The sequence below is a fragment of the Haloplanus ruber genome, assembly GCF_024494725.1.
Taxonomy (GTDB): domain Archaea; phylum Halobacteriota; class Halobacteria; order Halobacteriales; family Haloferacaceae; genus Haloplanus; species Haloplanus ruber.
This window is the reverse complement of record NZ_JANHDK010000001.1, coordinates 56,117-498,147: the sequence shown is the minus strand read 5'-3', so window position 1 is coordinate 498,147 and position 442,031 is coordinate 56,117. Positions and strand designations below refer to the sequence as shown.

Annotated in this window: 468 protein-coding genes, 9 tRNA genes, 1 other RNA gene and 3 pseudogenes (2 of these 481 running past the window's edge); 244 read left to right on the top strand and 237 right to left on the bottom strand. The window is 66.8% G+C overall.

Annotation, left to right across the window (positions count from 1 at the left end; genetic code table 11):
- On the bottom strand, window positions 1-939 hold the 5' portion of the coding sequence (locus NO878_RS02680; protein ID WP_256404414.1) for a M20/M25/M40 family metallo-hydrolase. The gene continues 132 nt to the left of window position 1, outside the view; only the first 939 of its 1,071 coding nucleotides appear in the window; it begins with the start codon at window positions 937-939; its stop codon lies off the left edge, out of view.
- 156 nt (window positions 940-1,095) lie between these two features.
- On the opposite strand from NO878_RS02680, the gene NO878_RS02675 reads away from it, so the two are divergent.
- Entirely contained in the window at window positions 1,096-1,965 is an 870-nt protein-coding gene (locus NO878_RS02675) for a DUF3592 domain-containing protein (RefSeq protein ID WP_256404413.1), read from the top strand.
- Here the strand turns inward: NO878_RS02675 and NO878_RS02670 are convergent.
- The 5 genes from NO878_RS02670 to NO878_RS02650 form a co-directional block, all read right to left on the bottom strand.
- A complete protein-coding gene (locus NO878_RS02670) occupies window positions 1,925-3,748 on the bottom strand; it encodes an ATP-binding protein (RefSeq protein ID WP_256404412.1) in 1,824 nt (607 codons plus the stop codon). The two genes, NO878_RS02675 and NO878_RS02670, sit on opposite strands and share 41 nt — an antisense overlap.
- Window positions 3,749-3,838: 90 nt before the next feature.
- Window positions 3,839-5,011, bottom strand: coding sequence for a DUF5305 domain-containing protein (locus NO878_RS02665; protein ID WP_256404411.1), 1,173 nt, complete (start codon window positions 5,009-5,011; stop codon window positions 3,839-3,841).
- 86 nt (window positions 5,012-5,097) lie between these two features.
- Window positions 5,098-6,243, bottom strand: a complete 1,146-nt coding sequence (locus tag NO878_RS02660; RefSeq protein ID WP_256404410.1) for a signal peptidase I — start codon at window positions 6,241-6,243, stop codon at window positions 5,098-5,100.
- Window positions 6,244-6,304: 61 nt separating this feature from the next.
- Window positions 6,305-7,147 (bottom strand): hypothetical protein, encoded by an 843-nt coding sequence (locus tag NO878_RS02655; protein WP_256404409.1) that lies wholly within the window; start codon window positions 7,145-7,147, stop codon window positions 6,305-6,307.
- A 58-nt stretch (window positions 7,148-7,205) separates the two neighbouring features.
- On the bottom strand, window positions 7,206-8,720 hold the full coding sequence (locus tag NO878_RS02650; RefSeq protein ID WP_256404408.1) for a PGF-pre-PGF domain-containing protein: 1,515 nt from the start codon (window positions 8,718-8,720) through the stop codon (window positions 7,206-7,208).
- Window positions 8,721-9,093: 373 nt separating this feature from the next.
- Between NO878_RS02650 and NO878_RS02645 the strand changes: the two genes are divergently transcribed.
- From NO878_RS02645 to NO878_RS02630, 4 genes are all read left to right on the top strand, one after another.
- Window positions 9,094-9,630 (top strand): DUF7344 domain-containing protein, encoded by a 537-nt coding sequence (locus tag NO878_RS02645; RefSeq protein WP_256404407.1) that lies wholly within the window; start codon window positions 9,094-9,096, stop codon window positions 9,628-9,630.
- Window positions 9,627-10,199 carry an MMPL family transporter gene (locus NO878_RS02640; RefSeq protein WP_256404406.1) on the top strand — a complete coding sequence of 191 codons (573 nt, stop codon included), beginning with the start codon at window positions 9,627-9,629 and terminating at the stop codon, window positions 10,197-10,199. Before NO878_RS02645 ends, NO878_RS02640 begins: the two co-directional genes overlap by 4 nt.
- 82 nt (window positions 10,200-10,281) lie before the next feature.
- Window positions 10,282-11,232: an alpha/beta hydrolase gene (locus NO878_RS02635; RefSeq protein ID WP_256404405.1), complete on the top strand. Its 951-nt coding sequence runs from the start codon at window positions 10,282-10,284 to the stop codon at window positions 11,230-11,232.
- A gap of 73 nt (window positions 11,233-11,305) precedes the next feature.
- On the top strand, window positions 11,306-11,644 hold the full coding sequence (locus tag NO878_RS02630; RefSeq protein ID WP_256404404.1) for a DUF7113 family protein: 339 nt from the start codon (window positions 11,306-11,308) through the stop codon (window positions 11,642-11,644).
- Between the two features lie 11 nt (window positions 11,645-11,655).
- On the opposite strand, the gene NO878_RS02625 is transcribed toward NO878_RS02630, so the two are convergent.
- Complete coding sequence (locus NO878_RS02625) at window positions 11,656-12,897, bottom strand: DNA double-strand break repair nuclease NurA (RefSeq protein ID WP_256404403.1); 1,242 nt, start codon at window positions 12,895-12,897, stop codon at window positions 11,656-11,658.
- 95 nt (window positions 12,898-12,992) lie between these two features.
- Here NO878_RS02625 and NO878_RS02620 point away from each other — a divergent pair, with 95 nt between their 5' ends.
- Entirely contained in the window at window positions 12,993-13,646 is a 654-nt protein-coding gene (locus NO878_RS02620) for an HAD family hydrolase (RefSeq protein WP_256404402.1), read from the top strand.
- A gap of 5 nt (window positions 13,647-13,651) precedes the next feature.
- Here the strand turns inward: NO878_RS02620 and NO878_RS02615 are convergent, their stop codons facing one another.
- Complete coding sequence (locus NO878_RS02615) at window positions 13,652-14,026, bottom strand: DUF7993 family protein (protein ID WP_256404401.1); 375 nt, start codon at window positions 14,024-14,026, stop codon at window positions 13,652-13,654.
- A gap of 94 nt (window positions 14,027-14,120) precedes the next feature.
- Between NO878_RS02615 and NO878_RS02610 the strand changes: the two genes are divergently transcribed.
- The gene (locus NO878_RS02610; protein WP_256404399.1) at window positions 14,121-15,218 is read left to right on the top strand and encodes a guanosine monophosphate reductase; all 1,098 of its coding nucleotides are present in this window, start codon (window positions 14,121-14,123) and stop codon (window positions 15,216-15,218) included.
- Window positions 15,219-15,308: 90 nt separating this feature from the next.
- Here NO878_RS02610 and NO878_RS02605 read toward each other — a convergent pair whose 3' ends face one another.
- Window positions 15,309-15,776, bottom strand: coding sequence for a DUF2240 family protein (locus NO878_RS02605; RefSeq protein WP_256404398.1), 468 nt, complete (start codon window positions 15,774-15,776; stop codon window positions 15,309-15,311).
- Between the two features lie 92 nt (window positions 15,777-15,868).
- Here NO878_RS02605 and NO878_RS02600 point away from each other — a divergent pair, with 92 nt between their 5' ends.
- Window positions 15,869-16,240 (top strand): 30S ribosomal protein S8e, encoded by a 372-nt coding sequence (locus tag NO878_RS02600; RefSeq protein WP_256404397.1) that lies wholly within the window; start codon window positions 15,869-15,871, stop codon window positions 16,238-16,240.
- 58 nt (window positions 16,241-16,298) lie between these two features.
- Here the strand turns inward: NO878_RS02600 and NO878_RS02595 are convergent, their stop codons facing one another.
- Window positions 16,299-17,300 (bottom strand): phosphate uptake regulator PhoU, encoded by a 1,002-nt coding sequence (locus tag NO878_RS02595; RefSeq protein WP_256404396.1) that lies wholly within the window; start codon window positions 17,298-17,300, stop codon window positions 16,299-16,301.
- Window positions 17,301-17,609: 309 nt separating this feature from the next.
- Between NO878_RS02595 and NO878_RS02590 the strand changes: the two genes are divergently transcribed.
- The 5 genes from NO878_RS02590 (at window position 17,610) to phoU (ending at window position 22,943) form a co-directional block, all read left to right on the top strand.
- Window positions 17,610-18,635, top strand: a complete 1,026-nt coding sequence (locus NO878_RS02590; RefSeq protein WP_256404395.1) for a PstS family phosphate ABC transporter substrate-binding protein — start codon at window positions 17,610-17,612, stop codon at window positions 18,633-18,635.
- A gap of 53 nt (window positions 18,636-18,688) precedes the next feature.
- Window positions 18,689-19,648, top strand: coding sequence for a phosphate ABC transporter permease subunit PstC (pstC, locus tag NO878_RS02585; RefSeq protein ID WP_256404394.1), 960 nt, complete (start codon window positions 18,689-18,691; stop codon window positions 19,646-19,648).
- Window position 19,649: 1 nt separating this feature from the next.
- Window positions 19,650-21,248: a phosphate ABC transporter permease PstA gene (gene pstA, locus NO878_RS02580; RefSeq protein WP_256404393.1), complete on the top strand. Its 1,599-nt coding sequence runs from the start codon at window positions 19,650-19,652 to the stop codon at window positions 21,246-21,248.
- 6 nt (window positions 21,249-21,254) lie between these two features.
- A complete protein-coding gene (pstB, locus tag NO878_RS02575; RefSeq protein ID WP_256404392.1) occupies window positions 21,255-22,130 on the top strand; it encodes a phosphate ABC transporter ATP-binding protein PstB in 876 nt (291 codons plus the stop codon).
- Between the two features lie 129 nt (window positions 22,131-22,259).
- Window positions 22,260-22,943: a phosphate signaling complex protein PhoU gene (gene phoU / locus NO878_RS02570; RefSeq protein ID WP_256404391.1), complete on the top strand. Its 684-nt coding sequence runs from the start codon at window positions 22,260-22,262 to the stop codon at window positions 22,941-22,943.
- Here the strand turns inward: phoU and NO878_RS02565 are convergent, their stop codons facing one another.
- A complete protein-coding gene (locus NO878_RS02565) occupies window positions 22,944-23,603 on the bottom strand; it encodes a helix-turn-helix domain-containing protein (RefSeq protein ID WP_256404390.1) in 660 nt (219 codons plus the stop codon).
- A gap of 85 nt (window positions 23,604-23,688) precedes the next feature.
- Between NO878_RS02565 and NO878_RS02560 the strand changes: the two genes are divergently transcribed.
- The 3 genes from NO878_RS02560 to NO878_RS02550 are packed head-to-tail and all read left to right on the top strand — an operon-like array spanning window position 23,689 to window position 24,912.
- Complete coding sequence (locus NO878_RS02560; protein ID WP_256404389.1) at window positions 23,689-24,276, top strand: methyltransferase family protein; 588 nt, start codon at window positions 23,689-23,691, stop codon at window positions 24,274-24,276.
- A 34-nt stretch (window positions 24,277-24,310) separates the two neighbouring features.
- Window positions 24,311-24,688 (top strand): nuclear transport factor 2 family protein, encoded by a 378-nt coding sequence (locus NO878_RS02555; RefSeq protein WP_256404388.1) that lies wholly within the window; start codon window positions 24,311-24,313, stop codon window positions 24,686-24,688.
- A complete protein-coding gene (locus tag NO878_RS02550; RefSeq protein WP_256404387.1) occupies window positions 24,688-24,912 on the top strand; it encodes a hypothetical protein in 225 nt (74 codons plus the stop codon). Before NO878_RS02555 ends, NO878_RS02550 begins: the two co-directional genes overlap by 1 nt.
- 2 nt (window positions 24,913-24,914) lie before the next feature.
- Here the strand turns inward: NO878_RS02550 and NO878_RS02545 are convergent, their stop codons facing one another.
- The 14 genes from NO878_RS02545 to NO878_RS02480 form a co-directional block, all read right to left on the bottom strand.
- Complete coding sequence (locus NO878_RS02545) at window positions 24,915-25,889, bottom strand: zinc-dependent metalloprotease (protein WP_256404386.1); 975 nt, start codon at window positions 25,887-25,889, stop codon at window positions 24,915-24,917.
- Between the two features lie 87 nt (window positions 25,890-25,976).
- Window positions 25,977-26,756, bottom strand: coding sequence for a 30S ribosomal protein S2 (gene rpsB, locus NO878_RS02540; RefSeq protein ID WP_256404385.1), 780 nt, complete (start codon window positions 26,754-26,756; stop codon window positions 25,977-25,979).
- Window positions 26,753-27,958, bottom strand: a complete 1,206-nt coding sequence (gene eno, locus NO878_RS02535) for a phosphopyruvate hydratase (RefSeq protein ID WP_256404384.1) — start codon at window positions 27,956-27,958, stop codon at window positions 26,753-26,755. The genes rpsB and eno overlap by 4 nt, the downstream gene beginning before the upstream one ends.
- The gene (locus NO878_RS02530; protein WP_256404383.1) at window positions 27,955-28,134 is read right to left on the bottom strand and encodes a DNA-directed RNA polymerase subunit K; all 180 of its coding nucleotides are present in this window, start codon (window positions 28,132-28,134) and stop codon (window positions 27,955-27,957) included. Before NO878_RS02530 ends, eno begins: the two co-directional genes overlap by 4 nt.
- Window positions 28,131-28,322 carry a DNA-directed RNA polymerase subunit N gene (locus NO878_RS02525; RefSeq protein WP_049936587.1) on the bottom strand — a complete coding sequence of 64 codons (192 nt, stop codon included), beginning with the start codon at window positions 28,320-28,322 and terminating at the stop codon, window positions 28,131-28,133. The genes NO878_RS02530 and NO878_RS02525 overlap by 4 nt, the downstream gene beginning before the upstream one ends.
- A gap of 12 nt (window positions 28,323-28,334) precedes the next feature.
- Window positions 28,335-28,733, bottom strand: coding sequence for a 30S ribosomal protein S9 (locus tag NO878_RS02520; protein ID WP_256404382.1), 399 nt, complete (start codon window positions 28,731-28,733; stop codon window positions 28,335-28,337).
- Window positions 28,727-29,164 (bottom strand): 50S ribosomal protein L13, encoded by a 438-nt coding sequence (locus NO878_RS02515; RefSeq protein WP_256404381.1) that lies wholly within the window; start codon window positions 29,162-29,164, stop codon window positions 28,727-28,729. Before NO878_RS02515 ends, NO878_RS02520 begins: the two co-directional genes overlap by 7 nt.
- Entirely contained in the window at window positions 29,161-29,511 is a 351-nt protein-coding gene (locus NO878_RS02510) for a 50S ribosomal protein L18e (protein WP_256404379.1), read from the bottom strand. Before NO878_RS02510 ends, NO878_RS02515 begins: the two co-directional genes overlap by 4 nt.
- A 20-nt stretch (window positions 29,512-29,531) precedes the next feature.
- Window positions 29,532-29,616, bottom strand: a tRNA-Leu gene (locus NO878_RS02505).
- Window positions 29,617-29,749: 133 nt separating this feature from the next.
- Window positions 29,750-30,499, bottom strand: a complete 750-nt coding sequence (locus tag NO878_RS02500) for a DNA-directed RNA polymerase subunit D (RefSeq protein WP_256404378.1) — start codon at window positions 30,497-30,499, stop codon at window positions 29,750-29,752.
- Window positions 30,500-30,503: 4 nt separating this feature from the next.
- On the bottom strand, window positions 30,504-30,896 hold the full coding sequence (locus NO878_RS02495; protein ID WP_256404377.1) for a 30S ribosomal protein S11: 393 nt from the start codon (window positions 30,894-30,896) through the stop codon (window positions 30,504-30,506).
- Window positions 30,893-31,420, bottom strand: a complete 528-nt coding sequence (locus NO878_RS02490) for a 30S ribosomal protein S4 (RefSeq protein ID WP_256404376.1) — start codon at window positions 31,418-31,420, stop codon at window positions 30,893-30,895. The genes NO878_RS02495 and NO878_RS02490 overlap by 4 nt, the downstream gene beginning before the upstream one ends.
- Entirely contained in the window at window positions 31,417-31,941 is a 525-nt protein-coding gene (locus NO878_RS02485) for a 30S ribosomal protein S13 (RefSeq protein ID WP_256404375.1), read from the bottom strand. Before NO878_RS02485 ends, NO878_RS02490 begins: the two co-directional genes overlap by 4 nt.
- Before the next feature lie 17 nt (window positions 31,942-31,958).
- Window positions 31,959-32,043, bottom strand: a tRNA-Ser gene (locus NO878_RS02480).
- A 279-nt stretch (window positions 32,044-32,322) separates the two neighbouring features.
- Between NO878_RS02480 and NO878_RS02475 the strand changes: the two genes are divergently transcribed.
- Window positions 32,323-32,997 carry a nitroreductase family protein gene (locus NO878_RS02475; RefSeq protein WP_256404374.1) on the top strand — a complete coding sequence of 225 codons (675 nt, stop codon included), beginning with the start codon at window positions 32,323-32,325 and terminating at the stop codon, window positions 32,995-32,997.
- A gap of 137 nt (window positions 32,998-33,134) precedes the next feature.
- Here NO878_RS02475 and moaA read toward each other — a convergent pair whose 3' ends face one another.
- Entirely contained in the window at window positions 33,135-34,142 is a 1,008-nt protein-coding gene (moaA, locus tag NO878_RS02470; RefSeq protein WP_256404373.1) for a GTP 3',8-cyclase MoaA, read from the bottom strand.
- Window positions 34,143-34,302: 160 nt separating this feature from the next.
- Here moaA and NO878_RS02465 point away from each other — a divergent pair, with 160 nt between their 5' ends.
- From NO878_RS02465 to NO878_RS02440, 6 genes are all read left to right on the top strand, one after another.
- Complete coding sequence (locus NO878_RS02465; RefSeq protein WP_256404372.1) at window positions 34,303-35,331, top strand: Mrp/NBP35 family ATP-binding protein; 1,029 nt, start codon at window positions 34,303-34,305, stop codon at window positions 35,329-35,331.
- 93 nt (window positions 35,332-35,424) lie between these two features.
- Window positions 35,425-36,066 carry a uracil-DNA glycosylase gene (locus NO878_RS02460; protein ID WP_379823807.1) on the top strand — a complete coding sequence of 214 codons (642 nt, stop codon included), beginning with the start codon at window positions 35,425-35,427 and terminating at the stop codon, window positions 36,064-36,066.
- Window positions 36,067-36,128: 62 nt separating this feature from the next.
- Window positions 36,129-36,884, top strand: coding sequence for a DUF2064 domain-containing protein (locus tag NO878_RS02455; protein ID WP_256404371.1), 756 nt, complete (start codon window positions 36,129-36,131; stop codon window positions 36,882-36,884).
- A gap of 61 nt (window positions 36,885-36,945) precedes the next feature.
- A tRNA-Ser gene (locus NO878_RS02450) sits at window positions 36,946-37,029 on the top strand.
- A gap of 503 nt (window positions 37,030-37,532) precedes the next feature.
- Window positions 37,533-37,847, top strand: a complete 315-nt coding sequence (locus NO878_RS02445) for a DUF5785 family protein (RefSeq protein ID WP_256404370.1) — start codon at window positions 37,533-37,535, stop codon at window positions 37,845-37,847.
- Between the two features lie 73 nt (window positions 37,848-37,920).
- Window positions 37,921-39,261: an ABC transporter substrate-binding protein gene (locus NO878_RS02440; protein WP_256404369.1), complete on the top strand. Its 1,341-nt coding sequence runs from the start codon at window positions 37,921-37,923 to the stop codon at window positions 39,259-39,261.
- Here NO878_RS02440 and NO878_RS02435 read toward each other — a convergent pair.
- The 4 genes from NO878_RS02435 to NO878_RS02420 are packed head-to-tail and all read right to left on the bottom strand — an operon-like array spanning window position 39,258 to window position 43,105.
- Entirely contained in the window at window positions 39,258-39,971 is a 714-nt protein-coding gene (locus NO878_RS02435) for an ABC transporter ATP-binding protein (protein WP_256404368.1), read from the bottom strand. The genes NO878_RS02440 and NO878_RS02435 overlap by 4 nt on opposite strands.
- Window positions 39,968-40,792, bottom strand: coding sequence for an ABC transporter ATP-binding protein (locus tag NO878_RS02430; RefSeq protein WP_256404367.1), 825 nt, complete (start codon window positions 40,790-40,792; stop codon window positions 39,968-39,970). The genes NO878_RS02435 and NO878_RS02430 overlap by 4 nt, the downstream gene beginning before the upstream one ends.
- Window positions 40,785-42,164, bottom strand: coding sequence for a branched-chain amino acid ABC transporter permease (locus NO878_RS02425; RefSeq protein ID WP_256404366.1), 1,380 nt, complete (start codon window positions 42,162-42,164; stop codon window positions 40,785-40,787). Before NO878_RS02425 ends, NO878_RS02430 begins: the two co-directional genes overlap by 8 nt.
- Window positions 42,161-43,105 (bottom strand): branched-chain amino acid ABC transporter permease, encoded by a 945-nt coding sequence (locus NO878_RS02420; protein ID WP_379824183.1) that lies wholly within the window; start codon window positions 43,103-43,105, stop codon window positions 42,161-42,163. Before NO878_RS02420 ends, NO878_RS02425 begins: the two co-directional genes overlap by 4 nt.
- Before the next feature lie 282 nt (window positions 43,106-43,387).
- Here NO878_RS02420 and NO878_RS02415 point away from each other — a divergent pair, with 282 nt between their 5' ends.
- The 3 genes from NO878_RS02415 (at window position 43,388) to NO878_RS02405 (ending at window position 44,804) form a co-directional block, all read left to right on the top strand.
- Window positions 43,388-43,870 carry a GNAT family N-acetyltransferase gene (locus tag NO878_RS02415; protein WP_256404364.1) on the top strand — a complete coding sequence of 161 codons (483 nt, stop codon included), beginning with the start codon at window positions 43,388-43,390 and terminating at the stop codon, window positions 43,868-43,870.
- Window positions 43,871-43,884: 14 nt separating this feature from the next.
- Window positions 43,885-43,958: transfer RNA gene (locus tag NO878_RS02410), tRNA-Thr, on the top strand.
- A 126-nt stretch (window positions 43,959-44,084) separates the two neighbouring features.
- Window positions 44,085-44,804, top strand: a complete 720-nt coding sequence (locus NO878_RS02405) for an archaellin/type IV pilin N-terminal domain-containing protein (protein WP_305882554.1) — start codon at window positions 44,085-44,087, stop codon at window positions 44,802-44,804.
- Window positions 44,805-45,608: 804 nt separating this feature from the next.
- Here NO878_RS02405 and NO878_RS02400 read toward each other — a convergent pair.
- Complete coding sequence (locus NO878_RS02400) at window positions 45,609-46,592, bottom strand: DMT family transporter (RefSeq protein ID WP_256404363.1); 984 nt, start codon at window positions 46,590-46,592, stop codon at window positions 45,609-45,611.
- 214 nt (window positions 46,593-46,806) lie between these two features.
- Between NO878_RS02400 and NO878_RS02395 the strand changes: the two genes are divergently transcribed.
- The 3 genes from NO878_RS02395 (at window position 46,807) to NO878_RS02385 (ending at window position 48,793) form a co-directional block, all read left to right on the top strand.
- A complete protein-coding gene (locus NO878_RS02395; protein WP_256404362.1) occupies window positions 46,807-47,601 on the top strand; it encodes a helix-turn-helix transcriptional regulator in 795 nt (264 codons plus the stop codon).
- Window positions 47,602-47,906: 305 nt separating this feature from the next.
- On the top strand, window positions 47,907-48,533 hold the full coding sequence (locus NO878_RS02390) for a hypothetical protein (RefSeq protein WP_256404361.1): 627 nt from the start codon (window positions 47,907-47,909) through the stop codon (window positions 48,531-48,533).
- 56 nt (window positions 48,534-48,589) lie between these two features.
- Window positions 48,590-48,793: an FmdB family zinc ribbon protein gene (locus tag NO878_RS02385; RefSeq protein ID WP_256404360.1), complete on the top strand. Its 204-nt coding sequence runs from the start codon at window positions 48,590-48,592 to the stop codon at window positions 48,791-48,793.
- Between the two features lie 2 nt (window positions 48,794-48,795).
- On the opposite strand, the gene NO878_RS02380 is transcribed toward NO878_RS02385, so the two are convergent.
- The gene (locus NO878_RS02380; protein WP_256404359.1) at window positions 48,796-50,076 is read right to left on the bottom strand and encodes a hypothetical protein; all 1,281 of its coding nucleotides are present in this window, start codon (window positions 50,074-50,076) and stop codon (window positions 48,796-48,798) included.
- A 63-nt stretch (window positions 50,077-50,139) separates the two neighbouring features.
- On the opposite strand from NO878_RS02380, the gene NO878_RS02375 reads away from it, so the two are divergent.
- Window positions 50,140-50,976: a M14 family metallopeptidase gene (locus NO878_RS02375; protein WP_256404358.1), complete on the top strand. Its 837-nt coding sequence runs from the start codon at window positions 50,140-50,142 to the stop codon at window positions 50,974-50,976.
- A 58-nt stretch (window positions 50,977-51,034) separates the two neighbouring features.
- Here NO878_RS02375 and sucD read toward each other — a convergent pair whose 3' ends face one another.
- Together sucD and sucC are read right to left on the bottom strand one after the other, a co-directional pair.
- The gene (gene sucD / locus NO878_RS02370) at window positions 51,035-51,904 is read right to left on the bottom strand and encodes a succinate--CoA ligase subunit alpha (protein WP_256404357.1); all 870 of its coding nucleotides are present in this window, start codon (window positions 51,902-51,904) and stop codon (window positions 51,035-51,037) included.
- A complete protein-coding gene (sucC, locus tag NO878_RS02365) occupies window positions 51,901-53,046 on the bottom strand; it encodes an ADP-forming succinate--CoA ligase subunit beta (RefSeq protein ID WP_256404356.1) in 1,146 nt (381 codons plus the stop codon). Before sucC ends, sucD begins: the two co-directional genes overlap by 4 nt.
- 26 nt (window positions 53,047-53,072) lie before the next feature.
- Between sucC and NO878_RS02360 the strand changes: the two genes are divergently transcribed.
- The 9 genes from NO878_RS02360 to NO878_RS02320 all read left to right on the top strand — a co-directional run bounded on the left by NO878_RS02360 (window position 53,073) and on the right by NO878_RS02320 (window position 61,996).
- On the top strand, window positions 53,073-53,210 hold the full coding sequence (locus NO878_RS02360; protein ID WP_256404355.1) for a hypothetical protein: 138 nt from the start codon (window positions 53,073-53,075) through the stop codon (window positions 53,208-53,210).
- 93 nt (window positions 53,211-53,303) lie between these two features.
- A complete protein-coding gene (locus NO878_RS02355; protein ID WP_256404354.1) occupies window positions 53,304-53,795 on the top strand; it encodes a nucleoside deaminase in 492 nt (163 codons plus the stop codon).
- Window positions 53,796-53,856: 61 nt separating this feature from the next.
- A complete protein-coding gene (locus tag NO878_RS02350) occupies window positions 53,857-54,819 on the top strand; it encodes an NADPH:quinone reductase (protein WP_256404353.1) in 963 nt (320 codons plus the stop codon).
- Between the two features lie 62 nt (window positions 54,820-54,881).
- Complete coding sequence (locus tag NO878_RS02345; RefSeq protein ID WP_256404352.1) at window positions 54,882-55,589, top strand: SDR family NAD(P)-dependent oxidoreductase; 708 nt, start codon at window positions 54,882-54,884, stop codon at window positions 55,587-55,589.
- Between the two features lie 84 nt (window positions 55,590-55,673).
- Entirely contained in the window at window positions 55,674-57,011 is a 1,338-nt protein-coding gene (locus tag NO878_RS02340; protein WP_256404351.1) for a sodium-dependent transporter, read from the top strand.
- A gap of 65 nt (window positions 57,012-57,076) precedes the next feature.
- Window positions 57,077-58,495, top strand: coding sequence for a sodium-dependent transporter (locus NO878_RS02335; protein ID WP_256404350.1), 1,419 nt, complete (start codon window positions 57,077-57,079; stop codon window positions 58,493-58,495).
- A 62-nt stretch (window positions 58,496-58,557) separates the two neighbouring features.
- Window positions 58,558-60,108 carry an acyl-CoA carboxylase subunit beta gene (locus NO878_RS02330; protein WP_379823798.1) on the top strand — a complete coding sequence of 517 codons (1,551 nt, stop codon included), beginning with the start codon at window positions 58,558-58,560 and terminating at the stop codon, window positions 60,106-60,108.
- Window position 60,109: 1 nt separating this feature from the next.
- Window positions 60,110-60,364, top strand: a complete 255-nt coding sequence (locus NO878_RS02325; protein WP_256404349.1) for a DUF8022 family protein — start codon at window positions 60,110-60,112, stop codon at window positions 60,362-60,364.
- A 90-nt stretch (window positions 60,365-60,454) separates the two neighbouring features.
- A complete protein-coding gene (locus NO878_RS02320) occupies window positions 60,455-61,996 on the top strand; it encodes an ATP-binding protein (RefSeq protein ID WP_256404348.1) in 1,542 nt (513 codons plus the stop codon).
- Window positions 61,997-62,087: 91 nt separating this feature from the next.
- Here NO878_RS02320 and NO878_RS02315 read toward each other — a convergent pair whose 3' ends face one another.
- Genes NO878_RS02315 through cofD form a run of 5 tightly spaced genes read right to left on the bottom strand, consistent with a single transcriptional unit; the run spans window position 62,088 to window position 65,549 of the window.
- Complete coding sequence (locus tag NO878_RS02315) at window positions 62,088-62,282, bottom strand: 30S ribosomal protein S17e (RefSeq protein ID WP_256404347.1); 195 nt, start codon at window positions 62,280-62,282, stop codon at window positions 62,088-62,090.
- Between the two features lie 24 nt (window positions 62,283-62,306).
- The gene (locus NO878_RS02310) at window positions 62,307-62,915 is read right to left on the bottom strand and encodes a DUF447 domain-containing protein (protein ID WP_256404346.1); all 609 of its coding nucleotides are present in this window, start codon (window positions 62,913-62,915) and stop codon (window positions 62,307-62,309) included.
- Window positions 62,912-63,745: a triphosphoribosyl-dephospho-CoA synthase gene (locus tag NO878_RS02305; RefSeq protein ID WP_256405450.1), complete on the bottom strand. Its 834-nt coding sequence runs from the start codon at window positions 63,743-63,745 to the stop codon at window positions 62,912-62,914. The genes NO878_RS02310 and NO878_RS02305 overlap by 4 nt, the downstream gene beginning before the upstream one ends.
- A 38-nt stretch (window positions 63,746-63,783) precedes the next feature.
- A complete protein-coding gene (locus NO878_RS02300) occupies window positions 63,784-64,557 on the bottom strand; it encodes a tRNA-dihydrouridine synthase (protein WP_256404345.1) in 774 nt (257 codons plus the stop codon).
- The gene (cofD, locus tag NO878_RS02295; RefSeq protein ID WP_256404344.1) at window positions 64,557-65,549 is read right to left on the bottom strand and encodes a 2-phospho-L-lactate transferase; all 993 of its coding nucleotides are present in this window, start codon (window positions 65,547-65,549) and stop codon (window positions 64,557-64,559) included. Before cofD ends, NO878_RS02300 begins: the two co-directional genes overlap by 1 nt.
- A 97-nt stretch (window positions 65,550-65,646) precedes the next feature.
- On the opposite strand from cofD, the gene NO878_RS02290 reads away from it, so the two are divergent.
- The 7 genes from NO878_RS02290 (at window position 65,647) to NO878_RS02260 (ending at window position 73,136) form a co-directional block, all read left to right on the top strand.
- A complete protein-coding gene (locus NO878_RS02290) occupies window positions 65,647-66,387 on the top strand; it encodes a proteasome assembly chaperone family protein (RefSeq protein ID WP_256404343.1) in 741 nt (246 codons plus the stop codon).
- Window positions 66,388-66,432: 45 nt separating this feature from the next.
- Entirely contained in the window at window positions 66,433-67,038 is a 606-nt protein-coding gene (locus tag NO878_RS02285) for a nucleotide exchange factor GrpE (protein WP_256404342.1), read from the top strand.
- 162 nt (window positions 67,039-67,200) lie between these two features.
- Window positions 67,201-69,102: a molecular chaperone DnaK gene (gene dnaK / locus NO878_RS02280; RefSeq protein ID WP_256404341.1), complete on the top strand. Its 1,902-nt coding sequence runs from the start codon at window positions 67,201-67,203 to the stop codon at window positions 69,100-69,102.
- A gap of 51 nt (window positions 69,103-69,153) precedes the next feature.
- The gene (gene dnaJ, locus NO878_RS02275; protein ID WP_256404340.1) at window positions 69,154-70,317 is read left to right on the top strand and encodes a molecular chaperone DnaJ; all 1,164 of its coding nucleotides are present in this window, start codon (window positions 69,154-69,156) and stop codon (window positions 70,315-70,317) included.
- Entirely contained in the window at window positions 70,317-71,012 is a 696-nt protein-coding gene (locus NO878_RS02270) for a long-chain fatty acid--CoA ligase (protein ID WP_256404339.1), read from the top strand. The genes dnaJ and NO878_RS02270 overlap by 1 nt, the downstream gene beginning before the upstream one ends.
- Before the next feature lie 101 nt (window positions 71,013-71,113).
- A complete protein-coding gene (locus tag NO878_RS02265) occupies window positions 71,114-72,511 on the top strand; it encodes a short-chain fatty acid transporter (protein ID WP_256404338.1) in 1,398 nt (465 codons plus the stop codon).
- Between the two features lie 40 nt (window positions 72,512-72,551).
- Entirely contained in the window at window positions 72,552-73,136 is a 585-nt protein-coding gene (locus NO878_RS02260; RefSeq protein WP_256404337.1) for a GNAT family N-acetyltransferase, read from the top strand.
- On the opposite strand, the gene NO878_RS02255 is transcribed toward NO878_RS02260, so the two are convergent.
- Window positions 73,133-73,348 carry a DUF8142 family protein gene (locus NO878_RS02255; protein WP_256404336.1) on the bottom strand — a complete coding sequence of 72 codons (216 nt, stop codon included), beginning with the start codon at window positions 73,346-73,348 and terminating at the stop codon, window positions 73,133-73,135. The genes NO878_RS02260 and NO878_RS02255 overlap by 4 nt on opposite strands.
- A gap of 87 nt (window positions 73,349-73,435) precedes the next feature.
- Between NO878_RS02255 and cdd the strand changes: the two genes are divergently transcribed.
- The 4 genes from cdd to NO878_RS02235 all read left to right on the top strand — a co-directional run bounded on the left by cdd (window position 73,436) and on the right by NO878_RS02235 (window position 76,202).
- Window positions 73,436-73,849, top strand: coding sequence for a cytidine deaminase (cdd, locus tag NO878_RS02250; RefSeq protein ID WP_256404335.1), 414 nt, complete (start codon window positions 73,436-73,438; stop codon window positions 73,847-73,849).
- A 121-nt stretch (window positions 73,850-73,970) separates the two neighbouring features.
- The gene (locus tag NO878_RS02245) at window positions 73,971-74,102 is read left to right on the top strand and encodes a hypothetical protein (protein WP_256404334.1); all 132 of its coding nucleotides are present in this window, start codon (window positions 73,971-73,973) and stop codon (window positions 74,100-74,102) included.
- A 58-nt stretch (window positions 74,103-74,160) separates the two neighbouring features.
- Entirely contained in the window at window positions 74,161-74,964 is an 804-nt protein-coding gene (locus tag NO878_RS02240; protein WP_256404333.1) for a nucleoside phosphorylase, read from the top strand.
- A 59-nt stretch (window positions 74,965-75,023) separates the two neighbouring features.
- Entirely contained in the window at window positions 75,024-76,202 is a 1,179-nt protein-coding gene (locus tag NO878_RS02235; RefSeq protein ID WP_256404332.1) for an NAD(P)/FAD-dependent oxidoreductase, read from the top strand.
- Between the two features lie 40 nt (window positions 76,203-76,242).
- On the opposite strand, the gene NO878_RS02230 is transcribed toward NO878_RS02235, so the two are convergent.
- The 3 genes from NO878_RS02230 to gyrB all read right to left on the bottom strand — a co-directional run bounded on the left by NO878_RS02230 (window position 76,243) and on the right by gyrB (window position 81,499).
- Window positions 76,243-76,776: an Rrf2 family transcriptional regulator gene (locus tag NO878_RS02230; protein ID WP_256404331.1), complete on the bottom strand. Its 534-nt coding sequence runs from the start codon at window positions 76,774-76,776 to the stop codon at window positions 76,243-76,245.
- A gap of 338 nt (window positions 76,777-77,114) precedes the next feature.
- Window positions 77,115-79,586 (bottom strand): DNA gyrase subunit A, encoded by a 2,472-nt coding sequence (gene gyrA / locus NO878_RS02225; protein WP_256404330.1) that lies wholly within the window; start codon window positions 79,584-79,586, stop codon window positions 77,115-77,117.
- Window positions 79,583-81,499, bottom strand: a complete 1,917-nt coding sequence (gyrB, locus tag NO878_RS02220; protein WP_256404329.1) for a DNA topoisomerase (ATP-hydrolyzing) subunit B — start codon at window positions 81,497-81,499, stop codon at window positions 79,583-79,585. The genes gyrA and gyrB overlap by 4 nt, the downstream gene beginning before the upstream one ends.
- Before the next feature lie 254 nt (window positions 81,500-81,753).
- Here gyrB and NO878_RS02215 point away from each other — a divergent pair, with 254 nt between their 5' ends.
- Genes NO878_RS02215 through NO878_RS02205 form a run of 3 tightly spaced genes read left to right on the top strand, consistent with a single transcriptional unit; the run spans window position 81,754 to window position 85,812 of the window.
- Window positions 81,754-84,162, top strand: a complete 2,409-nt coding sequence (locus NO878_RS02215; protein ID WP_256404328.1) for a DNA topoisomerase VI subunit B — start codon at window positions 81,754-81,756, stop codon at window positions 84,160-84,162.
- The gene (locus tag NO878_RS02210; protein ID WP_256404327.1) at window positions 84,159-85,247 is read left to right on the top strand and encodes a DNA topoisomerase IV subunit A; all 1,089 of its coding nucleotides are present in this window, start codon (window positions 84,159-84,161) and stop codon (window positions 85,245-85,247) included. The genes NO878_RS02215 and NO878_RS02210 overlap by 4 nt, the downstream gene beginning before the upstream one ends.
- 40 nt (window positions 85,248-85,287) lie before the next feature.
- Complete coding sequence (locus NO878_RS02205) at window positions 85,288-85,812, top strand: hypothetical protein (protein ID WP_256404326.1); 525 nt, start codon at window positions 85,288-85,290, stop codon at window positions 85,810-85,812.
- A gap of 87 nt (window positions 85,813-85,899) precedes the next feature.
- Here the strand turns inward: NO878_RS02205 and NO878_RS02200 are convergent, their stop codons facing one another.
- Window positions 85,900-86,667 (bottom strand): MBL fold metallo-hydrolase, encoded by a 768-nt coding sequence (locus NO878_RS02200; RefSeq protein WP_256404325.1) that lies wholly within the window; start codon window positions 86,665-86,667, stop codon window positions 85,900-85,902.
- A 45-nt stretch (window positions 86,668-86,712) separates the two neighbouring features.
- The gene (gene ligA / locus NO878_RS02195) at window positions 86,713-88,374 is read right to left on the bottom strand and encodes an ATP-dependent DNA ligase LigA (protein WP_256405449.1); all 1,662 of its coding nucleotides are present in this window, start codon (window positions 88,372-88,374) and stop codon (window positions 86,713-86,715) included.
- Window positions 88,375-88,494: 120 nt separating this feature from the next.
- Between ligA and NO878_RS02190 the strand changes: the two genes are divergently transcribed.
- The 8 genes and pseudogenes from NO878_RS02190 to NO878_RS02155 form a co-directional block, all read left to right on the top strand.
- Window positions 88,495-88,839, top strand: coding sequence for a glutaredoxin family protein (locus tag NO878_RS02190; protein ID WP_256404324.1), 345 nt, complete (start codon window positions 88,495-88,497; stop codon window positions 88,837-88,839).
- A 107-nt stretch (window positions 88,840-88,946) separates the two neighbouring features.
- Complete coding sequence (locus NO878_RS02185; protein ID WP_256404323.1) at window positions 88,947-89,510, top strand: DUF7110 family protein; 564 nt, start codon at window positions 88,947-88,949, stop codon at window positions 89,508-89,510.
- 116 nt (window positions 89,511-89,626) lie between these two features.
- A complete protein-coding gene (hpt, locus tag NO878_RS02180) occupies window positions 89,627-90,193 on the top strand; it encodes a hypoxanthine/guanine phosphoribosyltransferase (protein WP_256404322.1) in 567 nt (188 codons plus the stop codon).
- Window positions 90,194-90,267: 74 nt separating this feature from the next.
- Window positions 90,268-92,148 carry an ABC transporter substrate-binding protein gene (locus tag NO878_RS02175; RefSeq protein ID WP_256404321.1) on the top strand — a complete coding sequence of 627 codons (1,881 nt, stop codon included), beginning with the start codon at window positions 90,268-90,270 and terminating at the stop codon, window positions 92,146-92,148.
- Window positions 92,149-92,173: 25 nt separating this feature from the next.
- On the top strand, window positions 92,174-93,142 hold the full coding sequence (locus NO878_RS02170; RefSeq protein WP_256404320.1) for an ABC transporter permease: 969 nt from the start codon (window positions 92,174-92,176) through the stop codon (window positions 93,140-93,142).
- Entirely contained in the window at window positions 93,142-94,308 is a 1,167-nt protein-coding gene (locus NO878_RS02165; RefSeq protein ID WP_256404319.1) for an ABC transporter permease, read from the top strand. Before NO878_RS02170 ends, NO878_RS02165 begins: the two co-directional genes overlap by 1 nt.
- 2 nt (window positions 94,309-94,310) lie before the next feature.
- Window positions 94,311-95,465 carry an ABC transporter ATP-binding protein gene (locus tag NO878_RS02160; protein ID WP_256404318.1) on the top strand — a complete coding sequence of 385 codons (1,155 nt, stop codon included), beginning with the start codon at window positions 94,311-94,313 and terminating at the stop codon, window positions 95,463-95,465.
- Window positions 95,462-96,709, top strand: a pseudogene (locus tag NO878_RS02155) (ABC transporter ATP-binding protein); the annotation flags it as partial. The gene NO878_RS02160 and the pseudogene NO878_RS02155, both read left to right, overlap by 4 nt.
- Window positions 96,710-97,005: 296 nt before the next feature.
- Here NO878_RS02155 and NO878_RS02150 read toward each other — a convergent pair.
- Window positions 97,006-97,284, bottom strand: a complete 279-nt coding sequence (locus NO878_RS02150) for a transcriptional regulator (protein WP_256404317.1) — start codon at window positions 97,282-97,284, stop codon at window positions 97,006-97,008.
- A gap of 95 nt (window positions 97,285-97,379) precedes the next feature.
- Here NO878_RS02150 and NO878_RS02145 point away from each other — a divergent pair, with 95 nt between their 5' ends.
- On the top strand, window positions 97,380-98,360 hold the full coding sequence (locus NO878_RS02145; protein WP_256404316.1) for a nucleotidyltransferase family protein: 981 nt from the start codon (window positions 97,380-97,382) through the stop codon (window positions 98,358-98,360).
- A 265-nt stretch (window positions 98,361-98,625) separates the two neighbouring features.
- Here the strand turns inward: NO878_RS02145 and NO878_RS02140 are convergent, their stop codons facing one another.
- The 12 genes from NO878_RS02140 to coaBC all read right to left on the bottom strand — a co-directional run bounded on the left by NO878_RS02140 (window position 98,626) and on the right by coaBC (window position 109,959).
- A complete protein-coding gene (locus NO878_RS02140; RefSeq protein ID WP_256404315.1) occupies window positions 98,626-99,348 on the bottom strand; it encodes a diphthine--ammonia ligase in 723 nt (240 codons plus the stop codon).
- Between the two features lie 59 nt (window positions 99,349-99,407).
- Window positions 99,408-100,376 (bottom strand): phosphoadenosine phosphosulfate reductase family protein, encoded by a 969-nt coding sequence (locus tag NO878_RS02135; RefSeq protein ID WP_256404314.1) that lies wholly within the window; start codon window positions 100,374-100,376, stop codon window positions 99,408-99,410.
- A 168-nt stretch (window positions 100,377-100,544) separates the two neighbouring features.
- Complete coding sequence (locus NO878_RS02130) at window positions 100,545-102,293, bottom strand: Na(+)/H(+) antiporter subunit D (protein WP_256404313.1); 1,749 nt, start codon at window positions 102,291-102,293, stop codon at window positions 100,545-100,547.
- A complete protein-coding gene (locus tag NO878_RS02125) occupies window positions 102,293-103,942 on the bottom strand; it encodes a proton-conducting transporter transmembrane domain-containing protein (RefSeq protein ID WP_256404312.1) in 1,650 nt (549 codons plus the stop codon). Before NO878_RS02125 ends, NO878_RS02130 begins: the two co-directional genes overlap by 1 nt.
- Entirely contained in the window at window positions 103,939-105,465 is a 1,527-nt protein-coding gene (locus NO878_RS02120; RefSeq protein ID WP_256404311.1) for a proton-conducting transporter transmembrane domain-containing protein, read from the bottom strand. The genes NO878_RS02125 and NO878_RS02120 overlap by 4 nt, the downstream gene beginning before the upstream one ends.
- On the bottom strand, window positions 105,458-105,823 hold the full coding sequence (locus NO878_RS02115) for a cation:proton antiporter subunit C (protein WP_256404310.1): 366 nt from the start codon (window positions 105,821-105,823) through the stop codon (window positions 105,458-105,460). The genes NO878_RS02120 and NO878_RS02115 overlap by 8 nt, the downstream gene beginning before the upstream one ends.
- Complete coding sequence (locus NO878_RS02110) at window positions 105,824-106,414, bottom strand: MnhB domain-containing protein (RefSeq protein WP_256404309.1); 591 nt, start codon at window positions 106,412-106,414, stop codon at window positions 105,824-105,826. It lies immediately after the preceding gene.
- A complete protein-coding gene (locus NO878_RS02105; RefSeq protein WP_256404308.1) occupies window positions 106,411-106,947 on the bottom strand; it encodes a DUF4040 domain-containing protein in 537 nt (178 codons plus the stop codon). The genes NO878_RS02110 and NO878_RS02105 overlap by 4 nt, the downstream gene beginning before the upstream one ends.
- Window positions 106,944-107,276 (bottom strand): monovalent cation/H(+) antiporter subunit G, encoded by a 333-nt coding sequence (gene mnhG, locus NO878_RS02100; protein WP_256404307.1) that lies wholly within the window; start codon window positions 107,274-107,276, stop codon window positions 106,944-106,946. The genes NO878_RS02105 and mnhG overlap by 4 nt, the downstream gene beginning before the upstream one ends.
- Complete coding sequence (locus NO878_RS02095; RefSeq protein ID WP_379823783.1) at window positions 107,273-107,596, bottom strand: cation:proton antiporter; 324 nt, start codon at window positions 107,594-107,596, stop codon at window positions 107,273-107,275. Before NO878_RS02095 ends, mnhG begins: the two co-directional genes overlap by 4 nt.
- Window positions 107,593-108,666: a monovalent cation/H+ antiporter subunit E gene (locus NO878_RS02090; protein ID WP_256404306.1), complete on the bottom strand. Its 1,074-nt coding sequence runs from the start codon at window positions 108,664-108,666 to the stop codon at window positions 107,593-107,595. The genes NO878_RS02095 and NO878_RS02090 overlap by 4 nt, the downstream gene beginning before the upstream one ends.
- Window positions 108,667-108,786: 120 nt before the next feature.
- The gene (gene coaBC / locus NO878_RS02085) at window positions 108,787-109,959 is read right to left on the bottom strand and encodes a bifunctional phosphopantothenoylcysteine decarboxylase/phosphopantothenate--cysteine ligase CoaBC (protein WP_256404305.1); all 1,173 of its coding nucleotides are present in this window, start codon (window positions 109,957-109,959) and stop codon (window positions 108,787-108,789) included.
- A gap of 252 nt (window positions 109,960-110,211) precedes the next feature.
- On the opposite strand from coaBC, the gene NO878_RS02080 reads away from it, so the two are divergent.
- The 8 genes from NO878_RS02080 (at window position 110,212) to NO878_RS02045 (ending at window position 119,476) form a co-directional block, all read left to right on the top strand.
- Window positions 110,212-111,213, top strand: coding sequence for a tripartite tricarboxylate transporter substrate binding protein (locus NO878_RS02080; protein WP_256404304.1), 1,002 nt, complete (start codon window positions 110,212-110,214; stop codon window positions 111,211-111,213).
- A gap of 10 nt (window positions 111,214-111,223) precedes the next feature.
- On the top strand, window positions 111,224-111,706 hold the full coding sequence (locus NO878_RS02075) for a tripartite tricarboxylate transporter TctB family protein (RefSeq protein WP_256404303.1): 483 nt from the start codon (window positions 111,224-111,226) through the stop codon (window positions 111,704-111,706).
- Between the two features lie 27 nt (window positions 111,707-111,733).
- Entirely contained in the window at window positions 111,734-113,230 is a 1,497-nt protein-coding gene (locus tag NO878_RS02070) for a tripartite tricarboxylate transporter permease (protein ID WP_256404302.1), read from the top strand.
- 122 nt (window positions 113,231-113,352) lie between these two features.
- Window positions 113,353-113,895, top strand: coding sequence for a type II toxin-antitoxin system RatA family toxin (locus tag NO878_RS02065; RefSeq protein ID WP_256404301.1), 543 nt, complete (start codon window positions 113,353-113,355; stop codon window positions 113,893-113,895).
- Between the two features lie 64 nt (window positions 113,896-113,959).
- Complete coding sequence (trkA, locus tag NO878_RS02060; protein ID WP_256404300.1) at window positions 113,960-115,297, top strand: Trk system potassium transporter TrkA; 1,338 nt, start codon at window positions 113,960-113,962, stop codon at window positions 115,295-115,297.
- A gap of 242 nt (window positions 115,298-115,539) precedes the next feature.
- Window positions 115,540-118,227: an alkaline phosphatase PhoX gene (locus NO878_RS02055; RefSeq protein WP_379823778.1), complete on the top strand. Its 2,688-nt coding sequence runs from the start codon at window positions 115,540-115,542 to the stop codon at window positions 118,225-118,227.
- 69 nt (window positions 118,228-118,296) lie between these two features.
- The gene (locus tag NO878_RS02050) at window positions 118,297-119,019 is read left to right on the top strand and encodes a hypothetical protein (RefSeq protein ID WP_256404299.1); all 723 of its coding nucleotides are present in this window, start codon (window positions 118,297-118,299) and stop codon (window positions 119,017-119,019) included.
- A gap of 31 nt (window positions 119,020-119,050) precedes the next feature.
- Complete coding sequence (locus NO878_RS02045; protein WP_256404298.1) at window positions 119,051-119,476, top strand: hypothetical protein; 426 nt, start codon at window positions 119,051-119,053, stop codon at window positions 119,474-119,476.
- A gap of 210 nt (window positions 119,477-119,686) precedes the next feature.
- Here NO878_RS02045 and gatA read toward each other — a convergent pair whose 3' ends face one another.
- Window positions 119,687-120,958: an Asp-tRNA(Asn)/Glu-tRNA(Gln) amidotransferase subunit GatA gene (gene gatA, locus NO878_RS02040; RefSeq protein ID WP_256404297.1), complete on the bottom strand. Its 1,272-nt coding sequence runs from the start codon at window positions 120,956-120,958 to the stop codon at window positions 119,687-119,689.
- Window positions 120,955-121,233, bottom strand: coding sequence for an Asp-tRNA(Asn)/Glu-tRNA(Gln) amidotransferase subunit GatC (gene gatC, locus NO878_RS02035; protein ID WP_256404296.1), 279 nt, complete (start codon window positions 121,231-121,233; stop codon window positions 120,955-120,957). Before gatC ends, gatA begins: the two co-directional genes overlap by 4 nt.
- 115 nt (window positions 121,234-121,348) lie before the next feature.
- On the opposite strand from gatC, the gene trpB reads away from it, so the two are divergent.
- A complete protein-coding gene (gene trpB, locus NO878_RS02030) occupies window positions 121,349-122,500 on the top strand; it encodes a tryptophan synthase subunit beta (RefSeq protein WP_256404295.1) in 1,152 nt (383 codons plus the stop codon).
- Window position 122,501: 1 nt separating this feature from the next.
- Here trpB and NO878_RS02025 read toward each other — a convergent pair whose 3' ends face one another.
- Window positions 122,502-124,871: a xanthine dehydrogenase family protein molybdopterin-binding subunit gene (locus tag NO878_RS02025; RefSeq protein ID WP_256404294.1), complete on the bottom strand. Its 2,370-nt coding sequence runs from the start codon at window positions 124,869-124,871 to the stop codon at window positions 122,502-122,504.
- A 531-nt stretch (window positions 124,872-125,402) separates the two neighbouring features.
- Between NO878_RS02025 and NO878_RS02020 the strand changes: the two genes are divergently transcribed.
- Genes NO878_RS02020 through NO878_RS02010 form a run of 3 tightly spaced genes read left to right on the top strand, consistent with a single transcriptional unit; the run spans window position 125,403 to window position 127,206 of the window.
- Window positions 125,403-125,828 carry a GlcG/HbpS family heme-binding protein gene (locus tag NO878_RS02020; protein ID WP_256404293.1) on the top strand — a complete coding sequence of 142 codons (426 nt, stop codon included), beginning with the start codon at window positions 125,403-125,405 and terminating at the stop codon, window positions 125,826-125,828.
- Window positions 125,829-125,837: 9 nt separating this feature from the next.
- Window positions 125,838-126,995: a glutathione-independent formaldehyde dehydrogenase gene (locus tag NO878_RS02015; protein WP_256405447.1), complete on the top strand. Its 1,158-nt coding sequence runs from the start codon at window positions 125,838-125,840 to the stop codon at window positions 126,993-126,995.
- A 52-nt stretch (window positions 126,996-127,047) separates the two neighbouring features.
- Entirely contained in the window at window positions 127,048-127,206 is a 159-nt protein-coding gene (locus NO878_RS02010) for a hypothetical protein (protein WP_256404292.1), read from the top strand.
- Between the two features lie 57 nt (window positions 127,207-127,263).
- Here the strand turns inward: NO878_RS02010 and NO878_RS02005 are convergent, their stop codons facing one another.
- Window positions 127,264-128,370 carry a CobW family GTP-binding protein gene (locus NO878_RS02005; RefSeq protein ID WP_256404291.1) on the bottom strand — a complete coding sequence of 369 codons (1,107 nt, stop codon included), beginning with the start codon at window positions 128,368-128,370 and terminating at the stop codon, window positions 127,264-127,266.
- Window positions 128,371-128,504: 134 nt separating this feature from the next.
- Between NO878_RS02005 and NO878_RS02000 the strand changes: the two genes are divergently transcribed.
- Window positions 128,505-129,494 carry a transcription initiation factor IIB gene (locus NO878_RS02000; protein ID WP_256404290.1) on the top strand — a complete coding sequence of 330 codons (990 nt, stop codon included), beginning with the start codon at window positions 128,505-128,507 and terminating at the stop codon, window positions 129,492-129,494.
- Window positions 129,495-129,731: 237 nt separating this feature from the next.
- Window positions 129,732-130,196, top strand: coding sequence for an NUDIX hydrolase (locus tag NO878_RS01995; protein ID WP_256404289.1), 465 nt, complete (start codon window positions 129,732-129,734; stop codon window positions 130,194-130,196).
- Here NO878_RS01995 and NO878_RS01990 read toward each other — a convergent pair.
- Both NO878_RS01990 and NO878_RS01985 read right to left on the bottom strand, forming a co-directional pair.
- The gene (locus NO878_RS01990; RefSeq protein ID WP_256405446.1) at window positions 130,193-131,281 is read right to left on the bottom strand and encodes an asparagine synthase C-terminal domain-containing protein; all 1,089 of its coding nucleotides are present in this window, start codon (window positions 131,279-131,281) and stop codon (window positions 130,193-130,195) included. The two genes, NO878_RS01995 and NO878_RS01990, sit on opposite strands and share 4 nt — an antisense overlap.
- 2 nt (window positions 131,282-131,283) lie before the next feature.
- A complete protein-coding gene (locus NO878_RS01985) occupies window positions 131,284-131,967 on the bottom strand; it encodes a PHP domain-containing protein (RefSeq protein ID WP_256404288.1) in 684 nt (227 codons plus the stop codon).
- 79 nt (window positions 131,968-132,046) lie between these two features.
- Here NO878_RS01985 and NO878_RS01980 point away from each other — a divergent pair, with 79 nt between their 5' ends.
- From NO878_RS01980 to NO878_RS01970, 3 genes are all read left to right on the top strand, one after another.
- The gene (locus NO878_RS01980; protein WP_256404287.1) at window positions 132,047-133,174 is read left to right on the top strand and encodes a Zn-dependent alcohol dehydrogenase; all 1,128 of its coding nucleotides are present in this window, start codon (window positions 132,047-132,049) and stop codon (window positions 133,172-133,174) included.
- A gap of 72 nt (window positions 133,175-133,246) precedes the next feature.
- Complete coding sequence (gene purL, locus NO878_RS01975; protein WP_256404286.1) at window positions 133,247-135,382, top strand: phosphoribosylformylglycinamidine synthase subunit PurL; 2,136 nt, start codon at window positions 133,247-133,249, stop codon at window positions 135,380-135,382.
- Window positions 135,383-135,426: 44 nt separating this feature from the next.
- A complete protein-coding gene (locus tag NO878_RS01970) occupies window positions 135,427-135,591 on the top strand; it encodes a hypothetical protein (RefSeq protein WP_256404285.1) in 165 nt (54 codons plus the stop codon).
- A 1-nt stretch (window position 135,592) separates the two neighbouring features.
- Here the strand turns inward: NO878_RS01970 and NO878_RS01965 are convergent, their stop codons facing one another.
- Window positions 135,593-135,736 (bottom strand): DUF7550 family protein, encoded by a 144-nt coding sequence (locus tag NO878_RS01965; protein WP_256404284.1) that lies wholly within the window; start codon window positions 135,734-135,736, stop codon window positions 135,593-135,595.
- Between the two features lie 100 nt (window positions 135,737-135,836).
- Between NO878_RS01965 and hisF the strand changes: the two genes are divergently transcribed.
- Complete coding sequence (gene hisF, locus NO878_RS01960; RefSeq protein ID WP_256404283.1) at window positions 135,837-136,652, top strand: imidazole glycerol phosphate synthase subunit HisF; 816 nt, start codon at window positions 135,837-135,839, stop codon at window positions 136,650-136,652.
- Here hisF and NO878_RS01955 read toward each other — a convergent pair.
- From NO878_RS01955 to NO878_RS01945, 3 genes are all read right to left on the bottom strand, one after another.
- A complete protein-coding gene (locus NO878_RS01955; protein WP_256404282.1) occupies window positions 136,649-136,933 on the bottom strand; it encodes a DNA-directed RNA polymerase subunit L in 285 nt (94 codons plus the stop codon). The genes hisF and NO878_RS01955 overlap by 4 nt on opposite strands.
- Window positions 136,934-137,314: 381 nt before the next feature.
- Window positions 137,315-137,941 (bottom strand): uracil-DNA glycosylase family protein, encoded by a 627-nt coding sequence (locus NO878_RS01950; RefSeq protein ID WP_256404281.1) that lies wholly within the window; start codon window positions 137,939-137,941, stop codon window positions 137,315-137,317.
- A 31-nt stretch (window positions 137,942-137,972) separates the two neighbouring features.
- Window positions 137,973-138,446: a DUF5793 family protein gene (locus tag NO878_RS01945; protein ID WP_256404280.1), complete on the bottom strand. Its 474-nt coding sequence runs from the start codon at window positions 138,444-138,446 to the stop codon at window positions 137,973-137,975.
- A gap of 124 nt (window positions 138,447-138,570) precedes the next feature.
- On the opposite strand from NO878_RS01945, the gene NO878_RS01940 reads away from it, so the two are divergent.
- The 9 genes and pseudogenes from NO878_RS01940 to NO878_RS01900 all read left to right on the top strand — a co-directional run.
- Window positions 138,571-139,071, top strand: coding sequence for a DUF7549 family protein (locus NO878_RS01940; protein ID WP_256404279.1), 501 nt, complete (start codon window positions 138,571-138,573; stop codon window positions 139,069-139,071).
- Window positions 139,072-139,354: 283 nt separating this feature from the next.
- Window positions 139,355-140,257: a 4-hydroxy-tetrahydrodipicolinate synthase gene (gene dapA, locus NO878_RS01935; protein WP_256404278.1), complete on the top strand. Its 903-nt coding sequence runs from the start codon at window positions 139,355-139,357 to the stop codon at window positions 140,255-140,257.
- Entirely contained in the window at window positions 140,254-141,015 is a 762-nt protein-coding gene (dapB, locus tag NO878_RS01930; RefSeq protein ID WP_256404277.1) for a 4-hydroxy-tetrahydrodipicolinate reductase, read from the top strand. The genes dapA and dapB overlap by 4 nt, the downstream gene beginning before the upstream one ends.
- Entirely contained in the window at window positions 141,012-141,845 is an 834-nt protein-coding gene (locus NO878_RS01925; RefSeq protein WP_256404276.1) for a 2,3,4,5-tetrahydropyridine-2,6-dicarboxylate N-succinyltransferase, read from the top strand. The genes dapB and NO878_RS01925 overlap by 4 nt, the downstream gene beginning before the upstream one ends.
- Window positions 141,842-143,095 carry a diaminopimelate decarboxylase gene (lysA, locus tag NO878_RS01920; protein WP_256404275.1) on the top strand — a complete coding sequence of 418 codons (1,254 nt, stop codon included), beginning with the start codon at window positions 141,842-141,844 and terminating at the stop codon, window positions 143,093-143,095. The genes NO878_RS01925 and lysA overlap by 4 nt, the downstream gene beginning before the upstream one ends.
- Window positions 143,092-143,973, top strand: a complete 882-nt coding sequence (gene dapF / locus NO878_RS01915) for a diaminopimelate epimerase (protein WP_256404274.1) — start codon at window positions 143,092-143,094, stop codon at window positions 143,971-143,973. Before lysA ends, dapF begins: the two co-directional genes overlap by 4 nt.
- Window positions 143,970-145,082 (top strand): M20 family metallopeptidase, encoded by a 1,113-nt coding sequence (locus NO878_RS01910; RefSeq protein WP_256404273.1) that lies wholly within the window; start codon window positions 143,970-143,972, stop codon window positions 145,080-145,082. The genes dapF and NO878_RS01910 overlap by 4 nt, the downstream gene beginning before the upstream one ends.
- Window positions 145,083-145,121: 39 nt before the next feature.
- Complete coding sequence (locus NO878_RS01905; RefSeq protein WP_256404272.1) at window positions 145,122-145,820, top strand: RNase P subunit p30 family protein; 699 nt, start codon at window positions 145,122-145,124, stop codon at window positions 145,818-145,820.
- Window positions 145,817-146,161 (top strand): annotated as a pseudogene (locus NO878_RS01900) (Rpp14/Pop5 family protein); the annotation flags it as partial. The gene NO878_RS01905 and the pseudogene NO878_RS01900, both read left to right, overlap by 4 nt.
- Window positions 146,162-146,163: 2 nt before the next feature.
- On the opposite strand, the gene NO878_RS01895 reads toward NO878_RS01900, so the two are convergent.
- Window positions 146,164-146,604: a DUF5518 domain-containing protein gene (locus tag NO878_RS01895; protein ID WP_256404271.1), complete on the bottom strand. Its 441-nt coding sequence runs from the start codon at window positions 146,602-146,604 to the stop codon at window positions 146,164-146,166.
- Window positions 146,605-146,723: 119 nt separating this feature from the next.
- On the opposite strand from NO878_RS01895, the gene NO878_RS01890 reads away from it, so the two are divergent.
- From NO878_RS01890 to NO878_RS01870, 5 genes are all read left to right on the top strand, one after another.
- Window positions 146,724-146,879, top strand: a complete 156-nt coding sequence (locus tag NO878_RS01890; RefSeq protein ID WP_256404270.1) for a rubrerythrin-like domain-containing protein — start codon at window positions 146,724-146,726, stop codon at window positions 146,877-146,879.
- A gap of 70 nt (window positions 146,880-146,949) precedes the next feature.
- Window positions 146,950-148,101 carry an enolase C-terminal domain-like protein gene (locus NO878_RS01885; protein WP_256404269.1) on the top strand — a complete coding sequence of 384 codons (1,152 nt, stop codon included), beginning with the start codon at window positions 146,950-146,952 and terminating at the stop codon, window positions 148,099-148,101.
- Between the two features lie 54 nt (window positions 148,102-148,155).
- Entirely contained in the window at window positions 148,156-148,389 is a 234-nt protein-coding gene (locus tag NO878_RS01880; RefSeq protein WP_256404268.1) for an Rdx family protein, read from the top strand.
- A 39-nt stretch (window positions 148,390-148,428) separates the two neighbouring features.
- Entirely contained in the window at window positions 148,429-149,376 is a 948-nt protein-coding gene (locus NO878_RS01875) for an ABC transporter ATP-binding protein (RefSeq protein WP_256404267.1), read from the top strand.
- The gene (locus NO878_RS01870) at window positions 149,373-150,125 is read left to right on the top strand and encodes an ABC transporter permease (RefSeq protein WP_256404266.1); all 753 of its coding nucleotides are present in this window, start codon (window positions 149,373-149,375) and stop codon (window positions 150,123-150,125) included. Before NO878_RS01875 ends, NO878_RS01870 begins: the two co-directional genes overlap by 4 nt.
- Window positions 150,126-150,131: 6 nt before the next feature.
- Here NO878_RS01870 and NO878_RS01865 read toward each other — a convergent pair whose 3' ends face one another.
- The 4 genes from NO878_RS01865 to NO878_RS01850 all read right to left on the bottom strand — a co-directional run bounded on the left by NO878_RS01865 (window position 150,132) and on the right by NO878_RS01850 (window position 154,104).
- The gene (locus tag NO878_RS01865; RefSeq protein ID WP_256404265.1) at window positions 150,132-151,661 is read right to left on the bottom strand and encodes a PH domain-containing protein; all 1,530 of its coding nucleotides are present in this window, start codon (window positions 151,659-151,661) and stop codon (window positions 150,132-150,134) included.
- The gene (locus NO878_RS01860) at window positions 151,658-152,119 is read right to left on the bottom strand and encodes a PH domain-containing protein (RefSeq protein ID WP_256404264.1); all 462 of its coding nucleotides are present in this window, start codon (window positions 152,117-152,119) and stop codon (window positions 151,658-151,660) included. The genes NO878_RS01865 and NO878_RS01860 overlap by 4 nt, the downstream gene beginning before the upstream one ends.
- A gap of 79 nt (window positions 152,120-152,198) precedes the next feature.
- Entirely contained in the window at window positions 152,199-153,299 is a 1,101-nt protein-coding gene (locus tag NO878_RS01855; RefSeq protein ID WP_256404263.1) for an aminotransferase class V-fold PLP-dependent enzyme, read from the bottom strand.
- Window positions 153,300-153,360: 61 nt separating this feature from the next.
- Window positions 153,361-154,104, bottom strand: a complete 744-nt coding sequence (locus NO878_RS01850; protein WP_256404262.1) for a DUF7260 family protein — start codon at window positions 154,102-154,104, stop codon at window positions 153,361-153,363.
- Between the two features lie 268 nt (window positions 154,105-154,372).
- Between NO878_RS01850 and NO878_RS01845 the strand changes: the two genes are divergently transcribed.
- Window positions 154,373-155,278 (top strand): DUF4349 domain-containing protein, encoded by a 906-nt coding sequence (locus tag NO878_RS01845; RefSeq protein ID WP_256404261.1) that lies wholly within the window; start codon window positions 154,373-154,375, stop codon window positions 155,276-155,278.
- Window positions 155,279-155,294: 16 nt separating this feature from the next.
- Here NO878_RS01845 and NO878_RS01840 read toward each other — a convergent pair whose 3' ends face one another.
- The 4 genes from NO878_RS01840 to ribH form a co-directional block, all read right to left on the bottom strand.
- A complete protein-coding gene (locus NO878_RS01840) occupies window positions 155,295-157,193 on the bottom strand; it encodes a DEAD/DEAH box helicase (protein WP_256405445.1) in 1,899 nt (632 codons plus the stop codon).
- Window positions 157,194-157,308: 115 nt separating this feature from the next.
- Window positions 157,309-159,114 carry a pentapeptide repeat-containing protein gene (locus NO878_RS01835; protein WP_256404260.1) on the bottom strand — a complete coding sequence of 602 codons (1,806 nt, stop codon included), beginning with the start codon at window positions 159,112-159,114 and terminating at the stop codon, window positions 157,309-157,311.
- Window positions 159,115-159,200: 86 nt separating this feature from the next.
- A complete protein-coding gene (locus NO878_RS01830; protein ID WP_256404259.1) occupies window positions 159,201-160,352 on the bottom strand; it encodes a pyridoxal phosphate-dependent aminotransferase in 1,152 nt (383 codons plus the stop codon).
- Window positions 160,349-160,753, bottom strand: coding sequence for a 6,7-dimethyl-8-ribityllumazine synthase (gene ribH / locus NO878_RS01825; RefSeq protein WP_256404258.1), 405 nt, complete (start codon window positions 160,751-160,753; stop codon window positions 160,349-160,351). The genes NO878_RS01830 and ribH overlap by 4 nt, the downstream gene beginning before the upstream one ends.
- A 91-nt stretch (window positions 160,754-160,844) precedes the next feature.
- Here ribH and NO878_RS01820 point away from each other — a divergent pair, with 91 nt between their 5' ends.
- The 4 genes from NO878_RS01820 to NO878_RS01805 all read left to right on the top strand — a co-directional run bounded on the left by NO878_RS01820 (window position 160,845) and on the right by NO878_RS01805 (window position 166,407).
- The gene (locus NO878_RS01820) at window positions 160,845-162,659 is read left to right on the top strand and encodes a flippase activity-associated protein Agl23 (protein WP_256404257.1); all 1,815 of its coding nucleotides are present in this window, start codon (window positions 160,845-160,847) and stop codon (window positions 162,657-162,659) included.
- A gap of 64 nt (window positions 162,660-162,723) precedes the next feature.
- On the top strand, window positions 162,724-165,168 hold the full coding sequence (folP, locus tag NO878_RS01815; RefSeq protein ID WP_256404256.1) for a dihydropteroate synthase: 2,445 nt from the start codon (window positions 162,724-162,726) through the stop codon (window positions 165,166-165,168).
- 48 nt (window positions 165,169-165,216) lie between these two features.
- Window positions 165,217-165,999 carry an NRDE family protein gene (locus tag NO878_RS01810; RefSeq protein WP_256404255.1) on the top strand — a complete coding sequence of 261 codons (783 nt, stop codon included), beginning with the start codon at window positions 165,217-165,219 and terminating at the stop codon, window positions 165,997-165,999.
- A 57-nt stretch (window positions 166,000-166,056) separates the two neighbouring features.
- Complete coding sequence (locus NO878_RS01805) at window positions 166,057-166,407, top strand: helix-turn-helix transcriptional regulator (RefSeq protein ID WP_256404254.1); 351 nt, start codon at window positions 166,057-166,059, stop codon at window positions 166,405-166,407.
- Between the two features lie 60 nt (window positions 166,408-166,467).
- Here the strand turns inward: NO878_RS01805 and psmA are convergent, their stop codons facing one another.
- Entirely contained in the window at window positions 166,468-167,241 is a 774-nt protein-coding gene (gene psmA / locus NO878_RS01800) for an archaeal proteasome endopeptidase complex subunit alpha (protein ID WP_256404253.1), read from the bottom strand.
- Between the two features lie 323 nt (window positions 167,242-167,564).
- Here psmA and NO878_RS01795 point away from each other — a divergent pair, with 323 nt between their 5' ends.
- From NO878_RS01795 to NO878_RS01775, 5 genes are all read left to right on the top strand, one after another.
- Window positions 167,565-168,440, top strand: coding sequence for a universal stress protein (locus NO878_RS01795; RefSeq protein WP_256404252.1), 876 nt, complete (start codon window positions 167,565-167,567; stop codon window positions 168,438-168,440).
- Window positions 168,441-168,514: 74 nt separating this feature from the next.
- Window positions 168,515-170,035: a globin-coupled sensor protein gene (locus NO878_RS01790; RefSeq protein ID WP_256404251.1), complete on the top strand. Its 1,521-nt coding sequence runs from the start codon at window positions 168,515-168,517 to the stop codon at window positions 170,033-170,035.
- Window positions 170,036-170,113: 78 nt separating this feature from the next.
- Window positions 170,114-170,941 (top strand): ZIP family metal transporter, encoded by an 828-nt coding sequence (locus NO878_RS01785; protein WP_256404250.1) that lies wholly within the window; start codon window positions 170,114-170,116, stop codon window positions 170,939-170,941.
- Window positions 170,942-171,032: 91 nt separating this feature from the next.
- Window positions 171,033-171,203 (top strand): DUF7560 family zinc ribbon protein, encoded by a 171-nt coding sequence (locus NO878_RS01780; RefSeq protein ID WP_256404249.1) that lies wholly within the window; start codon window positions 171,033-171,035, stop codon window positions 171,201-171,203.
- Window positions 171,204-171,288: 85 nt separating this feature from the next.
- Window positions 171,289-171,732, top strand: a complete 444-nt coding sequence (locus tag NO878_RS01775) for a pyridoxamine 5'-phosphate oxidase family protein (protein ID WP_256404248.1) — start codon at window positions 171,289-171,291, stop codon at window positions 171,730-171,732.
- Window positions 171,733-171,736: 4 nt separating this feature from the next.
- Here NO878_RS01775 and NO878_RS01770 read toward each other — a convergent pair whose 3' ends face one another.
- Window positions 171,737-172,393 (bottom strand): helix-turn-helix domain-containing protein, encoded by a 657-nt coding sequence (locus NO878_RS01770; protein WP_256404247.1) that lies wholly within the window; start codon window positions 172,391-172,393, stop codon window positions 171,737-171,739.
- A 157-nt stretch (window positions 172,394-172,550) separates the two neighbouring features.
- Between NO878_RS01770 and NO878_RS01765 the strand changes: the two genes are divergently transcribed.
- Window positions 172,551-172,931, top strand: a complete 381-nt coding sequence (locus tag NO878_RS01765) for a winged helix-turn-helix domain-containing protein (RefSeq protein ID WP_256404246.1) — start codon at window positions 172,551-172,553, stop codon at window positions 172,929-172,931.
- 165 nt (window positions 172,932-173,096) lie between these two features.
- On the opposite strand, the gene NO878_RS01760 is transcribed toward NO878_RS01765, so the two are convergent.
- Window positions 173,097-173,288 (bottom strand): hypothetical protein, encoded by a 192-nt coding sequence (locus NO878_RS01760; RefSeq protein ID WP_256404245.1) that lies wholly within the window; start codon window positions 173,286-173,288, stop codon window positions 173,097-173,099.
- A 175-nt stretch (window positions 173,289-173,463) separates the two neighbouring features.
- On the opposite strand from NO878_RS01760, the gene NO878_RS01755 reads away from it, so the two are divergent.
- From NO878_RS01755 to NO878_RS01725, 7 genes are all read left to right on the top strand, one after another.
- On the top strand, window positions 173,464-174,117 hold the full coding sequence (locus tag NO878_RS01755; RefSeq protein ID WP_256404244.1) for a potassium channel family protein: 654 nt from the start codon (window positions 173,464-173,466) through the stop codon (window positions 174,115-174,117).
- 109 nt (window positions 174,118-174,226) lie between these two features.
- Window positions 174,227-174,673, top strand: coding sequence for an Hsp20/alpha crystallin family protein (locus NO878_RS01750; protein WP_256404243.1), 447 nt, complete (start codon window positions 174,227-174,229; stop codon window positions 174,671-174,673).
- Between the two features lie 318 nt (window positions 174,674-174,991).
- Entirely contained in the window at window positions 174,992-175,369 is a 378-nt protein-coding gene (locus NO878_RS01745; RefSeq protein ID WP_256404242.1) for a universal stress protein, read from the top strand.
- A 133-nt stretch (window positions 175,370-175,502) separates the two neighbouring features.
- Window positions 175,503-175,775, top strand: a complete 273-nt coding sequence (locus NO878_RS01740) for a DUF7471 family protein (RefSeq protein WP_379824180.1) — start codon at window positions 175,503-175,505, stop codon at window positions 175,773-175,775.
- Between the two features lie 57 nt (window positions 175,776-175,832).
- A complete protein-coding gene (locus NO878_RS01735; protein ID WP_256404240.1) occupies window positions 175,833-176,408 on the top strand; it encodes a nitrous oxide reductase accessory protein NosL in 576 nt (191 codons plus the stop codon).
- A 63-nt stretch (window positions 176,409-176,471) separates the two neighbouring features.
- Window positions 176,472-176,999 (top strand): winged helix-turn-helix transcriptional regulator, encoded by a 528-nt coding sequence (locus tag NO878_RS01730; RefSeq protein ID WP_256404239.1) that lies wholly within the window; start codon window positions 176,472-176,474, stop codon window positions 176,997-176,999.
- 64 nt (window positions 177,000-177,063) lie between these two features.
- The gene (locus NO878_RS01725; RefSeq protein WP_256404238.1) at window positions 177,064-177,750 is read left to right on the top strand and encodes a type 1 glutamine amidotransferase domain-containing protein; all 687 of its coding nucleotides are present in this window, start codon (window positions 177,064-177,066) and stop codon (window positions 177,748-177,750) included.
- Between the two features lie 10 nt (window positions 177,751-177,760).
- On the opposite strand, the gene NO878_RS01720 is transcribed toward NO878_RS01725, so the two are convergent.
- The 5 genes from NO878_RS01720 to NO878_RS01700 form a co-directional block, all read right to left on the bottom strand.
- Complete coding sequence (locus tag NO878_RS01720) at window positions 177,761-178,519, bottom strand: SDR family NAD(P)-dependent oxidoreductase (protein WP_256404237.1); 759 nt, start codon at window positions 178,517-178,519, stop codon at window positions 177,761-177,763.
- A 130-nt stretch (window positions 178,520-178,649) separates the two neighbouring features.
- A complete protein-coding gene (locus tag NO878_RS01715; RefSeq protein WP_256404236.1) occupies window positions 178,650-179,456 on the bottom strand; it encodes an ABC transporter permease subunit in 807 nt (268 codons plus the stop codon).
- Window positions 179,453-180,181, bottom strand: a complete 729-nt coding sequence (locus NO878_RS01710; RefSeq protein WP_256404235.1) for an ABC transporter ATP-binding protein — start codon at window positions 180,179-180,181, stop codon at window positions 179,453-179,455. Before NO878_RS01710 ends, NO878_RS01715 begins: the two co-directional genes overlap by 4 nt.
- Window positions 180,178-182,106, bottom strand: coding sequence for a right-handed parallel beta-helix repeat-containing protein (locus NO878_RS01705; RefSeq protein ID WP_256404234.1), 1,929 nt, complete (start codon window positions 182,104-182,106; stop codon window positions 180,178-180,180). Before NO878_RS01705 ends, NO878_RS01710 begins: the two co-directional genes overlap by 4 nt.
- Window positions 182,107-182,168: 62 nt before the next feature.
- Window positions 182,169-182,594: a high-potential iron-sulfur protein gene (locus NO878_RS01700; RefSeq protein ID WP_256404233.1), complete on the bottom strand. Its 426-nt coding sequence runs from the start codon at window positions 182,592-182,594 to the stop codon at window positions 182,169-182,171.
- 109 nt (window positions 182,595-182,703) lie between these two features.
- On the opposite strand from NO878_RS01700, the gene NO878_RS01695 reads away from it, so the two are divergent.
- From NO878_RS01695 to NO878_RS01675, 5 genes are all read left to right on the top strand, one after another.
- Window positions 182,704-182,776 (top strand) — tRNA-Arg (locus NO878_RS01695).
- Between the two features lie 115 nt (window positions 182,777-182,891).
- Window positions 182,892-183,254 carry a GIY-YIG domain-containing protein gene (locus NO878_RS01690; RefSeq protein ID WP_256404232.1) on the top strand — a complete coding sequence of 121 codons (363 nt, stop codon included), beginning with the start codon at window positions 182,892-182,894 and terminating at the stop codon, window positions 183,252-183,254.
- Window positions 183,254-184,168: an aspartate carbamoyltransferase gene (gene pyrB / locus NO878_RS01685; RefSeq protein WP_256404231.1), complete on the top strand. Its 915-nt coding sequence runs from the start codon at window positions 183,254-183,256 to the stop codon at window positions 184,166-184,168. Before NO878_RS01690 ends, pyrB begins: the two co-directional genes overlap by 1 nt.
- Window positions 184,165-184,656, top strand: a complete 492-nt coding sequence (gene pyrI / locus NO878_RS01680; protein WP_256404230.1) for an aspartate carbamoyltransferase regulatory subunit — start codon at window positions 184,165-184,167, stop codon at window positions 184,654-184,656. The genes pyrB and pyrI overlap by 4 nt, the downstream gene beginning before the upstream one ends.
- 178 nt (window positions 184,657-184,834) lie before the next feature.
- Window positions 184,835-185,710 carry a hypothetical protein gene (locus NO878_RS01675; RefSeq protein WP_256404229.1) on the top strand — a complete coding sequence of 292 codons (876 nt, stop codon included), beginning with the start codon at window positions 184,835-184,837 and terminating at the stop codon, window positions 185,708-185,710.
- Between the two features lie 133 nt (window positions 185,711-185,843).
- Here the strand turns inward: NO878_RS01675 and NO878_RS01670 are convergent, their stop codons facing one another.
- From NO878_RS01670 to NO878_RS01655, 4 genes are read right to left on the bottom strand one after another with little or no spacing between them, the layout of a single operon-like run.
- Window positions 185,844-186,914, bottom strand: a complete 1,071-nt coding sequence (locus NO878_RS01670; RefSeq protein ID WP_256404228.1) for a mandelate racemase/muconate lactonizing enzyme family protein — start codon at window positions 186,912-186,914, stop codon at window positions 185,844-185,846.
- Window positions 186,911-187,852, bottom strand: coding sequence for a 1,4-dihydroxy-2-naphthoate polyprenyltransferase (locus tag NO878_RS01665; RefSeq protein WP_256404227.1), 942 nt, complete (start codon window positions 187,850-187,852; stop codon window positions 186,911-186,913). Before NO878_RS01665 ends, NO878_RS01670 begins: the two co-directional genes overlap by 4 nt.
- 40 nt (window positions 187,853-187,892) lie before the next feature.
- Window positions 187,893-189,068, bottom strand: coding sequence for an inorganic phosphate transporter (locus NO878_RS01660; RefSeq protein WP_256405444.1), 1,176 nt, complete (start codon window positions 189,066-189,068; stop codon window positions 187,893-187,895).
- Window positions 189,069-189,126: 58 nt separating this feature from the next.
- Entirely contained in the window at window positions 189,127-189,633 is a 507-nt protein-coding gene (locus tag NO878_RS01655; protein WP_256404226.1) for a hypothetical protein, read from the bottom strand.
- Window positions 189,634-189,720: 87 nt separating this feature from the next.
- Here NO878_RS01655 and NO878_RS01650 point away from each other — a divergent pair, with 87 nt between their 5' ends.
- From NO878_RS01650 to NO878_RS01640, 3 genes are all read left to right on the top strand, one after another.
- Window positions 189,721-191,034, top strand: coding sequence for an aminotransferase family protein (locus NO878_RS01650; RefSeq protein WP_256404225.1), 1,314 nt, complete (start codon window positions 189,721-189,723; stop codon window positions 191,032-191,034).
- A 59-nt stretch (window positions 191,035-191,093) separates the two neighbouring features.
- Window positions 191,094-191,423 carry a 4Fe-4S dicluster domain-containing protein gene (locus NO878_RS01645; protein WP_256404224.1) on the top strand — a complete coding sequence of 110 codons (330 nt, stop codon included), beginning with the start codon at window positions 191,094-191,096 and terminating at the stop codon, window positions 191,421-191,423.
- 164 nt (window positions 191,424-191,587) lie between these two features.
- The gene (locus NO878_RS01640; RefSeq protein WP_465262102.1) at window positions 191,588-191,962 is read left to right on the top strand and encodes a DUF8011 family protein; all 375 of its coding nucleotides are present in this window, start codon (window positions 191,588-191,590) and stop codon (window positions 191,960-191,962) included.
- Here the strand turns inward: NO878_RS01640 and NO878_RS01635 are convergent.
- Window positions 191,959-192,291: a DMT family transporter gene (locus tag NO878_RS01635; RefSeq protein ID WP_256404222.1), complete on the bottom strand. Its 333-nt coding sequence runs from the start codon at window positions 192,289-192,291 to the stop codon at window positions 191,959-191,961. The genes NO878_RS01640 and NO878_RS01635 overlap by 4 nt on opposite strands.
- Window positions 192,292-192,331: 40 nt before the next feature.
- Complete coding sequence (locus NO878_RS01630; RefSeq protein ID WP_256404221.1) at window positions 192,332-193,564, bottom strand: outer membrane protein assembly factor BamB family protein; 1,233 nt, start codon at window positions 193,562-193,564, stop codon at window positions 192,332-192,334.
- A gap of 249 nt (window positions 193,565-193,813) precedes the next feature.
- Here NO878_RS01630 and NO878_RS01625 point away from each other — a divergent pair, with 249 nt between their 5' ends.
- Complete coding sequence (locus NO878_RS01625) at window positions 193,814-194,554, top strand: GNAT family N-acetyltransferase (RefSeq protein WP_256404220.1); 741 nt, start codon at window positions 193,814-193,816, stop codon at window positions 194,552-194,554.
- A 16-nt stretch (window positions 194,555-194,570) separates the two neighbouring features.
- Here the strand turns inward: NO878_RS01625 and tmcA are convergent, their stop codons facing one another.
- Window positions 194,571-196,817, bottom strand: coding sequence for a tRNA(Met) cytidine acetyltransferase TmcA (gene tmcA / locus NO878_RS01620; RefSeq protein ID WP_256404219.1), 2,247 nt, complete (start codon window positions 196,815-196,817; stop codon window positions 194,571-194,573).
- Window positions 196,818-196,942: 125 nt separating this feature from the next.
- Between tmcA and NO878_RS01615 the strand changes: the two genes are divergently transcribed.
- The 5 genes from NO878_RS01615 (at window position 196,943) to ndk (ending at window position 199,320) form a co-directional block, all read left to right on the top strand.
- Window positions 196,943-197,881: a ring-cleaving dioxygenase gene (locus tag NO878_RS01615; RefSeq protein ID WP_256404218.1), complete on the top strand. Its 939-nt coding sequence runs from the start codon at window positions 196,943-196,945 to the stop codon at window positions 197,879-197,881.
- A gap of 187 nt (window positions 197,882-198,068) precedes the next feature.
- Window positions 198,069-198,431, top strand: coding sequence for a 50S ribosomal protein L7Ae (gene rpl7ae, locus NO878_RS01610; RefSeq protein WP_256404217.1), 363 nt, complete (start codon window positions 198,069-198,071; stop codon window positions 198,429-198,431).
- A gap of 6 nt (window positions 198,432-198,437) precedes the next feature.
- Window positions 198,438-198,662, top strand: a complete 225-nt coding sequence (locus NO878_RS01605; protein WP_256404216.1) for a 30S ribosomal protein S28e — start codon at window positions 198,438-198,440, stop codon at window positions 198,660-198,662.
- Window positions 198,662-198,859: a 50S ribosomal protein L24e gene (locus NO878_RS01600; RefSeq protein ID WP_256404215.1), complete on the top strand. Its 198-nt coding sequence runs from the start codon at window positions 198,662-198,664 to the stop codon at window positions 198,857-198,859. Before NO878_RS01605 ends, NO878_RS01600 begins: the two co-directional genes overlap by 1 nt.
- Window positions 198,856-199,320, top strand: a complete 465-nt coding sequence (gene ndk / locus NO878_RS01595; protein ID WP_256404214.1) for a nucleoside-diphosphate kinase — start codon at window positions 198,856-198,858, stop codon at window positions 199,318-199,320. Before NO878_RS01600 ends, ndk begins: the two co-directional genes overlap by 4 nt.
- Window position 199,321: 1 nt before the next feature.
- Here the strand turns inward: ndk and NO878_RS01590 are convergent, their stop codons facing one another.
- Complete coding sequence (locus NO878_RS01590; protein ID WP_256404213.1) at window positions 199,322-200,041, bottom strand: helix-turn-helix domain-containing protein; 720 nt, start codon at window positions 200,039-200,041, stop codon at window positions 199,322-199,324.
- Window positions 200,042-200,199: 158 nt separating this feature from the next.
- Between NO878_RS01590 and NO878_RS01585 the strand changes: the two genes are divergently transcribed.
- The 5 genes from NO878_RS01585 (at window position 200,200) to NO878_RS01565 (ending at window position 203,423) form a co-directional block, all read left to right on the top strand.
- Complete coding sequence (locus tag NO878_RS01585) at window positions 200,200-201,603, top strand: selenium-binding family protein (RefSeq protein ID WP_256404212.1); 1,404 nt, start codon at window positions 200,200-200,202, stop codon at window positions 201,601-201,603.
- Window positions 201,604-201,924 carry a 2Fe-2S iron-sulfur cluster-binding protein gene (locus NO878_RS01580; RefSeq protein WP_256404211.1) on the top strand — a complete coding sequence of 107 codons (321 nt, stop codon included), beginning with the start codon at window positions 201,604-201,606 and terminating at the stop codon, window positions 201,922-201,924.
- Window positions 201,921-202,637, top strand: a complete 717-nt coding sequence (locus NO878_RS01575; protein WP_256404210.1) for a hypothetical protein — start codon at window positions 201,921-201,923, stop codon at window positions 202,635-202,637. The genes NO878_RS01580 and NO878_RS01575 overlap by 4 nt, the downstream gene beginning before the upstream one ends.
- 55 nt (window positions 202,638-202,692) lie before the next feature.
- Complete coding sequence (locus tag NO878_RS01570) at window positions 202,693-203,142, top strand: metal-dependent hydrolase (protein ID WP_256404209.1); 450 nt, start codon at window positions 202,693-202,695, stop codon at window positions 203,140-203,142.
- Window positions 203,143-203,213: 71 nt separating this feature from the next.
- Window positions 203,214-203,423 (top strand): TOBE domain-containing protein, encoded by a 210-nt coding sequence (locus tag NO878_RS01565; protein ID WP_256404208.1) that lies wholly within the window; start codon window positions 203,214-203,216, stop codon window positions 203,421-203,423.
- Here NO878_RS01565 and NO878_RS01560 read toward each other — a convergent pair.
- The 36 genes from NO878_RS01560 to NO878_RS01385 form a co-directional block, all read right to left on the bottom strand.
- A complete protein-coding gene (locus NO878_RS01560; RefSeq protein WP_256404207.1) occupies window positions 203,420-204,484 on the bottom strand; it encodes a methionine synthase in 1,065 nt (354 codons plus the stop codon). The two genes, NO878_RS01565 and NO878_RS01560, sit on opposite strands and share 4 nt — an antisense overlap.
- A complete protein-coding gene (locus NO878_RS01555; protein ID WP_256404206.1) occupies window positions 204,481-205,470 on the bottom strand; it encodes a 5-methyltetrahydropteroyltriglutamate--homocysteine methyltransferase in 990 nt (329 codons plus the stop codon). The genes NO878_RS01560 and NO878_RS01555 overlap by 4 nt, the downstream gene beginning before the upstream one ends.
- 55 nt (window positions 205,471-205,525) lie before the next feature.
- Window positions 205,526-206,125: a HemK2/MTQ2 family protein methyltransferase gene (locus NO878_RS01550; RefSeq protein ID WP_256404205.1), complete on the bottom strand. Its 600-nt coding sequence runs from the start codon at window positions 206,123-206,125 to the stop codon at window positions 205,526-205,528.
- Window positions 206,122-207,243 carry a mechanosensitive ion channel family protein gene (locus NO878_RS01545; RefSeq protein WP_256404204.1) on the bottom strand — a complete coding sequence of 374 codons (1,122 nt, stop codon included), beginning with the start codon at window positions 207,241-207,243 and terminating at the stop codon, window positions 206,122-206,124. Before NO878_RS01545 ends, NO878_RS01550 begins: the two co-directional genes overlap by 4 nt.
- The gene (locus tag NO878_RS01540; RefSeq protein WP_256404203.1) at window positions 207,236-208,084 is read right to left on the bottom strand and encodes a 16S ribosomal RNA methyltransferase A; all 849 of its coding nucleotides are present in this window, start codon (window positions 208,082-208,084) and stop codon (window positions 207,236-207,238) included. The genes NO878_RS01545 and NO878_RS01540 overlap by 8 nt, the downstream gene beginning before the upstream one ends.
- Window positions 208,085-208,142: 58 nt before the next feature.
- The gene (locus NO878_RS01535; protein ID WP_256404202.1) at window positions 208,143-208,763 is read right to left on the bottom strand and encodes a DUF655 domain-containing protein; all 621 of its coding nucleotides are present in this window, start codon (window positions 208,761-208,763) and stop codon (window positions 208,143-208,145) included.
- Window positions 208,764-208,873: 110 nt separating this feature from the next.
- Window positions 208,874-209,929 (bottom strand): PAS domain-containing sensor histidine kinase, encoded by a 1,056-nt coding sequence (locus NO878_RS01530; RefSeq protein ID WP_256404201.1) that lies wholly within the window; start codon window positions 209,927-209,929, stop codon window positions 208,874-208,876.
- 110 nt (window positions 209,930-210,039) lie between these two features.
- Window positions 210,040-210,459 carry a universal stress protein gene (locus NO878_RS01525; RefSeq protein WP_256404200.1) on the bottom strand — a complete coding sequence of 140 codons (420 nt, stop codon included), beginning with the start codon at window positions 210,457-210,459 and terminating at the stop codon, window positions 210,040-210,042.
- Window positions 210,460-210,587: 128 nt separating this feature from the next.
- The gene (locus NO878_RS01520) at window positions 210,588-211,295 is read right to left on the bottom strand and encodes a DUF2270 domain-containing protein (protein WP_256404199.1); all 708 of its coding nucleotides are present in this window, start codon (window positions 211,293-211,295) and stop codon (window positions 210,588-210,590) included.
- Window positions 211,296-211,390: 95 nt separating this feature from the next.
- On the bottom strand, window positions 211,391-212,134 hold the full coding sequence (locus tag NO878_RS01515; protein WP_256404198.1) for an N-acyl homoserine lactonase family protein: 744 nt from the start codon (window positions 212,132-212,134) through the stop codon (window positions 211,391-211,393).
- Window positions 212,135-212,188: 54 nt separating this feature from the next.
- Window positions 212,189-212,494, bottom strand: a complete 306-nt coding sequence (locus tag NO878_RS01510) for a HalOD1 output domain-containing protein (protein ID WP_256404197.1) — start codon at window positions 212,492-212,494, stop codon at window positions 212,189-212,191.
- Between the two features lie 309 nt (window positions 212,495-212,803).
- Window positions 212,804-214,273 (bottom strand): preprotein translocase subunit SecY, encoded by a 1,470-nt coding sequence (gene secY, locus NO878_RS01505; RefSeq protein ID WP_256404196.1) that lies wholly within the window; start codon window positions 214,271-214,273, stop codon window positions 212,804-212,806.
- Window positions 214,274-214,276: 3 nt separating this feature from the next.
- Window positions 214,277-214,771, bottom strand: coding sequence for an uL15m family ribosomal protein (locus NO878_RS01500; RefSeq protein ID WP_256404195.1), 495 nt, complete (start codon window positions 214,769-214,771; stop codon window positions 214,277-214,279).
- Window positions 214,768-215,232: a 50S ribosomal protein L30 gene (gene rpmD, locus NO878_RS01495; RefSeq protein ID WP_256404194.1), complete on the bottom strand. Its 465-nt coding sequence runs from the start codon at window positions 215,230-215,232 to the stop codon at window positions 214,768-214,770. Before rpmD ends, NO878_RS01500 begins: the two co-directional genes overlap by 4 nt.
- Window positions 215,232-215,888, bottom strand: a complete 657-nt coding sequence (locus tag NO878_RS01490) for a 30S ribosomal protein S5 (protein WP_256404193.1) — start codon at window positions 215,886-215,888, stop codon at window positions 215,232-215,234. Before NO878_RS01490 ends, rpmD begins: the two co-directional genes overlap by 1 nt.
- Complete coding sequence (locus tag NO878_RS01485) at window positions 215,878-216,438, bottom strand: 50S ribosomal protein L18 (protein WP_256404192.1); 561 nt, start codon at window positions 216,436-216,438, stop codon at window positions 215,878-215,880. The genes NO878_RS01490 and NO878_RS01485 overlap by 11 nt, the downstream gene beginning before the upstream one ends.
- Window positions 216,438-216,896: a 50S ribosomal protein L19e gene (locus NO878_RS01480; protein WP_256404191.1), complete on the bottom strand. Its 459-nt coding sequence runs from the start codon at window positions 216,894-216,896 to the stop codon at window positions 216,438-216,440. Before NO878_RS01480 ends, NO878_RS01485 begins: the two co-directional genes overlap by 1 nt.
- A complete protein-coding gene (locus NO878_RS01475; protein WP_256404190.1) occupies window positions 216,893-217,606 on the bottom strand; it encodes a 50S ribosomal protein L32e in 714 nt (237 codons plus the stop codon). Before NO878_RS01475 ends, NO878_RS01480 begins: the two co-directional genes overlap by 4 nt.
- On the bottom strand, window positions 217,607-218,143 hold the full coding sequence (locus NO878_RS01470; protein WP_256404189.1) for a 50S ribosomal protein L6: 537 nt from the start codon (window positions 218,141-218,143) through the stop codon (window positions 217,607-217,609). It lies immediately after the preceding gene.
- A 2-nt stretch (window positions 218,144-218,145) separates the two neighbouring features.
- Entirely contained in the window at window positions 218,146-218,538 is a 393-nt protein-coding gene (locus NO878_RS01465; protein WP_256404188.1) for a 30S ribosomal protein S8, read from the bottom strand.
- Between the two features lie 2 nt (window positions 218,539-218,540).
- The gene (locus NO878_RS01460) at window positions 218,541-218,738 is read right to left on the bottom strand and encodes a 30S ribosomal protein S14 (protein WP_256404187.1); all 198 of its coding nucleotides are present in this window, start codon (window positions 218,736-218,738) and stop codon (window positions 218,541-218,543) included.
- On the bottom strand, window positions 218,735-219,262 hold the full coding sequence (locus NO878_RS01455; RefSeq protein WP_256404186.1) for a 50S ribosomal protein L5: 528 nt from the start codon (window positions 219,260-219,262) through the stop codon (window positions 218,735-218,737). The genes NO878_RS01460 and NO878_RS01455 overlap by 4 nt, the downstream gene beginning before the upstream one ends.
- A complete protein-coding gene (locus NO878_RS01450; RefSeq protein WP_256404185.1) occupies window positions 219,259-220,020 on the bottom strand; it encodes a 30S ribosomal protein S4e in 762 nt (253 codons plus the stop codon). Before NO878_RS01450 ends, NO878_RS01455 begins: the two co-directional genes overlap by 4 nt.
- Complete coding sequence (gene rplX / locus NO878_RS01445) at window positions 220,017-220,373, bottom strand: 50S ribosomal protein L24 (RefSeq protein ID WP_256404184.1); 357 nt, start codon at window positions 220,371-220,373, stop codon at window positions 220,017-220,019. Before rplX ends, NO878_RS01450 begins: the two co-directional genes overlap by 4 nt.
- A complete protein-coding gene (locus NO878_RS01440; protein ID WP_157690810.1) occupies window positions 220,370-220,768 on the bottom strand; it encodes a 50S ribosomal protein L14 in 399 nt (132 codons plus the stop codon). Before NO878_RS01440 ends, rplX begins: the two co-directional genes overlap by 4 nt.
- Window positions 220,768-221,094, bottom strand: coding sequence for a 30S ribosomal protein S17 (locus tag NO878_RS01435; protein WP_256404183.1), 327 nt, complete (start codon window positions 221,092-221,094; stop codon window positions 220,768-220,770). Before NO878_RS01435 ends, NO878_RS01440 begins: the two co-directional genes overlap by 1 nt.
- A complete protein-coding gene (locus NO878_RS01430) occupies window positions 221,085-221,468 on the bottom strand; it encodes a ribonuclease P protein component 1 (protein ID WP_256404182.1) in 384 nt (127 codons plus the stop codon). The genes NO878_RS01435 and NO878_RS01430 overlap by 10 nt, the downstream gene beginning before the upstream one ends.
- Window positions 221,468-221,674 carry a 50S ribosomal protein L29 gene (gene rpmC / locus NO878_RS01425; protein ID WP_256404181.1) on the bottom strand — a complete coding sequence of 69 codons (207 nt, stop codon included), beginning with the start codon at window positions 221,672-221,674 and terminating at the stop codon, window positions 221,468-221,470. The genes NO878_RS01430 and rpmC overlap by 1 nt, the downstream gene beginning before the upstream one ends.
- The gene (locus tag NO878_RS01420; RefSeq protein ID WP_256404180.1) at window positions 221,674-222,615 is read right to left on the bottom strand and encodes a 30S ribosomal protein S3; all 942 of its coding nucleotides are present in this window, start codon (window positions 222,613-222,615) and stop codon (window positions 221,674-221,676) included. Before NO878_RS01420 ends, rpmC begins: the two co-directional genes overlap by 1 nt.
- Window positions 222,615-223,076: a 50S ribosomal protein L22 gene (locus tag NO878_RS01415; RefSeq protein WP_256404179.1), complete on the bottom strand. Its 462-nt coding sequence runs from the start codon at window positions 223,074-223,076 to the stop codon at window positions 222,615-222,617. Before NO878_RS01415 ends, NO878_RS01420 begins: the two co-directional genes overlap by 1 nt.
- 3 nt (window positions 223,077-223,079) lie before the next feature.
- Window positions 223,080-223,502, bottom strand: a complete 423-nt coding sequence (locus NO878_RS01410) for a 30S ribosomal protein S19 (RefSeq protein WP_256404178.1) — start codon at window positions 223,500-223,502, stop codon at window positions 223,080-223,082.
- On the bottom strand, window positions 223,502-224,224 hold the full coding sequence (locus NO878_RS01405; protein ID WP_256404177.1) for a 50S ribosomal protein L2: 723 nt from the start codon (window positions 224,222-224,224) through the stop codon (window positions 223,502-223,504). The genes NO878_RS01410 and NO878_RS01405 overlap by 1 nt, the downstream gene beginning before the upstream one ends.
- 1 nt (window position 224,225) lies before the next feature.
- Window positions 224,226-224,480 carry a 50S ribosomal protein L23 gene (locus tag NO878_RS01400; protein ID WP_256404176.1) on the bottom strand — a complete coding sequence of 85 codons (255 nt, stop codon included), beginning with the start codon at window positions 224,478-224,480 and terminating at the stop codon, window positions 224,226-224,228.
- Complete coding sequence (gene rpl4p / locus NO878_RS01395) at window positions 224,477-225,223, bottom strand: 50S ribosomal protein L4 (RefSeq protein ID WP_256404175.1); 747 nt, start codon at window positions 225,221-225,223, stop codon at window positions 224,477-224,479. Before rpl4p ends, NO878_RS01400 begins: the two co-directional genes overlap by 4 nt.
- Window positions 225,224-225,226: 3 nt before the next feature.
- Complete coding sequence (locus tag NO878_RS01390) at window positions 225,227-226,243, bottom strand: 50S ribosomal protein L3 (protein WP_256404174.1); 1,017 nt, start codon at window positions 226,241-226,243, stop codon at window positions 225,227-225,229.
- Between the two features lie 4 nt (window positions 226,244-226,247).
- Complete coding sequence (locus tag NO878_RS01385; RefSeq protein WP_256404173.1) at window positions 226,248-227,090, bottom strand: putative RNA uridine N3 methyltransferase; 843 nt, start codon at window positions 227,088-227,090, stop codon at window positions 226,248-226,250.
- Window positions 227,091-227,309: 219 nt separating this feature from the next.
- Here NO878_RS01385 and NO878_RS01380 point away from each other — a divergent pair.
- The 6 genes from NO878_RS01380 to NO878_RS01355 all read left to right on the top strand — a co-directional run bounded on the left by NO878_RS01380 (window position 227,310) and on the right by NO878_RS01355 (window position 231,210).
- Window positions 227,310-227,380: transfer RNA gene (locus NO878_RS01380), tRNA-Gly, on the top strand.
- A 128-nt stretch (window positions 227,381-227,508) separates the two neighbouring features.
- Window positions 227,509-228,060 (top strand): hypothetical protein, encoded by a 552-nt coding sequence (locus NO878_RS01375; RefSeq protein WP_256404172.1) that lies wholly within the window; start codon window positions 227,509-227,511, stop codon window positions 228,058-228,060.
- A 77-nt stretch (window positions 228,061-228,137) separates the two neighbouring features.
- On the top strand, window positions 228,138-229,721 hold the full coding sequence (locus NO878_RS01370; RefSeq protein WP_256404171.1) for a sensor histidine kinase: 1,584 nt from the start codon (window positions 228,138-228,140) through the stop codon (window positions 229,719-229,721).
- A 55-nt stretch (window positions 229,722-229,776) separates the two neighbouring features.
- Window positions 229,777-229,851, top strand: a tRNA-Glu gene (locus tag NO878_RS01365).
- A 148-nt stretch (window positions 229,852-229,999) separates the two neighbouring features.
- The gene (locus NO878_RS01360; protein ID WP_379824178.1) at window positions 230,000-230,224 is read left to right on the top strand and encodes a hypothetical protein; all 225 of its coding nucleotides are present in this window, start codon (window positions 230,000-230,002) and stop codon (window positions 230,222-230,224) included.
- A gap of 482 nt (window positions 230,225-230,706) precedes the next feature.
- Window positions 230,707-231,210 (top strand): winged helix-turn-helix domain-containing protein, encoded by a 504-nt coding sequence (locus NO878_RS01355; protein WP_256404169.1) that lies wholly within the window; start codon window positions 230,707-230,709, stop codon window positions 231,208-231,210.
- Here the strand turns inward: NO878_RS01355 and NO878_RS01350 are convergent.
- The 6 genes from NO878_RS01350 to NO878_RS01325 all read right to left on the bottom strand — a co-directional run bounded on the left by NO878_RS01350 (window position 231,207) and on the right by NO878_RS01325 (window position 239,616).
- Window positions 231,207-233,213 carry a SpoVR family protein gene (locus NO878_RS01350; protein ID WP_256404168.1) on the bottom strand — a complete coding sequence of 669 codons (2,007 nt, stop codon included), beginning with the start codon at window positions 233,211-233,213 and terminating at the stop codon, window positions 231,207-231,209. The genes NO878_RS01355 and NO878_RS01350 overlap by 4 nt on opposite strands.
- Entirely contained in the window at window positions 233,210-234,541 is a 1,332-nt protein-coding gene (locus NO878_RS01345; RefSeq protein WP_256404167.1) for a YeaH/YhbH family protein, read from the bottom strand. The genes NO878_RS01350 and NO878_RS01345 overlap by 4 nt, the downstream gene beginning before the upstream one ends.
- Window positions 234,532-236,787 (bottom strand): PrkA family serine protein kinase, encoded by a 2,256-nt coding sequence (locus tag NO878_RS01340; RefSeq protein WP_256404166.1) that lies wholly within the window; start codon window positions 236,785-236,787, stop codon window positions 234,532-234,534. The genes NO878_RS01345 and NO878_RS01340 overlap by 10 nt, the downstream gene beginning before the upstream one ends.
- The gene (locus NO878_RS01335) at window positions 236,784-238,850 is read right to left on the bottom strand and encodes a PrkA family serine protein kinase (RefSeq protein ID WP_256404165.1); all 2,067 of its coding nucleotides are present in this window, start codon (window positions 238,848-238,850) and stop codon (window positions 236,784-236,786) included. The genes NO878_RS01340 and NO878_RS01335 overlap by 4 nt, the downstream gene beginning before the upstream one ends.
- A 261-nt stretch (window positions 238,851-239,111) precedes the next feature.
- The gene (locus NO878_RS01330; RefSeq protein ID WP_256404164.1) at window positions 239,112-239,315 is read right to left on the bottom strand and encodes a DUF8132 family protein; all 204 of its coding nucleotides are present in this window, start codon (window positions 239,313-239,315) and stop codon (window positions 239,112-239,114) included.
- Between the two features lie 22 nt (window positions 239,316-239,337).
- A complete protein-coding gene (locus NO878_RS01325; RefSeq protein WP_256404163.1) occupies window positions 239,338-239,616 on the bottom strand; it encodes an acylphosphatase in 279 nt (92 codons plus the stop codon).
- A 101-nt stretch (window positions 239,617-239,717) separates the two neighbouring features.
- On the opposite strand from NO878_RS01325, the gene NO878_RS01320 reads away from it, so the two are divergent.
- Window positions 239,718-240,158, top strand: coding sequence for a universal stress protein (locus NO878_RS01320; protein ID WP_256404162.1), 441 nt, complete (start codon window positions 239,718-239,720; stop codon window positions 240,156-240,158).
- 39 nt (window positions 240,159-240,197) lie between these two features.
- Here the strand turns inward: NO878_RS01320 and NO878_RS01315 are convergent, their stop codons facing one another.
- Entirely contained in the window at window positions 240,198-241,094 is an 897-nt protein-coding gene (locus NO878_RS01315; RefSeq protein ID WP_256404161.1) for a DUF5794 domain-containing protein, read from the bottom strand.
- Between the two features lie 273 nt (window positions 241,095-241,367).
- Entirely contained in the window at window positions 241,368-242,429 is a 1,062-nt protein-coding gene (locus NO878_RS01310; RefSeq protein ID WP_256404160.1) for a LolA family protein, read from the bottom strand.
- Window positions 242,430-242,533: 104 nt separating this feature from the next.
- Here NO878_RS01310 and NO878_RS01305 point away from each other — a divergent pair, with 104 nt between their 5' ends.
- Window positions 242,534-242,953: a VOC family protein gene (locus NO878_RS01305; protein ID WP_256404159.1), complete on the top strand. Its 420-nt coding sequence runs from the start codon at window positions 242,534-242,536 to the stop codon at window positions 242,951-242,953.
- Between the two features lie 43 nt (window positions 242,954-242,996).
- Window positions 242,997-243,368 (top strand): SAM-dependent methyltransferase, encoded by a 372-nt coding sequence (locus tag NO878_RS01300; RefSeq protein ID WP_256404158.1) that lies wholly within the window; start codon window positions 242,997-242,999, stop codon window positions 243,366-243,368.
- Here the strand turns inward: NO878_RS01300 and NO878_RS01295 are convergent.
- Window positions 243,365-243,802: a TIGR00725 family protein gene (locus NO878_RS01295; RefSeq protein ID WP_256404157.1), complete on the bottom strand. Its 438-nt coding sequence runs from the start codon at window positions 243,800-243,802 to the stop codon at window positions 243,365-243,367. The two genes, NO878_RS01300 and NO878_RS01295, sit on opposite strands and share 4 nt — an antisense overlap.
- Window positions 243,803-243,894: 92 nt before the next feature.
- Here NO878_RS01295 and NO878_RS01290 point away from each other — a divergent pair, with 92 nt between their 5' ends.
- Window positions 243,895-244,797, top strand: coding sequence for a DUF7847 domain-containing protein (locus NO878_RS01290; RefSeq protein WP_256404156.1), 903 nt, complete (start codon window positions 243,895-243,897; stop codon window positions 244,795-244,797).
- A 1-nt stretch (window position 244,798) separates the two neighbouring features.
- Here NO878_RS01290 and NO878_RS01285 read toward each other — a convergent pair whose 3' ends face one another.
- Window positions 244,799-245,296, bottom strand: coding sequence for a LabA-like NYN domain-containing protein (locus tag NO878_RS01285; protein ID WP_256404155.1), 498 nt, complete (start codon window positions 245,294-245,296; stop codon window positions 244,799-244,801).
- 104 nt (window positions 245,297-245,400) lie between these two features.
- Here NO878_RS01285 and NO878_RS01280 point away from each other — a divergent pair, with 104 nt between their 5' ends.
- The 3 genes from NO878_RS01280 (at window position 245,401) to NO878_RS01270 (ending at window position 246,430) form a co-directional block, all read left to right on the top strand.
- Entirely contained in the window at window positions 245,401-245,811 is a 411-nt protein-coding gene (locus tag NO878_RS01280) for a DUF7548 family protein (RefSeq protein ID WP_256404154.1), read from the top strand.
- A gap of 72 nt (window positions 245,812-245,883) precedes the next feature.
- An RNA gene (ffs, locus tag NO878_RS01275) (signal recognition particle sRNA) lies at window positions 245,884-246,194 on the top strand.
- A gap of 110 nt (window positions 246,195-246,304) precedes the next feature.
- Window positions 246,305-246,430 carry a hypothetical protein gene (locus NO878_RS01270; protein WP_256404153.1) on the top strand — a complete coding sequence of 42 codons (126 nt, stop codon included), beginning with the start codon at window positions 246,305-246,307 and terminating at the stop codon, window positions 246,428-246,430.
- A gap of 72 nt (window positions 246,431-246,502) precedes the next feature.
- Here NO878_RS01270 and NO878_RS01265 read toward each other — a convergent pair whose 3' ends face one another.
- The 8 genes from NO878_RS01265 to NO878_RS01230 form a co-directional block, all read right to left on the bottom strand.
- Window positions 246,503-246,625: a hypothetical protein gene (locus NO878_RS01265; protein ID WP_256404152.1), complete on the bottom strand. Its 123-nt coding sequence runs from the start codon at window positions 246,623-246,625 to the stop codon at window positions 246,503-246,505.
- A 130-nt stretch (window positions 246,626-246,755) separates the two neighbouring features.
- Window positions 246,756-246,995: a hypothetical protein gene (locus NO878_RS01260; protein WP_256404151.1), complete on the bottom strand. Its 240-nt coding sequence runs from the start codon at window positions 246,993-246,995 to the stop codon at window positions 246,756-246,758.
- Window positions 246,966-247,036, bottom strand: a tRNA-Gly gene (locus NO878_RS01255). Before NO878_RS01255 ends, NO878_RS01260 begins: the two co-directional genes overlap by 30 nt.
- Window positions 247,037-247,088: 52 nt before the next feature.
- Complete coding sequence (locus NO878_RS01250; protein WP_256404150.1) at window positions 247,089-247,592, bottom strand: copper resistance protein CopD; 504 nt, start codon at window positions 247,590-247,592, stop codon at window positions 247,089-247,091.
- A 12-nt stretch (window positions 247,593-247,604) separates the two neighbouring features.
- Window positions 247,605-248,639, bottom strand: coding sequence for an NAD(P)/FAD-dependent oxidoreductase (locus tag NO878_RS01245; protein WP_256404149.1), 1,035 nt, complete (start codon window positions 248,637-248,639; stop codon window positions 247,605-247,607).
- A 66-nt stretch (window positions 248,640-248,705) separates the two neighbouring features.
- Window positions 248,706-249,344: a class I SAM-dependent methyltransferase gene (locus tag NO878_RS01240; RefSeq protein ID WP_256404148.1), complete on the bottom strand. Its 639-nt coding sequence runs from the start codon at window positions 249,342-249,344 to the stop codon at window positions 248,706-248,708.
- Between the two features lie 32 nt (window positions 249,345-249,376).
- A complete protein-coding gene (locus NO878_RS01235) occupies window positions 249,377-251,479 on the bottom strand; it encodes a type II secretion system F family protein (protein WP_256404147.1) in 2,103 nt (700 codons plus the stop codon).
- A complete protein-coding gene (locus NO878_RS01230) occupies window positions 251,476-253,098 on the bottom strand; it encodes a type II/IV secretion system ATPase subunit (RefSeq protein ID WP_256404146.1) in 1,623 nt (540 codons plus the stop codon). Before NO878_RS01230 ends, NO878_RS01235 begins: the two co-directional genes overlap by 4 nt.
- A gap of 88 nt (window positions 253,099-253,186) precedes the next feature.
- Here NO878_RS01230 and NO878_RS01225 point away from each other — a divergent pair, with 88 nt between their 5' ends.
- From NO878_RS01225 to NO878_RS01215, 3 genes are all read left to right on the top strand, one after another.
- The gene (locus NO878_RS01225) at window positions 253,187-253,675 is read left to right on the top strand and encodes a metal-dependent hydrolase (RefSeq protein WP_256404145.1); all 489 of its coding nucleotides are present in this window, start codon (window positions 253,187-253,189) and stop codon (window positions 253,673-253,675) included.
- A gap of 33 nt (window positions 253,676-253,708) precedes the next feature.
- The gene (locus NO878_RS01220; protein WP_256404144.1) at window positions 253,709-254,284 is read left to right on the top strand and encodes a peroxidase-related enzyme; all 576 of its coding nucleotides are present in this window, start codon (window positions 253,709-253,711) and stop codon (window positions 254,282-254,284) included.
- A 148-nt stretch (window positions 254,285-254,432) separates the two neighbouring features.
- Window positions 254,433-254,627 (top strand): cold-shock protein, encoded by a 195-nt coding sequence (locus NO878_RS01215; RefSeq protein WP_049938024.1) that lies wholly within the window; start codon window positions 254,433-254,435, stop codon window positions 254,625-254,627.
- A 76-nt stretch (window positions 254,628-254,703) separates the two neighbouring features.
- On the opposite strand, the gene NO878_RS01210 is transcribed toward NO878_RS01215, so the two are convergent.
- Window positions 254,704-256,194: a cryptochrome/photolyase family protein gene (locus NO878_RS01210; protein ID WP_256404141.1), complete on the bottom strand. Its 1,491-nt coding sequence runs from the start codon at window positions 256,192-256,194 to the stop codon at window positions 254,704-254,706.
- On the opposite strand from NO878_RS01210, the gene NO878_RS01205 reads away from it, so the two are divergent.
- Entirely contained in the window at window positions 256,193-257,182 is a 990-nt protein-coding gene (locus tag NO878_RS01205; RefSeq protein WP_256404140.1) for a glycosyltransferase family 4 protein, read from the top strand. The genes NO878_RS01210 and NO878_RS01205 overlap by 2 nt on opposite strands.
- A 167-nt stretch (window positions 257,183-257,349) precedes the next feature.
- Here the strand turns inward: NO878_RS01205 and NO878_RS01200 are convergent, their stop codons facing one another.
- The 7 genes from NO878_RS01200 to NO878_RS01170 form a co-directional block, all read right to left on the bottom strand.
- On the bottom strand, window positions 257,350-258,786 hold the full coding sequence (locus NO878_RS01200) for an oligosaccharide flippase family protein (RefSeq protein ID WP_256404139.1): 1,437 nt from the start codon (window positions 258,784-258,786) through the stop codon (window positions 257,350-257,352).
- Window positions 258,783-260,084 carry an alkaline phosphatase family protein gene (locus NO878_RS01195; protein WP_256404138.1) on the bottom strand — a complete coding sequence of 434 codons (1,302 nt, stop codon included), beginning with the start codon at window positions 260,082-260,084 and terminating at the stop codon, window positions 258,783-258,785. The genes NO878_RS01200 and NO878_RS01195 overlap by 4 nt, the downstream gene beginning before the upstream one ends.
- Window positions 260,081-261,052, bottom strand: a complete 972-nt coding sequence (locus tag NO878_RS01190) for a hypothetical protein (protein ID WP_256404137.1) — start codon at window positions 261,050-261,052, stop codon at window positions 260,081-260,083. The genes NO878_RS01195 and NO878_RS01190 overlap by 4 nt, the downstream gene beginning before the upstream one ends.
- Window positions 261,052-262,083 carry a glycosyltransferase gene (locus NO878_RS01185; RefSeq protein WP_256404136.1) on the bottom strand — a complete coding sequence of 344 codons (1,032 nt, stop codon included), beginning with the start codon at window positions 262,081-262,083 and terminating at the stop codon, window positions 261,052-261,054. The genes NO878_RS01190 and NO878_RS01185 overlap by 1 nt, the downstream gene beginning before the upstream one ends.
- A 440-nt stretch (window positions 262,084-262,523) precedes the next feature.
- Window positions 262,524-263,582, bottom strand: coding sequence for a glycosyltransferase family 4 protein (locus NO878_RS01180; protein ID WP_256404135.1), 1,059 nt, complete (start codon window positions 263,580-263,582; stop codon window positions 262,524-262,526).
- A complete protein-coding gene (locus tag NO878_RS01175; RefSeq protein ID WP_256404134.1) occupies window positions 263,579-263,872 on the bottom strand; it encodes a hypothetical protein in 294 nt (97 codons plus the stop codon). Before NO878_RS01175 ends, NO878_RS01180 begins: the two co-directional genes overlap by 4 nt.
- Before the next feature lie 288 nt (window positions 263,873-264,160).
- A complete protein-coding gene (locus NO878_RS01170) occupies window positions 264,161-265,303 on the bottom strand; it encodes a glycosyltransferase (protein WP_256404133.1) in 1,143 nt (380 codons plus the stop codon).
- A gap of 110 nt (window positions 265,304-265,413) precedes the next feature.
- Here NO878_RS01170 and NO878_RS01165 point away from each other — a divergent pair, with 110 nt between their 5' ends.
- The gene (locus tag NO878_RS01165) at window positions 265,414-268,602 is read left to right on the top strand and encodes an oligosaccharyl transferase, archaeosortase A system-associated (protein WP_256404132.1); all 3,189 of its coding nucleotides are present in this window, start codon (window positions 265,414-265,416) and stop codon (window positions 268,600-268,602) included.
- 6 nt (window positions 268,603-268,608) lie between these two features.
- The gene (locus NO878_RS01160; protein ID WP_256404131.1) at window positions 268,609-269,553 is read left to right on the top strand and encodes a DUF368 domain-containing protein; all 945 of its coding nucleotides are present in this window, start codon (window positions 268,609-268,611) and stop codon (window positions 269,551-269,553) included.
- Here NO878_RS01160 and NO878_RS01155 read toward each other — a convergent pair.
- Window positions 269,550-270,107 (bottom strand): class I SAM-dependent methyltransferase, encoded by a 558-nt coding sequence (locus NO878_RS01155; RefSeq protein WP_256404130.1) that lies wholly within the window; start codon window positions 270,105-270,107, stop codon window positions 269,550-269,552. The genes NO878_RS01160 and NO878_RS01155 overlap by 4 nt on opposite strands.
- Before the next feature lie 76 nt (window positions 270,108-270,183).
- Here NO878_RS01155 and NO878_RS01150 point away from each other — a divergent pair, with 76 nt between their 5' ends.
- Window positions 270,184-270,390, top strand: coding sequence for an HEWD family protein (locus NO878_RS01150; protein WP_256404129.1), 207 nt, complete (start codon window positions 270,184-270,186; stop codon window positions 270,388-270,390).
- Window positions 270,391-270,479: 89 nt separating this feature from the next.
- Here NO878_RS01150 and NO878_RS01145 read toward each other — a convergent pair whose 3' ends face one another.
- Window positions 270,480-271,148 (bottom strand): phosphoglycolate phosphatase, encoded by a 669-nt coding sequence (locus NO878_RS01145; RefSeq protein WP_256404128.1) that lies wholly within the window; start codon window positions 271,146-271,148, stop codon window positions 270,480-270,482.
- An 89-nt stretch (window positions 271,149-271,237) separates the two neighbouring features.
- Between NO878_RS01145 and NO878_RS01140 the strand changes: the two genes are divergently transcribed.
- The 3 genes from NO878_RS01140 to NO878_RS01130 all read left to right on the top strand — a co-directional run bounded on the left by NO878_RS01140 (window position 271,238) and on the right by NO878_RS01130 (window position 274,117).
- On the top strand, window positions 271,238-272,431 hold the full coding sequence (locus NO878_RS01140; RefSeq protein ID WP_256404127.1) for an FAD-dependent oxidoreductase: 1,194 nt from the start codon (window positions 271,238-271,240) through the stop codon (window positions 272,429-272,431).
- Window positions 272,432-272,503: 72 nt separating this feature from the next.
- Window positions 272,504-273,796: a UDP-glucose 6-dehydrogenase AglM gene (gene aglM, locus NO878_RS01135; RefSeq protein WP_256404126.1), complete on the top strand. Its 1,293-nt coding sequence runs from the start codon at window positions 272,504-272,506 to the stop codon at window positions 273,794-273,796.
- A gap of 66 nt (window positions 273,797-273,862) precedes the next feature.
- On the top strand, window positions 273,863-274,117 hold the full coding sequence (locus NO878_RS01130) for a hypothetical protein (protein WP_256404125.1): 255 nt from the start codon (window positions 273,863-273,865) through the stop codon (window positions 274,115-274,117).
- Between the two features lie 16 nt (window positions 274,118-274,133).
- On the opposite strand, the gene ileS is transcribed toward NO878_RS01130, so the two are convergent.
- A complete protein-coding gene (ileS, locus tag NO878_RS01125; protein ID WP_256404124.1) occupies window positions 274,134-277,325 on the bottom strand; it encodes an isoleucine--tRNA ligase in 3,192 nt (1,063 codons plus the stop codon).
- A gap of 125 nt (window positions 277,326-277,450) precedes the next feature.
- Here ileS and NO878_RS01120 point away from each other — a divergent pair, with 125 nt between their 5' ends.
- Window positions 277,451-278,818 carry an aryl-sulfate sulfotransferase gene (locus NO878_RS01120; RefSeq protein WP_256404123.1) on the top strand — a complete coding sequence of 456 codons (1,368 nt, stop codon included), beginning with the start codon at window positions 277,451-277,453 and terminating at the stop codon, window positions 278,816-278,818.
- Between the two features lie 41 nt (window positions 278,819-278,859).
- Here NO878_RS01120 and NO878_RS01115 read toward each other — a convergent pair whose 3' ends face one another.
- Together NO878_RS01115 and NO878_RS01110 are read right to left on the bottom strand one after the other, a co-directional pair.
- Complete coding sequence (locus NO878_RS01115; protein ID WP_256404122.1) at window positions 278,860-279,144, bottom strand: amphi-Trp domain-containing protein; 285 nt, start codon at window positions 279,142-279,144, stop codon at window positions 278,860-278,862.
- 4 nt (window positions 279,145-279,148) lie between these two features.
- Window positions 279,149-279,307 (bottom strand): hypothetical protein, encoded by a 159-nt coding sequence (locus NO878_RS01110; RefSeq protein ID WP_256404121.1) that lies wholly within the window; start codon window positions 279,305-279,307, stop codon window positions 279,149-279,151.
- A 164-nt stretch (window positions 279,308-279,471) separates the two neighbouring features.
- On the opposite strand from NO878_RS01110, the gene NO878_RS01105 reads away from it, so the two are divergent.
- Window positions 279,472-279,930: a DUF7992 family protein gene (locus tag NO878_RS01105; RefSeq protein ID WP_256404120.1), complete on the top strand. Its 459-nt coding sequence runs from the start codon at window positions 279,472-279,474 to the stop codon at window positions 279,928-279,930.
- On the opposite strand, the gene NO878_RS01100 is transcribed toward NO878_RS01105, so the two are convergent.
- Window positions 279,927-281,408, bottom strand: coding sequence for a PAS domain-containing protein (locus NO878_RS01100; RefSeq protein ID WP_256404119.1), 1,482 nt, complete (start codon window positions 281,406-281,408; stop codon window positions 279,927-279,929). The genes NO878_RS01105 and NO878_RS01100 overlap by 4 nt on opposite strands.
- Window positions 281,409-281,531: 123 nt before the next feature.
- Between NO878_RS01100 and NO878_RS01095 the strand changes: the two genes are divergently transcribed.
- The gene (locus NO878_RS01095; RefSeq protein WP_256404118.1) at window positions 281,532-282,980 is read left to right on the top strand and encodes an ATPase domain-containing protein; all 1,449 of its coding nucleotides are present in this window, start codon (window positions 281,532-281,534) and stop codon (window positions 282,978-282,980) included.
- Here the strand turns inward: NO878_RS01095 and NO878_RS01090 are convergent, their stop codons facing one another.
- Both NO878_RS01090 and NO878_RS01085 read right to left on the bottom strand, forming a co-directional pair.
- Window positions 282,981-283,454 (bottom strand): acyl-CoA thioesterase, encoded by a 474-nt coding sequence (locus NO878_RS01090; protein WP_256404117.1) that lies wholly within the window; start codon window positions 283,452-283,454, stop codon window positions 282,981-282,983.
- 60 nt (window positions 283,455-283,514) lie between these two features.
- Complete coding sequence (locus tag NO878_RS01085) at window positions 283,515-283,976, bottom strand: bifunctional nuclease family protein (protein WP_256404116.1); 462 nt, start codon at window positions 283,974-283,976, stop codon at window positions 283,515-283,517.
- A 149-nt stretch (window positions 283,977-284,125) separates the two neighbouring features.
- Here NO878_RS01085 and NO878_RS01080 point away from each other — a divergent pair, with 149 nt between their 5' ends.
- A complete protein-coding gene (locus tag NO878_RS01080; protein ID WP_256404115.1) occupies window positions 284,126-285,394 on the top strand; it encodes an MFS transporter in 1,269 nt (422 codons plus the stop codon).
- A 65-nt stretch (window positions 285,395-285,459) separates the two neighbouring features.
- Here NO878_RS01080 and NO878_RS01075 read toward each other — a convergent pair whose 3' ends face one another.
- Together NO878_RS01075 and NO878_RS01070 are read right to left on the bottom strand one after the other, a co-directional pair.
- A complete protein-coding gene (locus tag NO878_RS01075) occupies window positions 285,460-286,233 on the bottom strand; it encodes an enoyl-CoA hydratase/isomerase family protein (protein WP_256404114.1) in 774 nt (257 codons plus the stop codon).
- Between the two features lie 64 nt (window positions 286,234-286,297).
- Window positions 286,298-286,495 carry a heavy-metal-associated domain-containing protein gene (locus NO878_RS01070; RefSeq protein WP_256404113.1) on the bottom strand — a complete coding sequence of 66 codons (198 nt, stop codon included), beginning with the start codon at window positions 286,493-286,495 and terminating at the stop codon, window positions 286,298-286,300.
- Window positions 286,496-286,670: 175 nt separating this feature from the next.
- Between NO878_RS01070 and NO878_RS01065 the strand changes: the two genes are divergently transcribed.
- Together NO878_RS01065 and NO878_RS01060 are read left to right on the top strand one after the other, a co-directional pair.
- Window positions 286,671-289,292, top strand: a complete 2,622-nt coding sequence (locus NO878_RS01065; protein ID WP_256404112.1) for a heavy metal translocating P-type ATPase — start codon at window positions 286,671-286,673, stop codon at window positions 289,290-289,292.
- Window positions 289,293-289,365: 73 nt separating this feature from the next.
- Entirely contained in the window at window positions 289,366-289,863 is a 498-nt protein-coding gene (locus NO878_RS01060; RefSeq protein ID WP_256404111.1) for a DUF5797 family protein, read from the top strand.
- Here the strand turns inward: NO878_RS01060 and NO878_RS01055 are convergent, their stop codons facing one another.
- Together NO878_RS01055 and NO878_RS01050 are read right to left on the bottom strand one after the other, a co-directional pair.
- Window positions 289,864-290,907 (bottom strand): DUF5787 family protein, encoded by a 1,044-nt coding sequence (locus NO878_RS01055; RefSeq protein WP_256404110.1) that lies wholly within the window; start codon window positions 290,905-290,907, stop codon window positions 289,864-289,866. It lies immediately after the preceding gene.
- Window positions 290,908-290,914: 7 nt separating this feature from the next.
- A complete protein-coding gene (locus NO878_RS01050) occupies window positions 290,915-291,385 on the bottom strand; it encodes a bis(5'-nucleosyl)-tetraphosphatase (protein ID WP_256404109.1) in 471 nt (156 codons plus the stop codon).
- A 102-nt stretch (window positions 291,386-291,487) separates the two neighbouring features.
- Here NO878_RS01050 and NO878_RS01045 point away from each other — a divergent pair, with 102 nt between their 5' ends.
- The gene (locus tag NO878_RS01045; protein WP_256404108.1) at window positions 291,488-291,820 is read left to right on the top strand and encodes an uS10/mL48 family ribosomal protein; all 333 of its coding nucleotides are present in this window, start codon (window positions 291,488-291,490) and stop codon (window positions 291,818-291,820) included.
- Window positions 291,821-291,823: 3 nt separating this feature from the next.
- On the opposite strand, the gene NO878_RS01040 is transcribed toward NO878_RS01045, so the two are convergent.
- Window positions 291,824-292,084, bottom strand: a complete 261-nt coding sequence (locus NO878_RS01040; protein WP_256404107.1) for a DUF7513 family protein — start codon at window positions 292,082-292,084, stop codon at window positions 291,824-291,826.
- Window positions 292,081-293,619: a Na+/H+ antiporter NhaC family protein gene (locus tag NO878_RS01035; protein ID WP_256404106.1), complete on the bottom strand. Its 1,539-nt coding sequence runs from the start codon at window positions 293,617-293,619 to the stop codon at window positions 292,081-292,083. Before NO878_RS01035 ends, NO878_RS01040 begins: the two co-directional genes overlap by 4 nt.
- Before the next feature lie 84 nt (window positions 293,620-293,703).
- Between NO878_RS01035 and NO878_RS01030 the strand changes: the two genes are divergently transcribed.
- Window positions 293,704-294,987 carry an amidohydrolase gene (locus NO878_RS01030; protein ID WP_256404105.1) on the top strand — a complete coding sequence of 428 codons (1,284 nt, stop codon included), beginning with the start codon at window positions 293,704-293,706 and terminating at the stop codon, window positions 294,985-294,987.
- Between the two features lie 52 nt (window positions 294,988-295,039).
- On the opposite strand, the gene NO878_RS01025 is transcribed toward NO878_RS01030, so the two are convergent.
- Both NO878_RS01025 and NO878_RS01020 read right to left on the bottom strand, forming a co-directional pair.
- Window positions 295,040-296,401 (bottom strand): geranylgeranyl reductase family protein, encoded by a 1,362-nt coding sequence (locus tag NO878_RS01025; RefSeq protein ID WP_256404104.1) that lies wholly within the window; start codon window positions 296,399-296,401, stop codon window positions 295,040-295,042.
- 81 nt (window positions 296,402-296,482) lie between these two features.
- Window positions 296,483-297,832 (bottom strand): phosphohexomutase domain-containing protein, encoded by a 1,350-nt coding sequence (locus tag NO878_RS01020; protein ID WP_256404103.1) that lies wholly within the window; start codon window positions 297,830-297,832, stop codon window positions 296,483-296,485.
- Window positions 297,833-297,912: 80 nt separating this feature from the next.
- Between NO878_RS01020 and NO878_RS01015 the strand changes: the two genes are divergently transcribed.
- Window positions 297,913-299,571 (top strand): flippase activity-associated protein Agl23, encoded by a 1,659-nt coding sequence (locus NO878_RS01015; protein WP_256404102.1) that lies wholly within the window; start codon window positions 297,913-297,915, stop codon window positions 299,569-299,571.
- On the opposite strand, the gene NO878_RS01010 is transcribed toward NO878_RS01015, so the two are convergent.
- A complete protein-coding gene (locus NO878_RS01010; RefSeq protein ID WP_157690973.1) occupies window positions 299,568-300,521 on the bottom strand; it encodes a transcription initiation factor IIB in 954 nt (317 codons plus the stop codon). The genes NO878_RS01015 and NO878_RS01010 overlap by 4 nt on opposite strands.
- Before the next feature lie 187 nt (window positions 300,522-300,708).
- On the opposite strand from NO878_RS01010, the gene NO878_RS01005 reads away from it, so the two are divergent.
- On the top strand, window positions 300,709-301,098 hold the full coding sequence (locus NO878_RS01005) for a DUF7522 family protein (RefSeq protein ID WP_256404101.1): 390 nt from the start codon (window positions 300,709-300,711) through the stop codon (window positions 301,096-301,098).
- Here the strand turns inward: NO878_RS01005 and NO878_RS01000 are convergent.
- On the bottom strand, window positions 301,092-301,727 hold the full coding sequence (locus NO878_RS01000; protein WP_256404100.1) for an RAD55 family ATPase: 636 nt from the start codon (window positions 301,725-301,727) through the stop codon (window positions 301,092-301,094). The genes NO878_RS01005 and NO878_RS01000 overlap by 7 nt on opposite strands.
- A gap of 88 nt (window positions 301,728-301,815) precedes the next feature.
- On the opposite strand from NO878_RS01000, the gene NO878_RS00995 reads away from it, so the two are divergent.
- The 6 genes from NO878_RS00995 to NO878_RS00970 all read left to right on the top strand — a co-directional run bounded on the left by NO878_RS00995 (window position 301,816) and on the right by NO878_RS00970 (window position 305,293).
- Complete coding sequence (locus NO878_RS00995; protein ID WP_256404099.1) at window positions 301,816-302,103, top strand: DUF4242 domain-containing protein; 288 nt, start codon at window positions 301,816-301,818, stop codon at window positions 302,101-302,103.
- 53 nt (window positions 302,104-302,156) lie between these two features.
- Window positions 302,157-302,321 (top strand): lysine biosynthesis protein LysW, encoded by a 165-nt coding sequence (lysW, locus tag NO878_RS00990; RefSeq protein ID WP_157690977.1) that lies wholly within the window; start codon window positions 302,157-302,159, stop codon window positions 302,319-302,321.
- Window positions 302,322-302,668: 347 nt separating this feature from the next.
- Entirely contained in the window at window positions 302,669-302,995 is a 327-nt protein-coding gene (locus NO878_RS00985; protein WP_256404098.1) for a 2Fe-2S iron-sulfur cluster-binding protein, read from the top strand.
- 8 nt (window positions 302,996-303,003) lie between these two features.
- Window positions 303,004-303,606 (top strand): rubrerythrin family protein, encoded by a 603-nt coding sequence (locus NO878_RS00980; protein WP_256404097.1) that lies wholly within the window; start codon window positions 303,004-303,006, stop codon window positions 303,604-303,606.
- 63 nt (window positions 303,607-303,669) lie between these two features.
- On the top strand, window positions 303,670-304,746 hold the full coding sequence (locus NO878_RS00975; RefSeq protein ID WP_256404096.1) for a DUF3179 domain-containing protein: 1,077 nt from the start codon (window positions 303,670-303,672) through the stop codon (window positions 304,744-304,746).
- On the top strand, window positions 304,739-305,293 hold the full coding sequence (locus NO878_RS00970) for a hypothetical protein (protein ID WP_256404095.1): 555 nt from the start codon (window positions 304,739-304,741) through the stop codon (window positions 305,291-305,293). The genes NO878_RS00975 and NO878_RS00970 overlap by 8 nt, the downstream gene beginning before the upstream one ends.
- Here NO878_RS00970 and NO878_RS00965 read toward each other — a convergent pair.
- Entirely contained in the window at window positions 305,287-305,877 is a 591-nt protein-coding gene (locus NO878_RS00965; protein ID WP_256404094.1) for a DUF7344 domain-containing protein, read from the bottom strand. The genes NO878_RS00970 and NO878_RS00965 overlap by 7 nt on opposite strands.
- A gap of 154 nt (window positions 305,878-306,031) precedes the next feature.
- Here NO878_RS00965 and NO878_RS00960 point away from each other — a divergent pair, with 154 nt between their 5' ends.
- Window positions 306,032-306,388, top strand: coding sequence for a DUF555 domain-containing protein (locus NO878_RS00960; RefSeq protein ID WP_256404093.1), 357 nt, complete (start codon window positions 306,032-306,034; stop codon window positions 306,386-306,388).
- Between the two features lie 40 nt (window positions 306,389-306,428).
- On the opposite strand, the gene NO878_RS00955 is transcribed toward NO878_RS00960, so the two are convergent.
- Window positions 306,429-306,608, bottom strand: coding sequence for a ribbon-helix-helix domain-containing protein (locus NO878_RS00955; RefSeq protein WP_256404092.1), 180 nt, complete (start codon window positions 306,606-306,608; stop codon window positions 306,429-306,431).
- An 85-nt stretch (window positions 306,609-306,693) separates the two neighbouring features.
- A complete protein-coding gene (locus NO878_RS00950) occupies window positions 306,694-307,197 on the bottom strand; it encodes a universal stress protein (protein ID WP_256404091.1) in 504 nt (167 codons plus the stop codon).
- Between the two features lie 89 nt (window positions 307,198-307,286).
- Here NO878_RS00950 and NO878_RS00945 point away from each other — a divergent pair, with 89 nt between their 5' ends.
- The 5 genes from NO878_RS00945 (at window position 307,287) to NO878_RS00925 (ending at window position 312,266) form a co-directional block, all read left to right on the top strand.
- Window positions 307,287-308,024, top strand: a complete 738-nt coding sequence (locus NO878_RS00945; RefSeq protein WP_256404090.1) for an ABC transporter ATP-binding protein — start codon at window positions 307,287-307,289, stop codon at window positions 308,022-308,024.
- Window positions 308,015-309,256: an ABC transporter permease gene (locus NO878_RS00940; protein ID WP_256404089.1), complete on the top strand. Its 1,242-nt coding sequence runs from the start codon at window positions 308,015-308,017 to the stop codon at window positions 309,254-309,256. Before NO878_RS00945 ends, NO878_RS00940 begins: the two co-directional genes overlap by 10 nt.
- A gap of 70 nt (window positions 309,257-309,326) precedes the next feature.
- A complete protein-coding gene (gene guaB / locus NO878_RS00935) occupies window positions 309,327-310,823 on the top strand; it encodes an IMP dehydrogenase (protein WP_256404088.1) in 1,497 nt (498 codons plus the stop codon).
- A gap of 123 nt (window positions 310,824-310,946) precedes the next feature.
- Complete coding sequence (locus NO878_RS00930; protein ID WP_256404087.1) at window positions 310,947-311,531, top strand: HalX domain-containing protein; 585 nt, start codon at window positions 310,947-310,949, stop codon at window positions 311,529-311,531.
- A gap of 168 nt (window positions 311,532-311,699) precedes the next feature.
- Window positions 311,700-312,266, top strand: a complete 567-nt coding sequence (locus tag NO878_RS00925) for a hypothetical protein (protein ID WP_256404086.1) — start codon at window positions 311,700-311,702, stop codon at window positions 312,264-312,266.
- Here the strand turns inward: NO878_RS00925 and NO878_RS00920 are convergent.
- The 6 genes from NO878_RS00920 to NO878_RS00895 all read right to left on the bottom strand — a co-directional run bounded on the left by NO878_RS00920 (window position 312,263) and on the right by NO878_RS00895 (window position 317,247).
- Complete coding sequence (locus tag NO878_RS00920) at window positions 312,263-314,386, bottom strand: hypothetical protein (protein ID WP_256404085.1); 2,124 nt, start codon at window positions 314,384-314,386, stop codon at window positions 312,263-312,265. The two genes, NO878_RS00925 and NO878_RS00920, sit on opposite strands and share 4 nt — an antisense overlap.
- 51 nt (window positions 314,387-314,437) lie before the next feature.
- Entirely contained in the window at window positions 314,438-314,689 is a 252-nt protein-coding gene (locus NO878_RS17220) for a DUF7504 family protein (protein WP_424020091.1), read from the bottom strand.
- A gap of 113 nt (window positions 314,690-314,802) precedes the next feature.
- Entirely contained in the window at window positions 314,803-315,003 is a 201-nt protein-coding gene (locus NO878_RS00910) for a ribbon-helix-helix domain-containing protein (RefSeq protein WP_256404083.1), read from the bottom strand.
- A 64-nt stretch (window positions 315,004-315,067) separates the two neighbouring features.
- Complete coding sequence (locus NO878_RS00905; RefSeq protein ID WP_256404082.1) at window positions 315,068-315,565, bottom strand: DUF7504 family protein; 498 nt, start codon at window positions 315,563-315,565, stop codon at window positions 315,068-315,070.
- Between the two features lie 36 nt (window positions 315,566-315,601).
- Window positions 315,602-316,762, bottom strand: coding sequence for a pyridoxal phosphate-dependent aminotransferase (locus NO878_RS00900; RefSeq protein WP_256404081.1), 1,161 nt, complete (start codon window positions 316,760-316,762; stop codon window positions 315,602-315,604).
- Entirely contained in the window at window positions 316,759-317,247 is a 489-nt protein-coding gene (locus tag NO878_RS00895; RefSeq protein ID WP_256404080.1) for an Lrp/AsnC family transcriptional regulator, read from the bottom strand. The genes NO878_RS00900 and NO878_RS00895 overlap by 4 nt, the downstream gene beginning before the upstream one ends.
- 121 nt (window positions 317,248-317,368) lie before the next feature.
- Between NO878_RS00895 and NO878_RS00890 the strand changes: the two genes are divergently transcribed.
- From NO878_RS00890 to NO878_RS00845, 10 genes are all read left to right on the top strand, one after another.
- A complete protein-coding gene (locus NO878_RS00890; protein WP_256404079.1) occupies window positions 317,369-319,162 on the top strand; it encodes a BatA domain-containing protein in 1,794 nt (597 codons plus the stop codon).
- Complete coding sequence (locus NO878_RS00885; protein ID WP_256404078.1) at window positions 319,162-321,537, top strand: vWA domain-containing protein; 2,376 nt, start codon at window positions 319,162-319,164, stop codon at window positions 321,535-321,537. The genes NO878_RS00890 and NO878_RS00885 overlap by 1 nt, the downstream gene beginning before the upstream one ends.
- A complete protein-coding gene (locus tag NO878_RS00880; RefSeq protein WP_256404077.1) occupies window positions 321,534-322,187 on the top strand; it encodes a chromosome partitioning protein in 654 nt (217 codons plus the stop codon). Before NO878_RS00885 ends, NO878_RS00880 begins: the two co-directional genes overlap by 4 nt.
- A 3-nt stretch (window positions 322,188-322,190) precedes the next feature.
- Window positions 322,191-323,111: a DUF7502 family protein gene (locus tag NO878_RS00875; protein WP_256404076.1), complete on the top strand. Its 921-nt coding sequence runs from the start codon at window positions 322,191-322,193 to the stop codon at window positions 323,109-323,111.
- Window positions 323,108-324,058, top strand: a complete 951-nt coding sequence (locus NO878_RS00870; protein WP_256404075.1) for an AAA family ATPase — start codon at window positions 323,108-323,110, stop codon at window positions 324,056-324,058. Before NO878_RS00875 ends, NO878_RS00870 begins: the two co-directional genes overlap by 4 nt.
- 1 nt (window position 324,059) lies before the next feature.
- Window positions 324,060-324,920: a DUF58 domain-containing protein gene (locus tag NO878_RS00865; protein ID WP_256404074.1), complete on the top strand. Its 861-nt coding sequence runs from the start codon at window positions 324,060-324,062 to the stop codon at window positions 324,918-324,920.
- Window positions 324,921-324,998: 78 nt separating this feature from the next.
- Window positions 324,999-326,033: a PfkB family carbohydrate kinase gene (locus NO878_RS17145; RefSeq protein ID WP_256404073.1), complete on the top strand. Its 1,035-nt coding sequence runs from the start codon at window positions 324,999-325,001 to the stop codon at window positions 326,031-326,033.
- Window positions 326,034-326,076: 43 nt separating this feature from the next.
- A complete protein-coding gene (locus NO878_RS00855) occupies window positions 326,077-326,502 on the top strand; it encodes an EamA family transporter (protein WP_256404072.1) in 426 nt (141 codons plus the stop codon).
- Between the two features lie 57 nt (window positions 326,503-326,559).
- On the top strand, window positions 326,560-327,111 hold the full coding sequence (locus NO878_RS00850; RefSeq protein ID WP_256404071.1) for a thioredoxin family protein: 552 nt from the start codon (window positions 326,560-326,562) through the stop codon (window positions 327,109-327,111).
- Window positions 327,112-327,299: 188 nt separating this feature from the next.
- Window positions 327,300-328,052: an FAD-dependent oxidoreductase gene (locus NO878_RS00845; protein WP_256404070.1), complete on the top strand. Its 753-nt coding sequence runs from the start codon at window positions 327,300-327,302 to the stop codon at window positions 328,050-328,052.
- 16 nt (window positions 328,053-328,068) lie between these two features.
- Here the strand turns inward: NO878_RS00845 and NO878_RS00840 are convergent, their stop codons facing one another.
- Together NO878_RS00840 and NO878_RS00835 are read right to left on the bottom strand one after the other, a co-directional pair.
- Window positions 328,069-328,500: an RNA-binding protein gene (locus NO878_RS00840; RefSeq protein WP_256404069.1), complete on the bottom strand. Its 432-nt coding sequence runs from the start codon at window positions 328,498-328,500 to the stop codon at window positions 328,069-328,071.
- Window positions 328,501-328,517: 17 nt separating this feature from the next.
- On the bottom strand, window positions 328,518-328,703 hold the full coding sequence (locus NO878_RS00835) for a DUF1918 domain-containing protein (protein ID WP_157691005.1): 186 nt from the start codon (window positions 328,701-328,703) through the stop codon (window positions 328,518-328,520).
- Between the two features lie 103 nt (window positions 328,704-328,806).
- Here NO878_RS00835 and NO878_RS00830 point away from each other — a divergent pair, with 103 nt between their 5' ends.
- The 4 genes from NO878_RS00830 to NO878_RS00815 are packed head-to-tail and all read left to right on the top strand — an operon-like array spanning window position 328,807 to window position 331,445.
- Window positions 328,807-329,451 carry a DsbA family protein gene (locus NO878_RS00830; RefSeq protein ID WP_256404068.1) on the top strand — a complete coding sequence of 215 codons (645 nt, stop codon included), beginning with the start codon at window positions 328,807-328,809 and terminating at the stop codon, window positions 329,449-329,451.
- Window positions 329,452-329,504: 53 nt separating this feature from the next.
- The gene (locus NO878_RS00825) at window positions 329,505-330,062 is read left to right on the top strand and encodes a TlpA family protein disulfide reductase (protein ID WP_256404067.1); all 558 of its coding nucleotides are present in this window, start codon (window positions 329,505-329,507) and stop codon (window positions 330,060-330,062) included.
- Window positions 330,059-330,724, top strand: coding sequence for a cytochrome c biogenesis protein CcdA (locus tag NO878_RS00820; protein WP_256404066.1), 666 nt, complete (start codon window positions 330,059-330,061; stop codon window positions 330,722-330,724). Before NO878_RS00825 ends, NO878_RS00820 begins: the two co-directional genes overlap by 4 nt.
- Window positions 330,725-330,770: 46 nt before the next feature.
- The gene (locus tag NO878_RS00815) at window positions 330,771-331,445 is read left to right on the top strand and encodes an SCO family protein (RefSeq protein WP_256404065.1); all 675 of its coding nucleotides are present in this window, start codon (window positions 330,771-330,773) and stop codon (window positions 331,443-331,445) included.
- Here NO878_RS00815 and NO878_RS00810 read toward each other — a convergent pair.
- From NO878_RS00810 to NO878_RS00800, 3 genes are all read right to left on the bottom strand, one after another.
- On the bottom strand, window positions 331,442-332,416 hold the full coding sequence (locus NO878_RS00810; RefSeq protein WP_256404064.1) for an aldo/keto reductase: 975 nt from the start codon (window positions 332,414-332,416) through the stop codon (window positions 331,442-331,444). The two genes, NO878_RS00815 and NO878_RS00810, sit on opposite strands and share 4 nt — an antisense overlap.
- Window positions 332,417-332,528: 112 nt before the next feature.
- Window positions 332,529-333,164 (bottom strand): IS6 family transposase, encoded by a 636-nt coding sequence (locus NO878_RS00805; RefSeq protein ID WP_256404063.1) that lies wholly within the window; start codon window positions 333,162-333,164, stop codon window positions 332,529-332,531.
- Window positions 333,116-333,571 carry a hypothetical protein gene (locus NO878_RS00800; RefSeq protein ID WP_256404062.1) on the bottom strand — a complete coding sequence of 152 codons (456 nt, stop codon included), beginning with the start codon at window positions 333,569-333,571 and terminating at the stop codon, window positions 333,116-333,118. The genes NO878_RS00805 and NO878_RS00800 overlap by 49 nt, the downstream gene beginning before the upstream one ends.
- A gap of 198 nt (window positions 333,572-333,769) precedes the next feature.
- Between NO878_RS00800 and aglJ the strand changes: the two genes are divergently transcribed.
- The 6 genes from aglJ to NO878_RS00770 all read left to right on the top strand — a co-directional run bounded on the left by aglJ (window position 333,770) and on the right by NO878_RS00770 (window position 340,751).
- Entirely contained in the window at window positions 333,770-334,687 is a 918-nt protein-coding gene (gene aglJ / locus NO878_RS00795; protein ID WP_379823702.1) for an S-layer glycoprotein N-glycosyltransferase AglJ, read from the top strand.
- A 54-nt stretch (window positions 334,688-334,741) separates the two neighbouring features.
- A complete protein-coding gene (locus NO878_RS00790) occupies window positions 334,742-335,344 on the top strand; it encodes a winged helix-turn-helix transcriptional regulator (RefSeq protein WP_256404060.1) in 603 nt (200 codons plus the stop codon).
- Window positions 335,345-335,488: 144 nt separating this feature from the next.
- Complete coding sequence (gene purD / locus NO878_RS00785) at window positions 335,489-336,802, top strand: phosphoribosylamine--glycine ligase (RefSeq protein ID WP_256404059.1); 1,314 nt, start codon at window positions 335,489-335,491, stop codon at window positions 336,800-336,802.
- 88 nt (window positions 336,803-336,890) lie between these two features.
- Window positions 336,891-337,700 (top strand): diadenylate cyclase, encoded by an 810-nt coding sequence (dacZ, locus tag NO878_RS00780; RefSeq protein ID WP_256404058.1) that lies wholly within the window; start codon window positions 336,891-336,893, stop codon window positions 337,698-337,700.
- Window position 337,701: 1 nt separating this feature from the next.
- A complete protein-coding gene (locus NO878_RS00775) occupies window positions 337,702-338,484 on the top strand; it encodes a mechanosensitive ion channel domain-containing protein (protein WP_256404057.1) in 783 nt (260 codons plus the stop codon).
- A gap of 77 nt (window positions 338,485-338,561) precedes the next feature.
- Complete coding sequence (locus tag NO878_RS00770) at window positions 338,562-340,751, top strand: hybrid sensor histidine kinase/response regulator (RefSeq protein ID WP_256404056.1); 2,190 nt, start codon at window positions 338,562-338,564, stop codon at window positions 340,749-340,751.
- A 6-nt stretch (window positions 340,752-340,757) separates the two neighbouring features.
- Here the strand turns inward: NO878_RS00770 and NO878_RS00765 are convergent, their stop codons facing one another.
- The 8 genes from NO878_RS00765 to NO878_RS00730 all read right to left on the bottom strand — a co-directional run bounded on the left by NO878_RS00765 (window position 340,758) and on the right by NO878_RS00730 (window position 348,926).
- Window positions 340,758-341,297, bottom strand: a complete 540-nt coding sequence (locus NO878_RS00765; protein WP_256404055.1) for an acyltransferase — start codon at window positions 341,295-341,297, stop codon at window positions 340,758-340,760.
- Window positions 341,298-341,351: 54 nt separating this feature from the next.
- On the bottom strand, window positions 341,352-341,525 hold the full coding sequence (locus NO878_RS00760) for a hypothetical protein (protein ID WP_256404054.1): 174 nt from the start codon (window positions 341,523-341,525) through the stop codon (window positions 341,352-341,354).
- Window positions 341,526-343,205, bottom strand: a complete 1,680-nt coding sequence (locus NO878_RS00755) for a tRNA uridine(34) 5-carboxymethylaminomethyl modification radical SAM/GNAT enzyme Elp3 (protein WP_256404053.1) — start codon at window positions 343,203-343,205, stop codon at window positions 341,526-341,528.
- 61 nt (window positions 343,206-343,266) lie between these two features.
- Window positions 343,267-345,312, bottom strand: a complete 2,046-nt coding sequence (locus tag NO878_RS00750; protein WP_256404052.1) for a DHH family phosphoesterase — start codon at window positions 345,310-345,312, stop codon at window positions 343,267-343,269.
- A 53-nt stretch (window positions 345,313-345,365) separates the two neighbouring features.
- Complete coding sequence (locus tag NO878_RS00745; protein ID WP_256404051.1) at window positions 345,366-345,959, bottom strand: YIP1 family protein; 594 nt, start codon at window positions 345,957-345,959, stop codon at window positions 345,366-345,368.
- A gap of 39 nt (window positions 345,960-345,998) precedes the next feature.
- Window positions 345,999-346,565 carry an NADPH-dependent FMN reductase gene (locus tag NO878_RS00740; RefSeq protein ID WP_256404050.1) on the bottom strand — a complete coding sequence of 189 codons (567 nt, stop codon included), beginning with the start codon at window positions 346,563-346,565 and terminating at the stop codon, window positions 345,999-346,001.
- 42 nt (window positions 346,566-346,607) lie between these two features.
- Entirely contained in the window at window positions 346,608-347,390 is a 783-nt protein-coding gene (locus tag NO878_RS00735; protein WP_256404049.1) for a beta-ketoacyl-ACP reductase, read from the bottom strand.
- 219 nt (window positions 347,391-347,609) lie between these two features.
- Window positions 347,610-348,926, bottom strand: coding sequence for a hemolysin family protein (locus tag NO878_RS00730; RefSeq protein WP_256404048.1), 1,317 nt, complete (start codon window positions 348,924-348,926; stop codon window positions 347,610-347,612).
- Window positions 348,927-349,109: 183 nt separating this feature from the next.
- Here NO878_RS00730 and NO878_RS00725 point away from each other — a divergent pair, with 183 nt between their 5' ends.
- The 5 genes from NO878_RS00725 to NO878_RS00705 all read left to right on the top strand — a co-directional run bounded on the left by NO878_RS00725 (window position 349,110) and on the right by NO878_RS00705 (window position 355,343).
- Window positions 349,110-350,537 carry an APC family permease gene (locus tag NO878_RS00725; protein ID WP_256404047.1) on the top strand — a complete coding sequence of 476 codons (1,428 nt, stop codon included), beginning with the start codon at window positions 349,110-349,112 and terminating at the stop codon, window positions 350,535-350,537.
- Window positions 350,538-350,539: 2 nt separating this feature from the next.
- Complete coding sequence (locus NO878_RS00720) at window positions 350,540-351,271, top strand: universal stress protein (protein WP_256404046.1); 732 nt, start codon at window positions 350,540-350,542, stop codon at window positions 351,269-351,271.
- 117 nt (window positions 351,272-351,388) lie between these two features.
- On the top strand, window positions 351,389-352,279 hold the full coding sequence (locus NO878_RS00715; RefSeq protein ID WP_256404045.1) for a GAF domain-containing protein: 891 nt from the start codon (window positions 351,389-351,391) through the stop codon (window positions 352,277-352,279).
- The gene (locus tag NO878_RS00710; RefSeq protein WP_256404044.1) at window positions 352,266-352,910 is read left to right on the top strand and encodes a DUF7504 family protein; all 645 of its coding nucleotides are present in this window, start codon (window positions 352,266-352,268) and stop codon (window positions 352,908-352,910) included. The genes NO878_RS00715 and NO878_RS00710 overlap by 14 nt, the downstream gene beginning before the upstream one ends.
- An 84-nt stretch (window positions 352,911-352,994) precedes the next feature.
- Window positions 352,995-355,343: a PAS domain-containing protein gene (locus tag NO878_RS00705; protein WP_305882551.1), complete on the top strand. Its 2,349-nt coding sequence runs from the start codon at window positions 352,995-352,997 to the stop codon at window positions 355,341-355,343.
- 24 nt (window positions 355,344-355,367) lie between these two features.
- Here the strand turns inward: NO878_RS00705 and gatE are convergent, their stop codons facing one another.
- Window positions 355,368-357,236 (bottom strand): Glu-tRNA(Gln) amidotransferase subunit GatE, encoded by a 1,869-nt coding sequence (gene gatE, locus NO878_RS00695; protein WP_256404043.1) that lies wholly within the window; start codon window positions 357,234-357,236, stop codon window positions 355,368-355,370.
- 183 nt (window positions 357,237-357,419) lie between these two features.
- Here gatE and NO878_RS00690 point away from each other — a divergent pair, with 183 nt between their 5' ends.
- Complete coding sequence (locus NO878_RS00690; RefSeq protein ID WP_256404042.1) at window positions 357,420-358,334, top strand: HpcH/HpaI aldolase/citrate lyase family protein; 915 nt, start codon at window positions 357,420-357,422, stop codon at window positions 358,332-358,334.
- 24 nt (window positions 358,335-358,358) lie between these two features.
- Here NO878_RS00690 and NO878_RS00685 read toward each other — a convergent pair whose 3' ends face one another.
- From NO878_RS00685 to NO878_RS00675, 3 genes are all read right to left on the bottom strand, one after another.
- The gene (locus NO878_RS00685) at window positions 358,359-358,943 is read right to left on the bottom strand and encodes a hypothetical protein (RefSeq protein ID WP_379824176.1); all 585 of its coding nucleotides are present in this window, start codon (window positions 358,941-358,943) and stop codon (window positions 358,359-358,361) included.
- The gene (locus NO878_RS00680) at window positions 358,940-359,620 is read right to left on the bottom strand and encodes a DsbA family protein (protein WP_256404040.1); all 681 of its coding nucleotides are present in this window, start codon (window positions 359,618-359,620) and stop codon (window positions 358,940-358,942) included. The genes NO878_RS00685 and NO878_RS00680 overlap by 4 nt, the downstream gene beginning before the upstream one ends.
- A gap of 65 nt (window positions 359,621-359,685) precedes the next feature.
- On the bottom strand, window positions 359,686-360,054 hold the full coding sequence (locus tag NO878_RS00675; RefSeq protein WP_256404039.1) for a VOC family protein: 369 nt from the start codon (window positions 360,052-360,054) through the stop codon (window positions 359,686-359,688).
- 241 nt (window positions 360,055-360,295) lie between these two features.
- On the opposite strand from NO878_RS00675, the gene NO878_RS00670 reads away from it, so the two are divergent.
- From NO878_RS00670 to NO878_RS00645, 6 genes are all read left to right on the top strand, one after another.
- Window positions 360,296-361,234: an acetamidase/formamidase family protein gene (locus tag NO878_RS00670; protein WP_256404038.1), complete on the top strand. Its 939-nt coding sequence runs from the start codon at window positions 360,296-360,298 to the stop codon at window positions 361,232-361,234.
- A gap of 183 nt (window positions 361,235-361,417) precedes the next feature.
- On the top strand, window positions 361,418-364,426 hold the full coding sequence (locus NO878_RS00665; protein ID WP_256404037.1) for an FAD-binding and (Fe-S)-binding domain-containing protein: 3,009 nt from the start codon (window positions 361,418-361,420) through the stop codon (window positions 364,424-364,426).
- Complete coding sequence (locus NO878_RS00660) at window positions 364,423-364,809, top strand: cyclophilin-like family protein (RefSeq protein WP_256404036.1); 387 nt, start codon at window positions 364,423-364,425, stop codon at window positions 364,807-364,809. Before NO878_RS00665 ends, NO878_RS00660 begins: the two co-directional genes overlap by 4 nt.
- A gap of 214 nt (window positions 364,810-365,023) precedes the next feature.
- The gene (locus NO878_RS00655) at window positions 365,024-366,757 is read left to right on the top strand and encodes an Nramp family divalent metal transporter (RefSeq protein ID WP_256404035.1); all 1,734 of its coding nucleotides are present in this window, start codon (window positions 365,024-365,026) and stop codon (window positions 366,755-366,757) included.
- 55 nt (window positions 366,758-366,812) lie between these two features.
- Window positions 366,813-367,247, top strand: coding sequence for a hypothetical protein (locus NO878_RS00650; protein ID WP_256404034.1), 435 nt, complete (start codon window positions 366,813-366,815; stop codon window positions 367,245-367,247).
- On the top strand, window positions 367,237-367,800 hold the full coding sequence (locus NO878_RS00645; RefSeq protein WP_256404033.1) for a hypothetical protein: 564 nt from the start codon (window positions 367,237-367,239) through the stop codon (window positions 367,798-367,800). The genes NO878_RS00650 and NO878_RS00645 overlap by 11 nt, the downstream gene beginning before the upstream one ends.
- Here NO878_RS00645 and NO878_RS00640 read toward each other — a convergent pair.
- Window positions 367,793-368,404, bottom strand: coding sequence for a CFI-box-CTERM domain-containing protein (locus NO878_RS00640; protein WP_256404032.1), 612 nt, complete (start codon window positions 368,402-368,404; stop codon window positions 367,793-367,795). The genes NO878_RS00645 and NO878_RS00640 overlap by 8 nt on opposite strands.
- 83 nt (window positions 368,405-368,487) lie before the next feature.
- Here NO878_RS00640 and NO878_RS00635 point away from each other — a divergent pair, with 83 nt between their 5' ends.
- Window positions 368,488-368,667, top strand: coding sequence for a hypothetical protein (locus NO878_RS00635; RefSeq protein WP_256404031.1), 180 nt, complete (start codon window positions 368,488-368,490; stop codon window positions 368,665-368,667).
- Window position 368,668: 1 nt separating this feature from the next.
- On the opposite strand, the gene asd is transcribed toward NO878_RS00635, so the two are convergent.
- Window positions 368,669-369,703 (bottom strand): aspartate-semialdehyde dehydrogenase, encoded by a 1,035-nt coding sequence (gene asd / locus NO878_RS00630; RefSeq protein WP_256404030.1) that lies wholly within the window; start codon window positions 369,701-369,703, stop codon window positions 368,669-368,671.
- Window positions 369,704-369,937: 234 nt separating this feature from the next.
- Between asd and NO878_RS00625 the strand changes: the two genes are divergently transcribed.
- Together NO878_RS00625 and NO878_RS00620 are read left to right on the top strand one after the other, a co-directional pair.
- Window positions 369,938-371,737 carry an acetyl-CoA carboxylase biotin carboxylase subunit gene (locus NO878_RS00625; protein WP_256404029.1) on the top strand — a complete coding sequence of 600 codons (1,800 nt, stop codon included), beginning with the start codon at window positions 369,938-369,940 and terminating at the stop codon, window positions 371,735-371,737.
- Entirely contained in the window at window positions 371,734-372,669 is a 936-nt protein-coding gene (locus NO878_RS00620) for a biotin--[acetyl-CoA-carboxylase] ligase (protein ID WP_256404028.1), read from the top strand. The genes NO878_RS00625 and NO878_RS00620 overlap by 4 nt, the downstream gene beginning before the upstream one ends.
- Here NO878_RS00620 and NO878_RS00615 read toward each other — a convergent pair.
- Window positions 372,666-373,124: a universal stress protein gene (locus NO878_RS00615; RefSeq protein ID WP_256404027.1), complete on the bottom strand. Its 459-nt coding sequence runs from the start codon at window positions 373,122-373,124 to the stop codon at window positions 372,666-372,668. The two genes, NO878_RS00620 and NO878_RS00615, sit on opposite strands and share 4 nt — an antisense overlap.
- Before the next feature lie 181 nt (window positions 373,125-373,305).
- On the opposite strand from NO878_RS00615, the gene NO878_RS00610 reads away from it, so the two are divergent.
- A complete protein-coding gene (locus NO878_RS00610) occupies window positions 373,306-374,088 on the top strand; it encodes a DUF7847 domain-containing protein (protein WP_256404026.1) in 783 nt (260 codons plus the stop codon).
- A 27-nt stretch (window positions 374,089-374,115) separates the two neighbouring features.
- On the opposite strand, the gene NO878_RS00605 is transcribed toward NO878_RS00610, so the two are convergent.
- Window positions 374,116-375,129 carry an amidohydrolase family protein gene (locus NO878_RS00605; protein ID WP_256404025.1) on the bottom strand — a complete coding sequence of 338 codons (1,014 nt, stop codon included), beginning with the start codon at window positions 375,127-375,129 and terminating at the stop codon, window positions 374,116-374,118.
- Between the two features lie 31 nt (window positions 375,130-375,160).
- Window positions 375,161-376,384: an HD domain-containing protein gene (locus NO878_RS00600; RefSeq protein ID WP_256404024.1), complete on the bottom strand. Its 1,224-nt coding sequence runs from the start codon at window positions 376,382-376,384 to the stop codon at window positions 375,161-375,163.
- 74 nt (window positions 376,385-376,458) lie between these two features.
- Between NO878_RS00600 and NO878_RS00595 the strand changes: the two genes are divergently transcribed.
- Window positions 376,459-377,067 carry a DJ-1/PfpI family protein gene (locus NO878_RS00595; protein ID WP_256404023.1) on the top strand — a complete coding sequence of 203 codons (609 nt, stop codon included), beginning with the start codon at window positions 376,459-376,461 and terminating at the stop codon, window positions 377,065-377,067.
- 6 nt (window positions 377,068-377,073) lie between these two features.
- Here NO878_RS00595 and NO878_RS00590 read toward each other — a convergent pair whose 3' ends face one another.
- On the bottom strand, window positions 377,074-378,243 hold the full coding sequence (locus NO878_RS00590; RefSeq protein ID WP_256404022.1) for an MFS transporter: 1,170 nt from the start codon (window positions 378,241-378,243) through the stop codon (window positions 377,074-377,076).
- Between the two features lie 130 nt (window positions 378,244-378,373).
- Between NO878_RS00590 and sod the strand changes: the two genes are divergently transcribed.
- Both sod and NO878_RS00580 read left to right on the top strand, forming a co-directional pair.
- Complete coding sequence (sod, locus tag NO878_RS00585) at window positions 378,374-378,973, top strand: superoxide dismutase (RefSeq protein WP_256404021.1); 600 nt, start codon at window positions 378,374-378,376, stop codon at window positions 378,971-378,973.
- Window positions 378,974-379,080: 107 nt separating this feature from the next.
- The gene (locus NO878_RS00580) at window positions 379,081-379,350 is read left to right on the top strand and encodes a DUF5827 family protein (RefSeq protein ID WP_256404020.1); all 270 of its coding nucleotides are present in this window, start codon (window positions 379,081-379,083) and stop codon (window positions 379,348-379,350) included.
- Here NO878_RS00580 and NO878_RS00575 read toward each other — a convergent pair.
- A complete protein-coding gene (locus tag NO878_RS00575; RefSeq protein WP_256404019.1) occupies window positions 379,347-379,925 on the bottom strand; it encodes an MBL fold metallo-hydrolase in 579 nt (192 codons plus the stop codon). The two genes, NO878_RS00580 and NO878_RS00575, sit on opposite strands and share 4 nt — an antisense overlap.
- A 125-nt stretch (window positions 379,926-380,050) precedes the next feature.
- Complete coding sequence (locus NO878_RS00570) at window positions 380,051-380,527, bottom strand: dihydrofolate reductase (protein ID WP_256405442.1); 477 nt, start codon at window positions 380,525-380,527, stop codon at window positions 380,051-380,053.
- A 176-nt stretch (window positions 380,528-380,703) separates the two neighbouring features.
- On the opposite strand from NO878_RS00570, the gene thyX reads away from it, so the two are divergent.
- Both thyX and NO878_RS00560 read left to right on the top strand, forming a co-directional pair.
- The gene (gene thyX / locus NO878_RS00565) at window positions 380,704-381,447 is read left to right on the top strand and encodes an FAD-dependent thymidylate synthase (RefSeq protein ID WP_256404018.1); all 744 of its coding nucleotides are present in this window, start codon (window positions 380,704-380,706) and stop codon (window positions 381,445-381,447) included.
- Window positions 381,448-381,639: 192 nt separating this feature from the next.
- Window positions 381,640-382,380 carry an MBL fold metallo-hydrolase gene (locus tag NO878_RS00560; protein ID WP_256404017.1) on the top strand — a complete coding sequence of 247 codons (741 nt, stop codon included), beginning with the start codon at window positions 381,640-381,642 and terminating at the stop codon, window positions 382,378-382,380.
- Between the two features lie 192 nt (window positions 382,381-382,572).
- Here NO878_RS00560 and NO878_RS00555 read toward each other — a convergent pair whose 3' ends face one another.
- The 4 genes from NO878_RS00555 to NO878_RS00540 form a co-directional block, all read right to left on the bottom strand.
- On the bottom strand, window positions 382,573-382,767 hold the full coding sequence (locus NO878_RS00555) for a cold-shock protein (protein WP_157690875.1): 195 nt from the start codon (window positions 382,765-382,767) through the stop codon (window positions 382,573-382,575).
- 68 nt (window positions 382,768-382,835) lie between these two features.
- Window positions 382,836-383,573, bottom strand: coding sequence for an isopentenyl phosphate kinase (locus NO878_RS00550; protein ID WP_256404016.1), 738 nt, complete (start codon window positions 383,571-383,573; stop codon window positions 382,836-382,838).
- On the bottom strand, window positions 383,570-384,571 hold the full coding sequence (gene mvk / locus NO878_RS00545) for a mevalonate kinase (protein ID WP_256404015.1): 1,002 nt from the start codon (window positions 384,569-384,571) through the stop codon (window positions 383,570-383,572). The genes NO878_RS00550 and mvk overlap by 4 nt, the downstream gene beginning before the upstream one ends.
- 43 nt (window positions 384,572-384,614) lie before the next feature.
- A complete protein-coding gene (locus tag NO878_RS00540) occupies window positions 384,615-384,923 on the bottom strand; it encodes a hypothetical protein (protein ID WP_256404014.1) in 309 nt (102 codons plus the stop codon).
- Between the two features lie 79 nt (window positions 384,924-385,002).
- On the opposite strand from NO878_RS00540, the gene NO878_RS00535 reads away from it, so the two are divergent.
- Window positions 385,003-387,759 carry an ATP-dependent helicase gene (locus NO878_RS00535; RefSeq protein ID WP_256404013.1) on the top strand — a complete coding sequence of 919 codons (2,757 nt, stop codon included), beginning with the start codon at window positions 385,003-385,005 and terminating at the stop codon, window positions 387,757-387,759.
- Window positions 387,760-387,954: 195 nt separating this feature from the next.
- Window positions 387,955-389,769, top strand: coding sequence for a histidine kinase N-terminal 7TM domain-containing protein (locus tag NO878_RS00530; protein WP_256404012.1), 1,815 nt, complete (start codon window positions 387,955-387,957; stop codon window positions 389,767-389,769).
- 27 nt (window positions 389,770-389,796) lie between these two features.
- Here the strand turns inward: NO878_RS00530 and NO878_RS00525 are convergent, their stop codons facing one another.
- Genes NO878_RS00525 through NO878_RS00515 form a run of 3 tightly spaced genes read right to left on the bottom strand, consistent with a single transcriptional unit; the run spans window position 389,797 to window position 393,680 of the window.
- Complete coding sequence (locus NO878_RS00525) at window positions 389,797-392,469, bottom strand: AAA domain-containing protein (protein WP_256404011.1); 2,673 nt, start codon at window positions 392,467-392,469, stop codon at window positions 389,797-389,799.
- Window positions 392,470-392,508: 39 nt separating this feature from the next.
- Window positions 392,509-393,174 (bottom strand): hypothetical protein, encoded by a 666-nt coding sequence (locus NO878_RS00520; RefSeq protein ID WP_256404010.1) that lies wholly within the window; start codon window positions 393,172-393,174, stop codon window positions 392,509-392,511.
- Window positions 393,171-393,680: a hypothetical protein gene (locus NO878_RS00515; protein ID WP_256404009.1), complete on the bottom strand. Its 510-nt coding sequence runs from the start codon at window positions 393,678-393,680 to the stop codon at window positions 393,171-393,173. The genes NO878_RS00520 and NO878_RS00515 overlap by 4 nt, the downstream gene beginning before the upstream one ends.
- An 85-nt stretch (window positions 393,681-393,765) precedes the next feature.
- Between NO878_RS00515 and NO878_RS00510 the strand changes: the two genes are divergently transcribed.
- The gene (locus NO878_RS00510) at window positions 393,766-394,317 is read left to right on the top strand and encodes a hypothetical protein (RefSeq protein ID WP_256404008.1); all 552 of its coding nucleotides are present in this window, start codon (window positions 393,766-393,768) and stop codon (window positions 394,315-394,317) included.
- Here the strand turns inward: NO878_RS00510 and NO878_RS00505 are convergent, their stop codons facing one another.
- The gene (locus NO878_RS00505; RefSeq protein WP_256404007.1) at window positions 394,318-395,289 is read right to left on the bottom strand and encodes a transcription initiation factor IIB; all 972 of its coding nucleotides are present in this window, start codon (window positions 395,287-395,289) and stop codon (window positions 394,318-394,320) included.
- Window positions 395,290-395,538: 249 nt separating this feature from the next.
- Here NO878_RS00505 and NO878_RS00500 point away from each other — a divergent pair, with 249 nt between their 5' ends.
- From NO878_RS00500 to NO878_RS00480, 5 genes are all read left to right on the top strand, one after another.
- Window positions 395,539-395,778, top strand: coding sequence for a glutaredoxin family protein (locus tag NO878_RS00500; protein WP_256404006.1), 240 nt, complete (start codon window positions 395,539-395,541; stop codon window positions 395,776-395,778).
- Window positions 395,775-396,308, top strand: a complete 534-nt coding sequence (locus NO878_RS00495; protein ID WP_256404005.1) for a cob(I)yrinic acid a,c-diamide adenosyltransferase — start codon at window positions 395,775-395,777, stop codon at window positions 396,306-396,308. The genes NO878_RS00500 and NO878_RS00495 overlap by 4 nt, the downstream gene beginning before the upstream one ends.
- Window positions 396,309-396,329: 21 nt before the next feature.
- Window positions 396,330-397,292, top strand: coding sequence for a DUF7282 domain-containing protein (locus NO878_RS00490; RefSeq protein ID WP_256404004.1), 963 nt, complete (start codon window positions 396,330-396,332; stop codon window positions 397,290-397,292).
- Window positions 397,293-397,414: 122 nt separating this feature from the next.
- On the top strand, window positions 397,415-397,672 hold the full coding sequence (locus NO878_RS00485) for a DUF7553 family protein (protein ID WP_256404003.1): 258 nt from the start codon (window positions 397,415-397,417) through the stop codon (window positions 397,670-397,672).
- A 42-nt stretch (window positions 397,673-397,714) separates the two neighbouring features.
- A tRNA-Val gene (locus NO878_RS00480) sits at window positions 397,715-397,789 on the top strand.
- A 245-nt stretch (window positions 397,790-398,034) separates the two neighbouring features.
- Here NO878_RS00480 and NO878_RS00475 read toward each other — a convergent pair.
- From NO878_RS00475 to NO878_RS00460, 4 genes are all read right to left on the bottom strand, one after another.
- Complete coding sequence (locus tag NO878_RS00475; RefSeq protein WP_256404002.1) at window positions 398,035-399,051, bottom strand: Zn-binding domain-containing protein; 1,017 nt, start codon at window positions 399,049-399,051, stop codon at window positions 398,035-398,037.
- Window positions 399,052-399,285: 234 nt separating this feature from the next.
- Window positions 399,286-402,069, bottom strand: a complete 2,784-nt coding sequence (locus NO878_RS00470) for a DUF5797 family protein (protein WP_256404001.1) — start codon at window positions 402,067-402,069, stop codon at window positions 399,286-399,288.
- Window positions 402,070-402,311: 242 nt separating this feature from the next.
- On the bottom strand, window positions 402,312-402,797 hold the full coding sequence (locus tag NO878_RS00465) for a DUF8154 family protein (protein WP_256404000.1): 486 nt from the start codon (window positions 402,795-402,797) through the stop codon (window positions 402,312-402,314).
- On the bottom strand, window positions 402,787-403,455 hold the full coding sequence (locus tag NO878_RS00460; protein WP_256403999.1) for a nucleotidyltransferase domain-containing protein: 669 nt from the start codon (window positions 403,453-403,455) through the stop codon (window positions 402,787-402,789). Before NO878_RS00460 ends, NO878_RS00465 begins: the two co-directional genes overlap by 11 nt.
- Before the next feature lie 130 nt (window positions 403,456-403,585).
- On the opposite strand from NO878_RS00460, the pseudogene NO878_RS00455 reads away from it, so the two are divergent.
- Window positions 403,586-404,083 (top strand): annotated as a pseudogene (locus NO878_RS00455) (DUF7961 domain-containing protein); the annotation flags it as partial.
- 405 nt (window positions 404,084-404,488) lie between these two features.
- Here the strand turns inward: NO878_RS00455 and NO878_RS00445 are convergent.
- The gene (locus NO878_RS00445; RefSeq protein ID WP_256403998.1) at window positions 404,489-404,932 is read right to left on the bottom strand and encodes a site-specific integrase; all 444 of its coding nucleotides are present in this window, start codon (window positions 404,930-404,932) and stop codon (window positions 404,489-404,491) included.
- A 204-nt stretch (window positions 404,933-405,136) separates the two neighbouring features.
- Here NO878_RS00445 and NO878_RS00440 point away from each other — a divergent pair, with 204 nt between their 5' ends.
- The 5 genes from NO878_RS00440 (at window position 405,137) to NO878_RS00420 (ending at window position 410,639) form a co-directional block, all read left to right on the top strand.
- Window positions 405,137-406,438: a hydroxymethylglutaryl-CoA reductase, degradative gene (locus NO878_RS00440; RefSeq protein ID WP_256405441.1), complete on the top strand. Its 1,302-nt coding sequence runs from the start codon at window positions 405,137-405,139 to the stop codon at window positions 406,436-406,438.
- Window positions 406,435-407,787: an acyclic terpene utilization AtuA family protein gene (locus tag NO878_RS00435; RefSeq protein ID WP_256403997.1), complete on the top strand. Its 1,353-nt coding sequence runs from the start codon at window positions 406,435-406,437 to the stop codon at window positions 407,785-407,787. The genes NO878_RS00440 and NO878_RS00435 overlap by 4 nt, the downstream gene beginning before the upstream one ends.
- Entirely contained in the window at window positions 407,780-408,154 is a 375-nt protein-coding gene (locus NO878_RS00430; RefSeq protein WP_256403996.1) for an AtuA-related protein, read from the top strand. Before NO878_RS00435 ends, NO878_RS00430 begins: the two co-directional genes overlap by 8 nt.
- A gap of 496 nt (window positions 408,155-408,650) precedes the next feature.
- Window positions 408,651-409,112 carry a hypothetical protein gene (locus NO878_RS00425; protein ID WP_256403995.1) on the top strand — a complete coding sequence of 154 codons (462 nt, stop codon included), beginning with the start codon at window positions 408,651-408,653 and terminating at the stop codon, window positions 409,110-409,112.
- Complete coding sequence (locus NO878_RS00420; RefSeq protein ID WP_256403994.1) at window positions 409,113-410,639, top strand: sodium:solute symporter family transporter; 1,527 nt, start codon at window positions 409,113-409,115, stop codon at window positions 410,637-410,639.
- Between the two features lie 130 nt (window positions 410,640-410,769).
- On the opposite strand, the gene NO878_RS00415 is transcribed toward NO878_RS00420, so the two are convergent.
- Both NO878_RS00415 and NO878_RS00410 read right to left on the bottom strand, forming a co-directional pair.
- Entirely contained in the window at window positions 410,770-411,303 is a 534-nt protein-coding gene (locus NO878_RS00415) for a hypothetical protein (RefSeq protein ID WP_256403993.1), read from the bottom strand.
- A gap of 98 nt (window positions 411,304-411,401) precedes the next feature.
- The gene (locus NO878_RS00410) at window positions 411,402-412,658 is read right to left on the bottom strand and encodes an outer membrane protein assembly factor BamB family protein (RefSeq protein WP_256403992.1); all 1,257 of its coding nucleotides are present in this window, start codon (window positions 412,656-412,658) and stop codon (window positions 411,402-411,404) included.
- 154 nt (window positions 412,659-412,812) lie between these two features.
- Here NO878_RS00410 and NO878_RS00405 point away from each other — a divergent pair, with 154 nt between their 5' ends.
- Genes NO878_RS00405 through NO878_RS00395 form a run of 3 tightly spaced genes read left to right on the top strand, consistent with a single transcriptional unit; the run spans window position 412,813 to window position 415,147 of the window.
- Window positions 412,813-413,220, top strand: a complete 408-nt coding sequence (locus NO878_RS00405; protein WP_256403990.1) for a CBS domain-containing protein — start codon at window positions 412,813-412,815, stop codon at window positions 413,218-413,220.
- Window positions 413,221-413,265: 45 nt separating this feature from the next.
- Window positions 413,266-413,982 carry a DUF4013 domain-containing protein gene (locus tag NO878_RS00400; protein ID WP_256403989.1) on the top strand — a complete coding sequence of 239 codons (717 nt, stop codon included), beginning with the start codon at window positions 413,266-413,268 and terminating at the stop codon, window positions 413,980-413,982.
- A 25-nt stretch (window positions 413,983-414,007) separates the two neighbouring features.
- The gene (locus tag NO878_RS00395; RefSeq protein ID WP_256403988.1) at window positions 414,008-415,147 is read left to right on the top strand and encodes a DUF63 family protein; all 1,140 of its coding nucleotides are present in this window, start codon (window positions 414,008-414,010) and stop codon (window positions 415,145-415,147) included.
- On the opposite strand, the gene NO878_RS00390 is transcribed toward NO878_RS00395, so the two are convergent.
- A complete protein-coding gene (locus NO878_RS00390) occupies window positions 415,144-416,856 on the bottom strand; it encodes a YcaO-like family protein (protein WP_256403987.1) in 1,713 nt (570 codons plus the stop codon). The genes NO878_RS00395 and NO878_RS00390 overlap by 4 nt on opposite strands.
- Before the next feature lie 75 nt (window positions 416,857-416,931).
- The gene (tbsP, locus tag NO878_RS00385; RefSeq protein WP_256405440.1) at window positions 416,932-417,750 is read right to left on the bottom strand and encodes a transcriptional regulator TbsP; all 819 of its coding nucleotides are present in this window, start codon (window positions 417,748-417,750) and stop codon (window positions 416,932-416,934) included.
- 166 nt (window positions 417,751-417,916) lie between these two features.
- On the opposite strand from tbsP, the gene glyA reads away from it, so the two are divergent.
- Both glyA and NO878_RS00375 read left to right on the top strand, forming a co-directional pair.
- Entirely contained in the window at window positions 417,917-419,164 is a 1,248-nt protein-coding gene (gene glyA / locus NO878_RS00380) for a serine hydroxymethyltransferase (RefSeq protein ID WP_256403986.1), read from the top strand.
- A gap of 82 nt (window positions 419,165-419,246) precedes the next feature.
- The gene (locus tag NO878_RS00375; RefSeq protein WP_256403985.1) at window positions 419,247-420,287 is read left to right on the top strand and encodes a PAS domain-containing sensor histidine kinase; all 1,041 of its coding nucleotides are present in this window, start codon (window positions 419,247-419,249) and stop codon (window positions 420,285-420,287) included.
- A gap of 9 nt (window positions 420,288-420,296) precedes the next feature.
- Here NO878_RS00375 and NO878_RS00370 read toward each other — a convergent pair whose 3' ends face one another.
- Window positions 420,297-420,743 carry a universal stress protein gene (locus NO878_RS00370; RefSeq protein ID WP_256403984.1) on the bottom strand — a complete coding sequence of 149 codons (447 nt, stop codon included), beginning with the start codon at window positions 420,741-420,743 and terminating at the stop codon, window positions 420,297-420,299.
- Between the two features lie 105 nt (window positions 420,744-420,848).
- Here NO878_RS00370 and NO878_RS00365 point away from each other — a divergent pair, with 105 nt between their 5' ends.
- The gene (locus NO878_RS00365) at window positions 420,849-421,736 is read left to right on the top strand and encodes a tetrahydrofolate dehydrogenase/cyclohydrolase catalytic domain-containing protein (protein WP_256403983.1); all 888 of its coding nucleotides are present in this window, start codon (window positions 420,849-420,851) and stop codon (window positions 421,734-421,736) included.
- Here NO878_RS00365 and NO878_RS00360 read toward each other — a convergent pair.
- The gene (locus NO878_RS00360) at window positions 421,728-422,429 is read right to left on the bottom strand and encodes a DUF7117 family protein (protein ID WP_256403982.1); all 702 of its coding nucleotides are present in this window, start codon (window positions 422,427-422,429) and stop codon (window positions 421,728-421,730) included. The genes NO878_RS00365 and NO878_RS00360 overlap by 9 nt on opposite strands.
- Between NO878_RS00360 and NO878_RS00355 the strand changes: the two genes are divergently transcribed.
- Entirely contained in the window at window positions 422,428-422,658 is a 231-nt protein-coding gene (locus tag NO878_RS00355) for a hypothetical protein (RefSeq protein ID WP_256405482.1), read from the top strand. The genes NO878_RS00360 and NO878_RS00355 overlap by 2 nt on opposite strands.
- Window positions 422,659-422,955: 297 nt before the next feature.
- Here NO878_RS00355 and NO878_RS00350 read toward each other — a convergent pair whose 3' ends face one another.
- From NO878_RS00350 to NO878_RS00340, 3 genes are read right to left on the bottom strand one after another with little or no spacing between them, the layout of a single operon-like run.
- Entirely contained in the window at window positions 422,956-424,104 is a 1,149-nt protein-coding gene (locus tag NO878_RS00350) for an AI-2E family transporter (protein WP_256403981.1), read from the bottom strand.
- A gap of 47 nt (window positions 424,105-424,151) precedes the next feature.
- Entirely contained in the window at window positions 424,152-425,132 is a 981-nt protein-coding gene (gene fen, locus NO878_RS00345; protein WP_256403980.1) for a flap endonuclease-1, read from the bottom strand.
- A 27-nt stretch (window positions 425,133-425,159) separates the two neighbouring features.
- Window positions 425,160-425,783 carry a GNAT family N-acetyltransferase gene (locus NO878_RS00340; protein ID WP_256403979.1) on the bottom strand — a complete coding sequence of 208 codons (624 nt, stop codon included), beginning with the start codon at window positions 425,781-425,783 and terminating at the stop codon, window positions 425,160-425,162.
- A 56-nt stretch (window positions 425,784-425,839) separates the two neighbouring features.
- Here NO878_RS00340 and NO878_RS00335 point away from each other — a divergent pair, with 56 nt between their 5' ends.
- Window positions 425,840-426,478, top strand: coding sequence for a class I SAM-dependent methyltransferase (locus NO878_RS00335; RefSeq protein ID WP_256403978.1), 639 nt, complete (start codon window positions 425,840-425,842; stop codon window positions 426,476-426,478).
- 21 nt (window positions 426,479-426,499) lie between these two features.
- Window positions 426,500-426,919, top strand: coding sequence for a DUF3054 domain-containing protein (locus tag NO878_RS00330; protein WP_256403977.1), 420 nt, complete (start codon window positions 426,500-426,502; stop codon window positions 426,917-426,919).
- A gap of 44 nt (window positions 426,920-426,963) precedes the next feature.
- Here the strand turns inward: NO878_RS00330 and NO878_RS00325 are convergent, their stop codons facing one another.
- Window positions 426,964-428,214 (bottom strand): MFS transporter, encoded by a 1,251-nt coding sequence (locus NO878_RS00325; protein ID WP_256405439.1) that lies wholly within the window; start codon window positions 428,212-428,214, stop codon window positions 426,964-426,966.
- Between the two features lie 185 nt (window positions 428,215-428,399).
- Between NO878_RS00325 and NO878_RS00320 the strand changes: the two genes are divergently transcribed.
- The gene (locus tag NO878_RS00320) at window positions 428,400-429,401 is read left to right on the top strand and encodes an ornithine cyclodeaminase family protein (RefSeq protein ID WP_256403976.1); all 1,002 of its coding nucleotides are present in this window, start codon (window positions 428,400-428,402) and stop codon (window positions 429,399-429,401) included.
- Here NO878_RS00320 and NO878_RS00315 read toward each other — a convergent pair whose 3' ends face one another.
- From NO878_RS00315 to NO878_RS00300, 4 genes are all read right to left on the bottom strand, one after another.
- A complete protein-coding gene (locus NO878_RS00315; protein ID WP_256403975.1) occupies window positions 429,402-429,578 on the bottom strand; it encodes a hypothetical protein in 177 nt (58 codons plus the stop codon).
- On the bottom strand, window positions 429,575-430,642 hold the full coding sequence (locus tag NO878_RS00310; RefSeq protein ID WP_256403974.1) for an mRNA surveillance protein pelota: 1,068 nt from the start codon (window positions 430,640-430,642) through the stop codon (window positions 429,575-429,577). The genes NO878_RS00315 and NO878_RS00310 overlap by 4 nt, the downstream gene beginning before the upstream one ends.
- Before the next feature lie 303 nt (window positions 430,643-430,945).
- Complete coding sequence (gene rqcH, locus NO878_RS00305; protein ID WP_256403973.1) at window positions 430,946-433,048, bottom strand: ribosome rescue protein RqcH; 2,103 nt, start codon at window positions 433,046-433,048, stop codon at window positions 430,946-430,948.
- Window positions 433,049-433,109: 61 nt separating this feature from the next.
- Window positions 433,110-435,392, bottom strand: a complete 2,283-nt coding sequence (locus NO878_RS00300; protein WP_256403972.1) for a nitric-oxide reductase large subunit — start codon at window positions 435,390-435,392, stop codon at window positions 433,110-433,112.
- A gap of 175 nt (window positions 435,393-435,567) precedes the next feature.
- Between NO878_RS00300 and NO878_RS00295 the strand changes: the two genes are divergently transcribed.
- The 3 genes from NO878_RS00295 (at window position 435,568) to NO878_RS00285 (ending at window position 438,976) form a co-directional block, all read left to right on the top strand.
- Window positions 435,568-437,286: a DNA mismatch repair protein gene (locus NO878_RS00295; RefSeq protein WP_256403971.1), complete on the top strand. Its 1,719-nt coding sequence runs from the start codon at window positions 435,568-435,570 to the stop codon at window positions 437,284-437,286.
- A 78-nt stretch (window positions 437,287-437,364) separates the two neighbouring features.
- Window positions 437,365-438,750, top strand: coding sequence for a CRTAC1 family protein (locus NO878_RS00290; protein ID WP_256403970.1), 1,386 nt, complete (start codon window positions 437,365-437,367; stop codon window positions 438,748-438,750).
- A gap of 28 nt (window positions 438,751-438,778) precedes the next feature.
- A complete protein-coding gene (locus NO878_RS00285; protein WP_256403969.1) occupies window positions 438,779-438,976 on the top strand; it encodes a DUF7576 family protein in 198 nt (65 codons plus the stop codon).
- Between the two features lie 46 nt (window positions 438,977-439,022).
- Here NO878_RS00285 and NO878_RS00280 read toward each other — a convergent pair whose 3' ends face one another.
- The 3 genes from NO878_RS00280 to NO878_RS00270 all read right to left on the bottom strand — a co-directional run.
- The gene (locus NO878_RS00280) at window positions 439,023-441,371 is read right to left on the bottom strand and encodes an ATP-dependent DNA helicase (protein ID WP_256403968.1); all 2,349 of its coding nucleotides are present in this window, start codon (window positions 441,369-441,371) and stop codon (window positions 439,023-439,025) included.
- Between the two features lie 69 nt (window positions 441,372-441,440).
- On the bottom strand, window positions 441,441-441,824 hold the full coding sequence (locus NO878_RS00275) for a DUF5658 family protein (RefSeq protein ID WP_256403967.1): 384 nt from the start codon (window positions 441,822-441,824) through the stop codon (window positions 441,441-441,443).
- A 39-nt stretch (window positions 441,825-441,863) separates the two neighbouring features.
- Window positions 441,864-442,031, bottom strand: partial view of a S8 family serine peptidase gene (locus tag NO878_RS00270; protein WP_256403966.1) — the final stretch only. The gene runs 1,545 nt beyond the window's last position; the window shows 168 of its 1,713 coding nt (coding positions 1,546-1,713); the start codon falls outside the window, past its right edge; the stop codon is at window positions 441,864-441,866.

Here is a 442,031-nt window from a genome sequence, read left to right as displayed (position 1 = left end):
GAGATTCAGCGCCGGGGTCCCACCCCCTGCCGTGTAGAAGGCGTCGGCGTCGGTGCCGGTACGGCTCCCGGTCGCCTGGAACTGTACGTCCACGTCCGCGTCGTCGGCGGCCGTCCGCGCCAGGTCGACGAGCACGGGGTGGTTGGCGCTCCCCCGCGAGACGACGGGACCGCCGCCGAGTTCGACGGGGCTTCGCCGCTTCTCCGGGACCCCCGGCGAGTCGGTGGCGTGGGTCACGTCCACCGCGACGACCGCGTCGGGCGAGAGATCGACCCCGATCATCCGCGCGCCCTGCAGTCCGACCTCTTCTTGGATCGTACTCACGGCGTAGACGGTCGCGTCGACGTCGGCCGCGGCCGCCCGCCTGAGCGCCTCGGCGGCCGCCCAGACGCCGATACGGTTGTCGAGACCACGGGCCGCCACCCGGGTTCCGTGGAGGTCCTCGACCGTCGTCGAGAACGTAACTGGGTCGCCGACCGAGACGAGGGCACGGGCCTCGTCGCCGTCGGTCGCGCCCACGTCGACGAACTGCTCCCCGATGTCGTCGTAGCGCTCCTCGCCCGTCTCCCGGAGGTGGATGGCCGTCTGGCCGACCACGCCGGACACGGGGTCGTCGCTGTGGATCGTCACGTGTTGCCCCTTCGAAACGGTGCGGTCGGCGCCGCCGATGGCGCCGATACGGACGTAGCCGTCGTCGTCGATCCGGCGGACGATGAATCCGATCTCGTCGGCGTGGCCGGCGACCGCAAAGGACGTATCGACGGCCGCGTCGCCGCGGTGGACCGCCACCGCGTTGCCGTAGTCGTCGGTCCGTACCTCGTCCGCGAAGTCGCTGACGTAGTCCACCCACTGGCGCTGGCCACGCGTCTCGAACCCCGACGGACTCGGTGTCTCCAGAAGGCGGTGCAGGAACGCCCGGCGATCCGGGTCGAGTGTCATATATTGGGGTAGGACGACGCGGGCAAGAACCCAGCGATCCGTGGGAGGAGCGGCGGCGAACGACCGGTTCTCGGGCGCGCGGACGGAACGACCCGCGAAGCGATCCGGTACCCGGCGTCACGCTACTACTGCCGCCCCGCCATCGTGCCGGGTGAGATGAACGTCCCCGTCGGCGAAACGGCGGTTCACCTCTCGCGGAAGCGAATCGTCCTCGCCCTCCTCGTCGGCCTCGTCGGATACGGCGGCTACGGCTACGTACAACAGTCGCAGGCCCTCTCCAACGCGGTGGCCGTCCAAGCGACGGTTACCGACGCAGGAACCGACCGCCGTGAGACCGGGCGCGGCATCGAGTACGTCCCACGGGTCGAGTACACGTACCGGTACCGTGGGGAGACGTACACCAGCGACCAGGTGTTTCCCGGCCCCAGAACGTCGCGGTACGACCGACGGTCGAGGGTCGAATCGGTGATCGACCCCTACACGCCGGGAACGACAGTACGGGCCTACGTCCTGCCCGACGACCCGAGCAAGGGGTTCCTGATACCGGAGCGGACGCCCTGGCCGATTCGGGCGGTCGGTGCTGGGGCTGTCGGGTTGCTGTTGCTTGGCCTAGACAGTCGCGGCGCGCAACACCCGGGGCGGGAGACGGATCTCCGCCCCGAGAGCGACGTGACGTCGCCGTCGACGTTCGGGGTGGAGGCCGCGACCGTACACCGGCTGGCAGTTCGCCTGATCGTGGGCTGTAGCGTGGCGGGGCTCGTCTCGCTCGTCGCCCTCGTCGCGGCCGTGTTGAACGCCGCCGAGTCCGTTCCGGCATCCGTCGCGTCTCGTCACGATTCTCCGGACGCGTCACGACGATCTGAGCGAGTACGGCCGCCGAGTCAGACTCACCGGCTTCGCGTTCGTGACGGCGTGGGTCCTCCTGTTCGTACTCGCGGAGGTTTTCTACCCGCCGCTGTGACGCCAGCCGTCGAGGGCGCTCCGTTCAGTCGCCGTGTCGGGTCACGCAGACCGGCAACCCGGTGAGTTCGACGGGTTCGGAGTTGTCCGGCGAGTAGACCACCATCTGCCCTTTCTCCATGTACGGCACCTTGTCCTCCAGCGTCGACGGAATGTTGACGCTGCTGATGGCGTCTTCGTCGCCCAGGTTGAGCACCAGTTTCGTGTTCACCTGCTTGAACACCGAATCGGCGATATCCTGCGGGTCCTGCGTGATGAGAAAGAGACCGAGTCGTTCCTTCCGGCCCTGTTTGGCCGCCTCGGTGAACTTCCCGATGACCTTCCGGGCCTGAACGCTCTCGGCGTCGGTCAGGAAGTTGTGTGCCTCGTCCATCCCGACGATCAGCGGTGTCTCCTTGATACGGTCGTACGTGGGATCATTCGATAGCTTCTCGTCTACCAGCAGACTCGCCACCGCGAGGACGACCAGTTCGGTTGCACGGGTGTCGTTGACGTGGTACGTGGGGACGACGGTCAAGCCACCGGGGCGGACGAGTTCGTGAACCAAGTCGGTTACGGGGCGCGCGTCGCGGTCGAACACCCGAGAGAAGGCGCTCCCGAGTGCCCGCCGCCGGACGGCGTCGAAGGTAGCCTCGTGGATGCGCCCGGACTCGTCGAGTTCCTCGCGGAGCGCAGGGTCGTCGAGAAACGAGGTGAACGCGTCGTAGGTCGCCTTGTCGCCGTAATCGCGGAAGAAGCGGTCGAGGAGATAATCGAGCGCTTGGTACTGGTTGTCGTTGAGGCGGGCACCCGCGACCAGCCACGGCCGGCGCCGGACCATTCGGAACGGGACGGTGAAGGGGACCTGCTCGGCGCGGTGGGTGGCGCCCCCGTACGACGCCCCATCGACCTCGGGGACGAGAGCGACAGTGTCGTCGTGGCCGCCGTGGGAAACCCCCTCGCGGTCGAGGCGGCGGGCGAAGTCGTCGTCCATCGCAGGGTTGTCGTCGTGCATCTGGGCGTACTCGTCCTGGGGGTCGAACTGGACCACCGCCGTTTGCACCTCGCGGCCGTCGTCCATCGGATACGACGCGTCGAGGTACTGGCGGAGGACGTTCTTCGAGGCGTGGGTCTTCCCCGACCCTGTGCCGCCGGCAACGAGGGTGTGCCGGAAGACAAGTGGGTCGCCGTCGGCGTAGTCGTCCGTGAGTCGGTAGTCGATAGTCGGCGGCGTCGCGGCCGTCCGCACCGTCTCGCCCCCGACGGCGAGATGGCCGAGAAAGACGCCATCGGCGGGGATGGCAAGCCCCGTCTTGATCTGTTCGGCGTCGGTCGCCTCGCCCACGACCGCCCCTGGCTTCGGCACCCGGTCGGTCATCCGGCGTTTCAACTCTCCGCCCTCCGAGAACAGCACTGCGACGGGATCGAGCGTCGCCACAAACTTGTAATCGCGTTCAGTGAAGTCGTCGCGGCGCATCGCCCGTCGGGCGTGGATTTCGGTGGCGTCGTCGGCCTCGAACTCTTGGGCGTACTCCAAGGCCGTGATACGGGAGAAGAGCGTCTCGTCGTCCGGATAGGGGACGATCACGTACTTCCCGAGACGAACCGATTCGCGGTTGTCACTGGTGATGAACGCCTTTAGCGCCGTATCGTCGCCATCCTCAGCGACGCGGAGCCCTTGGGAGACGGAGATGGAGCCGAGACCGTGGTCGGCCCCGGCCGGCGAGACGTCGTAGGTGTCGAAGTCCGCGTCGGCGTCGTCGCTCGACGCCGCCTCGCCGGCCGCCGTCGGATCGTCGTCGCCGGTCGACGCCCCGTCGGCCGACGAGTCGCCGGGTGACACCTCCGTGAAATCCCCGAGATCGGACATATCCTCTATCACGGAAGTGGGGGTGAAACGCCTTTCGGCAAGGGCATCGCCGCGCAGTCTTCCCGGGCGACGACAGGGGAGGCCAGTCCCTCACGAATCGGCGTCGGGCGCGTCCTGTGAGCCGTCGGCGGCCTCGGGTGAGGGGTCCTCGCCCTCGGTCGGGCCGTCGCCCGGAACAGCGTGATCCGTCGAGGCGGTCGGCGGCTCGAACACGTAACAGCAGTCGTCGTGGAGGACGTAGTACGCGGTACCGTCCGGATGCTCGAACACCCGTTCGTCGGTGTCGATGGCGGTGTCGACTAGCCCTGTCAGATCCGCCACGTCGACCTGCGGGCGGTCGAACACCGACTCCGGGGGCCGGGCGACAGTGATCCAGTCGTCGAACTCCTCGCGGGTCGTGCGGAACGCAACCGCTTCACGTTCGGCGTCCGTGACGGCAAACCGGCCGGCCGCGCGGCCATAGAGGAGACCGACAAAGGCGACGAGACCGAGTATTGTCGCCGCCGGTCCACCGAGGCGCCACAGCGGCCCGTACGTCTGCTGGCGGGTAATTCGCTCGGTGGTCGATCCCGTGACTGCCGACCCCTGGGTCGACCGTGGGCGGTAGGTCGATCGGTCCGTCTCGATGGGCAGCGTGTACTCGGCAGAGCGGTTCACCGACTGTCCGTTCACCTCGCCGGCGATTCGGACGCGGGTCACCGCGCGCAGTTGGAGCGACCCCGGCGAGCCGCCGAGTCGATCCGAGACGTTCTCCATCCGGTCGAGCGTCCGGGAGACGTTGCGCTCGAAGGTCAGTTCGACCGACCGTCCCGGTGGTACCCCCGTCACCCGCGTCGAGTCGATGGACTCCTCCATGCGCCAGTACTCGACGGGCGATCCGTCATCTGACTCCGCAATAGAGCGCATCACCAGCCGACTCTCCGCGGTCACGTCGAGTGACCCGTCATCGGTTGCCTCGTAGCCGAACGCGAACCGACCTTGCATCCGTGGGCTCACCGAGAGGAAATACGCCGGGCGCTCCGACAGTTCCGTGCCGACCGGATACAGCGGGTTTGGTTCGGTCACCCGAGCCGTCGTGGTGTAGGTGCCGTTACCCTCCCACGAGGACACCTGGCGTTCCTCGACGGTCGTCCCCGGCGAGGCGTACGCGGTGTACGTCACGGCCCCTCCGACAAGGGCCAACATCGCCGCGACGGCGGCGATGACGACGAACCACTCTGACAGGACGATACGGCCTCGCGGCCAGTCGCTCCCCCACGCCATGAACGCCTACTTTCCGGGGCGGCGACAAGAAAGTTGAGGAACGGAGGAGAGATGCGCCGCCGGGGCCGGTAGACCGACGCCGCCGATCAGGTGAACCGGGTCCACAGGCGACGGAGACGAGAGGGACGGTCCCGCGACCGGGTCCGAAGGCGTCCCGTCCCGACCAGAGAGACGCCGAGGACGTAGAAGGGGACACCGAGGACGAGGTCGATGACGACGATGGGCACCCACGGGTGAAGCCGATAGAGACCGTCGATCACCGACGCCGGCAACACCGCGAGATACCGCCGCTCGGTGAGATAGTAGCGGTAATAGCCGGTCTCCGGCGGCGCCGTGAGCGTCAGACCGACCGTCTCCGTCCCGCGACTCGGCACGTAGACGTGCCGCCGGTCGACCCCTACCCGGTCACTCCCCGGTTCGAGGTAGGCGTGAACTGGAACGAGACCCGCGTTGGGGACGCCGTAGTCGATTGTCGATGACTCGCCGGCAGGGATGGTCGTCGGGTCCTCGGCGTCGAACTCGGCGCTGACGACCCCGAACTGTTGTGTGCCCGCGGGGACGACCATCGCCGCCGTCGCCGTCGACATCACGAGTAGTGCAAGTCCCACCATCACGAGTCGCGTCGAGACGCCATCGGTACGGCTCCGAGACCGCTCTCGGTCACGCTCACCACCCAGAAGCAGGTCGAGGACGTACGCGAGCGCCGAGAGGGCGAACAACAGGTAGGTAAGCCCCTGTGTTCCGAGCAGCGACCGAGTGCCCAACGTCGCCGCGAGCCACCGCTGAGCGCCAGCTAAGGCATCCTGCACGGCGACGACGGCGGTCCCGAAGTTCGGGAGGACGACGACCGTCCCCCGGACCTGCAGCGCGTGCGCGACGATCTGTTCGTCCGTCACCGGCGGTTCGGTCCCCTGCTGGTCGGTAAAGGGGTTGGCGTCACCGCGCGTAATGTAGCCCCGTTCCGTCTCGCGGACGACCCGGTGGGTAGTGAGCCCGCCACCTTGGATCTCCTCGGCGCGGAACGTGATCACGTCGCCCTCGCCGACGTCGCCCGCGAGGGGTGCCGGCACCGCGACAAAGCCGTCGCCGGGTTCCATCGTCGGCGCCATACTCCCCGTCTCGACGTAACTCAGGAGGACGGGGTAGCCGAGCACCTGGCCGGCGACCAGCGAGATGGCGACGACGACGACGGCGGCCTCGACCCCCAACGCGAGGACGCGACGGGGTGACATTCACCGGCACCAACGGTGGTCGACGAGAAAAATCCTGGGTCGACGCCGGCCACAGTGACGGTCATTCGGCGGCCTCCGCCACGTTGAAGAGGCCGAGTTCCACCCCGACGTACGGGACGATGAAGGCCAGACAGAACCCGAGTAAGTGGACGTAGCGGTTGACGACGCCACCCCGGACGGTCGGGGCGACGGCGAACCCGACGGCGACGTACCCGAACATGGCGACGACCCCGACGATGAAGGCGTCGAGCCATCCGGTTCGCGGTCCGGCGGGCGTCGCGGGCGGGTCCGTTCCGCGGAGCGCCGACGCGACCGACACCGCGTACCCGATGGTCGCGACACCCGCCGCCGTCGCGAGACCGAGGGTGAGCGGCGTTCGCGGGAGCGACAGCGCCACTAGCGCCAGCGCAGCGAAGAAGGGCGTCGGTGCGTGTCGCGGACGGACCCGGGCGTCCAATCGCCGCCCCGCGTACACCGACAGCACGACCGGGAGTACCCCAGCGAAGGCCATGACGACGCCAGAGAAGCCGTAGCCCACGGCACGACGCGGGACCGCGAGGTTTAGCGCCGACAGGATCGGCGGAAAGGCGAGCAGGTACGTCGCCGCCGCGACGCCGAACAGCCGCCGACAGCCTCCGAGCGCCGCGAGCAGGTAGCCACACCCGGCGAGGACGACGTAGCCGACGAGATTCACCAGCAGATGCTCGGGTGCGAAGTGGACGAAGTGGGCGGCGACCGCCGACAGGGGCGCCGGATCGGCATACGAGAAGGTCAGCGATCGGCGGAACGGCTCCGGGGAGAGGTAGACGCCGACAAGGACGACAGGCACGGTGGCGAGGGCCAGACAGTCCCGGCCGCGGATCGCCCGTCGCACTGCCACCGAAAACGGTGACCGCGGGAGCATATCGGAGGACGTCACCGTCACCGGAAAAGCCCTCGGCTCCGCCGTTCGTCGACGGAGGTCACCGCCGGACGCGACGGGCGAGGGCCATGAGCACGAGCAACGCGAGCAACCCGGCGACGAACGCGGCTGTCGCCGGCAGCGACCCTCCCGCGGGTTCGGCCACCGGTTCGTCGGTCGATACGGCGGGCGTGTCGGCCGCCTCCGGCGACACAGCGGGCGGCGTTTCCGTGACGTTCTCCGCGGGGTTCGAGGCAACCGGCGTGGCCCCGCCGTCCGGCGTCGCTCCCTCGACGACGAGGCGACCCGCGTCGGCCGCGCCGACGCGAACATCGTGTGTGCCTCCCGGGGCCCGGACCCGGAACGTCACCTGTGCCGACTCGTCGGGAGCAAGCGTCACACGTCGTTCCCCGACGACATCACCGTCCAGTGTCAGCGCGACCGTTCGCTCGCCGGCCACGCGTCCGTCGTTCGTCACCGTCGCCGTCACCGTCGTCCGTTCGTCGGGGGTGACGGTCGCAGGCCGGAGTTCGGCCGCTTCGACCCGGATACTGGGAGCCGCCGCCGCGATGACGAACGTCGACAACCCCGGCGTGTCGGCTTCGAGGAAGACGTCGCCTCCGCTCCGGCCGACCACCTCGACGTCGAGTTCCGACCGTTCGCTCCCGTCGTACCGGTAGAGGGTCAGCGACTCGGGATCGACTCCGGTCGCGGCCAGGTACGCCCGGTCGACCGCGAACCGGAAGATCGCCTGGTCGACTGTCCCCCGCCGCTCCTCGACCCTGACCGCACCAACCGGCCGCATCGACGTGCTGGCCGGGAGCGGCCCTGCGGCGTCCGGTTCGGTTACGGATACGTCCATCTCCAGCGTGCTTTGGCCGACGACCGTCAGTTCGTCGAGGGTGACGACGCCGTCTCCCTCGCGGTCCACCACGAGGCGATCCATCGCCGCCGTGTTCGGCCGTCCCACGACGGCATTTTCGACCGTCACCGTCCGGCTGGTGGCGCTGGGGTGTTCCACCTGCATCAGCGTCTCTTCGCCGGAGCCGTCGCCGGTACTGCCGCCGGTACCGCCGCTCGACGCCGTACCGTCAGTCACGTCACCCGCTTCGGCCACCCGTGCCTCGACGGAGAAGGAGGCGTCCTCGGGCGGAGTGCCGGTCGTGGTGTCGACGACGACCCCGACCGAGGCGGAGCCATTAGGGTTGAGTCTGATCGCGTCCGCGCGCGAGCCGAGGCGTGCGCCACGGGCACGAAAGGCGATGCCGTCGGCCTCGGTAGTGAGCCACACGCTCGCAAACCGATCACCGTCGTAGCGGACGCGGAAGGCATCGTCGATGTAGGTGACGGCCTCGGCGTTGACGCCAGCGCCGGAGAGCGCGGGATTGGATGTGGCGAGATCGAGGGTGAGTTCGCCGTCACCGGTGACGCGGACGTACTCGGCGTTGGTGCTGTTGGTGGTGACGACGCTGACGCCGTCGCCGACGGGGTCGCCGAGTGGGGCAGCGAAGGTTGGAAGCGCAAGAGCTACCGCGACGAGAAGAGCGAGGACGGCGAGAAAACGTCGTGGTCTCATCCGTTCTCCGTGCGACTCCATCGGTGGGGTATTCACTTGGTAGTAGGGTTATTGAACGCTATCAAACGGGCCCCGAGTAGCACGTGTCCTCCGTCGCCGACGGAGACGAGGAGGGATGCCACGGGTCAGCGCCCGCGGTTCGGCCGCCGACCCAACGGCGGCGCCCACGAACACCGGTCTATCCGTGAACGGCGGATACAACCCCGATAAACACGTGAATTCCCGGTTTTAGCTGGCTACAGAGGTTGTTCAGGGGGAGCTTGAGAACCGGTTTGCCGGGCCTGAAATACCCGGCAGCAACGGTTACTTATGTGGAAGGGAGGGGAGAGTGTAGCCTGTCCGGAATGTGTGAACCTGGGGGGATCCGAACGATATGAGCCTCGCACGGGACGACGTATACGAAGTACTGAGCAACCGACGGCGACGGTTCGTCATCCACTACCTACAGCGGAACGGACAGCGGGCAGCACTGGGTACCCTCGCGGAACACGTCGCCGCGTGGGAGAACGATATCGACGTCGCGGCGGTGGGATCGGACGCACGCAAGAACGTCTACACCTCGCTCCAGCAGTTTCACCTCCCGAAGATGGCGGATCTGAACCTCGTGATCTTCGATCAGCGCGCGGGCGAGGTCGAACTCACCGACGACGCGAACGACGTCGACCTCTACCTAGAGGTCGTTCAGGGTCACGAACTCCCCTGGAGCCTCTACTACCTCGGTGTTGGGACGCTGGCAGGGGCCGTGACCCTCGGTCACGGCCTCGGTCTCCCGATGCTGTCTGGGATGACCCACGTCGGCTGTGCGACCTTCACCGTCGCCGCCATCGCCACACTAGCACTGATCCACACCTACTACACCCGAGGGATGCGGCTCGGATCGGAGGGACCACCACCGGAAGTCGACAGATGAGTCGCCAACGTCGACGGCTCGTGGCGGTGTTCGCGCTGTGTGTAGCCGTAGGCCTCGCCTTCGGCGTCGGGGGGTACTCCACAGCCTCGCCGGATCGGAGCGTGAACGTCACTGTCGCCGAACCGTCGGAAGCGTATCTGGCGTTCGGCGAACGCCTGCAGTGCGGGCCGGGGAGTGCCGGGGACGACCAGACGCTCGTTCGCAACCGGCTTCCCGAAAACACTACCGTCGAACAGATCGACGTCACGGTACAGGCGGTCGGTGGGTACGTCCGTGTCGGCGGGACTGACGGCGAGGTTCAACAACTACGGCCGGGTAAGGCGCTCGATCTGACCGTCGGGGGATCGTACGACCCCGGTGACGCAGCCGAGATACGAGTGAATCCGCCCACGGCCAGCAACGTCTCCGGTGCCGACTCGCTGCGCGTCCAACTCGACGCAGCGACGGGACCGAACGTCGACGTCTCCGGGGGCACACAGACGTACGCCGTCGACTGTCCCGGGACGTACAGTGCCAGCGGAAACGAGACGGGGACGACGACGCGCAACCAGACGGCGGCCGACGGCTGATCGCCCCCGTCCGGAGTTTTATACGGACACGGACCGCCAACCGGGCCATGGGACGTGACGTCCGCACTCGGAGTGATCGCCCGTGACCGGTCGTAGCCCTGACCTCCACCCTGAAGCGGAGACTATCCTCGCCCGTGTCGACCTTCCACCGACCGCCTCGCTCTCGGTCGACGGTGCTCGCGAGGCGCTCCGGGAGCTGCTGGTCACCGAGGAGCCGCCGAACGACGACCTCCGGGTTCGAAACCTCTCGATCCCGGGTCCTGGCGGCGACCCCGAAGTGCCGATTGCGATTCGAACCTACACGCCGCCCGGCGACGCGGCCCGGCCGGTGTTCGTGTACTTCCACGGCGGCGGCTGGGTTCGCGGTGACTTGGACACCCACGACGGCCTCTGTCGCCTCCTCGCCGAGGCGGCCGACTGTGTCGTCGTCTCGGTCGACTACCGGCGAGCGCCGGAACACCGGTTCCCGGCGGCGGTCCACGACGCCTACGCCGCGACGGCGTGGGCGGCCGATCACGCAGCAATCGTCGGCGGTGACCCGGATCGGGTGGCGGTGGGCGGCGACAGCGCCGGCGGCAATCTGGCGGCCGCGGTGACGCTTCTGGCGCGGGAACGCGGCGGCCCGGAACTCGCCCATCAGGTGTTGCTCTATCCGGTGACCGACTACGCGTTCGACACGGCGTCCTACGACGAGAACGCGGCGGGCTACCTGCTCTCGCGGGCGAGTATGCGCTGGTACTGGGAGCGCTACCTGGGAGACGATATCGACGGCGCAAACCCCTACGCGTCGCCGCTCCGGGCCACGGATCTGTCTGGGGTGCCGTCGGCGACAGTGATCACTGCCGGCTACGATCCGTTGCGGGACGAGGGCGCGGAATACGCCGACCGCCTGCGCGAGGCGGGCGTGTCGGTGACCCACGAAAACTACCCGGGAATGGTCCACGTGTTCGCCTCGTTCCCGGATCTCGACCGGGCGGCAGACGCGCGCCAGGTGATCGCCGACGGCTTGGCGACCGCCTTCGACCAAGGCTGAGACCCCGGCCGCATTCTCGCGACCGATAGCCGCCGCACACGCCTTTTATGTTGCGCACGCGTATCTGACGGTAATGTTACTGATCCGCGGCACGGGCGGGGACACGACGCTCACCGGGACGGTGTACGAACGGGGTGAGCGCGCGCCGAGCTTTCGGGGCGCGCCCGACGAGGACGCCGCCTACGTATGGGTGTGCGACGAGTTCTACGAGGTCGAGAGCGGCGGATCGACCACACACATCGACGGCGAGGAGATCCAGGTCGCCTTCGAGTCGCCGATGCCGCGCGGATTCGACACCCGGGAGCAGGCAGTCGAGGCGGCAAAGGAGCATCTGCGGACCCAGTTTGCGCGGGTCGGCGTCTCCGAATCGACGGTGTCGGTCGAAATCGAGAAAGCCGATCCGATAGACTGAGCGCCGACAGGTCAGAACTCCTCGCCCCAGCGGTGGTCGTCGTAGGTTCGGACGAACGGGGAGTCGAGTCGTTCCTCGAACTTACGCCGGAGTGCCGCCTTCTCGTCGACGCCGATGCGTGCCAGTGCGTCTGCCCGCTCCACGACCGGCGGTGGGCCGCGGGCGGTCGCCACGTCGCGGAGGACCTGCCGTGTGAGTCGGTCCCGGGCGTCGGGGTCACGGGTGAGGCCAGCGGGAGCCTCGACGCGGTAACAGAGGTCCTCACGGGGGTCGTAGACGACGAGGAAGGTCACCTCGTAGTCGACGGGGTCACGCTGGCGCTCGACGCCAAGGGCGTCGCCGTCGTCGGCGAGGGTTCGGTCGGAGCCACCACGGGACCGGAACCAGTTGGTGAAGGTGAGCCGATCCGTCGGCCGACCGCCGTCGTCACCCTCGGGTTCCAGCAGGCGCGTGAAGAACGCGGTGTCGTCGACCCAGGGCGCGCCGACGCCGTGTGCGCGGAGCGTCCGGGTGATCAGCTTCGGTGAGGGGTTCTTGACGAAGCCGGCGACGGCGACATCCCGGTCGAGGAGTCGCTCGACGAGGTGGACGTAGTTCTCGACGATGGACCGGGGTTTGGCCTCCGTCGTCAGCGCGCCGAGTTCGGCGTCGCGGTCCTGCCAGTTGAGCAGTTCCTTGGGGTAGAGTGGTCCGTCGAGAAGCAGACAGTCGTCGACGGCGTCGGCGTGTTCGATGGCGTGAGCGCTCTCGGCGAGATAGAGCGCCAGGGCGTGGACGACCCCCTCCGCGTAGCGGTTCACGCGCGGCGCGTGCAGGATCTTGTGCTGGAAGTATCCCTCGTCGCCGCGCGCCCAGTCGGTTTCGAGCGCGAGTGTCGGATCGTTCGCGTGAACGGTCGTCACCAGACTACGGGCGCGGTGCAAGTCGAGGTCCGATGGCTCGGCGGCCATCGCGGCGTGAGCCACGTCGAGCACCAGCCCGTTTTTGAACGTGGTCGGGTTGATCGTCCCGGAGTCGAGTCCGTGGACGGTCGGATACGGGGGGTCGATGAGCGCCACGTCGTCGACGGAGACAGAGCGAAGCCGACACTCGTCGAGGGGTTCGATCACCGTCCGACCGTCGGCGCGGAGGGGGTCGAGAAACTCCTCGAACGCCGTCCGCGCCAGGTCGTCGTGGTCGGTGTCGTCGACCCGGCGGGCGAGGCGGCCGGCCAGGTCGGCGATGCCGTCGACGTGGACCGGATCGAGGGTCATGGAGGACCAACCGGACGGGGACACAAATACCCATCCGTCGGATCGCGAATCGCCGAAGCCGGCACGCTCATACCCCTCGACCGGGTAGACGGCGTATGGATACGGCCGCGGTGGCGTTCGACCTCGACGATACGCTCGCGGTGACGGGCGTTGACCGCGCGACGCTGCTGGCGGCGGCGTGTCGCGAAGTCGGCGCCCCGCACCGGTCGCGGGCGGCGTATCTCGACGCCCACGCGGACAACCTGACCGCACGGAGTCGGAAACCGGTGTTCGAGGTGCTTCTCGACGGGACGGACGTCGATCCGGCGGCGCTGGCTCGGGCGTACCGCGAGCGGGTGAACGAGGCGCTCTCGCCCGTACCAGGCGTCGAGGCGATGCTTTCGAGGCTCGCCGAACGGTACCGACTCGGCCTGCTGACGAACGGTCCCGTCGTCGCCCAGCGGTCGAAGCTCCGGGCACTCGGGTGGACCGACCGGTTCGACGCCGCGCTGGTCACCGGCGAGTTGAGCGCGGGCAAACCCGAGACGGTCGCCTTCGAACGACTTCTCGACGCTCTCGGCACGGACGCCACGTCGACGGTGTTCGTCGGCGACGACGTCGAGGCGGACGTCGGGGGCGCGACGGCCGCCGGTCTCGATGCGGTGCAGGTGACGTTCCCCGGTGGGCCCGAGCCGGATCCGGCGGCGGCTGCACACGTCGACCGTGACGCGTTGCCGTCACAGCTCCCCGAGTTCTTGGCGTCGAGATAGCCGGCTCAGCGGGCGGCTACCGCGCGCTCGAAGACCGAAAGCGCGCGTTTTACCTCGGCGCCGTCCTCGACGAAGATGACCGTCCGCGGCGGGTCGACCGCCTTCGGCCGGACTCGCAGCCCGGCCTCGCTCGCCGCGTCGACGACAGCCTCGGGGGCACAGCGGAAGTCGAGGCGGACGCGTTCGGGGTGGACGAACGCCGTCGCCAGCGATTCGTCCCCGGCCTGGACCGCGTACGCGCGACTGCCGTCGGGGGTTGGTTCGACGTCCGGGTCGGCGTCGGTCACCGACACGGTTGCGAGGCGGCCCTCGTGGCCGACGAGGTCCGAGGCGAGTAACTGTGCAATCCGGACGCCGTCGGCGAGCGTGGAGTCGACCATGAATTGTGTAACGGGATGGAGCCGTTTCAACGCTCCCCGTCACGAGGCGCGGTCCGAGAGCTTTATATCTCCAGGTAGCTTCGCTCGGAGGGGTATGAACGATCTTCGAACCGGGCTGAGCTACGGCGACGCCCTTCTTGTACCGAAACGGTCCCCGGTGGACAGCCGGGACGATGTCGACCTCACGACGGCGTTCACGCCGGGGGTCGAACTGTCGACGCCGCTCGTCTCCGCGGCGATGGATACGGTCACCGAAGCGGCGATGGCCGTCGAACTCGGGCGGGCCGGCGGGCTCGGCGTCATCCACCGCTTTCTCTCCCCTACGGCGCAGGCACAGGCGGTCGAACGGGCGGTCGATGCGGGGGTGCAAGTCGGTGCTGCCGTCGGCATCGACGAGGACTACGTCGCGCGGTGTGAGCAACTGGTCGCGGCCGGCGTCGACGTCCTCGTCGTCGACGTCGCACACGGGCATCTCGAACGGACGCTCACCGCCGTCGAGGCCATCGCCGAGGCGTTTCCCGAGACGGACATAGCCGCGGGGAACGTCGCGACACCCGCGGGCGTCGCGGACCTCGCGACGGCGGGGGCCGACTGCGTGAAGGTGGGGATCGGGCCGGGATCACACTGCACGACGCGGAAGGTGGCCGGCGCCGGGGTCCCGCAGTTGACCGCCGTCGACGACTGCGCGCAGGCGGCCGCGGACCTCGACGTGCGGATCTGTGCCGATGGGGGCATCCGCAACTCCGGCGACGCGACAAAGGCGCTGATGGCCGGCGCGGACACGGTGATGCTCGGGAGTCTGTTCGCCGGGACCGAGGAGGCGCCGGGGGACGTGATCGAGGTCGACGGTACGCGCTACAAGCGCTCTCGGGGGATGGCCACCACCGCCGCCGCGGCAGACCGCGACGACAAGGGCGAAGACGTCGCGGCGGACGAGGGTGTGGAAGCGCTGACGCCGTACAAGGGACCCGTCGCCGACGTCGCGGCCGAGTTCTGTGCCGGGATCCGCTCTGGACTCTCTTACTGCGGCGGCCACACCATCCAAGACGCCAGGGACCGAGCCGAGTTCGTCCGCGTCGCCGCGAGCGCGCGGGAGCGGGAAGGGTTCCACGCGGACCACGACTGGGAGGGAGTCACCGTCGAAAGCGGGGCAAGCGGAGTCTCCACGTCCGAGGTCGACGCCGACGACTGATACAGAGTACTGTAACTGGGTACTGGTGGTTCGTTGGAGTCTTCGCGAACCTCCGAGACTGGCTTACAAGAAGCCGTATGGGCCGCCGTCTCACGCGGGGTCGGCGTCCGACCCCTCCCCGAGGTCGGCGAGCGCACGGTCGGCGGCATCGTCGACGTCGACACCGTGACGACGGGCATAGAGGACGGCCGCGGCCTCGATGGTGACGCCGAGTTCGCGCTGTCGCTCGTTGATCGCCGCGACGGCGTCCTGTTTCTCGACGCCGGCGTCGACGAGTGCGTCGAGGACACGCTCGAACGCGGACTGCTCCCGGAGGACGGACTCGTCGGGGACGAAGCCCGAGGGGATGGTGACGCCAGAGGGATCGAACGTCGCGACGAGGTCGTCGCCCTCGCGGTCGAGGAGGCCGCGGCCGGCTGCCACGTCGACGAGTCGTTTGGCCTGATCGGGCGTGAACCAGTCACGGTCCAGGGAGAGAGCGACGACGAACTCCCCCTCGTCGAGTCGGGACCGCCCCCGGTCGCGGAACGGCGCCGCCACCGCGGTTTCGAGGCTCATGCCCCACAGGGCGGGGGCGGGCCCACTAAACCCTATCCGTTCCGGCTTCGCGTTTCGAGCGATTCAAGTAGTTCCTCAGACTGAATAGCGGTATGAAAGATCAGGGACGCTCGACGCGCAAGCGGACGGGCGGCCGCCTCCGGCCGTTCCGAAACAAGAAGCGGTACCAGCTGGGCCGTCAGCCGGCCGAAACGACGGTCGGCGAACCCCGGTTCCAGACAATCGACGCCCGCGGGACGGAGACGAAAACGCGGGCGCTCGCCACGAACGTCGCCCACGTCGCCGACGGCGCCGAGACTGTCGAGGCCGAAATCGAGAACGTCGTGGAGAATCCCTCGAACACCAACTACGCCCGACGAAACATCCTCACGAAAGGTGCCATCATCGAGACGGACGCGGGGCAGGCCCGCGTCACGTCCCGCCCCGGCCAGACCGGTCAGGTCAACGCGGTTCTGCTGGACTGAGACGGGCCGTCAGTAGTCGGCCGCGTGGTGCGCGCGAAGCCGACCCTCCAACGCCGACTTACGGCGTCGGTGCCGCCTTCTGCAACGCCGTCTCCGCGATGTTTCCCCCGTAGTCGGCGCTCCGGGACAGCGAGTCGACGACGAGTCCCAAAAGCTGTGCCCGCGTCGGATCGAGTTCCCGGAGGAGTTCGTCGATGGCTCGGGCGTGTTCGTCGATGTCCTGCACCGACTCCCGGGCCTCGTTAGCGCGGCGTGTCGACTCGTCGTTCTCGTCGAGAAAGAGCGAATCCATCGCGGCGTCGGTTACGGCCGACGCGTCGTCGTGAAGTTCTTCGAGGGCAGCGGCGACATCGTCCGGAACCGCCTCCTCGAACTCGAGTGAGAGGTGGGCAATCTTGGTCGCGTGGTCGGCGATGCGTTCGAGTTGGCGGGCCGCGGACTGATAGTCGAAACACACCTCGCGGGTGACGCCGAGTTCCTCGGCCGCGCGGGGGCTTCGAAGCGTCGCCCGGAAGATTCGGGAGACGACCATCCAGAGACGGTCGACGTCGTCGTCGCGCTGGATGACGTCGCGGGCAAGGTCGGCGTCGAGGTCGACTAGCGCCCCGACGGCGTCTTCCAGCATCGAGAGCGCGATGAGACGCATCCGGGTGACGGCGTTGTTGATCGACAGCTCCGAGGAGTCGAGCAGGTCACGGATGACCACCCGGTCGCGAGTCTCCTCGAGCACTTCCAGGCCGACGAGACTCTGGGTCGCCTGCCTGATCGTCCGCCGCTGATCGGTCGTGATACGGGTGCTCTCCAGAGCGATGATGTCGAAACCGCTGACGTACATCGTCATCACGGCGCGGATGAGTTCCTCGCCCACCAGGTCGCCGATATCGAGGGTGCCCTCGGTCCGCTCCTCGCCCGTCCGTGGCGTCATGAACAGCGAGTCGCCCTCCGGGTAGAACGCCACCTCGCTGCCCGCGGAGACGCCGTTATCGGTCGCCCAGTCTTTCGGGATCGACACGGTGTACGTCGATCCACCGGTCACCTGCACCTTGCGGGTTTCGACCATACACGAAGGAAACCGACGGGACGAAATAAAACCATCCATATCTATATACTTCTCTGATCGGGGCGACGGCGTCGGTCGTGGGTCGGGGTGACTGCCCGACTTGCGTTCGTCTTACGGAACACGTATCGCGTAGAAAACCGCTTCAAACCCGCTCTATGTCCGATATCGCGGCTATCGAGGCGGCGGACGATGGCGGTGACGAGGCGGTCGGCCCACCGTTGGAAGGGACCATCGTCATCGATTGTCGTACGTATCTCTATATAGATATAATAGAAGGGTACTTACACTACAGAAGGCCACGTTCGGGTGATGACCGATGAACCTACGGGCGGTTCCACATCGCGGCGAAAGTTCCTAACTGCGGCCGGGTCGGCCGGCGCGCTGGCGCTTGCCGGCTGTACGCAGAGTGGAAGCGGCGGCGACGGTGGCGACGGCGGCGATGGCAGTTCTCTCTCCGGCACCATCGACATCGCCGGCAGTTCGACCGTCTTTCCGCTGGCGACGGCGATGGCCGAGCGCTTCCAGTCCCCAGACTCCCCGTCAGGGCATCCGGAGGTCAACATCAACATTCAGTCGACCGGCTCCGGTGGCGGGTTCGCGAACCACTTCTGTCCCGGGCGGACGGACTTCAACAACGCCTCCCGACCCATCCAGCCCGAGGAGGAGGAGGCGTGTTCGGAAAACGACATCACACCCGTCGAACTCACCGTCGCGACGGACGCGCTGACGGTCGTCGTCAACAACGAGGCCGACTGGATCGACTGCATGACCGTCGAGGAACTCCGGCAGATCTGGTCCGCCGAGGACCCGCCGACAACCTGGAGTGAGGTGAACAGTGACTGGCCGGACCAAGACATCGAACTCTACGGTCCGACCGACGCCTCCGGCACCTACGACTACTTCATCGAGGCCATTCTCGGCGAGGAGGGTCCGGGTCACCGACAGGACTACTCCGCGACCGAGCAGGACCGCACGATCATCCAGGGGGTCGAGGGATCGGAGAACGCCATCGGCTATCTGGGCTTCGCGTACTACTCGCAGAACACCGACCGCGTGAAGGCTCTCGGCATCGACGACGGCGACGGCTGTGTCGAACCGTCGCTGGAGACGGCCCGGACTGGCGAGTATACGCCCCTCTCGCGGCCGCTTTTCACCTACGTCAAGCAGTCCTCGCTGGCCGAGGAACACGTCGCCGAGTTCGCCCGCTTCTGGCTGGAGAACGCGACGAGTCAGTCGATTGTCGCCGACGAGGTTGGCTACGTCCCCCTGAACGACGAGGACCAACAGGCCACGATGGACGCCCTCGAATCCGCCATCGAGAACGCGTCTGGGTAGCGACGTCCGAACGAAGGGTTTTTCGAACGAGCACGAATCCCATCACACACTAGATGAGCACGGACGACCTGACACAGGATCTCACCCGGCGAACGGAGAACGCGCCACAGGAACTCTTGACGCGCTCGTTTTTCTTCCTGTGTGCGGTGCTGTCCATCGTCACCACGCTCAGCATTATCGTGCTGTTGACCACCGAGGCGGCGAAGTTCTTCAGCGTGACCGCCCCGCTGATGGGCGTCGAGGGACCAACCGCGTCGGTCGTCGACTTCCTCACCGGCACCGAGTGGGTCATCAACAACGAGCAGTTCGGCGTCCTGCCGCTGGTGTCGGCCACCCTCGCCATCACCATCGGCTCGGCCGTCGTCTCGCTCCCCCTCGGCGTCGCCACGGCCATCTACCTCAGCGAGTACGCCACGCCGCGTGCGCGGTCACTCCTCAAGCCCGCCCTCGAAGTGCTCGCTGGCGTCCCCACAGTCGTCTATGGCTTCTTTGCTGTCGTCTACATCACGCCCGCGCTCAAGACGATTATCCCCAATCTCGGGACGTTCAACATGCTCTCTGCGAGCATCGTCGTCGGGATCATGATCATTCCGATGGTGGCCTCGATCAGCGAGGACGCGATGTCGGCGGTGCCCGACTCGCTGCGGCAGGCCGGCTACGGGATGGGCGCGACGAAGTTCGACGTCTCGGTCGGTATCGTCGTCCCCGCCTCTCTCTCCGGAATCTTCTCTTCGTTCATCCTCGCGCTCTCGCGGGCTATCGGCGAAACCATGGCCGTGACCGTCGCCGCGGGATCACAGGCGAACCTCCTCAACCCACTGAACCCCGCCTCGTATCTGGAGGGGGCACTGCCGATGACCGCCGCGATGGTGAACCTCCTCACCGGAGACATCACCGGCGGCGGCATCGCCTACCGGAGCCTCTTCGCTATCGGTCTCACGCTCTTTGTCATCACGCTCGTCATGAACATCATCAGTGACCTCGTCGCACAGCGATACCGGGAGGAGTACTGACATGGCGACCGAACGCGGGACCATCGAGAGCTTCGGCCACGTCAGCCGGACCGCGGGCACCGTCTTTCGGTATCTGCTGCTCGCGGCGACACTGTTCGGCATCGTTGCACTGACCGTCCTCCTGATCTACGTCGCGAACGACGCCATCCGCCCGCTGACCGCCGATCCGGGCTGGCATCTCACCTTCCTGCTGACGCTCGTCCTCCCGACACTCGCCGTCGGCGCGTACCTCTTCCGAACCGACCCGGCCTCGTTCCGGTTCGGCGGCGCCATCGTCGGCACCCTCGCCGTCAGCACCATGTTCGCGGGCGGGGTGGCGATGCTCTTTGTCGACATCGTCGAACCGGTCACCTGGTTCGCCTACGTCCTCGCGCTCTGTCTCGCACTCGGCGGCGTCGTCGTCATTGAACGCCTCGACCGGCGGCTTCCCTTCCTCGTCCGCTTTGTCGCCGCCGGCGTGATCGTCCTCGTCTCGCTGCTGGTCGTTCCCGGCGCCGTCACGTCGCTTCCCGTCTACCCGAGCGACGGCGTGCTACTGACGCTCTCGGTCGGCGCACCCATCGCGCTCGTCGTCGGCCGTTACGTCGCCGCCGCGGACGGCCGGCGTCGGCGGGTCGCCGCGGTCGTTGCCACGCTCGTCGTCGTCGGCTTGGGCGCGTTCGTCGGCCCACTCGTCGGCGTCACCCCGGTCCCTGCGACGGTCGTCTTGGCCGTTGCCGTCGTCCCCACGGGCGGCTACGCTATCGGCCGGATCCGCCGCAACCCCGAGCGCCGCGCCGGCCTCGGCCTCGCCGCCGTGATCCTCGGGGGGACGGTGGTCGGCGCCGTCGCCGTTGACGCCCTCGGCTTTGCCGGCCCGCAGTCGTGGGTCGACTGGGGCTTTCTCACCAGCGCCCATAGCGGGACGGCGGCGAACGCCGGTCTCTACCCGGCCATCGGCGGATCGATCCTGCTGATGGTGACCGTCGCCGCCCTCTCCTTTCCCCTCGGCGTCGGCGCCGCGGTGTATCTGGAGGAGTACGCCCCCGACAACCGACTCACCCGCTTTATCGACGTCAACATCTCGAATCTGGCGGGTGTTCCCTCCGTCGTCTACGGGTTGCTCGGTCTCGGCGTGTTCGTCACGTATCTCGGCCAGTCGACCGGGACCGTCCTGATCGGTGGGGCGACGCTCGCGCTGCTCATCCTGCCTATCGTCATCATCTCCGCGCGCGAGGCACTCCGGAGTGTCCCGGACTCGATGCGCCAGGCGTCCTACGGGATGGGGGCGACCCGCTGGCAGACGATCAAAAACGTCGTCCTGCCGCGGGCGTTCCCCGGCATTCTGACGGGGACCATCCTCGCACTCGGCCGCGCCATCGGCGAGACGGCCCCGCTCATCATGATCGGCGCGCCGAACGTCCTCTTTTCACTGCCGACGGCACTCTCCTCGAAGGTGAGCGCGATGCCCTTGCAGGTGTACGCTTGGGCGAGTCTCTTCGCCAGCGAACCCTTCTACCAGGCGGCCGTTCCCGCAGGCGTCGTCGTGTTGCTCATCGTCCTGCTCAGCATGAACTCCATCGCAATCGTCCTCCGAAACAAGTACCAGAGTGACCAGTGATCACCCATGACCGATAATCAGAAACAGGAGTACGCCGCCGATGAATCGACCGATGATCCGACGACCGACGACATGGCCATCCGGACCGACGTGAGCGAGAGCGTCTCCGCGTCCGGGCCGACGACGAGTGGAGCCCCCGTCGTCCGCGCCGAGAACGTCGACGTCTGGTACAACGACGATCAGGCGCTTCAAGACATCTCCCTCGAAATTCCGGAGAATCAGGTGACGGCCATGATCGGCCCGTCAGGGTGTGGAAAGTCCACCTTCCTCCGGTGTATCAACCGGATGAACGACATGATCGACGCCGCACGCGTCGAGGGTGATCTCCACCTGCGCGGCAAGAACGTCTACGACGACGATGTCGATCCCGTCGCTCTCCGCCGGCGCGTGGGCATGGTGTTTCAGTCGCCTAACCCCTTCCCCAAGAGCATCTACGACAACGTCGCCTACGGCCTGAAGATCCAGAACAAGGACGGCGACTACGACGAAATCGTCGAGAACTCGCTGAAGCGGGCAGCGCTGTGGGACGAAGTCAAGGACCAACTCGATACGTCCGGTCTCGACCTCTCGGGCGGCCAGCAACAGCGACTCTGTATCGCTCGGGCTATCGCCCCCGACCCCGAGGTGATCCTGATGGACGAGCCAGCCTCGGCGCTCGATCCGGTCGCCACCTCCAAGATCGAGGATCTCATCTCCGAACTCGCCGAGGAGTATACGGTCGTCATCGTCACCCACAACATGCAACAGGCCGCCCGCATCTCGAATAAGACCGCCGTCTTCCTCACCGGCGGCGAACTCGTCGAATTCGACGACACCGAGAAAATCTTCGAGAACCCCGATAGTCAACGCGTCGAGGACTACATCACCGGAAAGTTTGGCTGACCGCCCCGGGATCTGCCGGTCCGCAAGTGCGTGCCGATGCCGATAAACGGCCCTCAATCTATATACTACTCCATAGCGGACTATTGACGAAGGGATAACGCTTAGGGGGGTCGAGTGGCGTGTACGGATATGGCGCGAACGAACTATCAGTCGTCGCTGGAGGAACTCCGCGACGACGTTCTCTACATGAGCGAAGTGGTCGCGGAGCGGCTCCGGGCGGGGCTGGACGCCCTCGAACGGAAGGACGAACGGCTCGCCCAAGAGGTGATCGAGGGTGACGACGAGATCAACGACATGTACCTCGAACTGGAGGGAACGTGTGTCGACCTCATCGCCCTCCAACAACCGGTCGCGAGCGACCTGCGATTCATCGCCGCCTCGTTCAAGATCATCACCGACCTCGAACGCATCGCAGACCTCGCGGTCAACCTCGGCGGCTACGCCCTCGATGCCCAACGCGACCTCTTCCCGGACGTGGACATGCAGCGGATCGGACGGACGACCCTAGAGATGCTCGACGACGCGATGAGCGCGTACGCCGACGAGGACGCCGACGGCTGTTACGCGGTTGCCGACCACGACGAGGAGGTCGACGCGATGTGTGAGGCGGCGAGCGAACTCGTCGTCCGCGACCTGATCGAGGGAGACTATCTCGGCGACGGCGAGGGCGACGAGGAACTGGAGTCGCTGATGCAGGACGTCTCCCGACTTCTGTTGACCATCCGTGACCTCGAACGAATCGGCGACCACGCCGTCAACGTCGCGGCACGCACCCTGTATATGGTCGAAAACGACGACGAACTGCTGTACTGATTACCGGGCGTCGACCGCCTGCCGCATCAGCGTCGCCTCCGCCTTCCGGAGGTGCTCGGCCGCCGTTCCCGGCGCGATATCGAGAGCCGCAGCCACGTCCGCGACGCTCCCCGCCCGCGGCGAGTCGTAGTAGCCGCAGTCGACGGCGGCCGCGACGGCCTCGCGCTGGCGGTCGGTGAGCCGCGAGACCGGCGCCCCGGCCCGACGGCGGTACGGGCCGACCGACTCCACCGTCGCCCGCATCCCCGCTGGCAACGACTCGACGGCGGCCTCGATGTCGCTCGCCGTCCCGACCACTGTCAGCCGCGTCGTCCCGTCCGGTTCGAACGCGACCGGTGGGACCACCACAAGCGTCCCTCGGGCGAACGCGTCGATGTACTGTCGGTCCGCGTCCGTCGCCCGATCACGGACACAGCAGTAGAAAACGCCGTCGACCACCTCGGTGAGGGCGTACGCCACCGTCGCCGCCCGCGCGTCGAGTTTCGCGCGGAACGGGTCGGGGTCGCCCCGAACGCGAAACACCATCGCGTTCGTCCCGTCGAGGACCGCGTTCCAGTGACAGAGCGTCGCACGCTCGATGTCGTCGTGTTGCATCTCGAAGGCGTGCATCGGGTGGCGGCGGTCGGCGTCGTGGGCCACCCGCAGTCGGGCGTATTTCATCGGCCACCCGTCGTGTTGGCGTACACAAAAAGCCTCACTCGTGAGGCAGTTCCGACTCCCGGCGCTGTGCCCAACGCCGACTCGTATGACGCCGATCAGACTCGCGTTCGGGACCGGCCTGCTGTCGGCCGCCGGCGTGTACGTCTTGGTGCTCGGAACGCTCCTGACCGACCACGAGTGGTGGCCACCCGGCGACCGGACGCCGGCGTACTACCTTCACTGGACGCTCGTGAGTGTCTTCGACGTTGCGCTCGTCGTCACCGCCGCCCTCGACTGGGGTGCGTGGGCGCTCCCACAGTCGGTATCGCTCGTCGGAGGCGCCCTGGCCGTTCTCGGCACCGCGGTCTTCGCGTGGGGGGCGCGGACGCTGCACACCGACGAGACGATGGGTGTGACCGGTGACCTCTACACCGACGGGCCGTACGCCTACACCCGCAACCCACAGTACGTCGGGATGATCGTCGGCGTGACGGGCTTCGCGCTGGCGACCGATTCGGCGCTGGTGGCGGCCCTCGCAGTCGTCCACGTCGGATGGGTGGTCCTGCTTCCGCGTGCCGAGGAGCCACACCTGCGGGCGGAGTTCGGCGCGGCCTACGAGCGATACGCCCGACGCGTTCCCCGGTTCGTCGGCCTGCGGACGGTCCGACGGGCGATTGCCGGCTGTCAGGGTTGAAAGAGTTAACAGCCGTCGGGGCGAGATTCGGGGCATGAACGCCGCCGAAACCGTCCGGGAGTATTACGAGGCGTTGCGTCGGGGTGAACCGCTCTATCCGTACTTTGCCGAGCGGTCGGACGTGGTGAAGTTCGGCGTCGGCGAGCGACTCGTCGGCTACGACGCCGTCGCCGAAGGCCTCCGCGAACAGAGTCGGACGACCGAGGACTGGACCGTCGAGAGCTGTGACCTCCGGGTCACCGAAGGCGACGACCATGCCTACTTCTCCGATTCGGTGCAGATGGCCTGGACCGACCGCGCGGCCGACCACGAGTACGCGTTCTCGACCCGGTGGAGCGGCACGTTAGAACCGCGCGCAGACGAGTGGCTGTTCGTCGGCATGCACGTGAGCACGCCGTACGCCGACGGGTAATGGTCGGCCCGAGCTTCACAGACGACGAGCGACAGGTCGCCTCCCGGCGGCTCAAACTCGGATTCGTCGCGCTGATCGGCCTCTCGGGTGGCCTCGTCGCCCTCGCCGCCGACGCCACACCGGTACAGGGAGTCGTCGCCGTCGTAGCCGGGCTTCTCGTGGGCGGACTCCTCCTCGCATATCTCGAGTGGATCGGACAGGACTGGCGATCCGGCGGGCGCTGAGGCTACGCCCCGTCCTCGACCCGCGCCAGCCACCGCTCGGGGGCGTCGAGTTCGTCCTCCGTCGGCAGATACTCCGGCCGGTCCCACACCACGCTGGCCCCCGTCAGCCCGCGGGCGTCCGCGACGGCCTCGAAGAAGGCCGCACCGCGTTCGTACTGCCGGCGCTTCAGGCCGAGACCGAGCAGACGGCGGGCCAGTCGGGCGACCGGGCCGCCACCCTGTCGGCGGGCGTCGAGTTTCGCCCGTAGATCCGCGTAGTCCTCGTCGAAGGCGCGATCCATCAACAGTTCGGCGTACCCCTCGACGGCGGTCATCGCCGTATCGAGTTCTCGGAAGGCCTCGCGGTCGATGTCGCCGGCGACCAAGCCGTCCACCCCCCGTTCGAGGCGGCGTTCGAGGTGTGTCGAGAGCCAGGGCGCGGCGCCAAACTCGGCGGCGTGGGACACCTCGTGGAAGGCGATCCAACGGCGGAACCGCGGGTAGGGTACGTCCAGTTCGGCCGCCACTCTGACGATGTTGGGGTGGACGAAATAGAGACCGTGGTCCCGGTCGCCGGGGTCGGTCTCCGCGAGGAGGAGGGGGTCGTACTGGCCGAGGACGTTCCGGCCGAGGAAGGCGAGCAGCAGGGAACACGTCCCGGTGTTGACGACCCGCGAGATGTCGGGAAAGAGCACCTCGGGGCCGTTTGCCTCCATGGGTGCCATCACCCGTCGGAAGGTGTCGACGTTCGCGTCGATCCAGTGGTGGCGGTTCTGTATCTCGACGGTCTCCGGCAGGTCGAACGCGATGTCACCCAGTCGACGGAGTCGGTCCCGGGCGTCGCGGACGTCGGTCGCGTACCCCTCGCGCTCGGCGTCGGAGAGCGTCAGTTCGCCCGGCACCGTGCCGTCTTTCGCTGCCTCGGCGACGGCCGTCCAGTCGACGTAGCCCGTCCCTGAGGCGCCGGTGACGGTTCGCACGCTCCGGAAGAGATTCATACCGGACGGTACGGTGGGCGCGTGAAAACGCTTCCGTAGCGGCCGCTATGATCCGGTGATCGTCGCGAAAAGTGACTCGATGGTGCCTTAGATGCCTGCCTCGAAGTCGTCGAGGGCGTAGGTCGGTTCGGCGCCCCGACGGTCGAGCGTCTCGTTGGCGAGCAGCCAGTAGACGACCGACAGCGCGCGCCGCCCCTTGTTGTTCGTCGGGATGACGAGGTCGACGTTGCTGAGTTGGTTGTTGGAGTCGCACATGGCGATGACGGGGATGCCGACCGTGATGGCCTCCTTGACCGCCTGCGAGTCGCCGATGGGGTCGGTGACGACGACCACGTCGGGTTCGATGTAGCCGTCGTAGTCCGGGTTCGTCAGCGTCCCCGGGATGAACCGCCCCGTGCGGGCGCGGGCGCCGATGGCCTCGGCGAACTTCTCGGCCGGGAACCGGCCGTACTGGCGCGAGGAGGTCACGAGAACCTGCTCGGGCGAGTAGTTCGCGAGGAAGTCCGCGGCCGTCCGGATCCGCTTGTCGGTCTGGCTCACGTCGAGGACGTACAGGCCGTCGTCGCGGACGCGGTGGATGAACCGCTCCATGTCCTCGGTCTTCTGCTGAGTCCCGATGTGGACCCCCGCGCCGAGGTAATCCTCGACCGGGATGAGAAGGTCGGCCTCGTCGTCGGGCATCACGTTCTCGTCGAACGGCGAGGCGTCGTCCTCGGCTTCCTCCGTTGCCTCTGCCTCGGGAGCCTCGTCGGCCGCCTCGGCGGTCGGTTCCTCCGTCGCCACGGTGCCGGCGTCGGAGTCGGCGGCGGCCTCGTCGGCCCCCTCCTCGTCCTCGACGTCGGCGAGTTCGTTGTCGTTGTCAGTCATACAGCGTCCTCCGCGATGCGGATGAGTTCGTTGAGTTTGGCGGTTCGCTCGCCGCCGACCGTCCCCGTCTTGATGAAGGGGGCACCGGTCGCCACGGCGAGGTGTGCGATAGTCGTATCCTCAGTCTCGCCCGAGCGATGAGACACGACGGCGTCGAGACCGTTCCGGGTCGCAAGTTCCACCGCGTCGACGGCGTCGGACAGCGTCCCGATCTGGTTGGGCTTGACGAGGATGGCGTTGCCCGCCCCCTCGTCGATCCCTCGCTGAAGTCGGTCGACGTTGGTGACGAAGAGATCATCGCCACACAGGACCGTCCGGTCGCCGACCCGGTCGGTCAGGTCGGCGAAGCCGCCGAAGTCGTCCTCTTCGACGGGGTCCTCGACGTACGCGAGGTCGTACTCGTCGACGAGGCCGGCGATGTAGTCGACCTGCTCGGCGGGCGTCCGCTCAACGTCGCCGTAGCGGTAGACCTCGGCGTCGGCGTCGTACAGTTCCGACGCCGCAACGTCGAGACCGACCGCCACGTCGAAGCCGACGTCCGCCGCCACGTCGTCGGTCGCCGCGGCGACGATGTCGAACGCCTCGGCGTCCGTGACCGCGGGCGCCCACGCGCCCTCGTCGCCCTTGCCGGCGGGAAGGTCCCGCTCGTCAAGCAACGCGCCGATACGGTCGTGGACCGCGGCGTTGGCGAAGACGGCCTCCGCGACGTTCGGTGCGCCGTGTGGGACGGCGAGAAACTCCTGGATGTGCGTCGCCGCCTTGGCGTGTTCGCCGCCGCCGAGGACGTTCCCGAGCGGAGTCGGGAAGCCGTCGCCCCGGAAGGTGCCGCCGAGATGCTGGAAGAGCGGTGCCCCCAGCACGTCGGCGCCGGCCTTCGCGGCCGCCATGGAGATAGCGACCGCGCTGTTGGCGCCGATAGTCGAGAAGTCGTCGGTCCCGTCCGCGCCACGGAGGGCCGCGTCGACCTCCCGCTGGTTCCCCGCGTGGACCTCGTCCACGAGACGGGGGATGGCGTGCTGGCGGGCCGATGCGATGGCCTCGCCTGCGGGCAGTTCGATGGCTTCGTACTCGCCGGTTGATGCACCGCTCGGTGCCGCCGCCCGTCCGAACCCACCGGAGTCGGTCAACACGTCCGCCTCGACTGTCGGGTTCCCCCGCGAGTCGAGAATCCGGCGCAGGCTCACCGAGCGAACCAGCGTCATTTGCCCTCCCGCCTGACCGTGAACGGAAGCACGCCAGCGTCGTACTCCTCGGCCGCGACGAGGATCGGTTCGCCCTGCTCTGTGTCCACCAGCACCGGCGCGCCGTAGGACACCTGCAAGGCTCGCGCCCCGAGGATGCGTGCCTTCTCGTATCGATTGTAGCGTCCCTGACTCATTGGTACGGGGAGACGACGTCGACCAGGTCCTTGTGTGAGACGAACATGCGGCGACAGCAGTGACGGGTCACGCCCAGGTCGTCGAGTACCTCGGCGGGGTCCTCACCGTCGTCGAGGCGAGCCTGGTACTCCTCCCAGTGTTCGCCGATTACCTTCCCGCACGTGAAACACCGGACTGGGATCATCATGGGTGGATCACCTCAGCGGTAGGACTTCTGGTAGCGGGCCCGCGCACCGGGGCCGCCCCACTTCTTGGGTTCGGACTGGCGAACGTCGTTGACCAGCAGCGACCGGTCGAACTCCATGAACGCGTCACGGAGTTCGGCGTCGTTGTGATGTTGCACCAGCCCGCGGGCGATGGCGGTCCGCACGGCGTCCGCCTGCCCGGCGAAGCCGCCACCCGAGACAGTCACGTCGATGTCGACGGTGTCGCGGAGCTCGTCGTCGGCGATGCGGAACGGCTCCAGCATCTTCAGCTTCGACAGCTCCGGTTCGACCAGTTCGACGGGTTGGGAGTTGATACGCACGCGACCCTCGCCGTCACGCACCGTGGCGCGGGCGACGGCCGTCTTTTTCTTACCGCTCGTGTTGGTTACCATGTGACGTTCGCACCCAGTTGTTCGGAGACGTCTCCGAGGGAGACGAATTTGATGTTCGAGAGGCGATCCAGCGACGTGCCTTCGAGCACGGTGCCGTCCTCGTCGAAGGGGTTGCCGACGTAGACGCGTACGTTCTCGAACGCCTCACGGCCGCGTGGCTTCTTGTACGGCAGCATCCCACGGATCGACCGCTTGAAGATGCGGTCCGGCCGCTTGGGGTAGTACGGCCCGCTGTCGGAGCCCAGTTCCGCTCGCGTGCGGTAGGTCTCCATCGTCGACTCCTCGTTGCCAGTGATGACCGCGTCCTCGGCGTTGATGACGGCGACCGTCTCGCCGGCGAGGGCGCGCTGGGCCACCTCGCTGGCGACCCGGCCCATGATGCAGTCACGCGCGTCGACGACGGTGTCAGCGTCGAATTCTGCGAGGCTCATCGAATCACCCGGACGTTGGATCCCTCGGGGTTCGACTCGGCAACCTGTTCCAGTTGCTCGGCCGCCCCGACCTGTTCGATCTTCCGGCGTGCCGTCGACGAAAAGTCGACGGCCGCGACGGTGACGTTCTTTTCGAGCACACCGCTGCCCAGCACCTTGCCGGGAACAACGACGGTCTCCTCTTCGCGGGCGTATCGTTCGATCTGCCCGAGGTTGACCTCCGCGTGGGTGCGCCGTGGCTTCTCCAAGCGGTCCGCGACGTCCTGCCAGACTCCGGCACCGGACTCGCGGGAAACCGCCTTCAACTCGGCGATGAGACTATTGAGTCTCGGATTAGTCTTACTCATTGTCTACCTCCAAAAGGGAGTGCAGGGAGCAGGATTTGAACCTGCGGACCCCTATGGGACAGCGCCCTGAACGCTGCGCCGTTGGCCTGACTTGGCTATCCCTGCACGCATATCGCAGTATCGGTCGCCCCTTCAAACCAGTTTCGATTCCCGCACCCCGCCGGGTCGCGGCGCTCGTGGCTGTGACCGTCGGCGCGGAGGCGGGCGTCGATGGTGGTGTTCGGGGCATTGTGGGGTCTCAGACTGCGACTTTCGTCTCTAGTTCCGCCGCGCGGGCGCCGATTGACTCGGCGGCGCGCGTGACCAGTTCCTCGACGCTGAACGACCCGTCCGTCTCCACGTGGAAGACGAAGGCGCCGGGCACGTCGTGTACCGCCAGTTCCTTGCCGGGGTATCGCTCGGCGAGGTCGTGATCGAACTCATCGGTCGCGACGAGTTCGCCGTCCTCGGTCTCGATGACCCCGCGGAGGATGTTCGGCTCCCCCTCGTCGAACTCGCCGGCGTCGCCGACGACTTCGACGCGCTGGAGGTGGCGGTAGCCGACGGCCACCCCACCCTGGTGTTTGGCGTGTTCGCGGCCCGTATCGAGGACGGCGTCCGCCTCGAGTTCGATCCGCTGTTGCTCTTTGAGTTCGATGATCGGGATGTTGTCGTCGGCGGGTTCGACCAGGTCGTCCGACGTTTCGATGTCGCCCGAGTAGGCCGTCCCCGGACCCTCGACGTCCAGCGCCAGCGTCACCGTCTCGCCCACCTCGAAGTCGTCGAGGGGGGTTGTCAGCGGCACTAGCCCCAGGCGGAGGCCGATCATCTCGTCGAACATCACAGAGGAGTTCTCGACGAACCGGACGGTGTCGATGGAGAACGTCGGTACGTCGGCGATCATCGCCCGGCGGATGCCGTTGGCGAAGGCCGGCGACGCTCCCCGAACGAGAAAGCGTGCGTTCCGGTCGTCGCGTTCGATGAACTCGACCTCGAAGTCGGCTACCATGATGTTAGAGGCGGCTGTTTTTGGGCGCGCGCGTCCCGTCGTGGGGCATCGGCGTTACGTCCTCGATGCGACCGATCTCCAGGCCGGCACGGGCGAGCGCACGGATCGTCGCCTGCGCGCCCGGCCCGGGGGACTTGTTGCCGTTGCCGCCGGGGCCGCGGACGCGAACGTGGACGCCCTCGAGGCCGGCCGCGAGGGCCTCCTCGGCGACCACTTCGGCCATCTGCATCGCGGCGTACGGCGACGCCTCGTCGCGGTTCTGTTTCACGACCGTTCCGCCGCTGGACTTGGCGAGCGTCTCCGCGCCGGTCTGGTCGGTGATCGTGATGAGCGTGTTGTTGAACGACGCGTGGACGTGGGCGATGCCCCACTTGTCCTGTGCTTCCTCGGCGCTCATTCTTGCGCCTCCGCGCGTTCGGGGTGCAGGTCGTCGGCCAGCGGACTGTTCTCGTCGAAGGCGACGGTCGGCTGTTCGTCGACTTCCACCTTCTTCGAGGGCGTCCGCACGCGTGCGCCCTCGACGGTGACGTGTCCGTGGCTGACGAACTGGCGAGCCTGCTGGGGCGTGTTGGCCAGCCCCTGTCGGTAGACGACCGTCTGGAGCCGTCGTTCGAGCAGGTCGGTCACTTCGAGCGAGAGGACGTCACTGATGTCGTCCTGCTCGTCGAGGATACCGAGTCGCTGGAGTCGGGCGACGAACTCGCTGCCGGCCTCCGCGGCCGCCTCGACGTCGCCCTGGGCGTCGCCGAGCAGTCGTCGCGCCTCGCGGCGCATCTCGCGCAGTTCCGACTGGGCGCGCCAGAACTCCTGTTTGTTCTTCAGGCCGTAGCGCCCGAGGAGGTCGGCCTCCTCGGCGATGCGCTCGCCCTGATACGGGTGGTTCGGCGTTTCGTAGAACTTGGTGTTCTTGCCGGTGGTCATGCTTCGTCTTCCTCCGCGGCGTCCTCGGCCATGTCTTCCTTGATGGCCTCGACGTTGACGCCGATGGTGCCTTCGGTGCGGCCGGTGGATTTCGTCCGCTGGCCGCGCACCTTCTGTCCGCGCTTGTGTCGGACGCCACGGTAGGAGTCGATCATCTTCATCCGGTTGATGTCCTGCGTGCGCGTCTGACTGAGGTTGGAGCCGACTCGATGGCTGCTCTCGCCGGTGTAGAAGTCGTTCCGGCGGTTCACCATCCACTCGGGGACTTCGTCCGAGAAGTTCTCCACGACCTCGATCACGCTGTCGATTTCGTCGTCGTCGAGGCGTCCGAACGTGGCGGTTCGATCCACGTCGGCCGCGTCGGCGACGATGCGCGCCGTGCGCTTGCCGATGCCGTTCATGTCGGTGAGGCTCCGCTCGACGGCTTTCGTCCCGTCGAGGTCGGTCTGTCCGATTCGGACGAAGTACCGAAGGTCTTCGTCGTCCTCGGGGGAGCCGTCCTGTGGTTCTTCTGCACTCATGGATATCTGGGTGCGAGCGTTGCGGCGGGGATTCGAACCCCGGAGGCTTGACGCCACAGAGTTAGCAACCCTGCGCCTTGGGCCAGGCTTGGCTACCGCAACACCTGCGTTCGTGTATTGTCGCCCTCTCGGACTCGGGGCCGGACGCCCCTGCAGCGTATGCACTCAGATCAACCCGGGGACGGTACTTAAACATCACGAAAGGAAGGGGGCGTGGGGCGCAGGCTCATACCGACGAAATGCCGTCCACCGAATCGCGAACCCATCGGGAAACCCCGTGCTCTGTACTGGACGGTCCCTGCGCTGTTGTGGATCGGTCACCGGGACAGGAGTAACAGTCGTCCCCCCAACAATCTAATACGAGCTTCCCGTGGTTCCGATGTGCAGTTCACAGAGACGGCCGCGACACGACGATCAGTGCATCAGTACAGCGACGAGGAAATTTCCCAGTCCACATTAGACTCGATTTTCGAGCGTGTGACGCTCACGCCATCGGGGTACAACCTCCAGCCGTGGGAGTTTCTCGCTCTCCGCGACGAGGAGACACAAACAGCTCTCAAAGAGGTCGCAAACGGACAGGACCACGTCACGGCGGCTGACACAGCTGTCGTCGTGCTCGGGAACACCGACCCGATGGCTCACGCCGAGGTAGTTTTCGACGACTGGCTCGCTAAGGAGTACATTCCGGACGAAAACGTGCGGTCTGCCCTGCTCGAGAACGTCGAAGCGATGGCGAGCATGTCGGAGGCTGAGCGCCGCGTCTGGACGACGCGGTCGACTGCTCTGGGAGCGATGACGCTGATGTACGCGGCGTGGGAACAGGGGGTTGCGAGCTGTCCGATGGAAGGGTTCGACAGTGGCGCACTCGTCGAGACGTTCGATATCCCCGAGGGATACGAACCGGTCATGCTGGTGACACTCGGGTATCCGGCTGCTGACGCTGCTGACATCGAAAACGAGCGAAAGGGCCGGCGACCGGTTGAGGAAATCGTCCACTACGAAACCTTCGAGCCGAGTGAGACGACGCGAGTCGAAACACCCGATATCACCGAATAAAGATCCGCTGGGCTGTGTTGAATCGCCATCTGGCGGTAGACCTCACTGTTTCACGGCTCGATTGGTGGGATAAATAAGACACAGGAGGGCGATTTCGTGGACTGTTCACGGCGCTCGCTATCGCGGAGAAAACGGACCTACGCCGTCGGCGCGCCGAGGTACTCCTCGTTGATCTCCCACTCGCCCTCGTCGTTTTTGATCATGTACTCGCCGTAGTAGGGCACGCGGTTCGCCACCGTCTCGCGGAAGGTCTCCCTGATCTCGGCTTTCGTCATCTCACCCATCGACCGGAGGTCGTCGTTGCGGTTGAGACAGCCCTTCAGGTAGCCCTCGTGGGTGACACGGACCCGGTGACAGTTGGCACAGAACGTCGGATTCTCGACGGGATCGACGATTTCGACCATCCCCCGCTCGGCTGGTGGGGCGGTCGGCCCGTCGGGGTCGGTCCCACTCACCCAGTAGCGCTTCCGGTCGTGCATCTCGCGGTGTTCGATTTCGTCGGCGATGTCGGCCAGCCAGTCGTGGACGCGCCCGATGTCGATGTTCCACTCGGGCTTGCCGGTGAGTTCGGGCATGTACTCGATCAACTGGAGCTGGAGGCCGTCGTTCTCGGCGACGTGATCGACCATGTCCTCGACGTAGCCTGCGGTGTGCTCGAAGACGACCATGTTCAGTTTGACGGGATCGAGCCCCGCATCGAGTGCCGCCTCGACACCCTCCATCACCTTGTCGTAGGCGCCGGATTTCGTGATTTCGGCGAAGGCGTCGGGATCGAGAGCGTCCTGTGAGACGTTGACCCGTTCGAGACCGGCGTCGACCAGGTCCGGCGCGCGCCCGGGTAGATAGGTGCCGTTGGTGGTCATCGACACCTCCATCGAGTCGGGGGTCCGTCGGATGATCTCCTCTAAGTCTCCCCGGAGCATCGGCTCCCCGCCGGTGAACTTCACGCTGTCGACGTCGAACTCCGCGGCGACCTCCAGAAACCGAACGACGTCGTCGGTCGACATCTCGTCGTCCTGTGGGTCCATCGGTCCCCGGGTGTCACCGAGTCCCTCGTTGTGGCAGTAGACACAGTCGAAGTTGCAGCGGTCGGTGAGCGAGACGCGCACGCCCGACACCTCGCGCCCGAAGTCGTCCTCCAGCATTCTACCTGAGCGTTCGTCCGGAGCGGCTTAAATGGAGACGTTCTGCCGGGGGTGGTGTAACTACTAACGATTACATCTCGGCCTCCCAGGTTCGCCTGCACGGTTTCAGCCAGCGACCCGCGACAAAACGCTTATCCGGTGTTCACGCCGAGGCTACGCCATGGACGAAGCCGACGTACGGGAGTTGCTCGGCCGGGTCGACGATCCGGATCTCGGCGACGACATCGTGTCGCTGGGGCTGGTCAACGGGGTGGCCATCGAGGACGACACCGCCAAGGTGTCGCTGGCGCTCGGGGCCCCCTACGCCCCGGCGGAAAGCGCCATCGCTGCCGACGTCCGGGAGGTGCTCGCCGACGCCGGACTGGACGTCGAACTCACGGCGAAACGGCCGGCCGAACTCCGGGATGACGAGGTGTTGCCAGGCGTCAAAAACGTCGTCGCGGTCGCCTCAGGCAAGGGCGGTGTGGGCAAGTCGACCGTCGCGGTGAACCTCGCGGCGGGCCTCTCGAAACTCGGCGCCCGAGTCGGCCTGTTCGATACGGACGTGTACGGGCCGAACGTGCCGCGAATGCTCGACTCCGAGGACCCGCCGACCGCGACCGACGACGACACCATCATTCCACCGGAGCGCTACGGCGTGAAACTCATCAGCATGGCCTTCATGGTCGGCGAGGACGACCCGGTGATCTGGCGCGGCCCAATGGTCCACCAAGTGCTCACCCAACTCGTCGAAGACGTCGAGTGGGGGGAACTCGACTACCTCGTCCTCGACCTGCCGCCGGGGACGGGTGATACACAGCTTACTATCCTCCAGACCCTCCCGCTCACGGGGTCGGTCATCGTCACGACACCCGAGGAAGTGGCCGTCGACGACGCCCGCAAGGGCATCCGGATGTTCGGCCGCCACGACACGAACGTGCTCGGCCTGATCGAGAATATGAGCTCCTTTGTCTGCCCCGACTGTGGCGGCGAACACGACGTGTTCGGCTCCGGCGGCGGCCGTGGGCTTGCCGAGGCGAACAACCTCCCTTACCTCGGCGGCGTTCCGCTCGACCCCGAGATCAGAACCGGCGGCGAGCCGATGGTGTTGAAATCAGACAACCCGACTGCCGACGCCTTCCGCGTCATCACCGAGGACGTCGCCAACCACGTGGGCGTCGTCAACCGCCGCCGCGTCTCGAACTCCTGACGACCGGCGACGGAACGAATCACCGGCTCCGTACCGTTCGTGCCCGTCCGGTCACGTCCGACCGCTTTTGTGCCCGGGGCGCGAGGCTGGTGTGTGGACCCAGCACAGGAACACCCCGACAACCCGTTCGGCATGGATACCGACTGTCGGAACTGTTCAGGCCTCTGTGACGTGCGGACGAACGTCGTCCACGGGTACGGCGACGTCGCGGCGGATTTCATGTTCGTCGGCGGGCGTCCGGGTCCGGGCGCGGACCGCACCGGCGTCCCGTTCACCGGTGACGAGGCCGGCCGCCGACTCCAGCGAATCCTCGGCGAACTCGGCTTCTCGCACTCGCCACCCGACGCCGCCGAACCCGAACTCGACGGCGCGTATCTCACGTACCTCACACGTTGCCGCCACCCCGACCGCGGCCCGACAAGCGAGGAGGTCGGCACCTGCGACCCCTACCTGACCGCGGACCTCCGCATGATCAACCCGGAGATTATCATTCCGGTCGGCGAACTCGCACTCCGGGAGGTGGCGGTCGAACACACGACGCGGGACGCCGACTCGCTGGACGTCGAGGCGTGTCACGCGACGACGATCCGCGGCCGCGGGTTCGAACTCGTGCCCATGCGGGCGCTCGACGACCAGACCGACGCCCAGACCGCGGCCTTCGTCGAACACGTCGCCGAGTCGGTACTTGGGCGCGACTACCGGCAGACGAAAGGCCGGAGCGGCGCCCACGACTGAGACGAGCGTCGTGAGCGGTTTGGACCGGCGCGTTCAAGGCCACGCCGCCACGAGCGGGTGACATGACCACCATCGCCGTCATGGCGGCCCCCCCGCGCGAGGGACTGGTCGCTACCGACCTCGCGGCGACGAGTCCGCTGACCGAGGCGGAAGCCACGGAGTGTTACGCCGCGATGCTCCGGGATGTCCTCGTCGCGGTCTCTGAGTCGGGGGCCGACCTGCTCGTCAACTATCGACCCGACGACCTCCTGCCGGCGGAGTACGTCACCGACACGGCGGCCGCGGCGGAGGTGCGGGCGCTCGCGGCCGCGGCGCTTGACGACCCCAGCGACGTGCGGTTCGAACCACAGGTGGGATCGACCTTCGACGCCCGCGCGGGCAACACGATTACGCATCTGCTCCGCGAGGAGGGGGTCGTCTCGGCGGCGGTCGTCGAGCCGACGACCCCGTTTCTCACCCGGTCGCTCATCGACAACGCGGCGATGAAGCTCCGACGCTCCGAGGCTGTCCTCGGTGTGTCGACCCGTGGCCGGACCTACTACGCCGGCTTCACCGAACCGGTCGACTTCGCCGACGCGTTCGCGGCGCCCGCCCTGGAGACGCTCACCGACCGTAGCCGGGCGGCCGGTCACGCCGTCGACTTCCTGCCGATCCACCCCGTTGTCGAAACAGGGGCAGACCTCCTCGACGTGGTGCCAGCACTGAACGCACGGGTCGCGGCCGAACGGATCGCCCCCGCGAACACCGCCGCCTTCGTCGACCGCACGGGACTGCGAGTCGTCCACGACGACGGCGAACCGCAACTGGTCCGGGACTGATGGCCGACGCGGCGACCGGGACCGACAGGTCTTAGCGGGACGACGCCGAACGTCCGTCCGCGGTGGGATGGCAGAGCGGCCTATTGCGCCTGCCTTGAAAGCAGGTAGCCTCACGGCTTCCTGGGTTCGAATCCCAGTCCCACCGAATCCACTCGCTTCGCTCGTCTCGTCGATTCGATACCGTCCCTCTCGCTTCGCTCGCGGGACTCCTACCGACTCTTTGCGAACGCTAGTGAGCGAAACGCGGCCGCTGGATGCGTTCGAGCGACGCGACTGCGTCGCTCCACAGCCGTATCGACGCTAGTGACTAGTCAGCGCTGACCAGTGGCGGGGAAGCGTAGCACTGTAGACGAACCGCTCGCCGGAGTCACAAACTACCCCGGCCGTGTGACCAGCTACCTCGATACGCGTCACCAAACAACATGAACAATAATTATATACTTGGCGGGCGTACGAGTGTCTATGTCGACACAAGGGTCGACCTCGGCGTCGTTGCATCGGTGCGGGTGTGGTGAGACGTTCGACTCGACGGAGGCCCTTCTCGAACACGCCCGAGAGGTGCACCGATTCACGCCGTGGTGACCCGCCTGCGGTGACCCACCGCGGACCGAACGTAACGGCTTTGGGCCACCCGTCCAAGAGTCGGTTATGGACTGGCCACACGACCCCGACGGCGAGGAGGGAAGCGAGGGCCGACGCAAGTACGGTCACGCCGTCATCGCGAAGAAAGTAGACGAGGAGGAGGACTTCCCGCTCGACGTCGCGGCGTTCGTCGCGGAGTACGGCGACGACCCCGTTCGGATCGACTCCGAGACGGTCGTTTCCGTGCGCGACGTCTTCGAGGGGGTCGACGAGGAGGAGTTCGCGGACTTCACGACGCTCCATCGTGCTCTCGGTGAGACGATGCGCGAGAGTGGGTACTGGTTCTACGAAGGCGCCGAGGAGTTCGTCGGCGACGCCTGAGCGGGCCGAAACGCCAACCGGCGACCCTCAGTTCTCGGAAGCTTTTATAAATTATCCGAGCGTTACTGTGGGTATGGTACGTGATATCGGACGACGTGAGTTCCTCGTCGGGGCCGGAACGGCCGGTACCCTCGGACTCGCGGGATGTATCGGCGGCGGTGGAGACGGCGGCGACGGCGGAGATGGCGGCGGCGACGGCGAAGATAGCGGCGACGGTGGCCCCGAGATGCTCATCGTCATCGGCTATCCCGAGAGCGGTATCCAACTGTTCCGGGACTACTACTCGATGTCCAGCGGGGACCACGATATTCTGGTACCGGACGGCCTTCGCGACGGCGCCATGCCCGGCCAAGTTGGCAACGACATGGCGAACGTCGTCGGGACGGCCCCCGCCGCCGGTGGCCCGAATCAAGAGGCGTTCGCGAGCTTCTTCGAAGAGCAGTACGGCGAGTCACCCGGGGTGTTCACCTCGCAGTCCTACGACTCGGTCGCCATCCAAATCCTCGCTAACGCGGCAGCGGGCGAAAACGACGGGATGGCCGTTCGCGATCAGATGCGTCGGATCGCCAACCCCAGCGGCGACGAGTACGGCCCCCAGAACTTCCTCGAAGCCGTCGAGGCGGCGGCAAACGGCGACGACATCAACTACCAGGGCGCCTCCAGTGCGACCAACTTCAACGAGGCGGGCGACCCCGCCTCGGCGGCCTACTCAATCTGGGAGTTCGAGGGTGCCGACTCCCAAAGCACCAGTCAGATCGAGGTGCAGAGCTTCGAGGGCGAAAACCCCGAGGGCGGTGGCCAGAGCGCCGACAGCGCCCCCGGTGGGATGGGCCGAACCATCGACGTCGGTATCCTCCTGCCGGAGACAGGTGATCTCGCCTCCGTGGGTGGGCCCATGATTCAGGCGGCACAGTTGCCGGCCCAACAGGTCAACGAATCCGACCTCGACCTCGAGGTCAACGCCCAAGTCGAGGACACACAGACCTCGCCGTCGACCGGCGTCACGGCGGCCGAGTCACTCGTCAACTCCGGCATGCCAAGCGTCTGTGGATCGGCGTCCTCGGGCGTGAACGTCCCCGTCTCTCAGGAGGTGTTCATCCCCAACCAGATCGTCGGCTGCTCGCCTTCCAGCACGGCGCTTTCGGTCACCAACCTCGAGGACGACGACTTCATCTTCCGGACGGCTCCGTCCGACCAGTTGCAGGGACGCGTGATGGCACAGGTCGCCTCCGAACGGCTCGGCAACACGACGGCCGCGACGCTCTATGTCAACAACGACTACGGGCAGCAGCTCTCCGAGCGCTTCACCGGGGAGTTCGAGGATACCTTCGGCGGGACGGTCACGGACCAAGTCGCGTTCAACATCGGCGAGTCGTCGTACTCCTCGGTGATCGAAACGGCGCTGTCTGCCTAACCGCCGAGGAACTCCCGGCGCACCTCCTCGTCGTCGAGGAGCGTCCGGCCGTCACCCTCGAAGCGGTTGGTTCCGTTGGCGAGGACGTATCCCCGGTCACAGCGGCGAAGCGCCTCCTTCGCGTTCTGTTCGACCATCAGGATCGCAGTCCCCGCGTCGTTGATCTCGTCGATGCGGTCGAACATCTCGTCGACCAGATCTGGCGCCAGCCCCGCGCTCGGCTCGTCGAGCAAGAGGAGTTCCGGATCGAGCATCAGCGCCCGCCCCATCGCGAGCATCTGTCGTTGCCCGCCGCTGAGCGTCCCCGCGGTCTGGGCCGACCGCTCCGCCAGGATGGGGAACCGCTCGAACACCGCGTCGAACCGCTCTTCGGGCACCGAATCGAGGATATACCCTCCCATCTCCAGATTTTCCCGGACCGAAAGGGACGCGAAGACGTTGTCGGACTGTGGCACGTATCCGATCCCTTCGTAGATGATCTCCTCCGGGTCGAGGCCGGTGATGTCCCCCCCGTCGAATCGAACCGAACCGCCCATGTGCGTTGTGAGGCCGAAAACGGACTTCATCACCGTCGACTTGCCGGCACCGTTCGGCCCGACGATAGTGGTGTACTCCTCGTCACCGACGGCGAGGTCGACGCCGTCGAGGATCTGCAGGTCGCCGTAGCCCGCATCGAGGGACTCGACGATCAGTAAGTCGTCGGCGCTCATACGTCGCCTCCCAGATACGCCTCGATGACCTCCTCGTCCGCCTTGACCTTCTCAGGGGTCCCCTCCGTCAAGATTCGACCCTGGTGCATCACGACCACGTGACGGCAGTTCTCCATGATGAGGTCCATGTCGTGTTCGACGAGTAGGAACGTGTAGCCTCGATCCCGCAGTTCGTGGATGTGATCGAGGAGTCGGCGTTCGAGCGTCGGGTTGACGCCCGCGAACGGTTCGTCGAGAAGCAGGACGTCCGGATCGGTCAACAGCGCCCGCGCCATCTCCAGCAGTTTGCGCTGGCCGCCGGAGAGGTTGCCCGCGTACTCCTCGGCGAGGTGTTCGATTTCGAAGAACTCTAGAATCTCCCACACCCGGTCCAGTAGTTCGGTCTCCTGGTCGACGACGTCCCGGCGAGCGACCGGAAGGACCGACCGCCAGAGCCGTTCACCGCGCTGGCCCTTCGGGGCGAGCATCATGTTCTCTAGGACGGTCATCTCTTGGAGTTCGCGGGCGATCTGGAACGTCCGCACGAGGCCGCGGTCGGCGATTTCGTACGGTTCGAGTCCGGTGATATCCTCGCCCTCGAAGGAGACGGTTCCGGCGTCGGGGGTGAGCATCCCGGTGATGAGGTTGAACGTCGTCGACTTGCCGGCGCCGTTCGGGCCGATGAGTCCGGTGAGGGTTCCGCGTTCTACCTCGAAGGTCGCACCGTCGACGGCTGTGATCCCGCCGAAGTGTTTGGACATTCCCTCGACCCGGAGCGGCGTATCGGTCACCTCGGGGCGTGACCGGCCCTGCGCGTCGGCGCCGGCGTCGGCGTCACTCATCTCGCTCACCTCCGCTCGCGTCGCCGGCGGGTGTGGGATCGGTGCCGACGGCGTCCGCGTCCGTCCGCTCGCCCTGCTCCGACCGTCCAACGAGCGGGATGGCCGCGGCCGTCTCCTTCCGGTGGCCGAGCATCCCCTCGGGGCGGTTGTGCATCAACCAGATCAGCACCACACCCATGACGACGAGCTGGAGCTGGCGGACGGAGTCGAGCGTGTAGAGCAGGAAGGGAACGGGATCGAAATTCGCGATAAGCGGCGCGACCGCCGGGCCGAAGCTCCCCGGGGCGTCACCGGGCTGGAAGACGCTCGTGACGAGGTTCTGGAAGTAGAGCGGCCCTTGGTAGAGGACAGCCGCGAAGATGGCGCCACCGGCGACGCTCCCGGTGTTCGACCCGGCACCGCCGATGATGAGTGCAATCCAGACGAAGAAGGTGAGCCGCGGCCGAAAGAAGTTGGGCGTGACGGCACCCTGGCCCATCAGCCAGAGGATACCGACCAGCCCCATGAGCGCACAGCCGAGCATGAACGATGTGATCTTGAATCGCCCGGTGTTCTTGCCGAGTGCGCGGGCCACGTCCTCGTCCTCGCGAATCGCCTTCAGCACGCGGCCGAACGGCGACTCGCCGGTCCGCTTCAGTAGCCAGAAGTAGCCGGCGACGACCCCGAGGAGGACGAGACCGTAGACGAGGCTGTGGACGATCGGATCGGGATTGTTCGGGACGACAGTACCGACGAGACCGACGAGGCCGTCGTAGACGGTCGAGAGACCGAGGACGTCGATCAGCGCCAAGAGTGGATCGGGGAAATCGAGGATAAGTCCACTGCCGCCGCCGAAGCCGACGCGGGTCCAGTCGCCGGCCAGCGTGTGGGGGACCTGGAACTGCTGAAACGTCGAGGAGAGAAAGGTAAACCGGACGATTTCGGACATGGCGATGGTAACGATGGCGAGATAGTCGGCGCGCAAGCGGAGCGCGGGGAGCGCAACGACGAATCCGAGGAGGGCAGCGGCGACCATCCCCGCCAGGATGCCGACAGGGATCGGCAGGCCGAGTCCGCCGACCTGTGCCGCGCCTCCGGAGCCGTAGAGGGGCTTCGAGACGAAGGCCATCACGTAGATGCCGACGGCCATGAACCCGACAACGCCGATATTGAAGAGTCCGGTGTACCCCCAGTGGAGGTTCAAGGCGAGTGCGAGCGTGGCGAAGACGCCAATATAGAAGGTGAGCGAGGCGATGGAGTTCAACTGGCCCCGGAGGCTGTATCCGAGGACGAGGCCGCTCAGCAGGTAGGTGGCGTAGATTGCGGCGAGGACGACGAGGATCTTGGTCGCGTCCGCCTCCCAGAGTTGGCGGGCGGAGTCGGCGGTACTCATGCGGTCGACCTCCCGGAGAACAGCCCCTGCGGACGGACCAGCAGGATAACGATCATGACGACGAAGGCGGCCGCACGGGAGAACGCAGAGGGAATCCAGAGCACCGATACCGAGGCCGTGACGCCGATAATGAGGCCACCGGCGATGGCGCCGTAGATGGAGCCGATACCGCCGAGGATGACCGCCGCGAAGATCAAAAGCAGGAGCAGCCAGCCGTCGTTGAACCCGAGTGTCCCCTTCCAGAGGACGAACACGTACCCCGAGATACCGGTCAACCCGCCGCCGATGATCCAGGTCGCGCGGACGACCCGCTCGGTGGGAATGCCGGTGATACGCGCCAGATCCTCGTCGTCGGACATCGCCCGCATCGCCTTGCCGAGTTTCGTCGTCTGGAGCAGGACGTGGACCCCAAGCATCAACCCGACGGTGACCGCGAGAAGCGTGACGTCGTGGGCGTCGATCCGGACCACGCCGTCGACGAAGTACAACTGAAGCTGCGGGATCGACCCTGCGGCGGTCGTCCCCCGGACGTCGGAGCCGAAGACGAACTGAATCAGATATCGGAGTGCGAAGGCGACACCAATGCTCGTGATGAGGAGGGTGATCCCGCTCTCGGAGCGGATCGGCTCGTAGACGACGCGGTCGAGTCCCAGCGCCAACAGGACGGTGGCGACGCCGGCGACGACGATACCGGCGACCACCGCCACGGGCGTGGTCGTGACGCCGATGTCGAGGGCACCGCCGAGGACCGAGCCTCCGGCGCCGACCAGGAGGAGCGACCCGACGTCGGCCCGCCCCAAACCGGCCAGCAGGTAGGTCGTCGCCCACCCCGCGAACGCGCCGCTGGTGATGTAATCACCGTGCGAGAAGTTCGCGAAGTTCAGGATGCTGTAGGTCATCGAGAGGCCGATCCCAGCGAGACCGATCACGAGGCCACGCATCAGGCCGTCCCAGGCCAGCGAGCCGAGTCGCGAGAACGAAATCGACCCCGAGATCAGCAGCCCCCAGAACAGATCGACGAGAAACAAGAGACCGACAGCGACGAAGACGGCCGCCAGCACTCGGTCGGCCGTCAGCCGCCACGGTCCGGTGAACGATTCCGTGAATCCCATTCGTCATGTGTGGGAACGTGACGCAAACATAAACCTTTCTTTCATCAGTCTGATGTGACGGCGAAGTGTGGCGGACGGAACTGACTTCGGCGGCGGCGCCGTACGAGACGTATGTGGACGGTCGAAGCGGCGGAGCCGGGCGACGCAGCGACGGTCGCGGACCTCTGGGTGGCGTTGGCGAACGGTCAGCGGCGCTACGGGTCGCATCTCCGTGCCGCGGCGAACCGGGAACCCATCAAAGCGGCGATGGCGCGGGCTGCGGCTGACGGCCGACTCGACGTGGCCCGCGACGACGGCGATGTCGTCGGCTTCGTCCACTACACCGTCGAACGAGGGTCGCTCGCTCAGGATCTGACCCGAGGCGTGGTCAACGACCTCTACGTCGTCCCCGAACGGCGGGGTGAAGGGATTGGAACCGCCCTGCTGGACGCCGCGGAGACGACTCTCAAGGAGCGGGGCGTCGAGGCCGTCAGCGTTGAGGCGCTGGCGGACAACGAGCGGGCGATCCGGCTGTACGAACGGCGGGGGTATCGTCCACACCGCGTCGAGTTCGAGCGGAAGGTCGAAAACGATAAACACTCCCGCGGGAACTGATAATCCGTCGGCGTGCCAGGGGAGCATGGGCGGTTCATGCACTCGACTTGTAATCGAGACTTCGTGGGTTCAAATCCCACCCCTGGCTCCTAGCGCGTTCTCGCTGCAACCACGCTGCCCGGGGAGTTGACTCTCTCAAACCCTCCGATTTTTCCCAGTGATAATTGGCACACGAAGCTTAAGTAAGATTCCCGGTGACTGAATGTACAGCATAATGTTCGAAGAACGAATGGATAGGGGGCAGGTCGGTATCGGGACGCTCATCGTGTTCATCGCGATGGTCCTAGTCGCAGCGATTGCGGCTGGCGTCCTCATCAACACGGCTGGCTTCCTGCAGACTCAATCAGAACAGACCGGGCAACAGAGTAGCGCACAGGTCACTGACCGCCTCGAACCGGTGTCGAAGACTGGGAACGTCTCCATCTACGACAGCACCAACGCCACCGATCCGGGCAACGACACCACGATTCTCTCAGAATCGGAGGCGAACCTTTCGAAGGAGAACCAATCGTTAGTGATCAATGAGGTCTCCCTGGTGGTCCAGAAGGCTCCGGGGGCTAGCGACATCAACATGAGCGCGACGACGTTCGAACTCGTCGGTCCCGAGGGCACCGACCGCTTCGCGTTCACGAACGAGACGGCCGTCAACCGGAGCGGCGCGACTGGTCCCGACGACCGCACTCGCGCGCTCCAAGACGACGATAACTCGCTCAACGAGAGCCGTGGCAACGGGCTCATCCTGAACAGTCGGACGGATCGACTGGTCGTTACGCTCGACCTCAACGCGACGGCCAACACCGATCCCTTCGTTAACGGCCCTCTCTCCGCGGGCGAGACTGCCACCATCCGCGTCAACACCGAAAGTGGCGCCACTAGTATCATCCGCGTCCAAGTGCCGCAGTCACTCTCCGGCGAGCAGTCCGTCGACCTGTAGCGGGTCTGCTCACCGGCTACCAGGCTTCGATTGACTCGTCGAGCGGCCGACTGTGGCCGCGACATCACCCGAGTGGTCGGTGATGCCGAAGCGTGCCTCCTTCTTTTCACGAGTCGTACACCATCCGTCGTACCAGAGCGACGGCCCCGTCTCTCGGCGGTCGAAGGGACCGTCGGACGGTGGCTAGGGGCGGTGCCGGTTGAAACCGACCCCGACGCTATCGGGAGTCTGGCGTGGTTGGGTGCACGCAGAGGCGACAAGACTCTCGTGTGGTGACGAGAGGTGGCCGCAGTGAGGAGACGTGCCGTCGTTCGGCGTGGTAGGACTGGCCTCCGTCGAGTGGGGCGTCCCGGCGAGTGGGCCGCCCAAGTAGTTGTGAAGACGCTCACAACGTCCGGGGACGGGACTCGACAGCACGGACCGTCAGGCCACTGTCGACGAGCGGGGTGGTCACCGACGAGCCAACGTCGAGCGATGAGGCGGGGGTGACGGGTGGAAACTCACGTCGCGTCCGGATCGGGCGTCGCGAAGCGTGGAGTCGAGAGAGGATGCCCACAGTCGTCGGTCGGTCCCGCTTTCTCGGCCACGGACTCCGGGAGAGAAACGATGGCGGTGGGGCCGCCATCGTCGTGGGAGACAGCGACACGGCTTTGCTGGGCGGAGTGGGTGTTCCTGATCGGAATGCGGGCATGTCGCGTCGATGGGTGCCACCCGCCTGGGACTGACAGTGTCGACCGTCCCCCATGGACCCATCATTTCAGCTTACTTAACTTTCCGGGGCGAGAGCGTGGACACGGACGCCTGTCAGTCGGCCTCGATGCCCCGACTATCGTCCGTGGCTGGCGCGTCGGCGTGGCCTGGTGTCCGTTCGCTCACCCCACGCCGCAGAGTCGGGAGGTCGATGGACTCACTGCCGATCACCGCAAAGCCGACGAAGATCGTCAGGAAGCCAACGACTGCGGCCGTCGAGATGGCTTCCCCGAGAATCGCCCACCCGCCGAGGGCGGCGACGACGGGCACCAAGTAGAAGACGAGATTCGCCCGAATTGCCCCCGCGGCGTCGAGCAGACCGAAGTAGGCGATGTAGGCCACCGCGCCGGCGAGGAGGCCGACGTAGGCGAGGGCGGCGACGGCCTCGGGCGTCCACGTGATCGCAGTAGGCGTCTCGCCGGCACCCAAGCTGAACAGGTGACAGCAAAGCGCCGCGAAGGGGAGGCCCCAGGCGGTTCGGACCGTACTCGATAGGCCGCCGCCCGCCCACCGGATCAGGACGCTACCGAGGGCGCCGCTCACCGCACCCCCAAAGAGGATGACCTTGCCCACGCCGCCGGCCATCAGCGTCGCAGGATCGGGGTTGACGACCAGCGCGACGCCGACGAATCCCAGCGCCATCCCCGCGATACCCCGAAGCGAGAGCCGTTCGTCAGCCAGGAGAAACGAGGCGAAGACGGGCGTCAGGATCGGGTTGAGGCTGAACACGATGGCGGCGACGGCGCTCGTGGTGTACCCCTGGCCCACGAACAGGAGTGCGTTCGTGATCCCGATAGCGAACACGCCGGTCGCCAGGATGGCGACTGCGTCCCGCCACGTCCGGGGAAAGAGGTTCGCTCGCTCCGTCGTCAGCGCGGCATAGCCCAAGAGGGCGACCGCCGCGACATCGAACCGGAGCGCGACAAAGAGGAGCGGCGGGAAGTACACGAGTCCGGCCTTGGCCGCCACGAACGTCCCTCCGAAGAGGAGACCCGTGACCGCGAAGGCAAGCAGGGAGCGACGGTCCGCCGCGGTCACTCCCCAACCCCGTGGAAGGTCTGTTCGTCGCGCGGTCCGAAGGTCGAAATCCGCTGTCGGATACTCATCGAATACACGTACGCGACGGAGCCGTTTAGTTTAATTCGTAAATTATTTCATAGCAAGAAAGACGTGCAGTCCGTCCGGTGCGTTCGGGCCGTGCAACGATTTCACGGGGCGAAAGTGGTTTGTCGCGCCGGAGCGGACTGCGATCATGGAGTCGGCACTGTCGGAGATCGAGTTCCTCGCGCTCTCGCCGAACCGGGTGGCGGTCCTCCGCCGACTTGCACAGGAGCCACACACGCGCACGGACCTCGTGGTGGCGACGGGCGCGTCCCAGGCGACGCTCGGGCGGATTCTCCGGGACTTCGAGGAACGGTCGTGGATCCGGCGGATCGAAGGCGGATACGTCGCCACCGCGACGGGAACGCTTGTCGCGGAGGGCTTTCTCGACCTACTGGAGATCATGGAGATCGAGGGCGAACTCCGACCGATCGTCCGCTATCTCCCAGCCGACGAACTTGGCTTCGACCTACGACGGTTCGCGGACGCGACGATCACCGTGCCAAGCGGGACGAAGCCGAACGCACCGGTCAAGCGAGTGCTCGACTTTCTCCGGACAGCCACAGAGGTACGGGTATTCTCCCACGCGTTCAACGAGGGAAGCCTCCGGGTGATCGAGAAGCGGGTGAACGCCGGTGAGATGACCTTCGAGGGCGTCCTCTCACGGAGCGCGCTGGACGCCGTCGCCGACGACGCTGGCCTCCGGCGCCGCCTCGGGTCGCTGCTGGAGACTTCGGCGGCGACGGTGCGGGTACGGGACGGAGAGATTCCCGTGGCGGTGACCGTCGCGGACAGCGTGGTCCACATGCTTCTCCGAGACGAGAACGGTATCCTACAGGCGTCGGTCGACACCGACGACGTGGCGGTTCGCGACTGGGCACGCGAGACCTTCGAGGCGTACTGGGAGGCCGCAAAACAGGTCGATCCCGACGAACTCACCCACTGAGACGAGGGCGGCGGTCCGGACGGCTGCCGTGGTGCCGCCGGCTATGATCGGGCGCGCCGGTAGTTGACCAGCCGTCCACCACAGGTCGGACAGGTCACCCGAAACGGTCCCGCTTCGATCTCCCGGTCACACCCCGGACAGACGTAGCGCGCCATAACAACCCATCACGTATGCTCGATAATTAACCTTTCTGCCATATTGGGGCACGGGCAACGGATTTTTTCCGACTTCTCCCTACGAACGGTCGTTACCGTCCCGGATGGGGGACCGGAAACACTTAGCACGCGCCCCTCGGGAGAGGACGTATGGTTCAGTTGCGCTCCTGTTACTTCTGTGGCGGCGTCGGCGACTCGCTTCACGAGTATGAGGTGGTGCCAGAGCGTCTCGACGCCGGCGGAAACGGGCGGTCAGCGGTACTGTGTTCGGCCTGTCACGAGAAACTCCGGCGAATGCTCGAACCACTAGCCGAGGCGTCCGAGACGGCGGGCACGACCAACCCCGGACCCGCATCGCTGCAGGAAGTCACCTTCGGATCGGGTGCCGACGGCGGGGCGTCGACGGGAACGGCCGACGCGGGGGCGGACGGGGATGCGACACCCAAGGCGGTGGACGAGGCGGACGCTTCGCCGAGCGACCGGACGCCACCGGAACCGTCGTCGAACTCGGAAGCGACAGACGAACGGACTGGTGAGCGGTCGACGACGAGCGACGACGAGGGTGGGGCGGTGGACGACGACGTCCCCGAAGAGTATTACACGGTGTTGCGCCTCCTCCAGAACCGCGAGTTCCCGATGGAACGGACCACACTCGTCGACATCGTGACGGGCGCGTACGACGTATCGAAGCCACAGTGTGACCGTATTCTGGAGACGGCAATCGAGCGTGGCGTCTTGGTCGCGGACGGATCGACGCTCGACCTGGGTCGAAGCTGACGGGAAACACGAACAATTATGTACGATACTCGGTAACGTGTGGTCGGTGGTGACGTATGAGCCTCATGGACAAGGTAAAGGAGCTATTGGCACCCGACGACGGGGAGACAGTGCTCTACGACTACGAGTGTCAAGAGTGCGATACGACGTTCACGACGAACGCGGAAGCCGACGAGGCGACGTGTGACGAGTGTGGATCGCCCAACCTAGAGGAGGTTGGGCGGATGTACGCCGGTGGCGGCGGCGGCGCGCCCGGGTAAGGCTACGCGTCGGTGCCGCTCCCGGGGAGTCGCCTCGGGTCGCCCGAACGGAGGATGTACTCGATAGCGATGCCGTTGAGTGGCGACCCTGCCTCGGCGGCGTGTTCCCGGGCTAAATCGAAGTAGCGCTCGGCGACGGCGACGACGTTCTCGTATCCCGTCGGGTCGTCGTCCGCGAGGACATACTCCGCGGTGACGGGCGTGAGCTGTCCCTCGGCCACGTCGTCGCGGTAGTCGTCGACGTCGTCGAGCCAGATCTGTGCGCCGATGATCGCGAGGACGATGGACGTCCCGAACGCGGCAGGGATTTCGAAGCCGATGCCGCGGTAGGCATCGAGCATTCCGCGGTAGATGACGCCCACGCGGTCGTACTGGGTCCGGAGATACGGAAGGTCGCGTTCCGCGCCCTCGAATGGGGCGTCGTCGGGGACAGGTGCGAACTTGTACTCGGATTCGATGCGGTCGACGGCCTCGGTGTCGCCGTCGAGGGCGTCGGCGAGCAGTTCGCGGAACCGGTGGTCCTGTGCCTGGTGGGCTTCGGACCGTTCGACCGCGTCATCGTAGGCGACCCGCACCGCGTCGGGCGCGCGGTCGAACGCCGCCTCGACGACGGTTTGGAGGTGTGTCTGTGCGACCACTGCAACCCGCTCGCGGTCGACGTCGTCGCCGTCGACACGCACCGCGAAGTCCTCGAACTCGTCGTCGTTGATCGCGTCGCGCATATCGCCATCGAGCAGCGCTTGGACGATGAGTGCGGTCGCCTCCTCGGCGCGTTCGACGTACTCGCGCGCCTCGCGGTTGGCGGTCGCGGACGGGTCGACACGGCCCAGTCGTCCCCGGAGCCCGGTAGCGTCGTCGGTGACCGGGTCGTAGCCGGCCGTCGAGCGTGCGATTGCCCGTCGGTACAGGTAGCCAAGCGTTAGCTCCGCCGGGAGCGTGAGCTTCGTCTCGTACGCGAAATCGACCGTCTCGACGCCCAGTTCCGCGGCGACGGCGTCCTCGATGTCGGCGTACACGTCGTCGAGGATGGCATCGAGCGTCTCGTCGACCGCCGATTTGATCCGGAGGGCGCGGTAGTCAAAGCGGCCGCTCTCCGCGTAGTAGCCCAGGATCGCCTGCTGGGCGGTCGACAGGCGGTCGGCTCCGGCGAGACGGCCGGCGACGGTCCGCGGCGGCGACGGAATCACCGTTCCGGGCGCCCGGTCGTTGCGCCGTCCGCCCCTCTCACCTCCCGACGGCTGACTCGAATCCTCATCGGCCGAACTGTCCCCGGGAACGGGCATCAAGCTTGTTATCGCCGGAGCCGATGGGACAGTTTTTCGGGGGCGGGCCTCCCAGTACCGTCCATGCAGGTCCACACGGTCGGTGACGGGACCCCCGAGGTCGCGGTCGTTGGCGCCGTCCACGGGGACGAACCCTGTGGCGCCCGTGCGATCCAGCGCTTCCTCGAAACCGAACCCGACGTCGACCGCCCGGCGAAGTTGATCGTCGCCAACGAACGCGCCCTAGAGCGGGGCGTCCGGTACGTCGATACGGACCTCAACCGGTGTCTGCCCGGCGACCCCGAGAGCGACCAGTACGAGGAGCGCCTCGCCGCCGAACTCATGACCGAAGTCCAGGACTGTCTCGCACTCGGCATCCACTCGACGGTCTCCTACGACCGCCCGTTCGCCAACGTGGCGTATCTGAACGAGCGAAAACGCGACGCCGTGGCCCACCTGCCCGTCGACGCCGTTGTCGATTTCACCGTCGTCGCCGACGGCCGCTCGGTCGAACTGCCCGGATTCGTCGATATCGAGGCGGGCCACCAAGGCTCGGCCGCGGCCGCCGACAACGCCTACGACTGTCTGGTGGCCTTTCTCCGGGCCACGGATGTCCTCCCTGGCGAACCGCCCGCGCCCGACCCCGACTTCTACGAGGTGACCGATCCCGTCTACAAGGAACCCGGCCGAGCCTACCGGTTCCTCGGCGAGAACTTCGAGCGCGTTCCCGCCGGCGAACCGTTTGCCACCGTCGACGGCGACGACCTGACGGCCGACGAGGAGTTCTGTCCCGTCCTCATGTCCAGCGACGGCCACGACGTCCTCCTCGGCTACCGCTCGACTCACCGGGGCAGGCTGTCGACGCTCCCCGTCCCGGGCGACGACGCGGAGTCGATGGCCGACGGAGCGACCGACGACTAGCCGGCGACGAACGCCGGTCCGAAGCCGTCGATGGTCGACCGCGTCGCGAGTACAGCGGCTAGAGGTAGCCTTCGATGTGGTCCGCGACCTCTTCGGGCGTATCGCCGACGGGAACGCCGGCGTCGTTGAGCGCGTTGATCTTGCTCTCGGCCGTCCCGGTGCCGCTCCCGGAGACGATGGCGCCGGCGTGGCCCATGCGCTTGCCCGGCGGGGCCGTCCGCCCGGCGATGAAGGCCGCCACGGGCGTGTCCATTTGCGTGGCGATATACTCCGCGGCTTCCTCCTCGTCTTCGCCACCGATCTCACCGCACATGGCGACCGCCTCAGTCTCCGGATCGGCCTCGAAGAGTTCGAGAGCGTCGATGAAGGAGGTGCCGATGATAGGGTCGCCGCCGATGCCGATTGCGGTCGTCTGCCCAATGCCGCGGTTGGTCAGGTTGTCGACCACCTGGTAGGTGAGCGTCCCCGACCGGGAGACGAGACCGACGTTCCCCGAAGCGAAGATGTTGCCGGGGAGAATGCCGAGTTTCGCCTCGCCGGGCGTGATGACGCCCGGACAGTTCGGGCCGACGAGGTGCGTATCCGTCTCCGAGAGTCGACGGTTCACCGTCGCCATGTCCTGGGTCGGGATGCCCTCGGTGATAGCGACGACGAGGTCGAGCGAGGTGTCGAGGGCCTCGAACAGCGCGTCGGCGGCGAAGGCAGGCGGAACGAAGACCACGGAGGCGTCCGCGTCCTCCTGCCGGACGGCCTCGTGGACGGTGTCGTAGACGGGAACGCCGGCGACCTCTTGACCGCCTTTGCCGGGCACCGCGCCGGCGACGACGTTCGTGCCGTACTCGATCATCTGCTCGGCGTGGAACTTGCCTTCCCCGCCGGTGATCCCCTGTACGACCACGCGGGTGTCGGCGTCGACCAAGACGCTCATGACTGCACCTCCTCGGCGTTGGCGACCGCACGCTGGACGGCGTCCTCCAGTGTCTCCTCGACCTGGACGAGGCTGGTGTCGAGAATCTCCATCCCTTCGCTCGCGTTGGTCCCGGCGAGACGGACCACGACGGGCTTTGGAATCTCGTCGAACTGCGAGAGCGCGTCGTTGATACCGCGGGCCACCTCGTCGCCGCGGGTGATGCCACCGAAGATGTTGAACACGACGGAGTCGACGTTGGGGTCGGAGAACACCATATCGAGGGCGTTGGTGACGCGTTCGGCCTTGGCGCCACCGCCGATGTCGAGGAAGTTCGCGGGGTCACCGCCGTAGTGGTCGACGAGATCGAGTGTCGCCATGACGAGGCCGGCGCCGTTGCCGATGATGCCGACGTTGCCCGAGAGGCGAACGTAGTCGAAGCCGTATTCGCCGGCCTTGCGTTCGAGGTCGTCGGTGTACGACTCCTCTTCCATGTCCGCGAGGTCGGGGTGGCGAAAGAGCGCGTCGTCGTCGACGTTCAAGACGGCGTCCGCGGCGACGACGTCGCCGCCGTCGGTCACCATCAGCGGATTGATCTCGGCCTCGCTGGCGTCCTTGCTCTCCCAGAGGTCGTACAACGTCTCCAGGACGCTTGCGACGGCGCGGGACACATCGCGTGGCACCCCTGCCTCGTAGACGGCCTTGCGAGCCTGATAGGGGTGCATCCCGAACGCGGGATCGACCCCCTCGCGGGCGATGGCCTCGGGCGTCTCCTCGGCGACCGACTCGATATCGACGCCACCCTCGGAGGAGACCATCGCGACGGGTTCGCCCTCGCCACGGTCCATCGTCACACCGAGATAGAGTTCGTTCACGAAGTCGACGGCCGACTCGACGAGAACGCGGTCGACGTGATAGCCCTTGAGATCCATCCCCAAGATGGCGTCCGCGGCCTCGCGGAGTTCGTCGTCGTCGGTCGCGATTTCGATGCCGCCGGCCTTTCCGCGGCCGCCGACGTGGACCTGTGCCTTGACCGCGACCGGGTAACCGAGCGCCGCCCCGGCGTCAACCACCTCGTCGACGCTCGTCGCGAGCCGGGAGTCGGGCGTCGGAATCCCGGCGTCGGCGAAGATACCCTTCGCCTGATACTCGTGGAGTCTCATGTCGAATCGTTCCGAGGTACCGGCGAATGGGAGTTAGTAGTATCGGTCGGAGCGAACTGTCACTCGGCGTCGTCGCCAGGGTCGAGAATCGAGACGGCACAATAGAGGGCCACGGCGGCCCGTACGACGTGGGCTGTGTCTTCGGCGACCGCTGTGTCGAGTGAGATTGACGCCGTGGCGGACGGGTTCTGAACGCAAGATCGGTCGATACGCCTCTCACGACCACGGGACCAGTCGGGGCGCGTGGCGGGCGTTTAATGCCTTTCCCGGTCGACGATGGGGACGTGACCGACGCCGCTTTCGACGCCTTCGACCACGAGTCGCACATGCAGCGGACCTTCGAACTCGCCCGCGAGGCCGCCGACCGGGGCGACGAACCGTTCGGCAGCGTCCTCGTCCGCGACGATGAAGTCGTCATGGCCGACTCGAACCGAATCGTCACGGAAGACGACATTCGCCGCCACCCCGAACTCCATCTCGCCTACCGCGCGTGCCGGGAACTCGACCCCGCGGACCGCGCGGAGACGGTCATGTACACGAGCACCGAACCGTGCCCGATGTGTGCCGGCGGGATGGTGCGGGCGGGGTTCGGCCGCGTCGTCTACAGCGTCGGGGGCGACGAAATCGGGGCGTTCACGGGGGATAGTCCGTCAGTCCGCTCGGCGGACGTACTCGATGGCGTCACCGACGTCGTCGGCCCCGTCCTGAACGACGAGGGGCGCCGGGTCCACGAGGAGTTCGACTGGTGACGGCGGGACGGTGAATCGAGGACAGCGTGGCTTTATTCGGGCGGTCCACGTACGCCGGTTCATGCGCGCAGTCCGATACCACGAGTACGGCGGCCCCGAGGTACTGCAAGTCGAGGAGATCGACCGGCCCGAACCGGCCGCCGACGAGGTCCTGATCGAGGTGGCGGCGGCGGGTGTCAACCCCGTGGACACCTACTTTCGCGAGGGTGCCTACGAGCCATTCACCCTGCCGATGGTCACGGGCGTCGACGCCGCGGGTGAGGCCGCCTCGGTCGGCGACGACGTCGCGGGCATCGACGCCGGCGATGCCGTGGTCGCCACCGGCCTGAACAAGGACCACTACGGTACCTGCGCGGAGTACGTCGCGGTCCCGACCGACCGCGTCGTCGAACTTCCAGCCGGCGCCGACCTCGTCGCCGCGGGCGGGGCGGGGGTTGCCGCTGTGACCGCCTGGCGGGCGCTGATCGACCACGCCAGCCTCGAACCCGCCGAGACGGCGCTGATCCACGGCGGAAGCGGCGGGGTGGGCCACGCGGCCGTCCAACTCGCCGCCGCAACCGGGGCGCGTGTCGTCACCACCGCCGCGCCCGCGTACCACGACCACCTCGACGCCCTCGGAGCCGACGCCGTCCTCGACTACGCCCGCGACGACCTGCGGGAAGCCGTCGTCGAGGCGAGCGCAGGTGGCCCGGACGTGATCCTCGATCACCGCCTCGATGACTACCTCCAGTTCGACGCCGACGTGGCCGATCACGGCGCTCGGATCGTCGGCATCGGCGAGAACGACCCTGCGGCCGGCTTCACGAACGACGGCGCCGCCCGCGGGAAGGAACTCACCTTCCAGTTTATGAGCATGTACAACACGCCGACGTTGCGTCCGCGACTCGAACGGGTCGCGACCCTGCTCGGTGAGGGTGACCTCGACATCGACGTGGCCCGCACCTACGACCTGGATGAGGTGGCCCAAGCCCAGCGCGACGTCCTGCACGACAGCTTCCTCGGAAAGCTCGTCGTCACACCCTGAGTCGATCCACGGGCGAGCGCCACCACCCGCGGGCTTTTGAGCCTCGGTACCGAATCACAAGTATGTCCGTATCCTTCGACTTCTCGGACCGGGTCGTGTTGGTGACGGGTGCGAGTGGCGCCCTCGGCAGCGCCGTCGCGGCGGCCTTTGCCGACGCCGGGGCGACGGTCTGTGGCGCCGACCTGGTCGCGCCCGACGACGAGGACGCACTGATCGATCCGACGGCTATCGACTTCTACGAGGGCGACTTCACCGACGAGTCGGACGTCGCGAGCGTCGTCGAGGCAGTCGTCGACGCCCACGGCGGCCTGGATCACCTCTGTCCCATCGCGGGGACGTGGCGGGGCGGAACGCCGCTCCACGAGACGGACGCCGAGACCGTCGAATTCCTGCTCGACGTGAATCTGAAGACGATGTTTCTGGCGTCGAAACACGCGCTCCCACACCTGCGCGAGCGCGAAGGGACTCTAGTAAGTGTCGCGTCGCGGTCGTCGCTCTCGGGCGGCGAGGGCGACGGTCCCTACCGCGCCTCGAAGGCCGGAGTGCGCCTCCTGACCGAGACGGTCGCCGCCGAAAACGCCGGTGTCGTGCGAGCGAACGCGGTCATGCCGAGTGTCATCGACACGCCGGCGAACCGCGAGGCGATGCCCGACGCCGACCACGACGCCTGGGTCGACCCCGCGACCATCGCGCGAACGGTGCTCTCGCTCTCCTCGGAGGCGACGGCGGCGACCAGCGGCGCGGCGGTCCCGGTCTACGGCGAGGCCTGAGGCCTCCGGCCCGGCGCCCCAACACCACGGCGGTCGTCGCGGCGGATCGTGATCCTTTTTTTCCGTCGTGGTGGATGCCGGAGCATGTCACAGCGAGAAACGTGGGCGACGCGGGTCGGCTTTATCATCGCGGCCGTCGGAAGCGCCGTCGGTCTCGGTAACGTCTGGCAGTTCCCGTTCCAGACGGGCGCAAACGGGGGCGCCGCCTTCATCGTCGTCTACCTGGCCGCCGTCTTCGTGATCGGCTTTCCCGCCATGCTTGCGGAGTTCGTGATCGGTCGCCGCGCCGAACGAAACCCAATCGACGCCTTCGCCCGTCTCGGCCACCGAGACTGGCGTGTCGTCGGCGCCATCGGCACCATCTCGGCGTTCTGGATCCTCTCCTTTTACAGCGTCGTCGGCGGGTGGGTGATCCGGTACATCGTCGGGAGTGCCACCGGGGCGTACTTCTCCGGGTCCGAAGCGTACTTCGGAGCCATCTCCGCCGGCCCCGAGGCGATTGGCCTGCACGCTCTCTTCATGGCACTGACCGTCGGCGTCGTCGCCTTCGGCGTCACCGACGGCATCGAGCGGTCGACGAAGTTGATGGTGCCGAGCATCGTCGTCCTACTCGGCGGTCTCGCCATCTGGGCCGCGACCCTCGACGGCGGCGGCGCCGGCTACGCCTACTACCTCTCGCCCGACATAGACACCCTCGTGGCGAACATCGGGAGCATCCTCCCGGCGGCGGTGGGCCAGGCCTTCTTCACCCTCTCGCTCGGGATGGGTGCGATGCTCACCTACGCCTCCTATCTCGGCCGCGACGACTCGCTGCCGGCCGACGGCGCGACCATCGTCGTCCTCAACACGTTCGTCGGCCTGCTGGCGGGGCTGGTCGTCTTCCCCATCCTCTTCTCGCTGGGTATCGATCCCGGGAGCGGTGGTCTCGGTGCCGCCTTCATCACCCTCGCCGGTGCCTTCGCACAGTTGCCCGCCGGACGCCTCCTCGGAGTCGTCTTCTTCGTCGTCCTCCTGCTCGCGGCGCTCTCCTCCGCGATCAGTCTGCTCGAAGTCGTCACCGCTTACCTCGTCGACAACACCGACCGCTCGCGCTCGACGCTGGCGGTGGGCCTCGGGGCCGCAATCTTCGTGCTCGGCGTTCCCAGCGCGTTCGGGCTGTCGATCCTCGCGTGGTACAACGCTATCGCCTACAACCTCCTGCTGCCCCTGTCGGTGTTTTGCCTACTCATCTTCGTCGGCTGGGTGGACGCCGCCGACGCCGTCACCGAACTCCGTCGGGGCACCGGCCTGAGCGAGGGTGGCGCCACCGCCTGGCTCTGGTTCGTCCGCACCGTCGTCCCCCTGGGTGTCCTGGTGACGCTGCTTCTGGGCCTGCAGTCGCTGGCGGTCCGGGCGGGACTGATCGCCGAGGCTATCGTCTAACTCTCGGACCGCTGACGACTCCCGACTCGAAACCCACTTTACGGGGATTCACCCACCGTTTGCTAATGGCACGAGAGACGTGGGGTACGCGCACAGGCTTCATCCTGGCCGCCGCGGGGAGCGCGGTCGGGCTGGGGAACATCTGGCGGTTCCCTTGGATGACCGCCGAGAACGGCGGTAGCGCCTTCTTGCTCGTCTATCTAGTCATCGTCCTCGCTGTCGGCGTGCCGGGACTGCTCGGGGAGTTCGTCATCGGTCGCCGGGCGCGGCGCAATCCCATGGGCGCGCTGGGCGACCTCTCTGGATCGCGACGCTGGGCCGCCGTCGGCGGTGTCTCCGCGATAACCGGCGTCGCACTCCTCTCGTTTTACAGCGTCGTCGGCGGGTGGATCCTGCGATACCTGCTGGTCTCGTTGACCGGTCCCGTCACCGGCGGGACAGCCTACCTCGCCAATCCGGGAGCGTACTTCGAGACGATTTCTTTCGGCGTCGAAGCTGCCGGCTTTCACCTTCTCTTTCTCTCGCTCACCGGTCTGATCGTCCTCGGTGGCGTCCGTCGAGGGATCGAACTCGGAACGAAGGTGATGATGCCTGCGGTGCTCGCGCTCCTCGTCGGGATGGCCGCTTGGGTGTCGACACGGACAGGGGCCGGCGCCGGCTACGACTTCTTTCTCACCTTCGACCTCGCGACCATTCGGGCGGACTTCTTCTCGATCCTCGGGCCTGCGGCTGGGCAGGCGCTCTTTACTCTCTCGGTCGGCGCGGGAACCATGATCACCTACGCCTCCTATCTCGACGAGGATCGGTCGCTTCCCTTCGACGGGTCGGTCATCGCCCTCCTCAACACGGGCGTGGGCGTCCTCGCCGGCCTCGTTGTCTTCCCGCTGCTTTTCTCTCAGGGGATCGACCCAGGGAGTGGCGGCCCCGGGGCGCTGTTCGTCGGCATCGCCGGAGCGTTCGCCCAGTTGCCCGGGGGCGAACTTCTCGCGATCCTGTTTTTCGGCGTCGTCGCCTTCGCTGCGCTGTCGAGTTCGATTAGCATGCTGGAGATTCCGGTCGCCGTCCTCGTCGACGAGGTGGGATGGTCACGGCGACGGGCGGTCGGGGCATTGCTCGCCCTCATCGCGACAACCGGGACGATCACCGCCTTCCAGCCCGGACTCTTCGACTTCGTCGCCGGAACGCTGGTCGATCTGCTGCTCACCGGCGGGTTGATCGCCTTCCTGCTGTTCGCGGGGTGGGTGCTCGGCCGCGACGCGGTCGCCGAGTACGCGACCGGCGCGGGGCCGCTGGCGACCCGCTTTGGCACCCCCTGGCTGCTCGCTGTCGGCGTCGCCATCCCTCTCTTTCTGGTCTTTACCCTTCTGACGACGTTCGGCGTCGACGCCCGAATCGGCTTCTGGCCGACCGTCGGGGCCGCCGTCGTGGTCGTCGGCGCCGGGATTGCGCTCATCGGCCTCCGGCGCGGGCGCGCGGCGGTGTGACGGCGGCGGAATCCTTTTGCCGCCGGTCGAACCTTGTTGTGGACGATGATAGGTGGTGGGCCATGACCATGGACGAGCGGATCGAGGAACTCCGCGAGAAGCGGGAGCGGGCGCTCCTCGGCGGGGGCCAAGACCGGATCGACTCCCAGCACTCGAAGGGGAAGATGACCGCCCGCGAGCGGATCGACTACTTCCTCGACGACGGCACCTTCCGGGAGTTCGACCAGTTCCGAACCCACCGAACCCACAAGTTCGGCATGGAGGAAAAACAACTGCCGGGCGACGGCGTCGTCACCGGCTACGGTGACGTGAACGGGCGCAAGACCTTCGTCTTCGCCCACGACTTCACCGTCTTCGGCGGATCACTCGGCGAGGTGATGGCCGAGAAAATCTGTAAGGTGATGGATAAGGCGATGGACGTCGGTGCGCCTATCGTCGGCCTCAACGACTCCGCGGGCGCCCGCATCCAAGAGGGGGTCCGCAGCCTCGCCGGCTTCACCGACATCTTTCACCGAAACCAGCAAGCTAGCGGCGTCGTCCCCCAAATTTCGGGCATTATGGGTCCGTGCGCCGGCGGCGCGGTGTACTCTCCCGCCATCACCGACTTTGTCTTCATGGTGAAAGACACGAGTCACATGTTCATCACCGGGCCGGACGTGATCAAGACCGTCACCGGCGAGGAGGTCACGTTCGAGGAACTCGGCGGGGCGGTCACCCACGCCTCGGAGACGGGGGTCGCTCACGGCGCCTTCGAGGACGAGGAGACGGCTCTCGATAACATCCGTCGCCTGCTCTCTTACCTCCCTCAGAACAACGTCGAGGACCCGCCGCGGCTCGACCCCTGGGACGATCCGGATCGTCCGGCCGACGAGCTGACCGACGTGGTGCCGGACGAGCCACAGAAACCCTACGACATGACGGACGTGATCGACGCCGTCGTCGACGAGGGCTCGTTCTTCGAGATCCACGGCGACTGGGCACGCAACGTGGTCGTCGGGTTTGGCCGCCTCGATGGACGCTCGGTCGGCGTCGTCGCTAACCAGCCCCGGTCGAACGCCGGCACCCTCACCGTCGACGCCAGCATGAAGGCCTCGCGGTTCGTCCGCTTCTGTGACGCGTTCAACGTCCCCATCCTCACGCTCGTCGACGTCCCTGGTTATATGCCGGGGACCGACCAGGAACACCGGGGGATCATTCGCCACGGCGCGAAACTCCTCTATGCCTACTCCGAGGCGACGGTCCCGCTGTTGACCGTCATCACGCGGAAAGCCTACGGCGGCGCCTACTGTGTCATGGCGTCGAAACACCTGGGCGCCGACGTCAACTACGCGTGGCCGACCTCCGAACTCGCGGTCATGGGACCGGAGGGCGCCGTGAACATCCTGTACAGCGACGAACTCGACCACGCGGACGACCCGGAGGCTCGCCGGCAGGACCTCGTCGCGGAGTATCGCGAGGAGTTCGCCAACCCCTACACCGCCGCCGACCGCGGGTTCATCGACGACGTGATCGAACCGCAGGACACCCGTCGTCGCCTGATCGACGACCTAGAGATGCTCACGACCAAGCGCGTCTCGAACCCGGAGAAAAAACACGGCAACATCCCGATCTGAGATGGACGGACTCGACATCCCCGACGACGCCGACGACGCCGAAGCCGCGGCCATCGCGGCTGCGGTCGGTGCCCACGTGCGTGACGGCGAACGTGCCGCGGCGGCGGCCGCCGCGGCGCCAACCGAGGAGCGGTGGAACGGGCGCCGCTGGGTCTTCGCCGGTCGGATCGAGAGCCTCCAGGGTCGGTCGGTTCGAATCCCCGACGGCGTGCCGACCGACGACTGGACGGCTGCGGGGCGCACCGACCGACTCTGAGCAAAGATTTTTCGGTTGACACGTTTTGCCTAAGAGACGGTCCAACGCGGTCCAATACGCATATACGGACGCCGTCCAAAAACTGGCCTCGTGAGCGACGAACGCGGGAGCATCGACGACGGGCAGATCGGAGGTCCCGTCGGACTCCTCGCCACGCAGCCACAGAAGGGGTGGCTCACGGGGAGGTTGGGGACACGATTCGGCGGCCTGTCGGTCGCGTGGCGTCGCCGTCTGGGCAGCGGCGTCGTCGCCGGTATCGGGCTACTGCTCGTCTCCGTCCCCGTCAATCACCTGTTCCGTCACGGACTCTCTATCGAGGGGCTACTGGGCGACCTAGTGCCGCTGGTGTTCGGCGCCACGCTGGTGGCGGCCGGCGTCTGGCTCCGATGGGGAAGCGACGACGAAACTGCGCCCACGGTGACCGCATTCTGGGTCCTCGCCGGCCTCGTCGGTTCCGGTCTCGTATCGCTGTACATCCTCTCTCTGCACATGAGCCACGGCCACATCGTCGAATCGCCGTGGTTCCTGGCGTACGACATCGCCGCCACGGGTGCCGTGGCCGGACTGCTGGTCAGCCGGTACGACCTGCGGGCCCGGAGTCGTCACCGCCGGTTGAGTGAGCGAGAACGCCAGTTCCGGGCGGTGTTCGAGGGAACGCTCGACGCCCTCGTCGTCACCGACGACGGCGGCCGGTACGTGGCCGTGAACCCCGCGGCCGCCGACCTGTTCGGCCTCGACCGGTCGGAGCTGATCGGCAAGCAGGTCTCGGATTTCACGCCCGATGACGCCGACGTCGACGAGCAGTGGTCGTCGTTTCTCGACGATGGACGTCAGCGCGGCGAGTTCGACCTCGTCCGCGCGGACGGCGAGGTTCGAACCGTCGCCTTCGCCGCCACCGCGAACGTCCTGCCGGGGCGTCATCTCTCGGCGCTGCGGGACGTGACCGAGCGAACCCGCCGCAAACAGGAACTCGGCCAGGAGCGCGCCCGCGTCGAGTTCCTGAACCGACTGCTCAGACACAACATCCTCAACGGCATGAACCTCGTGCTGGCGAAACTCGACGCGCTGTCCCGAGAGGTTCCCGACGACCGATGTGACGACGTGGACGTGGCCCGCCACCGGAGCGAGGAAATCGTCGACCTCGTCCAGACGGCACGACGACTGGCGAACGACGTGACCCACGAACCCACGGAGCAAGCAATCTCCGTCGTCGACCCGCTCTCGGCGGCCGTCTCCAACGTCCGGGAGACGTACCCGCAGGCGGCCGTCGAGTGGTCCCCGCCCGAGGGAATCCCTCAGGTCCACGCCGACGACATGCTGGAGACGGTGTTCGATCACCTCCTGACGAACGCGGTCGAACACAACGACGCCGGATCGATCAGCGTGACCGTCGACGTCGAGGCGGACGCAGAGACGGTCACGGTGCGCGTCGCCGACGACGGGGTCGGCATTCCCCCCGAACGGCGTGGGGAGCTATTCGACGGCGGCGGCTTTTCGCACGCCCGCGACTGGGGCGGATTCGGCCTCTCCATCGTCGACGTGCTCGTCGACAAGTACGGTGGGTGCGTTCGGGTGATGGACAACGAGCCGAGCGGCGTGGTCTTCGCCGTGGAGCTTCGGCGGGCCGAGTGACCGACAGTGGCGACGAGCGGTCGATCCGTGGCCCCCGTTCGACGGACTCGTCGCTACGGGCTGTGTCTCTAGCGACGTACAGCCGACAGTATTAGGCCTGAGCGGCCGCGCCAGCCTTCTTGCGCGTGATGTAGCCCGCGATCCGGTTGCGAACGCCCTTCGATTCGACGTTCGTCAGCTTGGAGACGCTGTCCTTGTTGGTCTCGAAGTCGGTGTTGAACGCTTCCGGATATCGCTCCAGGAGGAGCCCGCCGAGCTGTTTGACGTATTTGGGTTTGATGGCCATACGGACAGTTGTGCTACTGGGCCACTAAAGCGATTCGTTCCGCCGCGCACGCCAGTCGGTCAGTTCGTCGATCCGGTCGAAGGCTTCACGCTCTGCCGGCCCGCCACACCGCTCGACCGTCTCCGCGAAGTACGCTAGGCGGTCGAGCAGGGCGTCGGTGTCGTACGCTGGCACGTCGAGGCGCGAGGCCGCCACTGTCGCGTCGATGACGGCGTAGAACCCGCGGTTGATCGTCGGTACCCGTCGCTCCCGAACCGTCGCCTCGGCCGGCGTGAGCGCCCAGCGTACCCACTCGGTGCCGCCTTCTTCCCCCTCGTCGAGGCGTTCGGCGGTCACCTCGACCCACGCCGCCGCCCCGTCCCGAACCGGCTCGTCCGTCTCGGTCACGTCGAGGGCAGCGGCGACGAACTCGCGAGGGTCGGTCGTGAACTGGACGACGCCACCACCCCGCCGCTCGAAGTTGCCACGGGTTCGCGTGTGACCCCACGTCGTCGCAGTCACGGGGTCGTCCGCCTCCTCGGGCGCGTGGAGGCCGAGGGCCGCCTGATTCCAGCGCTCGTTGGGGCCGAGCGTCGCCACCACCGACTCGGTGACCCCCGCGAGGTCGGCCGGCCAGCCGTCGGTGGCGGTCACACCGGCACCCCCCGTTCGAGCGCGACGAAGGCCGCCGCCGCGGTGAGATCGGCGGTCGTCCCGGGGTTGATCCCCTCGGCGCGGAACTGCGCGGCCAGATCCTCGGCGGCGTCGAGGTCACCGCGGACGGCCGCGGCCCGTCGGCTCACCGCTGCGGCCGTCTCGGAGCCGTGTTCGGTGGCCACGAGTGTGTCCGGCCGCTCGGCCAACAGGTCGAGGAAGGCGCGGGCCAGACGGTCGGTGACCGGCCCCGTATCGTCGCGGACGGCGGTGGCGGCCGCGAAGGTCCGCTCGAAGCCTCCCGTCCACTCCGCGGCGTTGCCGTCGCGGTCCGCGCTCGTGGCCATCACGTCCGCGAGCGTCACCCCCTGCTCTCTGATCGCCGGTTCCGCGTCGGCACCCTGGCGCACGTCGAGGGCCGTCGCGTCCGGCGGCGGGTCGTCGACCGCCACGTCGACGTGTTCGAACGCGCGATAGAAGGCGACGGCGTCGTCGACAGTTGTCGCGTCGACGACAGCGTCGACGCCCGCGGGCGAGAGTCGATCCGTCGAGGCGGCCCGGACCAGCGGGACGAGCAAGAGGAGGCAGCCGAACTGCGTGTTGTCGCCGTCCTGCTGGCTCATGCCCTGGACCGCACGCTCGAAGGCGTCGCCGAGCGGGCGGTCGGGATCGGCCGCCGCGCCGAGACCGGGGCGGGCGCCCACGGCACCCGCGAGGAAGTGTTCGAACCGGAGGTCCGCGTGGTCCCGACGACGGTCGACGTTGCCCGGCTTGGGCGTACTCGCCACCTCCAGCAACAGGGCGAGTTCGGCGTGATCGACCGGTGACATCCCGGGCCGGGGGTGCGCCGCCGACCGAGCCGCGTCGGTCACTCCAAGACCCTCCCGTCGCGGCGGTCGGCCGTCGGTGGCTCGGCGGCCCGGCGGTCCCAGTCGTCGACGGCGCGGGCGACCCGCCGAAGCACCGCCGGGTCGTCGCTCGGCCGGCCGACGCTGACGCCGTCGGCGCCGTAGGCGAGGTACTCCCACGCCGTTTCCCGATCACGGACGCCGTTGTTGGCGAGGACGCGAGTGTCAGGCGTCACGGCGGCGACGTCGGCGACGACAGGTTCGCTGTCCATGGCGTCGACGTGGACGATATCGGCCCCTGCGGCGGCGACCCGTCTGGCGGTCGCCGGCAGGTCGACGCCGTCGATCTCGGTGCGCACCTTGACGCTCACGGTCGCGCCCGTCTCGGCCGCGGCGGCGACGTAGCGGGCGAGGCGGTCGGCGTCGCGAAGTAACGTCTCGCCACAGCCGGCGGCACACAGTTCCGCCTGCCGGCAGTGGGCGTTGATCTCGACGACCGCGTCGTGGCGGGCACAGACGGTCGCGGCGGCCCGGATCGGGTCGACAGTCGCACTCCGGACGTTCAGCCCGGGACGGATCGGCGCGCCCGCCAGCGCGGCGAGTTGGGCGTCGGCGAACGAGAGCGGGTCGTCGGGGAGAAACTCCTCGCGGCCGCGGGCAACCAAGTCGCGAGCGGCCGCACGGCTCTCCGCGTCGAGGGCGAGGCCGCCGAGGAAGGCGAGGTCGGCGAAGGGTGCGCCGTGTCGCGCCCACGCCGCGTCGGCGGCGCCGCTGAGGCTGGCGAGAGCGAGCATCAGGTCACCTCCGCGAGCGCCGACGCGACGGCGCCGACGACGCGTTCGGCGTCCGCCGCGTCGTCGATCCGGGTGTCGGTGCGGACGACCGGGCGGTCGAGAGCCGTGCCGTCGTCGGTGTCGAGGACGAAGGCGTCGACGAAGGGGTAGGCGTCGGCGACGCCGGCGGTCGAGGGTTCGCGGCCGACACCGCGCATGAGGTCGTCGGCCGGCCCGGAGAAGACGCGGTCCTCGATGAAAGGCGAGACGGCGACGACCGGCGCGTCGGCGAGGGCATCCTCGACACCGGGGAGCGCGCGGATCGGCCCGACACTGGTGACCGGGTTCGAGGGGCCGATCACGACCGGGTCGTCGAGCGCCGCACGGACCGCGGCGGTGGGTGCGGCGTCGGCGGCGCCCCGGAACTCGACGTCCTCGACCGCGGGGGCGGCACGGCGTGCCACCCAGTACTCCTGGAAGTGCATCGCGCCGTCCTCAGTGTGGACGATGGTGGCGACGGGGTCGTCGCTCATCGGCAGGAGGTCGACCGTGAGGTCGAAGGCGTCGGCGAGACGGCGGGTCACCGCGGTCAGGGACACCCCCTCGTCCAGCAGGCTGGTACGGGTGAGGTGGACCGCCCGATCACGGTCACCAATCTCCATGAATTCGGCGACCCCCGAGAACCGCCGCCAGCGGGCGAGCCGTCGACCGGCAGTCTGTCGATCAGGCGGAAGATACCGCGGACCGTCTGGAAGGTCGGCGGCGTCGGCGATTCGCGCGAGTTCGTCGTGGGTCGCGGTCGTATCACCGTCAATGCCCCACCACCGCTCGCGGTCGAGGACCCCCCCGCCACCGAAGAGGACGGTGTCGAGGTCGGGACAGACCAGCAGACCGCCGAGTTCCACGTCGTCGCCGGTGTTGGCGACGACCGTGACCGTCTCGGGATCGAAGGCGGCGCCCACGCCGTCGAGGAGTTTGGGCGTGCCCGTCCCGCCGGCGAGAAACGTGACCATGCGCGCCGTAGCGGACGGGCGGCTTTGTGCCTTTGGGGTCGGGAAGCCCGTTCGGTCACGCGCCACGCTTAGGACCCCTCCGACCGAAGACCAACCTATGGGCGATATCGAGGTACTCCGCGACGACGTATCGCTCGACGACCCGACGCTCGTCGAGGGACTACCGGGGGTCGGTCTCGTGGGCAAACTCGCCACCGACCACCTCGCGGAGACGTTCGAGATGGTACATTACGCGAACGTCCACTGCGAGGGGTTGCCGCCGGTGGCGACCTACGAGGGCGACGACCGCGAACTGGTGACGCCCGTTCGACTGTACGCCGACCAAGAGCGTGAGCTGCTGGCCCTCCGAAGCGACGTGCCGGTCACGCCGCCGGCCGCCCTGGAGTTCGCCGAGTGCCTGTCGGCGTGGGACGGCGGCGGCGGGACACACGTCTACCTGAGCGGCATCGGCCGGAAACGTGAGGAAGGGACGACACCCGCGATGTACGGCGTCGGCACCGCGGGCGGGAGCGACAGCCTCGCGGCCGTAGGAATCGAGTCCCCCGAGGAGTCGGGGCTGGTGTCGGGGCCGACGGGGGCGCTCCTGAATCACGCGGTGCGGACCGACCGGACGGCCGTCGGACTGATCGTGGAGGCGACACCCCAGTTCCCGGACCCGGAAGCGGCCGCCCACCTGCTTCAGGAGGGGATCGGACCGCTGGTGGGGACGACGGTGCCAGTCGCGGAGTTGACCGACCGCGCGGCGGAGATCAGGAGTGCCAAACGGCGGCTGGCCCGACAGATGCAGGAGGCCGACGAGACGAGTTCGCAGGCGCGGCCGCTCGGGATGTATCAGTGAGCGCGTTCTGCAAGCCTTAAGCGACCCGAGGCGTTTCCTTCGACCATGCAAGAGGATGCGGCGGACGGAACGACGACCGACGGCGACGCCCCCGACGCGGACGACGGCGAGGACGAGACGACCAGCCTCGCTGACCGCGTCGCCGAGTACGACGCCGACCTCGGCGCGGCCGTCGAGGACCTCGAAGCACGGATCGAGGGCCTCGAAGCGGAACTGGAGGCTGAACGGGACCGTGCCGAGGACCTGGAGTCACGACTGAAGCGCAAGCAGGCCGACTTCCAGAACTACAAGAAGCGCACCGAGGAGCAAAAAGAGCAGCTCAAGGAGCGTGCGACGGAGGATTTCGTGGCCCGCGTGGTCCCGGTGCGTGACGACCTGGTCAGAGCGCTCGAACAGGACGACGACGTCGACATCCGAGACGGCGTGGAGTCGACGCTGGCGTCGCTCGACCGGGTCCTCGAATCGGAGAACGTGGCGGCCATCGAGCCCTCGGCCGGCGACGAGGTCGACCCGGTCCGCCACGAGGTGATGATGAAAGTCGAGAGCGACGAACCCGAAGGGACTATCGCCGACGTGTTCCGCCCGGGCTACGAGATGGCGGGATCGGTCATCCAAGAAGCACAGGTGACGGTCAGCGACGACTCGGCGTAACGCGGCCGGGGCGGTCCCGGTGGATTGCAGTTCTACATAAATGGTGTTGGTAACGACCCACGCGCAACCGTCGAATCGGGAGACGGGAGCGGCCCGGTTCGGACGACGAATTCGGGCCGTCTAGTAACCTTTAACCGAACTAAACCGGTAATCACGGACAAGATGGCGAGCAACAAAATTCTGGGCATCGACCTCGGGACCACGAACAGCGCGTTCGCGGTCATGGAGGGCGGCGATCCGGAGATCATCGTAAACGGCGAGGGTGATCGGACGACACCCTCCGTCGTCGCGTTCACCGACGACGAGCGACTCGTCGGGAAGCCGGCGAAAAATCAGGCCGTCCAGAACCCCGAGCGCACGATCCAGTCGATCAAGCGCCACATGGGTGAGGAGGACTACACCGTCGAGATCGACGACGACGAGTACACACCCGAGCAGATCTCGGCGATGACCCTCCAGAAGATCAAACGCGACGCCGAGGAGTACCTCGGCGACGACGTCAAAAAGGCGGTCATCACGGTGCCGGCGTACTTCAACGACCGGCAGCGCCAGGCGACCAAGGACGCCGGCGAGATCGCCGGCTTCGAGGTCGAGCGCATCGTCAACGAGCCGACAGCGGCCTCGATGGCCTACGGTCTCGACGACGAGTCCGACCAGACCGTCCTCGTGTTCGACCTGGGTGGCGGGACCTTCGACGTGTCCGTCCTCGATCTGGGTGGCGGCGTCTACGAGGTCGTCGCGACCAACGGGGACAACGACCTCGGGGGCGACGACTGGGACGAGGCGATCATCGACCATCTCGCCGAGGAGTTCGAGAGCAACCACGGGATCGACCTCCGCGAGGACCGCCAGGCCCTCCAGCGGCTGAACGACGCCGCCGAGGAGGCCAAGGTTGAACTCTCCTCGCGCAAGGAGACGGAGATCAACCTTCCCTTCATCACCGCGACCGACGACGGCCCGATCCACCTCGAAACGTCGCTCACCCGCGCGAAGTTCGAGTCGCTGACGGGCGACCTGCTGGAGCGGACGGTCGAGCCAACCGAACAGGCACTGGCGGACGCCGGCTACTCGAAAGGCGACATCGACGAGGTCATCCTCGTCGGCGGGTCGACGCGGATGCCGCAGGTCCAAGAGAAGGTCGAGGACCTCGTCGGTCAGGAGCCGAAGAAAAACGTCAACCCCGACGAGGCGGTCGCGCTGGGCGCGGCCATCCAGGGCGGCGTTCTCGGCGGCGAGGTCGACGACATCGTCCTGCTGGACGTGACGCCCCTGTCGCTGGGGATCGAGGTCAAGGGTGGTCTGTTCGAGCGTCTGATCGAGAAAAACACCACCATCCCGACCGAGGAGTCGAAGATCTTCACCACCGCGGCGGACAACCAGACGATGGTGCAGGTGCGGGTCTTCCAGGGTGAACGCGAGATCGCCGAGGAGAACGAACTGCTCGGCGAGTTCCAGCTGACCGGCATCCCGCCGGCGCCCGCGGGAACGCCCCAGATCGAGGTTGGCTTCAACATCGACGAGAACGGCATCGTCAACGTCGAGGCTGAAGACAAAGGCTCGGGCAACGCCGAGTCCATCACCATCGAGGGCGGTGCCGGTCTCTCCGACGAGCAGATCGAGCAGATGCAGGAAGAGGCCGAGGAACACGCCGAGGAGGACCAGCAGCGCCGTGAGCGGATCGAGGCCCGCAACGACGCCGAGAGTTCGATCCAGCGCGCCGAGACGCTCCTCGAGGAAAACGAAGAGGAGATCGACGACGAGATCCGAGGGTCCGTCGAGGACGCCATCGCGGACGTCGAGGAGACCCTCGACGACGAGGACGCGACGGCCGACGAACTGCAGGACGTGACGGAGGCGCTGTCCGAGGAACTCCAAGAGATCGGCAAGCAGATGTACCAAGAGCAGGCCCAACAGGCACAGGCCGGCGCCGGCGGTGCAGGCGCTGGCATGGGCGGTGCGGGTGCCGGTCCCGGCGCAGGTGCCGGTCCCGGCCCGGACGCCGGTGCCGACGACGAGTACGTCGACGCCGACTTCGAGGAGAAAGACGACGAGGACGAGGAGTAGTCCCCGAGCCGCGTTTTTGAAATAGGTAGGGACGATACGGATGGATAACTGATGACAGAGGATTTCTACGACGTGCTCGGCGTATCCCGGGACGCCTCAGAGGAGGACATCCAGGCGGCGTACCGCAAGAAGGCCTCGGAGTACCACCCGGACGTGAGCGACGACCCCGACGCCGAGGAGAAGTTCAAGCAGATACAGAAGGCAAAGGAGGTGCTCACCGACGAAGAGAAGCGGCAGGCCTACGACCAGATGGGTCACGAGCGCTTCGAACAGGCCGAAAAGCGCGGCGGCTTCGACGGTGGCGCAGGTGGCGGCGCCGGCGCCGGTGGCGGCAACCCCTTCGGCGGCGCGGGTGGCGGCGCCGGCGGCTTCGAAGATATCTTCGAGCAGTTCTTCGGTGGCGGCCGCGGCGGCGGTGGCGGCGGCGACCGACCCCGGCAGGGACAGGACCTCCGCACGTCCCTCGAACTCGACCTCGAGGAGGCGTTCGAGGGTGTGGAACGAGAGTTCACCGTCACGCGGCCGTCGCGGTGTTCCGACTGTGGCGGCGAGGGTCACCCGCCGGACGCCGACACGCGGACGTGTCCCAACTGCGACGGTCGCGGGCAGGTCACGCAGGTGCAACAGACGCCGTTCGGGCGAGTCCAACAGACGGGGACCTGTCGCCGGTGTGGCGGCGATGGCTCTCTCTACAGCGAGACGTGTTCGACCTGTAGCGGCGAGGGGCAGATCCGCGAGGAGTCGACGCTCTCGGTCGACATCCCGGCCGGCATCCGCGACGGGCAGACCCTCCGGATGGAGGGTGAGGGCGCACCGGGACAGAACCGCGGGCCGAACGGCGACCTGCTGATCGAGGTGTCGGTCGCCGACCACCCGGACTTCGAACGCGACGGCGACGATCTCCGCTATCAGCATCCCATCTCCTTCCCGCAGGCGACCTTCGGTGACACCGTCGAGGTGCCCACCATCGACAGCAGCGTCGAGATGGACGTTCCCGCGGGCACCCAGAGCGGCGAGACGTTCCGCCTGAAGGGGAAGGGCATGCCGCGACTCCGGCGGCGGGGCCGTGGCGACCTCTACGTACAGGTGCAGGTCGTGACACCCGACGACCTGAACGAGGAACAACGCGAGGCGCTCAAAGCGTTCGCCGAGGCCGGCGGCGAGGAGGTCGACGTGACGGAAGGCTTCTTCGAGCGGATCAAGAGCAGTTTCTGATGTGCGTCCTCGGTGATCTGGTCGGCCGCGACCGGCGAAGCGACCGGGTCGCGTTGCGTGTCGTGACCCGGGACCGCGCGGTGAGCTACCGCGATTTCTGCACGACGGCGTGGAAGGCCGGCCACGCACTCAGCCATCTGGGCGTCCACGAGGGGGCACGGGTGGCGCTCGCGCCCGATCCGGCGCCACCGGTCGTCGAGACGCTGTTCGGAGCGGCGCTGCTCGGCGCCCCCGTCACGTTCGATGTCGACGCCGACGCACGGGTCGTGATGGGCCACGTCGACCGAGAGACCGAACTCGACGTCGACGGGCGGAAGGTTCTCGTCTACGGCGGGGCGCCGGCGGCGACGACGACGACCCATTGGGAGAAGGTCGTCTGGAGCGAGAACCCTGCGATGCCCCCCGGCGAGCGGTCACCGGACGATCCGGCGTTGATCCGCGGAGAGCGGACGTGGTCACACCGCGACCTGTCGACGCGGGCCGAGACTGTCGTCGACGCGGCAGGGCTGGACGACGAGACGGCCGTCGCGCTTCGGGCGTCGCTCGCCGATCCGCGGGCGGTGATCGCGGGCGTGATCGCCCCGTTGCTCGCAGGCGGGACAGTCGTCCTCCCCGGACCGGAGACGGCGGCGCCGGTGGCGGTGAGCGACACCGAGGTCCCCGAGGCCCGCCACATCGCCCTTGACTCGGTGTGAGACGCGGGTGAGGAGGTCGATCACCGACGCCTCGGAGTCACGACCAACGTCACCGGGCACCATACCTTTATATCCAAAGATCATGTCGGATGGGAGTATCGATGTCAACACGACAGCGGGTACAATCGTTCGGTCGCTCGATGGCCGACTGGTCGGAGCGGTGGGTCCCGAGTCCGTTCCTGTTCGCGGTGATCCTGACGCTGATTGCGTACGTCGCCGCAATTGCGCTTACACCCGACGGTCCCTATCAGAACATCCAGAACTGGTACGACGGCTTCTGGACGCTGTTGACCTTCGCGATGCAGATGGTGCTGATTCTGGTCACGGGCTACGCCGTCGCCGACTCCGATTTCGTCAGTAGCTATCTGGATCGACTCGCGGCGGTGCCGGACACGAACACCCAGGCAGCGGCGCTCGTGGCGGCCGTCGCGTTGCTCTTTGGCTACTTCCACTGGGGCATCGGCCTCATCGTCGGGGCCATCTTCGCCATCTTCGTGGCGCGGGCGGGCCACGAACGAGGCAAGACGTTCCACTATCCCATCCTCTGTGCGGCGGGCTACACGAGTCAGACCATCTGGCACGTCGGCCCGTCGACGAGCGCAGGGCTGCTGTCGGCGACAGACGGTCACCCCTTCCAGGACGTCATCGGCATTGTCCCGCTCAACGAGAGTGTGTTCACGATTTACGCGTTTGGCATCGCCGTCCTGGTGTTTGTGACGGTCGTCCCAGTGCTGGCGTTTCTCGCCCCCGACGAGAAGGACGCGACCGGCATCGAGGAGTACGCACCGGAACTCCTCCGCGGCGACGACCCCGAGGAGGCCGTCTCGGACGGCGGGACGACGGCCACGGCGAACGCCCCCCGGTCACCGGCGGATCGGATCAACGACAGTCGGGCCGTCGCCTACCTCATCGGCATCGGGATGATGGTGTACGTGATCAACTACTTCGTCAACGCCGGCGGCATCGGCGAAGCGCTCGACCTCAACGTGTTCAACTTCACCTTCATCGCACTCGGGCTGTTCTTACACAAGACGCCGGCGGCGTACATGGAGACGATCCGTGACGCGACCGAGGGTGCGGCCGGAATCATCCTACAGTTTCCCTTCTACGCGGGGATTCTGGGAATCATCAGCAACTCCGGGCTCTCCGATCTGATCGCCGAGGGGCTGCTCGCGGTGGCGACACCGCAGACGTTTCCGGTAATCGCGTGGCTGCTCGGTGGGTTGATGAATCTGTTCGTCCCCAGCGGGGGCGGGGAGTGGGGCATCATCGGCGGCGTCGTCGGGAGTGCGGCGGTCGAACTCGGCGTGGCGCCGGGGAAGGCCATCGTCGCCTACGGCGTGGGCGACATGTGGACGAACATGTTCCAGCCGTTCTGGGCCATCCCGCTGTTGGGATTGACACAGGTTCGCGCGCGGGACATCCTCGGTTACACCATCGTCGTCATGCTGGTGTTGCTTCCGGTGTTCGCGGTCGGACTCTACTTCCTGCCGTACTGACCGGCAAATCCTTTTAGTTCGCCGCTCACTACGTCGGGCCATGTACGTCCGGGACGCCAAGAACAGAGACGAGGCCTGGTTGCTCGACCACATCGAGGAGATGGCCCTGGACGATGTCGCCTTCAGATCCCGGGATTACGTCATCGCGGTCGACGAGGAGACAGACGAGCGGGCGGGGTTCGGCCGCGTCCGCATCCACAAGACCGAGGACGGCGACTACTGTGAGCTAACGGGTGTCGGCGTGCTGCCCGCGTGGCGCGGTCAGGGAGTGGGAGCACACGTCGTCGAGCGCCTCGTCGAGACGGCGGCTACAGAGGAGTTCGACGTCGTCTACTCGGTGACCGACCAGCCGAACTACCTCGTCCAGTTTGGGTTCGAACCGGTCGAGTCGGACGCCCTTCCGGCGCGGATACGCGAGCGACTGGCGGAGAAACGGGAGTCGGTCCAACCCGACGCCGTCGCGACACGCCTCGACGTCGACACGTTCGAGATGCCCGCACAGTTGCGGGAGGCGTTCAAGAACGCCAGCCCCCACGAGGTGGGCGCGGAGTCGACGGAGGCCGACGCCGAGGACTTCGGGATCGATCCGGACAGCGCGACCTACAAATACGACACCGGGCGCTAGGTCCGGTCTTCGAGGAAGTCGGTGCTGAACGCCAGCCACGCGAGCACCGTCGAAAAGAGGATCGGCGGGAGGATGGCAAAGGCCCAGAGGGGTTCGATCCCCCAGAACAGCAAGAGGAGAACGTCGGCGAGCCCTAGCAACAGGAAGGGCGTCACCGCGAGCAGTGCGCGCCGGCGGTTCGGCGTCGGCGCTTCGCTCTCGGAGAGTGCCATAGTTAGAGTCGTCGTTGCGCGAGTAAAAGTCCCTCGGGTACGCGTCGGGGACAACCCCTATGCGCCCATAGCGAGTACGGGCGCGGCATGACCGACGAACTCGTCGAACGCGCTCGGGCGGCCCTCGACGCCGCGTACGTCCCCTACTCCGACTACCGCGTCGGCGCGGCGCTTCGGACCGCCGACGGCACCGTGTTCACCGGCTGTAACGTCGAGAACGCGAACTACAGCAACAGCCTCCACGCTGAGGAAGTCGCGCTCGCCGAGGCGGTCAAACGCGGTCACCGGTCGTTCGACGCCCTCGCCGTCGCCTCGGGCGCCCGCGACGGCGTAACTCCTTGCGGAATGTGTCGGCAGACGCTCGCGGAGTTCTGTGACGACGACCTGCCGATTCGCTGTGACGAGGGTGACGGGCGCGTGAGCGAGTACACCCTGGGCGAACTGCTCCCCGCCGCCATCGACACCGGAACCCTCGAAGCTGCGGAACGTGGCGGAAAGTAGCAAAATAGCCAACGTTCGGGCATTGTAGTCAGATATAGCAAAATACCTTAAACAGTATTACCGATATGGAATACATACCCACAGCAGCTTTTTATGCTGTGGATGACACCGTACTATCAGGATGAGCCTCAGTAGTCGATCCACCGATCCGTCCGAGCTAGCCGCCTGTCCGTCCTGTGAAAACGAGGTACTGAACGTCCAAGGGATCCACGCCTGTTCGAGCTGTAGTTGGGTCGTCCCCGAGTACCAGTAACCGGCAGTCGAGCGTCGCCCACCGCAGTTATTTTCGCCCCGTCGCCGTAGGGGCTTGCATGGTAGACGAGAGCGAGCGCCAGTACCATCTCGAAGTCGCGCCGGGGGATGTCGCCGAGACGGTGTTGCTCCCCGGTGACCCCGACCGGGTCGACGTCGTGACCGACCGCTGGGACGACGCGGAGACGGTCGCAACCCACCGCGAGTACCGCACGGCGACCGGAACGTACGAGGACGCGCCGCTCTCGGTCACCTCGACGGGTATCGGGAGTCCCTCCGCCGCCATCGCCGTCGAGGAACTCGCGCGCGTCGGCGCGGAGACGTTTCTCCGGGTAGGCTCCTGTGGCGCCATTCACCCCGAGATATCGGTGGGCGACTTGGTCATCACGACCGGCGCGGTGCGGGGTGAGGGAACGAGCAAGGAGTACGTCCGGCCGGAGTATCCAGCCGTCGCGGACCACGCGGTCGTCTCGGCGCTGGTAGCGGCCGCCGAACGCCTCGGGTACGACTACCACTGTGGGATCACCCTGAGTACGGACAGTTTCTACGCCGGCCAGGCGCGCCCGGGGTTCGAAGGGTTCGAGGCGCCGGGAAGTGGCTCGTTGCTCGACGACCTGCGGGCGGCGAACGTCAAGAACATCGAGATGGAGGCGAGTGCCGTGTTGACACTCGCGAACCTCTATGGCCTCCGGGCAGGCGAGGTGTGTACCGCCTTCGCCAACCGGACGACGGGCGAGTTCCGGACCGAAGGGGAAGGCCGAGCCGCGGAGGTAGGCAGCCTCGCGGCCGCGCTCCTCCACCGGATGGGAGAGCGACGCGAGACGGCGGACGCCGGGGCGTGGCACGCCGACCTCTCGCTGTAGTCGTCGCCGTTCGGCGCCGTTTCAACACCCCTATAACGTAGGGATTCAGAGTGCTCGTCATGACCGCTCAGGTCGTCGTTCTCGGGTCTGGGTACGCCGGTGCCGGCGCCGTGACTTCCTTCGAAGAAGCGTCGGACGACAGCGCCGACCTCACCTGGATCTCCGAGCACGACTATCATCTCGTTCTCCACGAATCTCATCGCGTCATTCGAGACACGAACGTCGCCTCCAAGATCTCGATCCCTGTCGACGAGATCAAGTCCCCAGATACGACGTTCAAACAGGATCACGTTACAGAGATCGACGTCGACGAACGAGAGGTTCACCTCCGTGACGGCGAACCGGTTTCGTACGACTACCTGCTCGTCGCGCTGGGGAGTCGCACCGCCTTCTACGGTATCGAAGGGCTTGAGGCGTACGCCCACACCCTCAAGAGTCTCGACGACGCCCAGGAGATCCATCACGATCTGTCCGACGCGGTGGCCGGGGCCACGCGGTCGGACCCCGCACAGGTCGTCGTCGGCGGGGCCGGTCTCTCGGGGATCCAGTCGGCCGGCGAAGTCGCCGCCTACCGGGACGAACACCGCGCGCCCGTCGAGGTGACACTCGTTGAGGGACTCGACGAGGTGCTCCCCGGCAACGATCCCGAACTCCAGGGAGCGCTCCGCAAGCGACTGGAGGCTGCCGGAATCGACATCATGACCGGCGAGTTCGTCTCGAAGGTCGACGAGGACACCATCTACGTCGGCGGTGGCGAAGACGAGGAGCCGACCGAACTCGACTACGACGTGTTCGTCTGGACCGGCGGCATCACGGGACAGGACGAACTCACGAGCACGGCCGTCGACAAGGACGACCGGAGCAACCGGATGTACGCCGACCGCGACTTCCAGACGAGCGACGACCGGGTGTTCGCCATCGGCGACACGGCGATGATCGAGCAGGGACCCGAGGACTTCGCCCCCCCGACCGCACAGGCCGCCTGGCAGGCAGCCGAGGTCGCTGGCGAGAATCTCGCCCGCGCAGCGCGCGGCGAATCGCTCCGGACCTGGACCTACAACGACAAGGGGACACTCGTCTCCGTCGGCGATAAGGCGGTCGCCCACGGTGTCGACCCGCTCCCCGTCGACACGTTCGGCGGCATCGGTGCCGAACTGCTGAAGAAAGCCGTCGCCGCCCGCTGGATCGCGGACGTCTCTTCTATCGGCCGGGCTATCGACGCCTGGTCGGACATGTAAGCGGTGGCGGCAACGGACGGGACGACGACCGTCGAGTCGCTCAGTGGTCGGTCGGTTCCGCGGGCGCCCGCATGTCGTCGATGCGGAGGATCAGAATGTTGTCGGTGTCGTCTTTGCCGTCGACCGTCCCGTCGATGACGAGTTTCGAGAGCGGCGTGGGACCGACACGCACCTCGTCGCCTTCGTGGAACTCCCGGACCGAGCCCTGAACGTGGATCTCGGCGCGACACAGATCGGGGTGGTGAACCGACGAGAGGTCAATCTCGCCGATGTTCGCCGTGTCGACGGGTTCGCCGTTGTGAAGTAGAGGGACGGCGGCCGGTTCGTCCATCTGGTCTACGTCGAGAGCCTCGAAGGCGCTGGCTGTCGGCTTGTACCCGCCTTTTGGCCCTGGTACGCCCTCGACGAGTTGGAGGGCTTTGAGACTCTGCATCTGGTTACGGATCGTGCCCGGGTTTCGGTCGACCTCGTCGGCGATATCCTCTCCTTTCACCGCGTCCTCGGTCTCGCGGTGCAGGTTGATGAGGGCCGTCAGGATCGTCTTCTGACTCGAAGTCAGTTCGATTGATGACATGGCTTTAGGTTGGTGACTAGCGTTATTAAATTCGATGGATGTGCGAAAACAGCGTCCGATTTTCTCCCCCCCGTCAGGGTGAACGCAGTACAGCTTTGGGTCTGTCGGGATTTCACCCCGCGCCGGGCGGAAAAACGCACCCTCGCAGGGGTAGCGCGGGAAGACACGGTTCGATTCCACCGTCGACACCGACCCGTCTTGTACGATCCCGCCCTGCCAGGCACGGACGAGACGGGTCGCATCCCGGTATCGACTACGGCGCGAGTCGCCGCGGCGTCGACACGGAGCCTCGGCGTGCGACATGCCGAGTGCGCCGGGCGAACGAATGCCAGCGACGGTCAGGCGTCGTCGAGTTCACCCTCGCCCGTCCGCTCGGCGGGGATCACGGCCACCGAGGCGACGGTGTCGCCGGCCGCCAGGTCCATGACAATGACGCCCATCGTGTTCCGCCCAACCGTCGAGACGTCCTCGACGGGCGTGCGGATGATCTGGCCGTCCTCGCTCATCACCACGAGGTCGTCGCCGGGGCCGACAGCGTCGATGGCGCAGGTCGGCCCGTTGCGGTCGTTCGTCTTGATGTCGATCAGTCCCTTGCCGTAGCGGGACTGTTGGCTGTAGGCGTCGACCGGCGACCGCTTGCCGTAGCCGTTGTCGGTCACCGACAGCACCCAGTCGTGATCGGCGGGGTCGGCCGCGGCCACGCCGACGACGTGGTCTCCGTCCTGCAACTTGATGCCGCCGACGCCGCGGGCGTCCCGACCCATCGGCCGGACCTCGCTCTCGTCGAATCGGATGCTCATTCCGTTGGCGGTGGCGACGATCAGGTCGTGGTCACCGTCGGTCAACTCCACGTCCACGAGAGCGTCGCCCTCGGCGAGGCGGATGGCCCGGATGCCGGTCGAGAGGATGTTGCCGAACTCGTCGACGGCGGTGCGTTTCACGCGGCCGTCGCGGGTCGCCATGGTGAGATAGCGGTCCGCGTCACCCTCTAGACTCTCGCAGTCGACGACCGCCTCGATCTCTTCGCCGTCATCGAGATCCAGGAGGTTCACGGCCGACTTGCCGCGGGCCGTCCGGCCCATCTCGGGCACCTGGTAGGTCTTTAGCTTGTACACCTGTCCCCGATTGGTGAAACAGAGCAGGTAGTCGTGGGTGTTCGCGAGGAAGACAGAGGAGACACGATCACCCTCCTTGAGGTCGGCGCCGATGATCCCCTTGCCGCCGCGGTGTTGGGGGTCGAACGTCGACAGCGACATCCGCTTGATGTAGTCGTCCTCGCTGACGACGACGAGGGTGTCCTCCTGGGGGATGAGGTCCTCGTCGGTCACCTCGCCGTCGTCCTCGATGACCCGGGTGCGGCGCTCGTCCGCGTACTCGGCTTTGATCTCGCGGAGTTCGTCCTTGATGACGCCGAGAAGTTCGGACTCGTGTTCGAGAATCTCCGATAACCGTCTGATCCGCGCCTGTACCTTCTCGTACTCCTCTTCGATGGCGGCCGTCTCCATCGAGGTGAGGCTGCCGAGTTGCATGGCGACGATGTGGTCGACTTGGTCGTCAGAGAAGTCGAAGGCGGCTTTCAGCGCCGCCTTCGCGGCGTCACGATCCGCGGCGTCCTGGATGAGTTCGACCACCTCGTCGGCGTTTTCCAGGGCCGTCAGTCGCCCTTCGAGGATGTGGGCGCGGTCCTCCGCCTCGGCGAGGTCGAACTCACTCCGGCGGCGCACGACCTCGCGGCGGTGATCGAGGTAGACCGAAAGCGTCTCCTTGAGGTCGAGCACTTTCGGCTGCCCGTCCACCAATGCGAGATTGATGACGCCGAAGGTCGTTTCGAGGTGGGACTCGAGCAACTGGTTTGTCACCACGTCCGGGTTCGCCCCCCGCTTGAGTTCGATCACGATGCGGATGCCGTCGCGGTCGGACTCGTCGCGCAGGTCGCGCACGCCGTCGAGTGCTCCCTCGTTGACGTCGTCGGCGATGCGTTCGATCAGGCGTGCCTTGTTCGCCTGGTAGGGAAGTTCCGTGACGACGATTCGGTCGTCCAGCGTCTCCATCTCGGCGCGGACGCGGAGACGACCTCTGCCCGTCTTGTACGCCTTGTAGATGGCGTTACGGCCGACGATGTTCGCGCCGGTAGGGAAGTCGGGCGCGACGACGTGGTCCATCAGGTCCTCGACGGTGCACTCGGGGTTCTCGATGAGGTGGATCGCCGCGTCGATTACCTCGCCGAGATTGTGCGGTGGCACGTTCGTCGACATGCCGACCGCGATGCCCGAGGAGCCGTTGACGAGCAGATTGGGGAAGGCCGCGGGCAGGACGTCGGGTTCTTGCTTCCGGCCGTCGTAGTTCGTCGAGAAGTCGACGGTGTCTTTCTCGATATCCGCGAGCAACTCCTCGGCGATGGGCGACATCCGGGCCTCGGTGTAGCGCATGGCCGCCGGCGGGTCGCCGTCGACCGAGCCGAAGTTACCCTGACCGTCGACCAAGGGCGCACGCATCGAGAAGTCCTGGGCCATCCGTGCCAGCGCGTCGTAGATGGCGCTGTCCCCGTGGGGGTGGAAGTCACCCATCGTCTCGCCGACGACGGAGGAGGACTTTCGGTGGGACGCCCGGGAGGTGACCCCCGCCTCGTGCATGGCATAGAGGATGCGCCGGTGGACGGGCTTGAGGCCGTCGCGGGCGTCGGGGAGCGCCCGTCCCGCGATGACCGACATCGCGTAGTCGATGTAGGACTGCTCCATCTCCTGTTCGATCCGGGCGGTGTCGACCCGACGGGCCGGCGCCACCGAGTCCTCGGGCACGTCCGAGCTCATATGTCCACCCACTCCGCGTCGCTCGCGTTCTCCTTGATGAACTGTTTACGCGGCTCGACCGCATCGCCCATGAGGATCGAGAACATGCGGTCGGCCGCCGCCGCGTCCTCGACGGAGATGCGCTTTAGAATCCGGTTTTCGGGGTTCATCGTCGTTTGCCAGAGCTGATCGGGGTTCATTTCCCCCAAGCCCTTGAACCGCTGGACTTGGTCGGCCTCGCCGTTACACTTCTCCTCGACGATCCGGTCGCGTTCGGCCTCGCTCATCGCGTCGTAGGTTTCTCCGCGGTATCTGACGCGGTAGAGCGGGGGTTGGGCGGCGTAGACGTACCCACGCTCCAGCAGCGGCTTCATGTGTCGATAGAGGAGCGTAAGCAGGAGGGTGCGAATGTGGGCGCCGTCGACGTCGGCGTCCGTCATCAGGATGATCCGCTCGTAGCGGGCCTCCTCGATGTCGAACTCCTCGCCGATGCCGGTGCCGATGGCGGTGATGAGCGCCCTGATCTCGTCGTTCTCTAGGATGCGGTCCAGGCGGTGTTTCTCGACGTTCAGAATCTTCCCCTTGAGTGGGAGGATAGCCTGGAACTCCCGGTCGCGACCCTGTTTGGCGCTCCCGCCCGCGCTGTCACCCTCGACGACGAACAGTTCGGACTTGCCGGGGTCCTTTGACTGACAGTCGGCGAGTTTGCCGGGCAGGGCCGTCGACTCGAGGGCGCTCTTGCGCCGGGTGAGTTCCTCGGCCTTTTTCGCCGCCTGGCGGGCCTTCGCCGCCTCGACGGCCTTGCCGACGATAGCCTGTGCCGTACTGGGATTCTCCTCGAAGAAGGTGCCGAGGTGTTGGTGGACGGCACTCTCGACGATACCCCGAACCTCGCTGTTGCCGAGTTTGGTCTTGGTCTGTCCTTCGAACTGCGGGTCGGGGTGTTTCACCGAGATGACGGCGGTCAGTCCCTCGCGGACGTCCTCGCCTTTGAGGGTTCCGTCGAGGTCACCCAGAAGGCCGTTGTCGGTCGCGTAGTCGTTGACGACACGCGTAAGCGCCGTCTTGAACCCCGTCAGGTGGGTACCGCCCTCGCGGGTGTTGATGTTGTTGGCGAAGGCGTGGATCGACCCCTGGAGTTCGTCGGTGGCTTGGAGGGCCACCTCGACGGAGATGTCCTGTGCCTCGTCGTCGAAGTACACGACCTCGTCGTGGAGTGCGGTCTTGGTCTCGTTGAGGTACTCGACGAACTCCCGGATACCGCCCTCGTAGCGGAAGGCGACGGCCTCGCCGTCGCGTTCGTCGGTGAGACCGATCTCGACCCCGGAGTTGAGGAAGGCGAGTTCCCGGAGGCGCGTCGACAGCGTCTCGAAGACGAAGTCGGAGGTCTCGAAGATGTCGTCGTCGGGCCAGAAGCGGACGGTCGTCCCCGTCTCCTCCTCGGGGGCGAGGTCACGTACCCGTTCGAAGCCATCTTCGACTGGTTCGCCCCGCTCGAATCGGTGGGTCCAGACGGCCCCGTCGCGTTTGATTGTGACCGCCAGTTCCGCGGAGAGGGCGTTGACGACGCTGACCCCGACGCCGTGGAGGCCACCGGAGACCTGATACGACTTGTTGTCGAACTTGCCGCCGGCGTGGAGGACGGTCATGATGACCTCGACGGCCGGTCGGTCGTACTCCGTGTGGGTGTCGACCGGGATGCCGCGGCCGTTGTCCGAGACGCTCACCGAGTCGTCCTCGTGGACGGTCACGTCGATGGCGTCACAGTAGCCCGCCAACGCCTCGTCGATGGCGTTGTCGACGACTTCGTAGACGAGATGGTGGAGGCCGCGTGTATCCGTCGACCCGATGTACATCGCCGGCCGCTTCCGGACGGCCTGGAGGCCCTCCAAGACCTGTATCTGTCCGGCTCCGTACGTTTGTTCGTCAGCCATAGAATCTACACGAGTTAGATGGCCACGACCCTTAAACACTCGCACGCGTGCGCGCGACAACAATTACGATTACACCAAGACGAAGTTCGGATTTCGATTCGACAAGCTGAGTTCGTCGTTCTCCGGGTACACCGGCCACGACCCGTTGCGTTCGGCGGGACAGCCCGGTCGGCCGCGCTCGGGCGCGCCCGGCGTTCCACTTTCACCCCGCTGGCGGTGGCCTTTTAAACGTCGTCCGGGTAGGGGGCGCACGGATGACATCGTTCCAGTCGACGCTCGGCGAGGACGGGGGCATCGCCGAGGAGTTGGCCGAGAACCAGCGGGCCATCTCCATCGCCGAGTTTTTCGAGAAGAACAAGCACATGCTCGGGTTCGACTCCGGGGCCCGGGGGCTGGTGACCGCCGTCAAGGAGGCGGTGGACAACGCCCTCGACGCCACGGAGGAGGCCGGCATCGCCCCCGACATCTACGTCGAAATCGCCGAGGCCGACGACTACTACCGGCTCATCGTCGAGGACAACGGGCCGGGGATCACGAAAGAACAGATTCCGCGGGTGTTCGGCAAACTGCTGTATGGCTCCCGATTTCACGCGCGCGAACAGTCCCGCGGCCAGCAGGGGATCGGGATCTCGGCGGCCGTGCTCTACTCGCAGCTCACCTCCGGGAAACCCGCCAAGATCACCAGCCGAACGAGGGGCAGCGCCGACGCCCAGTATTTCGAACTCGTCGTCGACACCGACGATAACGAACCTGAGATCCGGAACGAGCAGACCACCTCGTGGGATCGACCCCACGGGACGCGGATCGAACTGGAGATGGAGGCGAACATGCGGGCCCGCGCGCAACTGCACGACTACATCAAACATACGGCGGTCGTCAACCCACACGCCCGGGTCGAACTCCGGGAACCGGGCCTCGACGAGCCACTGAAGTTCGAGCGCGGCACCGACACGTTGCCCGACGAGACGGAGGAAATCCGCCCTCACCCACACGGCGTCGAACTCGGGACGCTCCTGAAGATGCTAGAGGCGACGGAGTCGTACTCGGTATCGGGCTTTCTGCAGGAGGAGTTCACGCGCGTCGGCAACAAGACGTCGACGAAGGTGTGTAACCGCTTCCGGGACCGCCACTTCGGCCGAGAGATGGCGTGGGGGACGCCAGCCCCCCACGACGAGGCCGACATCGAGGACGCCCTGATCGACGCCGTCGCCAACAAGAGCGCCGCCGCGACCGACTGGTTCGCGGCGCGCGTCGAGGAGACGGTCGGCGACCGGGAGCGCATCTCCCACCACGAACTCGTCGAAATCGTCGGGAACCTCGCCGACGCGGCCGAGGCGGAGTTCGACGAGACGTTCGGCGAAACGGTGCGTGAAAACGCCGTCGACGCGGCCTGGGCGGAGTGTACCCGGACCGATCTTCTGACCACGACCCTGTACGAGCGGATCGACAACGCGACGAGCACCCGGAAGGACGACGCGACGGTACAGGGCGTGGCCGAACGCCTCGCGGATAAGTTCGCCGCGACCGACGACCCGCGCCACCGGGCGACCCGCGACGAACTCGTGGCGTACGTCGACCGCTCGGCGGATCGGATCGAGGAGGCTACCGAGGCCACGTTCGGCGACACCGCCCGCGAGAACGTCGTCGAAGCCTGCTGGGCGATCATGCAGACAGTCCCGGACGACCTCCCGAAGGTGAAGACGGTCGCCGACGACCGAGACACTGCCTCCGAGTTGCTGGAGGCGATGCGCGCGACGGATATCCTCGCTCCCCCGACGGACTGTCTCTCGCCGATCACGGCGGACCTCGTCGAGGCTGGCCTGCGAAAGGAGTTCGATGCCGACTTCTACGCGGCCGCGACCCGCGACGCCGAGGTCCACGGTGGCGACCCCTTCATCGTCGAGGCGGGCATCGCCTACGGCGGCGAGTTAGAGAGCGACGGCTCGGCCAACGTGATGCGCTTTGCCAACCGCGTGCCCCTCGTGTACCAGCGCGGCGCGTGTGCCATCACCGACGTGGTCAAGGATATCGGCTGGCGGAACTACGGCCTCGATCAGCCGGGCGGACGCGGCCTCCCCTCCGGCCCCGCGGTGGTGATGGTCCACGTCGCGTCGACGAACGTCCCCTTTACCAGCGAGTCGAAGGACGCGGTGGCGAACGTCCCCACAATCGAAGACGAGATCGAACTCGCTATCCGCGAGGCCGCCCGAGAGCTGAAATCCTACCTCAACCGCCGGCGGTCGCTAGAGAAACGCCGGCGCAAACAGGAGGTACTGGGACGAATCCTCCCCGAGATGGCGGACAAGCTGGCGGCGGTGACCGGACAGGAGCGCCCGAACATCGACGGCGCACTCGGACGCATCATGAACAACGTCCTCGTCGAGCGGACGGTCGAGGAGGGGGCGGTGACACTCGCGGTGCGGAACCACTCCGAGCGAAAGGAGGAACTCGACGTGACCGATATCGTCGATCAGGAGCCGACGGCGGTGAGCGACGGTGCGTCGGTGGTCGACCTCGACGACGAGTGGTTCGTGCAGTGGTCCCCGTCGGTGTCGGCGGGTGAGACAGCCCAGCTCACCTACGAGGTGAGCGACGGCGACGGGGCGACCTTCGACGTCGACGTCGAGGGAATCGAAGGCGAGAAGCTCACGGTGGATACATGAGTACCCAAGACGAACGCGCACGGCGGCAGTTGATCGACCTCGCGGCGGCGTTTTACGACCAATTCGACCAGGGGGAGGTCCCGGAGATGACGCTCCCGACGCGGACGAAAAGCAACATCGAGTACGACGAGGACAGCGGCGTGTGGGTCTACGGTGACCGCACCTCGACGCGCTCGGCTAACTCCGTGCGTGGCGCTCGGAAGCTGCTGAAAGCCACCTACACAATCGACTTCCTCGCCCGCCAACTGGAGGAGGGGCGTTCCTCTACTCTCCGTGAACTCTACTACCTCTCGGAGTCGTGGGACTCCGACGAGGCGGCCTTTGCCGATCAGGACGAGTCCAACCAACTGATCGAGGACCTCGAAATCGTCTCGGACGTGACCCGCGAGGACTTCCACATGCGGCCCGAGGAGTCGGGCGCGACGCTGATGGGTCCCCTGGAGTTGCGCGAACAGACCCGTCGTGGCGAACGCGAGATCCACTGCCAGAAAGACGTCGGTGAGGGTGGCTACCAGATTCCGAACAATCCCGATACGATCGACTTTCTGGATCACGATATCGAGTTCATCCTCTGTGTCGAGACCGGCGGTATGCGAGACCGTCTCGTCGAGAACGGCTTCGACACCGACTACAACGCCCTGATCGTCCACCTGAAGGGACAGCCGGCGCGGGCGACCCGCCGAATCACCAAGCGTCTCCACGACGAACTCGACGTGCCGGTCGTGGTCTTTACCGACGGCGACCCCTGGTCGTATCGCATCTACGGCTCAGTCGCCTACGGCTCGATCAAAAGCGCCCACCTCTCGGAGTATCTCGCCACGCCGGAGGCGGACTTCGTCGGCATCCAGCCCGAGGATATCGTCGAGTACGACCTGCCGACCGATCCCCTCGCCGACTCTGACGTGAACGCCCTAGAGTCGGAACTCGACGATCCACGCTTTACCACCGACTACTGGAAAGAGCAGATCGAACTCCAACTCGACATCGGGAAGAAGGCCGAACAGCAGGCGCTTGCCTCCCGCGGGCTCGATTTCGTCACCGACGAGTACCTGCCCGAACGGCTGTCCGAGATGGGCGTATTATAGACTAACATACACTTATTCGTTCGGGCGACGTACCGGGAGTATGCAGTTCGAATTCGACATCGAGCGGCTGCGTCACCTGCCCGAGACGCCGCTCAAGGCACTCCGACGCTCGTTCTGGTGGGTCCGCAAGACGTTCTTCTCGAAGCCCAAGCCCGAGAACCCGGCCGTCGTCGTCGCGATGGACGAGTCCGAGGCGGAGGCGTTTCTCGGCGAGCGCTTCTTCGAACCGGGCTGGGAGCTGTCCTACAGCTACCGCAACGAAATCGTGAACGTGCGGCGAGTGCGATACGTCCGCGACCACCCGTCGGGGATGCACTGGTGGCAGACCCACATCCGCGGCTACAGCCACCCTGACGGCCTCGAACTCGCGGCTCACGTCGAACCCGAACCCGCCGAACACCCCGACGCTCACGTCTCCGGAGACTACATCGACGTGCCACGGGGGAACGCGACGCTCGTCGGCATCTTGGAGGAAGCGAACGTGGAGTTCCGGCGGATCGGTGACTGGGAGGGGACGGACGCCGCGTCGCCGGACTCGACGGTCACTGTGGACGCCGGCGCCTGATACGGTTTATGATGCATCGGTACCAGTGGGTCGCCAGACCGTCTCGGCGACCCACCGGCACACAGTCAAGATACTCCGTATGAGCCGCTATGCCCACCCTTCGTCGAGGACGACCGGAACCCCGCGGCCGGCAACGTCGGCCGCGAACGCCCGCGCGTCCGCCGCGAGGAACGACTGCGTGTCGTAGTGGATCGGACAGACGAGATCCGGATCGAGTCGCTCGGCGAGGGCGGCGGCCTCGTGGCGATCCATACAGACCGACCCCGAGATGTTCGCGAGAAACAGCGACACGTCGAGGCCGTCGTGGTGAGGGAGGGCGTCCGAGTCGCCCGGCCAGAAAACCGGGGTCGGAGCGTCCCCGACGACAAAGCGGTAGCCGACGCCGGACCCTTTCGGATGCATAACCGAGCCGTCCGGGTTCGCCTGCGGTCCATCGGGGTCGTTGTACGCCGGGAGGCTCCGAACGGGGACGCCCGCGGCCTCGATCCGGTCGTCCTCGCCGATCCGGCGCAGGTCGTACCCCTCTTCGGCCGCCAGCGTCTCGGGTGACGGCGGCCGCCCGGCGCGGTCGGCGTCGACGCCCTCGTAGACGACGAGCGTGGCGTCCGGCGCTGCAACGCGACGGACCCCGTCGGGATCGTAGTGGTGATCGTGGGTGACGAGCACCACGTCGCCGTCGCGGGCGTCGTATGCGGGGCCGTCGGGGTGACGGGTGTCGACCCCCGCGGGTGGCTCCCAGTCGCCGGTCACCACGCCGTACCGGCCGGGGTCGGTGTAGACGACCGTCTCGCCGTCGTCGACGCGGGCGGTGGCGTAGCCGAGCCAGCGCACGCGGAGGTCACGGTGGCGGATCATACCGGGGATACTCGGCGGCGGGTCAAAAACGGTCGGTCGAAGGGGCTACTCGCCCGCCAGCCGCTCGATTCGCGACAGCGAGTCGGCGTCTGCGGGTCGCTTGTCCTCGCGGACGGCGACGAACCGGGGAAAGCGGAGCGCGTAGCCCGATCCGTAGGTGGGCGACGCCTGAATCTCCTCGTAGCCGACCTCGAAGACCACCGCGGGATCGAGTGTCACCTCGGTCCCGTCCTGGTGTTGGATCAGCGGCTCCAGTAAGTCGCTCAACTCGGCTAGTCGCTCGTCGGAGATGCCCGTTGCCACCTTGCCGATGGTGACGAAGTCGTCGCCGTCGGGGGCGTCGTTTCGGGCCGACAGGAGGAAGGTGCCGAGGTGGTTCGCCCGCCGTCCCTCGCCCCACTCGGCGCCCGTGACGACCAGATCGAGCGTCTCGACCTCCGGTTTCCGCTTCAGCCAATTTTGTCCCCGTTTGCCCGGCGTGTACGCCGAGTCGGGGTTTTTCAGCATGATCCCTTCGTGGTCCGCCGCCAGCGCCTCGGTCTCACGGGCCGCGACGGTGTCGGGGTCGGCGGTGATCGTGAGCGGAGAGACGCCGGTCGGGAGCACCGATTCGAGGTGATCGCGGCGGTCCCGGAGTGGGGTATCGAGCAGGTCCGTCCCGTCCGCGTGGAGGCAGTCGAACGCCCGCAGTTCAATGGCTACCTCCTCGCGCATCCGGGCCACGTCGTGTTTGCGCCGGAACCGACGGAGCACCGCCTGGAAGGGGAGCGGGTCGCCGTCGTCGTCGACGGCGAGTGCCTCGCCGTCGAGGATGACCGGCACGTCGACCGCGTCCTGAACGAACTCGACGATTTCGGGAAGCGCGTCGGTCACGTCCGCCATATTCCGGGAGTAGACAGCCGTCTCGCCGTCGGGGTCGTGGTGGACCTGGACCCGCGCGCCGTCGAACTTCGTCTCGACGGCGACGGCCGCCCAAGCGTCGAGGGCGTCGTCGGCGGTGCCAGTCTGGGCCAGCATCGCCCGCACCGGCCGGCCGACGGTCAGCGCCACGTCCGCCAGTCCCGCTTTCCCCTCGTCGCGAGCGCGGACCGCCACCGCGCCGTAGTCGTTGGTCACCTGGAGTGCGTTCTCGACGGCGTCGACGGGCACGTCGAACGCCTCGGCGATGGCGTCCCGAACCGTTCCCTCGCCAACGCCGATCCGCATCTCCGAGAGGACGAGACGGGCGAGATACCGAGTCGCGAGCGGATCGGCGCGGTTGAACAGGCCGAACAGGGTGTCGACCTTTCGATCCTGGCTTCCCGACCCGTCGGCGCTCGCCAGCGCCCGCAGGCGGTCGTCCACGTCGGCGACGGTGAGGGGGTCGGGGTCGGCGGCACCGAAGGCGGCGAGACCGCGCTGTCCGCCCGTCTCGAGCGACTCGGCGACGGCCCCGATGTCGCCCGTTTCGGCGAGGCGGTCGGCCACGTCGTCGGCGGTCACGTTCGGGCCGGCGGCGCGTGCGAGCGCCGTATGACAGAGCTGTGGCCCGACGTCGAGTGTCGTTCCGTCCCAGGCGGGGACGATCCGCCCGAGCAGGAGTCGGACGACAACGGGTAGGTCGTCGCCAGCGTCGGCGAACAACCCCGCGACCAGCGACGTGATTTCGAGGTCCGCCGTCTCGGCTTCGACGGCGGCGACGCGGTCGGCGAACTCCGAGAACTCCATGCCGAACGGTTCGACGCCGCGATTCCTGAGACTATCGGTTCCGTCGCGAGGGGTCATCACCGACTCCGGAGCGGGTCGGGGTGCACAACCCCTTTTACCCACGGTACCGTACATAACGGTATGACGTTCCAACCCGGAAGTGACCTCGACGACGAGGACGTACAGTCGCGTGTCGATGCGGCCATTGACGAAAACGACGTGGTGCTGTTCATGAAGGGGAACCGACTGATGCCCCAGTGTGGCTACTCCAAGCGGGCGCTCGAACTGATCGACCAGTATGTCGACGACTTCGAGACAGTCGACGTGTTGCCGGCGCTGCCGGAGTTCCGGGCGGCGCTCGAATCCCACAGTGGGTGGGAAACGACGCCACAGACGTACGTCGAGGGGGAGTTCGTCGGCGGGAGCGACGTGCTCGCGGAACTCGACGAGCGGGGCGAACTCGAGACGACCCTCGCCGGCGAGTGACGGGGCGACGTGTTCGCCGCGCAACGGGAACAGTAGGTCATATAAGCATACGCCCCGTACGTCCCCGTAGACGGGCGTAGTGGCGCTACCCTCGCCGAGAACAAACTATGTCAGGCCGCGTATATCGACTCCATTCGACGCTCGAACTGCCACTCGAAGACGTGCAAGACTATTTCGAGGGGGATCCCGAACTCCCTCCCGAAATCGCCGACGTGACAATCACTCGACGAAACAACACACTCATCCTGAAAGCCGCCGCCGAGGACGAGGACCTGAGCAAATACACCCCGACCGCCCAACTCAAAGCCAGCGTCACCGAGACGCGGGTCTACGAGGAGGAGCCGCCGCGTGCCGGCGGCCCGTGGCAGGAAGAGGAGGAGGAGATCCCCTCGGAACTCGTCGAGTTCGCCTGCTTCAAGGGCGACCGCGAGACGGTGCTCCAGAACACGGCGCTCCAGTATCCCATGTTCCTCGTGTTGCGAGACATCGCCCGAATGTCCGAGAAGGGGACGCTGACCGCCATCGTCGAAGAGGACGACGAACTCAAGGCGACACGGATCGTGGAAGGCGAGGAGCGGCCCGCCTCGGTCGAAGTCGTCGAGAACCCCAGCCAGTCCCAAGCCGAGAAAAACGGCGTCAACTGGCGGGACAACGACTTCATCTCGGAGTAATCGGCAGTCGGCGCAGCCACGTGGCGACGGCCCCTGCACAGGCGTAACCTGTCGGTGACGATGACCGTCGCTCCCGGAACCGCCAGCTTTTATTCTCGACGTTCGGTACGGTCGACATGGACCAGTTGCGGCAGTCGCTCCTCGACGCGCCGATCATCGAAAAAGGGGATTACGAGTACTTCGTCCATCCCGTCAGCGACGGGGTTCCGATGCTTCGCCCCGAACTCCTGCGGGAGATCGTCATCAAGATCATCCGAAAGGCCGACCTAGAGGACATCGACAAGATCGTCACGCCGGCGGCGATGGGCATTCACATCTCGACGGCCGTCTCGCTGATGACCGACATCCCGCTGGTTGTGATCCGGAAACGACAGTACGGCCTCGACGGCGAGGTGTCGCTGTCGGCCCAGACCGGCTACTCCGAGAGCGAGATGTACATCAACGACGTGGAGGCGGGCGACCGAGTGCTCGTCCTCGACGACGTGCTCTCGACGGGCGGGACGATGAAGGCGATCCTCGACGCCCTCGAACACATCGGCTCCGAGGTGATCGACGTGGTCGCGGTGATCAAGAAGGCTGGGCCGAACGACCTGGACGACGCCGGCTACAGCGTCAAGACGCTGATCAACGTTACCGTCGAGGACGGCGAGGTCGTTATCGTCGACGCCCACGGAGACGGGTAACCGTCACAGCCCGACGGCGTCGGGTGGTTCTACTGACCGATGGGTATTAGTGCGCACCGCCGTTTTGAAGAGGTATGCCGTCTGGTAACGACCGCCGAGGTACGTCGGGCACGGCGGAGCGTCGGGGCCGGCGGGGACGCCGCGACGTGTTGAAACTGCTCGGAGCGACGAGCGTCGCCGGGTTGGCGGGCTGTTCGGGGAACGGCGAGGGCGACGGTGGCGACGGGAACGGGGCGTCTACGGAGAGCGCCACCCGGAGCGTCGGCGGGACTTACGTCTCTGCGTCGAGCGTCGACGCACAGTCGCTCAACTGGCTAACCATCGCCGACGCTACCTCCGGTTCGTTTGTCACCGCCACGCTCGATGGAATCTGGGCGATCAAACCGAACCGCGAAATCTTCCCGCTCTGGGGTGACTACTCCACCGACGACGGGCGAGTCTACGAGATACAACTCCGCGACAACCTGGAGTGGGGGGCGGGCTACGGCCAGATGACCGCCGACGACTGGGTGTACATGATCCAGAACGTCTTCCAAGCCCGGCCCAACTGGAGCGGGTATCCCAACGCCGCCGACTGGTTCCGGACGAATCCCGAGTCGGGGCAACGAGAGCCGATTCCGGTCGAGCAGACGGGCGAACTCACCTTCGAGATCAGGCTGTTCGAGGTCGACCCCTCGCTTCCGTTCAAGCCGATTCTGTGGCGGCAACAGTGCATCCCGCGGGGCATCTTAGAGCAGTACGTCGAGGATCAGGACGCCGAGGGACTCCAGCAGGACGAGGAACTCAACACGCTCGCGTACGCCGGCAACCTCGGCCCGTACACGTACGACACATGGGAGCGATCCGCACGGTACACGGTTACCCGCAACGAGGACTACTACCTCCAGGACGTGGAGGGAGTCCCGGATCGGTTCGCGGAGGCGCCGTACTTCGATCAGCAGACGGTGCGGGTCATCAGCGAGGAGAGCACGCGCTTGGGCGCGCTGGAGTCGGGGGAGGTGGACTCCTCGGGTATCCCCCCGGACAAGGCCAACCGGTTCGAGAACCTGCCGAACGTCACTGTCAACGTCACGCCACAGCCGTACCTCCGTATGATCGTCTACAATATGCGGTCGAACGGGTGGGAGCCGTTCCGCTCGAAGGCGGTTCGGCGGGCGCTCGGCTTCGCGGTGAACAAAGAGAGCGTCGTGCAGAACGTCCTTCGAGGGTACGCGGACGTGGCTCAGACGATGCAACCGGAGTGGTCGGACTGGTACGACGACAGCCAGGTCGAGGAGTTCGGCGTCGGCGACCGGTACGGCCCGGAGGAGACGCGTACCCGCCTCGAATCGGCGCTGTCGGGCACCGAGTACGGGTACGACGGCGAGCGCCTCGTCGACGGGTCGGGCGAGCAAGTCACCCTCTCCATCTACTACGACTCCGGCCAGCCGACCGAAGGCACCATCGCGGAGTTCGTCGCCCAGGAGTTCGGTGAGAACGCCGGCATCGACGTCCAACCCGAGGCCGTCTCGTCGTCGACGTTCCAGAGCAACTACGTGCAGACGTCGGCCCCCGACGGGACCGACCCCGAGTGGACCGCGGGAACGTTCAACGGCGGCCCCCGTGACGTAGCTACCAGCGCCGACTCGTGGGACATGTCGATAAACCTTCAGTTCAACACCTACCCCTTCACGCCGGCCTCCAGCAAGGGCTTTTTCGAGCGGCGTGGCGGCATCAACTTCTACGGCTACTATCCGGACGAGGACATCTCGGCGCTGTACGAGGAGGCGACCGCCACGACCGACGAGGAGCGGCGCCGTGAACTCTTCGGCGAGGCGTTCGGCCTCATCAGCGAGGAACAGCCCTTCGGCTTTCTCGCCATGCCGTCGAGCGTGACCGGGTACGCCGAGTCGGTCAGGGGGTACGACGAGGAGTTCAACACCGGCTGGGACTCCCAGGCGTGGTACTTCGCGTGATCGGGAGGCGACCGGACCGGTGAGTATGCGCTGGTACGTGGTTCGGCGGGTGCTGTGGGCGGTGGTCGCGACGTTCCTCATCCTCTCGGTTACGTGGGGGCTCCTCGCGGTCACGCCGAATCCCGCGGCCGAGCAGATGCAGTTCCAGGCCGCCGCCAGCGGCGGCTCCGCCGAGGCCGCCGAGGAGGCCTTCGAGGCCCGCCGCGGCCTAGATCGCTCCCCGTGGGTTCGCTATCAAGAGTATATGACCAACATGGTGACGCTCAACTGGGGGTGGTCACAGAGCCGCTCGCAACCCGTCATCGAGGCCATCGCCGCGGCGCTACCCTATACGGCTATCTACTCGGTGCCGACGACAATCCTCTCGATACTCTTGGGGCTGGCCATCGGTCTCTACTCCGCGACCAATCAGTACACCAAAAGCGACTACGCGGCAACCTTCTTTGCCTTCTTCGGATACGCCATCCCCAACTTCTGGTTCGGCATCATCCTCCTGTTGGTCTTCGGGGTCCAACTCGGCTGGTTCCCCGTCGTGTTCGACTCCGACATTCCATTTTTCAGCCTCGGGATGGCCCGCCAACTCGTCCTGCCGGTCGTCGTGCTGGTGACGGGGACCATCGCGGGCGTGATGCGCTACTCCCGCGCCGAGGCCTTAGAGTACGTCGAGGCGGAGTTCGTCAAGACGGCCAAATCGAAGGGAGCGGACGGCTACCGCATCCTCACCCGCCACATCCTGCGGCCGGCGGCGGTCCCGCTGATGACCATTCTCGTCGGAGACATCCTCGGCATCTTCCTCGCGGCCTCCTATCTCGTGGAAGTGGTCTTTGGCATCCCCGGTCTCGGCCAACTGTCGTACAACGCCATCCTCGCCCAAGACACGTCGCTGGTGCTCGGGACGACGCTCATTTTCACCTTCGTCTCGGTCGTCGGCAACCTCGTTCAGGACGTGGCGTACACCGTGCTGGACCCACGGATCGACTACGGTGATCGCTGATGGCGGGGGAGTCAGACACCTTCGAGTCCGTCGACTGGGAGGAGACCGGGGGACGATTCTCGACGCTCTCGCGGCGGGACCGCTGGGCGCTCGCGACTGTCGTCGGACTGCTCGCCGCCTTCGTCTACGACTACGCAATTTTGCCCGCCGACCGCCCCACGATCACAGTCCCGGTGGAGTGGAACGTCACACAACTCGACTGGCTGTTCGTCTCGACGCTGCTTGCGCTCCTGCTCTATGTCGCCGTCCCGCTCTACAACAACCGCCGGCTGACCGCATACTACTGGCGAGAGTTCCGCAAGAACCGCATGGCTATCCTGAGCCTAGTGTACTTGCTCGTCGTCTTCCTGATCGGCGTGGTCGGGCCGCTGTTTCTGGACAAGCCGGTGCTGGCGGTCGAACGGGCCTACCAGCCGCCGGTGTTCACGAGCGTCGACGCCGCGGTGCCGGTCGACTGTCTCGGCGCCGTCGTTGAGGGCCGCTGCCAGGGAACGATGGCCCACCCGCTGGGCACGACCGGCGACGGCAAGGACATCCTCGTCCTCGTCGTCTACGGGATGCAGGTCAGCATGAAAGTCGGGCTGATCTCGACGCTCCTGGTGGTGACCATCGGGACGGCTGTCGGCACCGTCGCCGCCTACGGTGGCGGGCTAGTCGACGAACTGCTGATGCGCTATGTCGACGTGCAACTTGTCTTTCCCGCCTTCTTCCTCTATCTCCTGCTCACCTACCTCTTCGGGGGGAGCCTGTTCATGTTCATCGTCATCTTCGGGCTGACGGGGTGGGGTTCCATCGCACGCCTGGTTCGCTCGGAGGCGCTCCAGCGCGCCGAGGAGGAGTACATCACGGCCGCCCGGAGCGCCGGCGCCGGAACGCTCTATGTCATCCGCCGACATCTGATCCCTAACGTCTCGAACAGCGTCATCACCGCGGCGACGCTGCTGATCCCCGGATTCATTCTCTTCGAGGCATCGCTCTCCTTTCTCTCGCTTGGCGACCCGACCGTCCCCTCGTGGGGACAGGTGATCGCCACCGGGCGGGGCGACCTCTCGACGGCGTGGTGGGTGTCGACGTTCCCCGGCGTCTTCCTCTTTACGACCATCCTCGCGTTCAATTTCATGGGCGACGCGCTGCGCGACGCACTCGACCCGCGACAGGAGACATAGCCATGTCCGCCGAACCACTGCTCTCGATCCGCGACCTGCGAACCGTCTTCCACACCGACGACGGCCTCGTCCGCGCCGTCGACGGCGTGAGCTTCGATATCGGCCGCGGCGAGACCGTCTGCATCGTCGGCGAGTCGGGCAGCGGGAAGACGGTCACCGGCGAGTCGATTACGCGCCTGATCCGGACGCCGCCCGGCGAGATTGCGGCCGGCGAAATCGTCTTCGACGGGCAGGACCTGACGGCGCTCTCCGACGAGGCGCTGCGGGCGCTCCGGGGCGACCGTATCGCTCACGTGTTCCAGAACCCGCAGGGCGCACTCAACCCGGTCTACACCGTCGGCTGGCAGATTGTCGAGGCGATCCGCCTCCACGAAGACGTCTCGAAGGGAGCCGCCCGCGACCGGGCGGTCGACCTCCTCGACCGGGTCGGAATCCCGGAGGCGACCCGGCGGTTCGACGACTACCCCCACGAGTTCTCCGGCGGCATGAAACAGCGGGTCTCCATCGCCATGGCGCTGGCGACGAACCCCGACCTCCTGATCGCCGACGAGCCGACGACCGCCCTCGACGTGACGATCCAGAACCAGATCCTCTCGCTGCTCGATGACCTCCAGACCGAGTTCGACATGAGCGTGCTGTTGATCACCCACGACCTCGGTGTCGTCGCCGAGGTGGCCGACCGCGTGGTGGTGATGTACGCCGGCAAGGTGATGGAGCGAGGTGGCGTCTTCGACGTGTTCGAGCAGCCATCGCACCCGTACACCCGGGCGCTCTTGGACTGCTTGCCCGGTCGCGGCGACGGCGCCGCCTCCATCGGTGGACGGCTCCCGTCGTCAACCGATCCACCCGCCGGCTGTCGGTTCCACCCAAGATGCGAGCACGCGGTCGACGCCTGCCGGGAGGGCGAGCAACCCCCCGACTATGCGGTCGACGGCGACGACGACCACGTCGTCTCCTGTGTCCACTACGAACCCGGGGGCGACCCGTCGGTGGTTCGAGGCGGGGGCGACGACGCCGGGTCCGGAGACGCCGTCGACGACGACGGTGGTGACGGCCGCGGTTCGGGCGCGGTCGGCACGCCACCGGCCGACCGGACGCTCCGCGCCGAGTCTCTCGGGGACGACGGGTCCGACGCCGACCGGGAGGACCGCGCGTGACCCGCCCACTGCTCGACATCGAGGGGTTAACAAAACACTACCCGATCACGGAGGGCGTGCTCCGGAACGAGGTGGGGCGGGTCCGCGCCGTCGACGGCGTGAGCTTCACCGTCGACCGCGGCGAGACACTCGGTCTGGTCGGCGAGTCCGGCTGTGGGAAGTCGACGGCGGCGACGGCGGCGCTCCGACTGGAGGAGCCGACCGACGGCCGCATCGTCTTCGACGGCGCGGACGTGACCGCCTTCGGCGACGCGGAACTCAAGCGGTTCCGTCGGCGCGCCCAGATGGTGTTTCAGGACCCCACGTCGAGTTTCGATCCGCGGATGAGTATCGGGGAGTCGGTGGCCGAACCCCTCCGCGTCCACGGGATGCGCGACCGGGCGAAGCGGCGTCGCATCGTCGGCGACCTGCTCGAACGGGTGGGACTCGACGCCGCCGACATGGATCGCTACCCTCACGAGTTCTCTGGCGGGCAAAAACAGCGGATCGGCCTGGCGCGTGCGCTGGTTATCAACCCAGATCTGATCGTCGCTGACGAACCCGTGAGCGCGCTCGACGTGAGCGTGCAGGCGGATATCCTCGACCTGATCGACCGCCTCCAGTCGGCGTTCGGCCTCGCTATCCTCGTCATCAGTCACGACATGGGCGTTGTCCGCGAGGTCTGTGATCGGGTGGCCGTGATGTATCTCGGCGAAATCGTCGAGACGGCGTCGACGGAGGAACTGTTCGAAGACCCCAAACACCCCTACACCCGGGCGTTGCTGGCGTCGACGCCGGTTGCCGATCCCCGACAGCGAGGGCAGGGGGCGAGCCTCAGCGGCGACGTGCCGAGTCCGTCGGACCCGCCACCAGGCTGTCGGTTCCACACCCGCTGTCCGGAGGTCATCCCCGACGAGTCCTACGACCTCGACGACGCGACCTGGCGGGCGGTGTTGAATCTCCGACTCCGTGCCGAGTCAGCGGGCATCGACGTCGCGGCGGTCCGGGAGTACGCCGCCGCGGACGACGACGACGATACCACGGCGGTCGATCCGGCGGCGGTGCGGGCGGCGATCCGCGAGGAGTTCGACGTCCCCGCGGAACTGCCCGACCCGGACGCCGAGGCGGCGGTGGCGGCCGCGCTCGACCGGATCGTCGACGGCGACGTCGAGGCGGCGGCCGACCGACTCGGCGAGGCGTTCCCGACGGTCTGTCGGCGTGAGCGCCCCGAACTCGTCCCGACCGACACGGATCTCGCGGCAGCGGAGTGGCGGGCGATCAAGGGGTTCCGCGTGTGGGTGGCGACACTCGTCGACGAATCGGCCGAGACGGTCACCGGGCGGGTGCGCGAGCGGTGCGGCGAGGGGGCCGACCGAGAGGGTGAGGTCGACCGCCTCGCGGTGCGTGCGGCGTTTCGACTCCCCGAACCCCTTTCGGATTCGGCCGCCGAGCGGGCGGTTGGGGCGGCGGTCGACGCGCTTCTCGCCGGTCGGGCCGGCGACGCCGCCGACGAACTGTACGACGCGTTCGGTCCGCTCCGCGAGAGCGCCTGTCACCTCGGCTAGTCGATCCGGAAAGCGGGTTCCGCGACGTTCTCGCTCCGACACTCGGGGCAGTTCGAGGGGTGGTTGATCCGGTCGTCGAAGGCGTCGAAGCCACAGTCCCGACAGGTCGGCGGCGAAACGAGTAACTGTTCGTCGTCGGGTAGCGACCGGGCGACGTGTCGCAGGTGGTCGTAGACGGCCGATCTGGCGGTGCCGTGACTGGCCGAGAGATCACTCGCCGTCGCGGCGCCGTCCCGAAGGTCGGCCGCGATCCGTTCACGGGTCGTCGACTCCATACACCCCGTTTGCGGGTGGCAGACAAAGCCCTTTCCGCACCGCCGTGGCCCCGTGATACAAAACAATCTTGGTACTGCGGTCGGTCGAGATTCGTATGAAGGCTATCGTTCTGGCGGGAGGGTATGCAACGCGGCTCTGGCCGATCACCAAGCATCGGCCGAAGATGTTCCTGCCCGTCGGCGAGTCGACGGTCATCGACACCGTCTTTGCCGACCTCGAGGCCGACGACCGCATCTCCGAGGTGTACGTCAGCACCAACGAGCGTTTCGCCGACGACTTCGAGTCGTATCTGGCCGACAGCGCGTTCGAGAAGCCGACCCTCTCCGTCGAGGAGACGACGGCCGAAGACGAGAAGTTCGGCGTCGTCGGCGCCATCGCCCAACTCATCGACCGTGAGAACGTCGAGGAGGACCTCATCGTCATTGCTGGCGACAATCTCATCAGTTTCGACCTCACGGACTTCGTCGACTTCTTCGAGGACCGAGGGACACCCACCCTCGCCGCCTACGATGTGGGATCGAAAGAGCGGGCCCGGTCGTACGGGCTGGTCGACCTCGACGGCGACCGAGTCGTCGACTTCCAAGAGAAGCCCGACGACCCCAAGAGCACGCTCGTCTCTATCGCCTGTTATGCCTTCCCCGCCGACTCGCTCCCGCTGTTCGAGGAGTATCTGAACGCGGGGGAGAATCCCGACGAACCGGGGTGGTTCATCCAGTGGATGCAGGCCCGACAGGCGGTCCACGCCTTCACCTTCGACGGTGCGTGGTTCGACATCGGGACCCCAGAGAGTTATCTCGACGCTGTCGCCTGGCAACTCGACGGCGACGTTAGCGTCCACCCAACGGCGACCGTCGAAAGCTCCCAGCTCCGGGGCAACGTCCACGTGATGCAAGGGGCCAAGGTAACCGATTCGACGCTCGAACGCACCGTCGTTTTCCCCGACGCGACCATCCGCGACGCCGACGTCCGCGGGTCGATCATCGACGAGAACACGCGGATCGAGAACCTCGACCTGGCCGACGCGCTCATCGGCGCGCACTCGACGATGACGAACGGGGACGGGGACGCTGACTAACGGCGCGCTACGGCGGGACCGACCGCCGAACGGTTGACATCGTCACCAACACCGCACTTTCCGCCGTGTTCGACCAGTAGACGAACCGTACAGCTCAATCCTCGCCGGGGTTAGTGCGGCCGTCGCTTTCGTTGCCGTCGGCGTGGCCGCGCGACGCCGACCACGAGCGTCGCCAGGACCAACGAGGACGACGAGTGCCGACGCCTCCCCCCGGTGACAGTGTCCGAGAGTGCGGATGTCGGCGGACACACCGAGCCTGCGGATCTCACCCGTCCACGGGGCCGAGACGGGCGTCGGTGATTCGCAGGTGGCCGCGGGTCCCCTCCCACACCGACTCCCACTCCAGTTCGATGGGTCGTCGCATGTGGGGGGCGTCGATCACGAGCGTCTCGAACTCGCCACCCTCCCCGAGTGGGTGAACGCCGTGTGAGTCCTCGAGGGCGACCAAATCGTCGAGGGCGTCGGCGTCGAGTCGGCGGCCGAGCCAAGACTCGTCCAGTCCGCCGGCCGCCACCTGGACGATCAGTATCTCGAAGCCGGCGTCGAGCATCGCCTCGCCGAGTTCGACCGGGTCCCGCTGCCAGAGCGGGGCAAACAGGTCGATCCCCAGTCGGTCGCACATGGCTTCGATGCGACTGGTCTGGAACTCGCTCTCGACGGCGCCGGCGGTGACCCCCGACAGGCCGTCCGTTTCGGCCAACTCCCGGAGCGCCGCCTCTAGCGGTTCGAGTTCGGCGTCACCCTGCGCGCCCGCGTCGGTGGCGGCCGCGGCGCCGAGGTCACCCGGGTCGACGTCGAGTAGGTCGATCCCGATGCTCTCGGCGGCCAGCGCGGCGAGGTCGGTCGCCGGAGTGTGGTACATATAGGAGTCCTCGCCGGGGTGGACGGTCACCAGTCGCGTCACGTTCAATCCGTCTTCGAGCGCCTGGTACAGCGCCCACGAGGAGTCTTTGCCGCCCGAAAAGAGGCTCGCCCACTGGTTGGTCATCGGCGAATGCTACATGAAGTGGGCGGTTAGAAACTGTGGTTCGCCTTCGGGAGCGGCGTCTACATGTAGCCCAGGTCGCGGAGGCGCTCCATGAGGTCCTCCTTGTCCTGGGCGCGGCCGGCACGTTCGGTCGTGTTCTCGATGTCCTGGAGCCAAGCGGGTTCCTCGTCGGACTTCTCGGTGCTGACCTCGCTTCCGAGCGAGCGGAACCCGGCGAAGTACTTGGGACTGACCGGGATGTCGGCCTGCGTCAGGCCGTTGGGCAGGTCGTCGGCACCCTGGGGCACGTAGCCCTCTGCCGGGAAGCCCTCGACCGTGTCGGGGACGACGTAGTTCCAGAAGGTGTCCCACACGTCTCGTTCCGCGAACTGAAGGATCGGCTGAATGCGGTCGTGGGGCGGGTAGATGTCCGGATCGTGACGCGGGCTGAAGAACGTCTCGTCGGCCCGGGCTTCCTGCTCGTCCCAACGGACACCGGAGATGACGCCGTCGATGCCGTACTCCTCCAGGGCGTCGTTCAGCGCGACGGTCTTCAGCAGGTGGTTGCCGACGTAGGTGTCAAGCAGGAACGGGAAGGTGTCCTCCTCGTACTCGAGGATGTTTCGGACGTGATGTTGGTTGTGGTCTGAGAGTTCGGCGACGGGGATGTCGTCGCCCGGTTCCAAGCCGTGTTCGTCGACGTACGCCCCCGCATCCTCGTTACGGGCGTAGATGACATCGAGGTCCCACTCTTCGGCCCAGTGGTCCACGAAGTCGTGGATGGCGTCGAAGTGCTGGAAGTGGTCGATGAACACCGCGGGCGGCGTTTCGAGGTCGAACTGCTCGGCGACCTCCTTGATGAAATAGAGCGTGAGCGTCGAGTCCTTACCGCCGGTCCACATGACGGCGGGCGTCTCGTACTGTTCGAGACCCTGGCGGGTCACGTCGATAGCCTTCTCGATCTTGTCCTCGAGCGTCGGATAGTCGTCCGGCGTCTCGCCCTCGCCGTCGGTGTAGTCGACGTCGAGGTAGTCGGGGAACTCGCTCATCGTGTAATGACATATAATTAGCGGGAGTAAAATAGCTTGTGCATCCCGTCACCAGTACGGTTCGGGTGAGGCGAGTGGGCCACAGACACCCCGAAGGGGGTGTTTCGGGGTGGGCTGCGTGGTGTGAGTATCCCTGAACATTCCGCGGGCGGACGGGGAATAGACGACCTATACGATGCCCAACCACGCTAACACGCCGCCGAGGACGAGCATGAGGATGAAGATACTCCCGCCGATGTCGGCGCGGAACCGGGAGAGGAGGGAAGGATCGGCGCGGACGGCGGCGGCTCGGTCGGCGAGACCGACGGCGGCCCGGTCGACGGCCGCGTACGTCTCGGTCACGCCGTGGACGAGCGCTCGTGTTCCGTAGAAGACGAGGGGGTTGTACCCCGCGTCCACGTCGGGCACCCGGCCGATCTTCGACAGCGGCTTTTTGAGCACCGCAAAGCCCACGACACCCGCCGCGGCGAGAGCGAGTCCCTCGACCACGTGAGGAACGGTGTAGGTGTGGTAGACGTGGTGGACGACAGCCTCGTCGGTCACGTCGAACGGCAGCAGCCCGAACAGCGCACCGTCGAAGACGCCGTAGAACACACACAGCGCCGCGACCAGAACCATCGCGGCCTGCTGTGGCCGCGGGGCCGACGTCACGGGGTCGCCCTCGTACGGTCCGTGGAGGAAGGCGTAGTAGCCGAACTTGATAAAGGAGAGGAAGGTCCCGACACCGCCGAGGAGAAGCAGCAGTTCGAGCGTGTAGAACTCGCCGACGACGAGCGGCCCCTTCACGAACGTGTAGTGGCTCGCGGAGATGACGATGCCCTTGCTGACGAACCCGTTGAACCCGGGGAAGCCGGCGATAGAGAGGGCCGCAATCGTGAAAGCCGCGGCGGTGACGGGCATCTTCCGTGCGAGGCCGCCGAGGTACTTCAGATTCTCCTCGCCGGTCTGATAGAGCACGGCACCGGCGGTCATGAACAGGAGGCTCTTATACAGGATGTGGTTGAAGACGTGGCCGAACGCCCCCGCCTGTGCCAGCGCGCTGCCGATGCCGATGCCCGCGACCATATATCCCACCTGCGACTGGATGTGATAGGAGAGCAGGCGTCGCATGTCGTTCTGGAGGAGCGCCGCGCCGGCGCCGAAGACGGCCATCGCCCCACCCATGTAGGCGATCATGAGGTGTCCGTCGGGGAACGCGCGGTACATGGCGTAGACGCCGGTTTTGGTGGTGTAGACACAGAGGAAGACGCTCGCGGCGATGTGGGGGCGTGGGTAGGTGTCGGGGAGCCACGCGTGCAGGCCGATGAAGCCGACGTTGACGCCGATACCGACGGCCGCGAGCACCTGTGGAATCGTCCCCACCATGCCGCCGGGGGCCGCCGAAAAGAGGAACGATCCCACGGCGGCGTAGTGCCACGCGATGGCACCGAGAACGAGGCTCCCGCCGATGCCGTGGAGGACGGCGTACCGGAAGCCCGCCCGCACGGCCTTCCCGCCGTAGTCCCAGACGAGGATGGTGCTCGTCACCGCCATCAGCTCCCACCAGACCACCATCGTCAGCCAGTCGCCGGCGAAGACGGCGCCGAGGCTGGAGCCGACGTAAGTGAGCGCGTAGGCGGTCTGGCGCTCGCTCGCGTCGGTCGCCCACGAGTAGATGATGGCGGCGGTGGCGATGAACGCGAACACGAGACCGACGATCCGGGAGAAGGGGTCGATCTGGAAGAACACGGCGTCGAAGCCAAACAGGGTGCCGGTGAGGTGTGTGCCCGCAGGGGCGACCCACACCCAGACGGTGACCAGGCCGGTCGTGAGGCCGGCCACGAGGTGGCCGAGACGGCGCCCCGCCAGGGCGGTCACGAGCGCCGCCGCGAGGACGAGGACGGCCGGCGGGAGGGCGGTCAGCGGTGAGGCCGCCATCAGACCGCCACCCCCGTCGCCGCGGTCACGATGACCTTCACCAGTCGGAGGAAGACGGCGGTCCCCGGGATCACCCCGAGGACGACGGCGCCCGTCATCGCCGCGAGGATGGGACCGAGCATGAACCACGTGCTTTCACCGCCGCGCCAGCCGCGGTGCTCCCAGCCGCCGGCGGGCGGCCCACCGTGGTGGTGGTCGTCCTCGTCTTCGTGCCCACCGTCGGTCACGGTCCCCGGGTCAGGTTCCGACTCCGCGGGGAGGAGCGACCGCGACTCGCCGCCGAGCGAGAACTCGACGAGCGGCTTAGCGTCGTGGTCGTCCGCGCTCTCGAAGAAGGCCTGGTAGAAGACAGGCCAGAAGTAGGCGATGTTGAGCACGCCCGAGAGCAGGAGAGCAACGGCGAAGACGGTCTGTCCCGCGCCCACGCTCCCCAAGAGGAGATACCACTTGCTGACGAAGCCGGCGACGAGCGGGATACCCGCCATGCCCGCGGCGGCGACGCCGAAGGCCAGCATCGTCAGTGGCATCCGCTTGCCGATGCCAGCCATCTCGCTGATGTCGTCGGTGTGGGTCTCGACGTGGATGGCGCCGGCGGTAAAGAAGAGGGTGAGTTTCATGAAGGCGTGAGCGGGGATATGCATGAGCCCACCCACGATGGACGTCGGGTGGAGGACCGCGATACCGAGGACGATGTACGAGAGCTGGCTCACCGTCGAGAACGCCAGCCTGCGCTTGAGGTTGTCCTGACGAAGTGCGATGACGCTCGCGATCAGGAGCGTTGCGGCGGCGACGATAGCCAGCGGGAGACCCACGCCCAGCGCACTGGTGAGGTCGACACCGTAGACGTCGAGGACGACCCGCGCGATGCCGAAGACGCCGCTTTTGACGACGGCGACGGCATGGAGCAGCCCCGAGACGGGGGTCGGCGCCACCATCGCGTCCGGGAGCCACGAGTGTAGCGGCATGAGTGCCGCCTTGACGCCGAAGCCACCGATCAACAGGACGAACGCGACCCGTGCGAGAACGGGGTCGGCGTTCGCGAGCGCGCCGATGCCGCCGGCGGTGAAGGCCGTGGTGTCCGCCATCGTCGCGACCAGAACGGTCCCCGCGAGGACGGCCACGCCGCCGCCGAAGGTGTACGCGAGATACTTTCGACCGGCGGCCCGTGCCTCGGGCGTCTCGTCGTGGGTGACCAGCGGGTACGTCGCGACGGTCAGGAGTTCATAGAAGACAAAGACGGTGACGAGGTTGGCGGCGAAGGCGACACCGAGGGCGGCCGCGACGCTCGCGGCGAAGGCCGCGAAGTAACGGGTCTGATCGTCCTCGTCCAGGCCACGCATGTAGCCGACGCTGTAGAAACTGGTCACTAGCCAGAGCAGGCTGGCGACGGTGGCAAAGAGCAGTCCCAGCGGGTCGGCCCGCAGGGAGAACTCCACGCCGGCGACGAGCGGCCCGAAGTCGGCCACGTAGACCGTTCCGTCGAGGGCGCCAGGGAGCATGCTGGCGACGAGGGCGAACGATCCGACGGCCGCGAGGACGGTCCACCCCTCGCGGAGGTTCGGTCGGCGGGCGGACACGAGGATCGGTACTACGGCGGCCGCCGCGACGGCGACGGCCAGAGCCGGTCTGAGTGAGGCGATGTCGGTCATGGCGAGAGGAGCGTATCGATGGTCGGTTCCAGCGCGGTCCCGAGGTCGGTGACGACGACGCCGAGGACGATGGCGACGACGGCGGCGCCGACGACGAGCGCGAGCGCCCGGCGGCTGGGGCGGGAGGCCGACGGCGGCGAGGGGCCGAGGGCGTCGGTGTCGTCGTCGCCGTCACGTCCCCCGTCGGTCGCGGCGAGGACGCTCTCGGAGGCCGGCGCGACGAACATCCGTTCGACCAGGAGCGCGAAGTACGCCAGCGTCAGGAGGGTCGACGCGAAGATGACGACGGCGACGGGCCAAGAGCCTGCGCGAACGGCACCGAGCGCGATGTACCACTTGCCCGCGAACCCGACGGCCGGCGGGACACCGACCATCGCGAGCATGAGGACGGCACTCGCCCCGCCGAGGACGGGGAACCGGTCAGCGAGGCCGGCGTACTCGTCGACGGTTCGGGCGCCGGTCAGGTCGGCGACGGCGCCGGCGGCGACGAACAGGCCACCCTTCATGATCGCGTGGCCGAGCAGGTGGACGACGGCGCCGAAAACCGCCGCCGGGGTGCCGATGGCGAGGCCGACGACCACCAAGCCGTACTGTGACACCGAGGAGTAGGCGAGCATCCGCTTGATCTCCGATTGGGTGACTGCCAGGACGCTCCCGACGACGATACTGACGGCCGCGAAGGCGACCAGAGCGTCGCGAGCGACTGGGACGGCCTCGAAGAAGGCCGGCGTGTAGACGGTGTAGATCAGCCGAAGAAGCGCGTAGGCCGCCACCGTCGAGACGAGCGCGGCGATGAGCGCGCTCACGCTGTCCGGAGCGTCGGCGTAGGCGTCGGGCTGCCAGGTATGAAGCGGGAACAGCGCCGTCTTGGTGGCGAGACCGACGACGATGAACCCGAACGAGGCGAGCACGAGCGGTGAGTCGTAGCCGGCGGCCGCCAGTTCCGTCGCGAGGTCGGCCATGTTGAGCGTCCCCGTCGCCATCAGCGCGTAGCCGACCCCGAGCAGGTACAGTGAGGCGGCCACGGTGCCGAAGAGGAGATATTTGAGCGCCGACACGGCCGAGCGGCCGGTCCCGGCGCTCGCCACCAGCGCGTAGGTCGCCAGCCCCGTGATTTCGAGGAAGACATAGAGGTTGAACACGTCGCCGGTGACGGCCATCCCCGAGAGACCGGTCACGAGGAGGAGATACTGGGCGTAGAAGGCCGTCCCGCCGGGGGCGTCCTCCGTGGCGAACGCGAGAACCGCGAGCGAGACGACGGCGACGAGGACGAGCACCGCGGCCGACAGGCCGTCGACGACGAGTTCGATGCCGTAGGGGGCGACGAAGCCGCCGACGCCGACCGAAAGCGGGCCGTCGAGGACGGCCTGGGAGCCAAGCCAGCCCGCCAGCCCCGTCTGTGCGGCGAGGACGAGCGTCGTGACAGCCGCCGCGGCCCGTTCGGAGGCCAGGCCAGCCGCGACGGCGAGCACCGCCCCGAGCAACGGGAGGGCGACGAGGAGCGGAAGGAGGGTGTCACTCATCGGCCCGCACCTCCTCGAGCGTGCGCTCGTTGATCGTCCCGTAGCGCTCGTAGATGCGGACGACGAGACCGAGCGCGACGGCAGTCAGGCTCACGCCGACGACGATGGCGGTCAGGATGAGCACCTGCGGGAGCGGCGAGACGAAGGGGCCGCCACCGCCGCCGCTCTGGACCACCGGCGACCGACCCGCCGTGTGGAAGGCCGACGAGATGAAGAACACGAAGATGCCGGTCTGAAAGACGTTCATCCCGATGATCTTCTTCACGAAGTTGTCGCTCTCGATCATGACGTACGCGCCGATACCGAGCAGCGCCACCACGACGAGGTACGTGTACTTCGTCGTGAGGAGTTCGATCATCTACCGATCCTCCTCCGAGTCAGTGTCGGGATCGGCGGCGTCGGCGGCGTCGATGCCCGTCCCCAGGAGGAAAAAGAGGCTGGTGATGACACCCGACACCACGACGCCGATGCCGACTTCGACGAGTTCGATGCTGTATTTGCTTCCATGATGGAATAGCGTCTCGTATTCGGAAACCTGGAGGAAGTTGTCGCCGACGAGATACCCACCCAAGCCGACGACGAGGAAGGTTCCGACCCCCGAGAGGACGAGGAGTGCGAGGTGCTCGTTTCGCAGGCGTGAGGCGATGGGTTCGATACCAAACGCGAAGCCGAGCATGACGACAGTTGTCGCGGCGATGACCCCGCCCTGGAACCCACCGCCCGCGGAGCTCGCTCCGTGGAACATCACGAAGAGACCGAGGGTGAGGACGAATGGAGCGATCACCCGGACGGTCGTCATGATGATCGTACTCTCGACGTAAGGCGGACGCTCGTCGGCGGGGCGGGAGACGGACCCCTCGCCGTCGACGGCGTCGGGCTGACTCTCGTCCGCACCGTCGGGTCGGCCGGAGTCGGCCGTCGCATCGGTGGGTGAGTCGCGGTCGCTCATACGAACGCCTCCCGTCGCAGGACGAGCAACATGGCGATGCCGGCCGCGAAGACGACGGCCACCTCGCCGAGAGTGTCGAACCCGCGGTAGCCGACGAGTACGGCCGTGACGACGTTCGTCACGCCGGTCTGGTCGTAGGCGTTGGTGAGGTAATACTGACTTACGTCCCCCGCGAGGATGGGCGCCGACGGGTCACCGACCGCCGGGAGCGCCGGCACCGTCGCGCCGACGGTGACGACGATGGCGACGACGGCCAGCCCCGAACGGAGGCTGATCCCCTCGAAGCGGTCGGAACGGGTGACCGTCGTCCGGGCAAGAGTGAGCAAAAACAGGACCGTCGTGATACCGGCGCCGACGGCCGCCTCCGTGAGCGCCACGTCCGGCGCCCGGAGAAGCGCCCAGAGGACGGCGACACCGAAGCTGTATCCCGCGAATGCGACGATGCTGCCGACCACGTCGCGGATCACGGCGGCCGCGAGCGCGCTCCCCAGCATGAACAGGAGGACGACCGCGACCGGGACCGAGAGACTCATGGCTCACCCTCCTCGTCGCCGAGTCGGGCGTCCTCGCCGATTGGTTCGATCCCTTCCTCCTTGGCGGCGCGGGCGATGGCGTGGGCGGCCGTCGGACTCGTCACGAACAGGAACACGAGCAGGAAGACGAGCTTCAGCGACTCGGTGGTCACCCCGAGGACGAGGGCGATCCCGGCCAGCGACAGGACCGAGCCCAGCGTGTCGCTTTTCGACGCCGCGTGCAGGCGGGCGTAAAGCCCGGGCAGGCGAACGATCCCGACAGTGGCGACGAAACCGAAGAAGGTGCCGACGACCACGAAGACGGTCGCCAGAATCTCTATCGGCGTCACAGGACACCACCCCACTCGACGGTGATCTTCGAGACGGCGATGCTCATGACGAAGTTGAGCAGGCCATACACCAGGGCCACGTCGAGGTAGCCGTACTCGCCGAGGGCGACGCTCACCAGCGCGATGACGATGACGGTGTTCGTCCCGACGACGTTGATGGCGACGATGCGGTCCTGAGTGGTCGGCCCCTGGACGACCCGGTAGAGGAGGACGACCGCAAACAGCGTGAAGGCCGCGGCCGCGGCGAGGAGGATCAGCGAGAACGTCTCGGAGACGGTTACCTCGGGACCACCCGAGGCCGCGAGGAGGACGGACGTCACGAGTCCCCCTCCTGCTGATCGTCGAGTCGTTCACGCGGCGAGGCGATGCGCGCGGACTCGCGGCCATAGAAGACAAAGCGAACGAGGCGTTCGAGTTTTCCCCCGAGAAGGTCCGTCTCGGCGTCGGGGATCAGCGCGTGGACGAGGAAATGTCGGCGGCTCACGTCGACGGTTACCGTCCCCGGAGTCAGCGTAATCGAGTTGGCGAGTGTGGTGACGGGGAGATCACCCCACACCGCGGCGTCGAACTCGACCATCCGCGGATCGATCGGGAGGCGGGGGTGCAACACCACGTACGCGAGAGAGACGTTTGCCTTTGCAATTTCCCAGAGTAGGATCGGTGTGTACGCCGCCAGCCGGCCAACCGTGTAGCCGACGACTCGCAGGTTTGGCACGTCACCTTTGAGCGCCACGCTGGCGAGTGTGACCGTCACGACCCCAGCCGTCGCGACTCCGGTAAGGAGTTCGTACGGATCGGTGACGTGCCACCCGCCGAGCGCTAGATAGAACAGAAACGAGGCGGAGAAGACGACGAAAAATTCGGGGAGACCGATGTCGGTAAACGGGAGGCTCCGGCGCGTCCGGCGGGTGACCGGTGCCTCCAGCACGTCGAACCCCCGGTCGGCGAGTTCCGTCTCGAAGGAGCGCAGGATCGGGGCGCTCCCACCGGGGCGAAAGGACGGATCGACGACGATCCGTCGGACGCCGTTTGTCGCGGCGTACCCCGCAATCACGTCGGCGAAGTCGCCGGGACTGAAGACGTACTCGTTCGTCCCGACAGTCGCCGACTCGAAGACGACAGTCTGGGGGGCGTCCTCGGCGGTGAGTTCGTCGATATCCTCTCGCGCCCAAGCGAGGACCCGGTCGAGTAGCGACGTGGCGGCCTCGACGTCCGCGGGGTCGGCCTGGACGGTGCGCCAGCGCGCCGGCAAGACGAAGTGAACCGTGACCAGCGTTCCCGTCTCGGTGGCGGACTCGTGGGCGCGTTCGACCGCGTACGTCACTGACCGCCGCAGTGTCTCGGACTCACCAACCGGGACGAGCACGTCTTGTTCGCCCTCAGCCGCCATCTGGGGGTCGACCTCCGGCGACCCGAGCGGTGGCTCTCCCGTGCATTCGTATCATGGTTAGCCTTCGCTTCCGGTTTCATAACTATTGCTATACGGCCGCCGAACGTCACAGTGCCGCCGTCAGTCGATGACTGTAGCGAGGCGGTCGGCGATCCGGCGCCCTAGCCCGGTTTTCGACCCCCTGAACCGGTCCACCTCGTCCCCGTCGACCACCAGCACTCGTGTGTCGTCGTCGCCCATCACCGACGCGTCGTTGGCGACGACGAAGGCCAGATCGACCCGGTCGCGGAGGGTGCGCGCGCGCTCGATCATCGCCGCGTCGTCGCCGCTGGTTTCGGCTTTGAACCCTACCATCGGAAGGTCGGGGTGGTCTGCACGCACCGTATCGAGGAGTTTCGGCGTCGGCTCCAGTTCGAGGGTGATGGCCTCGCCCGAGCGGATCTTGTCCGCCGCGCGCGCGACCGTGAAATCGGAGATGGCGGCAGCCGAGACGAGGGCGTCGGCCGGCTTACCGTCGCCGTCGCCCGCCACCGCCGCGGCGACGGCGTCGATCATCGACGCCGCGCTCTCGACGGCGCGCACGTCGGCGTAGGGGACATCGGGACCGTCGTGGACGAGCGTCACGTCGGCACCGCTGACGTGACAGGCGCGGGCGACCGCTCGCCCGGTGCGCCCGGAAGCGCGGTTCGAGAGCGTCCGGACTGGATCGACCGACTCCGTGGTCGCCCCGCTCGTGACGACGACGTGTCGGCCCGCGAGCGGATCGGGCGTCGTCGCCCGCGCGACGGCGGTGACGATGGCGTCCTCACTCGCGATTTTTGCCTTCCCCTCCTCGATCCGGGGGTCGACGAAGTCGACGCCCCACGACGCGACGCGGTCGATGGCGTCGAGCACCCCCGGGTGGTCGTACATCGGTTCGTGCATAGCGGGCGCGACGACGACCGGTAGCCCCGCGCCGAGGGCCGTCGTCGCACACGTCGTCACGGGTGTGTCGTCGACTGCCGCAGCCACCTTCCCGACGGTGTCAGCGGTGGCCGGGGCGATCAACAGGACGTCGGCCCACCCCTCGCGTCCGCAGAGTTCGACGTGTTCGACCGCACCGGTCAGTTCCGTCACCGGCGGCGCGTCGGTGGCGAACTGGATCGCCCAGGGGTGGATAATCCCGCGGGCGGCGTCGCTCGTCACGGCCCTGACGCTCGCGCCGTGGCGGCGGAGTTCGTGGGCGAGTTCGACCGTCTTTACCGCCGCGATGCTTCCCGTCACCCCGAGCGCGACGTTGGTCCCCTCGAGCATTCGTCCGCACTTTCGTGGCGAGGGTATTAAGCGTCGGCCGTGGATCACTGGCCGCCGGCGACGGCCGGCTTCCGAGTCTCGACGTTCGCTTTGCCCACCGTCTTGAGTGTCGTAGCGCAGGCTCGAAAACAAACATTATAACGGAAGATTACGAACCGCCGGGTTACTGTGACACACGAAACAGCGACTCGGAGACGGCGGTTTCTCAAAGGTATCGGTGGCTCGGCGGCTATTGTCGGCCTCGCAGGGTGTATGGGCGGCGATGGCGGAGACGGAGAATCGACGACGGAGACGAGCGGTAGCGACGACGAAGCGACAGCGACGGACACGGACGGGACCGCGACCAGCGGATCGGGAGACAGTGGCGGCCTCGCCAGCGAAGTCGAGATGATCTGCCCCTGGGCGTCCGGCGGCGGCACCGACCGGACCGCCCGGCAGTTGGCGTCGTTGGCCGAAGAACAGTCCGACTCGTCTTTCTTCGTGAGCAACGTCACGGGGGGAAGCGGGAGTGCAGGCTTCCGGCGGGCCGCCAACGCCGAGCCGGACGGCTCGACGGTCGGCGTCCTGACCGTCGAAGTGTGTACGATCTCACACCTCGACATCTCCGACATCTCGCCGGACAGCTTCAAAGCGGTCATGCAGTACAACTTCGATCCTGCGTCACTGACCGTTCACGAGGACGAACCCTACGACACCATCGAGGGGTTCGTAGAGCACGTCCAAGACAGCGACGAGCGGGTCCAGATCTCCAACTCCGGCATCGGCGCCATCTGGCACCTCTCGGCCGCTCGATTCGCGCAGGCGGCGGGAATCTCGGACCAGGTCAACCACATCGGCTACGACGGCGGCGCGCCGGCGACGACGGCCGTGGTAAACGGTGAGGTCGACGCGACGACCGCCAGCGCCGCGGAGGTTGCCCCCCAGGTCGAGGACGGCCCCCTCAAGGTACTCGGCGTCATGGGTGAGGAACCGGTCAACATCTTCCCGGACACCCCCACGTTCCAGGACGCGGGCTACGACATCATCGTCGGCGCCTGGCGGGGGCTGGGAGTGCCGGCCGACACGCCCGACGACGCGGTCGCCGCGCTCCACGAGACCTACCAGTCGGTGTACGAGTCGGACGCCTTCCAGGAGTTCATGAGCAACAACGGGTTCGGACTCGTGTACCGCAGTCCCGACGAGTTCGACCAGTTCATGAATCAACAGTACGGCGAATTCGAGAACCTCATCTCGAACTTGGATCTCGAGGCGTAGTCCAGTCGTCATGCCGATCCGGATCACGCGAACCGACGAGGTTGCCTCGGTGCTGCTCGTAGCCTTCGCTGCGGGTGTCTATCTCGTCAGCGAGAGCTTTCCGAGCGGCGTCGCCGGAACCCCGGGACCGGCGCTGTTTCCGCGGTTTATCGTCGGAACCATCGCCGGACTCGCGGCGCTTCAGTTCGTCAACGCCGTGCTCTTGGAGGGGACCGCTGAACGGTCCGTCACCCGTGACGATGTCGTTCGGTTCATCGTCCCCGCCGCGTTCCTCGTCGGCTACGCGGGTCTCCTGCCCGTGATGGGGTTTCTGCTCACGACCGTCGGCTTTCTCGCCGTGGTTATGTTCTACTCGGGCGTGCGTGACCCCAGGGTGGGTCCGACGCTCGCGATTGGCATCAGTATCGTCCTTCAGAACGTGTTCGTGGGCTTCCTCCGCGTTCCCCTCCCGGAGGGGCCACTCGGACTCGGCGATCTGGTAACTCTGTTTTGATGGTTACAACGCAAGGTATCCTCGACGATGGTAGCTAGTGGAAGCGTGTGGGGCGCGGTCGGCGCCGTGGCAGAGCCGGTGACGCTGCTCCTGTTGGTCATGGGCGTGCTCATCGGAATCTTCAGGGGGTCACTTCCCGGGATGACGGCGACGATGACGGTGGCCGTGTTGGTCTCGTTTACCTTCAGCATGGACCCGATCCCCGGAATGATGCTCCTCTTGGGTATCTACGGGGGCGCGCTGTACGCCGGGTCGATTCCGGCGATTCTCATCCGAACGCCCGGGACGCCCAGTGCCGCGGCCACCGTGTTCGACGGCTTCCCGCTGGCCGAACAGGGGAAAGCGGGGCAGGCCATCTCCGTCGCGACGGTCGCGTCGTTCGTCGGCGGCGCCATCAGCGTCCTGCTGCTGATGTTCGTCGCCCCGCAGATCGCCGCGTTCGCCCTGAATTTCGCCTCGCCGGAATACTTCGCGCTGGCGGTCTTCGGGTTGTCGATCATCGCCAGCGTGAGCGGCGACTCACTGATCAAGGGCCTCATTTCGGGGTTGCTCGGGATGTTCCTGGCGACGGTCGGCCTCGATCCGGTGATGGCCGCGCCACGGTTCACCTTCGGCTACGAAGTGCTCACGTCCGGCATCCAGTTTATCGCCGTGATGATCGGCCTGTTCGGAATCGCCGAAGGGCTGTATCGGTACCAGTCGGGACTCGCCGACGACGGTGCCAGTCAGGAGATTTCGGATATCCTGCCCGGGTGGGCGGTGCTCGAACGCATCCTCCCGGTCGCGGTGGCGTCGAGCGTCGTCGGCACTATCGTCGGCGCGATTCCGGGCGCCGGCGGCGACATTGCCTCGTTCGTCACGTACAACGAGTCCAAGCGGTGGATCAAGGACAACACGTTCGGAGAGGGAGACACCAGGGGTGTCGCGGCCGCCGAATCAGGGAACAACTCCTCGACCGGCGGTGCGTTGATCCCGACGCTCACGCTCGGCATCCCCGGTGACTCCGTCACGGCGATTCTCATCGGGGCGCTGATGGTCCACGGCATTCGCCCCGGACCGGGGCTGTTCCAGGAGGAGCCCGAACTCGTCTATTCGATTTTCGTCGGCTTCTTCCTAGTGTACATCGTCATCCTGATCGTTGGCCTGTTGGGGGCACGGTTCTGGGCACGGATCGTCGACTTCCCGTCGAAATACCTCTGGCCAGTCATCCTCGTGCTCTCGCTCGTCGGTGCGTACGCACTCAGAGGGAATCCCCTGGATATCTGGACTGCCATCGGAGCCGGGATGCTCGGCTACGTCATGCGCGTCGAGGATTACCCCCTCGCTCCGATGGTACTCGGGCTGATACTCGGCCCCATCGCGGAGGTGAACCTGCGCCGGTCGCTACAGCTATCGGGCGGCGAGGTGAGCATCTTCACCGACAGCCCGCTCGCGATGGTGATCCTCGGGTTGAGCCTCATCTCGCTTGCCTACCCCATCGTCCAGCGCGTCCGCGAGCGCCGAACCGCCGAGGGGCGTGCCTGATCGAGTCGGTCCGGCCGGCGGTCACCCGGCCGGGGGAGACTCGCGGGATGCCACCCACGGTGGTGGGCGTCGCTGACTGAGGGAGCCGGCAGTATTAGGACGCTAGCGTTCTAGGGACCTACGTGGACCGTATCCACGTCAGTACGGTCGTCTGCCTGCCAGCCGAGGAGGTGTTCGACTTTCTCGTGGACTTCCCGCGATATGCTAGGTACTCCGAGTACCTGACCGACGTGCGGGCCGACGGCGATGGATCACCGGGTACCCGGTATCGGCTCCGGTTCGCGTGGTGGAAGCTCGCTTATACCGCCCACACCGAGGTGACCGAGGCCGACCCACCGACGCAGTTGGATTGGCGGGTGATCGAGGACCTCGACGCCCGAGGGCGATGGCGGGTCGACCCGCTCGATACGGTTCCCGCAGCGGTGCCGGCCGCGTCGGGTCCGGCGTGTCGCGTCCACCTCGAAGTCGAGTTCGATCCCCACTCCGTCGGCGGAGGAATCCTAGATCTGCCACGGTTCGTCTCCTTCGACTGGGTCGTCGAGAAGGTGAAGCCGATACTCGTCGAGGAGGCCGAACAGGTGGTCGAACGGATCGTCGCCGACGTCGAGGGGCGACGGCGCGAGGTCGACCTCGTCGTTCACGAGACACCGGGAGGGGTGACGTGAGAAGCGAAATGGTGAAACCACGGGCGTGAGGAGGTGACGGTATGTCACTCGGGAGCGTCGAAGCGTGCACATAATCGTCGTCGGCGCGGGCCAGGTCGGATCGAGCATCGCGGCCGACCTCGCAGACTCACACGACATCGTCGTCGTGGACCGCGACGGTGACCGGACCGAGGATCTGGCCTACTCGCTCGACGTGTTGACGGTTCAGGGGGACGGCACCTCCCTATCGACGCTAGAAGAAGCCGACATCGAGGAGGCCGACATGGTCATCGCCAGCACCGACGACGACGAGACGAACATCGTCATCTGCTCGACGGTGCGTGCGGTGAGCGACTCGTTCACCATCGCTCGCGTCAAGAACACGGAGTATCTGCGGACGTGGGAGCGATCACAGCGGGCCTTCGGCATCGACTTTATGGTCTGTACGAACCTGCTCGCGGCGGAATCCATCGTTCGAGTGGTCGGCATTCCCGCCGCCCGCGACGTGGACTCCTTCGCGGACGGCCACGTGCAGATGGCGGAGTTCGAGATTCCGACGGGAAGCCCGGTGACCGATCAGTCCATCGCCGAGGCCGACCGCTTCGAGAGCCTCACCTTCGCCGCCGTTCTTCGGGACGACGACGTGGAAATCGCCCACGGAGATACGATCCTCGGAGAAGGCGACCGCGTGGTCGTGATCGGGAGTCCCGAGTCGGTTCGGGGGTTCGCGACGACCATCGCCCCGGACGAACGCCCTGGCACGGCCGAGGAAGTCGTCATCATCGGCGGGAGCGAGATTGGCTATCACGTCGCCCGACTGCTCGGCGAGCGCGGGTTCAAGCCACGGCTGATCGAACGGGACCCGGAGCGTGCCCGGCAACTCGCGGAGGACCTCCCGAACGCCGTGGTGATGCAAAGCGACGCCACGGACGTCGACTTCCTGGAGCGCGAACACGTCGGCGATGCCGACTTCGTGGTCGCGGCACTCGACTCCGACGAGAAGAATCTCTTGATGTCGCTGCTGGCGCGCCGTCTCGGCGTCGAGCGAACCGTGGCCGTCATCGATACCGCGGCGTACGTCGAACTGTTCGAGACTGTCGGCGTCGACGTCGGGATCAACCCCCGAGAGGTGGTGGCCGAGGAGATTACCCGATTCACCCGTGACGGCGGCGCCGAGAACGTCGCCATTATCGAGAGCGACCGAGCCGAAGTGCTCGAAGTCGAGGTAGACGAGGCGAGCGTCCTCGCGGGCCGGCCGATCCACGAGTCCGTCGCCGACCTCCCCGACGGCGTCGTCATCGGCGCCATCACCCGGAACGCGAGTCTGATCACCCCGCGCGGGGACACGGTGATCCAGTCGGGGGATCACGTCGTCGTCTTCCTCGATGCCTGCGTCGCGGACGACGTGACCCCGAGGCTGTGACGGCCGGGGCGCCGTCAACGGCCGTCACCTGGCGGCCGAATATCACAGCTGAAAATCTTCGGCGTACACTTATTACTCGACCCGTCGTAGCCGCCGGTAACGGCTTGATCGCCCGGGTCGGGTCGCCCCGTTAGAAGTGGTCCGATGAGATATATCCCCATACCCGACTGGGTGGACGGATCACACCACGACGTAGGGATCATATAAAACGCTTTTGTGCACCTCTCCCCGGGTTCACCCGCATGGTCGATTTGACTCGACGACGATTGATGGCAACGTCAACAGCTGCCGCGCTCGGCGCGAGCGTCTCAGGGGTCGCAAGCGCGAGCGAATCGGAGATTTCGGAGGGTGACACGCCGGGGGCGCCGAGCGTCAAGGGGAGTCTCAAGCGCCTCTCGACGACGGCGTTCGGCGCCGAGGTGACGGGACCGTTCGTCTTCGAAGACGGCTCCCTGCTGTACAGCCTCCAGCACCCGGAGGAAGCCAACACCGAGCCCTTCGACCGGGCGGCGGTCGGATACTTCAGCGGCTTCAACTTCGAGTTCGACGGAAACAACGACGACTTCTCCGAGGTCGGGATTCCCGACACCGAGGCGAAACAGCGCGAAGTTCGATCCGAGGTGGGCGACTACGAGATTCTGATCCAGGGTCGAGAGCCGATCAACGGCGGCGCAGAACGCCTCGGCGTCGCCCAGACGCCGGACGGTACCGACATCACGCAGGACAACTTCGCGGGCACGCAGTACGGGGGCGCGGCGACGAACCCGGACTGCAATCAGTTCGTCCCGACGGACGACGAGGGGACCGAGGGCTACCTGTACACCAACTGGGAGAACAGCCCCGGTGGTCTCTCGCGAGTCTACATCAGCCAGGACGAGAACGGCGAGTGGAGCGCCGATCCCGAGGACGCGATGAACATCCCGAACACCGACGGGCTTCGCGAACTCGGCGGCACCCGTATCAACTGCTACGGCGACCTCAGCCCGTGGGAGACGCCCATCTCCTCCGAGGAGAACTACGCGCATCCCCGCGTCTCGCTGACCAACACGGTCGGCGACGTCGTCGAGGCCGGTAGCGGTGAGGGGCTGCTCGGCGGCTGTCAGTTCTGGAACCGGCCGAATCCGTCGGAAATCGCCGGCGCCATCGGCACCTACGCCGAGGAGGGCGACCTGGACGAAGCCTGGGGACCGCAGGGCTACTGGGCGCTTACCGGCGTCGAGTTCCTCGCGTACTATCTGGGCGCCGAGGTACCCGACGGCGACGAAGAGCCCGGCGAGAGCGTCGTGACGCCCATCGACGACGTCTATCCGAACCCCTACCGCTACGGCTACCACGTTGACGTCCGCGAGCCGACCGCCGAGGAGCCGGAGCCGATGAAATACTGGGTTGCGGGCCGCGCCTCCTGGGAGGCCCCCGACTTCCAGGGCGACAACAAGACCCTCTACGGCTGCTCCGACGGCGACAGCAAGGGGATCTACAAGTTCGTCGCCGACGAGCCGATCCCGAGCTACGAGAACACGGACAACATCGCGGGCACGATCTACGCCCCGAAGATCACGAACGACGCCGCGAACGCCGAAGAAGCCGGCCAGCGCAACTCCCCGGCCAACACGAACCTCGAAGTCGAGTGGATCGAACTGGGTCACGCCACGAACGGCGAGGTCAAGGAGTGGATCGCCGAGTACGACGACGTGACGCAGACGGACTACCTCACGACCCACACCGAGTACAGCGAGGACGAACTCGGCCTGGACGTCAGTTACAACCAGGCCATCCGGGAGGCCGACCTCGAAGTCATCGAGAACGGCAACCAGAACTACATCTCGAACGAGGAAATCGTCGAGTGGGCCGCCCAGTACGAGGAGGCGGGTCCCGACGGCGTCGACGAAGAGCTTCGCAAGGTGCCGTTCCTCGAGATGCGCGCGGCCGCAAAGGAGATCGGTGCGTCCATCGAGTTCAACAAGGCCGAGGGCGTCGACAGCGTCGACGACTCCCAGCCCGGCGACTTCGTGTACTTCGGCATCTCCGAGTTCAACGACGACCTCGCCGACGAGACGGGCGACATCCGGATGGACCGCGTCGACGGCGGCGTGGTCTTCCGCGCGGAACTCGAGCCCAACTACAACGTCTCGACGCTCGAACCGGTCATCACCGGTCCCGACTTCACCGACAGCCCCCAGGACGCCGACGACGGACTTCGCAACATCGACAACGTCTACGCGATGCGTGACGGCCGTGTCCTCTGCTGTGAGGACGGCTTCGGCGGTCCCGCCCGCTCGTACCCCAACGACGGACTCTATGTCTTCCAGCCGAACGTCTCGCTCGACGTCGACTCTATCGCTGTCGGCTACGGCGCAACCGGCGCGGCCGAACTGACGGCCTCATCGCTCCCGACCGGCTTCTCCGGCGCCGAGGTCACCGTCTCGGTGACGAACCCCGAGGTGGCGACCATCACCGGCGTCGAGTTCCCCGAGGAACTCGGTCTCACCGAAAGCACGGTAGGCTCGGACGGCACCTCGGCGACGCTTCGGTTCGCCGACGTCGACGGCAACGTCGAGGCCGGCGGCCGCAATATCCCCGTCGCCACGCTGACGCTCCGCGGCGTCGACACCGGCACTACCGACCTCGAACTCGAAGTCACCCAGATGGACGACGAGAGCGGGAACGCTATCGACGCCCAGACCCGGCGTGGCGTCCTCGTCACTGGCCCGCCGACGGTCGCCGGCGGGAGCGCCCCGACCGACGTCGACGGCGACGGCTTCTTCGAGGACCTCAACGGCAACGGACGGCTGGACTACGAGGATATCCAGATCCTGTTCGATAACTTCGACGCCGACAGCGTCACGATGAACAAGTCCGCCTACGACTTCAACGAGAACGGCCGGCTGGACTTCGACGACATCGTCTCCCTCTACGAAGATATCAACTGACGGCCCGTCGCTCGGGCGCCGCACCACGCGGCCCCACCCCACCCACCCCCCAGAATATTACCACACACGATGACTCACCCACGACACGTTTCGATACTCGCGGTCACCCTGGCGGCGCTCGCCCTCCTCGGGGCGGTGGCGACGGCGGGGACCGTCACGGCACAGAGCGAACAACCGACCGTCCGCGTCGTCGGCGACACGGTGGCCGCCGACGGGACGACGACCGTCGGGGTCGTCCTGACGAACGCCCCGAACGGTCTCGCAGGATACTACCTCGATATCACCGTCGAGAATCCGGAGGTGGCGCAGATCGAGGGGGCGAGCTACCCCGAGCAATTCGCGCTGACCACCTCGCCGAGCGTCGGTGACGACGGGGCGACGGCCACCCTCGAAGCCGCCGATATGGAGGGACAGATCGACCCCGGTGCGACCGACGTGACACTCGCGGCCGTCGAGATCAGCGGCGTCGCAGCCGGCGAGACGACCATCACCGTCACGCCGTCGCAGTTCGACGACGACGACGGAAACGCGTTCCAACCCGCGACGGCAGCAGGCACCGTGACCGTCGACGGAAGCGGCGGCGACACCGCCCCGGCGTCCGACGACACGGCGAGCGGGACGGCTATCGACGACGACGGCGGATCGGCCTCCGAATCGACGACCGCGACACGGGGCGACGCGGGGACCGACGACGCGGCCGAAACCGCCGGCTCCGGGCCGTTGTCCCCGGCGCTGGTCGTCGTCGCGATTACCGCACTCGTCGCCGTCGCGCTTGTCCGGCGCCGCCGGTAGCACCGCTTGCCGACCACCTCACACGCCAACGATGTCACGATCACCCAACGGGACGACCGACGACTCAACCGAACGAATCCACCGGGAGTACGTCCTCGACGTGCGGATCGTCGAGGTGACGACCGCGGCGGGCGACGCCGCCTACCGGTTCGAAGCACCCCACCACGACGGCTGTACGTTCACCGACGCGGAGACGGCGGAGCTGTACGCCGACGTCTACTTCGACGTGAACGGGTTCGACGAACAGGGGGTCGGCGAGCGGGGCGTGCCGCCGGAGATTATCCAAGCTGGCCGGGACACCCTCGCGGCGTACTTCGTGACCCAGCATTACGGTGACGTCGAGTGGGTCGCGTCCTACTACGGCCACAAACCAGAGCGAGCCAAGCGATACGTCGAGCGGGTCCGCAAGCGGGCACAGAAGATTCGCGACGGGGTCCGTAACGGCGCCGCGGACTGACCGTTCCGGCCGTCACCCCCCGATATCAGCGATGAGAACTCGGGGCGTAACGTTATACTGTTACGCACCTCCGTTGCAGGTGGGCCTTCCGATCACCACTTCGGTGTCGACGTTCGTCGACGCCGACACGACGCGGCTCCGGGGGGAACGCGTCGTTGGATCGGGATGCCCATCGCGTGTGACACTCCTCAGTACCCCTACCCGATTCGCTCAGTTCTCGACGGCACTCGCCGCCCGAATAATCTCACGTTCGCCGAAGGCCGACCCGATCAACTGGAAGCCGACAGGGAGACCGTCGGCCCGTCCCGCGGGCACGGAGACCGCCGGGAGGTTCGCCAGGTTCACCGGCACCGTGTTGGCGTCCGCGAGGTACATCTGAAGCGGGTCGTCGAGGCTCTCGCCGAGTTCGAACGGCAACACGGGCATGGTCGGCGACGCGAGCACGTCCGCCTCGGCAAGCGCCTCGTCGAAGTCCTGCTTGAGCCACGCGCGGGCGTCCTGTGCCTTCGCGTAGTACTTGTCGTGGTAGCCGGCCGAGAGGGCGTACGTCCCGAGCAGGATACGCCGTTTCACCTCGTCGCCGAAGCCCTCCTCGCGGACCTGTGCGAACGAGTCGTTCCAGTTGCCGTCGGCGTCGGTCTCGGGGCCGTAGCGGACGCCGTCGAACCGCGCGAGATTCGAGGACGCCTCGGACATGGCGATCACGTAGTAGGCTTGGACGGCACGTTCGACAGAGGGGAGGCTCACCTCGTGGGTCTCCGCGCCCTGTGCTCTCAGGTCGTCGAGCGTCGCCTCGAACCGCTCGATGACCCGTTCGTCGGCGCCCTCGATCAACTCGGTCGGGACGCCGATAGAGAGTCCCTCGACGTCGCCGTCGGCGGCGCTCGCGTAGTCGGCGTCGGCGCCCGCCTCGCGGGTAGTGGCGTCGCGCTCGTCGGGACCGGCGATCACGTCGAGGACCTCGGCGGCCCCTTCGACGGTCGGCGCCAGCGGCCCGATCTGTTCCAGCGAGTTGGCGTAGGCGACGAGCCCGTACCGGGAGACCAGCCCGTAGGTGGGCTTGATCCCGACGACGCCACAGAACGCCGCCGGACAGCGAACCGAGCCGCCGGTGTCGCTCCCGAGGGCGACGTCGGCCTCGCCGGCGGCGACGGCCGCGGCGCTTCCCCCGGAGGATCCCCCGGGAACCCGTGACTCGTCGACCGGGTTCTTCGTCGGGCCGAAGGCCGACGTCTCGGTGGTCGTCCCCATCCCGAACTCGTCCATGTTGGTCTTGCCGACGAGCGTTGCGCCGGCGCGCTTGAGGCGTTCGACCACCGTCGCGTCGTACGGCGGGACGTAGTCGGCGAGCATCTCGGAGCCACAGGTGGTGCGGACGCCCGCCGTCGAGATGTTGTCCTTGATCGCGACGGTCCGGTCGGCGAGCGGGCCGTCGTCGGCGCCCTGAATCGTCTCCTCGGTGATGAAGGCGTCGACGCTCATGAGACGCTCGGCCCCTTGAAGTAGCCGTCTTCGGTCTCGGGGGCGTTCCGCAGTGCCTCCTCCTGTGAGAGCCCGTCACGCACCTCGTCGGCGCGCATGACGTTCACTAGGTCGGCCTCGGCGTCGACCTCCGGCACGTCGTCGAGGGCGTCGAAGTAGGAGAGAATGTCCGCGAACTGCACGGCGAATCGCTCCACCTCGTCCTCGTCTAAGTCGATCCGGGCCAGATCCGCAGTGTGGCGGACCTCGTCGGGATCGACGGGCGTCTCGCTCATGTGTGTGGCCACTTTCGGGCTGGCACTAAGGGTTTCGGTCCACCCGCCGAGCGCCGGCCGCGAACCGATCCGCGGTCGGTAGCGTTTATGTCCCTCCGGTGAGCATCCGACGCTCATGGCCGACGGTACCTTCGACGGCTACGGCGGTCGTCACGTCCCCGACATGCTCGAAGAGCCGCTCAAACACCTCGGACAGGCCTACGACGAGGTAGCGGATTCGGAGTCGTTCCAAGCGGACCTCCGTGACCTCCTGGAGACGTTCGCCGGGCGGCCCACGCCGCTACATTACGCTCGAAACCTGAGCGAGCGGTACGGCGCCGACATCTACCTCAAGCGAGAGGACCTGCTCCACGGCGGTGCCCACAAGATCAACAACACGCTCGGCCAGGCGCTACTCGCAAAGCGGGCGGGCAAGGACCGCCTCATCGCCGAAACCGGGGCCGGTCAGCACGGGACGGCCACGGCGATGGCCGGCGCCCTCCTCGATCTGGACACCGAGATTTACATGGGCGAGAAGGACGTCGAGCGCCAGCGGATGAACGTCTTCCGGATGCGGCTGATGGGCGCGACGGTCAACGAGGTGAGCCGCGGCGGAGCCGGCCTCGCCGACGCCGTCGACGCCGCGCTGGAGGACATGGCCGAAAACATCGAGGACACCCACTATCTCGTCGGGAGCGTCGTCGGTCCAGACCCCTTCCCGCGGATGGTCCGTGACTTCCAGTCGGTCATCGGCGAGGAGGCCCGCGAGCAGATGCTCGACCGCACCGGCTCCCTGCCCGACGCGGCGGTCGCCTGCGTCGGCGGCGGCTCGAACGCCATCGGTCTCTTCCATCCCCTCCGCGACGACGACGTCGCCTTCTACGGGGCGGAGGGCGGCGGCAAGGGCGAGGGCTCGGGCCAACACGCCGCGCCCCTCGCCGAGGGCGAAGACGAGGTTATCCACGGGATGAAGACCCGTGTGATCGACGACGACACCGAGGTCCACTCGGTATCGGCGGGGCTGGACTATCCGGGTGTCGGCCCCGAACACGCCATGTTCCGGGCGGTCGGCCGCGCCGAGTACACCGCCGTCACCGACGACGAGGCGCTCGCCGCCTTCCGCGAACTCTCCGAGACGGAAGGGATCATCCCAGCGCTCGAAACGAGTCACGGCGTGGCGCGGGCCATCGAACTGGCGGAGACGGGCGAGCACGACAGCATCCTCGTGAACCTCTCGGGGCGGGGCGACAAGGACATGCAGACGGCCGCGGAGCACTTCGACCTGTAGATCAGCTTTCGACCGCCGCCCAGATCCGCTCGGCGGTCAGCGGCATGTCGATGGTGTCGACACCGAGCGGATCGAGGGCGTCGTGGACGGCGTTGACGACGGCCGGCGGGGCGGCGATGGCGCCCGCCTCACCGACGCCTTTCACCCCTAGCGGGTTGTGCGGGCACGGTGTGACCGTCGAGTCCCACTCGACCTCCGGCACGTCCGCGGCTTTTGGCATCGCGTAGTCCTGCAGGGAAGCGGTCAGCAGGTTGCCGTTGTCGTCGTAGACGGCCTCCTCCTGGAGCGCCTGGCCGACGCCCTGAGCGACCCCGCCGTGAATCTGCCCCTCGATGATCTTCGGGTTGATCTGCTCGCCCACGTCGTCGACGGCGACGTAGCGCTCGATCTCGATCTCGCCGGTCGACGGCTCCACCGCCACGACGGCGATGTGCGTCCCGAAGGGGAAGGTGTAGTTCGCGGGGTCGAAAAACGTCGTCTCGTCGAGCCCCGGTTCCATCCCCTCGGGCAGGGCGTCGGCGCCGCCGTAGGCGACGTCCGCGACCTCCCGGAAACTCATCGACCGCTCCGGCGCACCGGCGATGAAGAACTCGCCGTCCGCGAACTCGAGGTCCGCGTCGGCGACTTCGAGACGGTGGCTCGCGATCCGGCGGGCCTTCTCGACGACCTTTTCGGCGCTTCGCTTGATCGCGCTTCCGCCGACAGCCATCGCCCGACTCCCGCCGGTGCCGTTGCCCTCCTCGATTTCGGCGGTATCGCCCTCGCGAATCTCCACATCGGCGGCCGGGACGCCCAGTTCGTGTGCAACGATCTGAGCGTAGCCGGTGTGGTGGCCGGTCCCGATTTCGGCGGTCCCGGTCGTGACGACCACTCGTCCGGAGGGTTTGACGTGGACGGCACCATTCTCGTACATGCCGGGCGCGTTCCCACAGGCCTCGACGTAACACGACAGGCCAATGCCGAGATACCGACCCTCCTCTCGGGCGGCAGCCTGTCGCTCGCGGAAGTCCTCGTAGCCGATCATCTCCAGCGCCCGGGAAAGCGTCGCGTCGTAGTCGCCGGAGTCGTAGGTGCGCCCCAGACCGGTCTCGAAGGGGAAGGCGTCCGCGGGGACGAAGTTCCGCCGGCGGATTGCCGCCGGGTCCACGTCGAGTTCCCGCGCCGCCTCGTCGATCAGCCGCTCGATGAAGTAGGTGGCCTCCGGGCGACCGGCGCCACGATAGGCCGAGAGCGGCGCCGTGTTGGTGAACACTCCCGTCGTGTGGACGTACGCACCGGGCACGTCGTACTGCCCGTTGGCCATCAGCCCGAGATTGGTCGGGACGCCGGAGCCGGCGGGGACGAGAAAACCGCCGACCGGGGCGGTCGTCTCGGCGCGGAATCCCCGGAGTCGACCGTCGTCGTCGACCCCTGCCTCGGCGTGGACGAGGTGGTGACGGGCGTGAATCATCGACAGGAAGTCCTCGGTTCGCGGGGCGACCCACTTCACCGGTCGCTCGACGTGCATGGCACACCACCCGGCGAGCAGATAGCCGGTGTACGGGAACAGTTTGGCGCCGAAGCCCCCGCCAACGTCCGGGGCGCGAACGCGGATTCGGTGGTCCGGGACGCCGAGCGTATGCGAGAGGTCACCCTGCATCCCGTGTGGTTTCTGCGTCGAGAGCGCAACGTCGAGGGCGTCGTCGGACGGTCGGTACCGCGCCGCCGCCGCGCGCGGTTCCATCGCCGTCGGAATCACGCGGTTGATCTCGAGGTCCAGTTCCACGACGTTGTCCGCGGCGTCGAGGGCCGCGTCGGCGGCCGCCTCGTCGCCCGTGTCCCACGTGAACGCGACGTTCCCCGGTGCGTCGTCGTGAATCGTCGGGGCGTCGTCGGCCGTCGCCTCCCGCGGGTCGATGACGGCATCGCGGCGGTCGTAGGTCACGTCGATGCCGTCGAGCGCATCGTGGGCGCGGTAGCGGTCCTCGGCGACGACAGCGGCGACCGGTTGGCCCTGGTAGGCGGCCCAGCCGTCGGCCAATAGCGGCTGGTTCGGTGACGTGGCGCCCGTTTCGGCGTCCGACTCGGTCGAGCCACCCGCGGGGTCGTCCGTCCGGACGTACCCCGGTGCGTCCGAGGCTTGGATGTCCGCCCAGGTGAGAACGGCGAGGACGCCGTCCATCGCCTCGGCGTCGCTCGTGTCGATAGCTTCGACGGTGGCGTGCCCGTACTGGCTCCCGAGCAAGGCGAGGTGTGTCTCGTTGGGATAGCCGATGTCGTCGGTGTACTCCGCGTCGCCGGTGAGGAGGTGTGGGTCCTCTCGGCGCTGCACCGCGGAGCCGAACAGCTCTGTCGGATCGACGTCGTCGGCGTCGACCGTCTCGAAGTCCATCGGTCAGTGTCCTCCCCCGGTCGTCGGGAACTGTGAACGTGTGTAGTGCATCGCTTCTGTATCGCTATTGCGGGTGCGAAACCAAAAACGATTCGTCGCGTTCGCCACGTACGGCGTTTGTCCGCAAAAGAGTAACTACTGACGGTTACTTCCTAGCTGTCGGCGCCACGGCGCCAACCGGTGTCACGCCGGGCCGTCGAGTCGCTCGCTGCGACCCGTCGAGTCCCCGGGACCCCCACCGCCGTGTCATCGCCGAGAGGACGAACGAACTCGGGCGGCGGTCCCACATCTGGCGAATCGCGGGTGTAGAGCGCCGTCAGTAATTGGTTCCAGTTATCTGTTGTCGGCTCGGGCGCACCGGTTGTCGTCGAACACGCTCGACCCATATTTGGGGTGTACGCATCCCAGAGACGCTGAGCGTCTCGTCTTCGTACGGTCGTCTCGATAAACTCGATGTACGATAGTTGTCAAGCCGGCGGAGGGTATGTAAAGGCAAATACTTATGTCGGTGTTCTCGAAAATGAATAATTGATGGTCCAATCCATTGATCTTGATACGGCGAAAGAACTGATCGACGCGGCCGAGCAGAAGGCCGAAGAAATCGACAACCCGATGGTAATTACCGTCGCGAACAGCGAGGGTAACCTCATCGCTCAGCATCGGATGGACGACGCCTGGCTGGCGTCCGTCTCCATCTCGCGGAACAAAGCGTACACGTCGGCCGCGCTGGACATGCCGACACACGAGCTCGCCGAACCGTCCGAGCCCGGCAACTCCCTGTACGGCCTCCAGACGACCGACGAGGGTCGTATGGTGATCTTCGGCGGCGGATATCCGCTGCTCGACGAGGACGGAGACGTCGTCGGGGCGTTCGGCGTCTCGGGCGGCGCAGTCGAGCAGGACATGGAAGTCGCGGAAGCTGGCGTCAGCCACTGGGAAGAGATCCGAGGTGAGTAACGAATGTCAATGAACGCCGTGGTCTACAAGGGACCACACGAAGTCGCTGTCGAAGAGGTCGACGAACCGGAGATCGAACACCCGAACGACGTCGTTATCGACATCACGACGACGTGTATCTGTGGCTCCGACCTCCACATGTACGAGGGGCGGACGGCCGCGGAGCCGGGGATCGTCTTCGGCCACGAGAACATGGGTGTCGTCAGCGAAGTCGGCGAGGCGGTGTCGAGTCTCGAAGTGGGCGACCGCGTCGTCGCCCCCTTCAACGTCGCCTGTGGCCACTGTGAGAACTGCGAGAACGGCTACACCGGCTTCTGTACGAACGTCAACCCCGGCTTCGCCGGCGGCGCGTACGGCTACGTCGCGATGGGGCCGTACAAGGGCGGCCAGGCGGAGAAGCTCCGCATCCCCTACGCCGACTTCAACGCGCTGAAGCTGCCCGAGGGCGACGCACACGAGGACTCGTTCTCGCTGCTTGCGGACATCTTCCCGACTGGGTGGCACGGCACCGAACTCGCCAACGTCGAAGCCGGCGACTCGGTGGCTGTCTACGGCGCCGGTCCGGTCGGGCTGATGGCCGCCTACAGCGCGAAGCTGAAAGGCGCCTCCGACATCTACATCGTCGACCGCGTGCCGAGCCGTCTCGAACTCGCCGAGGAGCACTGCGACGCGACGCCGATCAACTTCGAGGAGGGCGATCCGGTCGAGCAGATCAAGGATCTGCACGGCGGTGGCGTCGACAAGGGCGTCGACGCCGTCGGCTATCAGGCCGTCGACCCCGACAAGGAAGCCGACGGCGCGTACGATCCGGCCCGGGAGAACCCCGCAGTCGTCATCAACAACCTGATCCGGACGGTTCGACCGACGGGTGAACTCGGCATCCCGGGACTCTACGTCCCGGAAGATCCGGGTGCGCCCGACGACATGGCCGCACAGGGCCGCATCGGCATCGACTTCGGCCTCCTCTTCGAGAAGGGACAGGCCCTCGGGACCGGACAGTGTAACGTCAAGGAGTACAACCGCGAACTCCGCGACATGATCATCGCTGGCCGTGCCGACCCTAGCTGGGTCGTCTCGCACCGCGTCGACCTCGAGGAAGCTCCGGAGATGTACGAGGCGTTCGACAACCGCGAAGAGGGCGTGACGAAGGTCCTCCTGGATCCGTAAGCGCGTCGCTCACCGCGACACGCCTATTACCACGCCGCGACTTTTTCATCATATGTGCCAGTACTGTAGCTACCGACTCCACGACGGGTGGACGCAGTTGCTCTCGTACGACGAGACGTACCGAACGACGATGCAGGCCGACTCCGAGTCGACCTACGGCTTCCACGAGTCGTGGGATGACCTCCGCGAGGACGTCGGTCTGGGCGCGTAGTCGCCGACCATCGTCGAACAGGACGGTCCCCTCGACCGGGAAAAGCGCGGGTACCGGCTAGGACTCCCGCGGGAAGGGATCGGTCGCCGCGGCCCCGTCTGCCTCGTCCGACAGACAGTCGTCGAGCGCCGCCGTCATGCCGTCGGTATCGAGATCACGCCCGATGACGACGAGTCGCGTCGCCGGATCGTCGTCGCCCCACTCGCCGATGGGGCCGGCTTGGACCGCCGGGCCGGCCCCGCTCACGCCCAGGACCGTCTCCGGGCGACTCGCCACCCACGCAAAGCCCTTCAGACGGACAACATCGTCCGCCCACCCGTCGAGCCAGGCGTCGAACTGGTGTGGATCGAACGGGCGCTCTCGGCGGTAGACGAACGACTCGACGCCGTGGGCGGCGGCCGCGTCGTCGTGGCCGTGGTCGTGGCCGTGCCCGTCCTCGCCCCCCTCGGCCGCGGCGAGCGCCTGCTTCCACCCCTGTCGGCGCCGCGCCGCCTCGAAGTCGAACAGCTCTGTACCGAGCACCGCCGACGGGTCGACCTCCGAGTAGGTCGTCCGATGGATCGTCGCCCGGGGCTGAAGTTCCCGGATCGACGCTTCGACGGCGTCGAGTTCGTCGTCCGGAACCGCGTCACACTTGTTCAACAGGAGCACGTCACAGAACTCGATCTGATCGACGAGCACCTCCGTCAGCGGTCGCTCGGGAGTGGGGGCGGCGTCGGGGAGCGACGCCGCGGGATCGAACGCCTTCCAGAACCCGTAGGCGTCGACGACCGAGACGGTGGTGTCGAGGCGGAAGCGGTCGGAGAGACTCCCCTCGTCGGTCCCCTCCGTCAGCGCCCGCGCGATGGGGATGGGTTCGCTGATGCCCGAGGCTTCGACGACGAGATAATCGAAGGATCGCTCTTCGGCCAGTCGCGTCACCTCGGTCACGAGATCGTCTTGGAGCCGACAGCAGATACACCCGTTCGAGAGGTCGACGATACCGTCCTCGGCGTCGTCGTCCAGCAGTTCGGCGTCGACGTTTACCTCGCCCATGTCGTTGACGACGACGGCGATCTGCCGGTCGCCGGGATCGTTCAGTAATCGATTGACCAGCGTCGTCTTGCCGGCGCCGAGTGGGCCGCTAATGACCGTCATCGGAATGTCGTCGGAGGGATGCGTCATCTGTCCCTGACGACGCGCCGCCGACAAATCAACCCTCCGTCGTGCAACCCGGCGCGTCGACTCCAACTCCGCTGGATTTAACTATTCGCATTTCCCTATTTTCTGTATAGAGCCGTTTTGCTCACATACCACCAATGACCGATAGCGTACGCGGCTACACGACCGAGCGCTCACGCGCGCGCGCGAACGAGGACGAGACGGAAAGTACCGACGAGGACAGCGAGCAGTTGCGCTGTCCGGAGTGTGGAGGCCAACTCGCAACGGACACCGAACACGGCGAGACGGTGTGTGCGGATTGTGGACTCGTGGTCGAGGAAGACGAAATCGATCACGGTCCCGAGTGGCGCGCCTTCGACTCCAAGGAGAAAGACCAGAAATCGCGGGTCGGCGCGCCGACGACCCAGATGATGCACGACAAGGGGCTGTCGACGAACATCGGCTGGCAGGACAAGGACGCCTACGGGAAGACGCTCTCGTCCCGTCAGCGGGAGAAGATGCAGCGCCTGCGTACCTGGAACGAGCGGTTCCGAACCCGCGACTCGAAGGAGCGTAACCTGAAACAGGCTCTCGGCGAGATCGACCGCATGGCCTCGGCGCTCGGCCTCCCCGAGAACGTCCGCGAGACGGCGAGTGTCATCTACCGCCGCGCGCTCGGCGACGACCTTCTGCCGGGCCGCTCCATCGAGGGCGTCGCCACCAGCGCGCTCTACGCCGCCGCCCGTCAGGCTGGCACCCCCCGCTCACTCGACGAAATCGCCACCGTCTCCCGCGTCGAGAAAGACGAAATCGCGCGCACGTACCGGTACGTGGTCCGCGAACTCGGCTTGGAGATCCAGCCCGCCGATCCCGAACAGTACGTCCCGCGCTTTGCCTCCGATCTCGACCTCTCGGACGAGTCGGAGCGTCGCGCCCGCGACCTGCTGAAAACCGCCAAGGATCAGGGCGTCCACAGCGGCAAGAGTCCGGTCGGCCTCGCGGCCGCCGCCATCTACGCCGCTGCGCTCCTCACCAACGAGAAGGTGACCCAAAGCGAGGTCAGCGAGGTGGCCAACATCAGCGAGGTCACCATCCGTAATCGGTATCACGAGCTGCTCGAAGCCGAAGAGCAGATTCAGGTCCCGTAGTCACCGGTATTCGATAGTCACCGACGCGTCCGGCGGCAGTACGACGGTGGTTTCTTCGCCCGAAAGGTCGATTTCGATAGTTCCGACAGTCGACTCGACGGGCACAGTGCGATGCAAGCGGTCGTCCTTGATGCAAACGTGGCTCACGGTGGAGGGCTCCTGTCGGACGACATCACGCCGTCCGGCAAAAAGGTATCCGGTCGGAAGGCCGATACGTCCCCCGTTCGTTCTCGGGGTATGGAGCGGACGCGACACGCCACCGCCTCGGTGTATCTCGTCGCCGACGGAGCGACGGCGCTGCACGATCACCCGGGACTCGACCTTCGACTGCCGCCGGGAGGCCACCTCGAACGCGACGAACTTCCGCACGAGGCTGCGCTCCGCGAAGCCCGCGAGGAGACCGGCCTCGACCCGACGCTGTTGACCGACCACGCCGACGTGTCGTCGCCGACGGCGCGGGCAGTCCCCCGGCCACGACACCTGATGCTCGCGGACGTGAACGTCTGTGACGGTGCGGTCGGTCACCAGCACATCGACCACGTCTACTACGCGACGGTCGACAGCCGAGAGGTCGACCCCGCGCCGGGTGAACCGGGGCCAGCGGCGTGGCAGTGGTACGACCGCGAGGCCCTGCGCGAGGCGGACGTAGACCCCGACGTGCGAGAGCTAGGGCTAGAGGCAATCGCGACGGCGGCCGACTAGACGGCGTCGACCAGCGACGCCACGTACTGGTCGACGTGGCGGTCCATCCGGCGCTTGAACCCCGCCTGTCGGGCGAGGCGGTCGAGTTCCCGCGAGACCAAACTGCCGTACTGGACGGCCTTCTTGTCGGCGTCGACGACCAGGTCCGGGAGCCACCCCGCGGCGGCCTGACGGAGCGCGACCTTGCGTCGCTCGGGCGTCGCGAGGAGGTGGTCCGGGAGGGGAAGCGCCGCCTCGACGACGCGGTCAGTCAGTAGCGGCGTCACGGGCGTCACGCCCGCCGCCCGGAGAACGAGTGTATCGCGCTCCAACTGAGCGGGCAGGGACCGAATCACCTCTCGGGTCGCCCCGCGGACGGTCGTCGCCTCGACCCGGTCGTCGTCCGCCGGATCGACCACCTTCGCGTACCCGCCGAACAGTTCGTCGGCCCCCTGACCGAGCGCGAGGCGGTCGAAGCCGTCGGCGGCGACGCGCTCGGCCACCAGATACAGCGGGAGCGCGATAGCGACGGTCATGGCATCGATTCGGCCTGTCGCGGCGACCACCTCGGGGACCGCCCGTTCGATGGCGTCGTGGTCGAGTTCGACCACCCGAAGCTCCCGCTCCATCGTCGTCGCGGCGTCGCGTGCCGCGGCCACGTCGTGAGCGTCGGGAAAGCCAACGACGTAACAGGGCGCGTCGGGGACGCCGGCGGCCACCAGCGCGGAGTCGACACCGCCGGAGAAGGCGACGGCGAGGTCGGCCCGGTCGTCGACGCCGGTTACGGCGTCGCGAACGGCGCGCTCGACGGCCGCGACGGCCGCAACGTCGTCGGTCGCCGCGGGCGGGTCGGGGAGCGACCAGATCCGCCGGTCGACGGTCTCCCCGTCCTGGAACTCCCTGACGTGACCCGCCGGGACCGACGACCCGGCGGCCGCGTCGGGCGTGAACCCCCAGTCGTCGGGCGTTCCGAAGAGCGGCTGGCGGCCGAGCACGTCGCGGACGAGACGGCCATCGAGTGCCCCGGCGAATCCGGCGGTGCCGGGAAGCGGCTCACCCTGCTCGACGGCGCGGCGGACGGTCGCAGGGTCGGCGCCGCGGAGCACGGTCACAGCAACTCGCCGAGCGCGCGTATCATCCGTCGTTTCGCCCCGCCGGCGGCCTGTCTAAAACTGATGTGCCAGGGCGTGCGCCGGCCGACGACGCTCGTCCGGCCGTCGGCGATAGCGCCGAGGACCCCCGCTGTGGAGCGGTCGTCGGTGTCGACTTCGGTGATCGCCTGCCCGACCATCTCCGCGATGTGAGCGTCGCTCCCGGCGGTCATCGGGAGGGCGTGTGTCTCGGCGAACCGTTCTGCCTTCCGGTTGGCCCGCCCGGTCAGAAGCCGGGAGTTGTACACTTCGATGGCGTCGGCGCTGGCGAGCGCCTCGGTGCTGACGTGTGGCGCGACGCCGTGTCGCGACGACTGAAATGGGTGGGGGATCACGGCGATGCCGCCCTGATCGTGGATGTGGTCGAGTGTCGCCTCGAAGGGAAGCCCGGCGGGCACCGCCTCACGGATGCCGAACGCGAGGACGTGCCCGGCGGCGGAGGTGATCTCCATGCCCGGGATGCCGATCAGGCCGTAGTCGGCGGCCTTCTCGGCGGCGTCGAGGCTCGCCTCAATCTCGTCGTGGTCGGTGACAGCGAGGGCGTCCAGCCCGACCGACCGCGCTTGTTCGAGTAGGTGGTCGACGGGGTCCCGGCCGTCGTGGGACAGCGACGAGTGCGTGTGCAACTCGACCGATAACACGGTCGGAGCATCGGGTTGGGAGGTCAAAAACACGCCGGTCGAGGTTTCATGTCGTTCCACGCCTCACGACGGAGCACACATGACACGGACGGTGTCGGCGGCGATCATCGAGGATCCGACCGCGGACGGATTCACCGTGACGGAACTGGATGTCGACGATCCGAAGCCGGGTGAAGTACGGGTGGAAATTCACCACGCCGGGGCGTGCCACACCGACTGGCACGCCGTCAAGGGTGACCTTCCAGCCGGACGGTATCCAGTCGTCGGCGGCCACGAAGGGGCTGGCGTCGTCAGCGCCGTCGGCGACGGCGTCGACACCGTCGAGGTCGGCGACCGCGTTCTCACGCTCTGGATTCCGTCCTGTGGGACGTGCGACCTGTGTTTGCAGGGGTATCAGAATCTCTGTGTCGAACAGGAGTCGACCTACGCCAGTACGCTCCCGGACGGCACCTGTCGGTTCCACCGCGACGGCGAGGACGTCGGACAGTTCCTCCTTCTGGGAACGTTCGCCGAGGAGATTGTCGTCCCCGAGGCGGCAGTTGTCCCCATCCCCGACGAACTCCCGACCGATCTCGCCTCGATCATCGGCTGTGGCGTCGTCACCGGCTTTGGCTCGGCCGCCTCCCGCGCCGACATCGAACCCAACGACACCGCCGTGGTCGTCGGGGCCGGAAACGTCGGTCTCAACGCCATCCAGGGCGCAGCACACGCCGGCGCGGGGCAGATCGTCGCCGTCGATCCGGTCGCCTCCAAACGGGACACGGCCGAGACGTTCGGTGCCAGCCACACGGTCGATCCGACGACCACGGACGTGGCGGAAACCGTCACCGCGCTCACCGACGGCACCGGTGCCGACGCGACGATATTCTGTGTCGGCGTCGGCGACGGTGATCTGATCGGCGACGCGTACGACACGCTGGGACCGCGCGGGGAGTTGGTCGTCACGGCGACGGCCCCCGACGACAGCATCGCGGTGAACCCCGTCGATCTCATCACGACCGAAAAGGAGATCAAGGGCTGTCTCTACGGCGGTGCGAGTCCGCGTCGGACGGCGTTACGGCTGATCGACGCCTATCTCGACGACCGCTATCTGCTCGACGAACTGGTCACGTCGCAGTACGACCTCGGCGAGATCAACGAGGCGTACGACGCGTTGCTCGACGGCGAGGATATCCACAGCGTCATCTCGGTGTCGACCGGCGACTGACGCCCGGGGCGGGGAGCGACCCCCGGCAGACATGGAAAGACGTTTGCGCCGGAACGCTGAACACGATGGTAGATGAGCCTGTCCGATCCGGATCACGACCTCGTCGCCGCCGAACTCGGGCGGGACCCCACGCCCGCCGAAGCGGCGCTCTTCGAGAACCTCTGGAGCGAACACTGCGCCTACCGGTCGTCGCGGCCGCTCCTGTCGGCGTTCGACAGCGAGGCCGATCACGTCGTCGTCGGCCCCGGCGACGACGCCGCAGTCGTCTCCCTGCCGACGTACGACGGCGAGGAGACATACATCGCGATGGGCGTCGAGAGCCACAACCACCCCTCCTACGTCGACCCGTACGACGGCGCGGCGACCGGCGTCGGCGGCATCGTCCGCGACATTCTCTCGATGGGCGCCTACCCCATCGCCCTAACCGATTCCCTCTATTTCGGCGGCTTCGACCGCGAACACTCTCGGTACCTCTTCGAGGGCGTCGTCGAGGGAATCGCCGACTACGGCAACGCCATCGGCGTCCCCACGGTCGGCGGGAGCGTCGAGTTCGACGAGGGCTACGAGGGTAACCCGCTGGTGAACGTCGCCTGCGTCGGCCTGGTGACCGAAGAACGCCTCGTCACCGCCGAGGCGAAACGGCCGGGGAACAAACTCGTCCTCGTCGGCAACGCCACCGGCCGCGACGGCCTGGGCGGTGCCTCCTTCGCCAGCGAGGATCTGAGCGAGGACGCCGAGACCGAGGACCGACCGGCGGTGCAGGTGGGCGACCCCTACACGGAGAAACTCCTGATCGAGGCCAACGAGGCGCTGATCGACGAGGACCTGATCCGGGCAGCCCGGGACCTGGGCGCCGCAGGCTTGGGTGGCGCCTCGAGCGAACTCGTCGCCAAGGGTGGCCTGGGCGCCGAAATCGAACTCGACGCGGTCCACCAGCGCGAGCCGAACATGTCGGCCCTGGAGATCCTGCTCGCGGAGTCCCAAGAGCGGATGTGTTACGAGGTCCGGCCGGAGGACGTCGACCGGGTGGCCGAGATTGCCGACCGCTACGATCTGGGCTGTTCGGTCATCGGCGAGGTGACCGAGGGGAACTACGTCTGTACGTTTGAGGACGACGAGCCGCGAGGCCGGGAGACGGTCGTCGACGTGCCCGCCGAGTTCCTCGCCGACGGCGCGCCGATGAACGACCTGCCGATGACGGAGCCGACACAGCCGTCGCGCGACCGCCCGGACGCCGACCTCGACGCCGCCTTCGAGGCCGTCGTCGCCAGCCCCAACACGGCGAGCAAGGAGTGGGTCTACCGCCAGTACGACCACGAGGTCGGAACGCGGACGGCCCGCCGGCCGGGCGACGACGCCGCAGTGCTGGCGATTCGGGAGGCCGGGGCGGGACTGGCGCTCTCGGCCGGGGCGATTCCGGCGTGGACGGACGCCGCCCCGTACGAGGGGGCCAAGGCCGTCGCCCTAGAGAACGCGGCCAACCTCGCGGCCAAGGGCGCGACGCCCCACGCCGCGGTCGACTGCCTCAACGGCGGCAACCCCGAGAAGCCGGACGTCTACGGCGGCTTCGGCGCCATCGTCGACGGCCTGGCGGACATGTGTCGCGACCTCTCGGTGCCCGTCGTCGGCGGCAACGTCTCCCTGTACAACGACTCGGCGGCCGGCCCCATCCCGCCGACGCCGACAGTGGCGATGATCGGCGTCCGGGAAGGGTACGACGCCCCGCCGGTTGGCGTCACAGGCGAGGGGACGCTCCTCGAAGTCGGTGAGCGGGGTGGTGCCCTCGGCGGGTCAGAGTATCTCGCGCAGATGGGTGGGAGCGACCGCTTCCCGACCCTGCCCGCGGACGCGCCGGCGGTGGTCGAGACGCTCGCGACCGTCGCCGACCTCGACTCGACGCTCGCGACCCACGACGTGAGCCACGGCGGTCTCGCGGTGACGCTCGCGGAGATGGTGAGCGCGGAGGCAGGCGTCTCGGCGACGGTTGCGGACGTCGAGGCGCTGTTCGACGAGACGCCGGGACGGGTCGTCGTGGAGACGACCGATCCCGACGCCGTGCGCGAGGCGGCGGGCGACGCCCCGGTCCGGTCGCTCGGCGAGGCGACGACGGACGGGACGCTCACGCTGTCGGTCGGCGACACCGAGTTGACTCGCGAGGCGGACGCGATCCGGGATCTGCGGGCCGTGATCGAGGCCGAACTGTCGTAGCGACCGCCCACCGGATTTAGGTGGTTCGAACGGCGTGCTCCGCCGTGAACGATGCAGCCCTCCGGCGGCGCTTGGACGCCGCCCTCGTTCTGTTGGCCGCGAACGTCCTCCTGTTGCTGGCGCTTGCGCTCCGGTTCACGCCCGAGACGACGGTCGGAATGCTGGTCTTCGCGGCGCTACTCGGCTACGGCCTTCGGGCCGGCCGATGAGTCACAGAGCAAGCGGCAGGCCAAACGTGACCGCGAGACCGACGAGGAGGACGACGACGCCCACGCCGGCCTGTCCGGTCGTGAACTCCTGCATTGGCGAGGTGACGCGTCCATCGTCGTGGTCGTGTTCCGAGTGATCGTCCATAGTCGACGCTGGGGACGGACGCCACAAAAAGACACCTGAACGTCCCCGACCGCCGACACCGGGCGTCTTTTGACTGGGCCTGTCGTAGCCGGGGGCACGGATGGCCGTAACCAAGCGCATCATTCCCTGCATCGACGTGGACCTCGACGAAGACGGCAACCCGGCGGTGTACACCGGCGTCAACTTCGAGGACCTGAAGCATACGGGTGACCCGGTCGAGATGGCCCGACAGTACAACGAAGCGGGGGCCGACGAGTTCGTCTTTCTCGACATCACGGCCAGCGCGGAGGGCCGAGAGACCATGCTCCACGTCGTCGAACAGGTCGCCGACGAGGTGTTCATCCCCCTGACCGTCGGCGGCGGCATCCGGACCCGCGAGGACATCAAGGAGACGCTCCGGGCCGGCGCGGACAAGGTGTCGATCAACACCGCGGCCATCGAGAATCCGGATCTGGTCGACGCCGGAGCGGCCGCCTTCGGCAGTCAGTGTATCGTCATCAGCGTCGACGCACGCCGCCGCTACGACGAGCAAGGGGAACACTACGAGCAGGTCGACGGCGAATCCTGCTGGTTCGAGTGTACGATCAAGGGCGGCCGCGAGGGGACCGGCGTCGACGTGGTGGAGTGGGCACGCGAGGTCGAATCCCGGGGCGCGGGCGAACTGTTCGTCAACTCCATCGACGCCGACGGCACCAAAGAGGGGTACGACATTCCGTTGACGCGGGCCGTCTGTGACAGCGTCTCGACGCCGGTCATCGCCTCGTCAGGGTGTGGCGGTCCCGAGGACACCCGCGAGGTGTTCGCCGACGCGGATGCCGACGCCGCGCTCGCGGCCTCCATCTTTCACTTCGACGAGTACACGATCCGCGAAGTCAAGGAGTATCTCGACGACCGCGGGATTCCGGTTCGGCTCTAGGCCGCCGCGTCGAAGGCGGTGACGAAGTCGTCCGCGAGGTCCTGCACCCGCCGGGAGGCGTCGCCCACGGCGTCGAGGGGATCGGTTCCCTCCTCGGTCTTGATCGAGAGGATCGGCTCGGTCTGGCCGCCGGACTGCTCGGGGTTCATGTCGTATGTCGCGGCCGTGACACCCGGCGTCTCCAGCAACGCCCCCTTGAGGACGTTCATGAACGTGTGGTCCTCCCCCGCGATCTCCATGCGAAGTTCCGCGTCGGTTTTTTCGATGACCCGCAGTTCCATACCCATCGCTACCGGCGGTTCGCGTTTCAAGGTTTCGTAACCGTGTCGACCCACCGAACGGTCGAGTTCCGAACGAACGGGCGACGCCCGAAGGCGTCCCCCGCACGGAGAACGTATGGGACCACGCGATGTGGTCGTTCGACTGACCAAGCCACTGCGAGGAGCACCTGACTCGCAATGTGCTCTGCGATACGTGACGCGTCGGGCCGAAGGCCGTTCGCGTCAGTCGCTAGATTTACGTATGTGCTGAAAAGTCTGTCGGCCAAGCCAATATCTTCCAATATCGGGCGGCAAAGTACTTGTGTATTGGTTTTCGAAGGGATACGGTGGACGTTCAGGGTCGAAGCAATTCAGGTGGAGGACGACCACGAGCCGCCAGTCTCACCTGACGAGATACGGATCGTTGCCGGCAAGAAACCGCCCGAGGTCGGTCTCACGGCGGTAGTCGGTCGCGCGGAGGCGGTCGATGGCGTCGACGAGACGGCCGGCATCGTCGGACTCCCAGTCTGCAGGTTCCCGGATCGGCATCACGAGCCACCCGCTGCCGAGCAGTTCCGTCGCGTGGAGCGCCTGAGGGTCGAGAGCGTCGGTGTCGTGGGCGGTACACGTCTCGACGACGTGTCGGATCGCACGCTCGCCGACGGGAAAGAGCACGTGGGCGGCGATAGCCCGGAGTTCGGCGTCGAAAAACGGCTCCATCGCCGCGTAGTCGTCGTCGGTCGGCGCTCCCTCCGGAACGCAGGTGTGGAGATAGGAGAGGAACGTGTTCTCGACGGTCGGTTCGTCGCCGGTCGAGCGGAGGAGGCCGGCGTCGTGGAGCGCTCGCTGGAGGCGTCGGCCGGCGGGCGTTCCCGTGAAGGGGACGCCCGTCTCGGCACCCCCGTGGACGCCGGGGTGGTCGCCGACGACATGAAAGTGGGCGTTCGCGTCCCCGTATCCCGGGACGAACCGCTCACAGGGAGGGTCCATACCGAACGGGTTGCTCACGCGGTCGGTGACGTTTCGCACGGCTACCGCCTACGCGGCCAGGAACCTAAATCTACAGTTCGACACCGGAGGGGATCAGACTCTTCGACCGAAGGAGGCTCCCGTTGGCATCGTAGACGAGGAAGGTGCTCTTCGAGTAGGTGGTGAGAGGGTCGCCGTCGATGCGGAGGACGACGCTGTATCGGCCCGCGTCGTCGTCGGCCGACTGGCCGTACTCGCGAGCGGCACGAACGAACCGCAGGACGTCCTCGGCGTCCTCGTTGAGTTCGAGGAGGAAATCGCCGGTGATCCGGTCGGTGACGCCGACGACTCCCGTCGCGTCGGACGTGTCGAGCGGATCCTGCAACCGAAAGGTGACGTCTGTCTCCTCGGCTCCCAAGAGATCGCCCTCGGCGTCGGTCAACCGCTCCTTCAACGTCTCCTCCGGTCCGTGGAAGTCGATAACGACGCGGGGCTCGGCCGGTTCGCTGCCGGTCTCTACCCAGTCGATATTGTGTGCTTCCAACTCGAAGTGGTCACGCCTCATTCCGTACCCTCGCTTTTGTGTTCTGGCGGTATGAACGTAACGCCCCGTGACCTCGCCCGGATTTCCGCGAGCGTCGCGCCCGGTCGCCGAGGGGTTTATTGATCGGCTTCCCGTCGGCGACGGTATGTGGGTTCGGTCGGAGTACGCGGGCGAACTGGCCGTCCTGACGACGTGGCTCGCCGCGCTGATTCCGTGGAACGTGACGTTCGCGAACATTAGCGACGGGGCACTACTGTTCGTTCGCTTTCCCCTCTTTCAGATCCGATATACGTTCGGCCTCCCGCTGGCCGCCGGCGTCGCCGTCGCCGACCCCCTCACGGCGACGGCCTTCCAGAGTGGACAGGCGCTCGAACTCCCCTACCGGCTGTGGACCGCCGGCGCCGGACTCTTCGGCGCGGCGCTCGTCGTCTCTGCCGTCTACTACCGCCGCGAAGCGTGGGCCGAGTCGTGGCCCGTCGACCCCGTTCGCCTCCTCGGAGCGCTCCTCCTGGCGGCGGGTGCCGTTCTCGCGGCGGCGACGTATCTCCTCCTCTCGCGGGGGTTCCCGGGCGTTCCCATCCCCGTCGGCGTCGTCTTCCTGCTTCTGTTCGGTGCCGTGTTACTGATGGTCGACCGGACGGAGTGACGCCGAGACGGTCGACGGATCGTGACACCGGAACGGACGGCGATGCGGCCGGTCGCGGTCACAAACTATAACTTCGGTGGGCGTCCCTATGCGAACGTGACACCGTCACGCGTCGTCGCCGCACTCGCACGCCGGTCGGCAGCGACGGGTGGCCTCGCCGCTCTTCTGAAAAAACGGGATCGGTAGCTTCGCTCGCGGCGGGCGTGGCGCCCCCGTCCCGGGTGACCGCCGGCGACCGACCCGTTCCGACACGACTAACAGCGCAGACGACACCCATCCGACAATGACGCTATCCGAGTTCCGCGGGGCCTATCCCGCCATGACCACGCCGTTCCACGAGGACGGCAGTATCGACTTCGAAACGCTCCGAACCGACGCCCGACGACTCGTCGACGCCGGCGTCGACGGGGTGGTGCCCGTCGGCTCGACCGGTGAGAGCGCGACCCTCTCGCACGACGAACACATCGAGGTGGTCGAGGCCGTCGTCGACGCCGTCGGCGACGACGTGCCGATCATCGCCGGCTCCGGCTCGAACAACACCGCCGAGGCGCTCTCGCTCTCCCGTCGCTCCGCCGACGCCGGCGCCGACGGTCTCTTGCTCATCTCGCCGTACTACAACAAGCCCGAACCCGCGGGGATGGTGGAGCATTATCGCACCGTCGCCGACGAAATCGACCTCCCACAGATCGTCTACAACGTCCCCGGGCGGACGGGACAGAACATCACTCCGGACACCGCCGTCGAACTCGCTTCCCACCCCAACATCCGTGGTTACAAGGCCGCTAGCGGCGATCTGAACCAGGTTTCGGAAGTCGTCGAACGCACCCGCGACGAGGAGTTCGCGGTGCTCGCCGGCGACGACGGCCTAATTCTCCCGACCCTCGCTGTCGGCGGGGCGGGGACCATCAGCGTCGTCGCCAACGTCGAACCCGCGCGAACCGTCGACTTGGTCCACGCGGCGCTCGACGGCGACTTCGCACACGCCCGCGAGCGCCACCACGAACTCGGCCCGCTGATGCGCGCGCTGTTCTGGGAGACCAACCCCATCCCGGTCAACGAGGCGATGGCCATCCGCGGCTACGGCCCCGGGACGGTGCGCTCACCGCTCACCCGCCTCTCCGAGGAGTACCGCGAGGACCTCGAAGCGATCCTCGCCGCCCTCGATCCGCTGGAGGCCGAGGCGTGATCGAGGTCGCCGTCACCGGCGCCGGCGGCCACATGGGCCGCGAGGTAATCGCGGCCGCCACCGACCGCGACGGGATGGCCGTGACCCTCGCCGTCAACCGCACGTCGGTCGACCCCGTCGCGGGCCACGAGGTCGAGGACGAGGGGGAACTCCCCGCGTTGCTCGCAGCGCGCGAGCCTGACGTCCTGGTGGATTTCACGCTCCCCGATCCAAGTACGCGATACGTGGAGGCCTGCGCCGACGCGGGGGTCGCCGCTGTCGTGGGCACGACCGGGTTCTCGGAGTCACAGCTATCGGTGCTCACCGGCGCCGCCGAGTCGGTGCCGGTCCTCCGGGCGGCCAACTTCGCGCGCGGCGTGGCGGCGCTCCGGCGGGCGATCCGCGAGGCCGTCGCTGCCGTCCCGTCGTACGACGTCGAACTCACCGAGACCCACCACAACCGCAAGCGTGACGCCCCCTCCGGCACCGCGTTGACGATCCTCGACGACGTGGAGGGGGCCAGAGACGACGCCGACGCGGACCGCGTCCACGGCCGCGAGGGCGAGCAACCACGCGAGGACGGCGAAATCGGCGTTCACGCGCGGCGGGCGGGCGACGTTACCGGCGAACACGAACTTCTACTTGCGGGGAACCACGAGGTACTGACGCTCACGCATCGCGCCGAGTCCCGCGGCGTCTTCGCCGAAGGGGCACTCGACGCGGCGGAGTGGGTCGTCGGCCACTCGGCCGGCGAATACGACTTCGAGGACGCACTATGACACTACAAGCCGACGTATCCGACCTGTGGCAGCGCTACGACGACGACGACGTGGACGCCGAGACGGCGACCGCCGACGACCACGACACGCTCGATGCCTTCCTCGACGCCCTGGAGGCGGGAGAGGTCCGCGCCGCCGAGAAGCGGGGCGGCGAGTGGGAGGCAAACGAGTGGGTCAAGCAGGGTATCCTGCTCAACTTCGGCCTGCGGGCCACCGAGGCTCGCGCCTACGGCGGCGTCGACTACCACGACGTTCTCCCCCTGCGGGAGACGAGTGACCTGGGCGAGCGCGGCACCCGCAACACGCCGGACGGGACGACCATCCGCCGCGGCGCTTATCTCGGTGCCGACTGCATCATGATGAGTCCCTCCTTCGTCAACGTGGGCGCACACGTCGGCGACGGGACCCTGGTCGACTCCTGTGATACCGTCGGCTCGTGCGCTCAGATCGGCGAGAACGTCAAGCTGGGTGCGAACACGCTGATCGGCGGCGTCCTCGAACCTGTCGAGGACGCGCCGGTGATCGTCGAGGACGGCGTCTCGCTCGGCGCCGGCTGTCGGGTTACCTCCGGCTTCGTCGTCGGCGAGAACACGGTCGTCGGCGAGAACACGTTGCTCTCGCCGCGCATCCCGGTCTACGACTTAGTCGAGGAGGAGGTCATCTACGGGCGCCTCCCCCCGGAGCGCCGCGCGTTCACCCGGATGGTCGAGTCGTCCATCGGCGATCACGACCTCTTTGCGGGCGGTGCGTACAAACCGGCGGTCGTGGCCATGGATATCGAGGCGGAGACGCGGGACGCCACAAAGCGGGAGGAGGCGCTCCGGGAATGAGCGGAGAGGCGGCCGACACCGGCCCCGCCGTGCGACGACTCACCGACTGGTCGGCCGCCGACCTGCGGGACCTGGCCGCCGAGCACGGCACGCCGCTGTACGTCACCGACCTCGACCGCGTGCGGGCAAACGCCGCCCGCCTGCGGTCGGCCTTTCCCGACGCCGACGTGCGCTACGCGGTGAAGGCCCACACCGGGCAGGCCGTCCTCGAAGCCGTCCGCGAGGCGGGCCTCGGCGCCGAGTGTGCCTCCGCGGGCGAGGTGGTTCGCGCCCTCGACGCCGGCTTCGAGGGCGCCCAGTACACCGCGGTCAACCCACCGGCCGGTGACCTCGACACCGTCGTCGACCGCTGGCGGGCGGGCGCCGACCTGACTGTCGTCGCCGGCGCCCGCGACACTCTCGACCGACTTCGGGACCGCGGCTTCGACGGTCGGCTGGCGATTCGCGTCGACCCCGGCGTGGGTGCCGGCCACCACGAGAAGGTGACCACGGGCGGCCACGCCAAGTTCGGCGTGCCCTACGACCGCGCGGCCGAGGTAGTGGGCGACGCCCGCGCCGACTTCGACGTGGTCGGCGTCCACGCCCACGCCGGGAGCGGCATCTCCGGCGACGACCTGTCGGCGCACCGCGAACTCGTCGCCCGGATGGGTAATCTCGCCCGCGAGGTCGGCGACCTAGAGTTCGTCGACGTCGGCGGCGGCTTCGGCGTCCCCTACCGCGAGGACGAACCACCGCTCGATCTCCCCGCCGTCGCCGACGCGACCCGCGAGGCGCTGGGAGCGGTGGACGCTCGACTCGCCGTCGAACCCGGTCGCTACGTCGTCGCCGACGCGGGCGTCCTCCTGACGCGGGTGAACACGGTGAAGCCGGTCGACGACGCGGGCGCGACCGGTCCCGTCCCCGTCGTCGCCGGCGTCGATGCCGGCATGACGACGCTCCTCCGGCCGGCGATGTACGACGCCTACCACGCCATCCGAAACCTGACCGACGACCGCTCGGAACGGCCCGTCACCGTCGCCGGCCCGGTCTGTGAGACGGCCGACCTGTTCTGCGAGGCGCGGCCGATGCCCTCACCGCGGCGGGACGACCTGCTCGCTATCGGGAACGCCGGCGCCTACGGCTACGAGATGGCCAGCACGTACAACACCCGGCCTCGACCCGCGGAGGTCGTCCGCAACGGCGACGAGACACGACTCGCCCGCGAGCGCGAAACCATCGCCGGCGTCACCGCGCTGGAGGTGGACCGATGACGACCGTCACCGCCGAGAAGTACCACGGCACGGAAAATGACTTCCTCGTCGTCGCGGCGGACGCCCCAGTAGCGGATCGGGCGGCCTTCGCCCGAACCCACTGCGACCGTGAGACGGGCGTGGGCGGCGAGCGGACCGGCGCCGACGGCGTCCTCTTTCTCGACCTCGATCCGACCGCCTCGCCGGTCCGGGTGACGATGACGCTCGTCCAACCCGACGGCTCGGTCGCCGAGATGTGCGGCAACGGGGCACGCGTCACGGCGACGTGGGCGGCCCGCGAGACGGGTGCCAGCGAGGTGGTCATCGGGACACCGGCCGGTGACCGACACGCCGTCGTTCAGGGCGAGGGCGTCACCGTCGAGATGGGCCAGCCGTCGTTCGACCCCGCGGACGTGCCGCTGGCCCGCGACGCCGGCGAACCGCTGCTCGACACACCGGTGGAGGGGCTGTCCGTCACCGCGGTGAACACCGGTGTTCCCCACGCCGTCGCGTTCGTCGACGACGTGGACGCCGTCGACCTGTCGACGGTCGCCCCGCCGGTCCGGCACGCCGCCGTCTTCCCGGAGGGGGCGAACGTCACGCTCGCCTCGCGGGTCGCCGTCGACGACGACGCGGTCGAGGGCGCACCCGGCGACCCCACCGCCTACCGTCAACGGACCTACGAGCGCGGCGTCGAGGGTGAGACGCTGGCCTGCGGGACGGGCGGGGTAGCCGTCGTCGCCGCGGCCAAGCGCACCGGCCGCCTCGACACGGAAGGGCCGGTCCGCGTCTCGCCGCCCGGCGGCGACCTGGTGATCGTCGTGCCCAACGACGGGCCGGCGACGCTGACCGGGCCGGTCGAACGCGAGTTCGCGACCGACTTGGAGGTGCCCGCGTGACCGAGGGCTTCGACCCCGTGGACTTCCTCGACCGGGCCGTCCAAATCGAGTCCCACGCGGACGTGACGGCGATGCGCGAGTGCCTCGTCGGCACGCTGGCTGCGGCCGGCGTCGACCCCCACGTCGACGACGCGGGCAACACGCTCGCCACCCGGGGGGCGGGGTCGCCACACGTCGTCCTGAACACGCATATCGACACCGTGTCGCCACACGTCGCCTACCGCCGCGAGGACGGCGTCATCCACGGCCGCGGCGCCTGCGACGCGAAGGGGCCGCTCGCGGCGCTCCTCGATGCCTTCCTCGGGACCGATCCCGACGGAGGACGGCTGACACTCGCCGTCACGCCCGACGAGGAGGTGTACTCTACGGGCGCGGCAGCCCTCGACCTCTCGGTCCTGCCGGGCGTCGAGGCGTCGGTCGGTGACGCGTACGTCGTGGGCGAGCCGACCGGATTGGACGTCTGCACGGCCGCGAAGGGGCGATTCGAGGGGACGATCACCCTCACTGGGACGAACGCCCACGCCGCCGAACCCGCAAGCGGTGTCAACGCCGTCGCCGCCGCGGAGAGCGCGCTGTCGGCCGTCCGCACCTTCGACGCCGGCCGCGACCCGCACCCGTCGCTTGGCCCACCGACGCTCACGCCGACGGTCGTCGAAGGCGGGAAGGCGACGAACCAGGTGCCCGCGACCTGTGCAATCACCGTCGACCGGCGGAGCGTCCCGCCGGAGTCCGCGAGCGGCTTCCGCGAGGCGCTTGCCAGCGCCGTCGACGACGCGACCCCCGACCCGGTCGGCGTCGCCGTCGACCTGACCGAGCGGCCGACCCCCTTCCTCGAGGCGTTCGCGACGGAGGCCGACGACCCGGTCGTCCGGCATCTCGCGGACGCGGCCGCCGAGGCGACCGACGGGGACGCTGGCGCGGTCCGTCCGTTCACCGCCGCTACCGAAGCCTCCTACTTCTCGCCGGCGCCGACCGTCGTCTTCGGACCCGGCGTCCTCGCCGACGACGACGGCCCCGTCGCTCACGCCGACCGAGAGTACGTCCGGACCCGCGAGGTGGAACGGGCGGCGACAGCCCTCTCCGACGCGCTCGCAGCGCTGGTCGGCTAAAGCGCAACCCCCAAGCCTCCGGGGGGTCTCGGGGCGACCATGTACGAGGCGGTCCACGTCGCTCCGGACGGGGAGTCCCCTGCGGTCGACGTCGTCGAGCGAGCGGCGCGGCTGGGATTCGAGGGCGTCGTCGTCCTCGCCCGGGACGCGACACCCGACCACGACGCCCTCGGCGACGAGGCGGGCGTCGACGTCGTCGACGGTGTCGAGATTGTCGCGCCGGACCCCGAACGCGCGAGCGGCGCCGTCGGGGGGCACCGCCCGGAGCACACCCTCCTCGCGGTCCGCGGGGGGACCGACCGCCTCAACCGGTTCGCCGTCGAGAACGAACGCGTCGACGTACTCACACGGCCGATGGCCGACGATGGCGACGTGAATCACGTCCTGGCGAACCGGGCCGCCGCGAACGGCGTTCGGATCGAGTTCGACCTCGGGCCTGTCCTCCGGAAAACGGGCGGCCGCCGGGTCCAGGCGCTTCGCGGCCTGCGGAAACTCCGGGAACTCGTCGCCGACGCCGGCGCGCCGTTCGTCGTCAGCGCCAGCGCCCCCTCACGTCTGGGGTTGCGGGCGCCACGAGAACTCGTCGCCGTCGGCGAGACGGTGGGATTCGACCCCGACGCCGTCCGCGCGGGGCTTCGGGAGTGGGGTGAACTCGCCGCCCGCAACCGCCATCGACGGTCCGCATCGTTCGTCGAACCGGGTGTCGAACGGGGGCCGTACGACGAGGGATCGTCATGAAGCACCTTCCAAAGCACCTTCGGCCGCGGTGGCGCTACCTCGCGGTGGCCGTAGAGACTCGTCCCGGTGCGTCGCTCGACCGGAGTGACTTCCAGCGGGCGGTGTGGTACGCCGCGGGCAATCTGCTCGGCGACGCCGGGAGCGCGGACGCAGACCTCCGGGTACTTCGCTTCTCCTTCGATAGTGGCGCGGGCGAGGGGACGGCGGCCGTTCGCGCCCGCCACGGCGAGGTACGACCGGCGCGGGCGGCGCTCGCCTGCGTGACCGAGGTGGGCGGCGAGTCGGTCGGCGTACACGTCCGGGGTGTCTCGGGCACGCTCCGTGGCTGTACGGCGAAGTATCGCTAGTTCCCGACGGCCGACGGCGGTCGACGGCCGGTCTTCCCGGCCAGCCAGCCGCCGATCTTTCCGCCGACGAACCCACCGACAGCGCCGATAATCGGCGGCAGGACGCCAAGCCCGACGGCGAGACCCACCGCGGCGACGCGGAAGGTGGTCGGACCCCCGGCCGCGAGGGCGGCGGGAACCGCCTCGGCCAGTATCCAGACGACGCCCGGCGCCGATCCGATCACCCCGGCCCGGACGCCGGCGGCAGTGCCGTCGGCGGCCGATCCGGAGGCGAGATAGCCGGCGAACAGGCCGCCGAGGATCACCATGTTGAGCGAGAACTCGCTGCCCGTGCCCGACAGCCAGTAGGCACCGACGGTCAGCGGAATCGATGCGACGCCGCCGACGATGGCGTACGTCCACGTCGCGGAGAGTTGGAGGGGACCACGTGGGGACATCGTCGGAACGTCACGCCACCGACACAAAAATCGGTCGCTCCCGCCCGAACCTGACGAACGTCCACTCTACCAAAGTATAGACAAGAGTTAACATTCGTCACGCGCAAGTTCGTATAAGAATGCCAACACCATCCGATCCGGCCCCCTGTGATCTGGACGAACAGTTGTACGAGTGTCGGGAGTGTGGCGAGCGACTCTGTAGCGCGTCGTCGCCGAGCGCCTGTCCGGAGTGCAACGGCGTGTTGCAGAACCTGAGCCGACCGCGGCCGGAGTAAGACCGCACTCCGGCCCGCAGTGTGTGGGTGCGTCACAAACTCTTTGCGTTCTGGCCCCGACGTGCCGCCGATGCGCATCAACGAAATCGAGATCCACGCGTTCGACTACGCGGCTGAGCGGACGGGGACCGTCGGGGGCAACTGGGTGTACGATCCTGACTCCACGCTCGAACCGCCCGGCTTCGTGCTGACGATCCGCACCGCCGACGGTACCGAGGGTCACTACCGCGGGTTCGCGTTCACACCCCCGATGGTCGCCCAGATCCGGATGGTGGCCGAGGAGCACGTCCTGGGGCGGGACCCGCTCGAACGACGGGCGATCTGGCAGGACTGCTGGCGAGCACTTCGCCACACCGACCACCTCGGCGTCGGCCCAATCGACATCGCGCTCTGGGACCTGGCCGGCGCCCACCACGACGCGAGCGTCTCGACGCTCCTCGGCGGGGGGCGCGACGTTCTCCCGACGTACGCCTCGACGACCTTCGTCGACGATAACGGCGGCCTCGACGGCCCGGAGGCCTTCGCCGATTTTGCCGCCGAGTGTCTCGACCGTGGCTACGACGGGTTCAAATTCCACGGTCACCCCGAGGTCCGTCCCGACGTCGACATCGCCATCTGCGAGGCGCTCGCAGACCGGGTCGGCGACCGGATGGCGCTCATGCTCGACGCCTCCAGCCTCTACCAGACCTACGCCGACGCCCTCGAAGTGGGACGGGCGCTCGACGACCTCGACTTCCGCTGGTACGAGGACCCCTTCCACGACGGTGGCGTGAGCGAGCGGGCCGTCCGAAAACTCGTCGCAGAACTCGATACACCGATGCTCGGCCTCGAACACGTCCGAACCGGTCCCTACGGCGTGGCCAACAGCCTCGCCACCGAGGCGACCGACCTCGTGCGTGCGAGTGCACACCTCGACGGCGGCATCACTGGCGCGCTCAAGATTGCAGAGACCGTCGAGTCGTTCGGTCTCGACGTCGAACTCCTGCTCGGCGGCCCCGCACACATGCACCTGATGAGCGCGCTCAGAAACGCTAGTTTCTTCGAACACGGCCTACTCAACCTCGGAAGCAACTGGATCCTGAACCAAGGGTTCGAGGGTGAACCGGAGTCGGTCGACGACGACGGACGGATGGCCGTCCCCGGTGGCCCCGGCCTCGGGGTCGATATCGACTGGGCGTTCGTCGAGCGCCGCCGAACGGGCCACACGCGGATCGAAGGCTGATCGGCGGCGACGCCAGTGCTGGGATTTAACTCCGCACTTCCCGAACGAACGACCATGACAGACGTGGTCATCGAGTACTGCGTTCCGTGCGGCTTTCTCGACCGCGCGGAAGCGATCCAGCACGCGCTGTTGACGTCGCTCGGTGAGGACCTCGACGCCGTGACGCTCGAAACCGGCGAAAAGGGCGTCTTCCGAGTGCGCGTCGACGGCGAGCAGATCTACGATAAGGACGCCGACGGCGACTACGACGTCGACGAGTTGGTCGCGGCGGTTCGCGACCGGGTCTGAAAGGGAACCCTTAGGCCGCCACCCCTACGACCGTGGAACATGGCCGAGGCAGAGGCGGCAGCGCTCGTCGCCGACGACGTACGCAAACGCTACGGCGACGTGGTCGCTCTGGATGGTGTCTCACTGTCGATCACGGGAGGCGAGGTGTTCGGCTTGGTCGGCCCGAACGGCGCCGGGAAGACCACACTGGTGCGGGCGCTCACTGGCACGACGCGCTGTGAGGGGTCGGTCGGCGTGCTCGGCGTCCCGCCCGACGAGGTCGACCACGCCCGCGTGGGGTTGCTCCCACAGTCCTTTCACCCGGCGGATCGGCTCACCGCCCGCGAACTGGTCGCCTACTACGCCGGCCTCTACGACCACGCACGGTCCGTCGAGGCCGTCCTCGACGACGTGGGACTGGCCGACGACGCCGACACTTGGTACGAGAACCTCTCGGGCGGCCAACAGCGCCGCGCCTGCGTCGGCACGGCGCTCGTGAACGACCCCGACGTGCTCTTCCTCGACGAGCCGACGACCGGCATCGACCCCGCGGGTCGGCGGTCGCTGTGGCGACTGATCGACGACCTGGCGGCCGGCGGCACCACCGTCTTGCTCACCAGTCACTCGATGGGCGAGGTCGAACGCCTCGCCGACCGCGTGGGGCTGCTGCGCGATGGCCGCCTCGTCGCCGTCGGCACCCCCGAGTCGCTGATCGCCGAACACGGCGGCGACAGCCGCCTCGTCGTCGAGGCGTCGCGTCCCGCCGACCGCGAGGCGCTCGCGGCCGCCCTCGACGCCGAGGTGGTCGAACACGACGGCCGCCTGGCCGTTCGTGACGTCGCACTCGCCGACGTGGGCGACGTGGTCGCGCGGCTGGAAGCGGCCGGCGTCGACGTCGAGTCGTTCACGTGGGCCGAACCTGATCTGGCGGACGTCTACCTCCGATTGACCGGCGAGTCGTTCGCTCCATCCGAGCGGACCGACGTGGAGACGGAGGTGGAGGGATGAGCCGACGCCGACGGATCGGCGCCACGTTCCGTGCTGCGCTTCAGGCGTTCGTTCGCCGGAAGACGGCCGTCTTTTTCACCTTCTTCTTTCCCGTCCTCCTCATCCTGATCTTCGGGGCGCTCGTGGGGACGCGACCGACGGGCGGCGGCCTCTTCGCCCGAGAGCCAGCCTTCTACCTCCCGGGATACCTCGCCGTCGTCGTCGTGTTCACACCGCTGTCGCGGGTCGGAAGCACGATTGCGCGCCATCGGGACGGCAACCGGTTCGAAAAGCTGTCGACGACGCCGCTTCGCCGCTGGGAGTGGCTCCTCGCGCACACGCTCGTCAACGTCGCCATCATCGGCCTCGCGGGGCTGCTTCTGTTCGTCCTCGTCCTCGCCGTGACGGGGACCGAGGTGGTCGTCGGTCCCGCGCTGGGGGCGCTCATCCCACTGGTGGTCGTCGGCGTCGCGCTGTTCTGTGGGCTGGGGGCGATCATCGGCCGCCTCGCCGGCTCCCAAGACGGCGTCATCGCCGCCAGTAACTCCGTGGCGCTGCCCGTCTGGGCGCTCTCGGAGACGTTCGTCCCGCCGTCGATGCTGCCGGCGTGGTTCCAACCGGTGACGGCGTTCTCGCCCCTGACGTACTTCTCACGAGGCGTGCGGGCCGCCGCCGCTGGCGGCGATCCGACCGGCCCTCTCCTCGTCCTCGCGGTGCTCGCGGCCGCGTTTTTCCTCGTCGGCGCCGCGGCCGTCCCACGGACGGAGTGAGGTGAGTCAGGGGTCGGTCTCGTCTTCGGTGCCCGCGCCGGCGTCGGAACCGAGGTTCTCGTCCGCGTCGTCCGCGTCGTCGACCCACCCGCGTCGTGTGGCGAGTGCCGTTCGGAGCCGGGTGTCGAGGGTCGTTCGGAGGCGTTCGGCCGTTGCGGCGTCGACGTCGACGGCGGCGGCGTCGTGGCCGGTCAGCGAGAGCGACCCCGCGGTGTCGGCCGTGACGGTCGCCACCCCCCAGCGCCGCTGAAACACCGTCCGCGTGTCGATCACCGTCTGCACTCGGTAGTAGGGAACGACCTTGATCCGTCGCCGGAGGACGCCGTTGCGGGTGACGAGGTGGTCCTCGCCGAGCCAGTAGCCACGGTGTTTCCACTTGAGGTGGGCGGCGACCGGCGCGAGGAGGGCAAGCGCCGCGGGACCGTACCACGGAATCGACCTCGCCACGAGGAGATCCGCGCCGTAGAGGAGACCGACGAGAACGCCGGCGGCGATGAGATAGCGGATCGCGTACCGGCTTCGGACCCGTCGCGGCGGCCGCTCGAAGGCCGGCGAGCCGAAGGTCTCGATGTGGTTGGCGAGGTCGAACACGCGGTCGCGGGTCGCCAGCGGGACGGCCGCCTCCGATCCGCCCTCGCCCAGCCCCGATCCGGGGGCGTAGCCCGCCGTCTCGATGCGGAGCGCCGCGTAGCCGAAGGCCCGTTTGAGTGGGTTGTCGGTCACCGTCAGCGTCTGCACCTTATCGAGGGGGATCGACCCGTCGTATCGCCGGAGGAGGCCGCGCTCGTACTGCAGTTCGTCCCCGACTCGCGTCAGCCGGAAGTCGTAGTAGTTGAGAACGGCCACGACGGCGCCGGCCGCCCACGCCACGAGGACGACCCCGAGAGCGAGCGCGACGACCCCCGCGGCGAGGAGGAGCCGTCCCGACCCGGCGGGCAGCAGCGACGACAGGGCGGGGACGCTCCCGGAGAGCAGGAGAATCAGGAGTCCCGGGACGCGGGCATCGAACGACAGCGCCCCGACCAAGGCGAGTTCTCTCGGCGCGAGCGCGAACAGTTCGGTCGTCGCCGGACCCGCACCTTCGTCGTCCGCTGCCTCGCCGCGTTTCAGGCGACCGATCTCACCCTGGAGGCGCTTTGCCTCCTCGAACGCGACAAACCGAAGCGACGCCTCCGTCTCGCTCCCGCCTGCCGTCTCGAAGTCGACGACGGCGATACCCAGCGCCCGCTGGACGACGTTGCGGCTGATGTCGACGTTCTGGACCCGTCTCAGCGGAATTTCGCGGTTTCGGCGGGAGATGACTCCCGACCGAATGTCGAGCGTCTCTTCGTCGAGGGCGTACGCGAATCGGCGGTAGTACGTCACCTCGTAGGCGACGAGGCCAAGCAGTCCGAGGCCGACCAGCGCGACGGCGATAGGGCCGCCGGCGGGGCCGAAGGCGGCGGAGGCCCCCGAGAAGAGGATGGCAGCGGTGAAGACGACGCTGGCACCGCGCTCGACCACCCGGTAGGGAACCGAAAGCGGGGAGAGCTTCATACGGCGTCTTCGCCCTCGGCGCGGATGGCGAGTCGCTTCAGCCGCTCCCGCAGGTCGTCGGCTCCGGCGGGTGTCAGCCCTGGAATCCGCACGTCGGCCCCTCGCGATCCGGCGGTGTAGACGACGGCGCTCGCCAGCCCGAGGAGGCGCTCGACGGGCCCACGTGAGGAGTCGACGTGTTGGAGGCGGACGAAGGGGACGACCGTCCGAACGCGGGTGAAGATGCCACGTTCGAGATAGAGCGCGTCGTCGCGAACCTCGTAGCGCCAGACTCGATAGCGGGCGAGCGCGAGGCTGACACCGACGCCGAGGACGACCACGAGGACGGCCGGCGGCGCCCAGCCCGGAAGATCGACCGCCAACCGGTCGACGGCGACGGTGATCGTCGTGAGAACGGCGGCGGCGACGGCGGCTTGGGCGGCCCAGACGACGCGCACCCGCGGGTGGAGTCGGTTCATCGGCGGCCCTCCTGGCGTGCCATGCCGATTCGTAGCCGTCCGCGCGGTAAATATCGTCGTGGTCGACAGCCGGTGGCGGTCACAGCGCGTCGAGCAACGCGTCGACGTCCTCGGCGGTGTTGAAGACATGGACCGACGCCCGCACCGCGTCGGGATCGGGAAGTGATCGGATGTGAACCCCCTCGTCGGCGAGGCGGTCGACCAGCGCCTCGGGGTCGTCGGCGTCGAAGGTGACGAGCCCCGATTCGTACGCGCGGGGGCTGAGCAGTCGGTCGCCGAGTCCCGCCTTCAGGCGGTCGGTCAGGCGTTCGATCCGACCGGTAATGGTGTCGTATCCAATCGCCTCGATCATCTCGATGGCCTCGATCAGCCCGCGATACGGCGCCGGCGACGTGGTGCCTACCTCCAGTCGTGGGGCGCCGTCCTTCAGCGACAGGTCGGTGGCCGCGGGATCCGCGACGCTTCGATAGCCGGCGACCCCCGGCGTGAGGTCGTCGGCCACCGACCGGTCGACATAGAGGAAGCCGGCGCCCCAGGGTCCGAGGAGCCACTTGTGACCGGCGGCGGCGACGAAGTCCGCCCCCCACTCGTGTACGTCGACGGGGACCTGTCCCGGCGACTGGACGCCGTCGACCAACACGAGGGTGTCGTGTGCGTGGGCGATGTCGACGATGTCGGTGATCGGCAGTCGCGTCCCGTAGTTCCAGGTGATGGAGTTCAGACAGAGTAAGCGTGCGTCGGCGACGGCCTCGGCGAGGGCGTCGAGGTCGAGGCGACCGGCATCGGTGTCGAGGACGCGAACCTCGACGCCTTGCTCCCGCAGGTTCCACCAGGGGACGACCCCCGCGGAGTGTTCGAGGTCGGTACGGACGACGACGTCGCCGGGGGTCCAGTCGACGGCCGCGGCGACGCGGGCAATCCCGTCGGCCGTGCTCTCGGTGAGTGCAATCTCCGCGGCGTCGGCGCCGAGAAAGTCGGCGACAATCTCGCGGGTCTCCTCGAACGTCTCGAAGGCCGCCGGATAGGCCCCCTCCGCGACGGGGGCAACGTACTCGTGATGTTCGAGAAAGTCACCGGCCGCCTCGACGACGCGCCGTGGGGCCGGCCCCGACGCGCCGGTGTTGAAGTAGACGCCACGGTCGAGGGCAGGAATCTCCGCGCGCAGATCTTCGGGTCGCATATCGTCTCTTCCGGGAGGGCGACACCTCAACGTTTCCCGTCGGACCGGCGACGGGGCCGGGTCAGGCAGTCGTGGCGAGTCGCCGCTCGACTCGGCGACGGGCGCGCCCCGTCTCGCGCCCGAGATCCGCGACCGCCGCGAGGACCGGATAGTTCGCCGGGCAGTCGGCGTAGAGGTACTCCGCCAGATCCGTCGGGACGCCCGGGAGTTCGCTCCGCCGCCCCCGAATCGTCTCCTGGCGACGCATCCCGAGACCGTCGATTCGCGCCTCGATGTCGCAGACGGCGTCCCACAGGTCGCGCAGGTCGTCGAACGACCGCGCGGACAGCGGCCGGTCGTCGAGGGCGACGAGATCGGCCCGGATCGTCGACAGGTCGTCCACCGCACGGGCGAGCGAGGCGTCCTCGCGGTCCAGGACGTCGAGAAACGCCTCACGTTCGTGTTCGGCGGCGTCCGTCGCCGCCCGGACGGCGTCGCGGAACTCCGGCGTCAGCGCCGACCCGCCGACGAGCGCCGCCGCGAGATCGTCACCGAACTCCGCCGCGAGGCTCTCGGCCACCGTGTCGCCGTACTCCGCCTCGTAGTGTGGGACGCTCATTACCGTCGCCTCGTAGGCTCCGCGGACGCGTTCCAGCGACCGCCCCGACCCCTGGTGGTCGGTCAGTAGTGGCGGCGTCGTCGGTGCCGCGACGGTCGATATCCCGGCGACCTGCCGGTCGAACGCCGCGAAGGCGTCACGCTCCGCCGCGACACAGGATCGCTCCTCGGCGACGGCCGCGCGCGCCCGCTCGATCCGTGCCGTCATCGACGGTCACCGGCCGTCCGTCGGCGCCGCATCACCGCCGCACCCGCGGACGGTCCCTCCGTGCCCGACGCCCGCCGCCAACGCGGACAGGGCGTGTCCTCGCTAATCATGTTCGACCTACGTCGTTGTGTCAGGATAAAAATATCGTATATAGTATCGGTTTCGCCCCAGAGTGTTGCCGTGTGGACTATAGTCGAGGGGACCCGAGTGTGAAACGGCTATTTGTGTCTAGAGAGAGGCTTTGGGGTGGCGCCGAGTACGACGTCTCATGACACGACGAAGCGAAGCGATCACCGTGTTGCTCGTGGCACTGGTCCTCCTTGCGGGCTGTAGTGGGGCGGGCGGGGGCACGGACGCTGGGGGCGGGGGTGACAGCGGCCTCACACAGGCGTCGATGGCCGAGGAACGGGCCAGCGGCGCCGCGGCCAGTGGCGACGGCGACAGAGGTGAGCGCACCGACGACGCCGCCCCCGCGCGGACGGATCGGTCGATCATCCGCACCGGAACCGTCGAGTTGCGTGTCGACAACTACGAACGGAGTCGGTCGAATCTGACCGCGCTCGTGGCGTCACAGGGCGGCTACGTCGGCGAGTCGACCCACCAGGTCCACGAGAGCGGCGCCGCCGCCTGGACCGAGGGCCGGGTCGTCCTGCGAGTCCCCGCGGAGAACTTCTCAACGACGATGGACGCCATCGAGCGCGAGGGCGAGGTTCGGGCCTCCCGGACCGCAACCCAGGATGTGACCGAGCAGGTGGTCGACCTGGAGGCGCGCCTGGAAAACCTCCGGGCCGAGCGCGAGCGACTGCGAACCCTCTACCAGCAGGCCAACGACACCGAGGATGTCCTCGCGGTCGAACGCCGCCTCTCGGAGGTCCAGACCGAAATCGAGCGCACGGAAGCCGAGTTACAGAACATCCAGCGCCAGGTCGCCTACTCGACGGTCACGGTCGAACTCACGGAACCCCGTCCCGACCGCCCGGCGCCCGACCAGTGGTACGACACGCCGGTCGTCGCCGCCTTTCTCGAATCCGTCGAGGGTGTCGGCGTCGCCCTCCGGGCCGTCGTCGTCGCCGGCGCCTACGCCGCACCGTACCTGTTTGTCTTCCTCTCCCCGTTTGCCGTCGTGGGGGGACTGCTCTACCGGTACCGACGGCGAATCCTCGGGTCGTCCTGAAGCGGGCGTGCCGCCCTCAGAGCCGCGCCCGCAGGTCGCGAATGGGAAGGTCGGCGTCGGCGTCTACCGTCCCGGCGATGGCGTCGGCGGCGCCGAGCAGCCAGGCGGCGCGTTCGATCCGTGACTCCAAGTCGCCGGGGCCGATGCGGAACCGCTCGACCAAGTCGGCCGCGCTCGCGCCCTCGGTCCACTCGTGGAGGACCCGCGCCGTCTTCACGGCCGTGAGCCAGCCCTCGAAGTCCGCGGCCTCGTTCATGCCGGTGGTGAACTCGTCGGCGTGGCGCCGCACGAAGTCGTACATGTCCGCCCGCTCGCGGTTCCCGAGGTAGGTGTCCTGCATGTCCGGCGTGTCACAGACGATTTCGAGCGCCGTCAGCGCCGTCGGGGACGCCATCCCCGCCGCCGTCCGCAGGCCGTCGACGACTCGGGCGCCCGTCTCGGGCGTGACGTACTGCTTCGAGACGCGGTCGCCGAGTTCGGTCGCCGACAGCGACGACCCATCGGCGATCATCCCCATCTCCACGAGGTCGGCGACCGCCGTGTCGACGACGCTTCCCAGTTCCCGTGTCGGCGTGCCGTGGGCGTAGAAGGTCGCATCGAGCACGTCGAGAACCCCCTCGCGCGACGCCGCGAACTCGGCGGCGACGACCGAGAGGACGTGCGTCCGGAGCGCGTTCGGATCGGCCAACTGTGATTCCACCCGTTCCGGATCGGCGTCGACGTACCGCTCCCACAGTTCGTCGCGGGTGGACGCGTCACCCACCAGCACCGCCTCGCCGTAGGGATCGAGGTGGGGACGACCCGCTCGCCCACACATCTGATGAACTTCGAGCGTCGGGAGCCACTCGGTTCCCGACCCGGTGTAGCGCTTCTGATCCCGGACCACCACCCGCCGCGCGGGGACGTTCACGCCCGCCGCGAGCGTCGGCGTCGCACAGATAACCCGCAGATCCCGGTCGCGGAAGGCCCGCTCGACGGCGATCCGGTGGGTGCTTCGCAGCCCCGCGTGGTGAAAGGCGACGCCGTCGGCGACACAGTCGGCGAGGCGGCGCCCGGTTTCGGTGCCGTCGAGGCCGCGAATCTCCGCGGCCACGTCGGGGGCGCTCCCCAGCCCCGACCCGGCGAGGCGCTCGGCGAGCGTCTCGGCCTCGCGGCGCGAGCGAACGAACGCGAGCGCCTGTCCACCGTCGTCGACGGCCCCCGTGACGAGGGCGTCGGTGGCGTCCGTGGCGTCGTCGGTGTCGCCCGCGACCGACACCGACAGGTCGGTTCCGTCGTCGAACGTCGCCGCTCCCTCGGCGTAGACGCCGGTGCGGAGGTCGACTGGCCGCCACGCCGATTCGACGAGCGAGGCATCCAACCACCCGGCGAGTTCGTCGGGATTGGCCACCGTCGCTGAGAGCGCGACGATACAGACCCCTGGCGCCCGCCGCTGGAGGGTGGCGAGAGTCACCTCCAGCGTGGGGCCGCGCCCCTCGCTCCCGACGAGGTGAACCTCGTCGACGACGACGCAGGCGAGGTCGGAAATCCAGTCGGCGCCGTTGCGGATGGCCGAATCCACCTTCTCGCTCGTGGCGACGACGATGTCGTTCTCGCCGAGGCTCTCGGCGGCTTCGTCGAAGTCGCCGGTGGAGATACCGACGCTCACGCCCGGCAGTTGCGAAAAGGTCTCGTACTTTTCGCGGGCGAGCGCCCGAAGCGGGACGATATAGAGGCCGGGACCGTCCGCGGTCAGCATCGCCAGCGAGGCGACGAAGGTCTTGCCGCTCGCGGTGGGTACCGCCGCGACGAGGCGTTCGCCCTCGGTGACGCCCGCCTCGACGGCCGCGACCTGCGGGGGGTAGAGTTCGTCGATCCCCTGCGACTCGAAGTGTTCGACTGTCGCCGCCGACAGGGGGAGGTCCCGAACGCGCATCGGGTAGTCCTCGGTCGCCATCGCACCTAAACCCACGCTTCGAGCGAACTCCCGACGACGTATCCTTCCCGGACATCCCACCGAGGGCGCTCGCCCGGAACACGGGTGGCCACCCTCATCGACGGATGCGTCTGGTCAGCGTGAACACGAACAGCGCAATCAAAAAGGCGCCGAGCAGTCCCTCGAAGGCGCCGACCAACTGCGTCGGCACGGACGGGCCGCCCGGTGCGCTCCCCAGCAGGAAGGTGACGAAACTCTGGAAACTGATGGCGAGATACAAACCGAAAGTGGTGAGATCGGTCGGAACACCGAGCAGTACGGAGAACGGAACGACGAACAGGAGGATTACCACAAACGACCAGAGGACGACGGTAAACGGCTCCTCACCGTACCCCGCCAGCACCCCGAGCAGCCGGTTACGGACGTATCTGCTCCGCGCGGGGAACCAGTCCGTAAATTGGTCCGCGTTCTTCGCTCGGTCTGCGTGGGCGGCTGCCCGGTGTCTCATCTCGCGTTTGAAGAACTCGGCGGCGGCCGCGTTGTCCCCGACCCGTGTGGCGGTGTTTTTCGCGTAGAGGTACGTCGCCCACAGGTCCGACGGGTCGTGGTCGGAGTCGTCCCCGTGGAGGTGTTCCCGTGCGTCCGGCGACAACTCGTAGATTTCGAACGCCGTGTCAGACAGTTCGAGGTCGTCGGCGTCGTTGAAGTCGAACCCGTCGAAGGTCGTCCGCAGGAACCGACAGCGACCGTTGGGATCGGTGTCGTCCGGCGTCGACAGCGTCACGGCCCCGAGCGTCCCGAACGCGAAGTCGTAGGTCACGGTCCCCTCGGTCGGCTGATCGAAGGCACCTTCCTCGACGGTGGTGTCCTGGAGGCTCACCAGTCCCGTTCCTCCGGTCGGCGCCACCCGACAGTGGTGCACGCGTCCATCCGTAATCAGTAGCTCACCGTCGAAGTCGGCGACGCGTGCGTCGAGCGTCCGCCCGACGTCGAGGTTCGACAGTCGGAACTTCCCCTCCAGCGTGGCGTCTGTCAGCCGTAGTGACCTGTCGAACGTCGCCTCGACGAACCTCGCGCCGTCGAGAAACGCCGCGTCCTCGGCGCTGACGTCGTCATGAAACCGGGCCGTGTCGAAGATCACCGGGGCGTGGAAGGTAGCGCCGTCGGCCTCGACGTAGTTCTCGAAGGTCGTCGCGTTCGCGCGAATCTTCGCGTCGAACGTCCGCCCCACTATCGTCATCAGTCCGTCGAACTGGGCCATCTGGAAGTCGACCGGCTCCGTACATTCGCTGTATTTGAACCCGAGCCAACGCTCGAAGTGTGCGTCGTGGAAGCGGACAGGGGCGTCGAACGTCGCCCCGCGGAGGTCCACGTCGTACCGAAAGTCCGTCTGCTTGAACCCGACCGACGGGTGGTCGTCGAAGTCGTACTCGTCGCCGGATGGGTACGGTTCGTCCAGTTCGAAGGTGGTCTGTGCGAACTTGACACGCTGTGTCACTTCCGCCCGTCGCCAGTCGAGGTTCCGAATCGTCGCGTGGCGGAAGTCGATGTACTCGCGCAGGTCGCCACCGATGACCGCTCCTCGGAGGTCGAAGTCCGTGAAGGTCGCATCGATGAACTGCAGGTGTCGCCGCCGTTGCTCCGGCGTCTCGTGCTCACTGGCGGCGTCGAGTCGGTCGGCGAACCGCTGGGCGACGTCCACGTCTGATCGCTGCTGTGCCGACTGGGTGTGAAACACGCAGGTCTTCACGCCGTCACCTAACTTGGGGTGGGGACAGGTCCAGACGTATTCCACGTCCCTGTCCGCGTCGGCGGCTTTGACGCCGGGTTCGTCCGGTGTGAGGATCCACCCCTCAGACTCGGCGTCGCCGTCGATCCGTTCCGCGTATGCCGCCGGATCGGGGACGTCGAATTTGTGCACGCACGTGTCGGACATCCATATGACACTTCGGCGACGGAATATTAGTTGCTTCGCCGACCGGTCGCGTGCGCCTGCCGACTGTCGAGCTAGATGTAGCCGTGTTCGGCCAACCGTTCGACGCCCTCCTGAAGTCGTTCCTGACTCGCGGCGTAGGAGAGGCGGGCGTAGCCAGGCGTACCGAACGCGCTTCCGGGCACCGTGGCGACGTGGGCGTCCTCGATGGCGCCCTCACACCAGGCCTGGTCGTCTTCGTCGACCGGGAGCATCATATAGAAGGCGCCGTCGCCGACGGGGACGTCGACGCCGTGGTCGGCAAAGAGGTCGGCGAGCATGTCGCGGCGCTCGCGGAAGGCCTCGCGCATCTCGTCGACGGTGTCGTCCGTGTTGCGCAGCGCCTCGACCCCCGCGTGCTGGACGAAGTTGACCGCACACGACACCGAGTGCGACTGAATCTTGCCGGCCTGCGAGACGAACGACTCGGGCGCACAGAAGTAGCCGAGCCGCCAGCCCGTCATCGCGTAGGCCTTCGAGAAGCCGTTGACGGTGATGGTGTGCTCGCCCATCCCGTCCAGCGAGCCGAGGCTGGTCTGCTCGACGCCGTACGTGATCTCGTCGTACATCTCGTCGGAGATGACGGTCACGTCGTGATCGACCGCGAGGTCACGGACGCCTTCGAGCGCGGCGTCGGAGTAGACGGCGCCCGTCGGGTTCGACGGCGAGTTGACGACCAGTAGTTCGGTGTCGTCGGTAATCGTCGCGGCGAGGTCGTCGAGCGCGGGTTCGAGCTGGAAGCCGTACGGCGAGAGGTCGACCCGCGAGAGGTCGGCACCGGCCATCCGCGCCTGCGCCTCGTAGGACACCCACGCGGGGTCGAGGAGGACCACCTCGTCGCCCGCGTCGATCAAGGTGTGGAAGATTTCGTAGAGCGCCTGCTTGCCGCCCGGGGTGACGACCACGTTCTCCGCGCCGCAGTCGACGCCGTCGGCCTGCAGTTTCTCGGCGATTGCCGTCCGGAGTTCGGGGATGCCGTTCGAGGAGGTATAGCCCGTGTCGCCGGCGGCGAGGGAGTCCTCGGCGGCCTGCTTGATGTTGTCCGGCGTGTCGAAGTCGGGTTCGCCAACCGAGAGGTCGACGACGTCGATCCCCTCGGCCTCGAGTTCGTTCGCGAGGTTGCTGATCGCGAGGGTCGCGCTCGGCTCAACGCGTGCGACCCGCGACGCGAAGTCGAAGTCGGTCATGGTAGCGTGTGTACCATCTCGACGGCCGCGTTTACCGCTTCCGCTCCCTTCTCGACGCGCTCGCGGGCCTCGGCGCCGCTCATCCCCGGGCCGCTCACCCCGAACGTGACGGGCGTATCGCGGTCGAGGCTCACACGCGTCAGCGCCCGCGCCGTCGCGTCGCCGATTACCTGATCGTGATCCGTATCGCCGGTGACGATGGCGCCGACGACGGCCACGGCGTCGACGTCGTCGCGGCGCGCCAACCGGTCGGCCGCGAGCGGCGCGTCGTACGTTCCCGGCACGTCGACGGCCTCGACCACCTCGGCGTCCGCCTCGGCGGCCGCCGCCCGCGCTTCCTCCGCCATCGGCTCGGTGACCGACGCATTGAACTGCGCCACCACCAGTCCCAGCCTGATCATATGCGCCGCGTCGGGGCGGGGTGGCAAAGTCCTTGTCGTCCCGCGTCGTCAAGGGAAAGAGTTGTTACCGGCGAGGCGACAGGGGTTAGCGATGCCGTTCGACGGTCGCCGCCGTGCCCTCCGGGCGGTGCTCACCATCACCGCTCTCGCGCTCGCCGCCAGGTTCGTCGCCCTCGGCGCCCGGATCTTCCACTGGGACGAGGGTCGCGTCGGCTACTGGATCCTCCGCTATCACGAGACCGGGGAGTTTGCCTACCGCCCCATCGTCCACGGCCCGTTTCTCTTCGTCGTCAACAACTGGGTGTTCTCGATTCCCGGCCTCGGCGCCACCGACTTCAGCGCCCGCCTGATCGTCGCCGTCGTCGGCGGGCTTCTCCCCCTCTCGGCGTGGCTCCTCCGCGACCGACTGCGCGACGCCGAAGTGATCGCACTCGCACTCGTCCTCGCGGCCAACCCGCTGTTGGTCTACTACTCCCGGTTCATGCGCAACGACGTCCTCGTCGGCGCCTTCGCCTTCGCGGCGCTCGCCTGCTTCGTCCGCGCGCTCGACCGTGGCGACGCCCGCCTCCTCTATCCCGCCGCCGCCCTCCTCGGCCTCGCGTTCACGACCAAGGAGAACGCCGTCGTCTACCTCCTGTGCTTTCTGGGCGCCGGTGCCCTCCTGGTCGATCACCGCCTGTACCGGCGCGCCCGCGGCGGGGCGTGGGTCGTCGACGTCGTCCGCTCGGAGTGGCGAACGGCCGCCGCCTACCGACTGGCGTCTTGGGGTGGGTCCGGCCGTCGCGGCCTCGGCCTCGCGGTCGTCCACCTCGTCGCCGCCGTCGTCGTCTTTTTCGCTGTCGTCGCCTTCTTCTATGCCCCTCGGCCGGCTCTGTGGCAGGCGTTCGCCGCACCTAGTCGCCTCCCCGGCGTCGTCGAGAGCGCAACCGTCGGGTCGTGGGAGTCCTTTATCGACCTCTGGGTCTCCGGGAGCCACCAGAACCACGACTACCTGCCGTTCCTCTACGATTACCTCGAAACCCTGCTGTTCGGTGCGCCCTTCGTCCTCGTGTTCGCCGTCGTCGGGTTCGTCGCCGACGGCTACGGCGCCGTCGGCGGCGACACGCCCGGATCGCGGGCGCTCGTCGCCTTCGCGGCCTACTGGGGCGCGGTGAGTGTTCTCGGTTACCCCGTCGCGACCGACATCCGGGCGCCGTGGGCCGCCGCCCACGCCGTGATCCCGCTGACGGTGCCCGCGGCGGTGGGCGTCGCCACCCTCGCTCGACGGGTCCGGACGGCGGTCAATCGGTCGCGTGGCGCCGACGAGGACGCGAGCGGGAACGACACGGTTCGGGCGCTCCGAGCCGCGTGGACGCCGTCAGTGGCGCTTGCGGCGCTCTTGCTCTGTGGGGCCGTCGCCGGTGTCGTCGCCGCCAACGCGACGTACACGAACAGTACCGACGACGACGAGGCGGGCGCGGTCATCCAGTGGGCACAGCCCGAAAACGACCTCAAGGAGACGCTGGCGCTGGTCCACGGGGTCGCCCGCGTCACCGACGGCACAGACGTGCTGTTCGTCGGTACGCACGCCCCCGGCAACCCGAGCGACGTGCGCTTTCACGTGGCGGACGAAAGGTCGCTCGCCCAGCCACGCCCCGGTGGCCCGTCTTGGCACACGCGCCTGCCGCTGCCCTGGTATCTCGAACGCTACGGCGCCGAGGTGACGAGCACGCCCCCGGACGACAAGACGCTCGGATCGGACCCGCCGCCCGTGGTCATCGCGGCTAGCTGGGACGAGGACGATATCGGCCGACAGCTCACGGGCTATTCGCGTCACCGCCACGACTTCCGGCTGTGGAACGACGAAATCGTCGTGTTCGTCGAGGACGACACTCTCGAACGGGCGCGCGAGCAGGGATACGCGTAACTCGCGCCGGAAAACTCGGCCACGACCGTGGGACTAAAACCCTCCCGATGCGGACTCCTCCGATATGGATTATCACGCCGCGGCGGACTTTCTGTCGGACCTCCGCCGGTTCGCGCTCGATCCGGGCACGGAGTCGATCCGTGACCTGCTGGCGCACCTCGACGACCCCCACGAGGGTGTCGAGTTCGTCCAGATTGCCGGCTCGAACGGCAAGGGGAGCACGGCCCGCATGACCGAGTCGATTCTCGATGCGGCGGGCTACCGGGTCGGGCTGTACACCTCGCCACACTTCGACGACGTGCGCGAACGGATCAGGGTCGGAGGACGCCGAATCCCCGAATCGGCGGTCGTCGAGTTCGTCGAGCGGGTCCGCCCGTTCCTCGTCGAGCGGGCGGTCGAGGGGGACCCGCTCACGTCCTTCGAAACACTGACCGCGATGGCGCTCTGGCACTTCGGCCGGTCGGACATCGACGTGGCGGTGTTGGAAGTCGGGATGGGCGGTCGTCTCGACGCGACGAGCGTCGTCGACCCCGTCGCCGCCGCGGTGACGGCGGTGGGCCTGGAACACACCGGCATCCTCGGTGAGACACTCAACGATATCGCGGCCGAGAAAGTCGCCGTCGAGGCCGAAACCGCCCCGCTGGTGACGGGCGCGAGCGGCGAGGCGCGGGCGGCCGTCCGCCGCCACGCCGCGGACGCCCTGACCGTCGGCTTCGCCGACGAGTCGCCGGACGTGACCGTCAGCTACGACGGCCTCGTCAACCACACGGAGGCGGGCGTCGGAATCAGCGGCCCGGCGGTAGACGTCGAGACGCGGATCCCCATGCCCGGGTCGTACCAGGCGCGCAATGCGGGCGTCGCCGCGGTGCTCGCCCGACAGGTCGGCGGTGACCGCGTTACCGATCCCGTCGTCGCGCGTGGCCTCCGGGGTGCGTACTGGCCCGGCCGGTTCGAGGTGGTCGAACGCGAACCGCTGGTCGTTCTCGACGGCGCTCACAACCCCGGCGCGTGCCGGGCGGCCGCGACCACCCTCGGCGAGTACGACTACGACGACCTGCATCTCGTCGTGGGTGCGATGCACGACAAGGACCACCGCGAGATGGCGGCCGAACTCCCGGCCGCCGCGTCCGTGCAGGCCTGTGCCCCGGAACACGTCCGTGCGGCCGATCCGGCGGTGCTGGCGGCCGCCTTCCGCGCCACCGGGGCGGACAACGTGACGACGGCGGCGACGGTGTCGGCCGCACTCGACGACGCTCGGACGGCGGCCGGTCCCGACGACTGCGTCCTCGTCGTCGGGTCGCTCTTCGCCGTCGCCGAGGCCCGCCGCACCTGGTCGCGGCTGGCGGTCGGCCGCCGAGTCGACACCGTCGCGGACGCGAACGCGGTGTTCGACCGCTCGAACGCCGACGCGCCCGATGATGCGGCCGAGGAAGGCGTCCACCGCGTCGTGACCGTCCGCCTCGACAGACGGGAAGCGCGGGCGGTCGAGCGCGCCGCGGGCCGGACGGGGGCGACGGCCGTCACCGCGGAGTACCGCACGGGTCGTGAACTTCGGGAGGCGGTGATCGCCGGCACGCGCGCCGACCTCCGGGCGCTCGCCGACGCGCTCGACGGGTCGGTCGCAGGCGTCGCCGACAGCCTGCGCGACCGGATCGGCCTCGGCGCGGACACGCCCGAACGCGGCTACCCCTGGGAGGACCGCCCCGCGGTGATGGGGATTCTAAACGTGACTCCCGATAGCTTCCACGACGGCGGGGAGTACTTCGATCCGACGACGGCCGTCGAGCGTGCCGAGGCGATGGTCGAGGCGGGAGCCGACGTGGTCGACGTGGGCGGCGAGAGCACGCGTCCGGGCGCCGATCCGGTCCCCGTCGAGGCCGAAATCGAGCGTGTCCGGCCGGTGATCGAGGCGCTCGCCGATCTCGACGCGCTGGTATCCATCGACACCCGCAAGGCGGCGGTCGGGCGGGCGGCCCTAGAGGCGGGGGCTGATATCCTCAACGATGTGACGGGGCTGGCCGACCCCGAGATGCGCTTTGTCGCCGCCGACCACGACGTGCCGGTCGTCGTGATGCACAGCATCGACGCGCCGGTCGTGCCGGACCGAAGCGTCGCCTACGACGACGTGGTGTCGGACGTGATCGACGAACTCGCCGAGCGGGTGGCGCTCGCCGAGCGGGCGGGCCTCGACCGCGAGCAGGTGATCGTCGACCCCGGCCTCGGCTTCGGGAAGTCCGACGTCGAGAACTTCGAACTTCTCGACCGCCTGTCGGAGTTCCAAGCGCTCGGCTGTCCGATTCTCCTCGGGCACTCGCATAAGTCCATGTTCGGCCACGTGGGTCAGGCGGCGGGCGAGCGCCTGCCCGCAACCGTCGCGACGACGGCGCTGGCGGTCGACCGCGGCGCCGACATCGTCCGCGTTCACGACGTCGCGGAGAACGTGGCGGCGGTGCGAACCGCCGTCGCGGCGGCAGACGCCGCGAACGTGCCCGCGGCGTGGCGAGAGTGAGCGCGCACGAGCAGTCGGTATAAGTTGTCGGGCCGGCTATCCCGACGCGTGTGTACTCTGACACTCGCCTGGGGAACGTTCCCCGACGCACCGGTGCTTGTCGCCGCCAACCGGGACGAGCGGCGTGACCGGCCCGCGGAGCCGCCGGCGCGGACCGGCGCTGACCCGGCCGTGACCGCACCGCGGGACGCCGAGGCCGGCGGTACCTGGATCGGGTACAACGACGCCGGCCTCTTCGTCGGCGTCACGAACCGCCCGATGACGGACCCCGCCGCGGAGCGCTCGCGGGGGCTGCTCGTCGACGAGGTGCTCCGGGAACCCGACGCCCGCTCGGCCGTGACCTTGGTCGAGCGGGCGGTCGAAGAACACGGGTACGACGGGTTCAACCTCGTCGTCGCCGACCGGACCGCCGCCTTCCTCTTCGAGTGGGACGGCCGACTCCGAACCCACCGACTCGACCCGGGCGTCCACGTCGTCGTCAACAGCGGGGCAGCGCTGGGCGGCGGCGGCGCCGTCATCGACGCCTTCCGCGCCCCTGATCCCGACACCGTCGACGATTCGGACCGCACCGCCGAACAGGCCGCAGCCGCCCGGGCCGTGCGGGCGGCGCTGACCCCCGAACCGGGCGAGACGGCCGACTCGTGGCTCGACCGGGCGGGGACGGTCCTCGGTGATCACGAGTTCGGCGTCTGCGTCCACGGGGACGGCTACGGCACCCGCTCGTCCTCGTTGCTCCGTCTCGACGCCGACGGCGGCACCTACCGGTTCGCCGACGGGCCGCCCTGCGAAACGCCGTATCGGCGCGTGGGGGCGAACGAAAGTCAAGTTTAAACCCGCCGCAACGGTTTGTGGGTGTATGCATCGGATCGTCGACCTGGAGGTACGCCGATGAGCGCCGTCGAGGAAGCCGACCTGTCGGAGGCGGAGCGGGCGGCGTTCGATCTCATCCTCGAGACGCGTGGCATCCACCAGAGCGAACTGTGGAAGGAACTCGATATCTCCTCGCGGAAGGGGAGTCGCATCGCCGAGTCGCTGGTCGAAGCCGGACTCGTTCGGCGCGAGGAGACCGTCTATCAGGGACACAATACGTACTTCCTGATGCCGACGGCCCGTGATCTGGATTTCTCTCTGCTGATGGCCGGCGACATGCTCTCGCCGTTCATCGGCGAGGAGGAGGTCGACCCCCGGAGCGACGCCTTCTCACAGTGGCTGATGAACCTGGCGTACGAAGAGTACTAAGTCACTCTCGGCGGCAAAAGAAACGTCGAGCGCGCCGAGTGCCGAACCGGAACGGTGGGTCTACTCCTCGTCGGCGCCGTCGGCGTCCTCGTCGTCACCCTCGTCGGGCAGCAGATCGAGGTCGTCGAGATGGCCTTCGATCTCGTCGTTGTCGAGTTCGTCGAACGTCTCGGTGTCGAGACTGATCGTCGCTAGGTCGACGCCGGCGGGTTCGAGGCTCCCGTCGTTGCTGGTCGCGAGCGCTCGGAGCGCGAGGGCGATCCCACCGTGGAGGTCGTGACCGTCCTCGTAGTTGTCCTCGAGGTACTCCTGCAGATCGCCGCGGTTCGCGCCGATAGAGACCGCCTTCCACTCGTAGGGCGTCCCCGAGGGGTCGGTCTCGTAGAGGCGCGGCTCGCCGTCCTCGATGCCGCCGATGAGGAGGGCAACGCCGAACGGACGGGCACCGCCGACCTGCGTGTACTGCTGGATGTGGTCGGTAACCTCCTTCGTGAGCGCCTCGATGCCGATCGGCTCACTGTACCGGAGGTGGTTGACCTGTGCCTGCCGGCGGGCGAAGTCGATGAGCTGGCGCGCGTCGGCCACGTGGCCGGCCGACGCGATGCCCGCGTGGTCGTCCGCCTTGTGGATCTTCTCGACGCTCGTCGGCTCCATCAGTGGCGACCGGGAGCGCTTGTCCGCCGCCAGTACCACGCCGTCTTCGGTTCGGATGCCGATACTCGCTGTCCCTCGCTTGACGGCCTCTCGGGCGTACTCGACCTGATAGAGGCGGCCATCGGGCGAGAAGATCGTTATCCCGCGGTCGTAGGCCTGCTGTTGGGCTTGTCCCTGCATTGTATCACGTTGACTCGAAATCGAGTTCGGTCGCACCCGCAGCGCCCACCGGTCCGGTCCCGCCCTCTGTGGACGGCGCCCCACCGGCGGTCGCTCGCGAACACGACGCGTCTCTCGCGTCGCCTCTCCGGCCCGGCGTCCTAAATACCTTTCTTACTTGGGGCGTCCAGCCGAGCGAATCCGGGACGGCGACGGAGCCGACCGACCGCCTTTTCACACGGGTGACCCCGCCGATACGGCTCGTTCAGGGTCCGAGCGCGCCACACGCCGACCTCGTGAGACTCGCCGCCTCGCTTTTACCGCTGGCCTGCGTCTGGTGTCGCATGTTCGACACGATACTGTTTCCGACGGACGGCAGCGACGGCGCAGACGCCGCCTTCGAGCACGTACTCGACCTGGCCGAGGCTCACGACGCGACGGTGTATATTCTCACCGTGGCGGACACCACCCGCGACAGCGTCACGCAGATCCGTGGACAGGTGATCGATGCGCTCGAACGCGAGGGTGCCCGGATCGTTCAGGAGATGGCAGCGCGCGCGAGCGACCGGAACGTCGCCACCGTCACGGAGGTGTTGCAGGGCGAACCGTACAGCACCATCGTCGACTACGCCGCCGTCAACGACGCCGACGTCGTCGTCATGCCCACACACGGGCGACAGGGGCTGGAACGGTTCCTCCTCGGGAGCACGACCGAACGGGTGGTCCGTCGCTCCGACGTCCCCGTGCTCACGCTCCACCCGGACGGCGACGGCGTCCGCCACCCCTACCGGAACGTCCTGGTTCCCACCGACGGGAGTGACCCCGCGGGGGCGGCCCTCGACTTGGCGGTCAACCTGAGTGTAGCCGCGGACGCGGGACTCCACCTCCTCTCGGTCGTCGACGTGGCGAGCCTGGGTATCGACGTCCGGGCCGACATCGCAGTCGAGTCGCTGGAGGAGAGCGCGGCGGACGTCATCGACGGGGCCACAGAGACGGCGAGCGAGGCAGGCGTCACGCCGGCCGCGACGGCTATCGAACTCGGTACGTCTGTCGCCCGCGTCGTCCGGTCGTACGTCGACGACAACGACATCGACCTCGTGGTCGTCGGCACGCACGGGCGGACCGGATTCGACCGGTACGTGCTGGGGAGTGTCACCGAGAAACTCGTGCGGACCGCGCCGGTGCCAGTCCTGACAGTTCGGGGCACAGCGACGCCGTAGCGCCGACGGCCCTGATTATCATCGGTTAGAATCGCCGGACAGCTTTATCGCTCGGAGCCATCCAGGGTGGAGCAATGCAAAATATCGAGTCGGCCTTCGGTCACGGCAGCCTGAACGACCAGGTCTCGCCGGACGCCCTCATGGAGGAGTGTGGACTGGACGCAGACGAAATCGCTTGGCGAAAGGAGTTCATCGGCTTCGACGACGCGGACGCCCGGCGTCTGGAGGGTCTCGAAGGGCTGTTCCGCGGGCAAGCCGACCAGATTGCGGACGATTTCTACGACAACCTGACGGCGTACGAGCAGACGCGGTCGGTGATCGACCGCTCCGAGAAGAGCGTGGAGCAACTGAAGCGGACACAGTCCGCGTATCTCGTCTCGCTCGCCGACGGGGAGTACGGGACAGACTACGTCCGCAACCGGGCGCGGATCGGTAAGCTCCACGACCTCCTCGAGATGCCGATGAAACAGTATCTCGGCCAGTACGGGGTCTACTACGACCTCCTCTTGCCGCGTTTGATCGAGCGAACGGGTGACCGCCTCGTCGACCGCCTGACAGCGGAGACGGAAGCCGACGGCGACGCGGTCGAACGCGCCGTCCGCACGGAACTGGACGAGGGCCTCGCGGAGATTCTGGCCGTCCTCCGCGTTCTCAATCTCGACATGCAGGTCGTCGCCGATACGTACATCCACTCGTACAACCAGAGACTGGAGGCGACCATCGAGGACCACGAGCGGCTGATGCACGAGGTCGAACACGACCTCGCGGAGCCGGTCGCGACGCTTCGCGACTCGGCGGAGGACGTCGCCGCGAGCGCGGGGTCGATCAGCGAACTGGCGGACGAACAGGCCGACACCATGGGTGAGGTGTCGGGCGAGGTGTCGAGTATGAGCGCGACCGTCGAGGAGATTGCCGCCACGGCGGACGAGGTAGCGGCGACCAGCGAGCGCGCGGAGAACCTCGCCGCCGAGGGGCGGGAGGAAGCGACCGAGTCTATCGAGGTGATGCAGCGGGTGAGCGAGTCGGCACACGCGGTGACGGCGGACGTAGACGACCTGGAGGAGCGGGTCGACGAGATCGACGAGATCGTCGAAGTCATCAACGACATCGCGGACCAGACGAATCTGTTGGCGCTCAACGCCGCTATCGAGGCGGCACGGGCCGGCGAGGCCGGTGAGGGCTTCGCTGTCGTCGCCGACGAGGTGAAAGGACTCGCCGAGGAGTCACAGCAACACGCCGGTGAGATCGAGGGGATGGTCGACGATATCAAATCGGAGACTGCGGCGGCAGTCGAGAATCTGGAAGCGACGGCCGCGGAGGTCGAACGCGGCGTCGAGGGGGTCGAGGCAGCCATGACGAAACTGGAGGAAATCGTCGACGCCGTCGCCGACGCCTCGCAGGGCATCCGCGAGGTGTCGACCGCGACCGACGACCAGGCTGCCTCGACCGAGGAGGTCTCGGGCATGATCGACGAACTCGTCGACCAGGCCGACCAGGTGGCCGCGGAGGTCGAACGCGTCGCGACGGTCAACGAGCGACAGACCGATCGGATCCGAGCGGTCGACGAGGCGGTTCGCCGTCTGGGATCGGACTGACCGGACTGGCCGCCCGTCCGGGAGTACGTTCAATACCCCCCGGAGAGTAGCCGGGCGTGTGACCACCGGCACAGGGCGATGGTGATCGAAACGTTCACGCGGCTGTTCGGCACCGATCCGCTGATCCACGGAATCGTCGGCGGCGTCGTCATCGCCGCGTTCAACCTGTTCGGGGCGTCGCTGGTGCTCGTCTGGCGAAATCCCTCAGAACGGAGCCTCGACGGCGCGCTCGGCTTCGCGGCCGGGGTGATGCTCGCGGCCAGTTTCACGAGCCTCATCATCCCGGGAATCGAGGAGTACGCGAACGGCAACCCGATCCCGGTGTTGGTGGGGGTCGCTCTGGGAGCGCTCCTTCTCGACCGGTCGGACGCGTTGGTCCCGCACGCCCACTATCTCGTGTCGGGGAAACGGCGGGCCGACGCCGCGAGTTCGGACCACGAACTACCCATCGACGACGAGCGCTTCGCCGGGGTGGTGTTGTTCGTCCTCGCGATCACCCTCCACAATATGCCGGAGGGACTCGCGGTCGGCGTCGGATTCGGGAGCGGCGACCTCGCGACGGCCATCCCGCTGATGCTCGCTATCGGCATCCAGAACGTCCCCGAGGGGTTGGCCGTCTCGGTCGCGGCGATCAACGCAGGGCTCGACCGACGGACCTACGCCGTCTTCGCGGGACTCCGCTCCGGCGTGGTCGAGATCCCGCTGGCCGTCCTCGGGGCGTACGCCGTCGGCGTGGTATCGGCGCTGCTGCCGTACGCGATGGGCTTTGCCGCCGGCGCGATGCTGTTCGTCATCAGTGACGAAATCGTCCCCGAGACACACACGCGGGGGAACGAACGGATCGCGACCCTCGGGACGCTCGCGGGCGTGATCGTGATGCTCTATCTCGACATCGCGCTGGCGTGACCGCGGCCCGTTCACCCCGGACGGGTGGTGTTCTCACGGCACTGGAATAGTGGGGGTATCATATACCACCGGCCGTTCTATCAATCGAACGATGACCGGGGGAACGCAGTTGACGTTCCACTGCCCAACCTGTGGCGAATCCATGGCCGTGAACGCCCCGATGCGGGAGGCACTGTTGAACCACGGCTGCGTGGTCTGTGGCACGCCCGTCCCCCAGAGTGCCTTCTCGGCCCCCGAACCGAACGGCGACACCGAGTGCTGAGCGGCGTTGCCGCCCTCGTTCGCGCTGTCGGCGGAGTTGCACAGGTATAAATCGCCACCCACCGTTCGTCCGACAGACGCCACCGATGACCGTAGAGCAACAGACCGTCATGACGGGGGCCGAAACCGACGCCCTCCTGGGACGCCACGAGACGGGCGTCCTCTCGCTGGCCCGCGGGGACGAACCCTACGCGGTGCCGATCTCGTACGGGTACGACGCCGGGACGCGACAGTTCTGTATGCGACTGGTATCGACACCCGGGAGCCAGAAGCGTCGGTTTCTCACCGACGCCCCGCTGGTCCGGTTCGTCGTCTACGAGGAAACGGAGGCGGCCTACTGCAGCGTCATCGCGGACGGTCGGCTCGAACGACTCCCGAAATCGGAACTCACGGCCGACCACGTCAAGCGCTACGGGACGGCCAAGCGGCCGCTGTTCGAGATGTGGGGCGAACCCAAGGCAGAGCTGACCATCGACCTCTACGAACTCGACCCGGAGGAGTTGAGCGGCCGCCGGATCGAAGTCGACTGACGTGTCACCGCTCGAGAATCGCGTCGAGTAGCTTCGACTGGGCGGCGCCCAAGTGTTCACTGAACGTCGAGCGGGAGATGTCGAGCGCCGCGGCCACCTCGCCCGCGTTCGCTCCCTTCGGGCGTTCGAAGTAGCCCATCTCGTGAGCGCGTTCGAGCACCTCCCGCTGTCGGTCGGTGAGGCGCCCGCGGTCGACGAACACCAGGTCGTGATCGGACGGATCGCCCCGGGAGCGAAGGAGTCGACGGATGTCGACGGCGGGATACTCCTCCCGAAGTGTCGTGATGACCCCACGGAGTTCGTCCATGTCCGCGGCGTGAAAGACCAGATAGAGCCAGCCGTCTCGGGTGTGGACGTCGACGACGGGGCAGTCGAACGCCTCGACGCGTTCGCAGGGACACCCCCGTCCGCGGGAGCGACTGAACCGATACACCGTCTTCGACCCGTAGGTAAATACCGACTCGACCGGCGTCTCGGTGTCGGGCGTCGTCCCGTCGTCCGCGTCTTCGAGCATGAACTCCTCGGTGACGCGACTCGACGCCTCGGGGCCGACTCCCTTCGAAACCGAGAACGTGGGAACGCCTGCCTCCGTGGCGGCGTTCGTGACGGGACAGGAGCCGTCGGCGTCGACTTTCAGTTCTGCCCGAATGCCGGAACCCATAGAGCGGCGCTTCGCGGTCGAGCCTCGTAAGTGTGCCCCTCTGCGAGCGACTCACGCATAAATACGCACACCAACAGCGTTGGTCCGCTTATAAAGCACCACGATATCGTGGGTGAAAACTGGTCCGGGAACAACCGATACGTGAATGTGATCGACGATGGCAATCGCAACCACCGCTCGCCGGAAGGAAGCGCCCGAGAAATCGACCGTCCGCGACGCGGAGGAAGTCCAAGCGCTACTCGATGCGCTCCACGACCCTGACTGTCGGACGGTTCTCGACGCGACGAGTGACGCGCCGCTGTCGGCCCGCGAACTCTCTGAAGCCTGCGATCTCCCGCTCTCGACGACGTACCGGAAACTCGATACGCTCACCGAGGTCGGCCTCCTCGACGAACGAACCCGGCTCTGCCCCGACGGCAAACACGCGAGCGAGTACGTGCGTCGCGTCGAGAGTGTCGACATCGACGTCGACGGCGAGGACGGGTTCGTCCTCACCGTCTCGAACCGGGACCCCGCTGGGACGGCGACGCGTCGCTAATCCACAGGCCACGAAGAACGCGTCCCAATCGACGGCGAACCACCGTCTGATGAGGGTTCCGCCGGTGCCGTGGTCGTTCGCTCGGACGTGTCCGGGGCCACCTGTGTCGTCGGGTGGCTCGCCCCCGAGACGCCCGGCCCAAGGGGGAGCCGAGCGCGTGAGCGGTCAGTCTGACCCTCGTCCCCGACGCACCGCCCACAGCACGAGGAGTACCCCTTCGACTCGGGCGACCGTGTAAACCCACCGACGGGGCGTCGCGTCGCCGTCGGTCGCCAGGTTCACCCAGAAATCGACGACACGCCGTGGTCGGAACGCCTCCAAGAGGCCGAGGCCGAGTAGGAGTACCCTGAGTAACATACTCGGACCGACGCAGTCGGTGCTACTAATTGTTGTCGGTCGTTTTAGACAAATGGGGCGCGCCGACGCGTCGATTCCAGGGGGCTGGGAACTGGACGACAGTTGAAACGTCCACCCCGTCGACACGTACACGCGAGCGGGCCGCCGCCGGACCCCGTTCCGGAGGTTCGAACCCATGACACACACCAAACGCATCGTCATCGCGGGCGGCGGACGGGTAGGGCTCAGGACGGCCAGGGAACTGGCCGACCGTGATCACGAGATCATACTGATCGAGAAGGAACGGACCCGGTCCGACGAGGCCGCCGCAGAGCACGTTGCGATGGTGCTCGAGGGCGACGCGACTGCGCCGTCGATCCTCGAACAGGCCGACCTCGGGCGGGCGGACGCCGTGGCGGCCCTGACCGACGAACCGGGGACCAACCTAGCGATCTGTCTGGAGGCCAAGCGAATGGCCCCGGAGATCAGGACGCTCGCCCGCACCGACACGGGGACCGAAGACGAGTACGACGAAATCGCGGACGCGACGCTGCTCCCCCACGAGTTGAGCGCCGCCACGGCCGCGGATATCCTCTCCGGGGACGCAGTGCGGACCCTGGCGGGCGAGCGCCACGACCTCGACGTGTTGGAGGTGGAAGTAGCTCCCGGAGCGCCGGTTGTCGGCCACACCCTCGACGAGATCAGCCTTCCGCGGGGGAGCCTGGTCGTCTCGGACCGCGACTGGACGCGGATCGCCCGCGCGGACACAGAACTCGAAGCCGGGAGCCGCTACGTCGTCGCCGTCGAATCTGACGTGATCGACGAGGTGCTGGCACTCTTTCGCGGGTGAGTCGTCGCTCGTCGGGGACGAGCCGACACCAGGGATCGGTCACGCCCTGGTTCTCGTCTCCCGGTAACGACCGTGTAGAATTTTAGTTAGCGTACCGTCAGTATCAGATATGAGCCGACGCAACCCGTTCGACGAACTCGAAGAACTGTTCGACCGAATGCAGGAAAACTTCGAGAGCGCGGCGCGGACGTGGGACCCGGCGGACCTCGACGCCGGCCTGCCGGCGACCGGTGCCGAGATGCGCGTCGACCTCGAAGACACGGGTGAGGAACTCGTGTTGACCGGCGACCTTCCGGGGTTCGAGACCGAGGATATCGACGTCCGGGTGGTCGACCGGACGCTCCGGGTCGACGCCGAACGCGACGAGGAAACCGAGGAGGAGCGCGGAGAGTACGTCCGACGGGAACGCCGGCGGACGTCGGTCTCTCGGGCCATCGACCTTCCGTCCGCGGTCGACGAGAACGACATCACGGCCGCCTACAACAACGGCGTCCTGACGGTCCGGATGCCCAAGACGGAACCGGATTCGCGCGGGACACAGATCGACGTGAACTGACGGGACCAGCCGAGAGACGAAAACAGCCGTTCGTGCCGACCCTGTCGGCGACCCGTACGGTCTGTCGGGCGACGCGCCGGGTGGAGCGAGTCGTCACCGAGACACGTGGCGGGACTGACGGGTAGCGCGTCCGTCGTGTCCGTCGGACCAGCGCCGTGACGACCGGTGTCTCATATCACATCTGATGGGTTTCCTAACGCCCAGCACTACCCTTGGCGCGGCGCTACGGCGCGAACACGCATAGCGTGTGTTATCTTCCCGTTCAGCTGACAATCATCACCAACATTTATTTAAATCCCGATAGGACAGAGTAGTGCCATGTCGATCCTAGCTGCAGTCGACGATGCCGAAGAAAGCCGAGTGGTACAGCGTGGCTACGAACTCGCGCAGGCGTTCGGCGAGGAGCTTGTGGTCCTCAACGCCCAACCGGAGACGGAGGAACTCTCGACAGCCGAGGAGATCGCGGAGAACGCGATCCGACTGACGCTCGACGACCCCGAGAACGTCAGGGCTATGGGGGCGCTCGGCGAACCCGCGCCGCGCATCCTCCACGAAGCGGAGGAACTCGACGCTAGCTACGTCGTTCTCGGGCCACAGAAGCAGACGCCGATTGGCAAGGCGCTGATGGGGAGTGTCTCCCAACTCGTGTTGCTGAACGCCGACTCTACCGTCGTGTTCGTGGCCGACGAGGAGTAATGCGGTTCCGGCGCATCTTTTGACGGCCGCGGCGTGGGCTGTGCGCGACTCCCCAACCTATTGGTCCGTGGCGCGTGAGGGTGTCGAAACCGTGCTTCCAACCGGAAACTGGCTGGGGGCGGGCGAGGCAGCGGTGTTGCTCGGCGTTCTCGTCCTCACGACGCTCGGGACGCTCGCGCTGTTTGGTGTCGCGCTGATCGCGGCTCGACGCCGACGCTCGCGGCCGTACACGGTCCTGACGGTGGCCATCGGCCTCCTCGTCGTTCGGTCGGTCGTCGGCATCGGAACGGTCCTCGGACGCGTTCCCATGGTCGTTCATCACCTGGTCGAACACACGACCGACCTCGCCATCGCCGTGTTGATCCTCGCTGCCGCCTACCTCGTCACCGGCGCCACGGGGTCGTGAGCGGCGTTTCGACGGGTACACCAAGAGAGCTTAGACGCCTGACGGCCAAGGTTGGCTATGGATCAAGAGACGCGAACGCCGCTCACCCGGCGACGAGTGCTGGGCGGCACGGCGGCGGCACTCGCTCCCGCCATCGCCGGCTGTTCGGGGGGCGGAACGGACGACCAACCGGAGCCGACCACCCTCGCCGGCGCGGGCAGTTGCGATCAGTGTGGCATGGTGATCGACCGGCAACCCGGACCGGTCGGCCAGACGTACTACCGCGACCACGAACCCGATGGACACGACCCGCCCGCCCAGTTCTGTAGCACGGTCTGCACCTACAGATACCAGTTCGCGGCGACGGATCGAGGGTGGACGCCTCAGGTGACGTATCTCACGGACTACACTAGCGTCGACTACACCGTGCGACAGGCGGGCGGTGGGCGCGTCATCTCGGCACACCTGGACGCCGACGCCTTCGGCGCCGCCGAGACTCTGCGGGTGGTCGCCGGTACGGACGTCGAGGGTGCGATGGGGCCGGCACTGGTGCCGTTCGGCGACGATGCCGACGCGTCGTCGTTCGCCGCGGAGTACGGCGGCGAGGTGATCGACGCGGCCGACATCAGCCGGGAACTCGTCGCCCGCGGCTGAGACGGTTCCCAGCGAGTGGGAATCGACCCATCAGAATTGTATTTGCGGAACAATACTACGGCCATGACCGACGTCCGCCGACGGGTTCGCGATCACGTTCGTGACAACCCCGGAGTCCACTTCAACGAACTCGTCCGGGAGTTGAACATCGCTACCGGGCAGGCCCAGTATCACCTCCGCCGTCTCGGCCGGAACGACGAGGTGGTCGCCGAGCGGATCCGCGGCCGCACCCACTACTTCGAACCGGAGTACGACGCCTGGGAACGACGCGTCCTCTCGCTCTATCGCCGCGAGACCGCGCGCGAACTCATCACACATCTGCTCGAAGACGGGCCGATATCGGCGTCGACGCTCGCCGACCGCCTCGATCTGGCGCGGAGCACCGTCTCCTGGCACGTCGATACGCTTGAAGACGCCGGCATCGTCGAGCGCTCCTACGACGACCGGGGACGGGTCGAGGTGGCGCTCACGCGTCCCGAGGAGACGGTGGCGTTTCTCCGGGCCGTGACACCCTCGCTGTCAGATCGACTCGTCGACCGCTTCATGCGACTCGTCGACGCCGGGCTTCACGGGGTCGAGGCCGAGGAGTGACTCGTTCTCCGGCGGTCGCCACCGGATCGCGAACGCCTTTCCGTCTCACCGCCCTAGCGGTTCTGTGCCATCCGCACTGTTTGTCGTCAGCGAAGAAGGATACTGGGGAGAGGAGTGTATCGAGCCGCTGACAACGCTCGACGACGCCGGGGTCGAGGTCACCGTCGCCACGCCCACGGGTGAGCCGCCGGTCGTCGACGAGCGGTCCGTAGATCCGGCGAACGTCGGCGAGGAGACGGCCGAGCGCGTCCGCGATATCCACGAGACAGATCCGCGCCTGAACGACCCCGAGAGCGTGACCGAGGTTAACGCCGCCGACCACGACGCGGTCGTCTTCCCCGGCGGCCACGGCACCGAGTGGGACATCAATCAGGACCGTCACGCCCGTGCCCTGCTCCGCGAGGCCGTCGAGCATGGCGACACGAAGGCGCTAGTCGTCTGTCACGCCGTCGGCATCCTGGCGTTCACCCGAGACGCCGACGGCGACTTCCTCGTCGCAGGCCGACAGGTTACGGGCTTCCCGAACGAGTGGGAGGAAGGCATCGTCGACGACCACGACCTGATGCCCGACGGGCGAAAGCTTCCGTACTGGGTGGAAGACGAGGTGCGCGCGGTGGGCGCCGAGTGGGACGCCGAACTCGACGCCGAGGCGTCGGTCACCGTCGACGGCGACCTAGTGACCGCCCGCGGGCCGGGATCGAGTTCGGCGGCCGCCCGGACGCTTCTTTCGGAACTCGGCGTCGACGCGTAACGCCGCCACGTTACATCTCCTGTTGTGTCGGGCGGATCATAAGCTCGTTGACGCTCACGTGAGCCGGCTGTGTCACCGCAAAGCGGATCGACCGCGCGATATCCTCGGGCGTGAGCGCTTCGAGCGACGCGACCCACTCCTCGGTTTCGGCCTGCAGTTCCTCGTCGGGGATGTGTTCCTGCAGTTCGGTGTCGACCAGTCCCGGTTCGATGAGCGTCGTCCGAACCCCGTGGTCCGTGACCTCCTGTCTGAACGCCTCGGTGAAGCCGTTGATTCCGAACTTGGTGGCGTTGTAGCCGCTCGCGGTGGCGGTGGCCTGCCGCCCCGCCACCGACGAGACGTTCACGATGTGGCCGCCGCCCGACTCCTGCATGATCGGCAGGGCGGTCTGCATGGCCGTCATCGGGCCGAGGAGGTTGACCTCGACCATCTGCCGCCAGTCGTCGGTGTCGGCGTCCGCGACCGCTTCAAGGAGCATGACGCCCGCGTTGTTCACGAGAACGTCGAGTCCGCCGAGCTCCGCGGTCGTCGTCTCGATCAGGTGCTCGACATCGGACTCCTCGGTGACGTCCGTCGGGACGACGAGCGCCTCGCCGCCGTCGGCTTCGATGCGCTCGGCCACCGCCGCGAGTCGCTCCTCTCGGCGGGCGGCGACGGCGACGCTCGCCCCCGCTTCGGCGAGCGCCTCGGCCGTCGCGGCCCCGATACCGGAGGACGCGCCGGTGACGATTGCAACTTGTCCGTCGAGCGGCTGTGAGTCGAATACCATCGTCGTCGCGTCGGAGGTGGACGCCGAAAAGCCCCGTCGAACCGGCACGGGCGTCGGGTGACGGAGGACTGATACGGCGCGAGATGCCACGGCGGCCGTCGCGGCTGGGAGGCTGGTTGGCGACGACCGGTTACCGCGCGACGGCGAGGGTCGCGACGAGCAGCGAGCCGAGACCCCAGGCTGCGAGGCTCGCGGCGGCGGCGGGGACCGAGACGAACGCCGAGCGACCCGTGAACGCCACGTAGAGTACCGTCTCGAAGACCAGTCCCCGATAGGCACTCGACGGCGAGAGCGCGAGGAGCGTATCGAGGTCCACGCCGACACCGCCCGTCATCGCCCCGAAGACGCCGATGTCGGCCCCCGCGACCACGATCAGGAGGCCGACGAGCGCGAGGAGGATGGCGCGGCGTCGCGACCCCGCGACCGCCGACAGGGCAACGGCAAATGCGAGCGCCACGAGCGCGAACGCCGCGGTGAGCGCCAGAAAGCGGACGAACAGGAGCGGCGAGTCGACCCCGCGATGCGTGGCGAAGACCGCCGTCTCCGGCCCGGCGGTCGTCGCGACGTGGACGCCGAGGGCCGCGAGCGGCACCAAGAGAACGCCGAGCAGAGCGACCGCCCGGCCGGCGTAGACGCCGCCGACGTACGCCGACGCCGGGAGTGGGTAGGTGTCGAACACCTCCAGTCGCCCCCGTTCGGCGTCGTCGACGATGGCTCGGTAGCCGACGGCGACGGCGACGGCGGGCACCAGTACTTCGACGACCAGCAACACGTCGACGACCGTCGGAACGTAGCCGGCCGCAGGTCCCGACCCTGCACGCGCGGCACCGAACACGACGGCGGTCACGGCCAGCGCGAGGAGGCCGTACGTCCAGCTTCGGGATGCCGCACGCACCTCACGGGCGAACACCGCCCAGAACGCGTCACGGCGAGTCATTCCCGTCCACCCTCCCGCGTGCGAACCGCCCCGAACGCCTCGTCTCCGACGAGCGACCGGAACGTCTCGTGGAGTGGCCCGCCGGTCCGCTCCCGTAGCTCTGCTGGCGACCCGCTCGTGACGACCGTCCCACGGTCGAGAACGACGATCCGGTCGGCGATTCGCTCGACTGCGAGAAGGTCGTGCGAGGAGACGACGACGGCGTGTTCCGGCGCGGCGAGATCCGCAACGAGGTCGAACACGAGTTCGCTCATCCCCGGATCGAGACCGCTCCCGGGTTCGTCGAGCGCGAGCACGGGTGGGTCACCGGCGAGCGACTGCGCGATGCCGAGCAGTCGCGTCATCCCTCCGGACAGGGCGTCGACCCGGCGGTCTGCGACCGCGTCGAGACCGACCCGTTCGAGCAGGGCCGCCGGATCGTCGTCGACGAGGCGCGCGTAGAATCCCGCCGTCTCCAGGGCGGTGAATCCAGGGCGGAAAGTCGGCTCCTGCGGGAGATAGCCGATGGTTCTGTCCGCCGGTGGCCCCGTGTAGTGGACCGACCCCGCCGTCGGCTCCAGTACCCCCGCGAGCACCCGGAGGAGCGTCGTCTTTCCCGACCCGTTCGGCCCGATCAGCGCGACCACCTCGCCCGCCGGAACCGACACCGACACCTCGGAGAGGGCGGTCACGTCGCCGAAGGTTCGGGTCACGTCGGTCGCTTGGAGCGACGGCGCGTCAGTCACGCCGCTCCTCCCGTCGAGTCGCCGCCACTCGTCTCGTTGCGAACGCGCGCAAGTGTCTCCGGGTTCGCCGGGCGGGCCAGCGGCGCCGTGTCGACGATACTGCCCTGTCGGAAGCCAGGCGTCGTGCCACGGAGCGTGCGAACGCCCCGGACGGTCGGCGCCGCGCTCAGCGTCACTGCCGCGTCGGTTCGGTGGAGCCGACGGTCCAGCGGATCGGTCGGCGAGTACGGCCGGTCGAGCGTCGCGCCGCCGTCCATGTCGTAGGCCCCCTCCCAGTAGTTGCCGCGGCCGCGGTGGGTGAAGATTCGGAGCGGCCCCGGGCCGGCAGTCGCGTGGCGGTCGTTCGCCACGAAGTCGTTTTCGACCACGCGGTTCGACGGCACGACCGTCGAGGACGCGAACCCAACGTCGTTCCCGTAGACGACGTTGTGCGCGAAGGTCGTCCTCGTCGCGTAGGCGACGAGTCCCCGGTCGACGTTCGCCACCACGTTGCGTGCGACGTAGCTGTCCGCGCCGCCGACGAAGATTCCGCCACCGGCGCCGCGCACGTCGTTGCCCACGACGGCGTTCCCGGACGGCCGCGTCATGACCACCACGCCGCTCGACGCCTGATCGCGCGCCACGTTGTCGGCGACGAGAGTGTCCGAGGTGTACATCAGGTGGACGCCGAATCGCCCGCCGCGGAACGTGTTGTTCCGAACGACGGTCCCCGCGGCGCGGTGGAGGTAGACGCCGTCGCGACCCCCTTCGATCCGCGAGCGCTGGACGACGACGGCCTCGTTCATCGCGACGACACCCATGAAGCCATCGAGCCACGCCGCGGAGCCGTTCACCCGAAGGCCGTCGACCACAGCACCCGGCACGCTCCGGAGCAAGACGCCGTTGGCCGGGGTGTGGACCGTCACGTTGTGGACGTACATCCGCGAGACGTTCGTCGCGGCCACGCCCGCGTCGCCGCCGCCGTAGCCCCGCTGAACCTGGGCGTCCCAGTCGCCGTCGGCCACGCTTCCGTTGGTGGCTCGGGTCGCGTTACCGACCCCCCGGATCGTGAGCCCAGTCACCGCCACGTCGTCTGCCCTGACGTCGATTACGGTCCCCTGACCGCCGCCGTCGAGGGTCGTCCGCGCCCCCGCACCGCGGAGGGTGAGCGACCGGTTGACGACGACCTGTTCCGCATACCGCCCCGGCGGGACGACCACCGTGGTGTTCGCGGGGGCCGCCTCGACCGCAGCCTGGACCGTCGGCGCATCTCGGCCGACGACGACAGACACCTCGCGGTCCAGCAACGGTCGGACCGCCGCGGCGCGCCGATCCGCGGTGGCGTGGCGGTCGTCGACCTGTGACCGAACGCCCGCAGCGCGGGTCACCGGTGGCGGCTCCCGTCGCAGTCCGTCCCAGTCGACGACCCGTCCGCCACAGTCGTCGGCGAAGGCGGCCGCGGCCGCCGCCGAGGAGAACGGCACGACGACCTGATCACCGCCGACGTGTGCGTCGCTCTCGACGACGAACCGCGCCGCGGTCGCTGGCACCCAGTCCGGATTCGTCGTCGTGACGAGAGTGCCGTCGGCCGCACAGCGCGGCGAGCGTCCTGCGTAGTCCGACGCGTACACCGCGAGTGGGTAGCCGAACTGCCGCTCCCGTCCTGGGCTATCGAGTGCCGCCACCGCCTGGGCGACCCCCGCGTAGCCGACGACGTAGTGATACTGTGAGTAAAACACCTCGACGCGGGGGATCGACGCCCCGCGGTGTTCGGCCGCCTGCTCCGTTTCGGCCGTGACGCCGAGTTTCACCGTGTCGTCGTACGCCACCGGGTCGGGGCGTGCCGATCCGAGGTCGACGGCGAAGGCCCAGAGCGACACACAGAGGACGAGCGCCAAACAGACTGCCGCCGCCAACTGCCACGTCCGCGTCTCCCCCCGTTTCATCGACGGACCGTAGTCGAGGGTCGGTTATACGTCGTCTGGTACACCCGTCTAAGCCGCGGCGGCTAGCCCTCGTAGGCCGCGTAGCTGACGCAGTACCCCTCGGGAGCGATGTTGCCGGCGACGAGGGTACACGCGCCCATCCCGTCGCCGTTCTTGTCCTCGATGTAGAACTGACAGCTCGAACACTGTTGGCCGTCCTTCGGGTTGGACTGGTAGTTCACTGCCGACTTCGAGGAAAGCGAGTCGGGGTTCCGCTGGGCCCCGCCGATGGCGGTGGCCGTTTCGTACTCCGAGGGGACGGTGTCGTCGCCACCCGAGGTGGGCGTCGCCGTGTCCGTGGCTGTCGCCGTCTCGGTCGCCGTCGCGGTTGCCGTGTCCTCGCCCCCGCCGCCCCCGCCACCGGAACAGCCAGCCAGTCCCGTTGCGAGTCCACTGCCGACCAGCGCGAGGAGCCGACGCCGTTCGGTGTCGGTTATTCTGTTACCCATATCCGACAGTTAGGTGTCGCAACATGAATAAGGTGTGGTGTAAGCGTCAAAAGCCCGCCGTCGGGACAGGATACCGACCTTTTTGTTCGCGTCCCGTCTACCCTCGGCGGGGCGTGTGGCCTAGCGGATAGGGCGAGAGGTTCCTAACCTCTCGATCGCGGGTTCGAATCCCGCCACGCCCGTGTTCTGGTCGAACGAAGCGAGGCCGAAAACGGCTCCCGGAGTTCGAACCCTGCGAGACGAGCGGAGCGAGTCTCGATCCGGTTCGAATCCCGCCACGCCCGTCTCGTTCACTCGATGGCCGTGGCCGAGTCCCCCTCCTCCCTGTGGTCGCTCGCGGGACTCCCGCCACGCCCGGCGCAGGTGAGTGACTGCGAACCTGTCACAGTTGTCGACCCTATCTCGCCGGGGAGCGCCACCATCCTGTGGGATCGCCTCCAAACCCATCGGGGAGCCTTCCGTGGCACATACGGGGCCAACCATCGAGGCTCGATCTTTCGGGAACGCGCCGGCAAGGCACTCATCGAGCGCCACGGCCTCCACGACGACTATTCGGAGTGGGGACAGGGAAGCAGTGCCGGCCGCGGCGCCCCGCGCCAGCATCGGGCGGAATCGGAATGCCGAGGGATTCAAGACGCCGCAGGTGGCTCACACACGTAATGCTACGGGACCACCTCATCAGCGCGGCCCACCTCTCCCGGGACGACATCGAGGCGGTGCTCGATCACGCGGCGGCCATCGACGCCGACCCCGAGATCGTGCACGGCCGACACGCCGGGCGCGTGCTTGCGCTGTGTTTCTTCGAACCGAGCACGCGAACGAAGATGAGCTTCGAGACGGCGATGAAGCGCCTCGGCGGCGACACGGTCGACATGGGTGCGGTGGAGTCGTCGTCGGTGAAGAAAGGCGAGAGCCTGGCGGACACCGTGCGGGTGATCGAGGGGTATGCCGACGCCCTCGTCCTCAGGCATCCGAGCGAGGGGTCGGCGAAACTCGCCTCGGAGTTCGTCGACGTCCCCCTGGTGAACGCCGGCGACGGCGCCGGCCAACACCCGAGCCAGACGCTCCTCGATCTCTACACGATCCGAGAGAACGCGGGACTCGACGACATCACCGTTGGGATCATGGGCGACCTGAAGTACGGGCGGACGGTCCACTCACTCGCTCACGCGCTCACCGAGTTCGACGTCCGCCAACACTTCATCAGCCCGGAGAGCCTGCGCCTGCCGCGGAACGTCCGGTACGACCTCCATGAAGCGGGCGCGCAGGTCCGCGAACACACCGACCTCGACGAGGTGCTCCCGGAACTGGACGTGCTCTATGTCACCCGCATCCAGCGCGAGCGCTTCCCCGAGGAGCGAGAGTACCGCGAGGTCGCCGGCGAGTACCGCATCGACAACGAGGTGCTGGCCAGCGCACCGGACGATCTGAGCGTGATGCACCCGCTGCCGCGCGTCGACGAAATCGCCCCCGAGGTCGACGAGACGACACGCGCGAAGTACTTCGACCAAGCCCACAACGGCGTCCCTGTGCGGATGGCCCTGCTCGACGGGCTGCTTGGAGGCGAGGCATGAGCGACACCGACAAGGAACTCCGCGTCAGCAAGATCCGCGACGGCACCGTCATCGACCACGTCACCGCCGGCCAGGCGCTGAACGTCCTCGCCATTCTCGGCATCGACGGCAGCGGCGGCGAGAGCGTCAGCGTCGGGATGAACGTCCCCAGCGACAAACTCGGTCTCAAGGACGTCGTCAAGGTCGAGGGCCGCGAACTCAGTCAGTCGGAGGTGGACGTCCTCTCGCTGATCGCCCCCGAGGCGACGATCAACATCATCCGCGAGTTCGACGTGATCGAGAAAAACCGCGTCGAGCGGACCGATTCGGTGACCGGCATCCTCGTCTGTCCCAACCACAACTGCATCACGAACGCCGACGAACCCGTGCGGACGGAGTTCGCAGTGCTGGACGACGGCGTGCGGTGTTCGTACTGTGGCACGATGGTCCGCGAGGGCGATGTCGCCGAACACATCGACACCCGCGGGTCGGGCGAAACCGATTTGTGACCGGTGGTCCAAGGTAGCTGCATGTCCGGAAAGACCAAGTTCATCCTGGTTCTGGCACTGATCGCAATCGGCTACGTCCTCCTCTCGGGCGATAAGGAACCGGTCGAGGTCGACGTCGAAGAGTAACTCCGTTCTCCCGAACGAACTACTTACCCGCAACCGCCCGCTACCGGCGGGTATGTACGGCGTCGTCACGCGGAACGCCGAGGAACTGGAGTGGTCGGTCTTCGACGCGGGCTACTACGAGGTGAAAGATGTCACCGGCCGGGCGGCCGCGCCACAGCCGACCGGCGTCAACATGCTCTCGGCGTTCGGCGACAACGCCGCCGTCGGCGACGATCCGTCGCTCGCGGCCGTCGACGCCGACGGCCGTCCAGCGACACGGGAGCAGCCCTACTTCGACTGGTCGTACGTCTGTCCCACCCACGCGGACTACCGCGAGGGGTTGCTCGAAATCGTCGACGACTGCGTCGCGGCCGGCCCGGATCTCCGACTCGACGACATCGGGTTCCCACGCGACGGCTACTGTCGCTGCGAGCGGTGCGACCGTCGCTTCGCCGCGAGCGAGTTCGACGAGCGCGAGGACTGGCGGGCGTCGGTCGTCACCGACTTCGTCGCCGCGGTCCGCGACCGGGTGCCGGGCGAGCTCTCGGTGACGTGTTATCCGGACCCCTATCCGGGCCATCTGCGCGCCCGGAGCGGACTCGATATCGAGGCGCTCGCGCCGATGGTCGATCGCTTCGTCGTCCCGCTCTACGACACCGCGTACGGCACGACCTACTGGCTAGAGACCATCGCCAAGGGCTTCGAGAGCCGGCTCGCGGGGCGCGATTCGTCGCTGGCCATCGAACTGTACGCCGTCGACGTCGACGTCGACGCCCTCGTCGGGGCGACGGAGGTAGCTGAGGCGTACGCCGAGGCCGTCTACTTTGGGTACGACGCGAGCAACGCCGCGGCGGCGATCCGACGGCTCCAGGCCGACCGCCGCGAGGGCGTCTCCCACGGAGCGGACGCCGAGGTGGACGACGACACCGCCGATCACAGCGGGCCGTAGGAGAGCGCCCAGACGACGGCGATGCCGAGCGAGAAGACGAGGACGGCGAACAGTCCGAGGGCGTACAGCAGGCGGCCGGTCGACATAGCCTCCGTTCGGTCCGGGTTCGTATAGCTTCGGCGGTCGTCTGTGGTTACACTACGTCGTCGAAGGCCGCACCCGCGACGCCCGGCCCCTCGGGCACGGTGATCGCGCCGTCCGTGACCGGCGCGGGGTCGGGGGCGAGGTCCGCGGCGAGGGCGGCACCGGTCGCCAACCCGCAGGGCCGGACGCCAGGGATGGCAGCGGCGACGTGGACCGCGGCCGTCCGGGCGGGCGCGGCGTCCACCGTCGTCGTCACCACGGGGTCGACGCCCGCTCGCCGCGCCGCGGTCGCCGCCCGAAACGCCCGGGCGGGGCCGCCGAGTGCCATCGGCTTCAGGATCAAGATGTCGGCCGCGTCGGCGTCGAGAGCCACCGCGGCGGACACCGTCGCCAGCGTCTCGTCGAGCGCTACGTCGACGCCGCGGCCCCGGAGGGCAGCGTGGCCCGCCAGGTCGTCCGCCGGGAGCGGCTGTTCGAGGTAGGCGAGATCCAGTGACGCGAACGCCTCAACCGCATCGGCGGCCGTCTCACGGTCCCACGCACCGTTGGCGTCCGCTCGGATCGACACGTCTTCGCTCACGGCGTCCCGGACCGCACGCAGGCGGGCCACGTCGCGTTCCAGCGACCGGGCGCCGACTTTCACCTTGAGACACCCGAACCCGTCGGCGACGGCGTCGGCGGCGGCCTGGGCCGTCGTCGCGGCGTCGGCGTCGCCGAGCGTCGCGTTCACCGGGACCGTCGACGCCGGATCGTCGGCGAGGAGTGCGGCGAGCGACCGGCCGCGCCGACGCCCCGCGGCGTCGAGAAGCGCACACTCGACGGCGTGGCGGGCCGCCGGCGCGTCGCTGACGGCGTCGAGCAGCGCGTCGGTAGCGGCGGCGAGCGGGTGCGAAGGGTCGACGGGCGTGAGGCGGCCGTCGCTGACGGCACGGGCGACGGCGTCGAGCGCGGCCCGACAGTCGGCGAGCGACTCCGTCCAGCCGGGGAGCGGCGTCGCCTCACCGACCCCGCGAGCGTCGCCGGCCGTGAGTTCGATCAGCGTCCCCTCGCGGCGCTCGATGCGGCCGCGGGCCGTCGAGAGCGGCGTCGTCAGGTCGAGGGCGAAGTCGCGGCGGTTCATACGCTGACGGCGAGACCGACGCCGAACAGGAGCGCGTGGGCGGCGAGCAGTTTGCCGGTCTGTTCGAGTGCGGGATTGAGCGCCTCGCCGTCGGTCCGCGTACAGACTGTGCGGGAGACGACGACGGCTAGGGGTGTCGTCAGCAGCGGGAGCAACACGGCGGGCGAGGCGGGGCCAGCGAGCCACAGCGCCGGCGGGACGAGGTAGGCCACTGCGATAAGCGCGACGTACTGGACGCGGCTCCAGCGGTAGCCGAGGCGGACGGCGAGGGTGCGTTTGCCCGTCTCGGCGTCGGTCTCCATGTCGCGGACGTTGTTGACCACGAGGATGTTCGTCGACAGCGCGGCGACAGGGAGGCTGGCGACGACAGCGACCGGCGGGAGCGTTTCGGGGGGGATCGAGAGGGAAAGCGGCGCCGCGAGCGTCGCCGCGGCCTGCACGTAGTAGGTGCCGGTGACGGCGACGACACCGAAGAAGACGAACACGAAGACGTCACCGAGGCCGTGGTAGCCGAGAGGATACGGGCCGCCGGTGTAGGCAAAGCCCGCAGCGACGGACAGGAGACCGACGATCAGGATGGGGAGGCCACCGACGTAGACGAGCGTCGTCCCCACGAGGACGGCGGCCGCGAAGGTGAGGTAGGCGGCGCGCTTGACCGCTCCGGGGGTGATGAGTCCCGACTGAGTGACGCGGGTAAACCCCTCGCGGTCGTCTGTGTCGGCGCCCTTGACGGCGTCGTAGTAGTCGTTGGCGAAGTTGGTCCCGATCTGGATGAGGGCGGCGCCGAGTAGCGCGGCGGCCGCGGCGAAGGGGTCTGCGACATCGTGGCCGACCGCGAGGCCGGTGCCGACGGCGACCGGGGCGGCCGTCGCCGGGAGGGTCTGTGGCCGCGCGGCGATCACCCACGCGCGGCGGCGGCTGATCTCCTGTGTGCTCATCGTCGACCGATGGGGACGCCACCGCGTAAAGACTACTGTTTCACCACCAGACCGCAAAGAGTACCCGGAAGGTGGCGTACGCGCCGAGTGTCGAGAGCAGCGGCACCACGTTCTGCATGAGGACGACCCGGCCGGTCGTTTCGGGGTCGAACAGTTCGGCGGCGCTCGGCGTCTCGGCGGGTTCCTCCTCGCCGATATCCGGGGCTTGCTCGCCCGGTTCGTCGGCCGTCAGCGCGCCGACGGAGACGTTCGGCGTCTCCTCGCCACGAACCCCCTGGGAGACGGTGGTCGACCGCGTCGCCCGGCCCCACCCCAGGCCCACGATGGACATGGTCGCGATGATGACGAAGGAAGCGGGAATGCCGATGGCCGACAAGCCGATGACGATGCCCGAGGAGATGACCGCGACGACGATGGCCGCCGTTAGCGGCAGGTCGGTGATGTCGTTGCCGAGGGTATCGAGCGTCCGGCGCGCGATGGTGAGCGCACCGACGGCGACGGCGGCACAGCCAAGCAGGATTAGCAGGTTCAGATCGACGCCAGCGCCGTACAGTGGCGCGATAGCGTTGGCGATGTTCGAGGTGCCAGAGGAGAAGGCCATCAGACACCCGATGCCGACGACGACGACCGTCCCGACGACTTCGCGGCGGGTGGAGTTCGGCCCCGCCCGGGGACGCGGAACCGCACCCGAGCGGTCGAGGGTCAAAAGCGGGCCGTCGCTGCGCTCGATGGCGACCCAGCGGTTGATCGTCGGGTAGAAATACCGCCCGACGACACCGGAGACCCAGAAGCCAACGAGCGGGGCGACGATCCACCAGACCGCAATCTCGCCCATGATGGCCCAGTTGAGTTCACCGGCGGCGACTCCCAAGCCGGCGATAGCGCCGACGGCCGTCATCGACGTCGACGCGGGGACGCCGGCGTAGTTGCCGACAAAGAGCGCACCACCGATGAAAAAGAGGACGACGATGCTGGACTCGACGGTGAAGACGCCGGGGTCGGTCACCAGGTCGCGCCCGAGCGTGTTCACGACTCGGCGGCCGATGGTCCACGCGCCAATCGAGAAGAAGACGGCCATGAGCGCGCCGGCGAACAGTTTCGAGACGACGCCCGCCCCGACCGCTGGACCGAACGCCGGCCCGGTGTTCGAGCCACCGATGTTGAACCCGACGAACAGCGATACCGCGAACCCAACGAGGAGGAGCGGTCCGATCATGTGTCGCGACCGGTCACGGCGGTCGGTTGGCCGGCCGGCTGTCGCTGTCGTCGCCCACTCATTGTCCGTCACCTTCGTCGCCGGTTTCGCCTTCGCCGCGCGTCATCTCGTCGATTTGGTCGGTCCGAGGCCGTCGGTCGACTCGCTGGTTCACCTGTTCGAGTTGGTCGATGATATCGCCGACCTCCTCGGAGATGGTGCGTTCGACGTTCTCGGTGACCTCCTCGGTGACCTCTTCGGTCACTTCCTCGGTGACGGTCTGTTCGACCTTCTCTGTCACCTCTTCGGTCACCTCCTCGGTCACTTCCTCGGCGACGGTCTGTTCGACGCTCTCCGTCACCTCCTCGGTGATCGTCTCCTCGACTTTCTCGGTCACCTCCTCGGTCATCCACTCGGGGTCGAACCGGGCCATCTTCCAGACGACGTGGACAACGTACGAAACCAGCGCACCGATACCGAACGCGACACCGACGTCCGTCCCGGCCACGAGGATGAGTCCCGCCGCGAGGAGAATCAACAGTCCATACGCCAGATCGACGAAGAAATCCACGCGACTCGGATTCATAGGTATGTCCCGAGACGGGGCCTTCGTACATATACCCTCTCGCTTTCCCCGACCGAACGTTTACTTTCTACCTAACGAACGTGAGGTATGGCTCAATCAACGGCCGAGTCCCGTCCCGAGGCCATCCCACACTGGTACGGTGACGGTGACGTGTTGACGCTCGTCGACGGTGACGGCGTCACGGTCCACGACGATGACGGCAACGCGTATCTGGATTTCCTCTCGCAACTCTACTGTGTCAACGCTGGGCACGGCGAGGAGCGGATCGTCGACGCGATCACCGAGCAGGCGTCGACAATCGCGTACGTCTCGTCCTCGAAGGAGAGCGACGTGCGGTCGACCCTCGCCGCCCGCCTCGCCGAGGTGGCACCCGGTGACCTGCGCGATGTCTTTTTCTCCGTCTCGGGGAGCGAGGCCAACGAGTCCGCCGTCCAGTTCGCCCGGGAGTATACCGGCGGGCGAAAGGTTCTCTCCCGCTATCAGTCCTACCACGGCGCCACCTACGGGGCGGCGTCGCTGACGGGCGATCCCGAAACCCGAAACGCGATGGGTCGGGGAGCGGAGACGACCGGAGCGGCGAAGTTCTTCCCGCCGGTCGTCCACCGCTCGCCGTTCGACGGGGACACGCCCGCGGCCATCGCGCGCCAGGCCGCCGACCACCTGGAGTACGTCATCCAAAACGAGGGTCCCGACTCCGTCGCCGCGGTCCTGATGGAGCCGGTCGGCGGGACGAGCGGCGCCTACCCCGCCCCGGCGGACTACTGGCAACGAGTGCGGGCGATCTGTGACCGCTACGACGTCCTCCTGATCGCCGACGAGGTGATCACGGGCTTCGGTCGGTGTGGCGAGTGGTTCGGCATCGAGACGGAGGGCGTCGTTCCGGACCTGCTGACCTTCGCCAAGGGGGTCACGAGCGCGTACGTCCCGCTCGCTGGCGTCATCACGAGTCCCGAGGTCGCCGCGCACCTCCACGAGGAGGGCATCGACGTCGGGCAGACCTTCGCCGGGCACCCGGTTGCCTGTGCGGCGGGCGTGGCGGCCATGGACGCCTACGGGGACGGACTGATCGAGAACGCACGCGCCCGGAGCGCTCACCTCGAATCCCGTCTGCGGGAACTGGAGCGTTACGACGCCGTCGGTGACGTGCGGGGGCGCGGTCTGCTGTGGGCCGTCGAGTTCACCGACCCCGAGACGGGTGACCCCTTCCATCACCCCTGGATGGACGCGGGCGAGAATCCCGTCGACGACGTGATCGACGCGGCTCAGCGCCGGGGCGTGCTCGTCGGCGGCGGCCGCCCGCGCACCCAGATCATCGTCGCGCCGCCACTGCCGGTGACCGACGACGAAATCGACACCGCCGTCGACGCCCTCGACGCCGGCGTCGCCGCGGCCTTCGACTGAGGCGGCGCCGCCGACGCGTTCGGTCGTAGGTTTATCCGTGCCGGGAGCCGAGACGAGGTATGGCTATCGATCCGAACTTCGAGCGGACCCGGGAGCAGGTAGACGAACAGGATGGTGTCGCCGTCTGGGGGCCGGTCGAACCCCCGGAGAAACACGGTATCCACGGCACACACGTCGCCGTCGACTTCGACATCTGTCTCGCCGACGGCGCCTGTCTGGAGGACTGTCCGGTCGACGTCTTCGAGTGGGTCGACACGCCGGACCACCCCGAAAGCGAAATCAAGGCCCACCCAACCTACGAGGACCAGTGTATCGACTGTATGCTCTGTGTCGACGTCTGTCCGGTCGACGCCATCGACGTTGATCCGAGCCGCGAGAATCGCGTCTGAACGACGGGACAGCCATCGCCAGGGGGACTCACCGTCCGCTTGCCCCCGGCCGAAGGCGTGGATGTGCGCTCGCGCTCGTCTCACCGACGACGGCAGGGAGTTGATCCGCTACTCCGTCTCGGTTTCGTCGACCCAGGCCGGTCGACCGAGGCCGATGCAAAACGATGAACACGGCGACTTGTCCGAGCGATGTTATTTATATCGGCGCAAGAGTAGGGTGTTCCGTGCCCTCAAGACTCGGAGCCGTCGTGTTTAGTGAACCCTCCGGCAGACACCAGGCGCTCGTAATGTTCGCTAGCGCGTTCGTCATGGTGGGCATCTACCTCTACTTCGACGTTCTACGGGATGGATACTTACTCAGTTCGCTCATCATGGCGGTGGGGTTCGCGCTGTCCGGGTTCGCCGAGTCCCTTCCAACCGACCGCCGCCGGGCCGCGGGCGGGTTGCGTGTCGTCGCAATCCTCTGGCTGATCGGGCTACTCGGCCTCACCGTCTTCGCCCCTGATATCGTTCTCGGCCCTGGGTCGGGGGGACACTAGTGAGCCGACATCCCGGAGACGACGTTGAGACAGTACACCCCGACAACGATGAGACCGAGACCGACGATCCCTGCGACGTCGACCGATTCGCCGAAGGCGACGACCCCGATGGCTGCGATGGCGATGATGCCGATGGCGGCCCACGTTCCGTAGACGACACCGACCGGCAGATCCTCCAAGGCAAACGAGAGGCAGTAAAACGCGGTACCGTATCCGACGAGGACGCCCAGACTCGGCAGCGGGCGTGAAAACCCCTGCGAGAGTTTGAGTGCCGTCGTTCCGATCACCTCGGCGAGAATGGCCATCCCGAGCATCACGTACGGGTTCATACGACGGGATCGGCTCCCGGTCCGGTAGTCGTTTCGGCGATCACCGCTCCCGTGCGGGGGCGTCGCCGAGTGCCCCGAGGCCATCGATGTGGGTGGCCGTGAAGAACACCGCCCCGCCGACCAGCACCGGCGGTGACGTCACCATGTGGTGAAAGCCCGGATCGAACGAGTAGTACCAGCGCCGCTCGCCCGATTCGCGGCCGAACGCGCTGATCGTCTTCTTCCCGGGGGCGAACGCAGGGTCCTCGACCGGGACGACGACCGTATCGGCCCCGAGACAGATTCCCGACCTGTCCACCGACACGTCGCGGCGCCACCGCTCCGTCCCGGTTTCGGCGTCGACCGCGGCGGCGCCGAACGAGCCGGTGACGAACACGGTCCCGTCGCCGACGGCGACGCTCCGCGGGGCCACAGGGTCGGAGTCACCGAACGAGCGGAGGTCGCGAACCCGCTCGCCGGTCTCTCGGTCGTGGACGACGAGCGTGCGGTCGTCGGCGACGAGCACTCCCGACCCGGTCGCGACGGGCGCGGCGGACTCGGGTGGGGCCGTGAGTTCGCGTTGCCAGTGATCCGAGCCATCCGCCAGCGAGCGGGCGACAAGCGACGGCGTGCCGTCCACCGTTCCGACGGCGAACACCCGGCTGTCGCCCACCGCAGGCGCATGGAAGACGTTGCTCATCGCGTCGGTCTCCCAGCGTTGCTCGCCGTTTGCGGCCCCAAACGCTTCGAGACCGGCATCGGACGCAACGAGGACGGTCCCGGTGGCGTCGTCGGCGACGACCCGTTCGAATCCGTTGGTCGAGGCCGTCCAGAGTCGCTCGCCCGTTTCGGTATCGAGCGCAACGAGGGCTGTCTCGTACGCCACGATACAGCGGTCACCGACGACGACGATCCCGTTGTCGCCGCTGGCGTCGAGAGTAGTTCGCCACCGTTCAGTGCCACTCTGTGCGTCCATTGCGATGGCACTCCCGTCGTGGCTGGGGTCGAAATTCGTCGTGAACACGGTCCCGTCGGCGACCGTGGGCTGCCAGCGTGTGAAGGCGTCCGAGGTCCACGCGAGGTTGCCCGCCGACGGACCGCTACGGTCCGTCGCGTGCGTGTTCGCGCCGTCGGCACCGTACTGTGTCCACGTCCCCGTTGGCGTGTCCGGGAGGGACGTATCCGGGTCCGACGACGGGAGCAGCGATAGACACCCCGAGAGCGCGCTCACGCCGACGACGGCCGCCGAGAGGAGCGTTCGCCGGGTCGTATCGAAGGAGGGGTTCGCGCACACGTCGAATCACACGGCAACCGTCGGGCTTACCGCGAGCGGTGCGGCGTTTCTCGGTCGGATCGACACATCGTCACGGAGTTCAGGGGACCAACCCATACCGGGGCATGGCCCGACCCGGTGTTATATCCCCCGGACGGCTTTCGGGCGACGAAACGGTCCTGGGTGAGACCGGCGTCGGCCCACGGCCGAAGCCAGACGCGAGCGCATCTATCACGAACGATTAAGTGCGGCACTGTGTAACATGTCATCATGGAACTGACCGAGCAACTAAACTTCGACCACGAGGACCGCCGGGACATCTACGACCACGTCGAGGCCCACGGAGCGGTCCGGGCGGACCGCGCACGTCGGGCGCTAAATCTCGACCCAGGCGCGTTCGGTCACCACGTCACCATCCTGCGCCGCGACGGGTACATCCGCCGCGAGGGCGACACGCTGCGGGTGGCCTACCAAGAGGAGGGCGTAGAGGAGTACGACGCCACAGACCTCACGTACACGATCAGAGCGGCCCAACAGCGGGATCTTTCCGGGTTGATCGGCGTGATCCGTTCGGTGGCCGAGGAGGGGACCTACATCGAAGCGGAGACAGTGGCGGACCTCCTGGACCACGAGGAGGTGATCCTCCGGCACAACGAGGTTCGCTCCCGGATGGTGTTCGTCGCCTGCGTCGACGAGGACGTCGTCGGGTGGGTCCATCTTGATCTCCCCGAGACAGAGAAGTTGGCCCACACCGCGGTGTTGACCGTCGGCCTCCTGCCGACCTACCGCGACCACGGCATCGGGAGCGCGTTGCTCGACCGTGGCATCCGCTGGGCGTGCGATCACGACTTCGAGAAACTGTACAATAGCGTCCCCGCGACCAACGAGGGCGCCATCGAGTTCCTCGAAGCCCACGGCTGGGAGGTCGAGGCGGTGCGGGAGGACCACTACCGCATCAGCGACGAGTACGTCGACGAGGTGATGATGGCGACGTTCCTCGACTGTGCGTGATTCGGGCGCGCGGGGGTCACTCGTAGCGTCTCCGCTCTTCCGCCGCGGCGTCCGTGCCGTACCGCTCGACTAGTGGCCGGTAGGCCGCCCCGAGCGCTCGCATGCACTCCCGCGTGGAGACGTAGTCGAGGTCGGCCGCGACCCGCTCCCACGACCACGCCTGCAGAGGCTTGCGCACCAGCAATCGCTCGGCTCGAGGGGACAGATCGGCCGCGGGGTCTGTCAGATGTGCGAGCGCCAGGTCCGCGAAGGCGCCGGGCGCGGTGTCGTACAGTCCCGGTCCGAAGGCCGCGGCGGCGACGACCCGCCACTCGTGGGCCGAGAGGGACGGCGCCGGCGCCGCGTCGGTCGCCCGTAGAACTGCCCGCGCCACGTCGGGGTCGAGCGACTGGAGCGCGTCCCCGAGGCCGTCGCGCATCCGCCGATAGAACCGCCGGGCGTGGCGGTCGTAAAGCGCCTCGCCGGCGGGACTGCTCGGCCGGAGCATCACTGCCGAGTGCTCGCCACTGGTGGCGTTGCGCGTCGTCGAGCAGTGGACCGTCCGGTAGCCGTTTCGCTCCCAGAACCGGACCAGCTGCGGGGTCGCTCCGTAGCCGACGCCGAACCAGTCGACCTCGTCGCCGAACTCGTCGTGACAGGCCGAGAGGAGTCGCGTGCCGAACCCCTCCGAGCGGAGCGCGTGGTGCGTGGCGATCCGCAACACGCGATAGCCAACGGGCTGGGCGGCCTCCAAGTCGCGGAGTTGGCTCGTCAGCACGTCCGGGATCATGTTCCCCCGCACCCGCGCGCCCTCGTATACGTCCTCGCGGAGCGACGGTGGGAGACCGCCCTCGCGGGCCAACAGGGCGACGGCGGCGACGTGACCGTCGACCACGAGCGCCCGGCAGGTGAGGTTGGGGGCGTCGAGCAGACGGGCGAGGTCGTCCGGTTCCGTCCGGTAGTGGGCGAGGACGAGGAGGCCGAAGGTCTCCCGGAGGCGGTGTTCGTCGGCGAGGAGGGTTTCGGGGTCGAGCGCCCGGTAGACGGCGTCGGCGGGCGTCGCCCCCTTGACCACCGGGTCGACGGCAGGGCGGGCATCGAGGAGGAGCGCGCGGAAGGCCCACACCTCGACGGGGTCGCCGGCGGCGTAGCGAATCGGGTCGTCGAGGCGGACGTCGGTCACCGTGCGGTCGCTTGCGGCAAGGCGGTCCCGAAAGCGCACGTCGAAGCCGCGGCCAGTCCCCTCGTAGCCGTGGACCGTGGTGACGAAGGCGACGGGCGGGCCTGTGAGAAAGGTTTCGAGGCGTCGAACCGGTAAGGCGGCGGCTTCGTCGACGATCAGCGCGTCGGGGGCGTCGGCGGGACCGGAACCGCCGATCACGTCGACGGCCGCCTCCGGGTCGCGAAACCGGACGCTTCCGGCGGGCGTCGAGATGTGGCGGCCGTCGTCGTCGCGGTCGGTCGCTACGCCGAGGGTGTCGAGTAGCGCCGCCGCACGGTCGAACACCTCGGCAGCGTTGCGGGAGGAGGGCGCGGTGACGAGGACGTCCCGTCCCGCGGCCGCGAGACTTCCGGCGGCGAGGCCGGCCGTCGCCGATTTCCCCCGGCCGCGGTCGGCCTCGACGACGACGGCGGTCTCGGGGGTCCGCAGGCGTTCGAGCGCACTCAGAGCGTCTGCTTGGTCGGCGGTGAGACACGCCCGGTAGGCGTCGGCGGGGAAAGCGGCCCCGTCGGGAACGGCCGGCGGCGGCCGGCGGCGGGCCGGCGGCGGGTCCGTCAGGCCGTCGCACTCGGCCCGACCGGCGTCTACGTCGACGACGGCGACGCCCGGGTGTGCGAAGAGCAGTTCGGTCAGTCGGCGCCGGAAGCGGCCGGTCACGTCCGCCACGGTAAATGGTGGCACGGCGAAGCGCTCATCGGTGTCGTCCCGGCGGGTCGGCCAGTCGTCGAGCGGCGGCGTCACGAGGACGAGGAGGCCGCCGCCGTCGACGGCACCGACGACCCGCCCGAGGACGTTCGCCGAGACGCCCGCGTGGGCGTCGAGGACGACGGCATCGCGCGTGGTGCCGAGGAGTTGCGAGGCGTGCGCGGGGGCGAGCCGCTCACCCCACGCCACGCGCTCGCGGGCGGTGACGACAGTCACATCGGCGTCGTCAAGCGAGGCGACAGCCTCGCGTGCGGCGTCGAGACCGGCCGCCCGCTCGCCGGCCAGAGTCAGCAGTCGGCGCTCGTTCGCCCGCTTCGCCTCGGCCTGAAGGGGGGCGACGACGCCCGCGAGATTCATGCCCGGCCGTACCCCGGCGGCGACCAAGGGCCTTACCCTCCCGAGCCACGGCCGGTGACGGTCGTGTCACGTGGTGACGCCACGGTTACGTGCTCGTTAACTTCGGCCGACACGTAGATGAGGCCATGCCCGCCGACATCCCGGGAATCCACCACGTCACCGCCGTCGGGAGCGACCCCGCGCGGAACGCACAGTTCTACACCGATACCCTCGGTCTCCGCCTCGTCAAGCAGAGCGTGAACCAGGACGATACGTCGGTGTATCACCTGTTTTACGGCGACCACGGCGGGTCCCCGGGGACCAGCATGACCGTCTTTCCGTATCCGAACGCACACCCCGGCCGCGTGGGTAACGGGCAGGCAAGCGCCGTCGCCTTCCTGATCCCGGGCGACGCCGTCGACTACTGGGTCGACCGTCTCGACGCTGAGGGCGTCGACGCCGACGAGCCACGGGAGCGGTTCGGTGACGTCGTGATCCCGTTTCGGGACCCCGACGGGCTGCCGTTAGAACTCGTGGCGCGGGCCGACGCTCCGGCGGGCGACCCGCCGGAGGGACCGGTCCCCGCCGACCGCGCGATCCGCGGATTCTTCGGTGTCACCCTCTCGCTTGCCGATCCCGAGCAGACGGCGACGTTGCTGGAGAGGATGGGATTCGAGGCGGCCGGACGCGATGGCGACCGACGGCGCTACGTGGCCGACGGTGACCTAGGCTACGTCGTCGATATCGTCGCGGACCCAGACGCGCCGAGCGGACGACCCGGCGCGGGGACGGTCCACCACGTGGCCTTCCAGGTGACCCGAGAGAGCCAACCCGAGTGGCGGCAGCTCCTGCTGGACCACGGCCTGCGCCCGACGGAAATCATCGACCGCAAGTGGTTCGAGTCGGTCTACACGCGGACGACCGGCGGCGTCCTCTTCGAGTACGCGACGGCGGAACCGGGATATACGGTCGACGAGGACCTCGACCACCTCGGGGAGCGCCTCGTGTTGCCGGAGCGGCTAGAGGGGCGCCGCGGGGACATCGAGGCGGCGCTGCCGCCACTGAATCGAGACGACATCGCGTAGCCACCCCCGTGTGCCGCCGTCACACCCGCTCACGGCTTTGAAAGCGCTTTTATGGGGTCCCCTGCTAATCGGTCGTACAGCCTGCCCGCGGTTGATGATGCGCCTCCCCATCAGGGAACCCCGGCGGCCGACGGTCGGTCGCCACGGCTGGTGAGGTGCGCGAGCCGACGGGTGGGAGGTACAAATCATGTCAGTTTACGTCAATTTCGATGTCCCGGCGGACCTCGCCGAGAGCGCCATTGAGGCGCTCGAAGTAGCGCGAGACACCGGTAGTGTCAAGAAAGGAACAAACGAGACGACGAAGGCGGTCGAGCGCGGCAACGCCGACCTCGTCATCATCGCGGAGGACGTCCAGCCCGAGGAGATCGTGATGCATCTGCCCGAACTCGCCGACGAGAAGGGCATCCCGTACGTCTTCGTCGAGACGCAGGACGACGTCGGACACGCGGCGGGGCTCGAGGTTGGGAGCGCCGCGGCCGCCATCGTCGACGCGGGCGACGCCGAGGAACAGGCCGAAGACATCAGTACCAAGGTCGAGGACCTCCGGTAAGCGACCATGAGCGCCGAAGAGAGTGCCAGCGACTCGATGCCCGCGGAGGTAATCGAGGTCGTCGGCAAGACCGGCATGCACGGCGAAGCCATGCAGGTCAAATGTCGCATCCAGGAGGGATCGAACCAGGGGCGAATCATCACGCGCAACGTACTGGGCCCCGTCCGCGAGGGCGACGTGCTCCAGTTGCGCGAGACACAGCGTGACGCCGACTCCATCGGAGGGCAGTAATGGTCGATACACGCACCTGCGATTACACGGGCGAGGATATCGAACCCGGCACGGGGACCATGTACGTCAGGAAAGACGGGACGATCCTGCACTTCGTGGACTCCAAGGCCGAGAAAAACTACTTCCTCGGGCGCGAGGCTCGCGACCTGGAGTGGACCGAGGACGGCCAGGCCGCCGGCGGCCAAGGTGAGGAATGAGCGACGCCGAGCGCACCTTCGTGATGGTCAAACCCGACGGAGTCCAGCGTGGTCTCATCGGCGAGATCATCTCGCGGTTCGAGGAGCGCGGCCTCAAACTCGTCGGCGCGAAGTTCACCCAGATCTCCGAAGAACTGGCCCACGAACATTACGGCGAACACGAGGGCAAACCCTTCTTCGATGGCCTCGTCGAGTTCATCACCGCCGGCCCGGTGATGGCGATGGTCTGGGAGGGTCAGGACGCCACCCGACAGGTCCGCACCATGATGGGCGCGACCGATCCCGCGGAGTCCGCCCCGGGCACCATCCGTGGCGACTTCGGCCTCGATCTCGGCCGGAACGTCATCCACGGCTCCGACCACGCTGACGAGGGCGCAAACGTTCGGGAGATCGACCTCTTCTTCGACGAGGACGAACTCCAAGACTACGAGCGGATCGACGAGACCTGGCTCTACGAGTAGCCTAGCCCGTCTCGCCGAGATACCCCGTAACCAGTCGTTCTTCGGCCCGACGCAGACGATAGGAGAGCGTCGACCGCGGCACGTCGAGTGTCGCGGCGAGGTCGTCGAGTGTAACCTCCCGCGGCATCCGGTAGTAGCCGTGATCGAGAGCGGCCCGCATCGCCGTTCGCTGAGCCGGCGGGAGCGAAATCGACCCCAGCGAGTCGTGGCCCCACCCCTCGGCCTCGCCGAGACGCCCCATACGAAAGGAGAGACCCGACCGGAGATTCGCGCTCAAGGCGTCGTACAACAGCCCTACCTTTTCGTCCGACTGGAGGAAGATGCGCCACCCGTGGCGTGCCTCCCGCCGGCTGGTACAGAACGGCGATCCGCGCGGGAGATAGCACCCCGCGAGCGTCTGGACCGACTCGGCGTCCCCAATGTCTTCGACGTGGCTGTAGATCACCCGTTCGTTGTCGGTTCGGTCGAGTACGTCGTGATACTGCGTGGCCGGACGGGCCGTCTCGGTCACCGACTCCGTCGGAATCGTCTCGTCGAGGCGGAGTCGTTCGACCGCATCGAGCGCCGCCGTCGGGCCAATCAGCCGCTCGACGTACCAGAATTCGTCCTCCGTGACGCCGCCGTGTAACGCCTCGGCGACGAGGGTCGGATACTCGATGAACACGTCCATCACCGGATCCGCGCCCGCCTCGTACTCGACGTCGAAGGTGAACTCGCGCATCACGAACGCTCCCGGTTCTTGCAGAGTATCACGGATACACCCCGGGGTACACCGGCCAGTGCAAAAGCCTTCCCCAGTGTCGCGGCCGGCGAGATGCAGGTTGGCGCTCGACAACTCAATTATTATTTGTTATCGTCCCCTGAGGGACACTGTCTGTTATGAGCACCGACGAACCCAGCGAGACGGCCGAGAAGCACGGGCACGAACACCACGAGGTCGAAGGCCCCGGCTATCCGACGCCGGCGGCGATGCGAACCGAGTCGGAGCGTGAGAAGACGGCCTTCGTCATGGGACTTCGGGTCGGCATGGACGTGGACGAACCCGACTTCGTCGGCGTCGTCGATGTCGACCCCGACTCGGCGACCTACGGCGAACTAGTCGACACGGTCGAGATGCCGAACAAGGGCGACGAACTCCACCACTTCGGCTGGAACACCTGTTCGTCCTCCTGTCACGCCGAGGGGCTGACCCGCGACCACCTGATCGTCCCCGGACAGCGCTCCTCGCGCATCCACATCGTCGACGCGTCCGATCCGCGGGAGCCGGAAATCGAGACGATCATCGAACCCGAGGAGGTGTTCGAACACGATCTCTCGGCGCCACACACGGTTCACTGTGTACCCGAGGGAAAAATCGTCATCAGCATGCTCGGGAACGCCGACGGTGAACTCCCGGGTGGCTTCCTCCAACTCGACCAGGAGGACTTCTCTATCGACGGCCACTGGGAGGTCGACAGCGGGGACATGGAGATGAACTACGACTACTGGTACCAGCCCCGGCACGGCGTGATGCTGTCGACGGAGTGGGCGGCACCGGAGACGTACTATCCGGGCTTCGACCTGGACGACGTCGAAGCGGGGAAATACGGCGACAGCATCCACGTCTGGGACTGGGAGAGCAAAGAACACCGGCAGACGCTGACCTTCGGCGAGGAGGGGTTGATCCCGCTGGAGATTCGGATGCCCCACAACCCCGAGGAGACGGAGGGTTACGTCGGTGCCGCACTCTCCTCGAACATCCTCCGTTTCTGGGAGGCGGACGACGGCCACTGGGAGTGGGAGAAGGTCATCGACGTCGAGGACCGCGAACACCCCGACTGGGATATGCCCGTACCGGGGCTGGTGACCGACATCCTCCTGTCACTGGACGATCAGTATATGTTCTTCTCGAACTGGCTCCACGGCGACGTGCGGATGTACGACATCAGCGATACGGGGAACCCGCGGTTGGTCGACCAATGTTGGGTCGGCGGCAACTTCGCCGAGCGACAGTCCGTCGGCGGCCACGACGTCCGCGGCGCACCCCAGATGCTCCAACTCTCTCGTGACGGTCGGCGGCTCTACTGGACCACCTCGCTGTTCTCCTCGTGGGACAACCAGTTCTACCCCGAGATGGGCGAGGAGGGGTCGCTGATGATGAAAGCCGACGTGTACCCCGGGGAGGGCCGGATGGAACTCGACGAGGAGTTCGTCGTCGACTTCGGCGACGCGCCCGGCGGTCCCGCCCGCGCCCACGAGATTCGCTGGCCCGGTGGCGACTGCACCAGCGACGTCTGGCAGTAGATGTCGACCCACGAGGTCCGTCTCGTGTGGCGCGACGGCCGCGAAGCAGTGCTCTCGGTCGCCGAGGGTGAAACTGTCATCGACGCCAGTGAGCGCGAGACCCTCGGTGTCCCGTACGGCTGTCTGTACGGCGCCTGTGGCACCTGCACCGGACGCCTGCTGGACGGCGATCTGGTTCATATCGAGCGGCCACGAGGCCTGAAACCACACCACCGACGGGACGGCTACGTCCTCCTCTGTGTGGCCGAACCTCGCTCCGACTGTCGGATCGAGGTCGGTGCCGAGATTCAGGCCGACCTCGTCCCGAACCCGTGGAAATGACCCGCGCCCTCCGTCGCGTCGTGGCCGTCGCCGCCGGGGGTGTCGTCTTCGCGACGCCCGCCGCCGCCCACGGCGTGAACGCCGCGACGGCGGGGCTTGGGTTCCCGCACGTCGTCGCCGCCTCGGTCGGTGCCAGCCTCCTTGGAGGCGGTGTCGTCCTCGGCGTCGCAGGGCGTCACACCCCCTCGATTCGGGGGGTCGTCCCGTGTCTGTTTCTCGCGCTCGGCGGTCTGTCGGTGGCGCTCGCGGTCGATAGCACCCCGGTCGGCGCGGGACTCGGCGTCGGCGGCGGTGTGGGGTTGGTCGGTCTCGCCCGCGGGCGCGCTTTCACCGACTGTGGTGCCTGTGCGGACGCCGCGTTGGGTGCCGTGACGCTCCATCGAGGACTCGAAGGGGCCGTCCTCGCGACGGTGTACGCCGCCGATGCGACCCTGGGGGTCGTCGGGGCGGCCGTCCTCGCGGTCCACGCGATGGCCGAGACGGCCGCCATCGGCTCACTGTACACCGCCAGCCGTCGACACGCGGTCGGTGCCGTCTGTCTCCTCCAGGTCGGATTCGTCGGCGGCGTCGCCGCGGGATGGAGCGTCGTCGACGCCGTCCCTGCGGTCGTCGAGGCGGGGCTGTTGGCCCTCGTCGGTGGCGTTCTCCTCGCCGTCGGCGCCCGGGAGGGGTATCTCCGCTACGCAACCCGGCAGTCGGTCCCCGCTGCGTAGGCCGACAGTCGAGCAACAGGGCTATACGCTCGACACCCCCACGACACGCCGTCCGATGCTGTTTCCCACGCATCTCGCCGCGGCGTACCTCCTCGGACGGCGCTGGCATCTCCCCGTGATACCGGTCGTCGCGGGGGCGGCCCTGCCCGACCTCGTGGACAAGCCGGCGGCGATGGTCGGTCTCGTCGACCTCTATCAGACGGCCGGCCACTCGCTCCTCGTTCTCGTCGCGGGCTTCGTCGTCGTGTTCGTTCGGCGGTCGTGGACGCCGTTCTGGCTCGGCTGGGCGTCACACCTCACCCTCGATGTGGTCCACATGCTGCTCAACGGGCGACCGGCGGACCTCCTCTTTCTGGCGTGGCCGGTGATCGAGCACGTCCCCGCAGTCAATCTCCCACCGGTCGCCTTTTTCCTGTCGTATCTCGGGACGCCGTCGTTTTACGTCGAGTTCGTCGTCTGGGGGCTGCTGGCAACCGTACTGATCGCCGACGACGAGTCACGGTGACAACTCCCGGCGCGAGCGAGAACGTATCACTCACGGTGAAGTTAACTCCGCAGCCGGCGTTACCTAGATCGATGTCTCTCAGTGCACGAAATCGGCTCAGCGGAACCGTTCACAGCGTCGAAACTGATGGTCTGATGGCCGAAGTGGTGATCGAACTCGACGGCGGGCAGGTCGTCACCGCCGTCATTACGGCCGGATCGGTCGAACGCCTCGGCGTCGAGGAGGGTAAAGAACTCGACGCCGTGATCAAGGCGACGGAAGTGATGGTCGAGGTCGACTAGTCCGCGCTGACTTCCGGCCCGAGGTCGATTTCGCCGGCGTCGAGTTCGGCCTCGATCTCACGGGTCGCCGTGACCATGTTCTCGATCTTTTGATACGCGACCTCGCGGGGCAGAAGCTTCACGCCACAGTCGGGGCTGACCGTCAGATTCTCCGGGGGGACGACCTTGAACCCCTCTCGGATGTTCTCCTTGATTTCCTCGACGGTTTCGACTTCCGTGGTGTGGACGTCGACGACGCCGAGCGCGAGGTCGGTCGTGAACTCGGGGTCGGTGAACACGTCGATCTGCTCGTAGTCGCCGTTGCAAAGCTCCACGTCGAACTCGTCGATGGGGTACTCCAGAAGTTCGGGGTAGATCCGGGAGTAGTCACCGTAACAGACGTGCAGACCGATGCGCACCTCGTCGGGCACGCCGGCGACGATGCGTTCGAGACACTCGCCGACGATGGCGTGATCGTCCGGCGTGGTCGCCAACGCGGGTTCGTCGATCTGGATATAGCATGCGCCCGCCTCGACGAGCGCTTCGATTTCCTCGTTGACCAGGTCCGCCAGGGCGTAGGAAAGCTCCGCGTCGTCGTCGTAGGCTTCGTTGAACGACCACGACGCGAGCGTGTACGGGCCGGTGATCGGCACCTTGACCGGCTTGGCGGCGGCCGACTGGGTGAACTCGAACTCGTCGACCAGCCACGACTCGTCGTACTCGACGTCGTCGACGACAGAGGGCTTGTCGAAGTAGTTGTGCCCCCACACCTTCACGGGACCGTTGAACTCGTAGCCATCGATGCGGTCGGCGAAGAACTCGACCATCTCGTTGCGGCGCATCTCACCGTCGGAGACGGTGTCCAGCCCCGCCCGTTCGTGTTCGTCGACGATGGCGCGACAGGCATCGTCGTGGGCCTCATGGAGGTGGTCCTCGTCGAACTTCGAGTCGGGGTCGTCCGCGAGGTCCGAGACGCGGTTGAGCCACTTGGGCTTGGGATAGCTGCCGACGATGGAGGTGAGTAGGAAGTGGTCGTTGGGGTGGTCGTCGGGGCGGAACTGCGCGCGGTTGTTCTCGCTCATGCGTCCACCTCCGCGAGCGCGGCGGCGTCACCGAGCGCCTCGAGTTTCGCCTCGAACTTGTTCACCGGCAGATAGAACAGTTCGGTGTTCGAGGTGAGGTAAGCCCGCTCGAAGTCGGTGTGGGTGCGCTCGTCGACCCACTCCACCCGGTCACGGACAGTCTCGGGCGACTCGACCAGCGTGTTCTGCCCGTCGACCAAGCCCATCGCGATCTGATCTTTCGTACCGTACTCGTTGATGTTGTAGAGCGACGCGTCGGCGTCGGCGACGAAGTCGAATCCGATGGCGTCCACGTCGGTGTCCATGAGATGCGCGTAGGGCTTCTCCGGCACCGCGCCCCAGTAGGTGTGGGCAACGACGTCGGCGTCCGTCGCGGCGGCCACGCGGTCGATGGCCTCGCTCGCCCGGGCCGCCGTGTCGTCGTCCGGCGGCGCTTCGACCAGCGACGGCTCCAGGAGGAACAGCGTCTCGTGGGCGGGGAAGGCGTCGATTTCACCCGCGAGGAGGTCGGCGACGGCATCGAGAAAGTCGGCGTCGTCCCCGTAGTGTTCGTCCGTCGCGAGGTCGGCAAGCGAGTACGGCCCGGGGAGAACCGCCTGCAGGTCGCCGTCCGCCCCGACCGCGTCGAGTTCGGCCCCCACGTCACCCGAAGGGGTGAGCTCACCCCGCACCTGCGGGTCGCGATAGAAGTTGTTGTTGTCGTAGTAACGAACGATCCCACCGGTCTCGACGGCGTCGTTGATCGTCAGCGGATGGGCGAGCATGTCGTCCCAGCGAAGCTGTCCCTCGACGACACGGTCGAGGCCCGCGTCGACCTGCGCGTCGACGGCCTCCGTCCGCGCACGGTCGTACGCGTCGGTGATCTCCGGCCCCTCGTCGCCGCCGATGAGGTCGCCTTTCTGGTGACCCTTTAGCTCGGCAAGCTCGTCTTTCGCCCAATCAGGCAACGGATACAGTCCAGGTGTGGTGGCGACCAGTTCGGTCATCATGGTCGGCTACGTAATGCCGTCGCTTAATATTTGCTAAACCAAAATATGTCCTTCAGTTATCCAGCGTGAGACGGAGGACCGACAGTGTCTCGAAGGGATACGACTCCTGGCAAACCGTCGTCGCGGCGAACCCGTTTCGCTCCGCGTGGTCGACGACCGTCTCGAACCCCGTGAGGCTACTGACGAGAAGGAGGACGACCCCATCGGGCCGGAGGACGCGACCGACGGTATCGACGAAGGGGTCGATGACGGCGCGTCCCGATTCGCCGCCGGAGAGCGCCCGCTCCATCCAGTCGTCCCACTCGTTGTCGGGATCGGTCGGCAGGTACGGCGGGTTGAAGGCGACGGTGTCCAGGCTGTTGGCCCGGAACGGCGCGACGAGGTCGGCACGGACGGCCGGCACCTCTCGGTCGCGGGCCTCCTGGCAGGCGGCGGGGTTGGGGTCGCTGGCGACCACCGTCGCCGTTGTCTCGGTCGCGATTCGTTCGGCGACCCACCCTGACCCCGTCCCCACCTCCAGGGTCCGGCCGCGGGCGTGATCGACGGCCGCCTCGGCGAGGAGTCGGGAGTCCTCCGCCGGCTGATACACCGCTCGCTCCGCCCCGCGCCGATCCGCGAGGGCCGCGAGGGTGTCCGCGTCGTCGTCGGTCATTCCGTCTCCCCGTCTCCCGGGCCGCCGTCGGGGGTCGGAGGCGCCGCCTCTCGGCGCTCCGTGAGAGCGAACCCACCCTCTTCGGTGCGGCCCATGAGTTCTCGCTGTGGGAACGGGATCTTGATCCCCTCGGCCGCGTAGGCGTCGGTCACGGCCTCGATGACGGCCGTCCGCGCGCGCCACATCCGCCGAGCGCTGGGGTTGTCGATCCACACCCGAATCCCGAGGACAATAGCGGAGTCGCCAAACCGCTTGCCGACCACCTGCGGCGTCGGCACGTTGAGAATCTGATCCAACCCTTTGACCGCCTCGATGGCAATCTCGGCGGCGTGGCTCGGATCGGCGTCGTAGTCGACGCCGACCTCCACCTCGATGCGGAGTCGGCCCTTGCGCGTTCGGTTGGTGATCGGCTGCCCGCTCACCTCGTCGTTCGGGAGCATCACGTACTCGCCGTCGAAGGTCTGGATGCGCGTCGTGACGATAGTGATCTCGGTGACGATCCCCTCGCGGTCGCCGATCTGTACCCAGTCGCCAATCTCGAACGGGCGCGAGAACATGAGGACGAACCCGGCGAGCATCGCCCCGAGGGTCTGGCGAGCGGCCATCCCGACGACGATGCCGAGGAAGCCGGCCCCGACCAGCAGACTCCCGAGGTCCCGGGTGAACAACCCCACGACGACGAGAATCGCCAGCGTGTAGAGTGTAACCTGCGTCAGTCGGTAGATAATCTCGCGCTGATGTTCGCTGATGCTCGACCGCGTGCCCGTGAACTCGCCGATGATTCGCCCGACGAGATCGGTCAGCGCGTAGGTCGTCGCCAGGATCACCACCGCGAGTAACATCCGACCGGCGATGTCCTGCAGACCCAGGTTCCGGTAAGACCGCGCCAGCGGGCCGATGAGCTCCCACAGGTCGACCAAGATCACGATGCCACCCCCTGTCACCGCCGTCAGCAACACCGACAACAGGAGTTCAGTGCGTCGTCCGGAACTCCAGCCATCGCGGCGTCGAAGGCGGTTGATCCCATAGCGCACGCCGAGAACGACGGCGACCACCAGCGCCGTCGCAGGCAGGCGGGAGCCGAGCACCGACTCGACGACCGCCAGCGGGTCAGCCATCGCCGTCACCCTGCCCGACCTCGGCGGCGAGCGTCGCGAGTGCCGCGAACTCGTCGGGTGCCACGTCCCCCGCCCGGCGTGACATGAGCGACTCGTCTGCGGCCGCGACGACCGCGTCCGGGTCCGCAAGCCCCGAGATGTGAGCGGTGTTGCGAACGGCGTTGCGGAGCGTCTTCCGGCGCTGGGTGAAGAGTGCTTTCACGAACCGCAGAAAGAAATCCTCATCGTCGACCACGTACGCAGGCTCGCGGGGCGTCGTCCGCACGATTGCGCTCTCGACCGCCGGCGGGGGCGAAAACGCCGTCGGCGGCACCGGCTCGACCACCGCCACGTCGGCGTAATGACCCGCACTCACCGACAGGCGTCCGTAGTCGTCGGTCCCCGAATCGGCGGCCATGCGCTCGGCGAACTCCCGCTGGAACATAAGCACCGTCGGAATGCCGAGTGGCAGGAGCCGAAACGTGATCTCGCTGGAGACGCCGTACGGCAGGTTCGAGACGCTCGCGGTGGCGTCCGGAAGGTCAACCTCGAGGGCATCGCCCTGGACGACCGTCAACCGCCCCGCGTCGATCTCCGCGGCGAACTCCTGGCGTAAGAACTCGGCGAGTGCCGGGTCCCGCTCGACCGTCGTCACGCGATCACAGGTCGATAGCAGGCGGTCGGTGAGCGCTCCCGTCCCGCCGCCGATTTCGAGGACGTGACTCCGATCTGTGTCGTCCAGGAGGTGCGTCGGCAGTCGATCCAGCACGCGCTCGTCGACGAGGAAGTGCTGATCACGGTCGGGGTTGCCGGTTACCCCGGCCCGTTCGAGCAGTCGGTCCGGATCGCGCGACGCTGTCATCGTCACCGATAACGCACCGACCCGGGTAAATTTCCCGTTTCCGACGGCCGACGGCTGCTCACTCCGCCGTGTCGCCAACGAACGTCCGGTATTTGAGGTCCTCGTCGCGGAGTTCCTCTAGGATGCGGTCGACGAGGACGCCCTTCGGGTCGTGGAGGCCGGCGATCCGTTCTTCCAAGTCGGCGAAACTCTCGAAGGGCGCACGCTTGCGCTCGTCGAGCACGTCGTTGCGGAGTTTCTTCCCGATGCCGGGCAGGAGGTTGAGCTGGTGCAGTCGGAGCGTGATGGGCTGGGCGTCGTTGTAGAAGTCGACGAACCGCCGCTCGTGGCGTTCGACCACCTCCTCGACGACGTAGTCCAGTTCCGAGTGGGCCGCGTTCGACAGGTCGTCGTAGTCGACATCGCGCATGCGCTGGACCGCCGTCCGCTCCTCGGCAGGGTCGATCACGATCCGGTCGCCGATGCCAACGTCCGTATCGTCGTCGAGCGTGAGCTCGAGCAGCCCGAAAGAGGACTCCTTGAGCGCGTACGCTAGCGGCGATTTCTTGTACTGGGGGCGGTCGTCACCCGGCCGTCCGTGGGGCAGGTAATCGAGGACCACCGCGTAGGTCCGCTCCGCCTCCTCCGCGGTTTCGGCACCGTCGTCGGCGCCGGGGTCTCCGCTCTCGGAGGTCGTCATGCTCCAATTGTACGGCGACCGGATATTTAAACGGTCGGCCGATCCGACACGTCACGCCGACATCCAAACGGGCCGGCGGCGGCGGCGTCCCGACTGCGGCAGGGCGTTCCTCACTCGGTGACCTCCGGCAACTCCACGACGAAGACGGCCCCGGTCGGGTCGTTGTCCTCGGCCCACACCTCGCCACCGTACTGATCGACCAGCGTGTGAACGAGATAGAGGCCGATCCCGGTTCCGGGACTGCCGAGGCCCTTCTCGCCTTTCCCGAAGACCACTTCCTTGTGTTCGTCGGGGATCCCAGGACCGTTGTCGGCGATCCGAACCGCGACGGCCCCGTCATCCAACTCACACGACACGTCGACGACCGGGGTGTCCGCATCGTTGTGTTGGACGGCATTGTTCAGCAGATTTCGGAACACCGAGCCGAGCATCCCGTTGGCAGGCACCTCGACGTCGGGAAGTGGCCCGTGAACCACGAACTCCGCCTCCGGGAACGACTCCCGCCGAAGCGAGAGTTCGGTTTCGAGGACGTCCCGGATCGGTGTCGGCTCTGTGGTGGCGACTTCCTCTGAAACGACGGTTTCGGCGTAGTCGCGGGCGATTTTGGTTAATTCGATAACGTGGCGCCCGCTGTTGAGAATCTTTTCGAGGTGGTCCTGGGCCTCGTCGTCGACGTGGTCCTCGAGTGCTTCCGCCCAGCCGACCATCACCGACAGATCGTTCCGTATGTCGTGGCGGACGATCCGATTCAGCATTTCTAACTCCTCCTCCCGGCGTTTTTGCTCCGTGATATCCGTACAGACACCGACCACCTCACTCACCTCGCCCTCACTATCGCGGAGCACCTCCTGTTGTGTCAACACCCATCGGATCGAGCCGTCGGGTCGAACGACGCGCCCCTCGTACGAGCGGTCTTGGAGGCCTTGGCCGCGCTCCGAGCCTTCGATGTTCGCGCGCACCTGCGCACGGTCGTCCGGGTGGACCGCTTCGAGGAGTCTGCTGACGTCGTCGCGGACCGCGTCGGGCGGGAGTTCCCATATGTCTTCGAACCCGTCGCTGACGTACTCGAACGTGCCCGGTTCCGTGGCCGTCCACAGAGCGACACCGTCCAACTGGTCAAACAAGGTTCGAAAGTTGTGCTGGTTGCCAAGCGATGAACCGCCCATACCGTCTCGTACGCCGCCCGCAACATAAATGCCGACTCGAAGCCCCGACACTTTGGCTGTCCCGATCCACGCCTCGACACTCGAACACCTGATCTCGGGGTGAGCGCCGCTTAGCGGACGACGACAACCGGAATCGGCGACTGACGGAACACCGTCTGGGCCACGTTGCCGACGACCAGCCGATCCACCAACGAGCCGCCGTGGCTCCCGAGAACGATCACGTCGAAGTCCTCGGCCCGATTCAGAATCGCCCGGGCCGGATGCCCTAACTCCGTTTCGGTGGTGAGGTCGGCGTCGTACTCGGCGGCGAGCGCTCGGGCATCGTCGAAGACCGACTCCGCGTGCTCCGCGACGGCCCCTTCGAGATCATCTTCGAGGGCGAGTGACGTGGCCGCACCACCCCACGGAGACGGCTCGCCAACGACGTGCAGGACGGTGAGGTCCGCGTCGGGATGGTTTTCGAGCGCGTACTCCAGTGCCTGCCGGGCCATTTCCGAGTCGTCCATCGGGACGAGAATCCGGGAACTCATGCACCGACTACGCTCAGGAGAGGCATAAGATGGTGGGTCGCCCGCCTCAAAACGGCGACGCGCATCCGTCGACCCAGGTACCACCGTCCCAAGCGTGTATTCGCCGGGCGGAGTCTACTCTCGAACCGTCACTTCCACTCTTCGGAGTCGGTCCGTGTCTGTAACTCACCCTTTGCCTGTCGTCGGTTCGGCCAGAGCGTGAGCACGACCACGGTGGCGTAGTACACCCCGACGCCCGCGATGAGCACGACCCCCGGGACCTCGCCGACGGTAGCGGTTCCGACGAGTCCCGTCGGTGTCGTCGCAAACACGGTCAGCCGGACGAGCCACGAGCCGATCAGGACCGAAATCAGGGCGAAGTAGACCCGACGGAGTCGGCGAGACGTCGCTTCGACGACGGATACTTTTATTGTCGGGTTGCGGAGGTCGTGACTGAGAAGTTCACGCCAATTGGACTGCTCGACACCCTCCGGATCGAGAGCGTTCGCGAACACGTTCTCTTCGAGGATCCGCACCCGGGACCGCCAGATATCGTACACCCGATAGCGGCGAACCTCGATACCCAGAAACACGGTCATCATCACGACCCCGAGCAGGAGGATATAATGTGGGCGTTCGCTCCCCGAGAAGGCCCACGTGAGTAACGTCGCCGTCAGCACGACGGCCCAGTTGGTCGTTCTGTCGATCCGCGTGCGCCACGAGGTTGTGCGACCCAACTCGCCACGGTAGGAGTGACCCATGAGTGAGAGAAACTCGTCCCGATCACGGGCCGCTTCGCCGGCGATTTCGCGTTCGTCGGGGGACTCCGGATCGAAATCCCGAGAACCGTCAGGCATGCGGCCACATACAGACAGCGGACGTGTAAACCCCCCGTGGAGCGGCGTCTCACCCTACGAGACGCACCGTCCGCGTTCCACGCTCCCGGAGGACGCTACAGTCCGACCGGCTCGGCGTCCAGAATCTCCCACTCGTGGCCCGGAAGCAGTCGGTCCGCCCGGTCGAGGACATCGAGTGCGCTCTCGCGCCACTCGAACTCGTTCATCGCCAGCCCCCGGCGGAGCGGCGCCGACGGGTCCTCGGTGACGTTGTCGAACGTCGGGACCGCGTCGACGGCGACGACGGTCGTCTCATCGCCCTCCTCGACGACGACCGACTGGTGGCCGACCGTGTGGCCCGGCGTCGGGACGACGGTGACGCCCGCACAGAGTTCCGTCTCGCCCTCGACCGGCGTCAGATCGACCGTCAGCCACGGTGGCTCCCGCCCCAGCGACTTCGCCTCGTAGCGCTCCGCGTGCATCGGGTACGGCGCGATAGCGTACTCCAGTTCCCGACGCTGAACGTAGACGTCCGTGTCGGCATCGAAGAGTTCGAGATTGTAACAGTGATCCCAGTCGAGGTGGCTGAGGACGACGCCATCGATGTCCGCGGGACCGTACCCCGCGTCGGCGAGGAGTGTGTCGAGTTCCTGGCCTGCCGTCCGGTGACACTCGTATCCCGGATGCCGGTCACCCATCAGTCCGGGGTCGCCGAAACTCGTGTCCACGAGAAGCGTCTCCTCGGCGTCGATCAGATAGACGATTGACGGGGCTTCGATGGTTCCTGTCCGTCCCTCGACGAGGACGCTCGCGTCCATCGTGAGCGACCCGGCACAGCAGGGCGTGACCGTGGGCGTCATGGCTCCTCCCTTGCACGCCGGCGGAATAAACCCGGGTCCACGGATCCGACACTCTCACCCGTCGTCGTCCGCTCGCCCGCGGACACGGACGCTGTCCGGGGTGATCGTCACGTGGCAGCCGCCGTATCGAAACGAAACCGACGGAGCCGCCGTCGACCCGTCCAGCAGGCCATCGAGCGACCGGAAGTCGATCACCCTTCCCAGCGGATCGAGATCGAGCGGCGAGGTGTCGGTGAACGCCGCGACAGCCCGTACGGCCGCGTTTCCGGGGCGTTCGGCATCGTCGATCCGGTACGTGAGCGTGGCGGCGTCGACCGCGTCGCCCGCCGACCGACCGTCTTCAGGGCGTTCTCCGGCCATTGTCACAGGGCCGGCGCGCTTCGGGACCGCTCACACCGGTTCGTGAGTCGGGGACTGCACGGGCGGAGCAACACGGCAGCCGCATCGAGAGTCGTCACGGGACCACGACTGGCGTCGACGGCGAGAAGCCGAGGACGCCCTTCGGAACAATCGCCGGGCAGCATGCCGTCGTTCTACGACCAACGGGGTAAAAATCCTATCGGGAAGGTGACGGATCGTCCCGGTGTCTCGACCGTGTCCGCCTTCCCAGTGGACGGGACGGCGCGGTCGCTCACCCGGGTGGTACGCACGAAAGAGAGGAGATGTTCGCTACTCGGAGCCGAACATCTGGCGCATCATCGGATGCATCTCCATCAACTGCTCTTCGGCGATCTCCTCGTACAGCTTGTACGTGATGCTCACGGTGAGCAGGAGACCGGTGCCGGAGACCTGACCGATGGTGCCGAGCATGTTGGCGCCGACCGCCAACAGTCCGACGAGCGCCCCACCGATCACGGTCACCTGCGGGATATACCGCTCCATGACCTTCTCGATGACCTGCGGGTTGCGCCGGAAGCCGGGGATCTGCATCCCGGAGTTCTGGATCTGCTGGGCGGTCGATTCCGGCCCCATGCCGGTCGTCTCCACCCAGAAGATGGCGAAGATGGCGCCGCCAATCACCATGATGGTGAGGTCAAGCCCCACACGGATCATGATCTGCCAGGGTTCGGCGGAGGTGCCGGCCAGCCACCACATCCAGTCGTTTCGCGTATGGATGGGGGCCAGATAGTAGAACAGCCCGGAGACGGGCTGACCACTACTGTACTGGCCGAGCCACCCCGGCATCGCGTTCCACGTGCTGTTGAGGATGCGCCCGGCGAACTGAATGTTCGCCTGCAGGGCGCGCACGAGGATCATCGGCAGGACACTCGCGTAGATGAGCTTCACCGGGAAGCGCCCGCGAGCGCCCTTGACGCGGGCGTGAGAGAGCGGGATCTCGACCCGGACACTCTCGGCGTAGACGACGATAGCGAAGATGAGCACCGTCGTCACCAGCGCGAGCAACTGTCCCTGCCCGAGGAGGAGCGCCTGAATCCCCTCGGCGGTGAGCGGCGAGGCGATGTCCTGAGAACCGGTCAGAATGGCGAACCACGTCGGGAAGAATCCGGGCGTTCCACCCAGTCCCTCCCACGCGAACAGCCCGCCGACGAGCTGTTGGCTCACGCCGGCGATAATGAAGAGACCGACACCGGAGCCGACACCCCACTTGCTGACGATCTCGTCCATAAATAGGATGAGGATTCCGCCGACAGCGATCTGGAGGAACAGAAGGCTCTGAACGCCCTGGAGTCCGATCCCCAGCGCCTGCCCGACTCCCGGGTCTGCCGGCAGGAAGTTGCCGGCGAAGACCATCGGCAGGCCGGTCAGACAGATCATCGCGACCACCAGCAGCTTCTGGAGGCCCTGATACAGCACCTGATCGCGGGGGTCGTCCGTGTCGAGGCCGAGCAGGTCCGCACCGCCCAACAGCTGCAAGACGATGCTCGCCGTGACGATGGGCCCGATCCCCAACTGGAGGATCGACCCCTGCGATCCGGCGAGGATCGACCGGAAGCGGCCGAACAGGTCGCTCTGCGTGCCGGCGTCCAGCCCGAACAGCTGGATGTTCGTCAGGAAGAAATACAACACGAGAACGCCGGCAGTCCAGCCGAGTTTGCGCCGGAAGGGGACGTGCCCCTCCGGACGCCTGACTGACGGCATCCGCGTCAGCACCGGTTCGGCGGTCTCCTTCCATCCCATGGGTTACTCCTCGTCCGACTCCTCGGTGTCGTCGTCGCCGTCGTCGGCCGCCTCCTCGGCGCGCTCCGAGAGGTCGGCGCTACCGCCGGCGGATTCGATCTTTTCGACCGCGCTCGCGGTGAACGCGTCGGCGACGACAGACAGTTCGTTGCGGACCTGTCCGTCTCCGAGCACCTTCACCACGTCGGCGTCGTAGCCGTCTTCGGCGACGTCGCGGGCGTCGAGGTGGTAGCCACCGTCGGTTTCCTCGGCGAGGCCGTCCGCCGCGTACAGTGCGGCGTTCTCGTCGAGTTCCTGGACGGTTACCTCACACACCGCGTCCTGAACGGTCTCGGGTCGGGTGAAGCCGTGCTTGCCAAGCGGTTCGTAGTTGTGGAACTCGTGTTTGTCGCGACCCGCACGTCCGCGGCCACCACGGTGCCCGGCACCGCGCCGGTTTTTGTGCGTGCCGCCGCCGTGGGTTCGCGACCCGCGCTGGCGCTTTTTCTTGTCGCTCATCGCATGGCCTCCAGCAGTTTGTCGATCTCCTCGGTGGTGTGTGTGCCGATCTGGCCGCTCTCGACGGTCGGGTGTTTCAGACCGTCGTGGCCGCCACGCGGCGGGTGGAGCCGGAGCGACGGGGCCAGACCCTGCTCGCGCAGCGTCGTCTCCTCGTCGACCAGCGCCGCCGCGAGAGCGTCGATGTCGGCGTAGTCGGTTTCCTCGGCGACCCACTCGTCGGTGATGTCGGCCGAGCCTGTCTCGGGTTCGCCGCGGCGGCGAATCAGCGTCGCGACCACGTCCGCCGACGGCTCACCGTGGGCGACGTAGTCGTTGACCTTCGTGATCATGCCGCGGTAGGCGTCCGTCTCGGGCACCAGCGTACACTGGTTGACGGCGTGGAGATTGAGCATCTCCAGCGTGTCCTGTACGTCGCCCGAGATGTTCACCTCGCCGCGGATCTGGACGAGCGCCTCCATCACTCGGTCACCTCGGTTTCGCGTTGCTTGCGTCGCGCCCGCTGAGGGGTCCGCGACTGCGAAGCGTTCCGAAGCGCGTTGTACGTCGCCTTCGCGAGGTTGACCGTCGTCCGGGTGTTGCCCGTCGACTTCGTCCACGCGTCCTGGACGCCCGCGAGTTCGAGGATGTTCCGCACCGTGGGCGCGGCCGCCAGACCCAGCCCCTGCGGGGCGGGGATAATCTCGACGGTCACCGAACCGGCTTTGCCGGTCGCCTTCCGCGTCAGGGAGTTGACACCGCCCGCGCGGTCCTCCCACGAACCGGAGCCACGGTCGACCTCGACGATGTTGAGTTTCGCCACGTCGATGGCCTTCTGGATGGCCGAGCCGACTTGGTCGTCGCGGGCCTCGGCGTAGCCGAGGTAGCCGTCGCGGTTCCCGATAGCGACGACACACCGGAACTTCACCCGGCGCCCGGAGTCGGTCATGCGCTGGACCATGTTGATGTCGAGTACCTCGTCGTCCAGCCCCGGTAGGAGCTGATCAACGATTTCGGCCTCCTTCAGCGGGAGCCCGGACTCCAGCGCCTCCTTCATCGACGTCACGTCGCCGTCCTGTACCTTGCGGCCGAGCCGCGTACGCGGTTCCCAGCCGTCGCCGTAATCGTTACTGCTCATGGTCCTCCATCAGTTGTTCGCGCACTTCGTCGAAGTGCTCGGGGAGTTCTGTCGCGTCGAAGTCGCCACCGTACAGCGGTTCGTCCAGCTGTTCGGCGTACTCGGCGATATGCTCGCCGCGGTTGCGCGACCAGTCCGCGAGGACGCTCTCGCTGTGCGGAATCGAAAGTCCCGCGTCGATAGCGCCTTCCTGTACTGCGAACACCTTGTTGCCCGGTGTCGCGGTGTTGAGCCCGATGTCGAGGACGGCCTCCGTGAGGCCAGCCTCGATGGCGCGGCTCCCCGCGAGATACCCCGTCAGGTACGCGCTCGGGAGATTCCCTGTAGGGGCCTCCCAGCCGTACTCGTCGAGGTCCTCGGAGGACGCGGCCGCGTGGGTCTCGTCACCGTCGGGACCGGGGGTGATCAGCTGCGCCCTGACGTGCCTGTTGCTCACGCGAGCAACCAGGCGCGGCTTGCCGGATTTCAGCAGGCGCAACCTCTGGTGGTAGTCGGTTCGGTCCTCGCGGCGACGCCGCATCGGGACCTTGTATCGTGGGCCTGTTGCCATCAGTCGTTCACCTCCACGTCGTAGTTGTTTCGAATGTATGCTTCGAGTCGCGCCACGCTCTCGAACTCCCCGCCGCCAGCCTTGTTGTAGAGCTCGCGGTACTGGGATGCATCGAGCGGGCCGTCGTCGCGCAACTCGCGCAGGCGACGCCGTTGGGCGCGGATGCGACTCGTCCAATCCTCCTTCTCGTTTTTCCGTGCGCCGGCGGTCCCGCGGCGGGAACCGGCGCCGGTCTGGTGGCCGTATGCTCGCTTGTCCGCCCGTTCGCGGGCGCGACCGCGCGAGTTGTTCGACGTGCCCTTCTCCTGAATCGTGCCCTGTTCGACCAGGTCACGGATGTCCTCGCGGGTAATCGCCTCCGCGATTTCGCTCTGGGCTTCGGGGTCGAACCAGACGCGGTCCTCGCCGACGTCGAGTACGTCGGACGCGAGCCGTTTCTGTGCGCTCAGATCCGTCATTCGGCTTCCTCCACTTCGACTTCGATGTACGTCGGGTTGAGGACGCGAATCCCGCGGTCCTCACAGACGTCTTCGATGCGCTCGCGCTTGCGCGCGCCGACGCCGCTCGCGATGCGGACGGCCTCGGTGTCGGGGTCGACGCCCTCGAGGTCGTCCGTGTTGTGGACACGGACCTCCTCGAAGCCGCTGGGGTGCAGGCCGCGCGCGGCCGTCGGCGAGCGGTAGCCCGCCTCGACCGTGGCGCCCTTGCCTTTGATGCCCCGACGCTGTTTCGAGAGATTCCCGCGTGGCTTGCGCCACGAGGGGTCGACGCGCTTTTTCTTGTGGTAATCCTGCCGGTTGAACTGCGGGTTACCCTCCCGGCGCTTCTGGACGAGCGCACGGGCGGCCTCCGCGTCCAGGTCCGGCGTCTTGTCGGCGTGACCGCGGGGGCGGAGTTCCGTCTCCGCTTCCTCGGGTTCGGCCTCGTCGGCGTCGGTCTCCTCTTCGACCTCGGCCTCGGTCTCCTCGCTGACTTCGAGGCCACCGACGTCGGCTTTGATCCGGGCGGCCAGGGCATTTCCGATGCCCTCGATGTCGGCCAGTTCCGACTGGCTCGCGGCCTTGAGATCCTCGATGGATTCGTAGCCGGCATCGGCGAGGGCCTCGGCCTTCGAAGGGCCGACGCCGCCGATGTCTTCGACCGTCTGAATCTCGTCGTCGTCGCTCATCTACGCCCCACCTGCCTGTGGTTTCTGCGTGATGTAGACGCCATCCTGGAAGACACGTGTGTCCTTACCGGGCACGCGCGTCAACTGTTCGATGTCGGCAGCGGTCTGTCCGACCGCCTCCTTGTCGGGACCGGAGAGGGTGATCTCCTCGCCGTCGACCTGTACGTCGGTGTCGCCGCGGATCGGAACCGTTCGCGGCGCTCGCTCGCCGAGGAAGTTCTCGATGACGACCTCGTCGCCCTCGACGGTGACCTGCATCGGGAAGTGGGCGTAGAAGATCTCCATCTCGTACGTCCAGCCCTCGGTCACGCCGTGGAGCATGTTCTCGACGTGGCTCTCGAAGGTGCCGACCGTCGAACGCGTGTTCGCGTCGTCGGCCTCGGTTTCGATTACCACGTGGTCGTCCTCGACCGTTACCGACACGTCGGGGTACCAGAGGCGTCGCGTGACGCTTCCGTTGGGCCCCTCAGTGGTCAGGTCCAGATGGTCGACCTCGGCGGATACGTCGTCCGGAATCTCGATTTCTGTTCGGTTCATGATTAGTAGACGTATGCGATCACCTGGCCACCGATGCCCTGGTCGCGGGCTTCGTAGTGGCTCATGACGCCGTGGCTCGTCGTGACGACGAGTGCCCCGTAGTCGCGGGCCGGGAGATATCGCTTCTCCCACTTTTCGAACTCGTCCGCGCCCGCGGAGTAGCGGGGCTTGACGACGCCACAGTGGTTGATCGCGCCTTTCAGTTCGATCTCGAAGCGACCGGATTTGCCGTCGTCGACGAACTCGAATCCGTCGATGTACCCGCGGTCGTAGAAGACCTCGAGCACCGATCCGATCACGTTCGAGGCGGGCTGTACAGTGTGGGACAGATGTCCCACGCTCTCGGCGTTATCGAGCCCCGAGAGCGCGTTCGAGAGGGGGTCGTTCCCTGCCATTGTTATCGGTACTTCCTGAAGCCCATGTCTCGGGCGACCTCGCGGAAACACTGCCGGCAGAGGAAAATGTCGTACTTGCCGACAAGTCCCTGCTTGCGCCCGCACCGACGACACTGGTGTCGGTCGTCGGTACGCGGCGTGGCGTGCTCTCCGGTCACGTCGCGCCCGTCCTGGCTTGATTCACTTTCGCTTTCGCTCATTCCGTTACCTCCACGTCGAAGTTCGCTTCGACGAAGTCGACTGCGTCCGACGGATCGAGTCGGTGATTCGACGGGATCGACCGCGACATCTTGTCGCGCTTCGCGACGCGGTATCCCGGGCGGACCATGTTGACGGTCACGTCAAGCCCGTAGATACCGATGTTCGGGTCGTACTCCTGGCTCGGGAACGCCGTGTGTTCCTCGATGCCGAAGCTCACGTTCCCCGTCTCATCGAACTGCGAGGTCGAGAGATCGACCAGCGGGAGTGCCGTCTCGAGGAACGCGACCGCGCTCTCGCCGCGAAGGGTAACCTTCGCGCCGATGGGGTCGCCCTCGCGGACGTTGAAGTTCTGTACCGTCCCACGGGCCGTCGTCCGGACGCTTTGCTGTCCGGTGACGTCCTCGAGGATCTCCTCGGCGTCCGCGAGTTCGCGGCCACCTTCGCCCACACCCATGTGGACGACGACCTTCTCGATCCGCGGTTCGCGCATCTCGTGGAACTCCGACGACTCGCTCTCGCTCATTCGTCGTCACCTCCGTCGGACTCGGTCCGACTTGCTGCCGACTCGTCGTCGGCACCTCCGTCGGTGAAGTTCTCGTCGATCACGACGACGTAGTCCTCGATTGTCTCGAAGCCGTCGTCGTCGTCCTGCTGGACGGTGACAGCATTGTCACCGCTGCCCGGCGTGACGGTGATCGTGTCGATCTCACCGATCTCGCCGGCGTGACTGCCGGCGACGGCCGTCACCAGCGCGCCCTCTTCGTAGACGAAGTGGGCGACGATCTCCTTGGTCTCGTTGTCGACGACCAGGGAGTCACCGGTGGCGTACTCGCCGGCCTCGTCCGCGGGGACGCGCAGGTTCGTGCCGTCGTGCAGCGTGAACTGGAAGTCGCCGCCAGTCACCTGCGTCTTGCGGACGATCTTGCCGAGGCGGCTGCCCGCCGCGTCGGCGTCGATGGGGGTCAGTGACAGCCGACCGCCCTCGTCCGGGAACACGCGGTAGAACTCCTCGCGTTCCGCGAACGCGAGAATGTCGAACATCCCGATTGGGCGTTCGACGTCGGAGACGGCGTCCCCGTTGACGAGGACGCTCCCTTGGTTCAGCGCGTAGTCGGCTTCCTTGCGCGAGTCGACGTAGCCGAGCACGTCCCGCAGGACGATCAGCAGGGGAACCCCTGCCTCGCCGTGCGGACCGGCACCGGCTTTCACCGTCCAGGTCGCGGTCTTCCGCTCGACCGGCCAGGACTTCGGGACCGAGAGTCGTTTCTGGTGTCGCGTCATTCGCTATCCTCCTCTAGGCGCGCCTGTCGGCGCTCGTCTTCCAGGTTCAGTTCCGTCACGCGAAGGTTGCTCGCGTCGAGGGGCCGGGGCACTTCCTCGCCGTCGGCCTTCTCGATGGTGACGTCCTCGACGTGAACGACCTCGTCGGTCAGATCCACCGCGAGCACCTCGGCTTCCTCGCCGGCGTGGTCGCCGCGGAGCACTTCGACGGTGTCGCCCGCGTTGACGCGGACGCTCCGCTGGCCGTACTCCTCGCGGAGGTCGTCGGCCAGCGTGGAGCGAACCTGGACCTGACGCTCGTGCAGGGGCGCCGACCGCTTCCGTGTGCGCTCTTTGTGTGGCTGTCGAGTCATACGATCATCGTCGCTGTCGATGCGATGCTCCCGAAGCGTTCGGCGACTTCGCGTGCGACGGGACCCTTGATCTCGGTCCCGCGAGGCTCCTCCATGTCGTCGATGACGACGGCGGCGTTGTCCTCGAATTTCACGCGCGTGCCGCTGGGGCGTCGGATCGGCTTGCGCTGGCGGACGACAACCGCCTCCAGCACCTGCCGCCGCATCTCCGGCGTGCCCTTGGTGACCGAGACGGTCACCTTGTCGCCGATGCCCGCTTTGGGGTGTCGATTCTTCGTTCCGGAGTAGCCCGCGACGCTGATGATCTTCAGCTCGCGCGCTCCCGTGTTGTCCGCACAGTTGACGAGCGACCCCTTAGCGAGGCCACGCGTGACGTCGGCCTTCAGCGCCTCCATCACTCGTCACCTCCCAGTATCTCGACGACCACGTGTGATTTGGTCTTCGAGAGGGGTCGCGTCTCCGCGATGCGGACTTGGTCGCCTTCCGCGAGGCCCAGACACGGGGGTGCGTGGGCCGGAATGCGACTCCGGCGTTTCATGTATCGGTCGTACTTCGGAACGCGAACGTCGTATTCGCGTTCCACGACGACCGTCTTTTCCATCGCTGTGGAGGCGACCGTGCCTTCCAGCGTCTGTCCGCGGACGGCAAGCGAGCCGTGGAACGGACAGTTCTGGTCGGAGCAAGGCTCCTCCGGTTCGGTTACGTTCAGTCCTATCGCCATATGGATACACCTGCCTTCTCGGTTCGCAAGGCGGGTCGTGAGAGCAGTCGTGTGCCATCCACCGTAACGTAGGCCACGTCCTCGCAGCCGTCCGACTGACCGGTTCGGCCGGCAGTTTCCGACGGAAGTTCGAACGTGGTCCCCGACGCCTTCTCGGCGTCGGCGGCTTCATCTGTGCGCGGCAGGGCAAACTCGAAGGTCGTCCCCTGCTTGGGGACGCGTCGCACCCGATCCCCTTCGATCACGAGCGTCCGCATCGTCTCGTCGACGACGCGGCCACCGATCCCGACGCTGTCGGGGTTCGTCGACTCGACGACCCGCGTCTGCAGGCCAACGAGTTCGTGTCGTGTCAGGGTCTCGGGTGTGAGTGGCATTATTCGAGGTCGCCTTCTTCGCGCTGGATCGTCTTGATCCGCGCGATGGTCTTTTTCAGTTCGCCAACCCGCGAAGGGTTCTCCGGCATTCCGCCGGCCGCCTGCACCGCCTTCGCGTTCAGCAGTTCCGTCTCGAGATCCTCGAGTTCCGCCTCGCGTTCTGCGGGCGTCATGTCGCGAATCTCCTCGACGTGAAGGATCGCCATTATGCGTCCTCCTCCTCGTCGGCCGCTTCTTCCATCTCCTCAACGAGGTCGGCCGCCTCGTCCATCGTCTCCTCGTCGACGTCCTCGTCGACATCTTCGTCGACGGCGTCAGTCTCGGCCTCGTCGGCCTCCGTGTCGGCCTCGTCGTCCTCACCCGGCAGTTCCTCCTCGACGACTTCCTCGACGATCTCCTCGTCGAGGCCCTCGTCCAGGTCGTCGGGCGTCTCGGTCGGCACCTCGACGTCCTCGTCCTCGCCGACGTCGGGGACCTCCTCGGGGTCTTCCTCGAGGAGTTCCTCGACGCCGCCGCCGGTCTCCGCGGCCTGCTCGACCGGTTCGACGTCGGCGTCCTCGGCGATTTCGAAGTCGTCGGGCAGTTCGGCGCCCGGCGGGATGATCTTCACGTTCACGCCGATCGTGCCGAGTTTCATCACGGCGACGCCCTGGCCATCGTCGACGATGGACTCGGCGGGTTCGCCGTTGTGCTTGATGTAGCCGCGGTTGAACTTCTCGACGCGCGAGCGGGCGCCGGTGACCTTCCCGGAGAGGACGATCTCGGCGCCGAGGGCGCCGGCTTCCATGATCCGGTCGATGGTCGTGTGGCCCGCCTTGCGGAAGTACCAGCCACGCTCGAGGGCGTTGGCTAGGCGGTCCGCGACGATGCGGGCGTTCAGGTCCGGTTCGTCGACCTCTTGGACGTCGATCTGTGGGTCGTCGAGGTCGAATCGCTCTTCGAGTTCGGTGGTCACCTTGCGGATATTCTTCCCGCCTTTGCCGATGACCATGCCGGGCTTCTCGGCCTTGAGGACGATCTGGGTCCCCATCGGGGTCTTGGCGACGTCCATGCCGCCGTAGCCCGCGCGGCCGAGTTCGTCCGCGAAGAACTCGTCGATCTGGGAGCGCTGGAGTCCGTTCTCGATGAACTGGTGTTCGTCGGCCATTATTGGTCGTCCTCCTCGATGATCAGTTCGACGTCACAGAGCGTGGTGTTCCACGGGTCCGCACGACCGAACGCACGGGGCTTGCGACCCTGCCGTTCGCCGACCTTGTGGGCGGCGACGTGCTTGATCGTCATCGACTCGCCGTCGAACCCCTGCTCGTCCGCGTTGTTGCTCGCGTTCGTGAGCAGTTTCTGGAAGTCCTTGCTGGCCTTCTCGGGGTAGCGGCCGGCGTCCCAGCCGTCGATGTCGCTCCGGTGACCGACACCGGTGTTGTGCTGTTTGAACGGAACCGACCGTTCCTCGTCGATGACCGCCTGAAGGTACTCCTCGGCGTCGGCGACGGTCATCCCCTTGATCTGGCGGGCGATGGCCTTGCTGTGCTTGATGCTGATGGGCCGCTCTCGGAGCATCGCCTTGGCGGTCGTCTCCGGGTCGGCCTCGACGCTGTAGTTGATTCCCATGTGTTACTTGAGTGGCACGAACTTCGAGGACCGTGTCGCGCCGATACCGGCCTGACCGTGCTCGACCGACGTCCGGGTGAGCTGGAACTCGCCGAGGTAGTGCCCGATCATCTCGGGTTCGACCGCGACGCGCTGGAACTCCTGCCCGTTGTAGACCGAGAAGGTCAGCCCGACCATCGAGGGGACGATGGGCATATCGCGGAGGTGGGTGCGGATCGGGTCGTTGGCCGTCTCCTCTTCCCCGGCCTCGCGGGCTCGGTCGAGCAGTTTCTGGTGTTCGACCGACAGGCCTCGGGTGATGGTTCGCCGCTGTCGAGCGGGAAGCAGTTCCGCGACCTCGTCGAGCGACATTGACTGCAGCTCGTCGAGCGTGTGGCCGCGGTAGGTGAACTCACCCTCGCGGCCGGTTCGGTAGTCGGAACTCATTATTTGTTACCTCCGCGTCCGGTTCGCTTCGACGCGATATCGCCTACCTTCCGTCCCGGCGGCGCGTTCCGCGAGACGGACTTGGGCTTCCCGGGGTGCTGGCGGCCGCCGCCACCGAATGGGTGGTCGACGGCGTTCATCGCGACCCCACGGACCCGCGGCCACTTCGTGCCGCGCGATTTCATCTTGTGGTGTTTGTTGCCGGCCTTGACGAACGGTTTCTCCGTCCGACCGCCGCCCGCGACCACACCGACCGTGGCGCGACACTGCGGGTTGAGCCGTTTGACCTGGCCGCTCGGCAGTTTCACGACCGCGACGCGTTTGTCGTGGGTCATGAGCTGAGCACTCGTCCCGGAGGCGCGGGCGAACTTGCCGCCGTCGCCCGGGCTACTCTCGACGTTACAGACCGGGACGCCCTCGGGGATCTCCGCCAGCGGGAGCGTGTTCCCGGGCTTGATCTCCGCCGAGACGCCGACCTGGATGGTCTCGCCGACCGCCACGCCCTCGGGGGCGAGGACGAGTCGTCGATCCCCGTCCTCGAACTCGACGGCCGCTATCGGCGCCGAGCGAGCGGGGTCGTGTTCGATGTCGACGATCTCTCCTGAGATCGTGTCGCGCTCTTCGTCCTTCTTGTGTTCGAGTTCGGCCTTGTAGCGGTGGCTGGGGGCACGGAACGTTGGCCCACCGCGACCACGCCGCTGGCCTTGAATGCGTCGTCCCATCTTAGAACACCCCGATTCGCGAGGCGATTTCCTGCGCGTCGTCGTCCTCGGAGAGGGAGACGACGGCCTTCTTCTCGCCTTGTGCGGTGATCTGCGTGTTCACCTTCGTGATCGTCACCTCGTAGCGGGACTCGATGGCTTCAGCGACCTCGCCTTTCGTGGCGTCGAGGTCGACGATGAACTGAAGCTTGTTGTCGAAGTCCATCTCGTCCATCGCCTTCTCGGTCACCAGCGGGTTCTTGATGATCGAACTCATCGGTCCGCCACCTCCGCGACGGCGCTCTCCGTCCAGAGCGTGAGGCGACCGGCGTCCGTGCCGGGCGCCAGATCCTCGGCGTTGACCTCGTGGGCGGTCGTCACGTCCGCGCCGGCGAGGTTTCGGGCCGCCTTCGACGGCTCCTCGCTCGTCACGAACAGGATCGACGTCGGCTCGCGGTACTTGCGCCCGCGGGCCTTGCCCTGGCCAGCCTTGACCGACCGGCCGTCGTCGGCGCGTTCGACGTCGGCGTGGACGCCGAGCGTCTCCAGCAGATCGACGACTTCGCGAGTCTTGACCAGATCCTCGAAGTCGTCGCTGACGACCAGCGGGAGCGAGAGGTCCGTGTCGAACGCGTGACCGCGCTCGGCCACACGTTCGGTGTCGGCCGTCGCAGCGATGGCCGAGCGGACTGCCAGTTTTCGCTCCTTGTCGTTGATTTCCTTCCCCTGCTCTTTCTCGGCTTTCGGCGGGTGCGCCTTGCGCCCGCCGACTGTCTGGGGGACGCGGGCGGCCTGCCCGTTCTCTCGGGGCACGTGGGCCATCCCGCGGCCGCTCCCGAAGGACTCCGCCGGGGTTCGCAGCCCGGCGTAGGGGTCGGCACCGTACGCCTGTTTTCGGTTCGCCTGTGCGGCCAGGACGGCACGCTTGATGAGGTCCGGCCGGTAGGCCGTCTCGAAGACCTCGGGGAGGTCCACCGTGCCCGCATCCTCGCCGTTCAGATCGCGTACTGTTGCTTGCATATGTTATCCCTGGTTGGATGCGGTCGAAACGTACCGCACCTCGGGGTCGAGGCGCGGCTGGTCGTTCGGTCGGATGGCCGGGCGGAAGCGAAGGAGCCGCTGGTCCGGACCCGGCAGCGAGCCTTTCACGAGCGCGTACGACCCGTCGACCTCGCCGTAGTTGACGAAGCCGCCGTCGACGGACGGCTCGTCGCCGTCGCCCATGTCGATCAGGCGCTTGTTGAGCTCCGTCCGCTGGTGGTAGCCCGTCTGTCCCTGCTGCGGGACCGTCGAGCGAACCCGGGACGGGTTCCACGGGCCGAGGTTGCCGATCCGTCGGCGCCACCCCTGGCGGGCGTGTTTGCCCTTCCGCTTTTGCACGCCCCAGCGCTTGACCGGGCCCTGAGTGCCTTTCCCCTTCGTGATGCCGCTTGCGTCCATGAACTCGCCGGCGCGGAACACATCTGCCATGTCGTGTTCGCCGCCGTCTTCGAGCAGGTCCAGCCCGAAGTCGACGCGCTCGCCGATCGAGCCGCCGCCGACGCGTGTCTCCATCACGTCGGGCTTTTTCTTCGGGACGTTCGCCAGTTCGCTCGGGACCGTGTGGGTGATCATCCGCAGGTCGTCGATCGAACCGCTCTCGACGGCCTCGCGGAGCGCATCGGCGTCCGCCTCGAAGCTGTCTTCGGCCGGCAGGTCGAGCGTGCGGTCGAGTTCCGGGTGGAACTCGTCGGTCCACACTTCGGTTGTCGGCTTCAGTCCGTACGACGTGTCTTCGTAGGCTCGCAGGGCGACTGCCCGCATCGGTGGCGTCTCGACGACGGTCACCGGGACCGACTCCTCCATCCCCTCACGGGGGGAGTTGGCCTCGTCGTTGACCATGACGACGTGGGTCATGCCGGCCTTGTAGCCGGCAAAGCCCTGCAGCGCGGGAGCGCCGTCGTCGTCGGGCCACGAGCGAATGCGCGGGACTTCGCTGGTCGCGCGCTTGCGCGGGCCGAAGCCCATCGAGCCTTTTCGTGGTCTGCTTGGTTGTGGCATGGATTTACTCCGTGAGTGTCAGGGGTGCAAGCGACGCGAACATCGCTTCCTCGGTTCGCACCGTCTCGCTTCCCTGTCGCGGAATCGTATTCAGCCAGAGGTCGAACCCCGGTCCGGGTTCGACGTCCGAATCGCCCGCCTGGGCGACGTCCTCGACCGATACGTCGAGGATGGCCGGAAGCCCTCGCCCGGGCGCCCCGAAGGCGACGGTCATGTCGCCCGAGCGCCCGACGATGTCGGCCAATCGGTCGACCGACAGCACCGTCCCGTGGCGGGACGCCGCGATGCGTCGTCCCGCGTCGGAACGGGCCAGCGCTTCCGACAGGTCCGCACGCCGGATCGCGAACCCCGGTGGGGGTTCGTCGACGATCCGGGCGCGGACCGGCTCTCTCGAAGAGATCCTGATGGCGACGCGCTCTCCTTCGCTCACCTCCATCCCGTCAGGGAGGAGGAGGGAGATCGGGTGTTGCAGTGCGCAATTGACCCGAACGCGGCCGTCAGGTCCGACCTCGGTCACGATTCCCTCTTGTAACGACCCCGGACGCTCCGGTCCGGAGCCGGTCCGTGACGAGACGCGGAGGGGCGGCAACACGCCAGCGTACTCCAGTTCGTCCCGCCGCCCCCACGCCTCCTTTCGGAGGTAGGGGGGCGTGGCGGCGTACCGAAGCACGACTTCGACGAACCCGCCTCCCCAGCGGCGCTCGCCTTCCACGTCGGGGAAGACGACCAGCCGATCTGCCCGGAACACCGTCGCCGCGCGGGCGACGTAACCGAGTTTGCGAGTTGCCTCGCGTTTGTCCTCGGCTTCCCGGACGAGGGAAGACGGCACGAGCACGCTGAACGTCATGCCGGGCCTTTCCGCGTCACGTCACTAGACTGTGCAATCTGTACCGCATCCTCCGGTAAAAGGGTAGCGAAAGCTCCAGCGGGCTGTGACGGCCTCACACGCGCCAAAACGCCGATTCGTGGGGAGTTCTGTCGTGGGGAGTATCACCACGCCCGCCCTCGGTTGGGGCCGATTTCGGAACCCTTAATAATCAGTCCCCGGTCTGTGTAGATGCGAAGGGCGCTGGTAGTGTAGTGGTATCACGTGACCTTGCCATGGTCACAACCTGGGTTCAAATCCCAGCCAGCGCATTTTCAGAATTCTAACGACCGTGAGCGGTGCGAGACACGGGCGGCCGACTTCGAGACCGGTGCGGGAACCCACCGAGACGCCGCGCCGGTGACGAACGCTTATGCCAATCACTCCACGAACGGAGGGCATGGATCGGCGTACGTTTCTCGTTGCCGCGGGGGCCGGGCTGGCCGGATGTGGGTCGACACCGGAGCCAGACACCGGAACGTCCACGGGGACGGTGGTGTCGACGGAGACGGCGACGGAGACGGAAACGAAGACGCCTACATCGACGCCCGCCCGCACACCCCCGGAGCAGCGATACCGACCCCAGTTGCTCGACGTAGGGATGGTTTCGACGTGGGGCGAATCCGGCGACCTGGAGGCAAATCGGATCGAGCGCCTGCGGCGGGGTCGGCCCGCCGTCGTCGCCTTTCGCTACCGCCTGCGTGTCCCCTCGGGGACGATCAACCTCAAGGAGGGTGTCGACGTCCTCGCGGACGGCGACCTGATCGTCCGGCGCAATCGGGAGATGGACAGAACCGTCGACACGGCCGGAGTCTACACTTGGGAAGACGCGATGACCTTCGGCACGGACGACTGGCCGACAGGACGACTGACGGTGTCGATGGCCGTCGGCGAACTCCAGTTACACCGGACGTCGGAGTCCCACACCGCGACCTTCGAACTCGTCGCCTGAGCGTGGAGAGCCCACCGTTGGGCTTTTTTGTGGGTGGCGTGTACAAGACGTGATGAACTTGGCGGCGATGATCGACGATGAGTGACGGCGCGGACCGGCACGCCGATGTCGACGAGGGTGACCGATACGCTCAGGTGCTCGATCGGATGATCGACGGGGTTCTGGGCCTCGACACCGAGTGGCGACTCACGTATCTGAACGAGCGGACCCGCGAACTCATCTGTGACGCCGTCGGCGAGACGCACACGGTCGAAGAACTCGTCGGGCGGAGCTTCTGGGAACTGCTCCCGGGCGCCCGGGGCACGACCTTCGAGGAGCGATACCGGGAAGCGATGCAGACGGGCGAGACTGTCACGTTCGAGGAGTATTTCGCGCCGCTGGACGTCTGGTTCGAGGTCCGTGCTTATCCCTCCTCAACGGGGCTTACGATCTGTTTCCGCGACATCACAGAGCGGCGTCGTCGCCGCGAGGAACTTGAGTTCCGCGAGGCGACGCTCCGAGAGATGTACGAGGTCATCGCTGACGGGGAGTCGTGCTTCGAGACGCGGATCGACGACCTCCTGCGGATCGGCCAGCGGGTTTTCGATACCGACTACGGCACCCTCTCGCGCGTGCAGGGTGATGAGTATATCTTCGAGGTGGTTCGCGCCCCCGACGACTCCCTGGCGGCGGGTGACGTGGTCGACCTGGAGACGACGAGTTGCGAGCGCATCGTCCTCACCGAGGAGACGTTGGTGCTCGCGAACGTCGCGGCCGAGGCCCCGGAGATAGCCGAACAACAGGACGTCACCGAGTTCGGCGTGAACTGCTATCTCGGAACGCCCGTGATCGTCGAGGGCGACGTCTACGGGACGTTCTGCTTTTACAGCAACGAACCGCGCACGGAGCCGTTCTCGGACTGGGAGGTTACGCTCGTCGATCTGATGGGTCGGTGGGTGAGCGTCGCCCTCGAACGCAAGCTGGTGGCCGAGCGCCTCCGCCGACAGAACGACCGCCTCGAACGGTTCGCGACCCTCGTCTCACACGACCTTCGCAACCCCCTGAACGTCGCGGACGGCTGGCTCGACACCGCCCGCGAGGAGTGCGATAACGACCTGCTGGACAAAGTCGAGGAATCACACGACCGGATGGCCGCCATCATCGAGGACGTCCTCGCGGTGGCTCGCGCCGGACAGGAGGTCGAGGACCCCGCGGAACTCGACCTCGCGGAGGTAGCCAAAGACGCCTGGGCGCAGGTCCGAACGGAGGACGCGACGCTCACCGTCGCGGACGGACTCGACGTCTGCGGCGACCGAACCCGCGTCCAACAGCTACTCGAGAACCTGTTTCGGAATAGTGTGGAGCATAGCTCCACTGACAACCGGACAGAGTCCGATGATAGCGTGGATCATCGCTCCACCGACGATGGGTCGGGCGCGAGCGTCGCCGTGACCGTTGGCAGTCTCCCCGACGACGGCGGATTCTACGTCGCTGACGACGGACCCGGCATCCCCGCGGACGAGCGCAAGGCGGTCCTCGAATTCGGCGTCTCGACGGCGGAGGGAGGAACCGGTATCGGCCTAGGCGTCGTCGAGGACATCGCCGCCGCTCACGACTGGCCCCTCAGGGTGACAAACAGCGAGACCGGCGGCGCACGCTTCGAGTTCGTGACTGACTCGTGACCGCGGCGACCGAAAGAGACGGATTTATCAATAGCCGTCACGTCCTTCGATGTACGCTCGGTTGGTGTAGTCCGGCCAATCATGTTGGCCTTTCGAGCCGACGACCAGGGTTCGAATCCCTGACCGAGCATCCTCAGACCGTATTCTGTGAGTAACTAGTATCGCTTAGAGATGGTTCGGACGGCCGAGCTATCGGTACTGACTGAACGGCGAAACGGGCTGACTTCCCGTGGATATGTCCCAAGTGGTAAATGGCAGCCGCGGGTCTGTCGGGTGATATGGGATTTCTTGACTCATTCGGCGTGTTAGTGAGTAGTATTATCGCATCAATCGTGTTGCTAGTCTTCGCCATCATCAGTTACTTCATCACGGTGTTCATCGTTCAGATGGGTGCAGGGCTAGCCGGCTATTCACCAAGTGGCGATTTCGTCGCGCTTTCCGCTGCGATACTCGCTACGGGCGCCATCGTTGCCGGTTCGACGCCGGTTGTCGTCGCCGAATAGCCGCATAACGCTGCCGCGGTGAGCATCCGTCGGAGACGTCCGCTGATTCCAGTTCCGACGACGGTCTGTTGCACGCTGTACTGAACAGTCCAACTTGGAGAACACGTGTCTGAACGGCTGTCCGATACGTCGGTGCTGTGAGCTGTCCGGTTCGTGAGGCCATTCGAGCCGACGACCAAGATACCTGACCGGGCATGGTTGTGACGGCGGCGTCCGGGGCGACGCGGGCCGGAAACGCGAACGGGCGGTGCCACCGGGCGACTCTCCACTGATGATGTGGTGGCGATACGTCGGTCGTCGGGGGCGCGGTGGGGGTGAATTTATCAACGGACGGAATAGTATACGCAATGTGACCGCTCATAGGATCGGTCTAGTCTCCGTTTCGGAGCGATCCACTCCCGCACCCGCCCGGACTACACATGTCTATACAGAAACCCCGTCGTCGCGAACCCCAACGGCCGGATCGACTGTCGAGAGACGATGTGTTCTCGATCCTGAGCAACCGGCGGCGGCGGGACGTGCTCCGTTACCTCCGTCGCGACGCGGAGTCGGCGTCGCTCGGTGACCTCGCCGAGCGGATCGCCGCGTGGGAGAACGATATCCCGGTGGCGGAAGTCGACTACAAACAGCGCAAGCGGGTCTACACGTCGCTCCACCAGACCCACCTGCCGAAACTCGACGAGGCCGGTATCGTCGAGTACGACCGGAACCGAGGGACGATCACGCTCACCGACCGGGCGGCCGAACTAGAGGCGTATCTCTCGACTCCCGACGAGCGTGAGGTACCGTGGGACGCGTGCTATCTCGGCCTCTCGGCGCTCGCGCTGGGACTCCTCGTGGCGGCGTGGCTGGGCGTGGTGTCGGGGATGGCCGCCGCGGGCCTGACCGTGGTCCTCTTTGCCGTCGTCGCCGGCGCCAATGCGTATGTCGCGCGCCGTGACCGGATCGGGGGACACGCCGCGGCCGAGGACTCCGGCACCGACTAGTTCAGCCAGTCGTCGGGTTTCGTGTCGTAGTCGATGTCGTTGGCGGCGATGCGCTCTTCGAGTTCCGGATCGAGGTCGTGAGTTTCGAACCGGTCGCCGTCGTACCGAATGCGTTTGCCTACCTCGGTCGGCGTCGGTTCGCGGTTGCGCCGTCGGGCAATCTCGAGTTCGTGTTCGTCGTACCCCTTGACGATGGTCATCAGATTCACCGGCCGTCCCCACAGGTCGTAGGTGCGTTCGAGCACGCGCTTTGCTTGCTCGATGTCGAGGTCGATGCCGTTGTACTGGTGGCCGAGGAGCAGTTCGTTGCGGTTGTCGAAGTTTCCGTCGTAGACCGCGACGGTCGGCTTCCCGAAGTTAGTGAACTGCAGGAGGAGCTTCTTTTTCACGTCTTCGGGGTCGTTCGAGGCGACGCGGAAGTCGTCGGTCGCCCGCGAGTACTCGTAGGTGAAGTAGTCGTTCTCGGTCACGAACTCCTCGGACAGGAACGCGTCGATGAAGGTCACGTCGTTGTGACTCTCCCGGAGTTCGCGCATCCGCCGCCAGCCGACCTCGTAGTCCACGTCGGCGAGGGCTGCTTCGATATCGTCGTATTTCGCGTCGTCGAACATATACCGCGCCAGCCGTTCGAGCTCCGACCGTCGGATCCGACCGAGGAACCCCCGGTTCTGGGGTTTCGACAGCGAGAAGTGACGCTCGGCCAGCCCCGCGGTGGTGAGCACCTTCCAGGGGTATCGCTCCACGTCGACTTCCCCGGCCCGCGCACGCTCAAGGGCGTCGGCGTCGATCCGCGGGTCGTCGGGGTTGAGGCCGTCGAGCGAGGCGGTGGTGATCGACGCGACGGCTGGATCGGGCGCCAAGAGCGCCTCGACAGCCTCGAAGTCGACCACGTCGTGAAAGTTCCGCCAGGTGACACCCTCGATCCGCAGGAGGTGATCGACCACCTCGCGTCGGTTGGTCACGTTCTCGACGTACTCCCAGAGTTCCTTCCCGAGTTTGTAGGGGTTGAGCCCGGGCGATCCGAGCACCCGAGCCATGTGGTCGGCGTAGGTGACGAACTCGTCGTCGCCGGCGAAGCCCTCGTCGCTCATCATCAGCGACTCCCAGAAGCTCGCCCAGCCCTCGTTGAGCACCTTCGTCATCTTCTGTCCGGCGAAGTAGTACGCCTCCCGCCGGAGAACGTCGAGCACGTCGGTCTGCCACGGCTCGAACGGTTCGGCTTTACCCGACTCCTCGTCGAACTGCTGTCCGTGTTCTCGGAGGAAGGCAAGCACGTCCGTATGCGGTTCGTCGAGACGGGCGGCCGCCCGTTCGGATTCGGCTAGGTCGTCCAGCCACTCCTCGTCGAAGGCGTGGCGGCGGACGTCCTCGGAGACGTCGAGTTCGTCGAGGCGCTCCCGGAGGTCCGGCGGGGCCTCGCTCCCGCGGCGCTCGTCCGCGCGCGCGAACGCCCGATGTTGATCGATAGTGTCCTCCAGACAGAGGACGGCGTCGACGAATCGCTCGACTTCGTCGCGGTCGATCTCCGGATCTTCCACGTAGTCCCTGATGGTTTCGGCGTGGCGTTCGAGCATGGCCGCGGCGTCTAGGTCGGCGCGTCCCTCACCGTTGCCGTCGCCGAACAGCCCGAACCACTCGTTGTTGGCAAAGAAGTCGGCGTGGGCCTCGACGTGGGTGATGACCGCCTTCTGATCGGCCAGCGAGTTCGACTCTTGAAGGAAGGCGTGGGCAGGATTGTCGTTGTTGACGATTTCGAACGCCTTGCCCATGCCGAACTGGTCCTGTTTGCGCTGGCGGTCGTAGGCCATCCCCCACCGCCAGTGGGGGTACCGCCGCTGGAACCCGCCGTAGGCGATGAGTTCGTTCATCTCGTCGTGATCGACGATCCAGTAGTTGACCGGATACGGATCGAGGCCGAGTTTCCGGGCCAGATTCGCGGCCTCTTCGACCGGTTCCGTGAGTCGGCTCGCCTCCCGTCGTGCGTCGGTGCGGTCGTCTCTCATTGGTCCTCGGTGCTCAGTATCTCGTAGATGGCGTCGGTCACGTCCGCCGGCTCGGCAACGTACGTGACGACGACGCCGTCGCGGTTCTCGAACGCGCGTTCGACCTCCTCGGCGTGGGTGGCGTTGATCGCCGTCCCCCCCGGTTGGGTCTCGACGTACGCGTGCAGGTTCGCCGGGATCTCCTCCATCAGAGGGACGACGTTCTCCCGGGTGTCATTGCTGGAGTTCTCCGAGTCACCCGCGGCGAAGACATAGCGGTTCCACTCTGCCCAGGGATACCGCTCTTCAAGGACCTCCGCGGCGAGTTCGTACGCCGAGGAGATGCGGGTCCCGCCACCCGAGCGGATGCCGAAGAAGTCGTCGCGGTCAACCTCCCACGCCTCCGCGTCGTGGGCGATGTAGACGAACTCCGCGCGGTCGTACTTGCCGGTGAGATACCAGTCCAGCGGCGTGAAGGTCCGCTCGACGAGTTCGCGTTTCCCCTCGCGCATACTCCCCGACACGTCGCGGATATTCACTACGACCACGTTCTTCTCGGTCTTCTCGATCACCTCGGGGTGGCGATAGCGCTCGTCCTCGCGGCGGAAGGGCACGTCACGAAGCCCATCGCGACGGATGCGTTCGAGCGTGGTCGTCCGCTCGACGCTGTCGATCAGCTCCTCGAAGCTCTCCCATCGTCCGCGCTCGTCGTCGGGGATCGACTCCCAGCGGTCCTCGATCCAGGCCCGGGAGACGAGGACGTTCTCCCCGCGACACCACCGGAACACCTTATCGGGGGTGGCTCCGGCGACGCGCATGGTCTCGCGGACGAACTCCTCGTCGAAGTCCATCGCCAGTTTTCGCTTCAACCCCCGCTTGAACAGGCGCTCGAAGTCGAGGGTGCTGTTCGGCCCGGCGCGGGTGAGTTCCGTGAAGTCACCCTCGACTTCCTCGACCACCTCCTTGCCTTTCGGCTCCAGGTCGAGACCGAGTTCCTCGTCGAGTTCCTGGGCGAACTCCTCGGGGTCCATCTCGTAGTACTCGTGGTCTGCCCCCTCTTCGCCAGGGTCGCCGTCCTCGTCGCCGTCCGCGTCGTCGCCGTCGTCGGCGTCGGGCGTCGGTCGCTCGACCGGCTGACCGACATCGGGCGGGCCGTCCTGTCCCTGACCGACCCCGCCGCGGTCCCGAGGGTCGTAGGCGAACTCCGGCAGGTCGACCACCTTTATCGGAATCCGGATGCTCTCCGGACCGCTCCCGCCGAGATCACCGTAGCTGATGAACTCCGCGAGATCCTCCCGGCGTCGCTCGCCCACCTCGTAGAAGCGTTCGAGGTCCTCTCTCAGCCCCATCGGTAGCTCACCTCCCGCATCACCTTCCGTCCGGTCAGCTCCGCCGACGCGGGCGAATAGCCGTGTGCCTGCAGGTGGGACAGGGTGCGCTCTTTGAGTCGCTCGGTCTCGGTCCCCGAGGGCGGGTCCGTCCACTGGGCGGGGTCGAAGCCGTCGAACAGCCGCTGGACGTCGCTCCAGTCGTGGGCGTCGAGCACCGCCCGGATGACCGGAATGTCGGCCACGTCGACGTTCTCGATGGCGAAGTCCTCGTCGCGGTTCTCCCAGGCGTAGCGGTTGATCGCCGTGATGACCTTCTCGCGACGGAACTCCGCGACCCGATCTGCCGGCCGCTCACCGTCGTACGCGCCGGCACCGAACCGCCCCAGGTGTTCGGTCTCGAACACCCGCATCAGCAGGGGGTCGGGGTCGACGGGACCACGCTCGGTCGCCACCTGCTCGTCGTTCGCCCACGCGAAGACGTGTTCGACGTACTCGGCGACGGTGTCCTCGTCGACGGCCTTGTCGGCGAGCAACGCGTCGAGAACATCCGCCTCCTGTCGGTCGAAGACGTAGCTTTTGACGACCGCGAGGCGGTTTTCGTACTCGGCGGCCTCGGCCCGCGAGAACACCGGCGCGTCGTCTAGCCCCTCAGCCATCGCGTCCAGGATGTCGTCGGGCATGACGACCCGTTCGACCGGTAGTTCCGGGTGGTGTCGGTCGGCGTCGGCCTGGAGTAAGTCCGCGATCACGTCGCGGGTGTAGGTGACGGGGACGCCGTGGCTTCCGTCGTCGCCGTCGAACTCGAAGTCGTCGGCCTCGATCCGTTCGTCGCCCTCCTGGAGGTAGCCCTGATCGAAGAGGAGGGCCTTCTCGACGAGCGTCCGATTCCCGGGAACGTCCTCGCCGTCGAGGCGAGTGACGACGCTGTACAGCGCCGCCGCCTCGACGGCGTGAGGCGCGAGTTCGCGGTCGACGACTCCGCCGCCGCCGTCGCGGGTCGATAGCGTCAGCCCCTCGCGAACCCGAGATTCGAGGTCGGCGTACCCCTCTGCCTCCCAGACGGCTGTCTCGGCGGTCAGCTCCCGCCGGATCAACTCGGCCTCCAGCGAGAGGTTGGTGAGATAGGCGAACTCGTGTTTGTCGAGGCGTCGCTTCAGCGCCTTCAGCGGGTCGCGCCCGTTGCGGTCGGCGTACTGGTCGAGTTCCACGTCGAGGTCGGGATTCGAGATGATGAGCAGTTGGGTGTCGATGTCCATCCCGATGCCCTTATCGAGTTTTACCCGCCCCTCGTCCGGGACATTCAGGAGTTTCCGCAGTAGATCGGCGTGTTGGGAGGCGTCCTCGACGACCGTCAGCAGGCCGTTGCCCTGCGACAGGACGCCGTCGTAGGAGAACGCTTGTGGGTTCTTCCGCCCTCGGGAGTCGAGTTCGCGGAGCATTCCGGGCATCCACGACCCGACCAGTCGCTCCTTGGGGGAGCCGTCGTCCTCGGAGTGGAGGACGCCAATCCCCTTGCCCACGTCGACGACGTAGTTTTTCACCCGGAGATGTCGGGGGTCGGTGATCGAGGAGAACAGGTTGGTGCCACCCGCCCGTCGGTAGCGCTCCTCGAGGAGGTCGTACGCCTCCCGACAGAATGGGTCGAGGTCGGCCTCGACACGCGTCGGCACGTGTGCGTCCGCGTTGAGGTCGGCGAGGATCGACGCCCGGACGTCGGGGGGAAACACCGACAGCGGGTGGGACTGGACGGGACTCTCGTACCAGTCGTCCTCGCGGTCCACCCCGTCGCCGTAGCTGAGGCCGCGCTCCTCGCTGCCGTTGGTGACGTTCCACTCGACGGTGTAGCGCCGGCCAGCCTCGGTCTTCGAGTACTCCCGGAGACCGTTGATCAGACACCGCTTGAGTTCGGACTTGCCGGTCGCGGTCGGCCCGTCGAACCAGATGATCTTCTCGCGTTTGCCCCGATCCGCGGCGATGGTCCGGAGGTCGTCGACGAAGCCGTTCAACACCTCGGTGTTGCCGAGGACGGCGTGTTCGCCGTCGTTGGCAGGGTCGTCGAAAAACCGGTAGCGCTCCCGCCGTTCCCCCTCTTCGATGACCTCTCGGGTGCCCATCGACTCGATGGCTTCGAGGAGGTACTTCGGGGCGTGGGAGGCGATAGAGGGGCGTTCCAGCGCCCGCTCGACGTACGCTTCGAGGCTCGTCGGCTCCTCGTAGGCCCCGGAGAGCGCCTCGTCGCCGGCGCGGATGTACTTTTGAGTCATCCTTCGAGTTCGCTCTTTGCGACCTCCGCACCGGCGAACTCGAGGACCTCGGTGGCTCCCTCGCGGGAGTAACCCTGCTCGATCAGCGCGTCGACCCACGCGCTTCGCTCGTCGTCGTCGAGTTCGTTCGCCGACACCAGTGCCGAGAAGTTGATGTTGTGTTTCTTATCTTCCCAGAGTTTCCGCTCTAGAGCGCGCCGCAGGCGGTCGTTGTCCTGCGGGTCGAACCCCTCGCCCTCCCGGGCACGACGGCTCACCCAGTTGGACACCTCCTGTCGGAAGTCGTCCTTGCGGTCGCTGGGGATATCCAACTTCTCCTCGACCGAGCGCAGGAACGTCTCGTCAGGTTCCTGCTCTCGCCCGGTCAACTCGTCGGTCACGGTGGCGTCGTCGATGTAGGCCATGACGTGGTCCATATACTTCTCGCCCTGCCGGCGAATCTCGTCCACGTCGTAGGCGAGAGCGTGCCGGACGTCCTCGATGGCCCGTTCCTTGTACTCCTGGCGAACGAGTTCGAGATAGCGGTGGTAGCGGTCGACGTTCTCCTCGGGGATCGAGCCGTGATTCTCGAGGTTGCGCTCGAAGTGGGTGAACACCGAAAGCGGCGAGAGGTACTCCCGGTCGCGGTGGGTAGCGTCCATGATGGCCTCGGCGATCTCGTCGCCGATGAACCGCGCGGAGACGCCGTCCATTCCCTCGGCGATGTCGGCCGTTCGCTCGCCTTCCTCACGGAGTTTCTTGACGTCGACATCGTCGGCTTCGTCGATCTCGCCGTTGTACGCCTTTGCCTTCTGGACCAGCGTGACGTTCTCGCCGTCGGGGTCGGTGATCCGGGTGAGGACGCCGAAGAGTCCGGCCATCTCCATGGCGTGTGGCTCGATGTGCATATCCGGCACGTCGGCGTTTCGGAGCATCTTCCGGTATATCTCGGCCTCCTCGCTGTACTCTAAGACGTAAGGGAAGTCGATGCGCTTGGTGCGGTCGTTGAACGCCTCCATCTTCTCGTCGCCTTTCTTGTCCCGGTATTCGGGCATGTTGGTGCGCCCGACGATCACCTGGTCGATGTCGATCCGGGGGTTGTTCTTGGGCTTGATCGTCTGCTCCTGGGAGGCGTGCAGGAAGTCATAGAGGAACTCCCGCTGGAGTTTCAGGAGTTCCTCCCCCGAGAACAGCCCACGGTTGGCGTTACAGAAGGCGCCGGAGTAGTCGAAAGCCCGGGGGTCGCTCTCGCCGTAGATCGCGATCTTCGAGTAGTTGACGTCGCCCGTCAACTCGGTCTCGTCCTGATTTTTCTTGTCCTTCGGCTCGAAGGTCTCGACGCACTGGCGCTTGTTCTCCGAGGCGACCAGGCGGATGATCTCGACGTGGTTGTCGAGGACCGCCTTCAGGTCGTCGTCGTAGTGGGCCAGCAGGCGGTCCATGTAGAACTCGCTGGCCGGGTCGAGAGACTGCTCGTTTCGGATCGTGTAGGGGGCGTCCAACGCCTCGTTCAACCGTTCGAGCACCTGATCGCGTTGCTCCTGGGGCAGCAGTACCAGGGGGTCCTGGTTCATCGGCGAGACGACGGTGTCGTCCGCGGGGTCCTGATCGCGGACGATGTCACAGAGATTCACCCAGCGGAAGGTGTACATCCGGCCGTCGTCGTCCATCGTGTAGTCTTCGAAATAGCGCCGCACCATCCAGTCGAAGTGGGACTTGCCGGAGCCGACGGGGCCGAGCAGCAGTTTGATTCGTTTCTCCGGGCCGAGTCCCCGGGCACCGCTTTTCACCTTGTTGACGAACTCGTGGATCGACTCGTGGACCTCACGGCCGTAGAAGGTGTTCTCCCCGTCGTGTAACGGGTCTTCCGAGGCCATGAGGTACTCCACCACACCAGCGTCCTCGTCGTACTCCGTCCCGTAGTAGTCGAACATGTCGGCGACGCGCTGGTGGGAGTTGCGAGCGATCCGCGGATCGTCGTACACCTCGTCCAGATACCAATCGAAGCGCTTCGCTTCGCGAAGGTCCGCGGGAACCGATTCCTTGTAGTGCTGGCTGAGGTCTTCGAGGGTTTCCTTCGTCATTGTCTCGTCGTGTCTCGGGCCTGGGGACCGGCGTCGCGTCCTCCCGCCCTACGTGGTATGGCTACTCCTACCACGCCCCGGTCGCGACCACGGGATACGCGTATCGATGCCAGTGAACGCCGGACGGCGGGGAGACGGTCGGCGGTCGTTCGGTCAGCTGGTAACCGAGACTATAAACCACATCAGTATTACACACGGATAAGCCTTCCTCGGGTGGCGACGAATCGACCGGATCGAAACCACGCGCCGTCGCCCGACCGGCTACAGTCTGGCGTAGCGTGTCGCGCCCCAGGCTGCTACGGTAATACCGACGACGAACGCCCCGAGCATCGCGAGCAGGGCCGGCGGTTCCAGCGTTGGGCCGCCGAGAAAGGGACCGCGAACGACGAGATAGCCCGCGCCGAGCGTCACGGCGAGGCCCACGGCACCGATGCCGCCGGCCACGAGTTTGACGACCGAACTCACGCCCGCCGGTGCCTCCGGTTGATCATCGGCGGATGGCGAATCCCGACTCGCCGTCCGACTCCTCGTAGGTCACGTCGACGTCCCGAACGTCCGCGGCGGGACTGCCGGTGTGACACCACTCGATCATCGACTCAACGGCCGCCTCGTCGCCCTCGAAGACGGCCTCAACCCGCCCGTCGTCCAAGTTGCGTACCCATCCGTCGACGTCCCTCGCTCTCGCGGCGTCGCGGGTGTTCGCGCGGTAGTAGACGCCTTGCACCCGCCCCGATACGAAGACGCGGGCTCGGACTCGCTCGCTCATAACAAACCGTTCGTGATCCACCGGTAAAAACCCGAAGCCGACGCCCCGAACCGCGCCGGTCGCCGACAACACTACGGCCATCGGCCGAGTTATCGACGTGTATGTACCGGAACATCTTGGTGCCGACAGACGGGAGCGACGCCTCGGCGGCGGCGGTCGAGCACGCGGTGGATCTGGCCGACCGATACGACGCCCACATCTACGCGTTGTACGTCGTCGACAGCGGGTCCTACGGAGTGCTCGGTGAGAGTACGCCGACGGTCGTCGAGGCGTTGCGGGAGGAGGGATCGCAGGCCGTGACGAGTGTCGAGGGGACGGCGGCCGATGCGGGTGTCGAGGTCGACACGGCCGTCGTCGAGGGGGCCGTGCATCGCTCGATCCTCGACCACGCCGACGAGGTCGGCGCCGACCTGATCGTGATGGGAACCCACGGTCGGCAGGGAATCGACCGCTACCTGCTCGGGAGTGTCACGGAACGGATCGTCCGGTCGTCGTCGGTGCCCGTCCTCACCGTCCGGTCGTCGGACGACTCGGAGCGGTAGTCGTCGACCACCGCGGTCACGCCGCGGGACGGCAACCGGTCAGAGCCACGGGGCGCGGGACTCCTCCTCGACGGGGAACGGCGAGGGGCGGCCCTCGTCCTCGGTGGCAGGGGTGTCGGCCTCGTCGTCGGCGGCGTCCGCCGACGGCTCGGGGTCCGGGTCCACCGCGTCGCTCTCGTCGTCCGCGTCGGTCTCCGGCGACGAGGCGCGACCGGGGTCGAAGGAGAACAGCGCCGTCACACAGAGGACGCCGAGTGCAACGGGTGCCTCGGTGGGCATCAAGCCTAACACGGAGAGCGCTAGCATGCCGAGGGCGACGGCGCTCCCGAACCGGAACAGATCGAGGTCGACCGACTCCTGCAGGACCGGCCCGAGGGCTGCGATCAGCATAGCGAAGCCGACGCCGACGCCGGCGGCGGCGACGCCGCGGACGACGAGGCCGGGATCGGTCACGAACGCCACGGACGCCCCCGCAGGCTGGAGGCTGGCGATTAGCCCCAGGCCGATGATGACCGCCGGCCGGGGGAGGTACTCGCCGATGCGTGCGCTCGCCGTCTTGGCCGCGACGGTCAGGATGACGAGGCCAGCGAAGCGCTCGAAGACCGCCATGTCGATCAAGCTCTGGATCGTCGGAGCCAGAGCAGCCTCCGCGGCCGCCGCCGGGAGAAGAACGAGCGCCAACAGCGCGATGGCGCGCAGTCGCTCACGGGGCGAGCCGTCCATCTCGGCGAGGACGACGGCGACGGTAGCCGACCCACCGAAGATGAGGAGGCCGGTTTCGAGGATGCCGAACGGGTAGGTAAGCGCCCCGGCCAGGATCAGCGCAGGGAAGATCCCGTCGATCAGGGGGAGCATCATCACCGTCGCGAGGAGCTTCGTCGCACCACCGACCCGCCGCTCGAGGCGGAGTGCGATCGGGTGTTGAGAGACGCTCATACCACGCTAGCGGCCGTAACCATCGGCCGACCGGTGGTGTAACGCCCGCGACCTATCAGATCGGTCGGAGACGTTCATTCCGGTTCCGAAGCGTTTGAAATTCGCCAGCGCTGTAAAGATGCCGGAGTTCTCGACGGAACTCGTCCGAGCGGCAGTGCGCGTGGCGATGGAACGCTTCGAAGCCATAGATACAGGTGAGGCCACGACAATATTAAACGTTGCGTGGGACGAGGCCGCACGCCGAGGGGCGTAACGGTCGCGGTGGTCGACGACTCAGTCCAGTCGCCGGGCCAACGAGACAGCCCGATCCTCGCTTCCCTCAACGACGACGGCCGTGGTCACGCCGTCGGCCTCCCAGTAGACCACGGCGGCGTCGCCGACGGTCGTCGCGTTCGCCTCGTGGCCGTCGACCGTCACGCTGGTGACGTTGTCCGCCGACCGGTTGAACTCGCGGTCCGTCGTCGTCGAGACGACGGTCACGTCGTCGCCGTCGTCGCGGTATCGCTGGGCAGCGTGAGTCCCCGCGGCCCGCGTGAGAACCGTCGCGTTGTGGAACTCGGCGTCCAGGCGCGGGAGGTCGAGGCTCGTGTTCGCCTGTGCCGTGTCGAAGGCGTCGTAGCGCTCGACCGCGGTGATCGAGAGACGATCACTCGGCGGATCGAAGGTGCTGTCGTGGACGCTCGCGTTGAACCGCGTCTCGCGGTAGTCGATCACGGTGGTGTTCGTCTCGTCGGTCGCCTCGAGCCGCAGGAGTCGCGAGTCGTCGACAGCGACCCAGACGGTCGCCGTGGTCCGGGCGTCGGCGTCGTCCGGCCGAACCTCGATTACGTGGGCGTCCGTTCCGTCGTCGCTCCCCTGACGCAGGTACGTGACGCTCAGGTTGGCGTCGTCAGCCGACCAGTTCGACGGGGCGACGGATGCCGAGGCGTTTTCCGCAGAGGCGTTGCCGGCAGGGTCGACGCCACCCACGCGGCCGGCCACACCGCGCTCGACGGCGGTGCTGCGATTGGGGCCGACGTACCACGCGACCGTCTCGTTGACACCGGTCCGGTAGGTGGCGTTGTCAGTCGTGACGACACTCCGGGACTGGTTGCCCGCGGCGGCGAACTCGACGGTCGCCGTGTGGTTCGCGCTCCCGTTGTCGACGGTCACGTTCGCCGTCACGACGACGCTGTCCGCGGCCGCGTATCGCTCGCGTGTATCGTTCAGCACCGACTCGCCCGAAGGCTGCCCGTCGTCGGTACCGGTCGTCGCGGCGCCCGCCACCGTCACGAGGGCGATGACCACGATAACCAAGAGCGCCAAGCGGCGCCACCCGCCGAGTGTCGGTCGCATGATTATCAGTACGGTCGCGTTTCAAAGAAGGTTGCCCTGGCCGTATCGGCGTCGTCTGCCACAGGTTTCAAAGGATACTATACGTCGCCGGCCGACCGGACGACGTGACCCGACTCGCTGCCCACCACTTCGGCGTAACCGTCTCCGACTTGGACCGTGCGGTCGAGTTCTACCGCGACACCTTCGACTTCGACAATCCCGAGCGCTTCGCCGTCTCGGGCGAGGCGTTCGCCGACGCCGTCGGCGTCGACGGCGCCACCGGCCGGTTCGCCCACTTCGACGCGGACGGCGCCCGGATCGAACTCGTCGAGTACGACCCCGAGGGGGACGCTACCGACGACGGGACGGTCAATCGCCCCGGTGTCACGCACCTCGGCCTAGCCGTCGACGACCTCGATGCCTTCTACGCCGGCCTCGCGCCCGACGTCACTACCCTCAGCGAACCACGGACGACCGAGAGCGGGACCCGAATCCTCTTCGTTCGCGACCCGGAGGGGAATCTCGTCGAAGTGCTCGAGGCCTGAGCGGCCCCCGTGTGTTTTTGCGCGTTGGCCCGCATCGCCCGCTATGGAGTGTTCCCCCATCGGGACCGTCCACACGCCCTTCGAAACGACTAGCGAAGCACCGCGGCAGGGACCCCACAGCGACGCCGAGGGCATCGTCGACGTCGACCCGGCGTACCGTGAGGGTCTCACCGGGTTCGACGCCGAGCGGGTCGTGGTCGTTTGGTGGGCCGACCGCGCCGACCAAGACGTCCTGACGCTAGATCGAAACGCCGACCGCGGCGTGTTTACCTCGCGCTCTCCGGCCCGTCCCAACCCCGTCTGTATCACCGAGTGTACGGTAGTGTCGGTCGACCCCGCGGCTGGCCGCCTCCGTCTCCATGGCGTCGACATGGCCGACGGAAGCCCGGTCGTGGATCTGAAGGCGACGCTCTAAGCGTTCTCCACGTAGTCGACGGCCGCCGCGGGCGTCTCGACGGCCTCGACGCCGTCGACATTGTGGGTGTCGAGTCCCGCGACCGGCCGGTCGAAAACGCCCGCGAAGCCGAGTTCCGAGAGCGTCCCCGGACCGCCGTCGACGGCGACAACGGCGTCACCGTTCATCACGACCATCGCGTTTCGAGCGTGTCCCATCCCCGTCGCGATGGCGGTATCGACGTACGCGTTGGCGTCGTCGGGGTCGGCCGTCGGGAGGATGCCGACCGTCTCGCCGCCGGCTCGGGTCGCCCCTGCACAGACCGCCTCCATGACGCCACCGAGGCCGCCACAGACGACGACGTGTCCCCGTTCTCCGAGCAGTTCACCCAGGGTCCGGGTCCGCTCGGCCGTCCGCTCGTCGACGGTGCTCCCGCCGATGACGCTGACGCGCATGGGGCGAAGGTCGCGCGGGGCCGGGAAATGCGTTCGGCCCCGTCGTCGGTCGACCACATACAGTTATGTGTCAGTTGACCGCGTACCCGAGTATGTCAGCGATAGCGTCCCTCCGGACGGCCGTCGACGCCCTCCGTCGACACCCCGTCCTCGTCCTCGGAGGCCTGTGCTACGGTCTCGTGGTCATGCCCCAGCGAGCCCTCCAGTTGGCCGGCGTCCCCATCGCGCCGGCGCTGCTCCAGATCCTCACCTTCTTCGTCACCCCGTTCGTGCTCGCCGGAGTCGTCGGGATGGCGCGGGCGGGGCTGGACGACACCACCTCCCTCGACGAACTCGTCGCGGTCGGCAAGGATCGGTACGTCGCCCTGTTGCTCGCCACACTGCTCGAATTCGGCGTCAAACTCGCCTTCGGTATCGTCCTCGTCCTGCTCGCCATCGCCCTCCTCGTCACCGGCGGGAGCGGCGCGGGCGCCGTCGTCGGCGCCGCGCTCGTCGTGATCGTTGCCTTCGTCTATCTCGCCGTGCTCTTCCTGATCCAGTTTTACCCCGTCATCGTCGTCGTTGACGACGCCGGGCCGGTCGAGGCCGTCACCGAGAGCGTCGACTTCGTCCGTTCGAACCTCGTCGGAGCGCTCGGGTTCACGGCCGTGACACTGCTAGTTGGCGCGCTGGCGGCCCTCCCGGTCACGGGCGTCGCCGCCTACAACTTCGCCACGTCGGAGGCCGGATCGGGGGGCAGCCCCGGACCGATTGGCGGCGGGATGAGTCCGGGCGGGCCAGCGGCCGGTCCCGAAGCCGCGAACGGGACGGCGGCGCTCGGCGACGTCCTGGCGAGCGGGGGGCTGGGACTCTCGACGCCGGAGGTCCTCGCGCTGTCGCTCGTCTCGGTGGCGATGACGGCGCTGCTGGTGGCCTTCCGGCTGACGTACGCCACCGCCATCTACCGGTCGAACGACCGGTCTATTGAGGAGCGTGTCCTCGACGAGGAGTGGTAGATTACAGCAGAAACGTCTCCTCGCGCTCGGCGAGGTCCATGAAGGAGTCGGCAGCCTCGACGAGTTCGTCGGCCGTCGAGGACCCAAAGGCCATCACCTCGACACGGACGCCCTCGTGGCGAAGGTGCGAGCAGAGCCGAGAGAAGTCGCCGTCGCCGGTACACAACACGACCACGTCGACGTGATTGGCGAGGGTCACGGCGTCGAGGCTGATGCCCACGTCCCAGTCAGCCTTCTTCGTGCCGTCGCCGAAGGTCTTGATATCCTTGATCTTTCGCTCGAAGCCGATATCCTCGAGCGCCTCGAAAAAGCGCTCCTCCTCGGGCGAGTCCGCACGGATGACGTAGGCGATGGCCCGCACGAGTTCGCGGTCGGCGACGCCCTTCGAGAGCAACGCCGAGTAGTCGATGTTTCGAGAGTAGAGACTCTGTGCGGAGTGATAGAGGTTCTGCGCGTCCGCGAGCATCGCGACGCGCTGGTTCGCGTGGATATCGGTCACGTTGTTCGATACTGAGGACGCGCCCGATTAAATTCTTGCTCATACCCGTCGGCGTGTGGCGGCGATACGTGCGATTTAACCCGCCGGCGCGGACAGGAAGCGACATGCGCACCGAGCAGGCCGCCCCCGTTCTCGGCATTGTCGGCTGTCTCGCCGTCGTCGTCGTTCTCGCGCTCCCGTTCGCCCTCTTTCCCGACTGGGGGACCGAACTCGGACGATACTACACTAGCGGCCCACTCGGGGTCGGAACCGTCCTCGCGCTCGCGCTCGTCGGTGGCATCGTGTTCATCGCGGGCGCTCGCGGCCGGACGGACCCGACGACTGCCGCCGGCATCGCCGTCCCGCTCGGGGTCGTCGCCTTCGTCGTCGCGCTCTGGTGGGCAATCGCGGCCCCCCTCGATCCGCTCTTTGGCTTCCCGGCGTCGTGGATCACGGGCCTCCGGTGGATCGTCGTCGCGGTCACGGGGGTCGTCCCGCTCGCGGCGGCGCTCTACGCTTGGGCGATTCTCGATTGAGACGGATCGACCGACGGACCCACGCTCGGATCGCCAAGTCGAAAGGCCCTTAAGAGGAAGCGGCGTATCTCGGAGTGGACTAGGTCGGGCAGTTAGGCCCTGCTCCACCGCCCGCACTACGGTCTTCAGCGGGGACCGAACCCGGGTGCGTCCGGTCAGACCGATTCGGGCCCCGGAAGCCAACGTGGAAGCCTCGTCCTTCGGGGACAGCGGTCCACGGCGTGCGTCTGCAGGGACGCTCTGTCGTGGTTCGTCGGCGGAACCGGGTCAGGCGCGGAAGCGAGCAGCCCACCGTCGGACGCCCGTCGCTCGCAGGATCGCGGGGTGGAGGAGGCGACCGGGACTCCCCGGACCGGAACGCCGGGCAATCCTGCCGTCCACATTCGTACCTTCTCACACCGAGCGACTGCTCCGTCTCCGATACCGGCGAACTATGCCCGGTCGATGATTATAAATACCACGGCATTAGTTAACATGGTACGAGACACCAACGATGAAGCAAGAAGACATGGCACTACTCCGCGACGAGTGCAGTGACGGAAACGACCGCGCTTGCCACACGCTCGAACGACTCTGCGAGGACGGGCGGGACGACGCCTGTCAGTACACGCCGACCTGATCTGTCCGCTGGACGCGATTCTGCGTCGATACCGCTCTCCCAGTCGACGCCATCGCTGTTGGCCGACGTCCCTCAGTCGTCGCCCGGCACCGACTCGTAGGGCAGCAGTTCGGTGACCCGTCCGGCCACCGTGGGGTCGGTCGGCCCTGCCATCTCCATGGCCTCGAACTCGTGAGCGTCGAGGTCCTGAAGCATCTGCGTCGCCGTGGCCTGGGATCAGTCGACAAGATCGGCCACCACGCCGGCGGAGACGGGCGGCGAGTGTCGCTGCTCGGCGATATAGAGCGCGAGGAGATACTGGGCGGTCCCGCTCATCGGAGTGGCACTACTCGCACTCCCGTTCTGAAGCGGCGTCGGTGGCTGACTTGTCGTCGGTCTCGTCAGGCATCCGTCGCTTGATCGCATTCATCATCATCGTCGAGAACCGCGAGCGAACGTAGTGAGCGAGCGGGCCGAGAGCCGACCGGAGGGAGGCTCGCAGGCTTTTGGTCGAGCTTTTGCGAGCGAGCGAAGCGAGCGTAGCAAAAGGTCGGAGTGCGCCGGCCGGGATTTGAACCCGGGCCATGAGCTTGGAAGGCTCAGGTCCTACCACTAGACCACCGGCGCCTATGAACCGTTTCTGGACGGGAGGATAAGGCAGTTACGTTACCGGGCGGCGTCACACGCCCCCGGCCAAGAGCGCAGCGTCGACGAGGAGGAGGGCGGCAAGCGCGGCCGCGCCGAGAAGGTACGGCCGGCCGACGCCGGCGAGGGTCGGCACATCGGCGTCGTTGCCGACGGCGAACCCCCGGGTGAAGTACGCCCCGAGTCCGGGCGGGTCGCCGTGGGCTTGGCACATGCGGTAGACGCCGAGTTCGATCAGCCCGTTCATCACGGTCCACAGCGCCGCCATCCCGAGGACGAGGTGGCCAGCGGTCGTCCCGAACAGCCGGGGGAGGGGGTAGCGCAGCCACAGCTGGTAGGCGCCGGTGAGCGGCAGGGCGACCCCCGTCCACCGGGTCACTTGGAGGAGGCCGTCGACGCTTCGCTCGAAGGCGGCCGGCGAGAGGTCGCCGGTCGACGCCGCCGGAAGGACCGCGTACACGGCATAGAGGACGCCGCCGGTCCAGAGCGCGGCCGAGACGACGTGGACGATATAAGAGAGGGGGACGACGAGCGCCATCGGTCGCGTGGCTCAGTCGTCGGCCGGCGACTCGACGGCTTCCTCGCGGAAGGCGCGGGCAGTCTCGCGGAGCGACGCCGAGACGGCGGGTACCTCATCGGCGTCGACGGCGCCCTCCGCCTCGATCTCCTCGACGCTCCGGGGGAACGGCCGCAGGTCCATATGGATCGCGATCCCGGCTTTCGCGCCCTGTCCCATGGCGACGGGGATCTGGTTGTGGCCGGCGACGAGGTCGCCGACAGCGTAGACCCCATCGACGCTCGTCCGGCCGTGGTCGTCGACCTGGACGGTGCCGTCGTCGTTCAGGTCACAGCCAATCTCGGCCGGGAGGTCGTTGTTGTACTCGGAGCCGTACATGGGAAAGCCGCCGCGGTACTCGCGAACAGTCCCGTCTTCGAACTCGAAGCTCTCCAGCCAGCCGTCGGCGCCGCGGTTCATCCCGGTGATCTCCTCGTGGATCACGTCGATGGGGTGAGCACGGAGCATCCGGTCGGTCTCGTCGCTCCAGGTCGGGTCGTCACCGCGGGTGAGGAGGTCAACCTCGTCGGTGAAGTTGAGCATGATCATGGCGACGTAGGCGGCGCTGTCGCCGTGACCCATCACGTACACCGACTCGTCGACGAACATGTAGGCGTCACAGTGCAGACAGTAGTGAAGCCCTCGTCCCGTCCGGGGCAGCGGGGGATCGGGTCTGACGTCGGAGAAGCCGGTGGCGAGGACCACCCGGTCGACACCGATCACCGCGTCGTCGGTTTCGAGGGCGAAGGTCCGGTCGTCGTCGCGGCGGTCGATTCCCGAGACGAACCCGCGGTGGAAAGTCGCACCGTAGGCTTGCACCTGTTCGCGCGCCGTCTGGAGGAACTCACCGCCGGAGACGTCCTCGGTGACGCCGATGACGTTGTGCGTATCCTGCATCATGGCCGCACGGCCGCCACCGCGGTCCACGAGGACGGTGTCCAGCCCGAGACGGGTCGCGTAGAGCGCGGCAGTCAGGCCGGCCGGTCCCCCACCGACGACGGCGACGTCGTAGTCGTGCGTGTCGCTCATCGATCTCTAGTATCGACGCCGAGGGGTTAAGTCCATCACGTCTGTGCGCGCACCCGTCCCGACCGGTCAGCCCGACGCGGGGCCAACGACGGCGTAGCAGTTGCCACTCGACTGAAAGCGGTCGAAGGAAGTGAGCTCGCTCGCGGCCAGATCCTCGTCGAACTCGGTGGGGTCGTAGATGTGGTAGTACCGAGGGAGCGTCTCGCCGTCGGGGAGCGTCCAGTCGACAGTCGTATCGAAGCCGGTTGTCGCGTCGAAACGGTCGTGGGTCGTGCTCCAGACGCCGACGAGAGCCCGACCGCCTGGTGCGAGGACCCGGGCGAGTTCGTCAAGGCTCTCGATCCGCCGCTCTCGCGGGCGGAGGTGGTGGAGCGTCGCGACGTAGACGGCGAGACCAACCTGTCCAGGACGAATCGGGAGGTTCGCCGCGTCTCCGTGGAGCAGGTCGACCCCGAATCCGCGCTCCGCTCGGCGGTCCTGAGCGGTCCGCAGGAGGCCGCGGCTGGCGTCGAGTCCGAGGACGCGGTCGGCGACGTCGGTGAGCACCTCCGCGTGGCGGGCGTTCCCGCAGCCGAGGTCGAACGCCAGCGCGACGGGGGCCGCGTCGGCGACGAAGGATTCGACCTCCGGCCACGGATGTTCGCGCGTCACGGCGAAATGTTCCGCGATGCGGTCGTACGTGTGACGTGGCTCCGGGGCGTCCATGACCGTCTCTCGACCTGGATGCGGATAAGCCCTTAGAGCAACACGAGCGCGAACACGAGATACGTCAGGCCGAGTAGCCCGGCCGCGTGTTTCACGCCGTCCGCGATTCCACCCTCGGCGAGTTGCCCGGCGATCAGCCCCGAACAGACCGCCTGGACGGCGGAGATGTGGAAGAAGACGAGTTCGTACGCACCGGTGTTCACCTCGGTGCCGGCGAAGGCACCTGTCACCCCCACGTTGGGGGCGTTCGCGGGCGTGGCTGCCGTGGTGCCCGCTGCCTCCTGAACTGCGGGGATGAAGGCGACGGTCAGCGCGGCGATGATGCCGAGGAAGACGAGCACCGAGATGTAGATGACGAGGATGTAGGTGAGCATCTCCTGTTGACGCTCGCGGCGGAGGCGCCGCGTCGCCTGGGCCTCGTCGGCGGCAATGCGGAGGACGGGCGCGATGTCGCCGCTGGCGTCCATCGCGTTCGTGATGAGGGTGACCGCCTGTGAGACCATCCGGGTGCGGGTCCGGATGGCGAGTCGGCGGAGTGCGTCGCCGGCGTCGGCCCCCCAGTGGATGTCCCGCCAGGTGCGCTCCACCTCGTCTTCGAGGCCGCCGAGGTCGGTGCCAGCGACGCGTTCGATGCTCTCGACGACGGTCATGCCCGCCTCGTTGACACTCGCCAGGCGGTCGAGGAAGTCCGGGACCGCCCGTTCGAGTCGCCGGATACGGCGTTTGTGCGTCTCGTGAAGCGCCGCGAAGACGGCCATGGCGAACACCGAGGCTTCGATGACGGGGTGATCGAGCACCCCGAGTGCCGAGGGACCGAGAGGGATCGGGACCGAGCGAAACAGCACCCAGCCGACGCCGAGCGGGAGAGTCACCACGAGACTGATCCACGGGCGTTCGAGGACCCCCCGGATCGGGTCGCGGAGCCAGTCACGGAACGCCCGCAGGCTGTCGTAGGCCGCGAGGCGTTCGGCGTTGCGCCGCTGACCGTCGGTGACGGCCGTGCCGAGTCCCACCCCGCCGTCGGAGCGAGCCGAATCGGTCGTCGCGCCGTCGCGGGTGCCGACGCTGGCGACGTCGTGGCGGACGTTCGTCAGCGCCGTGTCGTGTTGGGTGAGGCTATCGATGTAGACGACGAAGGCCGCGGAGGCCAGCGGGATACCGGCGTAGCCGACGATGCGGACGACCGTGAGCGTGTCCTCGATGACGAGGCCGATGACGACGAGGACGGTGATCAGGAACAGCGGGCCGGCGACCAGGACGGTCACGTACACCTCCGCGAGCGTCGAGACGAGTTCGAGATACTGCTCTTGTTGGGATTCGGCTTCCTCTTGGTACCGCTCGTACTGCTCGCGGAGGAACGAGGAGAGGTTTCGGCCGCTCCCGAGGACGCTCGCGAGATTGTCGACGAACTCCTCTAATCCCTCGCTTGGCGTCCGGTCGGCCGTGTGCCGCAGCGCCGTCAGGATGTCCGTCGAGAAGGCGTTCATATCGCGAACTGCGACCCCAACCTCACGGGCGGCCTCGCCGTAGATGTCGTCGTTGCGGGCGAGGGTATCTAGGACCGCGGGGAAGGGCATCCCGCTCCGTGAGAGCGCGTAGACGAAGGCGATGGTCCGGGGGAGCGTCGCCTCAATCTCGCTGGCCCGTGCGTTCGCCAACTGATCGAGATACGTCCACCGGGCCCAGTACGTGCCGAGAGCCAGGGCCGACCCGAGGGTCGCTCCGAAGAAGAGAAAGAGGACGAACAGGCCAAGAAGGGTCAGATCCTGGAGTCGCGTCAGGCCGGCGAGAAAGGAGAGCGGTCCCGGGACGACCGCAAAGATGACCGCGCGGCTGATCGAGAAGAGATCGACCAGCCAGACGGCGGCGTAGACACCGAGGATGGCGCCCACGACGCCCGCGAGGCCGCTGACGAGCAGCGTCCGCGAGGCGAACACCCGATGGGTGGTGCCAACGTGGGTGGCGCGCAACCGCGACAGTTGCCAAGACCGCCGAGGACTCCGGCCCACGTAGTCGCCGAAGAGGGGCACCGCCAGTCGGGAGACGAGCAGGTCCGCCCGACGACTCACCGGCGAGAGGAGGACCGGCAGGGCGAGGACGACGACCACGACCAGCGGGAGGAGATGTGCGATCACTGCGTCTCGGCCTCGGCGTCGATGCGGTCGAGAACCCGTTCCGAGTCGGCGTAGTACTCGTTGACGAGGGCGGTAAAGCGCCGGTAGTCGGTGATTCCCTGCTCTAGCAGAGCGGTGAGGAACCGACGTCGGTCACGGAGTTCCTCTAAGAGGCGCGTGCGCGACCAGCCGCGGTCGTCTTGAATCTCGTCGAGGAGGGAGCTGTCCTGTCGGTCGAAGGTGTCCGTGTCGGCGTCCCAGCGGAAGGCGTTGGAGTAGTCGAGTTCGCCGGTTCGTTGGTCGATCCCCCCAATCTCGCTGATCGCGTCGGAGCGCCGCACTCGCTCGCCGTCGAGGCGGGTGAGCCGCTGGACACAGAGCAAGTCGAGCGACTGGATCATCGCCCGGGGGACGTTGATCGGCTCGTTCTCCAGTCGGTTGATCACCGTCTCGATGCTGTCGGCGTGCATCGTCGAGAACGTCGTGTGGCCGGTGTTCATTGCCTGAAACAGCGTCACGGCCTCGCCGCCACGCACCTCGCCGACGATGATGTACTCGGGGCGGTGACGGAGCGCCGAGCGCAACAGGTCGTACATGTCGATGTCGGCGCCCTCGTGGAGTCGCTCCCGGGTGACACTCGATAGCCAGTTGTCGTGATACAGCGACAGTTCGCGGGTGTCCTCGATGGAGAGCACCTTCGAGCGCGGCGGGACGAACATCGACACCGCGTTCATCGAGGTGGTCTTTCCCGACGCCGTGCCGCCGGCGAAGATCAGCGACTTGTTGTTCTCGATGGCCAGCCACAGGTACGCCATCTGCTCGACGCTGAAGGTGCCGTACTCGATGAGGTCGATAGGGGTGAACGGGTCGTCGGCGTATTGGCGGATGGTGAAAGCCGACCCCCGGGGGGTCACCTCCTCGCCGAGAGCGAGTTCGACCCGGGAGCCGTCGGGCAGCGTCGTCCCGACGACGGGGTCACCGACGCTGATGTGCCGGCCGGACTGCTGGGCGAGTCTGACGACGTAGTTGTCAAGTTCGTCGGGGTCCTCGAAGACCACGTTCGTCGCCACGTCGGTGTACTGGTCGTGATAGACGAAAATTGGGAGGTCGTAGCCGTCACACGACACGTCCTCGATGTGCTGGTCGTGCATGAGTGGGTCGAGGCGCCCGAAGCCGTTGAAGTCCCGAACCAGGTAGTAGCGGAGTTTGTGGAACGTTCGCATATCCACTTCCACGCCGTACTCCTCCAGCAGCGATTCGAGTTCGCCCTCGATGATCGCCTCGTCGGTCGGATTCTCGTCCTCGGAGCGGAAGAGAAGCGGGTCGCGAATGTCCTCGCGAACCCGTTCGAGCAGGCCGGACTCGAAGGCGTTCAACTCGGGTTCGACCGCGTGGTACCGGTGTTCGCTCTCCGCGGTATCGTGGGTGATCACCACGTAGGCGAAGGGGGCGTTCACCCAGTACCGGTCGAGTTCCTCGTGGGTCGGCGGCACGTCGAAACGCGCCAGCGGGCCGTCCTCGCCTGGGCGGAACGGGCGGGCGTCGATACTCGACCCGCGGAGCATCTCGTAGGTGCGGACGACCCGTCGTCGGAGCGACTCGAACGGCCCGTCGGAGCCCGATACCGCGTCCCCTGACATCGTTCGTGGGCGCTATGCGAGGAATTGACTTAAACGTGCGCCTACCCCCGGCCGAAAGGTTCTGGTCCCCGTGGGATCACGTCCGGACGTGTACCGACGCGGGCACCTGGGTGTCTCGTTGCTCGTCTTCGCGCTCCCCGGTGCCGCCCTCGTGCTCGCCGGCCGCCCTGACCTCGCCGTCGTCGGCGGCGGTGTCATGCTCTGGTTGGCGATGCTGCCCGATGTCGACCACCGGATTCCCGGTCTCACCCACCGCGGATTGACCCACACGCTCGCCTTCGCCGCCCTGATGGGCGCCGTTGGGGCCGGTGCGGGTACCGTCCTCGCCGTCGTCGTCGACGGCGGCCACACCACGCTCGTCCCGTTCGGCTTCGCTGTCGGCGCCCTCACAGTACTCGCACACCTCCTCGCGGACGCCCTGACACCCGCGGGCGTGCCTCTGCTCTGGCCGCTGTCCGGTCGGTCGTTCTCGCTCTCGCTTACGCGTGCGGACAACACACTCGCCAACTACCTCCTTCTCGCACTCGGCGTCTGTGCCACCGCGGCCGCGGCCCTTCTCACGGCGCGGGTGGGGTGAGCGCTTTTGTCCCCGGCCGCCCCACGAGAGCGCATGAACGACGAGGCGATGGCCCGATTCCCGGTGCCCGACCGTGCCGACCTGCCCGCCGACCTGCGGGAGCGTATCGACGCCGAGACCGAGCGGGCGGGCTTTACGCCGAACGTCTTCGCGGCGATGGCGTACGCCCCCGAGCAGTTCCGCGCGTTCGTCGACTACCACGACGCCTTAGTCGAGGAGACCGCGCTCGACCGCGAGGAGGTGGAGATGATCGTCGTCGCCGTCTCGGGGGTGAATCACTGTTACTACTGCAACGTTGCACACGGCGCACTCGTCCGACTCTACGCCGACGATCCGACGCTGGCGGACCAACTCGTCGCCAACTATCGGACCGCGGACGTGAGCGACGAGCGTCTCGTGATGCTCGACGTGGCGGTGACACTCACCGAACGGCCGGCCGCGGTGACCGACGACGACCTCGACGCCCTCCGTGCGGCCGGCTACTCCGAGCGCGAAATCTGGGATATCGGCGCCGTGACGGCCTTCTTCAACCTTAGCAACCGCCTGGCGAGTTTCGCCGACATGCGCCCGAACGACGAGTTCCACACGCTCGGCCGCGGGGGTGAATAGCCCGGCCGCCGACGAGAGTGGACGGACGTCACACCGTCGGCCGCCGTACGTCTAGTTCGTGTCTTTTATCTAAAATTATTTTATTTCTAACTACTTCTCACGACGTGCCGGAATCCTTATGTCTCCGCATTTCGTCCATCACGACGCAATGGCGACAGGTACGGTTGCGTTCTTTAACGACACCGGCGGTTACGGGTTCATCGAGACCGAAGACTCCGACGAAGACGTGTTCTTCCACATGGAAGATATCGGCGGCCCGGACCTCGAAGAGGGACAGGAAGTCGAATTCGACATCGAGCAGGCCGACAAGGGCCCGCGGGCAACCAACCTCCAGCGACTGTAAGTCCGGGCCGGGACATCCCGACCGCTCGAAACGACGCTGGATCGGAATTTTCCCTTTTTCACGCGACTAGCGACGGCTACAGTTGTCCGTCGCGGGCGCGACGGCGGACCGTCGCCGCCCGCTCCCGGATGGCCGATAGCTCCGCGTCGTCCTTCCGGTCGAGGTGTGAGTACATCAGCCCCATCCGGCCCGTTCCCCGGAGTGTCTCCTCGTGGTCGTCGAGGAAGTCCCAGTAGAGTGCGTTGAACGGACAGGCGTCGTCGCCGGTCGTCGCGTCGACATCGTAGGCACACGCCGCACAGTGGTCGCTCATCCGGTCGACGTAGTTGCCGGAGGAGACGTACGGCTTCGAGGTGAAGACGTCGGTGGCGAACGTCCCCATTCCGAGGACGTTCGGCGTCGTCACCCAGTGGTAGGCGTCGACGAACCCGAAGTGAAACCACTCGTTCAGTTCCTGGGGGTCGGCGCCGTAGAGCGACGCGAAGTTCGACAGCACCATCAGCCGCTCGATGTGGTGGGCGTAGCCGCGGTCGTAGACGTGTGAGACGGCCTCGTCCAGACACCGCATCGACGTCTCCTCGCCCTCGTACAGGGGCGGGAGGTCACGCGACCGTGAGAGCAGGTCCGACTCGACGAGGTCGGGCATCGTCCGCCGGTAGACGTGCCGCATGAACTCCCGCCAGCCGAGCACCTGCCGGACGAACCCCTCGACGCTCTCGACCGGCGCTGCGTCACGCTCCCAGGCGTCGACGGCGGCGTCGATCACCTCCCGTGGGCCGAGCAGCCCCAAGTTCAGCGACGACGACAGCAGGGAGTGAGCGAGCGCGGACTCGCCGCCGACCATGGCGTCCTGATAGGGGCCGAACGGGGAGAGCCGGTGTTCGACGAAGTGATCGAGCGCATCGAGGGCCTCGGCCCGTGTCACCGGCCACGCGAACCCCGTCGACTCGCCCCAAGTGTCGAACTCCTCGGTGACCCAGTCCAGCGTCTCGCGGGTCAGGTCGTCCGGTTCGAACCGCGGGACGGATGGCGGCGACCAGTCGTCGGGCGGTGTCTCGCGGTTCGACTCGTCGTAGTTCCACTGCCCGCCGACGGGGTCGTCGCCGTCCATCAACACGCCCTCACGGCGTCGCATCCATCGGTAGAAATCCTCGTGACGGAATCCGTCGCCGTCGTGCCACGCGTCGAACGCCTCGGGCGAGCAGCGAAACCGGTCGTCGTCGACGAGCGTGAGCGACCCGCCGCGGGATTCGACGAGGTGCCGCAGACGCTCGGCGGCGCCGTGACTCGGCGGGCGCATGAGTCGCAGGTCGTCGCCCGGACGCGCGTCGAAGTGAGCGTCGAGGGCGTCGCCGAACGTCCGTGCCCGTCGGTAGGTCACGTCGTAGCCCGCCTCGCGGAGGGCGTCGCGGGCGTGACGCATGGCCGCGAAGACGAGACCGAGCTTCTGTGGGTGGTACGGCTTTCGGTCGGCGAAGGCCGTCGCTTCGATCAGGAGGACCCGCTCCGCGTCGTCGAGGACGTGACTCTCGGGGTGGAGCTGGTCGCCGAGGAGCCAGACGGTCATGGCCGCCGTTGGGACCACCGCGACAAAACGGTGTGGGGCGACGACGTCCGCGCCGCCGACGATTCGCACGGCGTCGGCCCCGTCGCGGTCGGCGGTCCGGTCGACCACCGCGCCGTGGCTTCGAACAACGGATGTTGGGGTGCGGGTTTGCCGTTTTCGATCGATTAGTCACACTGGATCATTTTATTTCGCGCCACAGATAGCGATCGCTGTGTGGCGCGCGGACGCTGATGTCATACACGCTCATAACGACCATGCGTTTCCGCTGTTATTCGCCGCAGCTAGCGTTACCGATGAGCAACTCGTCGTAACGACTCATTATCACGGAGCGAGCGCGAACGGTGTTCGAAATGTGCTGCTGTCGGGGTACCGCCCCCTCGGACGATATGCTGTTCGACGGACCAACGACTTAATTTCGGTTAGCAATTGGGAACGAGAGCGTCTAGAAGAAGACTTTGGAGTCGAGGCCACCGTGATTCCTAACGGCGTGGACATCAACCGGTTCGCAAACGCGGAGGCGGAGCGACGCGACCGGCAGTACCTGCCGTGCGTTGGTCGGCTGGAAAAGTACAAAGGAGTTCAACACGTTATTCGGGCGCTTTCGGAGCTTCCAGAATATGACCTCGTGATCGCAGGGGGCGGTCCGTATCGCAACGAACTGGAACGGATCGCCCGTGAAGAGTACGTGAGCGATCGAGTCGACTTCCTTGGGTACGCTGAGGACGAGCGTATCCCCAAATTGTACTCAGGTGCTGCTGTTTATTTAGCCCTCTCCAAATTTGAAGCGTACGGAATAATAGTAGTCGAAGCGCTTTCCGCAGGGACACCTTGCGTGGTCCGGGAGAAAGGCGGTCTGAGGAATTGGACACGACGAGACGGCGTGATAGGCGTGTCAGATACATCGGCCTTGGAGCTAAGTAACGCTGTACGGTCAGTTGTTGAGCAATCACCGTCTGAACAGATTCCAACTTGGGGACAATGTAGTTAGCGAACTCATTGAAGTATATTCCGAACCAACCGAGTGTGAGAGAATAACAAAGAAACCGTCGTAACATTGCCGAGGGAAACGGGTCATCGTCAGATGATGACAGATAATGCATCCCATTAGCCAACAAAGGCAATGGCCAAGGTCATGTCGAGGATTTCACGCCTGAATTATGTTACAGCATCGCGGACCACGGCCTGTGCGGTGAACCGAACCTGTGGAGAGATTGCGAAGAGGCAAGCAGCGTAGACAATCGCCCCTACACCAACAGTAAACCCGAGAGTGACCCAAGACTGGATAGTCAATCGTGCTTGAAGGAAATTGACAATCAGGAACATCATGGTGCCTGAGATGATTTGTAATATGAGTGGCTTTGGGATGACTTCGACCCCGTCAACCTGATTAAGAACTTGTCTCACCGACAAACCGTATTTTAGCGACTCAGCAAGAACGGTCGCAATTACAATACCAAGTGGACCAACGGTGAGTGCAAGAGTAACCCCGATAATAACGTTGAACGTCAGCGTAATTGCTCGGATTTTGAATTGAATATCTGGGAGATCCATTCCAGACAGAGTCTGGGAATAGATCACTGTCTGAGTTGAGATCAACTGATATAGTGCAAGTCCGATCAGATACGGCGCAGCATCGGCGTATTGCGGCTCAAACGCCGTCACGACGAGTGGTCTCGGGATTGCAAGTGCTCCAAAAAAGATGGGAACTGCGAGGATGCTTACATAGCTTACTGAATTCGTTATATCATCAACGAACTCTCCACCCTTCGAAATGGTGTTGGAAATCTTCGGCATAAGTGCGCTTGAGAGGACGCCTGAGACGAATAGGGCTGGGACGGTGAGTCTCAGAGCAACCTCATAATTCGCGACAGAGGTAGTCCCAACAAGGAAACCCAGGAGAAGCACGTCAATCCTATCGTATGCCTTTCCCACAATAGCTGCCGGGGTGCTGTATCGCGCATAGTCCCACAGCGATCGGACCGTCTCACGAGAGGGCAAAGACGGATGGACGCGGACGAAATAAATGGCAACTGGGACGACAAGAAGCGTAGCGGCGACCAATCCATATCCCATTCCGAGGGCACCAAGACCGCTCACCACTAAGACGAGCTGAAGTGGTAGTGTAAGGAACGACCGGAGGGTATCGTTCCATGTCTGTTTGGCGGGCCACCCCTCCGCCCCCATCATTTGTTGAAAAGGAAAAAAGAATGCAATAGATCCAAAGAGGGCGGCAAAAAGGAGTGGTGACCCCTCAAGGCTGGTATAGGATACAAGGATATCCCGTGCGAGAAACGCACCAACCCCCGCCACAAGAGATGCACACACGTTAACAACCAGCACCGTACCGAGAATCTCTCGTTTCGGTGCACCATCTTCTGACCATCTTTTTGCAACAGCCTGACCAAGTCCTCTGATGGGACGGTCTGCGATCATCACAAGAGACAGGAGAAGGTAGAAACCACCAAAATCGGACTTCCCGACAATTCTCGTGAAAATTAGAATTCCGACAAATCCAGTGGCTGCCTGTCCGAACTTACCAGCGATCCCCTTGACAGATTCCCATCCTAGGTTCATTTCGCTGGCGTCGCTCATATTTTATATCCAAGTTCTTTGAGACGGGTTTCCACTTGATTACTTACCTCAATATTCTGGCTATCGTCGCCAAGTTCATCAACTGTTCCGTCAAACATGTCTTTATACTCAGCTGGAATCTTAGCCTCTACTTTCTTTTCCTCCTTTGACTTAGTGAGCTCAACCTTGTGTGAATTACCTAAATCATCCCATTGCCACCTAATTCCGTTGACAGTTACGGCCCGGATGGCACGGTTCCACCACGGATTATCCCCATCGTAGAACATCATACCCGGGCGCTCACTCAGAACAAATTCACGAGTCGGGACTGTAAGTTCTCTTGACTCCCAGAGTTGTTCAACCATCGCTGGAACGTCCAAGTGTGAAACGGTTCCTCCGTCGTATTTTGCGTCTGAACCAATGATTACGAACGGAACATGGAGAAGAGATTGTGAAAAGCCCGTATGGCCCAAATCGGATTCACCGTCCATGAGCATTTCTTCACCATGATCGGCTGTGATGATTAGTGTCATATCATCTGGCATCTCCTCAGCAAATGTAGCAATCTTGCTATCAAGATATTGGATTGTCTTTGAGTAGAGGTTGTGATACTTATTGAGATCTCGCTGAGAAGCTTCTAGCTCGGAATCTCGGATATCCTCTATAGAAATCTGATTTGAGTGCCATCCCTTAGGGAAATTTGACTCAATATAACGATGATTCTGCATCGGGGCGTGTGCATCGATATAGTTACAAAAAACGAAGTCCGCATCGCTATCACTGAGACGTTTAGTAACCTGTGAGGCGCCGTGATCCCCAAATGGGTAGATCGGCAGTCTTTTGATGAAGTGATTGGCTTTTATACCGATACCATTTATCAAGCTGTGTTTGAGCTTCCCGTCGTCAATCGCTTGTCTTAGATACTCGACGATGCGCTGTAATCCCGCTTCATACTCTACAACGTCTTTAAATGTCACCGCATCTGGTGTGATTTCTTGCTTCCCGGAGAATGCAACAAACTCATTAAATAGTTTGTCAGCATTGAACGCATCGGAGACTGCTCCATTCGCACTAATTCCCTCTGATTCCACCTCCTCAAAGAATGTTTTTAGAATGCTGTAATCTGTGTTGTACGAGTGTACTTGATGTTCGTGAGGGAGCGTTCCAGTAAACAAAGAAGAATGACTCGGAACACTCCAAGAGCTTGCAGCGTAGCACTCGTCAACGTCAAGATCTGCCATCTTTTTTATCTGAGTCGCATTCTCATCGAAATAATCTTTCCTCACGCAGTCAAGAACTATGAGTGCAACTCTTCTCATACCTTGTACCCGAGGTCTTTCAGTCGTTCATTTACTACACTGTCATCGGCCTCGTGATGAGAAGTTGACTCTGCGGTTATCTCACGTCGATCCCCGTGTTCGACTACTGCCCAAGGCACTTCTGTAAGCTTCGGGTGACGAACGCTGTCTGGATGAGCGTACCCCCGAATGGGGAAAGGCCACAGCCATTCCCCGAAAAGTTCTCCGTGATCTGCAGTAAAAACAGAGCGTCCACCTAGGTCTCTTGAAAGTTCTTCGGCATAGTAGAACGCGTACCTGAGATTGTCAGTATACGCTTCCCAGACCTCTTCGCGAGTAACGTTCCCCTCTTTTAAATCATCGCCTGGGTGCATCTCATTTAGAACTTCGTCTTTTCGCGATCCATCCGGGTTCCCAACGCAAGGTGCGTGGGGTTGGAAGTAATGAATTATCAACCTCTTGTCAGGATACTCTTTTTTCATATCCCGGGCAGCATCAGACAAAACGTCTGGGTAAATCGTAGGGACATCTCCTAGACCAGCCTCCTCCAAAACCGCAGCTCCTTCCAGGTCCTCAGCTGAAACATCATAATCACGAAGCCACAGGTTCTCAATATGATGGAAAGAATCTGGTGCAATCTTTGAAATCCAAGGATTAGCCGTTACGTAGACCGTATCCGGAAACTCCTTGCCATGGAACGTTTTTTTCATCCACTCTGGGCTGGAACAGCCTATGGAGTGGACGGACTCATACTCGTCAAACTGAGTGGAGTCAAACACTTCCTCAAACATGTCTGCCCGGCAGGCGTCTAAAATCAGAAGATTATCCCAGTCGCGAGACATATAGTCCACCCCTGAGTTATCGTGGATATGTCCCAGAGCTGGTCCAGCAATCCGCGATGCGAACCTTTGTCTCCACCAGTATGGGTCGCTCCCATTTTGTGAAAGTTCAGAGGCTATATACTGTATTTTGTTAGCTATGTTGTTCATTATTGCGTTACCCTCGCGTAAAGGTCAGTGTGGAATTCAAGTACATTAGTCATTCCATTCTCTACTCGATACGCTTCAATCGCGTCTTCCTGTGGACCCTCTCTGTCCAAGAGTTCGTTCACAACGGATCCAGCCGACTCAGGGTTGTCTTTATCAAATGTGGTTGGGAGGCCGAACTCAACTTCCATTTCAACAAACTTCTGTAATTCGTGGGCAGCGATTGGAGTATCGTATGCAACAGCCCAATTGAGGATACCGCTCTGGGAAACTGTCTGGTACGGCAAGACCACAATATCGGCGGCGTTTAGCCAATCGTGAAATTCGTTTTTACTGAGAACACCCGTGACCTCAACGTTTGAGGTATCGATGATGTCAAGGTATTCTTCTCCCCGTGTGTTCTGGGGGCCACCAGCGATGACACATGACGCATCAATGAACTTTGCCATTTCCGCGAATTCTTTTTGCCCCTTCTCAGGTCGAACGTATCCCAGCTCAATTACGATTTGTTCGTCTTCTTCGTACCCGAGTTCAGTCTTTGCGGTCGTATTAGGATGCGTTTCGGTTGGAACGCCGTGTGCAATAACGTATCCATCGGAACCCATCATTCTCTTTTCTTCTTCGGAGAGAAACATCTCGTGGTCTGCTACCGCCCGCAGCATAGCATTGTTGAGGGAAACGTATAATTTCTTAAGCGGTCTGAGGGGTGGGCTGACGGTCTTATTAGACCATACTGTGTGAAATGTGATTATGATGGGTGTTCCACGAAGCCGAGACATGATCCATAAGATCGGGAAGACTAGCCATGAAGCTATGCTCATAGGGCCAAAAATCCCGTACTCGTGTTGAACATGGAGTACATCATGCTTTCCAGCATTAAATGACTGAAGAACGTAATTTAAAATATCAGACGACCTGAGTTTGACACCTGTTTTCGAGGTCGTAATTCCTTCAATATTGTTCATCAATACATCCGTATAGTCCGATATTCCACAGTCTTGATCTGAAGCTGTGGTAAAATATTCGACATGCATATCTGAGCTATGTTTCAAAGGCAGATTTGACATCTGGTAAGATAAGCATCACGGACACCCTCAAGATGTGCTTCTCGGTAGCACCGGAGATCAGGAGTATTGAGCCTCGCCGGTTACAGGGGGCCACTGAGGAGCCTTTGGCAGTTCGCCAGGTTTTCAATTCCTAATATATTCGTTGGAACGGCATACTCGAGAATCGATATCCTCCTGTTGAGCGCCGTGCTTGGAAGTGCTGCTGCGGGACAGTATCAAATCGCCTTACAGCTGGTTCTCCCAGGACTGCTGCTGTCCTCGGTGATGGCGTCCGGGTTTGTTCTTGCCCGCTCGCGAGCACAGTGACTTTGATCATGTATCAAGTCCTTGGAGCGGTTCTACTCTATAACAGAAATGCGGTTCGTAGATTAATGGTTTCGATTCATCAGAGCAGACAGAAACTACCATCATGGTTCTGCTGTTCTATCCTGATACAGCTTAATTAATTTCTCACAGACGGTATCCCAATCTAATACTGCGTGTGAGTCGGGACAAGTACCATTAATAGCTGCCTCTAAGGCATTCGTGAGTGCAGAGGAGTGTGGATGGGTGATGTTGATAGTTCCGTCCAAATCAAGCCAGTCAGTTAGTGCTCCGGCTTCGCGTATCACGACCGGAGTGCAAGCAGCGATAGACTCAGCGACAGTCATCCCGTAAGCTTCGAACTCGGACATCGTCACGTACACGTCCGCCCCAGCGTACAGCTTTGGAAGCCGTTCCTCGCCGACATACCCAAGAAAATCAACACGGTCAGCAACCCCTTCCTCACGAGCAATTTGCTCTAGCTCGTCCCGGAACGGTCCACTCCCAGCGACCACCAAATCGTACTCGGGCAGCTCCGGCAACGCACGAATCACGTGTTGGACTCCTTTGTACTCCTTTAGTCGTCCAACACATAGCAGGTACGGATGCTTCCGCCCCTCAGGTTCGGCGTTGGCGAACCGCTCAACAGCCACACCGTTGGGAATTACTGTGGCGTCAATGCCGAAATCCGCCAATAATCGTTCTTGCTCCCACTCGCTCACGGCAATCAATTCGTCAGCTTGTCGAATCGCCCACCGACCGAACGGCCGGTAGACGGACAGTAGCACGTCCCGAAAGCCGCTCGCACTCTCGCCGTGGTAGTGAGTCGTCACAACGAACCGCTCGTCGGTAGCACCGAGCGCCGCGAAGAACAACGGAAGCGCGTGATAGTTGTGCGCATGCACGACATCCACGTCGGCCCGTCGAACTGCGAGCGCCATCTGCGGCGCCACGTAGAACGCGCCACCTATACTAACAGATCGAAAGCGCCGCACTCGAACGCCATCGTCCGTACACTCTGATAGTGCGTCTGAGCTGGCGTCCGCGCTGAATACGGTCACGTCGTGGCCGCGGTCAGCGAGCCGCGTCGCAATCTCCTGTACGTGCGTTTCGATACCTCCGGTGTGGGGTGGGTAGCGGTGCGTAACGAACAGTATCCTCATTCACACGCCTCTTGCAGTTCTACGTCAACTTCCCACGTGCTGTCACCCTCCCCGGGAAGCAGCTCCACGCTCACGCGCAGGAGAGGCTCCTGCGTGTCGAAAATAGGGTAAAGTGACTGCACGGGACCGAACGAGTACCTCTGCCCGAGGCACGCGAAGACGCTGACTGCAGCGGTCGCCGCCAGTCTGACAACATCAAACAACGAGACGACTGCCACGGACCCAAATACAAGCGTGGCAGCCAGCAGCCATGGCGAGACAATCACGAAGCACCACTTGAACGGCAGCACAACTCTCTCGTACTCCTCCCGCTATATATTGGTGCATTGAGCGTCCGCACGATGGTCTCGCCCACGTGTTCGGCATCATAACGCTCGTAGTAGCAGCATTCGTGAACGACAGCGAGCGAGAAGGAAAATAGGTCGACACTCATTCCGTGTGTATTGGTCATTTGCAGAGGTATATGTGTTGTTCGGATATTGTTGCCCACGAAGACAAGCAGCATCGTTCAGCGGGGGATCCGGAACGACTTCGACTCGGGGATCGACCGGTTCGTCGAATGGTACGAGAGCCGTTGATTACTCGTAGACGTCGCGCAACTCCTGGTCCACGTCCCAGATTTCTGAGCCGCCACCGCGGAGCAGCGTCACGCTCGCCTTGAACAGCGACACCTGCGTGTCGAACAGCGAGTACGCCGGCTGAAGGCGGCCGAGTGCGTCCCGCGATCCGGCACGGACGAACGCGACGACGCCGGCGGGAACGAGTAGTCCCAGGGGACCGGCGAGACCGACCGCAGCGGCCGACGACAGCACCAACCCGGTCATCAGAAGCCACGGAGAGATCAGCATGAACCACCAGTTGAAGGGCAGGACGACGCGGCCGTAGTTGCCGAACCCCCCGAGCATCGACCGCTGACGCCAGAGGAGACGAAGCAGGCCCATCGCTCGCCGATCCTTCTGTTGGCGGCGCTTCCGGAACTCGGAGTGGGCGGCCTCCTTGTAGCGGATGGCTGGATCGAACACCGCCCGGCCGCCATTTTTCCGGATGCGGAGCGCCAACTCCGAGTCGTCGGCGATGGAGTCGGAGTCGATGGGAACGATGGCGTCGTTTTCGAACGCCGAGAACGGTCCGTGGAAGATAAGCGTCGAATCGAGGTGGGATTCAAGGACCTGAATCCGACTCTGGATGTCGCGGTAGCCGGCCTCAACGGCGCTGCCGCCGAGCACCTCGGCGTTCCGTCCGGTCACGGCGCGTACCGACGGGTCGGCCAGATTTGCCGCCGCCTCGCGGAGCGCGTCGGCGGCGATGCGGGAGTCACAGTCGGTTTTCACTACCACCTCGTTCGCGGCCGCCGCGTACGCGTCGTTGAGCGCAGGCGAGAGGCCGCGGCGCTCGTCCTCCTCGATGAGTGTCAGCGTGGGCGCGTCCCGGTCGGCGAAAAACGACCGGACGATGTCGCGTGTCTCGTCGTCGCTGGAGTCGACGACGACGACTTCGACGTGCTCCATCGGATAGTCGAGGTCGACCAGTTCCGAAAGCTTTCCCTCGACGATGCGCTCCTCGTTGTACGTCGGAAGGACGATGCTGATGGTCGGCTCCGCCGGCCGCTTGTCGGCGGGTGACCCCTCCGGGTCGAGGATCACTGCGACGGCGAGATAACAGAGGTAGGGAAGCCCCGTCAGGCCGAGCAGACCCACGGCAGCGTTGCGGATACGACGCATGCTCTCCCTTGGATTCGGAGGGAGTAAAGCGGTGACGGTCCCCTCCCGTGTGGCGGTGTTCCCACGGTAGATAACAAGGTTTATGCCTATAATCCAAGTCCGTTCGGCCAATGAGCGACGATCAGAGTCAAGGGTCCCCGTCAGTCGCTGACCTCTTTTTCGACTGGTATCAGATCCCCGTGCTCGGCATCGTCGTTGCGGTGATGGTCGCCATCCGCCTCCAGGCCTACGACATCTTCATCCGGGACGGATCGGTGTACTTCTCCGGCAACGACGCGTGGTATCACCTCCGCGAGGTCGAGTATACGGTTCGCAACTGGCCGTTTACCATGCCGTTCGATCCGTGGACGCAGTTCCCCTACGGAACGAGCGTCGGCCAGTTCGGCACGCTGTACGACCAGATCGTCGCGACAGCGGCGCTGGCCGTCGGGCTAGGCAGCCCCTCGCAGGAGCTGATCGCAAAGACGCTCCTCGTTGCGCCCGCCGTCTTTGGCGCGCTGGTCGCGATTCCCGTCTACGCCATCGGGAAGCGACTCGCCGGCCGCGTGGCCGGACTTTTCGGGGCCGTCGTCCTCCTGTTGCTTCCGGGGCAATTCCTCCAGCGTGGCCTCGTCGGCTTCGCCGATCACAACATCGCTGAACCGCTCTTCCAGACGATTGCGGTGTTCGCGCTGCTGATCGCCATCGGCGTCGCCACGCGAGAGAAACCGGTGTGGGAGCTCGTCGTCGACCGTGACGTGGACGCGCTCCGCCAACCGCTGCTCTGGAGTGCGCTCGCCGGCGTCGCCGTCGCCCTCTACATGTGGGTCTGGCCGCCGGGTATCCTGCTGGTCGGTATCTTCGGGACGTATCTGGTCTACCAGCTCACGAGCGACTACGTCACCGGCGGCTCACCCGAACCGGTGGCGTTCGTCGGTGTCGTGTCGATGACCGTGACCGCTCTCTTGATCTTGGTCCAGTTCGAGACGACGTCGTTCAGCCCGGTCGAGTACTCCCTCCTCCAGCCCGTCGTCGCGCTCTCGGTTGCCGGCGGCGCGGCGCTTATGGCCGGCCTTGCCCGCGCGTTCGATGGCCGTGACCTTGACCGCCGTTACTACCCCGTCGGCGTCGTCGGCATCTTCGCCGTCGCCGCGGGTGTCGTCGCCGTCGCCCTCCCCTCGCTGTTCGGACAGATCCAGGCCAACGCCTTCCGATTTATCGGCTTCAGCGCCGGCGCAGGGACCCGCACCATCTCCGAGGCTCAGCCGTACCTCGACCCCGGCATCCTCCAGCAGAACGCGATGAACGCCACAGGCCGGATCATGGCCGACTACGGCTTCACCCTCTTTACCGGCGTGGTGGCCGTCATCTGGCTGCTCGCGAAACCGCTGGTGCGCGACGGCGAGACGGAACGAATCGCCTACGCCGCTGGGTCGCTGTCGCTGATCGGCCTCCTGTTCGTAGCACCGGGGCCGTTCCGCGCCGTCGGCGATGCTTTCGGCGTGGTCTCGGAACTTGTCGGCGTGGTGCTCGTGGCCGCCATCCTGTTCGGGGCCGTCCTCCAGTCGAGCTACGACGCCGAGGAGCTGTTTTTCGTCATCTGGGCGGCCTTCATCACCTCGGCGGCGTTCACGCAGGTGCGGTTCCACTACTACCTCGCTCCGGTGGTCGCTATCGCGAACGCCTACCTGATCGGACAGATCATCCGGTATCTCGACTTAGATGCGTCGTCGTTCGACGCCCTCAGTGACCTGCAGGGGTATCAGGTGCTCGCCGTCCTCGCGGCCGTGATGCTGATCGTCACGCCCGTGTTGCTCGTTCCGATGAGCGTCCGCAACACTGGTAACCCCTCGGTCGACCGGAGTAGCACTGCCTGGCAGGCGGCGCAGGACACCAACACCGGGGCAATCACCGAGTGGGACGGCTCGCTCCAGTGGATGAAGTCGAACACGCCCGCCCCCGGAACCTTCGGCGGCGCGGACAACGAGATGGAGTACTACGGCACCTACTCGCGGACGGACGACTACGACTATCCGGCGGGCGCGTATGGCGTCCAGTCGTGGTGGGACTACGGACACTGGATCACCGTCCGCGGCGAGCGGATTCCGAACGCCAACCCATTCCAACAGGGTGCCAGGTCGGCCGCGAACTTCCTGCTTGCCCCCAACGAGTCGGCCGCACAGGACGCCCTCGGCGAACGCGACGCGGAGGCTACGGGCACCCGGTACGTGATGGTCGACTGGCAGATGGTCAACCCGCGGTCGAAGTTCGCCGCCCCGACAGTCTTCTACGATGACGGGAACGTCTCCCAGAGCGACTTCTACGGCCCGGTGTACGCCAGCAACCTCCGCGGGCTGTTCTACCTGCGCAACCAGCGGTACTACGACAGCCTGATGGTGCGGCTCTACGCCTACCACGGGAGCGCCATGGAGCCTCAGCCAATCGTCGTCGACTGGGAACAGCGCCGCGCACAGACCCAGGCCGGCGAGACCATCTCCATCCGCGCCGGGCCACAGGGTGACCAACGGATGCTCCGACAGTTCCCCAACATGTCCGCCGCCGAGTCGTACGTCGCCAACGACAGCACGTCACAGATCGGCGGCGTGGGGCACTTCCCGACCGAGCGGGTGTCCGCCCTCGAGCACTACCGACTGGTGAAGGTGAGCGAGTCCAACGCCACCAAGGCCTCGCAGTACCAGCGCGGCACACGCAGCACCTTCGCCGTGACGGGCGTACCGCCGTCGTCACAGACGCTCTACGAGCCCTCGTGGGTGAAGTCCTTCGAGAAGGTGCCCGGAGCGACGGTCACCAGCGACGGACTGCCTCCGAACACGTCGGTCCGCGCGAGGGTGCCGATGCGGGTGTCGACGACCAACGAGACGTTCACCTACACCCAGGAGACCCGGACGAACGAGGACGGCGAACTCCAGATGACGCTCCCGTACTCCACGACGGGGTACGACGAGTACGGCCCCTCGAACGGCTACACGAACGTGAGCGTTCGGGCGACCGGTCCCTACACCATCGAGACGGGGCTGGCCACACAGAACGGCTCGTTCGTCCAGTTCCGCTCCCAGGTCCAGATTCGGGAGGGACGGGTCAACGGCGACATCGAGGAGCCGCGTGCGGTGACCTTAGAGGGGAACAACCCCTTCCAGAACATCTCGCTGAGCGGCGGGAACCAGTCCGAAGCCATCGAGCCGAGCGACCCGGTCGACGACGCGACCGGCGGTGACGGCGCCGGCGACGACACCTCCGACGGCGCGTCCGCAACGCAGCCGTCGCAGCTCCACGCTCCCGCTGCCGACGACAGGGCCTGAGGCGATATGGAGCGACGCTTCCCTCCGCTGGTCGTCGTCTACCTCAAGGGTGTCTGCATGGGGGCGGCCGACGCCGTGCCTGGCGTCTCGGGGGGAACCATCGCGCTCATCACGGGCATCTACGAGCGCCTGATCGCCGCCATCACCGCCGTCACCCCGGAGCGCGTCCTGTCGGTCGCCGCCGCCCCGGTTCCAGGGCGGCGTGCGGACGCTCGCCGCGCCTTTCGTGCGGTCGACGGTCGCTTTCTCGCCGCGCTCGGTGGCGGCATCGCCACCGCCGTCGTCGTGGTGACGCGGGTACTCCACGTCGCGCTCGATGCCGAGCCGGTCCTCACGTTCGGATTTTTCTTCGGACTAATCGCCGCTTCGGCGGTCGTTCTCGGGACCGAGGTAGCCCTCGATACCCCCGGTCGGATCGCGGCCGCCATCGCCGGCTTCCTCCTCGCGTTTCTCTCGGCGGGCCGGGCCGGTGCGGCGCTTCCCACGACGCCGCTGGTGACCGTCGCCGTCGGTGCCGTCGCCATCAGCGCGATGGTGTTGCCCGGCATCTCGGGATCGCTCATCCTCATCATCCTGGGACAGTACGAGTTCCTCGTCGAGCGGCTCACGGCCTTCGTCGACGCCCTCCTCGGCCTCCTCGTCGGCGGGTCGGTTGCGGCGGTGATCGCTCCCGGAACGACCGTCGTCGCCTTCGGAGTCGGGGCCGTCGTCGGCCTGCTATCCGTGGCCCACGCCGTCCGCTGGGCGCTCGCTACCTACCGCTACGCGACGCTCGCCTTCCTCGTGAGCCTCGTCGTCGGCGGCCTGCGTGCCCCGATCACCCAGGCCGGTGAGGCGCTCGCCCCCGCAGGGTGGACGCCCGGCGCGGCGCTCCTTTTCGCGCTCGCGGCCGTCGTCGGCGCCGTCGTCGTGGTGAGTCTCGAACGGTACACCGACGGCATCGTCGTTTAGCGACGGGCGACACAGACGAACGTCTCGGGCCGTGTCGTCGCGCGCTCGACGGTGAACCCCGCGTCGGTCTGGAGTGACACAGCATCGCCGAGGGCGTAGGTTTCGTCACGAGGCGGGCCGGCCGCTCCGTCGCCGTTTCGGTCCCAGTCGACGGTGACGAGACGGCCGCCCGGCCGGACGACGCGGGCCACCTCCGCCATCGCCTCGGGGTCGGCGAACTCGTGGAACGTCATCGTCGAGACGACGGCGTCGAGTTCGTCGGCGGCAAAGGGCAGGTCGACGGCGTCGGCTTCGACCAACGCGACGCTGTCCGGGACGCCCTTCTCGCGGTAGTGGTCGTGCATGGTCGACTGGACGTCGACGGCGTACACCCGTTCGACGTGGGGTGCCAGGTCGTCGGTGTAGAAGCCGGTCCCGCTTCCCAGGTCCGCGAGACGCATGTCTGGGTGGGGACCGACTAGGGCGTGGAGTTCCTCGCGAGAGCAGTACCGATATCTGGTCGCGGCGTCTTCGAGAGCGTCGGCCCGCTCACTGTCGAACGTATGAAATCCCATAGGGGTCGTTGGGCAGGGCGACGTAAATCCCGTCCGCTACGGTAGGGTTAAATCCCCGCCGGTCGCTACTTCGGCTATGGGCGTGACCATCAGAAAACCGACCGCCCGCCAGTGTGAGGACTGCGGCCGGCGGGAGGTCTGGAACGACGCGACAGGCACGTGGCACATCGCCGTCGACGACGACGGCGACCGGCGTACCGGCGAGGTGTACTGCATTCACGAGTGGGACATCAACGGGGCGTTCGTCCCCATCGAGACGGATCGAGACGCCGCCGACGCCTGAGACACGACACCCACCGCATTCGTGTTGCTCCCCGGCGTCTCGGACTCGCGCGACCTCATCGAGCAGGGTTGCCCCGCTCCAACGCCGCGTTACGCGACCGTCGCGAGCGCTTCCAGCGTCCCGTCCATGTATGACTCCTCCGTCACCGTATCGGCGGCGGCCAACGCCCGGTCGTCGGCGTTGGCCACCGCAAACGACCGCCCGGCGGCCGCAAACGTCGAAACGTCGTTCTCGCTGTCGCCCACCGCGACGAAGTCGGCCGAGTCGAGGCCGAGCGTCGCGGCGACCGACCGGAGGCCGTCGCCTTTCTCGACGCCCGGCGTCTTGAGGTGGTAGGCGTAGCCCGTATCCACCACCTCCAGGCCGAACTCCGCGGCGACGGCGCCTAACAGCGCCTCGTCGGCGTCGCGGTGGACCGCCACCTCCGTCTCGCGCCAGCGGTTGACGGTGTCCTCCGCGCCCCACCCCAGGTCGCCGCCCCGGTCGACGAACGCCCGTGCCGCCACGCGGGGACGCTCGGCGTCGTCGACGGTCACCGTCACCGCGTCGTCGGCGTAGACTACGCCCCCGTTTTCGGCGATTACCCGTTCGGGAACGTTCGCGAAGTGACAGAGCGCGACCGGGTACGGGAAGGCCTTGCCCGTCGCGACGACGACGGGTGCGTCCCACTCCCGAAGTGTCTCGATGGCTCGTGGGTCGATCCCACCCGTCGGCGCGGTCAGTGTCCCGTCGATGTCGAGCACCAGCGGTGGCACCATACCGCCACTCCGCCCGCGGCGGTGAAAAGCGACGCGTCGCGGGGCGGCACACCGACGCCGTGAAGTGCAGGGCCTGATCACGGGCGGGTATGCGCACGACCGTCCTCGTGATCGGTGGCGGGGCGACCGGCGTCGGCACTGCGCGTGACTTGGCCCTGCGTGGCGTCGACGTGACCCTCGTCGAGCGCGGCGCCCTCGCGGGCGGGACGACGGGCCGCTCTCACGGTGTCCTCCACAGCGGCGCCCGATACGCCGAGACCGACCCCGACGACGCCGCCGCCTGCCTGGCCGAGAACCGGACGCTCCGCGAGGTGGCGGCCGGCTGTCTCGACGAAACCGGCGGCTACTTCCTCCAACTCGACGGCGACGACCCTGCGTACTTCGAGCGCAAGCGCGCGGCCTGTGCCGACCTCGGCATGGAGACGACGACCCTCGACGGCGACGCGCTTCGAGAGCGGGTGCCCGAAGCGAGCCACGCCGTCGAGCGCGCACTCGCCGTGCCGGACGCCGTGATCTCGCCGTCTCGCCTAATCGTCGCGAACGCCCTCGACGCCCGGGCGGCGGGGGCGACGATCCACACCCACGCGCCCGTCGAGTCGATGACCGTCGCCGACAGCCGGGTCCAGCGTGTCGCGGTCGGCGGGGCCGTCGACGCGACTGTCACGGTCGACGCCGTCGTGAACGCGGCCGGGCCGTGGGCCGAGCGATGTGCTGCCCTCGCGGATGTCTCGGTGCCGATGCGCCCCACCCGTGGCGCCATGGTCGCCGTCGAGAATCCCGGCGTCGACGCCGTGTTGAACCGGTGTCGGCCGCCAGCCGACGGCGACATCGTGGTGCCCGCGTCCGGGGCGGCCGTCCTCGGCACCACGAGCGTCACCGTCGACGACCCCGACGACTTCGAGCGGTCGGACGACGAAATCGACCGGATCGTCGCGGAGTGTGGGGCAATGTGTCCGGCGGTGACCGCGGCGCCGACCGTTCGCACCTACTGGGGTGTCCGCCCACTGTACGCCCCCGACGAGGCTGGCAACGACGGCCGCGCCATCTCCCGAGGGTTCGCGCTGTTGGACCACGCCGACGAGGGCGTCGAGGGACTCGTCACCGTCGTCGGGGGAAAGCTCACGACCTACCGTCGGATGGCCGAGGCGACGGCGGACGTGGTCTGTGACCGCCTCGGGGTCGACGCCGCTTGTCGGACCGCCGACCGACCGCTCCCGGGGAACGAGGACCCCGCGCGTCTCGACGCCACCGACGCGTTCGACGTCGATGCGCCGGCTGGCTGACGCCCCGTCGCGACGGGCGAGCGATCCGGCCGCATCCGAACCTCTTTGTCCCATCCTCGCACAGAGTGGCACATGAATGTCGGTATCGTCGGAAGCGGGTACGTCGGGACGACTCTCGCGGCCTGTCTCGCCGACTTTGGGCACGACGTGATCAACGTCGACGTCGACGAATCGGTCGTTAGACAGTTGAACGACGGGGACTCCCCGATCTCGGAGCCTGGTCTCGACGACCTGCTCGACCGCTACGCCGGCGCGTCGCTGTTCGCGACGACCGACTACGCGGACCTGGCGAACGTCGACGTCGTCTTCCTCGCACTCCCGACGCCCACGAACGACGACGGGAGCATCGACACCGCATACGTCGAAGCGGGCGCCGAGGCACTCGGCGGGGTGTTGGCTGACATCGAGGGCTACCCGACTGTCGTTGTCAAAAGCACCGTCGTCCCTGGCACGACCGCGGACGTGGTCGGGCCGATCCTCGAACGCGAATCCGGCCTGCAGGTCGGCGTCGACTTCGGCCTCGCGATGAACCCCGAATTCCTGCGCGAGGGTAGCGCCGTCGAGGACTTCCAGCACCCCGATAAGCTCGTCTTCGGGACGACCGACGACCGCGCGCTCGACGCCCTGGAGTCGGTGTACGCGTCGCTGCTCGACGACGTGCCGGTCGTCCGCACCGGCCTCAGCGAGGCGGAGATGATCAAATACGCCAACAACGCCTTTCTCGCGGCCAAGATCAGCCTCATCAACGAACTCGGCAACATCTGTAAGGAGTACGGTGTCGACGCCTACGAGGTGGCCGACGCTATCGGCCTCGATGACCGCATCGGCGAAGAGTTCCTGCGGAGCGGCGTCGGCTGGGGAGGGAGTTGCTTCCCGAAGGACGTGGCCGCCATCGTCGCCGCTGCCCGCGAGCAGGGGTACGAACCCGCGCTCCTTCAGGCAGCCATCGACGTGAACGACCGCCAGCCCGAGCGGATGCTCGACCTCCTCGATACCCACGTCGACGTCGCGGGCGAGCGAGTGGCTGTCCTCGGCCTCGCGTTCAAACCCCATACCGACGACGTCCGCAACTCGCGGGCCATCCCGATTATCGAAGGACTGCAGGCCCGCGGTGCCGAGGTGGTCGCCTACGATCCAGACCGAGGGGCAGTCGAGACGATGCGCGAGCGATTCCCCGACGTGGAGTATCTCGCCTCGGCGTCGCCGACGCTCTCGGGCGCGCAGGCGGCCCTGGTCGTCACGGACTGGCCCGAGTTCGAGGCACTCGACCGGGAGTTCGACCTGATGAGCGGCGACGTCGTGATCGACGGCCGCCGGGTCGTCGAGCGCCGCGACGGCCTCACCTACGAGGGATTGACCTGGTAGCCGGGCGCCGCTCACGCCTGACGACTCACCGACAGCTTGAGGGGCAACCGGAGGCGACATCGCGATATGGTCCCTGCCGACGACCCCCGCGAAGACCGGATTCGCGCCATCGTGCGCGACGAACTCCGGAACGCGGGCCGCTCGCTCCTCGGTACCGTCTGCTGGACGCTTCTCGCCGTCGTCGCCGCGCTGGTCGGTCTCCAGTTGATACAGCTTGCGGCGTTCACGGGGTCGACGGCGGCTGCTATTGGGTTCGCGCTCGTTGGTCTCGTCGTGGTCGGATCGAGCCTCGCTCTCCTCTATGTGCTCTACTGGACGTAAGGGCGCCGAGCGTCGGCTACGCCGTCCGCTGTTCCGCTTCCAGTCGTTCGATGCCGATGGTGACGGCGACGCCCTCGACGTCCCACTCCTCGGTCAGGTCGTCGGCGTCGGCGTCGAACTCCGCGGTCCGGGTTTCCTCGGCGATCAGGTCGCGTCGTTCGTCGACGAAGGCGGCCACCCGGTCGTCGGCCACGTCGATCCGGGTGCGGATGCGCTCGTCGACGTCCAGTTCCAGACGCTTGCGCATCTCCTGAATCCGGCGCACCACGTCCCGGGCGTAGCCCTCAGCCTCGATGTCGTCGGTCAGTGACGTATCGACGTAGACGGTGCCGCCAGTCCGGTCGCCGTCGTCGTCGGACACCTCGAAGTCGGCGCCGGCGACGTCCGCCGGGGGTTCGGCGCGGAACGAGACCATCTCCGCGGTCAGGTCGTAGCGCTCGCCGTCGAGCGTGACGGCGTAAGGAGTTTCGCCGTCGTCGGCGGTCAGGTCCTCGCGTCGGCGGTCCTCGACGGCCGCCATCACCTCCTGTGCGTCGCCGCCGAAGGCAGGGCCGATGACGCCCATCTCCGGGTCGGCACGCTCGACCAGTTCGTCGAACGATTCGACTACCGCGACTGATCGGGCGTTCACCCGCTCGCCGAACAGGTCGGCAAGCGAGTCGACGGCCTCGCGGACCCCTCCGTCGTCGCTCTCGACGAGCACCCGCGGGACCGGCCAGCGAAGCTTGCGGCCGCCCTGCTGGCGGGCGTTGGCCGCCGCCTCCTCGACTGCCCGGAGCACCGCCACGTTCCGTTCCAGTTCCGGATCGTGGTAGGCCTCGTCGACCGTCGGGTAGGCGAGTTGGTGGACCGTCGTCGCATCCCCGTCGAGGGTTCGGTACATCTCCTCGGTGATGTAGGGCGTGACGGGCGCGAGCAGGCGAATCGTCTCGTCGAGGACAGTCGCGAGCGTCGCGTAGGCGCCGCGTTTCGACGCCGAGTCCGCCTCTTCCCACATGCGCTCGCGGGTCGCCTTGACATAGAAGCGGGAGACGTCCTCGGTGACAAAGTCGAGGACGGCGTTGCAGGCGTCGTGGACGGCGTACTCGTCCCACGCCGCGTCAACCTCGGCTTTCACCGACTGGAGCCGTGAGAGTACCCACTCGTCGACGACGGTCAACTCTCCGTCGTCGAGGCTCGCGTCGGCCGGGTCGTAGTCGTCGAGATCCATATACTGCAGCGGGAACCGGAAGACGTTCCAGAAGATGTTGAGCGTCGACTGGGTCTCCGCGAGACCCTCCCACTCGAAGGAGAGGTCGGCCCCGTGCTGGTCGTGGCTCATGAGATACGCCCGGAGCGGGTCGCGCCCGTAGCGGTCGATGGCCTCCTCGGGTGTGACGATGTTGCCGAGGGACTTCGACATCTTGCGGCCGTCGCTGTCGTTGGCGAAGCCGTGCATGACCACCTCGTCGTAGGGAATCTCGCCGAGCGCGGCGGTCCCCATTCCCAACTGTGACCAGAACCAGCCGCGGGTCTGGTCGTGGGCCTCGACGATGAGGTCCGCGGGCCAGAGTTCGTCGAAGGCGTCCTCGTTCCCCGGGTAGCCGAGCGTCCCCCACGTCGCCACCGAGGAGTCGATCCAGACGTCGAACACGTCGGGCACCCGCTCGTAGGTGACGCCGTCCTCGGTAATCGTGATAGGGTCGACGCTCGGGCGGTGGAGGTCGACCGCCTCCGGGTCGACATTCCCGTCCGCCCGCTCGGCCAGCTCCTCCCGCGTGCCGACGACGAGGATGTCCTCGGCGTCGGGGTCCGGGTCGTCTTCCGGCACCCAGATGGGTAGGGGAATGCCCCAGTAGCGTTGCCGGGAGACGTTCCAGTCTGGGGCGTCCTCGACGAAGTTCTTGAATCGGTTATCCCGCGCCCACTCCGGGTGCCACTCGCTGTCCTCGATGTTTTCGAGCAGCTCGTTTTTGATGTCGGTGACCGTGATGAACCACTGGTCGGTGGCGAGATAGACGATATCGGTGTCACACCGCCAGCACTGCCCGTAGCGGTGGGTGGTGGTGCCCGACGCCAGCAGATACCCCTTGGCGTCTAAGTCGGCGATGATGTCGTCGTTGGCGTCGCGGACGAACCGCCCGGCGTAGGTGCCGGCCTCGTCGGTGAAGGTGCCGTCACCGGCGACAGGCGAGAAGACGGGGAGTCCGAGCTCTCGGCCGCGCTCGAAGTCGACCTCACCGTGTCCGGGCGCGGAGTGGACCAGCCCCGTGCGGTCGGCCTCCACGTAGTCGGCGGCGTACACCTGGCCCGTCCCCTCGGTGTCGGGGTTGTCGGGCACCTCGTCGGCGAGTGGGTGGTCGTACGCCCAGCCGACGAGGTCCGCGCCGGACAGTTCCTCGGCAACCTCGTAGTCGTCGTAGCGCCCCTCCCGGAGGACGTCCTCGGCGCAGGGTTCGGCGACGTAGAGGCGGTCGGTCTCGCCGTCCCGCGTCGCGTCGACCGCCTGGTAGGTCATCTCGGCGTCGACGGCGACGAACTCGTTTGCCGGAATGGTCCACGGCGTCGTCGTCCAGACGACCAGCGACCCCTCGCGGTCGCTGAGGGGGAACCGCACGTAGATGGAGGGAGATTCGATCTCGTGGTATTCGACCTCGTTGTCGGCGATGGCGGTCTCACACCGGGGACACTGGTTGATTGCCCGCTTGCCACGCTCGACGAGGCCGTTCTCGTGGACGCGCTTGAACGCCCACCACGTCGCCTCCATGTACTCCGGCGACACCGTGCGGTAGGGGTCATCCCAGTCCATCCACGCGCCGATGGACTCGAAGTCCTCGTCCATCTTCTCGCGGTTGCGCTCGGCGAACGACTTGCACTCCTCGATGAACGCCTCCATCCCGTACTCCTCGATGTCCTTCTTGGAGTCGAATCCGAGTTCCTCCTCGACTTTCACCTCGATGGGGAGGCCGTGCATGTCGTAGCCGGGGCGGTCGGTCACGTCGTAGCCCGCCATCCGCTTATAGCGGATGATGGCGTCTTTCAGCGTCTTGTTCCACGCCGTACCGAGGTGCATCTGGCCGCTCGTGTACGGCGGTCCGTCGACGAAAAAGAACGGTGGGTCGTCCGCGTGGGCCTCCTTCGCCGCCTCGTAGGCGTCGTGTTCGTCCCAGTAGGCGTTCACCGAGGCCTCCACGTCCTCGGGGGCGTACTGGTCGCTGACATCGTCCATACCCGACCCAGTCCCCGCGCGTATATCAAAACGGTGGTCGGACGTGCCGCCGGGCGTCGGTCGTAGGCCGCGACACCGCACCGCCAAAACACAGGATTCAGGTGACGGCCGTCCGGACGGCACGCGTGGCCAGTCGCATTCGTCCCCGGCCGGCGTTCGCGCTCGTCCTCCTCGTGTTGGTGCTCGTCTCCGCGGGGTCGTCTCTCGCCTACGACCCGGTCGACGACGGCTCGCTCGGACCCGGGACCGTCGAACGCGAGCCGTCGAACGCGACGATCATCAGCACGCAGGGGGTCCACTTCGCCGGACGGTTCGACCGGTCGCGGCCGCCACGCCTCCTCTCGGTCGCTTCCGGCGGTGACCTCCGGTGGCAGTACCAGGGTGACCACGACGACGCTCGCGGCTGGTTCTACGACGTGGACCCGCTGCCCAACGGGAACCTACTCGTGGTGAGCCCGCGGAACGGCGAGACGCTCGTCTACGAACTCGACCGCGAGACGCGCGAGCGCGTCTGGACCGAACGACTCCCCTTTACCGACACCCACGACGTCGACCGACTCGACGACGGGCGTCTGGTCGTCGCACACATGCGGGCGGACGTGCAAAACGGTACCAGCGGCGACCGGATCGTCGTCTGGAACCGGTCACGAGGTGAGGTCACCTGGGAGTGGCGGTTCGCCGATCACTTCCCTGCCGACACCGACGGCGGCGTCGACGACGACTGGACGCACGTCAACGATGTCGATCCGGTCGGCGAGGACCGCCTGTTGGTCTCGCCCCGGAACTTCGATCAGGTGCTCGTGCTCAACCGCACCACGGGCGACATCGAGATGCGCCTGGGGAGCGACGAGCAACTCGATGTCCTGCACGCCCAGCACAACCCCGATTACCTGCGCGGCCCGGACGGCCGGCCGACGATTCTCGTCGCCGACAGCGAGAACGGCCGGGTGGTGGAGTACGCCCGGGCCGACGGCACGTGGAATCGCACGTGGACGCTGACGGGCAACCTGACGTGGCCACGCGACGCCGACCGCCTCCCGAACGGCAACACGCTCGTCGTCGACAGCCTCGGCCACCGGGTGATCGAGGTAACACCGACCGGCGAGGTCGTGTGGGAGTTTTACGCCACCTGGGCGCCCTACGACGCCGAGCGTCTCGGCACCGGCGACGGCTCGAACGGCCCGACCGTCCAGGAACTGAACGCGACGGGGCGGTACACCGTCCACGGCGGCGCCGGCGAGTCGCCGGGAGCCGGCCGGACCACCCCCCAGGCGTGGCTCGACCGGATCACCGACGAGACGCCCGTCGAGGGTGTCGGTGAGGGACTCGCCTCCTGGTGGGCCCACCGCGCCCCGTGGTTCCGCCCGGTGTGGATCTCGCCTTGGGGCTTTCTCACGACGATTCTCGCCGCCGGCGTCGGAGCGACGTGGCTGGTGACGGAGGCATACTGGCGGTGGGGCGAGTCAGTCGCCGCGCGACGCAGCGCTGACTGACGAAGAAGGGAGCAAGCGAGGGCCACCGTCGTCGGGCCGGTTTACGAGACGTCGGGGGCGCTCTCGTCCGTTCGGCCCGGCAGTTCCAGGTCGATATCGAGTTCCGGCTCTCCGACGCCGTCGAAGTCGACTTCGAGTTCGACGGGTTCGCCGAACGCGAACGGGAGAACCCACTCGTCGGTTTCGATGGTCAGTTCGTCGCCGTCTCTGAGTTGTTCGCCGAGGTCGATCAGGAACCGCCCCGCCTCGTCGGCGTCGAGGCGATACTCCTGTTCGAACTCCCGGCCGGTTCTGATCGTCGTCTTCTCGCTGTCTGATTCGGACATGGTGTCACCGACGGACGTCGACGGTCACGTCACTGGCGATCCAGCCGTCCGTGTTCCCCGATTCGAGAAAGACGGCCGTCTCCGGGCCGCTCTCACAGACCGTGATCTCGGGGCTGGCGGCCGCCGATTCCGACTCGGCGTGTGACTGGGTGCGTGCGTCCATCGCGACTGTTTAGGCAAACCTAAAACAAAAAGGTCGCGGTTCCGCGCGCGGTCATCTCACCGGTCGGGGTCGTCCTCGACGAGGCGCGTGATCCGTTCCGATTTCGGCGGTCCCGAAGGCAATCCACGGCGAGGCTTTATCGCCGCGGTCGACGAACGACGACTATGTCACTGGACGTGCCCGTCCCCGAGCCGCCGGAACTCGAGGAGATCGATCCGAACGAGTACGAGGACGCGGACGTGGTCGGAGATACGGAGTACAAACGCGAGGAGATCGAAGCCCTCCTCCGGGAGGGTGCGTGGGAAGCGGCGTTCGAGGCGTGGGCCGACACGACCGACATCGACGAACGGGAGTTCGGGATCGTCACGGACCTAAAGATGCTCCGCCAGTTCGACTTCTTCTGGGACGCCTTCGCGGAGCGGGTTGGCTACCACGCGCCGGGCATTCCCGAAGACTGGAAGGAGCGTGAGTATCACCCCGAACTGGACTCGTGGGGGACGGTCTCGGGGATCAACGCCGCGATGACCGAACTCGGACAGATGGCGTGTGACGTGTTACTCGACGAGTATATCGACTGGGAGACGGAGTACGAGGCCCCGGACGACCTCCCCGATTTCGACTAGTCGCGAGCCGGGACCGAGAGCGTGACGACGGTGCCGCCCGACGGCGCGTCGCGCACCGAGAACTCGCCGCCGGAGTTGGTGACGATCCAGTGGATCTGCCAGAGGCCGAGTCGCTCGGCGTGGTTCAGGGGGCTTTCCCCGCCTTCGAGCACCTCGATTTCCCGGTCCGGGATGCCCGGGCCGTTGTCCTCGATTTCGATGTCGACCCACGCCTCGTCGCGGGTCTTGACCCGGACCTCGACAGTTGGCTCGGTTCCGGTGTTGTGCCGGACGGCGTTTTCCATCGCCTCCTCTAGGGCCGCCGTCAGCCCGCCCACGGCGACGTCGCAGGTGGTCTCGGGGAGGGAGACGCTGAACGTCGCCTCGGGGTAGCGATCTCGCAGGACGTTGACTAGTTGCTCGATCCGCTCGTGCAGGGAGACCGGTTCGTCCGCGGGTTCGGCCGTCGAGATGATCTGGTCGATCCGACGCACCGACTCCCCGAGCGCCATGAGGTCGTTCGCCGCCCGTTCGATCACTCCGAGCGACCCGTCACGATCCATCTCCTCACGGAGCAACGCGACGTGGCCCTCGATCAGGTTCATCTTATTTTTCAGGTTATGGCTGAGGACGCGGTTCAGGACCTCGAGGCGTCGCTCCCGGATCTTGCGGTCGGTGATCTCGGTCTGGAAGCCGACGAAGTTCACGACACACCCCTCCTCGTCGCGGACGGGAGTGATGTCGAGCTTCTGCCAGAAGCGCTGTCCGTTCTTGCGGTAGTTGACGATGTCGGCCGAGACCGGTCGCTCGGCATCGATTCGCTCCCGGAGCAGGCGACGCGTCTCCGGATCGGTATCGTCGCCCTGCAGGAAGCGACAGTTCCGACCGAGCACCTCCTCGGTGTCGTACCCGGTCAGCGCTTGGAACTGCTCGTTGACGTAGATCATCGGGTTGTCGTCCTGCGTCGGATCGGTGATGGTGATTCCGACCGGTGCCTTGTCCATCGCACGCTCCTTCAGGCGGAGTTCGGCAATCGTCTCCTCTAGCTCCCGGGACCGTGAGTCGAGTTCGACGGCGGTCTGTCGCCGCTGAACCAAGTTGTCGATTCGAGAGAGGAGTTCTGCCCGCCCGGCCGGGAGTTCGATCACGTCGTCGACGTAGTCCCAGACGGTCGTCCCCATCGAATCGGCGGTATCGGCCGGCACCAGCAACACGAACGGGAGGAAGGCACTCGTCGTCTCACGGCCAGTCTCGACGAGGTCGGCGATCCGGTCGAACTCGGCTCTATCGAGGCCCTGCCGGTCGAACACACAGCAGTCGAACGGTGCGTCCAGTGCCGCGGCATCGGTCGTCGTCTCGACCCGGTATTGGCGCCCGAGCGCCTCGACGAGGAGGTCACGGTTCCGGCCCGGGGCCATGAGCACCAACACCCGAGGCTCGTTGACGGTCGGTCGGCCGCCGCTCGCTTCGGTCGCCCCATCCGCCTGTTCGTGTGACATGTGTTGCGACGAGGTCGGTAGTATCGGCTCTCACGAACCACTGGCCCGTAAGGGTTCGCTTCTGGAGATTTGCTGTCACGACGGCTGTCGTTTATATACCTGTCCGTCCAATACTGAGCATCCATGACGTCGACTAGTCGGCTCGCGACGGGGTCCGCGGGGCTTGACGAGATTCTGCACGGCGGGTTCGTCGCGGAGCGTAACTACATGTTCCGCGGGCCTGCCGGGTCGGGCAAGACCATCCTCGGGTTTCACTTTCTCCAAGCGGGCGTCGAGAACGGCGAAACGGCACTGTTCATCAACCTCGAAGAGGACCTCGACGACCTGCGGACGAACGCGGCGGCGCTCGGGTTCGACACCGATGCCATCGAATTTCTGGACCTGAGTCCCTCGGCCGAGGCGTTCACCGAAGACGACTCGTACGACATCTTCGGCGCCGCCGAGGTCGAACAGGAGCCGCTCACGTCCGAAATCGTGGACACGGTCGCGGCGGTCGATCCGGATCGGGTGGTCGTCGACCCACTCACACAGCTTCGCTACCTCGTCGCCGACGACTACCAGTTCCGCAAGCAGGTCGTCGGCTTCATGCGCTATCTCAAACAGCAGGGGGCGACCGCCGTCTTCACCGTCCAGAACACCCGCGAACTCCCGACCGAGGACCTGGAGTTCATCGCCGACGGCACGATCAAACTAGAGACCGCTGCCTACGGCCGGACGATCACGGTCCCCAAGTTCCGCGGGTCGACCACCCGAAGCGGGGAACACGCCTACCGCATCACCGACGACGGCATCCGCGTTTTCCCGATTCTGGAGCCGAGCGATCACACCGCCGACTTCCCGAGCGAACAGCTTTCCTCGGGCATCTCGGAGATCGACAACCTCCTGCACGGCGGGCTGGAACGCGGGACGGTGACCGTCGTCAGCGGCCCGACCGGTGCCGGCAAGACGACACTCGGGACCCAGTTCATGAAGGAGGCCGCCAGCCGCGACGAGCGCTCCGTGATCTACCTCTTCGAGGAGAACACCGAGACGTTCCTCCAGCGGTCGGCGGCCATCGGCATCCCGGTGACGGAGATGATCGACCGCGGCACGCTCTCGGTGCGGGAGATCGAGGCGCTGGAACTCTCTCCACAGGAGTTTGCGAGCATCGTCCGCGAGGACGTCGAGCAAAACGACACCCGGATCGTCATGATCGACGGCATCGCCGGCTACCGTCTGACCCTCCGCGGGGAGGAGGATATGATCCTCCAGCGGATGCACGCGCTCGGGCGCTATCTCAAGAACGCGGGCGTGACGACGATTTTCGTCGACGAAACCACGGGCGTCACGGGCGATTTCGTCGCCACCCAGGAGAACATCAGCTATCTCGCCGACAACATCGTCTTCCTTCGCCATCTCGAACTCCACGGCGAACTGCGGAAGGCCATCGGCGTCCTGAAAAAGCGCACGAGCGACTTTGAGCGGACCCTCCGAGAGTTCGACATCACCGCCGACGGCATCCGCGTCGGCGACCCCCTCACCCAGATGCGTGGCATCCTCGGCGGCACGCCGGAACTTCTCGACGAGGAGTGATCACTCCATCCGCTCGACGAGACGCGCCAGTTGCGTTTCCCGGTCGTCTAGGGCGACATCGCGCAGTCGCCGCTCGGCCTCCGTCGGGCAGTTGAGGTCCGGAACCGACGTGGGCGCTCCGTCCTCGTCCACCGCGACGAACGTGAAAAACGAGGAGGTAGTGTCCCGTTCGGTGTCCGCTTGGGGGTTTTCGGCGCGCACCTCGACGTTCACCTCGATGCTCGTCGATCCCGTGCCGTAGACGTACGCCTCGACGACGACCACCTCGCCGAGGTCGATGGGGCTTTTAAAATCGACGTGTTCCATCGACGCGGTGACGACCTTCTCGTTGGCAAAGCGCATGGCCGCGATGGCACCACAGACGTCCATCCAGTGCAGGACGGCGCCCCCGAGTGCCCGCCCGTAGGTGTTCGTGTCGTTAGGGAGGACGATCTCCGTCATCTCGGTGTGGGACTCCGCCAGCGTCGCAGTCATAGCGTGTGCGTGCGCCGGGGTCGTGAAAAGTCCTCCCGATTCCGCCGGGTGGCGTCCGCGTCAGGGTTCCTCGTCGAAGTCGTCGATCCGCTCGGGTTCGAACTCGTCCTCCGGGCGGCCGGCCTGGTCGAGGACGGCGTCGGTGACGGTGATCGGGCAGTCGACACGAACCGCGAGGGCGACGGCGTCACTGGGGCGGGCGTCGAAGACGAACTTCCGGGCCTCGCCCTCGTCGTACCGCTCGACGTCGACCTTCGCGTAGAAGGTGCCGTCCGCGAGGTCGTCGATCCGGATGCCGTCGACGGCGCCGCCGAACTCCGTGAGCATCTCGACGAGCAGGTCATGTGTGAGTGGTCGCTCGAACGGTTCTCCCGACAGTCCGAGTTGGATCGCGCGCGCTTGGTCGGCCGTGATGACGATGGGGAGATACTCCGATCTGGCGGCGAGGAGGACGGCGGGGACGTTCGAGCCGTCGTCGCTCGTGCCCACCCCGATGCCGGTCACCTCGGCGGTGTGCTCCATATCTCGATGTTCGGGCGCGGAGTATGAATAGCTACGGGGCTTCGTCCCGCTGGATCGGGCCACGCCTCGGCCTGTCGCCGTGCCTGCCGGGGTCGCTCCGGATCGAGAGCGCAACCGTGAGGTGGGTAGAGGTTTCATCCGGTGACGAGATGGGTCTGCTTGACATCGATCGGCGGGTGTTTGCGCTCGGGCTGGCGCGGATGGCCGACGCCGTCGGCAACTCGTTTCTGATCGTCGTTCTGCCGCTCTATCTGGCGAGCGGGCACGTCCCCATCGAGGCGCTCGTCGGGACGCAAGTGTCGGTTCTCGGCGCGTCACTGACGATCACGGAGTATCTACTCGTCGGGATCGTCCTCTCGCTTTTCGGCTTCCTGAACAGTCTCTCCCAGCCGTTCACCGGCCGGCTCTCGGATCGGACCGGTCGGCGCCGTGTCTTTATCCTCTTTGGCCTCCTGTTGCTCGGCGCCGCCAGTGGCGCGTACGCGTTCGTCTCGTCGTACTGGCTCGTGGTCCTCCTGCGGATTCTCCAAGGGATCGGCGCTGCCTTCACCATCCCCTGTACCGTGGCGCTGGTGAACGAACTCGCGACCGGCAACGACCGCGGGAGCAACTTCGGCGTGTTCAACACCTTTCGGCTGATCGGCTTCGGCTTCGGTCCCATCGTCGCCGGCCTCGTCGTCGAAGCTCGTGGCTTCGACGCCGCCTTCGGCGTCGCCGTCGCCGGCGCCGCGATTAGCTTCCTGACCGTCTGGGCGTTCGTCTCCGACCCCGAACGGCCGGCGACGGCGGCGAGCGACGACCTCTCCGTGGCCGTCCGCGGCGACGACCGCCTCCTCGATCCGGTGTTCACCCTCGGTCTCGGCACCGTCGCCATGGGCATCTGTATCGCCATGTTCGCCACCCTCGAAGGCCGGATCAACGAACGACTCGGACAGGGGACGCTCTGGTTCGGCGTCCAGTTCGGTGCCGTCACCCTCGCCAACGTCGCCTTCCAGATCCCCATCGGCCGGGGCGCCGACCGCTACGGCCGCCGACCGTTCCTCCTCACGGGCTTCTGTCTGCTCGTCCCCACGACCGTCGCCCAGGGGTACGTCCTCTCACCGGCGCTGATGACGCTCACTCGCTTCCTGCTCGGGGTCGCCGTGGCGCTCGTGTTCGCCCCCTCTCTCGCCGTCGCCGGCGACCTGGCCCGCGAGGGCGAATCGGGCACCACCCTCTCCGTGCTGACGATGGCGTTCGGTCTCGGCGTCGCCATCGGTCCCATCGCCTCGGGCTATCTGGAGCGGTTCGGATTCGCGGTTCCCTTCGTCGCGGCCGGCGCGCTCGCGGCGCTCGCGCTGCTACTCGTGTACACGCAGGTCGGCGAGACGGGCGATCCCCGGGCGACCCTCGATTGGCCGTGGTCTCCCGGAGACTGAGAAGTGCGCCCCGTCTCTCAGTCGCTAGCCTACCGCCGGCGACCGACACCGACCCGCTTGGGCCGTCACTCGAACTCGGGGTCACGCTTCTCGACGAAGGCTTCCATGCCCTCGCGCTGGTCGGCCGTGCCGAACAGGCCGCTCCAGGCCCGTCGCTCGACGGTGAATCCGCCCTCGCCGCCGGTCTCGTGGTAGGCGTTGAGCGCCTCCTTGGCCGCGTAGAGGGCGTTGCGGGGTTTGGCCGCGAGCGTCGCCGCCATCTCGTCGACGTGATCCGAGAGGTCGTCGTGGGCGACCACTTCGCCGACGAGTCCCTGCTCGTAGGCGTCCTGTGCGTCGAGGCGGTCGCCGAAGTAGATCAGCCGGCGCGCCGTCTCGTCGGACACGAGGCGCTGGAGGAGTTGCGTGCCGCCCCATCCGGGGATGATACCCAGATCGATCTCTGTCTGTCCGATGACGGCTCGTTCGCTCGCCACCCGTAGATCACAGGCGAGGGCGAACTCACAGCCCCCGCCGAAGGCGTAGCCGTTGATCGCGGCGATGGTCACGCCGGGGAACGACTGCAGGTCGCGGACGACCGCCTGGCCGCGCTCCGCGTAGGCGAGTGCCTCCGGCGTCGAGAACTCCTTCATGTAGTCGATGTCGGCGCCGGCGATGAACGCGTCGTCGCCGGCACCCGTGAGGACGAGCACCCGCGCCTCCTCGCGTTCGGCCTCGGCGATGGCCGCCGTAATCTCGTCGAGCGTCTCCGAGTTCATCGCGTTCAGCGCGTCTGGGCGGTCCACGGTGAGGCGGGCGACCCCGTCGGCGATATCGAGCGTGACGGTGTTCCAGGACACGCCCGTCCGGACGGCGGCCAGGAGGTTAATCGTTCGGGGTAGGCACCGCGCTCGGATCCGTGGCTTACACCGACGCCTCGTAGCCGGCGTCCGCCACCGCGGCGACGAGCGCCGCCGCGTCCGGGTCACCCTCGACGGTTGCCGACTCCGTCTCGCGGTCGGCTGTTGCGTCGGTCACGCCGTCGACGGCCGCTAGGGCCTCGACGACGGCTCGTTCGCAGTGTTCACACGACATTCCTTCGACGGTGATCGTCTGCGACATGGCCGTCGGGCGTACGGGTTGGCGACTCCTTCGGCCTGTCGGTTCGTCGCCGCCCTCGACCGGTCACGACAGCCACGCTCGGTATCGGCTTTCGAATCGAAAGCTCACGGCCACCTATATCCCGGGGACCGAAGCAGTAAACGCACTAAGGGAGTACCCCGTAGACTAGAGTACGATGGACGTACGCACCTCCCGACTCGACATCAGGGGGATGTCGTGTGCCAACTGCTCGGCCACGGTCGGGGACGCACTGACGGCTCTCGACGGCGTGCGCGACGCGACGGTCAACTACGCCACCGACGAGGGGACCGTCGAGTACGACCCCGAGGCGGTGTCGCTCCGCGACATCGTCGCGGCCGTCGAGGACGCCGGCTACGGCGTGGTTACCGACACCACGACCTTCGCCATCACCGACCTGTCGTGTGCGAACTGTGCGGACACGACCGAGGCGGCGCTCGATGCCGTCCCCGGCGTCGTCGAAGCGACCGTCAACTACGCCACCGACGAGGCCCAGGTCACCTATCTCCCCGGGACCACCTCGGTGGCCGCCCTCCACGACGCCGTCGCGGACGCGGGGTACACGCCGGTCGGAGCCGACGACGGCGAGGACGACGGGGCTGCCGACGCCCACGAGGACGCCCGCGACACCGCACGTCGGGCGGAGATTCGTCGACAGCGTCGGCTGACGGCTTTCGGCGCGGCGCTCGCGGCGCCGCTGCTTTTCTTTCTCGTCGAGGAACTCCTCCTCGGGGGCAGCTACCTCCCCGACCACGTCCTCGGCATCCCGCGCGGCTGGGTGCAGTTCCTGATCGCCACGCCCGTTCAGGTCGTCCTTGGCCGCCCCTTCTACCGGAACGCCTACACGGCGCTCGCGAAGAACCGCCGCGCCAACATGGACGTCCTCATCGCCCTCGGATCGACGACGGCGTACGTCTACTCTATCGCCGTCCTGTCGGGGGTGATCGTCGGCCGGGTCTACTTCGACACCGCGGCGCTCATCCTCGTGTTCATCACGCTCGGCAACTACCTGGAGGCCCGGTCGAAGGGGCAGGCCGGCGACGCCCTCCGGAAACTGCTGGAGATGGAAGCCGAGACGGCGACACTCGTCGACGACGACGGCACCGAACGCGAGGTTCCCGTCGCGGACGTCGCGGTCGGCGACCGGATGCAGGTCCGGCCCGGCGAGCGGATTCCGACCGATGGCGTCGTCGTCGACGGGGCGAGCGCGGTTGACGAGTCGATGGTGACCGGCGAGTCCGTCCCCGTCGAGAAGGACGTGGGCGACGAGGTGGTCGGCGCCACCATCAACGAGAACGGCGCGCTCGTCGTCGAGGCGACGCGGGTCGGCGCCGACACGGCGCTCCAGGAGATCGTCCGCACCGTCAAGGAAGCCCAGTCGCGCCAGCCCGACATCCAGAACCTCGCGGACCGCATCTCCGCGTACTTCGTCCCCGCGGTCATCGCGAACGCCCTCCTATGGGGCGCGCTGTGGTCGCTCTTTCCCGGGACCCTCGCCGCCACCATCGAGTGGCTGCCGCTGTGGGGTCTCGTCGCCGGCGGCCCCATCGTCGCCGGCGGCACCGTCTCGACGTTCGAGTTCGCGGTCGTCGTTTTCGCCTCGGCGGTCCTCATCGCCTGTCCCTGTGCGCTGGGGCTGGCGACCCCCGCGGCGACGATGGTGGGCACGACCATCGGCGCGCAGAATGGCGTCCTGTTCAAGGGAGGTGACGTCCTCGAACGCGCCCGAGACGTCGACACGGTCGTCTTCGACAAGACCGGCACGCTAACCCGAGGCGAGATGTCGTTGACCGACGTGGTCGCCCTCGACGGCCGGCCGGCGAACCACGACGGGACCGCCGCCGACGGCGGCCAGGTGACGGCCCGCGAGCGCCCGAGCGAGGACGAGGTTCTGTGTCTCGCCGCGACGGCCGAACGCGCGAGCGAACATCCGCTCGCCCGCGCCATCGTCGACGGCGCCACGGCCCGTGACCTCGCGGTTGGCGACGCCGACGACTTCGAGAACGTCCCCGGGCAGGGCGTCCGGGCGACGGTCGACGGGGAGACGGTCCTCGTGGGCAACCGGACCCTCCTGGGCGAGGCTGGGATCGACCTCTCACCGGCCGCCGAGACGATGGAACGACTCGAATCGGCGGGAAAGACCGCGATGCTCGTGGCGCGTGTCGCCGACGGTGACGGCACACTCTTGGGCGTCGTCGCCGCCGCGGACACGGTGAAACCGGGTGCGAGCGAGGCCGTCGACGCACTCCAAGCCCGTGGTCTCGACGTGACGTTGCTCACCGGCGACAACGAACGCACCGCGCGCGCGGTGGCCGAGCAGGTGGGAATCGACCCCGCGAACGTCCGGGCAGAGGTGTTACCGGAGGACAAGTCGGACGCGGTGGCGGCGATTCAGGAGGACGGTCGCGCCGCGATGATGGTCGGTGACGGTGTGAACGACGCCCCTGCTCTCGCCGTCGCGTCCGTCGGCTGTGCCATCGGCTCGGGCACTGACGTAGCCATCGAGGCAGCGGACCTGACGCTGATGCGTGACGACCCGCTGGACGTGGTGAAGGCCATCCGCATCTCGGACGCGACGCTCTCGAAGATCCGGCAGAACCTCGTGTGGGCGCTCGGCTACAACACCGCGATGATCCCGCTGGCCTCGCTAGGCCTGCTCCAGCCGGTCCTCGCGGCGGCGGCGATGGCCTTCTCCAGCGTCTCGGTGCTCGGCAACAGTCTCCTCTTTCGGCGGTACACGCCCGATCACGACTACCGGCTCCTCGGGCGGTTTCGCTGACCGGTCACCCCCCGTCGCGTCGCCGGCCGGTCGAACGGAACACCGATATGGGTGACCGACGAATCGGGCGTCGATGACGCTGTCCTCGGAGGAACGCGACCGACTGGCGGATATCGTCCGCCTCCAGCCGACGAAAAACAAGGAGCTGCAAGAGCGCTGGGGACTCGACAGCGGCAGCGCGGTCCACGGCTACCTAGAGGAGCATCTGAGCGACTACTACTACCGGAACGACAATAGCTACATCTGTGCGACCCCCGAGGCGGCCGACCTCACGGACGCCGACCCGGGGATGGAAGGCGACGAGGACGGACCACAGGTCATCCGCGTCCCGGAACTCGAAGCGCGGGTGTTCGAGGTGGTGGCTGGTCTCGACGAGCGCTCCGAGAGCGTCGTGAGCGTCCTCCAGAAGGTGCGGGCGACCTTCGACGCCGATCCCGACGTCGACGCCGTGCGCGAGGCGCTCCAGAGCCTCCGTCGCAAGGGGGTCGTCGAGGTGGTGTATCGCACCGTCCCGACGTTCAAACGCGCCGTCGAACGGGACCGCATCGACGTCGAAGTCGTCGAGTCCTGATCACTCCTCTGGCTCCCGAATCCGCCGCCGTCGCCGCGCCAGCAACCGCTGGATTCCCTTTCCGGGTCCGCCCTCGATGGGCCACCCGCGGGTGCGCCAGGAGGGTGGTTCGGGCTGGAACTCGGGGCAGTCGCCCGCACACGCCCCGGCCGTCTGGTGGCACTCCATCGCCGCACACCAGGGGACGAAGGCCCCCGATGTCGACCGCAGTTCGAACCAGCGACAGTCGGGGCGCATCGTCTCGACGTAGGACCGCCACCCCGAGCCGTAGGCACGCTCGGCGAGTTCGAGCCGCGTCGTCGCCTTCTCGGCCGCCGACAGCGACGTGTCGGCGCTCGGGTCCAGCGCCGACGGATGCCACGCGACGCGTGCCTCGGGGTCGTCACCGTCGAACGCCATCACCAGCACGCCCGCCTCGACGGGGAGGTCCTCCAGCAACGCGGGTTCGACCGTCTCGCCCGTCGCGGCTGTCGCGACCCACACCTCGTCGGCGAGGGCCGTCGTCACGTCGTGTTCGAGTTGGTCACCGAGGCGACGTGCCGCACTCGCCGAGAGGTCGGGTTTGTTCTCGACGGCGACGATCCGGCGGACCCAGTCGGGGTAGGGAGCGACCTGCCGGATCTCGATCCGGTTGCCCGCCCGGCGAGTCTCGGCGACGCCGCGGTCGGCGGCCCGGTGGACAGCCGCGCGGACGTACCGCCACGGGTAGCCCGGGTCGGGGAGGGCGTCGCGGTACCACGCCCACTCGGCGGGCGCGTGCCGGACGACGTGCAACAGATCCGAATCGAGGGTCCGCTCGCCGAAGGCCGCGCGGGCCGCAAGCCCCGCGGGGTCGGCCTCGACGACCACGGTGTCCCAGCGGCGCTTCCGGGTGCCGAGTTGGCGGGCGACGACCGGAACGGCGTCCGTTTCGCGGTCGGAGTCGGGCGGCCACGCGCGTTCGGCCCACCGGCAGGTGACGAGTTCGAACCCGAACTCCGCATCACCGGGGGCGCCGTCGCTCACGGTGCCGACGCGGGTGCCGGACGAGCGTGTTCCGGCCACATCGCGGTCACCCGACGTACGTCCGGTCGCCCTCCCCGTCCTCGGCCTCGGGTTCGGCCACGAGTTCGTCTAGGTACTCGTGGGCGTCCTCCAGGATCTCACGAGGGCCGTCCTGCGTGATGGTGTTGATCGCCTGCTCGTAATCTCGCCACTGGAGGTCGCGGTGCTCGTTCGAGAGTTCGGCGCTGGCCTCGAACGAGCGGGCGATAAACAGGTGGACCGTCTTGTGGATAGTGTTGCCGCCGGCTTCGAACACGTAGTCGTACTCCTCTCGAAAGCCGTCGATGAGCCGGAAATCCTCGATTCCGGCCTCCTCGGTAACCTCTCTGATCGCGGTCTGCTGGAGCTCCTCGTCCCCCTCGACCCCGCCTTTGGGGAACTCCCAGTCCCCCGGTCGGCTCTTCAGGAGGAGATACTCCCGGTGGCCGCGGGTGTCGCGGAAGAGGATGGCTCCAGCACTGGTCGCTTCAACCGTCATTACCGGCAGTAGACGGCCGTGGGTTAATAGAATGTCGGACGGGCGAGACGGCGGGCCGGACGGACGTGCTTTTGGTCTCTGGCGTATACGGATGGAGTACTGATGGCCTTCGTCACCAAACTCAGCTTCCAGAGCGGAGACCGCGAGGTGCTCGAGTCGCTCGTGACCGACCTCAAGCGGATGGTCGAGCGAAAGGGTGCCGAGTGCAAGGGTCCCCACTCGGCGCCGCCCGAACGACTCACCGTCCCGCAGTACCAGACCCTCCAACCCGGCGAGCAGTTCGACTCCTGGGAGTACACCAGCTACTCCCGGCGGTTGGAGATTCACGGTAGCGACGACGTGGCCCGCCAGGTCGGACACATGGACTTTCCCGACAGCGTTCACGTCGAAATCGAGGTCGACCGCAAGAAACCACTCGGCTACCGAAACGAGTAGCGGCTACGTGTCGCCCTCGACGACGCCGAGGAACTCGCCGGTCCCCGTGCTGTCGCCGTCGTCGAACTCGGTGACGCGGAATCGGACCAGTTGGTCGCCCAAGTCGTCGTCGGCGTCCGGGAGCGCGATGATCGTATCACCGATTCGTACCTGTGCCGTTCCGTCCGCGTAGCCCGTGACGTAGGCGGTGAGCTCGTCGCCGGCCGCGTACGCCGGCCGGTTCGTTCGGAACGTCCAGCCCTCGAAGAACTTACCGAGGCTCATACGCGGGCCACCTCCTCGCTCTGCCGGTCGGGAACGTACTCCAGCCCGTAGCCGGTCCAGGCCGCAATGAGGAAGACGGCGACGAGGAACCAGCCGTGGAAGACGTACGGCCAGACCGCCGCCGGATTGGCGAGCATCGCCTCGGTGAACCAGTCGAACTGCTGGGGCAACTGGATCATGGCGGCGTAGCCCGCGAGGACGCCTCCGCCCCACGGGAAGATATACCCGAGCGCCGAGGTGTTGGCGTCGAGGATGTTCGCGCGCCGGTAGCCGTTGATGTTGAACCGCTGGCCGAGCGTGCGGATGAAGGGCGCGATGGCGATTTCGGCGGCCGTGTTGATCGTGATGGTCGCGTTGACGATGGCCGTGCCGATGACCATCGTCGTCTCGGCGCGTCGGACCGTCGTCGCGACGTGTTCGAGCAGCCACTCCTCGATGGCGGCGAAGCCGCCGCCGACGCGCATCACCTGCGCCGCGCCGACGATGAGGAGCACGAGAACGATCAGCGGGAAGAAGCCGAGTGCGCCAGTATAGAGGCTCCCGCCGACGGTCGCCGAGGCGTCGGGAGCGATCTCGATCACGCTGCCGAGGACGGGCAGACCGTTGAGAGTCGCCGCGATTCCCGACTCGCTCGTCGACCGGAAGACGAGCATCGCCGAGGCGGGCGCGAGTCCGAGCGCGATGTTCAGGGCGACCGAGACGATCAGGCCCCACGAGACTGCCTCGATGATGTGTCGCCCCGCAACCGCGGTGCCGATGACGGCCAGGATCGAGAGCAGGTGGACGAGACCGAGCGGGCCGGCGCCGCCGCCGGCACTCGCGGCCACATCGAGCGGTTCGCCCGCCATCGCCTGGCCCGCGACGATGTAACTCGCCAGCGCGAGCACCGCGGCCACGAGAGCGTACTTGAAGCGCGAGGCGACGACACCCCCGATGTCGGCGTCCTGCGTCACCGCGCTCACGATGGTGGTGTCGGAGACGGGCGCGAGGTTGTCGCCGAAGACTGCCCCCGAGAGGATGGCGCCGAACAGGAGGACCGGATCGGCGCCGAGCAGGACGCCCGCGGGGAAGACGAGGCTGGTAAAGGCCACCGCGGTACCGTAGCCGGTGCCAATGCCGGTCGCCAGGAGGGCGGCGAAGATGAACGTCAGCGCCGGGAACAGCGCCGCGCCGACGTCGGCGGCGCTCGATGCCCACACCAGCCCGTCAACGAACCCGCCGGCTTGGATCGTGTCGGCGAACATGCCGGCCCAGAGCCAAGCGACCACCGCTGTCGCGGCCACGCGCTGGGTCATTCCCTCGAAGATGACGTCGGCGTAGCTCTTCCAGTTGCCTTTCACGAACAGCATGCCGACGATGAGACCGACGAGCATGCCGATGACGAGCCCCGATGTATCGCCGATGCCGAGGAGCCCACTCTGGACGATAGCCCAGGCGATGAAGATGGCAAGCGGCAGGGCGCTCATCACTCGGCCGCCGTAGAACTCGACGCGCGACTCGTCGGGCGGGTCGTCGGGGAGGTCGGTTTCGCTCATCCCGTGTGGGAGTCGTCTATCCCCTTGATTAAATACGCCGGTTCCGGCCGACCACTTATTTCCCGGGCGAGCCATCGCCCCAGTATGAGTCTCGATAGCCCCGACGCCGACTCGCTACGCGACCTGCGCCGTGACCTTCATCGCCACCCGGAACCGGCGTGGCGGGAGTTCTATACGACCGCCCGCCTCGTCGACGAACTCGAAACCCGCTCCCTGGACGAACTCCACGTCGGACCCGAGGTCCTGTCCGAGGACCGCCAGGGCGTGCCCGATACGGCCGAACTCGAAACCTGGGCCGAACGGGCGGTCGACGCCGGCGCCCGCGCGGACGTGGTCGACCGACTGGCCGGCGGCGAAACCGGCGTGATCGCGACCCTCCACTGTGGCGACGGGCCTACCGTCGGTGTCCGGGTCGACATCGACGGCCTCCCGATTACGGAGGCCGACGACTCGTCACACCGTCCCGCGGCGGAGGGCTTTCGCTCCGAGAACGAGGGATACATGCACGCCTGCGGCCACGACGCCCACGCGACTATCGGCGTCGGCGTCCTCGACGCCGTCGCGGAACGTGACTTCGACGGGACGCTGAAGGTGTTCTTCCAGCCGGCCGAGGAAACCGTCTCCGGCGGCAAACCGATGGCCACGAGCGGCCACCTCGACGACGTGGAGTATCTGCTGGCGCTCCACGTCGGCCTCGATCACCCGACCGGCGAGGTGGTCGCCGGGGTCGATGGCTTCCTCGCGGTGAGTCACTTCGACGCCGCGTTCGCGGGGGCGTCATCCCACGCTGGCGGACACCCCGAACGCGGCCGCAACGCGGTCCAGGCGATGGCGACGGCGATCCAGAATCTCTATGCGATCCCCCGTCACCACGACGGCGCCACCCGCGTCAACGCCGGCCGCGTCGGCGGCGGCACCGCCTCGAACATCGTCCCCGAGGAGGCGTTCATCGATGGCGAGGTGCGCGGCGAGACGACCGAACTGATGGAGTACATGGACGACCACGCGATGCGGGTCCTCCGCTCGGCCGCCGAACTCCACGACTGCGAGGTCGACATCGAGTACGCGGGCCGGGCGCCGAGCGGCGAGAGCGACGGCGAACTCGCCGGAGTGGTCGCGGACGTCGCTGGCGACACCGCGGGCGTCACCTCGATTCTCGACCGCGACACTCTCGGCGGGAGCGAGGACGCCACCTACCTCATGCGCCACGTCCAGGATCAGGGGGGACTCGCCGCCTACGTCGGCGTCGGCACCGACCACCCCGGCGGGCACCACACGCCGACGTTCGACGTTGACGAGGAGACAATCGACATTGCGGTCGACGTGCTGTCGGGTGCAGTCGAGCGGATCGGCACGGAGCAGCCGTGAACACGGGAGTCGCGGGTACGCGACCGATCACCGACACCCGGCGCGTGGCGGGCTAGTACTTCGGATCGGCGCCCGTCGTCTCGTAGACTCGGTCCATCACGCCGTCGCGTTCGGCCTGCCAGGCCGACAGCCCCTCGGGACCCGAAGGGTAGGCGTCGTAGCGGTCGATCAACTCCTCGGCCAACTGTTTGGTCCGATAGAAATCGAGAATCGTCCCCCAGTAGCCGAAGCTCTTGATCGCGCTTTTGAGCTTTAGCGCTAGTCCCATCGAGGTCGACCCCGAGTACAGCGCCTCGGCGAGTTTCTCGCCGGGGAGCGAGGCGAGAAGCCCCATCAGATCGTCGACGTCGACGGCGGTCGAGAGCACGTTGTAGACGTCGAGACCGGCGTAGCGGCCGCCGAAGTGATCCATCACCCGCTCGTTGTACGCCCAGAGCGCCGCCTCGGTTGGGTCGTCGCGAGCGTCGACGATGGTCTCGGCGGCGTAGGTGCCGGCGTAGGCCGCGCCGGCGATGCCGCCGCCGGTGGTCGGGTTGACGTGCCCGGCGGCGTCCCCGACGGCGACGAAGCCCGGCGCGACCGCCGAGTCGTACGGCCGTCGGGTTGGCAGGGCAGCGCCGAGTTTGTCCTGCACCTCGGCGCCCGCGAACTCGGGGCGGCGCTCCAGGTCTGCCCGCAGGTCGTGGACCAGTTTCATCGGTTCCTCGGTCATCTGGAAGCCGAGACCGGCGTTGATCGTCGTGCTGGTGCGCGGGAAATACCAGAGGTAGCCGGCCGCACGCTGGGTCGGCTTGAACACGAGGGCGTCGTCCCACTCCACGGGGTCCGGGACCTCGACGATTTCGCGGTAGGCCGAGCAGAACTGCGAGTAGGAGACGTTGGTGTCGAAGGTCGCCCCGTCGAGGTCGGCCTTATCCTGAAGGATCGAGAGGGCACCGGCGGCGTCGACGGTCACGTCCGCCTCGTAGGTAACCGGGTCGCCCTTCCTGATTCCGCGGACGCCGGTCACCCGGTCGCCCTCCTGCAAGACGTCCTGCACGACGGTGTCGTAGTGGAACGTCGCGCCGGCCGACTCGGCGCCGTCGATGATCCGGCGGCCGAACCCCTGGCGGTCGATGACGGCCAACTCGCCCGGGACTGGGATATCGAGAACCGTATCGTGAGCCGGAAGTTCGAACCGGCCGTGGTCGACGCCCGTGTTGGTAAACGAGCCTTCGATCCGCGACTTGGGGATGGCCTCCGGGAAGGCGTCGGCCCCCTTCAGGGCGTCGCCACACGCGATGTGACCCGCCTCCGACTCGTCTTTCCGCTCGACGACGACGACGTCGAGACCGTCTTGGGCGAGGCTGGCCGCGGCATAACAGCCCGCGGTGCCCGCCCCGACGACGACGACGTCGCACTCGTGGGTGGTCATTGGTTGGATGTCGCGGCCGCGGTGGGAAAACTCTTCGCTCACGTTTTGTCGGAGACGCGGCGACGGAACCGGCCGCGACGGCTACGACGCCCGCTCGACCGCTGCCTCGACGAGCGTCCGCGCCTCGGCAACCAGGTCGTCGACGGTCTCGCTCTCGGCGTACAGTCGGACGTAGGGTTCGGTGCCGCTCGGCCGAACCAGTACCCACGACCCGTCGGGGCGGTCGAGGCGCACCCCGTGATCGGTGTCTACCGTCGCCTCGGGAAACGCCTCGGGGAGCGTCGTCCCCAGTCGCTCCATTGCCGCCGCCTTCGCCCCGTCGGGACAGGAGACGCTCACCTTTCGGTAGGGGCGCTCGGTCACGGGCGCCCGCAGCGCCGGCAGCCCCTCGGCGGCGACGAGGCGGGCGATCACGGCCGCGCTCGCGACGCCATCGATCCAGCCGCCAAAGCGTGGGTGGATATGCTTCCAGGGTTCGGCGGCGAACGCCACCGTCTCACCCGCCTCGCGGGCGTCGGCAATCCCCTCGTGAAGCGATCCGAGCGCGACCCGTTCGACCCGGCCACCGGCCGCCGTCACCCGTTCGTCGATCCGGCCGGAGGCGTTGGGCGTCGTCACGACCACCGGGTCGGCGGCGTCGCTCGTCCGGACGTATCGCTCGGCGACGACCGCGAGGACGGTGTCCTCGTGGACCACCTCGCCCGCCCCGTCGACGATCACGATCCGGTCGGCGTCGCCGTCGTGTCCGATCCCGAGGGCGGCGTCCGGGTCGTCGGCCACGAACGCCCGGAGGTCGGCAAGTGAGTCGGGCGTCGGCTTACTCCCCCGGCCCGGGAAGTGACCGTCGACGTTCGCGTGCAACGAGACGACGTCGCCGCCAAGTTCCCGGATGATCGCCGGTGTCGCCGGCGCGCCGGCCCCGTTCCCGCAGTCGACGACGACCCGCAGGCCGTCGAGCGGGGCACCGAGGTTCCGGGCGTACTCGACGACCGCCGCGCGGTAGTCGGGAAGTGGTGACGACTCTCGACGGTCCCCCCACGCGTCCCACGGGACCGGCCCCTCGTCGGCCTCGATCCGTCGTTCGACGCCTCGTTCGGCCGCGCGGTCGTACTCGACGCCGTCGACGAAGGGCTTGATGCCGTTGTCACCCGGCGGGTTGTGTGACGCGGTGAGCATCACGCCCCGTCGCCCTCGCGAGGCGAACGCCAGCGCAGGGGTGGGGACGACGCCGACCCGCCGGACCGCAGCGCCGCCGGAGAGTGCGCCCGCCTCGACGGCGGCCGCGAGGCCGGGGCCGGTCGTTCGGCCGTCGCGACCGACCACCACCTCGTCGGCCTCGCGGCCGACCGCTCGCCCGACCGCGACCGCACGTTCCGGCGTCACGTCCGTCTCCACGCTCCCGCGGATGCCCGCCGTCCCGAACAGGTCCATACTGGCTTTCCGAGGGCCACCGATTTGTATCGGTCGGTGGCTTCCGAAAGCTTGACCGGCACCCCGGCGGATGGACCGGTATGTCAGCGGCCGAGCCGTCCGACGGCCCCGTCCGGATCGACCGCGTCGCCGTCGCCGTCGTCGCCCTCACCCTCGCCGCCCTAGCGGCCCGCCTCGTCGGTCTCGGGTCCCGCCCCTTCCACTGGGACGAGGCCCGCGTCGGCTACTGGACCCTCCGCTTTCTCGACGCTGGTGCCTTCGAGTACCGGCCCGTCGCTGGCGGCCCTCTCCTCTATGTCCTCGACCGGACGGTCTTCGCGCTCGTCGGCGCTACGGACACCACCGCCCGCGCCGTCGTCGCTGTCGTCGGTGGTCTCGCCCCGCTTGTCGCGCTCCTCTTCCGGCGTGGCCCCGACGACAAGTCGGTCCCGCGATACCGTCTCGGCGACGCCGAGACGGTGGTCCTCGCTGCCCTCCTCGCCGTCTCCCCCGTGTTGCTCTACTACGGGCGCTTCCTCCGGGGCGACGTCCCCCTCGCTGTCTTCTCACTTCTCGTCGTCGGCTGTGTGATTCGCGTCCTCGACGGGGGCGGCCCGCGCTATCGCTACCTCGGCGCCGTCGCCCTCGCCCTCGCCGTCGCGTCCTCGGGGTTCGTCGTCGGCTCCGTCGTCTGCTGGCTGGCCGCGGCGGCACTCACCGTCGACCAGCGACGCCTCGTCGGCGAAGGAGCGTTCGCCCGCGTCGCCGTCGGACGCGCGGCCGAGCGACTCCGTGGGTCGCCTCGCTCGGCGCTCGGTGCGCTCGCCGCCTTTCTCGTCGTCCACGTGTTCTTCTACGCGCCACGGGTCGGCGGGTCGATCCGCCCGTCGCCAACGACTATCGAGGCGGCCGTCCTCGGTGCGCCCCGGCAGTTCTACGCGGTGCGGGTCGTCGGCCGGCGACAGGGCGGCGAACACGAACTGCTTCCCTACCTGAGCGCGCACGTCGAGACGCTGCTGGCGGCCTCGGGGGTCGTCCTCGCGCTTGCCGTGGTGGGCTTTCTCGCCGACCGCTACGGTCGCGGCCCGTCACGGCCGGTCGTCGCCTTCCACGCCTACTGGGCCGGCGCTTCGCTGCTGGTCTTCCCCGTCATCACCGAGGAGAGCGCGGCGTGGCTGACCGTCCACACCGTCGCGCCGGCGCTGGTGCCCGCGGCGGCGGGGGTCGGCCTGCTCGTTCGGTACGGCGCGCGCGGCCTCGACCGGTCGGACGCGACGGCCGTCGCCGTCGCCGGACTGCTCGGTCTCGCGCTCGTCGGCCAACTCGGTGTTGCCGTCGCGGGCACCGCGTACGGCCCGACGACGACTGAGAACCCACTCGTCCACCACGCCCAGCCGGGCGACGACCTCAACCCCTTCGTCGACGACGTATCGGCCGCCATCGAGGGCAACCGCGGGACCGACGTGCTGTTCTACGGGTCGACGTTCGTCCCCGCGGGGCCGGACGGTGCCACGGCCGAGCGCCCGCCGGTGAGCGACACCTGGGGCAACCGCCTCCCGCTGGCGTGGTATCTCGAACGGCTGGGTGCCGAGACTGACGGCGTCCGCGACCCGCGGGAACTGGCGGCGACGGAGACGCCGCCAGTAGTCATCGCCGACGCCAGCCAGCGCTCGACGCTTGCGCCACGGCTCGACGGCTACGAAGCGCGCACCTACCGGCTGTCGCTCTGGGATCGAGAGGTCGTCGTGTTCGTCCGCTAGCGGAAGCCCATCGCTTCGATCTGTTCCTGATAGCGGTTGCGGATGGTGACCTCGGTCACCTGGGCGACGTCGGCCACCTCGCGCTGGGTCTTTTTCTCGTTACAGAGCAGCGAGGCGGCGTAGATGGCCGCGGCGGCGAAGCCGGTCGGGGACTTGCCCGAGAGCAGGCCCTGTTCGGCCGACACGTCGATGATCTCTGTCGCCTTGGCCTGGACCTCCTCGCTGAGTTCGAGCGCGGAGGCAAACCGCGGGACGAACTGCTTGGGGTCGACCGGCTTGAGTTCGAGACCGAGTTCCTGGGAGATGTAGCGGTAGGTCCGACCGATCTCCTTTTGCGGGACACGAGAGACCTCGGCCACTTCGTCGAGCGACCGGGGAATGCCCTCCTGCCGACAGGCGGCGTAGAGGGCGGCGGTGGCGACACCTTCAATCGAACGTCCGCGGATGAGGTCCTCGTTGAGCGCGCGGCGATAGATGACCGAGGCAACCTCCCGTACCGACCGCGGGACGCCCAGTGCCGAGGCCATCCGGTCGATTTCGCTCAGCGCGAACTGGAGGTTTCGCTCGCCCGCGTCCTTCGTCCGGATGCGCTCTTGCCACTTTCGCAGTCGGTGCATCTGCGACCGCTTCTCCGAGGAGAGCGAACGCCCGTAGGCGTCCTTGTCCTTCCAGTCGATGGTCGTCGTCAGGCCGCGGTCGTGCATCGTCTCGGTAATCGGGGCGCCCACCCGGGACTTGCTCTGTCGCTCCGAGTGGTTGAACGCCCGCCACTCCGGGCCACGGTCGATCTGCCGGTCGTCGATGACGAGTCCACAGTCCTCACAGACGAGTTCCCCTTGGTCGGCGTCGGTGACGATGTTGTCGGACCCACACTCGGGACAGTCGACGGATTCGTCCGCTTCCTGTTCCGTCTCCTGGCTCCGCTGACGTTGGCGGCTCGGACGCTCCATTATAAGTGTCGTGGCGAACCTGTTATTTAAAACTTTGGTGGCGATACACCCAATCGGCCGATGGCGTCGACTCCGAGGTGTCGGCCCGAGCCGATCCAGGGCGTCGAGAGTCGACGCGGGGCCGCACGAGCGGCCGATTCGGGGGGCGGTACAAAGGTATTAGTTCCGACCACCCCTCGCGTGCGGCATGGACGACGCCGTCGACGCACTCGTCGAACGGTACCAAGAGCTCGCTCCGGACTGTCTCCGCGTCGCCGTTCGATACGAGGGCGACGAACACGCGGTTGCCTTCGCCCGCGACGACGTGGTCGAGATGTACTCCCCGGAGGAGTTCGATGCGAAGGTCAAACAGTTGGTCGTTGAGGGACTCGCCGATCAGCCCAATCAGGAGCAGTTCCGTCTCTACGGAGAGATGAACGTCGTTGTCCGGCGGTTCGACAACGCGGTCATGGTGCACTTCCCTCGCGACGAGTTCGCTGGCGTCGCCGTCACGTTCGACCGGGACGCGGGTCCCTCGCTCGATACCCTCGCCGACGTGGGCATCGACGTGTTGTCGACGGACGACACCGATCAGTAGGGCTGCCAGCCGGCGCCGCGGCCACCGAGTCCCCGCAGGCGGAGTTCACAGCCACTCTCGGTCTCCCGTGTCTCGACGATACCGTCGATCAACTGGCTGAGGATATCGCGCTCCCGTTCGGTCGGTGAGTCGACGACGAACACCCCGACGCCACCGATACTCTCGATCTGGCCCGACAGGACGTGGAGCATCCGGTAGACGCGCCGGAGGTCGTGGTACATCAGGAACGTCGACAGCGAGTGGATGCCGAACCGCATCGGCCGGCCGTCGGCGTGAATACGCTTGAACAGCCCGGAGAGTTCGATGCTCAGGCCGGTCATGTCGCGCGGCGACGAGACGTAGGAGGTCGTCGCTGTCTCGCGGACGGCGCCGAGTCCCCGCTCTCTGGTCACGCAGTCGACGACGTGCAACCGCTCGGTCGGCCACTCTCCGTTCCACTCGCGGAACAGTTCCAGCAGGTTGCCGGCACCCATCTTCGTCGTCACCATCGCCACCTCTTCGGCCGTGTCGCCGCCGAGGAGGCGGATCATGAGCTCTCGCTTGCGCGTGAGTGGGGGTCCCGAGACCAACAGTGAGGTTCCCGGGGGAAGCTCCTCGACCGGCAACACGCCGGAAGTGGAATACGCCATCGTAGCACGACAAGCGGGCGCGCCTGCTTCAAGGTGTGGCCTCCGTCCGGGGGTAACTTTATGTCGTCCCGGACGTGCCTGGTCGTACGTGAACGACTATCTGATCCTCCGCGAACTGGACGAACCGATCAGCCGCGACGACCTCCACGGTGCCGCCGAGAACTCCGGCGAGGCGCTAGAAGCTCTCCGCTCGGAAGGTGTCGACATCAAGTGGGTCGACTCCGAGGTGCTCACGAACGACGACGGCGAGGTGACGGGGACCTTCTGTCACTACCAGGCCGAAAGCGAGGACGCGGTTCGGGAACACGCCGACCGGGCGGGCCTGCCGGCGACCCGGATCGACCGACAGGGCGAACCCCTCGCTGGCGAGGAGTAGCGGCCGCGAAAGGCATCCTTCAAGTCCCCCCACGACCAACCCACGGGCGAACTATGCCCGAGTGCGTCGAATGCGGGGCCGACGTGACCCTGCACGAGGATCTGGAAGTGGGAGAGATCGTCGACTGTGGGACCTGTGGTGCCGAACTCGAAGTCGTCGGCCTCGACCCCGTCGAACTGGACGCCGCCCCGGAACTCGAAGAGGACTGGGGCGAGTAACGGACCGACTACACCTCTTCTTTCGGCTCCATTCGAGAACTGATCCGGGCACCCGTCCGGATCGACGGTCGGATAACTCCTCGGTGAGTCCGATAAAAGATCACCCGCAGGCATCCAGGGACCGAAAGTACCCCTACCAACTGCCCCCGAACCCCTGCGTCTCGTTACGAAGCGGGATCCGAACCGATATATATCTTGTGTCAGACGTGAGTCGGACACGCCGGTTGCTGGCTGTGTGAGGGTTCCACACGGACGAACCGCGCGCCGGAACAGAACGGTCGGAGACACTGAGGGTCCGCCGTCCGACTGGATAAAGAGTTTTGCCGGGCTCCGGTGTAGACCGAGCCATGACCGAACACACCGTCGAGTTCGTCGGCACCGGAGAGACGATCCAGGTGTCGGATAAGCGGACGATCCTGCAGGGGTGCATCGACGCCGGGATTGCCCAGGAGTTCTCCTGTCGCGTCGGGATGTGTCTGGCCTGCTCGGCGGAGATTATCGAGGGCGAGGTGACTCAGCCGGCCGCCCGGGCGCTGACCGAGGAGGAAGCCGAGTCGTACGCGCTGACCTGCATGGCTCGTCCGCAGAGCGATCTGGTACTCGACCGCGGGAAGTACCCCCCGAGCATCGAGGATGCCGCCACCGACGCGACGGACGCGGCCGCCGACGACTGACCCACCCCATGGACGCCGCCGACCTCCGGGCCGACGTCGAGGCCGAGTACGCCGACGCGCTCGCTCGACTCGGCTCACCCGACCTGCTCGTGGCGCTCTCGGACGGCGACCCGGACCCCGCAGCGCTGTTGTGTGCCGCCGCCGACAGCGAACACGCCGCCAGGGAGACGTTTCGAGAGTTCGTCGAGACGGCCGCCGACGACGCGGTCCGCGACACTTACGCCGCCGTCGCCGCCCAGGAGGACGACCACCTGCGCCGGGTCCGTGCCGTCGCGGGCATCGACGAGTACCGGCCCGACGGGACGGGTCCCATGCACGCCTACCTCCGTGGCCGGGAGGGACCGATCCACCGCGTCGCCGGCGGGATGGTCGGCCGGACGCTCGTGAGCCTCCGGACCCACGGTCGCCTGATCGACTTCTTCGAGGGACGCGACCCCGACGCCGAACAGTTGTTCCGGGCGTTGCGCGCCGAGACGGCCGACTGCCTCGACGACGGTCTCACCGCCCTCGACGCGCGGGCGACCGGCGACGACTGGGACGAGGCCCTGGCGGTGGCGGGCTACACCGTTCGCCTCGCCGCCGACGACCTTCGGGACGCGCTTCGCTCGTAGCCGCCGTGCGTGTCCCGCACACGGCCGTAGTAGGCTTTTCGGCGTCGAATCCCCTTTCGTGGTATGGAATACCGAACCACACGACGCCGGGCGATGGCACTGGCTGTCGGCACAACGGGTGCGCTCGCCGGCTGCCTCGACGGCGTTGCGAACACCGCTGGGGGGGCGAGCGACGGCGGACCCGACCGTGGGCCGCCGGCGGCAGACCGGCCGCGACACGTGGCCTATGATCCCGACCACCTCCACGGAGAGGTCGTCTCCGGCGGCCCCGACAAGGACGGTATCCCCGCGGTCGACGATCCGTCGTTCGTCGACGCGTCGGCGGCGTCCGTTCCCGGCGACGACGACGTGGTGGTCGGCGTCGTCCGCGGCGGGACGGCGACGGCCTACCCCCGGTCGATCCTCGTCCACCACGAAATCGTCAACGACCGCCTCGACGGTGTCCCTGTGAGCGTCACGTACTGTCCACTCACCGGGACGGTCATGGGGTTCGAACGCCGCGACACCACCTTCGGCGTCTCGGGCAATCTGGTCAACAACAACCTCGTGATGTACGACCGTGCGACCGACAGTCGGTGGCCACAGATGCTTGCCACCGCCATCTCGGGGCCACTCGTGGGCCGTACGCTTCGGGAGTTCGACCTCGTGTGGACCACCTGGGGTCGGTGGCGACGCCGCCATCCGGAGACACGCGTGCTGTCGACGGACACCGGCTACCTCCGGAACTACGGCGTCGACCCGTACGGCTCGTACACCCCGAAACGAGGCTACTACGCCCAAGAGTATACGATATTCTCGTCGCTCGCGGACGACGACCGTCTCGGGGCCAAGGACATCGTGGTCGGGGTCCGAACCACCCGCGGCGCCGCGGCGGTCGAGCACTCGCGGCTCCGGCGTCGGGGGCTTGCCGACCTCTCTATCGGGGGCCGCCGGATCGCCATCGTCCACGACCCGGGCCTCGACGCGGCGTACGGCTACGCGCTTCCCGCGACCACGACGGTGACCGCCGCGTCGACGGGCGTTGTCGTCGACGGCGTCCGCCGGCCGCCCGCCGCGCTCCCGTTCGACCGAGTACCGGCTATCGAAGCGATGTGGTTCGCGTGGGCGGGGTTCTACCCCGATACCGACCTCCATGCCTGACCGCACCCGCCGGACGGTCGCCGGGGTGACCACTGCCCTTCGCCAGCCCGGCGGCCGGGCGGCGTTTCTGCTCGCCCTCGTCGGCTATCCGCCGCTGTATCTCGCCTCTGTCGGCCACCTCGCCGTGGGGGCACGCGGATATTCGATCCGCGTCGTCGCCGACCCGGTCACCCGCGCCATGCGGTCGACGCGACCCTTCTCGTTCGAACCGGTCGCCCGGGTCGCCGTCGACCCCGTGGCAGTTCTGATCTCACCGCTGGACATCGGCGTCGCCCTCACGCTTGCGGCCCTCGTCGGGTGTAACCTCGCCCTCGCCGTCGCCGCCTGGCGCTCCCCGGCGACGTGCGGGGTCGAGGGATCGGTGGGATCGCTGGCCGGCTTGCCCGCCCTGTTGACCGGCGCGACCTGCTGTGGTCCCGCCGTCCTCGTCGCGCTTGGGGCCGGGGCGGCGGGGTCGCTGACCGCCGTCCTGTGGTATGCGACGCCGCTCGCGGGAGCCTTGCTCGTCGCGAGTCTCGTCTTCGTCGCCGGCCGCGAGGGTCACTGACGCCGTATCTCGGGGGGTTCGGCGGCGTCGCTCGGGCCGGTCGCGCGGTAGCCGTGAACGGCCGCGGTGACGCCGAACAGCGCGACGACGCCCGTCAGCCAGACCAACGGCGAGACGGCGCCGAACGGCGGCACGTTGAGCCAGACGGCGGCGACGACAGCCGTCGAAACGGCGGCGAGCGTGAGGTAGTACCGCTCCCAAGACGGTTGCTCCCCGCCGACGAGTTCGAGGTAAAAGTCCAGCTTTTCGACGGTGTCGGTGGGGTGGACGCGGCCGCTGTCGGGGTCGAATCCGATCAGGCCCGTCCGCTCCAGTTTCGGGAGGTGAGACTGCTGTAGGGCGGTGTAGACACGCTTTCGCTCCGCGGCGGTCACGTCGGGGATGGCACAGTCGTTCTCCCAGGCGGCAATCTGGTCGGCCAAGACGCCGATAGTCGTCGTCCCGTCTCGGAGGAGCACGTACAGCGCGTACCGCCGCCGCCGGTTGGACAGGATGTCGAATACCTCCTGTTCGGTCGGCTCGGACGCGCCGTCACCGTCCTCGCCGTCTCGCTCCGGCGGCGCCGTCCCCCTCGATTCACTCATCGATTGTCCGATACGAAGATGATGGCTACCGGGCTATTAAACTTCGTACTCCGCGCTTCGTTCCGGCCTTCGGGGACGGCGGCGCGGTGTGCGGGGCCGCAACGCGCCGGTCGCGAACCACAAGACACGAGGTACTCCGCGGCGTGTCGGACGTATGAGCAACTATCTCGTCGCCATGGAAGCGGCGTGGCTGGTTCGGGACGTCGACAACGTCGACGACGCCATCGGCGTCGCTGTCAGCGAGGCGGGCAAGCGCCTGAACGAACAGGACAAGGAGTACGTCGAGGTCGAGGTGGGTGTCACCCCCTGTCCGGCGTGTGGTGAGCCGTTCGACTCCGCGTTCATCGCCGCCGACACCGCGCTGGTTGGTCTCCTCCTCGAAATCGAGGTGTTCAACGCCGACGGCGAGAACCACGCCACCCGCATCGCGAAAAGCGAGGTTGGGGGTGCACTCCGTGACGTGCCACTGTCGGTGATCGAAGTCGCCGAAACCGACCCCGAGGCGGAGTGATCGCGCCGCGGTCGGCCACCGTCCGGGGTTGGCCCCGTTCTCACTCACGCTGCGCGTCCCCGTCGCGTTCTTTCAGCCACTCGTCGAGAAGGGTCCGAATCGCCGCCGCCCGGTTGTCGCGGTGGTCCTCGAAGGCGATGTCGTCGACGACGTCGACCGTCTCCTCGTCCAGTTCGACGGTGACCGTCTCCATCTCCGCGAGTCCGTCTCCCTCGTTCATGCGTTAGTCGCCACGGGGGAGGGCTACAAATAGCTCCGTCAGACGGCCGTCCGGCGCGCGTGTGACTCCGCGCGGGCGACGGATTTCACCGGTAGAAGTCGGATTTCCCCACGCGGTGTGGCGAGGCGTCGGCGACCCGACTGACCTTCGAGGGGTTCCGGTGGCGGACGATGACCACGTCGTAGGCGTCGTCGGCCGCGACGGTCCCGCCGACGCTGCTCAGCGACGACACGAGCCGACCGGCGTTTTCGCTGCCGACGAACACCATCGAGGCGTCCACCTCCCGGGCGAGCTTGCGGATCCGTTTGGCGATGGTCCCTGTGGCCGCGTGTCGCCCGACCGTCTCGTATCGGAACTCCGCGTTCGGGGTCAGCGACGCCACGTCCTCGTGGAGCGCCGAGACCACAGCCTCGCGGTCGAACGGCTCGTCCGACTCGAGCCAGCCCCGCTCACGCGCGTAGGCGGCGTTTTTCTCGGGGATTACACTCGCCGCCACCACCCGCTCGTCCAAGACGCTCCCGAACTCAACGGCCCGTACCAGTGCCGCTGCTGCGAGCTCCGAGCCGTCGAACGGCACAACGAACGTCATACGTCGTCGCTACGACCCCGGGGGCAAAGAGAGTCCGGGCAGATCGGGCGGGCACACGACTCATTAGCGTCCCGTCCGAAGCGGTGGCGATGACCGCCTCCTCCGACGCCGGGGCGACCGCCGATCACGACGACGTGGTGACCCTCGCCGACGTCCGCAAGACCTACGACGTAGGCGGGACCGTCGAGGCGCTGGCCGGCGTCTCGCTGTCGCTTCCAACGGGGTCGTACACGGCCGTGATGGGGCCGAGTGGCTCCGGAAAGTCGACGCTGTTGAATCTGATTGGGGCGCTCGATACTCCGACCGCAGGACGCGTCGCCGTCGCCGGCGAGGAAGTATCGGCGGTGAGCGAGCGCGCGCGGGCCGCGCTCCGCGGGACGGAAATCGGGTTCGTCTTCCAGACGTTCAACCTCCTCGCCCGGTTGACGGCCGTCGAGAACGTCGGCCTGCCGCTGGTCTTCGCGGGCGTCCCACGAGCGGAGCGACGCGACCGGGCGCGCGAACTGCTCGCCGAGGTCGGCCTGGGTGACCGGACGGACCACCACCCGACCGAGTTGTCGGGGGGGCAGCGCCAGCGCGTCGCCATCGCCCGCGCACTCGTCGCCGACCCGGCGCTCGTCTTGGCCGACGAGCCGACCGGGAACGTCGACACCGAAACTGGGAGTCGCGTCCTCGACGTCTTCGACCGCCTCCACGCGGCCGGCAACACCATCCTTCTGGTGACCCACGAGCGACACGTCGCGGAGCGAGCCGACCGGATCGTCCACGTCAGGGATGGCGAACTCGAACGGATCGAGACGCTCGACGGGGGCGAGCGATGCGACTGATCGAGTCGGTCAGGATCGCTTGGCGGTCGATCCGGAGCCACCGCCTCCGGTCGGCGTTGACGGTCCTCGGTCTCGTCATCGGTATCGCGTCGGTCGTCGTCTTCGCCACGTTCGGCGCGAGCATCGAGGCGGAGATCGTCGGCGACATCGAGGGATCAAGCGCGAGCAACGTCTATGTGTTCGCGACGCCGGCCGACGACGAGGACGGCGGCTTCGACCAGGTGGTTCAGCCGGCCTTTACCGAGCGCGACGTGGAGGCGCTGGCGTCCCTCCCGGGGGTGACCGCCGCCATCCCACGGGGGACCGTCGACGCCAACTCGCTCACCCACGGCGAGGACACCGTGGCCCGGCAGCGGGTGACGGCGACGACGCCAGCGACCTTCGACGAGGACCGGATCGTCGCCGGCCGCGGGTTCCGGTCGGGGAGCGCGGAGGTCGTCCTGAACGAGCGGGCGGCACGGACCTTCGCGGAGAACGTCACCGTCGGCGACCGCCTCACGCTCTCACTTTCGGGGAATCAGACCCGCGATCTCCGGGTCGTGGGAATCGTCAACGGCACCGCGGGCGGATTGCCGGTGAGCGACTTCGCCGAGGGCTCGCGGGTGTACGTCCCCGTCGACCCGTTCTACCGGACGGTCGTCGAGAGTCCGAGCGTCGGCGTCCGCCAGCGGGCCTATCCGCAGGTGACGGTCGTGACCGATCCGACGGGCATCGAGGCGACGCGGACGGCGGTGGCGACCTACCTCGACGAGGAGTCGGACGCACGGCTGTTGGTGCCGGCGGGGACGGAACCGACGGCACGGACGAGCGGTGACTTCGCGGCCCGCATCTCGTCGGTCATCGACCGGGTCACGCGGTTCGTGACGGGCGTCGCGGTGATCGGACTGGTCGTCGGCGCCATCGGCATCGCCAACATCATGCTCGTGAGTGTCACGGAGCGAACGCGAGAGATTGGCGTAATGAAGGCGGTGGGCGCGCGCAACCGGGACGTGTTGGTCCTCTTTCTCGTCGAATCGGGGCTGCTCGGGGCCGTCGGCGCGGTGCTCGCGCTCCCCGTCGGTATCGGGGTCGGATACGCCGCGACCCGGTACGCCGAGGTTGGCTTCACGCTCGCGCCGGGGTGGATGGCGACCGCGGTGGGTGTCGGCGTCGCCGTCGGCGTCCTTGCGGGGCTGTACCCCGCCTGGCGGGCGGCGCGTGTCGACCCCATCGATGCCCTCCGGTACGAGTGAGCGTGCGACCGTTACACAGGCGCATGCGCCGTCTCGCAACGTTTTTCCCGGCGGCGAGACGACGGATTACATGGCGAACGACGTTCCCGATTCGGATCCCTTCTCGACGAAGCTGCAGGTACCGGAGGCGCTGACGTTCGACGACGTTCTCCTTCGCCCGATGGAGAGCCACGTCGAACCCGACGAGGCCGACGTGTCGACGCGTGTGTCGACGAACGTCTCGCTCAACATCCCGGTCCTCTCGGCGGCGATGGACACGGTCACCGAGAGCGACCTCGCCATCGCGATGGCCCGCAACGGCGGGTTGGGCGTCCTCCACCGCAACATGACAACGGAGGAGATGGCCGTCGAAATTGAGCGGGTCAAACGCGCCGACGAACTGGTCATCCGCCGGGACAACGTGGTGACGGCCCGCCCGGAACAGACCGTTCGCGAGGTCGACGAAATGATGGAACACGAGGGTGTCAGCGGTGCGCCCGTCGTCGACGAGGACGACGTGGTTCTCGGCATCATCTCCGGGACGGACATCCGGCCCTACCTGGAGGTCGGCGAGTCTGACGAGGTGCGCAAGGCCATGACCGACGAGGTCATCACCGCCGGCGAGGGCGTGACCGCCCGTGAGGCGCTCGAACTCATGTACGACCACAAGATCGAACGGGTTCCCATCGTCGACGACGACGACCGCCTCGCCGGCCTCGTGACGATGCAGGGCATCCTCCAGCGACGCGAACACGAGAACGCGGCCCGCGACAACGACGGCGCCCTCCGAATCGGCGTCGCCGTCGGCCCCTTCGAGGACGACCGGGCGACCGTAGCCGACGACGCCGGCGCGGACGTGCTCTTCATCGACTGTGCCCACGCCCACAATCGGAACGTCATCGAGAGCGCCCGCGAGATCAGCGAGACGGTCGACGCCGACGTGGTCGTCGGCAACATCGGCACCCGTGAGGCGGCCGAGGCCGTCGTCGACTTCGCGGATGGCGTGAAGGTCGGCATCGGTCCCGGCTCCATCTGTACGACCCGGGTCGTCACCGGTGCAGGGATGCCACAGATCACCGCCGTCGCGGAAGTTGCCGACGTCGCCAGCCGGCACGACGTGCCGGTCATCGCCGACGGAGGCATTCGCTACTCCGGCGACGCCATCAAGGCTGTCGCCGCCGGTGCCGACGCCGTCATGCTCGGGTCCTTCTTCGCCGGCACGAAAGAGGCGCCCGGCCGGATCATCACCATGAACGGGAAGAAGTACAAGCAGTACCGCGGCATGGGATCGGTCGGCGCCATGCGCTCTGGCGGCGGCGACCGCTACCTCAAAGAGGAGGACGACGACGAGGGGTTCGTTCCCGAAGGCGTCGAGGCGGCCACCCCCTACAAGGGGACGCTCGCCTCCGAACTCCACCAGCTGGTCGGCGGCATGAAATCCGGGATGGGCTACGTCGGCGCGGCCGCTCTCCCCGAGTTCAAGCAGCGTTCGCGGTTTGTCCGCGTCTCCTCGGCCGGTCAGACGGAGGGTCACCCTCACGACGTGATGATCACCGACGAGGCCCCGAACTACAGTCCCCAAGAGTAATCACCGACCTGCCGGTGATATCCGTCAATATTCTACAATCACCGGTTCCGCAAGGAGTATTTTGATATGATCCGGCGATACATGGACATCCGTGAGTGGCCGCACTCCTCTCCAGGAGCAGATATGACCGACGATTCCCCCCTCGTCTTGGTCGTCGAAGACGAACGCGACTTGGCTGAACTCTACACGACGTGGCTTGCCGAGTCCTACCGCACACGTGCGGTCAACGACGGCTACACGGCGCTCGACGAACTCGACGACGAGGTGCGTGTCGTTCTGTTGGACCGCCGAATGCCCGACTTTTCGGGCGACGAAGTACTCGATGCCATCCGTGACCGTGGCCTCGATTGCCGGGTAACGATGGTGACTGCCGTGGAACCCGACATCGACGTGATCGACATGGGGTTCGACGACTACCTCGTCAAACCCGTTTCGCGGGAGGAACTCACGGGCACGGTGTCGAACCTGCTCGCCCGCGACGCGTACGACGAGGGTGTCCGCCGACTCTTCTCGCTCGCCTCGAAGAAGGCCCTGCTCGAATCCGAGTCTCCCAACTTGACACCCGAAGACTCCGAAAAGTACCAGCAACTTCTCGACGATATCGAGGAACTGCGGGGCGATCTCGACGACACGCTGGCACAACTCGGCGAGAGTGACGATCTGAAACGGATCTATCAGGATATCGGGCGTGACGCGGACGAAGAATAGTAACTGAAGAGACACGAAGTGCTGCCTTTTCCCGTCGCTCCCCGCCGCCGCCAGCCGTCTTCGGGTCGACCCAGTTTATGTCAGTAGTCAACGCGGTTAATTGATTATATTAACTATCAGATATTCTCGAAAAATTATAATTCTTGTCCGGGTGACTGTTCAGTTGCGATGTCCAAACGTGACAGCGGCACGGTGGCAGCGGCCGACAAGACTCGACAGTCAAACGTTACTGCCGACGGCAACAGCGGCGGTATCTCCGGTCCCTACACTGCCGACGGCAACAGCGGCGGCATCTCTGGCCCCTTCACCGCGGACGGTAACAGCGGCGGAATCTCCGGACCCTCAACCGCGGACGGGAACAGCGGTGGCATCTCCGGTCCGTTCACCGCTGACGGCAACAGTGGTGGCATCTCTGGGCCCTACACTGCGGATGGAAACAGTGGCGGCATCTCCGGTCCCTACACTGCCGATGGCAACAGTGGTGGCATTTCCGGTCCCTTCACCGCAGACGGCAACAGCGGCGGAATTTCCGGCCCCTACACTGCCGACGGGAACAGTGGCGGTATCTCTGGTCCCTTCACCGCGGACGGCAACAGTGGCGGTATCTCTGGTCCCTACACTGCTGACGGAAACAGTGGCGGTATCTCTGGCCCCTTCACCGCAGACGGCAACAGTGGTGGCATTTCCGGGCCCTACACTGCCGACGGCAACAGCGGCGGCATCTCCGGTCCCTAAACCTTCGAAAGATCGAGTTCGTCACTCCAGACGAGCGAACCGTCGATTTTCACCGGTACCGTCTCCAGCGAGAGAAACTGTCGTAACTCCTTGCGGGTCAACTCGAACGTCCGAGAGTCGCCCGACCAGAGGTAGTACTCGTTGACCTCGTCGAGCCACGGCATCACGAGACTTCCCATGCCGAACGACGTCGAGGGGTGACTTTGCCACTCCAGTTCGAACCGGTCGTCGGTGCGGGACCGGACGACACAGACGTTCGGCGGACCGCCGTCGGTCCGGGCCAGGGAGAGGCTACTGTCCCCAATGACGGTGTACTGCTCGCCGATGATCGAGTCCTCGCGCGCGACTTCGAGTGCGCTCCCGACGGTGAACCCCTGGTCGAGCAGGCGTGCCAGCATCCGACCCATCCGGACGGCGCCGCTGTTGATCACGTCCGAGAGGGTCACGATGCCGGCGATGGCTCCGGCCTCGATGAGCGCCGACCCTTGCTCGTAGGACTGACAGGCGTTCAGCAGGAAGGCGTCGGGACCGGCGCTCGTGAGCGTCGTCGCGTCGAGTTTGCCATCCGCACACTCGAAGCCCGCGGCGTCGATGTGGCCGATGTAATGCAGGAGGTCCGTCTCCGCCGAAAGCACCTCTCGCAGTTCCGCTCGTCGCAGGTCGTGATGGACCCGGACGTCGAAGGGGAGTTGCTCGCGAGAGCCGTACACCTCGTCGACCACATCGCGTTCGTCGGCCATCCGGGGGTCGTTACAGACGACCGTGATTCCGATGTCGCCGTCGGCGGGGGTCCGGTCGAGACGGTTGTAGAAGGCGTCGGTGGTGGCCTTGCTGGCGCCGATGGGCGCGCCATCGCCAATCCAGGACTGTTCCAGCGAGTCGGCCGTCTCCGGTTGGACGTACGACCGCGTGGCGTCGTCGGACGACGCGCTTCGGGTGAACGCCGAGTCACGAAAGAACTCGTCGGCAGCGGCCGTCTGGACCGCCGAACTCGGTTCGGGTTGGTCCCGCGGCGTCCGGACCACCGCGAGGTCGTTCGTCACGAAGGGGAGCAGTTCGACGTTTTCGGGCCTCGGGTCGACGTGGGAGGTGAGTCGCCACTCGGGGAGTTCGTCCTCAACGGCGCCGAACGGGACCGAGAGATACTCCTCTAACTGTGTCGCGAGCGACTGGTCGTACAGCCACTCGAAGTCGAGGTCGAGATCCGTTTCGACGGCATCGCGTTCGTGGAGGTCGACCGAGTAGTATCCCTCGGTGCGTGTCACGCAGTCGAGGAAGAACGTCTGCTTGAGGACGCGTTCGATCTCCGTCTCGAACCCGCGCATCGTATCTAAGTCGTGTTCGAAGCCACGGTCGGTCACGAGACGCGGCCGGTCGCTCGGCACCACGTCGGCGGCGAGGTAGTACGCAAGCGGTGTGGCCACGTAGATCGAACGATACTCGGGGGGTAGTTCGAGCCTAATTCCCGTCTCGGGCGACGTGACGCCATCCGGAATCTCGACGTGGTCGCCGCGTTCTACCAGCGGTGGGTGGCCCCGGAGCGTCGGATAGGACCGCTCGGGGGACGTGGTCTTGAGCGCCGAGGAGAACGTCGAAACGGCCGTCATCACGTCCGCGGGATCGTCGGTCGTCGTCAGCGTCGCCGCCGGCCCCTCGTGATGAGAGCGGGCGCCGATCCGAACCTCGCTCGGGCCGTCGAATCCGATGCGCGTCTGTGTCACGTCCGTGGCGACCGTCACGCGCCCTTCGACCCGGAGATAGATCTTGATGGGACCACAGAGTTCGAGGCTGTAGCTCCCGGCCGGAAACTCCTCGTAGGCGGAGTGCTCCGTCTCGGCGAGCATCTGGCCGTGTTCGTCGCGAACGCAGACGGAGACAACCGTCGGTAATTCGATTTCGGCCGTCTCGACGGCGACGGCGGCGTCAACGGGGAACCGATGGCCGGCAGGGTCGGCGGGCGTCGGCGACACGGGGCGGTCGGTGAACAGCCGAAACTGGTTGCGCTCGATGAGGTCGGCGACGACCAGTCCGGAACGCTCCTCGAGTGTCCGGAACGACACTTCGAGGGCGTCACCCTCTTGTTCGACGCCGGGCCCCTCCGGCCGCTCGGCTCGACTCATCTTATCTATTGAGTCGGCCGTCGCGCACAAAAGGGTATTGTTGGTTGTTCGTCATGAAGGCTTGCCTACGGGAAGCCAGTCGGACGTGAGGTTCCGATCACGGAAGTGCCACCGCTGGTCCAGGTCGCCGCCGTCGACCCGGAGTTCGACGGTGGCGTCGAACAGGGGCTGGAACAGCCGCACCACCTCTGCGCTCACGTCGCGGGGGAGCCTGACGTGGGTCAGTCCCGCGGCCGACCGAGACTGTGCGACGACCGCGTGGACGAGTCGAAACGCCGTCTCGCGGCCGTACGTGGTCAGCAGGCTCGGTAGAGCGTGTCATAGAACTCTTCACATACTATAGTCAGTTTGAGTACTATTATAGCAGGTTATTTGCTTAGATATGCGTGCACCAGGTGCACAGCGTTTAAAACTAGTTATAGAGTGCCCTTTCGTTTCCGAATAATGATTTCTCGAACCCGTTCAATGTGGTTCGTCTCAGATTGAACGAATGCTGTGAGGATGGCTTCGACGATCTCGGAGCGGCTGACTCCGAGATCGTCACACTCAGCGACCAGTTCATCCACTTCTCGCACAATTTCCTCGTCAACAGCGACGCCGAACTTCTCTTTCGCCATAGCTAACACAAGCTGAAAACAGCGTGCACCAAGTGTACGACGATTTGAACTTGTCTAAGCTGATTCAGCGATCCATGTGAACTCTTCTATGACAGGCTCGGCTCGGTAAGCAGTCGAAGGCCATCCGAAACTCAGCGGGCGCCAGCTTTCCGGCAAATAGTTCGAACTCCTCGACGACGTCGGTCATCATCGCCCCGAGGTCGCCGACCGACCCGTCGACGACGTGCGTCCGGGGGGTCACCTCGTTCAGAGGCTGGCTCGCGGCTGCACTGCGTGCCTGCTTTCCACACGTGATCAGGCGCGCGTACTCCGCGGAGAGCGGTCCGGTCTCACGGAGTCGCTGAACCCCCGTCTCGCGGGTCGATTTCGGCGTCACGACAAGTCGGCGCCGCGGCGGTTCGGCGTCAGGTGCGCCGAGCATCGTGGCCGATGCCTGTACGAACATTCCCTCGGGAACCGAGCCAACGACAAGCAGTGCGCTACCCTGTTCTTTCAGCGTCGCCAGCGCATGTGCGAAGCTAATCCCTTCGTCGTCGGGCCCCATCCCACCACCCGCGACCATCAGACTGTGGTACGGAAGCGTGACAGATAATTCTTCTTATGTCTCGGCCCGCCCTCGCTCGCACTCCGCCACAAAGCGCTCGATGCGGTTCATCGCCGCTTTCAGGTCCGACATCCCCGTGGCGTACGAGACGCGAAGATGGCCGTGCCCCTCCTCGCCGAAGACGCGGCCGGGGACCACCGCGACCCCCTCCGACTGGAGGAGGTCCTCCGCGAACTGCTCGTCGTCGTAGGGCGCCTCGGGGAAGGCATAGAAGGCACCCGTCGCCTTGAAGCAGTCGAGGCCCATGTCTTGGAACCGCGAGATGACGAACCGACGCCGGCGGTCGTACTGTGTTCGCATCTCCTCGACGTCGTCTTGGCAGGCCTCGAGGGCCTCGAGGGCAGCGTACTGGGCCGTCGTCGGGGCGGAGAGCATCGTATACTGGTGAATGCGGTTCATGGCGTCGACCGCCTCGCTCGGTCCGAGCGCGTAGCCGAGGCGCAGCCCCGTCATCGCGTAGGCCTTCGAGAAGCCGTTGATGACGACCGTCCGCTCGCGCATCCCCGGCAGGGTCGCGATGGAGGTGTGTTCGCCCTCGTAGGTGAGACCGGCGTATATCTCGTCGGCCAACACCGTCAGGTCGTGTTCCCGAGCGAAGGCCGCAATCTCGGCGAGGTCGTCGGCGCTCGCGGTCGCCCCCGTGGGATTGTTCGGATAACAGATCATCAACACCTCGGCGTCGGCGGCCCCCGCCCGCTCCAGATCGTCGGCGGTCATCACGAAGTCGTTCTCCGCGCGCGTTGAAACCGGGAGCGGGTCGCCGCCGGAGAAGCGCACGCCCGGCCCGTAGGAGATGTACGCCGGTGACTGGACTGCGACGGCGTCGCCGGGATCGACGAGGGCCCGAAGCGCCAGATCCACCGCCTCGCTCGCACCCGTCGTCACGAGAATCTCGCTCTCGGGGTCGTAATCGAGGCCGTACCGGGGAACGTGATCGGCGATGGCCTCACGAAGTTCCAGCATCCCCCGGTTGGTGGTGTACGAGGTTCGACCCCGTTCGAGCGAGTGGATAGCGGCCGCCCGCGCCTTCCACGGCGCGCTGAAGTCCGGTTCGCCGACGCCGAGAGAGATGACGTCGTCCATCTCCTCGGCGAGTTCGAAGAAGCGTCGAATGCCCGACGGGGGCGTGTTTCTGGCGCGCTCCGAGAGCTTCATGGTGAGATCGAGAGGCGGTCGTCGTCGTCGCTGTCGATGAACTCCAACCCACGGTTCTTGTACGTGTTCATCACGAAGTGGGTCACCGTCTGGGTCACCTCCGGGATGGGCGCGATCTGTTCGGAGACGAACATGGACACGTCGCGCATCGAGTCACCCTCGACGGTCACGTCGAAGTCGTAGTCGCCGGAGACGAGTCGGAGCGCCGTCACCTCGTCGAACTTCGTGATCCGCCCCGCCACGTCGGCGTATTTCGTCTCGCGGTCGAGCTCTAAGTTGAGTTCTACCTCGGCGGCGACGTGGTCGGTCTCGACGCGGCTCCAGTCGACGACCGGCTGATAGCCGAGGATCGCCCCATCGCCTTCGAGTTCCGCGATCATCGACTCCACCTCGCTCTCGTCACAACCGAGTTGCCGCGCGATGGTGTCCGTGCTTTCGCGGGCGTCCTCGAGGAGGAGATCGAGTAGCTCCAACTTATCGGCCATACCGTCCCGTTGGCGCCCTCGGTGAAAGGGTTTGCTTACGCGTCAGTATCCATCCCGAACGATGGTCGGAAATCCTCCGTCGTGGCGAAAGACCGATAGGCGGCGGTGACACAGTGGAGCTATGGCCCTCTCCGACGTGTTTCTCACGCCGCTGGGGCTGGCCGCCCTGTTGGCGGTGGTCCCCGTCATCCTCCTCTATCTCGTCCAGCCCGACCCTCGCCGGGTCGAACTGCCGACCATCGCGCTTCTGCTCGACGACGAGCAACGCGACGCGAGCAACCCCTTACTGGAGCGACTCAGGCGCAATCTCCTCTTGTTGCTTCAGCTTCTCGTCCTCGTCGCGCTCGCGGTGGCGCTCGCCGGCCCCTACGTCTCCGTCTCGGAGAGTCAGACCGTCGAGGAGACGGTTATCGTCCTCGATGGGAGCGCGAGCATGACCGTCGACACCGGCGACGGGACGCGCTTTGCCGCCGCCCGCGCCGCCGCCCGGGAGACGACCACCGGTACCAACTCCGTCGTCTTCGCGGGCACCGAGAGCCGTATCGCCCTCCGCTCCGGCGGCGACACCGAGGTGCAAGCCACCCTCGACGAACTCACCGTGACCGACGTGTCGGCCGACCTCGGCGCCGCCGTCTCCCAGGCCGCCTCCATCGCCGGTGAGAACGCGCGGATCGTCGTATTCAGCGACTTCGCCGACGACGGGTGGACCAACGCCGTCCGGTCTGCCCGGGCCCGTGACCTCCAGGTCGACCTCCGGCAGTTCGCGGACGGCGGCGCGAACAACGTCGGCATCGTCGACCGCTCCTTCTCGGGGCGCAACGTCACGCTGTCGGTCAAGAACTTCGGGAACGCGACGGCCACTCGGTCGGTCGAACTCGGTGGCCGCAGCCGGTCGGTCGACCTCGGCCCCGGCGACATCGAGCGTGTGACCCTCACCATCCCCGGCGGTGGCGGACGGGCACAGTTGACCCCCGGCGACGCCTTCCCTGCCGACGACGTCGCCTATGTCGCCGCCCCCGCCGATCCGACGGTCGACGTCCTGCTTCTAACCAACGACCGGGACCGGTATCTGACGACCGCCCTCTCGGTGATCGAGGAGGTCGATCTGACGGTCGACGAGCCACCGACCACCGTCGAGGACGAGTACGACGTGATTCTCTACAGTGATCTGGAGCCTGAGAGCCTCCTCCGTGGCAACGTCGAGGCGGGACGGAACGTGATCGAAGCCGGTGGCGGCGTGGGCATCCTCGCCCAACCGAGTCCGCCGGACACGTACGGCGACCTCCTCCTCCTCTCGCCGAACGGAACCGGACAGAACCCGTCGGTCGGTCGCGTGACGACGACGGAACTCACCCGCGGTATCGACTTCCCGCCACCGGGGACGTACCTCCAAGGATCGTTGCGTGCGGGGACGCCGCTGGTCCAGACCACCGGTGGGACGCCGCTCGTGGCGACCCAGCGACGCGGGGCGGGCCGGGTGCTCTACTACGGCTACGTGGGCGACGACCCGTTCCGGTTCAACTACCAGTATCCCGTCTTCTGGAAGCGAGCGACCTTCCACCTCGCCGGCCGGGAGTCGCTCGCCTCACTCAACCGCGGCACCGGCGACCGTCTCCAGTTTGGCAACGAGACGGACGTCGAGACGCCCGCCGGCAGCGTCTCGGCGCGGACGGTCCCGCTTGACACCGTCGGCTTCTACGCCGTCGGTGACCGGCGCATCGGCGTCTCGCTGTACAGCGAGGCCGAATCCGACGTCGAGGCCGTCCCGCTCGCCGACCGCACGGACGACGGCGAGGCGGTCACCCGCGAGGAGGAGCGGCAGGTGCCCCAGCCGCTGACCTGGCTGGTCGCGCTGTCGGCCCTCCTCGTGATCGTCGGCGAGGTTGCCTTCCTCCGACGGCGGGGTGATCTCTGATGTGGGTCGCTCTCGCCGTCCGGACGGCGCTGTCGGACGGCACCGTCGTCGGTCTGGAACGCCCGGCGGTCCTCGTCGCCCTACCGGTCGTCGTCGGTGTCCTCGCCGTCCTGATCCACTACCGTGTCTCGGGAACGGCCGCCACCCGGAGTCGGCGGCTCCTGCTCGCCTCGCGGGTCGTCGTCGCGACGCTGATCATCGTCGCGGCCGCCGGTCCCTTCACCGTCGTCACGACGGAGACACAGGGCGACCCCTCGGTGTCGATGCTCGTAGACCGCTCGAACAGTACCGCCGTCTCGCCCGATGTGGCCGAGGACCTCGCCACCGATATCGAGGATCAGGGCGTCCCGGTCACCGTCTCGACGGTCGGCCAAGGGACGAACTCCCGGATCGGTGACGGTGTCGCCGCCAACCTCCGTGAGAACGGATCGGTCGTCGTCGTCTCCGACGGGCAGGTAACCGGCGGCCAGAGCCTGACCGAGACGGCGGAGTTCGCCCGCTCGATCAACGCTACGATCAGCACCGTCTCGCCCGAGCCGACCCGGACCGAACGGTACGTCACCCTCACCGGTCCCAACAAGGCGAGTGTCGGCGTCGAGAGCCGGTTTCTGGTACGTGTCGACGGCGTCGAGGCCGACTCACCCGTCTCGGTGAGCGTCACGGTCGACGGTGAGACGGTCGCCTCCGAGCGGATCGACGAAGGCACCGGCGCCGTCCCCGTCGCGCACACGTTCGAGTCGACCGGGAGCCACCGGATCACCGCCGAAATCGACGGTGAGGACGTCTTTACCGTCAATGACGTGGCCCGCAAGACCATCCGGGTCGTCGATCAGCCGCGCGTGCTCTACGTCTCGCGGGGGAACTACTCGCTGGGAACCTACCTCGATCAACTGTACCAGGTCGACCGGGTCGAGTCGGTGCCGGAGAATCTCGATCCGTACTACGCGGTCGTGGTCCAGAACGTCGCGGCTGGCGACCTGGGCAACGTCGACGAACTCCAGCGGTTCGTCATCGACGGCGGCGGCCTGTTGATGACCGGCGGCCCCAACAGCTTCGAGAACGGCGGCTACGCCAACTCCTCGGTGGGGTCGATGCTCCCGGTCACCTTCGGCCCGTCGGCGCCGGGGAGCGCACGGATCGTCATGCTGATCGACGTCTCGGGGAGCGCGGGCAGCGGGATGCGAATCCAGAAGGCCATCGCGCTTGACGCGCTCTCACAACTCGACGATAACAACGTCGTCGGCGTCGTCGGCTTCAACTACCAGGCCTACAGCGTCTCCGACCCCGCGTCGCTGAGCGAGAACCGCGGCGTGGTCCAGGATCGGATCAGTCGCCTCCGGGCGGGCGGTGCGACGAACATCGCCAACGGCCTCCGGGGCGCCGAGGAGATGCTCGGCGGTCAGCGTGGGACGGTCATCCTCGTCAGCGACGGCGGCGACACCGAGAGTCGGTCGGCCGTCGTCGCCAACGCACTCGGCCGGCAGGGCATCCGGGTCATCACCGTCGGCGCCGGTCGCAACGTCAACGAGGGCGTCCTCCGCCGGGTCGCCGAGGAGTCCGGTGGCAACTACTTCCGCGCCAGCGAAACCGAGCGCCTGCGTCTGCTCTTCGGCGGCGGGAGCCGCCAGTTCCAGGGCGAGGGACTCACCGTCGTCGACTCCGGGAACTTCATCACGAGCGGCGTCACCTTGGAGTCCTCGCCCGGATCGGTCAACGACGTGTCGATGCGGCCGGGCGCGAACTTCCTCGTCGCCAGTCCGGACGGCACACCGGCGGTCGCCTCGTGGCGCTACGGCCTCGGCCGGGTCGCCACGATCACCACCTACGCGGAGGGCGGCGGCCTCGACGGCTTGCTCAGCCAGCCCGACTCTCTGCTGGTCACGAAGTCGGTGAACTACGCCATCGGAGACCCGGAGCGGAAGGCCTCGGGCGTCACCGACGTCTCCGACACGCGGGTGGGCGAACCGACGACCGTGGTCTACCGCGGTGATGCCCCGCCCAGCGACACCGACCTCGCGTTCAGCGCCGTCGACGAGGGGGTCTACCGGGCGTCGGTGACCCCCACCGAGGTCGGTTACCAGACGGCGGCGGGAGCGACCTACGCCGCGAACTCCCCCGCGGAGTACGCAGGCTTTGGCACCTCGTCGGCGCTCTCGGACGCGGTGGAGGCGACTGGTGGGCGCGAGTTCTCCAGCGACCAAGCTGCGGCGATTACCGAGTTCACCCGCGAGCAGTCCACCCGGGTGCGCGACGTGCGGCGAAACTGGGACTGGGCGCTGTTGATCGCCGCCCTCCTCCTCTTCGTGACGGAGGTGGTCGTCCGGCGGCTTCAAGTGTACAACGGTCGTACGAGAACCGAGAGTGGATTGCCATGAGCCTCATCGGCCGATCTATCAACGTTGCCCTCGCCCTCCTCATCTGTCTGTCCGTCGCCGGCACCGCCGGCGCGACGCTGTACTATCAGGAGTCGGTCGAGGAACTCGACGCCGAGAACAGCCAACTCCGTCAGGAGAACCAGCGCCTGCAGGAGGACCTCCAGTCGACAGAACGTGAACTCCAGCAGACCAGCCAGCGGCTGCAGGATCTCAACGAGAGCCTCAGCACCACCCGGAGCGACGTGAACCAGGTTTCGGAGAACCTCGAAGAGACCGAGGGACAACTGCAGTCGACCGAGGAGGAACTCGCCTCGACGCGGAGCGACCTCCAGGCCGCCCAGCGGCGCGCCGAGGAGTTACAAGGAGAGGTCCAGACGCTCGAATCTCGGAACAACCAGCTCCAATCCCGGGTCTCCAACCTCGAAACCACGAACGAGAACCTCCGGGATGAACGGGACGACCTCCAGAACGAGGTCGACGACCTGAACGATGAGGTGAGTCAGTTGGAAAGCGACGTGACCGACCTCGAAAGCCAACTCGAACGGCGGAACGACCAGATCCAACAGCTCCGGCGCGAGAACGACCGGCTCCGTAGCGACCTCGCGGCGGTCTGTGCGGAAGTCGAGAATCCGCCGCCGGAGTGTAGCTAAGTCATGTCGGATTCGACGCCCGCCGACGCGGACCCGCCACCCGCCGAGCGCAACCTCCAGCGCGCGCTGACACAGATCCGCCGCGAGGGACTGAAGGTGGCCGTCATCTACGCCGTCGTCGACGCGGCGCTGGCGACCCTCCTCGTGAACCTCGCCACAACCGTCGCCGGCGCTCCCGGGCTTCCGACCCGGCTCCCCATCCCCGGCGCGGTTCTCGACGCCCTCGCCGGCGTCGGCGTGACGCCCGCGGAGCCGACGGTGTCGAGTGCCGCCGTCCTCGGCGCGGCCGCCGGCCTCCTCGTCTTCGGCGTCGAGGTGGGCTGGCGAATCCGTCGGCCACTCGTCGACCAGTTCGCGGCCGCCAACCCCTCGCTCTCCGAGTCGTTGCGCACCGCGCGTGACGCCGTCGCGAGCGACCGGCAGTCGCGAATCGTCCTCCGGCTCTACGAGGATGTCCTCGACCAACTGCGGGACGCATCGAGTATCGGCCTGCTCTCGACCCGCCGGCTGGCGCTCGCGGTGCTTCTGCTCTCGGTCGTCAGTATCGCGACCATTCAACTGGCCGTGGTCGACCTCTCGCTGGCCGGCCTCGGTGGCCCGGGCGACACGGCCGGGCCGGACGGCGGCACGCAGACGGAGTACCGCGGCCTCCAGGACGGCTCCTCGATTCTCGGGGAGGCCGAGGACGTGCCGGAGGGAAGCGAGGAACTGGAGGCGGACATCGACACCAGCGGGTCGGGAAGTGGGAACGGCACCGAGGTGGAATCGTCCGCAGCCTACGAGAACAGCGGCCTCGACTCGTCGACCGCCGTCGAGAGCCAGCGGGCGGGCTTCGACGAGCGCGAACGTCTCGAAGATGCGGCGCTGATCCGGGAGTACAACCTGCGGATTCGGCAGAATACGGACTCGAACTCAGATACATGAGCGAACCAACGACCGACATCGACACGTTACAGGAACGGCTCGGACGCGTCCGCGAGGAGGTCGGCAAGCGAATCGTCGGCCAGCGGGAGGTTCTCGAACGACTGCTCGTCTGCATTCTCGCCGACGGCAACGCCCTCCTCGAGAGCAACCCCGGACTCGGAAAGACCACGATGGTCCGCACCGTCGCGGACGTGATCGACCTCGATTTCTCGCGGGTGCAGAACACCCCCGACCTGATGCCGTCCGACATCACGGGCACGGAGATCATCCGCGAGTCGAGTGACGGCCGCGAGTTCGTCTTCGAGAAGGGGCCAATCTTCGCGAACGTCGTCCTCGCCGACGAAATCAACCGCGCGACGCCGAAGACCCAGGCCGCGCTGTTGGAGGCCATGCAGGAAAAGCAGGTGACCGCCGCCGGCGACACCTACGACCTCCCGCGGCCGTTTTTCGTGCTTGCGACCCAGAACCCTATCGACCAGGAGGGGACCTACCCCCTCCCGGAGGCCCAGACCGACCGCTTTCTCCTGAAACTCGTCCTCGATTACCCCTCCTTCGACGAGGAGCGGGACATCGTGAACCTCTACACCCAGGGCGGATCGGCGCCGCCGGTCGAGAAGGTGCTGAGCCTGTCGGAACTCCGCGAGGTCCAGTCGCTCGTCCGCGAGGTGCCGATTGCCGAGGAGATCCGCAACCGCGCCATCGAGGTGGTGCGGGCGACCCGTGAGGCCGACACGGTCGATTTCGGCGCCAGCCCCCGGGCGAGCATGGGCCTCATCGTCACCGCGAAGGCGCGGGCGTTCCTGCACGGCCGCAACCACGTCTCCTGGGAGGACGTAATCGCGATGGCGCCGCCGGTGCTCCGTCACCGCATCATGCTCGACTTCCGCGCGGAGCGGGAAGGACTCACCACCGACGACGTGATCGATCAACTGCTGTCCGAGGTCTGAGATGCCCATCGATCCCGGCTTCCTCGACGAACTCGACCGATTCGAGGCGTCGCTGAGCCAGCAGTCGACGGCGGTCAAGAAGGGCGAACAGGAGTCCCAGAGCGTCGGCGAAGGCTTGACTTTCAGCGACTACCGGCGCTACTCGCCCGGCGACGACACCCGCCTCATCGACTGGCGTCTCTACGCCCGCACGGAGGAATTTTACATCAAGCAGTTCGAGGAGGAGCGCAACCTCACCGTCCACATTCTGCTCGATGCGAGCGCGTCGATGGACTTCGGCGAGGGCGACCAGCACAAGTTCGAGTTCGGCGCGAAACTCGGTCTCGGCTACGCCTACCTCACCGCCGAGGAGCACAACGACTTCCAGTTCTCGCTGTTCCGGGAGCGTCACGAGCGCATCGACACCGGAAAGTCGACCCGCGGTGAGGTGCTGGCGCTGGTCGACCGCATCAACGAGACCGATCCGAGTGGCGATACCGACTTCGAGACGGCGCTCGGCGAGTACGCGGCGAGCATCCGTTCGCGGTCGCTGGTGATCGTCGTCACCGATTGTATCGGTGACCTCGACGGGCTAGAGACCGGCATCGCATCGCTCGCACGCAACGAGGTCGTCCTGATACAGACCCTCTCGCCGGACGAACTCGATCCCGAGGTTGGCGGCGATACCATCTTCGAGGACTTGGAGTCTGAGTTGACCCGCCGGACCTACTTCGGCGGCCGCCTCGCCGAGCGCTATCGGACCCGTGTCGACGAGTTCGCTGACGACGTCTCGGACCGGGCACAGGACCTCGGCATCACCCACGCACTGATCGGGACCGACGAGGAGTTTTTCGACGCGTTCTCGTCGGTGTGGATCGGCTGATGCGGGCAACCGTGGCTGTCCGTCGATTCGCCGGCAGCGTGACCGGACGTTTTCTGTGCCGGTGCCGTAGGGAGCGGTGTGCCGTACGATAGGCTTGCCGGCCGACTGCGTGCCGATCCCACGACGGTGACTGTCGGTGCGCTCGCCGACGGGAGCGTCGACGACTACTATCGGCTCCGCGAGGGGGAGTCGACGATTACCTCGCGGGCCGCCCTGGTTGCTGCTATCTCCGCGGGTCGCGATTCGTTCGACCTCGATCACGTGACGACCGACGCGGGCGGCCAAGCGGTGAACGCGGCGCGACAGGCGGCCGCCCTCGGCGACGACGTCCGCCTCGCCGGACACCTCGACCACCCGATCTTCGAGTTTCGTCACGTCGAGGCGGTATCCATGGGGTCGCCCGCCCGGGTCACGGTCTGCTTGCTCGACGACGACGATGTCATGTTCGTCGAGGAATCCGCGGATCTCGCGGCGTGGACCTTCGCCGACCTCCGGGCGGCGCTCCCGGGCCCAGTCGAGTTGTTTCTCGAACGCGACGCGCTCTGCTGTGTCAACTGGGCGTCGACGCCGGGCCTCGGGGCGGCGATGCGCGAGATGGCCGCTCACGACCCCGACGGCGGTGTTCTCTGTGTCGACCCCGGTCCGCTCACGGTCGCGGGGGCGCGTGCCCTCCTTGCGGCCCTCCGGTCGCTCGGGACCGCCTACGACGTGGTCGTGAGCGTAAACGAGGACGAGGCGGCACAGTTGGGTGAGGCGGTCGGCGTCGCCGGCGATCCGACCGACGCGTCGCTTCTGGATGCCGTTCGAGCGAGGGCCGACGGCACAGGTGGCGTGGACGAGGCGAGCGTCGTCGTCCACGGTACGGACGCCGCCGTCGCGGCGACGCCTGTGGGTCGGGTCACCGTCCCGACGCTCGACGTGTCACCGGGACCGACCGAAACCGGTGCTGGTGACCGATTCAGCGGCGCACTCGCCCGCTCGCTGGCGGCTGGTTGGGACTGGGAAGTCGCGCTGGCGGCGGGCAACGCCTGTGCCACACACTACGTCTCGGGTCGCGGGACGGCCACCCGGTCGACGCTTCTGGATCACGTCGTGACACACGACCCGTCGTGACCGGATCGAAACGCTATACTGTCGGCCACGATGGGTAACAATCATGGGCTATCTCCAGTGGGCGCTGGTAGCGCTGGTCGCGTACTCGGCGGTGGCGCCGCTCGTCGGGTTCGCGACGACGGGCACTCCGAAGGTTCCCAGCTTCGTCGCCGCGCTCATCACAAACGGCATCTTGCTTTTGACCACCGTAGGGGTCGTCCTCTACGAGGGCCAGTCCGTGTCGGCGTATCTCGGCCACCCGAAGGCGCCGTATCTCTACCTCGCCGGTCTCTTCCTCGCCGTCGGCATCCTCGCGTACTACCGGGCGCTTTCACTCGGCCCCGTCAGCGCGGTGGTCCCCATCTTCGGCACCTTCCTCGTCATCAGTTCCGTCATCGGCATCGCCTTCCTCAACGAGACGCTCACCCTCCGCAAGGTGGCGGGCATCGGCTGTGCCGTCCTCGGCATCTATCTCGTCTCGATGGAGTGAGTCTGGCCGGTTGCCGCCGGCCGGGGGTATTTGGGCGCCGACCCGCTACCGTCCGGTATGGCACTCCAGGAATCCGACTCGGAACTCGCATCCGGCGATCAGGCCCCCGACTTCGAACTCCCCGGCGTCGACGGTGAGACGTACTCCCTCGATTCGTTCGACACCGAGGCGTTGCTCGTCGTGTTCACCTGCAACCACTGTCCGTACGCACAGGCGAAGTTCGACCTCCTGAACGACCTGGCGACCGAGGACGACGTGACAGTCGTCGGCATCAACGCCAACGACGCCGAGGAGTATCCCGAGGACTCGGTCGAGACGATGCGAGCGTACGTCGAAGACGGGCGGGTCGACTACGACGCCTACCTCCGCGACGAGTCGGCCGACGTGGCCCGCGCCTACGGCGCCGTCTGCACCCCCGATCCGTTCCTCTTCCGGCGCGATGGCGACACCTATCGCCTGGCCTACCACGCCCGCCTCGACGACGCCATGGGTCCCGACGAGGAGGCCACCGAGTATTACATTCGCGAGGCCATCGACGCCGTCCGCGCCGGCGAGAACGTCACCCTCGACCCCGGTCCCTCGCGTGGCTGTGGGATCAAGTGGCCCTGAGGAATCGGCAGATCCTCCCGGTATCGGTGCCTACGCAGTCCGGAGTGGCCCCTCGTCGAGACGTTCCGGGAGCCGTCGGAGTATCGCATCCGTTCGCGGTGTAGATACGGGTCGGATAGGGACTCGACGCCCGTCGACGCCGACACCGGAACGTTCATCGCCGCCGAGCGACCGATGCGGGTACGACGATGACCACGAACACGGCGGACGGATCGGCTGACTGCGACGTCCTCGTCGTCGGCGGCGGCGTCGCCGGCCTCTCGGCGGCCACCTTCACCGCGCGACACGGGTTCGACACGCTCGTCGTCGATGCGGGCGACTCCATCCTGCGGCGGAACGCCCACGTCGAGAACATGCCGGGGTTCCCGGCCGGCGTCAACGCACGACGCTTGCTGGAGTTGATGAGCGAGGGGGCCACGGCGGCCGGTTGCGAGCGCCGCCGAGGGCGGGTCACGCGCGTCGAAGTCATCGACGGCGGCTTCGACGTCGAAACCGAGGACGGCGACCGTTTTCGCACCCCCTACGTCGTCGCCGCGAGCAAAAACGAGACGGGCTACCTCGAGGGGGTCGACGGCGTCGGTATCGTCGACCGCGGCAAGACGTTCGTCGACACCGACGAGCGGGGTCGTACCGGCGTCGACGGGCTGTACGCAACCGGACGATTGGCCGAGAAACCCCATCAGGCGGTCGTCTGTGCCGGTCACGGCGCCGAGGTGGCGGTGACGCTCCTCGAGGACGACGACCGGCCCTTCTACCACGACTGGGTCGCTCCCGAGGGCTACTTCACCGACCGGGGTCGAGACGTTCCGCCGGGATGCGAGGAAATCGACGCGGACGAACGCCGACAGCGCGAGGCGGACTCCCTCGAGACGATGCGGTCGCGGTTCGACGACCACCATCCGGACGATCAGCCCACCCATCCGAGCCTCCGGGAGGACTGACCACGCCGCCGCCTGCTCAGTCGCGGGCGGCTTCGAACGCCTCTCGGGCGTTCTCGACGGCCGATTCACGGTTTGCCGGGTAGGCTTCGACCTTGCCACGGAGGGTGATGCCGTCGCCCTGGCGCACGTCACCGCCGAAGGCGGCCTGTTTGTCCAGTGTGAGGTACAGCGAGCAGTCCTCGGAGACTCGGTCGTCGAGTTCGTCGAGGAAGGCGTCGTACTCGGGGAGTGAGACCAGTCGGTCGAGAACGTGGCGCACCTCGTCGGCGGTTTCCAGACGGGTCGAGAGGACGACGATCCGGTCACCGTGGTGGCCCGTCGTCACCTGGCGGTCCAACTCCGTGTCCTCGGGAAGATAGGTTCGGAGCGCGCTCTCGACGCGTTTCTCGTCCTCGGTGGCGTAGGAGAACGCGCGAAGGTCGACGTAGTGAAAGGGGACGTTCGACATGCAGGGCGGCGTCCGGATTACTCGTCGTCAGCGAGTTCGAGGGCGTCCTCCGGGACGCCGGTCTCCTGTCCGTCCTCGAAGCTGACCGTGTAGGTGGCGTCGCCGAACATCGTCTCCATCACCTGCGTGATCGTCCCCACGTCCCCGTCGTACTCGCTGTGTTTGTCGTGGAGCACGACCGAATCGTCTTTCTCGAAGCTCATGCCACGACCTTCCGCCGGCGCACATTTAAGCGCCGTGATTCCCCCTCCGGCGGCCGTTCGACGGGACCGAGGGGGATAAGGGCCGGTGGTGCAACGCTCCCATATGGCCCACACCAGACGCGAGTACCTCGCCGCGACGGCGGGGCTCGGCGCGGCCGGCCTCACGGCCGGCTGTCTCGGCGGCGGGAGCGGTGGCGGCACGGACGACTGTTCCATCACCGACGAGTCGACCGTCTCAGAGCTGTCGCGGCCGACGCTCGGCGCGGACGACGCGGCCGTAACCGTCGCCGCCTTCGAGGACTTCGCCTGTCCCCACTGTGCGACGTTCAGCCTGAACACGCTCCCCGACATCCGGTCGGCGTACGTCGAGTCCGGCGTCATCAAGTACGAACACTACGACTTCCCCATCCCGGTCGACGAACGCTGGTCGTGGCAGGCCGCGAGTGCCGCCCGCGGCGTCCAGGACGAAACCGACGACGAGACGTTCTTCGAGTACGCCCACGCTCTCTTCGAGAATCAGGACGCCTTCGCCCCACAGCTGATCACCGACCTCGCAGACGATGTCGGGGCACCGGGGTGTGCGATCCAGGGCGACGCGCTGAACGAGACCTATCGGCCCATCGTCGAAGCCGACCGACAGGCGGGAATCGATGCCGGCGTGCAGGGGACGCCCACCGTGTTCGTCGCCGGGCGAGCGGTCGAGCCTACCTACGACGCCATCGCGACTGCCATCGAGGCCGAGCGGTAGGCTTCGACGGACACACCACGACACACTTGTCGGTCCGGGACGAAGCGCCGCCGATGAGCGACGAGAACGAGCGGTCGCTCGGCCGCCGACATCTTTTAGCGGGCCTCGCGGGCACCGGCCTCCTCGGTGCCGGCCTCGTCGGCGCGGGCGTCACCGACGTCGGCCTCGGCGGGGGGACGAACAGTCGGCTCCCGGTCGACGTGACGACACTTGACGCACCGGGGTCGACCGCCGGGACCCGGCAGGTGCCCGCCGACGGAACGCCCACCGTCATCGACTGCTTTGCGACCTGGTGTGGCCCCTGCGTCGAGCAGATGGACGCGCTCGGGACGGTACACGACCGTTACGCCGACCGGGTCGCGTTCGTGTCGGTCACGAACGAACGACTCGGCGGCGGACTCACCCGGTCGGACCTCCGGTCGTGGTGGCGCGACCACGACGGCCGGTGGACACTCGGCCACGACCCGGCGGGCGACCTCTTGGCGGCGCTCGGGGCCAGCGGCCTACCGTTCCTGGCCGTGACCGACGGGACAGGAGACGTCGTCTGGACACACGGGGGTGTCGCGTCTGTCGAGACGCTCGACAGCCAGGTCGCGGCGGCGCTGCGATGATCGCCGTGGACGCCGGCTTCGTCGGCACGCTCACCTTCGCCGTCGGCGCCGGCCTCGCCACCTTCTTTGCCCCCTGTGCCTACCCGCTTCTTCCGGGCTACGTCGGCTACACCGTCCGCGAGGACACGGACCTCGGCGAGGCGGTCGTCCGCGGCGTCGCGGCCGCCGCCGGCGCGGTGGTCGTCCTCGTGGCGCTCGGCGGACTCCTCCTCGCTGCCGGCCGCCGTCTCGTCCGTCACCTACCGTTGCTCGAACCGCTGGTTGGTCTCGCGCTCGTCGTCATGGGCGCGCTCCTGTTGACCGGGCGAGCGCCGACGGTCCACCTCCGACTGCCCGCGCGCCGTCGCTCGGTTGCGGGCGCCGCGGTGTTCGGCGGCGGCTACGCCCTCGCGGCCGCCGGCTGTGTCGTCCCCGTCGTGCTCGGCGTGATCACCCAGTCGCTGACGCTCTCTCCCCCGCGGGCGGCGGCGGTCCTCGGGGGGTACGCCGCCGCGACGGCGCTCCCGCTGACCGGCGTGACGCTCCTGTCGGCCGTCGGGAGCGACGCCGTTCGGGCCTGGAGCGACCGGATCGGCACGGTCCACCGACTCGCCGCGGCCGCCATGCTCCTCGCGGGAGTGGCACAGATCGTCGCCTCGCTTCGCTACCTCGGAGTCCTTTAGACGGACAGACCACACGGGCTTTGAGTGTGTACCCCTGGGATACGGTATGGACCGACGTACGTACCTCGGGACGTTCGGTGCGGCTGTCGTCGGCGTCACCGCGGGCTGTCTCGGTGGCGATCCGAACACCGCCCTCGGCGAACCCGACCGTCGGGGTGGCGTCGAGAGCGCCGACCTCGCGTACCCCGCGTGGGGCGAACCGATGCCCGACGTGGCCCTCCCCGACCCGCTGACCGGCGAACGGATCGACCTCGGCAGTCTCGACCGGGCCGCGTTCGTGACGTTCTTCTACTCCAACTGCATGAGCGTCTGCCCGCGGCTCGTCTCGTCGCTTCGCGAGGTGCAGATCCACAGCCTCGACAACGACTACGCCGACGAGGTGGGCTTCTATCCCATCACCTTCGATCCGGAGCGTGACACCGCCGAGCGCCTCCGTGCGTACGGCGAGCAGATGAACGTCGACTACTCGGCCGGCAACTGGCGGTTCCTGCGTCCGGAGAGCCCCGAACGGGCCGAGACGGTCCTCGGCGAGGCGTTCGGATTCCGGTTCCAGCGAACGCACCCCGAAGACATGGAGAAATACATGTTCAACCACATCGGGCTGGTCCTTCTGGTGAACGCCGACGGCTACGTCGAACGCGCCTACCGCGGCCAGGAGGGGCGAGAACAGCGGTACATCGAGGACCTGGAGACGGTGCGGACCGGCGGCGGATTCCTCTAGTCGTGCCCCGAGACGGGGACCGGCTCGTAGGGTTCTTCCAGATACTCGATGTCGCTGTCGCTCAGGTCGATGTCGAGGGCCTCGACGGCATCCTCCAGATGTTCGACCGAGGTGGTCCCCACGATGGGGGCGTCGACGGCGTCCTTGTGTAACACCCACGAGAGTGCAATCTGTGCCATCTTCACGCCCCGTTCCTCGGCGAGTTGCCGGACGCGTTCGTTGACCGCTCTCCCGCCGCCCTCGCGGTAGGGGTGTTCGTAGAGGCGCTCCTCGCTCGCCCCGCGGGTGGTCGCGTCGACGTCCTCGTCCGGCCGGGTGAGGTAGCCACGCGCCAGCGGCGACCACGGAATGACACCGATCCCCTCCTTTCGACAGAAGGGCAACATTTCGCGTTCCTCCTCGCGGTAGGCGAGGTTGTAGTGGTTCTGCATGGTGGCAAAGCGGTCGAGGCCGAGGCTATCGCTCGTGTGAAGCGCGTCCGCCAACTGGTGGGCCCACATCGAACTCGCGCCGAGATAGCGGATCTGCCCCCGTCGCACCGCGTCGTCGAGGGCGCGAAGTGTCTCCTCGATCGGTGTCTCGTCGTCCCAGCGGTGGATCTGGTAGAGATCGACCGTATCCATCCCCAAGCGGTCCAGCGAGTTCGACAGTTCCTGTTCGATGGCCTTCCGCGACAGGCCGCCGGAGTTGGGGTCGTCCTCGTTCATCGGGAAGTAGCCCTTCGTGGCGACGACTTGTTCCTCGCGGCGGCCCTCTAGGGCCTTTCCCAGGACCCGCTCCGACTCGCCGTTCGAGTACATGTTGGCGGTGTCGAAGAAGTTGATCCCGAGTTCGATGGCGCGGTCGACGAGTTCGATCCCCTCCTCCTCGTCCAGCACCCAGTCGCGCCAGTCGCTCGTGCCGATGCTCATACAGCCGAGGCAGATGCGGGATACCTCCACGCCGGTCGAGCCGAGGGTTGTGTACTCCATGGTCCGCTCTCGTCGCGGCTCGACAAAAAGCCACGGCGCGGTGGTCGACCGGACCGCCGACCGCGACTGGGCCGACGCCGTGCGGACAGTCAGCGGTGCGGGCGGGTAGTGTTCAGATTAGCCGATTCCATGCGAAGGCGAACGCTTGTAACCAATTTTCAGCGGTACTCGGTTCCACGTGGCTGAATGTATTTGAGAACTGGTGGGTTCGACGTTTTAGTTCTCGAAAGGCACGTTCGACGGCATTCCGATTCCCATGTGTAACATGCTGGAATCGGAGTCTGAAGCGGTGGCAGGCTGCCTGCAACCACGGTGCGCCATCGATGAGAAAGATCGCGTCGTCAACGAGATGTTTCTCACGAAGTTCAGAGAGGTACATCTCGCTTACCGCCTGTTTTCTCGTCGAATAGAGCCGTATATGGAGCAGGCGGTTGGTGTCGGGATCGACCGCGGTGTACAGCCAATATCGCTCGTCATTGAGTTGGATCACGGTTTCGTCGACCGCAACGTGATCCGGGTCGGCACCATCTGTGGGCTGTAAATCGGCCTTCTGCACCCAGTTGTGAACAGTAGAGCGACAGCGCTCGACACCCAAACGATCAAGAATTGAGATGGTATTCGAAAGTGATAGTCCAGCCAAGTGGAGTCGAATACCGAGCTTCATCGCTGGCTCGGGTGTCGACTCTCGCTCCACAAATCCTAACTCGAAGCGGTCGCTACCACCGATGAGGCGGGCGATTTCTTCCATGAACCGGTCGAAATTCGCTCCGCCTTATCCCTGATCCTTATCTGAACACCGCCCCTCAGCATCCTCTTGTCAGGAATGCGTGGACGAACAGCCAAGATGTACAGCGTGAGTAGGAGCACTAACACGGAGGCGAGTGCAAGTCCGTAGACCATTCCTGCGACACCAAGCCTGAAGACTAGTACCAGAAGTAGCTGTAATGGAATCGTAAGGATTGACCGGAACATATCAAGCACAACTGCAGTCCCGAAGTCCCCGATACCAGAGACCATTTCCTGGAACAGCCTGAAGAGTGCCACACTGGCAAATACGATTGCGACGTAGAACCATCCATTCTCAACGTCAAAATAGTCTACGTGCGGTTCAAGTATGATAATACCGGACGCTATCGACCTGCTGATCCAGAGCAATCACACCATTGACGCCATCCGGGTGGACTGCTGGCGGGTCAACATCGGGACTCAGGAAGGACTGGAACGAAGCGGAGCGACGGCTCAACGGATCGGACGGAGAGGAAAGAAGAGACACAAACAGAGACGGACATTTCGGGACAGCGGCGGATCACGAGCCGTCTCGATGGAACGATTTTTTACACCCCCCGGAGAGTCATGACTGTGTCCGCTTTCGATGACGTCACCGTCCTCGTCCCGACGCTCAACGAGGCCGCGACCATCGGCGACGTGGTGACTGACTTCCGGGCCGCGGGGTTCGATGACGTACTCGTCGTCGACGGGGGATCGACCGACGACACCCGCGAGGTGGCCCGCGAGGCCGGTGCTCGCGTGGTGACACAGTCCGGATCGGGAAAGGGACAGGCGGTTCGGGAGGCGGTCGCTAAACACGTCGACGCGCCGAACGTTCTCATGCTCGACGGCGACGGCACCTACCGCGCCGAGGACGCCGACGCGATGCTCGACCCCCTCCGTTCGGGCGCGGCCGACCACGTCATCGGGAACCGCTTTGCCGACATGCGCTCGGGGGCGATGACGGCGCTCAACCGCCTCGGCAACCGCCTCATCAACGGCGCCTTCGGCGTCATTCACGGCGAGTCCTTCGGCGACATCCTCTCTGGCTATCGTGCCTTCACCCGAGCGTCCTTCGAGCGGATGCACCTCACCGCCGACGGGTTCGGCATCGAGACGGAGATGGCAGTCGAGTGTGCGAAACGCGAAATCCCGACGACGGTGGTGCCGATCACCTACCTCCCGCGTCCCTCGGGGTCGAACACCAACCTCCACCCCGTTCGTGACGGCGGCATCATCATCCTCGAACTGTACCGCCGGGCCAAGACCAACAACCCGCTGTTTTACTTCGGGAGCATCGGTGCGGCGTCGACCATCGTGGGTGGGATGGTCGCCGCGTACGTCGGGGTCGAATGGGTCACGCGCCAGGTCTCCCACGAAGTGCTTGCCGTTGTCGCCGCCTTCGCCATCCTCGTCGGTGTGCAGTTACTGATGTTCGGGGTGCTCGCGGATCTGATCCTCTCCTTGCACCGCGAGCGACTGCGCGAGGACGGCACAGAGTGATGGGGGTCTTTCGGCGGGAGAAGGTACAAACCGGCTGCCGCCCGTTGCCCCTGTATGCGTGACCTCGACGAGACGGACTTAGAGATTCTTCAGTCCCTGATGGACGACGCCCGGACACCGTGGGCGGAGATTGCCGAAACGGTCGATCTCTCGCCGCCCGCGGTGTCTGATCGCGTCGACCGCCTGCAGGAGACCGGCGTGATTCGTCGATTCACCGTCGACGTCGACCGCTCGAAGCTCCGGGAGGGGGTGCCGGTGCTGGTACGGATCGAGATGCCAGCGGCGGCCGTCGACGACACGCGGGCGACGTTACGGGAGGCCGAAGCGGTCGAACACCTGTTTACGACCGCCGAGCGCGACCTGATCTGTTATGCCCGCGTTCCCGACGGGAACGTCCCCCGGTGGCTCGACGCGACGCTGACCGAGGGGACCGTCGACGATTACACCGTGACACTCCTGACCGACGGGGAGTGGACGCCGACGGTCGGCGGCACCGGCTTTGCCCTCTCGTGTGCCGAGTGTGGCAACACGGTGACAAGTGAGGGGACGACCGCCCGGATCGGCGGCGACCGCCACCAGTTCTGTTGTCCGTCCTGCGAGCGTCGGTTCGCGGAGCGATACGAGCGATTCGACGAGGAGGTCGACGACGCGGCGTAGTCGACCCGTCGACGAGGCTGTGGGCCTTCGGGCCGGGCGGTGCCGGCCGGGGGTGGCGGTCCGGGTGGGTGGCGTCACTACGTCGACGGAGGGTGAGCGCCACGAAGGGCAACGTTTAGGCCGCTTCCACGGGGTGACTCACGCATGTCAGAGACAGTGCTCCTCGTCGGCGGCGGGGGACGTGAACACGCTATCGCCCGCGCCGTCGCGCCGGACTGTGATCTCTATGCCTGTGCGAGCAACCGCAACCCTGGCATTGCCGACCTAGCGACGGAGACTCGGTCCATCGACGAAACCGACGCCGATGCCATCGTCGACTTCGCGACGGACGTCGACGCCACACTCGCGGTGATTGGCCCCGAGTCCGCTCTCGCGGCAGGCGTCGCCGACGCCCTCGATAGCGCCGGCGTCTACGCCTTCGGTCCGGGCGCCGAGGCGGCACGGATCGAGACGGATAAGGCCTATCAGCGGCGGTTCATGCGGGACAACGGCGTGCCGGGCTGTCCCGACTTCGAGACGTTCGAGGACATGGAGGCAGCCGGCGAGTACATCGACGACTACGACGGCGACCTGGCGGTCAAGCCTGCCGGCCTCACCGGCGGCAAGGGCGTCCGCGTCACCGGTGATCAGGTGACGAAAGCCGAGGCCAAGGCCTACCTCCGGGACGCCGACTACGACCGCGTCGTGCTGGAAGAGCGACTGGTCGGCGAGGAGTTCACGGTTCAGGGGTTCGTCGCGAACGGCGACCTCAGGGTCACGCCCGCGGTCCAGGACCACAAGCGCGCCTACGAGGGCGACGAGGGGCCGAACACGGGCGGGATGGGGAGTTACAGCGACAGCAGCCCGACGCTGCCGTTCATGGACGCGGACGATTACGAGGCGGCGGTCGACGTCCTCCGGGCGACGGTCGACGCCCTCCCCGACTACAAGGGCGTCCTCTACGGGCAGTTCATGCTCACCGCCGACGGCGTCCGCGTCGTGGAGTTCAACGCCCGCTTTGGCGACCCCGAGGCGATGAACACCCTGCCGGTCATGGAGACACCGTTCCTCGACGTGCTGGTGGCCGCACGCGAGGGCAACCCCCTTCCGGACCTCGAATTCTCGTCGCGGGCGACGGTGTGTAAGTACGCCGTCCCCGCGGGCTATCCGGCCGACCCCGAGGCTGGCGCCCGGATCACGGTCGACGAGGAGAGCGCCGCGAGTGCGGCGGCCGAACACGGCACCGACGCCGGCGAGGCGCTGCTCTTCTACGCGAGCGTCGACGCCCAGGCGGACGGCCTCTATACCACCACCTCGCGGGCGTTCGCCGTCGTCGGCGTCGATGGAACGATCACCGACGCGGAGACCATCGCCGACGCGGCGCTGTCGGGCGGCGACGGGCTACGAGTGCGTGAGGACATCGGCAAGCCCTCGCTCGTCCAACGGCGGATCGACCACGTCGAGCGACTGCGGGAGTGAGCGTCAGCGAGACGACGAACCGAGAAGCGCATGACGGACGTGTGACGGTCTGCAAACCTTTATTTCGCCACGTCTCGTCGTTCCGTCAATGGCGACGTTACGGGATTCGTTGGGTAGCCTCGTGGCGGATGTCGACGGTCTGTTCCTGTTTTCCCCGTCGGCGTCCGTCTACGAGCGGTTCGACGACAGTGGGGTGACGCGGGTGGTGATCGCCGCCGAGAACGGCGTCGAGGCCGATGCATTCGTCGAACTGCCGCTCGGGTTCGAGAACGTCCGTGACCGGATCAAATTCGGGGTCGAGGGGGCAATGGAGCGAGGGTTCGTCGCGGAGGGCGACATGGTCGTCTGTTCGCTGTCGATGTTCGGCGACGACGCCGACTCGCTGGTTCGGGTGCGGGTGGACGAGTCGATGCGCTCGGGAATCTACGACCTCTTCATCGACTCGCGGGCCGAACCGGGCGTCGTCCGCGACGTCTTCGAGGTGGCTATCGACCTCGGAAAGAAAGGACAGAAAGGCAAGCCGGTCGGGGCGCTGTTCGTCGTCGGGGACGCGGGCAAGGTGATGAACAAGTCCCGGCCGCTCTCTTACAACCCCTTCGAGAAGAGTCACGTCCACGTTGGCGACCCCATCGTGAACGTGATGCTCAAGGAATTCTCACGGCTGGACGGCGCCTTCGTCGTCTCCGACTCGGGCAAAATCGTCTCGGCGTACCGCTATCTGGAACCGTCCGCCGAGGGCGTCGACATCCCGAAGGGACTCGGGGCACGACATATGGCCGGCGGAGCGATCACCCGAGACACCAACGCCATCGCTATCGTCCTCTCGGAGTCCGACGGGATGGTCCGTGCGTTCAAGGGCGGCGACCTGATTCTGGAGATCGATCCGGAGGAGTACTGAGATGCAAGGCGGTACGGTTCGGGCAGTGTTGTCGGCGGTCCCCCTTCGGTTCTGGCTGGCCGTGACGACGCTCGCTCTCGGCGTCGTCTTCGGCTGGATGGTCCGGATCATCACCGGGCGCCTCCTCCGACGGGCGGGCGTCCCCAGCGCCACCGAGGGCACCACCTTCGAGCGGACCGCCCGCGAGTTCGGCACCTCGACGGTGGCGATTCTGGCGGTCATCGCCGGCTACTTCATCTTCGGTATCGCGGTCTTCGCCGCCATCGCCGTCGCCGAAATCGAGTACGTCGCCCAGTTCTGGAACGCCGTCGCGGGCTTTCTCCCGCAACTGTTCCTCGCGGTGATCGTCGTTATCGTCGGCGTCGTCCTCGGCGATAAGGTGGAGTTGGTGGTCTCCGAGCGGTTCCGCGGGGTGAAGCTCCCGCAGGCGAACGTGCTCCCGCTGGTGGCGAAATACAGCGTGTTCTATCTCGCAGCGCTGATCGCTCTCGGGCAGGTTGGCGTCGCCACCGGCGCCCTGATCGTCCTGCTTGCCGCCTACGTCTTCGCGCTCGTCTTTCTCGGCGGTCTCGCGTTCAGGCAGTTGCTCTCGGCCGGTGCGGTCGGCGCGTACCTCCTCTTACACCAGCCCTACACAATCGGCGACGAGATCCAAGTGGGGGAGATCCGAGGCATCGTCCAAGAGATGGATCTCTTCGTCACACACGTCGAGGCTGACGACGAGGAGTATATCCTGCCGAACAGTAGAGTGTTCGCCGATGGCTTCGCACGGGTTCGGTCCTGACGACATCGGGGTGCCGAATCGTCCCAACTGACCGTCAGCCGCGGAATCGTTTTGTCGATTCGACAGCATGGGTAGACATGACCGCGGCGACCCACGTTCTCTACGTGGACGACGATCCGGAGTTCGTCGAGACGACGACGGCGTGTCTCGAACGCGAGGCCGACGGACTGGTCGTGGATAGCGCGGCCGGCCCCGAGGCAGCCCTCGACCGTCTCGATGGTGGCGACATCGACTGTATCGTCTCGGCCCACGACATGCCCGGGGCGACCGGCATCGAGTTCCTCGATATCGTTCGCGAGCGACACGGCGACCTCCCCTTTATTATATTTGCCGAGCAGGGTGGCGCGTCGGTCGCCGACGAAGCCATCTCTGCGGGGGTGACCGACTATCTCCGACAGGGGACCGGCGCCGAGCAGTACGTCATCCTCGCACACCGCATCTCGAAGGCCGTCTCGGCTCACCGGTCGGCCGCCGACACCGACGCCCGACGCCGCCGCCTCGAACAACTCCTCAAAACCGTCCCGGGCTGTATCGTCCAGTTGAACCCCGAAGGCGAGTTCGTCTTCGCCAACGACCGAGCCGAGGAGGTGCTCGAACTGGAGCGGTCGTCGCTCATCGGGCAGAGGTACGACGACCCGGCGTGGCAGATTCGAAGTCTCGAGGGCGATCCGATTCCCGACGACGAACTCCCCTTCCGCCGGATCCAGGAGTCTGGCGACCCCGTGTACGGATACCGTCACCGGATCGAGTGGCCCGACGGGACCGAGAAGGTCATCCGAGCCAGCGGCGCCCCCGTGTTCGACGACGCGGGCGGCGTCGAGAGCATCGTGTTCTCGCTGGTCGACGAGACTGAGTGGGAGCGACAGCGCCAGACGCTGGCGGACGCGGAACGCCGTCTCGACCTCGCCGCGGAGGTGACGGATACGGGCGTCTGGGAGTGGACGCCGGCGACGGGCGAAGTCGTCTGGAACGAGACCTTAGAGCGCGTGATGGGGCTGGAACCCGGCTCGTTCGAGGGGACGTTCGAGGCCTTCGCCGAGCGAGTGCACCCCGAGGACCTGCCGGAGATGCAAGAGCAGGTCGAAGAGGCGCTGGCGTCGAACGAGCCTTATCACGTCGAGTTTCGGATGCTCCGCGAGGACGGAGACGTACTGTGGGTCGAGGGACGCGGCAAACTCGTCGACGACGGCGGGGAGCGGCGGATGGTCGGGATCCACCACGACATCACCGAGCGCAAGCGCCGGTTGCAGGAACTCGAACGGACCAAAGGCTATCTCGACGGGATCCTCGACAACACCACCGCGCCGATGTTTATGAAAGACCGGGACGGCGAGTACTTGCTCGTCAATCGCGGCTACGAGGAACTGTTCGGGATCACGGAATCGGCGGTGGTCGGCCACACGGACGCCGAGATTCATCCGGAGCGCATGGTCACGGAGGTGCGGCAAAACGACCGGCTGGCCATAGAGCGCGAGGAGACGGTGAACGCCGAGGAAGAAATCGTCGTCGACGGCGAACGACGACACTTCCTGGTGTCGAAAGCGCCGATCTACGTGGCCGAGGATGGGACGGAGACGGACCAGCCGGCGGCCATCTTCGGGGTCGCGAAGGACGTGACCGAACGGGAGCAAACCCGGGAACGGCTCGAACGACAGAACGACCTTCTCGAGGAGTTTGCGAGCGTCGTCAGCCATGACCTCAAAAGCCCGCTGACCGTCGCGGAGGGACGGATCGAACTGGCGGACGCGGAGTGTGATAGCGACCACCTCGACGCCGCCGCCGACGCGATAGCCCGGAGTCGCGAACTCGTCGATAACCTCCTGACACTCGCACGGAGCGGCGAGCGAACGACCGACGTCGAACCGGTCGCCCTCGCGCCGTTGACCCGAGAGTGCTGGGCGACAGTCGAAACGGAGGCCGCGACCCTCGCCGTCGAGACGACACGCACCGTCGAGGCCGACCGGAGTCGACTCCAGCAACTCATCGAGAATCTCGTCACCAACGCGGTCGAACACGCGGGGGCCGACTGTACCGTCACCGTCGGCGACTGCGAGGGCGGATTCTACGTCGCGGACGACGGCCCGGGCGTGCCCGAGGAACAGCGCGAGGACGTCTTCTCGACCGGCTACTCGACGGCATCGTCGAACACCGGCCTCGGTCTCGGAATCGTCTCGCAGGTCGTCGTCGGCCACGGCTGGCGGATCGAACTCGTGGAGAGCGAGGCCGGCGGGGCCAGATTCGAGATCACGGGCGTCGACGGCGTCTGAGCGCGGTCACCCGGTCGTCTCCTCGCCGTCGCCGCCGACCGCACCTTCGACCGGCCGGGCCGGGACGCCTGCGACGGTCGTCCCCGACGGAACGTCTTCGGTCACCAGCGAGTTGGCCGCCACCTTCGCATCCGCGCCCACCTCGATCCCGGGGAGGAGAATCGCCCCCGCCCCGATCATCGCCCGTTCGCCGATCACCACCTCGCCGGTTCGGTACTCGCCCTGTAGGAACTCGTGACAGAGGAGCGTGGCGTCGTAGCCGATGACGGCGTCCGCCCTGATGGTCAGCAGTTCGGGCCAGAACACGTCGGGGGTCGCCTCCAAGCCGACGGCGACGCCGGGGTCGACCGTCGCGCCGAGGCGCCGTAACACCCAGTTTTTCAGTCGTAGGCTCGGGGAAATCCGGATCACCCAGACCGCGAGGTAGTTCACGACGACCCGGAGCGGACCCTTCGCGTCGGTCCAGTGCCACAGCGAGTTTCGCGGCCCGGCCGTCGGGATCCGGTCGAGACGGTCGTGTCGCCGGTCGGCGTCCGAATCGCTCACGGCATTGCTTCGGGTGCCGGTGTCTTGAATCCCGCCACCCGCCTCGCCGGGTCGCTATCCCTCGGCGACTGTCCCGACGAGGAGGTAGGCCGCCGGGAGACAGCCGAGGAGGGTGCCCATCCCGACGACCAGCCAGGCGTAGCGATTCGCCGGGGTGAACGCAAGCGCGATGGCGGTGGGGACCGCCGCCGCCAGCAACGCCCACGACAGCCGTTCGGCCGACGCCATCTATCGGATCGTGGCGTCCCGGCCGAGCGTCTTCGAGACGTACGGACCGTCCTGGTGGTAGCCGAGTTTGTCGCGGTAGTAGCGACGCGCGCCGATGCCGCTGATAACGCTCACCGTCCCGTAGCCGGCCTCGGCGGCGAGTTCCTCGGCGCGTTCGAGGAGGCGACGGCCGTAGCCACGGTGTTGCCAGTCGCCGTCCCCCGTCTCGCGGATGCCCGCCTCGCTCCCGTAGACGTGGAGTTCACGCACGAGAGCGGCATCGTCGAGTTCGGGACGTACCGGGTCGTTCGGGAAGCGCAGGCGACAGAAGCCGATCAGGAGGTCCGCCTCGGGGTCCTCGAAGCTGAGGAAGTGTTCGGTCCCACCGCCGGCCTCGTAGGTCCGCTCTCGGAGCGTCACCCGCTCGGGGTCCGGGTCGGCGTCGTTGTGGCCAACCTCGCGGGCGCGGATGTCCCGGGACGCGATGCCCCGCTCCGCGGCTCGCTGGCTCGCCAACTGACGGAGGTTGGACTTCCAGACGCCGGCGTCGATGTGGTCGGCGGGGATGTCCCGCTGGACCCGCTGAAGGCGGGTGTACTCGGGGATCAGATCCATCACCTCGGCGACGAGGTCCGCGGCCGCGTCGTTGTCGAGGGGGTCGAAGTCGTCGCGACGCCACATGTCGTAGGTCCGGGTGCCGCGGACGACGAGGGTGGGATAGATCTTCAGGTAGTCGGGGCGCCAGCGCGGGTCCGCGAAGAGTTGCCGGAAGTCCTCCAGACACATCTCCTCGGTCATGCCCGGCTGTCCCGGCATCATGTGAAAGCCGACCTTGAATCCGGCGTCGCGAAGGCGCCGATTGGCGTCGATGGAGGCCTGGACGCCGTGCCCGCGATGCATCTCGCGGTTGATCCGCTCGTAGGTGGTCTGGACGCCAACCTCCACCTTCGTGCCTCCGAGCCGGAGCATCCGGTCGATCTGTTCGGGGCCACACCAGTCGGGCTTGGTTTCGAAGGTGGTGCCGATGTTGCGGACGTCGGCCGTCTCGTTTTCGGCGATCACGTCCTCGAGATAGCGGAACTCGGGGTCGTCCTCGGCGAAGCTTCGCCCCTCGGCGGGGTTCGGCGTCGAGTCGGTGTCGTAGTCGTTCAGTGCTTGGAGCGCCCGCTTGACGAACCACTCCTGGTAGTCGTGGCTCCGGGCGGTCATCGTCCCGCCCATCAGGATGAGTTCGACCTTGTCGACGGGGTGGCCAATGTGTCTGAGCTGTTCGAGTCGGAGCCGAACCTGGCCGTACGGGTCGTAATCGTTCTGCTCGCCGCGTGCCGCGGCCGGTTCGTGACCCGTGTAACTCTGGGCACTCCCAAACTCGGAGGCGGGACCACCGGGACAGTAGAGACACTTCCCGTGGGGACACATATGCGGCGAGGTCATGATGGCGACGGGCGAGACGCCGGAGGCGGTGCGGACGGGCTTGCGCCTGACGACCGCCTGCACCTCGTCGCGTCGCTCGTCGGGGGCGTACTGCAGGATGTGCGCGTTTTTGGGCACCTTCGCGGCGCCGTGTTCGGAACAGGCGTCGAGTTTCGCCGACTCGAGGTCGTCGCGGTCGAGGTCACCGTCGAGGATACGCTCGACGAGATCCGCACAGACCCGGTCGAACGCCTCGCTCGGGGCGTCGACACCAACGCTATCGGTCATCGTCTCCGTGTCGTCGGGTCGCAAGGTTAAGCGTATCGTTCGGCCGAACCGAACGGTCGTCTCAGAGCCGGTCGACGGCGGCGTCGACGACAGCGTCGACCGCCGCGTCGCGGCGGCCCGAGAGGAATTCGAGACGGCCGTCACGGACGCTCGCAGCGGCGATGCCCGCGTCGGCTTCGCGGTCGGCGGCGTCGCCGGCGACGCCACGCAGATCCAGGTCGGCGTCGCTCCGCAGGTAGAGTTCGTCCGTCCCGACACCGACGATCAGGCGAGCATCGTCGTCGCGTCGGCGGTGGAGTTCGTCGAGCAGGAGGCTCGTCGGCGGGAAGTCAAAGCGGTGGGTGTAGGCGTCAGTGTCGAGGACATCGACGGTGACGCCGTCGGTCTCACGCCGGTCGAGGTTGGCGGTGGCGGTGTCGACCTCGGTGTCGAGTTTCTGGCGGAACTGCTCGCTGATGTGGCCGGCGAGACCGCCCGCATCGTCGAACAGCAGGTCCGTGATGAGTTCGCGCTTGTCCTCGTAGGACTGGTAGTACGCCTCCAGCGCGATAGCCTCGCGGAGTTCGCGCGTGCGGTCGGCGTCGTAGCCCGCCTCGGTGGCGAGGTCACGGGCGCTCTCGGGAGCGTCTGCCCAGTAGGAGATGGCCGGGAGGTGGCTGACGTCGTCGCGAACCGTGGGGTTGACCGTCGCGGCGAGGGTGGCCGCGAGCGCGCCCGTCGAGAGGTCGGCCGCGGCCGCCCCGGCGAGGCCAGGGTTGACGATGGCGTCACAGTCGTCGGCGACGGCGGCGTCGGCCACCTCGGCGTCGACGACGACCCGTCGGGAGCCGTAGATGCCGAGCAGACCCAGCCCGTCGCTGGACTCGACTGTGCTTCCCGTACCGACCAGCAAGACGAGCGGCAGTTTCTCGTCGTGGCGGTCGCGGTCCTGGAGCATCCGCGTCACGTCGTTGGTGGCGTCGTCCATATCGTAGACGGAGCCTTCCAGCGGCCGCCGCGTGAAGTAGTGATACTCGGCGTCGGCGGCGGCGTGTTCCTCGCGGATCAGCGGGAGGACCGCTCGCTCGATGGCCGCGCCCGCGACGTAGCCGTCCGCCGTGGCGGCGTGTCGGACCACCACGGGACGGGATTCGAGGACGGCCCGACGGATCGTCTCCGCGGCGTCCTGCAGGGACTCGGCCACGGCGTCGACCGCGTCGTGTTCGATCAGGGTGGCCACCTCGTCCGGGCGGGCCTCGGCGGTCAGCGCGTCGGCGAGGCGCTCCTCAACGGCCGCCGCCTCGTCGTCGGTCAGGACCGTGAGTTCCTCGGTCTCGACCTGGAGTTCGTCGTAGCGACGCTCCACCTCACCGTCGAGGCGGACGGCGTTGCCCACCTCGGCGTCGGGGTAGGCACGAACGCCGGCCTCGACGAAGGCCGCACAGTCGACGACGCCGGTGCCGTCACGGATCTCGAACACCGTCGGACCGCTGGTCTGGCGAACACCGACGATTTCGCCTTCGAGACGAACCGTCTCACCGACACGGTCGTCGAGCGACGCGACGTCGACGTGGTCGGGGGTGCCCGTCCCTGCGACGGTCTGGTGACCGTTCGTCTGGGGGGAGGGTTCCGGTTCTGATCCCGACTGTGACGCCGATTCGGCGTCCGACTCAGATCCCGACTCCTGCTCGTGTTCGGCGTCGTCTTCGTCCGTGTCGTCGCTCGGGGTGGGCCGCTTCTTCACCGGGCCGGTGTCCTCGGACTCGTCGGTGGTCGATTCGTCGATGGGGTCGCCGTCGGCGTCGCCGTCGGGGTCGTGAATCCGGGCACCGCGGAACTCGCCGCCGGCCTGTCGTTTCGACCACGCGAGGTCGACGTTGCCGTTGTCGCGGACGTTTTTCACCTGGACGAACACGGTGTCGCCCGGCTCCCAGTCCAGACTTTCGAGCCGGCGGTCCAGTTCGCTCCGGTGGAGCAGCCCGGTCACACCGGGCGAGAGGTCGACGAACACGCCGAAGTCGGCGAAGCCGTCGACCGTACCTTTGTAGTATCGTTCCGAGACGAGTTGGTCCGGCGCGGAGCCGCGGAAATCAAACCAGACGTCCTCTTCGTGGGTGATCCAATCCATTGAGAGGATCGAACAGCCGCAACGTAAAACGATTGTCGAAACGACTCGGCGGCTTAGATGATGTACCAGGCACGCAAGAGGGTGTGGAGCGCGTCGAACCCGCCGAACCCGTAGCCGAAGAGAAGTGCGGCGGGGAGCGCACTCGCGAGGGTCGCTCGGCCGGTGGTGGTGTCGTGGACGACGGCGAGACCGACGACAAGCAACGCCGCACCGTAGAGACAACACGCCGCGGTGAGTTCGGTGACGGGCGCCGCCGCCAGCGGACAGGGCGCCGTCGCGTAGGCGATGACCTGTACCGTCTCGCTCACGCCCGCCCGGTCCCGGACCGTCGCCATCAGCGCGAGGGTCTGGAGCGCCGCCAGCAGGTGAAGGGCCGCCGGCGCGACGAGGATGGCCACGAGGAGGACGACCACGGCGGCCCGGAGCCCGCTGGACACGGGGAAGCGGCCCGGATCGAACAGGGCGAGACCGAGCGCGTACGCCACGGCCATCACGACGGCAAAGACGAGACCGGGCGCCTGATCGCCGGGTGCCACCCCGTGGCTGAAGAATCGCTGGGGGCGAACCAGCACCTCTGCCCACGCGCGGGCGATGCCGCGCGGTCCGCGGTCACGGCCACCGCGGGGGTTCTCGACCCACGTCGTCACGGGCGTGTCTGTGGCGCGGGTCGGCAAAGGGGTTCTGATTCAGCCACCGACGTTCCGGTCACTCTCGAACGTCGATGGATTGGCTTCGATGGTGGCGTACTCGACGATCCGTCGGCCGAGGGTGGCGACCCGCTCGGCCAGCGTGTCGTCGGTCAGTCGACCGTCCGCGAAGGCCGACGACGCCCGCGGGATGGCCGCCTGGTGTGGGAGCACCCACGCGTCGAGGGCGCGACACACCGACCGCAGGTGTTCGAGCGCCGTGATGGGGAAGGCGCCACCCGCGACGCCGAGCAGGCCGACCGTCGTCCCCTCGAACTCGTCGAACCCGCAGTGATCGAGGGCGTTTTTCAGCGCGCCGGAGTACGAGCCGTGATACACGGGCGAGCCGAGCAACACGGCGTCGGCCTCGCGGACCCGACGGGTGAACGCCGCGGCGTCGCCCTGATCGTCGGCATCGGGGTTCAGGATCGGGAGGTCGAAAGCCCGGAGGTCGAGCAGTTCGGTGTCGGCGCCGGTCGCCTCGGCGGCATCGAGCGCACGGTCGAGCGCGAGTCGGGTGTAGCTCTCCGTGCGGAGGCTCCCGGCGACTGCGGCGATGGTGACCATACGCGGGGGTGGACCGCCACGGGCAAAGGTCCCGTGGCCAGGTCACCACTCCAGTCCGCCGTTGACCCCGAGGACCTGTCCGGTCATGTAGTTCGCGTGGTCGCTGGCGAGAAACCGGACCATCCCCACGATATCCTCGGGGTCGGCAAAGCGATCCAGCGGAATCTTCTCGCGGATGTTGTCCTGGACGCGTTCGGGGACCTTCTCCAGCATGTCCGTCTTGACGAAGCCGGGCGCGACGCAGTTGGCCGTCGAGCCGTCGGACGCGAGTTCGAGCGCGAGCGTCCGTGTGAACGCGAACAGGCCGCCCTTCGAGGCGGCGTAGTTCGCCTGCCCGTAGTTCCCCTGCTGGCCGACGACACTGGAGATGTTGATCAGGCGGCCGTGGTCCGCCTCGCGGATGTCCTCGAAGAAGGCCTTGGTGCAGTTGAACGTCCCGCCGAGGTTGACGTCGATCACCGTCTGCCAGTCGTCGTGGGTCATCTCCTCGAACTTCCGGTCGATGGTGATGCCGGCGTTGTTCACGAGGACGTCGACGGAACCGAGTTCGTCGTGGACGTCGGCGGCCATCTGCTCGACGTCGACCGGATCTGAGACGTCACCCTGTGCACACATCGCCGTCTCGCCTGCCGCTTCGATCCGGTCGACGACCGACCGCGCCTCGTCGTCGGAACTCCGATAGTTCACCACTACCTCGCCGCCACACCGCGCGAGTTCGTAAGCGATAGCCCGACCGATGCCCCGGGACGCGCCGGTGACCAGACAGGTTCGCCCGTCGAGGGGACGCGGGTCAAGCGGATCAATCCGTTGAGCCGTTTCGGACATACATTCCCTAATGGATCGTAATGCGTGTTAACTATTCCCGACGGTGAGGGCGGGTGTGGGCGGCCCCCCAGCGATAGGTTTTATTATGCTAGATGACAACACGGCTCTAGTTTGGCCGGTGGAGCGCCGGCCGTCGACCCGTCTGTCGGGAACGGCGGCCCCCGGAGCGCGCCGCCGGTGTGAGGGTCGATAGCCGCCGCGCGAGTGGACGGTCATCGGTCAGTCCGACTCCCGTTCGGTGGCCACGAGGTCTGTGATCCGGGCCCCGTCGACGCCCGCGATGCGGAACTCGTGGGACGCCGTCTCGACGCGGTCACCGACCGTCGGTGCCCGTCCGAGTCGGCTCAGGACGAACCCTCCTACGGTTTCGACGTCTTCGCTCTCGAAGCCGGTCTGGAGGTGCTCGTTCACCGTCGCGAGCGCGACACCTCCGTCGACCGCGTAGCCGCCGTCATCGAGTCGTTCGACCGACGGCCCCGGCTCATTCAGGTCGAACTGGTCGCGGATGTCCCCCACGATCACCTCGACGACGTCCTCGACGGTGACGAGACCCTCGAACTCACCCCACTCGTCGATGACAGCCGCCATCTGGCGTTGTTTGCCCTGAAATTCGGCGAGGAGTTTGTCGACGCGGAGCGTCTCGGGGACGACGACGACGTCCCGACACAGGTCGCGGGCCGTGAGTTCGCCCGACTCTTGGATCGTCTCGCTGGCCCGAAGAATATCCTTGACGTCGACGAATCCGAGTACGTCGCCGCTGTCGTCGACGACGGGGTACCGGGTGTACTCACCCTCGGCGGCCATCGACCGGAGGTCCGAAAGCGACGTGTTCGCGGGGATGGTCGTCACGTCGGGCCGTGGTCGCATAATCTCACGCACCGTCATGTCGTCGAGGCTGAACACGCTCTCGATCATCTCGACTTCCCCGGCGTCGACCCGTCCCGCCTCACCCGCTTCCGAGAGGAGAGTGAGAATCTCCGCTTCGGTGTGGCCGCCGTGCTCTTCGGCGGCCGGGGAGACACCGAGGAGCCGAACGGACCGGATGGCGACGCCGTTGAAGACGACGATTCCCGGGAGAAAGAGATAGTAGAAGAGTTTCATCGGCGGCGCGACGAGGAGGGCGACCTGCTCCGCGCGCTGAATCGCGAGCGTCTTCGGCGCCAACTCCCCGTAGACGACGTGGAGGAAGGTCACGATGCCGAATCCGAGCGCGACGGTCACGGCGTGAAGGAGCGAACTCGGGAGCACCGGAGCCAACAGCGGTTCGACCAGCACGGCAACCGCAGGTTCACCGACCCACCCGAGGCCGAGCGACGAGATGGTGATGCCGAGTTGGGAGACGGCGAGGTAGTCGTCGAGGTTTTCGGTCGCTTCCTGCACCGCCGACGCCGAGCGCCGCCCCTCTCGAACCAGCGTCTCGACGGACGCGGATCGCAAGCGGACGAACGCAAACTCGGCGGCGACGAAAAAGCCGTTGAGAACGACGAGAAACAGGGCCAACCCGATGCGAGCGACCGAGAGGGCGAACTCCGCCATTACGCCCGGTGATTCTCCCCTCGGCGTCATTTACCTTCCGAATGTGCCTCCCCGCCAGCGCCGGCGTCTCTGGCACGATTTTGGGAGCGTGGGCACGCGACCGGGTGACTGGAGGCACAACGAGGAGGTACGACCCGACGACCGGCGGCGCTTTTATTGGGTAGCTGAAACGACTACCGGTGTATGACCGACCGGCTTGTCGACGTCGACCCGACGGGCGAGAACGTCGCCGGCGAGGCGCCCGCCGCGGAACCGGACGCCGTCACCGACGACACGACCGTCCACGACGACGTCGAACTCGAACGAACTATCGGGCTGGTCGGGGGGCTGGCCATCGGCATCGGGACCATGATCGGGGCTGGAATCTTCGTCTTCCCCGGGTTGGCGGCCGCCAACGCTGGACTCGCGGCCACCCTCTCCTTTGCCATCGGCGGATTGATCGCGTTGCTCGTGGCGCTGCCGACCTCCGAACTCGCGACGGCGATGCCCCGGAGCGGCGGCGGATACTACTTCGTCTCGCGGGGGATGGGGACCGCCTACGGTGCGGTCGTCGGCCTGGGTCTGTGGCTGGGTCTGATGTTCGCCTCCGCGTTCTATCTGGTCGGTCTCGGACACTACGCGAGCGCCGTGTTCGCCGAACTCGACGTCGCGCTCTCGTTCAATCCCGTCGTCGGGATTGGGCTGCTGTTTGGCGTCGCGTTGACGGCGCTGAGCATCGGCGGCACCGAAAACACCGCGAAGCTCCAGAACGCCGTGGTTGGGGTCCTCCTGGTGGTGCTCACCGGCTTTCTGTCGTACGGCGTCCTCGACGCGGTGGGCGTGTTCGGTCGGGGAACAGTCCCCGAGCAGTTCTTCTCCCGCGGCTACGTGCCGGTGTTGTCGACCGCGGCGCTCGTGTTCACGTCGTATCTGGGGTTCGCCCAGGTTGCGACCGTCGCGGGTGAGATCAAGCAACCGGGGCGGAACCTGCCGCTGGCGATGGTCGGATCGGTCCTGACCGTCACCGTCTTTTACATCGTGACGATATTCGTCGCGACGAGTGCGTTCGGTGCCGACCGCCTGGGGCAGTTCGGCGAGACGGCGATGGTCGAAGTCGCCCGCGATTTCCTCGGGCTGCCCGGGGCGGTCGCGATTCTGGGGGCCGGACTGCTGGCGACGTTTTCGAGCGCGAACGCGTCGATTCTCAGCGCCTCGCGGGCGGTGTACGCACTCAGCCGCGATGCCTTACTCCCCAGGCGGGCAAGCGAGATCAATCTCCGGTACGGCACGCCACACATCGCCCTGCTCGCCGCCGGCGGCCCGATCCTGGTCCTCGTCGCGACCGGCCGGGTCGAACTGCTCGCGGAGGTCGCCTCCTTTCTCCACCTGATCATGTACGGGCTGATGTGTGTCGCCCAGATCGTGTTACGGCGACGAGATCCGGAGTGGTACACGCCGAGTTACCGCGTCCCGGGCTACCCGGTGGTCCCGGCGGTCGGGGCGCTCGCGAGTGTCGGTCTGATCGCCTTCATGCAGCCCGCGTCGATTGGTATCGGAATCGTGGTCATGCTCGTCTCGTACCTGTGGTTTCGGTATTATGCAGGGAGCGTCACGCTCAAGGGGGACGTGTGATCATGACGGATCGACCCTCGATACTCGTCCCGGTGCGCGTACTCGACGGCGAATCGATTCCGGAAGGCGTCCCCGACCTCCTCGCGGCCGCGCACGTGGTCCTGTTGGGGTATCACGTCGTTCCGGGTCAAACGGCGCCGGGACAGGCACAGATGCAGTTCGAGGACCGGGCCACGGAACGACTCGACGAGTTCGAGGCGATGTTCGAGGAGGCGGGGGCCACCGTCGAGCGGCGCCTCGTGTTCACCCACGACGGCCAGAAGACACTCGACCGGATGACGACCGAGCACGACTGTCTGGCCGCACTGGTCCCGAACGCCACCGGCCCGGTCGAGGACGTACTCGTCGCCGTCCGGGGTGCCGTCGGGATCGACCGCCTCGTTCGTGTCGTCGCGGGCCTGTTCGGGGCGACGGACGCGTCGGTGACGCTGTATCACGTCGCCGAACCGGTCGAGACGGACGAGGACGTCGAAACCCTCCTCGATGGGATGGTACGTCGCCTGGCTGACCTGGGCGTGGACGCCGCGAGGATCGAGACTCGCGTCGAACGCGATCAGAAGGCCCTCGACGCAGTCGTCGATACGGCCGACGAATTCGACGTGGTCGTCATGGGCGAGTCCGATCCCTCACTCACGACGTTCGTGTTCGGACTACCGGCCGACCAGGTCGCCGACCGGTTTCTCGGCCCCGTCCTCGTGGTGCAGCGCGAACCGACAGACGCGCCCGAGAAATGACCCCCGTCCGCGGCAGTCCCGGCCCCTAAACCGGCGGCGACTCCCTCCCGTCGGTGACACCCGTGGAGGGTGATTCGATGTCGGGAACTTATGACCGGGGCCGCTCAGAGGTAGTGTATGAGGGTCCTGTGTGTCGACCCGGACGTCGACGAGGGACGCGCCACGGCGTCGGCCATCGGCGATGCCGACATCGACGTCACGGTCTGTGGCACTCTCGGCGAGGCCCGCGAAGCGCTCGACGGCGCCGTCGACGGCATCGTCACGGAGTACGACCTCCCCGACGGGACCGGTCTAGAGCTCGTCGAGGCGGCCCGTGACGTCGTCCCCGACGTGACGTGTGTCCTCTTTACCGACGCCGACTTCGACGAACTGGAGACGACGGCGCTCGGACCCGCCGTCGTCGAGTACGTCGACAAGGAATCGCCGGGCGCCCGCGACGAACTGGTCGACCTGCTCACGTTCAGCATCGATAACCGGAGCCAGACGTCCTATCCACTACCGCCGGACGAGGAGGCCCGTCTGGCTGCCATCGAGCAGTACGTGGTCGATCCGGACGCTCTCGATACGTCGCTCGACCGCCTCACCACCGTCGCCGCGGCGCTGTTCGACGTCGACGCGGCCACGGTCGGATTCGTCGAGGCCCACCGAGAGCGGTTTCTCGCCTGTCACGGCACCGACGTCGACAGTCTGGACCGGGAGGACACGGTCTGTACCTACACCATCCTCGACGACGAGGTGATGGTGATTCCCGACACGCGCGAGGACCCGCGGTTCGACACGAACGACTCGCTCGCGGCGGCCGACATCCGGTTTTACGCCGGCGCTCCCGTCCAGACCGACGACGGGGAGGCTATCGGCGCCTTCTGTCTGTTCGACGCGGAACCCCGTTCGTTCGGCACGGAAGACCGGGAGTTGCTGTCGACGCTCGCCGACGAGGTGATGGCGAATCTGGAACTCAGACGGCGCCTCCGGGCGGCGACGGCGGAGGAGCGCGATGGCGACGACTGAGTATCGCTTCGAGGGGTTACCCCTCGACCCCGTCCGCGGCGGGACGAGCATCCTGGTGGCCGGGCCGGCACACGGCGGGACCAAGGAACTGGCCTACCGGATGCTCGCCGGTGACGACGCGGAAGGGGTGATCATCCTGACGACGAACGCGACGGCGGCCGACATCGCGGCCGAGTGTGAGACGGTCGGCATCGAAGCGACGCCGGACCGGGTGGGCATCGTCGACTGTCTGGATAGCGACGAGAGCGGCGTCCCCGCCCGAGTCTTGACCGTGTCGAGCGCACAGGATCTGACGGGAATCGGGATGCGATACTCCACGCTCTACCGGGAGTTCCACCAGGAAGGCGTCGAGGCCGTCCGAACCGGGCTGTTCTCGATTTCGACCGTCCTGTCGCTGACGGAACTCCAGACCGTCTCCCGGTTCGTACACACCCTCGTGGGACGGGTGAGCAAGGTCGACGGCCTCGGCGTCTTCCTCGTCGACCCGGCGATGCACGACGAACGCGAGCTCAGGACCATCTCGCAGTTCTGTGACGGGCGGATCGACGTGCGCGAAGGGCCGGAACTTCGGTCCCAAGGGTTTCTGGGCGGCGCCGCGGAGTGGGTCCCGTTCGATCCCCTGCCGGAGTGACGTTCGGCAACCCGGAGCAGCGAGAGTCTCAGCGTTGATAGGGATCACCGAAGCTCTTAGGTCCGGGGGGATGATTTCCGACCGATGTCAGATGCGGGTGACGAGATTCGAGTGTTGTACGTCGACGACGACCCGGACGTAGCCGATCTGACGGCGACTGCCCTCGAACGCGCGGACGACCGGTTCGTCGTCGAGACGGTCCCCGACACGGAGACGGCACTCGGCCGTCTGGACGACGACGTGGACTGTGTCGTCTCGGAGTACGACATGCCGGATCGGACGGGCGTCGAGTTTCTGTGTCTCGTCCGCGAGCGCGTCCCCGGCCTCCCGTTCGTCCTGTTTACCGACACGGGGAGCGAGTCGGTCGCCAGCGAGGCAATCTCCGCAGGGGTGACCGACTACCTTCGGAAGGACGCCCACGCCGACGGCGCCGCCATCCTAGCCAATCGGATCGGGAACGCCGTCGACGGACACCGCGCGGAACGAGAGCGACGGCGGCATCTGGACGCCATCGAGACGGCACAGGAGGGAATCGCCATTCTGGACGACGAGGAGTTCGTCTACGTCAACGAGGCGTACGCCTCGCTGTACGGGTACGACCCCGACGACCTGGTCGGCGAGAGGTGGGAGCAGGTCTACCCCGACGACGAGACGGCGGTGATCCACGAGGAGGTGCTTCCGACGGTCAGGGCCGACGGGCAGTGGCACGGCGAGACCACCGGTCTCCGGGCCGACGGCAGCACGTTCGTCGAGGACCACCGCCTCGCCACGACCGACCGGGGGGAGTTAGTCTGTTCCGTCCGGGACGTGAGCGACCGACGAGAGCGAACCCGACAGTTCGAGGCCGTCTTTGACAACACCTACACCTTCACCGGCCTCCTCGACCCCGACGGGACGGTCCGGGAGGCCAACGAGACGGCCCTAGAGTTCGGCGGCGTCGACCGTGAGGCGGTCGTGGGCAAGCGACTCTGGGAGACGTGTTGGTTCGCAGCGAGCGAGACCGCCCGCTCGACGGTCCGCAAGGCGGTCCAGCAGGCCAGGTCGGGAGACCTGTTCCGCGACGAGGTCCGCATCCAGGGGACAGATCGGGCGGTGGTCATCGACTTCTCGATCCGCCCGATCACCGACGAGGCGGGGACGGTGACCTCGCTCGTTCCGGAGGGACGAGAGATTACGGACCGGAAGCAACGCGAACGGGAACTGCGGCGGAGCGAGCGACGCCTCGAAGCCGTCTTCGAGGACCCCAAGATGCTCGTCGGCGTGCTCTCTCCCGACGGCCGACTGCGCAAGGCCAACCGGACGGCGATGGAGTTGATCGACGCGGACCACGAGGAGGTAGTTGGCGAGCCGTTCTGGGAGACACCGTGGTGGCCCGGGGACGACCGTGCGGCGGTCCGGGAGTGGGTCGAACGGGCCGCCGACGGAGAGTACGTCGAGTACGAGAGCGACCACGTCAACTCCGGGCCCGAGAGGCGGAGCGTGAGCGGGACTATCCGTCCGGTCACCGACGAGTCGGGGGCGGTCGTCTCGCTCATCGCCTCGGCCCGGGATACCACCGAGCGACGCGAGCATCGGCGGGCGCTCAGGCGCCGGAACGAGCGCCTCGACGAGTTTGCGAGCGTCGTCTCTCACGACCTCCGAAACCCGCTGAACGTTGCCACCGGCCACCTGTCCGTGGCACAGCGACAGGTCGAGAGCGCACACCTCGACGAGACGGCCCACGCGCTGGAGCGGATGGAGGATCTGATCGAGGACCTGCTGACGCTCGCGAAGGCCGACGACCGGGTCGCCGACTTCGAGTCGGTCGACCTCGCGGCGGTCGCACGGGACTGCTGGCGAAACGTCTCGTCGCCGGGGACGACCCTCCGCGTCGAGGCGGAGGGAACGATCAACGCGGATCGAAGCCAGCTCCAGCAACTTCTCGAGAACCTGTTTCGGAATAGTGTCGAACATAGTTCGACTGACAGCCGGTCAAGGACCGGCGATAGCGTGGAGCACGGCGCCACGAGCAACCGGACGCAGTCCGGTGACAGCGTCGAACACGGGTCGACGGGCAGTCGGACTGGGTCCGACGACAGCGTGGAGCACGGCTCCACGAGCAACCGGACGCAGTCCGGTGACAGCGCAGGGAGTGACTCCGCGGACAGGCGGCCGGAGGCCGACGGCGGCTCGTCGACGATCACCGTCGGCGAGCTACCCGACGGCTTCTACGTCGCCGACGACGGGCCGGGCATCCCCGAGGCGGAGCGCGAACAGGTCTTCGAGAGCGGGTATTCGACGGACGAGGACGGGACGGGATTCGGACTCTCTATCGTCTCGAAGATTGCTGAGGGACACGGTTGGACGGTCAGCGTTGCCGAGAGCGAGCGTGCCGGGACGCGGATCGAGATTGGCGGCGTCACACGCCCGAACGACCGTCACCCGTCGGCCTGAGATCGACCGCCCGGCGGCGCCGCGTCAGGTCCGTTTGCCGATCTCCTCGCGCAACGCGTCGCTGACGACTTCGCCGTCGGCCTTGCCGCGGAGCGCCCCCATACACTCGCCCATGAGCGCCGAGAAGGCGCCCATCCCCTCCTGCTCGACCTGGTCAGCGTTGCGCTCGACGACGTCAGCGACGGCGTCGCGCACCTCGTCCTCGGAGACGCCGGCGAGACCCGCCGCCTCGACGGCCGCCTCGGGGTCGAGGTCGGGGTCGTCGGCGAGCGTTTCGAGCACCTCGTCGACACCCTCCTTCGCCAGGTCATCGTCCGCGACCAGTCGGAGAGTTCCGAGCAGATGCTCGTCGGTGAGACGGTCGACAGCCACGCCGTCGCGGCGGAGTTCCGTCAGCGTGCTCTCTAACACGCCGGCGGCGAAGGTGGCGTCAACGCCTGCGTCCACCGCGCGCTCGAACAGAGGCATGCGTCGGCCGTACGCCACCTGCTCGGCCAGGCCAGCGTCGAGACCGTACTCGCTCTGATACCGCTCGACCGTCTCGGTCAACAGTTCCGGCCGCTCGACGTCGCTCGGGTCGGGTTCGACCGGCGGCACGTCCGTCTCGGGGTACATCCGCGCCGCGCCGGGCAGGGGGCGAAGATAGCGGGTCGTCCCCTCGTCGGTGGCGTCGCGGGTCTCCTCCGGGACACCCTCGATGCCCGTCTGGGCGCGTTCGGCGACGGCGTCGATGGCCAACTCGGCGGTCTCGGGGTCGTCGGCGACGATGGCGACGGCGTCCTCGGGACCGGCGTCGACGGTCTCGCGGAGGGCGCCGACCTCCGCCTCGGTGACGCCGTAGGCCGGGAGTTCGTCGGTGTGGAAGATTCCGCCCGCGCCGTGGCGCTTGGCGTGATCGGAGAGTTCGGTCCCGAACCGACGGTCGGGCTGGAGTTCGCGGCCGACGAGACCGTCGAAGCCGTAGAGCGGGACGGCCTGCACCCGGCCACCGTCGTCGAGTGCCCCCCGAATCACGCCGCTGTCGGTGTCGGCGAAGACGTCGGTTACGTCCTGCGGGCTGCCGACTGCGGCGTCACGCTCGGCGAGTTCGTCGGCGACGTCTAGGAGTTCGACCTGCCGACGAACCTCTAGGCGGACGATTTCGTCGATCTGGTCGAGAGCTTGGACGCCCTTGATCTCGACGCGAGCGCCGTCGGCAATGGAGACGTTCACGTCCTGGCGGATGGTGCCGAGGCCGCGCTTGACCGTGCCGGTCGAGCGAAGGAGCATGCCAATCCGCTCGGCCGCCTCGCGGGCCTGTTCGGGCGTGCCGATGTCCGGGCGGGTGCCAATCTCGACCAGCGGAATGCCGAGTCGGTCGAGGCTGTAGCGGACGCCCGCGTCGGTCTCTGCGACGCGCCCGGCGCTCTCCTCTTCGAGCAGAAGGTCTTCGACGCCGACGGGTCCCGCGTCGGTCTCGATCTGTCCGTCCTGGCCGATCAGCGCGCTCCGCTGGAAGCCGGAGGTGTTCGACCCGTCGACGACAATCTTTCGCATGACGTGAGCCTGGTCGACGACCGTCATATCGAGGAGGTCGGCAATCTGGAGCGCCACGTCCAAGGCCTCGTCGTCGACCCGGCCCGGTGGTTCGTCGTCCTCCTCGACGAGACAGGTGGTGTCGAAGGCCAGATACTCGAACTCGCGGTCGACGCGACTCTCCTCGACCGCGGCCTCGTCGAGTTCGCCGAGTTCGCTCGTCGTCGGGTGGAGATACCGGGAGAACGTCCGAACCGCGTTCTCGGGTTCCCGACGCTCGGTCGGGCACGCACAGAACAGTTTCGTCGCGGTGTCGAGTTGCTGGTGAATCTCCAGCCCCGCGACCAGCCCGAGCGCCTCGTAATCGTACTCGCTCATCGTCGGTATCTCTACCCGGCGAGCCTAAAAGCGTTCAGTCTGCGAGTCGCCGTCCCACCGGCGGCGTCGCGTCCGGATCGATGGGTGTCGACAACGGACGAAAACGGGTACGTCAGCTCCCGAAAATGCAGATACTAAGGAATCTTTATTTGATCGCGAACGGCGTTTGTAGGTGGTGAAAAAATGTCTGAAGACGTAGAACTCCGACGTACGCAGCTTGCGACACCGGCGAGCGACCCGGACTTCATGGAGAGCGCCGCAGGGAGCGACGCCGACGAGGTCTTCCTCGACCTCGAGGACTCCGTGGCGCCGAACGCGAAGGCCGAGGCCCGAGAGCCGCTCATCGAGGCCGCGCAGGACCACGACTGGTCGGACAAGATCCTCTCGTACCGGATGAACGGGATCGACACCAAGTGGTGGTACGACGACATCATCGAGGTCGTCGGCCGCGCGGGCGAGTACATCGACGACATCATCGTCCCGAAGGTTGCCGGCCCGAGCGACATCCACACCGTCGAGAACCTCCTCACGCAGGTCGAGGAGAACAACGGGCTGGAAGTTGGAGGAATCGGGCTGGAACCCCAGATCGAGGACGGCGAGGGAATCCACAACGTCCACGACATCGCCCACGCCTCCGACCGTCTCAGCTCCATCATCTTCGGCCCCGGCGACTACTCGGCCGCCATGGGGACGCCCGGACTCGACATCGGGCAGTTCCCGGAGTACCCCGGTCACTACTGGCATCACGCGCTCTCGGAGTGTAACTCCGCCGCGAAAAGCGCCGGCCTGCCGTGCATGGACGGTCCGTACGCCGACATCGACGACCCCGAGGGCTTCCGCGAATCGGCCAACAACGCCAACATGATCGGCTGTGATGGCAAGTGGGCCATCCACCCGAGTCAGATCGAGATCGGCAACGAAGTGTTCGCCCCCGATCCGGACGTCGCCGAGCGCGCCGAGCGCATCGTCGACGCCTACGCCGAGGCGATGGACGAAGGCAAGGGCGCCGTCTCCGTCGACGGCCAGATGGTCGACGAAGCCACCAACAAGATGGCTCAGGAGATCGTCGCCAAGGCCCGCGCCGCCGGCATGCTCTAAGTCGGCGTCGACCCCCGAACCCCGCTATTCTTTCGCACCTACCGGACAGCCACGGATCTCGCCGCCGCGCATCCCCTCGGCGAGCCAGTGGATCGAGAGCACCAGCGCGGCGAGCGCGAGAATCGAAAACTCCAAGCCGTCGAGCGGCAGGAGCGTCACCAGCCCCGCAGCGCCGAACAGCGACAGGAGGCCGGCGATCACGGCCGAGCCACAGGCCGCACACCCTGCCCCGAGGGTGCCGAGGACGACCCCGAGCAGGCTTCCACCGCCGCTCTCCGCCGAGAGCCGATGTTCGCGGACGTGGTAGGTCACGAGGGCAATGTCGACGCCGACGAGGGCGGCAACGGCCACGACGACCGACCCCGTCACCGGCCCGTAAGAGGTTCCGACGAATGGGAACAGTTCGGTGAGGATCACGACCGGCACCCGTCCGGCGAAGACGTCGCGCACGGTCGTGACGTTCTGCGAGAGGACGAACCCGACGAGGGCGACGCCGGCCGCGGCGAGAGCGACGATGGCGTAGACGGGACCGCCGAGCACGAGCCGTGCCGTCCGGCCCATCAGTCGCCAGTCGTCGGCGTGGAGCGGTAGACGGAGCGCCACGCTCAGGGCTCCAGCGCGCCGGTCACGAAGTCGAAGCTGACCGAACCGGTGGCGCGTGTCCGGTACTCCCCGTCTCGGAAGAGAAAGACCGTGGGCGTCCCGTCCACGTCGGCTGCCTCGCTCGCGTCGAGATCCGTCTGGACGGCGTCGGCGTGGACCTCACGTTCGGCGTCGTCAACGACGCCCGCGGCGTCTACGTCGGTCTCGGCGGCGAGAAACGATTCCGTCCGGTCGAGGACGTTGTCGCGGTCGAACGTGTCCTGTCGGTCGAAGTAGTGGGCGGCGAGGGTCCAGAACGCGTCGGCGTCGCGGGCGAACGTCGCTTCGAGGGCGTAGGTCGCGGGGCTGCCCCACGGGTAGACGACCGGGATGGTGCGGGAAACGAAGGTGGCCTCGCCGGGGTCGACGAGTTCGGTACGGATCTGCGGGACCGTGTTCTGTTCGAAGGCCGCACACCGGGGACAGGAGGGATCCTCGAAGGCGACGATGGTGGCGGGCGCGAGCCCAGGCTCGGGGCCAAGACGAGGTTGGACGTTTAGGTCCGTCCCGACCGGGTGGGTAGAGAGCGAGCGGGTGCCATCCTCGTCGCCGCCCCCACCCAGACAGCCGGCGCCGAGAAAGGAGAGTCCCGCTGTAAGGGTGCCACGCCGCGTGAGCCGTCCCGGCCCCGAGCCGTCGTTCATGAACTGACGAATCGGCCGGGTGGAAAAGACGTTTCGCCGGGTGTGAGCGGCGGGCGCACGACCCGTTATTCGAGCGACTCGACGAGTTCGACGACGTGACCGTCCGGGTCCTCGATGAAGGCGGTGCGCGCGCCGGCGGCGGGCTGATCGCCCGGCTCTTCGACGACGCCGTAGTGATCGACCGTCTCGAACACCTCGTCCACGTCGTCGACACCGAGCGCGAGGTGGTCCCAGGCGGTCCCCGCCTCGAACGTCGTCTCGCCGTCGGTTTCGGAGAGTTGAATCTCGACCCCGTCGGGGTCGGCAACGTAGCGGTTCTCCGTCTCGCCGTCGGGCGTCTCGAAGGACCACGACTCCTCGAAGCCGAACTGCTCGTAGAACTCGATGGACTCGTCCGCGTCGGCGACGTTCAGACAGACGTGAATCAGGTTCATCCCGTGTGTGGGACGCCCCGCCGCAGACAAAAAGATGGCTGAACGCCCCGACCCGCGCGGGTGTCGGGCCACGCGCCTCGCGTGGCGACAGTCAAGCCGGGGCGACCAAAGACACAAAGCTACTGTGTGTTTGCTATTGGAACAATATCTGTAATTTATGTCGCACCTATCTTCTCGAAAGCGACTGAATCTGTTCTTATTTCCGAGATAAGAGAAAGACTTACCTACGCGTGGTCGGCGGTTGATACTGATTACCGTGACCGAACACGAGTTGACGGAGACACGACAGGACGGCTTTCAGTACACGGTCGGGCCATACGCCGACCCAGTGTTGGAGGTCGACCCGGGCGATACGGTCGCCGTCGAGACCCAGGACGCCTTCGGCGGAGCCATCGAGACGGAGGACGACCTGCCGAGCGAGGTGCTCGGAGACTATCTCAATCCACAGAACGGACCGATCTACGTCGAAGGTGCCACGCCGGGCGACGCGCTAGCGATCACCATCGAGAACATCGAGCCACGCGGCCCACAGCCCCGTGGAACGACCTGTACGGTGCCGGAGTTCGGCGGTCTCTCGGCGACCGACCGGACGGCGATGCTCCACGATCCGCTACCGGAGGTCGTCAAGAAACTGGAGGTCACCACCGAGGGCACCGTGTGGGACGAGAACACGACGATCCCCTACGAACCGTTCGTCGGCACCATCAGCACCGCCCCGGAGATCGACTCGGTGAACGCGCTGACGCCGTTCAAACACGGGGGTAACATGGACCTCCCGGACGTACGACCGGGAAACACCATCTATCTGCCCGTCGAGGTCGAGGGTGGGTACGTCTATCTCGGCGACTGCCACGCCGCCCAGGGCGACGGCGAACTCTGTGGCGTCGCCATCGAAATCCCCACGACGACCACGATTACGGTCGATCTGATCGAAGACTGGGACCTCGAATGGCCGCGGCTGGAGTCCGAGGACTTCATCATGAGCATCGGGAGCGTCCGTCCCATGGAGGATGCCGCCCGCGCGGCATACGCGGATCTGGTAGCGTGGATGGCCGACGACTACGGCTTCGACGAGATGGAGGCGTACATGCTCTTGACCCAGGTCGGACACGTCCGCCTCGGCAACATGGTCGATCCGAACTACACCATCGGCGCCGGCATCGACAAGTCGTATCTGTAAGCGGCGAACGATCCCACCGCCGAGCGGTGTGTCGATCCGACACATCGTGTGTGATCGTTCGTGTAGGTTTCTATCGCTCCCGGCGAGTATTCACGGGAACGTTCATGTAGAATGCAAGACGGCGAGGGGCTGCTCTACCACCGTAGCGTAGGAGTTATACAGGCTCAGTCCGGTGTGGGACGCATGGCCATTGATGAACGATCAACGGGATTAGACGCTTCGGCGGATTCGCTGGGGCACGAACACCCCGACGCCGAGGAGTATCGGGCACTGGCCGAAGACCTCCGTGAGGGAGTGCAGGGGGACGTCTCCTTCGACGAGTACGCGCAGGTGCTCTACGCGACCGACGGAAGCATCTACCAAGCGCAGCCCGCGGGGGTCGTGTTGCCGAAGACGGTCGACGACGTGCAACACACCGTGGCGACGGCCGCCGAACACGGCGTGCCGATCCTGCCGCGCGGGACAGGGTCCTCGCTTGGCGGCCAGACGGTCGGCCCGGGCTGTGTCGTCGTCGACTTCACGCGATATATGGACGACATCGTCGACGTCGATCCGGACGGCCAGCGGGCGGTCGTCCAGCCTGGCGTCGTACAGGACCACCTCGACAAGCAACTGGAAGACCACGGCCTGAAGTTCGCCCCCGATCCGGCGTCCTCGAACCGCTCGACGGTCGTTGGCGGCATCGGTAACAACTCCACCGGTGCACACTCGGTGCGCTACGGGATCACCGACGCCTACACCGAGGAACTCGACGTGGTGCTCGCCGACGGGTCGCTGATCCACACCGAGGAGGTCGTCCTCGACAGCGACGAGTGGGAGGCGAAGGTTTCGGGCGACGGGCTGGAAGCTCAGATCTACGAGACGACTCGCCGCCTCGTCGAGGAACACGAGGCGGAGATCGACGAGAAGTACCCCGACCTCAAGCGCTCGGTGTCGGGGTACAACCTCCAGAAGGTCATCTACGAGAACGACGCGGGAGAGGAGGTCATCAACCTCTCGAAGCTCTTCGTGGGCGCGGAGGGGACCCTCGGCGTCATCGTCGAGGCCGAGGTGTCGCTGGTCACGCTTCCCGAGGAGACGGCGCTCGTCCTCTACTGCTTCGACGACCTGGTGGAGACGATGCAGGCCGTCCCCGAGGCGCTCAACTTCGACGTCGGCGCCGTGGAACTCATGGACGACGAGGTGTTCCAACTCGCCGCGGACTCGACGGAGTACGCCCAGTACGTCGAGATGATCCCCGAGGGGACGAAGGCGGCGCTGATGCTGGAGTTCGACTCGGAACTCGTCGACGACTTCGAGGCGGCCATCGCCGAGACGAACGACTACTTCGTCGAGAACGGCGACGCCTTCCACGCCATCGAAGCCTACACCGACGAGGACCAGGCCGACATCTGGAAGCTTCGGAAAGCCGCTATCCCCCTGCTCATGGGGATGAAAGGCGACCCCAAGCCGTATCCGTTTATCGAGGACGCGACGGTGCCACCCGAGGAACTGTCCGAATACGTCTTCGAGTTCGAGGAGGTTCTGGAGGATCACGGCACCTCCGCGGCCTACTTCGCTCACGCCGGGAGCGGGACGCTCCACATCCGCCCCATCCTCAACCTCAAGGACGACGGCGGCATCCAGAAGATGCACTCGATCACCGAGGACGTCACCGACCTCGTGCTCGACCATTACGGATCGTTCTCCGGCGAGCACGGCGACGGGATGGCGCGGACGGAGTTCAACCCCAAGATGTACGGCGACGAACTCTGGACCGCGTTCAAGGAACTGAAGACGACGTTCGACCCCGACTGGCACATGCACCCGGGTAACGTGGTCTACCGCGACGGCCCCGAGGACATCGGTCCCGACTCCGAGCGCGGCGTCGGCGCCGACATGCGAGAGAACCTGCGTTACGGCGTCGACTACCAGTCGGTGGAACCGCAGACGGCACTCGACTTCGAGGACGAGGGCGGCTTCTCACACCTCGTCGAACTCTGTAACGGCTGTGGGACCTGCCGACAGACGGACTCGGAAGTGATGTGCCCGACGTACCGGGCCAGCGAAGAGGAAATCCAGACCACCCGCGGCCGCGCGAACATGCTTCGAGCGGCGATCAGCGGCGAACTCGACGAGGACGAAATCTACTCCGACCGCTTCCAAGAGGAGGTCATGGACCTCTGTGTCGGCTGTAAGGGCTGTAAGAGCGACTGCCCGACCGGCGTCGACATGGCGAAGCTGAAAACCGAGGTCAAACACCAGTACCACCAAGAGGAAGGCATCAGCCTGCGCGAGCGGGTGTTCGCCAACATCGACACGCTATCGAAGGTCGGCTCAATGCTCGCCCCCATCTCGAACGTCGCCCCCAAGATTCCGGGCGCGCGCAAGGTGATGGAGGAGGCAATCGGTATCTCGCAGGAGCGTGAACTGCCGACCTTCGCGAGCGAGAGCCTCGAAGCCTGGTTCGAGCGACGCGGCCGCTGTCAGGTGGCCCCGAGCGACGCGGAAGATCAGGTGTTGCTCTTCCCCGACACCTACACGAACTACATCTACCCCGACGCGGGGAAGGCGGCAATCGAGGTGCTGGAAGCGGCCAACGTCTTCGTTCGCATCCCCGACGACGTGGCCCCCTCGGGTCGGGCGGCCTTCTCCTCGGGCATGCTCGACCTCTGCCGCGAGCGCGCCGAGCAGAACGTCTCCGCGCTCCGGGAGGCCGTCGACGACGGCTGGTCGGTCGTGTTCATCGAACCCTCGGACGCGGTCATGTTCCAGGACGAGTACCGTGACCTGCTCTCGGGGTCGGCCGTCGAAACTGTCGCCGACGCCGCCTACGGGATCATGGAGTACGCCGACGTGACCGGCCTGCCCGAGACAGTCGAGTTCGCTACGCCCCGGGAGTCGCTGTCGTACCACGGCCACTGCAACCAGAAGGCGACGAACAAGGACCACCACGCCCTCGGCGTTCTGCAGGGTGCGGGCTACGACGTCGACCCGCTCGACACGACCTGCTGTGGGATGGCCGGCTCCTTCGGCTACCACGAGGAGCATTACGACATCTCGCAGGCTATCGGGAGCCTGCTGTTCGAGGAAGTCGAGGAGAGTCCGGGCGATCAGGTGACCGCGCCGGGTGCCTCCTGTCGCTCCCAACTCGGCGACGAGTACGACGACCACCCGCCACATCCGGTCGAGAAACTCTCCGACGCGCTGTGACGAGCGAGGGGACGTTCACCGTTGTCGTCGACGGTCGAGCGGTCGAGGCCGCGTGGGCCGACGAGAGCCCCGAGACCCGCCGAGCGCTGGCCACCGCCTTCCCACTCGAAGGCGAGGCCACCCGTTGGGGCGACGAACTCTACTTCGGCGTGCCGGTCGACGTCGGCCCCGAGAATCCGCAGACGGCGGTCGACCCCGGCACGATTGCTTACTGGCCACAGGGATCGGTACTCTGTCTGTTCTGGGGGCCGACCCCGGCGAGTACGGACGCGACGCCGCGGGCTGCGTCGCCGGTAACCGTCGTTGCCCACCTCGAGGACATCGGCCCCCTGTCGGCCCTCCCGAGCGGTGCGGGGGCGACGGTTCGCGTCGCCAACGACTGACAGGAATCCGATCACCAACCGTCCGTCGCGTTCTATCCGGAGAGCCGTTCACGTCCCGTTTAGTTACATCTTCGCGCGGTTATCGGACGGTAGATATTGCGACGTTGTCATGCATCGATGATTATTTATGATATGACAATCCTGGATAACATGGATCGCACAGACGATGGTAGCATGACCCACGAAGTATGATCCCATCCAACCAGGGGAGACAATGACAGATACCCACGACGAAAACCGAGTCGAAACCGACGGTGGTCTGACGGAAGAAGACATCCACACGACCGCCGAAGTCGGTGAGCAGTATCGTGCAACGGTGTATCGGGACGTCGACTACGACGCACTCGAGGTCGCACCTGAAACGAGTGAGTACCCGTCGACCGACGGCAAATGGGGATTCCGGAAATACGACATGCCGAAGGTCCCGAAGGTGTCCCACCTCGTCGGTCCGAGCGCCATCATGCTCGGCGCGTCGCTCGGGAGCGGGGAGACGATGTTCTGGCCGACGCTCGTCGCCCAGAACGGCTGGGGCCTGTACTGGGCCTTCTGGGTGGGCGTGATCACCCAGTTCTTCATCAACACGGAGATTCAGCGCTGGACCATCGCCACGGGGGAGAGCATCTTCCGGGCGTTCGACCGGATGAACAGCTTCTGGCCGTGGTTCTTCCTCGTGGCCGGGTTCTTCCACGTCGGGTGGCCCGGCTGGGCGGCCGGTGCATCGGAAGTATTCGCCGTCTGGACCGGGATCGTTCCCCGCGATAACTGGGCGATCATCGGCGTCGCAACGATGGTCGTCATCTGGCTCAGCTACCAGGCCGGGCCGATCCTGTACAACGCCATCGAGAAGGCACAACTGGTGATGATGTTCCTCGCCATCTTCGGCGCGGTAATCCTGGCGTTCGTCGCCGGCTCTATCGGCCAGTTCGCCAGTGTTCCGGGTGGCGCCGTCAACTTCGGCGCGCTCCCGCAGAACATGGACATCGCCACCTTCCTCGGCGGCCTCGCGTACGCGGGCGCCGGCGGATATATCAACCTCGCACAGGGCATCTGGGCCCGTGAGAAGGGGTACGGCATGGGTACCTACCAGGGCCGGGTCAAAAACCCGCTTCGCGGTGCCGACCCCGAGGAAGTCCACGGCGGCTTCACCTTCGAACCGACGAAGAAGAACCTCCTCCGCTGGAAGCAGTGGTGGAAGGTCACTCAACAGGAGCACTTCCTCACCTTCGTCGTCGGCCTGCTCGTCGTTGCGACGGTCGCGATGACCATCTCCGCCGAGTACGCCACCGGCACGGACCAGGGCGCGATCAACATGTGGCTGGACGTCATCATCCCGCAGCTCGGCGCCGTCCAGCAACAGTTGATGTACGTCGTCATCTTCATCGCCCTGTTCAGCACCCAGTACGCCATCTTCGAGGCGTTCGTGCGCAACAGCGTCGACATCATCTTCGAGGGGTACGGCCGCGGTGCTGGCTGGGACCTCTCGCGGGTCTTCCTCGGCCTGATGACGCTGTTTACCCTCTGGGGCATCCTCATCATCGTCGCGCAGTTCCAGCAGCCGTGGATCCTGCTGGTCATCGGTGCCGCCATCGCCGGCGCGATGATGTGGCCGTACAACGCGCTGGTGACCATCCTGAACTCGACGCGACTGCCCGAACACACCCAGCCCGGCTGGGGGCGCATCGTCGCGATGTGGTGGGCGACCGGCTTCTTCGGCTACTTCACCATCCTCCTGATCGGTGGCGTGCTCAACTCGCCACAGTCCTACGGACTGAACTTCCCGGCGTTCGAGACGACGGTCGGTATCGTCGGGAGCGGTCCGGGTGGCTACGCGCTATGGGTGTTCGCACTCGTCGTGCAGGTCTACACGATGTATCGCTCCGCGACCGGGAAGATGAGCGCTTCCGGGACCGTCGAGGGCTCGGAGGACGCACGCGGCTTCCTCTCGTAACGCGTCGCTCGACCGACCAACCGTTTTTTATTTATCCTCGTCGTCAAGTGAGACCATGGCATCCCAGACACAGTCACCGGACCGTCCGTTCGGGACCCTATTGCGGTTGCTGGTCACCTATCGCCTGTTCATCTATCTCGGTGGGCTGATCGCCATCGGCATTCCTCTCTTGCTCCAACGAGCCTACGGCACGGAACTCTCGCCGGGCGCTCGTACCGCCATCGTCGCCGTGAGCCTCGGGCTGATGATCGTGACGTACCTCGGCGAGCGCCGGGTGGGACGCGACCACGTCGACGCCACCGGCGAGTCGGCGGAGACGTACTCGCTGCGTCTCCGGGCGTCTATCGCGACGGCCGTCGTCGGGCTGGCAATCGGCATCTACGTCGCCATGGAGGTCAACCCCCTCACCGGGAGCTTCTTTGTGCTCGGTGCGTTCCTCTTTGCGTACATGGGTTACCGCACCGAACTGGGGGACGCGAATGGCGTCTGAGGCCGGGGCGGAGACCGACGCCGCCGAGTCTGATCTCGGGGTCGACCTCGACGAGTTCGAGGACCTCCCGACGACCGACATCGAGGTCGAACTCCACGTCCACTTCGGGATGGCCGGCTCATTCCCGCTGCGGATGGCCGACATCTTCTTTGCGAGCGACGGACTGCACCTCGCCGAGTACAGCTACATCACGCCCATGTTCGGACTGGGAACCAAAAAACACCGCCGCGAGGCGAGCGCGATGCAGGACGTCTACGACGTCCACGGCCTCGACGAGGTGTTGTTGCAGGCGGACACCGTCTACTGGCTCGGCGACGAGGGGATCGACCGCGTGTTGCTCCACCGCGGTGGCCGCTTCGGTCGGCCGAAGCTCACCGTCTATCCGGCCGACGAGACGGAGCGATCCCACGCCTACCGACTCCACGAGAACGACGACACAGACGCCCTCGCCGCCGAGTTGCGCGAGGTGGCCGACGGGCGACCCTTCGACGTGGTCGTCAAGTCGGGCTGGGGGTTCGCCCCTCGCGAGAACGTCGCGCGATTCTTCAGTTAGGCGACGACGCCTCCCGCCCGCGGAGCCAGACGTGGCCCGCGGCGGCGGTGACGACGCCGACGACGTAGAGCGCGATCAGGACTACGGAGAGCGCCGCCTGCCCGACGCTGCCGGTCCGATCACGGCGATCCGCCAGCGAGCCGCAGGTGTCGACCAACCGACGGACGGCACGGGTCGGTCCCGCGTCGGGGTGCCGAGCCAACGTCGCGGCAATCGGCGGACTCACCGTCTCGTACACGCGGAGCAGCGCCCGCCCCGAGCGGGTCGGCGCCATCACGTCGGCCCGGAAGCCACGCAGCGACTCGAGGGTGGGTCCCTCGCCCGCAGTGGCGGTCGTAATAAAACAGTTGGAGTGGTGTTGTGTGATCTCCGCGCGATGGAGGTCGTCTTTCCGATACCGTGTCGTCTCGGCAGGTGGGAAGTCCGGGTCGGCACAGATGAGATACTCCGTCTCGGTATGCCGGAGGAAGACCTTGTCGTGGTCGAACTCCTTGCCGGCCGCGGTCACGACGCGGACGTGTTTCTCTCGCCCGTCGCCAACGCCGCTCTCCGACAGATCGTCGCTTCCCTCGGCCGGCGTGTCCGCCCCGTCGTCGGTGCTCATAGGAACACACGAACGGGCACCGTAATGAGCGTTGTCCGATATCCGGGCGGCGCGTTTTTGCCGGTCGGCGCCCAACAGTCGACGTGTCGCCCCCGCTCACCGTCCTCTTGAGTTCGCTCCTCTTCCGGACGATCATCGTCGGCGCCGTCGTCTTGATCGTGAAGTTCGTCTACGAGGGAGTGTACATGCAGGCGGGGATGCTACTGCTCGCGCTCTCCTTTTTCGCGTACCTCTCCTTTACCGAAGCTCGGCTGCTGGAGTGAGCTACAGGTAGCCGTTCTCGACCAGCAACTCGCCGTTCAGGAGGCTGGCACCGGCGGCGCCGCGGACGGTGTTGTGAGCGAGGCAGTTGAACTTGATGCCGTGGTCGGTGGACTGGACGCCGCCGACACAGATCTGCATCCCTTGGCCGCGGGTTCGGTCCATCCGGGGCTGGGGTCGCTCGGGGTCATCGAAGACGTGGATGAGTTGGTTCGGCGCGCTCGGCAGGTCGATACCGGGGAACTCCCGCATCGCGTCCTCGATTTCGTCCACGTCCGGGTCGGATTCGAGGTCGACGAAGGCGTTCTCTAGGTGGCCGTCGAGCGTGGGGATGCGGTTACACGAGGCTGCGACGTCCATGTCGTGCCAGGTAAGCTCCGCGCCATCGAAGTCGCCGAGCAGTTTCCGGCTCTCGGTCTCCATCTTGTCCTCCTCGCCGCCGATGTGGGGGATGGCGTTGTCGATGATCTCCATGGAGGTGACCCCGGAGTAGCCGGCGCCGGAGACGGCCTGCAACGTGGCGACGTCGACGCGTTCGATGCCGAACGCATCGAGTGCCGCGAGCGGCGGGATCATCGTGATCGTCGAGCAGTTCGGGTTCTTGACGAGGGCGCCGTCCCACCCGCGCTCGTCGCGCTGAACCTCGATCAAGTCGAGGTGTCCGGGGTTGATTTCGGGAATCGTCAGCGGCACGTCCTCGGCCAGTCGGTCGTTCGAGGAGTTCGAGGAGATGACGTAGCCGTCGCGCGCGAAGTCCTCTTCGATGTCGACGGCGACGCTGGAGGGAAGTGAGGAAAAGAGCAGGTCGACGTCGTCCGGGACTGCCGCCGGCGTCGTCTCCCGGACGGTCATCTCGGCCACGTCGACGGGGATGGGAGCGTCGACTCGCCACTTCGCCGCCTCCCGATACGGTTTGCCTGCGCTGTCCTCGCTGGCGGTGAGCGCCGCGAGTTCGAACGTCGGATGACCGTCGAGTAGTTGGATGAACCGCTGTCCCACCGCACCGGTCGCACCGAGGATGCCGACTCGTACTGACATACGAGTCCATGCGTCTCACTCGCATAAGGCCGTTTGGATTCGGCGCCGGCGACGGGACACACCGGAGCGACCGAACGGTCGGTTATTGGGCCACATAGGTACAGAATCCGACGCATGACGGATCGACACCCACGTTCGATTTCGGATCGGAACCGGCGGCAAGGAGACAGTCTGGGCCACGCGTCCGCCGACCCCACCGATACACTAACGGGGGAATCGCCTGAAAGGGGGGATATGTTCCGCAAAGTCCTCGTCGCCAACCGGGGCGAAATCGCGGTGCGCGTGATGCGTGCCTGCGAGGAGTTGGGGGTCCGGACGGTCGCCGTCTACAGCGAGGCGGACAAACACGCCGGTCACGTTCGCTACGCCGACGAAGCGTACAACGTCGGGCCGGCTCGGGCGGCAGACTCGTATCTCGACCAAGCAGCGGTGCTCGAGGCGGCCCGGAAGGCCGACGCCGACGCCATCCACCCAGGGTACGGCTTCATGGCCGAGAACGCGTCGTTCGCCGCCCGCGTCGAGGACAGCGAATGTACGTGGATCGGCCCACCGTCGACGGCGATGGAGCAGCTAGGCGAGAAGACGAAAGCCCGGCGCGCGATGGACGACGCGGGCGTCCCGGTCGTCCCGGGGACGACCGACCCCATCGACGACCCCGAGGAGGTGGCCGCCTTCGCCGAGGAACACGGCTATCCGGTGGCGATCAAGGCCGAGGGCGGCGGTGGGGGCCGCGGCATGAAAATCGTCGACGGCCCCGACGACATCGAAGCGCAGTTCGACGCCGCCAAACGCGAGGGGGAGGCCTACTTCGACAACGACTCCATCTACCTCGAACGCTACCTCGACGCACCCCGACACATCGAGGTACAGATCGTCGCCGACCACCACGGCAACGTCCGCCACCTCGGCGAGCGGGACTGCTCGCTCCAGCGGCGCCACCAGAAGGTCGTCGAAGAAGGACCCAGCCCTGCGCTCTCCGACGACCTGCGCGAGCGGATCGGCGAGGCGGCACGGCGGGGCATCGCCGATACCAACTACACGAACGCCGGCACCGTCGAGTTTCTCGTCGCCGGCGGCGACTTTTATTTCCTCGAAGTCAACACGCGGATCCAGGTCGAACACCCCGTCACCGAGGCGATCACTGGCATCGACATCGTCAAAGAACAGCTGCGGGTCGCCGCGGGCGAGGAGATCGGATTCACTCAAGAGGACGTCGAAATCGACGGTCACGCCATCGAGTTTCGGATCAACGCCGAGAACGCCGCCAACGACTTCGCGCCCGCGACCGGCCGCCTCGACACCTACGACCCCGCGGGCGGGATCGGGGTCCGGGTCGACGACGCCGTCCGGCAAGGCGACGAAATCGGCGGCGACTACGACTCCCTGATCGCGAAGCTGATCGTCCACGCGGGCGACCGCGAGGAGTGTCTCGCGCGCTCGGAGCGTGCGCTCCGCGAGTTCGACGTCGAGGGGCTTCACACCGTCATTCCCTTCCACCGGCTGATGGTGACCGACGAACGGTTCACCGGGGGGACGCACACGACGAACTACCTCGACGAGGAACTCGACCCCGCGCGGATCGACCGCGCGGTCGAGCGCTGGGGCCCCGACACAGAGGAGGGCGACGAGAGCGACGAGGACGAGACGGTGACCGAACGCGACTTCACCGTCGAGGTCAACGGCAAGCGCTTCGAGGTGAACCTCGAAGAACGGGGGGCACCGCCGATCCCGACCGATGCGGGAAGCGGGACTGGCGGCGGAGGGATGGAGCGCCCGGACGCCGCCGAGGACGCCGGGGATGGGAGCGCGGCCGCCGGCGACGGCGAGCGTATCGAGGCCGAGATGCAGGGGACGATTCTCGCCGTCGAGGTCGACGCGGGCGACGAGGTGGCAGCCGGCGACGTGGTGCTCGTCCTCGAAGCGATGAAGATGGAAAACGACGTGGTCGCCGAGAGCGGCGGCACGGTGGCCGAGGTTCTCGTCGAGGAAGGCGAGAGCGTGGATATGGGTGACCCGCTGGTCGTCCTCGAATGAGCGGCGAGCGGGACACCCGGCGGCGACTCCTCGACGAACTCGCGGCCGCGACGGGGCCGATATCGGGACCGACGCTCGCAGACCGCCTCGGCGTCTCGCGGGCGGCGGTCTGGAAGCAGATCGAGGCGCTCCGCGAGGCGGGGTTCGAGGTGGCGAGTGGCGCCGACGGCTACGCCGTCCGGTCGGTCCCCGACTACGGCGCCGACGCCATCGCCTACGGCCTGGAGGCACCCTACGCCGTCGAGTTCCACGACCGCCTCCCGAGCACGAACGACCAGGCTCGCGAACGCGCCGCCACGGGGGTGAGCGACCGCTTGGTCGTCGCGGGCGAACAGACCGGGGGTCGCGGACGGCTCGACCGCACCTGGGACTCGCCGCCGGGCGGCGTCTACGCGAGCCTCCTGCTCGCCCCCGGCCGACCAACGGCTCACGCGCCCGTCTTCACGCTCGCGGCGGCCGTCGCCGTGACCCGCGCCTGTCGGGCGGCAGGCGTCGACGCCGTCATCAAGTGGCCGAACGACGTGTTGCTCGCCGGATCAGAGCGAAAGCTGGCGGGCGTGTTGACCGAGATGGAGGGCGAGTCCGACCGGGTTGCCTGGCTGATCGTCGGAATCGGCGCGAACGTCGACGTGGCCGGGGCGACCCTGCCGGAGGGGGCGACGAGCGTTCGCGCCGCGGGCGGCGACACCGACCGGCGGCGGTTCTGCCAGCGGGTCGTCGAGACGTTCCACGGTCTCGACCCCGACGCCGTGCTCTCGGCGTGGCGCGAACACGCCGTCACGCTCGGACGGGTGGTCCGCGTCGAGACACCCGGCGGGACCGTCGAGGGCGAGGCCGTCGACATCGAGTTCCCGGGGGCGCTGGTCGTCCGAACCGACGACGGCGAGCGTGTCGTCCACGCGGGCGACTGTGAGCATCTGCGGCCGGCCTAGTTCTCCACGGGGACGGTCGTCACGGGCACCGACGAGGCGCGGATGACTCCCTCGGCGACGCTCCCGAGGAGAAGGCGGTCGATGCCACCGCGCCCGTGGGTGCCCATCACCACGAGGTCACAGTCGTTTGCCTCGGCGTAGCGGACAATTTCCCGACTCGGCTTCCCCTCGACGACCGCCGTCCGAACGGGGACCGTCGGCTCGTCCGTCTCGGAGCGCTCGACGGCAATCTCCCGGACTCGCGTCACGGCCGCCTCGGCATCCTCCCGAAGCAGGCCGTCGACGCTCTCCCACGAGGACTCCATCGCCAGCCCCGCGTAGGCGTCGGAGTTGAGGACATACAGCCCATGTACGGTCGCGTCGTGAATCTCCGCCACCGCTATCGCGTGCCCGATGGCTCGCTCGACGCCGTCCGACCCGTCGGTGGGGACGAGGATACGTTCGTACGCGACCATGTGTATTGGTATCATATCTTGACACATAACTCTTGACACCGACCGCGCTCGCTCCGGCCGGGAGGCACACACCGTCACCCCGTGTCCCGTCGAGTCGTGGCGCGACACCCCGGCGCAGATGGTAAAATAACGGTATGAGCTTACGGTGCCGTTTATGCTGTCGTGGAATGGAGTCATCACTATGGCCCTCCAACTCGGCCGAACGTGTATCGACGGGATCGAACGGGTGATGACCCGGACCGGCGGCCTCCTGCTCGTCGGGCTGATCGTGATTCAGTTGCTGACCCAGGCGTTGATCAACACGGCGGTGGTGGATATCTTCCCGGCTGGACCGGCGGGGGAACTCGAGGCGTTACTCGGGTTGACCCTCCCGATTCCCGGCGCCGTCGCCGGCGTCTGTTTCGTGGGCGTCCTCGTGCTCAGTTCCGCGTACTTCGTCGTTCTGTCGCGGGCGCTCGCCCGCCCGACGGCGGAGCTTTCGACGCTCCCGTCGACGCTGGTTACGCGCCGGATCGGCCGCGCGACGCTGTCGATGCTCGTGGGCGGGCTGGTCGTTGGGGTTGCCGTGACGCTCGGGTTGGCCCTGATTTTGGTGCCCGGAATCTTCCTCGCAGCCTGCTTTCTGTTCGTCATCTTCGCGGTCGGCGTCGAGGACCGCGGCTGGATCGGCGCCCTCAAGCGGAGTTGGGCGCTCTCGCGTGGCGCACGACTGAAACTCGCCGTCGTCGTGATCCTCGCGGGTGTGCTCGGCGGCGTGGTCGGAGCGGTCGGCACGGTGCTAGATCTCGCGCGCTCCCCGGTGGTCGCCGAACTCGTCTCGAACACGCTGAATAGCATCCTCTTTACCGTCCTCTACGGGATCATGGCGTCCGCGTACCTCCAGGTTCGAGAGGAAGGGCCTGGCGGACGCGAGGGACCCGTGGCGACCGAGCCAACGGGACACACGGGCGTCACGGACGGGTAGACGGCGGTCTCCAAGGCGACCGACCGACTACAACACGACCCGCTCGACGTCGTCGACCCCCGCCCGTCGGACGACCGCGCGAACCGGATCGTGCGCGCCGGCGAGGTTGTCGGAGTCGCCGTCAAGGACGAGCAGTTTCGCCGGGCGTCCCGGGGCGACGACACCGCAGTCGAGGCCAGCAATTTCGGCGCCGGCCGTCGTCGCCATCGCTAAGACTTCGCGCGCGGTCACGTCGAACCCCTTTGCGGTGTACGCCATCTCCCGAAACATCGACGGCGCGTTGAGCATGACGTTGTCCGTCCCCAACGCGACGGTCGTGTGATCGAGCAGCTTCCGAATCGGTGGGCGTCCAACGTCCAAGACGGTGTTCGCGCGCGGACAGACGGCAACCGGGATCGACCGGTCGGCGACCCGTTCGAGGTGGTCTTCCTGGGCGTGAACCATGTGGACGAGCAGGTCCGGCTCTAGGGCGAGCGCGGGGTCGATATCCGTCGCGTCAGGCTCGCCCGCGTGGATGGCGAAGGGAACGCCGCGCTCCTCGGCCGCGGCACGCTGCGCGGAGAACTCGTCGTCGTTGGCCCCGCTGGCCCCGAAGCCGTCGGCGACGTCGAGAACGGACGGGTCCTCGCTCCCGAAGATGAACGGATCGACGTCCACCGGCCGAGCGGCATCCCGAAGCGCGCGTGCGCCGGCGACCCCCGACTCCCGGAAGTCCAGGCAGGATGCCGTCCCGCTCTGTCCCATGAACCGGAGCGTCCGGCGCATCGCCGTCACCAGTTCGGTCCGGTCTGCCGCGGCCAACCGCCGGTGTTTCAGGCTGTCCGGCGGCGCGACGGCGTCTGTGAGGGAGAGTCCGACGGCGGCCTCCTTGGCGATGGAGTCGCCGATGTGCGTGTGGGCGTTGACGAAGGCCGGACAGACGACCGCGTCGCTCTCGACGGCGGCCTCCTCAACGGCGACAATTTCGCCGTCCTCGACGACGACGCGGCCCTCGATGGGGTCGAACTCTCGTCCTCGGAGGACGGTGCCCTCGATCTGCATATCCACACCGCCTCGCGCGCGGGCCTTGAAGCTATCCGAACTCGTCGAGCGTGGCGTCGAGACCACGGCGCACGTCCGAGACGAGCGCCCCGTCGATATCGAGACCGAGAGTTCGAACGGCCGTCCGACCGACGCGGTCGACGGCGCCTGCGGGCGCGTAGACGCCGAAGCGCCACTGGTTGCGGCCCGCGGTCCGGAGCGCGGAGACCAACGGTGACTGCCGGTCGAGCCGCCGGATCTCGCCGTTGACGACGACCCGCGACGAGGACTCGCGGATCTCCGGCGCCGGCGGCACATCGAGGATCACCGCGCCGGGGTCGAGGTCGGCGTCGGTCGCCACCGCCCGCTCCAGTTCTCTGATACGCTCGTGGTCCGCCTCGCGGAGCGACGCGGGCACGTCGTCGAGTTCGGCCCACACGGCCCGCTTGTAGAGATCACGGGCCGAGAGACGGTCGGCCAGCGCGGCCGTCGCGTCGGTCCGGCGAAGCGTCACCAGCAGGTCGGCGTCGTCCCACCGGCGCACGCGCTCCGGGTCGTGGCCGGCGTCGTCGACGAGGCGCTCGGTCGCCCGCCGGAGCATCGCCTTCCCGATGCGTGCGACGTGGTGTTGGTACACCGTCGGGTTCATCAGCGCCCGGGCGAGCAGGAGGCTCTCGGCGGTCTGGACGTTCCCCTCCGCGATGACGAGTTCGCCGTCCCGGAAGGTGAGTTCCCGCACCAGCCGGCCGTGGTCGATAGTGCCGTACGGCACGCCGGTGTGGTGGGCGTCGCGGACGAGATAATCCATCCGGTCGACGTCGAGTTCGCCGGAGACGAGTTGCCCGTACCGGCCGTCGCCGGCGATCAGGTCGGCGACGGCGGCGGGATCGAGGTCGTGATCCCGGAGGACAGCCCCCACTCGGCCGCTCGCGACGAGTTCGTCCACGTCGTCGTGGAGCTTGCCCGTCCGTCGGTAGAGGAGGTGCTCGACGTTGTGGCTGAAGGGAGGGTGGCCCACGTCGTGGAGGAGGGCGGCGGCCCGGACCCGTTCGGCCGTCCGCCCCGCGACGCCGAGGTGATCGAGCGCCTGGCTCGCGAGGTGGTAGACCCCGAGACTGTGTTCGAAGCGGGTGTGGTTGGCCGACGGATAGACCAGCGAGACGGTCCCGAGCTGGCGGATTCGCCGGAGCCGCTGCATGGCCGGCGTGTCCAGCAACTCCTCGGCCACGCCCGTCACCTCGATGTGGTCGTGGACGCTATCCTTGATCGTCGCCATGCCGAGCAGTTCGGCGGCCTCGGATATATACTCCGGGCAGGGGGTCTATTGTCACCCGGCGCGACCGTCGGGACATGACGACGGTAGCGATACTCGTCTACGACGGCTTCGACGAACTGGACGCGGTCGGGCCCTTCGAGGCCTTCGGGATGGCGGCCGACGCGGGTGCGCCCGTCGAGACGTCACTCGTCACGCTGGAGGAGCGAGACCGGATCACGGCCGCCCACGGCCTCCGGATCGACCCCGACGGACGCCTCGACCCCGACGACCCGCCGGATCTGGTCGTCGTCCCCGGTGGCGGGTGGAACGACCGCCGCGAGCGGGGAGCGTGGGCGGAGGCCGAACGCGGCGCCATCCCCGACGCGCTCGCACGGGTCCACGACGCGGGGGCGACGCTCGCGGCCGTCTGCACCGGCGGGATGTTGCTCGCTCGCGCCGGTCTGCTCGACGGGCGGCCAGCGGTCACCCACCACGGCGCGCTCGACGACCTGCGGGCGACCGAGGCCCGTGTCGTCGACGCCCGCGTCGTCGACGACGGCGACGTAGTGACCGCCGGAGGGATCACCTCCGGGTTGGATCTGGCGCTCCACCTGATCGAGCGGGTCGCGGACCGGGAGACGGCAGACAGCGTCGCCGATGGCCTGGAGTACGAGCGACGGGGCGACCGCTGGACGCCCGAGTAGGCCCTGTCAGGTCTCGGTCAGGCGGAGCAACCACCCGACGAGGAGGGCGGCGAGCGCGCCCCCGGCCGCGAGCGCGCTCCAGCCGGCGGTGTAGCCGGCGGTGTCGACGAGATAGCCGAACGCGGGCGGGGCGACCAAGCCGCCGGCGTTGATCGTGAGTTGGCCGCCAGCGGTCGCCTCGCCGACGCGGTCCGTGGGGACGAGCGCCGTCATGCAGGCGTAGTAGGTGGCGGGGATGCCAAACAGAAAGAGTCCGAGGGCGCCGAAGCCCGCGGCGGCGGCGAGTGGCCCGTCGACGAGCGTGACGGCGGCGAGACAGGCCGCGCCGCCGAGTGACTGCCCACAGAGAACGAGCGCGCTCGCCCGGGCGTCGCTTCCGGGGAGGCGGTCGACGAGTGCGCCCCCGCCGATCCGGCCGACGCTCCCGGTCAACTGGACCAGCGCGAGCGTCGTCCCCGCGACGCCGGCGGCGACCCGCGTCGACTCGGTGAGATAGAGGACGACGTAGGCGGTGGTGGTGAAGATGGTCCCGCCGTAAAAAAAGCCCGCAGCCGCGAGCGTGCGGTAGTCCGGCCGGGCGAGCAACCCACGGACGTCGGGCAGCCCGAGTGACCCGTGACCGCCGTCGCCGCGATACCAGTAGCCGAAGGCGACGGCGACCAGAATGGCCGTCGCGGCCGCAACGAAGAAGCCGCCACGCCACGCGAAGCGCGTGGCGGCAATCCACGTCACCAACACGGCCCCCAGCCCGCTCCCAACGGTCACGCCCACCTGTTTGAGGCTCATGGCGAGGTTGCGGCGGCCGGGCGGTGCGACCGCGAGAACCGCACGGTTGGTCGCGGGCATGGCCGCCGCGTAGGCGCCACCGATCACCAGCAACGCGACCAAGAGCGCCGGATAGCTGGGTGCGACCGCGACCCCGGTCGTGCCGGCGCCGAGGGCGAGAAGTCCTCCGATCATGACCGGACGCTCGCCGTAGCCGTCGACGAGTGCCCCCATCACGAACAGCAGGAGGGTGTAGCCGAGCATCGTGGCGGTGATGGTGACGCCGACGAGGGTGCGCGAGAGGCCGAAGTCGTCCCGGAGGAAAGCCGTCGCAGCGAAGATTGCGTAGAAACAGAGACTAGCGACCGTCTGCCACCCGCTCACTAGGCCGACACCGCGCCATCCACGCATCGTATCTCCCCGTCGGCCACCCCACCACAAGGGTCTGTCCATCCACCCGAGCGCCCGTGTGGCGTGTTAGCGTGCGTTTCCTCAAAGCTTAACAGCGTCCCGATACATCATTTGTATGGAGGTTATTCCAATGAGCTACGAACTCGATCCACTTCCGTACGATTACGACGCGCTGGAGCCGCACATCTCCGAACAGGTACTGACGTGGCATCACGACACCCACCATCAGGGCTACGTCAACGGCTGGAATAGCGCCGAGGAGACGCTGGAGGAGAACCGCGAGGATCACGACTTCGGGTCCTCCGCGGGTGCCATCCGAAACGTCACCCACAACGGGTCGGGGCACATCCTCCACGACCTGTTCTGGAACAGCATGTCGCCGGAGGGTGGCGACGAGCCGACCGGCGCGCTCGCTGACCGGATCGAGGAGGACTTCGGGTCCTACGAAGCCTGGAAGGGTGAGTTCGAGGCCGCCGCAGGCGACGCCAGCGGCTGGGCCCTGCTCGTCTACGACAGCTTCTCCAACCAGCTTCGTAACGTCGTCGTCGACAACCACGACGAGGGCGCACTCTGGGGTGCACATCCCATCCTCGCGCTCGACGTCTGGGAGCACTCCTACTATCACGACTACGGTCCGGCCCGCGGCGACTTCGTCGAGAACTTCTTCGAAGTCGTCGACTGGGAGGAGCCGAGCGCTCGCTGCGAACAGGCCGTCGAACTGTTCGAGTAAGCGGCAGTCGCCACGCGACGACTCGGCCGATCAGATTTTTTTCGCACTCATCGTCCAGCCACGCTACAGTCGGTACCGTTTACGTGGTCGCCCGCGTATCGCCGCTCATGCCACGATCCAAGGAGTCGTTCGAGGAGATATACCCCTGTGAGTTCTACACGCCCGAGGAGTTGCTCGATCCCGAGCAGATGTACACGATCCAGGAGATTGCGCGCCTACTACAGGGCCTAGAGCCAGACGCCGAGGTCGACGAGGGGACCGAAGCCGTCATCGTCGACTGGGCGGTGCCGTGGGTGATGATCAACGCCGACGACCTGGTCATCGGCGAACCGCCGACCGACGACGACCCTGGCTACTACGGCCTGCGGACGGACTAGCCCATCCGCGCCGCCTGTCCCGCCCGTTCGACCGTCGCGTAGGCGTCCGTCGTGACGCTCGGCCCGTGGCCCGTATGGAGCGCCGCGAGGTCAGGATCGATGGTCTCCCGGAGCCTGTCGATGCTTTGGACGAGCGTCCGTCGATCTCCCTCCTCTAAGTCCGTCCGCCCGAAGGAGCCGCCGGCAAAGACCAGATCGCCCGCGAAACAGACCCGTGTCGACGGCGCGTACAGGCAGACGTGGTCGTCCTTGTGGCCCGGCGTGTGGAGGACGGTGAAGTCGTCGTCGCCGAGGCGAACGGTCCCGTCGAGTTCGCGGTCGACCGACGGTTGGTCCGGATCGAACCCCCAAGTCTCGACGCCGAAGGCCGTATGAACCGAATCGACGTTGCCGACGTGGTCGGGGTGCGTGTGGGTGAGAACGACCGCGTCGAGGGTGTCGATCCGCGATTCGATCCGGGCGACGACGTCGAAGTTCGCGCCGGCGTCGACGAGGACCGTCCGGTCACCGGTGACTAAGAAGACGTTGCTGGTGAACGCCTGCACGTCGGCCGCGAGGTTCTCGATGTCGGTCATGTGAGTTCCCTACCGCCCCTCGGGGCTTGAACGGTTCGTCCTCGCTCTCGCCGACCGCCGGTGTGAGGGGCGGCCGTATCCCGGACCCACCGTCGAACCGGCTGGCGGTGTCCGCGGCCGCACGACTAGTTCCGAACCCACACTTCGAGCGTGAAGTCCGCGTACTCGGTGCGTTCGACGACGGTCCACTCCTCGGGGTTCCAGTCGGGGAAGTGCGCGTCCCCGTCGTACGCGCCGGGAATCCGACTGAGCGCCATCCGGTCGATGTGGGGCTGGAACAGGCCGTAAATTGACGCACCGCCGATCACGTAGGCTCGGTCGCCGCCGAGTGATTCGGCGGTCGCCACCGCGTCGTCGACGTCGGCGGCGTGGTGGGCCGACGCGCCGTCGTACTCCGTCGTCGACCGACTCAACACGACCTGGGCGGTTCCGGGGCGGTCGTCGCGCATCGACTCGAAGGTTTGTCGACCGAGAATCACGGGTGCGTCCGCGATGCGCTCCCTGTACTGGCGCTTGTCGGCCGGAATCGACGGCCACGGCAGGCCGCCGTCGCTGCCGATCACGCCGTTCGCTGCCACCGCGGCGACGGTTACGAGTTCCACGTCGGCCCCCTCACGACCGGCCACGGTCGGCCGTCGGGTGTCACGACGCGTCGCAGGTTCGCCATCGTGCCCTCTCGTCGGCGCACGGGCAAGAAACGTCCGCTCGGGGGCGTCGGTCTCGGCGACCGGTCGGAGACTCCCGACCCTTCAAGTAGCCTGGCGCCCGCCTCGAAGCTATGGAGGTCAAACTGCTCGAAGCGACGCCCGATCCGGAGCGGGTGATCTGTTCGGCGGCGCGAAACGACTACCTCTCGGAGTTCGTCGGCGATATCTCCTTCGAGGAGGCCATGGAGGACATCGAGGGCGAGACGATTCAGGAGAAGCGAGAGACGCTGATCGGCCACCTGCTGGATCACGGTCACTTCGGCCCGTTCGAACACCCGCAGGCGACCTTCGCTATCCAGGGCGTCAGCCGGTCGTGTATGGCCCAGATCACGCGCCACCGACACGCCAGTTTCGACATCCAGAGTATGCGTTATGTCTCCTTCGACGACGTCGACCCCGCCGACGTCGAGGAGGGAGCGATGGTGGTGACGCCACCGTCGGCGGTCGACCCCGACTGGATCGGTCGCAACCAGTCGAGTGGCTCCGTCGACGAGGAGACGGTTGCCGAGCGCAAGCGCGTGTTCCGCGAGACGGTCCGTGACTCCGTCGAGTCCTATCAGAAACTCCTCGACCTGGGGATGCCACCGGAGGACGCCCGCTTCGTCCTCCCCATCGGCACCGAGGTCAACATCGTCATGTCGCTCAACGTCCGCATGCTGATGCACGTCGCGGACATGCGCGCCGCCGCCGACAGCCAGTGGGAGGTCCGGGGGATGACCGAGTCCATCCTCGAACTGGCCGCCGAGTGGTGTCCCATCACCTTCGAGCACTACGAGAACCACCTGAAGGGCCGGAAGAACCGCCTCGCGCCCTGATCGGAGCAGACGCGCCGGCGCCGCGTGGGTTCGTCTTCGCGTCACACCCCTCGTCGGTGAGCACCCGGTCACGGTCGGAAAGACGGACGTCGTCGCCATAGCCGCCGGACAGCGGACGTTTTCGGCCCCGACGAGGCGTGAGCGTCGGTGTGCACCACAACCAGTTTTGCCCGCCCTCGACAAGGCCGACCCATGCAGCTCACCTTTCTCGGCACCGGGAGCGCGATGGCGGTCCCCGACCGGGCACAGACCGGTCTGTTGCTCGAACGGGAGGACCGGCGTCTGCTGGTCGACTGTGGCGCCGGCGTTCTCCAGCGTCTCGCGGGCACCGACGCGGGCTACGAGGGCGTCTCGACGGTGCTCCTGACCCACCATCACCTGGACCACGTCGCCGACCTCCTGCCACTGCTGAAGGCGCGGTGGCTCGCGGGCGAGGAGTGGCTCGAAGTCGTCGGCCCTCGCGGGACGAAGGCGCTGGTCGACGACCTGCTCGCCACCTTCGAGTATCTCGACGGCCGGGTCGACCTCCGGGTGCGCGAGGTGGGTCCCCACGAGTTCGCCGTCGCCGGGTTCGACGTCCGCGCACGGGAGACGTGGCACTCCATCGACGGTCTCGCGTACCGGGTCGCGGGCGCGGACGGCGACCTCACGATCAGTAGCGACACGGAGGCCTTCGAGGGGATGGCTGCCTTCGCCGACGGCTCCGCTGTCTTCGTCCACGACTGCTCCTTTCCCGACGACGTCGACGTCTCGAATCACCCCACGCCCTCGACGCTGGGGGAAACCCTCGCGGACCACGACTACGGTCGGGTCTACCTGACCCACCTCTATCCACACACGGAGGGGCGCCACGACGAGATGCTGGCGGCGGTCGAACGCCGCTACGACGGCGAGGTGCGCTTCGCCCGTGACGGGGTGCGGGTGGAGTGTTAGCGCACTCGGCGTCATAGCGCCGTCCGCCGGTCTCGGCGGCGTAAGCGTCGGCTTCCCATCTATCGTCGGTGGCCACGAGTCGAGTGGCGGTCCGCCGACGGAAACACGCCGGTGTCGCCGCTACGCGGCGTGGATCGCATAAAAAATGGGTCGGGGTATCCGCCGCTCCGAAGCGACGGGTCGAAAGTCGTCTTAGTTGCGAACGACGTTGGTCGCGCGCGGACCCTTCGGGGAGTCCTCAATCTCGAATTCGAGTTCCTGTCCTTCTTCGAGGTCCGGACCGCCAACGTCCTCCATGTGGAAGAAAACGTCGTCGTCAGCATCCTCAGTCTCGATGAAACCGTAGCCGCCAGTGTTGTTGAAGAAATCAACCTTACCGTTTGCCATTGCAAACAAACGTACAGCCGCTTCGGGGATAACCCTTGCGAGGGTCGTGGTACCACGACCGCCGGCCGTCAGTCGATGCGCGTCCCCGGTTCGTCGCCGGCGAGGAAGGCCGACAGGTCGTCGGCGCCGAAGACGTACGCCGGCGCGTCGAGTTCGAGGAGGGTACGGACCTTGCCGGCCATCCCCCCGGTCACGTCGGTGGCGTCGCTTCCGCCGAGGGCGTCGGCCACGTCCGCGAAGTCGTCGATGCGGTCGATCACCGCGCCGTCGGCGTCGTAGACGCCGTCGACGGTCGAACAGAGGCCGACCCGGTCGGCGTCCAGTTCCGTCGCGAACCGCGCCACCAACTCGTCGCCCGAGATGATCGTTGCCCCGCGCCCCTCGTGAGCGATCACGTCGCCGTGTGAGACGGGAACAAAGCCCTCGCCGAGCATCGTCCGAACCGTCTGCATGGGGTGTTGAAGCGTCGCCTCGGCGTCGCGGGCGCCCGCCGAGAGCGGGTGGACGGGCAAGGCCGGCACGTCCCGGTCGTGAAGTCGCGAGAGAACAAAGCGGTTGAGCGTCGTCATCGACCCGTGAACTTCGAGGGCCGCGCCCGCGTCGGTCGTCCCCTCGGTCACCCCAACGCCGTGTTTCTCGGCGTAGTGGTGGCCGAAGCTTCCGGCGCCGTGGACTAAGGCGAGGTCCGTATCGGCGACGGCGCCGGCGACAGCGTCGGTCGCCGCCGAGAGGGCGTCGCCGTCGAGTGTCTCCCGGCGGTCCTTGTCGGTGATGACGCTCCCGCCGAGTTTGAGGACGGTCGTCACGCTTCCCTCCGGACGCCGTCGGTCGCGAGTTCGGCGCGGAAGGCCTCCTCACACCCCGGCGTGAACTGGAGCGCCGTCAACGTCTCCGGGGTGGGATCGAGGGCGACGATACAGCCGCCGCCGCCGGCACCGGTGAGTTTCGCACCGTGGGCACCGGCTTCGCGGGCCGCCCACACCATGCTGTCGAGCGACCGCGAGGAGACGCCGAGCGACGCCAGGAGGCCGTGGTTGAAGTTCATGAGCCGCCCGAGTTCCGCGAGACTGCCCTCGGCCTCGTTTTCGGGGTCGAGTATCTGCTCGCCGGTGCGCACCAGGTTACCGATGGTCGACACCGTGTCGGCCGCGAAGTCGTACTCGGCTTTGAGCGCGCGGACGCCGGCGACGAGTTCGCCGGTGTCGCCGGCGCCGCCGTCGAACCCGACGACGAGGGGGAGATTCGGCGCCTCGATGGCCCGACAGTCGTCGCCCTCGACCCGGACCGCGCCGCCGAGGGCCGAACAGAAGGTGTCGGCACGCGACGCCTGTCCGTCCTGGACCGCCGCCTCGGCGCGGTAGGCGCGGTTCGCGAGTTCCCGCACCGGGAGTTCGTGACCGAGTTCGCGTGTCGCGGCGTCGATGCCGGCCACCGTCACCGCGGCCGAGGAGCCAAGCCCCGCCCCGAGCGGGATCGAACTCTCGACGGAGATGTCGAAGCCGGCGTCGGGCCGGTCGACGGCCTCGCGAGCCTGTTCGACCGCCGCGTCGACGTAGCCCATCGCCGCCTCGACCAGCGACGCCGGCACGTCGACGTCCGGCCGGCCGTCGGTCGCCCCCGCGTACTCGACGGTGAAGCCGTCGAGACTGAGATCCGACGCCTCTACGCGTACGTGGTCGTCGTCCCGGGCCTCGACGGACACCGTCGCTCGCCGCTCGATGGCACAGGGGACGGCGGGTTCGCCGTAGACGACGGCGTGTTCGCCGAAGAGGTACACTTTGCCCGGCGCACTCGATACAGTCATACGAACCCCTACGGATCGGGCGTCGGTTAAGGGGTCCGGATACTCACTCCGCGTCCAGGTCGGCGAGGTCCTCGAGTTCGTCGAGGTCGTCGTCACTCCCGAGAAGTTTCGAGACGGCGACAGCGAGTAGCGCGAGGGCGCCGAGGGCGAGGAGGAGTTTCCCGAGTGTGCGCCCGGGACAGCCACAGCCATCGGCGTCGTCTTCGTCCGCGTCGTCGGTCGGGTCGTCGTCGGTCGGGTCGTCGTCGGTCGGGGCGTCGTCGTCCGACGACCTGCCGAGTGTCGCCGGGCCAATCTGCACCGTGCCGTCGCCGAAGTTGAGTTCGAGGAGGGTGAATTTCTTCGTTCCCATACCGACCGTAGCGTCAGCCGAGACTTATATGATCGGGTCGGACACAACCCACTTGGTCGTCCGCGCCAACGTAGTACCGATGGATCGGCCCGAGGCGGAGGTCCCCGAGCGACTGGCCGCGGCGGCGGACGACGTCGACGTCCTCGAACTGCTCGACCCCGCCGTCCGTGACTGGTGGATCGACCGGTTCGGCGCGTACGTGTCCGAGAACGGCGGCTTCTTCACACCGCCACAGCGGGGTGCCATCCCGCTCGTCCACGAGGGGGACAACGCGCTCGTCTGTGCCCCGACGGGCAGCGGGAAGACGCTCGCTTCCTTCATCGCAATCATCAACGAACTGTTTCGCCGGGAACGAGCGGGTGGTCTGGAGAACGCGGTGTACTGCCTCTATGTCTCGCCGCTGAAAGCCCTCGCCAACGACGTCCAGCGGAATCTGGCAGACCCGCTCGACGGGATCCGAGAGCGACTGGAAGCGCGGGGCGAGTCGACGGAGGTGCGACAGGCCACCCGCCACGGCGACACCGACGACGCCGCCCGTCGGCGGATGCTGGACGAGACGCCACACGTCCTCAACACCACCCCCGAGACGCTCGCAATCCTGCTCAACTCACCGAAGTTCCGGGAGAAGTTGCGGACCGTCGAGTACGTCGTGGTCGACGAGATTCACGCGCTCGCGGCGAACAAGCGGGGGACGCACCTCTCGGTGTCGCTAGAGCGACTGGCAGACCTCACCGACGGCTCCCCCACCCGGATCGGCTGTTCGGCGACGGTCGAACCGCTCGATACCGTCGCGGACTTTCTCGTTGGCAGAGAGGGGGGCGAGCCACGCGACTGTGAGGTGGTCGACGCCCGCTTCGCCCGCGAATTCGATCTCCAGGTCGACTGCCCGGTCGACGACCTAGTCGCCACGCCCGGTGACGTCGTCCGTGATCGCTTCTACGACCAGTTGCACGACCTGATCGACTCACACACCAACACGCTGGTGTTTACGAACACCCGGTCGGGGGCCGAACGGGTCCTGCAGGCGCTCCGGGAGCGCTACGACTACGACGACGAGCGCTCCGCCTGCCACCACGGGAGTCTCTCGGCCGAGCGCCGGGCCGCGGTGGAGGCGGCACTCAAACGCGGCGACCTGGACGTGGTGACGACCTCTACCAGCCTCGAACTCGGCATCGATATGCCTCACGTCGACCTGGTCGTGCAGGTCGGCTCCCCGAAGTCCGTCGCGGCGCTCCTCCAGCGGGTAGGCCGGGCGGGCCACCAAGTCGGTCAAGTGGTCGAGGGGCGCGTGGTCGCACTGGACCGCGACGACCTGGTCGAGTGTGCCGTGATGGGGCGCAAGGCCGACGCGGGCTTCGTCGACCGCGTGTTCGTCCCCGAGAACGCCTTCGACGTTGCCGCCCAACACGTCTACGGGATGGCGATCAACGGGGTCCGCCCCGAGCGCGAGGTGCGGGCGACCCTCCGCCGGGCCTACCCCTACCGAACCTTCGACGACGACGACTTCGAGACGCTCTTTCGGTACCTCACTGCCGACTACGAGGGGTTGGCGGAGCGCAACGTCTACGCGAAGATCTGGCGGGATCGGAACGACCCGCCAGAGGGCGAACACCACCACTCGGACTTCGACGTGGGCGAACCCCTCATCGGCAAGCGCGGCCGCCTCGCACGGATGATCTACCTGACGAACGTCGGCACTATCCCCGACTCCTTCGCCTGTGACGTGTTCGTCCGCGGCGGCGACGAGTGGGTGGGCCAACTCGACGAGGACTACCTCGACACGCTCGATCCGGGCGACGTGTTCGTCATCGGGGGCGAGCGCTTCGAGTTTCAGTACCGCCGTGGCTCGAAGGTGTACGTCGACCGCACCGCCGCCCGCCCGACGGTGCCCTCGTGGTACTCCGAACGCCTGCCGCTCTCGGCGGACCTCGCGCGCGAGATTCTCGCCTTCCAGCGGGACCTGCTGGCCCGCCTGGACAGTGGCGGTCCGCCGGCAGCCCGAGACTGGCTCCGGAGCGACGTCCTCTCGGAGCGGGCGGTGCGGGCGCTGACTCGCCTCTACAACCAGCAGGTCGCCTTCGCCGGACCGGAAAGTGTCTCGACGCCGACCCGCATCGCCATCGAGGAGGTGCGCGACCGAGAGGCGTACCGCCGTCGATACTACGTCCACTCCGTCCACGGGCGGCGGTGCAACGACGGCCTCTCGCGGCTCCTCGCTGCGAAGTGTGCCAGCGAGGCGACGGCGAACGTCACCGTCGCCGTCGCCGACAACGGGTTCGTCCTCTCGATGCCGCTGAACCGCCGACTTGACGTCGCTGGCCTCCTCCGGGGTCTCGACCCCGACGACGTGCGGGACGACCTCCGGGCGGCCCTCCGAGGGACCGACCTCCGCAAGCGGTACTTCCGGATCGACGCGACGCGCTCGTTGATGATCCTGAAACGGTACAAGGGGACCGAGAAGTCGGCGGCGCGCCAACAGGTCGAAAGCGAGACGCTCCTCTCGTTGGCCGACGACCTGGACGAGTTCGCTGTGATCGAAGAGACCGACCGAGAACTGTTGGAGGATAAACTCCACGTCGAGGGCATCGAACGGGTGCTCGCGGGAATCCAGGCGGGGGAGGTGGAGATCAGCGAGCGGACGGTCGAGACACCGACACCGCGGGCGTTCGGCCTGGCGACGCTCGCGGCCACCGACACCGTCCTCGCCGAGGACGAGGACGCGGCGATCCGGAACTTCCACGAACGGGTGCTGGACGAACTCGGAGAGAGAGCCGAGCGACACGACGTCGACCCGTTCGACGGAGACGGCTCTCGGGAGACAGGCTCCGACCGGTAAGCCGCCGGGCCGGCGCGGCCGTTCCCCGGTTTGACTCGGTGTCGAGCGGTCGACCAACGGACATTTGTCGGAGGAGACAGAATTTTTGACCGGAACGGTAACGCGGTTATCGGCGAAGGCGGCTGGGGGGCCACAATGTCAAAGGTAGAACATTTTCCGACATGGTAGGATCGGCGCGAACCATCACGTAGACCGATGGAGCTGTCGATCACACTCTTTGTACTGGTAGAGTTCGTCGTCGGAGCGACGGCGGCAGTCGTCGCGTCCGTGGCCTGGACCCACCGCGACAGGCCGGGCGGGACGCCTCTGCTGGCGATGGCGGTCACGGGTGTCGCGTACGCGGCGACGAGCGTCGCCGAGTCGACCGTCGGCGGTCCGTTGTTGTGGGAGTTAGTCACAGGCCTGCAACTCCCGCTGACGGCCGCCCTCGCCGTCGAATCGTTCTACCTGGCCGCCGAGTTCACCCGCCACGAGCGGTACCTGCGGCCGGCGGTCACGGGGCCGCTCGCCGGCGTCGTACTGGCGATTCTGGTCGGGTCGCTGACCAACCCGGCACACCACCTGTTTCGAGGGCCACCGGAGTTGACGGCCGCGGGGGTGTTCACCGCCACCTACGGCCCGCTCTTCTGGATCCATACGCTCGTCTCGCTGGTGATCATCCTCGCCAGCGTCACGCTGTTGATCGTCGAACTAGCGAACGCAAGCGGGATCTATCGGGAGCAGATTGTGGCCACGGTCGTGGGCTTTCTGATCGGCATCGGATTCTTCCTCTGGGAGTCGCTGGCTCCGATCCACCCGGCGTTCAACCTCGCGACCGTCGGGGTCGTCGGCTGGTGTTTCGTCACGCTCTGGGGCGTGTTCCGCGTCGACCTGCTCGAGACGGGACAGATCGCACGGAAGACGCTCGTCGACAGCATGACCGATCCCGTCCTCGCGCTGGACACGGACGACCGGATCGTCGACGCCAACGTGCGGGCACGCGACCGCCTGGATGTCGACACCGACGTGGTCGGCACCCCCGTCACAGCGGCGCTCGCCAGCTATCCGCCGCTTCTCGACGCCCTCGATTCCGGCGAGAGCGAGCGAGAGATCACGCTTCGGACCGACGGGGGCCGGCGCCACGTCCGAGTCAAGCAGTCGCCGGTGTACCACACTCGGTCCCGCCCGGCCCGCCTCGGCGGCCACGAGGTCCGACTGGGACGGACAGTCGTCATCGAGGACATCACCGAACGCAAGAAGCGCGAACGGCAACTCGAACGACAGAACGAACGCCTCGACGAGTTCGTGAGCGTCGTCTCGCACGACCTCAGAAACCCGCTGAACGTCGCGGTCGGACACGCAGAACTGGCCAGTCAGGAGTGTGACAGCGACCACCTCGACGAGGTGATGCAAGCACACGACCGGATGGACACGCTGATCGAGGACCTCTTGACGCTGGCACGGAGCGGGCGCTCCATCGACGAGATGGACGCGGTCGACTTAGCCGACGTCGCCCGGGACTGCTGGCAGAACGTCGAAACGCCGGGTGCGACGCTGACAGTCGAGACGGTGCCGGTGGTCGTCGCCGAGCGGGGCCGTCTCCAGCAACTACTTGAGAACCTGTTTCGCAACAGCGTGGAGCACAGTTCCACGGACAACCGGACAGAGTCCGGTGACAGCGTCGAACATGGTTCGACGAGCAGTCGGACGGAGTCCGACGACAGCGTGGAGCATCGCTCCGCCGATGGCCGGCCGGTGGCCGAGGGCGACACCCCGGAACAGGACGAGAGCGTCACGATCACCGTTGGACCGGTCGACGACGGCTTCTACGTCGCCGACGACGGCCCGGGAATCGACGCCGACGACCGCGAGCAGGTGTTCGACAGCGGGTATTCGACCGATTCCGACGGAACGGGACTCGGACTGCACATCGTCGAGCGAATCGCCGAGGAACACGGCTGGGCCGTCCGCGTGACCGAGAGTGCGGCCGGCGGTGCGCGCTTCGAAATCACGGGCGTCGACGTGGCGTAGGCAGGCGAGAGACCAGCCGACTGGCCGTCACCGTCGCGCCCAGTCCAGCATCCGGGCGTAGAACGGCTCCGATTCCAGCGCCGCGGCGTCTCCGACGAGGACGAGCGCCTTCTTCGCTCGCGTGAGCGCGACGTTCACCCGGCGGGTGTCCTCGAAGATCGGCCCATCTAGATCGTCGGTGGCGACAAAAGAGACGACGACCACCTCGGCGCTCGACCCCTGGAAGCGGTCGACAGTGTCGACGGCCACGTCCACCCGGCGGTTGATTTCGGCCACCTGCGCGCGGAAGGGGGCGATCACCACCACGTCGTCGGGGTCGACACCAGCGTCGAGGAAGGACGCGACGACAGCGGCCACCCGGTCGGCCTCGGCCGGGTTGGCGTTCCCCTCGCGGCGCCCGTCGGGGTCGACGAAGCGGACCCCCTGTCGGAGTTCGGGATCGAGGCGCTCGCCGTCGACGCCAGGCAAGTCGTCGAGCGTCCCGCCCGCCACCTCGGGGGTTGCAGGGCGGAGCGCGCCATCGTAGAACTCCGCGGAGGCAAAGGCCTGGATGCGCTGGCTCATGCGGTACTGCCTGTCGAGCATGGTCGCAGCCTCGGGATGGGCGTCGTGGAGGCGCTCGAACAGCGAGGTCGCGAGACGCTCGTCGCCGGACTGGACCACCGGCGGGAGTTGCTGGTGATCGCCCACGAGGATGAACCGGTCCACAAGATTGATCGCCGCGAGCGTTCCCGGCTCGGTCAACTGCGACGCCTCGTCGACGACGGCGACGTCGAACGACTCCTCGCGAAGCACCCGAGAGCCACAGGTGGCGGTGGTGGCGGCAACGACGGGCGACGACCGGAGCGCGGCCGCCCGGTCGTTTGGCTCGCCCCGCCGCTCTAGGCGTACGTCGCGCATGTCCTCGCGGACGCCCGTGGCCGTGCCGACGCGGGCGATGTCCGCGAATCCTTGGTCACGGAGGGCGTCGAGTGCGTTGTCGACGGCACGGTTCGTAAACGCCGAGAGGAGGACACGCTCGCCGCGTTCGACCAGTGCCCGGACGACGTGAGCGATGGTGTAGGTCTTGCCCGTCCCCGGCGGACCGTGGACGAGCGCGAAGTCGTCGGCACCGACGGCCCGCCGAACCGCCGTATTCTGGGCGTCGTTGTTGTCGACGAACGTCTCCGTCACCTCGCGGAAGGTTGGCTCACGTCGACCAAAGAGGACGTCCTTTCGCTCGGAATCTCCCTTCAGGAGCGCGTCGTGGAGCGCGGTCAACTGCCGGGAGACCGAAATCTCGGAGGGGTAGACGTCGAGGCGTCGCAGGTCGAGCGGTTCGTCCACGGTGACGACCGCTTCGTCGCCGAGCGCCTGGATGCGGCCGAGTTCGGCGTCACCGCCGATTGGGTCGCCCGCGCTGGCGAGGGCAACATCGCCTTCGCGGAGTTTCGAGACGGCGCCGTCGGGGACCCCTGCCCGGAGTTCCCAGTCGCCGTCCGGGAGTTGCCGACGGCCGAGCGGCTCCAAGTCGATCAACGCACGGTCGGCCGCGGCCCGCTCCGTTGCGCTCTGTTCCCACAGCTTCCGGTACTCGGCGTGGACCGCGCGGCGTTCGTCCTCGATGGCGCGGTAGAACGCCTCGAAGTACTCGCGTTCCTCCGCCGGGATGGCGGTGCCGACCTGCCCGGCCTTTGACTCCTGGTCGAGACGCCCCGAGACGACCATGCAGGTGTCCTGCTCGAAACACCACTCGCATTTGGCGTCGGCCTCGTAGCCCGTGGGGACGCGACGCTCGGCCTCGGCGGCCGCAATCTCGTTGCGCGTGCGGACGACGAACTCCAACAGCCCGCGGCCGACCGAGAACTCCTTGGCCGGAGAGAGGTCGCCGCTTGCCTCGCTCCGGTCGAGCGCCGCGTTCTTCGTATAGAGGAGTGTCCCCGTGTTCGGAGGGTCACCAGACTCACCCAGCAAGAGGGCGTACGTCGCCGCCTGGATCTTGTCGTGAAAGCGGGGGTCGCGCTTGGTGTTTTTCCCCGTCTTGAGTTCGACCGGACTGTCGCGCCGGAGGGCGTCGGCGCGACCCTTGATGCCGAAGGTGGGGCTAATGAGGGTGTACTCCGAGCGCCACTCGTCTTCCTCGGTGAGGGTGCCCTGGGCCAGCCACCCCTCGATGGCGGCGGCGTTCCGGCGCACCTCGTCACGGACCTCCGCGGCCTCGCGGCCGAGCAGTCCGAGTTCCAGGCCCGCGGCCTCGACGCGGTCGGCGACAGCGGCGTCGAGGTCCCGCCCCCGCAACAGGTCGCCGAACACCTCGTGGACGATAGTCCCCTTGACGACGGGGTAGGCGAGGGGCACCCCCGAGAGCTTGTTCAGGTAGTACATCCGCGGGCACTGTACCCACGAGCGCACGTCGGTCACGTCCACGAGGAAGTCGGGTTCGAGAACGACATAGGAGTCGCTGGTCGTCGCGTAGCCCCGCTCACCCCGGAACTCCGTCTCCTCGGGGTTGGTCACGAGGAGGTCCATCCCCGCGGCGGCGTGCTCGGCGGTGTGGGTCCACTTCCCCCACAGGGTCACCGTGATCTCACGGTCGTCCGGCGCTCTCTCCCCGTCGAGACGCTCGGGACGGATCGTCGTCTCGACTAGGTCACGCTCGCCGTGTTGTGTCGAGACGCTTCGCACCTCGCCGACGTCGATGATCGTCCCGCGGAGGTTCACGACCGGGGGTGGGCGGTCGCCGGCGAAAAAGCCTGCGGGTCAACCGGTCTCGTCACCGTCCGGAGCGGGTGCGTCGTCGCCCCCGTCTCGCTCCTCCTCGTCGCCGGCGTCCCGCACGTCGCCGAGGCGTTCGACCGCCTCGTCGTCCGCCGCAGACACGGCGGTACGCCCCCCTGGCGACTCGTGGTGGCCGTCGCCGCGTTCCCCGTCCGGTCGCACGTCCGTCGCGCCACACAGGGGACATGCCTCGGTCGGATCGTCGACTGCCGTCCCGCAGACCGCGCAGGCGAACCCGTCGGCCGCGTCGTCGTCCGCGTCACCCCGGTCGTCCGCCATCTCTGGGTCGGCACCCGAACTGTTCGCCCGATCACCCTCCGCCGGCGTGTCGGCGGCGCCGCCGGCCACCGACTCGGCGTCGGGGATGGACACCCGGCCCCGCTCAGCTTCCTCGTCGTCGGTGGGATCAGACGGGGCCTCGTGTTCGGCCCCGGAGGTCGACGCACCCCGGACAGGCGCCGACTCCGTGGGAGACGAGTGATCGAGGTCCGACGGTGTCTCTAGGGGGCGGTCGTCCCGATGGACGACGGTCGGCGAGTCGCGCGCGTCCTGGCCGTCGACGTCCGCGGACACGTCGTCACCGTCGGTCGTTTCGGCGCCGAAAACGGACCCCAGCCAGGAGCGGAGGCGGTCCAGAAGCCCGGTCATCGGTAGTGTTTGAACAGGAGGGCCTTCACGTCGTCTTTGGTCCGCACTTGCTCGGTCGTGCCGTCGGGCAACGCCACCGCGTATCGCTCGTCGCCGTCGGATTCGTCCCACTTGTCGTCGTGGGTGTCAAGCAGACTCATCATCTCGTTTAACATGTCGTCGTCGCCGCCGGTCACGGGGTCGCCGTTCGACGCCCTGGCCTGGTCGTCACCGTCTCCCCTCTCGTCGTCACCGCCGTCGTCGACGACCCGTGCCGTCGCCGCCTCGGTGCCGTCGGTCGGCTCTCCCGCGTCGCCCGCGTCGGCCGCGTCGGTCGTGGCGTCGCCCGCGTCGGCCGTCGCGGTCCCGGGATCGGCCGCCTCGTCGTGTTCGTACCGGTCGAGGAGATACTCGACGGCGTCGCGGGGCCGGACGTGGCCGTACTTGCCGACCACGTCGCGCGCAATCTCCTCCTGGAGGGCGCGGAGGCGTTCCTCCTGTTCCGGGGTGATCTCGATTTCGGGCATGGTCCCGGTTTGCGTCCCGTGACGTATGAAGGTGGGCGTCTCCGCGACCGACACACTCTCGTTGATCGCTCGCTAACGGCGGCGTATGCGGGTCAGAGAGTGGCAAGACATTCTCGACGACGTGAGCGAAGGGAGCGTCGACCCGGACGGGTGGCGTGCCGTCGCCGGACAGCGCCGTGACGGCGTCGGGGAGGACCTCTATCTCGGTCACCCCGGCGTTGGCGTCTACCACCTGAAGACGTACGCGAAAAATCCCTACGACGTCCGCGGCGTCGGGGCGAAGGTCGCGCGGTCGCTCGACGACGAACTCACACCACAGTTCCCGACCGAAGAGCGCCCCCGGCGCTTCGCGGTGCAGTCGCCGCCGGACGACGAGGACGAGGCCGAGTCGGCGGCGAGACGACTCGCCGAGACGGTGAAGGTGCACGCGGAGGCGCCGACGACGCCGGAGGACTTCTTCGAGGACGTGATGGACGCCGTCGACAGTCCAGCCTACGGGCCGATGTCGTTCGACCTCGCGGACCGCCCCGAACCGCTGGACACCCTCTCGGAGACGTTCGCGGAGGCGGAGAAACTGCTCGATGCGGAACTGGAGGCGTTGATCGAGGACGACGGCGTCGGCCGCGGCTTCCAGTAACTACGCGGCGTCGGCGGCGCCCTTTGCTTCGAGAAGTTCCTTGTACCGGTTGCGGATGGTGACCTCGCTGATGTTGGCCACCTCGCTGACCTCGCTTTGGGTCACCGTCTCGTTGGTGAGAAGGGCGGCGGCGTAAACGGCGGCGGCCGCGAGACCGACCGGGCTCTTGCCGCTGTGGACGCCCCGCTCGCGCGACGACTGGAGGAGTTCACGAGCCTGTCGGCTCACCTCCTCGGAGAGGTCGAGATCGGAGGCGAAGCGAGGGACGTACTGCTCGGGGTCGGCGGGTTTGACCTCGAGTTTGAGTTCGCGGACGACGTACCGGTAGGTCCGGGTCAACTCCATCTTCTCGACGCGGGAGACGGTGGCGATTTCGTCGAGCGAGCGGGGGGTGCCGGCCTGACGGGCGGCGGCGTAGAGCGCCGCGGTAGCGACACCCTCGATGGAACGGCCAGGGAGCAGATCCTCGCTCAGCGCACGCCGATAGATGACGCTCGCAGTCTCGCGGACGTTCTCCGGCAGGCCGAGCGCCGAGGCCATGCGGTCGATCTCGCCGAGGGCCTGCTTGAGGTTGCGCTCCTTCGAGTCGCGGGTGCGGAACCGCTCGTTCCAGGTGCGGAGGCGCTGCATCTTCTCGCGCTGCCGCGAGGAGAGCGCCCGCCCGTAGGCGTCCTTGTTCTGCCAGCCAATGTTCGTCGATAACCCCTTGTCGTGCATCATCTGGGTCGTCGGCGCGCCGACGCGGGACTTGGAGTCACGCTCGCTAGAGTCGAAGGCGCGCCACTCGGGACCGTGGTCGATTTCGTCTTCCTCGACGACGAGCCCGCAGTCCGCACACACCGTCTCGCCGTGCTCCTCGTCGGTTACGAGAGAGCCGCTGCACTCGGGACAGCTCGGTCCCGTTCGCTCGTCTGTCTGTTCCTGTTCTCGCTCGGCTGCGTCCGTGGTACTGTATGTCGTGGTTTCGCTCATGGTTGGTGTCGGATGCCCCCGTACCGAGAGAGAAACGAAGAGACGAACGGCGGGTGGGTCCTTACCAGAGGTACGTCCGTAAGACTTATAAAAATTTTGGCCCCGAAACGCCCGAATTCGGGACGTTAACGGTCTTACACGGGGATTTGGCCGTGTGAGTCGGACACACGGTCGGGGGCGGCGACGTATATATGGATTGCGTTCGGCGGACGGGCCAAGCTACTTGACCGCCGCGGCCGAACGCGCGGTATGTCGATCACGCTCTACGCGCTCGACGGCTGCCCGTACTGTGAGACCGTTCACGACGCCCTCGCGGCCAACGACATCGCGTACGAGACCGTCTGGGTCGAGGCGCTTCACTCGGAACGAAACGAGGTGAAACGAGTCAGCGGCCAGCGGTCCGTTCCGGTCCTCATCGACGACGATCACGGCGTCACGATGGCGGAAAGCGACAACATCGTACAGTACGTCGAGCGAACCCTGGCATGACCGTCTACACCGGTCGCGGCGACGAGGGCATGACCGACCTGCGGGATATGTCCCGCGTCTCGAAGACGAGTCCCCGAATCGAAGCTTACGGCACCGTCGACGAGGCCAACGCGCTCATCGGGACGATCAGACCGACGGGGTACGACGACGTCGACGACCGCCTCGAACGGATCCAGAACCACCTCCACATCGTCCAGGCTGACTTCGCCACGCCCGACCCGGACGAGGACGACCCCGCCGTCGGCGAGGCCCACGTCGAGGAACTGGAGGCGTGGATCGACGAGGCCGACGAGGAACTCGACCCGCTGACGTCGTTCGTTCTCCCCGGAGGGAGCGAGGCCGGCGCCGCCCTTCACCACGCCCGGACGGTCGTCAGGCGTGCGGAGCGCCGAGCGGTCGACCTCGCCGATGCCGACCCCGTGAACCCCGTCGCGGTCGCCTACCTGAACCGACTCTCCGACGTACTGTTTACGTTCGGTCGTCTCGTCAACGCCCGTGACGGCGTCCGCGAGGATCGCCCGACGTACTGAGTCGCCCGGGAGACGATTCGGATGACTACGCCACGGCTGACACGAGCGCTCGGATTCGTCGCCACGTTCGTGGTGGTGCTCTCGGTCGTCGCTCCTAGCGGCGCGGTCGCCGTTCCGGGCGGGGTCCCCGGCACACCCAACGCGGTCGGCGCCGACTCACCGCGTTCCATCGCGGTGGTCGACGTCGTGTCCGCGGACGGCCCGAATCGCTCCGGTGTCCACCCCGTTGAGGTCGGGTCGACGCTCGTCGTGCGCGGGACGACCAACCGCCGACCGGACGACAACGCCATCGACGTGACGGTGACTGACGGTCCCGACGCGGACCGCTTCGGCTTCGCCGTCGTCGAGACGTGGGGCTACGACGGTGTCTGGACCGTCCGCCTCGCCGTACCAGCCACAATCACACCCGGGACGTACACCCTCTCCGTGCGGGTCGACGACGAAACCGACGTACAGCCGTTCGAGGTGGTCGAGCGCCGCCCCGCGGCCATCGGCCGTGCCACGCTGAGCGACGCCACACGAACTGTTGCCGGCGAGTCGGTGCCAGCCGGCGCCGTCGCCGTCCGCAATGTCACCCTCCCCGATGGCGGCTACGTCGAGATTCGTCGGGGCGACGCTCTCGCCGGCCAGTCGGCGTACCGCGCCACCGGGAGCCACGCCGTCGTCGTCGTCCCCGTCGACGGTGTCGACGCCGAGAGCGACCTGCGGGCCGTCGCCGTCCGCGGAACGCCCGACGCGGCCGACGACCCGTACCGTCGGAACGGGACGGCGGTCGCCGTCGCGGTATCGCTGCCACCGGTCGGACCGACCGCAACCCCGACCCGGACCCCGACGGCGAGTCCGACGCCGAGTCCGATCACCCAGCCGCCGTCATCAACTGCGACGCCCGCCCCAACGACCGGATCGAGTCCCGGGTTCGGTGTCCTCGCCGCTCTCCTCGCCGTCGTCGCGGGACTCGGTGCCCGCGTCGTCGGCCAATCCTGAGACGGACTGTCGCAACTGTGTCCCGGGCCACCGGGCCGTCTCGACGGCCCACCAGTGACGACGTATGATAACCCGAGTCACTCACCACAAGAAATATATCTGTTGTCGTCGTTTGGTCATATATGAACAAACACTTCGAAGACACGCTGTACTACATCGGCCGCGCTGGCGAACACGCGAAAGAGGGGGTCTTGGAGGAACTCGACCCGCTGGAGGAGCGATTCCGAGAACTCACTGGGAACGAGACGGAACCGGAGCCGTCGCGCCTCGAGCAGTTACAGGACGACTTACAGGAACTGGAAACGCGGGCGGAGGGTGAGGCGAAGACGGCCATCGAGGACGCCCGCGAGCGCATCCGCCAATACCGGTCGAGCGAGTAAGACAATCCTTAAGTCGGCGTCGCCGGTATCAGCGTACAGCGAGGGTTGGTGGTCTAGCCCGGTTATGACGGCTCCTTCACACGGAGCAGGCCGGCGGTTCGAATCCGCCCCAACCCATCCGTAATCCGCACGATTCGCAACCCTCCCGTTTTCTCGCGTTTTAGCGCTTGTAGCGCCGGAACCGAATTTTCAGCCGGCGTTTGAGTGCCCGCTGAATTTTCGGAACCCATACGGATCGTGTGCGGCTCTCGCCTCCGTCCGGGACTCAGTACACATGAGGTACAAGGATCGTGATTAATCTGGCGGCGGCTGACGAACGACATCATACGAGAAATTCGGGCGAATTAGACGCTCTAATGCCGCTAAATCGTCTCCCAGATCTTGGGGACTTGGCTTTCGTCAGTCACCGAGATGACTCGGTATCCCATCCGCTTCAGTCGACTCCGCTTTCGCTCATCGTCTTCCTTGACGTAGTCTTTCTCGTGAGCGGGTCCATCGACGAACACCGCGACAGCGGTGCCTGCTCGATCGTAGAAGAAGTCCGGTTTCGCAACCGGCTCATCTCCATCGTAGATGACATGCTGGGCCTCGTCGGGAAGCGTAAAGCCCTCGTCACGAATTACATGGAGGACAGTACGCTCGAAGTTGGAATCGCAAGCTTCCAGCAACTCGTCAAAATCTCCGCCCTCGTGGTTCTCGCTGGCTATTTCGGTGAGCGCTGCAGTTTCCATGCTTTCCAGCCACGTCTCAACGAGTGCTCTATCGAAGAGTTCGTGTTCCGACTGGTTGTAGAACGACATTAGACACTCGTAACAGGCCCGCTCGCAGCCTTCGTCATCCGGATCGCCATGGAGGACAGTCTGTGTCTCTCGAGCAACCTGTCTAAACCGCGCTTCGTCCATCAGCGAGTGCAACACTCCGGCTCCGCCCTCACTGGTCTCGTAGAACACGATGGTCACTTGTCCGTGTTCGCCCGTCGCCGGTTTGACGAACGTGTCTATCTCTTCTTCCTCAAGGTCGAACGCAACGAGGATACCCTGATAGACGGTCTCTTTGAGAGTTCGGTCGAATTCCTCTGCTCGCTGCGGCTCGATGTCGGCCGGAAGCGGAGACGTCAACGTGACCGTGTCGTGTTGCCCCTCGGAGAATAGCTCTATATCGCGCTTGATCGCTTCCTCAGACGCATTCGCATAGCACTCCGAGTCGTCTTCGTCGGTGTGACTCTCTATCTGGTCGCTGGTTAGCCACCGGTTACATTCCATACAGAGCGCGAACCCATCGGGGTCGTCGTCATCGGCGTCCCGTAGTCCGCTATTGACGAGGATGATGTTCGCACTCCCTTCGTACGTGACGCGGGCTTCGACTCCATCGCCTTCCAAGTCGTAGCTTTGCGGGTCGGAACGCTCGTAGTAGCTGTTGATTTCGTAGCCCTGACGTCGCCGTTCTTCCTCGTCGCTCGTGATGTACTCCTCCGGACGAGCGTGTTGATTTGGCAACTCCATCGCGTTCGGATTTGGATGGGCATTGTCATCCTTTCAGATCCACTCATTCACAAGACGAAGGAATCCTGAATCACCTAGTATTGACACCCTCGACCGGACGGAAACAGATGCTCAATCAACCTTCGCGGAGACCAATTCCTGAGCCTTCGCAGTTGGCTGTATTTTTTGATTCGAATCGCGTTCGAAATAGTCCATAAGCTCATCACTTAGATACTTCCAGGCATCTCTACCTTTGTCCATATCCCAAGCCTCCGCGAGTTCGCTATTCGTTGTCGGAGCCAGACGAACGATATCTTGAACCCGCGAGTACACATGGCTCTCTTCAGGCTCATCTGACTTGGTCTGTGGACTCTCTAATATGCTATTCATTTCCGGTTTCCAGACTTGTTCAGGTGATTCCGCATTAGTCCACTCGCCGGATTGCCAATCGAAGATTCCACCACGATCGGCAGCATACCGGACGAATTTTCTAAGGGTATTACCCAGCGGTGCGTTCTCTTCGATCGCTGAACGGTTACCCAGCATAATGAAGCGATTTTTCGGACGCGTTGAGGCGACATTGAAACGATTCGGATTTCCGGAAAATCGCAGCCCGCCCTTTTCGGTGTTGACAGCGCTACAGATGATAACATCACGCTCCCTGCCTTGGAAGCCGTCAACTGTCGACACCTCCACGTCACCATATTCCGGGATTTCGTCGGCGATCATACTCCGTTGGCCGCGATAGGGTGTGATGACTCCCAGTTCGTTTTCTGCGAGCCCGTTTTTCATAAACTCTCCGACAATTTCTCTTACGACCTCGATTTCTGCCGTATTGATCGATCCACTGAATCGCTTGCGCCAGGCTTCCTCGCCGGTCACGTCGACGAAAACTACTGGTGGGCCAGCAGCGACTGCTTCGGCCTTTGAGGCAAATTGAGTTTTCGGGGACAAATTAATCCCTCCTGGACAGGTATCATCGATTTCAATTTGGTTTTCGTATATATGCTCTTGAGCGAATCCGATAATATCCTCATGACTCCGATAGTGGTGTTTGAGCCACTGTTCGATGTCGTAGCGGTTCCTGAGGAACGAAAAGATCGATGCACCCGGTGGTGGACTCCCATCATTCGTACTAACCGTTTTGATGACTGGTTGCAGTTGATTGTGATCGCCAACGACGACCCACTTTTTCGCATTCACCATGCCCAAGAGACCGAGCGGGACCGGAATCTGGCTCGCTTCATCGATAATGACCGTGTCGAAGTCTACTTGAGCGAGACCGCCGAGCTGCGAGCGAATAATGGTTGCTCCGGTAATGTCGGCACCCCTTGTTGAGGCAGCCTCCGCTTGTTCCTGGAGTTCTCGGATGAGGCGTCTCGACTCCGTCAACTTCTCTTGTTTCGCGGCGATCTCGGCGGCTACTTCATCAGCATTCGTTGAATTGACTGGGTTTGTCTCTGCAGCATTCTCGATAACGGATCGGTTCTTTTCGAGATTCCGTATTTTGTCGTTGAGCGTGCTGATGCCGGATTTCAGCTTCTCGACCATGTCGAGTACTTCGGAGATTTTCTCGTCGTCGCTATCTTCAATCACCTTCGACAGCATCAGTTCCTTGGATCCTTTCGAGAGCTTCTCCGGTCGACCAGCTCGGACGACTCGATGGTCGTCTTGTGTCGCAAGCTTCTCGATAACGTTGTCGACAGCGATGTTCGTATGAGAGGTCACCAACACGCGCTCACCGGCTGTAGCGAGTTCGTGTGCGGCTTTCGCGATAACCTCCGTTTTTCCCGATCCCGGTGGTCCGACAACGAGTGAAAGCCCCCCTTGTTTTAAACCAAGCATCCTGCGTAATACTCGTTTCTGGGAATCATCAAGTTCGAACTCGTCAAAACTCTCGTAAGAGGTCGGCTCCTTTGTTGCTGAGCTGTCGATTGTAGTTTGTTCCAGCGTGTTCAGTAACCGGGGTGCATTAGTTGCAAGTTTCTCAACCGTCGAGTCCTCTTTTTCAGGACCCCGCCACCCTGCAAAATCGCGACGAACTTCGTACAGGAATCCAGATTGCTGGGTTGTTGCGATACTGGATTCGGAGCTACAGATGGTTATCGTCTGGCCCTTCGCAAGACCAGCGGCGGACGTGCTCTCGTAGTCGACTTGGATTCTCTTGCCATCGGTGTTGACGACGCTTCCGAGATACTGCAGGCCCGAGTCAGTGATATAGCCGGCGCGACCCCCTTCTTCAACCCACCCTGGGAGTGAGGTATCCGATTGTAGGACGAGGAAATTCTTGGCTCTGTTCTGACTGACGACTCTGACGTCCATCTGCTGTCGCCATCTGGATTTGCTCTCTTCTTCCCCTTCATCGTAAACGAGAGCAGGCCAAGCAGGAAACCGAGCACCGCAGGCTGTACATCGGAACGGGAATGGGTCTGGCAGTCTCTCTCCGCAGCTATCGCAATACCTGTACGTTTGCTTGTCACTTGTGTGGGACTTCTCGATTCGCTTGAGTTGCTGCTTATTCTTGGAAAAATACGTTCGGACGCGCTCAACCTCCGAGTCGATGGCGTCCGTTTTGATTGTTTTTATGTGCCCATCGATGTGAGAGGCGAGGATGGAAAACCCAGTCGTAACGTCGGTATCGGTATAATTGACCACTTCAGCACCGACACAACGGAGTGCACCCGCAACAGCGGCATCAGAGCCGTAGGTGTCCTTGCAAAACTCGACCGCTTGAGTGGGGTGTTCCTTGAGCCACGTTTTTCTGGTCCCGAACTCGTCTGGTATTTCAAAATTCAGATACGGCGGTTGGTTTGAGATGAGATACCCGCCATCGGCTAAAATATTGACACGATGCATAGTTTCGCTGGGGACATCCAGCTCCCGACCTATTTCCTGATATACCCGCCAAGGGACCATATCCGGCTGTCTCATTCTTATTATAAATAATCTTATCTGGATTCCCCGTGTTTGATAGAGAATTGAATAGTTCAAATACAACTACTGTTTGGAATTTGACCTCAAAATATATTTTACGTGTCATTATCAGAAGAGGCGGTACGATTGATAATCTGCTGCGGAGGAGCCAATAAGTTCGCCTTTCCGTTGACCGCTAATTCAAGATCCTCTGTTGCGGCGGTCGCACACTTTGGAGCGGCTGGTCAGCAGAGACACTCGTGACTGACCTGACTTCCATCGACCAGATGTTGGTGGAGAGCGGCTGCGAGCTCCTCCATGGCTACTGCCTGCGCTTCGGTCGCTACCCCGAGTCGATAGTACGTTTTCGTTCGATTCTGGTTCCACAGCTCGGCAAGCTCGGTAGCGAACTCCTCGTCGTAGAGCCCGACCTCGGCCCCGCGCTGGTAGAGCCGGCGATGGCTGCTGATTACCTCGGACGGCTCCATCGCACCGTCGTGGATGAGGCGAAACTGGATGGTGCGTTCGATCGCCACGAACGACGATTCGATAACCACCGTGTAGTAGCCCCGATCCAGTAGCAACGATGCTGCCGCACGTAGCCGGCACGCACGCCGAAGTTGGACCAACTCCGCCTCATCGACGTCGAGCCCTTCCTCGATCCGTTCGGGTGATTGCTCGAAGCTCCGCTCCGCGGCGGCCAGCGCGTCCGTGACGTCGTCATTCTCCATCGCCATACACCTCCGAGCGAATCGTCGACAGCTCCTCCGAGCTGACGAGCGTAATCCCGCCGTCGAACTGCTGCTGGAGACGGTCGCCGATCCGTCTCGCGCTGTCGGTCGACTCAACCAGCACCTCGAACGAGAATCGATCCCCGTCAAACTTGGTCTTCTCTAGGTCACTGACGATGGATTGGACGGAACGACGGGCCTGGGTTCTGTCGCCGTCGACGAAGACCAGCAGATCGATATCGCTCGCGCGGTCGGCATCCCCGCGGGCGACGCTTCCGAACAGGAGGATACCGACCAGGTCGTCGAGTGCCTCCTGTGTTCGGTCGACGAGTTCCTTGAGTGGCTTGTGGAATTCGGACTGTGGAACCGAGAGGACGGGATCAGGCTTCGAGAGCCGGTCGCGACGAACACCGATGTACCGTTTTCTGCCATCTCGACGGGTCTGGATCGCTCCAGCCTCGTTGAGCAGGCGCACCGACTTCGAAATCGTCGCCTGGTTGGCGTCGACCATCTCCGCAAGTCGACTCACCGTGTACTCTTCGTATGGCCCTTCGATTAGCAGTCCGAGGAGATCCTGCATCGCCTGATAGCGGAATACTCGATCGCTCGGAAATGGATACTCCAGCGCGATCGTGGTCTTTTCTTTCCCAACAGGCATAGGATTCCTATTGGGAATATATTTGCATAAAACTAGGGTGTCACAATCGGCCATTCAGTAGAATATTTGATAATTCGTCTCGGCTTCGGCTGCCGGTACATTCATCTCGTCACTTTCAGATGTCAACGTAGTGTACCTCTATACCCCTGATGACATCGACCGCAAACGTGCCCACCACCAGGCCGTGAAACAGGACGCTGACGACGTCCCCGCCAAGCGCCGCGGCAATCTCGGGGAACTTGCCTTCGAACAGTTCTGCCGGGAGTACCTTCCCGTCGAAATGTGGGAGTGGGAGAACGAATAGGCGATCCGCAAGTGCAACCCCGAGAGCTTCTCCGCGTACGACTTCGAGGTGTTTGGCTACGAAATCGACGTGAAGACTTCCCGCGATGTCTCCGCATTCCGGCCGTCGAAGCTCCTCGACCAGAATCCCGACGACGAAATCATCGTGATGGTGTGGCATCGAGACAACAAGGATGGCACCTGGACCGCCCGAGATCTTGAAATCGAGGTGTCCGCTCAAGTCGAGACGCAAGACGAGGCCCTCGAACATCTCGATGCCGTCGTCGACGCGATCGAAGACGACGGTGGACGTGAACCCACCGAGGAGGAACTGCAAGATCTCGGAATCGATCCCGACGAGAACACACCGGATCGCGGCGGCCTGCCGGACGCTCTCACGTGATCAAATGGTCAAACGGGATTTCTCCGGCAAGAGTATTGTCAAAGTCCTCTGCAACGAGGGGAATTTCTGGGTCGATCGGATCGCCGGGGATCACTACATCCTCAAGTGAACACCCCCCGATGGACAGATGTTGAATCCCGTACTGTTTCGGTTCCATATTACGATAGTGTGAGTATCGGGACACTCCACGACATCGCCGACGACGCGGGCGCCAAGGACTTCGAGGAATTCTGCCGGCGGATCGATCGGAACCGGTGACTTTCCGCCGAGAAGTTTAGCGGGGTCTGGAAGGCTCTTAGACGTTGTAATCGTCAATTGAGGATGTCCCTACACTGAATTCGTTCAGATTCAAGCCCGGTTCAAATAGGAGTCCGGAGCGATTCCCTGTTCCGTGAGGAGCATTCGCGTGTCCCGACGCAGCGTCTCTTCGGCCTGCTGGTCATCGGGTGAGACTCGCGGCCTCATCACCTTGTCGTAGAGGTTCTCCGGGACGGCTTCGACGGAGCCACACCACTTGATGAAGACGCGCAACGAGCACAGGTAGTTGTTGAGCGTCATGAGATTGATGTCGCTACTCTCCTTCCGCCAGAGCCGGAGTGCTTGAAGATCGCGACCGGTGAGGTCGTTCAGATTGTCGACATCATTCTCCTCGCACCACTCGACGAACTCGCTCGTGTGGTACCGATGATTGCGCACCGTCGACTCGGTGCATTCGGTCTCCTTGTGGTCGAGGAACAGTTGCTGCGCGGTTCGAGGATCGACCGGTTCTAGCTCGCTCTTTCGGGATTCCATGGTCGTTCTGGAGTCCCGGTAGAAGGCTCGAACTGCCTGGAATCGGGCGCGAAGGGAACCGGCGAGGTGCGTTATCTTCCCGCTCCAATCCACTCCCTTTTCGCACGTTCGTGAACGTAGTACGAAGCAGGCCGGCGTTCCTGCCAAGCGTAGCGAGGCGGGAAGCGCTGGACGAACAGATCGCAAGAGTCCGCCCATCACAAAATTAATAGTGACAGTACAGGACTCACCCGTATGGATTCGCGTCTCTCTGGTTTCTACAAGGGATCGCCCGCGGAGCGCCGACAGGCGTTGATCGATGCCGGCGTCGACCCGGAGACAGTTGAATCGCTGCGGGGAGGTGCGTTGGGTGTCGACGGTGCGGACGGAGTGAGCGAGAACGTCGTCGGGACGCTCGAGTATCCGATTGGGATTGCGACAAATTTCCGTATCGACGGCGAAGATACGCTCGTGCCCATGGCGGTGGAGGAGACGAGTGTCGTCGCGGCGGCGTCGTTCGGGGCACGGATGGCCCGCGGGACTGACGGGTTCACGACCGACGTGTCGGGGCCGATCATGATTGCACAGATTCAGGCGACGGACGTGCCGGCACCGCATCACGCTAAGTCGACGGTGCTCGACGCGGCAGACGACCTGATCGAACGCGCTAACGAGCAAGACCCGGTGTTAGTCGAACACGGGGGAGGGTGTGAGGACGTGCAGGCCCGGGTTATCGATACGCCGCGCGGCGAGATGCTCATCACCCACTTGATCGTCGATGTCCGTGACGCGATGGGTGGGAACGCAGTGAACACGATGGCGGAAGCGCTCGCACCGAAAATCGAGGAGTTGACCGGCGGGGACGTATCGCTCCGAATTCTCTCGAATCTCGCGGACAGGCGACTGGCTCGCGCGACGTGTACGGTCGAACCAGACGCGTTAGAGACTGACGACGTGGAACTGTCCGGCGAAGAGATCCGAGATCGGATCGTAAATGCGTGGGCGTTCGCGGCCGGTGACCCGTACCGCGCGGCGACGCACAACAAGGGGATTATGAATGGAATCGACGCGGTTGCAACGGCGACGTTTAACGACTGGCGAGCTATCGAAGCGGGTGCGCATGCATACGCGGCACAGGACGGATACGGGCCGTTGACGACGTACGAGGTGGATGCCGACGGGCGTCTCGCGTGTAGTATCGAACTCCCGATTCAGGTTGGAACCGTCGGTGGGGCAACGCGACTGCAGCCGACGGCGGAGGCTGCACTTGAACTGCTCGACGTAGACTCCGCAGACGACCTCGCCGGCGTGTTTGCGGCGGTCGGGCTTGCACAGAACTTTGCGGGGCTTCGCGCGCTCGTAAGCGAGGGGATTCAACGTGGTCACATGAACCTGCATGCGAAGAATATCGCGGTTCAGGCGGGGTCACCGGACGATCTTGTCGATGAAGTGGCGGCACGGATGGTCGCCGAGGAGACGGTGCGGCAGGACCGTGCGGAGGAACTGATCGACGAGCTGAGTGAATGACCGTTCGAATAGCTAACGCTGCCGGATTCTGGGGCGACTATCCGGATGCGACTGAGCGGCTCTTGGCGTCGGATGCAACGTTCGAATACCTACAACTGGAGTACCTCGCGGAGGTCACGATGGGGGTCCTCGACCGGCTCCGCGACCGTGATCCGGAGAAGGGGTACGCGACGGATTTCGTCGACTACGTCGTTGCCGAACACCTCTCGGAACTGATTGACCGCGGCGTGCGGGTGGTGACGAACGCCGGTGGGCTGAATCCGTCGTCGTGTGCGGCCCGGGTCCGCGAGCATGCCGCCGAGCAGAACGTGGACGTGACTGTCGCTACCGTGACCGGCGACGACCTCACGGACCAGTTGGACGGGCTACATGCCGAGTACGGGTTGGAGCCGTTCGAGGACGACACGCCGTACGAAGACGTGGCGGACGATATCGTGACGGCGGCGGCGTACCTGGGTGCGTTTCCGGTCGCGTCGGCGCTCGATGCGGGGGCCGACGTGGTGATTACGGGGCGCGTAGTCGACCCGGCGTTGGCGCTCGGCCCGTTGATCCACGAGTACGGGTGGGATCGAACACAGTACGACCGGCTTGCGGCTGGCACCGTCGCCGGACATCTCATCGAGTGCGGGACTCAGGTGACAGGGGGGAACTCGACGCGAGAGTGGGAGGCGATCGAGTACGACAACGTCGGATACCCGATCGTGGAGGTCGACGCCGACGGTGGGATGCGACTCACCAAACCGGACGGTACCGGCGGGGAGGTTTCGCGGGCGACGGTCGCACAGCAGTTGGTGTACGAAATCGGCGACCCGCAGGCCTATCTGACGCCGGACGTGGCTGTGGATTTCACCGCGCCCGACATTACGGAAGTTGCTGGTGATACGGTGGCGATTACGGGGTGTGAGGGGTCATCGCCACCGGACTCGTATAAGGTGAGCGTACACGTTGCGAACGGGTACCGTGTCGCGGGGAATATGCTGTACTCTCGCCCGGACGCGCTCGCGAAAGCGGAGCGTGCGGCGGCGGTGATCGAGTCACGGATCGAGGAGCGTGGCCTCTCAGTGTGGGAGACGCGTGCGGAGTTCGTCGGGCACGATGCGGCACACGGTCCAGCAGCGCCTGACCGTGACGACCACAACGAAGTGTTACTCCGGTTTGCCGCCCGTGGCCCGGACCGTGAGGACCTCCGTCGCTTGGGCACGGAGTTCGCCCCGCTGTCACTGGCCGGTCCGCCGAGTGTGACCGGGCTTACTGACAGCGGGCGACCACGGCCACGCCCGATTATCGACGTGTGGCCGACGCTGGTGCCACAGTCAGTCGTCGAACCGGAGGTGAGCGTCGGTGAGTAACGGCGAGAGTGAGGCCGCACCGTCGCCGGAGCAGGCCGTTCGAGTTGGCGAAATCGCGTACGGCCGCTCGGGTGATAAGGCGAACACGTTCAATATCGGGATCATCGCCGAATCCGAGGCTGCGTATCGTCGGTTGGATCGACAGTTGACTGCTGATCGCGTCGCTGCGTTGTTTGATGCGTTCGTTGACGGGTCGGTGACCCGGTATCGACTGCCGAATTTACTGGGGTTCAATTTTGTCGCTAGCGAGGCACTCGACGGTGGCGGACAGTTCAGCCTCCGGTACGACAGTCAAGGCAAAACGTACGCGGCCGCGGTGCTCCAGCTTGAGCTACCACCGGAGTCCAGTGAGGGGCGCGATGAGTGACGTCAGCCCCGGTCTGGTTTCGGAGTTCGAAAGGCCTCGGTGGTGGGAATCGCAGTGGTATCAGGTGTCGCCGCGGTCGTTCCGGCACTACGAACTGTTGTTCGAGCCGGAGCAGCTGTTGATGGTGTTTGCGGGGGAGTCGTACAAATCGTTTCTTCTCCGGCAAGACGGCCGTGAGCGGCGCGCGACAGAGATTGGTCGGGAGAACGCCAGAACCCCGGAGTCCCAGATTCTTGCCGATGACCATAATGACGTGATTTCACTGTCGGAAGTACACGAGATCAGAGTCCGAGAAGGGTCGTGGATCCGGAAGCCGAAGCTTACTGTTGACACAGCTAAAACACAATTAGAGTTTTATCACTTTTCGCGCACATACAGCGCCGACGACTTTGCGGAGTGGGCATGCAATACGTACGGAGAATCAGTAGTACGTTCCTCAAACTAAGGTATTCCATCATCTTTATATGTGAATTATCCATGGTATTGGCTGTCACGTATGGCACTCAATTTCAATCCTAGCGAAGACAAGTACGTCGTCGGGGGATTAGTTGCGGCGGTGGCGATGCTCGTGGCAATGTATTTCGGCGGGCAAGCTGGACAGATCGTATTTTCGGCGAGTGCGGTAGCGTTTATCGGGTTGTACGTACTGATCGGCGTACAATCGTCCGAACGGCGTCACGACACGAACGTCTTCAAGCTGATGATCGCCGGGTTGTGGCTAATCCTCGGCGTTGCGTTCGCGTTGCTGTGGCACTTCCATTTCCAAAATCCCGCGTACACTGACCCAACGTACTGGCTGGGCTTCCCGAGGGCGACAGCAGTCGTCGTCTACCTGCTGTGGATGCCGCCCGCGTTATATCTGATGTTCGCATACCCGTACCTCTTCAGCACGTACATTTGGGACGAAGAGCAGGTCGCGGAGTTCCGTGCGATGGGTTCCGACGAGGAGGGGAAATAAATGATCGCGATTCCCGAGGCCGTCTTGGCTCAAGTCTCGACGACGGAGACGATGAACCCGCTTATCGTCGGTGTCGTTGCGGTGTACTTACTCGGTATCGCCGCGATTGGTGTCTGGGCGACCGGTCAGACGGAGTCGACGTCGGACTTCCTGATCGCGGGTAAGCGATTCGGGATTTGGGCAGTGGCGTTCGCTGCCTTCGCCTCGATCATGAGCGGGTTCGGCTTCATCGGTGGCCCGGGACTGTTTTACGACGGCGGATACGGATTCCTCTGGATCGCCATCGTCGCACCGCTCGCGTTCCCGGTGTCGTGGTTCGTGCTCGGCAAAAAGATGCGACTGATGGCTGAGGTCCGTGAAATATTCACGATTCCCGACGCCGCGGTTGCTCGGTTCGACAGCGAGGCAGTCCGGCTATTGGTCTCCGTCTCCGTTCTACTGGGTGTCATCTCGTATCTCGGAGTCCAGTTCCTCGCTATCGCGTTCGTGCTCCAAACGGTGCTCGGAGTGAGCGAAGTCACCGCCCTCGCGATTGGACTCGTCGTCATCTCGATATACACCATCGGCGGTGGCATGATCGCCGGGATATTCACCGACCTCATCCAGGGCGGAATCATGGTTATCGGGAGCGTCGTTGTCTTTCTCCTCGCTCTGGACACGGTGAACGGCTTCAGCGCGATGAACCGTGAGTTGAGCAGTCAGATCCCGGAACTCGCCGGTGCATTCGGCGCGTTCCCGATCATGCTCGGACTCACCTGGTACTTCCTGTTTCTCGTTGGAAACTCCGGGCAGCCGCACATGGCACACAAACTGTACATGCTGCGTGACCCGAAACTGTTGAAATGGGGGGCGCCCATCGCCGCACTATCGTACTTCGCGGCCTCGCTCATGATGCTCGCACTCGGCGTCGGGATGCGGTCACTCGTTGAGACGGGGCAGTTTGCTGAACTCGCAAACCCCGACAACGCCGCTCCGATCTTCCTCGTCGAATTCACGCCGGCAATCGTCGCGGGCGTCGTGCTAGCGGCTGCCGTCGGCGCGGTGATGAGCACGAGCGACGCGTTCATCAATATCGGCGCCGCGAACCTCGCACGAGACATCCCGGAGAGCCTCGGATTCGAGTATGCCTCCGACCGACAGGAGTTACGCGCACACCGCGTGGCGACGGCACTCATCATCCTCGTGTCAGTACTGCTCGTCTACTACGTGGAGATTCTCGTCGGGTTGCTCGGCGTCGTCGGGTGGGGGCTGTTCGCCGCTGCCATCGTGCCGCTCCTCGGGATCGGGTTGAACTGGAAAGGCGCAACCACGGAAGGTGCAATAGCCGCTGGTGTTGTCGCGCTGTTCGGGAACCTCGGCCTAGCGATTGCCGTCCAGTTCTACGGCTTCTCGCTACCACACGGCTCCGCAACGGAAGCGCTCACGCTCCTCGTTGCAATCGTCGTCATGATCGCTGTGAGCCTCGTCACCAACACCAAGGCCCGAGACGATATCGACGACGACATCGAACGCGTCATCGACTCGTAGCGCCCCCAGGGTCACAAACGGCGCTGCGATACCGCTTCGGTCGGCATCTCCGGTTCGTAGTTCCACAGCCCCTCGTTAGGACCCGCTAGCGTCCGTCTGGGTACCCCTGTGGCCGGGAAACGACGGCCCCTCAGTCCACGCGGGTCCAAAGGTCGCGCCCGAGGACGACGACGGCGGCCGTCACGGGGAGCGCAACGGGGAGCGAGCCGACAGGTCCCATGTCCACGTCGAGAGCGACGCGCACGGCGACGACGATGGCAGGGAGGACCGGACCGCAGACCAGTGCGGCGCCGAGAAACGGCCGGTCGCCGCGGAGGTAGCCGCCGCCCCACGCGACCAGTCCCGGAAACAGGAGGACGAGCGCGAGCAACCCGAAGGCAACCCCGATCAACGCGTTGAACGCGGCGGACAGGTCGCCGGTCGCCCCGGGACCGGACGTCACGAGGATGACCGTCGCGAGCGTTCCGACGCCGGCGCCGACGAGGGCGACGGCCGCGGTCCAGCGCTGCCAGCGCACCATCTGTTCCCGATCACGGCGGAACAGCGAGAGCAGTCCCAGCAGTATCGACAGCACCGCGACCACCGCCACGACGGGGATGACCGTCCGCTCGACCCACAGGGCGCTAAACCGCGGCGGGTCGAAGACGTAGGAGTCGGTGGGCACGGGGCCGAACCACCGAGTCGGGACCGAGGCGATAGTGACGAGGGCCCCACCCAGCGCGGTCAGGGCACCGACGGGTCGTCGGCTGGGAGACCACACGGTCAGTCACCCCCGACGGCCACCACGGTGCCGTGTCGCGTCGCCGTGACGAGGCCGCCATCGAGGACCGCCGGCGGCACGACGGGTTCGGCGCTTCGATAGCCCCACGTCGCCTCGCCGAAGCGGGCGGTAAAGGCGAGTAGCCGTGGGGGTGAGCGGCGGTCGTCCGAATACGACTGGAGGGCGAAGGCGTGGTCGCCGGTGGCGGCGGTCACCGCCCCCTCGCCGGCGTACGAACACCAGCGCGGGTCGGGGGCGCCGTTGGCGGTTCGGTCGAGCGCAAACGTCGCGTCGCCGGCCTCGCCCGGCCGTTCGAGGGCATAGAGCGTCTCGGCGGTGACGACCGGCGTCGAGTAGGCGCGGCCGCCACCACGGTCGACGAGCCACCGCTCGGTGCCGTCGTCGAGGGTGACCGCGCGGATTCCCTCGCGGGTGCCGACGTAGACGGTCCCGTCGGCGACGGCGGGGCGGGACCGGGGGTCGACCGACGCCGACCACAGGCGGTCGCCGGTCGCAGCGTCGAAGCCGAACAGTTCCTGGCCGGCGACGACGACGGCGCCGTCGGCGACGGCGGGACGGGACCCGCCGCTCGTCGTGGTCGTCCACCGGCGGCCACCGCCAGCGGTGTCGAGCGCAACCAGTTCGTCGCCGGCCGGGACGAACACCGCGCCGTCGGCGACGGCGGGCGTCCCGGCGGGGGCGACCCCGGCGGCTCGCCACCGCTCGGTTCCGTCGTCGGTGCGGAGGGCCGTGACGCCGTCGGCGGTCGGAACGTACGCAGTATCGTCGTGGATCACCGGCGGTGCGAGCGCCGCGCCGTAGGCCGGCGCCCGTGACGTCGGCGTCACCGGCGAGAGATCACCGTACTGCCACAGCTCGCTCCCGTCCCGGAGTGAGAGTGCGAAGACGCCCGCGCCGGTCGTGAAGAAGACCCGGCCGTCGGCGACCGTCGGCGGACTCACGTCGGCCGTCACGCCGTCGACCGTCGGGGCAGGGAGCGTCGTTCGCCAGCGAAGTGTCGGCGCGTCGGTCGGCGGCCGACGCGACGGGGCAAAGCCGGTGTTGGCGGGATCGAACCGAGGGGTGGGCCAGTCGCCACCGGGAAGCGAGTCGAACCCTCGGCCGGCCTCACCCGGACCGAACGTCGTCGTCGGCTCGGGCCTGTCGTTATCGGGACACGACGACGAACAGCCGCCGAACCCGGCGACGACCCCGGCCGAGAGCGTACCGAGAAACGTCCTGCGTTCGATGGAGGGCATCGACCCACCATTGTGACACATCCGTGAAAGGTGTCCCGAATCGGCGTGGTCGACGGGGCGACGACGGGTCGGACCCCGACGGGGACCGTCGCGGCGAGGCCCGAGGCCGGCGGCGATACCAACTGTTATGGTATCATACGACCTACGTCACACTATGACAGACACCCTGGTGAAAGACGCGATGAGCACGCCGATGCTCACGCTGGACGCGGAGGCGACGGTCAACGAGGCGTCACGCGGGATGCTGGAGGCGGGGATCAAGTCGCTCGTCGTCGTCGGGGAAGCCTGCCGCCCCGAAGGCATCTTCACCTCCACGGACGTCCTCGAAGTCGCGGCCGACGGCCGGCCCACCGACGAGGCGACAATCGGGGAGTACATGACCACGCCGGTACAGACCGTCGACCCCGGCGCCTCGCTTTCGGCGGTCGGTCGGCGGATGGTCGAGGAAGAGGTGGGCCACCTCCCGGTGACCGACGCCGACGGTAACGGCGTGGGCATCCTGACGATGACGGACCTGACCGAGGCGCTGTCGGGCGCCGAGGTGCCCGCCGAATCGACGTAGCGACTCGGCACGAAGAGTTACGGCCCGGGGAGTTCGTTCGCCCGTATGGGCGTCGACCTCGAACGACTCGTCCGATACCCCGCGAACTCCGAGGACTGGGCCAAGTTCCTCCTCGTCGGGAGCGTGTTGACGGCGCTGTCGGTGTTGATCATCCCGGCCGTGCTCCTGTTTGGGTATTTCGTCCGCGTCCTCCGTGCGGGCATGGTCGAGGCAGCGGAACCGCCGGGCTTCGCGGACTGGCGCGGCCTCCTCTACGAGGGGACCGTCGCCTCGGTGATCGTCCTCGTCTACCAGTTCGTCCCCCTGCTGATCGCGGCGGTAACGATTGGGGGTACAGCAGCCGTCTTCCTGACCGGGGCCGACGTCGGCGTGGGGTGGGGACTGGCCGGTCTCCTCGCGGGACTGGCACTCGCCACGTTGCTCGCCGCAGTCTTCGGATACGTCACCCTCATCGGCCTCGCCAACTACGCCTACGAGGGTGATCTCCGGGCCGGGTTCGACCTCGACGTCTGCCGCACCGTGGCGTTCGATGGTGCCTACGCCGTCCCGTGGCTGTACGGCGTCGTCGTCCTCGTCGTCGGGAACGTCGTTGCGGGGGTTCTCGGGTTCGTCCCCATCGTCGGCGTGTTGGTCGTCTTCTACGCCCAGGTGGCCGCGACGTGGGTCTGGGGCAAGGGGTTCGGCGACGCGATGGGAATCGAGGCGGCACCGGGGCCACGGGCGACGGTCACGGAGACGGTCGACCGAGGACCACAACCCTGAAACGCAGCGGCGTTGGGGTTTCGGTATGGCCACCGTCGCGGAACGCCTCGGCGTCGAACCGGCACGGCTCTGGCTCGGGTCCGTCCTCGCCCTCCTCGCCGCGCTGATCGGCGGGTCGTTCGTCTTCCCACGTGTCGTCTACGACGGCTTCATCTGGCACTACTTCTGGGGACCGGTTCAGGCGGACGCCAACGCCGCCGTCTGTGCGGTTCGCGAGGGTGGCGCAACCCGGTATCTCTACGACGCGGCGGCGTGTTCGGCGGCCGCCGAGCCAGTCGCCTATCCGGGCTACACCCTCGTCTCCGAGGTAGGCTACGTCGTCATCCTCCTGATCGCACTCGCCGGCGTCGTCTTGCTGTTGCAGCGACTCGGCATCGGCACCGACCGTGCCCTCTTCGTGTCGCTTCTGCCGTTCGTCTTCTTCGGCGGCGCGCTCCGCGTCGTCGAGGACGTGACCGACGCTGCCGCCGCCGGCGACACACTGATCACCTACCCATTGAACACCCTCCTGATCAGCCCCGTCATCTACTTCACCGTCTTTGCGGTGACACTGCTTGCCGTGCTCGGGAGCGTCGCGCTCGAACGCCGGCGGATCGTCGACCAGTACACCCGCCCGCTCGTCACGAGCGGGAGTGTCGTCCTCGCCGCGACGCTCGCCTTTCTCCTCTGGAGCGCCGTCGCTCCCGACGGCCCGGGGACGTTCCACCCACAGGTACTCGTCGTGATCCTCGTCGGCGCGACGGCCGCAACGGGGCTCGTCTGGTGGGTGCTCGAACGGTTCGCCCCGTCGGTCAACGCCGGTACCGGTCGCATCGGCGCGGTCGTCATCTGGGGACACGCCATCGACGGCGTCGCCAACGTGGTCGGCCTCGACTGGATGGTGGCGCTGGGTGCCGGCGCGAACCTGGTCCCCAAACATCCGGTCAACCGCCTTATCGTCGACGTCACCGCGTCGACCCTGCCCGCCTCGGTCCTCGCGCTCACCGGAGACACCTGGCCGTTCCTGGTCGTGAAACTCGTCGCCGCGACACTCGTCGTCTGGCTGTTCGACGAGCAGATCTTCGAGGAGAGCCCGCAGTACACCATCCTGCTGCTGGTCGCCATTCTCGCGGTGGGTCTCGGGCCGGGAACCCGCGACATGCTCCGGGCGACCTTCGGCGTCTAAGGGTAGGGGTGGAACGGCCGGTCGAGCCGCGGTTCGTACCCCAGATCGCGGGGGACCGACTCCGCCCGGTCACCGAAGTATGGCTCGTCGACGAACAGCGGTTGCGCCTCGGGGCATAGGACGCGCACCGCCTCGAACCCCAGGTCGTCGACGTCGGGTGTCGTAAGGCGTGCAGCGTACGTCGAGAGGCCCGCGTCGGCCGCCCGTTCGACCACCGCGTCGAGTTCGGCCTCGCCCGTCGGCACGGGGTCCGGCCCGACGCTCGCGACCGGCACGCCGTCGTCGGCGTCGGTGAACGCCCGCGTCTCGGGCGGGCGGTCGGCGTACCGGCCGATGGCGCCTTCCTCGTCGGCGGCACCCTCGGGTCCTAGCGCCCGGAGTTCCATCCAGTTCTGGAGCGCCTCCGCGAGCGCCGACCGGGCCGCCGCCTGCGCGTCCAGGTCGGCGGCCGACCCCAAGGCAAAGCGGGGCCACGCGTCCTCGCGGTGAACCGCGACGGCGACGACGGGGACGTCCACGTCGCCGGTGACCAGGACCGGCGACACCGACAGACGCTCCGCGCGGGCGCGGTCCGCGAGGGCCGCGAACCTCTCGTCGTCGACGGCAAGCCCCAACGGTTCGTACGTCGAATACCAGGCACACATCGCCGCGTCGCGCTCGATCACCTCGTAAAGCCCCGAACACAGGGCCTCGCTCCCACTGTTTCCAAGTCCCAGTCCCGTCGTGATCGGCGGTCGGTGTCGCTCGGTGGGCGGCGGGTAGTGAACGAACTCCGCGGGCAGCGAGACAGCCTCGCCGGTCTGCAGGTCCGCTCCGGGAACCCAGGGAATCGGAGTGTCGGGGTCGACCGGCCGGTCGTCGGGGCGGACGAACGCCGCCGGCGAGACGCCGTCGTCGCGGGTCGCCGGGGGCGCCCGCTCGAACGACGCCGTCCGGTAACTGCCGGCACAGTAGCGTTCGAGTCCCTCACCGAGGGCCTTCATGAAGGCGCGGTCCCAGTCGTCGTCAACGCCAGCGGCGTAAGCCGCCGCGCGGGCGTCGCTATAGACGGTCGTGTCCGCCGTCGCGGCGATATAGTAGGGCGCGGGGAAGGATTCGCGCTCGCCGACCCGGGTGAGCAGGCCGACACGGTCGTCGACCGCCCGCTCCGCTCGGGCGAGGGCGTCGTCGAGAGAGGCCTCGCGGTGTCCCGTCCGAAGGGTTCGGTCGCGGTCCGCGGCGTCGGGCGTCGCGAACACCCGCCGCTCGTTGCCGGGCACCTCGACGACGGTGCCCCCGAGGTCAGCCCCGGCGAGCACGGAGACGGCGCGGTGGCCGGCGACCGCACCGGCGAGGCGGACGGCGCTCCGACTCCCCGACGGCGGACTGTCACCGGCGTCTGCTTCGCCGGCGGCGGCCTCGTCGTTCGCCGTCGATTCAACCCGCGCCCGCAGGTCGTGGTAGCCAACGCCGTCCGTGAGGACCGTCACCGCGGCGTCGAGGGCGGGGATGGGTCGCCCGCCGAGGCCACCAATCTCGACGGCCAGCCAGTCGGTCGCCACTCCGTCGGCCGTCTCGAACGCCGGTGCGCCCGCCGGCGCGATCACGACGCCGAGAGGATAGCCCCCGAGTTCGGTGGGCGCCGCTGCCGTCGCTGTCGCGTCGATGTCGTTGAGAGCGGCCCGAACCGACTCGGCGGCCGGCCCGCTTCCCGCGATACCGATCTGCATGGAACGGCCGAGGCCGCCCGGCGGCAAAAGTGGTCGGGAGTCGCCCGGGCGGTCGTTCGTCGGCGTCGGGACCCGTCAGGCGGAGTGATTGAGGGTGACGGCGGCGAGTTCGGCGGGGGTCACCTCACCGAAGCGGTCCTCGTCGAGTTTCAGGCGAAGGCGGGGACGTCCCACGTCGATGGGGACCTTCTCGGTGCGGATCAACCCTTCATCTTCGAGAGTCGTCTTGGTGCGCGAGAACGTCGCCTTGCTCGCGATGCCGACGTCCTCGCCCCACTTGCTGATGTCATACAGGAGGACGTCGTTGTGGGCCGCAACCAGGAGCGTGAGGGTCACCTCGTCGAACTCGGTGGCGGCATCGCGGGCGTCGTCCAAGGCGTCGAGGGCGGCGTCGAAGTCCTCGCGGACGGCCTGCCCGATGTCCTCGCCGAGGGTCTCACGGACCCGCGAGAGCGGGGGCGTTCGCAGATCGAACGTCGGGGCCGGCTCCCACTGGGCGCCGTAGGTCTCACGAACCGCGTCGACGAAGGCCGCCTCGTCGCCGCCGAGAGCGGCCACACGGTCGCCAACCGAGACCAGCGCCCACACCGCCGTCTCGGTGACGACGAGCGTGTTCGTGCTGCCGGTGCCGCCCGTCCGCAGGGAGAGGGTCCCACTGGCGACGTGGTCGGCCGCGTTGCTCGCGACCACGAAGTCGTCCATCACGTCCTTCAGCAGCCCCTCGTCGGCGAGGATGCGGATCGACGGTGGCTCGCTCGCCGCCGTCGTGACGCTCGTCAGCGCCCGTACCGCCTCCGCGGTCGGATCGACCAGCAACAGTTCCTCCGCCGACTCGAAGACGGTCTCGAGTATCTCCTCGAACTCCCAGCCGTGCAGGTTCGCCCCGGCGACCATGTTCACAGTATCGCCACGTCCGACTTAATTTTAACGGGGACCGGTGTGCGTAACAGAGTAATTCACAATTCTCTATCGGTTTAATTTTTGTCTTTTCGAGGGAGTACGGCCGCTCCAAGGGGTGGCGGAGAGACAGGTTTATGCGTCGCTTGGGCCGCAGGTATGTATGGAGCACGAGCACGTCCGCGCGGCCGATCCGGCGGTGGCGACGGCGCTTGCCGACGAGGTCGAACGACAGCGGACCACACTCTCGATGATCGCCTCGGAGAACCACGCGAGTCGGGCCGTCATCGACGCCCAGGGAAGCGCCCTGACGAACAAGTACGCCGAGGGGTATCCGGGCGAGCGTTACTACGCCGGCTGTGAGCACGCCGACGCGGTGGAGGAACTGGCCATCGAGCGCGCGAAAGCGCTCTGGGGGGCCGACCACGTCAACGTCCAGCCCCACAGCGGATCACAGGCGAACATGGCCGTCTACCTCGCCACGCTGGACCCGGGAGACCGCATCCTCTCGCTCGAACTCGAACACGGCGGTCACCTCAGCCACGGCCACCCGGCCAACTTCGCCGGCCAGCTCTTCGAGGTCGAACATTACCGTGTCGACCCGGAGACCGGCTATCTCGACTACGAGGGGCTGGCGGAGACGGCCGACTCGTTCGACCCCGACACCATCGTCTCGGGCTTTTCGGCCTATCCCCGACAGGTAGACTGGGAGCGGATCGACGCCGTCGCCGACGCCGTCGACGCCTACCACGTCGCCGACATCGCCCACATCACCGGTCTCGTCGCGTCGGGCGTCCACCCCTCGCCGGTCGGTATCGCCGACTTCGTCACCGGCAGCACACACAAGACCATCCGCGCCGGGCGCGGCGGGATCATCATGTGTGACGAGGAGCACGCCGACGCCATCGATGCCGCCGTCTTCCCCGGCGTCCAGGGCGGTCCCCTGATGCACAACGTCGCAGGCAAAGCCGTTGGCTTCGGCGAGGCGCTGACCGACTCGTTCACCGAGTACACCGAGAACGTGGTAGCGAACGCCCACGCGCTCGGCGAGACGTTCGCCGACGCCGGTCTCTCGTTGGTCTCCGGTGGCACCGATACCCACCTCGTGTTGGTCGACCTGCGGGAATCGCACCCCGATCTCTCGGGCGGCGACGCCGAGGCGGCCCTCGAATCGGCCGGAATCGTCCTCAACGGCAACACCGTCCCCGGTGAGACTCGATCCCCGTTCGACCCGAGCGGCATCCGCGCCGGCACCCCCGCCCTCACCACCCGCGGGTTCGACGAGGCGGCGATGCGCGAGGTTGGCGACCTGATCGTCCGCGTCCTCGACGCGCCGACCGACGAGGCCGTCCTCGCGGACGTGCGCGAGCGGGTCGCTGAGCTCTGTGCCGCCCACCCGCTGTACGAGTAGTCTCGCCGCCGTCCCACACTCTATCGAGGTATATAGCGCTCCTAGTAACGGATATATTTCCACTCGTCGTTCGACGAGTACTGTGACATGCCGGACCGAGACCAGACTTCGAGCGGCGTACGACGACCTCCACGTCGGCATCGCGCTGTACGATCCGGTCACCGGTGCGATCCTCGACGCCAACGAGCGCCTGGAGTCAATCTTCGGGGTCACGACCGAGACACTCCGCGAGTTGTCGGTCGAGACGTACACCGCGAACACACACTCGTTTTCGGCGTCGGTGTTCCGCGACCGACTCCGCGCGAGCACCGAGGGTGAGACACAGACGTTCGTCTGGCGGGTCAAACGCGGCGACGGCGAACTCGTCTGGGTCCGGGTACACTGCTCGCCGCGACCGGCCGGCGACCGGATGCTCGTCCGCGCCGAGGTGCGTGATATCACCGATTCGTATCACACACAGCGTCGGGAGGAACTGTTCTGGCGGCTCCTCCGACACAACCTCCGAAACGGAGCGAACGTGCTCACGGGCCACGGCGAACGGATCGCCACGGCCGCCGAGACCGAGCGGGTGCGCGCGTCGGCCGAGGTGGTCCGCGAGACGGCGAGCGATCTGGGTCGGATGGCCGAGTCGGTCACGGAGATCGAGCAGGCGATGGGGGGTGCGGAGGGTGGTCGGCGCCGTCGCGTCGCCGACGCAATCCGGGAGGTGGCCGACGACCTGGCGGCCGACCACCCCGACGCGACAGTCGAGATCACGGAACGCGAGCGGATGTGGACCAACGTGGACGACGCCTTCGTCCACGCCGTTGCCCACGCGCTCGAAAATGCGGTCTGCCACGCCGAGGGATCGGCGCCGGTCGTCGCCGTCACGGTCGGTCCCTCACCGAACACCGGCCGCGTCGAGATACAGATTGCGGACGACAACCCGCCGATCCCGGCGGCCGAACTGCACGCCCTCAACGACCGCACGGAGACGACCACCACGTCCCACGGCTCGGGCGTCGGGCTGTTCGTCATGAAGTGGTGTATCGAGTCGCTGGGCGGCGAACTCGCCATCGAGAGCGGCGACCGTCGGGGGAACACGGTTCGGTTCTATCTCCCGCCGAAGACACCGCCGGCGTAGCGACGGCGACTACTCGACCCGCGTCTTGACCACCACCACCGGTTTGTCGGCCAGTCGGACGACGCGGTCGGTGACACTGCCGAGCAGGCTCCGATACTCCTCGGGGTGTCGCCGGGTCCCGAGAACGATCAAGTCGACGTCCGCCTCGTCGGCGTAGTCGACAATTTCCTCGTGTGGCTGTCCGTGTCTGAGCGTCTCGATCACCTCGACGTCGTGGCCGGTGGCCCGGCCGGTCACCGCCGAGAGCGCCTCCTCGCCGGCCTCCTCGAGGCCGTGTTCGGGCCCCTCGCGTTCGTCGACGTACTCGTCCCCGCTGTACGCGGAGTAGACGTCACTGTCGACGATGTAGAGGGCGTGAAGCATGGCGTCGTGGAGGTCCGCCAGGCCGATGGCGTGTGCGGTGGCGTCCTCGGAGGCGACAGTGCCGTCCGTCGCGAGCAGGATGTCATTGTACATAGGTGTGCGTTCGCGACGATAGGTGAAAAATCTACACCGTAAGACCGGCCGGGGGCGACTGCGGCAAACGGTGCCTTGAAGAGTACACGGGGACCCGATTCGGACATGACCGACGTTATCGACGGTGACGCGGTGGCGGCGGACGTCCGCGACGGCCTCGCGGGGGCCATCAGAACGCTCGACGACGCGGGCGTCACGCCCACACTCGCGACGGTGCTGATGAGCGACGACCCCGCGAGCGAGACGTACGTATCGATGAAACAACAGGACTGCGCGGAGGTGGGCATCGAGGCTCGCGACGTGGAACTCGACCCCGAGGCTCCCGCCGAGGAACTGTTCGAGACTGTCGCGGATCTGAACGCCGACCCCTCGGTAAACGGAATTTTGGTCCAGATGCCGGTCCCGGATCACGTCGAGGATCGGGACGTCATCCGCACCATCGACCCCGCGAAGGACGTCGACGGCTTCCACCCCGAGAACGTCGGCCGACTGGTGGCCGGCGACCCCGTCTTCAAGCCGTGCACCCCCCACGGCGTCCTGAAACTTCTCGACGCCGCCGGCGTCGAGACGGAGGGCGCCGACGTGACAATCGTCGGCCGGTCGAACATCGTCGGCAAGCCGCTGGCGAACCTTCTGATCGGGAAGGCCGACGACGGCAACGCGACGGTGACGGTCTGTCACTCTCGGACCGAGAACCTCCCAGAGAAGACCCGACGGGCGGACGTGGTGATCGCCGCGGCGGGCGTCCCCGAACTCGTTGACGGGTCGATGCTCACCGACGGCACCGTGGTGATCGACGTCGGCGTCAACCGCGTCGAGCGCGACGGCGAGTCGACGCTCGTCGGCGACGTGGACTTCGAGAGCGCGAAATCGAAGGCACGAGCTATCACGCCGGTCCCCGGCGGCGTCGGGCCGATGACCCGCGCGATGTTGCTCTACAATACGGTGAAAGCGACGAGCCGGCAGGCCGAGGTGCCGGTCGACCTACCGTAGCCGGTCGCGGGCGGCCGCGAGCGCCGTCTCGTCGTCCTCACGGAGCGACATCCCAACCTCGCGGGCCGCCGCCACCAGCGACTCGGCGTCCGACGGCGGCACGTCCCCCTCCAGTGCCTCGACTCGCTTGATGCGCTCACGGAGCGTCCCGAGCGTCCGCCGGGCCTCGGGGTCGGGGTGTTCGTCAAGCCAGGCCAGCAGGTCACGGCGGTAGTCGTCGGCAGCGTTCGCGTCGCCGAGGCCGCGAGCAGGGGCCAAGTCGTCGGTGACCGCCGACGGTCCCGGCCGCTCGCCCTGGTCGGCGTCGCGGAGAAGCGCGAGGACGTAGGCGTGGTCGGCGTCGGTCGGCGACCGAAGACGGTCGAACGCGTCGATGACCTGCAGGAGTTCGGCGGCGGCGACGACTGTCTCGTCGAGCGGGCGGAGTCGGCCGCCGTCGACGAAGCCGCGACGGCGGACGTACGCCCGTAGGTCCCGCTTGCAGTCGTCGACCGTGTCGGCGAGGCGATCCTCGGCCGCGGCAGTCCGGTACGGCGTCAGATCGAGCGTCGCCGGCGAGTCGGTGTGGAGGGTGTGGTCGTCGACGCCGACACTCCGGAGACTCTCACAGTCCGGACACGCCACGCTCCCCGTCTCGTAGTACGACCACCGGCAGCCACAGTCCTGACACTCCCGTCGGCCGCGAACCTTCATGACTGTCGTTCGCCCGGCGGCGACAAAAGACGCTCGGCCCGCGGCCCGGGGATACAGGTGGACGGCGCCCACACACGGACTCATGCGCGACGAAGGCGAGATACGGGAGCAGTACGAGTTCCTTCGCGAACAACTCGACGACGACGAGATGCGCCACGAAGGGGTCCGGGAGTTGTTTGCCCACTACAAGCGCGCCCTCGGCTGGGTGTTAGAAGAGGAGCACATGTGAGGCCCTGTCGCGTGCGGAGACGCGGGTGAGAGCGCGACCACCTCGACGGCGCCGACTCCAGCGAGATGCCGAGAGCTTTCGAGGAGTCGTCGGGTCGAGCATGCTAATCAGGACCGTATCGTGGGACCGAGGCGGTACATTTATACTATCACATCCCTGATTGTCAGGTGACGCTTCGTCTGGAGGGCCGAAGCGTCAGCGGGGACCAATTCAGGGCGGCAAGCTTCCACGCGATTTTCGCGTGGCTTGCTTTCCTTTTGTGTACTACGAACGGTGAGCGACAGGTGCCGCCGACGATCAGTCCTCTGGTGGCGGGGATTCCTCGCTCGCGTCCCCGGTCAGGCTCCCGGGATCGACCGCGAACGGTTGGATCGGTTCCGATTCGAGGAGTTCTGGCAGGACGAGTCGAGCGAAGTGGACGACCAACACGAGGAGCATGGGCGCGAGGAAGATGCCGTACCAGCCAAAGAGAAGCGGGCCGAAGGTGTACGCGATCATCAGACTCCCGACGTGGAGGCGTCGGCCGGAGACGTACGGTCGGAGCACGAGATCGGGGATAGTGTCGACGACGACGAACGAGATGAGGGCGAAGGCCGCGACGAACCAGAGCGCCGTCGGGTCGGTCAGAAGGCCGATCCCGGCGAGATACGCGGTCACAGGCACGTAGACGAGTTTCATCCCGACCATGGGTACTAGGCTCGCGATGCCGGCGAGCAGGCCGACCAGCGGCGCGGCGGGAACCCGAAGGCCGGCCGGCGCGTAGACGTTCAGAATCGAATAGGAGAGGACGCCGATACTCCCGGTCAACACGGCGTTGAGGATGTTGCCGAAGAAGATGGCCTTGAAGTCGCGGTCGACGGCTCGGGCGTAGCCCTCGAGGACGCCGCGGTCGTCGCCGAACCGCGAGAGCGTCCACCGGGAGAGCCGACCCCCGTCACGAAGCAGGTAGAAGGCGAGCGCGAGCATGACAAAGAGGTGAACGGCGCCGACGCCGAGAAACGCCACCGTATCGAGCGCCGACCCCAGCGACGACAGCAGCGACCGGAGGCCCTCGGCGGTGAGGTACTGCTCGGGGTCGAGCGCCAGGAGGGTGGCCGGATCGGCGATGGCGTCCAGCGACTCGGCGTCGACCAGCGGCCACCGCGAGGGGTCGAACGTCTCGGTGGTGACGTATTTCATGAGCTCGTTCAGCGCGACGCCGAGGGCATAGAGGACCAACAGGAGCGCGGGGAGCGCAAGGGCAAACAGGGAGACGGCGGCCGCGAGGCTCGACGGACGGATCACCCGCCGCAAGCGACGGTAGATGGGCCGGGTGGCGTAGTAGATGAACACGCCGAACACGAAGGTGCCGACGAAGGCGTAGACGACGTATGTCACCGCGGCCGCCAGGGCGAACCCCAGGCTCCACCAGCCGAGTCGATAGCGGGACAGCCTGAACTCCGGCATGGTTCCGACAGTCGCGGGCCGGCGTGAAAAACCTCCCCTGGGCCGGATCAGGTCCAGCGGTCGAGGCCCGTCTGGACGAGGGCGTCTTCGATGCGCTCGAAGCCGCGTTCGACCTCGTCGGCCTCGACTTCCCACTGCTCGGTCACGTACGCGCGAGCGGCGGCCACGTCGGGATCGATGTCGGTGTCGACGGCGTAGTCGTCGGTCACGGGCGGGTCACGAAAGAGGTTCCGTACCCGGTCGGCGTTGGCCACCTGCCAGCCCTCGGCGTCGAGCGCGGCCCACAGATCACCGTGATCCGCGATGGCCCGGAGCGCCGTCTTCGGCCCGACACCGTCGACGCCGGGGTTGAAATCCGTGCCACAGAGGATAGCCACGTCGATTAGGCCTTCCCAAGAGATGTCGTGGCGGTCGAAGGTGGCGTCCAGATCCATCAGTTCGGGGCGGCCCTCGCTCGTCAGCTGTCGGAGGGTGTACGGCGCGCCGAACAGCAGGGCGTCGTAGTCCTCGCTGCCGGCGTAGTCGACGTCGCCCCGACGGGCCATGTACGCGGCCTGTGCCTCGCCCTCGGCGGGCGCGTCGACGACCGGGACATCGAGGTGCGCGAGGAGGTCCCGGGTCGTCTCCAGAATCACGTCCGTGAGACGCTGCGTGCGCGCTTCGAGGCGAGCAGCCTCGACGGCGTCGCCGCGCTCCTCGGCCGCGGCCAGTCGCTCCGCCGCCTGCTCGCGCTGTTCCCGACGGGCCGCCACCTCGTCGTCCTTCAACTCCGTCACGCCGCCATCGAAGACGAACACAGGTGTCAGGTCGTGTTCGAAGAACTTGGGCAGGCCTTGGACGACGCCGACCAGGTTGGCCACCTCCTCGCCCGCCGCGGTGGTGTACACGGCGTCGTTCGTCCACTTGACCGTCGTCGTGAGATAGCGGTACAGCCAGTTGTGCGCGTCGACGGCCACGACGCTGCCCGCCACCTCGTCCCAGTCCACCTCGGAGAGGGCGGCGAGCTGTCGGAGGTCTGCGTTGCCCATCGCTCGCCTCTACGCGAGCGTGGGCTTTCAACGTCCGGGTTCGCGCCCGGTGTCGACCCGCTGGCCGTCGGCGTCGACCCCGGCCGGCGCGCGCACGAGCGGCGGCGGGTCGCCCCCGAGCCAGTCGTCGAGGCGGGCCGCCAACCCCTCACCCAGTTCCCGGCCACGAAACCGGGCCAGCCCCGCTCGATACCGCTCTGGGTCCCGGTCGGCGGGGGTGGCCGCGGGCCGCTCACAGACGAGTTCCGCCAGCCCCGTCTCCCGGCCGACGAAGGCGAAGCCGGCGCGGGCGGCCGCCCGGTAGGCCGCAGGGTTGTTGACGGCGATACGGACCCGGTCGTAGCCCCGCGCGTCGGCACGGGCGGCGACGAAGGCGAGGAGTCGGGCGCCGATTCCCTCGCCGTGCCGGTCGTCGCGAACGGTCACGTAGCGGACGACGAGGCAATCGGCGTCGGTGCGGTCGGCGCCGAACGACGCCGCCGCGAGGATATCACGGTCGAACTCGTCGGCGGCCGCGGGCTGGCGGTCGGAGCGGCGGACGACCGCTGTCCCGGTCGAGCCACGGACGAACTTGCCCGCGTAGGCGAACCGGCGGTAGTCGAGGCGGAGCGTCGGGGCGTCCGGCGGCCACCCGAGGAGGGCAAACTCCATACGGGTCGTAGACCCGCGCCCCCGAAACCTTTGGCGCTCGGCGGTCGACCCAACCCATGCACGGTCCGGGAGACGTCGACTTCTTCGACCGCGTCGCGCGGCTCTACGACCGACTCGCACCCGAGACGGACCCGGAGCCGCTCTGGTCGGGGCTGGCGCGGGCGGATCGCCCCGTCGAGCGGGTACTGGATCTGGCCGGCGGCACCGGCCGGGCCGCGCGGGCGGTGAGTCGGCCGGGAGCCGAGGGGTGGCGCCCCCCGACGGCCATCGTCGTCGACGCCTCGCGGGCCATGCTCGATAGGGCGGGCCGGCGCGGGTCGGCGGCCGTGTGCGGCGACGCCGGACGCCTCCCGCTCCGTGGCAACGAGGCGGGTGAGTCCCACGAGACGAACGGTAGCGTCGTCGACGCCGTCGTCGTCCTCGACGCGCTGCATCACCTCCCCGACCCGGACGCCGCGCTCGCGGAGGCGGCGCGGGTCCTCCGGCCGGGCGGGGTCCTGGTGATCCGGGAGTTCGACCCCGAGACGATCCGGGGGCGGGCCTTGGTCGCGGCCGAGCGAGCCGTCGGCTTCGACTCGACGTTTCGAGGGCCGGCGGCGACGGCGGACGCCGTCGCAGCCGCGGGACTGGCCCCGTCGGTCCTCGACCGCGGGTTCGCGTTCACCGTCGTCGGCAAAAAGCGAGGGAGCCATTAGGCATCAGTCGCAAGCGCGGATATGGCAAACGCAGTCGCGGCCTTCTTCGACCGTCGTCTCGACGGCCGTGCGACCCCGCTCGCGGTCGGCGACCTGCTCGTCGTCGCCGCCGTCTTCAGCGCGGGCACGGTCCACCACAACGGCATGGCGTTCGTCCTCGGGAACCCGGGTTATCTCCTGAGCACCATCGCACCCTTCGTGGTCGGGTGGATTGTCGCGGCGCCGCTGCTCGGGGCGTACGCTCCCGGGGCCGCCGAGTCGGCGAAGGCCGCCGTCCCGCTGGCGCTTCGCTCGTGGCTGGTCGCCGACGCTATCGCGCTGGGTATCCGCGCGACGCCGCTCGCCCACGGTGGCGTCCAGTTGTCGTTCGTCGCCGTCTCGCTAGTGACCGGCCTTGTCGGTCTGGGACTCTGGCGGACACTCTTTTTCAAACTCCGGTAGGCAACGAGCGCCGTCGAGGGCGGACGGCCCCGTGACGGCCGCAGTCAGTCCCGAACGATGAGATAGACCGCGGCGGCCGAGGCGACGAGCGCGAAGCCCGCGAGGACGCCGAACAGCGCCGTGGCGTCGGCGTACGTCAGGACCGCCCCGGCGACGGCGCCACCCAACGCACCGACGCCGAAGGACCCGAGATACGTGTATCCGTAGGAGAGTCCACGCGTACCGGAAGGGGTGTAGTCGGCGACGGCGGCTTGGTAGAGCGGCTGGGCGGCGAAGAGCGTAATCCCGAACACCGTGCCGAGGGCAAAGAGGGGGCCGATCCCGAGTTCCGCTACGGGCAGGAACGAGAGCGCGAGGACGGCGAGGAGGCCGAAGACGCCGGCGATGCCGTACTCCGGTGGGACCCGGTCGGTGAGTTTGCCGCCGAGATACTGTCCGGCGACGCCCACGAGCAACAGCCCCGCGTAGAAGTACCGCTCCGGCTTGAGCGTGCGCCCCGACCCCGCCTCGACGCCGGGGACGAACGCGGCGAGCGGGATCGGCTCGAACCCGGGAAGCCCCTCCAGCAGATTCGGCAGGAAGGTCAACACCCCGCGGTAGAACAGGCCGTTGGCGATGACGATCAGGAAGACGATGACGAACGCGCCGGCAAAGAGGAGTTTGGACTCGGTGACGAACTGAGAGAGCGAGTCGACCCCGCCCTGCGTTCGAGGCTCGCCGCCGTCGGTTCCGACTCCGTCGACCGCGGCCGTCTCGTCGAACTCCGCGCGGAGGGCATAGAGTCCGGCGAGGATGGCCGGGACGGCAAGCACCGTCGCCACCGTCGTCCAGTCGAAGACGAGGAGGAGGATCGCCGCCAACAGCGGCCCGAGGCCGATGCCCACGTTACCGGCCGCGCCGTGGTAGGCAAAGCCCGTTCCCCGATCCTCCATCCCCTTGCTGATGAGCGTCAGGCCAGCCGGGTGGTAGACACTCGCCGCAAGCCCCCACAACAGGAGGGAAATCGCCACGACGACGAGATCGGGAGCGACGCCGAGGAGGAAAAACGAACCGCCCATGCCGAACAGGCAAGCGGCGATGAGCCGTCGGGACCCGAACCGGTCGACGAGGATACCACCCGGAAGCGCCCCGACGCCGAACAGTCCGTAGCCGGCGGTGACGACAAGTCCCAACGTCGCTTGGGTGACGCCGACTTCGACCCCCGCGATAGCGATTACCTCGAACTCGGCGAGCCAGATAGTCACGAAAATCGGGATGGAAAGTTCGTACGTGTGGACCATCCCGTGGGCCAACATCAACAATCCCACAATCGACCGATCGTTCCCGTTCACACTCGACGAAACGACGCGGACGTTCTTAATTCCTGCTAGGTATGCCGACGAAAGTTAATCATCGTCGGTGTGATACGCGCTCGCGGCGGGCGCCGTTGGCGACGGTCGTCGGCCGACAGTATAACTACGCGCACGCACTGTGGGGCGGTATGACCGACACGCTGTTCCTGTCGAGCGAGGACGTCGCGGAGTTGGCGACCCCGGCGGAGTACGTCGACGCCGTGCGCGAGGGGTACCGTCAGCGCGGCGAGGGAGCGCCGGCCGAACCCCGCACCGCCCTGTACAACGAGGAGCCACCGGGGCTGTTTACCTCCTATACGGCCGTGCTCCCCGAAACCGGGGTGATGGGCGGCTACGTGTACGGCGCGGGGTTCGGTGCGGGCGACGCCTGGTTCGTCACGCCGCTGTTCGACGCCGACTCGGGCGAACCGCTGGCGCTACTCGACGGCGCGAGCATGAACCCGTTCAAGACCGGCGCCGCGGGCGCCGTCGGCGTCGACGCCCTCGCCCGTCCGGACGCGTCGACGATGGCGGTCATCGGCGCCGGCGCGCAGGCCCGGGGGCAGTTACGCGCCGCTGCGACCGTCCGCGACCTCGAAACCGTGTGGGTGTACTCGCCGACAAAGGAGAGCCGCGAGGAGTTCGCGGGCGAGATGGATCGAGCGCTCGACGCCAGTGTCGCCGCCGTCTCCTCCAGCGATGCGGCCGTCGAGGGTGCCGACGTGGTCGTCACGGCGACGAGCGCGTCGGCGCCGGTCTTCGACGGGAACCGCCTCGACCCGGGGACTCACGTCACCGCCATGGGCCAGTACCACCCCGAGAAGCGAGAACTCGACGACACGACGGTCGCGCGCTCGACGTACGTGATCGACCTCCAAGGACGGCTCACGCAGGACGCCGGCTCCTACATGGGCGCCGTCGAGTCCGGCGCGGTCGAAGCCGACCACTGCCACGGCGAACTCGGGTCAGTCGTCGCCGGCGAGCAACCGGGGCGACCCGACGAGGAGGCGATCACCGTCTTCGACAGCGGCGGGACGGGTATCGAAACCGTTGCCGCCGCCGCGATGCTCTACGAGAAGGCCATCGAGGCGGACCTTGGCGAGACGATATCGTTCGCGCCGGCCAGCGAGGCGCTGACCGGGCGAGAGTAGTCAGGACGGCCAGGCGAGGATCGTGCCGCCGACGAGACAGCATACCGCCACGACGCCCAACGTCATCAGCGTCTCCACCCCGATAACGCCGGATACGACGGCGACCGCGCTCCCGACGAACAGGAGGGTCGCGAGGCCGAGAAACGCCTGTCCGGCGAGCCGTGCGCGCTTTGTCATTCCAGCCGGTAGCGCAACAGTGCCGCGATCCCACCGAGATTCTTCAGTCGCTGGCCGGGATCGAACTCGCCGGAGAAGACGACCACGTCGCCGCCCTGTTGCTCGACGGACGTGATGACCTCGTCGGCGTCGATATCCCAGTCGCCGCGGCCGCCGCGCTCCTCGCGCAGGCGGTCGTCGAGGACGAGCAACGTCTCGACGGCGCCGTACTCGGCGGCCTCGGCGGTCGCCTCCGGCCCGTAGGTCGCCTTCTCACCCGTCGCCATCCGCTCGGTCAACTCGTCGATGAGTTCCGCCTCGCGGGCGATACGCGTCTCGTCCTGGACGTCCTCGACCGCCCCCCGTTTGAGCACTTCGTGGACGCCACGGTCGCCAACGCCCGAGGTGTCGACGGTCGTCGTTTTCTCCGCTACCTCGGCGAACTCGTCGTCGAAGTGATCCAGCGCGTCGCCCTTGGTGAACCCCGGCCCCGCGAGGATGACGGCGTCGGGATCGAGATGCGAGAGCGCCTCGCCCAGTTCGTGGAACAGTTCCGACCGCGGACGGGCGTACTCCCCCTTGCCCGTCGGCCGGGTGAAGGAGGCGTACTCCTCGGTGCCGTACTGGGCGACAGTGTGGACGTGGGCCTCGCCCTCCTCGACGGTGGCGATGGCGACGTCGGGGTTCTCGGCGGCCGCTTCGGCCTCCTCGATCCGCTCCATCTGGTCCGGCTTGAAGTACTTTTCAATCGTCAGCTCGTCGTGTTCCTCGACGTTCAGCGTGTGGTGGTGGCCGAGTTGGTCCTCCCGGGAACAGCCGACGATGACGCCGCCGACCCGGAGTCGGTTGGCGAAGCGGGCGAACTCCACGTCCTCTACCTCCAGCGTGACGTGGATGTGTTCGCGTTCACCGCCGGTGTCGCGCATCTGGTCGTCGTCCCGCTGGATGCGTCGGCTGGTGTCTCCATCCACGTCGTCGCCAGGTTCGAGGACGTATGACAGGTGCCAGAGGTCGTCGACGTTCTCCGGAACGACCGTCAGCCGGGTGCGTCCCTCCTCGCCGCGACCACGGCTCTGGATTCGCATACCGGAGGGATGCCGTCCACGGCCACATAGCTTGCCATTCCGGCCGCTCGGACCGCCAGCCGCTTCGCCCCCGTCTCGCCGTCGGCGCCCGCAGAACGCTGCCCGGATAGCCCGCGACGGGGGTGGCCGACACCACGAGGGCGCCGAGGAGCGTGGGAAAGCCGCCGCTCACGACCGGTTTGATCCGGCCGTCGCTCGGTCGCCGAGGGGTTCGGTGATCGTGGGACTCCGAGTCAACGGGCCGTTCCAGGTTGGTCACCGCTACGGCGCCGGCCGTAGTAGTACAGATGTTTGAGCTGACGCTTACTCCTCGACGATGTCGCTCCCGCCCGGCGGCAGGAACTCCTGCACCCGGTCCGGACTCGCCACCTTCCGCACGAACGACTCGTCGGCGAAGCGCTCCTTGAGCCGCCGGTAACACCGCTTGGCGGCGTCGTTCTGGGCGAACTTGCCCGGTTCGAGACGGAGCGTCGTCTCGGCGCGCGGTTCGACCGCCGTCGGCGGGCCGCCGATCACCCGCGTCTCGGGTTCACACTGGATGCCGACGGCGACGCTCGCGGACACGTCTCGGAAGTAGGTGCGGTCGCCGCGGATGACGAACCCGCCTTTCTCGATATATTCGCCGCTCTCGGGAGTCTTCGACACCTGATCGGGGTCGACCATGTAGGCGTCGCCCGCGAAGCGGCCGTCCTTCCACACCGAGGAGTAAGCGACGGCGAACTGGGCGGCCTCCTGCAGACTGGCATCGGGAAAGTCTACCTCGCGGCCCTTCTCGCTCGGCCCCGTCGCCTTCAGGATTGTCACCGGCCCGCCGTGGGCCTGCGCGTGGAAGAAGCGGTCGTTGCCGTCCATGTACTTTTTCACCAGCGCCTCGTTCTCGTCGGCGTTGCGCCCGCCGATGACGAGAAAGTCGTCGCTCGTGTGGAACCACCGGAACTCCTCGTACCAGTGTTCGGGCTGTTTGATCGGGACCGAGGACATCGACCGCCAGTCCACGTCGCGGTCCTCGTCGTCCCCGTCCGCGTCGTCGTCGTCGTCGCCGTCGTCGGCCTCCCACTCCTCGCGCCGGCGCTCGACCGCCGCCAGTTCCTCGCGTGTGTTCTCGATGGCCGCCAGCGCGCCCTCCTTTTTCTCCTCGACCCGCTTGGCCTCGGTGTAGCGCCGGTCGGCGTTCTTCTCGACGCCCATAGCGGGATCGACGGGGACGACGACCCCGTCGAGGTCGACCGTCACCTCGCCCTCGGCGGGGTCGACGTCCGTGACGGCCTCGGCGGCCGGGATGCCGCGTTCGGCACCCTCCGCGAGGGTTTCCTCGATCTCGTCCCACGGGACGCTCTCCTCGCGCGCCGCCCGGACCGTCGAGATGACCTCGTCGACGAGGTCGTAGTGGGCATACAGCGCCTCGGCGCGCTCGCGTTCGGCCGCCGCCTGTTCGTCGAACCCCTCGATAGCACCCTCCTGCTGTTCGATGATACGCTGCTGTTTGGCGATTTCGGCCTCGAAGTCCGGGCGCTCGGTGCCCGTCGTCTCCTCCTCGGGGTCGCGCTCCAGCCGGTAGAAGTAGTCGTCGAGGGCGGCGTTGAACGAGTCGAAGCCCTCGGCCGACAGCTCCGCCCGCTCTTCGAGGGGGAGGGGTGTCACGTCGACGACGCGGTCGTCTTCGAGGTAGACGCGCGGATCGAAGTCGCCGTCTCGCAGCCGGTCGGCCATCCGACCGATGGCGTCGTAGAGCGCCTCGTACTCGGCCTCGCCGGCGTCGGCGATGTCGAGATCCTTCGCGACGCCCGCGCGTGAACAGATTTCCTCGCCGTAGAGTCCACCGAAGTTGAGCTGTGTCGCCAGAGTGCGGACCACGTCGGTGTCGGAGTCCTCCATCTGTCGGACGAAGGCGTCGTAGCCGACCGTCAGGGGGTCGATCCGCGAGTCCGGGAAGCCGTACTGCGAGCCGGGAGCGACCGTCCGGGATTTCAGACGCACCGTCTCTAGGCTCCGAACCACCTCGCCCGTCTCGTCGAGGACGGCGACGTTGCCCTGGCCGAACAGTTCGGCGACGACGGTCGTGTTCTCGTCGTCGCGCTCGAACTCGAAGCGCAGGATGCGGTCGAACTCGTACTGCTCGACGCCGGCGAAGTCGGCGCCGCTCAAGCGATTTCGCAACATCATCGCGAAGTTCGGCGGCCGCCCCGGCGCGTCCGCGACGTTGTCGGGGTCGGCGACGTGGGCCCGCTTGACGTCACCCACCTCGATCAGCAGTTCGACGCGGCCGCGGTCGAAATCCCGCATCCGAAACCGCAGGAGGTCGTCGTCGTAGAGGTAGACCTTGTCGACTTTCGCCCCCTCGTAGCGCCCGAGTTCCGCCACGAGGGCCGCAAGGTCGACGCTGGTCAGTTCCCGCTTCGCGTCCATACCCCTTCTTTCCCGGCCGGGCCGAAAAGGCGTGTCGTTGTCGCGGCGACGCCCGACCGGGTCAGTCGTCGCTCAACACGCCCTCGGCGACGGCCATGTCGTCCACGTCCGGGTCGTCCTCCGAGGCCCGGAGGACGAACCGCTTGCGGACGATGTCCGCGGCGTAGATGGCCGTTCCGAGGATGATGAGCGTGTCCCCGGGGAGGCGCGCCCAGAATAGGGTCTGGACGATCGGCTGGTTGTAGAACGCGAGACTCCGGCCGACGGCGTAGCTCCCGGTGAACACGGCCTCCAGTTGCAGGAAGCCGACGGGCAGGACGGAGACAAAGACCATCAGCGTCAGGCCGACGTTCCAACACCAGAACGACGCTCGGAGCCAGGAGCCGTCCCAGCGCTTCGGGTCGATGGATAGCTGGAGCATGTACGCGACCATGCCGAGCGCGAGAAAGCCGAAGGCGCCGAACATGGCGGCGTGGGCGTGGCCGACCGTGAGGTAGGTGCCGTGCTCGTAGTAGTTGATCAGTGGGAGATTGATGAAAAAGCCGAGCACGCCGGCACCGACGAAGTTCCAGACCCCGCTGGCGATGATGAACATAAATGGGATCTTGTAGGGGAAGCCGCCGCTTTCGGACATCGCCCCGTACTGGCCGAGTGCCTCGTAGAGGATGAACACCAGCGGGATGAGCTCGAGCGTCGAGAAGACGCTACCGATGGGCACCCACATATCGGGCATGCCGACCCACCAGTAGTGGTGGGAGACGCCAATGACGCCGGTGCTCATCACCAGCAGTGCCTGAAGCATGACGGCCTTCTCGGCGCTCCGCCGCCGGAGCAGGTTCATCGACACCAGCGTCAGGCCGACGATGGCGACGATGAAGAATTCGAAGGCGCCCTCGACCCACATGTGGACGACCCACCAGCGCCAGAACTCGGTGACCGCGATGTTGGTCTCGGGGGTGAAAAAGAAGCCGGCGGTAAAGAGCAGGGCGATGGAGCCACCGGCATAGAGGATCATGTGTGCCAGCCCGTAGACCGGTTCGCGGTCGAGCAGGGGCTTCAGTCCACGAACCGCGAGGACAGCCCAGAGGCCGAAGCCGGCCAGCAGGCCGAACTGCCAGACTTTGCCGACCTCGAGGTACTCCAGGCCCTCGTTGCCGAGGAGCCACCAGAGGTCACCGAGATAGCCGTTCGCCCCGAGCCAGATGCCGCCGAGGCCGCCGACGGTGACTACGATCACCGCAGCCAGCAGGCCGTTGATGTACGTCGACTGGTTGTTCGGCTCGTGGCCGGTCAACAGCGGCGGGAGATACAGCCCGGCGCCGAGCCACGTGGCGGCAATCCAGAGGATGCCGAGGTCGATGTGCCACGTCTTCGCAATCGAAAAGGGAAGGATCTGGAGGATGGGGACGCCGAATAGCTGCTCGATCCCGAAGAAGCCGGCCCGCTCGATGTAGAAGTGTGCGAGCAGGCCACCGAGCAACACCTGTGCGAGAAAGAGACCAGCGGCGACGGGGACGAAACGAAGCGCCGAGCGCTGGCTGGGGAAGACGCTCACGTCACCGGGTTCGGGCACCGAGAGTCCCTCGGCGGACGGCTCGGGGAGCCGAACCGAGCGGTAGAGCCAGATACCGAAGCCAGCCCCGGCGACCAGCAACACCATCGCGATGACACTCCAGGTCATCGCGGCGCCGGTGGCGTCGTTGCCCGCCCCGGGCGCGTACGGCCACTCGTTGGTGTAGGAGTGGTCACCGTCCGGACGGTCGGTGTGAGAGAACCACGCCGTCCACATCGCGAAGTCGGCGAACTGGCGGGCGTCCGCCTCGCTGTCGATCATGCCCTCGGGGACGCCGCGTTCGTGGCTCCCCTCGTGGTAGCGCTCGACGTACACCTCGCGGACCTCCTGATGGGCGTACAGCTCCGCCGCCGAGTACTCGATATTTCCGCCGTCGTACTGGCCGTCGAGGTCTTCCTTGACCACCTCGTCGACAGCCGCCCGTTCACCGGTCGGCAGGTCGTCGTACGCGGTGTCGTACCGCTCTTGGGCGTAGTACGACCGCATGTACGTGGTCTTCAACTCCAGGGCATCGGCGGTGTAGTCCTCGCCGTAGTACGCCCCGTTGCCGAGGATCGATCCGTGATTCATCAGCCCGTGTTGCTGGAACGCCTCCTTGCCGTCCCTGATTCCATCGCCGGTGACCACCGTCTCGCCGTCGGGACCGACGACCTGATCCGGAATGGGTGGTGCCTCGTGATACGCGAACCAGGCCCCGGCGCCCATGACGACGAGGTTGAACACGAACGCCACGGCGATCACCTTCGCGATTGTCTTTCGGGTGAGCCTCATGGGTCGACGTGGGAGACGCGACTCCTTGAACCGAAACCAGATTCCCGACCCTCGGGGCACCCCTCGAAGATGTTCGGCTCGCGGAGGTGGAATATCGGGGACCCTCTTGGCCCGCGGAACGGGCAGGGCGGGGAACCGGGAGTGACTATAACCCTCCGGCGACACTGGCCCCAGTATGCGACTGGAGGATTACTGGGGGGTGGGACCGAAGACGAGCGAGCGCCTCCGCGAGGCGCTCGGGGAGGAAGCCGCCGTCGACGCCATCGAGTCCGCGGACGTGCGCGCGCTGACCGACGCGGGGATCACACGCGGTCGGGCGACGCGCATCCTCAGGCGCGCGAACGATCAGGCCGGGATGGACGCGCTCGCCACCCGCGACGCGCGCGAGGTGTACGACGACCTGCTCGAACTGGCAAGCGGGTACGCGCTCACCCGGCACGCGGCCGACCGGCTCCGCGTGTTGACGCCACTCTCCGCACGCGAGGCAATCGAGGCGCGACTCGACGCCGTCGACGACGCCCGCGAGGCCTGGACCGCCCTCGACGATGCGGGGCGGGCGGCGGTGGTCGAGGCCTTCGACGCCTACGACGCCGCCGCCGGAAGCGAGCGGGCCGCCGTCGACGCCGCGCTCTCGCTCCGGGGGGCGGGCCTCGACGGCACCGCCTTCGACGCCCTCGGCGCGGTCGATCCCGACGCCTTGCGGGAGGCGGCCGACGCGCTCGGCTACGTGACCGCCGACGGGGTCGCCGCCGGCGCCGACGACCGCCTCGACGACCTCCGGGCCCGCCTCGACGACGCCCGCGCCCTCGAAAACGATGCCTTCGACGTGCTCGAACGGGTCCGCGAGACGGGTGTCCGCGACCTGGCGGACTTCCAGCGAGCCTTCGCCGACTACGTCGACCGCGAGACGAGTCTCTCGCGGTCGGCCATCGAGGAGGCCGCACCCGCGGAGGCCCACGACGCCGCCGACTTCGTGAGTACGGCGCTCCGGGCGCTCGTCGACGACCTCGAACGGCGGGCGACCGAGCGCGAACGCGAAATCGAGGACGACCTTCGGGCGGCGGTCGCCGACGCCCGCGAGGACGTCGACCGGGTACTCGCCGCCGTCGACGACGTGGCCGTCGACCTCTCGCTGGCCCGCTTCGCCGAGGCACACGGCCTCGTCCGGCCGATCCTCGGGGGCGACCGCCTCGCCGTCGAGGGGGCGCGCAACCTCTTTCTCGACGACCCCGACCCCGTGACCTACGCGGTCGGGAACCACGACCTGTCGCCCCCGACCGGCGACCGCGTGGCGGTGCTGACCGGCGCCAACAGCGGCGGGAAGACGACGCTGCTGGAGACCTGTTGTGCCGTCGCGCTCTTGGCCGCGATGGGGCTGCCGGTGCCCGCCGACCGCGCCGAAGTCGGGGGCTTCGACGCCGTCGTCTTCCACCGCCGACACGCGAGCTTCAACGCGGGCGTGCTGGAGTCGACGCTGAAGTCCATCGTCCCGCCGCTGACCGACGACGGGCGAACGCTGATGCTCGTCGACGAGTTCGAGGCAATCACGGAGCCGGGGCGGGCCGCCGACCTGCTGAACGGGCTGGTCGACCTCACCGTCGAGCGAGGCGCCCTCGGCGTCTACGTCACCCACCTCGCGGACGACCTGAGTCCACTCCCCGAGGCCGCCCGGGTCGACGGCATCTTCGCCGAGGGGCTGACGGGTGACTTGGAGCTACGGGTGGATTATCAGCCCCGCTTTGGCACCGTCGGCAAGTCTACGCCCGAGTTCATCGTCTCGCGACTCGTCGCCGACGCCGGCGACCGGCGGGAACGCCAAGGGTTCGAACACCTCGCGGCCGCCGTCGGCGAGGAGGCGGTCCAGCGCACCCTCGCCGAAGCGTGGGAGGAGTGATCCCCCCGGAGACCGACAGATGGGCGCCGATCCCTCGCGGAGCGTGCGACTCTTAACCCCGCGCCCTTTGGGAGGGGTATGTTCGAGGACCGTTCGGGCCTATTCGCCGACAACCCGCCCTTTCGGGGCTACGGCGCAGCCGTCACTCCCGGGTCGGACGGTCCTCTTGTCTTCGTCGCCGGGTTCGGCAACGCCAACCGCGTCCTCCGGTTTGAGGACGGTAGCGTCGTCAACGCCGCCTGTGGCGTCCTCGCCGACGATGGCCGCCACGCCATCGGCGTCGCCGCGGCCGACCTCGACGCCGACGGCCGAGAGGAGGTGTACGTCCACAACGTCGCCGCCTTCGGCGGCACCTCCGCCGAGGCGGACCTCCTCCTCGATCCGGAGGGCGAGGGCTACCGGTGGCGTGACCTCTTCGCCGATCCGGTGAATCAGGGTCGGGCGAACTATCGCGTGGGGCGCTCGGTCGCCGCCGTCGACCGCCTCGGAACTGGTCGCTACGGCCTCTTTGTCACCGGCTACGGCGCTCCCGCGCGCTTCTACGAGGTGGGCGACGACGGCGGGATCACTGACCTCGCCGACGCGGTCGGCCTAGACGTCGTCACCGGCGGCCGGTCGGTCGCCACCGGCCCAATCCTCTCGGAACGGACGGACGTGTTCGTCGGCGCCGAACGAGGGCCGAACCTGCTCCTGCGGAACGTCGGCGGGAAGTACGTCGACGTGGCTCGGGAGTACGGCGTCGCCGACCCCGACGAGAACGCCCGTGGGGCGGCGCTCGTGACGCCCGACGGCGCCCTGACTCCCGGTATCGTCTGTGGCAACTGGAACGGCGCGAACCGACTGTTCGCGCGCGATGACGATCACTTTCAGGACGGCGCGCCGTCGGCGCTCGCGCGCCCGGCACGGGTCCGTACCGTCGTCGCCGCCGACTTCGACAACGACCGGCGGACGGAACTGTTCGTCAACTGTCTGGGCGCGCCGAACCGCCTGCTGACCTACGGCGACGACGGCTGGACACAGACGAACGTGGGCGATGCCCTCGAACCCGAAGGGATGGGCACCGGCGCCGCCGTCGCCGACTTAGACGGCGACGGTACCCTGGAACTGCTCGTGGTTCGTGGCGAGGCCGAGGCACAGCCGCTCTCGCTGTACAGCGCCCCCAACGACGGCGGGTGGCTCCGGGTGGTGCCACAGACGCCGGCCGGCGCCCCGGCGCGTGGCGCCCGGGTGACACTCCGAACCGACGCCGGCCGACAGACTCGAATCGTCGACGGCGGGAGTGGCTACCTCTGTCAGATGGAACCCGTCGCCCACTTCGGCCTCGGGTCGGCGACGCCGCAGGCGGTCACGGTGCGCTGGCCCGGTGGCCGCGAGCGGACGATCACGGACCCGCCGGCGCGGGCGACGATCCAGCCGTCTCACCCCCGGTCGCCGTCGCTCGCCGACCGAGGTAGCGGGATTTAAGATGGGGTCCCCGTTACTGACTGGAAACATGATCGACCCCACGTCCGACATCGGCGAGGACGTCGACGAGAGCGACGCGCCGACCTGTCACACCTGCGGCAAAAAGATCGTTACAGAGCCGGAGCACCGCGTCGTCTCGTGGATCGCCAACGGCTCGGCCGAACACCTCCACTTCTGTGACGACGAGTGCCGCGAGGGTTGGAGCGGGCGCCGACCGGAGCGCTGAGCGGGCGCGGATCTCCCAGCGTGGGGACGGCCGCCCCCACGCCGGGTCACTCTCTTGTCGCCTCGAACCGATCCAGCCCCAGCGACAGCATATCCGGGCTTACCGGCTGGAACTCCGCCTGCTCCCACGCCGGCATGTAGTCCCGGACGCCGTTCCACCGGTCGCGCGCGTAGCGCTCGTCGACGAACACCCGAACACCCCGCTCTTCGGGGCCGCGGATAACGCGACCGACCGCCTGCCGGGCTTTCCGGACCGCGGGCACCGTCAGCGCCGTCTCGAAGCCGTCACGGCCGTCGCCGTCCCCGCCGAACGCCCGGTCGTACGCCGTCACGACCGCCCGGGTCCGCGGCCGTGTCGTATCGACCAACGGGACGCCACACACCACCGCCGCGTGCAGGCGGTCGCCCCGGTAGTCGACGCCCTCGGTGAGCGTCCCCCGGAGACTGGTGACGAGCGTCTTTCCCTCGCCCGCGAAGAAGTCCGCCTTCAGGTCCTCGGTCGCCCCGTCGTCGCTGGATTCGTCGAGCAAGACCGGCGAGTCGAGGCGGTCGTCGAGGCGGCCGGCCATCCACTCGGCTTCGGCGTAGTTCGGCATCCCCACGAGGACGTTCCCGCCGCGTCCGGCCACCTCGGCGACGGCGTCGACGTACACCCGCCGCGTCTCGGTGTCGTCGCCGACGGTGCCGCGATTCTCGTACGTGTAAGCCGGTGCGTCCACCGCGAAGCTCTCGCGGTTCTCGCGCGGGAAATCGAGGCCGTAGGTCCGCTCGACGACCGGGCGGCCGTCGTCGGCGAGGCGGTCGAGACCCGTCACCGTCCGGAAGACATCGAGTGGTTCGAGCGTCGCCGACATCAACACGCCGCCGCCGAAGTCGTCGAGGCGGTCGGCGATGGCGTCGCCGGGAACGCAGTTGTGCAGCGATAGCCGGGCGTTGTAGGCCCGGCGCCACGAGTCGCCGGGTTCGGCCTCGTTCCACGTCCGCGAGAGATCGACCGACCGGAAAAAGCGGGTGTGGTCTGCGCGATACCACGCGCCGAGGACTCGACCGACCGTCGGCGCCGCCCGCTCTCGGTCGGCCTCCTCCAGTTCGTTCAGGACCCGTGCGACGACGGCGCCGACCGCCTCGGCGCGCACCCACACGTCGTCGCCGTACGCCCCGTCGGCCCACTCGGTGAGCGCGTCCGGTCCCGGGCGCTCGGGGTCCCGGAGCGGAATCTCGTCGTCGTCGAGGTCACGCATCGACGCGCGCCACCCCGGACGCTCCCGGTCGAGGTGGGCGCTGACCTGCCGGTCGAGTTCCTCGCGCAGGTCGCGCACGAACGACCGCGTCGCCTTCAGTTCCGCGAGGCTCACGTCCGTCTCCTCGAGTTCGCCACGGACGAGGTCCGCGTCCCGTTGGGCGGCACCTGACCCCGAATCGTCGAACTCGACCGGCTGGATCACCCGGGTAAGCTCCGCCTCGGCGTCTCGGAGGGTGGCGTCGCCCACCCCGTCGCTCACCAAATCGCGCACCCGAGGTTCGAGCATGTGGGCCTCGTCACAGATCACGAACGTCGACTCGTCGAGGAGGGCGCCGGTGAACGAGCCAACCGTCCGCGGGTCGAAGGCATGATAGTAGTTACCGATAGTCACCTCGACGTGGGGGAGAAGCGCCCCGAGGATCGAATGCGGACAGGTACCGTGCCCCGCCGACAGGGCGACGAGATCGTCGGTATCGAGCAGTCCACGGTCCGCGAAGTCGAAGGGGACGGCCTCGACCGGGTCGCCGTCCTCCGGGAGGTCGTCCAGGAATCTGGCGTAGAAAGGGCAGTACTCCGTGTCGCCGTACTCGGCGGTATCCGGCGGATACGGCGTCGGCTCGCCGGCCGTCTCCAGAGCGGTGGCGGTCGATCCGCTTCCCGTATCGAGCACTCCGGTCTGGGCGCGGCGGGCGTCGTCGACGAGCGCCGCGGCTGTCGTCTGCCCATCGCTTCCCGTCAGGTTTCGCGTTCGCTCACGGAGTCCCTCACACCGGTCGTAGACGGTCGAGTCGTCGACGCCAGCGACGCGTTCCCGGCTGTACGGACAGACGTCGGCTTTGCCGACCAGCGTCAGCGCCGAGACGGGGCGCCAGTCCGCGGGGAGCGCGTCGTTGATCGTCCGGACGTCCGCCTCGAACTGGCGGAGTTGCTGTTTGACGCTCGTGAGGACGGCCACCCGCTCGAACGGGGAGTCGGGGTCGCGAACCCGGTCGATGCCCGCCGTCAGTGCGAGCATCGTCTTCCCCGTCCCGCAGGCTCCCTCGATGACGGCGAACCCACCCTTGTCGGCCGCCTCGATAGCCGTCTCGATGCCGTCGGCCTGGTCCGGGTACGGCTCCTCGTGGCCGAACACGTCGCGCCACGTCTCGCCCATGTATCCAGACGCTGGCGGCGTCTCCGGATAAAAAGCTCGGCTCGTGCCGTCGCCGTTGGGCCGACGACCTCAAAGCAGGCTGCGACCCAACACGATCACCGCGAGATTGTTGGCGAAGACGCCGAGACCGACGGCGACGAGAGTGCCCAGCCACCCCTCGATCAGGAGCGCGAAGTAGTAGTCGGCCGGCGACGGCGTTCGTCGCAGGCGACCGACGAGCAGGCGGAAACAGCCGGTGACAAGCACCACGACGACGAGGTGGGCACCGATCACGACGAGCGTTGGCCGGTCGATCAACCACCGCATCAGCGGGTTGGCCTCGGCGCCGTGGCCGACGACCCGCGCCGCCGCGAGCGTCGTCAGCAGGTCGACCGCGAGCAGGAGAAAGAGCGCGACGGCGATCCAATCCCAGTACTCCTCGATCTGGGACTCGGAGATCTGTCGGCGGGTCACCACCGGCCCCCGAAACAGGCCGTCAACCGACGGGGTGAGCTATCCGACACTAGCCTGCCCACCGTCGTCCCCGGCGCCGGCACGGCGTCGGTCGCCGTCGTCCGTCGTCCCCGTCCGGTCGTCGCGTGCTTGGTCGTCCCTGCCGGCCTCGCTTCGGTCGGTGTCGTTGCCGGCCTCCTCACGGCCGCCAGCCTCGCTCCCGTTGGT

Excerpts from the sequence above, each read along its gene's own strand:
- NO878_RS02200 (WP_256404325.1), bottom strand. The coding sequence starts at position 86,667 with ATGATCCGCCACCGTGACCTCCGCGTGCGCTGGCTCGGCTACGCCACC.
- NO878_RS02350 (WP_256404353.1), top strand. The coding sequence starts at position 53,857 with ATGCGCGCAGTCCGATACCACGAGTACGGCGGCCCCGAGGTACTGCAA.
- NO878_RS01195 (WP_256404138.1), bottom strand. The coding sequence starts at position 260,084 with ATGAGAAGAGTTGCACTCATAGTTCTTGACTGCGTGAGGAAAGATTAT.
- NO878_RS01765 (WP_256404246.1), top strand. The coding sequence starts at position 172,551 with ATGGCAATCGCAACCACCGCTCGCCGGAAGGAAGCGCCCGAGAAATCG.
- pstA (WP_256404393.1), top strand. The coding sequence starts at position 19,650 with ATGGCGACCGAACGCGGGACCATCGAGAGCTTCGGCCACGTCAGCCGG.
- NO878_RS00690 (WP_256404042.1), top strand. The coding sequence starts at position 357,420 with ATGTCTGAAGACGTAGAACTCCGACGTACGCAGCTTGCGACACCGGCG.
- NO878_RS02175 (WP_256404321.1), top strand. The coding sequence starts at position 90,268 with ATGCCGTCTGGTAACGACCGCCGAGGTACGTCGGGCACGGCGGAGCGT.
- NO878_RS00485 (WP_256404003.1), top strand. The coding sequence starts at position 397,415 with ATGAACAAACACTTCGAAGACACGCTGTACTACATCGGCCGCGCTGGC.
- NO878_RS00460 (WP_256403999.1), bottom strand. The coding sequence starts at position 403,455 with ATGCCTGTTGGGAAAGAAAAGACCACGATCGCGCTGGAGTATCCATTT.
- NO878_RS00555 (WP_157690875.1), bottom strand. The coding sequence starts at position 382,767 with ATGGCAAACGGTAAGGTTGATTTCTTCAACAACACTGGCGGCTACGGT.
- rqcH (WP_256403973.1), bottom strand. The coding sequence starts at position 433,048 with ATGGACGCGAAGCGGGAACTGACCAGCGTCGACCTTGCGGCCCTCGTG.
- NO878_RS01660 (WP_256405444.1), bottom strand. The coding sequence starts at position 189,068 with ATGATCGGACCGCTCCTCCTCGTTGGGTTCGCGGTATCGCTGTTCGTC.
- aglM (WP_256404126.1), top strand. The coding sequence starts at position 272,504 with ATGAATGTCGGTATCGTCGGAAGCGGGTACGTCGGGACGACTCTCGCG.
- NO878_RS01345 (WP_256404167.1), bottom strand. The coding sequence starts at position 234,541 with ATGGGGCTGAGAGAGGACCTCGAACGCTTCTACGAGGTGGGCGAGCGA.
- NO878_RS00280 (WP_256403968.1), bottom strand. The coding sequence starts at position 441,371 with ATGGGCGAGACGTGGCGCGACGTGTTCGGCCACGAGGAGCCGTACCCG.
- NO878_RS00615 (WP_256404027.1), bottom strand. The coding sequence starts at position 373,124 with ATGGTCGCGTACGAACGTATCCTCGTCCCCACCGACGGGTCGGACGGC.
- NO878_RS01640 (WP_465262102.1), top strand. The coding sequence starts at position 191,588 with ATGAACACGGCGACTTGTCCGAGCGATGTTATTTATATCGGCGCAAGA.
- sucD (WP_256404357.1), bottom strand. The coding sequence starts at position 51,904 with ATGAGCGTCTTGGTCGACGCCGACACCCGCGTGGTCGTACAGGGGATC.
- NO878_RS01060 (WP_256404111.1), top strand. The coding sequence starts at position 289,366 with ATGACGCTGTCCTCGGAGGAACGCGACCGACTGGCGGATATCGTCCGC.
- coaBC (WP_256404305.1), bottom strand. The coding sequence starts at position 109,959 with ATGCTCGAGGGGACCAACGTCGCGCTCGGGGTGACGGGAAGCATCGCG.
- NO878_RS02420 (WP_379824183.1), bottom strand. The coding sequence starts at position 43,105 with ATGCGTGGCCTCGTGATCGGTCTCGCTGGGATCGGCCTCTCGATGACC.
- NO878_RS00395 (WP_256403988.1), top strand. The coding sequence starts at position 414,008 with ATGGCCACCGTCGCGGAACGCCTCGGCGTCGAACCGGCACGGCTCTGG.
- NO878_RS02170 (WP_256404320.1), top strand. The coding sequence starts at position 92,174 with ATGCGCTGGTACGTGGTTCGGCGGGTGCTGTGGGCGGTGGTCGCGACG.
- NO878_RS00960 (WP_256404093.1), top strand. The coding sequence starts at position 306,032 with ATGAGCAACTATCTCGTCGCCATGGAAGCGGCGTGGCTGGTTCGGGAC.
- NO878_RS00820 (WP_256404066.1), top strand. The coding sequence starts at position 330,059 with ATGATCGCCGTGGACGCCGGCTTCGTCGGCACGCTCACCTTCGCCGTC.
- NO878_RS02015 (WP_256405447.1), top strand. The coding sequence starts at position 125,838 with ATGAACGCCGTGGTCTACAAGGGACCACACGAAGTCGCTGTCGAAGAG.
- NO878_RS02565 (WP_256404390.1), bottom strand. The coding sequence starts at position 23,603 with ATGAAATACGCCCGACTGCGGGTGGCCCACGACGCCGACCGCCGCCAC.
- NO878_RS01870 (WP_256404266.1), top strand. The coding sequence starts at position 149,373 with ATGAGCCGACGCCGACGGATCGGCGCCACGTTCCGTGCTGCGCTTCAG.
- NO878_RS01025 (WP_256404104.1), bottom strand. The coding sequence starts at position 296,401 with ATGACCACCCACGAGTGCGACGTCGTCGTCGTCGGGGCGGGCACCGCG.
- NO878_RS00870 (WP_256404075.1), top strand. The coding sequence starts at position 323,108 with ATGAGCGAACCAACGACCGACATCGACACGTTACAGGAACGGCTCGGA.
- NO878_RS01585 (WP_256404212.1), top strand. The coding sequence starts at position 200,200 with ATGAGCACCGACGAACCCAGCGAGACGGCCGAGAAGCACGGGCACGAA.
- NO878_RS00980 (WP_256404097.1), top strand. The coding sequence starts at position 303,004 with ATGGACGCCGCCGACCTCCGGGCCGACGTCGAGGCCGAGTACGCCGAC.
- gyrA (WP_256404330.1), bottom strand. The coding sequence starts at position 79,586 with ATGAGCTCGGACGTGCCCGAGGACTCGGTGGCGCCGGCCCGTCGGGTC.
- asd (WP_256404030.1), bottom strand. The coding sequence starts at position 369,703 with ATGTCAGTACGAGTCGGCATCCTCGGTGCGACCGGTGCGGTGGGACAG.
- NO878_RS00895 (WP_256404080.1), bottom strand. The coding sequence starts at position 317,247 with ATGGCCGATAAGTTGGAGCTACTCGATCTCCTCCTCGAGGACGCCCGC.
- NO878_RS00950 (WP_256404091.1), bottom strand. The coding sequence starts at position 307,197 with ATGACGTTCGTTGTGCCGTTCGACGGCTCGGAGCTCGCAGCAGCGGCA.
- NO878_RS02385 (WP_256404360.1), top strand. The coding sequence starts at position 48,590 with ATGAGCCTCATGGACAAGGTAAAGGAGCTATTGGCACCCGACGACGGG.
- NO878_RS02300 (WP_256404345.1), bottom strand. The coding sequence starts at position 64,557 with ATGCTCGCTCTCGCCAGCCTCAGCGGCGCCGCCGACGCGGCGTGGGCG.
- NO878_RS01100 (WP_256404119.1), bottom strand. The coding sequence starts at position 281,408 with ATGTCACACGAACAGGCGGATGGGGCGACCGAAGCGAGCGGCGGCCGA.
- hpt (WP_256404322.1), top strand. The coding sequence starts at position 89,627 with ATGGACCAGTTGCGGCAGTCGCTCCTCGACGCGCCGATCATCGAAAAA.
- NO878_RS02000 (WP_256404290.1), top strand. The coding sequence starts at position 128,505 with ATGACCGATAGCGTACGCGGCTACACGACCGAGCGCTCACGCGCGCGC.
- NO878_RS00500 (WP_256404006.1), top strand. The coding sequence starts at position 395,539 with ATGTCGATCACGCTCTACGCGCTCGACGGCTGCCCGTACTGTGAGACC.
- NO878_RS02405 (WP_305882554.1), top strand. The coding sequence starts at position 44,085 with ATGTTCGAAGAACGAATGGATAGGGGGCAGGTCGGTATCGGGACGCTC.
- NO878_RS01625 (WP_256404220.1), top strand. The coding sequence starts at position 193,814 with ATGGAACTGACCGAGCAACTAAACTTCGACCACGAGGACCGCCGGGAC.
- NO878_RS01700 (WP_256404233.1), bottom strand. The coding sequence starts at position 182,594 with ATGGGTAACAGAATAACCGACACCGAACGGCGTCGGCTCCTCGCGCTG.
- NO878_RS00580 (WP_256404020.1), top strand. The coding sequence starts at position 379,081 with ATGCCACGATCCAAGGAGTCGTTCGAGGAGATATACCCCTGTGAGTTC.
- NO878_RS00730 (WP_256404048.1), bottom strand. The coding sequence starts at position 348,926 with ATGGCGGAGTTCGCCCTCTCGGTCGCTCGCATCGGGTTGGCCCTGTTT.
- NO878_RS02675 (WP_256404413.1), top strand. The coding sequence starts at position 1,096 with ATGAACGTCCCCGTCGGCGAAACGGCGGTTCACCTCTCGCGGAAGCGA.
- NO878_RS01980 (WP_256404287.1), top strand. The coding sequence starts at position 132,047 with ATGACACGGACGGTGTCGGCGGCGATCATCGAGGATCCGACCGCGGAC.
- NO878_RS01565 (WP_256404208.1), top strand. The coding sequence starts at position 203,214 with ATGTCTCTCAGTGCACGAAATCGGCTCAGCGGAACCGTTCACAGCGTC.
- NO878_RS01105 (WP_256404120.1), top strand. The coding sequence starts at position 279,472 with ATGTCACTGGACGTGCCCGTCCCCGAGCCGCCGGAACTCGAGGAGATC.
- NO878_RS01310 (WP_256404160.1), bottom strand. The coding sequence starts at position 242,429 with ATGCGACCGACACTCGGCGGGTGGCGCCGCTTGGCGCTCTTGGTTATC.
- NO878_RS01030 (WP_256404105.1), top strand. The coding sequence starts at position 293,704 with ATGAGTCTCGATAGCCCCGACGCCGACTCGCTACGCGACCTGCGCCGT.
- NO878_RS00875 (WP_256404076.1), top strand. The coding sequence starts at position 322,191 with ATGTCGGATTCGACGCCCGCCGACGCGGACCCGCCACCCGCCGAGCGC.
- NO878_RS02210 (WP_256404327.1), top strand. The coding sequence starts at position 84,159 with ATGAGTACCCAAGACGAACGCGCACGGCGGCAGTTGATCGACCTCGCG.
- NO878_RS00885 (WP_256404078.1), top strand. The coding sequence starts at position 319,162 with ATGTGGGTCGCTCTCGCCGTCCGGACGGCGCTGTCGGACGGCACCGTC.
- NO878_RS01010 (WP_157690973.1), bottom strand. The coding sequence starts at position 300,521 with ATGGAGCGTCCGAGCCGCCAACGTCAGCGGAGCCAGGAGACGGAACAG.
- NO878_RS00575 (WP_256404019.1), bottom strand. The coding sequence starts at position 379,925 with ATGACCGACATCGAGAACCTCGCGGCCGACGTGCAGGCGTTCACCAGC.
- NO878_RS00680 (WP_256404040.1), bottom strand. The coding sequence starts at position 359,620 with ATGAACGACGGCTCGGGGCCGGGACGGCTCACGCGGCGTGGCACCCTT.
- NO878_RS02395 (WP_256404362.1), top strand. The coding sequence starts at position 46,807 with ATGGAGTCGGCACTGTCGGAGATCGAGTTCCTCGCGCTCTCGCCGAAC.
- NO878_RS01785 (WP_256404250.1), top strand. The coding sequence starts at position 170,114 with ATGGTGATCGAAACGTTCACGCGGCTGTTCGGCACCGATCCGCTGATC.
- NO878_RS01750 (WP_256404243.1), top strand. The coding sequence starts at position 174,227 with ATGAGCCGACGCAACCCGTTCGACGAACTCGAAGAACTGTTCGACCGA.
- NO878_RS00620 (WP_256404028.1), top strand. The coding sequence starts at position 371,734 with ATGAGCGGCGAGCGGGACACCCGGCGGCGACTCCTCGACGAACTCGCG.
- NO878_RS00775 (WP_256404057.1), top strand. The coding sequence starts at position 337,702 with ATGCAAGGCGGTACGGTTCGGGCAGTGTTGTCGGCGGTCCCCCTTCGG.
- NO878_RS01370 (WP_256404171.1), top strand. The coding sequence starts at position 228,138 with ATGAGTGACGGCGCGGACCGGCACGCCGATGTCGACGAGGGTGACCGA.
- NO878_RS00790 (WP_256404060.1), top strand. The coding sequence starts at position 334,742 with ATGCGTGACCTCGACGAGACGGACTTAGAGATTCTTCAGTCCCTGATG.
- lysW (WP_157690977.1), top strand. The coding sequence starts at position 302,157 with ATGCCCGAGTGCGTCGAATGCGGGGCCGACGTGACCCTGCACGAGGAT.
- NO878_RS02140 (WP_256404315.1), bottom strand. The coding sequence starts at position 99,348 with ATGACCAACCAGTGGGCGAGCCTCTTTTCGGGCGGCAAAGACTCCTCG.
- NO878_RS00890 (WP_256404079.1), top strand. The coding sequence starts at position 317,369 with ATGGCCCTCTCCGACGTGTTTCTCACGCCGCTGGGGCTGGCCGCCCTG.
- NO878_RS02560 (WP_256404389.1), top strand. The coding sequence starts at position 23,689 with ATGACGCCGATCAGACTCGCGTTCGGGACCGGCCTGCTGTCGGCCGCC.
- NO878_RS02455 (WP_256404371.1), top strand. The coding sequence starts at position 36,129 with ATGACCACCATCGCCGTCATGGCGGCCCCCCCGCGCGAGGGACTGGTC.
- NO878_RS00830 (WP_256404068.1), top strand. The coding sequence starts at position 328,807 with ATGGCCCACACCAGACGCGAGTACCTCGCCGCGACGGCGGGGCTCGGC.
- NO878_RS02150 (WP_256404317.1), bottom strand. The coding sequence starts at position 97,284 with ATGGAGTCGACGACCCGTGAACGGATCGCGGCCGACCTTCGGGACGGC.
- NO878_RS02485 (WP_256404375.1), bottom strand. The coding sequence starts at position 31,941 with ATGAGTGCAGAAGAACCACAGGACGGCTCCCCCGAGGACGACGAAGAC.
- NO878_RS02045 (WP_256404298.1), top strand. The coding sequence starts at position 119,051 with ATGTCACGATCACCCAACGGGACGACCGACGACTCAACCGAACGAATC.
- NO878_RS01190 (WP_256404137.1), bottom strand. The coding sequence starts at position 261,052 with ATGAACAACATAGCTAACAAAATACAGTATATAGCCTCTGAACTTTCA.
- NO878_RS01385 (WP_256404173.1), bottom strand. The coding sequence starts at position 227,090 with ATGACGTTCAGCGTGCTCGTGCCGTCTTCCCTCGTCCGGGAAGCCGAG.
- NO878_RS00360 (WP_256403982.1), bottom strand. The coding sequence starts at position 422,429 with ATGAAGGTTCGCGGCCGACGGGAGTGTCAGGACTGTGGCTGCCGGTGG.
- NO878_RS02080 (WP_256404304.1), top strand. The coding sequence starts at position 110,212 with ATGGGCGGCGATGGCGGAGACGGAGAATCGACGACGGAGACGAGCGGT.
- NO878_RS01245 (WP_256404149.1), bottom strand. The coding sequence starts at position 248,639 with ATGAGCGACACGCACGACTACGACGTCGCCGTCGTCGGTGGGGGACCG.
- NO878_RS02495 (WP_256404377.1), bottom strand. The coding sequence starts at position 30,896 with ATGAGCGCCGAGGAAGCACAGGACAAGTGGGGCATCGCCCACGTCCAC.
- NO878_RS01820 (WP_256404257.1), top strand. The coding sequence starts at position 160,845 with ATGCCGTTCGACGGTCGCCGCCGTGCCCTCCGGGCGGTGCTCACCATC.
- NO878_RS01855 (WP_256404263.1), bottom strand. The coding sequence starts at position 153,299 with ATGCGACCCGAAGATCTGCGCGCGGAGATTCCTGCCCTCGACCGTGGC.
- NO878_RS01320 (WP_256404162.1), top strand. The coding sequence starts at position 239,718 with ATGTACCGGAACATCTTGGTGCCGACAGACGGGAGCGACGCCTCGGCG.
- NO878_RS02305 (WP_256405450.1), bottom strand. The coding sequence starts at position 63,745 with ATGTCACCGGTCGATCACGCCGAACTCGCCCTGTTGCTGGAGGTGGCG.
- NO878_RS01600 (WP_256404215.1), top strand. The coding sequence starts at position 198,662 with ATGGTCGATACACGCACCTGCGATTACACGGGCGAGGATATCGAACCC.
- NO878_RS00855 (WP_256404072.1), top strand. The coding sequence starts at position 326,077 with ATGGGCTATCTCCAGTGGGCGCTGGTAGCGCTGGTCGCGTACTCGGCG.
- NO878_RS00955 (WP_256404092.1), bottom strand. The coding sequence starts at position 306,608 with ATGAACGAGGGAGACGGACTCGCGGAGATGGAGACGGTCACCGTCGAA.
- NO878_RS01460 (WP_256404187.1), bottom strand. The coding sequence starts at position 218,738 with ATGAGCGAAAGCGAAAGTGAATCAAGCCAGGACGGGCGCGACGTGACC.
- rpsB (WP_256404385.1), bottom strand. The coding sequence starts at position 26,756 with ATGACTGACAACGACAACGAACTCGCCGACGTCGAGGACGAGGAGGGG.
- hisF (WP_256404283.1), top strand. The coding sequence starts at position 135,837 with ATGGCCGTAACCAAGCGCATCATTCCCTGCATCGACGTGGACCTCGAC.
- NO878_RS02315 (WP_256404347.1), bottom strand. The coding sequence starts at position 62,282 with ATGGCCATCAAACCCAAATACGTCAAACAGCTCGGCGGGCTCCTCCTG.
- NO878_RS01375 (WP_256404172.1), top strand. The coding sequence starts at position 227,509 with ATGGATCGGCGTACGTTTCTCGTTGCCGCGGGGGCCGGGCTGGCCGGA.
- folP (WP_256404256.1), top strand. The coding sequence starts at position 162,724 with ATGGATTATCACGCCGCGGCGGACTTTCTGTCGGACCTCCGCCGGTTC.
- NO878_RS02215 (WP_256404328.1), top strand. The coding sequence starts at position 81,754 with ATGACATCGTTCCAGTCGACGCTCGGCGAGGACGGGGGCATCGCCGAG.
- NO878_RS02230 (WP_256404331.1), bottom strand. The coding sequence starts at position 76,776 with ATGTCATCAATCGAACTGACTTCGAGTCAGAAGACGATCCTGACGGCC.
- pyrI (WP_256404230.1), top strand. The coding sequence starts at position 184,165 with ATGAGCGACACCGACAAGGAACTCCGCGTCAGCAAGATCCGCGACGGC.
- NO878_RS00595 (WP_256404023.1), top strand. The coding sequence starts at position 376,459 with ATGACGACGGTAGCGATACTCGTCTACGACGGCTTCGACGAACTGGAC.
- NO878_RS01830 (WP_256404259.1), bottom strand. The coding sequence starts at position 160,352 with ATGACCGACTTCGACTTCGCGTCGCGGGTCGCACGCGTTGAGCCGAGC.
- NO878_RS00350 (WP_256403981.1), bottom strand. The coding sequence starts at position 424,104 with ATGCCGGAGTTCAGGCTGTCCCGCTATCGACTCGGCTGGTGGAGCCTG.
- NO878_RS01140 (WP_256404127.1), top strand. The coding sequence starts at position 271,238 with ATGCGCACGACCGTCCTCGTGATCGGTGGCGGGGCGACCGGCGTCGGC.
- NO878_RS00930 (WP_256404087.1), top strand. The coding sequence starts at position 310,947 with ATGACCGACGATTCCCCCCTCGTCTTGGTCGTCGAAGACGAACGCGAC.
- phoU (WP_256404391.1), top strand. The coding sequence starts at position 22,260 with ATGGCGCGAACGAACTATCAGTCGTCGCTGGAGGAACTCCGCGACGAC.
- NO878_RS00735 (WP_256404049.1), bottom strand. The coding sequence starts at position 347,390 with ATGTCCGAAACGGCTCAACGGATTGATCCGCTTGACCCGCGTCCCCTC.
- NO878_RS02650 (WP_256404408.1), bottom strand. The coding sequence starts at position 8,720 with ATGAGACCACGACGTTTTCTCGCCGTCCTCGCTCTTCTCGTCGCGGTA.
- NO878_RS01040 (WP_256404107.1), bottom strand. The coding sequence starts at position 292,084 with ATGAGCCTCGGTAAGTTCTTCGAGGGCTGGACGTTCCGAACGAACCGG.
- NO878_RS02205 (WP_256404326.1), top strand. The coding sequence starts at position 85,288 with ATGCAGTTCGAATTCGACATCGAGCGGCTGCGTCACCTGCCCGAGACG.
- NO878_RS02525 (WP_049936587.1), bottom strand. The coding sequence starts at position 28,322 with ATGATGATCCCAGTCCGGTGTTTCACGTGCGGGAAGGTAATCGGCGAA.
- ligA (WP_256405449.1), bottom strand. The coding sequence starts at position 88,374 with ATGGAGTTCTCGGAGTTCGCCGACCGCGTCGCCGCCGTCGAAGCCGAG.
- NO878_RS01475 (WP_256404190.1), bottom strand. The coding sequence starts at position 217,606 with ATGAGCGACGACGACGAGATTCAGACGGTCGAAGACATCGGCGGCGTC.
- NO878_RS01250 (WP_256404150.1), bottom strand. The coding sequence starts at position 247,592 with ATGGCGCTCGTCGTCCCCCTCTCTTATATCGTCCACGTCGTCTCGGCC.
- NO878_RS01095 (WP_256404118.1), top strand. The coding sequence starts at position 281,532 with ATGACGTCGACTAGTCGGCTCGCGACGGGGTCCGCGGGGCTTGACGAG.
- sod (WP_256404021.1), top strand. The coding sequence starts at position 378,374 with ATGAGCTACGAACTCGATCCACTTCCGTACGATTACGACGCGCTGGAG.
- NO878_RS01150 (WP_256404129.1), top strand. The coding sequence starts at position 270,184 with ATGGGCGTGACCATCAGAAAACCGACCGCCCGCCAGTGTGAGGACTGC.
- NO878_RS00310 (WP_256403974.1), bottom strand. The coding sequence starts at position 430,642 with ATGCGAATCCAGAGCCGTGGTCGCGGCGAGGAGGGACGCACCCGGCTG.
- secY (WP_256404196.1), bottom strand. The coding sequence starts at position 214,273 with ATGGGATGGAAGGAGACCGCCGAACCGGTGCTGACGCGGATGCCGTCA.
- NO878_RS00400 (WP_256403989.1), top strand. The coding sequence starts at position 413,266 with ATGGGCGTCGACCTCGAACGACTCGTCCGATACCCCGCGAACTCCGAG.
- pstC (WP_256404394.1), top strand. The coding sequence starts at position 18,689 with ATGAGCACGGACGACCTGACACAGGATCTCACCCGGCGAACGGAGAAC.
- NO878_RS01795 (WP_256404252.1), top strand. The coding sequence starts at position 167,565 with ATGTTCGACACGATACTGTTTCCGACGGACGGCAGCGACGGCGCAGAC.
- NO878_RS01410 (WP_256404178.1), bottom strand. The coding sequence starts at position 223,502 with ATGAGTTCCGACTACCGAACCGGCCGCGAGGGTGAGTTCACCTACCGC.
- NO878_RS01420 (WP_256404180.1), bottom strand. The coding sequence starts at position 222,615 with ATGGCCGACGAACACCAGTTCATCGAGAACGGACTCCAGCGCTCCCAG.
- NO878_RS00760 (WP_256404054.1), bottom strand. The coding sequence starts at position 341,525 with ATGGCGTCGGCCGAACGGCTGTCGTGGGCGTTGCTGGCGGCGGCGGTC.
- NO878_RS00470 (WP_256404001.1), bottom strand. The coding sequence starts at position 402,069 with ATGGTCCCTTGGCGGGTATATCAGGAAATAGGTCGGGAGCTGGATGTC.
- NO878_RS00465 (WP_256404000.1), bottom strand. The coding sequence starts at position 402,797 with ATGGAGAATGACGACGTCACGGACGCGCTGGCCGCCGCGGAGCGGAGC.
- NO878_RS00295 (WP_256403971.1), top strand. The coding sequence starts at position 435,568 with ATGCGACTGGAGGATTACTGGGGGGTGGGACCGAAGACGAGCGAGCGC.
- dacZ (WP_256404058.1), top strand. The coding sequence starts at position 336,891 with ATGGCGACGTTACGGGATTCGTTGGGTAGCCTCGTGGCGGATGTCGAC.
- NO878_RS01415 (WP_256404179.1), bottom strand. The coding sequence starts at position 223,076 with ATGGGAATCAACTACAGCGTCGAGGCCGACCCGGAGACGACCGCCAAG.
- NO878_RS00340 (WP_256403979.1), bottom strand. The coding sequence starts at position 425,783 with ATGGAGTTTGCCCTCCTCGGGTGGCCGCCGGACGCCCCGACGCTCCGC.
- NO878_RS01470 (WP_256404189.1), bottom strand. The coding sequence starts at position 218,143 with ATGAACCGAACAGAAATCGAGATTCCGGACGACGTATCCGCCGAGGTC.
- NO878_RS02640 (WP_256404406.1), top strand. The coding sequence starts at position 9,627 with ATGAGTCGCCAACGTCGACGGCTCGTGGCGGTGTTCGCGCTGTGTGTA.
- NO878_RS01270 (WP_256404153.1), top strand. The coding sequence starts at position 246,305 with ATGAAGCAAGAAGACATGGCACTACTCCGCGACGAGTGCAGTGACGGA.
- NO878_RS01110 (WP_256404121.1), bottom strand. The coding sequence starts at position 279,307 with ATGGACGCACGCACCCAGTCACACGCCGAGTCGGAATCGGCGGCCGCC.
- NO878_RS00815 (WP_256404065.1), top strand. The coding sequence starts at position 330,771 with ATGGACCGACGTACGTACCTCGGGACGTTCGGTGCGGCTGTCGTCGGC.
- NO878_RS02260 (WP_256404337.1), top strand. The coding sequence starts at position 72,552 with ATGTACGTCCGGGACGCCAAGAACAGAGACGAGGCCTGGTTGCTCGAC.
- NO878_RS01085 (WP_256404116.1), bottom strand. The coding sequence starts at position 283,976 with ATGGAGCACACCGCCGAGGTGACCGGCATCGGGGTGGGCACGAGCGAC.
- NO878_RS01775 (WP_256404248.1), top strand. The coding sequence starts at position 171,289 with ATGACCGTAGAGCAACAGACCGTCATGACGGGGGCCGAAACCGACGCC.
- NO878_RS01455 (WP_256404186.1), bottom strand. The coding sequence starts at position 219,262 with ATGAGCGAGAGCGAGTCGTCGGAGTTCCACGAGATGCGCGAACCGCGG.
- NO878_RS00710 (WP_256404044.1), top strand. The coding sequence starts at position 352,266 with ATGGCGACGACTGAGTATCGCTTCGAGGGGTTACCCCTCGACCCCGTC.
- NO878_RS02645 (WP_256404407.1), top strand. The coding sequence starts at position 9,094 with ATGAGCCTCGCACGGGACGACGTATACGAAGTACTGAGCAACCGACGG.
- NO878_RS00445 (WP_256403998.1), bottom strand. The coding sequence starts at position 404,932 with ATGGAATCCCGAAAGAGCGAGCTAGAACCGGTCGATCCTCGAACCGCG.
- NO878_RS00515 (WP_256404009.1), bottom strand. The coding sequence starts at position 393,680 with ATGCCCGAAATCGAGATCACCCCGGAACAGGAGGAACGCCTCCGCGCC.
- NO878_RS02190 (WP_256404324.1), top strand. The coding sequence starts at position 88,495 with ATGACGTTCCAACCCGGAAGTGACCTCGACGACGAGGACGTACAGTCG.
- cdd (WP_256404335.1), top strand. The coding sequence starts at position 73,436 with ATGACCGACGAACTCGTCGAACGCGCTCGGGCGGCCCTCGACGCCGCG.
- NO878_RS01730 (WP_256404239.1), top strand. The coding sequence starts at position 176,472 with ATGACCGACGTCCGCCGACGGGTTCGCGATCACGTTCGTGACAACCCC.
- NO878_RS02005 (WP_256404291.1), bottom strand. The coding sequence starts at position 128,370 with ATGACGCATCCCTCCGACGACATTCCGATGACGGTCATTAGCGGCCCA.
- NO878_RS01865 (WP_256404265.1), bottom strand. The coding sequence starts at position 151,661 with ATGAAGCTCTCCCCGCTTTCGGTTCCCTACCGGGTGGTCGAGCGCGGT.
- NO878_RS01790 (WP_256404251.1), top strand. The coding sequence starts at position 168,515 with ATGCAAAATATCGAGTCGGCCTTCGGTCACGGCAGCCTGAACGACCAG.
- NO878_RS01895 (WP_256404271.1), bottom strand. The coding sequence starts at position 146,604 with ATGTCCCCACGTGGTCCCCTCCAACTCTCCGCGACGTGGACGTACGCC.
- NO878_RS01650 (WP_256404225.1), top strand. The coding sequence starts at position 189,721 with ATGGCTCAATCAACGGCCGAGTCCCGTCCCGAGGCCATCCCACACTGG.
- NO878_RS01050 (WP_256404109.1), bottom strand. The coding sequence starts at position 291,385 with ATGACGGTTGAAGCGACCAGTGCTGGAGCCATCCTCTTCCGCGACACC.
- NO878_RS01945 (WP_256404280.1), bottom strand. The coding sequence starts at position 138,446 with ATGAGGCGTGACCACTTCGAGTTGGAAGCACACAATATCGACTGGGTA.
- NO878_RS00505 (WP_256404007.1), bottom strand. The coding sequence starts at position 395,289 with ATGAGCGAAACCACGACATACAGTACCACGGACGCAGCCGAGCGAGAA.
- NO878_RS02630 (WP_256404404.1), top strand. The coding sequence starts at position 11,306 with ATGTTACTGATCCGCGGCACGGGCGGGGACACGACGCTCACCGGGACG.
- NO878_RS01045 (WP_256404108.1), top strand. The coding sequence starts at position 291,488 with ATGGCCTTCGTCACCAAACTCAGCTTCCAGAGCGGAGACCGCGAGGTG.
- NO878_RS01335 (WP_256404165.1), bottom strand. The coding sequence starts at position 238,850 with ATGACGAAGGAAACCCTCGAAGACCTCAGCCAGCACTACAAGGAATCG.
- NO878_RS01555 (WP_256404206.1), bottom strand. The coding sequence starts at position 205,470 with ATGACCGAACTGGTCGCCACCACACCTGGACTGTATCCGTTGCCTGAT.
- NO878_RS01210 (WP_256404141.1), bottom strand. The coding sequence starts at position 256,194 with ATGACCGTCTGGCTCCTCGGCGACCAGCTCCACCCCGAGAGTCACGTC.
- NO878_RS01535 (WP_256404202.1), bottom strand. The coding sequence starts at position 208,763 with ATGACGACCTCCGAGAGCGGAGACCCCGGCGCCGACGACGGTGCCGAA.
- NO878_RS01485 (WP_256404192.1), bottom strand. The coding sequence starts at position 216,438 with ATGGCAACAGGCCCACGATACAAGGTCCCGATGCGGCGTCGCCGCGAG.
- NO878_RS02050 (WP_256404299.1), top strand. The coding sequence starts at position 118,297 with ATGACTCACCCACGACACGTTTCGATACTCGCGGTCACCCTGGCGGCG.
- NO878_RS01490 (WP_256404193.1), bottom strand. The coding sequence starts at position 215,888 with ATGAGCAGTAACGATTACGGCGACGGCTGGGAACCGCGTACGCGGCTC.
- NO878_RS01520 (WP_256404199.1), bottom strand. The coding sequence starts at position 211,295 with ATGCCTGACGGTTCTCGGGATTTCGATCCGGAGTCCCCCGACGAACGC.
- NO878_RS01805 (WP_256404254.1), top strand. The coding sequence starts at position 166,057 with ATGAGCGCCGTCGAGGAAGCCGACCTGTCGGAGGCGGAGCGGGCGGCG.
- NO878_RS02665 (WP_256404411.1), bottom strand. The coding sequence starts at position 5,011 with ATGGCGTGGGGGAGCGACTGGCCGCGAGGCCGTATCGTCCTGTCAGAG.
- NO878_RS00900 (WP_256404081.1), bottom strand. The coding sequence starts at position 316,762 with ATGAAGCTCTCGGAGCGCGCCAGAAACACGCCCCCGTCGGGCATTCGA.
- NO878_RS02670 (WP_256404412.1), bottom strand. The coding sequence starts at position 3,748 with ATGTCCGATCTCGGGGATTTCACGGAGGTGTCACCCGGCGACTCGTCG.
- NO878_RS01185 (WP_256404136.1), bottom strand. The coding sequence starts at position 262,083 with ATGCATGTCGAATATTTTACCACAGCTTCAGATCAAGACTGTGGAATA.
- NO878_RS02390 (WP_256404361.1), top strand. The coding sequence starts at position 47,907 with ATGGTTCAGTTGCGCTCCTGTTACTTCTGTGGCGGCGTCGGCGACTCG.
- NO878_RS01665 (WP_256404227.1), bottom strand. The coding sequence starts at position 187,852 with ATGAGCACACAGGAGATCAGCCGCCGCCGCGCGTGGGTGATCGCCGCG.
- NO878_RS00330 (WP_256403977.1), top strand. The coding sequence starts at position 426,500 with ATGGCAAACGCAGTCGCGGCCTTCTTCGACCGTCGTCTCGACGGCCGT.
- NO878_RS02265 (WP_256404338.1), top strand. The coding sequence starts at position 71,114 with ATGTCAACACGACAGCGGGTACAATCGTTCGGTCGCTCGATGGCCGAC.
- NO878_RS00975 (WP_256404096.1), top strand. The coding sequence starts at position 303,670 with ATGGAATACCGAACCACACGACGCCGGGCGATGGCACTGGCTGTCGGC.
- NO878_RS01000 (WP_256404100.1), bottom strand. The coding sequence starts at position 301,727 with ATGGCGTATTCCACTTCCGGCGTGTTGCCGGTCGAGGAGCTTCCCCCG.
- NO878_RS01670 (WP_256404228.1), bottom strand. The coding sequence starts at position 186,914 with ATGAACCGCCGCGACTTCGCCCTCGACCTGACGACGCCGCTCTCGACG.
- NO878_RS02530 (WP_256404383.1), bottom strand. The coding sequence starts at position 28,134 with ATGAGTCAGGGACGCTACAATCGATACGAGAAGGCACGCATCCTCGGG.
- NO878_RS02600 (WP_256404397.1), top strand. The coding sequence starts at position 15,869 with ATGAAAGATCAGGGACGCTCGACGCGCAAGCGGACGGGCGGCCGCCTC.
- gyrB (WP_256404329.1), bottom strand. The coding sequence starts at position 81,499 with ATGGCTGACGAACAAACGTACGGAGCCGGACAGATACAGGTCTTGGAG.
- NO878_RS01290 (WP_256404156.1), top strand. The coding sequence starts at position 243,895 with ATGTCAGCGATAGCGTCCCTCCGGACGGCCGTCGACGCCCTCCGTCGA.
- NO878_RS01240 (WP_256404148.1), bottom strand. The coding sequence starts at position 249,344 with ATGGACGCCCCGGAGCCACGTCACACGTACGACCGCATCGCGGAACAT.
- NO878_RS02135 (WP_256404314.1), bottom strand. The coding sequence starts at position 100,376 with ATGAGCGAGTTCCCCGACTACCTCGACGTCGACTACACCGACGGCGAG.
- NO878_RS00405 (WP_256403990.1), top strand. The coding sequence starts at position 412,813 with ATGACAGACACCCTGGTGAAAGACGCGATGAGCACGCCGATGCTCACG.
- NO878_RS01360 (WP_379824178.1), top strand. The coding sequence starts at position 230,000 with ATGGGATTTCTTGACTCATTCGGCGTGTTAGTGAGTAGTATTATCGCA.
- NO878_RS00840 (WP_256404069.1), bottom strand. The coding sequence starts at position 328,500 with ATGTCGAACGTCCCCTTTCACTACGTCGACCTTCGCGCGTTCTCCTAC.
- NO878_RS02620 (WP_256404402.1), top strand. The coding sequence starts at position 12,993 with ATGGATACGGCCGCGGTGGCGTTCGACCTCGACGATACGCTCGCGGTG.
- NO878_RS00740 (WP_256404050.1), bottom strand. The coding sequence starts at position 346,565 with ATGGTCACCATCGCCGCAGTCGCCGGGAGCCTCCGCACGGAGAGCTAC.
- NO878_RS01850 (WP_256404262.1), bottom strand. The coding sequence starts at position 154,104 with ATGACGGCACGGATCGAGCGGGCGCGCGCGGCCGTCGCCGAGGAGCGA.
- NO878_RS02595 (WP_256404396.1), bottom strand. The coding sequence starts at position 17,300 with ATGGTCGAAACCCGCAAGGTGCAGGTGACCGGTGGATCGACGTACACC.
- NO878_RS02115 (WP_256404310.1), bottom strand. The coding sequence starts at position 105,823 with ATGATCGAACTCCTCACGACGAAGTACACGTACCTCGTCGTGGTGGCG.
- NO878_RS01215 (WP_049938024.1), top strand. The coding sequence starts at position 254,433 with ATGGCGACAGGTACGGTTGCGTTCTTTAACGACACCGGCGGTTACGGG.
- guaB (WP_256404088.1), top strand. The coding sequence starts at position 309,327 with ATGGCGAACGACGTTCCCGATTCGGATCCCTTCTCGACGAAGCTGCAG.
- NO878_RS02545 (WP_256404386.1), bottom strand. The coding sequence starts at position 25,889 with ATGAATCTCTTCCGGAGCGTGCGAACCGTCACCGGCGCCTCAGGGACG.
- NO878_RS01205 (WP_256404140.1), top strand. The coding sequence starts at position 256,193 with ATGGCCGCCGTTGGGACCACCGCGACAAAACGGTGTGGGGCGACGACG.
- NO878_RS00805 (WP_256404063.1), bottom strand. The coding sequence starts at position 333,164 with ATGGAAGAAATCGCCCGCCTCATCGGTGGTAGCGACCGCTTCGAGTTA.
- NO878_RS00315 (WP_256403975.1), bottom strand. The coding sequence starts at position 429,578 with ATGACAAAGCGCGCACGGCTCGCCGGACAGGCGTTTCTCGGCCTCGCG.
- NO878_RS01745 (WP_256404242.1), top strand. The coding sequence starts at position 174,992 with ATGTCGATCCTAGCTGCAGTCGACGATGCCGAAGAAAGCCGAGTGGTA.
- purD (WP_256404059.1), top strand. The coding sequence starts at position 335,489 with ATGTCAGAGACAGTGCTCCTCGTCGGCGGCGGGGGACGTGAACACGCT.
- rplX (WP_256404184.1), bottom strand. The coding sequence starts at position 220,373 with ATGACTCGACAGCCACACAAAGAGCGCACACGGAAGCGGTCGGCGCCC.
- NO878_RS01300 (WP_256404158.1), top strand. The coding sequence starts at position 242,997 with ATGGAGTGTTCCCCCATCGGGACCGTCCACACGCCCTTCGAAACGACT.
- dnaK (WP_256404341.1), top strand. The coding sequence starts at position 67,201 with ATGGCGAGCAACAAAATTCTGGGCATCGACCTCGGGACCACGAACAGC.
- NO878_RS00365 (WP_256403983.1), top strand. The coding sequence starts at position 420,849 with ATGACCGACGTTATCGACGGTGACGCGGTGGCGGCGGACGTCCGCGAC.
- NO878_RS02430 (WP_256404367.1), bottom strand. The coding sequence starts at position 40,792 with ATGAGTGACGCCGACGCCGGCGCCGACGCGCAGGGCCGGTCACGCCCC.
- NO878_RS02445 (WP_256404370.1), top strand. The coding sequence starts at position 37,533 with ATGGACTGGCCACACGACCCCGACGGCGAGGAGGGAAGCGAGGGCCGA.
- NO878_RS02510 (WP_256404379.1), bottom strand. The coding sequence starts at position 29,511 with ATGAGTAAGACTAATCCGAGACTCAATAGTCTCATCGCCGAGTTGAAG.
- NO878_RS01635 (WP_256404222.1), bottom strand. The coding sequence starts at position 192,291 with ATGAACCCGTACGTGATGCTCGGGATGGCCATTCTCGCCGAGGTGATC.
- tmcA (WP_256404219.1), bottom strand. The coding sequence starts at position 196,817 with ATGAATCTCGCGGGCGTCGTCGCCCCCCTTCAGGCCGAGGCGAAGCGG.
- NO878_RS01545 (WP_256404204.1), bottom strand. The coding sequence starts at position 207,243 with ATGGCTGACCCGCTGGCGGTCGTCGAGTCGGTGCTCGGCTCCCGCCTG.
- NO878_RS00610 (WP_256404026.1), top strand. The coding sequence starts at position 373,306 with ATGGCCCTCCAACTCGGCCGAACGTGTATCGACGGGATCGAACGGGTG.
- NO878_RS01605 (WP_256404216.1), top strand. The coding sequence starts at position 198,438 with ATGAGCGCCGAAGAGAGTGCCAGCGACTCGATGCCCGCGGAGGTAATC.
- ndk (WP_256404214.1), top strand. The coding sequence starts at position 198,856 with ATGAGCGACGCCGAGCGCACCTTCGTGATGGTCAAACCCGACGGAGTC.
- NO878_RS01940 (WP_256404279.1), top strand. The coding sequence starts at position 138,571 with ATGTGGGTTCGGTCGGAGTACGCGGGCGAACTGGCCGTCCTGACGACG.
- NO878_RS02500 (WP_256404378.1), bottom strand. The coding sequence starts at position 30,499 with ATGGTAGCCGACTTCGAGGTCGAGTTCATCGAACGCGACGACCGGAAC.
- NO878_RS00290 (WP_256403970.1), top strand. The coding sequence starts at position 437,365 with ATGTTCGAGGACCGTTCGGGCCTATTCGCCGACAACCCGCCCTTTCGG.
- NO878_RS01390 (WP_256404174.1), bottom strand. The coding sequence starts at position 226,243 with ATGCCACAACCAAGCAGACCACGAAAAGGCTCGATGGGCTTCGGCCCG.
- NO878_RS01170 (WP_256404133.1), bottom strand. The coding sequence starts at position 265,303 with ATGCGTCGTATCCGCAACGCTGCCGTGGGTCTGCTCGGCCTGACGGGG.
- NO878_RS01780 (WP_256404249.1), top strand. The coding sequence starts at position 171,033 with ATGACCGGGGGAACGCAGTTGACGTTCCACTGCCCAACCTGTGGCGAA.
- NO878_RS02660 (WP_256404410.1), bottom strand. The coding sequence starts at position 6,243 with ATGTCACCCCGTCGCGTCCTCGCGTTGGGGGTCGAGGCCGCCGTCGTC.
- NO878_RS02120 (WP_256404311.1), bottom strand. The coding sequence starts at position 105,465 with ATGAGTGACACCCTCCTTCCGCTCCTCGTCGCCCTCCCGTTGCTCGGG.
- gatE (WP_256404043.1), bottom strand. The coding sequence starts at position 357,236 with ATGAGCGAGTACGATTACGAGGCGCTCGGGCTGGTCGCGGGGCTGGAG.
- NO878_RS00675 (WP_256404039.1), bottom strand. The coding sequence starts at position 360,054 with ATGAACCTGATTCACGTCTGTCTGAACGTCGCCGACGCGGACGAGTCC.
- NO878_RS01645 (WP_256404224.1), top strand. The coding sequence starts at position 191,094 with ATGGCTATCGATCCGAACTTCGAGCGGACCCGGGAGCAGGTAGACGAA.
- rpl4p (WP_256404175.1), bottom strand. The coding sequence starts at position 225,223 with ATGCAAGCAACAGTACGCGATCTGAACGGCGAGGATGCGGGCACGGTG.
- pyrB (WP_256404231.1), top strand. The coding sequence starts at position 183,254 with ATGCTACGGGACCACCTCATCAGCGCGGCCCACCTCTCCCGGGACGAC.
- NO878_RS01525 (WP_256404200.1), bottom strand. The coding sequence starts at position 210,459 with ATGAGTTCCCGGATTCTCGTCCCGATGGACGACTCGGAAATGGCCCGG.
- NO878_RS00850 (WP_256404071.1), top strand. The coding sequence starts at position 326,560 with ATGGCACTCCAGGAATCCGACTCGGAACTCGCATCCGGCGATCAGGCC.
- NO878_RS01720 (WP_256404237.1), bottom strand. The coding sequence starts at position 178,519 with ATGGTATTCGACTCACAGCCGCTCGACGGACAAGTTGCAATCGTCACC.
- gatC (WP_256404296.1), bottom strand. The coding sequence starts at position 121,233 with ATGAGCGAGACGCCCGTCGATCCCGACGAGGTCCGCCACACTGCGGAT.
- NO878_RS01280 (WP_256404154.1), top strand. The coding sequence starts at position 245,401 with ATGCGCACCGAGCAGGCCGCCCCCGTTCTCGGCATTGTCGGCTGTCTC.
- NO878_RS02520 (WP_256404382.1), bottom strand. The coding sequence starts at position 28,733 with ATGGTAACCAACACGAGCGGTAAGAAAAAGACGGCCGTCGCCCGCGCC.
- NO878_RS01995 (WP_256404289.1), top strand. The coding sequence starts at position 129,732 with ATGGAGCGGACGCGACACGCCACCGCCTCGGTGTATCTCGTCGCCGAC.
- fen (WP_256403980.1), bottom strand. The coding sequence starts at position 425,132 with ATGGGCAACGCAGACCTCCGACAGCTCGCCGCCCTCTCCGAGGTGGAC.
- NO878_RS02290 (WP_256404343.1), top strand. The coding sequence starts at position 65,647 with ATGGGCGATATCGAGGTACTCCGCGACGACGTATCGCTCGACGACCCG.
- NO878_RS00940 (WP_256404089.1), top strand. The coding sequence starts at position 308,015 with ATGCGACTGATCGAGTCGGTCAGGATCGCTTGGCGGTCGATCCGGAGC.
- NO878_RS01005 (WP_256404101.1), top strand. The coding sequence starts at position 300,709 with ATGGACGACGCCGTCGACGCACTCGTCGAACGGTACCAAGAGCTCGCT.
- NO878_RS00285 (WP_256403969.1), top strand. The coding sequence starts at position 438,779 with ATGATCGACCCCACGTCCGACATCGGCGAGGACGTCGACGAGAGCGAC.
- NO878_RS01115 (WP_256404122.1), bottom strand. The coding sequence starts at position 279,144 with ATGTCCGAATCAGACAGCGAGAAGACGACGATCAGAACCGGCCGGGAG.
- NO878_RS01465 (WP_256404188.1), bottom strand. The coding sequence starts at position 218,538 with ATGGCAGGGAACGACCCCCTCTCGAACGCGCTCTCGGGGCTCGATAAC.
- NO878_RS01845 (WP_256404261.1), top strand. The coding sequence starts at position 154,373 with ATGACACGACGAAGCGAAGCGATCACCGTGTTGCTCGTGGCACTGGTC.
- NO878_RS00705 (WP_305882551.1), top strand. The coding sequence starts at position 352,995 with ATGTCAGATGCGGGTGACGAGATTCGAGTGTTGTACGTCGACGACGAC.
- eno (WP_256404384.1), bottom strand. The coding sequence starts at position 27,958 with ATGACGCTGGTTCGCTCGGTGAGCCTGCGCCGGATTCTCGACTCGCGG.
- NO878_RS01325 (WP_256404163.1), bottom strand. The coding sequence starts at position 239,616 with ATGAGCGAGCGAGTCCGAGCCCGCGTCTTCGTATCGGGGCGGGTGCAA.
- tbsP (WP_256405440.1), bottom strand. The coding sequence starts at position 417,750 with ATGGTCGCCGGGGCGAACCTGCACGGCTGGGAGTTCGAGGAGATACTC.
- NO878_RS01315 (WP_256404161.1), bottom strand. The coding sequence starts at position 241,094 with ATGAGCGTCTCTCAACACCCGATCGCACTCCGCCTCGAGCGGCGGGTC.
- NO878_RS00910 (WP_256404083.1), bottom strand. The coding sequence starts at position 315,003 with ATGGCGAAAGAGAAGTTCGGCGTCGCTGTTGACGAGGAAATTGTGCGA.
- NO878_RS00905 (WP_256404082.1), bottom strand. The coding sequence starts at position 315,565 with ATGGTCGCGGGTGGTGGGATGGGGCCCGACGACGAAGGGATTAGCTTC.
- aglJ (WP_379823702.1), top strand. The coding sequence starts at position 333,770 with ATGACTGTGTCCGCTTTCGATGACGTCACCGTCCTCGTCCCGACGCTC.
- NO878_RS01530 (WP_256404201.1), bottom strand. The coding sequence starts at position 209,929 with ATGGGCGGTTCATCGCTTGGCAACCAGCACAACTTTCGAACCTTGTTT.
- pstB (WP_256404392.1), top strand. The coding sequence starts at position 21,255 with ATGACCGATAATCAGAAACAGGAGTACGCCGCCGATGAATCGACCGAT.
- NO878_RS01770 (WP_256404247.1), bottom strand. The coding sequence starts at position 172,393 with ATGGGTTCCGGCATTCGGGCAGAACTGAAAGTCGACGCCGACGGCTCC.
- NO878_RS00600 (WP_256404024.1), bottom strand. The coding sequence starts at position 376,384 with ATGGCGACGATCAAGGATAGCGTCCACGACCACATCGAGGTGACGGGC.
- NO878_RS00560 (WP_256404017.1), top strand. The coding sequence starts at position 381,640 with ATGCAGCTCACCTTTCTCGGCACCGGGAGCGCGATGGCGGTCCCCGAC.
- NO878_RS01340 (WP_256404166.1), bottom strand. The coding sequence starts at position 236,787 with ATGACTCAAAAGTACATCCGCGCCGGCGACGAGGCGCTCTCCGGGGCC.
- NO878_RS02130 (WP_256404313.1), bottom strand. The coding sequence starts at position 102,293 with ATGGCGGCCTCACCGCTGACCGCCCTCCCGCCGGCCGTCCTCGTCCTC.
- mvk (WP_256404015.1), bottom strand. The coding sequence starts at position 384,571 with ATGACTGTATCGAGTGCGCCGGGCAAAGTGTACCTCTTCGGCGAACAC.
- NO878_RS02605 (WP_256404398.1), bottom strand. The coding sequence starts at position 15,776 with ATGAGCCTCGAAACCGCGGTGGCGGCGCCGTTCCGCGACCGGGGGCGG.
- NO878_RS02255 (WP_256404336.1), bottom strand. The coding sequence starts at position 73,348 with ATGGCACTCTCCGAGAGCGAAGCGCCGACGCCGAACCGCCGGCGCGCA.
- NO878_RS02555 (WP_256404388.1), top strand. The coding sequence starts at position 24,311 with ATGAACGCCGCCGAAACCGTCCGGGAGTATTACGAGGCGTTGCGTCGG.
- NO878_RS02285 (WP_256404342.1), top strand. The coding sequence starts at position 66,433 with ATGCAAGAGGATGCGGCGGACGGAACGACGACCGACGGCGACGCCCCC.
- NO878_RS00750 (WP_256404052.1), bottom strand. The coding sequence starts at position 345,312 with ATGGATTGGATCACCCACGAAGAGGACGTCTGGTTTGATTTCCGCGGC.
- NO878_RS01065 (WP_256404112.1), top strand. The coding sequence starts at position 286,671 with ATGGACGTACGCACCTCCCGACTCGACATCAGGGGGATGTCGTGTGCC.
- NO878_RS02515 (WP_256404381.1), bottom strand. The coding sequence starts at position 29,164 with ATGAGCCTCGCAGAATTCGACGCTGACACCGTCGTCGACGCGCGTGAC.
- NO878_RS01080 (WP_256404115.1), top strand. The coding sequence starts at position 284,126 with ATGGGTCTGCTTGACATCGATCGGCGGGTGTTTGCGCTCGGGCTGGCG.
- NO878_RS00770 (WP_256404056.1), top strand. The coding sequence starts at position 338,562 with ATGACCGCGGCGACCCACGTTCTCTACGTGGACGACGATCCGGAGTTC.
- NO878_RS01500 (WP_256404195.1), bottom strand. The coding sequence starts at position 214,771 with ATGAGCGACAAGAAAAAGCGCCAGCGCGGGTCGCGAACCCACGGCGGC.
- NO878_RS01400 (WP_256404176.1), bottom strand. The coding sequence starts at position 224,480 with ATGAGTTCGATCATCAAGAACCCGCTGGTGACCGAGAAGGCGATGGAC.
- NO878_RS01890 (WP_256404270.1), top strand. The coding sequence starts at position 146,724 with ATGCCAACACCATCCGATCCGGCCCCCTGTGATCTGGACGAACAGTTG.
- NO878_RS00835 (WP_157691005.1), bottom strand. The coding sequence starts at position 328,703 with ATGAGCTTCGAGAAAGACGATTCGGTCGTGCTCCACGACAAACACAGC.
- NO878_RS02490 (WP_256404376.1), bottom strand. The coding sequence starts at position 31,420 with ATGACCACCGGCAAGAACACCAAGTTCTACGAAACGCCGAACCACCCG.
- NO878_RS01560 (WP_256404207.1), bottom strand. The coding sequence starts at position 204,484 with ATGAGCGAGAACAACCGCGCGCAGTTCCGCCCCGACGACCACCCCAAC.
- NO878_RS01965 (WP_256404284.1), bottom strand. The coding sequence starts at position 135,736 with ATGGACGATCACTCGGAACACGACCACGACGATGGACGCGTCACCTCG.
- NO878_RS01515 (WP_256404198.1), bottom strand. The coding sequence starts at position 212,134 with ATGACGCCCACGGTCACGCCCTGCTGTGCCGGGTCGCTCACGATGGAC.
- NO878_RS02590 (WP_256404395.1), top strand. The coding sequence starts at position 17,610 with ATGACCGATGAACCTACGGGCGGTTCCACATCGCGGCGAAAGTTCCTA.
- NO878_RS02110 (WP_256404309.1), bottom strand. The coding sequence starts at position 106,414 with ATGAGCGACCGCGACTCACCCACCGATGCGACGGCCGACTCCGGCCGA.
- NO878_RS00845 (WP_256404070.1), top strand. The coding sequence starts at position 327,300 with ATGACCACGAACACGGCGGACGGATCGGCTGACTGCGACGTCCTCGTC.
- NO878_RS00410 (WP_256403992.1), bottom strand. The coding sequence starts at position 412,658 with ATGCCCTCCATCGAACGCAGGACGTTTCTCGGTACGCTCTCGGCCGGG.
- glyA (WP_256403986.1), top strand. The coding sequence starts at position 417,917 with ATGGAGCACGAGCACGTCCGCGCGGCCGATCCGGCGGTGGCGACGGCG.
- moaA (WP_256404373.1), bottom strand. The coding sequence starts at position 34,142 with ATGCTGGAGGACGACTTCGGGCGCGAGGTGTCGGGCGTGCGCGTCTCG.
- NO878_RS00825 (WP_256404067.1), top strand. The coding sequence starts at position 329,505 with ATGAGCGACGAGAACGAGCGGTCGCTCGGCCGCCGACATCTTTTAGCG.
- NO878_RS00530 (WP_256404012.1), top strand. The coding sequence starts at position 387,955 with ATGGAGCTGTCGATCACACTCTTTGTACTGGTAGAGTTCGTCGTCGGA.
- NO878_RS01715 (WP_256404236.1), bottom strand. The coding sequence starts at position 179,456 with ATGACTCGCCGTGACGCGTTCTGGGCGGTGTTCGCCCGTGAGGTGCGT.
- NO878_RS01955 (WP_256404282.1), bottom strand. The coding sequence starts at position 136,933 with ATGGAACTGCGGGTCATCGAAAAAACCGACGCGGAACTTCGCATGGAG.
- NO878_RS01875 (WP_256404267.1), top strand. The coding sequence starts at position 148,429 with ATGGCCGAGGCAGAGGCGGCAGCGCTCGTCGCCGACGACGTACGCAAA.
- NO878_RS02335 (WP_256404350.1), top strand. The coding sequence starts at position 57,077 with ATGGCACGAGAGACGTGGGGTACGCGCACAGGCTTCATCCTGGCCGCC.
- NO878_RS02415 (WP_256404364.1), top strand. The coding sequence starts at position 43,388 with ATGTGGACGGTCGAAGCGGCGGAGCCGGGCGACGCAGCGACGGTCGCG.
- NO878_RS02025 (WP_256404294.1), bottom strand. The coding sequence starts at position 124,871 with ATGGACTTCGAGACGGTCGACGCCGACGACGTCGATCCGACAGAGCTG.
- NO878_RS01760 (WP_256404245.1), bottom strand. The coding sequence starts at position 173,288 with ATGTTACTCAGGGTACTCCTACTCGGCCTCGGCCTCTTGGAGGCGTTC.
- NO878_RS01580 (WP_256404211.1), top strand. The coding sequence starts at position 201,604 with ATGTCGACCCACGAGGTCCGTCTCGTGTGGCGCGACGGCCGCGAAGCA.
- NO878_RS01735 (WP_256404240.1), top strand. The coding sequence starts at position 175,833 with ATGGATCAAGAGACGCGAACGCCGCTCACCCGGCGACGAGTGCTGGGC.
- NO878_RS01035 (WP_256404106.1), bottom strand. The coding sequence starts at position 293,619 with ATGAGCGAAACCGACCTCCCCGACGACCCGCCCGACGAGTCGCGCGTC.
- NO878_RS01860 (WP_256404264.1), bottom strand. The coding sequence starts at position 152,119 with ATGAACCGACTCCACCCGCGGGTGCGCGTCGTCTGGGCCGCCCAAGCC.
- rpmC (WP_256404181.1), bottom strand. The coding sequence starts at position 221,674 with ATGGCGATCCTTCACGTCGAGGAGATTCGCGACATGACGCCCGCAGAA.
- NO878_RS02020 (WP_256404293.1), top strand. The coding sequence starts at position 125,403 with ATGGTCCAATCCATTGATCTTGATACGGCGAAAGAACTGATCGACGCG.
- NO878_RS00865 (WP_256404074.1), top strand. The coding sequence starts at position 324,060 with ATGCCCATCGATCCCGGCTTCCTCGACGAACTCGACCGATTCGAGGCG.
- NO878_RS00985 (WP_256404098.1), top strand. The coding sequence starts at position 302,669 with ATGACCGAACACACCGTCGAGTTCGTCGGCACCGGAGAGACGATCCAG.
- NO878_RS01510 (WP_256404197.1), bottom strand. The coding sequence starts at position 212,494 with ATGGCCGGAGAACGCCCTGAAGACGGTCGGTCGGCGGGCGACGCGGTC.
- NO878_RS00495 (WP_256404005.1), top strand. The coding sequence starts at position 395,775 with ATGACCGTCTACACCGGTCGCGGCGACGAGGGCATGACCGACCTGCGG.
- NO878_RS00970 (WP_256404095.1), top strand. The coding sequence starts at position 304,739 with ATGCCTGACCGCACCCGCCGGACGGTCGCCGGGGTGACCACTGCCCTT.
- NO878_RS00540 (WP_256404014.1), bottom strand. The coding sequence starts at position 384,923 with ATGGGAACGAAGAAATTCACCCTCCTCGAACTCAACTTCGGCGACGGC.
- NO878_RS01840 (WP_256405445.1), bottom strand. The coding sequence starts at position 157,193 with ATGCGCGTTCGGGACCTCCCCCTGTCGGCGGCGACAGTCGAACACTTC.
- NO878_RS01090 (WP_256404117.1), bottom strand. The coding sequence starts at position 283,454 with ATGACTGCGACGCTGGCGGAGTCCCACACCGAGATGACGGAGATCGTC.
- NO878_RS00810 (WP_256404064.1), bottom strand. The coding sequence starts at position 332,416 with ATGGAGTACACAACCCTCGGCTCGACCGGCGTGGAGGTATCCCGCATC.
- ribH (WP_256404258.1), bottom strand. The coding sequence starts at position 160,753 with ATGATCAGGCTGGGACTGGTGGTGGCGCAGTTCAATGCGTCGGTCACC.
- NO878_RS01550 (WP_256404205.1), bottom strand. The coding sequence starts at position 206,125 with ATGACCGACGACGACGCGGACACCCTCGCGGCCCTCGCGGATCGGCGC.
- NO878_RS02340 (WP_256404351.1), top strand. The coding sequence starts at position 55,674 with ATGTCACAGCGAGAAACGTGGGCGACGCGGGTCGGCTTTATCATCGCG.
- NO878_RS01590 (WP_256404213.1), bottom strand. The coding sequence starts at position 200,041 with ATGCGCGAGTTCACCTTCGACGTCGAGTACGAGGCGGGCGCGGATCCG.
- NO878_RS01020 (WP_256404103.1), bottom strand. The coding sequence starts at position 297,832 with ATGGACCTGTTCGGGACGGCGGGCATCCGCGGGAGCGTGGAGACGGAC.
- NO878_RS02465 (WP_256404372.1), top strand. The coding sequence starts at position 34,303 with ATGGACGAAGCCGACGTACGGGAGTTGCTCGGCCGGGTCGACGATCCG.
- rpl7ae (WP_256404217.1), top strand. The coding sequence starts at position 198,069 with ATGTCAGTTTACGTCAATTTCGATGTCCCGGCGGACCTCGCCGAGAGC.
- NO878_RS00640 (WP_256404032.1), bottom strand. The coding sequence starts at position 368,404 with ATGAGCACCGACGACGGGGCGGACACGCCGGCCGAGGGAAGCGACGAT.
- NO878_RS00590 (WP_256404022.1), bottom strand. The coding sequence starts at position 378,243 with ATGCGTGGATGGCGCGGTGTCGGCCTAGTGAGCGGGTGGCAGACGGTC.
- NO878_RS01615 (WP_256404218.1), top strand. The coding sequence starts at position 196,943 with ATGCCCGCCGACATCCCGGGAATCCACCACGTCACCGCCGTCGGGAGC.
- NO878_RS01265 (WP_256404152.1), bottom strand. The coding sequence starts at position 246,625 with ATGCTTCAGGACCTCGACGCTCACGAGTTCGAGGCCATGGAGATGGCA.
- NO878_RS00355 (WP_256405482.1), top strand. The coding sequence starts at position 422,428 with ATGACTGTCGTTCGCCCGGCGGCGACAAAAGACGCTCGGCCCGCGGCC.
- psmA (WP_256404253.1), bottom strand. The coding sequence starts at position 167,241 with ATGCAGGGACAAGCCCAACAGCAGGCCTACGACCGCGGGATAACGATC.
- NO878_RS01260 (WP_256404151.1), bottom strand. The coding sequence starts at position 246,995 with ATGGCCCGGGTTCAAATCCCGGCCGGCGCACTCCGACCTTTTGCTACG.
- NO878_RS00535 (WP_256404013.1), top strand. The coding sequence starts at position 385,003 with ATGGATCGGCCCGAGGCGGAGGTCCCCGAGCGACTGGCCGCGGCGGCG.
- ileS (WP_256404124.1), bottom strand. The coding sequence starts at position 277,325 with ATGGACGATGTCAGCGACCAGTACGCCCCCGAGGACGTGGAGGCCTCG.
- NO878_RS02375 (WP_256404358.1), top strand. The coding sequence starts at position 50,140 with ATGCAGGTCCACACGGTCGGTGACGGGACCCCCGAGGTCGCGGTCGTT.
- NO878_RS02160 (WP_256404318.1), top strand. The coding sequence starts at position 94,311 with ATGTCCGCCGAACCACTGCTCTCGATCCGCGACCTGCGAACCGTCTTC.
- NO878_RS01540 (WP_256404203.1), bottom strand. The coding sequence starts at position 208,084 with ATGACAGCGTCGCGCGATCCGGACCGACTGCTCGAACGGGCCGGGGTA.
- NO878_RS02055 (WP_379823778.1), top strand. The coding sequence starts at position 115,540 with ATGGTCGATTTGACTCGACGACGATTGATGGCAACGTCAACAGCTGCC.
- NO878_RS01675 (WP_256404229.1), top strand. The coding sequence starts at position 184,835 with ATGTACGGCGTCGTCACGCGGAACGCCGAGGAACTGGAGTGGTCGGTC.
- NO878_RS00715 (WP_256404045.1), top strand. The coding sequence starts at position 351,389 with ATGAGGGTCCTGTGTGTCGACCCGGACGTCGACGAGGGACGCGCCACG.
- NO878_RS01690 (WP_256404232.1), top strand. The coding sequence starts at position 182,892 with ATGGCCGTGGCCGAGTCCCCCTCCTCCCTGTGGTCGCTCGCGGGACTC.
- sucC (WP_256404356.1), bottom strand. The coding sequence starts at position 53,046 with ATGAGACTCCACGAGTATCAGGCGAAGGGTATCTTCGCCGACGCCGGG.
- NO878_RS02440 (WP_256404369.1), top strand. The coding sequence starts at position 37,921 with ATGGTACGTGATATCGGACGACGTGAGTTCCTCGTCGGGGCCGGAACG.
- NO878_RS01755 (WP_256404244.1), top strand. The coding sequence starts at position 173,464 with ATGACACACACCAAACGCATCGTCATCGCGGGCGGCGGACGGGTAGGG.
- NO878_RS02245 (WP_256404334.1), top strand. The coding sequence starts at position 73,971 with ATGAGCCTCAGTAGTCGATCCACCGATCCGTCCGAGCTAGCCGCCTGT.
- NO878_RS01450 (WP_256404185.1), bottom strand. The coding sequence starts at position 220,020 with ATGACGCGACACCAGAAACGACTCTCGGTCCCGAAGTCCTGGCCGGTC.
- NO878_RS00335 (WP_256403978.1), top strand. The coding sequence starts at position 425,840 with ATGCACGGTCCGGGAGACGTCGACTTCTTCGACCGCGTCGCGCGGCTC.
- NO878_RS00325 (WP_256405439.1), bottom strand. The coding sequence starts at position 428,214 with ATGTTGGCCCACGGGATGGTCCACACGTACGAACTTTCCATCCCGATT.
- NO878_RS02235 (WP_256404332.1), top strand. The coding sequence starts at position 75,024 with ATGACCGCTCAGGTCGTCGTTCTCGGGTCTGGGTACGCCGGTGCCGGC.
- NO878_RS00755 (WP_256404053.1), bottom strand. The coding sequence starts at position 343,205 with ATGACCGATAGCGTTGGTGTCGACGCCCCGAGCGAGGCGTTCGACCGG.
- NO878_RS01440 (WP_157690810.1), bottom strand. The coding sequence starts at position 220,768 with ATGGAGGCGCTGAAGGCCGACGTCACGCGTGGCCTCGCTAAGGGGTCG.
- NO878_RS01405 (WP_256404177.1), bottom strand. The coding sequence starts at position 224,224 with ATGGGACGACGCATTCAAGGCCAGCGGCGTGGTCGCGGTGGGCCAACG.
- dnaJ (WP_256404340.1), top strand. The coding sequence starts at position 69,154 with ATGACAGAGGATTTCTACGACGTGCTCGGCGTATCCCGGGACGCCTCA.
- NO878_RS00320 (WP_256403976.1), top strand. The coding sequence starts at position 428,400 with ATGACCGACACGCTGTTCCTGTCGAGCGAGGACGTCGCGGAGTTGGCG.
- NO878_RS00390 (WP_256403987.1), bottom strand. The coding sequence starts at position 416,856 with ATGCAGATCGGTATCGCGGGAAGCGGGCCGGCCGCCGAGTCGGTTCGG.
- NO878_RS00605 (WP_256404025.1), bottom strand. The coding sequence starts at position 375,129 with ATGCAGATCGAGGGCACCGTCCTCCGAGGACGAGAGTTCGACCCCATC.
- gatA (WP_256404297.1), bottom strand. The coding sequence starts at position 120,958 with ATGAGCGTCGACGCCTTCATCACCGAGGAGACGATTCAGGGCGCCGAC.
- NO878_RS00925 (WP_256404086.1), top strand. The coding sequence starts at position 311,700 with ATGTCCAAACGTGACAGCGGCACGGTGGCAGCGGCCGACAAGACTCGA.
- NO878_RS02105 (WP_256404308.1), bottom strand. The coding sequence starts at position 106,947 with ATGAGTCTCTCGGTCCCGGTCGCGGTCGTCCTCCTGTTCATGCTGGGG.
- NO878_RS00300 (WP_256403972.1), bottom strand. The coding sequence starts at position 435,392 with ATGAGGCTCACCCGAAAGACAATCGCGAAGGTGATCGCCGTGGCGTTC.
- NO878_RS01230 (WP_256404146.1), bottom strand. The coding sequence starts at position 253,098 with ATGTCAGGGGACGCGGTATCGGGCTCCGACGGGCCGTTCGAGTCGCTC.
- NO878_RS00420 (WP_256403994.1), top strand. The coding sequence starts at position 409,113 with ATGATCGCGATTCCCGAGGCCGTCTTGGCTCAAGTCTCGACGACGGAG.
- lysA (WP_256404275.1), top strand. The coding sequence starts at position 141,842 with ATGAGCGGAGAGGCGGCCGACACCGGCCCCGCCGTGCGACGACTCACC.
- NO878_RS00520 (WP_256404010.1), bottom strand. The coding sequence starts at position 393,174 with ATGACCGGGCTTCTGGACCGCCTCCGCTCCTGGCTGGGGTCCGTTTTC.
- NO878_RS01885 (WP_256404269.1), top strand. The coding sequence starts at position 146,950 with ATGCGCATCAACGAAATCGAGATCCACGCGTTCGACTACGCGGCTGAG.
- NO878_RS00625 (WP_256404029.1), top strand. The coding sequence starts at position 369,938 with ATGTTCCGCAAAGTCCTCGTCGCCAACCGGGGCGAAATCGCGGTGCGC.
- NO878_RS00655 (WP_256404035.1), top strand. The coding sequence starts at position 365,024 with ATGACAGATACCCACGACGAAAACCGAGTCGAAACCGACGGTGGTCTG.
- NO878_RS01220 (WP_256404144.1), top strand. The coding sequence starts at position 253,709 with ATGAACGACGAGGCGATGGCCCGATTCCCGGTGCCCGACCGTGCCGAC.
- trpB (WP_256404295.1), top strand. The coding sequence starts at position 121,349 with ATGGCCGACGGTACCTTCGACGGCTACGGCGGTCGTCACGTCCCCGAC.
- NO878_RS00945 (WP_256404090.1), top strand. The coding sequence starts at position 307,287 with ATGACCGCCTCCTCCGACGCCGGGGCGACCGCCGATCACGACGACGTG.
- NO878_RS00510 (WP_256404008.1), top strand. The coding sequence starts at position 393,766 with ATGCGGGTCAGAGAGTGGCAAGACATTCTCGACGACGTGAGCGAAGGG.
- NO878_RS02145 (WP_256404316.1), top strand. The coding sequence starts at position 97,380 with ATGAAGGCTATCGTTCTGGCGGGAGGGTATGCAACGCGGCTCTGGCCG.
- NO878_RS01705 (WP_256404234.1), bottom strand. The coding sequence starts at position 182,106 with ATGAAACGGGGGGAGACGCGGACGTGGCAGTTGGCGGCGGCAGTCTGT.
- NO878_RS01155 (WP_256404130.1), bottom strand. The coding sequence starts at position 270,107 with ATGGGATTTCATACGTTCGACAGTGAGCGGGCCGACGCTCTCGAAGAC.
- NO878_RS02330 (WP_379823798.1), top strand. The coding sequence starts at position 58,558 with ATGACCATGGACGAGCGGATCGAGGAACTCCGCGAGAAGCGGGAGCGG.
- thyX (WP_256404018.1), top strand. The coding sequence starts at position 380,704 with ATGGAGGTCAAACTGCTCGAAGCGACGCCCGATCCGGAGCGGGTGATC.
- rpmD (WP_256404194.1), bottom strand. The coding sequence starts at position 215,232 with ATGGAGGCGCTCGTCCAGATCCGCGGCGAGGTGAACATCTCGGGCGAC.
- NO878_RS01200 (WP_256404139.1), bottom strand. The coding sequence starts at position 258,786 with ATGAGCGACGCCAGCGAAATGAACCTAGGATGGGAATCTGTCAAGGGG.
- NO878_RS00645 (WP_256404033.1), top strand. The coding sequence starts at position 367,237 with ATGGCGTCTGAGGCCGGGGCGGAGACCGACGCCGCCGAGTCTGATCTC.
- NO878_RS02435 (WP_256404368.1), bottom strand. The coding sequence starts at position 39,971 with ATGAGCGCCGACGACTTACTGATCGTCGAGTCCCTCGATGCGGGCTAC.
- purL (WP_256404286.1), top strand. The coding sequence starts at position 133,247 with ATGAGCCTGTCCGATCCGGATCACGACCTCGTCGCCGCCGAACTCGGG.
- NO878_RS01575 (WP_256404210.1), top strand. The coding sequence starts at position 201,921 with ATGACCCGCGCCCTCCGTCGCGTCGTGGCCGTCGCCGCCGGGGGTGTC.
- NO878_RS01295 (WP_256404157.1), bottom strand. The coding sequence starts at position 243,802 with ATGCGCGTCAGCGTCATCGGCGGGAGCACCGTCGACGAGCGGACGGCC.
- NO878_RS01480 (WP_256404191.1), bottom strand. The coding sequence starts at position 216,896 with ATGACGGATCTGAGCGCACAGAAACGGCTCGCGTCCGACGTACTCGAC.
- NO878_RS02655 (WP_256404409.1), bottom strand. The coding sequence starts at position 7,147 with ATGCTCCCGCGGTCACCGTTTTCGGTGGCAGTGCGACGGGCGATCCGC.
- NO878_RS02075 (WP_256404303.1), top strand. The coding sequence starts at position 111,224 with ATGCCGATCCGGATCACGCGAACCGACGAGGTTGCCTCGGTGCTGCTC.
- NO878_RS01070 (WP_256404113.1), bottom strand. The coding sequence starts at position 286,495 with ATGTCGCAGACGATCACCGTCGAAGGAATGTCGTGTGAACACTGCGAA.
- NO878_RS00650 (WP_256404034.1), top strand. The coding sequence starts at position 366,813 with ATGGCATCCCAGACACAGTCACCGGACCGTCCGTTCGGGACCCTATTG.
- NO878_RS02425 (WP_256404366.1), bottom strand. The coding sequence starts at position 42,164 with ATGAGTACCGCCGACTCCGCCCGCCAACTCTGGGAGGCGGACGCGACC.
- NO878_RS02550 (WP_256404387.1), top strand. The coding sequence starts at position 24,688 with ATGGTCGGCCCGAGCTTCACAGACGACGAGCGACAGGTCGCCTCCCGG.
- NO878_RS02090 (WP_256404306.1), bottom strand. The coding sequence starts at position 108,666 with ATGGCGGCTGAGGGCGAACAAGACGTGCTCGTCCCGGTTGGTGAGTCC.
- NO878_RS02615 (WP_256404401.1), bottom strand. The coding sequence starts at position 14,026 with ATGGTCGACTCCACGCTCGCCGACGGCGTCCGGATTGCACAGTTACTC.
- NO878_RS01350 (WP_256404168.1), bottom strand. The coding sequence starts at position 233,213 with ATGAGAGACGACCGCACCGACGCACGACGGGAGGCGAGCCGACTCACG.
- NO878_RS00880 (WP_256404077.1), top strand. The coding sequence starts at position 321,534 with ATGAGCCTCATCGGCCGATCTATCAACGTTGCCCTCGCCCTCCTCATC.
- cofD (WP_256404344.1), bottom strand. The coding sequence starts at position 65,549 with ATGGTCACGTTTCTCGCCGGCGGGACGGGCACGCCCAAACTCCTCGAC.
- NO878_RS02125 (WP_256404312.1), bottom strand. The coding sequence starts at position 103,942 with ATGACCGACATCGCCTCACTCAGACCGGCTCTGGCCGTCGCCGTCGCG.
- NO878_RS01145 (WP_256404128.1), bottom strand. The coding sequence starts at position 271,148 with ATGGTGCCACCGCTGGTGCTCGACATCGACGGGACACTGACCGCGCCG.
- NO878_RS01160 (WP_256404131.1), top strand. The coding sequence starts at position 268,609 with ATGGAGCGACGCTTCCCTCCGCTGGTCGTCGTCTACCTCAAGGGTGTC.
- dapA (WP_256404278.1), top strand. The coding sequence starts at position 139,355 with ATGACGCTATCCGAGTTCCGCGGGGCCTATCCCGCCATGACCACGCCG.
- NO878_RS02010 (WP_256404292.1), top strand. The coding sequence starts at position 127,048 with ATGTGCCAGTACTGTAGCTACCGACTCCACGACGGGTGGACGCAGTTG.
- NO878_RS01570 (WP_256404209.1), top strand. The coding sequence starts at position 202,693 with ATGCTGTTTCCCACGCATCTCGCCGCGGCGTACCTCCTCGGACGGCGC.
- NO878_RS02345 (WP_256404352.1), top strand. The coding sequence starts at position 54,882 with ATGTCCGTATCCTTCGACTTCTCGGACCGGGTCGTGTTGGTGACGGGT.
- NO878_RS02610 (WP_256404399.1), top strand. The coding sequence starts at position 14,121 with ATGAACGATCTTCGAACCGGGCTGAGCTACGGCGACGCCCTTCTTGTA.
- NO878_RS01165 (WP_256404132.1), top strand. The coding sequence starts at position 265,414 with ATGAGCGACGATCAGAGTCAAGGGTCCCCGTCAGTCGCTGACCTCTTT.
- NO878_RS01430 (WP_256404182.1), bottom strand. The coding sequence starts at position 221,468 with ATGCCACTCACACCCGAGACCCTGACACGACACGAACTCGTTGGCCTG.
- NO878_RS00435 (WP_256403997.1), top strand. The coding sequence starts at position 406,435 with ATGACCGTTCGAATAGCTAACGCTGCCGGATTCTGGGGCGACTATCCG.
- NO878_RS00665 (WP_256404037.1), top strand. The coding sequence starts at position 361,418 with ATGGCCATTGATGAACGATCAACGGGATTAGACGCTTCGGCGGATTCG.
- NO878_RS01905 (WP_256404272.1), top strand. The coding sequence starts at position 145,122 with ATGTACGAGGCGGTCCACGTCGCTCCGGACGGGGAGTCCCCTGCGGTC.
- NO878_RS01130 (WP_256404125.1), top strand. The coding sequence starts at position 273,863 with ATGGTCCCTGCCGACGACCCCCGCGAAGACCGGATTCGCGCCATCGTG.
- NO878_RS00920 (WP_256404085.1), bottom strand. The coding sequence starts at position 314,386 with ATGAGTCGAGCCGAGCGGCCGGAGGGGCCCGGCGTCGAACAAGAGGGT.
- NO878_RS01655 (WP_256404226.1), bottom strand. The coding sequence starts at position 189,633 with ATGAATCCGAGTCGCGTGGATTTCTTCGTCGATCTGGCGTATGGACTG.
- NO878_RS00720 (WP_256404046.1), top strand. The coding sequence starts at position 350,540 with ATGACGGATCGACCCTCGATACTCGTCCCGGTGCGCGTACTCGACGGC.
- NO878_RS00490 (WP_256404004.1), top strand. The coding sequence starts at position 396,330 with ATGACTACGCCACGGCTGACACGAGCGCTCGGATTCGTCGCCACGTTC.
- NO878_RS00965 (WP_256404094.1), bottom strand. The coding sequence starts at position 305,877 with ATGAGTGAATCGAGGGGGACGGCGCCGCCGGAGCGAGACGGCGAGGAC.
- NO878_RS01180 (WP_256404135.1), bottom strand. The coding sequence starts at position 263,582 with ATGAGGATACTGTTCGTTACGCACCGCTACCCACCCCACACCGGAGGT.
- NO878_RS02185 (WP_256404323.1), top strand. The coding sequence starts at position 88,947 with ATGTCAGGCCGCGTATATCGACTCCATTCGACGCTCGAACTGCCACTC.
- NO878_RS02625 (WP_256404403.1), bottom strand. The coding sequence starts at position 12,897 with ATGACCCTCGATCCGGTCCACGTCGACGGCATCGCCGACCTGGCCGGC.
- NO878_RS01435 (WP_256404183.1), bottom strand. The coding sequence starts at position 221,094 with ATGGCGATAGGACTGAACGTAACCGAACCGGAGGAGCCTTGCTCCGAC.
- NO878_RS02240 (WP_256404333.1), top strand. The coding sequence starts at position 74,161 with ATGGTAGACGAGAGCGAGCGCCAGTACCATCTCGAAGTCGCGCCGGGG.
- NO878_RS02270 (WP_256404339.1), top strand. The coding sequence starts at position 70,317 with ATGTGCGTCCTCGGTGATCTGGTCGGCCGCGACCGGCGAAGCGACCGG.
- NO878_RS01880 (WP_256404268.1), top strand. The coding sequence starts at position 148,156 with ATGACAGACGTGGTCATCGAGTACTGCGTTCCGTGCGGCTTTCTCGAC.
- NO878_RS02070 (WP_256404302.1), top strand. The coding sequence starts at position 111,734 with ATGGTAGCTAGTGGAAGCGTGTGGGGCGCGGTCGGCGCCGTGGCAGAG.
- NO878_RS02380 (WP_256404359.1), bottom strand. The coding sequence starts at position 50,076 with ATGCCCGTTCCCGGGGACAGTTCGGCCGATGAGGATTCGAGTCAGCCG.
- dapF (WP_256404274.1), top strand. The coding sequence starts at position 143,092 with ATGACGACCGTCACCGCCGAGAAGTACCACGGCACGGAAAATGACTTC.
- NO878_RS00725 (WP_256404047.1), top strand. The coding sequence starts at position 349,110 with ATGACCGACCGGCTTGTCGACGTCGACCCGACGGGCGAGAACGTCGCC.
- NO878_RS02165 (WP_256404319.1), top strand. The coding sequence starts at position 93,142 with ATGGCGGGGGAGTCAGACACCTTCGAGTCCGTCGACTGGGAGGAGACC.
- NO878_RS02325 (WP_256404349.1), top strand. The coding sequence starts at position 60,110 with ATGGACGGACTCGACATCCCCGACGACGCCGACGACGCCGAAGCCGCG.
- NO878_RS02355 (WP_256404354.1), top strand. The coding sequence starts at position 53,304 with ATGCCTTTCCCGGTCGACGATGGGGACGTGACCGACGCCGCTTTCGAC.
- NO878_RS00425 (WP_256403995.1), top strand. The coding sequence starts at position 408,651 with ATGGCACTCAATTTCAATCCTAGCGAAGACAAGTACGTCGTCGGGGGA.
- NO878_RS01925 (WP_256404276.1), top strand. The coding sequence starts at position 141,012 with ATGACACTACAAGCCGACGTATCCGACCTGTGGCAGCGCTACGACGAC.
- NO878_RS00370 (WP_256403984.1), bottom strand. The coding sequence starts at position 420,743 with ATGTACAATGACATCCTGCTCGCGACGGACGGCACTGTCGCCTCCGAG.
- NO878_RS01015 (WP_256404102.1), top strand. The coding sequence starts at position 297,913 with ATGTCAGCGGCCGAGCCGTCCGACGGCCCCGTCCGGATCGACCGCGTC.
- NO878_RS02360 (WP_256404355.1), top strand. The coding sequence starts at position 53,073 with ATGGGAGTTAGTAGTATCGGTCGGAGCGAACTGTCACTCGGCGTCGTC.